Here is a 461,373-nt window from a genome sequence, read left to right as displayed (position 1 = left end):
TGCGCAAATTCCGTTGCTGGAGGCGGCGTTGCGCAACTTCACGCCCGAGCAAGCCAGCGCCGAGGGCCAACCGCCGGGTAACTGCCTGCTTGCGCCGCATGGCGAAACGGTGCAGTTGCCCAGTGCCACGCTGTTCGCTGACTGGTGCCGTAGCCTGGACCTGGGCAAGTCGTACCAGGCGCATCTGCGCCAGGTACTGGAGTTACCGGAGGGGGCAGACACCTCGCAGCCGGCATTCGCCTCGGTGCTGGGCCGCTCATTGCGTTATGCCATACGGGTCGATGCCCATGCAGCATGGATCAAGGGTGATATCAGCGAGGCGGAACACAGTCTGCTGGCCGACCTGTGCGCGCTGCGTGGGCGGTTGTGCCTTGATGGTCGTCCGGTGATTGCCAAACGCCTGGAGTTGCTCGGCTGCGACCTGCAACAGATCGTCGTGCTGGATGTGCGTGATGAACGCCTGAGCCCGTTGATAACCACCACGCATCGGGTGCTTGTGCATATCCCAGGCGACCCCCACTACCCTTGGCGCGCCTACCCGAGCCTGCGTCACTTTGCCAATGCATTGGGCAAAAACCTGCGCACGGTTCCCTATCAACGCTTCTTCAGCCGTTTCGTCCGGCGCCGGGACAGCCAACGCTTCTTCACTGCGGTGGCCGAAGGCTATGCCAACGTGTCGGACCTTGCCAACATCGCCCTCGATGAGCATATGCATGCCTATCCCGGAGCGCTGTTCGACAGCCTGGCTGGCTTGCGCATCACGCAGATCAAGGATGATGCCGCAATGATTGCCGTGCCCACTGCCAGCCTCGATGCACAGGTACAGCGCGCACACGATCAGCGACTTGAGGCAGAGGGCTGGGCTCTGCTCAACCTGGCAGGCATGTTCGTGCCGATTATCGGTCTCGGCTTGCTGGCCGTCACCGCCTGGGAACTGCTGGGCGAGGTTTACCACGGTATCGAGGCGTGGCATGAGGGTGATACCAGCGAAGCCCTGGATCACCTGCTGAGTGTTGCCAGCGATGTTGCGATGATGGCGGCGATTGCGGCAGGTGCCAGCCTGACGCGCAACCTGTGGTCACGCTCCGCGGTGGTCGACAGCCTGGTACCCGCCCGCCTGGAGGATGGCAGCGTGCGTTTGTGGAAGCAGGACCTGGCGCCGTTTCGCAGCACTGCGCCACCGGCCGGCGCGTTGCAGGCTGAGGGCAATATCCATCGCCTTGGCGATCAGGCCTGGGTGTGGATGGACGGTCACTACTACCCGGTGGTCGTGGAGGCTGATGGCCGCCAGGTGCGCCTGCGCCCGTTCGCCGGGCACGCGCCATCACTACTGGACAATGGCGCCGGGGCATGGCGGCTGTGGAGCGAGCAACCCGGGCAATGGCAACCGTCAGGTTACCTGCTGCGCCGCTTGGGTGAGCGTTTTGCGCTGTTCGATGATGACCAACTCGACCTGCTGCAACTTGCCCAGGGTCTGCACGACGACCAGCTTCGCGCAATGCTGGTTCATGGGCAGTCGCCATCAGCTGCCTTGCTCGATACCGCGCAACGCATCAGCCTTGAACAGCGTGTGCGCACAGCCATTGCCGATCTGCGCGCAGGTATACGTGGCGACATTGAACTGCTGCAGCATATCGACGCATTTCCAGGCGCCTCGCAGTTGCACGACTCGGCCTTGGCAGAGCTGGCCTGGAGCAGGCGTCGATCATTGTTCTCCCGTGTTTACGCAGCAGCGCAGCCCGCTGAATCGATGGGGCAGCACACCCTGTGCCGGCAGTTTTCCCGGTTGCCAGCCAATGTCGCGGCCGAGTTGCTAAGGACTGCGACCGTGCCCGAGCGCATGTCGCTGGAGCAGCAGGGGCGAGTAGGGCTGCGCCTGGCAGAGGCAGCCAGGGCCGCGACCCATGAGGTGCGTGTGGCCCGCGTGTTCGAAGCACTCCATCTGGACACGCCGCAGAACGCCGACCTCGCGCGCACTGCCCTCGGTTTGGCGAGGTATCTGCCAGGGGCAGCCAGCGGGCCTCGGGTGCAATTGTTCGAAGGGACACTGCAAGGGCCGCTACTGTTTGGAGAGGCGCCATCAGCCGCTGATTTTGCGCTGGTCCACCTTGCTGGCGATTTCCAATTGTACGATGCCCGCGGAGTCGAAGTGGGTCTACCGGGGGAGCTGTTCGATGTATTGGCAGGGGCTTATGACCAAAGGCAGCGCGACACCCTGGCGGTTAGCGAGCCATTTGCGCACAACCTTCGTGTGCTGCTGGGGCGTGAAGCAGCGCAACGGCGTAACGAGGTAGAGCATATTCTGGGGCGGCCTGTTCAGACCGGCTGGTTTCGGATGCCGCACCGATTACCAGGCAATCGCCTTGGATATCCCTTGAGTGGTCGCAGTCCTGGCGCAAGCGCCTGGCGCGGGCGCCCGCAGGCCTTGTATGCCATGGTGCGGGCGCTTTACCCGGCTTTTACCGATGCCGAAGTGCTCGCCTGGTTGCATGAGGTGCAAAGGGAGGGGCTTGATGCCGGGCAGGAGCTCGCCAGGCTTGGCCAGCAACTCGAAACCCTTGATAGCACTTTGCACAACTGGGTGCGTATGGGCACCAGTTCCGCTCAACGGGCCGAGCGCAGGTACCTGCGCGAGACGCTGGTCAACTGCTGGCAGCGCCGGGCCGCACGCGGGGCCCACGAGCCCGGCGTGCCAACGGGCTATCGCTTGAGCATATGGTCGGTGAACCTTGAGAACCTGCCGGAGCTACCGGCAACGATCAGTTTCTCGTTCGTGCATGAACTGTCGATGATGGGGCTTGGGCTTCGTGCAGTGGATGCCGGGTTCTTGCGGGCATTCCCCAGTCTGCGAGTGCTTGAATTGTCCAATAACGCGCTGACGCGTTTGCCGTCCGGGCTGGAGCGGCTGGCCAACCTGCGCGAACTGGACCTGTATGGCAACCACATCACGCTGGACACCCGGCAGGCCATGACGCTGGCCAATCAGGTAACGCTGCGGTACTTGAACCTGTCCCATAACCCGCTCGGGCGTGTGTTCCCGCTTTTTCGCCTGGACCGCGTCAGCCGTTTGCACCTGCGCGGTACCGGTATCACTGAATTCCCACCGGCGCTGCTTGATCGGCTGGACCTGACAATCGCCGACTTGCGCGACAACCAACTGACAGAATTGCCGTCGCGGCTGTTCCAGGCACCCTCCAGGATTGGCAGCAGCATCCTCTTGCAGGGCAATCCGCTCAGTGCGCAGTCTGCACGCCGCCTGCAGGCCTATCAACAAGCCGTGGGCGCTCCGCTGCAGACTGACGTGGCGCAGTCCACGGTTTCGTTGCGCCAGCGCTGGCTGGATGCTGCCGACAGTGAATTGCGGCCCCAGCAATCCTCGGCCTGGGACGAACTGGAAGCCGAGGAGGGGGGCGAGGCATTCTTCCGGATATTGCAGCGCCTACCGGAAACAGCGGACTTCCGAGACCGGCGCCAGGCGCTGGCAAACCGCTTGTTCGCCATGCTGATGGCCATGCGTGAGCAGGCCACGTTGCGCGCCGATCTGTTCCTTCACGCGCGGGAAAACCTGACCTGCCAGGACAGTGTGGCACTGTGTTTCAGTAACATGGAAGTACGCATGCTGGTCTGGCGTGCGCGGGTGGATGCGGGTACTGGTGGCCAGGAACGCGCGTTGTTGCAACTTGGGCGGCAGTTGTGGCGGTTGGACCAGGTGGATCGGATTGCAGTCGACGACATCCGGGTACGCCGGGCACAGGGGGCAGACCCGGATGAAATCGAAATCGGCCTTGCCTATCGGTTGGCGTTGCGCGAGGCGCTCGACCTGCCGGGCCAGCCTGGCGATATGCTGTTCGATGAAGTTGCCGGGCTTGATGAGCAGCGTGTATTGGCGGCACTGGCGCAGGTCCGGCGGGCCGAAACCAACGAGGCACTGGCTCGCGCATTGGTTGCCCAGGACTTCTGGCAAACACATCTTGAGCACGTTGAGTGCACGGCCTTCGACCGGCTCGATGCACCGTTCCACCAGCGTCTCGAAGCCCTGATGGAGGACCAGTCGGTTGCCGAAGGCGAACGGCTGCAGCGCATCGACCAGCTCCACCGTGAGCGGCAACTGGCCAGGACAGGGTTGATGTCGAGGTTGACCCTTGCCCGGCTCGAGCTCGTGCCAGAGCAGGTTGAGCCCTCAGTCAGCCCTTCCGGTTCATCGTCCTGAACGGGGCTGCAAAGCCTGACCTTGCCGCCTCAACGCCGCGGACCTGCGCTATGCTCAAGTTGTATCAGGCATGGCGCAGGGGCGTCGGGAGCCCGGCAATGGCAAGTTACCTTTCGCCCTAACACCCCAGTGCCTGGTTGGTTTAGGCTCGCACGTCGGATCTTTCCGAGTTGTTCGTAGTCTTTGTTTTATGCTCAAGTCAAGGAGATGCGCATGCTTGCCCGGTCACTGACCCTCGCCACCCTGCTCGTCGTAGCTTCCCCGCTGTTTGCCGCCGACAGCGATGCGCCGCTGGCCAAGGAACTGGGGAAGGCCCGGCCATTGGTGGTCATCGCGCCCAGCAGTGCCGACCCCACCTTGCGCGGGTTGAACAAGGCGCTTGAAGACCCGGCTACCCAGGCCGCCTTCAAGGAGCGCAACCTGGTGCTGTACAGCGTTGCCAACATGATGGGCATGCGCGAAGACAAGAACCTCGAACAGCAGACCACCATGGCCCTGATCCGTGAACTGAAACTGGGTGCGAGCAAGGGCACCAAGGTGATACTGGTGGGCAAGGACGGTGAGCGGCACATGCTCAAGGATGACGACAGTGGCGGAGCCATAGACCCGCAGGTAATCCTCAAGGCTGTCGATGAACTGCCCGCCAGCGAAAAGGCCGTGGCTGCACCTGAGCCGGTGGCAGCGGCAGCGGCAGCGGAAACCAAAGCCAAAGACAGCAAACCCGCCAAGCCGGTCAAACCGGCCAAGCCTGCAGCACCACCAAAGCCGCTGGAAGACTGACCTGCAGCAATGGCCCCGGCGACATCACCTGTAGAACCGCACCCTCAGCCAGTGATCCAGGCTCAGTCGCCCGGCCCCCTTGAGCAGCAACGGTAGCAGCGCCACCAGGTAGATCAGCGGCAGTTTATAGTTGCCAAAGCCGTGGTCGGTAATCGCATACCCTTGCGCCAGTTCAGCCAGGCTCGACCAGTGCGCGGGCCAGTGCACGGCAGCAATCGCCACCATGGTCACTACCATCAGGCCCAAAGATGCCAGGCGGGTACCCAGCCCGAGCACAAGCAACAACGGCAGTATCAGCTCCGCCCACATCGAAAGCTGCCAGTTCAGCCCGGCGGGCAGCAGGTTGAAAGGGAACGGGAAGCTGGTTTGCAGGTCGGCGAACCAGTTGTTGCCGTTGAGTTTCTCCAGCCCTGATTCAAAAAACTCCCAGGCCAGGAACAGCCGCAAAGGCAGGTCGGCACTCCAGGTGCCGAATTGGTCGAACGTATTCAAAGTATGGGTGAGTGTTTTCATCAAGAGGGCTCCCGGGTTGTGGTTAAGTGGCCGGGAGTGTGTGGGTGGGAGTTATCTGCAGTGTGTCGGGGTGGGTGGGGTTGTGTATCGGTTTGTACTGATGCCTGTCAGGCCAGCTCTATTTGTGCGCAGAGCCCGCCACTGTCGCGGTTGCTGAGGGTCAGTCGGCCGCCCATGGCCTGGATCAATTGATGGGCAATGGCCAGCCCGAGCCCGGTGCCGCCGGTGCTGCGGTTGCGCGACCCTTCCACCCGGTAGAATGGCTTGAGTACTTCGCCCAGTTCGTCACCGGGAATTCCTGGCCCGTTATCGAGTACACGGATTACGGTCATGCCGCCCTCGCGGCCCACCTCCAGCTCGGCGGCGCCGGCAAACTTGAGGGCGTTGTCCACCAGGTTCACCAGCACTCGGCGCAAGGCATGCGGGCGGGTTTCCAGCAGGCTGCCGGTGCTGCCATGGCGCGCCACCTGGGCGCCGCTGTCCTGGTAGTCGAACACCAGGCTGTCGAGGAAGGCATCAAGGTTGACCCTGCACGGCGCTTCAGTGCTGGTGTCCATGCTGCGGGCGTACGCTACGCCTTCGCGCACCAGGTGCTCCATCTCGCCCAGGTCGCTGAACAGTTTGTCCTTCTCGACTCCTTCGTCCATCACCTCGACACGCAGCTTCATGCGTGTAATCGGCGTTTGCAGGTCGTGAGAGATGGCTGCCAGCAACTGCATGCGCTCCTTCAGGTGGGCGCTAATGCGTGCCTGCAGGGCATTGAAGGCCACGGCGGCGTAGCGCACCTCGCGGGGGCCGCTTTCATCCAGTTGCACGCCGGGTTTGTCCGGGTCGAGGTTGTCCACGGCGCGGGCCAGGCGGGTGAGCGGGCCTATGGCCAGGTGCACTGCCAACCAGGTGCACAGCAACAATACGGCCAGTTGGACCAGCAGCACCATGGGCAGCCAGCGGGCCACCGGGACCGGCGATGGGGTGACGTCGATGGTCAGCGGTGCACCGTCAGCCAGGCGAAGGTGCGCCTGGAAGTGGGCATTCGGGCCGGGGATGTCCTGGAAGGTCAGGCGGTAGTCGCTGCCGATGGCTTTTACGATCGACTCGGCAGCCATGGGCGGGTCGCTGCCGGGCATCGCCTCGCCGGTCAGACCGTGGTCGAGGCGGTAGCGGTAGGTACGCCGTTCCAGGCGCGGCAGCCAGGCGGCACGTTCGGCTGCGGGCAGGCGGTCGAGGATGGCCACCGAAGTGGCAACGTCCTGCTCCAGGTTACTGAGCATCATCGAGCGGCTGCTGATGTAGCGCTCGTAGGCCTGCAGGCCAAATGACAAACCGTAGGCCAGCACCAGGCCGGTGAAGAAGATCAGTGCCATGCGCGCGGCCAGGGTGCGTGGCCATTTCATGATGGCGACTCAAGCAGTTGTACCGGCAACGAGAACACATAGCCTTCGCTGCGCACGGTCTTGATGCAGCTGGGTTCGCGGGCATCGTCACCCAAGCGCTGGCGCAGGCGGCTGACCAGCAGGTCGATGGAGCGGTCGAAGATATCGGCTTCTCGGCCCTGGGTAAGGTTCAGCAATTGCTCGCGGCTGAGCACCCGCTGCGGGTGATCGAGAAACACCCGCAACAGGCGGTACTCGGCACCACTCAGGGCCACGAGAGTACCTTCGCTGTCCAGCAGGTGCCGTGCGGTGGTATCCAGACGCCATTGGCCGAAGCGAAGCAGGCGGTTGCTTTCGCTGATGGTGAGGTTGGGTGGCAGCATGCGCGTGCGGCGCAACACGGCATTGATCCGGGCGAGCAGTTCGCGGGCCGAGAACGGCTTGGTGAGGTAGTCGTCGGCGCCCATTTCCAGGCCGATGATGCGGTCGGTTTCATCGTTGCGGGCCGTCAGCATCAGCACCGGTGTGTTGCGGTGCTTACCGGCGCGCAGTTCGCGGCACAGCAGCAGGCCATCGTCGCCGGGCATCATGATGTCGAGGACGATCAGGTCGACGCTGTTGGCTTCAAGAAACGCGCGCATCTGCCGGCCGTCAGCGACGATGCTGGTGCGCAGGCCGTTCTTCTTCAGGTAGTTGCCGACCAGTTCGCGGATCTCGCGGTCGTCGTCGACGATCAGGATGTGATCGACGTGTTCCATGCGCTGCGTTCCTGTGCAAGGGGGGATGTCCGCAGTGTATCGAGCCCGTTCGCGTTTGCCTGCGGGGGTTTGTATTGCAGTGTATCCGGCCCACATACAGCAAAGGGATCAAGGCGCTGAATTTAATGGGGTTTGTGTATTTCTCCAGTTTTCGCGCAAAACTGAAATACAAACCCAGGCGAACGCGGAGGCACCCGCCTGGGTAGAGTGCTGCTCGCATCTGTCATAGCAAACCGGGAAATGCAGCGCCAAGCAGGCCTGGATCTTTCAGGATCGATGCACTGCTGGCGATATCCGGGGCCAGGACCGAGGAGAAACTGCCAACGCATAGCATCGTACTGGCGCATGACCAGCGCTATCCGCTGACGCCTTCGGCTGAGGCGTTCAAGGCGTTGGCAGTGGCATGGTTCGCGGAACGGCCGTCGTTTGCATCGGAATGAACAGCGGGTAGGGACAACGCCTGCGGATGGCCAAATAAAAACCTGATCCTTTATCTGAAAAGGATCAGGTTTAGCATGACTTACAGGCCCAGTTCAGTCAGACCTGGGTGATCATCCGGGCGGCGGCCCAGTGGCCAGTGGAACTTACGCTCGCTTTCCTTGATGGGCATGTCGTTGATGCAAGCGAAGCGGCGGTGCATCAAGCCATCTGCTTCAAACTCCCAGTTCTCATTGCCGTAGGAACGGAACCAGTTACCCGAATCGTCGTGCCACTCGTAGGCGTAACGGACAGCGATGCGGTTGTCAGTGAAGGCCCAGAGCTCCTTGATCAGGCGGTAGTCCAGCTCTTTCTTCCACTTGCGAGTGAGGAAGGCCTGGGCTTCTTCGCGATTGGTTGCAAACTCGGCGCGGTTACGCCATTGGGTGTCCAGCGTGTAGGCGAGCGCAATTTTTGCAGGCTCGCGGGTATTCCAGCCATCCTCAGCGAGTCGGACCTTTTCAATCGCCGATTCGCGAGTGAAAGGAGGAAGTGGCGGACGAGCTTGTTCGTTGGACATGGTGGTGCCTCCAAACTTTTGGATGGTGTGTTTGAGTGGGTGTTTCTGGAGCGTTAAGTGCTTACACGCTGTGCTTCTTTGAGTAATAGCTTGGCGATTTCTCTTGCACTATCGACCGCCGTATAATCACCCATTACGCGGGCCACGGTTATCGTGCCCTCTATCAGCACAAACAATTGCCTGGCCAAGGCAGCCGGATCTTTAACACCTAGTTCGTTGGTCAGCTCTAGCGTGAAGTCCAGTAGCTTTTGTTTATGCAATTTTGCGATCTGTCGAACAGGGTCGTCTGCATCGCCAACTTCTCCAGCTGTGTTGATGAAAGCACAGCCTCGGAAACCGTCTGACTCGAACCAGCTTTGAAGTACATCAAAAATGCTGATGATTCGATCTTGCGCAGATTGCGCTTTTTCACATTCGGTTTTGAACCACTGCATCCAGCGTATATCACGTGCATTCAATGCCGCCGCTGCAACATCGTCTTTATTCGCAAAATAGCGATAAATACTTTTACGTGCTACGCCCGAAGTCTTTACCAACAGGTCCATGCCAGTGGCGTGGATCCCGTTTTCGTAAATCAGCTTCTCAGCAGTCGCCAGGATTTTTTCGCGTGTATCGGTCATTGGCTTATCCATGTAGCTAAGGTAGAACGATCGTTCTCCCTGGTCAAGCACCTGTTGAAAAGATTGCAGACTGGGCCGGGCTGTGGAGATACGTTGACGCAAGCTCGCGATCGATTATACAGTTTGTATACAAACTGATTTTGCACACAAGGAAGCACTGCAATGCGGGCAAAGCTTTTCGTCGCTCTTCTGGCCAGCACCCTCGGGTCGCTGGCGTTCGCCGATGCGCCAGGCATCACTTACGCCATCGACAACCCACTGCGTCCCGGTGCCAAGGCCGCCCATTGCCCTGCCCAAGCGCAGGTGATCGATGGCTGCACCTTCCACAGCGTGGCAGGAGATACCTACTCCGCCAGGCTTGCACTGTCGCCCGGTGAAACCTGGGTTGCCAGTACGCCGGACACCGGTACTGTCAAACTCCAGCCGCAAGCGCAAGAAGGCCAGGATTATCAGGTGATACGCGTCATACCAAATCCGGCAACAAACGCCGACACCACTGTCACCTTTGACAGGCTTATCGGGGCGCCCGGCTCTCAGAAAGTCGTTGAGCGTCGCCGTATCAGTGTGATGATTCATCCCGCCTGATCGCAACTGTGGGCGCTGTCACTACAGCGCCCAGCCTCGGTTCATCTCCCGGGGCGGGAGGGTTGAAACGGACGAGCTTCATGATGAGAGTCGCCGATCACCGAGCTGCGCTCCAAACTTCTGGTTTTATCCAGGATCCCGCTGAGCGTCAGCAATGGGACGATAGCGGTTATTCGCGACTGGCCGCTATCGACCCGTTGCGGACGGTCCTTGCGTTGAGATTAGTGTGGTGTGCGGATGTGTCCGCCTTGAAAATTTCAGCGCCTATGCGATCGAGCGCCGCCCGCGCGGCGCATCGCGAGCTGCGCTCGCTCCTACGTTTGTTTCGGGCCAGTAACGCCTGTGACAGGTGCGCGCGACAGCCTTGTCTGTACGACGCGATATTGCGTCATGCGCCAAAGCGGTCGCGCGCAAAAACCCCAGGAATAATTGGCCCGAAACAGACGTAGGAGCGAGCGCAGCTCGCGATGCGCCGCGCGGGCGGCGCTCGATCTGATAGGCGCAGAAGATGTCATGGTGAATGTCCGCAACGGGTCGATAGCTGCCGTTCAGGCCTCGCAGCAATATACCCCTGACAAACAGTCCAGACGACTATAAGCGAAACGATGAATTCAACAGCGAACGCTGGCCATAAGGCCATTCTGCTGAAAAATTTGGTGCGAAGTCGGACTCTTGATACGCAAGGGTGAAAAATGCCTGGGCTTGACCGTCTTGGTAGGTAGTGAGCGGCTCAATGCTTGGTTGAAAGGCGCCGATGTGGCACATGCCTAGGAGGGGCGAATATGCGAGTGAATGGTTTTTTTGTCTTTTTAGTGTTTGCTTCGGGATTAGTACAGGCCGATCTGGAAATACGAAGCCAGTCAGACAATCCACGTCACGCAGAAACGTTGAAGCGGATGCAGGCTGCCGCCGCCGCGCGCCCGCCATCAGAGGTCAGTATTCCAAGCGTGGAGCAGCTGGCCGCCAGCATAGCGTGGTCCAGGCGAACGGGTGGGATTGCAGCAACACCTCCTTCCGTCGAATCGCCATCCAGGTCAGCAATAGAGCAGCTAGGGTGCAATCTTTCCGCCGAGTCGCCATCGGGTGTTGCGCGTAAAGAGGGGGGCCTCAATGGGATCCTGTCGCTCTATGAGTGTGGCACGAGGCAGGTCGCCACTTATGAGTACAGCTACGCAGCTGCGCTTACCCAACGGGTGGTAGTGATAGATACAGACTTCGCAAAAGAGCCCGACCCGCTCAATCCACTGATCAAGACGAACATCATCACCGTGGGGGAGAGAACCATGACCACCCTGCGCTGGCTGAACCGCAAGCACGAGATCAGATACGAGGTATACGCAGACGGCTCGTATGCTGGCGAAACGGTGTTCGAAAAGGATCTGGAAGCAGTACTGAAAGCCACTGCTCTGGTGTTGATCAGGGGTGAGAGTTGAGCGTGTCCCAGAGTGCGGTCCGGCAAATCCCCATTATTAAGGGACGCCCGTTTACTATCAGCTGAGTAAACGGGCGCCTCATTATCGCGATGTGCCGAAGTTCACCTGCTTGCTCAGATCAACTTTGGCAGAAACGGATACGATTCCCGAAAGGGTCGTAGACCTCCAGAATCTTCCCCCAGTCCTGCTCGACGATATCTGGTCGCCCATAGCCATAGCGCTTGGTGAGCAACTCATCCCTGAAGCCTTCAATGTTCAGCATGGGCACAAACAGGGTAGTCCCAGGGCTTGCATCGCCGTGGTGTTCGGATAGGTGGATTTGCAAGCCGCCCCGGTTCAGGCCCAAGTACAGTGGCAGGTCTGCTTCGAAGCGGTGCTCGAACTCGACACTGAAACCGAGGAAGTCGAGATAGAATTCCCGCGCCTTGGTTTCATCGAACATTCGCAGGATGGGGATAACCTTTTCGAGCTTGATGGCCGTGCTGGCCGGCTCATGGGGGAGCATCGCCGAGGCGGTGTTCCAGTCCTTGTACCCCAACTGCTGCGCAACAATTTCTAGCGATGCGCCATGGGAGATTTCGTGGTCATGCCCCACGAGTGAGGTGCGCAAGCTTTTAGCCATGCGCTTGGCGTTTTCAACGGTCGACATGATTCCTCCTGGAGTCGAAGTGTCCTGGTGCTCGCGTTGCCAAACTCCGACTATCAAGAGCGTGACGTAGACCGGTAGAAGAAATGCTTTCACCTTTCCCGAAGGAGCGAGCGGCAGGCAGCATAAGCCCTGCACCAATACTACACAGTCCGTTGAGCAGGCGGTACGGGTTTCAGTCTTCAAAAACAACAGCTGTAACCGCCTGATTCCTTTGTATCCGTTTGTACAAGGGTGGCGTGTTTCGATGCGCAGAATTTGTATTTAATCATCTGTTTTAAATGACTTTTTCTTTCAATCATGCCGCGTCACTGGCGCTGTTGCAGATACAGGAGGAAGCGTATCGCAGCGCCGGCGACACATGCGGGATACCTGGCAGGCGTCAAATGGCTCTCGACCGGGGAACAACACACCCCACCGCCAAGCGTTACACAGGAGAGATGCCATGACCTTCAAGACCTTCGCCAGCGCCAGCCTGTTCGCCGTGCTCAGCTTTGGCGCCATTGTCGCCCAGGCCGCCACCGCCCCCATGGGCGATGCCGGTGCCATGCAGTACCGCTACGGAGAACATCTGGACGTGAAAAAAGTGCTGTCGGTACAGGACGACCAAAGCAACGCCTGCGGCTTGGTGAACACTCGTATGGACTACCTCGATTCCAAAGGCCATCAGCAGAGCGTGCAGTACCGCACTTACGCCACCGGCGGTTGCCATGAGAACTGATCGCCGCCTGATGTTGAAGGTGGGTGGTATTGCTCTGGCCCTGACGGGGCTGGGTTTGGCCGGGCACCTGATGGCCCGTGACAGCTACGGCTCGATGCCGTCGTTGTCGGGGGCCAGCCAATGGATCAACTCGACCCCGCTGGATGGGCCAGCGCTGAAGGGCAAGGTGGTGTTGGTGGACTTCTGGACCTGGGACTGCATCAACTGCCAGCGCAGCCTGCCGCATGTGAACGACTGGGCGCAGCGCTATGCCGACCAGGGACTGGTGGTGGTGGGCGTGCATACGCCGGAGTACGACTACGAGCATGATGTGGGCACCTTGCGCAACAAGGTTGCCAAGCTGGGGATTGGGTACCCGGTTGCCGTGGATAATGACCACAAGGTGTGGAATGCGTGGGGCAACCAGTTCTGGCCGGCGCATTACTTTGTCGACCGTAAAGGGCAGGTGCGCCATGTGCACTTCGGCGAGGGGGATTATGGCGGGCAGGAACAGGTGATTCAGGCATTGCTGGATGAAAAGGGATGAATTACCTGTGCTGGCTTCTTCGCGTGTTTACCCGCGATGAAGCCAGCACCGATCAGTCAGGTGAAGCTAGCAAAATGCGCCTGCATCCGTGCAGCATCGGCCTGTCGCCCGCTGAACAGTTCGAACGCCTTTACCGCCTGGAACACCGCCATGTTGCTGCCATCCAGCGTGCGGCAACCCAGTGCCCGAGCCGCGCGCAGCAGTTCGGTCTCCAGCGGGAAGTAGATGATTTCCGCTACCCACAAGCGCGCATTCAGCAGTTCAACCGGCAACGGTGTGCCGGGCAGCTTGGCCATGCCCACCGGCGTGGTGTTGACCAGCCCGTCCGCCTCGGCCAGGGCCGTGGCCAGGTCGGTGCCAAGCACGGCGCGACCCGCGCCGAAATGGTCATTCAGGTTGTCTACCAGCACCTGCGCGCGGGCCGCATCCACTTCGAACAGCACCAGTCGCTCGACCCCTCCACCCAGCAGGGCGTGGGCCACGGCCGAACCGGCGCCACCGGCACCCATCTGCACCACCTGGCGCCGAGCCACATCGGGCAGGCCGCGGCGCAAGCCTTCGGCAAAGCCCAGGCAATCGGTGTTGTGGCCGACGCGCTTGCCGTCCTTGAGCACCACGGTATTCACCGCGCCGATGCCACGGGCTTCGTCCGACAGTTCGTCGAGCAGCGGCAGGATCGACTGCTTGAACGGGTAGGTGATGTTCAACCCGGTGAAGCCGGTGTGCTGCGCGGCGTCGAGCAGGCCGGGCAGGGCGCTGTCCTCCAGTTCCAGCTGGTCAGCATCAATCAGCCGGTACAGGTAGCGCAGGGCCTGGGCGTCACCTTCGTGTTCGTGCAGGGCAGGGGTACGCGACAGCTGGATGCCGCGGCCGATCAGGCCGGCCAGGATGGCGTGCTGGCTCATGCCGTGCGCTCCTGGAACATTTCGGCGAAGTGGCTGAGGGCCATGCGGTATCCGTGGCTGCCCAGTCCGCAGATCACGCCTACGGCGATGGACGATACGAATGACAGGTGGCGGAACGGCTCGCGCTTGTGCACGTTGGACAAGTGCACTTCGATGACCGGCAGTTCGCTGGCCACCAAGGCGTCGCGGATGGCCACCGAGGTGTGGGTCCAGGCGCCGGGGTTGATCACGATACCGGCGCAGCGGCTGCGGGCGGCGTGGATCCAGTCGATCAGTTCGCCTTCGTGGTTGGTTTGGCGGAATTCGAGTTCCAGACCATGGGCATGGGCAGTATCGGCACAGCTTTGGGCAAGGTCAGCAAGGGTTTCGTGGCCATACTGGGCAGGCTCGCGGGTACCCAGCATGTTCAGGTTAGGGCCGTTGAGCACAAGAATAAGGGGCTTCATGACGGGCATCACTTTGTTGTTGTTGGATACACCTAGTTTTGTACCGACTGGTTAGTTTAGTCAATCGGACTAAAACGCCGCACCGGGAAAGTGGGCGGTTATCGAACGGCCTGTAACCTTACAAAATTGTAATTTTCCCGCCACCGCCCCGATAAGCACGGCTTTCTACAGTCCTTCGCCTACACGCGTCGACGAGGACTTGTTCGTGCCCATCCCCCGCAAGATCGCCTTGCTCTGCCTGTTGCTGGCCAGTGCCACCGGCGCCCAGGCCAGTCAGAGCCTGAGCCTGCCCCAGGCGCTTGCCGCCGCCTTCGCCCAAAACCCGGAGCTGGCCGCTGCTGGCCGGGAAATCGGCATTGCCGACGGCGAGCGCCGCCAGGCCGGATTGATCCCCAACCCAGAACTCTCCTGGGAGGTCGAGGACACCCGCCGCGACACCAGCACCACCACCGTGACCCTCAGTCAGCCGCTGGAACTGGGCGGCAAGCGTGGCGCGCGTATTACGGTGGCCGGCACTGGCCAGGCCATTGCCCAGCTTGGCCTGGAGCGCCAGCGCAATGGCCTGCGTGCAGATGTGGTGCAGGCCTTTCACGCCGCCTTACGCGCCCAGACCGCGCTGGAACTTGCGCAGCAGTCGCAGGCTTTGACCGAACGGGGGCTGCGCGTGGTGCAGGGGCGGGTGACCGCTGGCCAGTCCTCGCCCGTGGAGGCCACCCGTGCCCAGGTGCAACTGGCCCAGGCGCAAGCAGAAGTGCGCCGCGCGCAGACCCAGCGCAGCGTGGCCTACCAGGCGCTGGCACAGCTGACCGGTAGCCCATTGGCAAGCTTCGACCAGTTGCTGGCCGCCAACCTCTCGCCTGGCGTCGCGCCCAGCGCCGATACCTTGCTCGACCAGCTCGAAAAAACGCCCGAATGGCGCCTGGCTGCTGCCCAGGTCGATCGCGGCGACGCGTCGTTGGGTGCAGAAAAGACCCAGCGTATTCCCAACCTCACCGTCAGCCTCGGTAGCCAGTACAGCCGCGAGGACCGCGAGCGGGTGAATGTGGTTGGCCTGTCCATGCCATTGCCGCTGTTCGACCGCAATCAGGGCAACGTGCTGGCGGCTGCACGCCGTGCCGATCAGGCGCGTGACCTGCGTAACGCCGTGGAGCTGCGCCTGCGCAGTGACACCCGCAGCGCCGTCAGCCAGTGGCACACGGCGATGCAGGAAGTGGACGCCTACGACCGCACCATCTTGCCTTCTGCGCAGCAGGCCGTGGACACCGCCACCCGTGGTTTCGAAATGGGCAAGTTCGCCTTCCTCGATGTCCTTGACGCCCAGCGCACGCTGATCGAGGCCCGCGGGCTGTACCTCGAGGCGCTGGCTGCGGCGACCGACGCGCGGGCGCAGGTCGAGCGGATTTATGGCGACCTCGATGACCTGAGCGCCCCATTCAACAGCAGGAGCAACAATGACTAACCCACGCAAGATAGCCCTACTGGTCGCCGTCATGGCCGCGCTTGGCCTGGGTGGCCTGGCCTGGACCGGCAATCTCGGCCAGGCGAGCAAGGCTGAAGCCGGCCACGACGATCACGGCGAAGACAGCCACGGCCATGGTGACGAGAAGGCCGCCGAAGGCCATGCAGAAGAAGGCCATGGTGATGAAGAAGGGCAGTTGCACCTGACTATCGCCCAGATCGAAGCTGCCGGCGTGCAGATCACTGCCGCTGGGCCCCGTGAACTGGGCACTGCCATCAGCTTCCCGGGTGAAATACGCTTTGACGAGGACCGCACCGCACATGTCGTCCCGCGCGTGCCGGGCGTGGTCGAAGCGGTGCAAGCCGAACTGGGCCAGGCGGTCAAGCGCGGCCAGGTACTGGCCGTGATCGCCAGCCAGCAGATTTCTGACCTGCGCAGCGAGCAGCAGGCTGCTCAGCGCCGCCTGGAGCTGGCGCGCCTGACCTTTCAGCGCGAACAGCAGCTATGGCAGGAACGCATCAGCGCCGAGCAGGATTACCTGCAGGCGCGCCAGGCACTGCAGGAGGCAGAGATCGCCTTGGCCAACGCCCGGCAGAAGGTCGCCGCCGTGGGCCCGGCCGGCGCTGGCAACCGCTATGAACTGCGCGCGCCGTTCGATGCGGTAGTGGTGGAAAAGCACCTGAGCGTGGGCGAAGTAGTCGGCGAGACCAGCAACGCTTTTACCTTGTCTGACCTGAGCCGGGTCTGGGCCACCTTTGCCGTGGCCCCGCGTGACCTGGACAAGGTGGTGACCGGCCGCCATGTCACAGTCAGCGCACCCGACCTGGGCGCCCAGGTCGAGGGCAAGGTCAACTACGTCGGCAGCCTGCTTGGCGAGCAGAACCGCGCCGCCACGGTCCGCGCCACCCTGGCCAACCCTGACGGCGCCTGGCGCCCCGGGTTGTTCGTCAATATCGCGGTCAGCGTCGAGCGCTTCAATGCCGCTGTGGTGGTACCGGAAAGTGCCCTGCAAACCTGGGAAGAACAGACCGTTGTATTTGCCCGTACCGAGGAAGGCTTCGAGGCCCGCCCGGTAAAAGCCGGCCGCCGCGACGCCGGCCAGGTGGAAATCACCAGCGGCCTGGCGGCCGGTACCCAGGTGGCCGCCACCGGCAGCTTTGTCCTCAAGTCGGAGCTGGGCAAAGGCTCGGCCGCGCATAGTCATTGATCACGGGGTCACCTGCATGTTCGAACGCCTGATCCAATTCGCCATCGAGCAGCGCCTGGTGGTGATGCTGGCCGTGGTCCTGATGGCCGCGGTGGGTATCCACAGCTACCAGAAACTGCCGATCGACGCTGTACCGGACATCACCAACGTCCAGGTGCAGATCAACACCGCCGCGCCCGGCTACTCGCCGCTGGAGACCGAGCAACGCATCACCTTCGCCATCGAAACGGCCATGGCCGGCCTGCCCGGGCTGAAACAGACCCGCTCGCTGTCGCGCTCGGGCCTGTCGCAGGTCACAGTGATTTTCGATGACGGCACCGACCTGTTCTTCGCCCGCCAGCTGGTCAACGAGCGCCTGCAAGTAGCCCGCGAGCAATTGCCCGAGGGGATAGACGCGGGCATGGGCCCGATCTCCACCGGGCTGGGCGAAATCTTCCTGTGGACCGTGGAGGCCGAGCAGGGCGCACTCAAGGAGGATGGTACCGCGTACACCCCGACCGACCTGCGGGTAATCCAGGACTGGATCATCAAGCCGCAGCTGCGCAACGTACCGGGGGTGGCCGAAGTGAACAGCATCGGCGGCCATGCCAAGCAGTACCTGATTGCACCGGAGCCCAAGCGGCTGGCGGCCTACAAGCTGACCCTCAACGACCTGATCGCGGCCCTGGAACGTAACAATGCCAACGTGGGTGCCGGTTACATCGAGCGCAATGGCGAGCAGTTGCTGATTCGCGCGCCGGGCCAGGTGGCCTCGGCCGAAGACATCGCCAATATCGTCATTTCCAGCGTCGATGGCACGCCTATCCGCGTCAGCCATGTTGCCGAGGTTGGCCTGGGCGAAGAACTGCGCTCGGGCGCGGCCACCGAGAATGGCCGGGAAGTGGTGCTGGGCACGGTGTTCATGCTGATTGGCGAGAACAGCCGCACGGTGTCTCAGGCGGTTGCCGCCAAACTGGTCGAGATCAACCGTAACCTGCCCAAAGGCGTGGTGGCGGTGACCGTGTACGACCGCACCAACCTGGTGGAAAAAGCCATTGCCACGGTGAAGAAGAACCTCATCGAAGGGGCCATTTTGGTCATCGCCGTGCTGTTCCTGTTCCTGGGCAACATCCGTGCTGCTCTGATCACCGCCATGGTCATCCCGCTGTCGATGCTGTTCACCTTCACCGGCATGTTCAGCAACAAGGTCAGCGCCAACCTCATGAGCCTGGGGGCACTGGACTTCGGCATCATCGTCGACGGCGCGGTGGTGATCGTGGAAAACGCCATTCGCCGCCTGGCCCATGCCCAGCAGCGCCATGGCCGCATGCTGACCCGCAGCGAGCGCTTCCATGAAGTGTTCGCCGCCGCCCGCGAGGCGCGCCGGCCGCTTATCTACGGGCAGTTGATCATCATGGTGGTGTACCTGCCGATCTTTGCCCTGACCGGGGTCGAGGGCAAGATGTTCCACCCCATGGCCTTTACCGTGGTCATCGCCCTGCTCGGCGCCATGGTGCTTTCGGTCACGTTCGTGCCGGCTGCCATCGCCCTGTTCGTCACCGGCAAGGTCAAGGAAGAGGAAGGCCTGGTGATGCGCACGGCGCGCCAGCGCTATGCGCCGGTGCTGGCCTGGGTGCTGGGCCGACGCAAGCTGGCGTTTGCCGCTGCCGCCACGCTGGTGGTGCTGTCCGGGGTAATGGCCAGTCGCATGGGCAGCGAATTCATCCCTAGCCTAAGCGAGGGCGACTTTGCCTTGCAGGCCCTGCGCGTGCCGGGTACCAGCTTGTCGCAGTCGGTCGACATGCAACAGCGCCTGGAGCAGGCGATCATCGCCCAGGTGCCGGAAGTGGAGCGGGTGTTCGCCCGAACCGGCACCGCCGAGATTGCCTCCGACCCGATGCCGCCGAACATTTCCGATGCTTATGTGATGTTGCGCCCGCATGAGCAATGGGCGGACCCAGGCAAGCCGCGTGACGAACTGATCGCCGAGGTACAACGCGCTGCCGCCAGCGTACCGGGCAGCAACTACGAGCTGTCGCAGCCGATTCAGTTGCGGTTCAACGAGCTGATTTCCGGGGTGCGCAGTGATGTGGCGGTCAAGCTGTTCGGTGATGACATGGACGTGCTCAACCGCACCGCTGCGCAGATCGCCAGCAGCCTGCAGGGTGTAGCGGGTGCCTCCGAGGTGAAGGTCGAGCAGACCACCGGCTTGCCGGTGCTGACGATCGACATCGACCGCGACAAGGCGGCCCGCCATGGCCTGAACGTGGGCGACGTGCAGGACGCCATCGCGATTGCCGTGGGAGGCCGTACCGCAGGCACGCTGTATGAAGGCGACCGGCGCTTCGACATGGTGGTACGCCTGCCCGAAACCTTGCGCACGGATGTGGACGGGCTTTCCAGCCTGTTGATTCCGGTACCGGCCAGTACCGCAGCGGGGGCTGCGCAAATCGGCTTCATCCCGCTGTCCCAGGTGGCCACATTGAACCTGCAACTGGGGCCTAATCAGGTCAGCCGGGAGGATGGCAAACGGGTGGTGGTGGTCAGTGCCAACGTACGCGGGCGTGACCTGGGCTCGTTCGTGGAAGATGCCGAACAGGCCCTGATCAGCCAGGTGCAGATTCCGCCGGGTTACTGGACGCGCTGGGGTGGCCAGTTCGAACAGTTGCAGTCGGCAACCGAGCGCCTGCAGGTGGTGGTACCGGTGGCCTTGCTGCTGGTCATGGCACTGTTGCTGATGATGTTCAACAACCTCAGGGATGGCCTGCTGGTGTTCACCGGTATCCCGTTTGCGCTGACCGGCGGAGTGCTGGCGCTGTGGTTGCGGGATATTCCGTTGTCCATTTCTGCGGGCGTGGGGTTCATTGCCCTGTCGGGGGTGGCGGTGCTCAACGGGTTGGTGATGATCGCCTTTATCCGCAGTCTGCGCGAAGAAGGGCGCCCGTTGCGGGTGGCAGTGGAAGAGGGGGCGCTGACGCGCTTGAGGCCGGTGCTGATGACTGCGCTGGTGGCTTCGCTCGGGTTTATTCCGATGGCCCTGGCCACAGGGACCGGGGCTGAGGTGCAGCGGCCGCTGGCGACTGTGGTGATTGGCGGGATTCTGTCTTCTACCGCGCTGACGTTGCTGGTGTTGCCGGCGTTGTACGAGTGGGCATATCGGCGCGAAGAGGCGCAGGAGGGCTGACATTCTGGGGCCGCACAGCGGCCCCAAGATTTCAGATACTGCGACGAACCCCAGGGTGTACACCGTCCGACCCTACCTCATCATGCAACGAAATCCGCGACGTCTCCGGCAACGCCAACCCGCCCACCAGCGCCACCAGCGCAATCACCACCAGGTAAAACGCCGGTGCCAGGCTGCTGCCGGTCTGCCCGATCAACCAGGTCGCCACCAGCGGTGCGGTACCGCCAAATAGCGTATAGGCCACGTTGTAGGTAATCGCCGACGCGGTATAGCGGGTGCGGGTAGGGAAGCTCTCCGACAGTAACGCCGCAGTCACCACGCCACTGCACAAGGCCCCCACCGCCAGCAGGATCACCCCCAGCAGTGCGCCGGACATCGAGCCCGAACTGGCCAGCCAGTACGCCGGAAACACGCACAGCATCACCCACAGGCAGGTAAAGCCAATGGTCTTGCGCCGCCCCACCCGGTCCGAGAACGCCCCGGCCAGCGGGCAGCCGACGGCGGCGAACAGCAGCGCCACGGTGGTCACCAGCAGCGACTGCGCTCGGGTCAGGTTGCCCACCAGTTGCAGGTACGTGGCGAAGTAGGTGGTGAACATGTAGAACGACAGGGCGGTCAGCGAGATGAAGGCCCCCAGGTTGCGAATGACCCGGCCATGGTTGCGCAGGGTGTCTTTGAGCGGCGAATGCTCATGCTCCTTGCCCTGTGCGACGGCCTCCCGGAATGCCGGAGTTTCTTCCATGCGCCAGCGCAGATACAGGCCGACCAGCCCCAGTGGTGCGGCGATCAGGAACGGAACCCGCCAGCCCCAGGCATTCATCGCCTCTGCCGACAGGCTCGCTTCCAGCCCATAGGCGATGACTGCGGCGCAGGCGAAGGCGGAGAAGGTGGAGACCGGCACGAAGCTGCCGTAGAAAGCACGCCTGTCGTTGGGCGCGTGTTCCATCAGGTAGGCACAGGCGCCCGCGTACTCGCCCCCGGCAGAAAAGCCCTGCAGGCAGCGCGCCAGGGTCAGCAGTACGGGGGCGGCCAGGCCGATGCTGGCGTAGGTCGGCAGCAGGCCGATCAGAGTGGTGGAGCCCGCCATCAAGAGAATGGTCAGTGACAAGATGCGTTTGCGCCCCAGGCGGTCGCCAAGCGCGCCGAACACGATCCCGCCCAGCGGGCGAAGGGCAAAGGCCACGGCAAACACCGCGAACGTCTTGAGCAAAGCCACGCTGGCGTCTTCGCTGGCAAAGAACTGGCTGGCGATCAGCGTGGCGAGAAAGCCATACACGGCGAAGTCGAACCACTCGACGAAATTGCCGATGGCCGAGGCGGCGATCACCCTGCGCAGGGTGGCGGGGGATACCTCATGAGGTGCGGACATGCTAGTGCTCCGGTTCCATTGGCAGCCATGATGAAAGTGGCGCGGTCGGGCCGCGCCATCATTGTTGTGCTTGCCAGTAGATAACCGGGCGCTGCAAGGCGCTTTGTCGAGGGCGACCTCGGGATACCTGATTCAACCGCTGTTGCGGTTTACAGCCGCCCTACCTTCCAGGGGGCATACTCCAGTTCACTGTAACCCTTGGCCTGGCCGTGCTCGTCGGCGCTGAAGCCCGGTAGCGTGCTCAGGTCAAGCGCCATGCAGCGGCTGTTGACTTCGGCCTGCAGCTTGCCATCGAGACGGAAGTCATCCGGCCGGTTCGGGTGGGGATAGATTTGTACCAGGCAGCCCTGAACCTTGCCCTGCGCATTCGCCTCGTAGTAGAGCGAGGCCCTGCCGATACTGTCTACCGGCTGGTCGCGGAACAGGTGCTGCCAGAAAAATTCACGCTGAGCATTGGCCTGGCCCCGTGGGGTATCCAGCGTCTGGGCGGCAGCGGGCAGAACCACGAACAGCGGGGCACGTACTTCCACCGTGCCGTCCTTTTCGCGCAGCGACTCGGGCGATACAGGGTAGATGGTCTTCCAGCACTGCGCCTCGACCATGCTGGCCAACGCCTTGAAGTCCGAGCGGACCTGTTCGGCAGGCAGCATCATTTCGTATTTCATGGGCGCCTTGCTGGCTTTGCAACTGATGGGCGCAGAGTGTTGGTCGAGTTTGACATCCAGCATGACCACACCGACCTGCTTGCCTGTGTCTGCTGTCGCTATACCCAGCTTCAGTACTTGTTGCATGTCGCTGACGAATGTCTTGAGCGCCTGCTTGTCCGCCTCGGCGGCAGGTCGGCTCTGGCAACCTGCCAAGGCGATGAGGGCGGCGGCCATGATTGCCGGAGACAACGATCTGAACACGGAAACATCCTTGATGTGGTGGAGCCGGCCTACATGCCGGCGTTGTTGAGAACCAATATTATCACTCAAACTGGCCGACGCTTTTGTGTAGTTGCTGTGGAGAATCGGTGGAGCCTGAAACCTGCAAGGTACCTGTGGGAGCGGGCGTGCCCGCCCCCACAGTAGACCGAGTTTGCGGTCAGAAGCGCATGTCCAGCGCCAGCTCGAAGGTGCGTGGCGGCCCCATGTAGTACTGGCTGTTGTAGGCCTGCTTGGCATACACCTCATCGGTCAGGTTGCGCACCCGCCCGGTCAGCGTGGTGTGCTCATCCAGCCGGTAACGGGCGAACGCGCCGAACAGGTTGTAGGCCGGGGCCTTGAGGCTGTTGGCGTTGTCGGCGTATACCGAGCCTACGTAGCGCCCGTCGGCCCCTACCGACCATGCCGGCGACAGGCTGTAGGTCAGCCACAGGTTGGCGACATTGGCCGGTACGTTGGTTGGCGCATTACCCTTGCGCGAAACCGACTGGCCATTGACCGCCTCGTTGAACTCATCGTACTGCGCATCGACGTAGGCATAGTTGGCTTCGGCCAGCAGTTTCGGCGTGACTTGCAGGCGCCCGGACAGTTCTACCCCGCGTGAGGTCTGCTGCCCGGCCTGCACGGTGAGGTTGGCGTCGTTCGAGTCGCGCACGGCAAAGTCCTTGCGCACGATCTGGTAAACCGCCAGCGTGGCGGCACCTCGGCCGTCGAGGAAATCGAACTTGCTGCCCACTTCCCACTGCTCCCCCTTGGACAGGTCGAACAGCCCGACATTGGAATAGGTCGCTGCCGCCAGCGAGCCGGCGGGCAGGTCGGCGGAGCTGCTGTACTGCGCATACACGCTAGCCGAAGGCGTCAGCGCATAGGTCAGCCCAATGCGCCCGGACAGCGGTTCCCAGCGCCGTTCGAAATAGGCCGGCGAGGTTGGCGTGACGGCGCCGTAGTTGGTGACTTCCATGTCCAGATAGTCGTAGCGCAGGGCGGTCAGCAGGGCCAGGCGCTCGGTCAGTTGCAGGCGGTTTTCGGCAAACACTGCGCGGTTGATGACCTCGTGGCGGCGTTGCTTGGTCACCCCAGCATTCACCCCGGGGATGTCATCGAAGCTGCCGGGGTCGAAGTGATCGGCATCGACCACGTCGGTCCAGCTGCCGGAGGTGGGGTAGAGCGTCTGGCGCATGCGTGAATATTCCAGCCCCACCGACCACTGACTGGCCAGGCCGAGCAGTTGGTTGTCGTGGCGCAGTTCGACGCGGTCACCCAGCAGGTTCTGATCGTGGCGCTGCAGGTAGGGGCTGCTGCGCTGCACTTTGCCATCGCTGGTGTAGGCGTAGCGTTCAAGGTTGCGGTAGTCGCGCTGGGCGTTGTAGTGGTACAGCGTGTTCTGCACGCTGGTGCTGTCGCTGATCTGGTAGTCGAGGATCGACCGCAGCCAGCGCACCCGCTGTTCATAGCGGCCATCGCCGACGTTGTAGTTTTCGAAGCGGCGGCTGTTGTCGATCTTCATCGTGCTGCGCCCGGGCAGGATCGGCGACCCCCAGTACGGGCTGTCTTCGCGATCTTCCTGGTACTCCAGCGCCAGCGTGTGGGTGAGGTTGGGTGCCAGGTCGCTGAGCAGCGAAAAGGCTAGGCTGTCGGTATGCCGTTCGTTGCGATCGACGTAGCCGTTACCATGCCCACGGCTGAAGTCCAGGCGCATGAAATGGCGGGCATCGGCGGGGTTGCTGGCCAGTGCCTGGTTAATGCCGAATGCCACCTCGCTGTCGTCGAAGCTGCCATAGCGGATACGCCCGTCAATTGTCTGCTGGTCGCGGCTGGCAAGTTTGGTGATGTAGTTGATCGAGCCGCCCACTGCGCCGGCGCCATGCAGGAACGAAGACGGCCCGCCAATCAGCTCGACACGGTCCAGTACCCAGGCGTCCACTGGCCGGGTGGCGCTGCTGTAGCCCAGGTTGATGCCGTTGTACAACTGGGTGACCTGGTTCTGGGTGAAGCCACGGTAGGCGACGAAGCCGCCAAAGCCCGGGTTGGCCGAGGCGTTGACGCCGGTCATGGCGTTGACCACGTCCTGGCTGTCCTTGGCGCCGCGTTCTTCGATCAGGCGGCGGTCCGAGACGCTGACCGAGGCGGGCGTTTCCCGCGCGGTCAGGCCAAGGCGCGAACCGGTGCGGATCGGCTCGTCCAGCTGCACGCCGCTGGCGGCGTCGCGTTCGCCGTCGATAGTGGTGGCGCCGAGTTCTACAGGGGTGGTTTCAGCGCAGGCAAAGCTGCAGGTGCCCATCAGGAGCACCAGGGAGGTTTTGCGAAGCATGTTTGTGTGTCTTCCACGCAAAGGTCATGGCTGACGGCGAACGCGCGCACAGGCGCGCCCGGCTGAGGTCAGGCGAAATGAAGTACGGCTGCGGGGAAGGCGGCGGGGGAGGCGCGGGGGTTGAGGGCGGGGCGTTGGTAGCGCGGCGGCGGTTGTGCCCAGCTGCGCACGACGATGGGCGAGGTGGCCACGGCTTGTGCCGGGGTGAATGACCAGCCGCCGCTGCTGAGCGGTACGGCCAGGCCAAACGAGGAGCACACCGGGCAGTCGAGCTGGGCCATGTGCTGGTCACCGCCAGCGCCGTCCAGGTCGATGGCCACGCCGTGTTCGCTGTTGACCGAGCAGAAACCACCTTCCAGGCCGGCCAGGCGCAGGCCGCCCATCTGGCCGTGGTGCAGGCCGCACAGCAACAGGCTGAACAGGACGCTGGCATAGAGCGCCCAGGCAGTCAGCGTGCGAGTGTGCCGGGTGGTTTTCATGGCGGCGAATCTACCACCCTGACGAACGGTCGGGTAGTGCTTTTACTTCGGGATTTTGGGGCGGCCTTGCGTCGCGAAAGGGGCGCAGAGCGCCCCCAGGGTCTGTCAGGCCGCGCGCTCAAGCAGGTCAAGCAAATCGACAAACTCCATCGCCAACTTGTGCCGTGGTGCCAGGTGCACCAACGGCACTGACGCCTGGTGCGATTCACGCATCTTGATCGAACTGCTCAGGTAAACCGGCAGTACGGGCATGCCTTCGCTGCGCAACTGGTCGACCAGAGTCTGGTGCAGGGCGGTGCGCCCGGCGAACTGGTTGACCACCACCCCTTCCACCTGCAGCGCCGGGTTGTGGTCCTGGCGCAGCTCCTCGACCTCGGCCATGACACTGTGCAGGGCCTGGCGCGAGAAACTGTCGCAGTCGAACGGGATCAGCAGGCGCTCTGCCGCCACCAGCGCGCTGAAGGTGTAGAAATTCAGCGCTGGTGGGGTGTCGATGTAGATTCGCTCGTAGTCTTCGCCCAGCTCCACCAGCAGCTTGCGCAGTTTGTTGATCTTGAACTTGCTCTCCAGCTTGCTTTGCAGGTCGCTGAGGTCGGGGCTGGCGGTGACCAGGTGCAGGTTGCTGTAGCGGGTTTCGGTGATCGCCACCCGGTGCTTCTTGCCGGCGGCATTAACCGGTGACAGGGTCTGGCGGAAGAAGTCGGCGATGCCGGCGGGAATGGCGTCGTTGACCAGACCGGTCAGGTAGTAGGTGGCATTGGCCTGCGGGTCGAGGTCGACCAGCAAGGTCCGGTAACCCTCGGCGGCACTGGCAGCGGCGAGGTTGCAGGCGATGCTGGACTTGCCCACACCACCTTTCTGATTGAAAACCACACGACGCATGAGACGCTCATCCATGAAATGAAAATGTCAGGTTGGGGTCAATCCTATGACCGGAACACGACAGTTTTATGACAAGGATTGTTACAACAATCATTTTCATCGTTGGCTGTACCTGCGAAGCGGCCGGTTCAGGCAATGGCTACCCGATTACGTCCTTCCTGCTTGGCCTGGTAAAGCGCCCGGTCAGCCTCGCTCAAGGCTGCCATCGGTTCGCTGTCAGCGCTGCCATCCCAGCATGCCACCCCCAGCGAAACAGTGACCGCGCCCACCGGCTGCACGGGCGTATCCTGCACCGTCATCCGCAGCCGCTCGGCCACCACTGCAGCCACGTCCAGGCTGGCCCCCGGCAGCAGCATCAGAAATTCCTCGCCGCCGGTGCGGCACAGCAGGTCGCCCTCGCGGCAGCAGCGGCGCATCAACTCCGCCAGCTGGCGCAGCACCTGGTCGCCCACCTCGTGCCCATGGTTGTCATTGACCCGTTTGAAATGGTCGATGTCCAGCACGATAGCTGCAAAACCCCGGCCTTCGGCCCCCAGCAATGACAGGCTGAACGCCAGGCTGCGGCGGTTGCCCAGGCCGGTCAGCGGATCGGTCTGTGCGTCGCGGTTGAGCCGGCCGATGCGCTCCTGCAACAGGTTCAGCCCGATCAGCAGAGCACGCTTGAGTTCGGCCGCCTCGAAGTACCAGGCTCGCACGCGATGCAAGCGCTCGGCGGTGCCTGCACGGTCCATCGAGCGGGCGCCGGCAGCCAGTTGCCACAACGGCCGCGCAATGATCATGGCCAGCCACCACAGCAGCAGGCAGCCCACCAGCGCAAAGGGTGCAGAGGTGCCCACCACGTTCAGGATCAGGTGGCTAAGTGGCGTCACCGTCTGCGCCAGCGGCTGCTGCGCTACCACGCCCCAACCGGCGCTGGGTACGGTGGCGAACCCAGCGAGCATTTCCACGCCGAGGCTGTTGGTGATTTGCCGCGTGCCGCTGTCCAGTGTCGCCAACTGGTCGATCAGCGCGTTGCCTTCCACCACTGTGCCTACCCGTTCGCTATTAGGGTGGTATAGCAGGCGGCGGTTGCGGTCGACCACATACAGGTACGACCCGTCCTTGTAGAAGTGCTCGCCCAGCAGGCTGTTGAGGATGTTGCGTTCACGCAGGTACAGGCTGCCACCGACATACCCCAGATAGCGACCGTTGCTGTCGAAAATGGGTTGCGACAGCGCCACCACCAGGTTGTCGGCCGCCGAAAGATAGGGCGTGGAAACAAGCGGGCGGCGTTCGTGCAGGGCTTCCTGTGCGCCGGGCGAATGTACGAGGGTGCCGACCAGGTGCCGTAGCGGGGCGGGGGATACTGCCAGCAGCACGCCGTTGGCATCCATCACGAAGGTGGAGTTGAAAGCCATGCTCTGGCGCAGTACACGGTCGGTCTCCATCTGCAGCGCAGCGGCATCGCTTAGCTGCCTGCCTTGTACGCCGGCGCTGAAATTCAACTGCTGCTGGGCGTTGCCGATGAAGGTTTCGGTAATGCTGGCCAGCTTCATCGCATACACCCGGTTGGCCTCCAGGGCGTGGTCGATCAGCAGCTGGCGCTGCACCCGGTAGCTGGCGAAATAGCTGGCGCACAGCATGACCAGGGCGGTGAGGGCGCAGAGCACCAGAATGAGTGTACGTAGATCCAGGCGCAATCCGTGCTTGGCGTGTGGCAATCCTGACCTCGGGTGACTGAAAGTAGCGCTGATTTTTTGCGCCAGGGGGAGTGGGGAACCGCGTTCAGGAACCGGCTCTGTCCAGCGCATTCAACTCGTCTTCCACTTGCTGCATACGTCGCTCGACCAGCGCCTGCACCTTGACGTCGCGGGCGGTCTCGCGCATCAGGCCGGTGAGCTTTTCGCTCAGGCGCTTGCCCGCTTCGGTGTCTTCCAGTGCTTTGGCCTTGGCCGGGTCCTGGGTGGCAGCAACGATGGTGGCGAACTCGGCGTCGCTGAAGTTCTTTTCGCTGTACAGCCGGAACAGGTCCTGGCGCTGGTCCTCGACCGTCAAGTACTTGCGCAGTACCTCCTGGATGGTCGCTTGCGACAGCTGCGGGTGAGTGCGGCCCAGTAGCGCGGCCATGCGCTCTATATTGTGGGTATAGGCTTCCTGCAGCGGTAGCTGAGCGAGGATCTGATCTTCACGAGAGGGCTTCTGGTCGCAGGCGGCGAGGGCGGCAGTCAGCAGCAGGGGCAACAGCAACTTCTGGAAGCGGGGCATGGCGTGGCCTGGTCGGGCAGTGAAGACTGCCGATTATACCGATGAAGGCCTGGCCACGACGAGCTTTGTGATTTGCCTTGGGCGGCGCACTGGGGTAGAACCTTGCCCCTCCAACCACTGCCAACAGCCCCATGCCGAACTGGACCCTGCAACCTGTGGCGCGTGTCGCCATTGCCGAAGTCGTGGCGTTTGTCGATAACGCACGCCGCGAGCTGTTCCCGATGCTTGCCAAGGCGCCATTGCCGTACGACCTTGCGCATTTTGCCGAGACCTACCTGGACGGCGCTGGGTGCTTTCTTGAGGCCCGTGATGCCGGGCGGCTGGTTGCGGTGATCGGCTACCTGCCTTATGACCACCGCTTTGCCCAGCTGGATTATCACGCTGAGCGGGTAGTCGAAGTGGTACGCCTGTTCGTGCTGCCGGCCTACCGCAGGCATGGCCTGGCTGCTGCGTTGTTCGATGCATTGCGCGAGCGGGCGGAGCAGGCAGGTATCGGCTGCCTGTACCTGCATACGCATCCGTTTCTGCCGGGTGCGATTGCGTTCTGGGAGCGGCAAGGGTTTGCGGTGGTGAATGTAGAGCAAGACCCGGTCTGGCAGACCACGCACATGCACCTGCGATTGCCCTGACCTGTGGGAAAGCGCCTACAGCGGCACTTTGGGCGTGATCGACGCGTTCATTTCAAAACCGGCCCGGCTGGCTTACCTTCCCCTGTGCACGGCTTGTTCACTGCACCAGAGGGAGACTCACGATGCCACACATGGCCCTGTACAAACTCAAACTGCTGGACGAATTTGAAGACCGCATCGACTTGTGGACCTTTGCCGATTTTGAAAACAGGCTGATAGAACTGTGGCGTGGGGCGACCGACCATGACGCCAAGGGCATCATCATTGCGGCGCACAAGGAACGCCGTTGGCCGAGGGTGGTGAAGCGGTACTTGCTGACCAATTACAAGGTGTTTGGCAATGTCAGTTCAGAGCTGGAACGGACATTTGCCCAAGTCGTGACGGCGATGAGTGCGCACGAGCGAATGGAGTGGGGGCTGCTGCCTGCCGGTAGCCCGGTTGTCTGATGGATCCTGGGGCCGCTTTGCGGCCCTTTCGCGACACAAGGCCGCTCCTACAAGGGCCGCGCAGTCCAGGCCTTTCGCGATCCCTGTAGGAGCGGCCTTGCGTCGCGATGGGCTGCGCAGCAGCCCCAATCCAGGCGACCCGATCGATCAGAACCCCCCAGATAGTGGCCACTCCACCGCCAACCGTATCTGGTCGCCGTCCAGCTCCGCCTGCGCCGTGTTCCCACGGTGCACGTTATGCCTCACCGAGAACGTCGTTCCCTTGGCCTTGCCACTCTGCACCACATACCTCGCCTCGAGGTTGCGTTCCCAATGCTTGCCACCCTTGCCATACCCCAGGTACGCATACCCGCCATTCGGGTCGACATGTGTGCCGTCGATATCGAACCCCCTCACATACAACGCCGTCAGGTTCAACCCCGGCACCCCATAGGCCCCCATGTTCAGGTCATAGCGTGCCTGCCAGGACTTCTCGTTCGGTGCGTTGAAGTCCGACATCTGCACGGCGTTGGCAATGAAGATTGCCCCGCGCGTCACGTAGTCAAACGGGCTATTGCCGTCTACTTGCTGCCAGCCAAGGCTGAAACCGTGCGGCCCGTGGTTGTAGCGCGAGACCAGGCTCCAGGTGGTGTTGTCGATGCGCCCGGACAGCGCCTTGCCGGTGTCTGTGGTGCGGTACAGGTTCAGGTCCAGGCTGATGCTGCGTCGGTCATCCAGCGCGTGGCTCAGGGTGCTGCCCAGGTAGTGCTGGTTCCAGCTGTCCTCGTAGCGCGAGGTGTACAGGCTGCCGCTGAAGGCTGCGGCGGGGTTCCAGACCACGCCGGCCAGGTCGAAACTGTTGCCCTGCTTGCCGTTGGAATAGTTCACCGCGAAGCCCTGGTCGTGGCTGGAGGCATTGCGGTCGGCGTTTTCGTTGAAGTGCCCGGCCACCAGCTTGAGCGTGTCGAATTCGCTGCTGGTGAGGAAGAAGCCTGTGGCGGTCTCGGGCAGCAGGCGGCTGTCGGAAGAGCTGAACACCGGCGTTTTGACCCGTTGCTCGCCATAAGAGAGAACGGTATTGGACATCCGCAGCTTCAGCGCCGCGCCCGCGCGGCTGTATTCGTTTTTCGGGTGCCCGTCGTTGTCCACCCCCAGCAGGCGTGCTTTGCCCACGCGCCCGCCGCCACTGTCGAGTTGTACGCCCAGGTAGGCATGGGCGTCGACGCCGACACCGATCAGGCCCTGAGTGAAGCCGGACTGAAAGGTCCCCATCAGGCCGTAGGCCCATTCCTCAGCCTTGCCATTACGTTCGCTGCGCGGTTTGTAGGCGTTGCGCCCGGCACTGTTGCGTCCACCGTGTTTGTAGTCGCGCTGGTCGAATACGCTGCGGTTGAGGATGCCCCAACTGCTGTCTTCGACAAAACCGTTGCTTTGCGACTGGGCGGAGTCGGCCAGCGCAACGGGTGCCAGCCCCAGCAGTGGCAGCGCCCACAAAAGCCGGGTCATTGCCCGCCCCCAAGCTTCTGCAACTGCTCAGCGAAGCGGGCCTTGGCCCGCGCGGGCAGGCTGGATGGCAGCTCGGCAGCCGGTGCATCACCCACCTGGATTACCATCACCATGCCCATTGCCAGGTGCGGAATGCACTGGATGCCGTACACGCCGGGTACGCTGAAGGTCTGCTCGAACGGCTGATTCAGTTTGCTCTTGAACGGCTCGGCCCCGCTGGGCAGCAGGCCGCTCACGCTGGCCGCATTGTGCCCGCTCTGGGTGGGCAGAAAGCGCACGGTGTCGCCGGGGGCGATGCGCAGGTGGTCCGGCTCGTACACCATCGCACCTGCGCTGCCGCGGTTGAGCATTTTCACTTCATGCACCTCGGCCAGTGCGGCAGGGGTAAGCAGGGCGCTGGCAAGCAGCAAGGCGACAGGGCGCAACAGCATCAGCAGAACTTCCTGGTTCAGGGGGCGCGAAAACGCAGGATGCGCGCGCCATCGAAGGGATCGGTGAGGTAGCGGGCATGCACGCCGAAAGTGCAAAGCAGTCGCTCGGGCGTAAGGACTTCAAACGGTTTGCCAAGGGCGACCAGTCGGCCCTTGTCCAGCACCGCGACGCGGTCGCAGGTAAGCGCCTGGTTGAGATCGTGCAGGGCCACCAGCGTGGTCACCGGCAGGGCTTGAACCTGCTGCAGCAGGCTTAGCTGGTGCTGAATGTCCAGGTGGTTGGTCGGCTCGTCCAGCAACAGTACCTGAGGCCGTTGCGCCAGGGAGCGGGCGATGTGCACGCGCTGGCGCTCGCCACCCGACAGCGAACCCCACAAGCGTGTGCGCAGGTGCAGGGCGTCGAGATCCGTCAGCGCTTGTTCGACGATGGCGCGGTCCTCCCGAGAGAACGGTGCCAATGCCGACAGCCAAGGGGTACGGCCCAGGGCAACGGCATCGAACACACGGATCGCATCAAGGGTGTCGGCCTGTTGCTCGACCAGTGCCAGGGCCTGTGCGACGCGGCGGCGGGGCAGCTGTGTCAGCGGCTCGCCCAGCAGTTGCACGCTGCCGCTGGCTGGCTTGCGCAGCCCAGCCAGCAATTTGAGCAGCGAGGATTTGCCAGAGCCGTTAGGGCCGACGATGCCCAGGGTTTCACCCGCCACAACGCTCAGATCGATATCGCACAGCACGGTATTGCCGGCCAGCTGCAGCCCCAGGCCTTGGCAACTCAGCGGCGCAAGCTGTACAGCGGTCATGGACGTCATGAGTGCCCTCGGCGGCTGACCAGGATAAGGGCAAACACCGGTGCACCGATCAGTGCGGTGACCACACCCACGGGAATCACCTGGCCCGTAATCAGGGTGCGCGAAAGAATGTCGGCGGCAATCAGGAACAGTGCACCGCCCAGTGCGCTGGCGGGCAGCAGGCGGCTGTGCCCGGGGCCGAGCAGCAGGCGCAGGGCATGCGGGATCACCAGCCCGACAAAACCGATCGCGCCGACGATGGATACCATCACGGCCGTCACCAGCGCCGTGCAGCTGATCAGTAGCAGTTGGGTGCGCCGCACCGGGATACCCAGCGATGCAGCCGAATCGGCGCCGAAGGTGAAGGCATCCAGTGCGCGGCGGTGCAACAGGCACACCACCAGGCCGAACAGCGCTACCGGCACAGCCAGCCACACGGATGGCCAACGTACGCCGCTGAGATTGCCCAACAGCCAGAACAGAATGCCGCGTGCCTGTTCGGCGGTGGCTGACTTGGTGATGAGAAAGGCGGTGAGGGCGTTGAACAGTTGCGAGCCGGCAATACCGGCCAGGATCACCTGCGCATTGTTGCTGCTTGGGCCGGCCGCACGTGCCAGCACCAGCACCAGGGCGAACGCAGCCAACGCACCGATGAATGCGCCCCCGGACATGCTCAGCGTCAGGCTTCCCAGGCCCAGCAGGCCGACCAGCACTGCGCCGGTCGAGGCACCCGCCGACAACCCCAGCAGGTATGGCTCGGCCAGCGGGTTGCGCAGCAGCGCCTGGAGCACCACGCCGCAGGTGGCCAGGCCGGCACCGCAGGCTGCCGCGACCAAGGTGCGGGTCAGGCGGTAGTTCCAGACGATGCCGGCATCGATCGGGTCAACCGGGTAGCCGGCCTGCCACAGGTGGTTGGCCAGCACCTGGCCGACCACGCTGGGCGAAAGGTTGGTCTCGCCGATGGCCGTTCCGGCCAGCAAGGCGGCCAGCAGTGCCGCCAGGGCAACGGCGATACAAGGTAGCAGGCGGTTCATCACTGGGCTGCTTTACCGCTGGCAAAGGCGGCGGACAGCGTCTGCAGGCCACGGAACAGGCGGATGCCGGCCTGCATGGCGTCAGCGTCGAGGACGATGATGCGGTCGTGCTTCACCGCGTCCATGTTGCGGGTTACCGGGTCGTTGCGCAGGAATTCCAGCTTCTTCTGGTAGTCGTCGGCGGGGAAGCGGCGGCGATCCATGCGCGCGATGATCAGCCAGGTGGGGTTGGCCTTGGCCAGGGTTTCCCAGCCTACAGTAGGCCATTCCTCTGTGGACTCGACCACGTTGCGCACGCCCAACGTGCGCAGCATGAAGTCAGCGACCCCTTGACGGCCCGCCACGTAAGGGTCGATGTCCAGGTCGGCACTGGAGAACCAGAACAACGCCGAGGTGGCGGACAGGTCCTTGCCGGCCAGTTGTGCCTTGGCGCTGTCCAGGCGGCCTTTCAGTTCGGCGTTCAGGGCAGTGCCGCGCTCCTGCACATCGAAGATCTCGGCCAGCTGGCTGACGCTCTTGTAGATGCTGCTGACCTGAAACGCCTGCAGGCGGGTACCGTCGGCGCCGACCAGGTTGTCCTTGCCTTCGCAGTCTGACGGCAGCAGGTAGGTGGGGATCTTCAGTTCATCGAACTGCTCGCGGGTGCCGACCACACCCTGGGCGCCGACCATCCATTCGAACTGCACCGTCACCAGTTGCGGGCGCTTGCCGACCACGGCCTCGAAGCTGGGGTCATTGTCGGCCAGGCGCGGCACCTTGTCGTTCTGCGCCTGGTACTCGGGCAGCACGTTGTTGAACCACAGCGAAGTGCCCGCCAGCTTGTCGCCCAGCCCGAGTGCGTAGAGCATCTCGGTGCCGGCCTGGCCGATGGTGACGGCGCGTTGCGGCGCCTGGGCGAAGGTTTGCGGTTTGCCGCAATTCTCGACCGTCAGCGGGTAGTGGGTGGCAGCGGCCTGGGCCAGGCCAGTAAGGCCGAGGCCGGCGAGCAGGGTGGCGAAACGGGGCAGCATGCTGGGCGATCTCCTATCGGACAGTTCGGGTGAGGAACGCACGGACAGGCATCGCCGAGCCCCGCCGATGGCAGGGGCAGCACTGATGGCCAATCCCGGACACCCCGCCGGTTGGTAAATGTAGGCCGGCAGGTCTCCTGACTGGTGCGTCATGGCCCGGCTCCGGCCTTCCCGGGCTTGTGGCCCAGTGGCATCGATGGAGCAGGCTCGGCACCTACAGTTGCGGGGGCAGTTCCGTTTGGCCCGTATTGGCGGGCCTGGGATTCCCTATTAATTCCGTGGTGGAAACCGGCGGCCCGCATGGTAGACCATCGCGCCGCCCGGTGAAAACGCTTTTAGAAGTACTTCAGCCAGGTGATGTCGCGGCGGCGCGCTTTCAGGCGGGCGAACCCGCGCACCGGCAGGTACAGCGAAACCGCCAGCGCGGCTGCGCCCAGCCACACCGCCGCGATGCCATCGAAGCCGAAATAATCGCCATGGTTGAGGCCGAACAGCGCCACGCAGGCCAGGTACAGCAGCTTCAGCACGTACAGGTGCAACAGGTAGAAGAACATCGGTGCTGCGCCAAACACCGCCAGCGCGCTGATCCAGCGGGCTTGGCCGGCGCGCTCGAAGGCGCGCAGCAGCAGCAGGCCGCAGCCCAGGGTCAGGGCCAGGAACAGCAGTGACGGCGGGTATTTGGTGATGTTGAAGAAGCTCATCACGGTTTGTGTGAAGGTGGGGTAACCACTCCACGGCGCCTCGCCATAGCCGTTGAGCATGCGCAACACAACAAAGCCCAGCAACGCGATCAGCCCAGCCAGCAGCAGGCGCTGCTGGCGTTGGCCGGCTGTGCTGCCACGGGCGAACCAGGGGCCAAGGCCGTAGCCCAGGGCGATGACGCCGATCCATGGCAGCACCGGGTAAGAGGTGCGCAGGCGCAGGGTATCGGAGAACTCAAGCCAGCCACGGTCGTGCAGGATTGCCCATGGCACATGCAGAGCTGACTCCACGCCAAAGTGCAAGCCGTCGAGCAGGTTGTGGCCGGCGACTATGACTGCGCCCAGGGCGAGCAGCGCGCCACGGGGCAGCCATACCAGCAGCGACAGGGCGATCATGCTGACGCCGATTGCCCAGATGACTTGCAGGTAGATCACGCTGGGCGGCAGCTGGAAGGTCCAGGCGAAGTTGACCAGGGTGAATTCCAGCACCACCAGGAACAGCCCGCGTTTGAACAGAAACGCCGAGACATCGCCACGGCCCTGGTGTTTTTCACCGTACAGCCAGGCCGACAGGCCGGTCAGCAGCACGAACACTGGTGCGCAGAGGTGGGCCAGGGTGCGGCTGAAAAACAGCGAAGGCTCGGTGACGTCAATGGTCATCGGGTCGCTGACCTGGCGGTGCAGGAAGAAGGTTTCGCGGACGTGGTCCAAAAGCATGAACAGGATCACCAGGCCGCGCAGGGCATCGATGCTCTGCAGGCGCTGGGTGATCAGGGTGGGCGTGGCGCTGGCGCTTGTCATGGAGGGTCGCTGATAGGAATGAATGTCATGTGAAACGTTATCTTATAACTAATTGGTTATGTGTTGGTAGAGCTTTTTGTGTTGCCTGAGCGGGTCTCTTCGCGGGCACGCCCGCGAAGAGGCCGGTACAGGCAGGCTCAGGTCAGAAGCTGTAGTCCACCGTCGCAAAATACGACCGTGGCATCCCCATAAGCCACTGCTGCCCACTGAACGCCGACTGCACATATTCGCGATCAAACAGGTTGTTCAACTGCAACCCCAGCTTCACATCCGGCAACACCTGCCAGGCGATGTTGGCATCGACCACGGTGTAGCCGGGGGCACTCTGGGTATTGGCGGTATCGGCATAGCGCTCATCCACATAGCGCGCACCAATGCCGGCTTCTACCTGCTGGCCGAAGCCTTTGCTCAGCCACAGGTTGGCGGTACGCCGTGGCACGTTGGCCGGCCGGTTGCCGGCACGGTCCTGCGCTACGCCACCGACCATCTCGTCGAAGTCGTCATACCTGGCGCGCACCAGCGACGCGTTGGCCGACACCTGCCACTGATGCGCCAGTGCCAGTTCCAGGGTTGCTTCAAGGCCATCGGAGGTCTGCTGCCCAGCCTGCTGCTTCTCATGGGTGATCGGGTCGTCTACCAGCAGCTTTTTCTTGACGATGTGGTAGGCGGCCAGCGTCCATTCGCCACGGCCCTCCCAGAAGCGCTGCTTGAGGCCAACCTCGGTCTGCTTCGCTTCGGTCAGGTCATAGTGCATCTGGGTGGGGCTGAGGCTGATGAGGTTGTTGACCCCTTCCTCGCTGGTGGAGTACTGCCCATACAGTGACAGGTCGTCGGTGACCGCGAACACCAGCCCGGCGCGCCAGTTGCCGCCGTGCAGGCTGCGGTCGCTGCGGCTGTCGTTGGTCAGGTTGGTGCGGTCGATGTGGTTCTGGTCGCGGCGCACGCCGGTGACCAGCGACAGCCGGTCGCTCAGCTGCAGGCGGTTCTCGGCGAACAGGGCGAAGGTGTGGGTGCTGGACAAGGTTTGCGCGCGCAGCGGCGAGGCGCTGTGGAACCCACCCGGTTCTGGTTGCCACGGGTCGATGAAATCACCGCCCACATCGTTGTAGGGCGCATTGCTGTCAACGTTGAAGCGGACCTTGTTGTATTCCGCGCCGACCACGGTCTTGCTGGCCAGGCCGAACAGCGAGTCGTCAAAGGTGAAGGTCTGGCGGTCGCCGAACTGTTCCTGGTTGTGCTTGATCTCCAGGTAGCTGCCGCGCTGCAATTGCTGGCGCTCGGGATCCCAACTGTAGTCTTCGGCGTTGCGCCAGTGGCGGCGGCTTTTGATGTAGTACAGCTGGTTGCTGGCGCTGAGGTGGTCGTTCAGCGTCCAGTCGGTGGTCAGCCGGGTCCACTCATCGACGTAGTGCTGTACATCGTTCTGCACGTTGTAGTTTTTTTTGCGCAGGCTGCTGCGGTAGTGGCCGTCGATCAATGGGGTGCCGTAATAGTTGGCCGGCTGCGCATCGCCACGGTCGTGGGCAAGGGTGAAGCTCAGGTCATCGCTGGCATCGAAACGCAGAGCCGCACTCAGGGCCAGGCTGCGCGAAGTGGTGCGGTCGACCCAGCCGTTGCCGGCCTGCTGATTCAGCGTCAGGCGATAGCTCAGGCGCTCGCTGAGGCTGCCGCCGCTGTCCAGGCCGAGCTGCTGGCGGTCCCACGAGCCGTAGCCCAGGCGCAGGTGGTTGCGCACTTCGCCAGCAAACGGTTTTTTCGGGATCACGTTGACTACCGCGCCGGTGGCGCCTTCGCCATGCAGTACCGAAGCCGGGCCGCGAATCACATCGATACGCTCGACCATCCACGGGTCGACAGGGAACGTCTGGGTGCCGGCTCCGGTATACAGGCGTGCGCCGTCGAACAGGGTCATGACCGAACTGTGGCCGGCAAAGCCGCGGGCGGACAAGCCTGTGCCGCCGTCACCCGGGGAGCCGACGAAGGTGATGCCCGGCGAACGGGTCACTGCATCCTGAACGGTGAGGTTGTTGCGCTGCTGAATCTGCTCGGCGCTGATGCTGCTGGTGCTGGCCGGTGTTTCCAGGGCGCTCAGCCCAAGGCGCGAGCCTGCCTGGGTTGGCGTGGCCAGGTCGATGGCGCGGCTGTCGAGGGTGTCGGTGATGGCCGTGGAGGGCAAGGCCAGGGGCTGCGGGTCACGGTCATCGGCCAGGGCCGGCAGGGCGACGGCCAGGCAGGCCGCCAGGGGGTGAAGCTTGAACATACGGGACATGTCGTTCCACTGCTGCAGGAATGAATGCATCCCGGTGGAAAACACGCAAAGGCGAACCATGCAGGCAGGCGCGCGCACGGATTCCGGCCTGCGCCCGCCCACCGCGGGTTGCCAAATAAGGCTTCAGGCCGGTCTCCGGGCTTGCGAGGGGCATGAAACCTTCACCTTCCCATGCACATGCACAGTGGTATCTCGAAAGGTTCGCTCGCTTACCGTTGCGGGGGCAGCGCCGGACTTGTCGTGGCTAACACGACGCACCGGCTTCCCGTTTCACCCTGCGCACGGCGGCGAAGGGCACCTGAAACTGGCGCGCATCTGACCACCGAAATGCTGGGGCGTCAAATGCGCAGTAGAGCAGGTCAGGCCCTTTCGCGGGCTTGCCCGCTTCCACAGGTACTGCACAGACTCGAAATCTGTGTTGTACCTGTGGGAGCGGGCAAGCCCGCGAAGAGGCCAGACCTGCTCAAGAAGATCAGCGCCCGCGACGCCGAGACACCCGTGCCTCGATGTTCTTGCGCCCAATCAGCAGCGGGGGTTTCTCCACCACCGGCTCATCCGCCAGCCACTTGTACATCACCAGGCAGTCCACCAGCCCAAGGCGCGCATGGCGATAAGCCTTGGGCAAGCGGCCAACCGTCTCGAAGCCCAGCTTGTGCCACAGTGCCACCGCGACTTCATTGCTGGCCACCACCGAGTTGAACTGCAGGGCCAGAAAACCCTCCTGGCGTGCCAGCTTCTGCGAGTGCTCGCACATCAGGCGTGCCACGCCTCGGCCACGTGCCTGTTCGCACACCATGTAGCCGCAATTGCCCACGTGCGCGCCAGGCCCGGCGGCATTGGCCTTGAGGTAATACGAACCCAGCAACGCGCCATCCTCTTCGGCTACCAGCGTGTGCAATGGCAGCTCCAGCCACAACTGGCGCGCTTGTTCGAAGTTGAGGGCGGGGTCGAACGCATAGGTTTCGCGGGCTTGGACGACGCCCTGGAAGGTGGGCCAGAAGCGTTCAAAGTCTTCGGGTGTCATGTGGCGGATATGGATCATGCGGGTTCCTGCAAGGGCTGGGCCGCCAAGTCTGTGGGGCGCGGCGCCGTCGCGCAAGGGCGGCGACGCCGTTTGTACTCAGCCGTTGGCCTTGCCTACCGCATCCATGGCCCGCGCCGAGTAGACCAGCGCAGCACCAGCGTTCATCGCCACGGCCACGCCGAGGGCTTCGGCAATTTCCTCGCGGCTGGCACCGTGCTTGACCGCCTGCTGCGAATGCACGGCGATGCAGCCGTCGCAACGGGTGGTCACGGCCACGGCGAGCGAGATCAACTCACGCGTCTTGGCGTCGAGGTGGTTAGTCTTGGCTCCTGCACCGCTGGCGGTCATGTAACCGGCCACGGTGTCGGGGGAGAGTTGCTTGAGATCGCCGATGCCGGCCATCAACTGCTTACGGTAGGCGTCCCAGTCCATCATGCTCATCGTCTTCACCTTGGGGTGGTTGCGAGTGGAGCTTTCAGGCTAGTCGAAGAGTGGCCAACGCGAGACCTGTACTTTGGTGGTTCTGCAACAGTACTTGGGGAGCACTCAGATGTAGATGAACACCAGCACCAACGCCGCAACCACTGCCCACTTTTCCAGGTAATAGCGCATGCGGTTGCGCTTCTTCAGCGCCTTGCCGCGTTCACGGATCTTGTAGATGCGGGTGAACAGCCGGTTGATACCGCCGGTCTTGTCGCCAGCACCGTTGGGTGCGGCGGCGGCGGCCATGACGTTGCGGCTGAACCAGCGGTTGAACGCAGTCGCCCAGCGGTACTTGAGCGGGCGCTCGACGTCACAGAACAGGATGATGCGGTTGTGCTCGGTGGTGTTGGCCGCATAGTGGATGTAGGTTTCGTCGAAGATCACACCCTCGCCATCGCGCCACGAGTACTTCTCGCCGTCCACGTCGATGTAGCAACCGTCGTCGTTCGGCGTATCCAGGCCCAGGTGATAGCGGTACGAGCCGGCATACGGGTCACGGTGGCGCACCAGCTTGGCGCCCGGGGGCAGGGTGGCGAACATGGCAGCCTTTACGGTGCCGATGCTTTGCAGCAGCTCGGTGGTGCGTGGGCACAGGGCCATCGCCGACGGGTGGCTTTCACCGTACCACTTCAGGTAAAACCGCTTCCAGCCAGTCTTGAAGAACGAGTTGAAACCGACATCATCGTAATTATCCGACTTCTTGATTTCGCCTACGTGCAGCAACTGGCGGCCTTCCTCGCGGATTTCCTGCCAGTGATCCTGCAGCGGTTTCAGTTCAGGGAAGGCCTCGACCGGCAAGTAAGGCTTGGCCGGGAGCCTGGAAAACAGGTACAGAAAACTGTTGATCGGGGCCAGGAAGCTGGAATGGTCACCCAGCTGGCGGGTCAACTTGTGGCGAACCCGACCGCGCAGGTGCACATAGGCAATCGAGAGGGCGAAGATAAGTACGAGTGCAATTTTCATGGACGTTTACTTGTCGAAAAATGGCCATGCGCCATGGCATAAGCTCGCCAGCATAAACAATCACGGGGGTAGTTTGTACTTATTGTTACGAAACGGCGGGGCGACATTGGTGTAATGCCCTACAGTCTTGCGCAAACGTTTCATGCCAGGGAGTTTGTATGGTTCAGGATATACGCCCCAGCGGTAGCCCGTTCAAAAGGCTGTTCTTCGCCTTGCCGGTCAGTGACGCCCAGCGCAGTGCTCTGGCCCAATGGCGCCGGGGCCTGAGCCTGCGCAGTGGCAAGCCGGTGCCGGCGGCCAACTTCCATGTCACGCTGTTGTTTCTCGGCGATGTGGATACCGCCCAGGTGCCTGCTATCTGTGCGGCGGTCGATCAACTGACGCTGCCTGGGGCGGCACCGCGGCTGTTGCTTGACCGTTTGCAGGTGTGGCAGCGGGCCGGTGCGTTGGTGCTGGAGGCGCAGCAGATACCGCCGGCCCTGTTGCAACTGGTGTACGGCTTGCAGCAGGCGTTGCTGCCGTTGGGGGTGGAGGTGGCCAACCGTGAGTATCGGCCACACTTGACCCTGTCCAGGGATTATCGCGGGCAACCGCCCGAAGCCATCAGCGCTCCGGAGTTCTACCTTACAGCGCGCCACTTCACGCTCTACGAGTCGCGCAAGGGCGCGTACTGGCCCTTGGCGCAGTGGCCGCTGGCAGACTGACCCGGGGTCAGAATTCCGGGGTGTACTTGACCGTCAGCATGAAGTTGCGCGGTTCGCCATAGTTGTTGCTGCCATTGAGCTGGTTGAAGCCGGCGACCCAGTACTTCTTGTCGAACAGGTTGTTGGCGTTGACGGCAAGGTTCACTTCCGGGGTCAGCTGGTAGGCCAGGCGCGCGCTCCACACGGTGTAGCCAGGCACGGTGTAGGTGCGCTCATAGCCAAGGGTGTGGCTCTGAGTGGTGAAACCAAGGCCGGTGCTCCAGCGCTGGCCGTCCAGCGGCAGGGTGTAGTCGGCCCAGGCGCGCAGCATGTGCTTGGGTGTCCACTGGCTGAATGTGCGGCCCTTTTCATCTGGGTCATCGAGGTACTTGGTGGTGTTGTAGGTGTAGCCTGCGAACAGTTGCAGGCCACTGAGCACTTCGCCGCTGATCTCGGCTTCGACGCCTTGGCTGCGCACCTTGCCCGCTGCGGTGGAGCAATACCAGTCATCGCAGGCGAAGCCCGAGGCCACATCGGTAACGGCACGGTTTTCCTGATCGTAGCGGAACAGGGCAATCGAGGCGTTGACCCGGCCGTCGAGCAACTCGCCCTTGAGGCCCGTTTCATAGTTGCTGCCGATCACCGGTTTGAGCGGCGTATTGCCCACGGCGCGTTCGGTTTGCGGGACGAATACGTCGGTGTAGCTGGCGTACCAAGCCCATTCGCGGGTCAGGTCATAGATGAAGCCGGCATAAGGGGTGACTTGGCCCGTTTCGGTCATACGGCTGGTTGGGTAGCGGGTACCTGGGTCGGTCAGGCTGCTGAAGTCGATCGAGTCCCAGCGGTAGTCGAACCAACTGACACGCGAGCCGAGGATCAACGTCAGGTCCTGAGTAGGTTTGACGCGCCAGGCGCCGTACAGGCCTTTTTGGCGAATGTCGTAGCTGGCCCGGTTGGAGCGCGCCAGGTTACCGTCGAACACACTGTCACGGCTGGGCTCGGGGCGGTCATGGTCGATGTCGAAGATGTTGCCGCCCGCGTCGAAATTGCGCCAGTAGGCGTCATCCGACGTCAACTTGGCATAGTTGCCGCCCACGGTGATTTCATGGGCCAGGGGGCCGGTGTCGAAGTGGCCTACCACGTTCATGTCCAGGCCCAGTTTGGTCGAGTGAAAATCGGTAAGCCAGTCGGCGTAGGTGATGCCGCTGCCGTCTGGTTGAACCCCGATCCCGGTGCTCTGGACGCGCTGGTGAGTGGACGTGTTCACTTCATCCATGCGAACGGCGGCGGCCTTGAACGTCCAGTCATCGTTGAAGCGGTGTTCAAGGTCCAGATAGTAGGTAGTGACATCGTTTTCTGCACGGCTCCAGCGGGCGCCGGTGTAGGTCGAACGCGGCAGGTCTATTGCCTTGCTGTTGGCATAGCGCGGGATGCCGCGCAGCATCGGCCGGGACTGCTGACGGCTGTAGCTGATGCCGCCGCCTACCGTGGTTGCATCATTCAGGTCGATGTCCAGAGCACCATACAACGAATGGTTTTTTGTCCAGACGTAGTCGATGAAGCTGTCACTCTGGTCTTCGTCAGCGACAACCCGTCCGCGCACCCGGCCGTCGCTCGTCAGCGGGCCGCCAGCATCCAGCTGCAGGCCATAGTGGTCCCAGGAACCAGCCTTGCCTGTCAGCGTGACGGTTGGCGCCGCCTGGCCACGTTTGCGCACCAGGTTGATCGCCCCGCCCGGGCTGCCGGTGCCTTGCAGCAGGCCCGAGGCACCCCGCAGCACTTCCACGCGGTCGAAGAACACCAGGTCCTGGGTCGCCCAGTTACCCAGTGAGTAGTTGTTGCGCTGGATTGGCACACCATCGTATTGCCAGTCATCAATCTGGAAGCCACGCGAGGTCACGACCACGCCAGGGCCAATGCCCTGTGCGCCGACAATGCCGGTAGTGTGGTTGAGCGCATCCTGCAAGTCGGTGATGCCCTGGTCATCCAGTTGCTTGCGCGTGATGACGGTGACTGACTGCGGAATCTCCTTGAGTGTGTGCGTGCCTTTGCCCAGGGTCACCGCGCGTGCGGCATAGGAACCCGTGCCTTCGCTGGTTGCATCCACATAGTTGTCGGTGATGCTGGTGCTGCCCAGTTCCATGACGTCGCTGCCAAGGTTGCCGGGAACCACACTGAAATGGCCCTCGGCAGAAACCCGCAGCTGCAAGCCGCTGCCGGCCAGCGCGGCTTGCATGGCCTGCTCGGCGCTCATCCGGCCGACCACGGCAGGTGCCTGTTTGCCGCGCACCAGTTCAGGCTCCAGCGCAATGATGTGGCCGCTCTGGCTGGCAATGCGGTTGAGCGTGTGGGCCAGGCTGGCAGGTGGCAGGTCGAACACCTGGGTTTGCGCCTGGGCAAGCACGTTGAAGCTGGCCAGGGCGGCGACCAGCGGCAGGGCGCGGGGCAAGAGGTTGTACACGGATTACTCCCGAATGAAGTGGCTGTCAGGAGGTATGTGGGACGAGCCAGAAAAACTTGCCACGATTACGAATGATTTTCATAAATATTTTTATCAAGCGGTTTTCAGGTCGATCAGCATCAGCCACGGGCCATAGCGCTCCACGCTGATTGGCAGGGCTTCGGCCAACGCCTTCAACGCCTGTTGTGGCTGGTCCAGAGGGAAAACGCCTTGTACTCGAAGTTCGCGTACTGCGGGGGCTAGCCGGATGTAACCGCGCTGGTAGGGGCGCAGCGCGTCGACCACCACATGCAGGGGCTGGTCGAGGACCTCCAGGCGGCCCTCCAGCCATGCAGCACGTTGCTGTTGCTCGCCCGTCAGCCGCTCAATGGCATTACTGCGCAGCAGGGCGGCCTGCCCTTGCTGCAGATCGGCCCACTGCCCATCGGCCAGGCTGGCGCGGACACTGTGCTGCAATACCACGACCCGGGTCGCGTCCTGCTCCTGGCTGACCAGAAAACGCGTCCCCAACGCCTGCACTTGCCCTTGCGCGGTGCGCACACGCAACGGGCGCAGCGGATCGCGCGCAACCTGGATCAGCAACTCGCCGTGACGCAGTACCAGCAGACGCTGCCCGCCATCGAAGCAAACGTCGACAGCGCTGGCGCTGTTCAGGCTCAGGCGACTGCCGTCTGCCAAGGTGAAGCTGTGGCGCTCGCCACTGCCTGTGTGCAAATCGGCCAGCCAGCCTTGGGTGGTGTCGCTGCGCCATCCACCCCACAGCGCCGCGCCGAACAGCCCGAGGCTGGCCATGGCGCCAAGTACGTCACGCCGTGAGCGGGTAGGCTGCATCAGCAATCGGCGTGCCTCTGCGGCTTGGCCGGGGGCCCGCTGATCCAGCGCGTGCAACGCGGCAAACGGATGGCCAAGGCGTTGTTCCAGGCGGTTCCAGGCCTGTTGGTGAGCGGGGTCCTGCTGCAGCCAGATCCTGACCCTTTGCCGCAGCGCCGGGTCAGGCGTGGCGGCCCTGAGTTCGACCATCCAGTCGATGGCCTGTTCGCTGACCCGGTCGAGGGCTGGCCTGCTCATGCCTGCACCTCGCACAGGTAACATTGGCGCAGCGCCTGTTTCATGTAGCGGCTGACAGAGCGCTCGCTGATCTGCAGCTTTGCGGCAATGTCGGCGTAGTGCATACCGTCGAGCTGGCTATAGAGGAAGGTGGCTTTGACCACGGCTGGCAAGCCGTCCAATGCCTGATCGATGGCTATCAGGGCCTCGATCAACAGCAACTGCTCCTCGGCCGATGGCGCTACGGCCTCCGGCAGCCGCGCCAGATGGTCCAGATAGGCTTGCTCGAGCTGACGACGACGATGGCGGTCGAAGATCAGCCGGCGGGCAATGACGGTGAGGTAGGCGCGAGGCTGCTGAATGCTGTCGGGGTCGACGCGTGCGCCGAGCATCTGGCAGAACGTTTCGGCGGCGGTGTCCTCGGCGTCGGCGTGGTTGCGCAGGCGTTTGTGGATGTGCTGGAGCAACCAGCGATGGTGATCGCTGAAGAAAAAGCCCAGTTTACGGGTCGATGTGCTGTCCAACGCCTGGCTTCCGGTTGTGAGTGTGAATCGTTCTCAATGGTAGCCGGGTCTTTTGTTTTCCTGCAATGGGGCGGGGCGCAGAAGCTGAGCTGCCGCTACTTGAGTAGCGGCGCTGCGGCACAGCTCAGGCAGCGACCTGGCAATCTGCAAACAGTTTTTTGCCCAACGCGTGAGCGCGATGCAACTGGGGGGCCTGGTCAGGCCCTTCGCTGTCATCCAGCAATGTGGAGGTGAGCACCTCGGCGCCGCAGTAGTCGAAGATGCCGTGCTCGATCTGTACACGCATCGCCTCGCCATAGCCATGCCGTTCGAACGTGCCTGTATCGGCGCCTGCGACGCCGATCAGGTGAACGTTCATGCCGCGTAATTTCTTGACCGTGGTGCCCTCTTCATAGTCGAACGCCCAACCGTTGCTGAATACCCGCTCGACCCAGCCCTTGAGCAAGGCCGGCAGCGACCACCAGTAGATTGGATAGACCAGTACCAAGGCGTCTGCGCGCTCGATGCGGGCCTGCTCATTGAGAACATCGGCCGGTGGTGCTGCCAGCCGACGGTGTACGGCATGGTCTGCCAAGCCGAAACGGGGGTCGAAACCTTCGCTGGCCAGGTCGGCGATTTCGCTGCTGTGGCCTTTGCTGGCCAAGCCGTCGGCAACCTGCCGGGCCAGCGCGTGAGTGAGGGATTGCGGGTCATGATGACCGACGACGATCAGAGCGTGCATGGTGGTTCTCCATTGTAGGGTGCAGGGTTGCCTTGAGCGCTATATACTCGAGGTAAGTTACGCTTAGTAAGTTACTTTTGGTAGGTAATCGATGTCAAGCGATGATCAAGCACGCTCACGCAAGCGCCTTAGCCGCGACGATCGACGCAGGCAGTTGCTCGATGTGGCCTGGCAACTGGTGCGGGAGGAGGGTACAGATGCCCTGAGCCTGGGCCGGTTGGCTGAGCTTGCAGGGGTGACCAAGCCTGTGGTCTACGATCATTTCGAGACCCGTAATGGGCTACTGGTGGCGCTGTACCAGGAATACGATGCCCGTCAGTCGCAGATGCTGGCGCAGGCCCTGGCCAGTTGTGAGGCCAGCTTGGACAGCCGTGCCCAGGTGATTGCCGAGGCCTATGTGGACTGCGTGATGAGTCAGGGCCGGGAGATACCCGGGGTGTCGGCAGCGCTGGCCGGGTCGCCGGAAATGGAGGCACTGAAGCGGGCGTATGAGCAGCCGTTTCTGGACAAGTGCCGCGAAGCCTTGGCCGGTTTTTCGCCCAGCGGCAATGTGGGGGTTGCTGGCATGCGCCTGTTGGTAGGAGCGGCGGATGCGCTGTCTCAGGCAGCTGCAGCAGGGGAGCTGGAGGCCGGGCAGGCCAAGGCTGAGCTCAAGGCCGCAATTATCGCTATGGTCGAGCGGCAAGCATGAAGCGCATGTGGCTACTGTGGGAGCGGGCGCGCCCGCGAACACCGGCATAGCCGGTGCCATCCACCGCGTCGTCTGCTTCGCGGGCGCGCCCGTTCCCACAATGATCGTGCATGCTCGATAAACTGGCGTCGCTACACAGGCAAGCTCTGATACGGCAGTTCGTCCCCCGGGCTGCGCTCGAACTGGCGTTTGTACTCGCGGCTGAACTGCGAAGTGCTCTGGTAACCCACCCGGTGCGCAGCCTGCGCCACGCCCAGGCCTTCGCCGATCAACATCTGCTGCGCCTTGAGTAGCCGCAGGCGCTTGAGGTACTGCATCGGTGCCATGTCGGTGCAGCGCTTGAAGTGTTCATGGAAGGTCGAAACGCTCATGTTGGCCCGCGCGGCCAGTGCCTCCACGCTCAGTGGATCGGCGTAATGCTCCCGAAGGTGGGCGAGCGCGGCGCCGATGCGGGCGAAGTGCCCCTGTTGCTCCACCAGTGCCCGCAACACACCGGCCTGCGGGCCGCGCAGCGCGGTATACAACACCTCGCGTACGCGTGCCGGGCCCAGCACCTTGGCGTCCAGCGGGTCCTGCAGGCAGTGCAGCAGCCGTTCGACACTGTCGCGCATGGGCGCATCCAGTGCTGCCGAGGTCATCGATTGCGGTGTTTGTGCCTGTATTGCAGCGTCTGGCGCCAGGTCCATGCTCTGCACCAGTTCACCCAGCACGCCACGGTCGATGTCCACTGCCACGCCCAGCAATGGCGCGTCAGGGGTGGCGAAGGTTTCGCACATGAACGGCACCGACAACGCCTGCACCAGGTAATGACCGGCGCCGTATTCGAGGGTGCGCGGCCCCAGGCGCGCCAGCTTGCTGCCCTGGGCCAGGATCATCAGGCTGGGTTCGTAGATTTGCGGGCTGCTGGCCACATAGTGGTCCCAGCTCAGCACCTGTACCTGAGGCAGGTGCGTGGGCACGAAGCCCGGGCGCGTAGCGAGGCTGCGGATCAGCGTGCAAAGCGGCGCATTGGCGTCGACGTGACGGGTCAGTTGCATGGTCAACCAAAGGCAGAGAATCAGACAGCTTAATCATCGCAGATCCAAGGCATGGCGCCAGGTGTCAGATGGGATCTTCGTAGAATCAGGCATGAATGCCGGAGAATCAGCCGTGGGCGTGACGCGGTTGGGCGCGCAGAATGCGCCGCCTGAATCGTTTCACTTTCCTGCGAGGCCCTGCATGTATACCGCCATCGGTTACGCCGCCCAAACCCCTGCCAGCCCACTGGCGCCCATGACCTTCGAGCGCCGCAGTCCGCGCCCGGACGACGTCGCCATCGAAATCCTGTACTGCGGTGTGTGCCACTCCGACATCCACCAGGCACGCAACGAATGGGGCATCGCCGTGTACCCGCTGATGCCTGGCCACGAGATCATTGGCCGGGTCACGGCGGTGGGCACCAAGGTCACCGCGCACAAGGTGGGTGACCTGGTTGGCGTCGGCTGCATGGTCGACTCGTGCCGCCACTGTGAAGCCTGCGCCAAGGACCTGGAGCAATATTGCCTTGAAGGCCCGACCATGACCTACGCCACCCCGGACCGGGTCGACGGCAGCAATACCATGGGCGGTTACTCCAGCAGCATCGTGGTCAGCGAGCACTTCGTGCTGCGCATCCCGACCGGCATGGACCTGCCCAGCGCCGCACCGATCCTGTGCGCTGGCATTACCACCTATTCGCCGCTCAAGCACCATGGTGTCGGCCCTGGCCACAAGGTCGGCATCCTCGGCATGGGCGGCCTTGGCCACATGGGCATCAAGCTGGCCAAGGCCCTGGGCGCCGAAGTCACCCTGTTCACGCGGTCTCAGGCCAAGGCCGAGGAAGCCCGCCGCCAGGGCGCTGACCATGTGATCGTGTCCACCGATGCCGAGCAGATGCGCGCAGCAGCCGACCGTTTCGATTTCCTGCTCGATACCATCCCGGTACAGCACGACCTCAACCCGTATCTGGAAACACTGAAGTTTGATGGTGTGCACATCCTGGTCGGCCTGATCGAACCGATCGACCCGGCAGTGCATGCGGCCAACCTGGTATTGAAGCGCCGGGTGCTGGCGGGGTCGTTGATCGGTGGCATCGCCGAGACCCAGGAGGTGCTGGACTTCTGCGCCCAGCACGACATCCGTTGTGATATCGAGATGCTGGATATCCGCAACATCAACCAGGCGTATGAGCGGATGATTGCCGGGGATGTGAAGTACCGGTTCGTGATCGACATGGCCACACTTCAGGGCTGATTGATCGGTTGCCTGTACCGGCCTCTTCGCGGGCTTGCCCGCTCCCACCGATACTGCACAGTTCTCAAGGCCTGTGTAGTGCCTGTGGGAGCGGGCAAGCCCGCGAAGAGGCCAGTGCAGGCAGCAAAAATGTTGGACCTGCTACCAGATCATCGCCTTGTCCCACCCTTTCCAGAACAACCACCGCCGCACTTCGCCATGCGCCCCGGTGCCGATCTGCCACTCAGGTCGCCCGCTGTCCAGGGCAATCAGCGATACAACCCCTGCATGGCTAGCCGCCACCAGCGTACGCCCGTCGGCACTCACATCCATCGCGCTGATGGTAGAACCCAGATAGTGCTGCCAATGTTCCTTGCCATCTTCGCCAAATGCCCGCAGGTAGCCGTAGGCGTCCCCGACGATGTACTCGCCAGTGCGCGCAACGCCGGCATACACCCGTGCGCCATCCTGTACCAACGGGGTATGCGGGTCCTGGCTGTAGTAATCGGTTCGCAGCCCCGGCAGGTCGGCCACCCGGACCGCCAGCGTGGCACCGCTGTAGAAGTGGCAGGCATTGAGTATCAATTGGTCACCGGCCCTGTTGAACAGCGCAAAGTGCGGGTATTCACTGCCGGGGCCGATTTCAGCCACAAGCCTGTACTGGTCGTCCAGTACCAGGTGCCGGCTACCTTGCTCACCTACCACGATCAGGCGGCCATCCGCCGACACCGCACCATGCTCCATGCTCAGCCCCAGGCTGATGTCCTCCGGCTCGGTACCTTCGGCCAGCTCATCGAGCACCCGCGCCTGATGCGGCAATAGACGAATTGCGCCCTCAACGGTCAGTACAAAAATACCTTCGGCGCTCACCAGCAGCACGCGTTGGCCATCGGGGAAGGGGATCAGCGCGGTCGGCGCGGGCTGCAGGTCGAACGGCTCGAACGGGTAACCCGCCGGCAACCCTTCCAACCCGGTCGGCCAGGCCAGTCGCTGCACCTGTGGGCCGCCCCAGCCATCGGTCACGCGCACCCCTTCGGCATTGGCCAGGGCGAAATAGCGGCGGCCCGGGCAGCGGCCGAAGTGCTCGGTACCGATCACCGGGGTTACCCCTTGGTGGCTGATACGTACCACTTGGCCCTTGTCGTAAGGCATGCCGATGCGTGCCAGCAGGCTGCCGTCGTCCAGCAGCAGAACGCTGCTGATACCTTGGCCGTGTTCATCAAGCAACGGCACCAAAGGTAGGTGCGCAGGGGGCCAGGCCTGGCGAAAGGCCAGGCGCTGTTGCTCGTTGCAGCCAGGGCGATTGGCCGCTTGCAGGGCCGCCAGCCAGGCGTCGAGCAGGTGCCCGGTGGCTGGGACCTGCGGCTCTTCAAGATTGTCCCAGCCCTGCGCACGGCCCTGCGCGACGTAGTCGTTGACGGCCTGGGCATAGGCAATAACTGCCTGCTGCCACTGCTGCTGGGGGTGCTGCTTGTCCATGAGCGGATCGGGCTCCTTGTTGCACACGCGTTTCACACAAAGCGCGCATGGTACTCCTTCTACCTGCCTTGCGGTTGTGAGGCCCCGGCTTGACGCGTACCATGCCGTACATTCCTATCAATAACAGCGCGTACGTCGGCCCCCAGCAACCGGGTGGCTGGCGTGCGAACTGTTGCCTTGTCTGCGGAGAAGCGTTTCCCACCCATGAACGGACCCATCCCCACCCACCTGCCGCCCACGGCTGGCAGCGGCAGCTGGTTGAGCGTCATCGCTCTGGCCTTGGCGGCCTTCATCTTCAACACCACCGAGTTCGTCCCGGTGGCGCTGCTCAGTGACATTGGCCGCAGCTTCGACATGAGCACCGCCCAGGTCGGGCTGATGCTGACCATCTATGCCTGGGTGGTGGCGCTGGCCTCGCTGCCCATGATGCTGCTGACCCGCAACATCGAGCGGCGGCGGCTGCTGCTGTTCGTATTCCTGGTGTTCATTGTCAGCCACTTGCTGTCGTGGCTGTCGCAGAGCTTTGCCATGTTGCTGGTCAGCCGTATCGGCATTGCCCTGGCGCATGCGGTGTTCTGGGCCATTACCGCTTCGCTGGCGGTGCGTGTGGCGCCACCGGGGCAGCAGGCCAAGGCGCTGGGCCTGCTGGCCACCGGCACCACCCTGGCAATGGTGCTGGGCATTCCGCTGGGGCGTGTGGTGGGCGAGGCGCTGGGCTGGCGCGTGACCTTCCTCAGCATTGCCGGCGTCGCACTGGCCACCATGCTGTGCCTGATGAAGTCGCTGCCGCTGCTGCCCAGCCAGAACTCTGGCTCGTTGCGCAGCTTGCCGGTCCTGTTCAAGCGCCCGGCGCTGGTGATCACCTACCTGCTGGTGACGCTGGTGATTACCGCGCAGTTCACTGCCTACAGCTACATCGAACCGTTTGCACTGCATGTGGCGCAGATCGGCGGTGAGCGCACCACGCTGTTGTTGCTGCTGTTTGGCGGTGCCGGGGTATTCGGCTCGGTGCTGTTCAGCCGCTACAGTGACCGCTTCCCCCATGGCTTTCTGGTCGGCTCGATCGGCTTGCTCGCCGCGTGCCTGTTGTTGATGCTGCCGCTGTCGGGCAACTTCTATGCGTTCGCGGTGCTGAGCATGTTCTGGGGTGTGGCGATCCTCAGCTTCAGCCTGGCGCTGCAGTCCAAGACCTTGAAGCTGGCATCCGATGCCACCGATGTCGCCATGGCGCTGTTTTCGGGTATCTACAACATCGGGATTGGCGGTGGCGCGCTGCTGGGCAGTATCGTCAGCAGCCAGATGAACGTGGCGGATATCGGCCTGGTGGGCGGTAGCGTGGCAGTGGTCGGGCTGGTGCTGGCCGTTGCCAGCACCCGGCGCTTTCGCGAGGCGTTGACACACTGACCCAAGCCCAGTGCGCTTTTCTGTAGGAGCGGCCTTGTGTCGCGATGGGCCGCAAAGCGGCCCCGGCAATTTCTACTGCGAATCTGAAATCCTGGGACCGCTTTGCGGTCCATCGCGACACAAGGCCGCTCCTACAGGTCCCCGTAGACCTGTGGGGTACCTCCTTGGCATTCAAGCCAGTACGGCAGCCCAGGCAGAAACCAACAGCACCCCCGCCAACACCTGGTTGAACAGCTGCAACCGACGCGGTGCCTGCAACCACCGGGCGCTACCCACCCCCAACACCGCCCATGCTGCCATGCACGGCAGGGCGATCAGTAAAAACACCAGCGCCAATTGCCACACCGGCAACGACGGCGCGGCAAACACCCCGACCACCGCCACGGCCATCAACCACACCTTGGGGTTGACCACCTGCAGCGATGCAGCGCTGAAAGCACTGAACCCCTGCGCCGTGGCCGCCTGCAGCGGAGCGGCGGCACTGCGTAGCATCTTCCAGGCCAGCCAGCTTAGCCACAACACGCCGGCCCAGCTCATTACCTGTTGCGCCAAGGGGTGACGTAGCAGAAGTTCGCCCAGCCCCAGGCCGACCATCAACACGATCGCCGCCGCCGCGCCACAGGCCGCCACGATTGGCGCCAGGCTTGCGCGCAAACCCGCGCGCGCGCCGTGGGCCAGGATCAACAGGTTGGTCGGCCCCGGGCTGATGCTGGACACCAGGGCGAACAGAATGAAGGGTAACAACGACTGCGACATGGTTCAGGGCTCCGGGATATCGAAGCACCATGCTCGCTGCCGGCAGGCGCTCAGTCTGGAAGGTTTGAGCAGCGCCTGCGGTAGTCGGCCGGGGTCAGCCGGTAGGCCCGGCGGAACCAGCGCCCCAAGTGGCTTTGATCAGCAAAGCCCAACGCCATGGCCACCTCGGCAGGTGTCTGGCCCTGGGCGAGCAGGCACCTCGCCCGCGCCAGGCGCAGCTGGATCAGGTAGGCATGCGGAGCAATGCCGAACGCGGCCTTGAACGCACGCGTCAGGCGAAAGCGGTCGATGCCGCAGGCTTCGGCCAGGTCCTCCAGGCCGATATCGCGCTCCAGGTTGGCGTGCAAAAAGTCCCGGGCGCGCTGGGCGGTCAGCGGCAGGCGCGGGTCGGGGTTGATGCGCCGGCGCCAGTGCATGTGGCGGGTCAGGCAGGCCAGCAGGTCGTCCATGGCCGTTTGCCGGACGATGCGCAAGTCCTGGTCGTGCACGGCCCGGAAGGCGAGGGCAGTGGCCCGCGCCAGGTGTTCGTCGTGGCACAGGGTATCGGCAAAACTGGGCAGGCTGTCGCCCGGCGCGTGCTCGAACAGCGCCCGCAACTGTTGGTCGAGCCAGGCGGGCTCCAGGTACAAGGTCGAATAGGTGAAGCCTTCTGCGGTCGGCGCCAGGCCATCATGAATGTCGCCAGGTTCGAGCAAGAAGACCTGCCCCGGCGTGCTGCGGTGGCGCACCCGGCGGCAGTTGAACTGCTGCACGCCCTGTTCGGTCACGCCGACCAGGAAGCTGTCGTGCCAGTGCGGGTCGTAGGCATGCCCGACGAAATGCGCACGGACCGACTCGATGCCGGTATCGGCGTCTTGCCTGAGGTCAATCCAGTTGCTCATGTGAACGGGCCCGGTAGTTGGAGTGTGCAGTTTACTTCAGCGGGTAGGCATCGTCTGGAACGAATGTGCAGCATGTGCGCTTACTGGCATTGTGATGTCGAGTGGCGGCCGATATATTGCGGTGTTTGTTCGACAGAATGTCGCAAGGGTTCACTGACAGGGGTAGGTTGTGGAGCTGAAGGAAGAGCTGAAACTGGAGAAATACAGGTACGTTCTGGCACAAAAGCAGGCGCTGAATGAAGCGACCTTCAAAATTGTGGCGGTGTATCAGGCTTTGGTTCTGGCGCTTGCAGCTGGCCAATACACGGTAGTTACCGCGTACGCCAAGGCGCAACTCAAGCCTTCTTGGGCGTTGCCATCGAGCTATATGTTACTGGGGCTGTTCATCATGGTCTCGGCGTTGATCCTCGCGTTGTTGGTGGGTGGGGTATTGTCGTGGAAAGGCTATCGGGATGATGAATCCAAGATTGAGCATGAAGTACTAGGTGTGCCCAAGGCTGCGATCAAGTGGAGAAGTTTGCTTTGCTGGTATGAGACTTACCTTGTACTGTTTGTTTTGATTTTTGGTGGGTTAGGGATTTGGGTTCATGTGAAATACATTTTTTTGATTCTCACGCCATAGGGGTTGAGCGATGCCCGGTTTGGCGTCGCTCTTATTAGTGTGTAAAACCAGTGCTGAGTTAGTCGTCACATTCTCTCGTAAACTGTGCAGTTCCTAATGATTTTCTCGCCTTGTACAGTGCCTATTACGGCGTCTTTTTCACTGATGGAGAACTCTTTCCAAGCAAGGTGAAGAGTGTCTTCAATGGTGTCGCTGATTGAAAAAATAAGATTGGGGTCTTCGGATAATAGTTTTTTTATCCAATTTGCAGGTGCTATGCTGTCAGTAAGTAATAGGTTATCGTTAAGTATAAGGGAGGAGCGAAAGTCACTTGGTAGTACTTCGTCATCTTCTTCGAATGAGATTTGGAAGTCGTGGTGAATCAATGTTTTTAGGCCTTTGCAGTGCGCTGCAAGTTCTTTCGTGTTGATCAACTTTCCATCGATGGTGCCTATGATGATCTTCTTTGGGTTTGCGCCAAGGCCTGCAATTAAAGCGTGATCCTGGAGTGCGAGGTCTTTGCTTTCAATGATCGGCTCAACGTGCTCGGCTAGCCACTTCAAATATTCTTTTAATGTTATTTCTGGATGTGTAGAGTGGCGAGCTAAATCACTTTGGTTGGTGCAGTTGATTATTCCTGTGATGCCCTCTACGTATCCGGTGTAGATACCTTTGTAGGATCCCGCGCAGGTAATTGGTGTGTAGCGATGACTGCGGAGGCGTACGCCGATACGGCCGATGATTTTTCCAGATTCGTTCAATAGTTCATGGAGTGGAGTAGAGTTTTCTATGTGCTTGCTGTTGTTTGCTAAGTGTGGCGATATACGCTTTAGAAGTGCCAGGTCATCAATGTCTAGCCAGTCGTTGGCTTTGATCGCCTGAGTTGTTTTCCCATCGGTGGTGGTAAATAAATCGACATCAAGTGAAGGGGCGAGTTGTGCGCAAATTTCAGCAAGTGATAGTTTGAGTGGTTTTTTTCTCGTGCTTGAAGGGTTTTGTAGTAATTTCTCTAATATATTGGCGTGCAGGAGTACAGAAACTTTGGTCCCGTGTCGTTTGAGTTTTTCATTGCCGCCAGGTTCTCTAAGTGTTGGTCGAAGTTTGTAAGTATCCGAAAAATCCAACACCCATTGAGGGGCTTCATTGGCTTTTGCTTCGTAGCGCGAGGTGGTTAGTACCACTCGTGAGCCCAGCATAAAAACAGAAAAAAAACCAATGCCGAATTTGCCAACTGGCTCAAATCCCGTTGCGCCAAGATGCTCCCATTCGCCTCGTAGCTCGCTGCTTTTCCACAGCGATTTTCCGAAATCCAGGAGTACTTCGGTAAGTACATAGCGGCTCATACCGATACCGGTATCGACTACATCTAGCCACACACCTTCCTGTGTAGACCTGAGCGCAACATCAATCCGTCCCTCTGTTGGGTATAACCCTTCAAGACTACGGCATGCATTCACTGCGTCTCTTGCGTTCTGAATCAACTCTCTAAGCGCCAAGCTCGGCTCATCACCATAAAGCTGAGTTCCTCCAAAGCGCTCCACAATTTCGCTGATGTTTGAAATTTTTACACTAGTGTCGACGGGGTGCCAGCCGGCGGTGGGGACGTTTCTAGAAAAGCGTTCCGTGCTATGGATGTTGGCAACCGTTCTAACTGCGAACAGCTGTCTTTGGTGATCAAGCAGCAGGCGCTCACAAGATTCCAGTTCTGAATCCAATAGTTTTGCCGCATCGTATGCCAGCCACCAGGCTTCTTGGTCTTTAGCTGTAAAAGGCGAAGACGAAAGACATAATTCCTTACGGGTAGGGTCAAGGTCGCGGCTCGGAAGATTGAAGCGCGCTTGGAATTTCCAGTGATGTAGGGATATACCCACCGGCTTCTTCATGGCCAGCAGAAAGCGAGGGGCCCTTCTTCCATCGATATGTGCAGCATCAGCTACTCGCAAAATCAAAGCGAGCTTAAAGACATCTACTTTCCAAGGCGCAGGGCTAAGATAGATAATCGGCTGTACAATCCTGTCGCTCAGAACTTCAAGCTGATGAGGATGATGCCAATGGCTTTCTGCAATCATGCCAATGACATCGGCGAAGTCATTACGCAGGTCGCTGTTATCCAATAAGTGAAGCGGTTTGTTATCTTCGGGAGAGAACCATTCTGCCCGTGCCAGGGTTTTTGCCTGTTTAGGGTGTAAAGCGCGAAGCACCTCGAATAGTACGTTCTGGTAGGCCTCACTTCCCCTTTTCAGCGTTTCTGCGTTTACTTGCAAGGTGTTACAGAATACTTGCCATTCAGGCAGTGCCATTATCTCTTCTATGCCGCCAGGGTAGGCCGCGACGCAGTGCCCTGCGTCATGTAGAAGAAACGCGCCCCCCAGAACAAACGCTTCAGCCGGGTTGACATGGTATTCTGGGCCAATAATTTCTGAAGCAGTCCACCAGAGCGCATCGACGTGGGTGATGTCATGGATCGTCAGATTACCCATATCCTTGTCTATTTGGCTTGCGAGCATGGCTACCCGGCTTCGAAACTCCTCATACGCGAAGACCAATTTTTTGCGCTGTTCGTCGAAGCCATCCTCCTTGGGCGAAAACGCATTTTTCCAGAGTGATGACTGCTGATACGTATCCATGTGGCTGCCTGAATAAAATTAAATAGCGATGAGTATAGAAAGGGTAGTGGTAAATTGTCACCGAATGAAATTGGTAAACTAAGTCTCAGCCTGTCTGTGCAGTGTTTCGAACTTCGCTCGCAACCAGCTGTGCAACTGTGAAACAGCGGGTGTCAACTGTTTGCGATGGGGACATACCAGCGTGACAGGTGTGCTTTCTCCGGGGTGTTCGGGCAAAAGGACTTCTAGCTCACCCGCACTCACATTACTGCTTACATCCAACCACGACTTGTACGCGATCCCCTCACCGTGAAGCGCCCAGCGCCGAACCACGTCGGCATCATCGCTGAACAGCGGGCCGCCGACTTTTACGATACGATTGCCCAATCGCCATTTGTCATAGATGCGGCCAAGCTGTAGGTACAGAAGACAAGTGTGCTGCTTCAGATCCTCCAGCGTCTGCGGCCGGCCATGCCGCCCGAGGTAGTCAGGGGAGGCCACTAGTACCCGACGATTCCAGGGTGCCAGTGGCAAGGCAATGTAGTTTGCGTCTTCGTTTTGGCCGTAGCGGATAGCAATGTCCACCGGGTCGCGGAACAAATCGGCTACTTGGTCTGAAAGCAAGAAGCGCAGGCTCAGGTCAGGATGTTCGCGGCGAAAGTCGCTTAACCACGGTAGCAGGATATTGCGCCCCAAATCGGAAGGTGCCGACACCTGCAGGGTGCCGCGTAGGGTATTGGGGTTGCCATGCAGGTCTTCATGGCCCTGGCGCAGGCTCTCCAGCACATTCAGCGCGGTTGGCAGGTAGCGTTCGCCCTCGGCGGTCAGGCGCAGGCTGCGGGTGGTGCGGGCGAACAGGCGCACGTCCAGGTCACGTTCCAGGCGCTTGATGGCCGCAGCCACCTGGCCCGGCAGCAGGCCTGCTTCATGGGCAGCGGCAGTGAAGCTGCCCAGCACGCTGCTGCGGGCAAACAGTTCGAGGTCGGCGATGCGCAGCATTTTCACTCCATGGATGAAAGTGTTGCTGCATTGTGCCGGTTTTTCTTTTCTGCCGGAAAGATAAGATACGCGTCACATCCACTGTTCATTCCCGGAGTTGTTGCATGGATACCGTCTCGCTGGCCAAGCGCCGCTACACCACCAAAGCCTACGATGCCTCGCGCCGCATTCCCCAGGCCACTGTCGATGCCTTGCTCGAGCAACTGCGCCACAGCCCGTCCTCGGTCAACTCCCAACCTTGGCACTTCATCGTCGCGGATACTGCCGAAGGCAAGGCCCGCCTGGCCAAGAGCACCACGGAAGGTTTTGCCTACAACACGCCGAAGCTGCTCGATGCGTCGCACGTGATCGTGTTCTGCACCCGCACCGAAATGACCGAAGCGCACCTGAACAGCGTGCTCGATCAAGAGGCTGCCGATGGCCGCTTCCGCGATGAGCAAGCACGTATCGGGCAGAACAACAGCCGCCGTCACTACGTCAACCTGCACCGCTACGACCAGAAGGACGTGCAGCACTGGATGGAAAAACAAACCTACCTGGCCTTGGGCACGGCGTTGCTGGGTGCTGCGGCACATGGCCTGGATGCAACGCCGATCGAAGGCTTTGACAGCAAGATCCTCGATGCCGAGCTGGGCTTGCGTGAGCGTGGCTTTACCAGCGTGGTGATCCTCAGCCTGGGCTATCGCAGTGAGACGGACTTCAACGCCGGGCTGAACAAGTCACGGTTGCCGGCTGCGCAAGTCTTCACGTTCCTGTGAGACTGCCGGGGCCGCAGGCAGCCCCTCATTCATCGTGCAGTACCAGGCTCTGGCGCAGCTGTTCGAGCATGGCCACGCGCAGTGCCTGCGGTGCGTGAATGCGGATAGAGCCCGCTTGGGACAGCAGCCAGCCCATCAGCCCCCGATTGTCGTCGACGGTTGCCACCAGCGCGGCGCCGCCGCTGGCTTGCGGCGTCAGTTGCATGTCTGCTGACAGGGGGGACTGCTCCAGATGGCGGGCCAGCGTGTCATCGACCCAGGCATGCAGTTCAACGTGTTCCGGGGGTGTAAGCACGTCGGGTTGCAGCTGCTGCGCTTCGCCCAGGCTCAGGCCCGGTTGCCAGTACCAACCATAAGGCATGCCTTTGCTGTTGCACTGCAGCGGGAAAAGCGCGGCGAGCTCGACCAGGTCGCGCTCTACGGTGCGCTTGCTGGTGCTATGGCCCACGTTCGTCAGGGCGGCCTGCAACTGGGTGGAGCTCATTCCCGGGTGGCGACCGGGCAGCAATTTGAGCAACTGCCACTGGCGGGCGATAGTGTGGCGGGTAGGGTGGCTGGGCAAAGGGTTCGTCCTTGAAGGCAGGCGTCAATCCTGCCTGGGTAATGGCTTTTAGCTATTGCCCAGCATACCTTGTCATGGAATGGGATCCAAGTTGGCGCAAATGCTCGTTGGCGATGCACCAGGCACTGGAATTAGCTTTTCCTGAACAATAATGACTTGTGTGTGCCCTGTATATGGACCAAAATATCGTCCTGATTTGAGGGCGAAGCATATGCAGAACATATTTGCTGACATGGCCGTAAGCGTGTCAGAACTGAAAAAGAACCCATCTGCTGTAATGACCGGTGCTGCAGGCATGCCCGTCGCCGTGCTCAACCATAATCGCGTGGTGGGTTACATGGTGCCAGCCGAGCTGTATGAGGCCATGATGGAGCGCCTTGAAGATATCGAACTGAGCGAACTGGCCAAGGCCAGGCTGGGTGAAAAAGGGGTGCCGGTATCTCTTGATGATCTATAAGCTCGAATTCCTGCCTTCGGCGCTGAAGGAGTGGGGCAAGCTGGGGCATACCGTGCGCGAGCAGATCAAGAAAAAACTTGGCGAGCGCCTGCAATCGCCGAAGGTGCAGGCCGACGCACTGCGCGAACTGCCCAACCACTACAAGATCAAACTCAAGGCCTCCGGGTATCGCCTCGTCTATCGGGTCGAGGACGAGCGTATCGTTGTGGTGGTGGTCTCGGTTGGCAAGCGCGAGCGCAGCGAGGTCTATCGAGCCGCTCAGAAGCGTTAGGTCATGACACGCTGCAACGCCTCGATAAACACCTCTTCCGCGCGACTGAGCCGCTGCTCTCTGTTCCACAACAAGTGAACATCAACATTGGCTATCCCGTCCTGCGGCGGCAGCTTCCATAGCAAACCCGCTTCGACATCCGCTGCCACCACATGCTCGGGCAGGCAGCCGATGCCAAACCCGGCGATCACCAGTCGGCGCACTTCCTCAAGGCTTGGCGATGACGCTACGATGCGCCCGGCAAACCCTTGCTGGTCACGGAAAATGGTGAGCGGCGACAACATGCCGCCAATCTGGTCGCTGGCAAAACTGACAAAATTCTCCCGCTGCAGGTCGCCTTCGGCCTGGCCGAACAAGGCATGGTGCTTGCCACAGAAAAACCCATAGCGCTGGCGCAGGAACAATCGCTGTTCCAGCCGTGGCTGTGCCCGCCGATTCAGGCTTAGGCCCGCCGTGGCGGTTTTCTCCTGCAGGGCGGCGACGATATCGGAGCTGCGCATCACATCGATCTCCAGCTCCACTCGCGGGCGGTGGCGGTGAAAGTCGGCGAGGAAGTTGTCGAAGCGTTCGCTGAAGAGGCCGCTGATCATCAGCAAGCGCACCTTGCCCACCACTTCGTCTGCCGGCTGCTCCAGCAAGCCACCGATCTGTGACATTTGCCCGTACACCTCGCCGGCCAACTGGAACAGCTGCTCGCCCATTTCTGTCAGTACAAAGCGCGGCCCGCGGCGGGCAATGAGCTGGCGGCCGAGCTGCTCTTCAAGGCGCTTGAGTGCCTGGCTCACTGCCGGTTGGGTGAGGTGCAGGCGGGCGGCAGCGCGGCTGATGGACAGCTCCTGGCCAATGACCCGGAAGGTGCGTAGCAGGTTCCAGTCGAGGCGGTCGTTGAGCAGGCGGTCAGACATGGCGGGGCTCGATGATAAGCGTGGTTAATAGTTGGAATGATAAATAGAAAATCGGCTAATCATAGCCCTGGGCCGATGAATCGCAGGCATTGAGGCCTGCTGCGCCGTCCTTGGCTACGTTGCGGATAAACCCGCACCCAGGTACTGGCCGTGAACGGTGCGTTGTTGTTGTCACACTTTGTCCCAGCTTCAAAAATGCAGGTGATTAGGATTCCCATTCACAACGAGTCCACAGGGTCACCCGCATGTCCGCGACACGCCGTCTCATCTGCTGTTCCTCCACGCTCACCGCCCTTATCGCCGGCCCGCTGCACGCCGAAACCGCAGTTGTCCAGCCGGTACCGCTAACCCTCGAAGAAATGGTCGTCACCGCTGCCGGTTACGAGCAGCGTGTCGAGGATGCCCCAGCGTCGATCACTGTGATCGAAGGCGAGGACCTGCGCCGCAAGTCTTACCGCGACCTGGGCGATGCGGTGCGCGATGTGGAAGGCGTGACAGTGAATGGCGGTGCCAACGAAACCGATATCTCCATACGCGGTATGCCCGGCGACTACACGCTGATCCTGGTCGATGGCAAACGCCAGAGCGCTCGCGAGTCGCGAGTCAACGGCAATGCCGGTTACGAGCAGAGCTTTGTGCCACCTGCTGCCGCCATCGAGCGCATCGAGGTGGTACGCGGGCCTATGTCGTCGCTGTATGGTTCCGATGCCATCGGCGGGGTGATCAACGTCATCACCCGCAAGGTGGCGCCGGAGTGGGGCGGGTCGATCGGCTACGACTATTCGCTGCGCCAGCACAGTGCCGAAGGTAACGCCGGGCAAACCAGTTTCTACTTGAGCGGGCCGCTGAAAGAGGAACTGCTGGGGTTGCAGGTGTGGGGCCGATACCTGAACCGCCAGGCCGACGACGACCTGGAGCTGACCAATGGCCACAGCAAGGCTGACCACAAGGACCTGACGACGCGGCTGTCCTTCACCCCGACCATCGACCACGACATCCTGCTGGAAGCAGGCGCCACGCGCCTGAAAAACGGCGATGGGCTAAGCGCCAACTGGGCCACCCGTGAGCAGGAGAACAACCGTGATCACTGGTCGCTGTCGCACCAGGGCCGTTGGGGTTGGGCAACGTCAGATATTGCCCTCTACCAGGAAACCACTAGCCGCGAAGGCAAGGCCACGCCTGATCAGACCGACATCTACGGGCGCAAGCCGGAAATCCGCAACCGCGTGTTCGACGCCAAGCTGGTGATCCCCACTGCGCACAACACCACCACCGTTGGCACGCAATGGCAGGAGAACCAGGTCACGGACTGGAACCAAGGGCTGGGCGACCGGGTGAATCGAGAGTTCAAGGTTAGCCAGAAAGCGCTGTTCGCCGAAAACGAATGGTCGGTGACCGACACCTTCGCCCTGACTGCCGGCCTGCGCCTGGATGACCACGAGGAGTACGGCAACCACTTCAGCCCGCGGCTGTATGGTGTATGGCGAGCGACCGACCATTGGACCTTCAAGGGCGGCGTGGCCCGTGGCTTCAAGGCGCCGGAACTGCGCGCGGTGGTGGAGGGCTATGCCTATGTGCGACGTAACCGTTTCGTGATGCTCGGCAACCCCGACCTGAAGCCGGAGACCAGCACCAACTATGAAGTCTCGGCGCTGTGGTCGAACCGCGACAACCTGCAAGCCGGTGCAACCGTGTTCTACAACGACTTCCAGGACAAGCTCTCGACGGTGACGACTGACCGGCTGTGGAACGGCTATATCGTCATGGACCGGGTTAACGTCGACAAGGCGGTGATCCGCGGGGTGGAGCTGACCGGGCAGTGGGACATCAGCCGGGATGTGCTGCTCAAGGGTAACTACACCTACACCGATTCAGAGCAGAAAAGTGGCGCCAACGCTGGTGCACCACTGGCCCTGACGCCCAAGCAGAAGGCCAGCCTGCGCAGTGAATGGCGCGTGAACGATCGCGCTCAGGCCTGGGCGGCGGTGAGCTACTACGGCGAGGAGTATGGCAACACGGTCACGGCTGAAAGCGCGCCGGGCTACACCACGGCGGATATTGGAGGGTCGCTTGATGTAACCGATGCGCTGACCCTCAATGCATCGTTGAACAACATCACCGACAAGCGCCTGGATGACGAAACCTACGGCACGGTGAACTACGGGCGCACGTTGTGGATGGGGGCGACCTACAACTTCTGACAGAGGGTGCCGGTTTCGATGTGCGGGGGCTGCGCAGCAGCCCCTTGATCTTCCAGGCACTGCGGTAGCTTCAGCACGGCACATAATCCCGCCGGTTGCCGGTTCTCCAGCACCAGTTCGCCGCCATGTGCCTGTACGCATGCCCGGGCAATCGCCAGCCCCAACCCCAGGCCGCCATTGCCGTGCCCCAGTTGTACAAATGGCTCGAATACCTTTTCCAGCCACGCTTCAGGCAGCCCAGGTCCTCGGTCGAGAATCTCCAGCACGATCATCCCGGCTTGCACCTGCACGTCAACCCGCGCCGTCCCGCCATGCTTCAGTGCATTGTCGATCAGGTTGGTCAGTGCGCGCTTCAGCGCCAAGGGCCGGCAATAGAGGTAAGCATCGGCAGGTTTGCCCAGTGTCAAAGCTTGCCCCAGAAGGCCGTAGCGACGAGCCAGCTCGCCCAGCAACGTATCCAGCGCGATACGCCGGGTAGGCTCCTGCACGGCGTCATCGCGCACGAAGCCCAGCGTTTCACGCACCATCGTTGACAGTTCTTCCAGGCTTTCCAGCATGTCGTCGCGCGCTTCACCTGGCTCCAGTAACTCCACCTGCAGGCGCAGTTCAGTCAAGGGTGTGTTCAGGTCATGGCTGATTGCCGCCAGCAACCGTGTACGGCCTTCTACGTGACGTGCCAGGCGGGCCTGCATGGTGTTGAAGGCGTGCGTCAGTTCACGGGCTTCAGCAGGGCCGGCCAAGGGCAGGGGCGCGATCCATTCGCCTCGGCTGACCCGCTCCGTGGCCCGGGCCAGCGACTTTACCGGGCGTAGCACGCGGCTGATGCAGAACACCACCACCAACAGCACGGGCAGGGTGGTCACCGGCAGGCTGTAGGCCAGCACGCTGCTCCATTGATAGGCGCCGCTGGGGTGCTGGATGGCGTTGAGGAACAGGCCGTTGCCCAACGCCAGGCTGCTGCGCAGTTGCAGCGGTGCCCAGCCGGCAGGGCTGAGCAGGTGGGTGCGGGCGTCGGCACCATTGACCCGTTCCAGCTGCAAGGTAAGGCTGTTTTCGGCGGGCAACGCCAGGCGCGTGCGCAGGTCATTGGCCAGGCGCTGTTCCTCGGCGCGCGGGGGGAATGGTTCCACCTCTGCTTGTCGGGCAACCCAGAAGCGTGTCTCGCGGTTGCCCATGTGCGCCAGCAACGTGCTGCTTTGCCCAGGCGGTAGTTCGCGGGCGGCATGGTAAGCCGTGGCCAAGCGCTCCAGGCTGGCGTTGCGCGACAGTGGGTGCAACAGGCTGCCGTGGTAGTGCAATAACACGATACCGAGCAGGTGCGACGCAACCAGCGCCAGGCATAGCAACAGGCTCAGTTGATGCAGCAGGCGCTGTGGCCAGCATTGGCGCAGCCTAGTCATGCACGACATCGGTAGCCAGCACGTAACCGCTGCCCCACAGGGTACGCAGCAGTTCGGGTGCTTGTGGGTCGTAGGCCAGCTTGCGGCGCAGGCGGCTGACCTGGCGGTCGATGGCACGGTCACTGATGTCGCTGTCGTGAGCGGCGGTCAGGTCCACCAGGCGTTCACGGGTCAGAGGGCTGTGAGGGTGGGCCAGCATTACCTGCAACAGCCGGCTTTCTGCTGTGCTCAACTGCACGGGGGGCATGTTGTCGCGGCTCAGGGTCGCGCTGCTGCTGCAGAACTGCCAGCCAGCAAATCGGTAGCGCTGGGGTTTGTCCACGACGGTACTTGCCTGCAGTCGTGCCTGGGTTGCCTGGTGCCGGCGTAACACGCTGTTCAAACGGGCAACAAGTTCACGGGGCTCGAAAGGCTTGGTCAGGTAGTCGTCGGCACCCAGGTCCAGACCGCGAATACGGTCGGCGGTAGTGTCACGGGCGGTCAGCAGGATCACCGGCAAGTTGCAGCGCCGGTGCAGTTGCTGGCACAGGTCGAAGCCATCACCGTCGGGCAGCATCACATCCAGTACCACCACATCGAAAGCCTGTTGCTTGAGCAACTGCCACATGCCCCCCGCATCCTCAGCGCTGCGCACCTCAAAATGGTGCCTACGCAGGTAGGTGGCCAAAGGCTCACGGATCTTGCGGTGGTCATCGACCACCAGCACGCGGGGGGCGGGGGCTTGAGTGGTCATTGGCAGTGCGCTGTGGGGGAGGCTGAGGTTGAAGCGCAGGATATTACTACGAGTCATTATCATTTGTATCTTTTGTTGGAACGCGCGCTCGCCGCCTACTGCATCCCACCCCGTCGCACATGCTTCACAAACACCTTCTCCAGCAACTCCCACATCGCCGGATCGGTACTGAACGCCACATTGAACCGCATCCATCCGGTCGCCTTGGCGTCGACCATGAACAACTGCCCAGGCCCGAGCATGATGCCTTTCTCCAGCGCATCATCCAGCAACGCTGCGCTGTCCGGAATGGCCGGGTGGCGGGTCCAGATGTACATGCCTTCATCCGATTCGGTGAACAGTTCGAAACCCAATCGATGCAGATGTCGGCCAACTTCCTGATGCGCGTCTGCCAGCCGCTGGCGCAGGCGCTTGAGGTGTTTGCGCCAGCGGCCGTCGATGATCGCGGCATATACGACCCGCTCCATGACCTGCGAAGTGGTCAGGCCCGAGCGCATTTTCAGGTGCAGCAGCTTTTGCATCAGCTCGGGGTTGGCCAGCATGTAGCCCGCCCGCACGTTGGGCGAAATGCTCTTCGAGTAACTGCCCACGTACACCACCTGCTGCAGGTGGTCCAGGCTGGCCAGGCATGGCTGCGGTTCGGCGACCATGTCGGCGTACAGGTTGTTCTCCACCAGGCGGAAGCCGTGCTGGCTGGCCAGTTGCAGCAAACGGTGCAATTGCGGCAGCGGGGTGCGTGAGCAGGTCGGGCTGTGCAGGTGCGGCTGGGTGAAGAACGCCGTCGGGCGGTGATGGACGAGCAGCTGCTCCAGCTGGTTCAGGTCGTAACCGGCCGGTGTACGTGGCACGCCGACCAAGGTCGCGCCCTGGGTGCGCAGGATGCTCATCAGGTTGGGGTAGCCGGGGTCATCCACCAGCACCACATCGCCCGGGCGCACCAGTGTACGGGCGGCCAGGTCCAGAGCCTGGCTGGCACCGTGGGTGAGCATCAATTGCGCCGGGTTGGCGACGATCGACAGTTCCTGCTGCAGGTTCTGTGCGGTCAACGCGCGCAGCTCCATCAGGCCCATGGGGTCGCCATAGCCGGATAATTCCAGCGGGCTGCCCGCTACCTGGCGCAGCCCTCGGCGCAGGCCCTCTTCGTACATCCAGTCGTTGGGCAGCCAGCCGCATCCCGGTTTGTAGGGCAACTGACGGATCTCGAAGATCTGCTGCAGGTACCACTCGGAGTTGAACGTTGGTCGGGTGGTGTCAGCCTCGGCATTGTGCTTTTCCAGCAGTTCGCCCGCTGCCCGGTTGACGAAGAACCCCGCGTTGCCCCGGCTCACCAGCAAGCCCTGGGCGACCAGGCGGTCGTAGGCCTCGACCACGGTGAAGGTACTCACCGAATAGCTCGCGGCAAAGGCGCGGATCGACGGGACCTTGGCGCCTGGCTTAAGGGTCTGGTTGTCAATCGCCTCGCGCAACCCGTCGATGATCTGGTTCACCAACGGGGTCGAAGAGTCTGGATGTAATTGGAACATTCGGGGCCTTCAGGGTGCGTATCGCCTGGCGTTTGCAGGGTGTACTGCAAGGGCGACCTGTACAGTGCAGTGCGAGATTCATGCCACTGTGCATGGCTCTCTGCGTCGGACATTTTTACATTAGGTGTCGGATATCGCCACATAAAGCATGTTCAGTTCGCTTCAGGCAGTCGCCCTGGGGCGCGTCAGCAGGCCGCCATGGAGGGCCTGCGTGTGTTTGTTCACACCATCCTGCCCGCATTAGCACTGATGTACAGGTGAAATCGCCAGCCATCGGGGTTTCACGGTTTTCCTTGGATAAAAAGAAGCACGGGGTACACAACTGATGGACGCAACATCCACAACCACCACCGCGAAAAGCGGGCACGAGAGCAAGCTCAGTGCCTCGCTGAAGTCGCGCCACCTGACGATGATGTCGATCGCCGGGGTAATTGGCGGCGCCTTGTTCGTCGGTTCCGGCAGCGTGATCCACAGCGCCGGCCCGGCCGCTGTCCTGGCCTACCTGGCGGGCGGCATCCTGGTGGTGCTGATCATGCGCATGCTGGGTGAAATGGCGACTTCCTCGCCCGACACCGGCTCGTTCTCTACCTACGCCGACCGCGCCATCGGACGCTGGGCCGGTTTCACCATCGGCTGGCTGTACTGGTGGTACTGGGTCATCCTCATGGCCTGGGAAGCCTATGTGGCAGGCAAGATCCTGCATGGCTTCTTCCCGGATGTCAGCGTCAACGTGTTCGTGCTGGCCACGACCCTGTTGCTGATCACCGTCAACTTCTTCAACGTCAAACACTACGGTGAGTTCGAGTTCTGGTTCGCCTTGATCAAGGTGATCGCGATCGTCTGCTTCCTGATCGTGTGTACCGCTGCCGTGATGAACGTCTGGCAGTTCGGTGAAGTGCGTGGCATTAGCCACCTCACCGCCGAAGGCTTCATGCCCAATGGCATCACCACGGTGATCGGTGCGTTGCTCGGGGTGATGTTCGCCTTCCTGGGCGCCGAAATCGTCACCATCGCTGCTTCCGAGGCCAAAGACCCGGCTGCGCAGATCGTCAAGGCCACCAACTCGGTGGTATGGCGTGTGTGCCTGTTCTACGTCGGTTCGATCTTCCTGATCGTCTGCCTGGTACCGTGGAACGATCCGCACCTGGGCGTTTCCGGCTATGGCGCCTACCGCCGTACCCTGGAACTGCTGGGCGTGCCGTATGCCGAGCTGCTGATGAACTTCGTGGTGCTGACCTCGGTGAGCAGCTGCCTGATCTCGGGCCACTACACCGCCTCGCGCATGCTGTTCTCCCTGGCCCAGCGTGGCGATGCGCCGTCGTTCTTCAAAATCACCCGCGCCGGCACCGGTGTACCGGTGTACGCGATCATGGGCTCGTGCGCCGTGGCCGTGGTGTGTGCGCTGATCAACTTCAGCGAGACCCTGCGCCCGAAAGACGTGCTGGATACCTTGATGAACACCACGGGCATGATCGCCCTGCTGGTGTACCTGGTGATTGCCTTCTCGCAGCTGCGCATGCGCCGCAAGCTGATTGCCGAAGGCAAGGAAATACGCCTGAAAATGTGGCTGTTCCCGTGGCTGACCTACCTGGCAATCGCGTTCATCGTGGCTGCATTGGTGACGATGGCCTTCATGCCTGACTACCAGATCCTGGTGATCTCCACCGGTATCGCGGCGGCAGTCGTGGTGGCAATGGGTGTGGTGCACCAGATCCGCACTGGCAGCAAACAGCACTAAGCGCTACTCGCGTTTTGGAACGGCCGGCTCCCTTGAGGACCCGGCCGTTTCGCGTTGTTGGGCCTGGGCTTTTTCTGCGGGCATGTGGAAGCGCTGGTTCATCCAGGGCGAGCCGAGCAGCGCGGCGGCGACAATCAGGGCCAGGATGGCGAGGGCGATGTAAGTCTTCATGGGCATGCGCATACAGGGACTGACTTCCAGCAGAGGTGGTCAGTTCCGGCCCTATCGCCGACAGATGGCATATGCTAGACACATTGCCCGCCCAAAGGAGCCGTCCATGGCCTGGTCCGCCACCCAGTATTCCCTGTTTGAAGACGAACGTACCCGTGCCGTACGCGACCTGCTTGCCGCCATTCCGCCACGCCCGGTGCGCCACGCCACCGACCTGGGCTGCGGACCGGGCAATTCCACAGAGGTGTTGCTGCAACGCTACCCCGATGCCCAGGTGACGGCACTGGACAGCGACCCGGACATGATCGACAAGGCCCGCGAGCGCAAGCGGCTGTGCATCCCCCGGGTGCGCACGGTCATTGCCGACATTACCGGCTGGTCCGCCCCTGAGCCGCAAGACCTGATCCTGGCCAATGCCTCGCTGCAATGGGTACCTGACCACGCCTCGCTGTACCCGCACCTGGTGCGTCAGTTGAGCGAAGGCGCCAGCCTGGCCGTGCAAACCCCGGACAACCTCGACGAGCCGGCCCATCGGCAGTTGCGCGAAATTGCCAGCCAAGGCCCCTGGGCGGCGAAATTCGCCGACTTCCAGTTGCCGCCACGGCACGGTGCGGCGTTCTACTACGACTTGCTCAGCCCGCTGTGTGCCCGGGTGGATGTGTGGCGTACCACCTACCATCACCCGTTGATGGGGGGCGCCGAAGCGGTGGTGGAATGGTTCAAGGGCTCGGCGTTGCGGCCGTATCTTGCCAGGCTTGATGAGCAGGAGCAGGCCGATTTCCTGCAGATGTACCTGCAGGCCATGCAGCGTGATTACCCGCCGGCGACCGATGGCAAGGTGCTGCTGCCGTTCCCGCGGTTGTTCGTGATCGCTACCCGCTAGTGCGGCGCCAGCGCCAGACCACGTAGCTGTAGATGCCGAGGTTGAGCAGCAGCACGATGCTGCCCAGCAGCAGCTGGACTTGCGGGGTCAGCCCGGCACGGTAGATCAGCGGCCAGATGTAGTGTTCGACGAAGCCGCCCTGATAGCCCGCGTCACCGGCGGCGCTGCGCATGCGGTTTTCCCAGGCGGTGAGCGGGCAGCCCAGGTGCAGGGACTCCACCGCCAGGCCCCAGGCCAGGGCCGGCAAGTGGATGAGCAGGGCGGGGCGCCACTTGAGCACCAGCAGGCCGCCGAACAGCACCAGCAGGATGAACGCCAGGTGCAGCAGGACCAGGGTGTCGGCGGCCAGGCGGCTAAGCATGGGTTGTGTGCCGGGAGTTGAGGTAATCCCAGCATAGTTGGGTTACCTGTACCGGCCTCTTCGCGGGCTTGCCCGCTCCCACAGGATCACCACAGGTTCTCAATGATGTGCAGTTCCTGTGGGAGCGGGCGTGCCCGCGAAGAGGCCGGCCCAGGTTTACAAACCTTCCTCGACCATCTGCAAAAAGGTCGCCACCACCCGCCGCGTTCGTTGCTCCCTCAAGCACACCAGGGTCTCGGTCAAATGCCGCTGACAATCCACAATCGGTAACGCACACACCCGCGCATCGGCACCAAACTCCGCCGCCGATACCACCCCGACGCCAATCCCCACTACCACCGCTTCGCGCGCCGCTTCGCGGCCCTCCACCTGTATAGCCGGGCGAATCCGCAAACCCGCCCGTTGCATCTCTTCTTCCAGCGTCTGCCGCGTCACCGAACCGGGCTCGCGCAGCACCAATGGCATGTCGTCCAGGTCGGCCAGGCTGATCGAGCCACGGCTGGCCCACGGGTGGTGGTGCGAAACGAACGCCACCATCGGGTCGCGGCGCAGGGGCAGGCAATGCAGGCGTTCATCTTCCACATCCCGGCCCAGCAGGGCCAGGTCGGCCTGGTAGCTGAACAGCCGGGCCAGCGATTCATCGGTGTTGCCGGTCTCGATCTTCACCTGGATGCCCGGGTAGCGCTGGCAGAAGCGGGCAATCTGCGGCAACACGTGCACCGGTGCATCCACCGCCAGCACCAGGCTGCCGGTTTGCAGCGCGCGCGAGTCCTGCAGCAGGTCATGGGCTTCGGCCTCGCAGGCGAACAGGCGCTGGCTGATGCCCAGCAGGCGCTCGCCAAGGTCGGTGAGCTGCACCGACCGCTTGTTGCGATGGAACAGCAATACGCCGAAGCGCTCCTCCAGTTTGCGTACCTGGTCCGACACCGCCGGCTGGGTCAGAAACAGCTTTTCAGCCGCACGGGTAAAGCTGCCGTGCACGGCCACCGCGTGGAAAGCCTTGAGTTGTGCGTGCGAAACCGACATGACCACTCCAGTAACAAGCTGAGCTTATGTGTGTAATACGATAAATCGATTTTATTTATTTTTCTGCAACTGTTTCCATGCATTTCAGCCCGACGCTGGCACCACAAGTGCCGCCAGGGCTATGGCACCCACACGGTGCCACCTGACCCGATGACAGCCTCGTCATCGCTGTGCGTAACACAAGAACAAGACAGGCGTTTCTTCACATTCTGCCGGCACACTCAAGCAAGAGGTCAGACTTACATGAATCAATCCCTAGCCGCGTTCAAACGCTGGCGCATACAGATTTTCGCCATCACCTGGCTGGCCTACGCCGCCTTCTACTTCACCCGCAAAGCGTTCTCGGTGGCCAAGCTGGGCATCGCCGAAGACCCCAGCTTCATGCTCGACAAGGCCGCCATGGCCAACCTCGACGCCATCTACCTGGCCGCCTACGCCGTGGGGCAGTTCACCTGGGGCATGCTCGCCGACCGCTTCGGCCCGCGTGTGGTGGTGCTTGGCGGGTTGCTGATTTCTGCAGTGGCAGCCGTGGTGATGGGCAGCTACGCCACCTTCCCGATCTTTGCCACCTGCATGTTGGTGCAGGGCCTGGCGCAGTCCACCGGCTGGGCCGGGTTGTGCAAGAACATCGGCAGTTTCTTCCCGGCCTCGCAGCGCGGGCGCGTACTGGGCCTGTGGAGTTCCTGCTATGCCTTCGGCGGCCTGGTGGCCTCACCGTTCGCCGGCTGGTGGGCCTACACACTGGTGGGCACCTGGCACGCAGCGTTTTTCTCCAGTGCCGCTGTGGTGGCGTTGGTGGCCGTGCTGTTTTTCTGCTTGCAGCGCAACAAGCCAGAAGATGTCGGCCTGCCCGCAGTGGAGCCCGAGCCGCAGAGCATGGCCCCGGCCGGCAACCTGTGCAGTGTATGGGCGCCGCTGAGGGAGATTTTGCGCAACCGCACGGTGCTGACCCTGGGGCTTGCGTACTTCCTGTTGAAGCCGGCGCGCTACGCCATTCTGCTGTGGGGGCCGGTGATCGTGTTCGAGCAGATGCCCTCGGTAGGCAAGGTCGGCGCAGCAATCATCCCGACCGCCTTCGAGCTGGCCGGGCTACTCGGCCCGATCCTCATCGGCCTGGCCTCCGACAAGCTGTTCGGCGCCCGGCGCATGCCCGCCTGTGTCATCAGCCTGGTGCTGCTGACCGTGGCACTGGCGGGGTTCATGGCGGCCATGCACACCGGCAACGTGATGCTGGTGGTGGCCTTGCTGTTCGTCATGGGCCTGACCCTGTACGGGCCGGACTCAATGATCAGCGGCTCCGCCGCCATCGACTTCGGTACCGCCAAGGCCGGTGCCACTGCCGCCGGCTTCGTCAATGGCTGCGGCTCGGTGGGGGCGGTGCTGGGTGGGTTGCTGCCGGGGTACTTCGACGGCGTCACGGTGTTCATTGTGTTCGCGGCTTGCGCGCTGTTCTCGGCGCTGGTGCTGCTGCCGCACTGGAACAGTCGCCCGGCCAGCAGTGAACACAGTAATGACGTGGCCCCGAACACCAGCATGGCAATCAAGCCATTGCGTACCTGAAAGGAAAGCAAGCGAATGAGACCCTTCTGGCTGCAACAGGCCCTGGATGCCACGCAGGAGGCAGTGTGCCCGCCGCTGCAAGGCGATACACGCTGCGATGTCTGCATTGTTGGCGGCGGTTACACCGGCCTGTGGACCGCATTGATGCTCAAGGAAGCGGTGCCGGCCCTGGATGTGGTGCTGATCGAAGCCGACATCTGCGGCGCCGGCGCCAGCGGCCGCAATGGTGGCTGTGCGTTGTCCTGGTCGGCCAAGTATTTCACCCTTGAGCGCCTGTTCGGCATGGCCGAGGCGGTGCGCCTGGTGCGCGAGTCGGAGCGCAGCATCGGTGAGATCGGTGCGTTCTGCGCAGCCAACGGCATTGATTGTGACTATCGCCTGGACGGCACGCTGTACACCGCCACCAACGCGGCCCAGGTCGGTGCCACGGACGGGGTGATCGCCGCGCTGGAGCAGAAGGGCATCAACTCGTTCCGCCGCCTGCCCCTGGAACAGGTGCAGCGTCTGGCAGGTTCGGCGCGGCACCTGGAAGGCTGGTTTTCGCCGGCTGCAGCAACGGTGCAGCCGGGCAAACTGGTGCGCGGCCTGCGCCGGGTGGCCTTGCAACGCGGTGTGCGTATTCATGAAGGCACCGCCATGACCGGGCTGGAGCATGGCGCCCCGGTGCAGGTGCGCACCGCGCACGGTACAGTGCGCGCTGACCGCGTGGTGCTGGGCCTGAATGCCTGGATGGCGCGCGCTTTTCCGCAGTTCGAGCGCAGCGTGGCGATTGTCTCCAGCGACATGGTCATTACCGAGCCGTGCCCCGATCTGCTGCGACAGATTGGCCTGGACAGCGGCATCAGCGTGCTCGATTCGCGGATTTTCGTGCACTACTACCACAACACCTCCGATGGCCGGCTGATGCTCGGCAAGGGCGGCAACACCTTTGCCTACGGCGGGCGCATGTTGCCGGTATTCGACCAGCCGTCGCCGTACCGGCCATTGCTGCGCGAAAGCCTTGGCGGGTTTTTCCCGGCCTTGGCCGAGGTGCCACTGGCGGCCAGCTGGAACGGGCCTTCGGACCGCTCGGTGACCGGGTTGCCGTTCTTCGGTCGCCTGGATGGGCAGGGCAACGTGTTCTACGGCTTTGGTTACTCCGGCAGCGGCGTGGGCCCGTGCCACATGGGCGGGCAGATTCTTTCTTCGCTGGCGCTGGGGCTGGACAACCCGTGGACCCGTTCGCCGCTGGTCAAGGGGCCGCTGGGGCTGTTCCCGCCCGAGCCGATCCGCTACCTGGGCTCGCTGGTGGTGCGCAATGCCATCCGCCGCAAGGAACGCGCCGAGGATCACGGCTTGCGGCCCCGCCGGCTGGATGTGCGCCTGGCGCGGTTTGCGGCGGCGGCAGGCAAAGCCGATAAAGGCTGATGAGATTTCTTGTCGATCCCATGCCAGAGGGCGTATAAAATGCACCCACTTTTGGCCGGTCGCTTCCTGAACCGGCCGCTGAAACAAGAGAGTCGACATGGGCGCACAGTGGAAAGCCAAACATAGAGAAACAGCGGCCAATGCCAAAGGCAAGGTCATGGGCAAGCTGTCCAAGGAAATCCAGATCGCTGCCAAATCGGGCGCCGATCCCGACATGAACCCACGCCTGCGCCTGGCCATCGTGCAAGCCAAGAAGGCTTCGATGACCCGTGAGACCCTGGAACGGGCGATTCGCAAGGGCGCTGGTCTGGACGGGGATACCGTGCAATACCATGCGGTGAGCTACGAAGGTTTTGCGCCGCACCAGGTGCCGCTGATCGTCGAGTGCCTGACCGACAACGTCAACCGCACCGTCGCGCAAATCCGTGTTCTGTTCCGCAAAGGCCAGCTGGGTGCCACCGGCTCGGTGGCCTGGGACTTCAACCATTTTGGCCTGATCGAAGCCACCCCGGAAGGCGACGCCGACCCGGAAATGGCGGCCATCGAAGCCGGCGCCCAGGACTTTGATCAAGGTGAAGAAGAAGGCTCGACCCTGTTCATTACCGAAATCATTGACCTGGATGCCGTGCAGAAGGCGCTGCCGGAGCACGGCTTTACAGTGACTGCGGCGAAAATCGGCTACATCCCAAAGAACCCGGTAAGCGCAGCCAGCCTGAGTGCCGAGGCGCTGGCTGAGGTTGAAGCGTTCCTCGAGGCGATTGACGAGAACGATGACGTGCAGAACGTCTACGTTGGTCTGACCGAGTAACACCCGGGGCCGCGTTGCGGCCCTTCGCGGGCTTGCCCGCTCCCACAGGTATTTCACCGTTACAGAGAACTGTGAATACCTGTGGGAGCGGGCAAGCTCGCGAAAAGGCCCTTGAATTCTACAGCAGGGAGCCTGCATGAACCCCACCTTCGCCTCCCTCAGCCTCGCCCACCTGCGTACCCTCGATCACCTGCTGCTGCTGAAAAACCTCAGCCATGCCGCCGAGCGCCTGGGTGTCAGCCAGTCGGCCCTGAGCCGGCAGCTGGCCCACCTGCGCGAGGCCTTTGACGACCCGTTGCTGGTGCGCCAGGGCCGAGGCTACGTCCTCAGCGAGTACGCTGAAGCCCTGGTTGAACCGCTACGCCAAGTCCTCGAAGAACTGCACGCCCTGCGCCAGCCCGCAGTGTTCGACCCGGCGCGCTGCGAGCGGCGCTTCTGCCTGGCCGCTTCGGACTACGTCGCCGAGCACATGCTGCCGCTGCTGGTAGCCGCGCTGGAACGTGAAGCACCGGGCGTATCGCTGGAATACCGCACCTGGCAGGCCGGCCAGTATGCGTTGCTGGCCAGCGGCGAAATCGACCTGGCAACCACGCTGTTTGACGAGTCGCCCCCCAACCTGCACGGGCGCTTGCTGGGTGAGGACCGTGCGGTGTGCCTGATGCGCCACGACCACCCGCTGGCCGCCCATGGCGCGCTCAGTCAGGTCGACTACCTGGCGCACAAGCATGTGCGGATTTCGGGCGGTGGCGACAAGGACAGTTTCATCGACCGCCACCTGCGCGCCCAGGGCCTGCAGCGGCGGGTCAGCCTGGAGGTGCCGTTCTTCTCCGCCACCGTGCAGGTAATAGCCAACAGCCAGGCGGTGGCCACGGTCCCCGAGCACATTGCCCGGCAGCTAAGCCGTTTGCATGGCTTGGCGTGGCGGCCGCTGGGGTTCATCGACCACAGCCAGCGCTACTGGGTGGTGTGGCACCAGCGGCTGCAGGCCTCGGCCGAGCATCGCTGGTTGCGCAACCGGGTGTTCGACTTGTGGCGCCAGTCGCAGTTTGGTGTGCAGGGCGGGCATGCGGGTTTGCCATAGCAGGTATGCGCAAGGCGGGGTTATTCGCTTTGCCATAGGTGCCTAGACTGGGGGCATTGTGTTGCCTGTAGCGGCCTCTTCGCGGGCACGCCCGCTCCCACAGGTACTGCATCGCTGCCAAGCCTGGTGCAATACCTGTGGGAGCGGGCGTGCCCGCGAAGAGGCCAGTACATGCAGCGAATAACCCACAGGAGCTCCCACGTGACCCCCGAACAATTCCGCCAGTATGGCCACCAACTGATCGACCTGATCGCCGACTATCGCCAGACCGTTGGCGAACGCCCGGTCATGGCCCAGGTCGAGCCTGGCTACCTCAAGGCCGCTTTGCCCAGCAGCGCTCCCCAGCAAGGTGAACCCTTCGAAGCCATCCTCGACGACGTCAATCAGCTGGTCATGCCCGGCCTGTCCCACTGGCAGCACCCGGACTTCTACGGCTACTTCCCTTCCAACGGCACCTTGTCCTCGGTGCTCGGCGACTTCCTCAGTACCGGCCTGGGTGTGCTGGGCCTGTCGTGGCAATCCAGCCCGGCCTTGAGCGAACTGGAAGAAACCACCCTCGACTGGCTGCGCCAGTTGCTAGGCCTGTCTGGCCAATGGAGCGGGGTGATCCAGGACACCGCTTCGACCAGCACCCTGGTGGCACTGATCAGTGCCCGGGAGCGCGCCACCGACTATGCGCTGGTGCGTGGCGGCCTGCAGGCCGAAGCCAAGCCTTTGATCGTCTACGTCAGCGCCCACGCCCACAGCTCAGTGGACAAGGCTGCGCTGCTGGCCGGCTTTGGCCGAGACAACATCCGCCTGATCCCTACCGACGAACGTTACGCCCTGCGCCCAGAGGCACTGCAGGCGGCAATCGAGCAGGACCTGGCTGCGGGTAACCAGCCCTGTGCCGTCGTTGCCACCACTGGCACCACCACCACCACGGCCCTGGACCCGCTGCGCCCGATTGGCGAGATCGCCCAGGCCCATGGCCTGTGGCTGCATGTGGATTCGGCCATGGCCGGTTCGGCGATGATCCTGCCCGAATGCCGCTGGATGTGGGACGGCATCGAGCTGGCCGATTCGGTGGTAGTCAATGCGCACAAGTGGCTGGGTGTGGCCTTTGATTGCTCCATCTATTACGTGCGCGACCCGCAGCACCTGATCCGGGTGATGAGCACCAACCCCAGCTACCTGCAATCGGCGGTGGATGGCGAGGTGAAAAACCTGCGTGACTGGGGTATACCGCTGGGCCGGCGGTTCCGCGCGTTGAAGCTGTGGTTCATGTTGCGCAGCGAGGGTGTTGAAGCGTTGCAGGCGCGTTTGCGGCGTGACCTGGACAATGCCCGGTGGTTGGCGGAGCAGGTCGGGGCGGCGGCGCATTGGGAAGTGTTGGCACCGGTGCAACTGCAGACCTTGTGCATTCGCCATCGGCCGGCAGGGCTGGAAGGGGAGGCGCTGGATGCGCATACCAAGGGCTGGGCGGAGCGGTTGAATGCGTCCGGGGATGCGTATGTGACGCCAGCGACGCTGGACGGGCGATGGATGGTGCGGGTGTCGATCGGGGCTTTGCCGACTGAGCGGGGAGATGTCGAGCGTTTGTGGGCGCGCTTGCAGGAAGTGATCAAAGGCTGAGATAGCCGGGGCTGCAGAGCAGCCCCGTGCAATCTATCAGTTGCTCACTGCCTGAAAGCTACCTTTACGGCTTGCCTCGTAGGCTTCCTTTTCCATCGGCTTGGCGTCCGGGTTACCCAGGTCTTCCATCGCCAGGCGGTGGGTTTCCGGGGCGATATAGGCCGCCAGTGCGCAAACGCAGGTGATGAAGAACGCCAGGCTACCTACCACCAGCGGGATGTTGTCCGAGCCAGGTGGTGCAACCAGGGCGAACAGCGCCGGCAGCATGGCGGTCAGCATGGTGCCGATGTTCTGCGCGATGGCCATGGCCGAAACGCGGTAGCGGGTGTGGAACAGCTCTGGGTAGAAGCTTGGGAACACCGCGTTGTAACCCTGGTAGACCATGCCCCACATCACGATCGAGGCGGCGAACGCCATGGGCACGTTCTGGATGCTGATCGCATACAGGTAGACGAAGGCCAGCATGCCCGAGCCCAGGCAGCCGAAGATCATGGTCGGGCGACGGCCGATCTTGTCGGACAGGTTGCCGATGAACGGGATCACCAGCACCGCCACGATATTGCCGACCACCGGAATCCACAGGTACACGCTCTTGTCGAAGCCGATGCCATAGGCCGGCTGCACCGCGTAGGCCGCACCGAAGATGGTGGCCACCACCGGGATCACGTTCATCAGGGCCATGAACATCACCAGCACCATGTGCTTCCAGCTGTGGCGGAAGGCTTCGCTGATGGGCGACCTGGCTACTTTGTCCTGCTTCTCTTCCTTCACGAAAGCCGGGGTTTCATGCACTTCCTTACGGATGATGAAGCCTGCAATCAGCACCACGGCGCTCATCAGGAAAGGAATACGCCAGCCCCAATCGGTGAACGCTTCGCTGGGCATGAAGTAAGCCAGTGGCAGGAACACCGCCGCCGCCAGCACCTGGCCGGCCTGCACACCTTGCAGGGTGAAACTGGCGTAGTAGCCTCTTCGACCGAACGGCGCGTGCTCCATGATCATGGAACTGGCCCCGGAGATTTCCCCGGCCACGGCAAAGCCCTGGATCAGGCGCAGCACCACCAGCAAGGCGGGTGCGAGGTAGCCGATGTCGTGGTAGGTGGGCAGCAGGCCCACCGCCATGGTCGACAGGCCCATCAGGAACATACACAGCAGCAGTACGTTCTTGCGGCCACGGGTATCACCCCAGTGTCCCAGCACGAAAGCACCGACCGGACGCGCCAGGTAGCCCACGCCGTAGGTGGCCAACGAGGCGATGATGGCCATTTTCGGGTCAGTATTGGGGAAGAAGATCTGCGGGAAAATCAGTGCAGCGGCCTGGGCATAGATGAAGAAGTCGTAGTACTCGAGTGCCGAGCCTATCCATCCACTGGCGGTCGCTTTTTTGGCTTGCGAGCTGGAGTGAGCCATCGTTGTCTCCGTTGTTATTGTTGTTTGCGCAGGTTCCGCCGTTGGTTCGCCAAGGCAGGAGGCAGTGGTCGGTGTGCCTGCGTCTGTGGTTCATGTTGACCACGGGCCAGTGGGCTGGCAATTCGTTAAAACGGGTTTTGTGCGATAATCGAACGCAAAACTAACCATTCCGTACAAAGAGATTGAAGCGACGACTTTACCTGCGAATAATCGATCGTGCCATAAACTGTGACAGTGGTTTCTTTACCTGACTGGCACCGTCATTTTCTAACAACAAGGAACTCCCGCCATGCAGCGTTCGATCGCTACCGTGTCCTTGAGCGGCACCCTGCCGGAAAAGCTCGAAGCCATCGCCGCCGCCGGTTTTGACGGCGTCGAGATCTTCGAAAACGACTTGCTCTATTACGCTGGCAGCCCGCGCCAGGTGCGCCAGATGTGCGCCGATTTAGGGATAGCCATCACCCTGTTCCAGCCGTTTCGCGACTTTGAAGGCTGCCGCCGCGACCGCCTGCAAAAAAACCTCGACCGCGCCGAGCGCAAGTTCGACCTGATGCAAGAGCTGGGCACCGACCTGGTGCTGGTGTGCAGCAACGTTCAGGCCGATGCCCTGGGTGACGAACAGCTGCTGGTCGACGACCTGCGCCTTCTGGGCGAGCATGCCGGCAAACGCGGCCTGCGCATTGGCTATGAAGCCCTGGCCTGGGGCCGCCACGTCAACACCTACCAGCAAGTCTGGAACCTGGTGCGCCAGGCCGATCACCCGGCCCTCGGCATGATCCTCGACAGCTTCCACACCTTGTCGATCAAAGGCGACCCGAGCGCGATTCGCGAGATTCCTGGCGACAAGATCTTCTTTGTACAAATGGCCGACGCGCCGATCCTGGCCATGGATGTGCTGGAGTGGAGCCGCCACTTCCGCTGCTTCCCGGGGCAGGGCGAAATGGACATGGCCGGCTTCCTGGCGCCGATTCTTGCCACCGGCTATCGTGGCCCGCTGTCGCTGGAGATCTTCAACGACGGCTTCCGCGCCGCGCCGACCCGGCAGAATGCCGCCGACGGCCTGCGTTCGCTGTTGTACCTCGAAGAACAGACCCGCTTGCGCCTGGAGCAGGAAAACACGCCGATCGAACCTGGCGTGCTGTTCACCCCGCCTGCGGCCAGCGCCTATGACGGTGTGGAGTTCCTTGAATTTGCAGTCGATGAAGCCGTTGGCGCGCGCCTGGGCAGCTGGCTGAAGCGCCTGGGCTTTGCCGAAGCCGGCAAGCACCGCAGCAAGGACGTGCAACTGCTGCGTCAGGGCGATATCAACATTGTCCTGAACGCCGAACCGTACTCTTTCGGCCACAACTTCTTCGAGGCCCACGGCCCGTCGCTGTGCGCCACCGCGTTGCGGGTCAAGGATCCGCAAGCCGCCCTGAAGCGCGCCACCGCCTTCCGTGGCCAGCCATTCCGTGGGCTGGTCGGCCCTAATGAGTGTGAAGTACCGGCAGTACGCGCACCGGACGGCAGCCTGCTGTACCTGGTGGAGCAGGGCACCGCTGGCCAGACCTTGTACGACACCGACTTCAGCCTGGACAACAGCGCCACCGCCACTGGCGGCCTGCGCCGCATCGACCATATGGCGCTGGCCCTGCCAGCCGAGTCACTGGACAGCTGGGTGCTGTTCTACAAGAGCCTGTTCGACTTTGCCGCCGATGACGAAGTGGTGCTGCCCGACCCGTATGGCCTGGTCAAAAGCCGAGCCCTGCGCAGCCAGTGCGGGACCTTGCGCCTGCCACTGAACATCTCGGAAAACCGCAACACCGCCATTGCCCATGCACTGTCCAGCTACCGCGGTTCGGGGGTTCATCACATCGCCTTCGATTGTGACGACATCTTCCGTGAAGTGGCGCGCGCCAAGCTGGCTGGGGTGCCGCTGCTGGAAATCCCGCTGAACTACTACGACGACCTCGCAGCGCGCTTCGATTTCGATGACGAGTTCCTCAGCGAACTGGCGTACTACAACGTACTGTACGACCGCGACGCCCAGGGCGGTGAGCTGTTCCACGTGTACACCGAACCGTTCGAAGAGCGCTTCTTCTTCGAAATCATCCAGCGCAAGGGTGGCTATACCGGTTACGGCGCGGCCAACGTCGCGGTGCGCCTGGCGGCCATGGCCAAGGCCCGCAGCGGCGCGGCACGCAAACCGGTGCTGTAGTTGCCTGTACCGGCCTCATCGCCGGCAAGCCAGCTCCCACAGGATCACCGCCGCCTGATAGGCCAATGCAGTACCTGTGGGAGCTGGCTTGCCGGCGATGGGGCCGGTAGAGCTGCAGCTGTTCAGGGGCGCTCTGCCACCATCAACAGTGACTGCGGCACCGCACTTTGCGGGTGCTGCGGTTCCTGCAAACTGACCAGCCGCAACCCGGCCATGTCCAGGGCATTCAGCCAGCTGGCCAGGGTGCGGAAATACCAGGGCATTGGCTGCCAGTTCCCGCCAAACCCGGCAAATGATTCCTCCCGCCAGCCGTCCTGATAGTCCCCGCCTGCCACGCTCCATGGGTGCAACGTCTGAATCACCAGTGCGCCACCCGGCACCAGCAGATCATTCATCGCCGCCAACAGCGGAATAATGTCCTGATGCAACAGCGCGAAGTTGGCGCAGATCAGGTCATAACCCTTGCCCACATAAACCTGCGCATCGGCCAACTGCGCATAACTGGCCAGGTGCACTTCGGCCGAGCCCGCAGCGCGCGCGGCATCCACCAGCGTCCGGTCACCATCGACGCCCACGGCTTCGATACCACGGTCGTCCAGCGCACGCAGCAACCAGCCCTCACCGCAGCCCAGGTCCAGTACCCGTGCGGGTTGGCGGCCAAGGAGGGTGAGCAGGATGGCCTGGTCGGTGACCTGGCGACGGCTTTCGATGGCGCCGTTGCGCACGGCATCGATCCAGGCGTGGGCATTGTGCTGCCAACTGTCGAGCAGGGTGCTTTCACGGTCAGGCATGGTGGTGTCCCGGTGGTTGAACTTGCGTTGTGTTGAAACGCTACCTTAATATTGAAAACAATTCTCACTTGCGTGAATAGAATCGCCCCCATGAGCGACGTGCTACCTGGCTCCGACAATCACCTGCGTAATGTAGAGGCCCTTTACAACGGCCACCAGGGCTGGCTGCATGCCAGGCTGCGCAGGCGCCTGGGCAATGCGGTCGATGCGGCCGACCTGGTGCAAGATACCTTTGCGCGCATCCTGGCCTCGAAAACCGTGGTGTTCGATGAGCCGCGCGCTTACTTGAGCTGCGTCGCCGGTGGCATCCTTGCCAACTGGTGCCAGCGTAAATCGCTGGAGCGAGCCTATCTCAAGGCGCTTGAACACCTGCCAGAACCCGAGGTGCCGTCGCCCGAGGCCCGCTTGCTGATTCTGGAAACCCTGCACGAAATAGATGCCATGCTCGATACGCTGCCAGCGTTGGTCAGGCGCGCGTTTCTGCTGTCTCAGCTGGGCGGCATGAAGTACGAGGCCATTGCCGAGCAGCTAGGTGTGTCGCTCATCACCATCAAGCGTTACATGAAACAGGCATTTCTGCAGTGCTTGAGGCTGGTCGACTAAATGACTGATGTTCAGCGTGTCGGCCCAACAGATACTGAGGCGCTTGAGGAAGCGGCCGAGTGGTTGATGGCCTTGAGCGCCGGGTCGGTCACCGATGCGCAAAGGGCCGACTGGTTGGCCTGGCGCAGCAGCAGCCCCAAGCGGGCACAGGCCTGGCAGCGGGCCGAGCGGCTGATGGGCAAGCTGGACGGTTTGCCGCCGGCGCTGTCTATATCGGCGCTCGACCGCCCGGCCGACCCAGGCCGTCGGGCGATGATCAGCCGGTTGGCGTTGCTGCTGGCTGTGCTTCCGGCAGGTTGGGCAGGCTGGAAACTGACCGAGCAACAAGGCTGGGCCGCCGACTATCGCTCAAGCGTAGGTCAGTGTCGCCAGCTCACCCTGGCCGATGGGACGCAGATCTTCCTCAATACCGATTCTGCAATCGACATCCGTTTCGATGGCGACGAGCGCTTCATTCAACTGCGCCGGGGCGAAATTCTGGTGCAGACTGCACCCGATATCGTAGTGCCTGCGCGCCCCCTGCGGGTGGGAACACGGGAGGGGCGCATGCAAGCGCTGGGCACGCGCTTCAGTGTGCGAGAGCGGGACGGGCGCACCTACCTGGCAGTTATCGAAGGGGCCATTCGCATCGAGCCCGCCCGTGCGGCGGCCCCTGCAGGCACCGTTGTACAGGCCGGTGAGCGTGTCGATTTCAACGCGCACACGGTCGGCAGGCCGATGCCGGTCGACAGCACCGCGACCGCCTGGACCCAGGGCATGCTGCTGGCAGACCACATGCGGCTGGATGAATTTGTGGCTGAGCTGGCGCGTTACCAACGCGGCGTCATCCGCTGCGACCCTCGCATTGCCGGCCTGCGCATTTCGGGGGCTTTTCCGGTCAGCGACACGCAGCGCAGCCTGAGCATGCTGGAGTCGACCTACGCATTGCGGGTATCTGCGCACATGCATGGTTACTGGACCCTGCTTTACCCCGCAGAGCCGTAAGCTGCCAGGCGCGAAAAAAAACTGCGCTGCTGGTGATACTTTTTTCAGTCTCGGCTGGCAACAGGAATGAACACTTCCATTTCCTGCCAGAAGGACTCGCCTTTCATGCCTGTTGCAAGTCGTCCATTCCGTAAGCGTGCATTAGCTGTCGCGGTGCGTGGCACCCTGTTCGGGGCCGTTCTGGTGGCGGGGGCCGGCCAGTTGCTGCCAGCCGTGGCGCAGCCCCTGGATGCTGTGGCCATTCGCACCTACGAGATTGCTCCGGGCCCACTGGGACGGGTTTTGTCCAGCTTCGCGCTGGCTTCCGGTGTTGCGCTTTCGTTTGAACCGGCCTTGACCGATGGCCTGCACAGCCCCGGGCTCAGCGGTGCCTATTCGGCGCGTGAGGGTATCACCCGGTTGCTGGCCGGCAGTGGCCTTGAGCTGGTGGAACTGAGCAGCGGCAGTTATCAACTGATCCGCCAGGCAAGCAATGGCGATGGCCTCACACTGGCCGCTACCACCATCGAAGCCAATGGCGTACGCCAAGAAACCTTGCCTGACGCCTACGCCGGGGGGCAGGTCGCACGTGGTGGCCGGCTAGGCATGCTTGGTAACAAGGACGTGATGGATACGCCTTTCAGCGTGACCAGCTACACCGCAAAAACCCTCGCCGACTTGCAGACCGTGACCGTGGCTGATGCCCTGGAGCGTGATCCTTCGGTGCGCTCCACTGGCCAAGCGGGCGGCATCGTCGATTCGTTTTTCATTCGTGGCTTCCCGGTGGGTGAAGGCAACCTGGGCGAGCTGGCCTTCGATGGTGTTTACGGCGTTGCCCCCAATTACCGGGTATTCACCGAATACGCCGAGCGGGTCGAAGTGCTCAAGGGGCCGGGGGCCTTGATGTACGGCATTTCCCCGAACAGCGGCGTTGGCGGGGTGATCAACATCGTGCCCAAGCGCGCGCTCGCCGAGGATTTGACGCGTGTCACCGCCAGCTACAGCTCTGACACCCAGGTGGGCGGCCACCTCGACATCAGCCGCCGTTTTGGGGACCAGCGGCAATGGGGCGTGCGTTTCAACGGTAGCCTGGCCGAGGGCGACACGGCTATCGATGACCAGCAACGTGCGTTGGACATCGGCGCCATCGCCCTGGACTACCAAGGTGAGCGCTTGCGCCTGAACCTGGACTTCATCAGCCAGGAAGAGCGCTGGGATGCTGCTTCACGTCCGTTTACCGTGGCCCCCGGTTTCGACGTGCCCTCCGCCGCCAGTGGCCGAACCAATCTGCCGCAGGACTGGGGTTGGTCGAAAACCAAAGAGCAATCGGCGTTGCTGGGCGGGGAATACGACATCAACGACGCGTTGACGGTGTTCGCCCATGCCGGTGGCGGCAGGGCAGATGTGGCGCGGATGTCCGACCAGGTGCCAAGGATCCTCAATGCGGCAGGCGACACCAGCAACATCCCCGGTTATTACAAATTCAACGTCGATCGCTCCACCGCCGACGTGGGGCTGCGCACGTTGTTTGAAACCGGACCGGTCAATCACACGGTTACGGCCATGGCGACCCGCTATCAGGATGAGTTGTCACGCGGCATCAACAACGGTACGGAAATCCGTTCGAACATCTATCACCCGGTAGAGGTGCCCAAGCAATACATCGCTGCGCCAAAGGTGGACCGAGTGTCTGAGGCCGAGCTGTCTGGCGTTGCCCTGACAGACACCTTGTCGGTCCTCGATGATCGCGTGCAACTGACACTGGGGGTGCGGCGCCAGGAGATCGAGTCGCGCAACTACAGCACGGCGGGCGCGGTGACCTCGCGCTACAAAGACAGTGCAACGACCCCCGTTGTCGGCGTGGTGGTCAAACCGTGGGAAAACATCGCGCTGTACTACAACTACGTCGAGGGCCTGAGCAAAGGTGATGTCGCACCCGCCACGGCGAGCAATGCCGGTGAAGCGTTTGCGCCCTACAAGACCAAACAGCACGAGCTGGGTGTGAAGTACGAGCACAACACGTTCATGACCACCTTGTCGGTATTCCAGATCGAGAAGCCCAGTGGTGAGCTGGGTACTGGCAACCAGTTCTCGGTGCAGGCACAGCAGCGTAACCGCGGCATCGAGCTAAGCATGTTCGGTGAGGTTGCGCCGGGCACCCGGTTACTGGGCGGCGTGACAGTGCTGGACGGGAAATTGACGGATTCGGCCACGGCCGCCAACAAGGGCAACGAGCCGGTCGGCGTGCCGGACGTGCAGGCCAACCTCTGGGCTGAGTGGGATACCCCTTGGGTTGAGGGCGTGACGCTGACCGGTGGTGCTATCTATACCGGCAGCCAGTACATCAACCAGGCCAACACCCAGGAACTCGATGCCTGGACACGGTTCGACGTCGGGGCGCGCTATGCCACCCGTATCGATGGCCGCCCTACAACCTTCCGGGCGACGGTGCAGAACGTGTTCGACCGCGAGTACTGGTCGGGTGTGGCGTCGTACGGCGCAATATCGCCGGGCTACCCGAGGGCGTTGCAGCTGTCGGCCACGGTCGACTTCTGATGCAGGTCCGGCGCTGAAGCGCAGGGGGTATCGTTACCCGGTCGCCGTGTGTTTGCGCTTGACCCGGTACATATCCCCATCGGCATGACGCAGCAGCGTGTCGGCATCGTGGCCATCCTCAGGGAAACACGCCACGCCGATGCTGCAGGACGGCGCGTCTATACCGGACAGCGCCATACCGAGTGGTTCGGCCATGGCCGCCAGAATACCCGCTACCTGCTCGGCAATGGCCTCTGGCGACGGGCAATCGGTCAACAGCACGGTGAATTCGTCACCGCCCATGCGCGCCACCGTGTCGGTGGCGCTTACACAGCCTTCCAGCCGCCGCGCCAGCGTGCACAGCACCCTGTCACCCACGGCATGCCCGTGCACATCGTTGATTTGCTTGAAGTCGTTGATATCCAGAAACAGCAACGCCAGCGTGTGATCGTGCCGCCGAGCGGCGGCGAGGGCTGTGTCCAGCCGTTCATTGAACATGGCGCGGTTGGCCAGCCGGGTCAGCGGGTCGTGATGGGCCAAAAAACGCAGTTCATCTTCGGCCTGGCGCAGGGCGGTTACATCGCGCGCCACACCGATACGCGCTTGAGCCTCTTCGGACCAGCTGGCTGCCCACAGGATGTGCACGATACCGCCATCTTTGCGCACATAGCGGTTACGGAAATCGTAATGGGGCTGGCCGTTCATCACCCGCACAATCGACGCGCGTGTGGCCGCGAGGTCGTCAGGGTGCATGTAGTCGGTAATCGGAGTGCCGATCATTTCACCGGGCTTGTAACCCAACAGCGCCTCGCAGGCATCGCTGACGAAGGCGATCTGGTTGTCCCTGTCGACCACGAACACGGTGTCCAGCATCAGGTGGATCAACCTGGGGTACAAGGCTTGAAGGTCTACGGGCATGGGGCAGGGCGTCCGCGGCAGGGTGTCCGATCATAGCGCGAAGAAATGCGTCGCAGCTATGCATAGGCTGCAACGTCAACGCGGTCCTCTGTGGGAGCGGGCGTGCCCGCGAAGAATCCAGCACGGTGGATGGCACCGGCTTCGCCGGTGTTCGCGGGCAAGCCCGCTCCCACAGGGATCGCGCACGCTGTTTAAATTTTACGCAAGACAGCTGCTCCCCAAGGATTGCGTCAACCTTCAGATTCCCTCAGTTAGTCACCAAGAGTTCCGGCCCCAGATAGTCGTTCACCTGCTCGATATCGTCATCCCCCAGGCTACCCACTGACGAGGCCAGGCGCAGCCGCGACATCAGGTAGTTCAGCTTTGCCTCGAACAGGTCGTGGCGGGCGTCATACAGCAGTTCCTCGGCATTGAGGACATCCGAGTTGGTGCTGGTGCCGCCTTCCTTGAAGCCCTTGCGGGTCGAGGTCAGCGAGCGCTCGTTGGAAGCCACGGCCTTTTCCAGTGCATGAATGCGCAAGGCGCCGCTCTGCACGCCGCGGTACTCGCGGGTGGTGCCAGAAATCACCTCCTGGCGGGTGGCGTCCAGTTCATCCAGGGCCTTGGAACTGTTGGCGCTGGCCTGGCGGGTCAGGGCGCTGGTGCTGCCGCCGCTGTACAGCGGAATGTTCAGCTCCAGCCCGATGGAGCTGTAGTGGTTGCGCTGGTTGAGCTCGGAAATCGACTGGCTGCTGCCGGCGTTGTAACCCGCCACGAAATCCAGGGTAGGGTAGTGCCCGGCACGGGCGCGATTGACTTCTTCTTCGGCCAGCTCGTAGCTGTGCCGGCGCGCGTGAATCAGCGGGCTGTCGGCCTGTGCTTTCACCAGCCAGTCCTGCAGGTTGCCCGGCATCAGCGGCGGTGTATTGAAGCCCGGCTGCAAGGTGGTCAGCGCCTGCGGGGTTTCACCTATGTACTCCTCCAGCTTGCGGCGGGCATTGACCAGGTTATCCTGGGCATCGATCAGGTCGGCCTCGGCCAGGTCACGGCGGGCCACCGACTCATCGACGTCGGTAATGGTACCGGCGCCCAGCTCCTTGCGCCGTTTCGCCGAAGCCAGTTGCTCTTCGAAGGCGTTCAGCTTGGCCTTGGCCAAGGTGATGGTTTCGCTGGCCAGCAGCACGTCGAAGTAGGCATCGGCCAGGCGTACCGCAGCGTCCTGGCTCTTGGCGTCGAACACCGCCACGCTGTAATCGGCCCGTTGCTGGCCCTGGCGGTACTCGGCCATCTTCTGCTTGTTGAACAGCGGTTGGCGCAGGCGCACATTGGCGCCTTTGGAGTCGTAGTCCAGGTCTCGATCCTGGCCACTCTGGCGCTGGCTGCCATTGACCCTGTTGAAATAGGCCGAGGCGTTGATCTGTGGCAGCAGGCCGGCCTCGCCGATGGCGCGGTTCTCGCTGCCGGCTTGCTTCTCATGCACGGCGGCTTGATAGATCGGGCCCTGGTACTGCAACAAATCCCAGGCTTGCTTCAGGTCCATGGCACTGGCCTGTACGGCAACCCCCAGCAAGCACACCATCAGGCACGGGCGTTTCATGTCATTGCTCCTTGAACGCGGCGTCGACGCGTTCGAGCATGGGTTTGAGCAGGTAGCTGAGCAGGTTGCGCTCGCCGGTCTTGATGGTGACGGTGGCAGGCATGCCGGGGCGGATGTGGTTGCTGCCCAGCAGGCCCATGCCGGCTGGCGTCACTTCCACCTGGGCCAGGTAGAAGGGCTGCTTGCTTTCTTCGTCGAGCAGGCGGTCGGCGGAAATGGTCTTCACCCGCCCGGGTATGTTCGGCGTCTGCGCGTGGTTGAAGGCCGGGAAGGCGATGTCCACGTCCAGGCCCGGGACCATCTTGTCGATGGCCTGCACCGGGATCATCGCGTCCACCTGCAGCGGCTGGTCGAGCGGCACCACTTCCATGATCTTGGCGCCAGGCTGGATGATGCCGCCGACCGTGGCGATGCTCAGGCCCTGGATCATGCCGTCGATGGGCGAGCGGATCACCGTGTGGCTCACTTCATAATCCAGCGCACGCAAGCGGTCGGCCAAGGTGGTGTTTTCCTTGGCGGTGTCGGTCAGTTGCGATTCCACTTCCTTCAGGTAGTCGTGCTGGCGCTGCAGCATGCGCAGCTTGATCTCGGTAGCCTGGCTGCGCGCCCGGGCAATGTTGTTGAGGTTTTCGGCCTGGCCGGCGGACAGGTCGGCGTTGCTGCGCTCCAGTTCCAGCAGGCGGTTGCGCGGTACATAGCCTTCGGCGGCCAGCACCCGGGTGCCTTGCAGTTCCTGGCCGAGGAAGCCGATTTGCGAAGCGCGGGCGCCATACACCTGCTGCAGGCCCTTGAGCTGCACGGCCGATGCAGCGAGGTTTTCTTCAAGGATGCTCAGCTCACCGGCGAGGCCGGCGCGGCGGGTGTCGAGCAGGCGCTGTTGCAGGTCCATGGCCGCCAGCAGCCTTGGGTCATTGCCGTAGTGCGTGAGCAGGGCCGGGTCGAAGGTGACCGTGTCGCGGCCATCGCGTTCGGCTTCCAGGCGGTTTTCCACGCTCTTGCTGACGATGTACTGGGCACTGAGCGCGCCTTGCTCGGCCACGGCGCGCAACGCGTCGAGGCGTACCACCTCCTGGCCTTTTCTGACCACATCGCCTTCGCGCACCAGAATCGCCTCGACCGTGCCACCGCTCAGGTGCTGCACCGCCTTGCGGTTGCTGGTGACCTTGACCGTGCCGGTGGCCACCACGCCTGCGTCCAGAGGCGCCAGGCAAGACCACAGCAGGAAACCGCCAAAACCTGCGATCACCATCCACACGCCCCAGCGAGCCGGCCGGCCTGCGTCAAGGTCGATCAGGTCTTTGGCTTCGGCGGGAATCAATTCGGAGTGTTGAGTCAGCTGCATGATCGGCTACTCCCGTACTTTTACCGAAGCCAGCGGGGCCGTGTTGGCCGCTGGAATCACGCTGGCCTTGCGCAGGGCCGCGAACACTTCGTCACGGCTGCCGAGCATGTGCACTGCGCCGTCGCGCAGCATCAGTATCTTGTCTACCGCGCACAGTACGTTGGGCCTGTGCGAAATCAGAATTACCGTGGCACCGCGCGCCTTCAACTCGGCCAGCGCATCGACCAAGGCTTTCTCGCCGACGTCATCGAGGTTGGCGTTGGGCTCGTCCAGTACCACCAGGTTGGGTTCGCCGTACAGCGCGCGAGCCAGGGCGATGCGTTGCTTCTGGCCACCGGACAGCGGGGTGCCGTCGGCCGCCAGGCGGGTGTCATAGCCCTGCGGGAAGTGCAGGATCATGTCGTGCACACCGCTGCTGCGGGCGGCGCGGATGACCGCATCGCTGTCCACCTCGGCAAAGCGCGCGATGTTTTCGGCAATGGTGCCCTCGAACAGCTCGACGTCCTGCGGCAGGTAGCCCAGCCACGGGCCCAGTTCGGCCTTGTTCCAGGTAAAGATATCAGCCCCGTCCAGGCGTACCTTGCCCGCTTGGGCCGGCCACACACCCACGAGCAGGCGGGCGAGGGTGGACTTGCCCGAGGCCGAAGGGCCGATGATGCCCAGGCTTTCACCCGGCACCAGGCTGAAGCTCACCCCGCGCACGATGCTGGTGTTGGTGCCGGGGGCGCCGGCAATCACGTTTTCCACGGCCAGCATGCCCATCGGCCGTTGCAGCGACATGCTCGGAGGCCGTTGCGGGTAGTCCTGCAGCAGCTCGTTGAGCCGGCCCCAGGCCAGGCGGCAGCCCAGCAGCTGCTTCCATGAGGCAATCACCTGTTCCACCGGGCCCAGGGCGCGGCCGGTCAGGATCGAGCAGGCGATCATCATGCCGGGGGTGATCTTGCCTTCGATTGCCAGCAGTGCGCCGGTACCCAGGATCAGCGACTGCAAGGTGATGCGCACGAAGCGCCCGGTGCTGCTGATCAGCGCCGCGCGGTCAGAGGCCAGGGTCTGCATCTGCAGGATGCGCAAGTGGCCCTGGTACCAGCGCTTGCCGATCGACGGCAGCATGCCCATGGCCTCGATCACTTCGGCGTTGCGCAGGTTGTTGTTGGCATAGCTGGCCGACGACAGTGACGCCTGGTTGGCTTCGGCCAGTGGTTTTTGTGTGGCCTTTTCAGTGAGGTAGGCCAATCCCACCAGGGTCAGCGAGCCGATCATCGTCACCAGCCCGAGCCAGGGGTGGATCAGGTAGCAGACCACCAGGTAGATCGGCGTCCACGGGGCATCGAAAAAGGCGAACAGGCCGTTGCCGGTCAGAAACTGCCGCACCTGCGCCAGGTCATGCAGGGCCTGCGCCGGGTTGCCGCCAGCGCGGCTCAGGTTGCGCTCGAAGGCGGCGCTGAAGATGCGTCGGTTCAGCGCCATGTCCAGGCAGTTGCCTACCCGGATCAGCACCCGGGTACGGGTCATCTCCAGCGCCGACATCAGCAGGAACAACCCGACGACCAGCAGGGTTAGCATGCCCAGGGTGGTGACGTTCCGGCTGACCAGCGCGCGGTCATACACCTGCAGCATGTAAACAGCCGGCGTCAACATCATGACGTTTATCACGCCGCTGAAGGCGGCCAGGGCGTAAAAACTACGGCGCAGGCGAAACAGGGTGTCGGCCAGTTCTGAACGGGTACGTAGCGGCTTTTGCATCGAAGGCCTCCCTTGTCACAAAACGGGGAGCCCTTGCGACGCCCCGTACAACGGTACTTCTGGCTTCTGGACGGCTCGCAAACGGGGGGACCGTTGCGCGCTTGTTGTAAGCAGCAGCGTAGGGCGTGCCGAAACACCTTGTAATATCTTTTTGCTCTATAAATTCTTTGAACTTTTCATAAGTCGACGAAAAACAGATAGTTGCATCGCATGCTCATCGGTAGACGTTTTTTTTGACGGTATATTGACAAGCTTTTCGCCTACGACTTTAGTCTGATGTATTCGGGCCCTGAGTGAGACGGGGTCGATACACGTGCGTTACACCGCTGTATCGCACAGTTAACAAGGTTCTTGCCGTTGAGGGGGGACCTGCTCGTCGGCGATGAGGCCAGTGGCGTCAGCACAAATCCGCCCAGCTGTCCCCAGAACCCCTTAATCAGAAACTGCGCACGTCAACACTGACTGGGCGCGGGAAGGACCCTGTTGCCCTGTGATTTCTCCCGAAAGATCGAGGGCATCTGCAATGGCCAATTTCAGCAAGTCGGACCTGGAATTCATCCTCAAGCAAATATTCATCGCTGAAGCGCACGCCGATGGCGCCAGCCTGATCGACCTGCTGCCCAACAGCCAGGTGCCATTCGGCCTGCGCACCGTCGACGGCAGCTACAACAACCTGGTGGCCGGGCAGAGCGAGTTCGGCGCAGCCGACAATTCGTTCCTGCGCCTGCTCGATGCCTCGTACCGCGCCAACTATGTCGGTACCGGCACGGTCGTCGATTCGCAACCGCGCACCATCAGCAACCTGATCGTCGACCAGACAGCCAACAACCCGGCCGCAGTCGAGGCCAACGGCGGTGCCGCCCCGGTGATGAGCCCCGGTATCGATGGCGTGTTCGGCACCGCTGACGACAAGCCGGTGTTCTTCATTCCCAACGTGTCGGCGGACGCCGGGCTGACTGCCGGCTTCAACGCCTGGATGACCTTCTTCGGCCAGTTCTTCGACCACGGCCTGGACCTGGTGACCAAGAGCAGCACCGACATCGTGTTCATCCCGCTGCGCCCGGACGACCCGCTTTACAACGCCAATAGCCCGACCAACTTCATGGTGCTGTCACGTGCTGTGCGCACGGCCGGTGCTGATGGCGTGGTAGGTACTGCTGACGATGGCCAGCCCAACACTACTTCACCGTTCGTGGACCAGAGCCAGACCTACAGCTCGCACCCCTCGCACCAAGTGTTCCTGCGCGAATACACGCTGGACGCAGCAGGCGACCCGCAGGCCACCGGCGGCCTGATCACCAACCGGGACCTGGGGGCTGACGGCAGGTTTGGCACTGCCGACGACGGCAACGCAGAAGGGGGTGGCATGGCCACCTGGGCGGTGGTCAAAGCCCAGGCCCGTGACCTGCTGGGCATCAACCTGACCGACGCCGACGTGCACAGCGTGCCGCTGCTTGCGACCGATGCTTATGGCAACTTCCTGCGCGGGCCAAACGGCATGCCGCAGGTGGTCATGCGCGTGAACAATGGCGCCGACGGCATTGCCGGCACCGCCGACGACGTCACCACGCTGGTCGAAGGCAACCGGGCCGCGCCCATCAGCCTGGCCAACGCGATGCGCACCGGGCACGCCTTCCTCGACGACATTGCCCACAACGCTGAGCCAGTAGTGGTGGGCGGCGTGCTGCAGGCAGACGCGGACAGCCTGGTTGGCAACGCGCAGCCTGTCGGCCAGGGCGGCAACAACCTGACCTACGACAACGAACTGCTCGACGCCCACTACATTGCCGGTGACGGCCGGGTAAACGAAAACATCGGCCTGACCGCCGTGCACCACGTGTTCCACTCCGAGCACAACCGCCTGGTGCAGCAAACCAAGGACACCCTGTTGGCTGCAGGCGACCTGGCGTTCCTCAACGAGTGGCTGATTGACGACGTGATCGCCATCCCCACCACGCCTGCCGGCATTGCCGCGCTGGTATGGGATGGCGAGCGGCTGTTCCAGGCCGCCAAGTTCGGCACCGAAATGCAGTACCAGCACCTGGTGTTCGAAGAGTTCGCCCGCACCATTCAGCCGCAGATCGACGAATTCCTGGCACCTAACGGCTATGACACCTCGATCAACCCGGCGATCCTCGCCGAGTTCGCTCATGTGGTGTACCGCTTCGGTCACTCGATGCTGACCGAAACCGTCGACCGCTTCGACTCGTCGTTCAACCCGGTGTCTGGCGATCCAGACAACCCTGACCAGCAACTGGGCCTGATCGCCGCCTTCCTCAACCCGCTGGCATTCGCTGGCAGCGGTGCCACCGCCGACGAAGCGGCCGGTGCAATCATCCGCGGCGTGACCCGCCAGGTGGGCAACGAGATCGACGAGTTCGTCACCGAGGCGCTGCGCAACAACCTGCTCGGCCTGCCGCTGGACCTGCCCGCGCTGAACATCGCCCGTGGCCGTGACACTGGTATCCCTGGCCTGAACGAGGCCCGCCGCGAGTTCTACGCCGCAACGGGCGATAGCCAGCTCAAGCCCTATATCAGCTGGGCCGACTTTGCCGACCACCTCAAGCACCCGGCGTCGCTGATCAACTTCATCGCCGCCTACGGCACTCACTCCACCATCACCAGCGCCACTACCGAAGCGGGCAAACGCGCCGCCGCAGTATCGCTGGTGCTTGGCGGTAGCGGCTCACCGCTCGACCGCCTGGACTTCCTCAACGGCACCGGCGCCTATGCCAACGTGACGCTGGCCGGCAAGGACGGCATCGCCGGCACGGCCGACGACATTACCGGTGTGACCGTAACCGGGGTCGATGCCATCGACTTCTGGGTCGGCGGCCTGGCCGAGAAGAAAATGCCCTTTGGCGGCATGCTGGGTTCCAGCTTCAACTTCGTCTTCGAAACCCAGCTGGAGTCGCTGCAGAACGGCGACCGTTTCTATTACCTGTCGCGCACAGCAGGCATGAACTTTGGTACGGAGCTGGAGAACAACTCCTTCGCCAAGCTGATCATGCTCAACTCCGACGTCACCCACCTGTCCAACACCGTGTTCCTCACGCCCACCTTCACCCTGGAAGTGAACCAGGCCAACCAGTTCACGGGGCTGGGTGCCGACGGCAAGGCCGACCCCACGGGCGGCATCGAGATAAACGGCGTTGAAATCGTGCCGCTGGTGATTCGCGACAACCCCGATACCGTGGGGCCAGACAGCAACTACCTGCATTACACCGGAGAAGACCATGTGGTGCTGGGTGGCACCGCTGGCAACGACATCATCATCTCCGGTGAGGGCGACGACACCGTCTATGGCGATGCCGGTGATGACGTGCTCGAAGGCGGGGCCGGCAACGATGCGGTGCTGGGCGGCGCAGGCGACGACATCATCACCGACTCGTTCGGCGACAACCGCCTGGAGGGTAACGCCGGTAACGACGTGATCGTCGCTGGCAGCATGGGGGTTGCCGGTAACCTGATCCTGGGTGGCGACGGCCAGGACTTCATCATCACCACCGAAGACATCAGCACTACCTTTGGTGGCCAGGGCGACGACTTCATCCTCGGCGCCAAGACCAACCTGCCACCGACCGGCAACGAAGGTGACGACTGGATCGAGAAGGGCACCCAGGACGGTGCGCCTGGCGACAACTTCGCGCCCTTGCTGGGTGACGAGGTCATTGGCAACGACATCTTCGTCGGTGGGGGTGGCTTTGACGAAATGATCGGCGAGGGCGGCGACGACATCTTTGTCGGCAGCGATGCCCAGGACAAGATGGATGGCATGTCCGGCTTCGACTGGATCACCAACAAGAACGACAAGGTCGGCGTCACCGTTGACCTGAGCCTGGCAGCGCTGGCCCAGCCCCATGGTAATGCGCCAAACCAGAACGCCGGCGTGTTCAACCCGGTCGGCGCCTCGCCGGCCAGCATCCTCGACCGCTTTGCCGAGGTCGAGGGGGTGTCCGGCTCGAACTACGCCGATGTACTCAAGGGCGATGACGTCGATGCCGTGACCATCCTCAACCATGGTGGTGCCACCGGCAGCGCCCTCACCAACGTGGCGTTGATCCGCGGGTTGCAGCAGGTCCTGGCCGATGCCGGGTTGCCGACCACGGGCTTTGCCACCGGCAACATCATGCTCGGTGGCAATGGCAGCGACCTGATCGAAGGCCGTGGCGGCGATGACCTGATCGACGGCGACAAATGGCTGAACGTGCGCATTGCCGTATACGCCCCAGGCGACGTCAACCACACCGGCCCCGAGATCGCCAGCTTCGACAGCATGGTCGACATGATCCCGTTCATGCTCGACCGCACCTATAACCCCGGTCAGCTGAAAGCCGTGCGCGAGATTCTGCCCGGTACCTCGACTGGCGGGGCGGCCTTCGACACGGCCGTGTATTCGGGGGTGCAGAGCGAGTACGTGGTGACCCAGAACACCAAGGGCACTGCCGATGTCGCCGATGATGTGTGGACGGTGACCGATACCGTGGCTGGCCGTGACGGCGTCGATACCCTGCTGCACATCGAACGCTTGCAGTTCGCCGACAGCCAGCGTGTGCTGGTGAGCGGTGTGAACGCGCAGCCCACCGGCAGCCCGACACTGCTTGATGGCAACGGCGGGGCGATCACCGTGGGCGACATGCTTACAGTAAGCGTGGCGGGCGTACGGGACGCCGACAACATAAGCGCAGGCAACCCCTTGGGTACGCTCGCCGATCGTTCCGTGTCGTACTACTGGCAGTTCGAGGCCGATCCTGGCAGCGGTGTGTTCCAGGACATCATCCTGCTACCGGCCGGTGACCTGGCGTTCCAGAGCGCCGATGGCACCTCGTTCAAGGTGTCGCCAGACCTTGCCGGGCTGAGCCTGCGGGTCAAGGCAATCTACCAGGACGCCCATGGCACCACCGAAATACTGTACTCCACGCCAACTGCGGTTGTGGAGCCGGGCGCCCCCGTGGTCCCGACGCCAGCGACGCCGGTCGTGGATGCCACAGCGGGGGGCGAGGGGCTGCACATGGTGCGCTCCGACCTCAACTTCATCCTGGCCCAGATCAAGATCGCCGAAGCTGATGCCGCCGGGCAGGACATTCTCTCGCTGATCCCCAACATCCGCTCGGCGCTGGGCCTGCGCGCCGTAGATGGCTCGAACAACAACCTGATGAACCTCAACGGCCACAACAACACCCAGTTCGGTGCTGCCGATAACGTCTTCCCGCGTCTGACCGACCCGGTGTTCAACCCCGCAGAAGGCGCCCCGGCCGGCTTCTTCGGCCCAGGCTCGCCGGCTATTCCTGGCTCGTCGTACCAGCAGACCAGCGGCCCGGTGTTCGATTCGCAGCCGCGCACCATCAGCAACCTGATCGTCGACCAGACCTCCAACAACCCGGCCGCCTATGCCACGGCGTATGACCCGGGCGCAGATGGCGTGCTCAACTTCGGCGCCGTGGGCAACGACGATGTGCTCAAGGACGGTGTGCGGATCGTCGCCAGCCCCGGCATGGACGGCCAGTTCGGCACCACCGACGACCACGATGTGTATCTGTTCGAAAACACGGCAGCCGATGCCGGCCTGTCCGCGCCGTTCAACGCCTGGATGACCTTCTTCGGGCAGTTCTTCGACCATGGCCTGGACCTGGTCACCAAGGGTGGTTCGGGTACCGTCTACATCCCGCTGCAACCCGATGACCCGCTCTACGTGGAAGGTGGTTTCACCAACTTCATGGTGGTGACCCGTGCCACCAACCTGCCAGGGCCGGACGGCATCCTCGGCAACGCCGACGACATCCACGAGCACACCAACACCACCACGCCGTTCGTGGACCAGAACCAGACCTACAGCTCGCACCCCTCGCACCAGGTGTTCCTGCGTGCCTACATGATGACCGACGACGGCCCCGTGGCCACTGGCCGGCTGCTCACCAACCGTGACCTGGGCGCCGATGGCAAGTTCGGCACTGCCGACGACAGCGAAATCGGCGGCATGGCGACCTGGAAGGTGCTCAAGGCCCAGGCCCGCGACCTGCTGGGCATCAATCTGACCGATGCCGACGTCGACAACGTGCCGCTGCTGGCAACCGACGCGTACGGCAACTTCATCAAGGGGCCGAATGGCTACCCGTTGGTGGTGATGAAGGGCCTCGACGGCATTGCCGGCACTGCCGATGACCAGCAGGTCGAAGGCAACCCCTTGGCACCGCTCAACCTGACCAACGCCGTGCGCACGGGGCACCAGTTCCTCGCCGACATTGCCCATAACGCGGTGCCCGTGTTCAGTGGTGGCGTGCTGGCGCCGGATGCCGACAACGTTGCTGGCAACGCGGTGCCGGTCAACCCGCAGACCGGTGCCAACCTGGCCTACGACAACGAACTGCTGGACGCGCATTACGTCGCCGGCGACGGTCGGGTCAACGAAAACATCGGCCTGACTGCAGTGCATGCCATCTTCCACTCCGAGCACAACCGCTTGGTGGCGCAGACCATGGACACCGTGCTCGACTCGCACGACCTGGTCTTCCTCAACGAATGGCTGCTCAACCCGGTAGCTGCATTGCCGGTCACCCCGGCCGAGATCGATGCCCTGGTATGGAACGGCGAACGCCTGTTCCAGGCGGCCAAGTTCGGCACGGAGATGCAGTACCAGCACCTGGTGTTCGAAGAGTTCGCCCGTACCGTGCAACCGCGGGTCGACCTGTTCTTTGCCCCGACCCAGGTGTACGACGTCGACCTCGACGCATCGATCGTGGCCGAGTTCGCCCACACCGTTTACCGCTTCGGCCACTCCATGCTGACCGAGACGGTCGACCGCTTCGACGTCGACTTCAATGTCATCAAGGACCCGGCCAGCGCCAACCCTGACCAGCAACTGGGGCTGATTGCAGCGTTCCTCAACCCGTTGGCCTATGCCGCGAGTGGCGTCACCCCCGAGGATGCCACCAGCGCCATCGTACGCGGGGTCACCCGCCAGGGCGGCAACGAAATCGACGAGTTCGTCACCGAGGCGCTGCGCAACAACCTGCTTGGCCTGCCACTGGACCTGCCGGCGATCAACATTGCCCGGGGGCGCGACGTTGGCATCCCTTCGCTGAACGCCGTGCGCCGGGACATCTACGGCCAAACCGGTGATACCCAGCTCAAGCCGTACACCAGCTGGGTCGACCTGGTGCAGCACCTGAAGCACCCCGAGTCGTTGATCAACTTCATCGCGGCTTATGGCACCCATAACACCATCACCGGGGCCACCACACTGCTGGAAAAACGTGCCGCGGCCATGGCCCTGGTATTCGGCGGCGATGGCGCGCCGGCCGACCGCCTGGACTTCCTCAACAGCAGCGGCGCCTACGCGAACGTGACGCTGCCTGGCAAGGATGGCGTGCTGGGCACCGCTGATGACCTGCGGGCGGTTACCGTAACCGGTGTCGATGCCATCGACCTGTGGATCGGCGGCCTGGCCGAAGCGAAGACCCCGTTCGGCGGCATGCTTGGCAGCACCTTCAACTTCGTGTTCGAAAACCAGATGGAGAAACTGCAGGACGGCGACCGTTTCTACTACCTGGAGCGAACCTCTGGCCTGTCGATGAACGCCGAGCTGGAAAGCAACTCGTTCGCCAAGCTGATCATGGCCAACACCTCGGCCACCCACCTGCCGGGGCTGGTGTTCTCCGACCCGGGCTTCTACCTGGAACTGGACCAGAGCAAGCAATACAACGACGGCCTCGGCCATGCCGACCCGCTGGGCGAAAACGGCGAGCAGGTGGTGTTCCGCGACAGCCCGTTGACTGCCGGCCCGGACACCCACTACATCCGCTATGCCGGTGGCGAGCACATCGTGCTGGGCGGCACCAGCGGGGACGATATCCTGGTGTCCAGCGAAGGCGACGACACCGTCTGGGGCGATGCCGGCAACGACCGCATCGAAGGCGGCGACGGCAACGACCAGCTGCGCGGTGGTGCCGGCGACGACATCATCAGCGACATGGGCGGCGACGACAACATTCAGGGCGGCGACGGCAACGATGTGCTGCACGGCGGCAACGGCGTCAACCTGATCATCGGCGGTTTCGGCAATGACTTCATCGTCACCGGTGAAGATGCCTCCGAAGCCATTGGTGGCCAGGGCAACGACTTTATCCTGGGCAGCAAGGCCAACGAGCAGGACATGGGTAACGAAGGTGACGACTGGATCGAGAAGGGCACCTCGGACGGTGCGCCTGGCGACAACTTCGACCCGCTCGGCAACGACCCTGTCATTGGCAACGACGTGTTCATAGGCGGCAACGAGAACGACAAGTTCAACGGTGAAGGCGGCGACGACATCATGGTTGGCAGCCTGGGCTTCGGCGACCGCTACATCGGTGGTTCGGGCTATGACTGGGCAACCTTCAAGGACCTGGCCCAGGGCGTGACCATCGACTACAGCGACCGCTTCTTCGATGTGCCACCCGTACCGGGCTCGGGCGCTTCGGCGCTGGTGCGCTTCGACATCATGGAAGGCTTGTCGGGCTCGGCGCATGGCGACTTCCTGCGCGGCGACAACGAAGACGCCACCAGTCTGCCAACTGCCGGCGCCACCGGCAGTGTGCTGACCAACATCAGCCTGATCAATGGCCTGTCCAGCCTGCTGGCTGCCGGTGCCACGTTCTACGATGGCGGCAACATCATCCTTGGCGGCAGCGGTAGCGACCTGCTCGAAGGCCGAGGCGGCGACGACATCCTCGACGGTGACAAGTGGCTGAACGTGCGCATCAGCGTGCGCGCCAACCACGACGGCACCGGCCCGGAAATCGCCAGCTTCAACAGCATGGAGCCTATGGTGCCGTTCATGCTCAATGGCACCTACAACCCGGGCCAGCTGGTGATCGTGCGGGAAATCCTCAATGGCACCGACAGCTATGACACGGCGGTGTTCTCGGGGGTGGCCACCGACTACAGCGTGGTGGTTGATGGCAACTCGGTGATCGTCACCGACCTGGTGGCCGGGCGTGACGGTGTCGATCACCTGACCGGTATCGAGCGGCTGCAGTTCTCGGACCGTTCGCAGGTTTCTGGTGTGGGTACCGCCGTCAATGCAGGCCCTACAGGGCACCTGGCGATCCTCGACGCTGCCAGCGGGCTGCGTGACGATACACCGGTCAGTGGCCAGCTGCTGCGCGTTACACCGCTGGCGGTGCATGATGCGGATAACGTCAGCGCGGCTAACACAACTGGCGCGGTCAACGGCCCTGTGGCCTATTACTGGCAAGTCGAGACCCTGCCGGGTTCAGGGGTGTATGAAGACATCACCTTTGTAGCCGCAGGCGAGGTTTCACGAGCCATCGGTTCTACTTACCGGGTCACGGACGATGTCGCCGGCCTGAGCATACGCGTACGTGCGGTGTACCAGGACGCCAAAGGCACGCTGGAAATCGTCGACTCTACGCCGAACAGCGCCCCGAGTGCCGGGCCTGCCGTGTCCGGTTTGCTGGTGCAAAACCAGACCCTTACCGCCAACCCGGCAACCATCGTCGATGCCGATGGCCTGAGCAACCCGCAGTTCAGCTTCCAGTGGCAGTCCAACCGAGGGGTGGGCTGGGTCAACATTGTTGGCGCGATCAGCAGCACCTTTGTCCTGACCCAGGCGCAAGTGGGGCAGAACATGCGTGTGGTGGTCAGCTACGTGGATGACTTTGGCGTACAGGAAAGTGTCGCCTCCGACATCCTCGACCCGGTGGCCAACGTCAACGATGCACCGACTGGTGCTGTGCTGATCAGCGACACCACGCCAGACCGGGGCCAGACGCTGACCGCACTGACGGGCGGGATCGCCGACCTGGATGGGGTGGGGGCCTTCAGCTTCCAGTGGCAGCAGGGCACGGGCGGCACCTTCAGCAACATCGCCGGTGCCACTGCCGCTACCTTTACCCCGGGCTTTGCCCAGGGTAACCAGCAACTGCGGGTGATCGTGCGCTACACCGACGGCTTCGGCACGCTGGAGTCGCTGACTTCGGCGGCAACCGCTGCCGTGGTGGTGCCGCCGGGCGTGACGCTGGTGGGCACCAATGCCGCCAACACCCTGACCGGTGGTGCGGGCAATGATGTGATCTCCGGCCTGGGCGGCAATGACACGCTGAATGGTCTGGGCGGGGCCGACCAGTTGTTCGGGGGTGTCGGCAACGACATCCTCAACGGCGGTGACGATCCGGATATCCTCAATGGCGATGATGGCAACGATACCCTGAACGGCGGGCTTGGCGCAGATGCCATGAACGGCGGCGCCGGCAACGACACCTTCGTGGTCGACAACGCGGGTGACACGGTGACGGAGGCGCTGAACGGTGGGACCGACCTGGTGCAGACCAGCCTGGCCACCTACACCCTGGGTGCCAACGTCGAAAACCTGACCTACACCGGCAGCAGCAGCTTTACCGGTACGGGTAACGCGCTGGCCAACACCATTACCGGTGGCGCCGGCAATGACCTGCTTAGCGGTGGTGCGGGTGCCGACCGCCTGGTGGGGGGCGTGGGCAACGACACCTATGTGGTGGATGATGCCGGGGACGCTGTGGTCGAGGCCAACGGAGCAGGCACTGACCTGGTGCGTACCACGCTGGCCAGCTACACCATGGCCGCCAACGTCGAGAACCTGACGTATACCGGTGTGGGCAACTTTACGGGCACGGGTAATGGCCTGGCCAACATCATCAACGGCGCGGCGGGCAATGACACGCTCGCCGGTGACGGCGGCAACGACATCCTCAACGGCAACGCCGGCAACGACACTCTCAATGGTGACGCCGGTAACGACCAGCTGTTCGGCGGCCTGGGTGCCGACCGCCTGAACGGTGGTGGTGGCGATGACAGCCTCGATGGCGGCGACGGCAATGACACGCTGTTGGGGGATGCCGGCAACGACACCCTGCTGGGCGGCATCGGTGATGACAGCCTGGACGGCGGCAACGGCAACGACACACTGCAAGGTGGCGATGGCAACGACACGCTGTTCGGTGACGTCGGCACCGACACCTTGATTGGGGGCGCCGGCAACGACTTCCTCAACGGTGCGGCGGGCAACGATACGGTGGTGGGTGGTGCCGGCAACGACACGATGATTGCCACCGACGGCAATGACGTGTTCCAGTTCGCGGCCGGCTTCGGCAACGACCTGATCATCAACTTCGATGCCATTGCGGCGGGTGGCCAGGACCGGCTGGATATCACCGCCCTCAACATCACTGCGGCGAACTTCGCGGCCAGCGTCACCATCGCCGATGTTGGCGCGGATACGCTGGTTCACATCGGCGCTGCCGACTCCATCCGCCTGGTGGGGGTGGCGGATGCGACCACGGTGAATGTGGCGGACTTCATCCTGGCGGGTTGAGGGTCCGAAAAACAGGCTGCTGGCTTGAACGGCAGGGGCTACTGCGCAGCCCATCGTGACACAAGGCCGCTCCTACAGATGATCGCATCTCTCTGGAGCGGCCTTGTGGCGCGATGGGCCGCAAAGCGACCTCCGCAGTAAACTCGCGCCCTGTGTGACTACCAGCGATAGGTCAGGTCTGCTGTCACTGTCCGCCCGCTGCCCAGCAGGCAGGCCACCGTGGCAAAGCAGCCGGCCACGTAGTACTTGTCGGTCAGGTTCTTCACGTTGAGCTGTGCCGACAAGCCCTGCAGACCGGTGTTGGCCTTGCCGAAGTCATACGACAGCATGGCGTCGACCAGGGTGTAGCCCGGTACCTCGAAGGTGTTCTGCGCATCGCCATAGGTGGCACCGGTGTAGCGCACGCCAATGCCGGCGCCAAGCCCCGCCAGCGGCCCGCCCTGCAGGGTGTAGTCGACCCACATCGAAGCCAGATGGCGTGGCACCCGCACCGGTGTATTGCCTTTGTTGCTGACGCCCAGCGTATTCGGGTTGTCCTTGGTGACCTCGACATCATTGTAGGTGTACGCGGTGATCAGGTTAAGCCCAGGCAGCGGTTTGGCCACGCCTTCCACCTCCAGCCCGCGCGAAGTCACCTCACCTTGCTGGACGCTGAAGCCTGGGTGATCGACATCTGTTGTTGCCACGTTCTGCCGGCGCAGGTCGAACGCCGCTACGGTCACGTAGTGCTCGCTGCCTGGGGGCTGGTATTTGATGCCGACTTCATATTGCTTGGCGGTTTCCGGCTCGAAGGGTGAACCGTCAAAACTGTTGCCACTGGCTAGCTTGAACGACTCGCTATAGCTCACGTAGGGGAACAGGCCCATGTCAAAGCTGTAGCCGAATGAAGCGCGGGCGGTAGTGGCCTCGTCGGTGATCACCTGATGGCTGCCAATGATACGGTTGGTGCTGTCCTGCCGTGCCCAGTCGTGGCGCACGCCCAGCGTGGCAACCCAGTTGTCGAGGTGCAACTGGTCTTGCAGGTACAGCCCGGTCTGGCGGTCGTCGCGGGCGGTGGACAGCAGCGAGGTGTAGCGCGAAGTGTCGATCGATATGCCACGTGCCGGGTTGTAGATGTTGATCGACGGCGCGTCGCCGTGCTGCATGTCCTGGCTGCGATGGCCGCGCAGGTAATCGACGCCCAGTAACAGGTCATGGCGCAGGGGGCCGTTGCTGAAGTTGGCGAGCAGCTGGTTGTCCAGGGTGTAGTTGTCGCTGTTGTAGTCACGCAGTTCGTAATAGCGGGCCAGGGTGTTGCCGTTGATCACGCCGCTGTTGCGAAACAGCTGGTCCTGGTAACCGTGCATGTGGCTGTAGCGGAAGTTCTGGCGAAAGCTGAACGTTTCGTTGAAGCGGTGGCTCAGCTCATAACCGAGGTTGTTCATTTCCGACTGTTCGCGGTCGAAGCCCGGTTCGTTCAGCGAGCGGTGGCGGGGCACGCGGCCATTGGGGTTGGAACCGTCGAACAGGGAATAGGCCATGTTCGAGGTGAACAGGTTGGTGTTCTTCTGGTACGACGCCAGCAAGGTCAGGCTGGTGTCCTCGTTCGGTGCCCAGGTCAGGCTGGGCGCTACGTACTGGCGGTCGTCCTTGATCCCGTCGATTTCGTTGTCGGCGTCGCGGCCGAGCATCACCAGGCGATAGGCGAGGGTCCCCTGGCTGTCGACCAGGTCACCGACATCCAGGCTCAGCTGCTGGCGGTCATGGTTGCCGAGCGACAGGCCGACTTCACGGTGGGCGGCAAACAACGGTTTTTTCGAGACCAGGTTGATCATGCCGCCAGGTTCGCCCTGGCCGTAGATCACCGATGCGGGCCCTTTGAGCACTTCGATGCGCTCAAGGCCGAACGGCTCGGGGGCATAGTAGCCGGTGTTGTTGTTGCGCAGCCCATCGGTGTAGGCATCGCTGGTGATCTGCTGGAAGCCACGCACCATCAGGGTGTTGTCGGTCGGGTTGTTGCCGGAGACGTTGGTGTGCACGCCGGCGGTGTAACTCAACGCGTCGGTGATGGTTTGCGCACCTTGGGCCTTGATCCGGTCGCGGGTGACCACTGACACCGAGGCGGGGGTTTCCAGCAGAGCGCTGTCGGTCTTGCTGGCGCTGCTGGCGCGGGTGGCCAGGTAACCGTCCACGGCGCCGTAAGCACCGTCCCGGCGAGCGTCGACGCTGGTGGGCGCCAGTTGCAGACCCGCACCTTGTGCTGCGGGTTGCAGCCGATATTGGCGTTCGCCGCTGGGCACGGCGACCAGGCCACTGCCTTGCAGCATGCGCTCCAGCGCCTGTTCAGCGGTGAAATTACCTTGCAGCGGGGCGCTGGCCTTGCCCTGACTGAGCGCGCCATCGCCGACAATGTAGATACCGGCTGAACTGGCCAGGCGATTGAGCTGCTGGGTCAGCGGGCCGGCCGGCAGGTCATAGTGGCGCAGGTTGTCGTCGGCCATGACGGGGCAGGCAGCCAGCAACGGCAGGGCCAGCAGCAGAGGGCGCAAGGTAAGCGGAAGCAGGGGCATGAGTGTTCCTTGTGGGGGCAGATGAAGCAAGGTGTTCATCTGCTAATCCGAACGAGCGAGGTAAAACCGGAACACCTCTGGGCAAAAAATTGTGCTGTACACCGAGCGGACCTCTTCGCGGGTAAACCCGCTCACAGGCTCAGCGTGGCTCGATGCTGTACCACCATGGCAAGGGCTTGCGCACCCTGATCGGCAGTGCGCTTTCGAGCATGGCCAGGGTGCGTTCGGGGTCGTCGGCCGGGAAGCTGCCCATCACCCTTAAAGCCTGCACCTGTGGGGCAAGCCCCAGGTAGCCTGGCAGGTGGGCACGCAATTGCTCGACGAATTCGCCAAGACTGATGTCGCTGGCCAGCAACCGGCCGTCGCGCCAGGCTTGGCGTGACTCGTCCACCGCACGTGGCGCCTGCGCGCCTTGGCGGTCGAAATCTGCCTGCCAGCCTGCCCCAACCACCAGACTATCGGGGCCCTCGGCCGGGTGCAGTCGTACCGCACCGTCAAACACGCTAAGGCGCGCGCTGTGCTCGCGTTGCCAGACACTGAAACGGGTGCCCAACGCTTGCAGGCGGCCCTGGCGGGTGTCGATGACGAAGGGCCGGTTTTCATGGGCGGTTTCCACCAGCACTTCGCCGGCCAGCAACTCTAAGCGACGCAGGTTGGTGCGGTAGTCGATGTTCAAGGCGGTTGCGCTGTTCAGCCACACTTGGCCGCCGTCTGGCAGGCGCAGGAGGCGCACTTCGCCGGTAGCGGTGTGCTGGTCGGCACTGAGCGCCAGCAGTTGTTGCCTGGCTGCAGGTATTCGCCAGCCGGCCAGGGCCAGCAGGCTGCCACCACACAGCACGCCAAGCAGGCCAACCGCGCGGCGGCGATCAATGTCGGTACGCCGCACGCTGCCCAGTGCCTGCAGCGAGGCGTCGGCCTGCAATTTCAGCGGAGAGAAGCGCTGGCTGATGCGTTCCACGTGACCCCATGCCAGCTGGTTTGCGCTGGCTGCGGCCAGCCATTGTTGCCAGCGCAGGCGTAGTCGCGGGTTTAGCGGGTCGGCGAGCAAGCGTGCGTACCAGTGCGCCGCTGCCTGCAAGGTGGCATGGTCCGGCTGCTCGCTGGCCTTCATGGCAGGTCCATTTCCAGCAGCAGGCACTGGTACATGGCTTGGGCCATGTACTTGGTTACGCTGCGTTCGGACACCTGCAACTGCTGGGCGATTTCCCGGTAGCCCAGCCCCTGTACCTGGGCCAGCAGAAAAGCCTGGCAGACCTTCTCCGGCAAGCGCGCGAGCATCCGTTGCACCTGCTCCAGTGCTTCAAACACCAGCGCGCGGTCTTCTTCGCTGGGTGCCAGCGGTTCGGGAAGCGCCGCTAGGGCGTCAAGCCAGGCCTGCTGCAAGTGCTGGCGACGCCAGAAGTCGATGCACAGATGGCGGGTAACGGTGCTCAGGTAGGCTCGCGCATGCTGGTCGGTCTGGAACTGTTGCGGCTTGCTCAGCAGGCGCACGAACACGTCATGGGCCAGGTCGGCGGCATCGCTGGCATTGCCCAGGCGCTTGTGCAGCCAACCGCGAATCCAGCCGTGGTGGGCCGTGTAATAGGTGTGGATTTGCTGGCTGTAAGTGGGGTCGAGGCGAGACATCGGGCATCCTTTCGCTGTGCGACAAGGTCTCATATGAGAATTTTTCGCAATAGTAGGGCAGAGATGACAGTCACGGCAACGGTTTGAGCCGCGCGCAGCAAGCCTTGATATAAACAATACTGATAACAGATCTAAAGTAATGCGAATTGCTTGATATCGAAGGTCGGTGGAACCTATGCAGATCCTTCACCACCTGAAAAATAAAAGACCATGACTATCTCGACTGTAGCGGCACTGCAAATTGGCTCTCACCCTGAGGGCAAACAACAAACGCTGGACACAGTCCTTTCCTATGAAGCCGAAATAAAGCGCGCAGGCGCGCAATTGGTCGTCATGCCGGAAGCCTTGCTCGGCGGTTATCCGAAAGGTGAAACATTCGGCACTTACATGGGCTATCGCCTGCCTGAAGGCCGGGAAGCTTTCCAGCGATATTTCGACAATGCCATTGATGTGCCGGGCGCTGAAACTGCCGAACTCGAAGCACTGGCGCAACGCACCGGTGCGCATCTGGTGGTCGGCGTGATCGAGCGTGCGGGCAGTTCGTTGTTCTGCTCGGCGCTGTTCTTCTCGCCGGAACAGGGGCTGGTCGGCAACCACCGCAAACTGATGCCGACCGGCAGTGAACGGCTTATCTGGGGGCAGGGCGATGGCTCGACGCTGCCGGTAATCGACACCCCGGTTGGCAAGATCGGCGCAGCTATTTGTTGGGAAAACCACATGCCCCTGCTACGCACGGCGATGTACGCCAAAGGCATCGAAGTATGGTGCGCACCGACCGTGGACGAGCGCGACAACTGGCAGGTTTCCATGCGCCATATCGCTCACGAGGGGCGCTGCTTCCTGGTCAGTGCCTGCCAGTTCCAGCCTTCGCCGCGCGACCTCGGGGTAAGCCTGCCGCATTGGGATGATGACCGCCTGCTGATGCAGGGCAACAGCGTGATCATCGGCCCCATGGGCGAGGTAATTGCCGGCCCGCTGAAAAACGGCCCGGGCTTGCTGGTGGCGCAGATTGATTCCGCCGAGCTGGTCAAGGCGCGTTACGACTTCGATGTGGTCGGCCACTATTCGCGGCCCGACGTATTCACCCTGATCGTCGATGAACGGGCCAAGGCCTCCGTCAAGTTCCAGCAGTGATCTGAACACCCGACACCACTGAATCGGCCCATGCCTGGCAACCCTCTGCTGCGAGGCATGGGCCGATTCACGTTTCTATGCACTAAGCAGCCCTGTCAAACAAGAAAAACATCCGAGGCTTTTCAGACATGAACAACGATTCGCGCCTGTTGTACCGCAAGATCGCCTGGAAGATCTTGCCCTTGCTGTTTGTCAGTTACATCGTCTCTTACCTGGACCGTGTGAACATCGGCTTTGCGGCGTTGCGCATGCAACAGGACCTGGGTTTCAGTGATGCGGTGTACGGGTTGGGAGCAGGTATTTTCTTCATCGGTTATGTATTGTTTGAAGTGCCAAGCAACTTGTTGCTGACGCGTATCGGTGCCCGCAGGACGATCATGCGCATCATGATTGCCTGGGGCGTGGTGTCGTCCAGCATGATGTTCGTCCAGACTCCACTGCAGTTCTATACCGCCCGCTTCCTGTTGGGTGTGTTCGAAGCCGGGTTCTTCCCTGGCATCATCCTTTACCTGACCTTCTGGTTCCCGGCACGCCTGCGCGGCAGTGTGATTGCCGTGTTCATGTCTGCCATCGCCATCGCCGGGGTGTTGGGCGGGCCGTTATCCGGCTGGATCATCGGTGCGATGGATGGCGTGCATGGCCTGCATGGCTGGCAGTGGATGTTCCTGCTTGAAGGGTCGCCGGCGATTGTGCTGGGCATCCTGGCGGCGTTGCTGTTGATCGACAGGCCCGAAGACGCCAAATGGCTAAGTGCCGACGAGCGCGCACGCATTGCCCAGGAGGTCGCAGCGCCCGTTGCGGGCGCCAGCCACAGGCTGGGTGCGGTGCTGCGCGACCCGCGGGTCTATGCCCTGGCGCTGGTGTACTTTTCGGTGATGGCCGGGCTGTATATCCTGGGCTTCTGGCTGCCAGGCATGATCAAAGGCTATGGCGTAATAGACCCTTTGCACATCGGCTTGCTCACGGCAGTGCCGTACCTTGCCGGTGGGGTGGGCATGCTCGTGATTGGCAGGCACTCCGATGCTGTGGGTGAGCGCCGCTGGCACCTGGCAAGCTGCATGGTACTGGCGGCCTGTGCCTTGGTTGCCTGTACCTGGGTGCCGGGGCAGTTGGTACCTGGGCTGGTGACCTTGAGTGTGGCAGCGGTGGGGTTGTACGCCTCGATGCCGTTGTTCTGGACCATCCCCACGCACTACCTGGGAAGCCAGGCGGCTGCCGGAGGCATTGCATTGATCAATTCGCTGGCCTTGTTCGGCGGCTTCACCAGCCCGGCTGTGCTGGGGGCGGTGAAGGCCAGCACTGGTAGCCTCGACCTCGGCCTGTATGTGTTTGCCGGTGTGCTCACCTTGGGGGCAACGGTATTGATCCTTGCAATACCGGCGCGGCTGATCGAGGACACGGCTGTCACGACAGGCAGAACGACTGCTCAATCAGCTCGATGATCAGTGCCTTGACCGTTTGCAGTGTGCTGTCGTGCTTGCTGCCGACCCGCGTGCCGATCTCCAGGTCGTAGGAAGGCAGCGCTACCGGGCAAGGAAAGGTTTTGAGGGTCGACACTCGCTCCATGGCGCGTGCGGCGTGGGTAGGTACCGTGGTGATCAGCTCCGAGCCCACCAGCAGGAACGGCACGGCGGCAAAGTGTGAGGTTGAGGCACGAATGCTGCGCTTGTACCCGGCAGCGTTCAGGCCTTCGTCGACGATGCCGACAAAACCACCCGAGGACACCAGCAGGTGCGGACGCTGGGCATAGTCCTCTGCACTGACGGGCGGGGTGTTGTGCGCATCGGCAATGCCCAGGTAATTGCCCCGGCCCAGGCGCTGCCTGGCGATCAGGTGTGAGGACAACCCGCCTGCAGACACGGCGATATCCACCTGATGGCGCATCAGCATGTCCTGGACCAGGCCGCTATGGGTTTGCCTGAACAGGATACGCAACCCGCCCAGCTGTTTGTCGACCAGTGCCAGCAGGCCTTGGCCCAGAGCGATTTCGGCATCGTCCGAAAGCCCGACAGTGATGGTCCTGCCTTTGATGTCCTTGCCCGCCACCGACAACGCCAGGGCTTGCCGGCAGCGGTTGAGTGCCTCGCCAATCAGCGGCGCCAGCTCATTGGCCCGCGTGGTTGGCCGCAGGCCTCGACCGGTGCGTTCAAACAGCGGGTCGGCGTAGACCTCCCGCAGGCGGGCGAGGGCGGCGCTGACGGCCGGTTGGGTAACGCCCAGGCGCAGCGCGGCGCGGCTGGCGCCGCCTTCTTCGATCAGAGCTACAAATACCCTGAGCAGGTTCAAGTCGACATTATCGATATCAATATTATGCATATCAGATATCCTGATAGTTGATTGATTTATAGTATACGCACTCGCACAATGCGCCGACAAATAGTTCAGCTGTGCACTTCAGGTGGGCGCTGGATATATGCGTTGTGATGAGTTTCGGGTTCTGGAGTGTATGGAAGGTATACGAGTTGTCGGCTGGTTGTTACGGGCGTTAGTTGCAAAGTTGCTGGTGCTGAATATAGGCCTGGCACAGGCTGAAGATTATCTGCCGGCGCCGGGGGTTGCCGCGCAAGCGTGGTTGTTGATGGACCATGAAAGCGGCGAAGTGCTGGCGCAGGGCAATGCCGATGCCCGTGTAGATCCGGCCAGCCTGGTCAAGATCATGACCAGCTATGTGCTGGGCCAGGCCTTGCGTGGCGGTGGTGTCGATTTGAATGACCACGTCACGATCGACACCGACGCTTCGGCTGCTGGCAACGCGCAATTGCAAGGATCGTCATTGATGTTCCTGAAACCCGGTGACCGCGTGACGATTGATGACTTGAACAAGGGCATTGTCATTCAGTCCGGCAATGATGCTTGTATAGCGCTGGCGGATTACATGGCCGGCAGTGAACAGTCTTTTGTCGATGCCATGAATGAACAGGCGCGCCAACTCGGCATGCTCAATACCCAGTTCAAGACCGTGCATGGCCTGGCTGCCGAAGGGCAATACAGCAGCGCGCGGGACATGGCGTTATTAAGTCGGGCACTGATCGAACAATTGCCGGCTGAATACGCCCTTTACAAGGAAAAGGCGTTTTCTTTCAACCACGTTCTTCAGCACAACCGCAACCGGTTGTTGTGGAGCACCAGCCTTGCTGTCGACGGTCTGAAGACGGGTAATTCCGCTGCAGGTGGCTACAGTCTGGTGACTTCGGCGGGGCTCAACGGGCGTCGGTTGATTGCCGTGGTACTGGGCGCCGAGTCGGATCGGCTGAGGTTCCAGGAGAGTGAAAAGCTGCTGAAGTGGGGGTTTCGGGCGTTCGAGACGGTCACCCCGATCAAGGCTGACGAAGTGTTTGTAAGCAAGCGTGTGTGGTTTGGTGATACGCCAAACGTGAAACTCAATGCAGGTGCACACCCGGCCATCAGCGTGCCCTACGGGCAGGCCGCTGAAGTGAGCGTAAGTGCCATCCTCGACAGCCCCGAACTGCACGCGCCGTTGCAGGCGGGGCAGGTGGTGGGTGTTGTCAATTTCCAGATCGGGTCCCGGCATATCGCGGAAAAACCCTTGGTGGTCATGGAGGCAGTCGACGAGGGTGGCTGGTTCAGCCGGGCCTGGGACTTTCTGCTGCTGAAGCTTTATCAGTGGCTTGGTGTATGCCTGTTGTGCACGGGCGAGGGGGGCTTATGAACAGTTGCCTGCGTTACCTGCTGCCTGTCCTGTGCATGCTCGCCACGGCAGCCTGCACTGTCGATCCCCTTGGCAGCGACCACCGTTTGCTGGTGAATCCTGACCAAGCCGATGCCTTCAATGAACGCGCACTGCGCCTGCAGTCGGATGAGCGCGAAACGGCCGGTGGCCTGGTCGTGTACTTCGCCACCGACAGCGCGGCTGTTGCCGAAAAGGACATCCCCAGGCTGGGGCAGGTAGCAGGCTTTCTGCTGGACCACCCACAGGCGGAGGTGTTCATCGAGGGCCACACGGATGACGAGGGCTCACCGGAGCAGAACGTGGTACTGGCCCAGGCACGCGCCGACATGATCGCCTATTACCTGGTGAAGTATGGCGCTTTGTACGATCAGTTGAACACGCGTGCCTATGGCGAGCGCTACCCCGCGCACGAGGGCAGTGATGCAGAGGCCATGCAATACAACCGGCGAGTGGTGGTGGAATGGAACAGCCGCAGTGATGAGTTTGGCTATGACCCTTTTCAATAAAGGTGTGGCGCAGATGCAAGGCCTTTGCCTCTTGCTGCTGGCGCTCGGCGCGAGCCTTTCGGCTGCGGCGCCGCACGTGCTGGTCAGTCGTGTGCCAGGCGTTTCTCTTGTAGGGTATTGCGTCCGAAAAAGTTGATGTCACAGGGCAGTAGAAAAACACCTGTACAGTGTAATTTGAATCAAATACGATGCATTTGTTTGATTTCTTTATTTGTGCATTGTATATGGTGCAAATTGAATGGATGACTTGGGCAAACTCATCAAGAAGCTGCGTAAAGATGCCGGGCTTTCCCAAGCCCAGCTTGCGCAGCGTCATGGCATGAGTCGCGCGACCATCTCGGGGATCGAGAACAACTCGATCCCCGAAGTCGGCATTCGCAAGGTTGCAGCGATCCTGGAGGGTTTGGGATACCAACTGACGGCCACGCCCAAGCGCCGGCGTAGAACCCTCGATGAGCTGAAGGCCGGGGGTATCCATGATCAGATCGAGTGATCGCTTGTACGTCGGCGCGGGCGACGCCACTGTCGGCACTCTGGGGCGCAGTGACGAAAATCCGCGTGATACGGTCTTCACTTACAACCCATCGGCTGGCGAAGCACAAGCCGTCTCCGTGACCATGCCAACGCGCCTGGAGAGCTATAAGTGGGAGTACGGAATACACCCCTTGTTCGAGATGAACCTTCCCGAAGGGCACCTCAAGGAAGAGCTGATGCGTCGGTTCAGCAAGTCCGTGCGCGGCTTTGACGATTTCGCCTTGCTGGGCATTGTCGGCCCCCACCAACTGGGCCGGATCAGCATCGCTCAGCATCTCGGTGAAGACCCCGTTCCAGGCATGAAGCTGTCCAGCTTGCTGGTTCACGACGGTGCAAACGACCTGTTTGCCGAGCTTTTGAGTACCTACGCTGCCTACTCAGGCGTATCAGGTGTTCAGCCCAAGGTGCTGGTGCGGGATATTGATACTGGCGCCCATGATGTTGATCGGGTCACCCATCGCGGTGCCACACACCTGGTAAAAGCATTCAACGAATCAGATTTCCCTCAGTTGGCGGCCAACGAGTATTTCTGCATGCGGGCGGCATTGCATTGCGGCCTGGACGTGCCTGAATTCCAGCTTAGTCAGCAGGGCAGGTTTCTGGTTGTTCGGCGCTTCGATGTCGGCGACAACGCCTACCTTGGCTTTGAGGACATGTGCGTGCTTTCGGGGTGGGGTACTCGCAAGAAATACGATGGCAGCTACCAAGGCTGTGCGCAGTTGATCAAACTCTATGTCGCGCCTGGTCGGGTACCCCGTGCGCTGGAGGACTTCTTCACCATGGTTGCGTTGTGCGCCGGTATCCAGAACGGCGATGCACACTTGAAGAACTTCGGTCTGCTCTACGAGAACTGTGCCGAGGACGCCGATATCTGGCTCGCGCCCGCGTATGACCTGGTGACCACCACGGTGTACAGCAGCCACGACATCATGGGGCTGTTGCTGGGCGGGTCGAAAGCGTGGCCCAAGCGCAAGATGCTGGTGCAGTTCGGGCGCACAGCCTGCAACCTGACGCAAGCGCGCTGCGATGAGTTGCTCAACAAAGTGGAAGTCGGCATGAACCGTGCGATGGCGGAGCTTGCAGATTATCGCAATAGCCATCCGGCGTTTGAGCGTGTAGGAGAGAAGATGACTGCGGCGTGGGGCTTGGGGTTGAGCAGAAGTATTGTGGCCTAGCCGTCCTTCAAATCCTGCGAAGCAGGCTCACTGCCTCGAAGGTTGTGTTTGCAGTCTGCTGCGCAAAGCAATTGCGAAATCCGATCAGACTCAGGTTAAATGAGAGTCATTACTAAAGACGCTCTCATCGGTTCTACCATGTCCTGTGCTGACCCTTCCCTGCAAAAAGCCGTGCACACGCTTTACGCGGACCACCATTCCTGGTTGTGCGGGTGGCTGCGCGGCAAGCTTGGTTGCGTGGAACATGCCGCCGACCTGGCTCAGGACACGTTCATGCGGGTGCTGACCCTGCGCAAGGCGGCCGAGCTGCAACAACCCCGGGCTTACTTGAGCAGTGTCGCCCGCAGCCTGATGATCGACATGTTCCGGCGGCGCGCGCTGGAGCAGGCCTACCTGGAAACCCTCGCGGCACGGCCCGAGCATGTGGAGGTTTCGCCCGAGGCTCGCCTGCTGATTATCGAGACCCTGCTGGAAATCGACCGGCTACTTGATGGCCTGGGCACGCGCACCCGCGAAATCTTCCTCATGGCCCAGCTCGATGGTTTGAGCTATGTGGAAATCGCGCGGCGCCTGGATGTTTCGCTCACCACCGTCAAAAAGCATGCAGTGCGGGCACTGACCCATTGCCTGATGCTGGCCGAGGCGTGAAGCATGTCGGGGGCTGAAACATTGGATCGCAACACACTGGAGGCTGCCGCGCGCTGGTATGTCGAGCTGCGCTGTGAGGCGGACGACGCCACGCGAGTGGCGCATCAGCGCTGGTTGCTGAGTGACCCACGACACCTGCAGGCATGGGAGCGCCTTGCACGCTTGCAGGGCAAGCTGGCGCAGGTCACGCCCGGCATTGCACGGCCGACGTTGAGCAGCGCCAGGGCCAAGCGCCGCGAAGTGCTCAAGGTGCTGTCCGTGCTGTTGGTAGCGGGTGGGGCAGGGGGGATGGTGTTGCGTGACGGCGGCGTTGCACGGCTGATGGCCGATGTACGCACAGGCGTTGGCGAGCAGCGTTCGTTGCAGCTGGACGACGGCAGCCAACTGCAACTGAACACCGACACCGCTGTTGATATCCGCTACGACGGCGAGTGGCGCGCACTTGAGTTGCTGAAGGGGGAGATCCTGGTGCAGACCGCAGTGGATGCATTGTCTCGGCCGTTCATCGTGCATACCGGGCAGGGCAGCGTCCGCGCACTGGGTACGCGCTTCATCGTGCGCTGCGACAATGACGTTTCGCGGGTCAGCGTGCTGCAGCATGCAGTGCAAGTGCGCAGTGCACACGCCATGGGGGTTGTGCGGGTAGACGCCGGGCAACAGCTGGACTTCAGCGCCGCAAAAACGGGCGACCTGACACCGGTAGCGGCGATGGCGGATGCATGGGCCCGGCAGATGCTGATCGTGGATAACTGGCGCCTGGCCGATGTTGTCGGCGAGCTGCAGCGGTATCGGCCAGGTTACCTGGGCTGTGATGCGGCCGTGAGCGGGTTGCGAGTGTCCGGGGCGTTTCACCTGGGCGACATCGATATTGTCCTGGAAAACCTTACCACCACGCTGCCTGTGCGCCTTCGTCGCTTCAGCCGGTACTGGACGCGCGTCGAGGCTGCCTGAAACCCCCCTATTTTTTTTGCCAGAGGGGTTATCGATTTACGTTCTCGTTCGACTTGTAGGTAGACGCGCAACAAGCGCAACGAAAAAACTGCCGCAGGGCGAAAGGAAACCGCATGCACGCTGTCAACGATTGCAACCGCACCCCATCGATCAACTCGACCAAGACCAAACTGGCACGTGCGGTGAATCGCGCGCTGTTCAGCGTGGCGCTGGCAACGCCATTGGCCACGGTGATGGTCGCCAGCCCTGCCATTGCGCAAAGCCAGGCTGAAGCTTCGTTCGACATTGCCGCCGGCCCGCTGGCCACGGCACTCACCCAATTTGCCTCGGCAGCCGGGGTAACGGTTTCATTCGAGCCGTCATCGGTGCAGGCCATGAAGTCGCCCGGCCTGCAGGGTCGCTACAGCCCTGACGCTGGCCTGCGCCAGTTGCTGGCGGGTAACCGGTTGCAGGTGTTGAAGCAGGCCAACGGCAGCTACTCGCTGTTGCCCATGGACGGTGACGATTCAACCCTGCAGTTGGGCGCCACCAGCATTACCGGCACAGCGGCGGAGTCTGCCTACGGACCGGTGAACGGCTACGTCGCCAGCCGCAGTGCCACCGGGACCAAGACCGACACGCCCATCCTGGAGATCCCCCAGGCCATCAACGTGATCACCGCCGACCAGGTGCAAGCCCAGGGGGCGCGCAACCTGACCCAGGCGCTGCGTTACACCCCGGGCCTGGCCACCGGCGGCTTTACCGATCGCAACAGCATTGCCGACGAAATCACCAGCCGCGGCTTTGCCCCGACTCCGCTGTATCTGGACGGCGCGTACCTGCCGTACGCCGGTAGCCTGGGGGGCGCACCTCAGATCGACCCGTACACGCTGGAACGCATCGAAGTGCTCAAAGGCCCCTCTTCGGTGCTGTATGGGCAAAACCAGCCGGGCGGGTTGATCAACATGGTCTCCAAGCGCCCGACCCGCGAGCAGCGTAGCCAGGTCAAGCTTGGCGCCGGCAGCTATAACCGCGTCAATGGTGCCTTCGACACCAGCGGCCCGCTGGATGAGCAAAAAACCTTCACCTATCGCCTGGTCGGCGTTGCCGATAAAGGCAACGAAATGGTCGCCCACACCCACAGCGAGCGCTTGTTGCTGGCGCCTAGCCTGACCTGGGCGCCGAACGAGGACACGTCGCTGACGTTGCTGGCGCAAGTGCAGCGCGATGACGGCCTGGCCGACTACCAATCGCTGCCAATGATCGGCTCGCTCAAGCGTGGCCCGACGGGTCAGAAAATCGACCGCGACTTCTTCTCGGGCGACTCACACTACAACGATTACAAACGCGACCAGTACGTGCTGGGTTACGACTTCAACCACCGTTTCAACGATGACCTGGCCTGGCGTTCAACGGCGCGATACACCGATGTGCGCGACCAGTACAAGGGCTTCTATCTGCGCAGCTTCGTGACAGATGGCGATGTGGTCGACTACACCCGCGCCAACCGGGTCAAGCTTGACTGGCGCCAGCACAACATCGCCTACACGATAGATAACAACCTGGAGTACACCTTCAATACGGGTGCACTGCGGCACACCTTGCTGGCCGGTGCTGATTATCGTCATTTCAGCCGCAAGTACGATGGCTACAACGCCTACAACGTGTTGCCTGTCGACCTCTATGGCAAAAACAATTACGACAGCAGCAGCGTAACGCCGGTGCTGGATACCCGTTGGGACAACACCGTGCGCCAGACCGGGCTCTACGTGCAGGACCAGATCAAGCTGGATAACTGGATCCTGACCGTGGGTGGGCGCCAGGACTGGGCTGAAATCGACAACAAGGATCTGCTGGCACACAGCATTGCCTCTCAGCGCGACAACAAGTTTACCGGACGCATCGGCCTTACCTATGTCACCGAGTTTGGCCTGGCGCCGTATGTCAGCTATTCCCAGTCGTTCTTGCCCACACTGGGCACCGCAGCGCCCGAGCGCGGCGGCAAGGCGTTCGAGCCAACCGAAGGTGAGCAATACGAAGTGGGGCTGAAGTACCAGCCAGTCGAAGGCACCCTGTTCACCGCCTCGGTGTTCGAGGTGAAGCAGAAGAACGTGAAGACCGGTGATACCGAATACCCGCAGTACGAGACGCAAAATGGCGAGGTGCGCTCGCGTGGGGTGGAGCTGGAACTCAAATCCAGTATCGAGAATGTCGATGTGCTGGCCGCAGCCACCTACATCGACTCGTTCTATACCAAAAGCACCTATGGCGACCAGGGCAACCGCAACGAGTCGCAGGCGCCTGTGTCGGCCACACTGTGGGTGGATTACCACTTCACCCAGGCCACGCTCAATGGCCTGACCTTTGGCGCCGGCGCCCGTTACACCGGCCGCAAGCCGGGCAACTCGGCCAATACCTTCGATGTGCCGGCCTATGCCGTGTACGACGCTACCGTCAGCTACGACCTGGGCAAGCTCGACGCAAGCCTGCGCGGCCTGCAGGCCAGCGTGAATGTGCAGAACATCTTTGATCGCGAGTACGTTTCGGACTGCAACTATGCGTTTGGCTGCTACTACGGGCAGGAGCGGGTAGCGTCGGTAGAGATGACCTACGACTGGTGATCAAGCCCCTGCACCACGCGTTATACTCCGGGCCATTTTGCCAATGGCCGGAGAACGCTGTGCGCCAGGTTTTGCTTATCGTCGATGTCCAGTCCACTTTCAGCCCGCCCGAGTGGCTGGTCGATGGTTTGCGGCGGTTGTCAGCGAACATCCCTACCATTGCCTCGGTCGAGTTGCACAACGAGCAGGTCACGCCGTTCGAGCGGCAGCTCGGCTGGCACCCGGCGGCCGAGGACGAAAGCCTGGTCGAAGCTGACCAGGTGTTCATCAAACATGGCTACGGGCAGAGCGCCGAAGCCATCGAGTACATCCGGCAGCTGGGCGTGGAGCGGGTGCTGGTGTGTGGGCTGCAGACCGAAACCTGTGTGCTGGCCGCCGGTTTTGCCCTGTTTGATGCGGGCCTGACGCCCACCCTGGTGACGGACATGACGGTAGGGTCTTCGCTGGACCGCTCGGCCAAGCTGGGCATCGAGCTGTGGCAGCATCATTTCCGTCAGGTCACTACCTCGGTTGAAGTGCTGGCCGAACTGGCGGGGCAACGCTGAGCAATATTGTCACTTTGCCATCATACGGCGGCAATGCGTATCATTGTTGATTGTAGTCCGCTGATCGAGAAGGATCTCCATGTTCAAAAAGCCATACCTGGCAGCTGTTCTGCTGCCTGTCACAATGCTTTGGGTGGGCCTTGCCCACGCTTTTACCGATGGTCTCGACCGTTCCGTCACCCTGGAAAAAATCGCGCAGACGTTTGTGGTGCAAAAAGACGGCAGTTTCCGTCTGGATGTCGACAGCGTCATGCTGATCAACGAAGAGCGCGCCATCAAGACCAATGCCCAGCACCCGGTAAGCTACAACCGTTCGCTGGAGACGCTGGAGGTGGTCGAAGCCTACACGCAAAAGCCTGACGGCCGAAAAGTGCAGGTGGATGCCGCGCATATCAAGGAGCAGCAAGAGCAGGCTTCTGCGCAGGCGCCGATGTTCCAGGACTCGGTCAACAAGGTGGTTATCTTCCCCGAGGTTGCGGTGGGTGACCGGCTGGTGCTGCGTTATCAACGTCACCGCGCTACCCCGCTGTTTCCCGGGCAGTTCGAAGACATCACCGTGCCGCAGTTCTACCCGGTCGGGCAGTTCTCGCTGACCTATGACCTGCCCCAGGGCATGCCGCTGCAGGCCGATGCGCGCGGCTTCAAGGCGTCGCCACCCGCTACCGGGCAAGGGCGCACGGTGTATCGCTGGGACTACGTACCGTCAGCGCGGGCGCGGATCGAGACGGGTGCAGTGTCGTACCTGGACTATGGCCACTACCTGGCGGTTTCGACCTTCTCCGGCTTCAAGGACTTCGCTCAGGCTTACCAGGCCAGGGCGACGGTCGAGGTCACCCCACAGATCAGCGAACTGGCGCAGCGCCTGACCGCCGGTTTGCCAACTGCGCGGGAAAAAGCCCTGACCCTCAGTGACTGGGTACGCGAAAACATCCGCTATGTGGCGGTGTATGTCGGCGCTGGCGGGGTAGTGCCGCATGCCGCGCAAACCGTACTGGACAACCGCTACGGCGACTGCAAGGACCATGTTGCGCTGCTCGAAGCGCTGCTGAGCGCGGTCGGCATCAAGAGCACCCCGGCCATGGTGAACCAGGGCACTGCCTATGTGTTCCCCAAAGTACCGACCTTGGGTGTGCTGAACCACGTGATCACCTATGTGCCGAGCCTGGACTTGTACCTGGACTCAACTGATCCGTCGATTGCCGCTGGGTACCTGCCATTGACCGTGTTGAACAAGCGGGTGCTGCTGACTGCAACCGGCGAGTTTGGCCAAACCCCGGCCATGCAACTGAACCAGGTTTCCAGTGACTTGCAGTTCAAGGTCAAGGCCGATGGTGGCGCCGACTTCACCAACGTTTCGACGGTCAAGGGCTGGGCCAGCGAGATGAGCCGCTTTGGGGTGAAACTGATGAAGCCGGCAGACCGCGACATGCTGGTCGAAAGAGTGCTGGCCGCCTACGGGCAACGCGGCACTGGTTCGTTCAAGGTCGAGCCGCCCACTGCCACTGGCGACTTTGTCAGCAATGTGGATGGGCGCACGGAAAATCTGGTCAATCTGCCAGGGCCGGTGGGTGTGGCGACCCTTACCAGCCTGGCGGGCGGTATCTCGCAGAATGTGTACAGCTTTACTCTGGAAAAGGAACGCAGCCAAAGCTTCGTGTGCATTGGCAATGACACTGTGGAGACCTCGCGCTTCGAGTTCCCGGCCCAGGTCAACGTGCTGGCACTGCCGAAACCTGTGGATCTGCATGACGGCAATGTCGACTACAGCGCACGTTACACTCAAGATGGCAATGCGGTGGTGGTGGAGCGGCGGTTCAAGTTCAGCCGGCCGGATGTGGTGTGCACAGCGGAGGATTTCGCGGCCATGAAACCGGCGCTGGAGGCGATGATCCGCGACCTGCAGAGCCAGATCATCGTGCAGGCGGGTTAGCCCTCATACCAGTCATTCAAGCAAATTGGGGCCGCTTTGCGCCCCTTCGCGGGCTTGCCCGCTCCCACAGAGATAGCGCGATTCTGCATCGAGCGCGCAACCTGTGGGAGCGGGCAAGCCCGCGAAGGGGCGCAAAGCGGCCCCGGCAATTTGCGCACCAACGCTGAAATCCTGGGTTGCCTTGCAGCCCTGTCAGAAGTCCCAGCGGGTCGTGACCATCATATTGCGTGGCTCGCCGTAATACGTGGTATCGAAGTTCCCCAGCCCGGTCAGGTAGACCTTGTCGAACACGTTGTTGGCATTGACCGTGAAGCTCAAGTGCTCGCTGTACTGATAGCGCGCCATCAGGTCCACCAGCGTGTAGCCGCCTTGCTTGATGCGGGTGTAGTCATTGGCAATCGGGCTGTAGATATTGCCGTAGAAGCCGCTCTGCCAGCGCAGCCCGCCGCCCACGGTCACCTGGTCGAATGCGCCAGGCAGGCGGTAGGTATTGAACAGCCGCACCACGTGCTCAGGCTTGGTGGTTGCCAGAGGGAAGCCGAAGATCCGCTGGTCGTCGGCGTCGCGGGTACGGGCGTAGGTGTAGCCGGCGGTGACGTTCCAGCCGGGCGCCAGTTCGCCGGCCAGTTCCAGCTCGACGCCTTTGGTGGTAGCGCCGTCAATGGCTTTGTAGATGCCTTCGTTGGTTACCGGGTTGGTGCCGACGTTGGAGGCGACGTTGTCTTGTTCGATGCGGAAGAACGCCAGGGTACCGTTCAGTCTGCCGTCGAACCATGCAGCCTTGAACCCGGCTTCATAGCCGTCGCCTTCGACAGGCGCGAGGGTGGCGCCGTTGATGTCCTTGTACACTTGCGGCTGGTAGATCGACGTGTAGCTGGCATACACCGAGTAGGTGTCGTCCAGGTCATAGACCACGCCCGCATAGGGGGTGACCACCCCGTGTTCCTTGTAGCTGGCGTGGGTGTCGCTCAGCGAAGACGTGGGGTAATAGTCTTCATCATCGTTGTACTTGAAGGTGCTGACCCGGGTGCCGAGGATGACCGAAAGCTTGTCGGTCGGCTTCAGGCGGGTGGCCACGTAGGCGCCATTCTGGCTTTGCGTGGTGGTGTAGTCGCCGTTTTTCGGGAAGTTCTGCTCCGGCAGCTTGCCATTCCAGTCGAAGATGGAGCCGGGCACCATCTCGAACGCGCTGCCGTCGTAAGTGTCGCCGGTCTGCTTCGAATGCGAAGTCATGAAGCCTGCCACCAAGTCATGCTCGCGGCCGAACAGGGTGAACGGGCCGGATACATTCACGTCGGCGGTGTTTTGCACGCGGTGGCCTTCCCAACGCCCCCAGTACAGGAACATGCCCTCGCCAGTAACCGGGTCCGGGTTGCCGCCGCTGGCAGACGCCAGGCGGGTATCATGATCGCTGATCATGTGGTTGAGGCTGAGCTTGACCTTCCAGTCATTGGCCAGGGCCTGCTCCAGCGAGGTGAAGTAGGTGGTGGACTCGAAGTCGCGGCGGCTCCAGTCTGCCGCCGGGTTGTGCGAGCGTGAGAAATCTGTGCGGCTGCCGTCGGAAAAGTACGTCGGGTTACCGGTCCAGGACGACCCGCGCGGGGTTGTGGCCTGGTTGTCGATGCCGAAGGTGAGCAGGGTGTCGGGCGTCAGGTCGGCTTCGACGATGCCGTAGTAAACGTCCTTTTTCTGCTTGTAGTGGTCCAGATACGATTTGCGGTCCTGGTAGGCACCCACCAGCCGGCCACGCACGCTACCGCTGTCGTTGAGCGGACCCGAAATATCACCTTCGGTACGGTAGTTGTCCCAGGACCCCGCGCTGGCGGTGATCGAGGCCTTGAAGCCGTGAGTGGGCTTCTTGCGTACCAGGTTGACCGTAGCCGACGGGTCGCCAGAGCCGGTCATCAGGCCGGTTGCACCCTTGATGACTTCGATGCGGTCGTAGGCAGCCATGTCGACATGGGTCACGCCCTCATCGTAGACGCCATCGTAGATGGTGTTGATGCCATCGTACTGGTAGTTGGTAATGGCAAAACCGCGTGCGGAGTACTCCATGCGCTCGCTGTCGTACGCCTGTACCGACACCCCGGGCGTGTTGCGTAGCACGTCGCCGATGTCTTGCGAGCCGTGGTCGTCGATCACCTGGCGGGTAATGATGCTGACTGACTGCGGTGTCTCGCGCAGGCTCAGAGGTAGCTTGGTTGCAGTGGTCGACCCGCCCGTTGTGTAGGCGCCGGTGCCCTCAGTGACATAACCCAGCCCCAGCGCTTCGACCCGGCTTGGGGCCAACTCCAGCGCCGCGCCCTCGCGGCTGGCCGATTGCAACGAATAGCGCCCGTCACGCTCGCGTATGGCCTGCAACCCGGTACCGCCCAGCAGCACCTGCAGCGCCTGCTCAACGTCATAGCGCCCGTCGAGTGCCGGTGAACGTTTGCCGCGTGTCAGCTGGGTGTCGAACGACACCACGATGCCAGCTTGCGCAGCGAACTGGGTCAGTACTTCGCCCAGGTCGCCCTGCGGCAGGTGGTAATCGTCGGCCTGGCTGGCACAGGCAGCGCCAGGCCCACCAAGCAGGGCAGCCAACATCAGGCAGGTGCGCAGGCCCGGCGCAGTGAAAGGCCTGGGTTTGGAGGGGCGGGTCATCTTCGCGTTTCTCTTGTAGGTAAGTGTCGGGTTACCTATGAGTCGGATAAGCCGCGCCAAAGTGATCAGGTGTCGCGTATTTATTTATGCTGCGGTGACCGTTACCCAATAGCGGGTACGGCTGTGAACCTGCACCGGCAGCGACGTGGTCAGGGCTCGCAGGATCTGGTCGGTATCAGCCAGTCTGTACGTACCGCTGATACGCATCCCCGCCACGGAAGGTGCGCAATTGAGCCAGCCCGGCCGGTAGCGTGAAAGGTTGCTGACGAACGAGTCCAGGCGCTGGTCGTTGGCAATCAGCAAACCTTGGCTCCAGGCATCGGCCGCAAGCGCGATGGTTTCCATTGAAGAGAAGCTGTGGTCGTTGAACTGGCCGCGCTGGCCGCTACCGACCTGCAGGGTCTGGCCCGAAGCCAGCGTCACCTGTGCCTGCTGGCCGAATACTTCCAGGCTGCTGCTGTCATCGAAAAGCCGCACGGCAAAACGGCTTTCGCCTGCCTCGATGGTGCCGTTGCGGGTAAACACCTTGCATGTCTGGCGTGGCGGTACGGTGACCATCAGTTCGCCCTGGCGCAGACGCAGCCACGGCGCTTCGTTCAGGTCACCCACATCGACCGCAGAGGCGGTGTTGAGTACCAGCGCAGTGCCATTGCTCAGCATCAGCGACCGTTGTTCGCCCACTCCGGTACGCAGGTCTGCCAGCAGTGGAGACTGCTTGACCTCGCGGTATCCCCCCAGGCCCAGCGCGCCACCGCCCAGCAGCAGCAAGCCAGCCTTGACCACCCGCCGGCGGCTGGCGTGTCGGCCATGGGCTGCCAGCGCCAGGACGCGTGCCGAAGCCGGGTTTTCGCTTGCTGCCATGCGTGTTTGCAGGCGCTCCGCCTGCTGCCAGGCCCAGGCATTGACGGGCGTCGCATTCAGCCACAGCTGCCAGGCCGAGTGATCGCTGGCCTGCACCTCACCGCTGTTGAGCTGGCTGAACCAGTGCGCGGCCTGGCGTAACGACGCCAGTTGCTCGGCATTCAGGTTCATGCTCACTGGCCCTGGCCAAGGCTGTAGATCATGCAGTGCTCCGCCGCCTTGGCAATGTAGCGGCGCACACTGACTTCGGAAATGCCCAGCTGGGTGGCGATGTGTTTGTAGGGCATGCCTTCGATTTGCGAAAGCAGAAAGGCTTCGCGCACCTTGGGCCCGAGCGAGGCCAGCATGGCATCCAGCTCCAGCAAGGTTTGCAGCAAGGCCAGGCGTTGCTCAGGTGAGATGTCCAGTGCTTCGGGTTGCTCGGCGAGCACCTGCAGCCAGGCCCTTTCCAGGTGCACACGGCGCAGGTGATCGATCATCAGGCGGCGTGCGATGGTGGCCAGGTAGCCTTTGGGCTCGCGTACGGCTTCAAGCTTTACCGCAGCGTCGGCGGCAGACATGACACGCACGAACACATCCTGAACAAGGTCTGCCGCCAGGTGGCTGCAGTTAACCCGCGGTTTCAGCCAGTTATGCAACCATTTGCTCTGGGCCCGGTATAGCTGGCTGACCTGAGAAGTGAAGGCTACGTCCGGGGTGCTCATCCATGCCGCCTGAAAATGTTTGCAAATGTTAATAGTTCGCATTTTATGCAGAGTGTTTCAGGGTTTGCAATCACCGCACCTGTCTTGGCGGTTCAGCTCAAACGGAGGTGGCGCGTTCGGCTGGATCTGCCCCAAGTGCCGGGTTCTGCCTGTTCCAGCGGGCAAACAGCAGGCGCACCAGGGTATTCCAGCAGTAACCCACCAGTACTCCGCCGCCGAGCGCCAGTGCCACCTCGAACAGCGGGTGACTGAATACATGGTCCGCCAGCGACTGGAACTGGAAATGCGTCAGGTAGATAAACAAGGTTGACGATGCGATCACCGCACCTGCCCGTGCCACCAGGGCTGGCACGGGCACCGAGCGGAGCCAGATGAGGGCGAGCATCGCCGGCAGGGCGATATCGATGTAGCGCGAGAACGCCTGCCAACCTACGCCGGCAATTGCCATCAGGTCCAGCTCGCCGACCACCAGCACAGCTACCGCGCTGGCCACCCATTTGCGCGCGGTAGTGTCGGCATGGTGAACGGCCATGCCCAGCACCATGACCGCCAGGAAGTGCTGCGGCACCCGGTTGAACAGTGCGCCGGCGTCGAACACGAAGCGGCTCAGCAGCACATCCAGCGCCACCAGCGCACAGGCCGCAATGATCAGGCAGCGGAACGGGTCGGCGAGGACGATCTGGCGTACGGGCCTGATCGACAGAACCACACCGATGATCAGGATCATCTGCACCAGCACTTCGATGTACCAGTAATTGAACAGGCTGACCTCGCTGGCCGGGAACCAGTTGGACACCAGCAGCAGCGATTGCCAGTGCAACCGGTCGAACACCAGCTGGATCAGCGCGGTGTACAACAACGTCGGCACCACGATGGCCGCCAGTGACCTGAGCAGTGTGCGGGCATCGCCACGTTGTTCGATGGCCTTGAGCTGGAACCGCGCCAGGCTGATGCCGGAGACCAGGAACAGCACAGACGTTTCGCCGACGATCAGCCAGTGGTCGAACTCGCTCAGGTGGCCGACCACAATCAGGATGATGGCGAGCATCCGCACGAACACCGGCATTTCCATTACCCGCCACGTGCTTTTTGCGGGCGCACTCAGCTCCGCCAACTGGCACACCGGCAGCGTTTCCCAACGCTGCGGCAGGTGGCCGATCAGCTCTTCGAGCACCCGTGAGGCCTGCACGAACGACAGCGAGTCGCCGCCCAGTTCGACAAAGCTCAACCTGGCATCCAGCCGCGGCACCTGGAGAATGCGTGCCCAGGCCGTGCTCAGTTTTTCCGCCAGAGGGGACAAGGGCAGGGTGGCGCTGTCGTCAAATGGCGCAGGCAAGGCGCGTTTGTCCACCTTGCCGTTAGGGGTGAGTGGCAGGGCGTCCAGGAATACGAACAGCGCCGGCACCATGTAGTCCGGCAGCTGGCCGGCGAGTGCCTGGCGCAGTTCATCGGTGGTGGTGGGCTGCTGACCCACGCAATACGCAACCAGTCGGATCGACGCGCTGTCGTGGTTGGCCACGACCACGCATTGGCCGATGTGCGGGTGACGGGTGATGGCGTTCTCGATTTCCGCCAGCTCGATGCGATGACCACGGATTTTCACCTGGCTGTCACCGCGCCCCAGAAAACTGGCGCTGCCATCGGCCAAGTAGGTGCCAAGGTCACCGGTGCGATAGCAGCGGTCACCTGCGGCACCGGTGAACGGGTTGACGATGAACTTGGCCTCGGTCAGTGCCGGGTCGCCCCAGTAACCCTGCGACAAGTAGGGACTACGTATCAGGACTTCACCGGTTTCGCCCGCACTGACGAGCCGGTTGTCCGCGTCTATCACCAGCAACTGCGCGTTGGCGATGCCTTTGCCCAAGGGCACCCGCGCATTGTCCGAATCAGGGTCGAGGGTATGGAAGGCCATGGCTTGTGGCGTTTCCGTGGTGCCATAAAAGTTCACATTGGCGGCATTGGGCGCAATGGCCCTGATTTGCTGATACAGCGCCGGGCTGAGCGCATCGCCGCCCCAGAACAGGTAGCGCAGCTGATCGAGTTTCTGGCCATTCATGTGCGCGCCGGTTTCGATCAGCTTGCCCAGCGGCGGGGTGAGGTGGATCACGTTCACGCCGTGTTGGTGGATCCAGCCTGCCAGCCGTGACGGGTCCGTCAGGGTCGCCTGGGCGGGACAGGCGATGGTCGCGCCAATCGACAGTGGCGTGAACACGTCGCGGTACACCGGGTCATGGCCCAGGCCAGAAAGCAGGGAAAAGGTATCGGCCTGGGTGAAGCCATGCTGGTGCACATGCCAGTCGATGAAGTGCACTAGTGGCGCGTGGTGGGTAACGATACCCTTGGGTTCACCGGTGCTGCCCGAAGTGAAAGTGATGTAGGCCGGTTGCTCGGGGCTGACGCTGGGCAGCGCTGCACCCTTGCAGGGAAAGGCTTGCAGGGCCTCGGTGGGTGTTTCCGGCACCGTAATGACGAGGGGGCCGTCGGTGTCGACTGATGCTTCACCACAGCGCAGGACCACGGCCGGCTTCAGTGTGCGAATGATCTGCCCGATACGCGCGGGAGGGTACGCAGCGTCGGCCACGGTGAAGGCCAGGCCGGCCCGCAGGCAGCCGAGCATGGCGTACACCAGTGCGGCGCACCGGCTGGCGACGATGACCACACGATCGGAGCCGTTGACAGCGTTTTCCTTCAGGCAGGTGGCAATGCCCCCGCTGATCTGCGCCAGCTGGGCATAGCTGCAGGTGCTGTGCCGGGCAAGAATCGCCGTGGCATCCGGGCAGCGCCCGGCCTGTTCCAGGAAGGCCTGGTGAATCGGCTGCTCGGCACGATACTCCAGGCACAGCGTCGGGTTCGGGCGCAGGTCCGGCATGGTGGGTGAGGGCTCCGCATGAACGTTAGGGCTGGTTGGTAGCACAACGCTAGTGCAGGGTGGCCGATGGCGCCAATGCCTCGCGATAGCCGGGGGCGCGGTACGCCCCCGACAACTTCACCCCTTCTTCAGCCTGTAAGCCAGGGCAGGGCGGGTCATGCCGAGCAGGCGTGCGGCCTCAGAGACATTCTGCCCACAACGCTGAAGGGCCTCCTGCATCAACGCCTCTTCGACAGCATCCAGGCCGGTGCCGCTGTCGAGAATCTGCGCCACCCAGCCGGGCGTGGCCTGGTCGCTGGCCGCCACCAGCCGGCCATCGCTGCCCAGACCGATGCTGCCAAGGGTAGGCGGGGCATGCGGGAACAGCGCGTCCAGGCCGATGCTCTGGTTCTCGTCGGTGATGATCACGCCACGTTCCATGAGGTTTTCCAGCTCGCGGATGTTGCCCGGCCAGTCGTACTGCAGGCACACCTGCAGGGCTCGGTCGCTGAGGCCGCGGGTTTTCTTGCCGTAGCTCTGGTGCAGGCGGCCGAGGAAGTGCTCGATCAGCAACGGGATGTCTTCGCGGCGCTCGCGCAGTGCCGGAATGTGCACCGGGAACACGTTCAGCCGGTAGAACAGGTCGGCCCGGAAGCGCCCGTCCTTGACCGCCTGTTCGAGGTTTTCGTGGGTGGCGGCGATCACGCGCACGTCCACCGGCCGCGTGCGGCTGTCACCCACCCGTTCAAGCTCGCCTTCCTGCAGCACGCGTAACAGGCTGGCCTGGGCGCGCGGGGTCAGCTCGATGATTTCGTCAAGGAACAGCGTGCCGCCGTTGGCCCGCTCGAAACGGCCCATGCGCGCCTGCTGGGCACCGGTGTAGGCGCCTTTCTCGACGCCGAACAGCTCGGCTTCGATCAGGTCTGGCGGGATGGTCGCGCAGTTCAGCGCCACAAACGCTGCACCGGCGCGCTCGCTGCGCAAGTGCAGGCTGCGGGCGATCACTTCTTTGCCGACCCCCGTTTCACCCAACAGCAGCACCGAGGCCTTGCCTGGGGCGACCTTGTCGGTGAGGGCGCAGCAACGCCGATACACCGCCGACTGACCGATGCCGTAGAACTGCCCCGACTCGTACTGCAGGCGCTGGCGCAGATTGGCCACCTGCACCTGCAACGATTGCAACTCGTCGATCACCGGGTCGCTCTGGAAGTAGCGCAGGAAGGTCTCGGCGTCGTCCCATTGTTCCACCGGCTTGCCGATGATGCGGCATTCGCTGGCGCCGCAGCCGCGGCAGCTGACCTCCTTGTACAGCACCTGGCGGCCCAGGAAGAACGAGCTGTAGCTGATCGCGTAGCCGAGCAGCATCCAGCACACCGGCTGCTCGGAATGCAGGCCTTCGGACTGGCAGTTTTCCACTTCAAAGGAATCCTGCCATTGGATGTCAGCGTAGAAATGGCCGTTTTCCAGGTCGATTTCCAGCTGCAACGGGCGCACCTTGACCATGCCCTTGAGCGAGTGCAACTGCGGGCCGATGAAGAACATTTCCACCGGGTTGCCGTTGGGGCGCAGCTTGCGCGCCAGCTCGGCGTCCTTCAGCCCCGACTGGTAGCCCAGGCGCAGGAAAAAGCCTTTGGCCCGCTCTACACCGAGCATTTCGATCAGCTCGCGGCGCATGCTGGCCATGGTCGCGGCCTGCACCAGCAGCATGCGCTGCTCGTCCAGCCAGATCTTGCCTTCGGTGCCGAGGAACCGGACCCGTTCGGTCAGGTCCTTCAGCGCCGGTGCAGGTTCCGGCGCCCTGTACTGGGTAATCATTCGCTTGCGCCCCTTGCTTGTAGTTGTATGGGGAATCGGCGTGCACCCGCTCAGGCAAGGCGGGTTATTGGGCACGCCGGGGCGACCGCGGTGTTGCAGGCAAGGCCCGGGTCGCTCTCTTTTCTAAACCGCCTGAAACCCACGCAAAAGTCAATCGCCGGTCACGTTTGCCCATTTGCTCGATCGGCTCTGCCGCGATTGAGCAAATGATCAAACGGGCGGGCTGCAACGTGCTCGCAGCGCTGCCCGTGGTCAACGCCTCTGTTCAATAAAATCATTTAAAAACAATGCGTTGAGTATTTTTGAAACCATTTGAAAGCGCCTGGCACAGCCGTTGCTCTAGCCCTTGGCACGTCCAACCGGAGCACCCGTGCATGACTCAAGCCACCCCTTCTTTCGAGCAGATGCCGCGCTACGTCCGCGTTCGCAGCGAGCCTGATGCCACCTTCGTCGAGTTCGACTTTGCCATCGGTTACCCGGACCTGTTCGTCGAGCTGGTCTTGCCGCGCACTGCCTTTGCCAGCTTCTGCGCCAGCAACCGGGTGCGCCACATGGACGCTGCGATGGCGGCTGCCGTCGATGCCGACATGCGGAAGTGGCGCTATGGCGAAAGCCGCGACGCAGACGAATGAAGCGCCACCTGCCGGCGCGTTGCACCCCCACAACAACAAGTACAGGACGCCTTGCATGAGTATCGAGATCAAGACGGCCACGGTCGAGCCTATCCGCCAGACCTTCAGCCACACCCGCCGGCGTTTCGGTGACAAGCCGGCCAGCCGCTACCAGGAAGCCAGCTTCGACATCGAGGCCGCCACCAACTTTCACTACCGCCCGCTTTGGCAGCCCGAGAAACTGCTCAACGACCCCAGCCGCACCGCCGTTCAGATGGCTGACTGGTACGCCGTCAGCGATCCGCGGCAGTACTACTACGGCACCTACGTACAGGCCCGGGCGCGCATGCAGGAAAACGCCGAGCACAGCTTTGCCTTCTGTGAAAAGCGCGAGCTGCTGGCCAGCCTGCCCGCCGAAACCCGCGCACTGATCGCACGACTGCTGCTTCCCCTGCGCCACGCCGAACTGGGCGCCAACATGAACAACAGCGGCATCGCTGCGGACGCCTTCGGCACCAGCGTCACCCAGATGCACATGTTCCACGCCATGGACCGCCTGGCCATTGCCCAGTACCTGTCGCGCATTGGCCTGCTGCTGGAGGACGACGGCCTGGCGCTGTTGGCTGATGCCAAGCAGCGCTGGCTGGACGAACCCGCCTGGCAAGGCCTGCGCCGCTATGTGGAGGACAGCCTGGTGGTGGGTGACTGGTTCGAGCTGAGCCTGGCACAGAACCTGGTCAGCGACGGCCTACTGTACCCGCTGCTGTTCGAGCACTTCGATGCGCAGCTGGTGGCTGCCGGGGCAGGGCAACTGGGGATGCTCACCGAATTCATGCGCCTATGGTTCGCCGAGAGCCAGCGTTGGATGGATGCGCTGGTCAAGACCGCCGTCGCCGAAAACGCCCACAACCGCCAACTGATCGACGGCTGGGTCAGCGACTGGCGCTGCCGTGCCCTGCAGGCGCTGCTGCCGCTGGCTGAAGCAGGCCCGGGCCGCGATGCACTGGATGCCATCGACAGTGCCTTTGGCGCACGCCTGAAAAAACTTGGCCTCAGTGGAGATGCCGCATGACTTCCCTCGTGTACATCGCCTTCCAGGACAACGACAGTGCCCGCTACATCGTCGAGGCCATCACCCAGGACAACCCGCATGCCCAGGTACAGCACCAGCCGGCGATGATCCGCGTGCAGGCTGAAGGACGCCTGGAAATCCACCGCGCCACGGTGGAAGAAAAGACCGGCCGTGAATGGGACGTGCAGGAAATGCTGATCGACGTGATCACCCTCGGCGGCAACGTCGAGGAAGACGAAGACTGCTTTGCCCTGCACTGGAACTGATCCGCACAACGACAAGAACAAGGGAGACCATCATGGCCGCCAAGCGCCTCAATCAGAAAGACAAGTACCGCTGCCTGACCCGTGATCTGGGCTGGGAGCCGAGCTATCAGAGCAAGGATGCCATTTACCCCTACGAGCGGTTCGAGGGCATCAAGATTACCGACTGGGACAAGTGGGAAGACCCGTTCCGCCTGACCATGGACGCCTACTGGAAGTACCAGGCCGAGAAAGAGAAGAAGCTGTACGCGATCTTCGATGCCTTTGCCCAGAACAATGGCCACCAGAACATCTCCGACGCCCGTTACGTCAATGCCTTGAAACTGTTCCTGAGCGGCGTGACGCCGCTGGAGTATCAGGCCTACCAGGGCTTTGCCCGGGTTGGCCGGCACTTTGGCGGTGCCGGCGCACGGGTGGCCTGCCAGATGCAGGCCATCGACGAACTGCGCCACGTGCAGACCCAGGTGCACGCCATGAGCCATTACAACAAGCACTTCAACGGCCTGCATGACTTTGCCCACATGCACGACCGGGTGTGGTTCCTGTCGGTGCCCAAGTCGTTCTTCGAGGATGCGCGTACGGCGGGCCCGTTCGAATTCCTTACTGCCATTTCGTTCTCGTTCGAGTACGTGCTGACCAACCTGCTGTTCGTGCCGTTCATGTCGGGCGCCGCGTTCAACGGCGACATGGCCACGGTCACCTTCGGCTTCTCGGCGCAGTCTGACGAGGCTCGACACATGACCCTGGGGCTGGAGGTGATCAAGTTTCTGCTGGAGCAGCACGAAGATAACGTGCCCATCGTGCAGCGCTGGATCGACAAGTGGTTCTGGCGCGGCTACCGCCTGCTGACCCTGGTCGGCATGATGATGGACTACATGCTGCCGAACAAGGTGATGTCCTGGGCCGAAGCCTGGGAGGTGTACTTCGAGCAGGCCGGTGGCGCGCTGTTCAAGGACCTGGAACGTTACGGCATCCGCCCGCCGAAGTACGTCGAGCAGACCACCATCGGCAAGGAGCACATCACCCACCAGGCCTGGTCGATTTTCTACCAGTACAGCCAGGCCACCAACTTCCACACCTGGATCCCCACCGACGAGGAACTGGACTGGTTGTCGGCCAAGTACCCGGACACCTTCGACCGCTACTACCGGCCGCGCTACGAGCATTGGCGCGATTTGCAGGCGCGTGGCGAGCGCTTCTACAACCCGACGCTGCCGATGCTGTGCCAGATCTGCCAGATTCCGCTGGCCTTCACCGAGCCGGATGCGCCCACGCAACTGAGCCACCGCAGCCTGGTGCATGAAGGCGAGCGTTACCACTTCTGCTCCGATGGCTGCTGCGACATCTTCGCCTTTGAGCCGGAAAAGTACGTACAGGCCTGGTTGCCGGTGCACCAGATCCTGCAGGGCAACTGCGGGGGCGGCGATGTCGAGGCGGTGGTGCGCGACTACTACAACATCGCCCCCGGTCAGGACAATTTCGAGTACCAGGGCTCGCCCGAGCAGCAGCGCTGGCAGGCCTTGCAGCGCGCCGGGCGCAAGGCCGGCTGAACCCTCGAACCACCAGGGCGCTGTTGCCGCGCCCTGGCCCCTACAAGAACAAAAGGACCATTGCCATGCCCGTGACCGCCATCGGCCGCTACACCGCCCAACCCCTGGACCGCCAGGCCAATTTCCACGGTGCCCAGCTGGTGTACCTGTGCTGGGAAAACCACCTGCTGTTCTGCGCACCGTTCACCTTGCCGGTGGACCCGGCGCTACCCTTTGCTGCCTTCATCGAACAGGTGGTCAAGCCGGCTATCGCCCTGCACCCGGATGCCGCTCAGGTGGACTTCGCCGCCGCCCACTGGCGCCTGGATGACCAGCCGTTCATTCCGGAGCTGGCCCGCGGCCTGGCCGCCAACGGCGTTGCCCACAAGAGCCTGCTGCACCTGCACACCCCTGGCCTTGAAGGCCTGGGCGGCAGCCACAACTGAGGAATGCCGCCATGAGCTATCAAGTCACCATCGAACCGACCGGCGAGCAGATTGAAGTGGAGGAGGGCCAGACCATCCTTGAAGCCGCCTTGCGCCAGGGCGTCTGGCTGCCGTTTGCCTGTGGCCACGGCACCTGCGCCACCTGCAAGTGCCAGGTGCTGGAAGGCGAGGTCGACCTGGGTGCGGCTTCATCCTTCGCCCTGATGGACATGGAGCGCGACGAGGGCAAGGTGCTGGCCTGTTGTGCCATCCCGCAGAGCGACCTGGTGATCGAAGCCGACATCGATGTCGACCCGGACTTTGCCGGCCTGCCAGTGCAGGACTACCGTGCTGTAGTCACCCAACTGGTGGAGCTGTCACCGACTATCCGTGGTGTGCACCTGAAACTCGACCGGCCGATGGCATTTCAGGCCGGGCAGTACGTGAACCTGCAACTGCCAGGTATCGAAGGCACTCGCGCCTTCTCCCTGGCCAACCCGCCACAGCAGGCCGATGAGGTGGAACTGCACGTGCGCCTGGTGGAGGGTGGTGTGGCCACCGGGCATATTCACCATCAGCTCAAGGTTGGCGATGCACTGGAAGTGTCCGGCCCTTACGGGCAGTTTTTCGTGCGCGCTTCGCAGCCCGGCGACCTGATCTTCATCGCCGGCGGCTCGGGCCTGTCCAGCCCGCAGTCGATGATTCTCGACCTGCTGACGCGTGGCGACACCCGGCGCATCACCCTGTTCCAGGGCGCACGTACCCGTGCCGAGCTGTACAACCGCGAGTTGTTCGAGGCGCTGGCTGCCCGGCATGCCAATTTCAGCTATGTGCCGGCCCTTAGCCAAGCAGCTGAGGATGAGCAGTGGCAAGGTGTGCGTGGCTACGTGCACGACGCGGCCAGGCAGCATTTCGACGGCCGTTTCAACGGGCACAAGGCTTACCTGTGCGGCCCGCCACCGATGATCGATGCCGCCATCACCTGCCTGATGCAGGGGCGGCTGTTCGAGCGCGACATCTTCATGGAGCGCTTCTACAGCACCGCAGACGGTGCTGCTGACGGCCAGCGTTCGGCCCTGTTCAAGCGCATCTGAACCCCTTGATACCCGGCTCCCTGTTCACGGGGGGCTGGCCTGCACCCGACCGATAACAACAAAAAAGGTTGACCCGATGACCCCGACCCTTGCAAACCTGTTGCGCCTTGCCGTGTGCGCCTCGTTGTTCGGCGCAGCCAACCTGTCCCATGCCACTGAGGGCGGTGGCACGTCTTACCCGCTAGGTGCCGAAAACTACATGTCCGGCGCCATGCCGCCGCCAGGCTTCTACGGCCAGCTGTTCGTCAACCATTACGAAGCAAACAACCTGCGCGGCAACGACGGGCGCAAACTGCCCGTGGACTTTCGCGTGCGTGCCAACGCCATCGTGCCGCGGTTGATCTGGGTGAGTGACTATACGGTGCTGGGTGGCAGCCTGGCGCTGCATGCCATCGTGCCGCTGGTGGACTTGAAGGTCTCGCTTAATGGCCAGTCGCAGCACAATAGCGGCCTGGGTGACGTGATCTTTGGCCCGGCGCTGGGCTTTCACCACAGCGACAAATTCCACAGCATCCTGGCCTTCGACATGATTGCCCCCACTGGCCGCTACGACAAGGACGACCTGGCCAACCCCGGGCGCAATTACTGGGTGTTCGAGCCGGTGTATGCGATGAGCTACATCGACCCGGCCGGGCCCAACCTGGATGCCAAGGTGATGTACGACTTCAACCGGCGCAACCCGGCCACCGATTACCGTTCGGGGCAGGAATTTCATGTGGATTATGCCGTGGGGTGGGGGCTGGGCAATGGCTGGGTCGTGGGGGTAGGGGGGTATTACTACCGGCAGACCACTGACGACCGTCAGAACGGTGAGCGTATCGAAGACAACAAAGGGCGCAGCTTTGCCGTTGGCCCGTCGATCAAATACAGTGGCAAAGATGGCTGGTTTGTGACGGCGAAGTGGTCGAAGGAAACCCAGGTGCGCAACCGCGCCCAGGGCGATGCCTACTGGTTGAAGCTGACCTTGCCCTTCTAAAAAAGGGCGCTGCTGTCCAGCCCATCGCCGGCAAGCCAGCTCCCACAGGGACCGCGCAGTTTTATATCAATCTGCTGGCCTGCGCGGTACCTGTGGGAGCTGGCTTGCCGGCGATGAGGCCAGTGCAGGCATTACAAGGCAGCCTGCACGGGTCCGATACATCAGGCCACATCCACCAGCACGATCTCGCTGTCTTCAATGGCTGTCACCCGCAGAACGGCTTCCTGCTCGATCGCTACACCGTCGCGGGCCTTGACCCGCAGCCCGTTGGCTTCCACCAGCCCCTTGGCCGGCACCAGGTAACCCCGGCGTGCGGCATCGAAGCGGTACTCGGCGGTTTCACCTGCTCGCAAGGTCGCCGCTACCAGCCGGGCATCGGTGCGAATCTGCAGGCTGTCCTCGTCACCGGCGCGGCCGCTGGCCAGGGTCACGAAGCCTTCGCCACGCTCGCCTTTGGGGAACGGCCGGCTACCCCACTGCGGTGCTTCACCGGTGCGCTCCGGCACGATCCAGATCTGGAAAATACGCGTATCGACGTCTTCCAGGTTGTACTCGCTGTGCACGATGCCGGTACCGGCACTCATTACCTGCACGTCACCGGCTTCGGTACGGCCCTTGTTGCCCAGGCTGTCCTGGTGGGTGATCGCGCCTTCACGCACATAGGTGATGATTTCCATGTCGCGGTGCGGATGCGGCGGGAAGCCGCTGCCGGCCGCGATCAGGTCGTCGTTCCATACCCGCAGGTTGCCCCATTGAGTGCGCGCCGGGTCGTAGTATTCGGCGAACGAGAAATGGTGGTGGGCATCGAGCCAGCCGTGGTTGGCGTGGCCCAGGCTATCGAAAGGTCGTAGTTGCAGCATGATCGTGCTCCTTGAATCAGGGGAATGACGCCATGATGCGCGAATTAAACATCGAAAATAAGCGTAAATATCGGCTAAAAACAATCTGATTAATTGATATTAAAACTGCGTGGCTGCATTCGCTTCATCGCCTAATCCACTGATCTGCAAGCATTCGCTGGCGATTTTCTGTCGATGCGGCGAACATGCCCGCTGATTTGGTTTTTCAACGGAGTGACCGTGGCCCACGAGCAACCCCAGGCCCCCGCCGACCTTACCCCGCCCGCTCAATTGCCCTGGTTTCGACGCCTGGCCGCTCGCCTTCTGGGGCGTGTCTTGACCCGCCTGCAAGCCCAGCACCGCGACTCTTGGTTCCTGGGCCACGCCGAGGGCCAGCGCAGTGGCCATGCCGATGCAGTGCGTGAAGGGTTCGAGCGTGGAAGGGTGGAAGGCTACGAGGCAGGGCGCCAGGTGCTGGTGATCCGTGATGCCCGCCCCGACACCGCTGCCGTACCCGGCCAGGACGACAACCTGTTCGACGACTGGCGCCTGCCGCTCACGACCGAGCTGAAAAAGCGCTTCAAGGCCGATGTCGCCCAGCGCCTGCCCGCCGAGGCGCAACCCAGCGCCGCGCAGTGGAAGCTGATCTTCAGTGACACGCCGTCCACCTGTGTGGTGGCGGGCGCCGGTGCAGGCAAGTCAACGTCGCTGGTGTTGCGCATCCTGCTGCTGCGCCACTATCTGGGTTACGAACTGGACGCGATGACCGTGGTCACCTTCACCCGCGAGTCGCGCAAGGACTTCATCAAGCGCCTGCTGCAGGTATTCGCCCTGTGGCAGATCAACCTGCAACCGGTGCAGGCCCGCGAGCTGGTGCGTACCTTCCATTCGCGCATTCTGCCGCTGGTGCGCAGCCTGCCGGGCTTCGGCCAGGTGCGCGCCTTCGAGACGCTGGGCAACGAGATGCCTGCGGGGCGTGAGGCTGAGGCCGACAGCAACCCGTTCGACCTGCGCCTTAACGATGCCCAGCGTCTGCAGCTGAACCAGTGCTACAGCGGCTTGCTGGGCGAGAGCCCGCGTTTTGCCGAGCTGATAGGCCTGTTGCGTAGCGAAGCCTTGCAACTGAAACCGCTGGACCCTAACAACCCCGATGTGCAGAAGCGCGCACAGGTGACTCAGTTAGCGTCCCAGCGCGACGAAGAACTGTGCGACGTGATCGAGGACCTGTGGTTCGCCGCCGGCGCCTGGCCGATCAAGGGCATAGAACCTTGCCGCGAAACCGTCGATATCCGGGGCAGCCGCTTCCATGTGCATGGCCGCCTGGCGGGGCAGGGGCCTTTGGTCGTGCTGGGCTTTGACCCGGCAGAAAGCGCGCAGTACCAGCGCCCCGGCGCCAAGCTGGCGGTGCGTGCCGAATGGGCGGTCAAGCGCACCCTGTTGCAGGCCTTCTGCGATCGGCCGCTGATCTGGCTCGATAACTACGCCATGGCCCGGCGGCTGGCCGCTTCGCTGGCTGGCGATGCCGTGGCCGGCCCGGGGTTCGAGTACAAGGTCAAGGGTGAACTGGCGCCGGCGCCGTTGCTGGATGCCTTTGTCGGCGCGGCCAGCTTCATCGAGAACCTTGGCCTGGATGTCAACAACGCGGTAGCGGCGATGAGCTTCCCGTCCGGCGACAGCGATGCCTTGTTCTTCGAAGCCCTGGCCCTGTACTGGAAAGCCCTGGAAGCACACCTGCTGGACCAGTCGCCACCGGTCATGAGCTACAACCGCATGTTCGCCCTGTTCGGCGAGAACAACCCGGAAAACCTGCAACTGCTACCCGACCCGTTGTTGCGGCCTTTGGCGCACCTGATGATCGACGAGTTCCAGGACGTGTCGCCGCAAATCGTCAGCTGGCTGCGTGCCAGTCTGGCCGAGATACGCCGACGCGGCCCGGCCATGCACACCGGGCGCCATGCACAGCATTCGTCGCTGCTGTGTGTGGGTGATGACTGGCAGTCGATCTATGGCTGGCGCGGTAGTTCGCCCAAGTACTTTATGGAATTCACCAAGGCCTTCCTGTCGCCGGCCAACACGCGGGTGATGCTGGTCGACAACTACCGCTGCCAGCAGCAGGTGATCGACGCGGCCGAGCACCTGGTCAAAGGCACCCCGGCGATTGCCGGCAAGAAAGCCCGCGCCAATGGCCCGGCTGCCGAGCTGCCAGGTTCGCCGGTAAAGGTCTTCGACCGTGACGAAGCGGCTCTGGGCGAAACGCTGATCGAGCACTACCAGCGGGGCGAAACGGTGATGATGCTGTACCGTAAGGGCAGTGACCGGGCGCTGATGAACGAGCACCTGCAAAGCGTATTGCACGCCGAGGCGGCATTGCCGGCCGAGCAGCGCCGGCTGCGTCAGCTGACCTACCACAGTGCCAAGGGCTTGCAGGCCGATGCGGTGTTCATGCTCGGCGACTGCCAGTACCTGACCAGCTCGCCCTACAAGAACCAGGTGTATCGCCAGGCCGGTCTGGGCAAGGCCGGGGATGCGCAACCGTTCGATACGGCGCAGAAGGAAGAGGTGCAGCGCCTGGCCTACGTGGCGGTGACGCGGGCGGTGCAGCATTGCTACTGGCATGTGGAGGCCGCCAACGGCGATGCGGCAGCGGTGCCCCGGGCGTCGAGCCAGGTGGATGGCCGGCAGGCCTTTTTCGAGGACCTGCGCGGCCAGTAGCGGGCTACCTGTTGTTGTAGTCCTGCGCGTTGGTCAGTTCCTCGAACAGTGCCTGTCGCTGAAGTTCACGCCCGGCCTCCAGCCGCCGGCTGGCCTGATCGTATAGCTGGCTGCTCAGCTCCACCCGGCGCAGTTGGCCGTTTACGCCCAATTGCATGCCGGGCAACGCTTCGCGCATAGCCTGCAGTACCGCGTCATCCAGCGAGGCCACGGCTTCGCTTTCAGGCTCCAGGCAGTAGTCCAGGTACTCCAGGCCTCGATACCATTGCGCATCCAGCCTCGCGAAGCGTTCGCTGAAGTGCTGGGTGAGGTAGCGTTGCCAGATCGGCTGCCGGGCAATCCAGGCCCTGCGTTCGCTGGCCGTGTCATCCAGCAAGCGCACGGCTGCCAAGACATTTTCTTCGACATCGACGCTGATCATGGCCTCGGCCCTATACAGCATGCCTCGGCTGTTTTCAGGGAACTCAAGTTGTCGGCTAAGCGCTTGGCGCAACGCCAGACGTATTTCAATCAGGTCCACGCCGCCTTGTAGCAGCGCTGGGTCCGCGAGCTCATCAAGGCTGTCCAGGGCTGGCAAAGCCAGCGTTTCAGGCTGAGCTACGGCAGGTAGCCTTTCCAGTTCCAGCAGCCCGGCCTGCCGTGCGAGGCGCGCAAGTTGTATGCGCTCACCCATTGCATTGACCATTTCGCGGCGGTACAGCCGCCTGAAATAATTGAACAGGTAGTAGGGGCGGTCTGTTTCTTCGGCCATTACCGTGAAGGTTTGTGCCTCAAGTTCCAGCGCACTGAACCCGTCGGCGCCAGCGTCACCACAGGTGGGCGGGTATTCCTGGGCGACATTGTCAAGGTGCGCGCGTAACGCCTGATCCTGCCCTGCCTGTTCGAGCAGGCGCCAGACCTGATTGGCCATTCTTTGTGGGTTGCTCTGAGCCTGGGCGGAATTGGCCGTGCGCTCCACAACCACACGCAGGTGGCCGCTATCGCCCGCTTCGAACAGGTTTCGCCATAACTGCCGCTGATCGGCATTGGCGCTTTCAAGCCAGGGCTCGTCGTCGCTGTCCGACCATTCGCTGTCGCTACCAGCCTCTACACCGGTTGCGCGTAACCGACGATTGCTTTCGTCGTCCAGGCCGTTCTCATTGAAGTCCCAATAGCCATGTTCGCGGTTCGTGCGTAGCGCTTCGGCGAACGGGCTGGTGACAATGCTGTCGAAGGCTTCGACCTGGCTGATCGGGTTGTAGCTCAAGGCCAGATAGCGCAGCTGCGGATCGGCGTGCAGCATCAACTGGGTGAGGCCACGTGGCCAGGCCTGCAAGCTGCAGTTGCGCAACTGCAGGTTGGCCAATCGGGTCAACCCTGTCACGTCGGGCGGGTACTGCAAGGGATTGTTGGTCATGAGCAAGTCACGCAATGTAGCCAAGTGGGTGAAGCCCGACGCCAGGGTTTCGTCCAGCACGATGTTGTTGCTTTCCAGATCGAGTGCCTCGATCGGCAATTGCCCGAGCACCTGAAGATCGGCAGCCACCAGTTGCAGGGCATTTCCACGCAGGCTCAACTGGCGAAGGCGGGTCAGTCTGCCCAGGCCTTGGCGTATGTCGGTGGTAAAAGCATTCAGGCCATTGGCGCCCAGCTCCAGGACTTCGAGGCCCGGCGTAAGTGCCAGCGCGCGGAACAAACCATCAAAGTCCAGCTCAGGGTTTTGCACCAGGCGCAAAGTGCGCAGCCTTGGGAAACTCTGGAAGAAGTCGGCCGGTATCCGCCTGACACCGATTCGGCGAATATTCAACGTGATGATGTGATCGAACCTGGCTGGCAAGGAGGGCAAGGCCTCGACTTCCAGTGCCTCCAGGGTCAGGCTGTCGGGATCGTCCCGGCGCCAGGCGGCGTTGATCCGTTCACGTGCTTCGACGCGGCCGTCGCGCTGGCTGTCAACGCCCTCGCTTTCCCATTGGCGCAGCGCGGTGTCGAGCGCATCACGCTCGCGCTCCAATGCACCGAGCTGTGCTCCGACATCACCGCGTTGGCGCAGCTGTCGCAGCAAAGCACTGCGTTGACGGGTGTCCAGCCGTGGGTAGAGTGCTCGCAGGCGCCGGTCCGCGGGGCTGAACCAGGATCGCCAGCCACTGAGCGGATAGCCGATGCGCCCGTGCGCCAGGCGCATCGGCGAACGATAGCCAGGCCGCACGGGTTGCTGACCGATCAGCTCGGCGGCATGGGACCGGTTGGCTGCGGCAAGCGCGAACCGCTCCTCGGCATCGGCAGCCGGGTGTTCGGCGGCGAGCGCTGTGTCCAGCACGGCGCTGTCAGGGGTGGCCAATGCCGGGCGATACATCCCGAGCAGGGCCATGTCCAGGCGGGCCCGTGCCTGCATTACCCGGGCCTCTTCGGCAACCCGCAAGGGCACTCGACCCGCAGCCAGGCGCAAACGCTCGCTGGCGTCGGTATGGGCGATGATTTCTTCCAGTGCGCGCCATGGCAGCCCTTGAAACTGATTGGCCAGTGCCTGTGCCGGGGGAGCGAGTGGGGCCTGGTGTTGCGTGTAAAACCGTTCGAAGAGTGTTTCACGATGCCGCCCCAGATGCCGGGCGAGCTGGGTGGCCAGTGCCGTGCCGCGTTCAGCGGGCGTGGTGTTTGCAGGCAGAAGCGCCGTTAATGAATCATCGTCCAGTTGCGCAACCACTCTGGAGCCGAGTGCACCGCCCTCCAGGTCTCCGCGGTTGATTTCCACTTCCACCGCAAAGGCGCCGTCCGGGGCGGTGCCATAGCGCGTGCTTGCTCCCCAGTTTTCCGGGCCATGATAGGCTTTGATCACGTAGCGCTGCGGCCAGCCTTCCAGCTCAGTCAGGCTGGGCAGGGCAAAGTTTCTGTAGGCATGGAGCGGTGCTTGATCACCTACACGTTGTATGAGGTCGTCAACCTGGCGGTTGGACCTGAGCCGATCGAGCACATCGGCCAGCAGAGCGGGTGGCCGTTGTGCGGCAACCTGGGCAAAGCGCAAGGTCGCGTCCTGCTCGCCCGAGCATTTCAACGCCGCCTGCAGCTCGCCTTCGTTCAGGCCGTCAGCGACAGGGCCCAGCCTTCGCAACAGTAAAGGCTGATCCCACTCCACCGGCGCTTCGTGCACACCACGCCAGGTCCCTTCGCCATTGTTGAGCAGCGGCGGGCGATAGGCCTGCGGATCTTGCGGATGGGTCAGCCGCCAGCGGCCCTGCTCCTGTTCCTGTTGATACAGGGTGCTGTCGATCCGTACATAGTGGTGACCGTCTACCGTGTAGCGGCCCTGATGATCGGCTTCGACGCTATCGGGTATCGAGAGCGGGCTCGCATAGTCATCCAGCCTGGCGCTCCACAGGTACTCCTTGCCGTCCTTGACGATGCTCCGCATGCCATCGACAAACCCGGACGCCTTCAACACCCCCGCGCCTGCACCGGCTGCCGCCACCACCCCGATGTTGAGCAGGACCGATTCCAGCTGGGCCAGCGCTTGCGCGTTGTCGCCTGCTTCCCAGGCGCTGATGCCTTCAAAGACACTGTTCATGATCTGCGCTGCGCCAAGCGTCATCATGATCGGGTTCAGGCAAGGGACGAACATGGCCGCGACATTGAGTACGGTAAAACCAAGGTCCAGCCAGTACTCCAGGTTTCGCTGGCGTACCCGCGCGTCCACATCCGCGGTGGGCACCGCTATCGAGCGGGCATCAGCCCTGAGCCTGGCCAGATGGGCTGATTCCAGGTCTGCCCAAGGACGGTTCGGGCGGTTGAACTCTTCGGCCTCCAGGTGAATCGATTCGCGCGGGAGCAGTGCTTGTGTGTCCTGTTGCCCGGCATTTTTGTACAGCGCATGGCTGAGTTTCTGGTGCAGTTCCGCTTGCTGTCGCTGCAAGGCGAGGCCGACGAAGCGCTTGCGATAGTCCTCCTGCAGCAGCTGCTTGTGCAAATGCCGGTGCGCTGCGCCGAGCGACGAATACGCGCTGATCCGGTCGGGCGCCATGGGGTCATAGACAAACACCGGGTCGTGCTTGCCATCGGGCTCCGGCGCGATGAACAGCATCTCGTGGATGGGGATGCCGAACAGCATTTGCTGCCAGCAGCGTAATGGGCGCCCTTTGTAGCGGGGTGCAGTGGCGAGGTCCGCAGCCACTGCGTGCAAGGCGGCCGAGCCGTCGAGGTCGATCAGGCCCTTGCACGCGGCAACACGGACATGCACGCGAAATTCATCGCGGCGCGCGTCCACGGCCAGTGTCTGTATCTGGCTCGCCTTTGTGCCTGCGAAGACCTCGTCAAGGTGGCCCTGATAGCGTTTGCCCAAGTCCAGCGCGCGACATTCAGCGATGAACCTGGACAGCGCAAGACCAGCGATCGGCATGATGTCGTGGCGACTGCGCTGCAGACGTGTGAGCCGGGTCGCGTCGTTGGGGCCTTCGAAATTGTGCAAGGCCGCTTCCAGAAGGCTGCGGTACTGAGGGGCGCCTTTGGCCACGACAGGGCCTGGTCCGGTATGCACGGGTGGGCACCCCGGCACCTCGTCGGGGCGCTCGATGGCAATGGCTTGATAGACGTACTGCGCCTGGCTGATCGGAATATCGAGCTTGAGTTGCTGTTGCAGTAGCGGCGAGCAGTACTCGGTGATGCCTTTCAAGGGCGCCAGCGCGATCTGCAGCGCTGTGCGACTGTTGTCGCGTCGGGCAATGGCCCGCAGCACGGCTTGCTGCGTGAGGGTGTCCGCCTGGCTGAACCAGGGGTAGGGCAACCCGTCTGCATCCAGGTGTTCCTTGCGCAGGCTCTGCACGATCTGGCTGGCATGCGCGTGGTGCAGTGCCTTGCTCCAGTCAGGCAGTGTGCGCACGATCTGCTTGTGGTGTAAGGGGACGTAAGTCATGGGCTTCTCCAGTGCTGGGAGCGCCCATCAAGCGCCAGGTTGGTCGGTGGCGTGGGGTACATAGTTGCCCGATACCGCCGTCGGTTACGCGTATGTGCCTGTCGGCTTGGGGCCAGCACAGCCGGGCAGGCTGGGCCAAGGTGGGTTGTCGGCCTGACGAGTACGCGCCAGGCCCCTGTCAGGGAGATCAACAACATGCGGGCGCCGCTCCATCCCAAGGACCATCTGCTGGACCTGGACGGTATCGAAATCGCCGTGCGCTGTTGGGGGCCGGAGGACGGCATCCCGGTGCTGGCGTTGCATGGCTGGTTGGACAATGCCGCCTCGTTCGAGCGCCTGGCACCGATGCTCGATGGTTGTTTCGTGGTAGCCCCCGACCTGGTCGGCCACGGCCGTTCCGACCATCGCCGCCACGACAGTGGCTACTACCTTTGGGAGCATGCCGAAGACATGCTGGCGGTAACCGACAGCCTGGGCCTGACGCAATTTCACGTGCTGGCCCATGGCATGGGCACCGGTGTAGCGTCGCTGCTGGCGGCCATGACCAGCGGTATTGCCAGCATGACTTTTCTCGACGGCATGGGTGCGCCGTTCACCGTGGCCGAGAATGACCGCGTGCAGCACCTGGCGCGGGCCTATCGGCTCAAACGCATGGTCCAGCGCAGCCAGCTGCCGGGTTTTGCCGAACCCGACCTCGGCCGCTTCAATGACCTGGACACCGCCCTGGCGCAACGCCGCGAGCGCCTTGATACCGAGCTTTCGGACAGTGCCGCACGGCTATTGGCGTTGCGCGACCTGCTGCAAGTGGGTGAAGGCTACTGCTGGCGCCACGACCCACGGCTGGTATTGCCCGAACCCATGCCGCTGACCGAGCGCGACGCCTGCGACCTGCTCAACCAGATCCGCTGCCCGTTGTACCTGCTGTTCGGTCGCCAGGGGGCATTCACCGGCCAGGGCTTTACCCGGCGTCAGGCAGCCTTGCCCAGCCAGGCGAAGGTTTCGTGGCACCCGGGTGGGCACCACTTCCACCTGGATGCCCCGGACCGGGCGCTGGTCGACCAGCTGCTGCGTATCCTGGCGCAGCATGAAGGGGGCATGTTGCAACGGTTGGTAAACGAGTAGCTGATTCTGGCCAGGCCGGGCGAAGCTGGGCTATGGTGGCGAAGGCATTCGCACCCACGGCACAAGGAGCCCGCATGCGACCGTTCGCTATCAAGCACATAGACCATCTGGTTCTGCGGGTCAGCGACCTGCCACGCAGTGTTGCCTTTTACACCGGGCTGCTCGGCTGCCATGTCAGCCGCGTGCGCGAAGACCTGGGTATGGTGCACCTGGCCACAGGCACGGCGATGATCGACCTGGTGACCCTGGATGGCCCATTGGGGCGCCCGGGTGGTGTGGCGCCGGGGCTGGAGGGGCGCAACCTGCACCATTTCTGCCTGCGTATCGAGCCGTTCGACGAGGCCGCGTTGACCGCCTACCTGGAAGCCGCCGGAGTAAAGGTGGAGCCCGCAGAAAAACGTTATGGCGCCGAAGGCGAGGGGCTGTCCCTGTACTGCTACGACCCGGATGGCAACCAGGTCGAGTTGAAGGGGCCAGTACCGCAGGTGGTATGAGCGTGTCAGGGGTATTGAAACGAATGAGGAAGGGGTCATAGGGCCGGTGACCATTCCCTAGCGGATAGTGCCTGGTCACTGGGGAGATGCGCTCGCCATTGAACCCGAGCAACGATTTTCGCGACAGAAAGCTTGGGTCGTAGCCGTAAGCGGTGTAGTTGTGAGTTTGTTTCTTGTCTTTGCACTGACCCAGGTAGAAGGAAAGCGAACTGTCCGGTACCTCGCTCATGAGTCGAGCCCCTCCTGCAATGAATGAATTTGGGTTGTGTGCAGCCCATTCTGAACAGCTGCAGGGATTTTGATACTGGCAGCATTAACAGCTTCGAATGCCCGCACAAACCCTGTGGGAGCGACTTCAGTCGCGAACACCGGCAAAGCCGGTGCCATACACCGTGTCGCCGCCTTCGCAGGTGAACCCGCCTGCACAACGTCCAGATATGCCGCTGCAGGTTATATGCGCAGTTCGTTCAAGCGCCGATGTGTCCCTTGCGCCAACACTGGTGGCTCCTGACTAACTGGAGCCCCCAATGCGCACCCTTTACGCCCCACTGTTCTTCTTCGGTTTCATTGCCGCAGCACTGTCTTTGGCAGCCCACCCGTTGTGGCTATTGCCACTGTTGGCCAGTGCTGTGGTGCTGTCATTGACCTGCGAACAACTCATCCCCTACAAGGCTGCCTGGAACCAGGCTCAAGGCGATAGCCGGCGCGATCTGTGTCATGCACTGATCAACGAATGCCTGACCCTCTGCAATGTGGCGGCCATCCCGCTGCTTGCCCACTGGCTCCCGGGAACAGGCCTCTGGCCTGATCACTGGCCGCTGGCCTTGCAGTTGTTGCTGGCCATTACGTTGGCCGACCTGGGCATCACTCTGGTGCATTACGCCAGCCACCGCAGCCCGCTGCTGTGGCGGCTGCACGCGGTGCACCACAGTGTCACCCGCTTGTACGGCTTCAATGGTTTGATGAAACACCCTTTGCACCAGATGCTCGAAACCCTGGGCGGCACGTTGCCTTTACTGCTACTCGGCTTACCCGTCGATGTGGCTGTGTTGCTGGCGTTCAGTGTGTCTATCCAGCTGCTGCTGCAGCACAGTAATGTGGACATGCGCATTGGCGCCTTGCGTCATGTGTTTGCCTGGGCACCGGTGCATCGCCTGCATCACCTGAAGTACGGCAGCACCGGCGACGTCAATTTTGCGTTGTTCTTTCCGCTCTGGGACCGCCTGCTTGGCACTCGGCTGTACCTGCCAGCCTATACGCTGGCGGACGACGACATGGGCATCGGTGACCGGCCGGACTATCCGCAGGCCTACCTGGCGCAGTTACGTGAGCCTTGGGTGGCCGGGGATGTTCATCCGCCTGCGGTATTACCCGCAGGTCTGCGCCAGGCCTTAGCCGAGCGTACGTAGACGCAAGTGACGCAAAGCCGCCCCGGGGCTGAGGCCGAAGTGGTGGCGAACGCTGCGGGTGAAATGCGCCGAGTCGGCAAACCCCGCAGCCAAAGCCGCTTCTGTTAGGCTGGCGCCGCTCAGCGCCCGTTGCAGGGCCACGCGCAAGCGCTGCCACAGCACCAGCCGGCGCACTGACAATTTCAGAGAGCCGCTGAACAGGCGTTCCAGTTGGCTGATCGACAGCGCGGCTGTGTTGGCCAGTTCCTGGGCCGGCAAGGTCTGCTCGTCGATAGCACGGATTCGCACGAGCGCTTTCTCCAGGCGCGGGTCGAGCGGGCGGCGCGGCCAGCGCCTAAGGCGATCTGCCAGTTCCTCTGCGCTGTTGCCGGCTTGCTCGCAGACCTGGGCAAGGTCTGCCAGGTCGAACGCCAGCGGTTCGGCGAACAAGGTAAGGCAGGGTACGCCATGACTTAGGATGGCATGGGGTTGGCGCGACGCGATCAGCACCTGCGGGCCGCTGCAGATCCGCTCGCCCAGGCGCACCGCGACTTGCGTACCGAGGCCGACAAGCACCTGATGCGCGTAGTGCACGTGGCTGTCGGTCCTGCCTAGCGTGGACCGCAGGAGGCAGTGATCGTCAGCCAACCAGATGTCGCCCTGCCAGCCCGGTGTTGCCGTTTCGTTCATGCCGCCCTCTTCTGTATGGCCCAGCGGGTGGATATCCCGGCAAAGCCGATTATGCTTCAGTTACCTTGCTGCGATCCGAGGCGGCCCGCCTTGTCGTGCTTCGCGCAACCAAAGCAAGCCCAGGGCCTGGGTGCGACGGTGAAGTGGTTGTGAGGTGCTCCGGCCTGCATGACGACAAGACGGAGGCAACCCATGGCGGTTATCGACAGCGCATCCACGGGCAGTAGCGCGCCCCAACGCGGTATTACCAGAGAGGAGCGCAAGGTCATCTTCGCCTCGTCCCTGGGCACGGTGTTCGAATGGTACGACTTCTACCTGTACGGCTCCCTGGCTGCAATCATTGCCAAGCACTTCTTTGCCGGGGTCAATGAAACCACTTCGTTCATCTTCGCCTTGCTGGCGTTTGCCGCCGGTTTTGCCGTAAGGCCGTTCGGCGCCATCGTGTTCGGCCGCCTGGGCGACATGATCGGGCGCAAGCACACCTTCCTCATCACCATCGTCATCATGGGCCTGTCTACCGCCGTGGTGGGTCTGCTGCCCAGTTACGCTTCAATCGGCGTTGCAGCACCGGTTATCCTGATCACCCTGCGCATGCTGCAGGGCCTGGCGTTGGGCGGTGAGTACGGCGGCGCGGCCACCTACGTGGCCGAGCATGCGCCCAAGGGCCGGCGCGGCTTTTTCACCGCCTGGATCCAGACCACCGCTACCTTGGGGCTGTTCCTCTCGCTACTGGTGATCATGGCTTGCCGCACGATCATGGGTACCGAAGTGTTCGAGGCCTGGGGTTGGCGGGTGCCGTTTTTGCTGTCGATACTGCTGCTGGCGATTTCGGTGTACATCCGCATGCAGCTCAACGAGTCGCCGGTGTTCCTGAAGATGAAGGCCGAGGGCAAAGCGTGCAAGGCACCCCTCACCGAGTCTTTCGCCCGTTGGGACAACCTCAAAGTGGTGATCATGTCGCTGCTGGGCGGCACCGCCGGGCAGGCCGTGGTGTGGTACACCGGGCAGTTCTATGCGTTGTTCTTCCTGTTGCAGATGCTCAAGATCGAACCGCAAACGGCCAACCTGCTGATTGCCGGCTCGTTGCTGATCGGCACGCCGTTCTTCATCTTCTTCGGCAGCCTGTCTGACCGTATTGGCCGCAAGAAGATCATCATGGCCGGCTGCATCATCGCTGCGCTGACCTACTTCCCGATCTTCAAGGCGCTGACCGAGTACGGCAACCCGGACGTGTTTGTCGCCCAGGAGCAGAACCCGGTTGTAGTGCTGGCTGACCCTGGCAGCTGCGCGTTCCAGTTCGACCCGGTAGGCAAGGCCAAATTCACCAGCTCCTGCGACATTGCCAAGAGCCTGCTGGCCAAGCGCGCCATTCCTTATACCAACCAGGCGGCCGAGCCTGGCAGCGTGGCGCAGATTCGTATCGGTGAGCGGGTACTCCCAAGCTTTGAAGGCAGCAGCCTGGCGGCAGCGGACTTCAAAGTGCAAAGCGAGTCGTTTACCGCCACCTTGAGTGGTGCGCTCAAAGAAGCCGGCTACCCGGAAAAAGCCGACCCGGCGAAGATCCACTACCCGATGGTGCTGTTGTTGCTCACCATTCTGGTGATCTACGTGACCATGGTATACGGGCCGATTGCCGCCTGGCTGGTGGAGCTGTTCCCGGCGCACATTCGCTATACCTCGATGTCGCTGCCTTACCACATCGGCAACGGCTGGTTCGGTGGCTTCCTGCCCACCGTGGCGTTTGCCATGGTGGCGGCGACCGGAGATATCTATTACGGCCTGTGGTACCCGATCGTGATCGCGGTGATGACGGCGGTGCTGGGGATTTTCTTCCTGCCGGAGACCAAGGACCGGGACATCAGCCACACCTGAAGGGTGGTGCCACCTGTACCGGCCTCTTCGCGGGCTCGCCCGCTCCCACAGGAACTGCACAGCTTTCGAGACTTGTGCTGTACCTGTGGGAGCGGGCGAGCCCGCGAAGAGGCCGGCACAGGCTATCGATCAGTCGAAGTAGCCACGCAAGCCAAAGGCATACCCGGTATCCACTTGCGCAGCCTCACCCCGGCTCCAGCGCTTCTTCAACACAAACTCGAACGCCGGCTCGTACAGCCCGTCACGCACCAGCGCTCCCGCCAGCACTTCTACGTCATACCAGCCATTGTCCAGCTCGATGACCGGCCGCCCCGGCACCTGGTAGCGGGCAATCAGGTCACCCAGAGTCTTGGGCGTGAAGTGCTGCAGTATGCGCCAGGTGTACAGCATCAGCGCCCCGTACTCGACCCGCAGCACATAACCATTGCGCCGGTGCTTCAGACGGCTGCCGGCCTCACGCAGGGCCGGGGTGTGGCCATCGAGGGTGAACAGGATGCGGTAGGGCAGGTTGTCGACCCCGGCCAGCGGCAGCACGATGCCTTCACGCACGGCCTTGTCACCGCTGTCGTCATGGGTGAAGGCATAGGCCAGGTCGTCCGGTAGCGCATGGTCCTGCTTGAAGCGCTCGAGTAGCTGGAGATCACCAAGCAGAAAGTAATCGACCAGGTCGTTGAGTACTTCGCTGAATTCGTGGCGCATCTGTTTTCCTTATTGGTGCGCGTGGGGGTGAGGCTGTCAGTGTTTCTGGGCGATCTGGATCAGGTTGCCACAAGTGTCATCGAACACGGCCACGGTGACCGGGCCCATGTCGGTGGGCGGCTGGGTAAACTGCACGCCCGCTGCGCACAGCCTAGTGTATTCAGCCTGGATATCACGTACGCCGAACGAGGTGGCGGGGATGCCGTCCTGCTTGAGGGCCGCTTTGTACACCTTGGCTGCCGGGTGTGCGTCTGGCTCCAGCAGCAGTTCGACGCCATGGGGATCGTTAGGTGAGGTCAGGGTCAGCCAGCGGTGCCGGCCCATGGGAATGTCGTGCCTGGGCTCGAAACCGAGTACGTAGTGGTAGAAGGCCAGGGCCTTTGCCTGGTCGTCGACGAGAATGCTGCTGACCACGATCTTCATAGGCGTATACCGTATTCCTGAGGCCGTTGGGTATCAGTAAAGACGTTTGGGGGTTTTTGGCCAGCAGCTAGCCCCGGGCTCAGGCCGGTGCGCTATAAAAAACCTGCTCAAGCCATAGGTAAATCCTTCATCACCCGGCCCCCATCCGCCAGCGGGCAGGGTTAAAGTGTGAGGCATGATCCCAGCGCGCCCACACCGGCGTCAAAGAGGTGCCCGTGGCTACCTACACCTTGCGACAACTCAAGTACTTCGTCACCACCGTGGAGGCCGGCAGCGTTGCCGAGGCCTCGCGCCAGCTGTACATCGCCCAGCCGTCCATCTCCACGGCCATCAAGAGCCTGGAAGAAAGCTTCGGTGTGCAGTTGTTCATTCGCCACCACGCCCAGGGCGTGTCGCTGACGCCCAGCGGCAAGCGCTTCTATGCCAAGACCCGATCGCTTCTGCAGATGGCCCACGAATTCGAGCAGAACGCCCTGGCCGACAACGACACCGTGGCCGGGCAGATCGACATCGGCTGTTTTGAAACCGTGGCACCGCTGTATCTTCCGCGCCTGATCGCCGGCTTTCGCCAGCGTTACCCGGGCGTGGATATCCGCCTGCGCGACGGCGAACAGCAAGAGCTGATTCAGGGCCTGACAGCCGGAACGTTCGACCTGGCGTTTCTCTACGATCATGACCTGGACGGCACCATCGAAGCCGAGCCACTGATGCCACCGCAAAAACCCTACGTGCTGTTGCCTGAGAACCACCGCTTTGCCGGCCAGGCCCAGGTATCGCTGCGCGACCTGTGCCCGGAGCCGATGATCCTGCTGGACGTGGCCCCCAGCCGGACCTACTTCGTCAGCCTGTTCAACGAGATGGGCCTGACGCCGAACATCGTCTTCAGTTCGCCGTCGATCGAGATGGTGCGTGGCATGGTCGGGCAGGGCTTCGGTTTTTCGCTGTTGGTGACCCGCCCGCATTCGGCATACACCTACGACGGCCAGCGCCTGGCCATGCTGGATATCGCCGAGCCGGTGGCGCTGTCGGGGCTGGCAGCAGCGTGGTTGAAGCGAGTGCAGCTGACCAAGCCTGCGCAGTTGTTCGTGGAGTTCTGCCGGGAAGAACTGGCGAAGTTCTGAGGCCGGGCCGGCAGCACCTGCCCAGTGGTTTGCGACAAGGGGCACATACGCCGACGCATTGTAGATTTCCCGTCTAGGCTTGCTGACTTAGGTGCGGCTTGCAGGTCTATCCGTGGGAATCGACATGGCCCAGCCCCAAGATCTGATCATCTGTGAGTACTGCGACACGGTGTACCAGCGTGCACCACTGCTCAAGCACCAGCGGGCCCTCTGTCTGCGCTGTGGCGGTGTGCTGTATCGGCATACGTCATTGACCGTCGAACAGCGGCTGGCCTTGAGCGTGACCGGCGGCATCCTGCTGGTGTTCGCCAACGCCTACCCGGTAATGACCATCGGCATGCAGGGCCTTACCCATTCGGCGACGTTATGGGATGCGGTGCAGATCCTCAGCCACGGCAGCATCACCTTCATCGCCCTGGTCATGGCGCTGTCGATCATCTTTGCGCCGCTGCTGCAGATTGCCGTGTTGTGCTGGGTGCTGAGCTTTGCCCTGGCCGGCCAGCGTGCCCCAGGCTTTGCCCTGTGCATGCGCGGCCTGGAAAGCCTGCGGCCATGGAGCATGCTGGAAGTGTGCCTGCTGGGGGCGATGGTGGCGGTGATCAAGCTGGCCGGGCTGCTCGATGTGATCCCCGGCATCGGCCTGGTGGCCCTGGCCGCGCTGAGCATGCTGATCATCCATATCGCCGGCAAGGACATCCGCGACTTGTGGGTGCAGGTATGAATAACCCGGCCAACGCCGACGCGCTGGGCCTTTGCCTGTGCCATGGCTGCGGCCAGGCCTGTGACCTGAGCAGCGACGCACACACTTGCACCCGTTGCGGCGCCGCCATTCACCGGCGCAAGGCCAATGCCATCGCTCGGGGCTGGGCGTTTTTGCTGGCGGCGCTGGTGTTCTACATCCCTGCCAACCTGCTGCCGGTGATGCACACCGAAATGCTTGGCAGTGGCAGCGACAGCACCATCGGTGGTGGTGTGCTGGAATTCTGGGAGGCCGGCGCCTGGGACATCGCGCTGATCATCTTCATTGCCAGCGTGGGGGTGCCTGCCATCAAGTTCTTCTCGCTCGGCCTGTTGCTGTTTACCGCCCAGCACCGCTCTACCTGGGCCTGCCGACAGCGCTCGCAGCTGTACCGATTCGTCGAGCTCATCGGCTACTGGTCGATGCTGGATGTCATGGTGGTAGCGCTGGTCGCGGCGCTGGTGCAACTGCGCGGGCTGGGCACCATCGAGCCGCGGGTGGGCATCCTGTTCTTTGGCATGGTGGTAGTGCTGACCATGTTTTCTGCGATGAGCTTCGACCCACGCCTGATCTGGGATAGCCATGCCAACGAGGGGAGGCCGCACTGATGGCGCAGCAAACTGACGGGCGCGAAGGCGCGGGGCAGGTTGAGGTGCGCACCCGGCGCTGGAGTGTGTCGCTGGTGTGGATCGTGCCGATCCTGGCCATGCTGATTGGCGCTTCACTGGTGGTGCGCAACTGGATGCAGCAGGGCCCGGTCATTGCCATTTCCTTTCACTCCGGGGAGGGATTGGTGGCGGGCAAGACCCAGGTCAAGTACCGCAGCGTGGTGATTGGCGAAGTCACTACGGTGGACCTGGCCGACGACAAGAAAAGCGTGGTCGCCAAGGTGCAGTTGTCCGACGATGCTCGCGCGTTTGCCACTCAGGGCGCGCGCTTCTGGGTGGTGCGCCCGCGCATCGGCGTGGGCGGGATTTCCGGGGTCGACACGTTGCTGTCGGGCAGTTTCATCGGGGCCGATTCCGGCGAATCGAAAGCTCCGGAGAAGTCCTTCGTCGGCCTGGAACTGCCGCCACCCATTACCTTCGACGAAAAGGGCAAGCGCTTTTTCCTCACTGCCAGTGACCTGGGCTCGCTGGATGTTGGCTCGTCGATCTACTTCCGCAAGATCCCGGTGGGTGAGGTGGTGTCCTTTGCCCTGCAGGGTGACGGCAAGGGGGTGGAGATTGGCGTGTTCGTGCAGGCTCCCTACGACAGTTTCGTGACCGCTGACAGCCGCTTCTGGAATGCCAGTGGCGTCGACATGCAGATTGGCGCCAACGGCCTGAAAGTCGATACCGAATCGCTGTCATCGATCCTGGTGGGCGGGCTGGCCTTTGGCTCGCCCGATTTTGCGCTGCAAGCCGAGCCTGCAGCCGATCAGGCCCGCTTCCAGCTGTTTGCCGACCGAGAGTCCGCGCTGGCCCCTCCCAATGGCAAGGCGCAATACCTGCAACTGCGTTTCGACCAAGCGATGCGCGGCCTGTCGGTGGGTGCCCCGGTGGAGTTCAAGGGCGTGGAGTTCGGCCGGGTCACCTCGATCAAGCTTGACTACGATGCCGAGCGCCAGTCCTTCCCGGTGGTGGTCGATGCGGTGATCTACCCGCAGCGGCTGGGGCCGGTGCACCGCAAGATGCTGGCGGTGTTCAAGCACACCGAGGGCGATGAGGATGGGGCGCGGCGGCTGATCGGCACCTTTGTCGAACACGGGCTGCGGGCTCAGGCGCGTAGCGGCAACCTGATCACAGGGCAGATGTTCATATCCCTGGACTTCTACCCGGATACCCCCAAGGTGGCCTTCGACATAGCCGCCAACCCCATCACCATCCCAACGTTGCCGGGCAGCCTGGAGCAGTTGCAGGAGCAGCTGCAACGGGTGGTCGAGCGCATTGCCAAGCTGCCGCTGGAAAGCATCGCCAGCAACCTGGATGGCAGCCTGCGTGAGCTGCGCGCCAGCCTCAAGCAGTTCAATGGCCAGACGCTGCCGGATGTGAAGGTGGCGCTGGACGAAGTGCACAAGACCCTGCGCACGGCCAATGCGGCCATTTCCGAGGACTCGCCGCAGCGCGAGCGGATGGGTGAAACGCTGGACGAACTGGAGCGCATGTCGCGTTCGCTGCGTGACCTTGCGGACTACCTGGGCCGGCATCCCGAGTCGCTGATTCGTGGGCGGCCGAAAGCAGCCGGGGCCGCAGAGCTTGAACCCTGAGGAGACAGCCGATGCAACGACTGCGCAATGCGTGTGTAGCCAGCCTGCTGGTCTGGCTCGGGGGCTGCAGCAGTACGCCGAACAACTATCACACGCTGGTGCCGAGCGAGCCGATGCGTGACAGCGGCCAGCACATCCATGTCACTCGGGTAGTGGTGCCGCCACAGGTGGACCGCCCGCAACTGGTGGTGCGCCAAGGGCAGAGTGGCCTGGCCATTCTTGAGACGGAATGGTGGGGTGCCAACCTGGTGGATGAGTTTCGCAGTGCCTTGCAGGACCAGCTGGGTGGGCCGGCGGGTGGCGGCCAGGCGGCATTGCGGGTGGACGTACAGCGCTTCGACACGGTGCCGGGGCGCTACGCCTCGCTGGAGGCCGTGTGGCGCCTGAAGCTGGCGGGGCAGGCCGAGCTGACCTGCCGCACCTCGGTGCAGACGGCGGCTGACAACAGCATCACCAGCCTGGTGAATGCGCACCAGGCCAACCTGCGCAAACTGGCCGAGGCGGTGCGGGGCAGTGCCGGTCGGGGTAGCTGCTCGCCACCTGCCTGAAGGCCTGTCGACCTGCGCTCACGCCTGCGTGGCCTTGCGCAGCGGCACTTCGCGCAGCAGCCAGGACAGCGCGAAGGCCACGCTGGTGATCACCCCGGCCAGCAGGAACACGCCATGCATCGCCCCGGAAAACGCCTGCAGGTAGCTGTGCTGCAAGGCAGCGGGCAGGGCATGCACGGCGGCGGGCGAAAGGCTCGCGGCACCCCCGGCAGTGGCGGCAAAGTCACTGCTCAGCCCGCCCAGCAAGTCATGCGAGAACAAGGCGCCGAACAACGACACACCAATGGCGCCGCCAATCGAGCGGAACAAGGTGGCCCCTGAAGTCGCCACGCCCATGTGGCGCACTTCAACACTGTTCTGCACGGCCAGGATCAGCACCTGCATGACCATGCCCAGGCCGGCCCCCAGCAAGCCCATGTACAGGTTCATCAGCGCCATGGGTGTGTCCAGCTCCAGCCGGCTGAGCAGGCCCAGGGCAATGACTTGCAGCAGGGTACCCAGGATCGGGAACACCCGGTAACGCCCCCAGCGGCTGATCAGCCGCCCGGTAATCGCCGACACCACCAGCAGGCCACCCATCAGTGGCAGCATCTGCAGCCCGGCACTGGTAGGCGTGGCGTTCTTTACCACCTGCATGTACAGCGGCAGGAAGGTGACTGCGCCGAACAGCGATACCCCGACGATGAAACCGATCAGCCCGGCAAGCACGAAGGTACGGTGGCGAAACAGGTGCAGCGGCATGATCGGCTCGGCAGCACGGCGTTGCTCCAGCACGAAACCGACCAGGCCGATCAGGGCGAACAGCGAAAGGCACAGCATGTCCAGCGACTGCCAGGCCAGCAGGCTGCCGCCAAGGCTGGTGATGAGTACCAGGGCAGCCAATGCCACAGTCAGGAAGAACGCGCCAATGTAGTCCACCGTATGCCGTACCAGAGCTACGTGCGGGCGGAACACGCTGCCGATCACCAGCAGCGCCAGCAGGCCCAGGGGCAGGTTGATGTAAAAGATCCAGTGCCACGACAGCTGCTCGACCAGAAAACCGCCGATCAGTGGTCCCACCACCGTGGCCAGGCCGAACACCCCACCGAATAGGCCTTGGTAGCGGCCACGTTCGGCAGGCGGAATGACATCGCCGATGGCGGCCATCGCCACCACCATCAAGCCACCGCCACCCAGCCCTTGCAGGGCGCGGAAGGCGATCAGCTGGGTCATGTCCTGGGCGGCGCCACACAAGGCCGAGCCCAGCAGGAACAGCACGATGGCGACCTGCAGCACGCGCTTGCGGCCGAACTGGTCGCCGAACTTGCCATACAACGGCACCACCACCGTAGAGGCCAGCAGGTAGGCGGTGACCACCCAGGACAACCAGCGCAGCCCACCGAGGTCGCTGACAATTGTCGGCAGCGCGGTCGAGACGATGGTCTGGTCGAGGGCTGCCAGGAACATGACCAGCATCAGCGCTGCCAGCAGCAGCGGGATGGAGGTTTGTTTGGCTGTTTCGGCGCTGGCGGTATCAGTGGATAGCGGTTGCATGGGGCTGACCTCAGCGGGGGCTGGGATGGGTTCACCGGGGCATTTGTATTGCTTGTGAGATCGAGCGCCGCCCGCGCGGCGCATCGCGAGCTGGCGCTCGCTCCTACGTTTGTTTCGGGCCAGTAATGCCTGTGCCAGGCGCGCGCGACCGCCTTGTTTGTACGACGCAATATTGAGTCATGCACTTAAGGGGTCGCGCGCAAATCCCACAGGAATGATTGGCCAGAAACAAACGTAGGAGCGAGCGCCAGCTCGCGATGCGCCGCGCGGGCGGCGCTCGATCTGACAGGCGCTAGAGATGTTGTGGCGGACACCCGCGAACACCTACAAGAAGCGTGTCAATGGCCGCTACTGGCCGTCTCCTGCACCCGCTCGGCCTTGTCCAGCGGCAGGTGATCGAACTCGCGCAAGCCATCCTTGCGGTATGGGTCACCAATCCAGCGCGGCGCTGCCACAAACTGCGGGCTTACCAGGCTCTTGGCCGGCTCGAAGCGGTCGTAGCTCAGCCCGGCCAGGTCAGACAGGGTATGGATCAGGTGCGAGCTGCTGTAGGGGCGGCTGGCCATTGCCTGCAAGTCGCGTGGGTGCTCGGCCTGCCAGCTGGGCGAGGTCCACAGCAGGAACGGGATGGTGTACATCGGCCGGGTCGGCGCGCCTTCGTTGCGCCCCAGGCGGTCGTGGTTGCCGGAGCTGTATACGTCTTCGCCATGGTCGGACAGGTACAGCAGGAAGCCATTGGGGCTACCGGCCGAGTAACGCTTGATCAGGCTCGATACCACGTAATCGTTGTATCGCACCGCGTTGTCATAGAAGTTGTAGGTTTTTACCTGGTCAGGCGTCAGCTTGCCCGGCACGCCCTGGTTGTCGGTGAAATGCGCGTAGTCGTTCGGGTAGCGGAAGCGATAGTCCATGTGCGTGCCCAGCAGGTGCACGATGATGAACTTGTTCGGCGCAGGGTCTTGCAGGGCCTTCTCGAACGGCGCCAGCACCACGTCATCGTACTGGCTGGCGTTCTGGTTGCGCTGGTTGTTCAGGTATACCGGCGCATCGGTCTGCTGCGAGAAGGTCGTCAGCATGGTGTTGCGCTTGGTCATGGTCTGCTGGTTGGTTATCCAGAAGGTCTTGTAGCCTGCCTGTTTCATCAGGTTGATCAGCGACGGGTCGGTGAGGAAGCGGTCCGGGTTCTGCTCGTTGCCAAAGGTGAGGATCTGCTGCATCACTTCAATGGTGTACGGGCGCGGTGATACCACGTCGCGGAACACCGTCAGGCCCTTGTCGCTGGCGGCCAGCGCGTCGAGGTTGGGCGTGGTGTCGCGGTTATAGCCATACAGGTGCATGTGCTCTCGGGTGGTGGACTCGCCCAGCACCAGCACCAGGGTACGCGGCGCCGTACCGCTGCTGTCACGCAGGTTTTGCAGGGGCGGCAACGCGGCGTTCTGCGCCAGCAACTCCTGCATGTTGTCCAGTTGCTGGCGGTACTGGCGGTAGCCGACCAGCAGTTGCCAAGGCACGGCGGGCTCCATGCGCTGCTGCACCTTTTCGGCGGCATCGGCGAAGTTGCGCTCCTGGGTGACCATTTGCTTGTAGAACGGGTACACCAGGTTGGCGACCAGCAACAGGGCCACTACCGGCAGACGGCTGCGCAGGGGCAGGCTGACCGGGCGCACGCGCTTCCACAGCAGTACCGCCACCAGCGTGTACAGCAGCAGCGCCAGGCCCAGCCACACGCTGAAGTACTGGCTGAAATACTCACCGGCTTCAGCGGTGTTGGATTCGAACATAACGAAGATGACGCTTTGCGAGAACTCCTGGCGATAGATGCCGAAGTAGCTCAAGCCCACCAGCGATGCCGCCCACAGCACCAGGCCGATGATGCCCGCGGTGGCGCGGGTGAAGCGCGGCAGCAGCAGCACCGGGGCCAGCCACAGGCTACTGAGGAAGAACGCGTCACGAAAGCCGGCAAAGCCGGTAGTCCCGCTGAAAAGCAGCAGCGCCTGGGTGACGCCGGAGAAGTACCAGAAGAACAGCAGCAGCCAGCCCAGGCCGGCCCAGTCCACGCGCGTGCGCGCGGCGGGGAATGTAGTGTGTGACACGTATGCCTCGTCGTACCTTGGCGGCCAACGGATGTGCCCGTGACCGGAAAGGGCGTGACGCTAATCTGCGGCGTGTGAAAATAACGTCAACGCGGCGAATAACAGGGGCTGGCGCAGTCAGGTCCGGCTGTTGCCCAGTGCCATGTTCACCGCCAGCCAGCCGTTCACTGCCTCTTCCCCGGCATCTGCGAACACCCGCTCCAGCAACTTCACCTGCTCGCGTCGCAGCATCTGCTCCAGGCGTGCGCCTTCCTCGGTCAGGGCAAGCAAACGCTTACGCTTGTCCGTTTCGCAGGCCACGCTGTGCACCAGGTGCATTTCCGTCAACTGGCGCATTGGCATGTTCAGCGCCTGTTTGCTGACCCCGAGCAAGGCCAGCAGATCCTTCACGCTCAAGTTCGGATAGCGCGCGACGAAAAACACGATGCGTTGATGCACGCGGCCCAGGCCTCGGCGTTCGAGCATTTCGTCGGCCTTCGCGGTGAAAGCCTGGTAGCCAAAGAAAAAGGCTTCCATCGCCTGTTGTTGGGAGGCTGGGTTTTTAAGGTCAATCATATTGACTTATTCGTAGGCGGCAGCGTAATTTCGGTCAAACAGTTTGACGTATTTTCCTTCTGCCTTGCTACCGGTGATCCCCATGGCTTTCTCTGAACGTGTCACGCGCCTCAAGAGTTCCCTGATCCGTGAAATCCTCGCCGCTGCTCAGCGGCCCGGCGTGATGTCCTTTGCTGGCGGTTTGCCTGCTGACGCCATGCTGCCCAAGGTCGATTGGGCCGACATGCCGGTGGGCATGGGGCAATACGGCATGAGTGAGGGGGAACCGGCCCTGCGCGAAGCACTGGCGGCCGAAGCGCGTGCACTGGGGGTCGATTGCCAGGCCAGTCAGGTGCTCGTGGTGAGTGGTTCGCAGCAGGCCCTCGACCTGGCAGCCAAGCTGTACATCGATCAGGGCACACAGATCCTGCTCGAAGCGCCGACCTATCTGGCGGCGCTGCAGATATTTCAGCTGTTCGGTGCCGACTGCCTGGCCTTGCCAATGCAAGCTGACGGCCCGGATCTGGTTGAACTGCGTGATCGCCTGCACCGCCACCGCCCGGCCTTCATCTACCTGATTCCGACCTTCCAGAACCCCTCTGGCCTGCGTTACAGCGAGGCCAAACGCGATGCAGTGGCGGCATTGCTGGACGAATTCGGTGTGACACTTATCGAGGACGAACCCTACCGCGAGCTGAGCTTCGATGGTGGCAGCGCTCAGCCGATCGTCAGCCGCTTGAGTAACGCCAGCTGGATTTACACCGGTACGGTTTCCAAGACCTTGCTCCCAGGTCTGCGGGTCGGCTACCTGATCGCCAGCCCTGACCTGTTCCCGCACTTGCTGCGGCTGAAGCAGGCCGCCGACCTGCACACCAATCGCGTGGGGCAATGGCAGGTGCTGCAGTGGTTGGGTAGCGACAAGCTCCAGTTGCACTTGAAGACACTGCGCGACTACTACCGCACGCGCAGGGATGCGTTTCAGCTGGCGCTGGAAACGCATTTTGCCGACCTGGCGGAGTGGCACAAGCCGGATGGAGGGTTGTTCTTCTGGCTCACGTTGAAGCAGCCGCTGGATACCCGCACGCTGCTGGCAGAGGCGTTGGCGGTGGATGTGGCGTTCATGCCCGGCGAGCCGTTTTTCCCTGACCCGGACCGGCATCACGGGCATCTGCGCCTGAATTTCAGCCACGTTGCCCCGGACCAGTTGGATGAAGGGCTCAGGCGTTTGGCGCAAGTGCTGCGCAATGCGCAGGCTGCGCGGGTATGATGGCAGTCAGCGAAACCGTACTGACAGGCCCAGTGGAATATGAACCGTCGTAAAAAGATAAACCAGTTGTTGAAGGCGCATGCCAAAAAGGCCAGTGCCAAGCTTGCGCCGCGCAAGCCCAAATACATTAATAAAGCTGACCGCTTGAAGCTGGAGGCCGAGGCGGCGGGGGATACTCCCACCTGACGGGTTGACGCGAGCCGTGTAGGAGCGGCCTTGTGTCGCGAAAGGGCTGCGTAGCAGCCCCGGCGATTTTTGCTTTTGCGCTGGTATTGTGGGGCCGCTTTGCGGCCCTATTGCGACACAAGGCTGCTCCTACAGGGAGCACGCCAGCTTCAGCGGCGGTAGTAACGTTGGTCTTCATGGTGGCGCTGGTGCATCGCCCGCTCATGGCGGCGCTCCCAGTCACGGCGCCGTTCCCAGTCGCGGCGGCGCTCCCAGTCTCGCCGGGCTTGCTCACGCCGCCACTGCTCACGGCGCCCGTCGCTTCTGTGGTCGTGCCAGCGGTCGTCGTCGTGCGCCAGCAGAGTTGCCGGTTGCGCGTCGGCCAGACTGGCCACCCTCGACCAGGGGTTGCCGGCAGGCTTTAACGGTGACTGAACGGCAAGTGCCGTCGCCACCGGAGTTTTCATTTGTGTTGCCGATGCCGTGCCCACCGCCGCGAACGAGAACAGGCCGAGCAGCACCAACCTTGCGACATGTATTTTCATGAGCGAAGCCAACCTCTGATAACAATTGAGCCATCTGGCCAGCAGGTGTGGGGCGAAGCTGCTCTCGCGTTCCGCTACCTTTCTGTACCTCCCTCATAGACCGGCAAACGGGAAAAAGTTCGCTGCGGCAACAACTTGTAGAACTTATCAGGCCCGTTCACCCGCCTGTGAACACTGCCCGCAGGTGTGCCCGATAACTGTCGAACGCGGCAATAGCACCGACGATCACCTCGGCTTCTTCCTCGTCATCCAGCACCAGGCCATCAAGCCTGGCAACAAACTCGCGCCAGTGCAGTGCGCGACCATCAGGGTGCGGCGCCAGGTGACGGGCACCCTCATCGCCATCCAGGCCCAGGCGCTGGGTCTGCTTGAACAGGAATGCCGCGCCCAGGTTTGAGCCCTCGCTGCAATATAACCAGCCCAGTGCCTGCGCGGGGCTGGCAATGACCTGCTGCGGCGCCGCAGGCAGTGGCAGGCCAAGGTCATTGAGGTCCGACTCGACCGCGGCGAAGCGCGACAGTTGCACCAGCCCAGGCAGGCGCACGTTCAGCTGTTCGTCGCCATACAGCGCCAACAGGCTGCCATGGAAACGGTGCTGCACTTCCAGGAAACGCGCGTAGCGTTGCCGGTCCTCGAAGGGGCGTGCTGCCATCACCAGCGTGTCGACGCTGTCATGGTCTCGGCTGCTGGCCGCTTTCAAGCGCTTGCAGCGGCTGGTCTCGGGCAGGTTGGGGGCAGATGCGTTCATCGAGCGTTCCAGGAAAAAGGGTACCAAGGCCCATGATGCGCATCGCACAGAGGGTTAACCACAGTCATAGTATTAAGAACGCTTAACCTTGCAAACCCGGCTAAAACGCCGACTCGCGGACCAGTACCGCCACAACCGAGCGCCAGCCCGCCAACAGCAAGCTTTGCCGTTCAGCTTCCAGCACCACGGTGCCGCGTACCACCCATGCTGGCGCTGCCCCGCCGTCAGTCACCGCCAGCTCGGCCCGGTATAGCGCCTGCTCGGGGCGTGCTACACCTTGCGGGTCCAGCGTAGCGGCGATTGTACCGTCGTAGGGCGAGGCCAGTTCAGCTGCGGCAGCCAACTGCTTCACGGCCGTGCTGGCCAAGTGCTCGAGCTGAACCGGCCGCGCGGAGAGCGTGATGTTCTCGGGGTAGAACCTGCCCTTGCTGGCACTGCCCAAACGCTGCAGGTCATGCTCTTCGACGAACGCCTCAAGCCTTGCGCTTCGGGCGTCTACCACTATGCCCAGCCACTCGCCGGCCGGCAACCATTGGCCTGCCTGCAGCGGCTCGGCCAATTCGCGCAACTGGCCGGCGAAGGGCGCGCGGATGGTCAGTTCCTGCCATTGCTGGCGCAATACACTCAGGCGTTGCTGCGCCGCTGCCAGTTCATGCCGGACCACACCGAGACCTGCCGCGCTCTCGCGGTCCAGCAACTGAAAACTGCTCTGCCACTGCAGGACCAAAATGCGCCGCTCGACGTTCTGCAACTCGTGCAGCAGATCAGGGGCTTGCAGCTCGAACAGCGGCTGGCCGGCGGCTACGCTGTCACCGGGTTGGGCCAGTACTTGCACCAGGCGACCGCCCACCGGGACGTACAAATTGGCCTGGTTGGCCGCCTTGAGCAGTGCCGGCGCCTCGACGCTGCTGCGCCAGGGCAGGCACAGCAGCAGCAGCGCCAACAGGCATGCTGCCAAGGTGAGCAAGCTGTTGCGATTCATGTGAAAGTCCTTGCGGCGTGCGTACCATTGGCGCGCTTCGCTCACCAAGGGCAAGAGGATGAAGTAGCCGATTTCCACTGCGAACAGCAGCAGGCCAAGCAGTTTGAAGGCAAAGTGGTAGACCAGCAGTGCAATACCCAGAAACAGGAACAGGCGGTAGACCCAGGTGCCCACCGAGTAGGCCACCAGTAGCCGCCGCAGGCGGGTGGGGAAATGCTCGGGTGGTGCATCGCCAAAGGCGAATAGCCACTCACGCAGCCGCCAGCGCGCCAGGGCGAAAGCCCGCTGTTGCAGGTTGGGCACCCCCAGCAGGTCTGAAAGCAGGAAATAGCCGTCGAAGCGCATGAAGGGGCTGAGGTTGACGGCCAAGGTCAGGATCCATGTAGTGCTGGCCAGCATGAATACCGCGCTGCGCAATATGCCGTCCTGTAGAAAGCTCCACAGCAAGGTGGCCCAGCAGGCCAGCACCAGCTCCGCCGCCATGCCGGCAGCGCCGATGGCCAGGCGGTGGCTGCGTCGGCGCAGGCGCCAGGCCCCGGAGGTGTCGGTGTAAAGCACAGGCCACAGCACCAGCAGTGCCACCCCCATGGTCGCTACCCGCGCCCCGAAGCGTTTGCAGGTGTAGGCATGGCCCAGCTCGTGCACCACTTTGGCCAGCATCAGCGTCAACCCCGCCAGGGCGGCGCCTTCCAGGCTGAAAAAATGCAGGAAAGTGTGGGTAAAAGTGTCCCACTGGCGCAGCACCAGCAGCAGGCCGATCAGCCCCGCAGCCAAGGTCATGGCCAGGAAAGTCGGGCTGAAGAACGGTGCCACCCAGGGCAACGTGCGCTGCAGGAATGCATCGGGGCGCAGCAATGGCACGCGCACGAACAGGTAGTTCTTCAGCAGCCAGCGCGCCCAACTGCTGCGGCCTGCGGCCTGTCGCTCGACCAGGCGGCGCTGGTCTTCGGCACCCAGGCATTGCAGCAGCTGGTGCTGGCGCAGAAACCCGTGCAACTGCAGCACATCGTCCGCCTCCAGTTGCAGGGTGGTGGCCAGGCTGGTCTGCCGGGCAATCTGCTCGGGCTCACCCAGTCGCCAGCGTCCGAGCATTTCCACCTCGGCCCAGCCCAATCGGAAGAACTGGCCGCTGGCCGGGTCTTCCAGGGTCCAGCACGGGTTGCCGAAGCTGTCGTCAGGCCCCGGATGCAGGCGCAGTTCCTCGCGCAGCAGGCCCAGCGCCGTCACAGTGCCAACCAGATGCGCAAGGTTGCCAGCGGGCGGCGCAGCAGGTAGGTGAACAGCGTGGTGCGCTCACCATAGACCTTGGCTGTACCTTTGAGGCCGATGCGGATGCGTGGGTCGTCTGCACCCAGCGTGGCTTTGAGGCGGTAGGCCATGCTGCCGTCGCCGTTGGCACTGGCGCGGTAGCCGAGTTGCTGGAGGTGGGCTGGCAACGGTGACGCGGGGTCGGTGTTGAGGAACATCAGCACCTCGGCGCCGCTGCGCAGTTCGATGGCGTCCTTGACCGGCAGGCGTACTTCCAGCTGCGCCCGGTGCGGGTCGGCTACCTGCAGGATCTGCTCGCCCAACGTCACTGGGCGCCCCTGCCATTCGGCCGGGTCGTCGTACAGTGCCACGCCATCATGGGGCGCGACCATGTGCGTACGCGCCAGGCTCTGCTGCAGAAAACCCACATCGGCGAGCGCCTGGTCGCGGCGGCCCTGCAGTACCGCAAGCCCGGCTTTGCTGCGCGCGTCGTTGAGTGCCTGCTGCTGCCCTTGGCGCAGCTCGCCCTCGGCGATGGCCAGGGCCTGGCGTGATGACTCCAGGCGGCTTTGCAATTCCCGAGCATCAAGCTGCACCAGCGCTTGGCCGGCTTTGACCGATTGGTTGGGCTCTACCAGGATGCGTTCCACCACACCTTGCAGCGGTGCACGCAGCACGCTGGGCTGCAGGGCGACGATTTCAGCGGGTGCCAGTGCGGCCTGGCGCACCGGCAGCAGTGCCAGGCCTGCCAGTATGGCCGCGGCGGCCAGCCAGTAGCGGCGGTTGCGACGCAGCCCGGCAAGGCGGCCAAGGCGGGGTCGCTCGAAGCTTGCCCAGGCGTGTCCGTAGGCATCCTGCAGCAGTGCCAGCAAGCTGCTGTCGGCAGCGCTCAGGGCCTGATCGCGGGCCAGCAGCAACGCGCCCAGCAGGTGTTGGCGGCGGTCGTACAGCGGTAGCCAAACGACCCAGGGTGGCAGGTACTGTGCCCACTGGGCCTGGTCATCATGGGGCAGGGCGGTGGCGTTGAGGCTGACCGCCTGCGGCCCTGGGTGAGCCTGCTGCCAGGCTTGGCACAACCCGCCCAACCAGTGGTTGAAGGGCGCGTCCTGCTCTACCGTGGCCAGCCCCGAAAGGCTGGCCAGGCGCTGTGCTCGGGTGTCCCACAGCATGGCCTGGCGATAGTTCAGCAGGTGCCGGGTTTCGTTCACCATCACAAAGCCCAGGGCCGCGATGCTGTCGGCGGCCCTGGCCTGGCGTTCGAGCTGTACCAGCCCGGCCAGGGCCGAATCGTTCAACACTGTGTTCATGATTTGGCGTTGGCCGGTGGGGTGATCCGCGCGTTGCCGCTCATGCCGGGCAGCAGTTGCCCGGCCTGGGCATCGATACGGCCAAACACTTTGATCGACTGGCTGAGTGGGTCAATCACCGAGCCCAACCGCTCGACCTTGGCGGGGTAGTCGGCGCCGGTTTCGTCCAGGTGCACATTGAAGGCATAACCGGGTTTGAGCCAGGCCATCCAGCGCGACGGCACAATCAGTTCCACCTCGAAGGCGCTGTCGTCGTACAGCGTCAGCAGTTCCTTGCCCTCGGCCACGTACTCCCCGGGTTGCACCTTGCGCTCGGCGACGCGGCCGGAGAACGGCGCATCGATGTTGCAGTGTTGCACCATCACCTGGTTCACACCGTTCTGTGCCCGCGCCATGCTCAGCTCGGCTTGCGCCTGGCTGAGGTCGGAGACGCTGATGGACTGCAACTGATCGAGCTTTCTGGCCACCCCGAGCTTTTTGTTCGCCGCCTCCTGGGCGGCGGCCGAATGGCCCAGGCGGGCGCGATGAATGGCGCAGTCGAAACCGACCAGCCGTTCGCCCTTGCGGAAACTGTCGCCTTCCCTGACCTTGAGCTGAACGATCTTGCCGGCCAGCTCGCTGGAAACCACTGTGCGCTGGCTGGCGCTGAGCTGTACCCGCAGGTCCGGCATGGCCAGCGGCAAGGGCGGTGGTTGCAAGGGCGGCAAGTCTTCGGCCAGCGCCGGGGCGCTGCACAGCAGCCCCAGCAGGCACAGTTCAGCGAGTGGCCGGCGCATGGTCCACCTCGACCAACTCGGTGCTTTGCAGCGAGCCCAGGCTGCTCCACATGTCCACGCGTGCCGGGGCAATACGAGCTGTTTCAGGCCGGGCCAGGCTGGTGACCGCGAAGCGGGCCATCAACGGCGCTTGCACCTGGCCTTGTGCCAGGGCCAGGCTGTTGTGGCCAATGGCACGGGCCAGTTCTGCCACGCTGTCGCCGGCCAGGCGTGCGGGCAGCGGGTCGAGCCCGGCAGCCTGGTAGACGGCGCCGTAAGCGCTTTGCAACTGGGCGAAGCTGCGGTCGCGGCTACGGGTCGCCAGTACCGTTTCGGTGGCGGTGCGCACCTGTTCCAGCACGGTCTGGGCATCGCTGCGCACGGCGTTTTCGGTTTGCGTCAGGATGCCGGCCTGTACGCGTTGCAGTTCGTTGGAGCGCTCGAACAACTGGGTCGCCTGGTGGTATTGCTGCCAAGCCACGTTGACCTGGGTAAGCACGGCCATGCGCAGTGCCTGCCGGCGCATGTCAGCCAATGCCTCGCGGGCTTCGCCGGTACGCACCACCGACGGATAGGCGAGTACGTTCATCAGGTTCCAGCTCACTTGCACGCCGGCATCGGCCCAGTTCTTGTTGGCGGTGTAGCTGTTGCTGTCGTAGTTGCTGCCGACGAACAGCGACGCGCCCGGCATCAGGCGCAGCAAGGCGGCGCGGGTTTCCAGCACGGCATTGCGGGCCTGATAGCTTTCTTCGCGTACCTCGGGGCGGCGGACCATGGCCATGGCTTCCAGGTCGGCCAACGGGTAGGCCAGGTTGGGCGCCTGCAGCTGGCTGTCGCTAGGCACCACCAGCTGGAAGTCGGTTGCCGGCGGCAGGTTCATCAACCCGGCCAAGCGAGCCTTGGCCGTGGCCAGTTCGCTGTCGACGGTTTCCAGTTGGCGTACCGTTTCCAGCAAGCCTTTCTGGAAGCGCAGCGCATCCACCGGCGCCAGCAGCCGTTGCCGTTCGGTTTCTCGTGCCTGGCCCAGGGCATTGCGTGCATCGGCCAGGGCGCGTTGTACCTGCGGTTGCAGGCGCTGGGCGGTGGCGGCTTCCCAGTAAGCGCTGCGCACTTGCTGGATGATGTCGGCGATCACCCGGCGACGCCGTTCTTCGGCAGCCAGTACCTTGTTGGCCTGGGCTTTGGCGCCGAAGTAGCCGATGCCGAAGTCGAGCACGTTCCATGACAGCTGCAGGTCGGCGCTGCGCACATTGCGGTCCTGACTGGTGGATGGCTCCAGTGACTGGTTGCCGGTGCGTAGCGACTCGCTGGAGGAGGCCAGTTGGTTGTCACGGCCGCGCCAGCCGGCGCGGGCGGCCAGCTTGGGTAGCAGGTCATAGCTTTGCTGGTCGAGCAGGTTGTCTTCCAGCGCCCGCTCCATCAGCGCCAGGCGCTGTTGCAGGTTGTACTTCACGGCGCGGGCCATGGCCTGTTCCAGGTCGATGGCCTGGCTTACCGGCTCCTGGTTGTCGAACATGCGGCTGCGATCGGCGCTGGCTTGGGCAAGTTGCTGTTCGAGGGTCAGCGGCTCGGGGGTAATCGCGCAAGCGCTCAGGCCCATGGCCATCAAGCCCACGGCGATTTTCAACGGCGCCCGTTTTGGCGCGCCAGGCAGATGCTTTTTGATCACGTGTTTTCCCTTGAACGTATGGTAAGCGACGAACCCGCCGCGCAGCCGGTGCGTGGCGGGTGAGAAGATAAGAATTATTCCCAACACTGGGCAATGCCGGGTTTATTAAGATTGCTTAATGGGCGCCAGGCTTCAGCGCTGGCCGAACACCGTCACCAGCAGCGCCTGAGCCTGGCTCATCCAGCTCCCGCTAACCCCTCCCTGCAACTGCGCATCCAGCCCTTGGCTACCGGGCAACGGCTCGGCCTGCGCCTGCCCCTGGCCTGCATGCAGGTGCAACTTGACCGTGGCCTGGTGCCCCTGGCCATCCTGCCCGCGCAATTGCAGGTCCAGCTGGCCATAGCGTTGCAACTGCCGGGTATCTACCTGAATTTCCCCACGCTGCGGGTCGAAGCGGATCCACGCGGGCAGCGCCAGCCCATTGGCCAGGCGCAAGCTGACCAGTACGCGGCCGTCGCGGCTGGCCAGCAAACCCTCGGGCAGCTTGACCGAGCTTTTGCCACCGGCAGCAGGGGCAGCGCTCAGTTGCACATCGCTGCGCACCGCCCGTATGCCCGCCAGTAATGGCTCGATGGCCACCAGCGGGTTGCCCAGTCGCGTGGTCTGCTGCGTATCGTGATGTTCGGGCAGCTCGCCTGGTTCGGGCAGCTCGGCGATCTCCTGGCTGCGGCTGGCGAACGCAGCCTGGCTGTCGGCAATCTGGCGCAACACACTGGCGGCAGCGTCCGGGCGCGGTGCGTCGGGTTGGGCCAAGGCTGAAGTGCTGCGCGGCTCGACAGGCCAGGCAGGGTCGCTTGGCATCAGGATGACCGGGCTGACACTGGCAACGGGATCTGCCGGGTCGATGGGATCAACCGGATCGACAGGATCAACCGGGTCAACAGGATCCACGGGATCAACAGGATCAACAGGATCAACAGGATCAACAGGATCAACAGGATCAACAGGATCAACAGGATCAACAGGTTCTACCGGATCGACAGGATCTACCGGATCTACGGGGTCCACAGGATCGATGGGATCGACGGGATCGACAGGCTCCACCGGCACCTGCGCTTGCTCGATTGCAACCGAGATCACGGTCGCAGCACTGTCCAGAGCACCGTCGTTGAGTTTCATGGCCAGGCGCACCTCACCGGCTTGCCCTGCGCCGTTCGCATACGACAGCTGATGCAGCAAGGCATTGGCCTGGGCACGGGTCAGCGCGGCCTCGATCGTCAGGTTCATTACGCCTTCGACGCTCTGCAACCTGCCGACCACCGTACCCTCGAGCAGGACCTGGCCATTGACCAGGCTGAAGCCGTTGCCTGCAATCAGGCCAAACTGGTCGCTGTCACTGGCGCCGCCTTCGCGTTGCAGGGTCAAGGTGGCGCCCTGGTAGTTGCCCATGCCGCCATTGGCAGCATCCATTTCGGCGTCGCCCAGGCGCAGGCCCGGGGCCAGTGCTACAGGCTCGCCGCCAACGGTGAAGCTGGGCTGCGCGGCGCCGGGTGCATCGAACTGGGCGATTCCCTTGCCGATCACCAGCACCTGGCCCGCGTTGCTCACCTGCAACTGGCCGCCTTCAGCAAGCACCGACGACACCACCTGGTCGGTCAACTGCAGGCTTTCGCTGCTCGCGTAGCGTTGCACGCTGCCATCGTCCAGGGTCAGGTACAGGCTGCGGCCATCGCTGCTCAAGGCCAGCGCATGCACGCCGGCAACACTGATGCTGTCGCGCAGCGTGAGGGCTTTGTTCGCGAGGTCGAAAGTGAAGCGGGTGACGCCCGTGCTGCCGGCCACGTAGAGCGTGCTGCCATCGTGGCCAAACCGGCCGATCACGGGCTGGCTGAAGTCGATGCCCACGCCGCTGTCGGCCGTGAGCTTGCCCACTTGCACCAACTCGCCCTTGGCATCCTGCTGGAAGATCAGAATGGCGCGGTTACTGGGCAAACCGGACGACAGCACCAGCAAGTCGCCTTGCTGCGATACGTCCGTCACCATCCATAACCCCGGCTCGGCGCTGACCGAGCCGTCCGCGGTCAGGCTACCGTCAGGCTGGCGGCTGAAAATGCCCATGCCGTACACGCCCGCAACATAGACGTGGCTGCCGTCGGCAGACACCACCGCCTGGCTGATCGTGCCAAGGTCGCCCTGGTAGCCAATGCTCTGGCTGAAGACCAGGGCGCCCTGGGCATCGCGCTGGTACACGCGCACGTCATTGCCGTCGTTGGCCACGGCATACAGGTTGTTGCCGTCGGTGCTCAAGGTAAGGCTGTCGAGGGTAACCCCAGCGGCGGCAAGGCTGCTGACCAGGCTCAAGCTGCCGTCTGCGCCCAGGCTGAACAGGGCGATCACGCCCGTGCTGTCGGCCACGTACAACGACTGCCCGTCAGCCCCAAGCACCGCTGCTTTCACATCGGCAAGCCCTGCCAAGGTGGTGGTTTCGCGGGTAAGGGTGAAATCACCCAGCGACAGCACCGGGTCACCGTCGATCACGGGTGCATCATTGACCCGCAGCACTGTCACGCTGACGGCCAGTTCCACCGAGGTCAGCGCGCCATCGCTGAAGCTGACGGTGAACAGCTGCTGCGCTGCCGGTGCGCGGTTGCTGCTGGCGAACGTCACCTGGCGCAGGGCGTTGGTGACATCGGCGCGGGTCGGGAGGGTGCCGGCATCGTCGTTGAATGTCATGACCATTACGCCGTCGTGCACCGTCAGCGTACCGATGGCCACGCCGGCCTTGTACAGCACGTCGTCGGTCAGGGTCAGGCCATTGCCGTTTCTGAAGGCGAGCGTGTCGCTGGCAGTGGCGTCCTGCAAGGTGATGGTGAGCGTGCTGCCCTGGTAGTTGCCAAGCCCACCATTGAGGGCGTCGGACTGTGCATCGCTGATGCTGGCCTGGGGCGCGATGGCAACCGCCTGGCCGGCTTCGTTGTACAGCTGTGCCGCGCCGCTGTTGTTGACTTGTGGCGCACTGTTATCGGCGGCGTTGCGCGCCAGGGTGACGGTGACAGCATCGGCCAGTTGCGTGGTCAGGTTGGCGTTGTCGGCCTGCGCCTGTTCCTGAATGGTCAGGGTAACCGTGCGGGTGCCACTCAGCTCGCTTGCCGTGTTGTAGAAGGCCAGGCTGTCGATCAACGTTGCCGTGTCAGCGGCCGACCGCGCCACATACAGGGTCAGGGTGGTTACGCCGTTGGCCTGGCTGATGCGGTACTCAATGCCGTTTGGCAGGAAGACCTGTGAATCCACAGCATTCTGCAGGCTGATCTTTTCGCCCAGCACGCGTATCACGTCATGGGCACCGACAGCGTCCAGGGTGATGATGACCGCTTGAATGTTCTGGCCGCTCTCGATGGTGTCGATCTGTGTGCCGGTAAACAGGCCTACAGGGTCTTGCCAGCCGTTCAGGGTGGGGTTGAGCGGGGTACTTTCGAGCACCGCCGGGTTGTTTACCCCGGTCAGGGTCACGTCCACGCTCAGGCGGGTGTTGTTACCGTCGCCATCGTAGAAGGTAACCTGCATCGGTTGCTGCGTGCCGTCGCGGGTCGGGTCGCTGCTGGTGTTGCGGTAGTCGATCTGGCGCAGGATCGCCTGGGCGTCGGCCTGGGCCAGGGTGGCGGTGAACAGTATGATCAAGCGCCCGTCCCGCTGTGTGGCACTGGCAATCGCCGTGTCGCCTTTGAAGATCTGCCCATCGCGCAGGCTCAGGCCGTTGCCGTCGACGAAGCCAAACACATCGTCGCTCGACGCACCGCTCTGGCGCACCACTACCAGGCTGGCGCCCTTGTAGTCCCCCAGGGCGTCCAGTTGCTGGTCGGCGAGGGCGCCGGTGGGCAGCAGGAGCACACCGGCGTCGCCTTCGGTGACGCTCAGGCCGGCGACCTTGATGCGCATGCCAATGACCTGGCCACCCTCGAACCCGACGTTGCCGGCCAGGTACAGGTGCTGGCCGTCGGCACTCAGGCTCAGGCCGGTGAGTTGCTCGCTGCCATATTCGTCCAGCTCGAAGGCCAGCGCCTGGCTGGCCAGCAGGCCGTCGGCGGTGCGGCTGAAGCTTTCCAGGTGTTCGCCACCGGCGACGAACACGGCGCTACCGTTCACGGCCACCACCAGGTCGATGGCATCGGCCTGTACCGCCTGGCTGCCCAGCAGTTGCAGGCTGCCGTCGGCACCCAGGGCGATGCTGTGCAGCAGCGTGTTGTCCTGTTTGTCCAGCACGTACAGGTAGCGGCCGTCGGCGCTCTGGGCGATGGCCGCCAGGTTGTGCGCTTCGGCGCCGGCCGAAAGCGTTGCCACCTGGCTCAACGAGCCGTCGCTGGCGATGCGCAGGCTGGCCAGCAAGGTGCTGCCGCCCATGCCACTGGCCAACAGGTATTGGCCGTCGGCACTCAAGACCAGCCGGTGCACGCTTTCCAGGCCGGCGAAGTCGGTGTAGGCAGCGACCTGGGTAAGGCTGCCATCGGTGCCCTGGCGCAGTACGAACAGGCCGGCGCTGGTGGCCAGGTACAGGTTATCGCCGTGCTGGGCAATGTCATCCACCATCGGCAGGCTTTCACCCAGGCTGTCACCGGCGAAGGTGCTGGCCAGGGTCAGCTGGCCGGTACTGGTATCGCGGGCCAGCACCTGCACACTGTTGTCACCGGAGGTGATCACGTACAGCCACTGCTGGTCGGCAGACATCAGCACTTTTTCCGGGCTGGCAAGCTTCAGGGTGTCGCTGCCAACGGTCTGCACCAGGGTCAGCTGGCCGTCTGCATCGCGGCTAAACACGCTGATCGCAGCCATGCTCGAGTCGTCCCATTTGACAGCGTCGGCAATGGCGTACAGGTAGCGGCCATCGGCGCTGAGCCACGTGTCGCGGGCCGAATCGAGCAGGTTGGTTCCGCTGTCGTCCTGGTTCAGGCCGCTGCCGATCGGTGCAAGGTCATTGGTGTCGGCCGACAGTTGCGGGCGCTGGTCGGGTGCAGCCTGCACTTCCAGTTGCAACTCGACCACGCTCTGCGCGCCACGGGCATCGGTCACGACAAGGCGCAGGGTGTACTGGCCAACGGTACCGGCCGCCGGCGTGCCGCTGAGGGTGCCGGTGGTGGCATCGAACTGCAGGCCCTCGGGCAGGCCCTGCAAGGCAAAGCTCAGGCTGTCACCGTCGGCATCACTGAAGCCGCCCAGCGGCACGCTGGCGTTGAACGGTTGCTCGACTTCGATGCTGCCCAGTGTGGGTAGGGTGGTGCTGTTCTGCGGTGCGTGGTTCACCTGCAGGATGATTTCGCGGCTGCTTTGCTTCAACCCATCGTCAAAGGTCAGGGTCAGGCTGACGCGCGTATCGTCGGTGCGAGGCCCGGCGCTATAGTCCAGCTGGTGCAGCACAGCGTTCACTGTCTGTGCGTCGACCGTGCCGGTGAAAGTCACTGTCAGGGTGCCTTGCTGTTCCACCAGGGTGGCCACAGGCTGGCCGTTCAGCAGCACACGCTGGCCGTCGCGAGTAAGCCCGTTACCCGTGATGAAAGTGAACTGGTCGGCCGCCTGCGCCTCGCCGCTGCGGTTCACGGTCACCACCAGCCCGGCGTAGCTGCCCTGGGCCTCGTAGTCCACATCGGTAACCGAAAGGCCGGCTGCGAACGGGTTGTCTGCACCTTGGTTCCAGGCCACGGTGTGTTGGGCGTTGAGCACGCCCAGCCCGGTGTTGACCAACGCTGCACCGGTGTAGAGGTTGCGCCCGTCGGCGCTGATGATTACATGGTTGGCGCTCATGCCCAGGGCGATGTTGTGGCTATGGGTGAGGGCGCCAGTGAGGGTGTCGCGGGTGAACACCATCAGTTGTTGTGCGCCGTAGGTGGTGGCGTAGACCGTTTTGCCGTCGGCTGCAATGGCCAGTTCGCGCAGGAACGTGCTGTTCACCAACGGGTAGGTGCTGATGGCGCCGCTGAAGGTCAGTTGGCCGCTGTCCGCGTCACGGCTGAACGTGCTGATATAGGCCGGGTCGTTGCTGCTGAGGTAAACCGAGCGGCCATCGGCTGCGATGATGATGTCGTTGGCGTTGAGGAAGCCATTGCTGTCGGGCAGGGCGGCACTGTGGGTATCGCTGGCGATACTGTCCGGTGTCAGTGCCTGCAGCAGGGTCAGGGTACCCGTGGCGCTGTCGCGGCTGAGGACGGTCAGGGTGCGGCCGGACACGTTGCTGATATAGGCGGTGTTGCCATCGGCCGACAGTACGATGCCGCTGGGGCGTGGCATGCTGGTGCTGTCGGCGTAGCTGCCCACCCAGGTCAGCGCGCCGGTGTCTGCGTTGCGGGCGTAAATGCCCACGGTGGCCTTGCCGGTGCTGGTGTCGGCCACGTTGACGCCGTTGACCGTGTACAGGAACTTGCCATCGGCCGACAGGGTGACCTGGCTGACCTGGCCATCCAGGCCTGCTACGCCGCCTTCAAGCTGGCCATCGGCATTGGCCACGGCGCCATCGCCCTGGCGCGCCTGCACCCCTTGGTAGGTCAGCTCGCCGCTGCTGGCGTCGCGCTGGAACAGCACCAGGGTGCCGGCATCCTGCCCGGCAATGTAGCCGGCCACGTAGACCGAAGTGCCGTCAGCAGAAAATGCCACCGAACTGGTCTTGGTCAGGCCGTCCACCTCGATGGCGGCGGTATCGGGGTTGTCGCTGTCGCCTTGGGTGAAGGTTTGCAGCAGGGTCAGGCTGCCGTCGCCGGTATCGCGGGCGAACACCCGCACATAGCCGGTGCCGGAGGCGTTGCTGGCGCTGTTGCCAGCTACCACCAGGGTTTTACCATCGTCGCTCAGGCGCAGGCTGATGACATGGTCGTTGTAGCCTTCGAGTTTGCCGTCCAGGTAGATCAGCGTGCCGTCGGGCGTGAAGCTGTCGCTTAGCTGCGGCGCGGTGCCGGTTTGCAGGGTGAGCTGTGCGCTGATGTCCAGCGCCCGGGTATCGACCCCGCCATTGCCGGTGCCGCCGCTGTCGGTGACGCTGGCCAGGGTGATGCTGCGCTGGCCGCTGACAGCACTGACGTGTTCGTTGCGGTAGGCCATGCCATTGACCAGGTTCTGCACGGCGGCGCTGGCGATGCCGGTGCTGCTGCCCAGTACCAGTGTGGCAGTGGCGCCGTCGCGGCTGTAGGTGTAGGCCATGCCATTGGCCAGGCTGCCGCTGGACGAGACGTCCAGCGCGATGCGCGTCCCGTCGAGCAGCAGGTATTCGTCGCCGCTCTGGTCCAGACCGGCCAGGTTGAAGGTGAGCCCGGTGATGGCCTGCCCCGATTCGCCGGTGTTGACCTGGGCGCCCTGGAACAGCAGTACCTGTGTGCCCGGGGTATCGTAGACCGGGTTGACCACTGGCTCTGCGCTCAGGCTCGGTGCGCTGTTGATGCCGATCAGCAGGGCGACCACCTGGGCCTTGCTCTCCAGCTGGCCGTCATTGGCCACCAGTTGCAGCTGTACAGCGCCGCTGTCGCTGGCGTTGCGGTAAATCACCTGCTGCAGCACGGTATTGGCTTCGCTGCGGGTCAGCGCCGCGCTGAAACTCAACGTCAAGGTGCCGCCAGTCTGCACCAGGTGGCCGACCTCCACGCCATTTTGCAGCAGCCGTTCGCCATCGACACTGAAACCATTGCCGGCCGCGAAAGTGAACTGGTCGTTGCCATTGGCGCCACCCACGCGGCTGATGCTGACGCTGATGCCGCTGTAGTCGCCAAGCCCTGCGGCCAGGGCATCGGCGTTGCTGTCGCTTAGCGTCAGGCCCTGGCCGATGGCCAGGTCGCTGCCACTCATGTAGCTGCGCACGGCGGTAAAACGGTTGATGCCATCGCCCAGGGCGACCAGCGACTGCCCATCGGGGCTGATCAGCAAGGCTTGCGTGCCCGCAGCGTCAAGAGTGCCGCTGGGCGTCAGGGTGCCGCTGGCGCTGATCTGGTACTGGGTAATCTTGCCGTCGCTGCTGCTGGCATACAGCCGCTGGCCATCGGGGCTGACAGCCACGGCGTTGACGTTGGCCAGGCTGATACTGTCGATGCGCACCAGCCCATCTGCGCCCATCTGGTAGGCCTGGATCACGCCGTCCTTGCGGTCGCCCACGTAAATAACGCCACTGGCGCTGACGGCCAGGCTGTGCAAGGTCTGGCCGGTGAACTGGCCCGTGGTGAGGTTGGCCGAGCCCAGGTCGACCACTGCCAGCGAGCCGTCGGCATTGCGCTGGAGCACGGTCAGGCTGTCGTAACCGATGTATTGCGGGTCGGTGGTGACGTAGACGTAGTCGCCCTTGACGTAGACCTTGTCCGGCGCAGCATTGCCGAACACGCCTTGGTCCAGCGACTGCACGGGGCTGGCACCGACCGCACCCAGCACAGGGTCGCGGGCGTACACCTCCAGGCCATTCCACTGTGTGCTGACATAAACCCGGGTGCCGTCGGCAGACACGGCCAGCCCGGTGACGCTGGACAGCTGCACGGCTTGTACATGGCTCAAGGTGCCGTCACCGGCGACTTTGTAGGTGTGGATCTGGTTGTCGCTGCCTGCGGTGTACACAAACCCGCCATCGCTACTCATGGCCAGGGCGTTGAGCGTGCCCAGTCCCTCGGGTGCATCGATGCTTTGCAGTGCGCTGAGGTTGCCCAGGGCATCGGCCTGGTAGACCTGCAGCCGCCCATCGTTGCCCGCGCTGTAAAGGTAGCGCCCATCGCTGCTGTACAGCGCCTGGGGCAGCGTGGTGCCGCCAGCGGCAATGCCTTGGGCGAGGTCCAGCGGCGCGTCGGATTGCAACTCGGGTGCGCGGTTCACCGCACTGACCAGGGTCACGGTGGCGCTGATGGCCGGCTCGCTGCTGTTGTTGTCGGTGCCCATGTCACTGATGCGCTCCAGGGTCACCGTGCGCGTGCCGTTGTCCAGGCTGCCGTCCAGGCTGCGGTACTGGATGCTCTCGACCAGCGCCTGCAGGTCGGCAGCACTGTTGTACCGGGTCGAAGCCAGAACCACATCGATGGTGGTGCGCCCGCCGTCGTTGCTGACGATGTAGGTGAAGTGCTGCCCGGCGGTTTCAACGCCTTCGCCAGCGGCAGGCTCCAGGGTGATCTGCGTGCCGTCGATCACCAGCGCCTCGCGGTTGCCGGTGCTGTTGATGGTGATGCGCAGGGTTTCGAAACCCTGGCCTTCGTCGTTGCTGTTGGCGCTGACGTTGCTGAACAGTGGGCTGCTGGTGCTGGCCTGTTCGGTGACGCTGTGGCTGGCCTGCGCCGGGTCGGCGTTGAGCGTGGGCGCGTGGTTGCTGACAGCCGTCTGCTGGGCGTCAGCCTGATCGGCGGCCTGCACGGCCGTGGTCACTGCGGCGGCATCGAACATCATGCGCGGTTCCAGCGCCAGGGCCAGGCTGTTGAGGGGCTTGCGGTTGCGGGGGCGATGAGCACTCATGGCGGGTCCTTGTCAATCGATCAGGCGCACGAAGCGCTCGTGTTTGATGCGTTGGGCGATGTCGGTCAGCAGGTTCTGGATCTGTGCTTCGCCGTCGGCGAAGTTCTCGGCGTTGGCGAAGGTCATGCTGCCGTTGCCGGCGCACAGCTGCAGGCCGGGGCCGGCGACCTTGTCGAACAGCACCCGGCCGAAGTCCTGCGGGTCACCCGGGCGTACACCGAGGAAGTGGAATTTCAGGCCACGGGCACGAAAGCTCTGGCACAACTGGGTGAAGCGTTGCCCGGCGACACGCACCGAGCCGTCGGTGCCGGTTGCGCCATCGCCATCGATGGCTTCGCCGACCTCGGCGTTGTAGCCATCGGTGTCGAACCAGTTGCCGCTGGTGTTGGCCAGCATGACGATGATCTTGGTGTTGTCGCCTTCACCATCGGCGTTGAAGTCCAGTGGCAATTCGTTGTCGCCCCAGCCGGCGCTGCCGCGCATGCGCGGTGACAGCGCCATGGCGGCCCAGCCCATGGCGATGGCGTAGTTGGTGTTGAAGCGCGTGGAGTACTGCTCGGTGCGCCGCTCGATGCGTTCGATGTCGCGGGTCAGCGGCAGCAGGGCGGCGGCCGGGCAACCCTTGTCGGCGACCATCCAGCGAGTGTCGTTGACCCCGGAGGCCTGGCCGAAGTCCGGGTTGGGGCCGGTCCAGGAGATGGCCGGTGCGCCGGGGCTGCCGTTTTCTGGCAGGTCGTGGCGGTAGTAGATCTTGAATTGCCCTGAAGGCGGCTGGTCCCAGAAGTAGTTCTGCCCCAGGCGTAGGCCCCGGTACATGCACAGCAGGTTGGCGCGCCGGTCGGGGATACGCTGGTCGGCCAGGCCGCTGTAACCGGTGCGGAACAACGAGCGCAGCTCGACCGGCGTGAGTGCGGCGGGGCTGGCCCAGCGGCGGATGCGATTGCTGTCTTCGGCGTCGTACACATTCACGGCCTGGCTGTACGGCACCAGCGAGATCCAGGTCTTGCCGTCAGGCCGGGTGCCCAGTACCTGTTTGGCGAAGGCCAGGGTCATGCGTCGCAGGGCGGCGATATCGCGGTCGCCTTCGCTGAGGGTATTGGGCACTATCAGTGCCACTTCGACCGGGCGGTTGACCACCTCGGCGGTGGAGCTTATCTGCAGTGACTGGTTCGCAGCGCCGAGCATGTCGGCATGGGCGGTGAAGCTGGCCGACACGGTGATCGACAACTTGCCGTCCTCGCCGCGGCGTTGCTGAACGCTGACGGCGCCGTCGTCGACCTGGTCAGTCAGTTCATGGTCGGTGCCCAGGTTGGCGCGTACGAAGCCTGCAGCCAGCGCTTGCATCTGCTGTTCACTGAGGCGGTCGTCGAGCAGGCGCTGGTTGCCCACGGCCATGGCTGCGGCGTCGGTGGCGCGCTTGAGTTGAGCGGTGTTTTCCATCGCGCGGGTGGTTTCGATGACGAAAGCGGTGGTCAGCAGCGCACCACCGATCAACAGAATCGCGAAGGGCGCGATGGCGCCATGCTGTTGGCGGGCGAACAGACGCAGACGGTGACGCAAGGTTGCGGGCATGGGGCGGGTTCCTGGGTGAAGCGGGCGGTGCAAAGATAGGAATGCTTCTTGTTAGCGGCAACTGGTGGTTTATTAAGATTGCTTAATTAGGGGGTATAGGGGGGTGGGTTTGTGGTGGGGCAGGGTGCTTGGCTTGGGTGTTGTGGTGGAGCGCAAATCGAGCGCCGCCCGCGCGGCGCTTCGCGGGGCAAGCCCGCTCCCACATTTGTTTCGGGCCAATTATTCCTGCATCCATTGGCGCGCGCGCCCTTGGCGCATGGCTCTATATCGCGTCGTACAAACAAGGGGCCGCGCGCCAATGCCTCAGGATTTACTGGCCCGAAACAAATGTGGGAGCGGGCTTGCCCCGCGAAGCGCCGCGCGGGCGGCGCTCGATCTCATAGGCGCTGAAGCTGCTGTGGCGTACCCATGCGAGCTACAATCCCCCCCTCAATCCTCCGCGCCCTGGGGCACCATCTCCTGGGTCAGCACCTTGTCCAGCGTCGGTGTCCCATGCTGAAGCCGGCTGACCGCCTGCACCTGCAGGATGTCTTCAGCCAGCACCAAGCTGCTGAGCATCAGCTTGTCGACTTCGGTACACAGCTGCACCACCACCACCGAGCTGTCGCTGCTGTCCGGCTCGCTGTCATCGTCGGCAGCCTTTGGCACCTGCGGCAGCTCCCCGGTAAACACCGCCCCTTCGCTATTCGGCGTGCAGATACCGCTGGCTGCGCCGCGGTGCAGCGGCCGCCAGGCCATGCTGCGGTCCTGCTCGACTTTGCTGATGATCAGCTCGAAAGGCAGCGGGGCCAGTTCGGTGTCCAGCCGTGCGGTCATGCGCGTTGCGTCGTCCACCAGCGCCTGCAGGCCGTTGGCGTCCAGGCGGCTCTGCACGCCCAAGGTGGCCGCAATGGTGTGCGCCGACTGCTCAAGGTGGCTGCGCGCCTGGTGCAGGGTGTAAAGGTCGGCGCCAAGCAAGGTGATGCCGATGATGATCGGCAGGATGAGCGCGGTTTCTACTGCGGCGCTGCCGTGCTCACTGCGGCGAAAACTCATTGGCTGTCCTCGCTTTCAAGGCCGCTGGGCAAGTTGCCGAGCAAGTGGCGGTATTGGTACTGATAACCGTCCCCCAGGCCGAACAGCGCGGGGAAGGTGGTCAGGTAGCTTTGCTTGAGGTCGACGGTGACGCTGAGGATGGGCGGCGAGAACACCCGGTCCGCAGTGTCCTGCTCCTGGCTCGCGGCATCCTCGCCGCTGCTGGTCTCTTCGCTGGCGCCATAGCGCGACTCGCCGAAGCTGCGCAGGTTCTCGAACGGCAGCACGTCGACCTTCAGTTCGTCAGCCTGGAAGAGGTTGAAGCTGCGCTCGCTCATGCGCTGCACCACCTGGGCCTCCAGCGCCTCGGGGCTGAGCTGGAAGTAGTCCGGTGTGCTGCGAAAACGCTGCACGGCATGCTCCAGAGCGAGGTTGCCAGCGGCGATGACCATGGCCATGTGGGCCAGCTCGAACAGCATCATCAGGCCGAACAACAGCACCGGCAAAATGAAGGCGGTCTCCACCGCGGTAACACCATCCTGGCGGCTGCGCAGGCGCTGCAGGGCTGTTTTCATCGGTGTTCAGTCCTGGCTGGCCAGTTGCAGGGGCTGCTGGCTGGCGGCAAGCAGTTCGCTGGCCACCGGTGCGCCGCCTTCGATGCGCTGGCGCGTGGCCTGGAAGCGCTCCAGCACCTGGGCGGCGTAGTCGGGCGCCAGACGTTCTTCGAGGATGCGCCGGGCGGTGTCGTCATGGCCGTCCAGCACATAGGCCAGCGCCAGGTTCAGTTGCAGTGCCACATCACCGCCATTGCGTGCGCTGTTCAGCAGGCCGATGGCCTTGCTGCGGTCGCCTTCGGCAAGCCAGCTCAGTGCCAGGTTGTTGGTCGCGGCGCTGTAGCCTGGGTCCAGGGCCAGGGCCTGGTTGAACGATTCGCGTGCAACAGCGTGCTGGCCAAGTTGCGCCTGTGCCACGCCCAGCATGTTTAGCAGTTGCGCCCGCTGGCTGCGGTCGCCTTCGACCGACAGTGCACATTGCAGGTCGCTTTCGGCGCGGGCCGCGTTGCCCAACGCCAGCGCGGCGCGCCCCAGCCCGCCGCACAGCGCCTGGCGCTCGGTGGCGCCAAGGCCGGCCATGTCCGCGCCCACGTCGCGTCGTGCACGGTCGAACAGTGCGTAGGTTTCACGGGCCGGGCGCACAGCAGCGGCGACACTGGCGTACTCGACCAGGTAGGCACCTTTGAGCGGCTGGCGTTGGTCCAGGCGCTGGTATACCTCGAACGCGCCGGCCAGGCGGCCGTTGTCACGCAGCACACGGGCAAGTTTAAGGGCCTCGGCTGCTTCGCGCCCTGTTGGCGCCGCCTGGCCGGCATGCAGGGCAGGGCCCAGGCTGCTGCAGCCACCGAGGCCAAGCAGGGCAATGAGTGACAGGGCAATAAGGGAGCGGGACATGGTGGGTACCTGTAGAGAGTCGAAATTCATGGCGCCAGCAAGCGCACGATGCGCACCAGGGCCGGGGCGCCCATCATGGCGATGATGGGGGGCAGGATCAGGGTCATCAGCGGCACGCTGAGCTGGGCCGGCAGCTTGCCGGCGCGCTCTTCGAGGGTGAGCACCAAGGTCTTGCGGGTTTCGTCGGAGATCGTGCGCAGCGCTTGGGACAGCGGTGTGCCATAGCGCTCGGCCTGGATCAGTGTCGAGACCATGCTCTCGATACCGCTCACCCCGGTACGGTCGGCGAAATTCTGCAAGGCTCTGGAGCGGTCGCTGACCAGTTGCAACTCGGCGCACGTGTAGCGCAGCTCCTCGGCCATTTCCGGCGACGAAAGTGCCAGCTCCTTGGCCACCACTTGCAGGATGCGCCCCAATGGCAGGCCGGCTTCGGCGCAGATCACCATCAGGTCCAGGGCGTCCGGCAAGCTACGCTCCAGGCGCCCGCCGCGGCGTGACGCCCGTGCCTTGAGCCATAGCTCGGGCAGCAGGGTGCCGACAAACAGTGCAATCAGCGCGCTGGCCATGCCATTGAGGGTCAGGCGCTGGCCCGCATCGAAAGCGCCGATCAGCACCAGCCCGGCCAGCATCAGGCCCAGCAGGTACTTGCCGGTAACCAACAGGCCCAACGCTTCACGCTGACGCAACCCGGCCAAGGTCAGCAGCGCCCACAGCTTGCGCCGGTCGCCCTCGCCACCGGCCAGTTGCTCACCAATGCGCGCGGTGGCCTGGAGCATGCCGTGGAAACGCTGTGGCACTTGCAGGCCCTGGTCGCGCAGGATATCGGCCTGCGCCTGGTCAGTGCGGGCATCGCGGCCCAGCCGTTGGCGCAGCGCTGGCTGGCGTTGGCGACGATGCAGGCCGATCAGCGCAGTGCCCAGGCCACAGCAGAGCAGGCCGAGGCCGCCGAGGATGAAAGGATCGTCGAGCAGTGTGGTCATCCGATCCTCCGGACCATCAGGTGAGTAATCAGCAAGCCCAGGGCAACACTGCCAAAGGCGTAGAACAGCACGCTGTTGCCGGTAGGGTCATTGAGCAGGAAGCGAAAGTCCTTGGGGGAGTTGAAGTACATGTAACCCAGCGCGCAGGGCACCAGTGCGCCAACGATCTTGGCCGAGGCGCGCGCCTCGGACGTTTTTGCCTGAATTTTCAGAAACAGCTCCTGGCGTTCTCGCAGGGTTGCCGAGAGGCGATCGAGGGTTTCGCCCAGGCGCCCACCGGCTTCCATGTTGATGATCAGGATCACGGCAAAGAACCGGTACTCGTTGAGCGGCACACGGTTGGCCGACTCCTGCATCACCTGGCGCAGCGGCAGGCCCAGGCGCAGCCAGTTATCGATCTGCACGAACTCCCGCGCCAAAGGGCCGCTGAGGTTCTGCGCGACCATGCTGAAGGCATTGCTCACCGGCACCCCGGCGCGGGCAGCACGGGTGATGGCATCGATGGCCTGGGGCAAGTCGAGTTTGAGCTGCTGCAGGTACTTGCCCATGGCCTGGCGGTACAGCACCAGGCCCGTGATGCCGAACGCCAGCACCGCCAACAGGCTGCCGTACAGCCACGGCGCGGGGGTTTCGCGGCCCAGCAGCACGGCGAACATCACGCTGGCGAGCAGCAGCATGCCCAGGCGGGTGCGCAGGCTGTCGCGCCAGCCGAGGGTCGCCAGGTCGGTCCACAGCCGGCCCAGGGCGTTGCCCAGTACCGGCCAACGGGTAAACGCAGGGGCGTTGGCGTCACGCAGCAGGCCATCTTCGCCGGCAATGTCCAGTGCGTTGCTGCCCATGCTGGCCTTGAGCGCGGCCATGCGCTCGGCCTGCGCCAGGGCGCGCTGGTGCTTGCCGCTGAGGCTGCGCGCGGCATACACGGCCAGCAGTACGCAAAGGAACACCACCAGGGTGAACAGGTCGAGGACCGCGTCCATCACAGGCCTCCGAACAGGTGCGCGTGCTGGGTGTAGAACAATGGGCGCTGGCCGCTGGCGATGAACTGCCCGGTCAGGCGGCCATCGGCGTCGATGTTGCTGGTCTTGAAGCCATACAGTTCCTGGGTCTGGATCACGTCGTTCTCCATGCCGCAAACCTCGGTGACCGAGACGATGCGCCGGGCGCCGTCGCGCATGCGCTCGACCTGCACGATCAGGTTCACCGCGCTGGCGATCTGCCGGCGGATGGCCTCCAGCGGCAACTGCATGCCAGCCATCATCACCATGTTTTCCAGGCGCATGATGGCGTCGCGCGGGGTGTTGGCGTGCACCGTGCACAGCGAGCCGTCGTGGCCGGTGTTCATCGCCTGGAGCATGTCGAAACATTCACCGCCGCGCACCTCGCCGAGGATGATGCGGTCCGGGCGCATACGCAGGGCGTTGCGCACCAGGTCGCGCTGGTCGACCTTGCCGGTGCCTTCGGCACTGACCGGGCGGGTTTCCAGGCGCACCACGTGGCGCTGCTGCAATTGCAATTCGGCGGCGTCTTCGATGGTGATCACGCGGTCGGCGTCGCTGATGTTCTGCGACAGGGCGTTGAGCAAGGTGGTCTTGCCCGCGCCTGTACCACCCGACACGACGATGTTGAGCTTGGCCAGCATGGCGCGTTTGAGCACCTCGACCATGTCGGCCGACAGCGCGCTGCGCTCGGCGAGCAGTTCCAGCGACATGTTGCGGCGCATGAACTTGCGGATCGAGATGGTGGTGCCGTCGATTGCCAGCGGGTGGGTGATGACGTTGACACGGCTGCCGTCGGCCAGCCGCGCGTCGACCATCGGGTTGGCTTCATCGATGCGTCGGCCCACCGCAGCGGCAATGCGCTGGGCGGTGTTGAACACATGTTCTTCGTCGATGAACGTGATGGGCGAGAGTTCCAGCCTGCCGTAACGCTCGACAAACACGGTACCGGCGCCATTGACCAGGATGTCGTTGACCGAGTCGTCATGCAGCAGTGGCTGGATCGGGCCGATGCCGACCATCTCGTTGAGCATTTCCTCGCAGACCGCTTGCTCTTCCTGGCGCGACAGCTGCAGGCGGCTGTCGTCGCAGATGCGCCGCACCACCGCTTCCACTTGCTGGCGCAGTGCATCACGGCCCAGGGCCGCAGCCTTGAGAGGGTCGATCTGGTCGTACAGCTGGTTGCGGATCAACCGGCGGTTCTGCGTGCCCAAGGTATCGGCAGGCTTGGCCGCAGCGGCGCGTTGCGGGAGATCGTTGGTGGGGCGGACCGGGGCGGGGGCCGGGTTGCTGGTGGCGGCCGCCGGGGCTTTGCGGGTAGGGCGAATGATCATGCGCGCGCTCCTGGGTCAGGCTGCACGGCGCGTGCGGCCGAGGGCCTGGCGCAACCGCAGGATCAGGTTGCCGGCGGCCATGGGTACGGCCACCGGGGTACGCCCACAGGCCATGTCGGCCAGGTCGAGCAACGCCTGGCGCAGGGCCGGGGCGCGGTTCAACTGCAGCGGGCCGGCCAGCAGGCTGTCGGCCAGGCTGCTGCCAGCGTGGGGCAGGGTCAGGTCGACCTTGCGCCCGATAAAGTCCTCGAATTGCTCACGCTCTACCACATCGCTGTGGCCGGGGCGTTGTGGGTTGGCCACCAGCAACAGGCGCTGGCCGTTGCTTTCATCGCCGATCTCGCCCAGCAGGCGCACGCAGTTGCGTGCATCCTGCACGCTGAAGTCGCACAGCAGGATGCGCGTGTCGGCATGCGCCAATACGTCCAGTGCGCCATGGCAGCGGCCGCTGGGCAGGTCCCAGATCACCTGGTTGAACAGCTGGCACAAGCCGGCACCCAGGTTCAGCAGGTGCTCGCGGCTGAAATTGTCGGGGCTGTGCAGGTCGGGGTTTTGCGCCAGCAGGTAGAGGCGTTCGTCAACCTGGGCGATCGCCCGCTCCAGCAGGCGCGAGTCCAGTTCGCCAGCGGCCAGCGTTGCCGCAAGGCCGGCATCGCCTTCATGGCCCAGCAGCAGCGCCTGGTCGCAGCGGCCACGGTCGAAGTCGACCACGGCGCTGCTGCTGTGGCGCTCCACCGACAGCAACCGGCCCAGCGCCGCCACCACCGTGCTGGTGCCGCGCCCGCCGCCGACGCCTGTAACGGCCAGGGTGCGGCCGGTGCGGCTGCCGGGGGTGCCATGCTCCTGCGGGTCGCGGGCGCGGCGCAGGGTACTGGCGAACTGGTCCAACGGCACAGGCTTGCACAGGTAGTCGTGCACGCCAGCATGCAGCAGCGCGCGGTACAAGTTGAGGTCGTGGGCGCTGCCCAGGGCGACCAGGCGCGTGGACGGCGGGCACACCTGGCTCAACTCGGCAATTGCCTGCAAGGGCGAGGCCTGGCCGTCGAGGTCGACCACCAGCACCTCTGGCGCGCTGTGCAGTTCGCAGCCGGCCAGGGCGGCGGCAAAACCGCCAGGCTGGGACAGATCGGCGGGCAGGCCCAGGCGTTGCAGGTACTGGCCGAACAGCTGGGCATCGCTGCTGTTGGCGACGTAAAGCGCCAGCGCCGGGCGGGTCTCGCCGGTGCCGTGGGTGGTTCGCGTGGTGTCGTTCATCTGAGCGCTCCCCGGTCAGTCCTTGTTGAAGTTGATGTCCAGCAACTCTGCAGTCTGCTGGCGCTGGTAACGGTCGACGGCGTTGGACGCGGCGATGCCGTCGCCGCCGTCCAGGGCCTGGCCACGGTTAAGGTCGCGCGGGTCGGCAACCATGCGGGCGATGTTGGCGCGGTTGGCGCAGCCCAGATTGCCGGTGGCGATGAAGGGTTTGACCGCCACCTGGTCGGGGTTGGCGATGGTGCAGTCGGGCACCTGTGCCACCACCGCTTCGGAAACCACTTGCAGGTCGGTGTCGCCGCCGCGCTGCAGCTGGGTAGGGGCCTGGATCACCTGGCGAGCACCGAGCTGGCGCAGTAGCGTGGCCAGGCGGTTGGCCACTTGTTCGCCATTGGGTGTGGAGGGGCGCAGGGTCAGGGTTTGCTGGCTCAGGCGGCCCTGGCGTGCCAGCAGGGTGTTGAGGTCCGCCAGCGACGCCTGGTCCAGGCCGCCGGCGGCGGTGGTCTTGAGGTGTGCCACCAGCGCCGAAGGCACGGCCCTGATCGCTGGCAGTGGCGCCTCGGGGGCATAGTTGGCAGTGCGCTGGTCGTTGACGAAACGGTCGCAACCGGTCAGCAGCAGGCCGAGCGAGAGGGCGACGAACACGGGTTTGGCGAGGTGCATGGGGCAGTCTCCTAGGCTCAGAACAGGTAGCCGGCGGTGGCTTGTGCAGGGGTCTGCGCATCCAGCTGAGCGATGCCGCGCCCAGGTGATTGCAGCTCGCCAGGGTTGGTGGGCTCGACTACGTAGGCGGTGGCAATGATGACCAGCTCCGTGTCCTGCTGGCTGGAGCTGTGGGTTTCGAACAGCCGGCCGACACCAGGGATGTCACGCAGGCCAGGCACCCCGGTAACCTGCTGGGCGCTGTTGCTGCGCAGCATGCCGGCCAGGGCGAAGCTCTGCCCGCTGGCCAGTTCCACCGTGGTATCGGCGCGGCGGACCTTGAACGCCGGGATTACGTTGCCCTGCAACTCGACGGCGCCTTCGTCAGACAGGTCGCTGACTTCGGGTGCGACATGCAGGCTGATGCGGTTGGGCGACAGCAGGGTCGGGGTCATGCGCATGATCACACCGTACTGTTTGTACTCGATGGTGATGTTGTTGTTGGTAACGATCACGATCGGTACTTCGCCACCGGCGGCAAAACCTGCGGTTTCACCGGACATGGCGGTGAGGTTGGGTTCGGCCAGCACCGTAGCCAGGCCATCCTGGGACAGGGCGGTGAGCAGGCCGGCGACGGTGGTCGAGCCGTTGCGGTGGAAGCCACCGGCCACGGCATTGGTGACCGCACCGCCGCTGAACGCACCGGTGGTGGCGTCGAACAGGCTGGCGCCGTTGCGGAAGAAGTAGTTACCGTCCTTGAGCGTGGCGTCCCAGTTCAGGCCCAGTTGTGAGCTAAGGCTGCGTGACACTTCGACGATGCGCACGCTGAGGTTGACCTGGGCCGACAACTCGACTTTGAGCTGGTTGATCACGCGTGGCCCCTCGTCGCTGCCGCCGCTACCACCGCCGTTCCCGCCACCACCTCCGCCACCACCACCGCCGCCACGTGCGCCATTGGCGGGCGAACCCAGGTAGCCCTCCACGGCAGTGATCACCTGGCGGGCCTGTTGCGGCGTGCGCACGCTGCCGCGCACCACCAGGCCATTGGCCGACGACGGGCTGAACTGCACCTGGGCGCCGGGTACTTCGGCAACGACTTGCTTGTGCAGCGCCTCCAGGTCGTAGTCCGCGACCACGCGGATGGCCGCGATCACATTTTCCTGGTCATCCATGGCGTAAAGCGTGGTGGTGCCTGCAGCCTGGGCGAAGACGAACACGCTACCTGGCGTGGGAGCCTGGAAACTGGCGATTTTCGGGTCTGCAACCAATACCCGGTTGGCCGCCTTGGGCAGTTGCAGCAGGCGGCCCTGCTTGACCAGCAGGTGCACATCGCGGGTCGCGTTGACCTCGGTCAGTTGCGCCGGCAGCCTGGGCGCGGCTTGCGCCTCGGGCTCGGCCGGGTAGTCGGCTTCGCTGGCATAGGCTTGCGCATCGGCGGGCTGCTCGGCTTCGGGGTATTGCTCAGGCAGCACCAGCGGCGGGTCGAGGACCACGACTTCGGCCTGCGCCGGCAGCGCGCAAAAAAGACCCAGCGCGCAGCACAGCGCCAGGGAAAGAGGGGAGCGAGGGAACTTCATCGTCAGTACTTCCGCAATGGCCAGTCGGTACACCGGCAGGGCAGGTCGGGGGCTCAGGGTTGCGCTTTAGGGGGCTCGACGCGTTCGGTCTCGTCACCGCGGTATAACAAGGTGGGGAATTTGCGTGTGTCAGGCTTTTCGAACACGTCGGTTGCCTGGGCCAGGCGGGTGACGTCGCGGCTTCCACTGCGGGGCAGGCCGTCACCGGGTTCGCGATTGCCACGAAGGGCCAACTGCAGGCTGCCGACTTCCTTGCTCAGGGCCAGGCGCTCGGCTTGTGCCGGGGTCACTTCCAGGGTGACGGTTTCGAAGTAGCGGTTTTCCTTGTCGTTGGCTGGGGTGGCAGGCGCTTCGGCGTTCAGGCGCGCAGTAAGCTCGCGGGTACTGCGGTTGATGGCCAATACCCGCACGTCGCGCAGCAAGGTTTGCGCGGCCAGCTTGGGCGGGCCGAGGTCGCGGTCGTCGTTCTTGCCAGCCTTGAGTGCCAGGATCACATCGACCCGGTCGCCGGCGCTGACCAGCCCCTGACTGACCGCCACCGCGGAAGTCGGCAGCGACAGGGCGCGCATGCCGGGCCGCAGCACGGCCGCCAGGAAGCCAGGCTCGCCGGCTCGCACCAGCATCGACTCGGTCAGCGCCTGGCCGGCCTTGAGTGGGTGGCGCAACACCGCGCCAGCGCCCAGGTCGAGGTCGCTTTGGTCGCGCTGGAAGTAGCGTTCGGCTGAGGGCAGTGCTTGCACTTCCTGCCAGCGCAGCATGCCGCGGTCGATCAGTTGGCCGGGGCGCAGGTCATTGGCCGCGACCAGTACAGCGAGCGCAGCCTTTTCTACGGTGGCAGGTTTGGCAGCCGCAACGGCGGCTGGTGCCGGTGGTGCGAGCAGGACACGGGCCAGCAGGGCGGCACCGCCGGCCAGCACCAGGGCGCCTGCCAGCAAGAGGACGGAAGGGGTTTTCATGGGGCAACCAGATCGTCAGGGGTGAATGGAGGAGAACAGGGTGAAGAAACTGCCGGTGGCGATGGCCAGGCCGTAGGGCAGCCCTTGGGGCCGCTCACGGGTGAGCACGGTAGGAACGCCGACACCCAATGCTGGCAACCGCGCGCCTACCTGTTGCCAAAGCACGGCACACGCCTGTTCGAGCGGCGCCAGCAGCGGCATGGCCAAGGCCAGGATCCCGCCGGCCAAGGCCGTGACAACCAGAAATGCCATCTGGTTGCCGCTGCTCCACAGGCACAGCACAGTGATCAGCTTGACGTCACCAGCACCGACTTGGCCGATGCTGAACAGCATGAAACCCACAATCAGCACCAGTACCGCCCCGAACACGGCGCCGCTCAAATGTTCGAGCAGTTCGCTACCGGCCATTGCGCCCCACGGGCCAAGGCCGAGCAAAGCGAACAGCGGCTGGGCACACCAGACCAGCGCCAGCATCACCACCAGCAGGTTGTGGATGCGCCGATACAGAAGGTCCGAGGCAATTACCCAGCACAGGGCCGGTGGCAGGACGATGAGGGCCAGTTGGCTGTTCATGGCGGGCGGCTTACTGCGCCGAGTCCTTCTTGCCACTGATCTGGTCACCGATTTCGGCGAAGCGGTTTTTCAGGGCCACGATGAATGGGCTGCCGTCACCGAAGATGACGCCGATGGCGGCAGCCATAGCGGCGGCGAGGATGCCGTACTCGATGGCGGTAACACCGCTTTCGTCGGTGAGGAAGGCGCGGATGCGAGGGGTCATTGCAGGTCTCCGAACGGGGCTTGGGGTAGGGGTATGGGGCCCCGGTGGGGCGTGGCTGATATTACGAGTGATTCTCAATTGGCGAGCAAGGCGGGAACCATTAAGAATGCTTAAGGAAGGCGCGCCGCCTGCTTGCGCACACTCACTGTCGCCGCCAACCCGGGCTGGTTATCCCCCAGCCGCAAATCCCCACCATGTAACTCGGCAATGGCCTTGACCAGGGTCAGCCCCAACCCATGACCGTGCGTCCCTGCTTCGGCGTCCAGCCGTTGAAACCGTGCCATCGCCCGTTCGCTGTTGGCCGCGCTGATCCCTGGCCCGTGGTCGCGTACCTGGAGCATGCCCTGGCCGTTGCGCCCTCGGGCAGCCAAGGTGATGACAGCGCCATGCGGAGCGTACTTGAGCGCGTTGTCGATCAGATTGGCCAGGGCCTGAAACAGCAGCGCGCGGTCGCCGAACAGCTGGCATCCCTGCTGCACCTCCAGCTCGAACCGGCAGCCGCGCTGCTCGGCCAGTGGCTGGTAATACTCGGCTACGTCCTCCAGCAGTTCGCGTACCTGCACCACCTCGAAATGACACGTCATGCGCCCGGTTTCCACTTCTGCAATGCGCATCACGGCGCGGAACAGATGCTGGATACGCTCGCTGTCCTGCACGGCGCACAGCAGCTCTTCGCGCGCCGGCCCCTCCAATTGCTCGCTGGCGGTCAGCAGGCGGCTTTGCAGGCGGGTCAGGGGTGTGCGCAGTTCATGGGCGATGTGGCTGGTGATGTGCTTGACCTCGTCCATCAGCTTGTTGATACGGCGCAGGCCGTGGTTGATTTCGATGCCCAGTTGGTCGAACTCGTCGCCGTGCTGCACGGCCGGGGCCATGGCGGTGTAGTCGCCGTTGGCATAACGTGCCAGGGCGTCGCGAATGCGGTTGATGCGGTACAGGTTGTGCAAACCGAAGGGCAGCGCGGTAATCAGGATCGACAGCAACAGCAGCAGCAAGCCGGCACCGGTGGCCAGGGGTATGATGCGCGTGCGCTCCAGCATCGGGCGCAAGTCGAAGGCACTGTAGTACTGGCCGCCGTCGGCGAGGGTGATGGTCAGCCCGAGCACTTCGGCCGCCTCACCGTCGTCATTGACCAGGCTCAGGTGGTACCAGCGCAAGCGGTCTGAGGCTGGCAAGGTAGGCTCGGGCAGCATGCCGAGGCTGCCGAAAAGCACCTTGCCGTCGCGGTCGATCACCGTGGCCTGACGTTCTTTGCGTACATCCAGTTGCTGGCGGTAGCGCAGCGCCCAGCTCATGCGTTCGGCGCTGCCCATGCTGCCCTGCAGTTGCTGGCTGCGCACATCGTTAAGGATCATGTCGCGCACGTGGCTGCGCATCACCACCTCAAGCAACTTGTTGCTCAGCACCATGGAAATGAGCGAGAACAGCAGGCAGATGAAGGCGATGGTGGTGGCTTGGCGCAGGCTGCTGGTCGTCAGTAGCGGGCGTAGTTCAGCCCAGGACATAACCAATTGCCCGAACAGTCTTGATCAATGCGTGCTCGAAGCCCTTCTCAAGCTTGGTGCGCAGTTTTGAAAGGTGCACGTCAATCAGGTTGGTCTGCGGGTCGAAGTTGTATCCCCAAACCTTCTCCAGCAGCATGCTGCGCGTGACGACCTGGCCGGCATGTTCGGCCAGTACTTGCAATAGCTTGAACTCCTTGTCGGTCAGCTCGATACGTTTGTCGGCGCGGCGCACCAAGCGTGCACCCATGTCGATGCACAGGTCGTGGATCTGTACGACTTCCTCCGGTGCGCGGGGTTTGTGGCGGCGTGCCAGCAGCTCTAGGCGCAACAGCAGTTCGTTAAAGTCGAATGGCTTGCCCAGGTAGTCGTCTGCCCCGGCGCGCAACCCCTCTACGCGGTCACTGGTTTGATCGTTTGCGGACAGAATCAGAATCGGTGGCCGGTTGTGGCCATCGAGCTGGCGTAGCACCTCGATGCCGTCCATTTTCGGCAGGATCCTGTCGAGGATGACCACGTCGAACACTTCGTTGCCAATCATCTGCAAGGCACCTTCGCCGTTGTCGATGGTCCGGCATGCATGGCCGGAAGCATGCAGCTTGCAGCCCAGCCAATGGCTTACCGACGGGTCATCTTCAACTACCAATACTCGCATTACGGTGTTCCCTCACTGGAGACGTGCGCTTTTTCTATCAGCCATAGGGTCTTCGCATCACTTAAGAATTATTAAGATTGGATACTGAGAATCATTTGCAGTTAATTTAACATTAACTGGCCATCGCTGGGAATCGCTTGCAAGGCTCTGGTACGGGGTTTGTGGGTGTCGATAAGGTAATGATGGGTAATGGGAGGTAATGAAATGTAATGGCTGGTTAACGGCTTTGACGATGAACTGAAGCGCCAGCCCAGAGGGGACGGCGCTATGGCTTGCGCCAGTTCGATGACTGGTACTGCGCCACCATGCTGGAGCGCTTGGCGGGCGGGTGCCGTTGAAGTCGGTGGGTTGAAAACGCGGCCAGCGGGGGGGATGTGGTAGGTTTGGTTGCCGGAGCCCCATAACCCACCAGAAGGATGTGTAACCTTGGCCAACCCGGCAGCGACGAACACCCCTCGCCAAGCCACCTGCATCGCCTTGCTGGTCGCTATCACGTTCTTCATGGAAAACCTTGATGCCACCGTGATTGCCACGGCACTGCCGCAAATGGCCAGTGACTTCGGGGAAAGCGCGGTCAGCCTGAACATCGGCATCAGTGCCTACCTGCTGGCGGTGGCGGTGTTCATTCCGCTCAGTGGGTGGGTGGCCGACCGTTTTGGCCCGCGTCAGGTGTTTGCCGGGGCCATTGGCCTGTTTACCGTGGCTTCGTTGCTGTGCGGCATGGCCCCCAGCCTGGAAACCTTCGTCGCAGCCCGGGTACTTCAAGGTATCGGCGGTGCTCTCATGGTACCGGTGGGCCGGCTGGTGGTGCTGCGCACGACCGAGAAGAAAGACCTGGTGAAAATGCTCGCGGTGATCACCTGGCCCGGCCTGGTAGCACCGGTACTGGGCCCGCCGCTCGGTGGCCTGATCGTCACTCATTGGTCCTGGCCCTGGATCTTCTACCTGAACATCCCCCTCGGGTTGCTGGCCATTGCGGCGGCCTGGGTGCTGATTCCGAATGCGCGGTCAGGTGAACAGCGCCGCTTCGACACGCTGGGGTTCGTGTTCCTGGCATCGGCTTGCTCGGCGTTACTGGTCGGGCTGGAGATGCTTGGCTCATTGGCGGGAGGTAGCCTGGGTGCCGGGCTGGCGCTGGTGTCGCTGGGCGGCGGGCTTACCTGGTTGGCGGTTCGCCATTGTCAGCGCCATGCCTCGCCGCTATTGCCACTGGATACCTTGGCTATCCCCACGTTCAGGGTCAGCATCGTTGGCGGTACCTTGTTCCGCCTGTCGATCAGCGCCTTGCCGTTCCTGATCCCGTTGTTGCTGCAGATTGGTTTCGGCTTGTCGCCGGTGGATGCCGGGCTGCTGGTATTGGCAATCTTCGCCGGCAACCTGGCGATGAAGCCGTTTACCACTGGCTTGCTGCGCCGCTATGGTTTCCGCCGCGTGTTGTTGGCCAATGGGCTGATTGGCGTGGGCTGCATTCTGGCTTGCCTGGCCTTGCAGCCAGGCATGCCGTGGTACTGGATGGCGGTGGTGTTGTTCGTGGGCGGGCTTTCGCGTTCGATGCAGTTCACCACGTACAATGCTGTCGGTTTTGCCGACGTACCCAAACAGCAGATGGGCGACGCTTCGACGTTGTTCAGCATGTGCTTCCAGCTGGCGATGGCGTTGGGGGTGGCGGTGGTGGCGCTGCTGTTGCGCGTGGCGATGATGGTGCGCGGCGGCGAAGGCGAGATGACCGTCAGCGACTTCCACTGGGCGTTGATTGGCGTTGCGCTGATTGCCTGTGTGGCGTTGGCGGATGCCATTCGCTTGCCGGGCAACGCCGGGGAACAAGTGCTGCGTACCTGAAACCAGGGGGCTGCTTCGCACCCCATCGCAGGCAAGCCAGCTCCCACAGGGATTGCATCAGGGCTTACAGATGTTTGCCATAAGAGGTGCAGCGCCTGGCAACCCTGATGCCATTGTCAGAAACCATAGAATCTCCCACAGGCTGGTGCCGGCCTCATGAATGATGCATGGTGCCCAGGGCTTGCTCCAGGGCCCTGATGCTACCGGAAAGCGCCGGTTGGCTAAGGTGTATGGAACGCGCGGCGGCGGTGATGTTGCGCTCTACCCATAGGCAAATCGGATAACAGGATGGTGACCATGACCAACACCCATAAACCCTTGGTAGTCATTACCGGTGCCAGCTCCGGTATCGGCCTGGCCACCGCCAGGCTGCTGTCCAGCCGTGGCCACGCCCTGTTGCTGCTGGCCCGTCGCCTGGCGCCGATGCAGCAACTGCAGCTGCCGAATACCTTGGCACTGGCGGTCGATATCACCGACCGCACGGCTGTACTGGCAGCCGTTGCTGAAGCCGAGACGCGCTTCGGCCCGGTAGACGCGATCATCAACAATGCTGGCGTGATGCTGCTGGGCAATATCGCCACTCAGGACCCGGAGCAGTGGGACCGCATGCTCGACGTCAACGTGCGTGGGCTGCTCAACGGTATCCATGCGGTGGCCAGCGGCATGGTCGAGCGCAAGCGTGGCACCATCATCAACGTCAGTTCCGTGGCCGGGCGTAAAGCTTTCCCCAACCATGTCGCCTACGTCGGGACCAAGTTCGCCGTTACCGGCCTGTCGGAAAACCTGCGTGAAGAACTGGCACCGAGCAACGTGCGGGTGATCACCATCGAGCCGGGCGCAGTCGACACCGAGCTACTCAGCCACACAACCGATGACGCCATCAAGGCGGGCTACAACGACTGGAAACAGGAGATGGGCGGGGTGCTTACGGCCGAGACCATTGCCGAAACCATCGGCTTCGCCTATGGCCAGCCGCAGTCGGTGTGCATCCGGGAAATCGTGGTGTGCGCTACCCGGCAGCAGGCGTGACGGGGGCTGCTGCGCAGCCCATCGCCGGCAAGCCAGGCTCCCACAGGTACAGCGCAAGCCTCAAGATTGGCGCGGTCTCTGTGGGAGCTGGCTTGCCGGCAATGGGCCGCAAAGCGGCCCCACTGGCAATCTAGTTGCCGCTGACCAACTGGTGGGCCAACTGGTTATGGCGCTCCAGCACGCGTGGCAGGTCGACGGTGGCCAGCTGGCCGTCCTTCACGACCACGCGGCCATTGATCACACTGGTGTGCACCTGGGTCGGGGTGCAGAACACCAAGGCCGCCAACGGGTCGTGGTGGCCGCCTGCATAGGCCACATGGCCGAGGTCGAAGGCGACGAAATCGGCCACCATGCCGGGGGCCAAGGCGCCGATATCATTGCGGTTGAGCACCTTGGCGCCGCCGAGCGTGGCGATTTCCAGTGCTTCGCGGGCAGTCATTGCGTCGGGGCCGAAGCCTACCCGCTGCAGCAGCAGGGCCTGGCGTACTTCACCGATCATGCTGGCGCCGTCGTTGGAGGCTGAGCCGTCGACCCCAAGGCCCACCGGTACGCCATGGTCGCGCATCTTGCGCACCGGGGCGATGCCCGAGGCCAGGCGCATGTTCGAGCATGGGCAGTGGGCGACACCGGTGCCGGTGCGGGCGAACAGCTCGATGCCGTGCTGGTCGAGTTGCACACAGTGGGCATGCCATACATCGTGGCCGACCCAGCCGAGGTCTTCGGCGTACTCGGCAGGGGTCATGCCGAACTTCTCGCGGCTGTAGGCGATGTCGTTGACGTTCTCGGCAAGGTGCGTGTGCAGCGACACCCCGTACTGGCGCGCCAGCACGGCGGCTTCGCGCATCAGGTCGCGGCTGACCGAGAACGGCGAGCAGGGTGCCACCACGATACGGCGCATCGAGCCATGGCTGGCATCGTGGTAATCCTCGATCAGGCGCTGGGACTCCTTGAGGATGTCGGCCTCCTTTTCCACCACCGAGTCAGGCGGCAGGCCGCCCTGGCTCTGGCCCACGCTCATGCTGCCACGCGCGGCGTGGAAGCGCATGCCGATCTCGGCGGCGGCATGGATGCTGTCGTCGAGCTTGCAGCCATTGGGGTAGATATACAGGTGGTCGCTGGAGGTGGTGCAGCCCGACAGAATCAGCTCGGCCATGGCGGTCTGGGTCGACACCGCGATCATCTCGGGGGTCAGGCGTGCCCAGATCGGGTACAGGTTGGTCAGCCAGTTGAACAGTTCACCGTCCTGGGCGGCCGGCACCACGCGGGTGAGGCTCTGGTACATGTGGTGGTGGGTGTTGACCAGGCCCGGGATGACCACTTTGCCGGCCATGTCGAGGATGACATCGGCCTGTTGTGGCAGGGTATCGCTGGGGCCGACCTGCTTGATCAGGTTGCCTTCGATGAACAGGCCGCCGTTTTTGATCTCGCGGCGTTGGCCGTCCATGGTGACCAGCAGTGCGGCGTTTTTGACGAGTAGCGTTTTTACAGGGGTTGCAGATGACATGGCGTAAGCCTTTCGCAATACGCATCGGCGATTACCGAGGTCGTAGGCGAAGGGTTATGTAATCAGGAATTGTGAAAGTTGTACACATGCTGTGCAGATTGATGATTCCAGTTCATCTAATTATGGAATTATCACCAGAAATCGGAATTTATTTTGCCAATATACTGGCGGCTTCATGTCTGGAGTTCGTCTTGATGTCTGCCTTTGAACCCACCCCTGGGGTTGGCGCTAGTCGCGCAAACGTTGGGATCAGTATTGCAATCCTGGCCTTTTCGGCCTTTCTGATCGTGACCACCGAGTTCCTGATTGTCGGTTTGCTACCCGCGCTGAGTCAGGACCTGGGCATTTCGATTTCCATGGCGGGCCAGTTGGTCACGCTGTTTGCCTTTACGGTGATGATTGCCGGCCCGGCTTTGACCGCTTTGCTGGCACATCTGGACCGTAAGCGGTTGTTCATAAGCATCTTGCTGGTGTTCGCCGGCGCGAATGCGTTGGCCGCTGTTTCGAGCAGCTTCTGGGTGCTGGCCATCGCTCGGGTCATACCGGCACTGGCGCTGCCGGTGTTCTGGGGCACGGCCAGCGAAACCGCCGGGCACCTGGCCGGACGGGAGCGGGCAGGGCAGGCCATCGCAAAGGTGTACCTGGGCATCTCGGCGGCCATGTTGCTGGGTATACCATTGGGTACCGTGGCGGCCAATGCCGTGGGCTGGCGCGGCGCGTTCTGGATACTGGCGGCCCTGGCCTTGCTGATGGCGCTGGCGATGTGGGTTTGGATGCCGCAGGTCGCCCGCACGGCGAAGGTCGACTTCATGCAGCAGGCGCGCATTTTCAAGGAACGTTATTTTCTGGCCAATGTGTTGCTGTCGATTGTGGTATTCACCGCCATGTTCACGGGCTACACCTACCTCGCCGACCTGCTGCAACGGGTTGCCGGTGTGGCGCCGGCGCATACTGGCTGGTGGCTGATGGGTTTCGGAGCGGTCGGATTGCTTGGCAACTGGATCGGCGGGCGCGCAACCGACCGTTCGCCGCTCCGGGCTACGGCCTTGTTCCTGGTGTTGCTCGCCATTGGCATGGCGGCGCTGGTGCCGCTGGCACATGCGGGTTTGGCATTCTGCCTGGCACTGGCAGTGTGGGGCGTGGCCAACACGGCGCTGTACCCGGTCAGCCAGGTGCGCGTGATGAGCTCGGTGACCCATGCCCAGGCCTTGGCTGGTACCACCAATGTGTCGGCCGCCAACGCCGGGATCGGTCTGGGCGCGGTGCTGGGTGGCATGACCATCCCTGGCCTGGGTATCGAGTACCTGGGCTACGTGGCCGCAGGCGTCGCGCTGCTGGCGCTGGGCCTGGTGCCGGTAGTCGGCAAGCTTGCGCGTCAGCCCGATTCGCTGGCCCGCGTGCCGTGAGGCGCCAGCCGGGGTAGCAGGTAGTCGAGCAAGGCGCGGACCTTGGGCAGCCCTTCGCGGCTTTTCAGCCACACCAGGTTCATGGGCAGGCCGTCGGTGGCCAGCGTCGGCAGCACCTCGACCAGGCGCCCTTGATCGAGGTGTTGCTGGGTCAGCCAGGTGGGCAGTTGGCCGATGCCATGGCCGGCCAGCACGGCTGCAACTTCGCCCTCGCCATCGCCCACCGCGATGCGCGGGTGCACGGTCCGCCGTTCCATTTCGCCAGGTTGGCGGCCTTTGAAAAACCACGGGCTGACCAGCCCGTCGGTATGCCCGTAGCCAACGCAGTGGTGGTGTTCCAGGTCGCGTTCGTCTTGCGGCACGCCGTGCTTTTCAAGGTAGGCAGGTGAGGCACAGAACATCAGGCGCTGGGCACCGAAGTACTGGTGACCGAGCGCCGCCGGCCAGGCATCCGGGCCACCGATGCGCACCACGATATCGATACCCTCGTGCACCGGGTCGACGAAGCGGTCGGAAAACGACACATGCGGCTGCAGCAACGGGTGCAGGCGGATGAAGTCGAGGATCAGTGGCAGCACATGCAAGCGGCCGTAGGAGGCGGGCAGTTCGATTCGGACTTTGCCGTGCGGTTGGTCGTCACGGGTGACCAGCGCGTGCTCCACCTCTTCAAGGTCGGCCAGGACCGAGGTACAGGTGCGGTAGAAAACCACGCCTGCCTCGCTGAGCGACAGGGTGCGGGTGGTGCGATTGAACAGGCGTGCACCCAGGCGGGCCTCCAACCGGGCGACACTCTTGCTGATGGCCGAGCTGGTCAGGTTCAGCCGTTCGGCGGCTGCGGTGAAACTGCCCAGGTCGGCAACGGCGACGAAGACGTCGATGCCCTTGAGGCGTTCAGAGGAGTACATGGTCGGCCTTGTTGATGAACTGGATTCCAGTGTCTGAAGATCATATTGAAGCGTGACAGTGAAATTTCATCAATGGCGTATGCCTATGCCGGCCTCTTCGCGGGCTTGCCCGCTCCCACAGGTACTGCACAGGACTCAAGAACTGTGCAGTACCTGTGGGAGCGGGCAAGCCCGCGAAGAGGCCAGTTCAGGCTACTTCCAGTACCAGATCAAACTGCTTCGCGGCTGCTCACTCCATCCACCAACCGGGCAATCCCAAGTGGGTTGGCACTTTTCAGCGCATCCGGCAACAGGGCATCCGGGTAATTCTGGAAGCACACCGGGCGCAGGAATCGGTCAATGGCCAAGGTGCCGACCGAGGTGCCGCGTGCATCGGAGGTGGCCGGGTAAGGCCCGCCATGCACCATCGCATCGCTCACTTCGACGCCCGTCGGGTAGCCGTTCAACAGCAGCCGCCCGGCCTTGCGCTCCAGCAGCGGCACTAACGTGGCAAAGGCAATGAGGTCGTCAGGCTCGGCAATCAAGGTGGCGGTGAGTTGGCCTTGCAGGTGGCGCAGCGCCTCGGCCAGTTGCTGGGCATCGGCCACTTCCACCAGCACGGTGGTCGGGCCGAATACTTCTTCCTGCAGCAGCGGGTCGCCGTTCATCAGCAGGCTTACGTTGGCCTTGAACAGCTGCGGCTGGGCCTGATTGCCGGTTTGTGGCTGCCCGGCCAGGTGCTGGATGCCGGGGTGCGCGAGCAGGTGTTGCACACCGTTCTGGTAGCTGCGCAGGGTGCCAGCGTTGAGCATGGTCTGCGGTCCCTGGTCGGCCATGCGTGCCACCAGTGTTTGTACGAACAGCTCGAATTGCGGCGACCGGATGCCCACTACAAGGCCCGGGTTGGTGCAGAACTGCCCGCAACCCAGCACCACCGAGGCGGCCAGTTCGCCGGCGACTTGCTCGCCACGGGCCTGCAGTGCCTGGGGCAGCACGATCACCGGGTTGATGCTGCTCATTTCGGCAAATACCGGGATCGGCTGCGGGCGTGCCGCGGCCATGTCGCACAGGGCGCGGCCACCGCGCAGCGAGCCAGTAAAGCCGACCGCCTGAATGGCCGGGTGCTTGACCAGCGCTTCGCCCACGCCGGCCCCGTAGATCAGGTTGAACACGCCTGCCGGCACGTCGCTGCTGGCCACCGCGCGGTCAATGGCCGCCGCTACGTGGGCGGCGGTGAGCATGTGCCCGCTGTGCGCCTTGAACACTACCGGGCAGCCGGCGGCCAGCGCCGAGGCAGTGTCACCCCCCGCGGTGGAGAAGGCCAGCGGGAAGTTGCTGGCGCCGAACACGGCCACCGGGCCCACGCCGATGCGATACTGGCGCAGGTCCGGGCGCGGCAGCGGGGTGCGTTGGGGCAGGGCACGGTCGATGCGTGCAGCGTAGAAGTCGCCACGTCGCACCACCTCGGCGAACAGGCGCAGCTGGTTGCTGGTACGGCTGCGTTCGCCGCGGATGCGGGCTTCTGGCAGCGCGGTTTCGCGCATCACATGCTGGATGAAGTCGTCACCCAGAGCGTCCAGTTCGTTGGCGATGGCGTCGAGGAAGGCGGCACGCTGAGCAGGGCTGGTGCTGCGGTAGGTAGGGTAGGCGGCCTCGGCGGCCTGCACGGCGGCTTCTACTTCGTCACCGGTCGCCTGGTGGAAGGCGTATGGCAGTGCCTCGCCGGTGCGGGCGTCGACACTGGTCAGCAGCACGTCACCGTTGCCACTGAGTTGGCCGGCGATATGGTTCAGGCGATCTTCGATGGGCATTTCGTTTCCCGTTGGCAATGACAGTCGTTGGGCTGGGACTGTAGGCGGCGAACGGGGCGCTGAATAATGATTAATGCGGATCGGGTGATAACGACCAGTTATCACCCGGGTTCAATCGTTACTCCGCCATCTGCAGTTCCGGCAGCTTCACCCGGAACGCGCGGGTCAGCCCCATCAACACCACCAGCCCCATGCCCATCCAGCACAGGCCGATGGTGAACGACAGGCTGGTCAGGCTGCTCCACAGCCACAGCGTGCTGAGAAAGCCCAGCCCGGGAATGGCGCCGTACAGCAAAACGTTTCGGCCCCCACGCAGCTTCTGGTCGACCAGGTAGTGCTTGACCACTGCCAGGTTCACCGCCGAAAAGGCGAACAGCGCGCCAAAGCTGATCATGTTGGCCACGGTGTCGAGGGTGATCACCAAGGCGATCAGCGACAGTAGGCTGACCACCAGAATGGCAGTGGCCGGCACGCGTTTTTTTGTCACCAGCTGGCCGAATGCCCGCGGCAATGCGCCGTCGCGGCCCATGGCGAACAGCACGCGCGATACGCTGGCCTGGGACACCATGGCCGAGGCGAAGCAGCCGGCCACGTAGGTGGCAGTGAAGGCCGTCACCAGCAGCTCGCCGCCGACACGGCGCATCACATCCACGGAGGCCGAATCCGGGTCAGCGAAGCTACCCCAGTCGGGGAACACCATCTGCGCGCAGTACGACACCACCAGGAACAGCAAACCGCCGATCAGCGACACCGCCAGGATCGCCACCGGAATGCGGTAGGTCGGGTTGGTCGTTTCTTCGGCCATGGTCGAGACGGCATCGAACCCCAGGAAGGACAGGCACAGCACCGCGGCCCCGGTCATGACCAGTGGCACGCTGAAGCCTTCGTGGTGGAAGGGCGCCAGCAGCGACACTGGCTCCGCCTGCCCGCTGAGTTTGAGCACGGACAGGGTGACGAAGACGATGATGAACACCAGCTGCACTACGACCAGGATCCAGTTGACCCGGGTGATCGACTCGATGCCGATCAGGTTGAGGAAAGTGACCAGGGCAATGGAGCCCGCCACCCACACCCAGGCGTGGATGGCCGGGAAGTATTCCGACATGTAGATGCCGATCAGCAGGTAGCTGAGCAGGGGCAGGAAGATGTAGTCGAGCAGCAGTGTCCAGCCGGTAATAAAGCCGATGTGGCTGCCGAAGGCCTTGCGCGTGTAGGTGTAGACCGAGCCGGAATAGGGGTGGGCCTGGACCATGCGGCCGTAGCTGTAGGCGGTCAGCAACATGGCCGCAAGGGTCAGCAGGTAGGCAGTGGGCAGGTGGCCTTTGGTCATCTGGGTGACCAGCCCGTATGTAGTGAATACGGCCAGCGGGACCATGTAGGCCAGGCCGAACAGCACCAGGGCGGAGAGCCCCATGGACTTGCGAAAGCGCCCGGTGTTGGCGCTGGGTTGCGAGGGTGCATGCGGGGCGGGGCTATGCGAGGGGTTATGGGCTGTACTTGTTGTTGTATGCATTGCTAACTCCTGGAAAGGGATGCAGGACACCGCAGTACGCGAGCAGGCTCGCTACCGGTGGGTGCTGTGCAAGGAGGTCGAGCGGAAGGCTCGCAGCGCTGGGGCGGGTTGATGCTCCCACACCCTGTAGGTACCCGGAATCACCCTTTGGGGTGAGTGGCTGCGGCCCTTGCCCGGCTCACCCCAAAGGGTGATTTCGGCGTCGGCAGCGCCGTGGGAGTATCTGGTCATCAACGCACCGCACTGGCGGCGGTGCCACTGAATAGAAACGGCAGGCCCACAGTGACTAATCAATTGCTTTCAGAACAGTGGTTCGAGCATCAGGCCAAGGTCACCGAGGCAATCGGCCGGCCGGGCTTTGCCGCCAACCTGTTTGCCGCACTTGGCGTGATCCGGCCGATCCAGGCGACCACGGTGTACCTGTACCCGCACGATGGCATGCCCTGCGCCTTGTTCGAGCAGGACGACAAGGCGCCCTGGCAGCCCGAGGGCAATGTCAGCCGCTACTTGTCCGGCTTCTACCTGCTCGACCCGTTCTACGGTGCCTGTGTGGAGCAGGTCGAGTCAGGTTGCTATGGGTTGTTCGAAGTGGCACCCGACCATTTCGAAGTCAGCGAGTACTACCAGTCGTTCTACCGGCACTCGCACCTGGAGGATGAGCTCAACTACATCCTGCAGGTCGCGCCGGGACAGAGCCTGGCGGTGTCGCTGGCGTTCACCGACAAGCTGGATGCGCCAACCCGCAAATTGTTCGGGCGCATCACGCCGTGGGTACTGGCAGTGCTGAGCAAGCACTTCGCCGGGCTGGACAGCCGTGCCGGGCGTTTCGAGAACATCCTCGAACAACGTATCCACGCTGCGCTGAACAACTTCGGCAGCTCGCTGCTGACCGAGCGTGAATGCCGTATTGCCCAGTTGATTCTGCGTGGCCACTCGACCAAGTCCCTGGCCGAGCGCCTGGGGGTGTCGGAAGACACCATCAAGTCGCACCGCAAGAACGTCTACGCCAAGCTCGACATCGGCACCCAGTCCGAGCTGTTCTCCCTGTTCATCGACGCGCTGGCCAATGCCCAGGGCGTGCTGGGCAAGGACCCGCTGGAAAGCTACATGGGCAAGCTGCGCTGAGCGCCAGCCACCCTGCAACCCCACCGCAAAGGAAAACCAACAATGAACGCGCCTTTCGCCCCGCAACGCCAGACCCGTGACTACCAGGCAGCCGATGCCGCGCACCACATCCATGCCTTCCTCGACCAGAAGGCGCTGAACGCCGAAGGGCCGCGGGTGATCGTCGGTGGCGAACGCCTGCACCTGTGGGACAGCGAGGGCAAGCGCTACCTGGATGGCATGTCTGGCCTGTGGTGCACCCAGCTCGGCTACGGGCGCCGCGATCTGACGGTCGCTGCCGCCACGCAGATGGACCAGTTGGCCTACTACAACATGTTCTTCCACACCACCCACCCGGCAGTGATCGAGCTGTCCGAGCTGCTGTTCAGCCTGCTGCCCGGGCACTACAGCCACGCGATCTACACCAACTCCGGCTCTGAGGCCAACGAAGTGTTGATCCGTACCGTGCGCCGCTACTGGCAAGTGGTCGGCCAGCCGAACAAGAAGGTGATGATTGGCCGCTGGAACGGTTACCACGGCTCGACCCTGGCGGCCACGGCGCTGGGCGGCATGAAGTTCATGCACGAGATGGGCGGGCTGATCCCGGATGTTGCGCACATCGATGAGCCGTACTGGTACGCGGAGGGTGGCGAGCTGACCCCGGCCGAGTTCGGCCGCCGCTGTGCCTTGCAGCTGGAGGAAAAGATCCTGGAATTGGGCGCCGAGAACGTTGCCGGCTTTATCGCCGAGCCGTTTCAGGGTGCAGGCGGCATGATTTTCCCGCCGGAAAGCTACTGGCCGGAAATCCAGCGCATCTGCCGCCAGTACGACGTGTTGTTGTGCGCCGATGAAGTGATTGGTGGCTTTGGCCGCACCGGCGAGTGGTTTGCCCATGAATACTTCGGCTTCGAGCCCGACACGCTGTCGATTGCCAAAGGCCTGACCAGCGGCTACGTCCCCATGGGCGGCCTGGTGCTGAGCAAGCGCATTGCCGAGGCACTGGTGGAGCGCGGCGGGGTGTTCGCCCACGGCCTGACCTATTCCGGCCACCCGGTGGCGGCGGCGGTGGCCATTGCCAACCTGAAGGCGCTGCGCGACGAAGGCATAGTGACTCAGGTGAAGGATGACACCGGGCCGTACCTGCAGCGCATCCTGCGTGAGGTGTTTGCCGACCACCCGTTGATCGGCCAGGTGCAGGGCGCCGGGTTGGTGGCAGCGTTGCAATTCGCCGAGCACAAGCCGACCCGCAAGCGCTTTGCCAACGAGAACGACCTGGCCTGGCAGTGCCGCACCTTTGGTTTCGAGGAAGGGGTGATCATTCGCTCGACCCTGGGGCGGATGATCATGGCGCCGGCGTTGATCGCCAACCACAGCGAGCTGGATGAGCTGGTGGAGAAAACCCGCATAGCCGTGGACCGCACCGCCCGGTTGGTCGGCAAGCTCTAAACCGTTGTCACGGGCAACCTGATCCCCTGTGGGAGCGGGCTTGCCCCGCGAATGGGGGCACGCGGTGCCTGGCACCGGCTTCGCCGGTGTTCGCGGGACAAGCCCGCTCCCACAGGAATCGCGCTGCTTGCAAGGGCGGCGCTGTCTCTTCCAAAAAAAGATTGCTACAACGGTCACCAGGAGTACAAATGTACACCCTCCAATTCTGGCAACAACGCGCCTCTGACCTGTACCTCCCGGCCAGCGCGCTGATCGACGGAAAACCCGTCAAAGCACAGGACGGCGCCACCTTCGCCGCCTTCAACCCCGCCACCAACGCCGTACTGGCCCAGGTCGCCGCCTGCGGCCAGGCAGAAGTCGACCTTGCGGTGGCCAGCGCACGCCGGGCCTTCGAACAAGGCCCCTGGCCGCGCCTGGCCCCAGGCGAGCGCAAGAAAGTGCTGCTGCGCCTGGCCGAGCTGATCATGGCCCATCGCGAGGAGCTGGCCCTGCTGGACTCGCTGAACATGGGCAAGCCGGTGATGGACGCCTACACCATCGATGTGCCGGGCTCGGCCCATGTGTTCGCCTGGTATGGCGAGGCGCTGGACAAACTCTACGATCAGGTTGCGCCCACTGCGTCCAATGCACTCGCCACCATCACCCGGGAAGCCCTTGGTGTGGTCGCCGCCGTGGTGCCATGGAACTTCCCGCTCGACATGGCCGCCTGGAAGCTGGCGCCGGCGCTGGCCGCCGGAAACTGCGTGGTGCTCAAACCCGCCGAGCAATCACCGTTCTCGGCCCTGCGCCTGGCCCAGCTGGCGCTGGAAGCCGGTGTACCGGAAGGCGTGCTGAACGTGGTGCCCGGCCTGGGCGAGCAGGCCGGGCAGGCCCTCGGCCTGCACCCGGATGTGGACTGCCTGGTGTTTACCGGCTCCACCCAGGTGGGCAAGTACTTCATGCAGTACTCGGCGCAGTCCAACCTCAAGCAGGTGTGGCTGGAGTGCGGCGGCAAAAGCCCCAACCTGGTGTTTGAAAACTGCCAGGACCTGGACCTGGCGGCGGAAAAGGCTGCATTCGGTATTTTCTTCAACCAGGGCGAAGTGTGCTCGGCCAATTCGCGGCTTTACGTGCAGCGCTCCATACATGACGAATTCGTCGAGCGCCTGCAAGCCAAAGCCCGCGACTGGTTGCCGGGCAACCCGCTGAATCCGGCGAGCCGCGCTGGCGCCATTGTCGATGCCGAGCAAACCGGGCACATCGAGGCCGCCATTGCGCGTGCCGGGCAAGAGGGCGCACGGTTGGTGTGTGGCGGTCGGCGCCTGAGCATCGAAGGTTCGGACAACTACATCGAGCCGACCATATTTGCCGGTGTCGATGGCGGCATGCGGCTGGCGCAAGAGGAAGTGTTCGGGCCGGTGCTGGCGGTCAGCGCCTTTGACACGGAAGAAGAAGCGGTGCGCCTGGCCAACGACAGTATCTACGGCCTGGCGGCCTCGGTGTGGAGCGATGACTTCAACCAGGTGCACCGGGTGGCGCGGGCGCTGAAGGCAGGGACCGTGTCGGTGAACACGGTCGATGCGCTGGATGTGACGGTGCCGTTTGGCGGAGGCAAGCAATCGGGGTTTGGGCGCGACCTGTCGCTGCATTCGTTCGACAAGTATTCGCAGCTCAAGACCACTTGGTATCAGTTGCGCGGCTGATGTTTTGATCGTGAACCGCGTCGCCTGCTTCGCGGGCACGCCCGCTCCCACAGGTACTGCACTGGCCTCAGGTCCAGTGCCATTCCTGGACTGCCCCCAAGAAGTTGGACAAAAAATCCAACCCTTGGGGGACCTATGGGCAAATACACAGAGCAGTTCAAGCTCACAGCCGTCTCAGCCTACCTGGATGGCAATAATGGCTTCCGAAAGGTAGCCCAGCATTTCGATGTTGATTTCAGCCTGCTCCGCCGGTGGGTTTCCAGCCATCAGAGCGAATCCAGCCTTTCTTCACGCTCACATGGGCGGCGTTATGACGACGATTTCAAGCGACAGGTGCTGAGCTACATGCACGAACATCGCCTTTCCATGCGGCAAACCGCAGCACATTTTGGCCTCGGTCAATCATCGCAGATAGGCAGCTGGCAGCGGCAGTACTACAGTGGTGACCCTATAGCCCCTGTCGACCGCCAGAAAAAGCCGATCAAAGTGCCGAAGAAGATCAAACCAGCAAAACCCACAAATACTGACGATTCGCAAAAGCCCCGAGACCAGCTGATGGCGGAGCTCGAATATCTGCGCATGGAGAACGCTGTCTTAAAGGAGCTCAAGGCTTTGCGAGAGGAAAAGGAACGAATGTCGGGGAAAAAGTCCTGATCGTTTCGAGGCTCAAGCCTAGATTCCCTTTGCCTGACCTGCTGCGTCTGGTCGGGCTGGCTCGCAGTACCTTTTACTATCAGGTGCAAGCTCAGCAGAAGCCGGACAAATATGCCGAGCTTAAAGAGCAGATTCAGCAGGTCTATCGCAAAGAGAAAGGGCGTTACGGCTATCGACGCGTTGCACTCGTGATCAGAAAAGGTGGGGTACTGGTCAACAAGAAGGTCATCGAGAGGCTGATGGCTGCCCTGGGTCTGCAGTCACTGGTGCGACCTAAGAAGTATCAGTCGTACCGAGGTGTTGTTGGCAAGATAGCGCCGAATCTGCTGGAGCGAAATTTCGTTGCCCAGCGTCCTAATCAGAAATGGGTGAGTGACGTAACTGAGTTCAAAGTGGCTGAACAGAAGCTCTATCTTTCGCCTGTGATGGATTTGTACAACGGAGAAATCATCGCTTACGAGACGGCGAGTCGCCCTCAGTACAGCCTGGTTGGGAACATGCTCGACAAGGCACTCAAAACCTTGGGAGAAAAGCCGAAGCTGGTGCTCCACACCGACCAGGGCTGGCAGTACCAGCAGGGTCAGTATCGCCACCAGCTGCGCAGTCGTGGGGTGAAACAGAGCATGTCTCGTAAAGGCAATTGCCTAGACAATGCAGCTATGGAAAGCTTCTTCGGCACGCTCAAGTCAGAATTTTTCTACCTCAAGCGTTTCGAGAGTATTGATGAATTGAAAGCGGGCCTGGATGAGTACATTCACTACTACAACCATGACCGCATCAAGCTAAGGCTCAATGGCCTGAGCCCTGTCGAGTACAGGACCCAGGCGGCAGCATAGAACTGTCCAACTTTTGGGGGGCAGTCCATTCCTGTGGGAGCGGGTTTACCCGCGAAGAGGCCCGAAAGGCGCTGCAAGATGACCGGTTAGAAATCCACGCTAGCCGACAGTTGATAGGTCCGCGGTGCCCCCAGCCCCAGGGTCTGGGTCAGTGGCACTCCCCAATAGTCCTTGTCCCCCAGGTTGGCGATGTTCGCGCGCAAGGTAACCGGCTTGCTGGCGACCTGGGTAACGTAGCGGGCGCCAACGTCGAAGATCGTGTACCCCGGAATCGACAGGCTGTTGTCGGCAGTGATGTACTGCTTGGACTGCGAGGTCACGTTACCGGTCAGGGTCAGCCCATCCACACCGGGGATGTCCCATTCCATGCCCAGCTTGCCCTGCAGCTTGGGGTATGCCGTGGCGGTTTTGCCGTCATTGGTGCCACCTTGCGTCTTGGTCAGCTTGGGGTCTACATAGGCCACCCCACCCATCAGGCGCAAGTCGGGCAGAGGGGCACCGAAGAAGCTCCATTCCACGCCGCGGTTGCGCTGCTCGCCGCCGAACGAATAAACATTGGTAACCGGGTCGGTCATGCTGCCCGGGCGCTTGATTTCATAGAGCGCCAGGGTGTGGCTGAACGTACCCAGGTCGAGCTTCAGGCCGATTTCCTTCTGTTTGGATTTGTACGGCGCAAACACGTCGCCATAGTTGGCAGCGGTGATCGGTGCGGATGCGCCTTTGCTCAGGCCTTCGATGTAGTTGGCGTACAGCGACAGCTCATCGGTGAGCTTGAACAGGATGGCCCCGGCGGGTGTGGTGGCGTGGGTGTCATAGCCTGGTTTGTTACGCGCCCCGGTATTGGTGTTGAACGTGTCGGTGACCACTTCCTGGCGACGTACGCCGAGGGTCAGTTGTACGCGATCGTCCAGCACCGACAGGGTGTCGGCGATGCCATAGCTTTTCAGGTCATTTTCGGTGTGGGTAAGCAGTGGCCAGGCCTCGGACACTTTCGGGCCCCAGACCGGGTTGTAGATATTGGTCGTCCAGTTTGAACCCGCAGCGCGGCGGCCGAAATCCTTTTGCGTGTCCGTGTACTGGGTGGCGTTGAGCGACCATTGATGGTTGATGCCGAAGGTGTCGAAATGGCCACGCAGGCCCACCTCCGCCGAGGTCTTGTGGATCTCCATCTGCAGCTGGCCCATGGCCGTGGTGAAGTCGCCGGCGCTGTTGATCACCGTGGCCGTCAGGGCGCCGCTGTACTGGTAATCGGTCTTGCTGGTCCCGACCGCGCCATAGGCCAGCAACTGGTCGCTCAGTTCGTACTCGCCGCGCAGGATCACGCCCTTGTCCTTGGTTTCGACATAGGCCCAGTCGGGATTGAGCAGCGTGTCGTTCTTCGGCGGCTTGGGCACAGGCACACCGGCGGCAAGGCCCATGCCGCGGTTCTGGCCGCTGATGTGGTCGTCGGTATCGAACAGGTCGAGCGACAGCTTGGCGCGCTCGCCACGCCAGTCCAGGGCCAGCGACGAAAGCACGTTGCGTTGGCGTTGATCGTCGATGGCCGTGTCGCCGTCACGGTACATGCCGTTGAAGCGCACGCCGAACTGATTGCCTTCGCCAAAGCGTCGGCCTACGTCCACATGGCTACCCAGCTGGCCGTCGGACGCGTAGGTGGCGGTGACCCGGGTCAGCGGCGTATCACCGGCGCGCTTGGGAATCAGGTTGACGATACCGCCCACCGAACCACCGGGTGGCATGCCATTGAGCAATGCCGACGGGCCTTTGAGTACTTCGATGCGCTCGAACATTTCCGGTGAGGCCCGGTAGTAGGGCGCCATGCCGAACAGGCCATCGACGGTCATGTCGCTGACGCTGGTCTGGAACCCGCGGATCGAATAGTTCTCGCTGTAGGTGCCGGTCAGGCCGTTGCTGAACACTGAGGGGTCGGTGGCGGCGATGACGTCGGTGATGTCCCGGGCCTGCAGGTCCTGGATGTAGGTGTCGGTGTAGCTGACGGTGCTGAACGGCGTTTCCATGAAGTCTTTGTTGCCCAGCAGACCGACGCGGCCGCCAGTGGCCACCTGGCCGCCGGCATACGCCGGTGGCAGGGCCTCGGCGGCGCTGGCCTGGGCGTCGATCAGGGTGGCGGCCAGTTCCGGCACGGCTGGTTGTTCTTCAACGGCCTCGTGGGGGCGGGTGTCGGCTGTCTCGGCGTGTGCGGCCATTGGCGCCAGTGAGTAGCTGCCAATGGCCAGGCCGATGAATACGGCATGTGCCAGCGGGGTACGCGGTAGTACAGGCAATGTCAGGGCAGGGGACGAGAGTGTGTGCAAGGGACGGATGGACACGCGATGGCTCCAGATGAGACGGATGGCAGGTTGGTGTTTTTGGTTTTTTGAAAAGCGAAGACGTAAGGCAAATGCGAATCACGCGCTAACGCAGAAGCAGGCATTTGCAAAAAAGCGGTGCTTAGTCCCGATAGCCTTTGATCACGTCATCCGCGATCAAGGCCAGTGAGGTCGGGCTGGCGGCCATGACGTACCAGGCCTGCGGGTCGACGAACACCACGCGGCCGTGCTGCCAGGCGTTGGTCTGGCGCAGCAGCGGATTAGCCAGGGTGTCTGCAGTCATCAGCGGGCGATGCTCCATCACGGCGGTGCGGTCCACCACATAGAGGATGTCGGGGTTGGCCTGCTGAATGAACTCGCTGGAAATCGGCTGGCCATGCAGGCCGGTATCCAGGGTGGTGGTGGCCGGATTGACGCCCAGGTCGTTGAAGATGAAGCCGTAGCGCGATTGCACGCCGAAGGCACTGAAGGCGCCGTTGTTGTGCAGCACCACCAGGGCCCGCTCCGGGCGGTCGCGGGTGACGCTACGCGCCTGGGCCAGCTTGGCCTCCAGTGCATCAGCCTGGCGCTGGGCCAAGTCCTGCTTGCCGAACACCTGGCCAAGGCTGAGCAGGTGCCGCTTGACCGTGGCGACATGCCCGGTTTCGCTGTCGCGATAGTCCACATCGAAGTGCAGAGTCGGCGCCATTTCGCTCAGTTCGCCATAGTGATTGGCCTGCAACGAAGTGATCAGGATCAGGTCGGGCCGCGCTGCATGCACCCGCTCAAGGTTGGGCTGCACGATCGAGCCAACGTCTGCCGTTTGCCCGTCATCCTTGTAACGTGCAAGAAAGTCTGGCACGAAGTCCTTGGGCATGCCCGCCACGGGCACGCCCAGCTGGTCGAGAAAATCCACTTCGTTCATGTCCAGGGCCACTGCGCGCTGTGGCAGTTGACTGATCACGGTGGTGCCCAGCTTGTGCTGCACGGTAACCGCTGTGTAGTCGCCATGCTGCGCGGTGCTCACGGTTGCCGCTGTGGCTGCCGTGGGCTCGTTGCAGCCGTGCAGCGCCAGGGTGGCGCCGAGCAGTAGCGCCAATGGCCAGCCGCTGACAGGGTGGTTGCGGTTCATTGCGGTTCTCCGGGTGGGTTGAAGTAGTTGCACAGGCGGCCGCGCGCGCCGTGGGTGATTTCGAAATCCAGCCCGTACAGCGCGTTCAGCTGTCGCTCGGTGACCACCTGCTCGACGCTGCCGCTGCAATGCACCCGGCCGCCCTGCATGGCGACGATGTGGTCGGAGTAGGCGGCGGCGAAGTTGATGTCGTGCACCACCAGGATCACCGTGCGGCCGAATTCGTCGCACAGCCGGCGCAGGGCGCGCATGATCTGAACCGCGTGGCGCATGTCGAGGTTGTTCAGCGGCTCGTCCAGCAGCAGGTAGTCGGTCTGCTGGGCAATGGTCATGGCCAGAAACGCCATTTGCCGTTGGCCGCCGCTGAGTTCATCGACGTAGGCGTGGCGCAGCGGCTCCAGGGCCAGAAAGGCAATCGCCTGGTCGATGGCGCGGCGGTCTTCAGCGGTGAGCGCACCACGGCTGTAAGGGAAGCGGCCGAACGCGACCAGCTCATCGACGGTCAGGCGCAGGTTGAAGTCGACCGACTGGCGCAGTGTGGCGACGCGTCGGGCATAGTCGCCGATGGCGATGGTGTCGATGCTTTGCCCGTCCAGGCGTATGTCACCGCTGCCTGGCGCCAGCAACCGGGCCAGCATCATCAGCAGGGTGGTCTTGCCGGCGCCATTGGGGCCGATCAGCGAGGTCAGCTGCCGGCGCGGGAAGCTGGCGCTTACCCCGCTCAACACAGCCTTGCTGCCATAGGTTTTGTGCAGGTCGTGGACCGTAATCATGCGGCTCCCCGGTTTCGCACCATCAGGGCGAGGAAGTAGGTGCCACACACCAGGTTCACGAGGATGCCGACGGTGGTCCTGTAGTTGAAGACATGCTCGACCAGCAATTGGGCGGCGATGAACACGGCAATGGCCACGGCGCTGCCCAGGGCCAGGGTGACCCGGTGGCGGAAGGTGCCGGCCATGGCATAGGTGATGTTGGCGACGAATACGCCCATGAATGCCGTGGGCCCCAACAGGCTGGTCGACACCGCCACCAGCGCTGCGATCAGCGCCAGCAGCAGGCGCACGTTGCGCCGGTAGTCCACACCCAGCGAAATGGCCTGGTCCCGCCCGAGCGCCAGTACGTCCAGCACCGGTACGGCCCTGGCCAGCAGCACACACAAGCCCGTCACCAGCACGGCTGAATACAGCAGCAACTGCGGCGATGCCCGGTTGAACGAAGCCTGGGTGTAGCCCAGCAGCATCGAGAACTCACCTGGGCTGACTTTCAGCTGGACGAACTGGGTGAACGTGGCCATGACCATGGTCAGCACCAGGCCGACCAGCAGCAGGAAGTACACGTTGTTTTTACCGTCGCGAAACAACCAGCGGTGCAGGGCCCAGGAGTAGCCGAGCATCAGCAGCACCGAGAGCAGGAAGTTGCCATCACTGCCGAGCACCACCAGCCCCTGCACGCCCATGGCCAGCACCAGTAGTGCCTGCAACAACAGGTACACGGCCTCGTAGCCCATGATCGCCGGGGTGAGGATGCGGTTGCCGGTAAGGGTCTGGAAGGCGATGCCGGAGCAGGCCACGCACACGCCACCGATCACCATGGCCGCCAGGCGCACCAGGCGCTTGGGGATGAGGTAGGCGAAGTCCGCGCCGGCGTTGATGAACACGAACGCCGTGGCCAGGGCGATCACGACCAGCCACATGCACTGCCGGCTTTTCATCGCTGCCTCCAGATGATCAGCCCGAGGAATATCAGCCCGCCCAGGCCGCCTGCCGTCAGGCCGATGGGCACTTCGAACGGGTAGATCAGCAGCCGCCCGAGCAGGTCGCAGGCCAGCAGCAAGGCCGCACCACCCAAGGCCACCAGCGGCAGGGTGCGGCGCAGGTTGTCGCCGTGGCGCAGGGCGACCAGGTTGGGCACCACCAGGCCGACGAAGGGGATGGCGCCGACAATGATCACGCTGGCCGACACCGTCACCGCTACCAGCAGCAGGCCCAACGTCACGTTGGCGGTGTAGTTCAGGCCCAGGCTGGTGGCCATGCTTTCGCCCATGCCGAGCACAGTGAAACGTTGGGCGTACAGGTAGGTCAGCAGCACGATCGGTACGATCAGGTAGAGGATTTCGTAGCGGCCCTGCACCACCTTGGAAAAATCACCCAGCAACCAGCCCTGCATGCTCTGCAGCAGGTTGAAGCGGTAGGCGTAAAACTCGGCCAACGCACTCAGCACGCCGCCGTACATCAGGCCGATGACCGGCACCAGCACTGCGTTGCGGGCGCGTATGCGGCGGATGATGGCGACGAACAGCAGGCTGGCGGCAAAGCACACCGCCAGTGCAAACAGCATGCGCAGCAGTGCCCCGGCTGCCGGTGCCAGGCCCAGCGACAGCAGAATGCCCAGGCGCGCGGCGTCGAGCCCGCCGGTGGTAGCGGGCTCGACGAAGCGGTTGCGCACGATCTGCTGCAGGATCACCCCGCATACCGCCAGCCCGACACCCACCAGTATCAATGCTGCCAACCGTGGCAGGCGGCTTGCGGTCAGGGTCAGCCAGGCGTCGCCTTGCAGGGTAAGCAACTGCGCCCAGGCCAGTTCACGCACGCCAACCGCCAGTGAGGCCGCACACAACAGCAGGAACAGAATGGGCCATGCAACACGCATCAGTCGTGTTCCGCCATCGATGCCCCGATGCGCCAGCCGTTGGCGGCGCGACGCTGTTCGAGCATGCGTGCATAGCGCCCGCCATTGGCGCGCAATGTTGCCGGTGCGCCTTGCTCGACAACCTGGCCGGCCTCCAGTACCACGATATGATCGGCCATTGCCACGGTGCTGAGCTGGTGTGCGATGACCACCAAGGTGCAACGCCCACGCAGGCTGTGCAGCGTCTGGGCAATCACGGCCTGGTTCTCGGCATCGAGGGCGGCAGTGGCTTCGTCCACCAGCAGTACTGGTGCTTGCCTGATCAGCGCACGGGCAATGGTGACACGCTGGCGCTCGCCACCGGAAAGCCTTGCACCGCCTTCACCCACGGGGTTATCGAGGCCGCCAGGCAACCGTTCGACGGTGTGTGCCAGCCCGGCCATTTGCGCCGCCTGCAACACCTCGGCGTCGCTGGCTTCGGGTTTGCCGATACGGATGTTGTCGGCGATGCTGCCCTGGAACAGCCAGGTATCCTGCAGGACCTGGCTGACCGTGTCGGTCAGGCTGGCACGGGCCATTTGCCGCACGTCCACGCCGCCAATGCACACGCTGCCTTCGGTGGTATCGAAAAACCTTGCAATCAGGCGCATCAGCGAGGTCTTGCCCGAGCCCGAGGCGCCGATGATGGCGGTCATGCTGCCTGCAGGAATATGCAGGTTCACGTTCTTCAACACCTCGGGTCCGGCGCTGCTGTAGCGCATGCTCACCGCTTGCAGGTCGATTGCGCCGTCCACCGGGCGCTGGGGCGAGGCGGGTTCGGGTAATGGCCTGGCTGCCAGGATCCGCTCGATTTCCTGCAAGTGGCCATGCGCCCCGCGCAGGATCTCGACATGGCTGGCCACATCCAGCAGCGGGTCGATGAAGCGGCAGACCAGCGCCAGTGCCACGATAACCGCCACCGCGTCCTGCACCTGGCCACCCGCGTGATCGCCGAACCACAGGCCGGCAGCCACCAACAGCGCGGCGAAGGTTGTCTGCACGGCCCAGCTGTTAAGCAGTGCAGATAGCGAAGCGCGAATGATCAGGCCCATGCCGCTGTTGCGCTGTTGCTCCAGGCTTTGCGCCAGCAACCGCGTGCCACCGCCCGCCCCATTGAAAGCCCGCAGCACCGACTGTGCCTGGGCGAACTCGACCATGCGCTGGCTGGCGGCGGCAAAGTGCTGCTGGAAGGCCTGATCGGCGTGGCGCCCAAGGCGTGCGCTGAACAACAGCACAGCAGCCAGCGCCGGCAGCGCCAGCAGGGCGATCAGGCCCAGCGGCGGGTGCAGGGTGAACAGCGCAAGCAGCAGTACCAGCGGTGTGATGCAGCCACTGATCAATGGCGTCAGTACATGGGCGGGCAATTGGGCCACGGCCATCGTGCCCTGGGTGATCACATGCCCCAGCCGGGCAGTGTTGTCGGGGGTGAACCAGCCCAGCGGCAGTTGTGCCACGTGGGCACCGATGTGCTGGCGGCCGCCTTGCAGTACCGCCACCGCCAAGGTTATGCCGGCCTGTTCCACCCGGCGTCGCCAGGCCCAGCACAGCAGCATGCCGGCTGCCAGCACCGCCAGCCATGCACAGGTAGCGCGTAGCTCGTTGTTCAGCAGGTGCAGCATGATCGGCGCCAGGGTGCTGATCGTCAGGCCACTGAATACCCCATACAGCACGGTCATCAGCAGGTAACGGCGCCAGGCGGGGGCGCTTTCGCCCAGCAGTCGAACGAAGGTTTTCAGCATGCTGGCAGTGCCTTTTTCACAGTGTCCTGATACCCACCCTGCGCCCACAGCCGTGCATACAGGCCCTGGCGGGTGAGCAATTCGGTGTGGCGACCTTGTTCACACAGGGCGCCTTGGTCGAGCACCAGGATCTGGTCGGCATGCATCACCGTGTCCAGCCGGTGAGCAATGACCAGCAGGGTGCGACCTCGGGCGAAACGCGACAGGGCACCCTGGATGGCCGCCTCGCTTTCGGCATCGGCGGCGGCGGTGGCCTCGTCCAGTACCAGCACGGGCGGGTCGAGCAGCACGGCGCGGGCAATGCTCAGGCGCTGCTGCTCGCCCCCGGACAATTGCGCGTCTTCGCCCACTACCGAGTCATAGCCACGCGGCAGTTGCAGGATGCGCGCGTGAATGTTGGCCAGGCGTGCAGCGGCTTCGATTTGTTCGCGGGTTGCAGTTGGTCGGCCCAGGGCGATGTTGTCGGCCACGCTTGCATGAATCAGCCGCACCTCCTGCAGCACGAAACCTACGCTTCGGTACAGTTCGCGGCTCTCGATGTGCCGCAGGTCGACGCCGCCCAGGGTGATGCGCCCGCTGTCGGGGTCGAAGAACCGCAGCAGCAGACGCGCCAGGGTCGACTTGCCGGCGCCAGACGGGCCGACGATGGCGGTGGTGGTGCCGGGGGCCAAGGTGAAGCTGACGTCATTGAGCACGTTGTTGCCGGGGGCATAGGCATGGCTCAGTTGCTCCACGCGTATTTCGCTGCCGTTGGGCAGGCTGCCAGCGGCAGGGGCCGGCAGCACCGGGGTGTCCAGCAGCGCCTGCACCCGTTGGGCCGCCCCCACCGCGTTGTTGAGGTCGTGGGTGATGTAGTGCAACAGCTGCAGCGGCGCGCACAGCCCAGGTGTGACCAAGGCGAACGGCAGTATCTTTAGCGGCTCGATCCAGCCCAAGGCCACGAACAGCATGCCTGCCAGCAGCACCACGCCCAGTACCGTCACCGGCGCGATCAAGGCATTGGCCCGGGCCATCGCCGCAACCAGTGGGCGGGTGAACCCGGTGAAAGTGTCGGCGAAGGCATCGACCGCCGCACGGTAGCGGTCTTGCGCGTTGCCGCGCCCGCCGAATGCTTTGACCAGCGGCATGCCATTGACGAACTCGACCACCGCGTTGTCGATGCGCCCCATGGCTGCCACCACATCACCCATATGTGCTGCGCTGGCCTTGATGGCCCGGTGCAGAAACAGGAAAAACGCCGGGAAGGGCAGCAGCACGACCACTGCAAGGCGCCAGTCCATGGCGAACAGGTAGGCCACGGAAATCAGCACCGCGCCCACGGTGCGGCCCAGCGCGGTGAAAAAGTGCGCAGTCAGGCTGTGCAGTGTGCCGATGTCGTCCTGCATGGCGCGCTTCACCTCGCTTGATGCCCGTTCGGTGAACCAGCCGAGCGGCACTTGCATCAGGCGCTGGCCGATAGCCACGCGCAGGTGATGGGTGATGTGGTTGTCGGCCTGGTGCGCCAGCATTTCCGCCCCGGTGATCAGGGCCATGCCGGTGAACAGGCTGGCGATGCTGGCTGCGATGGCCCGGCCAATTTCGGCAGATGTGCCGGTTTCGCTCAGGGCCAGGTGTGCGATGTGCGCAATGCCTGCCAGCGGCACCAAGGCCAGCATCGAACCGGCAGCGGCCAGCACTGCCGCAAGGGCCAGCCGCCCGCGAATGGGGGAGAGCACACGGCTGAGCGGGCGGCGAGCGTTGATTGTTGAGGGGGCGGTATCGTCAAGGGGTGTTGATGAATCAGACATGAAGCGGGCCTGGAAAGCTGCAAATGAATTAGTTGCATGACTATAAACTAATTTGCGAAAACCCGACAAGACAGCTACAAGACTGTCTTCACAGAACCAGGAGGAATCGATGCAACCACCACAACGCACACCCGGACGCGGTCGCCCTCGCACCATTACCCGTGAACGGATTGCCGACGTGAGCGTCGTCATCGGTCTGCCCAACCTCACGTTCGTGGGCGTGGCCGCTGCATTGGGCGTAAGCCACATGGCGCTGTACAAGCACGTGCCCAACATCGAAGCACTCAAGTGCGTGGTGGCCGAGGAGGTGTTCCAGCGTTGGCAGATCCCCAAGGCAGGCGGGGAGTGTGCTGAGGGGTTGCAGGCCTACCTGATGCGCTTTGCCGCGTCGGTCCAGGCATTCGTCAAGGTGCACCCGGGGCTGACGCCGTATGTGATCCGCAGGCTGGCGGCGACAGAAGCGATGATCGACAAGATCAACGACCACCAGGCACACATCGCCCAGGCCTACGGCCTGGACCTGGAACAGGCGCGCTGGTTGCTGTCCACGGTGGCGTTCCATGGCTTTGCGGTGGCCGATACGGTGTACACGGTGTCGGGGCGCGAGCCGCTGCTGGAGGCTGACCCGGCCGGCGAAGAATCGGAAATGGAAGTGGAGTTGCTTGAGGGCATGCAGGCGCTGATTGTCGGCGCGCTGGTAATGCTGGAGCAGCGCGGGCGTACTTGACCCGGCTGCGAACAGGCCCGGTCGGGCGCTAGCGGGAGCCCAGGCGCTTGTACAAGGTGGTGCGCGAAATGCCCAGCGCTTTGGCGGCGGCACTGACATTGCCGTCATGGGCCAGCAAGGCGCGCTCGATGACATCCTGCGTCGCGTCGCAAAGCGAGTGCGGCGCAGCAGTTGCCTGGCCCTGCAGGTCGTCTGGCAGGTGCTGCACACTGATGCACGGCTCGCCAGCGGCCAGCACCCCGACCAGCCGCGCCACGTTGTCCAGTTGGCGCAGGTTGCCCGGCCAGTGGTAGGCCTGCAGCCGGCGCCTGGCCTCGGCCTGCAGTGGCGGGAAGCCCGGGCGCTCGAAGAAGGCATCGATCAGTTGTTGCTTGTCCAGCCGCTGCTCCAGGGCGGGCAGGGCAACCCGCAGGCCGTCCAGGCGGTAGAACAGGTCTTCGCGAAAGCCGCCGCTGGCCACAAGGGCACCCAGGTCCTTGTGGGTGGCTGCGATGATGTGCGCCTTCAAAGGCACCGCTGTGGTGCTGCCAATGCGGGTAATCTGCCGCTCCTGCAGCGCCCTCAGCAAGCGGGTTTGCAAAGCCAGCGGCATGTCGCCGATTTCGTCGAGCAGTAATATACCGTCCCCGGCCGATTCCAGCAGGCCCATGGCGCCGCCTTTGCGGGCGCCGGTGAAGCTGCCCTCGGTGTAGCCGAACAGTTCGGCTTCGATCAGGCTCTCGGGCAGGGCGGCGCAGTTGATTGCGACGAAGGGCGAATGGGGGCGGCAGTGTTCATGCAGCGCCTTGGCGAACACCTCTTTGCCGGAACCGGTCGGCCCTGCGATCAGTACCGGCAGGTCGCCGGCTACGGCCTTGCAGGCATCATCGAAGCGGGCGTTTACCCGTCGGTCGCTGCCCAGCGCGGTGCGGCTGGCACGCAGCGGCCGCGGCCTGGCCGGGGGGCGTGCCAACAGCCTGCCGTACAGGCGTGAACCGTCGGCCAAGGCCAGCAGCTGTGGCGAACCGCCCAGGCCGCTCTGGCCGGGGCGGTCGAACACGTCTTCAAGGCTCAGCCCTTCAGGGCGGTAGCTGTGCACGCCCAGTAACTGCTGGGCGGCGCGGTTGGCCGCGTACAGCGTACCGTCGTCGCGCACGGCGAGCAGCGCCTGCAGCGGCGAGCCGAGCAGCCTGGGGTCGTGTTGCAGCTCCAGAATGCGGCAGTCCGGCAAGTCGAGGAAAAAGTTGTTTTCGGTAGCCAGTGCCGCATGCTTCAGGCGTTCAAGCATGGCACCGGCATTGCGGGTGCCGATGCCGGTCAGGTCCAGTGCCCCGAGCAGCTCGCCACTCACCCCGCGCAACGGCACGCTGACGCAGAAAAACCGGGCAAACTCCTGCAGATAATGCTGGTTGCCGGCAACGATCGCCGGCATGCCGTCCATCAGCGTGCAGGCCGGGGCAGTGGTGCCAACGTCCACCTCACTCACCCGGCGCCCGGCATGCAGGGCCGACAGCGGGCTGTCGATCCCCGTCGGCTTGCGCGTTTGAACGATGCGGTTGTCCGGGTTGACGCAAAACAGCATCCAGTGAGAGTCGCCGATCAGCTCCCACAAGCGTTCCAGCTCTGGTTGCACGCACGCGGCCAGCTGGGTGTCGGCATTGGTCAGCGGCTGCACATCCAGCTGCCCGCGTGCCAGGCGCGGCTGCCACGGACTGAGCCCGGCAGCCCTGGAACGCTCCCACGAGCGTTCGATAGGCTCGGGCAGCAGGCCGGCGGGCAACGGCAGGCCTTCGGCGAACTGCTGGCGGGCGCTGTGCAACTGAAGCTGTAGGCGATCCATGGGTACACCTTGTGGGGGTTGGCGGCACGCTACTGACTGCGCACGTTGCGCCGCTGTCAGCAGCGCGTCAAGGCTGCCGGGGTTCAGAACAGCAACAGCGCGCGCAGGTTGACTCCGGTGTCCTCCTGAAAACCGCCGACCACACGGGTTTCGTGGGTAAGCTGGCCGCTAAGTTGCACGCTACTGCCGACCATCTGCTGGAACTCCAGGCGCACTTGCTGCACTTCGGTCTTCTGCCCGGTGTAGTCGCCCGACAGGTGCTGCTTGCCGCCTTCGCTGGCGGAAAAACCCAGTGCCAGGCGCTGGGCCGGGTTGAAGTCGTAGCGCAGGTTGGTCTGCAACTGGTAGGTGGTGTCCTGGCGCAAGGTCTGGCTGCCGCTGCCTGCCTTGTCGTTGCTGCCATAGAACACCGCGTCGGCATACCACTCCATCGACCAGCGGCCCCACAATGGTTCTACCCAGCCCAGCTGCAGGTCGCCTTTCCAGCGGTTTTCGCCCAGGTTCACACCGGCGTCGCGGTCGTACTGCCCCCATGGCAGGTACAACAGCGGGGTAATGCCGAAGTAGCGGCCACTGGCGCCCGCATCTGGCTGGTTCACCAACCAGAAGGTGGCGCCGATGATCGGGTCGGCCATGCCGCTGTTGCTGCCCAGCGACTGCCCGGCAACCTTCACGTCATAGACATGGCCAAAGGGCAGCAAAATTTGCGGGTCTACCGTGATACCGCCAATTTCGGTGAAGTGGATAAGCCGCAGGATGCTGATATTGGACCGCAGGCTGGTGTTGTGTTTGGCGTCGGGCGCACCGTCGCCGTTGAAGCGGTCGGCGCGGCTGAATTGCTGGTACCAGGCAGCGACGTTGGTGCCCGGCGGCAGCGCGGTGTAGTCGCCGGCATTCACATCGACGGCCAGGGCTTTGGCCGAAACCAGCGCGCAGGCCAGCGTGCCCCAGGCAAGGCTGGAGTTCTTGGTCATGACAGGGTTTCCCTTGTTCTTGTTATAGGGCGGGGGCAGCGCGCGGCTACCCCCTGAGGCTTACTTCTGGATACGGATGATCGGTTTGAGGGTCAGGCCTTTTTCGCTGTCCTCGGCGGCCTGGTTGATCTGCTCGAAGTCGTAGAAGCGCACCAGCTTGTCGAAGGCGAAGCGGCCCTGCAGGTACAGGTTGACCAACTCGGGGATGAACTTTTTCGGCACGCTGTCCCCCTCGACGATGCCGCGTATGACTTTGCCGCCCAGCAGCAGGTCGTTGACGTCGAACTGCGCTGTGGTGCCCAGCGGCGGTGCGCCGACCACCCCGAGCGCGCCCCGGCTGCCAAGGGCATCCACGGCCTGGCGCAGCACCTCCGGGCGCCCGGTGGATTCCAGCGCGAACTGCACCCCGCCGCCGGTGATTTCGCGGATGGCGGCCACCGGGTCGGCCTCGCGGCTGTTGACCACGTGGGTGGCGCCCAGCTCCAAAGCCAATGCCAGGCGCGAAGGCACCACGTCGACCGCGATGATGGTTGCAGCGCCTGCCACTTGCGCGGCCAGCACGGCCGAGAGGCCCACCGCACCCCCACCAAAGGCAGCAAAGGCGCTGCCGGGCGTGACTTTCAGCGAGTTGATCACCGCGCCAGCGCCGGTCTGGATACCGCAACCCAGCGGGCCAAGCAGCTCGATGGGGGCTTCCTTGGGCACGCGCACGGTGTTGTTTTCGCGCCCCAGTGCGTAGGTGGCAAAAGACGACTGGGCGAAGAAGTGGTCATTCAGGGCCTGGCCCTGAACGTCTTGCAGGGCATGCTGGCCGTCGGGGCCTGCGCCACTGAAATTGCGCCCGAAGAAGTCCTGGCAGTAGGCGGCCTGGCCGGCATCGCAGGCCAGGCAGTGGCCGCAGTAGCCATACGTCATCACCACATGGTCGCCCACGGCCAGGTTCTGCACCAGCGGGCCAACGGCCTCGACGATGCCCGAACCTTCGTGCCCCAGCACCGCTGGCAACGGCACCGGGTAATACTGGTCACGCACGATCATGTCGGTGTGGCACATGCCGGTGGCAACGATACGCACCAGTACTTCGTCACCTTGCGGCGCTCGGATGCGTGCCTGCTCCAGCACGAACGGGGCACCTTTGCCACGGGTTACGGCAGCTTGAATGGGGCGAAAAAGGGGTGTTGTCATTGTTATTGTTCTCCGCAGTTACAGGGGGTAGGCCGGTGCTTCGCCCTTTAGGGTCAGCCACTGCCATTGGGTGAACTCTTCCCAGTTGGCGGCGCCGCCGATGCTGCTGCCGTTGCCGGATGCGCCGACGCCGCCGAAGGGGTTGATGACCTCGTCGTTGACGGTCTGGTCGTTGATGTGCAGCAGCCCGGTGCGCAATTGCTCGCCCAGGCGCAAGGCGCGGCCAGTATCGCGCGACAGGATGGCGGCGCTCAGGCCGTAGTCAGTGTCGTTGGCCAGCACCACGGCCTGCTCATCGCTGTCGAACGGCACTACCACGGCCACGGGGCCGAAAATTTCTTCGTGGAATGCCGGGTTGTCACGCTGTACGTCACTGAGTACGGTCGGCTGGAAGAACAGCCCATCCGCCGAGCCGCCAGTTGCCAACGTTGCCCCGGCAGCGCGTGCAGCGTCGACGATGCGCAAAGCGTTGTCGCGCTGGGCTGCATTGATCAGCGGGCCCAGGTGCACCTGGCCGCTGGCCGGGTCGCCCACGGTCAGGCTGCGTGCCTTGGCCACCAGGCGTTCGACGAAGGCGTCATAGATGCCCCGTTGCACCAGCACCCGGCCGGTCGACATGCAGATTTGCCCTTGGTGCAGGTACACCCCCCAGGTGGCGTTGGCGATGGCCAGGTCCAGGTCGGCGTCGTCGAGAATGATCAGCGAATTCTTCCCACCCAGTTCGAGCGAGACTTTTTTCAAGTGGCGGCCAGCGGCCTCTCCCACCTTGCGGCCGGCGGCGGTGGAGCCGGTGAACTGGATCATCGCCACGCTGGGTGAAGCGGTCAGGGCTGCACCGGCCTCTGCGCCGCCCGGCAGTACGTGCAGCACGCCTGCCGGCAAGCCGGCCAGCTCGAAGATGCGGGCAATCACATGGCCACCGCACACAGCGGTGCGCGGGTCGGGCTTGAGCACCACGGCATTGCCGGTGGCCAGTGCCGGGGCAACGGCACGCATGGCCAGGTAAAGTGGGAAGTTGAACGGCGAAATCACCCCGACCACGCCCAGCGGCCTGCGCCGGGCGATGCTCAGGCGGCCAGCTGTCGAAGGCAGTACCTCGCCCTGACTGCGCGAGGGCAGGGCACAGGCTTCGTGCAGCGACTTGATGGTGATGGACGTCTCAAAGCCGGCCTTGGCCTGGGTGGAGCCGCTTTCGCGGACGATCCAGTCGGCGATCTCAGCCTGGTATTGCTCGGCGATGGCGGCGGCCTTGCGCAAAACCTTGGCACGATCATCGTAGGGCAGGGCATACCAGCTGCGCTGGGCCGTGGCGGCTTCCCCTGCACTTTGCTCCACCTGCCTGGTGCCGGCATTGGCCAAGGTGCCCAGTGGCTGGCCATTGCCGGGCGAGGTAATCACGCTAGCGGGCAGTTCCCCGGGTACCCAGGTACCGGTGAACAGCCGCTCATTCCAGAGTTCGTTGGGCAGTAAGGTATTCACGCAAAGCATCCTGTGTTGGTGTGTACACGGATGCTTGTTGCAGAGGGCATGCCAAGGTGCGGCGGGTGCTGAATCCCGGGCCTGGAGTCAGTGGGCTGTTCAGAAGCTGAACAATCGGCTGCTTTCGTGGTGTTCAATTTCTGGACACCTCAGGTAGCTGCAGCGCGATCCCTGTGGGAGCGGGCTTGCCCGCGAACACGGGCGAAGCCCGTGCCATCCACCGCGAAATTCATGATGATCGCAGCGAAACAGCAGTGTTCGCTCGGCTCACTCATACTCCGCCGCCCCGGCAATATGCCGCCCGGCCACATAACCAAAGGTCAGCGCCGGCCCCAGGTTGATGCCCCCCGACGGGTACCAGCCACCAAACACGCTGGCCATGTCGGTACCTGCCGCATACAGCCCTGCAATCGGCTGCCCGGCTTCACCCAGCACGCGGGCACTGCCATCGGTGCGCAGCCCGGCAAAGGTGCCAAAGCAGCCAGGCTTCACCTTCACCGCATAGAACGGCCCATGCTCGATGGGCGCTACACACGGGTTGGGCCCTTTGTGCTGCGGGTCGCCCTGCTTGCGGTTGAATGGCGTGGAGCCTCGGCCGAACAACGGGTCCTGGCCGTTGCGGGCATGGGTGTTGAAGTCATCGACCGTGGCGCGTAACCCGGCCGGGTCAATGCCGCAAGCCTGGGCGAGTTGTTCAAGCGTAGCGCCGCGCTTGAGGTAACCGTTGCGCACATGCGGCCCGACCGGCAGCGGTGCCGGGCGGGCATGGCCCAGGCCATAGCGGCGCAAGAAGCGATGGTCGCACACCAGCCACGAGCACACTTCCTCACTCGGAGGCACTGCCGCGACCATGGCTGACACATAGTCGTAATAGCCATGCGCTTCGTTGACAAAACGCTTGCCGTTGGCCAGCACGCCAATGATGCCGGGCTTGCCGCGTTCGATGATGTGCGGGAAGTGGCCGACGCTGCCGTCGCGGTGCGGCACCTGCGAAACCGGCGCCCAGGCCACGGGTGATTTCAGGTCGGTGGCGACCACGCCACCGGCCGACTCGCCCAGGCGCAGCCCATCACCTGAGCAACCCTGCGGTGGCAGGGCCAGGTTGTCGTGGCCGCTGGCATCCCGCGGGAAAAGCTGCCGGCGCCGGGCGTTGTCGTTGGGGAAGCCACCTGCCGCGAGTACCACGGCCTTGGCCCGGATCTGCCGATCACCCTGCGCTGTGGCCACAAGCACACCGCGTACCTGGCCATCTTCGACCAGCAGGCGCTTGGCCGGTGCCGATTCCTGCAGGTGCACCCCCAGGTCTTGTGCCGACTTGGCCAGCCGTGCCACCAGCGCCACACCGTTGACCAGGTGCATCGCCCGGCCATGCCGGGCCAGGTGATACAGGTGCCGGCCAAAACGTTTGCACACATGCAGCAAAGCCTTGGGCGAGCGGGTCATGTTGAGGAAGGCGGCAAGGTCGGTGCCGGCCATGATCGGCATGCCCATGAACGAGGTTTCGCGCATTGTCTTGCGCAGGCGCGGCAGCAAGGCGCCAACCAGGCTGGCGTCGTACGGCGCGGCGATCACCTGATGCCCGCCCTGGGCCGCACCGGGTGTGTCGCCATGCATGTCCGGGATACCGTTGCCGTCGGCAAACTGCAGCGCTGTGTGCTTCTCGAAGAACGCCACCATGTGCGGACAGGCCTCAAGGAAGGCATCCACGCGCTCGGCGTTGTAATGCGCCCCCAGCTCATTGCGCAGGTAGGTACGGGGCTGCTCGATGTCTTCGACAATGCCGGCCCGCTGTGCCAACGGGTTGCGTGGCACCCAGGCCCAGCCGCCGGACCAGGCGGTGGCGCCGCCGAACACGGGTTCCTTCTCCAGCACGATCACTTTCTGCCCATGCCAGGCAGCCGTCACGGCCGCAGCCAGCCCGGCGGCGCCAGAGCCTATGACCAGTACATCGTATTCGGTATCGAGAGCGGCAGCAGGCATTGCGGCATTCCTGTTTTGTTATTAGAACAAGGTTCCACATTTTAACTGCAGTACTTTGGCTCGCAAGGGTATGGCAGCCTGGGAGGGCAACTACTGGGCGATAACCGGACATTTCGCCGCGCTCTGGCTGCGCCCTCTACCGCTCATGTGGAATCATCTTCTAGAATCCGCAAAAAATTCAGGGACCTGTGTCATGGCTGGTAGTCAGATCGAACGCGCCTTCAGTCTTGTAGAAAGCCTTACCGGCGAACCCCAGGGGCTGCCCTTGCAAACCCTGGCCGAGCGCCTGGACATTCCCAAGAGCGCGGCCCACCGCATGCTCACCGAACTGGTGCGCCTGGGCTACGTGCGGCAGAACCGCGACAACAGCCGCTACCAGTTGTCGGCCAAACTGGTAGCCCTGGGGTTTCGTTACCTGTCTAGCAACGGTGCCGACATCATCCAGCCGATTCTTGACCGCCTGGCCCAGGACAGCGGCGAACTGGTGCGCCTTGGCGTGATCGACGGAGCACGACAGACCTGGATCGCCAAGTCCCAGGGCGCGCGTTCCGGGCTGCGCTACGACCCGGACATGGGCCGCGACGCGCCGCTGTTCTACACCGCCTCAGGGCATGCCTGGCTGGCCAGCCTGGACGATGAACAGGCGCTGCAGATGGTGTTGCGCCAGGGCATCGCCGACCCTGCGCAGTTCGGCCCGAACGCGCCACGTTCCACCGACGCGCTGCTGGCCTACCTGCACCGCGCCCGCGAGCAGGGTTATGCCTGGGTCGAGGAAACCTCGGCCATCGGTACCTCGGCCCTGGCGGCGGTGGTCCGCCGCCCGCAAACGGACGAGGTGATCGGCGTATTGAGCATCGCCGGGCCCAGTGCGCGAATGGCGCAAAGCCGCCTGGCAGAGCTGGCGCCGCTGTTGCTGGCGGCGGCGCAAGAGCTGTCGGCAGCCAGCCGGGCAAGCGAATTGTTTGCCTGAAGGCACATTACTGGTCGATTACCGCACAGTCTGTTCTGCCGGTTCTTCTGAAAAGCTGAACTTGGTTCTAAATTGTCGAGTGTCGAATCTGGAATCTGGTTTCAGAATCGACAAAACAACAATGACAAGAGGACAGGCTGTTGAACGCACCCCTTCGTATTGCCCTGATCGGCGCCGGCATCATGGGCCGTCAGCACTACCAGCACTTGCGCAATGTGCCGCAAGCCCAACTGTGCGCGGTGGCCGACCCCGGCCCGCAGGCTGAGGCGTTTGCCGCCGAATGTGGCGTACCCTGTTTTGCCGACCACCGGCAGATGCTGGAGCGTGTGCGCCCCGAGGCCGTGATCGTTGCCAACCCGAACAACCTGCATGTGGCTACCGCCCTGGATTGCATCGAGGCCGGCGTGCCCGTGTTGGTCGAAAAGCCGGTGGGCGTGCACCTGGATGAAGTCCGTGCCTTGGTAGAGGCATCGCGAAACCGGGGTGTGCCAGTGCTGGTCGGCCATCACCGGCGGCACAACCCATTGATCGCCACGGCGCACCAGGTGATTGCCGACGGCAAGCTGGGCCGGCTGATCAATGTCACCGCACTCTGGCAACTGCAAAAACCTGACAGCTACTTCGAAACCCCATGGCGTCGCGAGCCGGGGGCCGGCTTTTTGCTGACCAACTTGATCCACGACCTCGACCTGCTGCGCCATCTGTGTGGCGAGGTGGTGCAGGTGCAGGCGTTCACCCGTAACGATGTACGCGGTTTTGCCAACGAAGACAGTGCGGCGGTGCTGCTGCAGTTTGCCAATGGTGCGTTGGGCAGCCTGACCGGCTCCGACGCGGTGGCCGCGCCGTGGAGCTGGGAGCTGGATTCCGGCGAGAGCCCGATGTACCCGCGCCAGGATGGCCAGCCATGCTACCTGCTGGCCGGCACTCAGGGGGCGCTGAGCATTCCCCAGCTCAAGCGCTGGCACTATGCCGAGGCCGGATCGGGCTGGCACACGCCGCTGCTGCAGAGCGAAGAAACCATTCCTGACGGCGAGGCGTTGACCCTGCAGTTGCAGCATTTCGTGCGGGTTGCCCGGGGTGAGCAGGCGCCGCTGATCGACGCTGCCGACGGTGGCCGCACGCTGGCGCTTATAGAAGCCATCCGCCAGGCGGCGGAAAGCGGCCGGGCCTGTGCCCCCGAGCAGATTGCCTAAGCCGACCTTGACTGACCTTTGGTGACAAACAATGACTGACCGAATTTTCTCCCTCGCCGCCCTGACGGTGCTCGAGCTGTCCCCGCCGGACATGGTCGAGGCCGCTGCTCGCGCCGGTTACAGCCACGTTGGCCTGCGCCTGGTGCCGGCCACCGAACAGGAGCAACACTTCCCGCTGGTGGCCGACGCCGACCTGCGCCGGCAAACACAGGCGCGCCTGCGCGACACCGGTATCAAGGTGCTCGACCTGGAGATAGTGCGCCTGAAGCCGGAAACCTGCGTGGCCGATTTCGAGCCGATTCTGGCGGTGGGTGCCGAGCTAGGTGGCACAGAGCTGCTGGTGGCTGGCAACGACCCGGATGAGGCGCGTATGACCGAGCGCTTTGCCGCGTTGTGTGACCTGGCGGCGGGGTACGGCATTTATCCGCACCTGGAGTTCATGCCCTGGACCGATGTACCCGACCTGAGCCGGGCCATGCGGGTAGTGGCCAACGCCAACCGCAGCAATGGCTGCGTGCTGGTGGATGCTTTCCACTTCAACCGCTCCGGGTCTTCGTTGGACGATTTGGCACTACTGGCGCCGCAGCGCATGCGCTACGCCCAGCTGTGCGACGTCGCCGGCCCGGTACCGGCCGACATGGACGAAATCTTGCGCCAGGCGCGTAACGAGCGGCGCTTCCCGGGTGACGGCGATGCCGACCTGGTCAGCTTGTTGCGCGGCTTGTCGCCAACCGTGCCGCTGAGCCTGGAAATTCCTACACGGCAGTTGCTGGAGCAGGGCATCAGCGGCGAACAGCGCGCACGCATGGCGCTGGAAAAGGCCATGGCGGTGTTGGCCACTGTTTGATCGTACGGACATGGCGAATGGCACCGGCTGCGCCGGTGTTCGCGGCTAAAGCCGCTCCCACAGGTGTGGACTGCCCCCCAAAAGTTGGACAGTTCTATGCTGCCGCCTGGGTCCTGTACTCGACAGGGCTCAGGCCATTGAGCCTTAGCTTGATGCGGTCATGGTTGTAGTAGTGAATGTACTCATCCAGGCCCGCTTTCAATTCATCAATACTCTCGAAACGCTTGAGGTAGAAAAATTCTGACTTGAGCGTGCCGAAGAAGCTTTCCATAGCTGCATTGTCTAGGCAATTGCCTTTACGAGACATGCTCTGTTTCACCCCACGACTGCGCAGCTGGTGGCGATACTGACCCTGCTGGTACTGCCAGCCCTGGTCGGTGTGGAGCACCAGCTTCGGCTTTTCTCCCAAGGTTTTGAGTGCCTTGTCGAGCATGTTCCCAACCAGGCTGTACTGAGGGCGACTCGCCGTCTCGTAAGCGATGATTTCTCCGTTGTACAAATCCATCACAGGCGAAAGATAGAGCTTCTGTTCAGCCACTTTGAACTCAGTTACGTCACTCACCCATTTCTGATTAGGACGCTGGGCAACGAAATTTCGCTCCAGCAGATTCGGCGCTATCTTGCCAACAACACCTCGGTACGACTGATACTTCTTAGGTCGCACCAGTGACTGCAGACCCAGGGCAGCCATCAGCCTCTCGATGACCTTCTTGTTGACCAGTACCCCACCTTTTCTGATCACGAGTGCAACGCGTCGATAGCCGTAACGCCCTTTCTCTTTGCGATAGACCTGCTGAATCTGCTCTTTAAGCTCGGCATATTTGTCCGGCTTCTGCTGAGCTTGCACCTGATAGTAAAAGGTACTGCGAGCCAGCCCGACCAGACGCAGCAGGTCAGGCAAAGGGAATCTAGGCTTGAGCCTCGAAACGATCAGGACTTTTTCCCCGACATTCGTTCCTTTTCCTCTCGCAAAGCCTTGAGCTCCTTTAAGACAGCGTTCTCCATGCGCAGATATTCGAGCTCCGCCATCAGCTGGTCTCGGGGCTTTTGCGAATCGTCAGTATTTGTGGGTTTTGCTGGTTTGATCTTCTTCGGCACTTTGATCGGCTTTTTCTGGCGGTCGACAGGGGCTATAGGGTCACCACTGTAGTACTGCCGCTGCCAGCTGCCTATCTGCGATGATTGACCGAGGCCAAAATGTGCTGCGGTTTGCCGCATGGAAAGGCGATGTTCGTGCATGTAGCTCAGCACCTGTCGCTTGAAATCGTCGTCATAACGCCGCCCATGTGAGCGTGAAGAAAGGCTGGATTCGCTCTGATGGCTGGAAACCCACCGGCGGAGCAGGCTGAAATCAACATCGAAATGCTGGGCTACCTTTCGGAAGCCATTATTGCCATCCAGGTAGGCTGAGACGGCTGTGAGCTTGAACTGCTCTGTGTATTTGCCCATAGGTCCCCCAAGGGTTGGATTTTTTGTCCAACTTCTTGGGGGCAGTCCAGGTGATGCGCAGGCCCCGAGTCTGACGCGATATCTGTGGGAGCGGGTTCACCCGCGAACGCCGGCGCAGCCGGTGCCATGCGGTGCGTTGCCGCTCTTCAAGAAACACCAGTCGAAAAAAAGGGCCCGCAAGGGCCCCGTAGAGGTAAGTGGCTGGAGCCGTCAGGCGCTCTCGACCTTGCGTGGTGCCATGAAGTACATCCACACCAGCGCCAGGAAATACATGGCGGGGATCATCGTGAACAACACGGCATAGTTGTTGTTGGTGGCGGTCAGCACGCTACCGACGATCTGCGTCATGAACATCCCGCCAATCGCCGCGCACATGCTGCCGAAGCCGAACACCGTGCTGATCAGGTGCTTGGGCGTGTAGTCCATCACCAGGCTCCAGATATTCGCCGTCCACGCCTGATGCGCACCGACCGCCAGCGAGATGGCCGCCACTGCGACCCACAGGCCACTGGCGTTGGCGGCAAAGACCACGCTGACCATGGTGCAGGCAAAGATCAGCATCGACACCAGCCGCGCAGTGGTGGCCCGCACGCCACGGCCGATCAGCCAGGACGACAGGATGCCGCCGCCGATGCTGCCAAAGTCTGCCGTCAGCCAGATGATGATCAGCGGGATGCCCATCTGGGTCACGTTGATGCCCAGGCTGTATTGCTGGTTGAGAAACGGCGGCAGCCAGTACAGGTAGAACCAGAACACCGGCGCAGTGATCGCATAGGCCACCGCAAAAGCCCAGGTGCCACGCAGGCGCAGGATACGGCTGAACGGCACGCGGGTCGGCTCGGGCTCGTCATCCTGCTGGATGTACTGCACCTCGCTCTGGCGTACGCTGGGGTGGTCTTCAGGGTTGTAGTACTTCAACACCCACAGCACCACCCACACCAGGCCCAGGCTGCCCATGGCGATGAACGCGGCCTGCCAGCCCCACACGGCGAGGATCAGCGGCAGCAGGGCCGGCGTGACCATGGCGCCGACGTTGGTACCGGCGTTGAACAGGCCGGTAGCGATGGCCCGCTCGCCAGCCGGGAACCACAGCCGCACGGTCTTGACACAGGCCGGGTAGTTGGCGGCCTCGGTCAGGCCCAGGATGAAGCGGCAGACCATGAAACCGGCCGCCGAAGTGGCCAGGCCATGGGCGCCGGTTGCCAGGCTCCATAGCAGCACGGCGAAGAAGAAGGCGCGTTTGACACCAACCTTGTCGATCAACCGGCCCTGCAGCAGAAAGCCGATCGCATAGCCAACCTGGAACCAGAAGTTGATGTTGGCGTAGTCCATCGCCGTCCAGCTCATCTCCTTGGCCAGTACGGGCTGCATGATGCCCAGTGCGGCGCGGTCGATGTAGTTCAGGGTCGTGGCGAAGAACACCAGGGCGAGCATGCCCCAACGGGTCTTGCCGACGCCGAAGGCGCCGCGAAGCTTGTCGCCGATCGAACCCTGGTGCATCCGGGGCGCGGCGGGGGTGGTCTTGGTGTGGTTCATAAACTGCTCGTTTCTTGAAATTGTATTCAGCTGCGCTACTACGTGGCCGATTCCCAGGCAGGGGGCACGCAAGGCCGGTGCATGGTGAGCAGTGAAGGCGGCAGCGTCAATTCGAGAGACGGGCTATTGTTCGGTTACCGAACGGTAGCGTTGGCGTGTGGGCGCGGCAGGGATTCACGTCAACAAAGGGTAGAAGGCTTTAAGCCATGTTGCTTTAGAGGTACAGGTCAGCAAGGGAGGACAGGGTAGGGCTTGTCTACCGATCAGGTGTGTGCAGAGTCCATGCCGTTGCCCAGCTTTCGACTTCGGCGCTGCCGTACTGCTGAATCCACAACCGTACGGTTTTTTGCAGAGTGCTTTTGGCTTCTACTTCCTCCCCGGTATGAGGGTTTATATAGTATTTGCTTTGCCGGGCTTTGTAGCGTGTGGGCGGGGCGACAGGGGGCCATAGTTGATAGGTGTCGCCGTAGGTGGTCGTGTTTTCGCTTTCGATGAGAGCCAGTACATCCGACAGATTGAATTGGTATTCGGCGAGCAGGTTACGAAGTTTGCTTTCAAACTCGAATTCGCGGGCGAGGCGCGGGTCGATTTTTATAAAGGAAAGTTCACGCTTCTTGGCAGCAAGCAGTTGCTCGAGGGCACGGAATTCCGCAAGGCGGGACATGGCTTAATCTCCATCGGGTGATGGGATTAGTGTTAGGGGTTGTAGAGCGGGAATGCAAGCGGCGAAATAATTTGAAGAATTTTTTATTGGCTAGCCCTGATGGCTTTGTCGTTAATGAAGTTGTTTGGTTGCAGGCGCTTTGTGTAAGGATATTCCCACGCCTGAGAAGCTGATAGTTCAATAAAGCTAATTGGGTTTGTCGTGCCGCGCTTGCTCGCTATTTGCGCTGCGATCTTAAATGTGTGGCACGCTCCGGGCATTTGCGCCGCTCGCATATTCAGGTTTCAGGTGCCCTTGCTCATCCAGCAGGTACGCATCCATCACCTCGCGTACAACCGGCCCCGCCACACGGCCCCCGGCCTCGCCGTTCTCGATCATCACCGCCACCACTACGCTCGGGTGGTCGGCCGGGGCAAAGCCGACAAACAGGGCGTTGTCGCGGTGGCGTTCCAGTGTCTTGTTGCGGTTGTAACGCTCACCCTGTTTGATTGCCACCACCTGCGCGGTACCGCTCTTGCCGGCAATCCGGTACTGCGCACCCGCCGCCGCTGCGCGGGCGATGCCGCGCGGGTCGTGCATGACCATCTGCATGCCCTGGCTGACCTGGTCCCACGCATGTTTGTCGTGCAGCACAATGTCGTGCATCGGGTTTGGATCGACGGGTGTATCGCCGCCCACGGTCATCGCCAGGTGCGGGCGGTGCCATACGCCCTTGCTCGCCAGCAGGCTGGTGGCCTGGGCCAGCTGCAGCGGGGTGACCTGCATGTAACCCTGGCCAATACCCAGGATCAGTGTTTCACCCGGGAACCAGGCCTGGCGCCGGGTGGCGCGTTTCCACGCGGCCGAGGGCATCAGCCCGGAGGCTTCCTCGAACATGTCCAGCGACACCTTCTGGCCCAGGCCGAACTCGGCCATGTAATCATGCAGGCGGTCGATGCCCAGCTTGTGCGCCAGGTCGTAGAAGTAGGTGTCGTTGGACCGCATGATGGCCGTGTACATGTCCACCCAGCCGTCGCCGCTGCGGTTCCAGTTGCGGTACTTGTGGTCGTAGTTGGGCAGCTCGTAATAGCCCGGGTCGAACACCCGGCTGCCCGGTGTGATCACGCCACTGTCGAGGCCAGCGATGGCCACCTCCGGCTTCACCGTCGAGCCTGGGGCATACAGGCCGCGCAGCACGCGGTTGAACAGCGGGCGGTCGATGGAGTCGCGCAATTCGGCGTACTGTTTGAAGCTGATGCCCTTGACGAACAGGTTGGGGTCGAAGCTTGGGTTGCTGACCATGGCCAGCACGTCGCCATTGGCCGGGTCCAGTACCACCACCGAGCCACGGCGGTCGCCCAGCGCTTTTTCTGCAGCCACCTGCAAGTGGGCGTCCAGGGTCAGGACGATGTCCTGGCCTGGGGTCGGGGCCTTGTGGTTGAGCACGCGCATCACCCGGCCCTGGGCGTTGGTCTCGACCTCTTCGTAGCCGACATGGCCGTGCAGCTGGCTCTCGTAGAAGTGTTCGATACCGGTCTTGCCGATTGACTGGGTGCCACGGTATTCGGTGCTGTCGAGGACCTTGGCCTCTTTCTCGTTGATGCGCCCCACGTAGCCCACCGAGTGGGCGAAATGCTCGGCCAAGGGGTATTCGCGGATGAACTGCGGCTCCACTTCCAGGCCCGGCAGGCGGAACTGGTTCACCGCCACCAGGGCGATCTGCTCTTCGCTCAGGCCCACCATCAGGGTCACCGGCTCGAACGGCTTGCGGCCGCGGCGCAGGTCCTTGTCGAACTGTTTGCGGTCATCTTCGGCCAGGCCCAGCACCTGGGTCAGGGTGTCGAGCACCTTGGCCGAGTCACCGCCGGCCCGCTCGCGGGTCATGGTCAGGTCGAAGCTGGGTTTGTTGTCGGCCAGCACCACGCCGTTACGGTCGTAGATCAGCCCGCGTTCGGGGGCGATGGGCAACACGTGCACGCGGTTGTTTTCCGACACGGCAGTCTGCTGGTCATGCTGCAGCACCTGCAGTACATACAGCCGCCCCACCAGCACGGCGACCAGGCTGAACACCAGAATCGCGCAGGCCATAAGCCGGCGATTGACCAGGGTCTTTTCCTTTTCGTGGTCCTTGAGGGGGATGGGTTGTGGCATCGGTAGCTCTTTTCAGCAGGTATCGCGGTGGCTGTGCGGGCGCGCGATCGGGCCGGGGATGCTACGCAACACCCCTCGAAGCCTCAAGGCGAGTGCCAGCCGGTGGTAGGTAGGCATCGGCTGCGTGCCCCGTGATCAGGGCGCTGGCGGACAACATGAAGATTTGTTCATGGCCGAGCTTTTCGAAGGGGGTGGAGGGGCGGTTGCAGGGTTTTTATGGATCCACAACGAATCTTGTTCGTTAATCGCACAAATATTAATATTCCGATTAAATCAGTAACATATTGATAAGTATGAATAAATGTAATTTGTTCATGAGCTTTCTCCTTTAGTGACGCCAAAGGCAGACGTGCAGATGATTTGTGCTGATTGTGTATGGATCCATTATCTGGTTGATTAGCGCCTGACATCGGCCGGAGCCCTCCGGCCGTATGCGACAACAATTACAAAAAGGGTCCAGTCATGAATGGCTTTCCAGGGGTATGGAACCGTCCGGGTTCCTTGCGCTTTGCCTGCGTGTGCGCATCTGCTCTCCCACCTGTGAACCGGCAGGTGGCCTTATGAACCCCGATCTCAAGCAACGCCTGGACAACGACCCTATGGGCCGCTTCCAGTGCCTGGCCATTGGCATATGCATCGTGCTCAACATGATCGACGGCTTCGATGTGCTAGTGATGGCCTTCACCGCTGCCTCGGTGTCTGCCGAGTGGGGCCTGAACGGCGCGCAAGTAGGGCTGCTGCTAAGCGCCGGCCTGTTCGGCATGGCGGCAGGGTCGTTGTTCATCGCGCCTTGGGCCGACCGTTTTGGCCGGCGTCCGCTGATTCTGTTGTGCCTGGCGCTGTCCGGTATCGGCATGCTGCTTTCGGCATTGAGCCAGAGTCCGCTGCAACTGGCGCTGCTGCGTGGCCTTACCGGCCTGGGTATCGGCGGTATTCTGGCCAGCAGCAATGTGATCGCCAGCGAATACGCCAGCAAACGCTGGCGCGGCCTGGCGGTTAGCCTGCAGTCCACCGGTTACGCCCTGGGCGCTACATTGGGTGGTTTGCTGGCGGTGTGGTTACTGGGGCAGTGGGGCTGGCGCTCGGTGTTCCTGTTCGGCGGCGTCGTCACGGTGCTGGTGATTCCGCTGGTGGTGCTGTGGCTGCCAGAGTCACTGGACTTTCTGCTGGCACGCCGGCCGGCCAATGCCCTGGCCCGGGTCAACCGCCTGGCCGCGTGCCTGGGTCAGCCGGCACTGGCGCAACTGCCAGCGCCCACGGCGAGGGAGCAAGGCGCCCCTCGCGGCTTTCGGCAACTGCTGGCGCCTGCCATGCGTCGCACCACGCTGGTGATCTGGCTGCTGTTCTTCCTGGTCATGTTCGGCTTCTATTTCGTCATGAGCTGGACGCCGAAATTGCTGGTCGCCGCCGGCCTGTCGGCACAGCAGGGCATCACCGGCGGCGTGCTGTTGAGTGTCGGCGGCATCCTCGGCGCGGCGTTGATTGGTGGCCTGGCTTCGCGCTGGCCACTCACCCGCGTGCTGGCCCTGTTCATGCTCATCACGGCGGCGCTGCTGGTGCTGTTCGTGGTCAATGGCGCGTCGGTCACTGCTGCCTTGGCGCTGGGGCTGCTGATCGGGCTGTTCTCCAACGGCTGCGTGGCCGGGCTGTACGCCTTGTCGCCGGCGGTCTATGACGCCTCGGTGCGCGCTACCGGTGTGGGCTGGGGCATTGGCATCGGCCGCATGGGCGCCATCCTCTCGCCGACCGTGGCCGGCGTGTTGCTCGATGGCGGCTGGCAACCGCTGCACCTGTACGGGGTGTTCGCCAGCGTGTTCGTGCTAGCCGCGGGCTGCCTGCTGTTGCTGCGCCCAGCGGCCAGGCCTGCGACTGCTTCGTCTAGTGATGCACTGAGCCACTAAACCGTTTACCGAGTGCCGTCTCACCCTAAGCCCATGCCGGTTTGGGGGGGACGGCTGCGCCTTTGAAAAGTGGAGAACAATAATAATGATGCACACAACCTGCACCCTGGCCCGTTCGGCCCTGGCAGTTTCGCTGGCGCTGGGCCTGGGTTTGCCGGCCTGGGCCGAGGAAGGGGGGTTCTTTGAAGATGCCAAGGCCGGGCTGACACTGCGCAACTACTACTTCAACCGCGATTTTCGCGACCCCGGGGCGGCCAAGAGCAAGGTCGAAGAATGGGCTCAGGGCTTTATCTTCAAGTTCAGTTCTGGCTACACCCCGGGCCTGATCGGTGTTGGCCTGGACGGCATCGCCATGTTCGGCGTGAAGCTGGACAGTGGCCGTGGTACCAGCGGCTCCGAATTGCTACCGGTGCATGACGACGGGCGCGCGGCCGATGACTATGGCCGGGCAGGGCTGGCTGCGAAGTTGCGCATATCCGCCACCGAGCTGAAGGTGGGTGAGCTGCTGCCGGACATTCCATTACTGCGTTACGACGATGGCCGCCTGTTGCCGCAAACCTTCCGTGGCGCGATGCTGGACTCGCGGGAGATCGAAGGCCTGAGCCTGCAGGCTGGCCAGTATCGCGAGGTAAGCCTGCGCAACTCGTCCGACATGCAGGACCTTTCTGCGTGGGCCGCGCCGGGGGTGACTTCAGACGGGTTCAACTATGCCGGCGCCGAGTATCGCTTCAACCAGCAGCGCACACTGGTCGGCGCCTGGCATTCGCAACTGGAGGACATCTACCAGCAAAGCTACTTCAACCTGCTGCACAGCCAGCGGGTAGGGGAGTGGACGCTGGCGGCCAACCTGGGCTACTTCATCGACCGGGATGATGGCCAGGCGCGCATCGGCGACATTCAAAGCCGCACCGGCTACGCCCTGCTGTCGGCCGCGCACAGTGGCCACACCTTGTACCTGGGGTTGCAGAAAGTCAGTGGCGACAGCCAGTGGATGTCGGTGTACGGCAGTAGCGGCCGGACCTTGGGCAACGACATGTTCAACGGTAACTTCAGCAATGCTGACGAGCGCTCGTGGCAGGTGCGTTACGACTACAACTTTGCCGCGTTGGGTGTGCCGGGCTTGCTGGCCATGGTGCGTTACGGGCACGGCGAAAATGCCAGTACGGCGGCAGGCAGCAATGGCAAAGAGTGGGAACGCGATACCGAGGTGAACTACACCTTCCAGAGCGGGGCGTTGAAAAACCTCAACATCCGCCTGAACAACGCGACCAACCGGCGCAGCTTCAACAGCGACTTCGACCAGACCCGCCTGATTGTCAGCTATCCGTTGTCGTTGTAGGCAGCAGTATGCCGGGTGTGCGTGGACCTTGAGGGGCAAACTGTCTTGCTCAAAATCTGAAAGCTTGCACAATCTCTGTGGGAGCGGGCGCGCCCGCGAACACCGGCAAAGCCGGTGCCATGCACCGCGTCGCCATCTTCGCGGGCATGCCCGCTCCCACAGGTACTGCGTCCGCCTTGCCTTACAATCCGAACAAGCCAGCATCACGCCACCGGCTTGCGCTAAGATGCCCGCTCAAGTCCCTGGAAGTAGCCTGGATGAGCAAACCCGGTCAAATGGTGCTGGTCGCGTTGCGCAAGATGATCGCCTCGGGCGAGCTGGCGGCCGGCGAGCGCCTGATGGAAGTCCCCACCGCCGAACTGTTCGGCGTCTCACGCATGCCGGTGCGCATGGCGTTTCGCACCCTTGAGCAGGAAGGCCTGCTGGTTCGCTTTGGCGGCCGGGGGTTTCAGGTGCGCTCGGTCAGCGCCGATGACATCGCTGGCGCGGTCGAGGTGCGCGGCGTACTGGAGGGGCTGGCCGCTCGCCAGGCCGCAGAGCGTGGCTTGTCAGCGCAAGCACGTGCGGCGCTGCAACAGTGCCTGGTCGATGGCGACCAGCTGTTCGAGAAGGGTTTCGTGACCGAAGAAGACCTGCAGGCCTACCATGACCTGAACATGCGTTTTCACCAGGTGATCATTGAAGCCAGCCACAACCCGGCGATCGCCGATGCCCTGGCGCGCAACGACCACCTGCCGTTTGCCTCGGTCACCGCGCTGGCTGTGGACCGCCACGACCTGCCCCGCGAATACCGGCGCTTCAACTTCGCCCACATGCAGCACCACGCCGTGTTCGATGCCTTGACCAACCGCCAGGGTGCCCGCGCCGAAGCGATCATGCGCGAGCACGCCAATGCCACCCTGCGTTATGCCGAGACCTTTGGCGGTGCAACGGCGGACGCGGGCATGAAGGTCATTCTGCCCTCGTCGTAAACCGGTTCAGATATCCAGCACCAGCAACGGGGTTTTCGAGCGCGAGCAGCACGGCGTGAACTGGTCGTTCAGGGCCTGCTCCTCCTCGGTGAGGAACATGTCGCGATGGTCTGGCGTGCCCTGCAGCACACGGGTCAGGCAAGTGCCGCAAATACCCTGCTCGCACGACATGGCGATCTCGATGCCATTCTGTTCCAGCACCTGTACCACGGTCTGGTCAGCTGGCACCTCGAATACCTGCCCCGTGCTGCCCACCTGCACAGAGAAACTACCATCGTTGCTGGCATCCACCGGCGCAGCGGCAAAGTACTCGCGGTGCAGGTTGGCCTCCTGCCAGCCAAGCCCTTTGGCGCTGTCCAGTACATGCTGCATGAACCCACCTGGCCCGCACACATAAAGGTGCATATCGTCCTGCGGGTTGCCGAGCACCTGGGCAATGTTCAAGGCAGTTTCCGGTTGCTCGTCAAAATGTACGATCAGGCGATCGGCGAACGGCGCGTTGCGAATGCGCTCGACAAAGGCCGCGCGCTCACTGGAGCGGGCGCAGTAGTGCAGCTCGAAGTCATGGCCGTTGTGGTACAAATGCTCGGCCATGCACAGGATCGGCGTAATGCCGATACCACCGGCAAACAGCACACTGCGCCGCGCGCCCTCCGCCAGCGGGAACAGGTTGCGCGGCACACTGATACGCAGCCGTGCGCCGGCCTGCACCTGCTCATGCAGGCTGCGTGAGCCGCCCCGCGAAGCCGGGTCGTTGAGCACGCCTATCAAATAGCGATGGCGTTCTTCGGGGTGGTTGCACAGCGAGTACTGACGCACCAGCCCGTCGGGCAGGTGCACATCGATATGCGCGCCAGCAGTGAAGGCCGGTAGCAGGCTGCCATCCGCCGCCGCCAGCTCGAAGCTGCAGATACCCTGCGCTTCATCGTTACGGGACACCACTACGGCATCGATCATGTCGGCTTCCTCAGGCGGGGGTGGCGCTGGTGGCGATCAGTTGCGGCTGTGGCGCACGCTCTTTGGCGATGATCCGCTCCAACACCTTGCGCGACTGCACACCGCCGGCATCGATGTTCAGCTTCAGCAGGTTGCGCTCGGGGTTGGCCAGCAGGTTCTGTTGTTGGCGCTCAAGCATCTCCAGGTCTTCGCTGAAAATCTTGCCCTGGCCCTCACGAATGCTTTCGGTCAACGGCTGATCGTGCGCGGCGAAGTTGCGCGCCATGCCCCAGAAGTACCAGATCGAGGTATCGCTCTCTGGGGTGATGAAGTCGACAACGATGCTCGACGCCTTGTGCTGCGGTTCAGCGTGGTAGCCACCCTTGCCGGCGTGCGCCACCCCGACTTCGATCAGCACATGGCTGGGCGGGGTGAAACGGCAGATCTGCCAGCGGTCCACCGGTACATCGTCGGCCAGGCCATTGCCACGCAAGGCCATGCGCCAGAAGGGCGGGGCCATGATGTTTTCCATGTGTCGCGAGGTGACCACTTCGTCGCCGGTGACGGTGGTGACCGGTGGGGCTTCGTCGATTTCCTTCTGGCCGATGCTGGAGGCGTGCACGTAGGTTTCGTGGGTAAGGTCCATGAGGTTGTCGATCATCAGGCGGTAGTCGCAATCAATGTGGAACAGCCCGCCGCCGTAGGCCCACTCATCATTCACCGCCCACTCAAGGTGCGGGATCAGCGCGGGATCGGCCTGCGCCTGGTCGCCGGGCCAGACCCAGATGAAGCCATAGCGCTCCACCGCAGCGAAAGTCTTGTTGCAGGGGAAGCCGCGCACCCGCTGGCCCGGCATCGACACGGTCTTGCCGTCGCAGCCCATTACCAGGCCGTGGTAGCCGCACACCAGGTTGCCGTCCTCGACATAGCCCAATGACAACGGTGCGCCGCGGTGCGGACAGAAGTCCTCGACGGCGGCCACTTTGTTCTCCTGAGCGCGGTAGAACACGATCTTTTCCCCGCAGATCTGCCGGCCCAGGGGCTTGGTGGCGATTTCATCGGGGGTGCAGGCGACGTACCAGGTGTTTTTCGGGTGCATGGGGAGGCTCTCCGGGTTTTGTTTTTATTTAATGGATCCATTAGAGCTACCCCTAGTGAAGAAGGTCAATCCGTATTTGTTGAATATGATGCTTTTTGTGCGGTTATCGGATTATTTATGGATCCATTAAGCGCGAATTTGGTGGTTGACTCTATAGGCGCGGCCTTGTGCCGCGAGAGCCCCGCGAAGCTGCTCCAGGGTCCCAGCGCTCATGCAAAGCATTTGACGAGCGGTAGACGTGGCCGTGACGAGGCTACCTGCATGTCTGTGCTCAGCTGGAGCTGCTATTACTAGACATACATCCATGCCACCAAGGCCCCTCGATGCTGGCCATCGAAAACCTCCACAAGTCATTCCCCACCCCCCAAGGCCCGCTCCCGGTGTTGCAGGGCGTCGACCTGCGCCTGCCGCGCGGCAGCAGCTTGGCGTTGATGGGCGAGTCGGGCAGTGGCAAGAGCACGTTGCTGCACCTGGTGGCTGGCCTGGACCGTGCCGACAGCGGCCGCATCCTGATCGACGACGTCCCGCTCGACAGCCGTTCGGAGGCGTCGCTGGCGCATTGGCGACGGGAGGGGGTTGGCCTGGTGTTCCAGCAGTACAACCTGATCAGCAGCCTGGATGTGGGGACCAACCTGGCATTCCAGGCCAGATTGGCCGATCGGCACGACCCCGACTGGGTCGCGTACCTGGCCCAATGCCTGGGCCTGGCAGACCTGCTTTCGCGTTACCCCGAACAATTATCTGGCGGCCAGCAACAACGCGTCGCGATCGGTCGCGCACTGGCCGGGCGCCCAGCCTGGTTGCTGGCCGACGAGCCCACTGGCAGCCTTGACGAAGCTAGCAGCGACGAAGTGCTGAACCTGTTGCTGCAACTGGTTGCCGAAGCCGGCAGCGGCGTGCTGATGGTGACTCACAGCCCACGGCTGGCGGCGCGCTTGCAGCAGCGCTGCTACCTGCAGGCCGGGCGTGTGCGGCCCGTGCAGAACTGATGAGGCTGTTGTCGCTGGCCCTGCTGGCGCTGCTCAGCCATTGGCGGCGCCATCGCGTGCAGTTCTTCAGCATCTTCACCGGCCTGTGGCTGGCCACGGCGCTGTTGACCGGTGTACAGGCGCTGAACAGCCAGGCACGCAGCGACTATGCCAGGGCCAGCGCGGTACTGGCCGGGCCGCTGCAGGCGCAATTGCTGCCGCGCAACGGCGAGCGCTTCGACCAGGCGCTATACGTACAACTGCGCAGGCAGGGCTGGGCGGTGTCGCCGGTGCTGGAAGGGCGTTTGCGCCTGCCGGGCGGGCCAGCGCGAAGCGTGCGTCTGATCGGCATTGAGCCGTTGAGCCTGCCACCCGCAAGCAGCGTTGCCGGCGTACAGCCGCAGGCATTCGACCTGCAGGCGTTCATCGGCACGCCTGGCCAAGCCTGGGTCGGGCCAGGCACCTTGCAGCAGTTGAACCTGAACGCCGGGCAGGTGGCACGTGACAGTGAAGGGCAGTCGCTGCCTCCGTTGATGCTGCAGCCGGAGTTGGCGCCCGGCGTGATCGTGGTCGATATCGGCCATGCTCAGGCGTTGCTGCAGGCTCCGGGGCAGTTGTCGCGATTGCTGGTGGCCGGTAGCCCGGGGCCTTTGCCAACCGGCATTGCGGCTAACCTTGAACTGCAACCCCAGCAAGACGATGGCGGTTTGCAGCGCCTGACCGACAGCTTCCACCTTAACCTCGCCGCCCTCGGTCTGCTGGCGTTCGTCGTCGGGCTGTTCATTGCCCATGCTGCGATTGGTCTGGCGCTGGAGCAGCGGCGGGGGCTGATTCGCAACCTGCGCGCCTGCGGTATCAGCTTGAACATCCTGCTGTATGCCCTGGTACTGGAACTGGGCCTGTTCGCACTGCTGGGCGGGCTCGCTGGCGTGGCCAGTGGTTACGGGCTGGCCGCGTGGTTGTTGCCCGATGTCGCCGCCAGTTTGCGCGGCCTTTACGGCGCCCAGGTGGCAGGCACGCTGAGCCTGCCCGCGGGGTGGTGGTTGTGGGGTGTGCTGGTGAGCGTACTTGGGGCATTGCTGGCAGGGCTGAGCAGTGTGCTGCGGGCAGCACGGTTGCCGTTGCTGGCGCTGGCGCAGCCCCAGGCTTGGCGATTGGCGCAGGGGCCGTGGTTGAGGCGTCAGGCTTCAGTGGCGGGCCTGTTGTTGTTACTGGCTTTAGGCTGTGGCGTGCTCGGCAATAGCCTGCCCAGCGCCTTCGGCTTGCTGGCAGCGCTGTTGCTGGCAGCGGCGTTGTCGTTGCCGGCCTTGCTCGACTGGACGCTGGCCTGGTTGGCGCGGCGTTGCCAGCGGCCATTGGCACAATGGTTTGTCGCCGACAGCCGCCAGCAACTGCCGGCCTTGAGCCTGGCGTTGATGGCCTTGCTGCTGGCGCTGGCCGCCAGTGTAGGCGTGGGCAGCATGACCGAGGGCTTTCGCAAGACCTTTGTCGGCTGGCTCGACCTGCGGTTGTCCGCAGACCTGTACGTAACCCCACGCGATACCGCCCAGGGCCTGCAGATAGCCGAGTGGCTTGGGCAGCAACCTGCAGCAAGCGTGGTCCTGCCTGGCTGGCGTGTCGAAATGCAGTTGCAAGGCTGGCCGGTACACGTTCAAGGCATTGTCGAACATCCCGATTATCGAACCCGATGGCCGTTGCTGGAACAGCAGCCGCACGCCTGGGAGCGGCTGGCCAAGGGGCAGGCCGTGATGCTCAGCGAGCAGTTGGCCAGGCGGCTGAAGCTGCAATTGGGTGATCGCCTGAAGTTGCCCGTAACCCCATCTGCAGCTTTGGTGGTTGTGGGCATCTATGCCGACTACGGCAACCCCAAAGGGCATGTACTGGTCAATGCCAACTGGCTGCGTGCACATTCACCGGAGGCTGTGTTGACAGGTGTGAGCGTCGACCTGCTGGCCGAACAAGGGCCTGCCCTCAAAGCCGAGTTGCAACAGCGCTACAACCTGGACGACAGCCGGGTAGTGGAGCAGGCGCGGCTGAAACGCTGGTCGACGGACGTGTTCAATCGTACCTTCGCCGCCACTGCCGCCCTCAACAGCCTCACGCTTGGGGTGGCTGGCGTGGCGCTGTTCATCAACCTGCTGACGTTGGGGCAAACGCGGCTGAGCCAGCTGGCACCCCTGTGGGCGCTGGGGGTGCAGCGCAGGCAACTGGTATGGCTGAGCTTGGGGCAGACACTGATGCTGAGCAGTTTCACGGTACTGCTGGCAATCCCGTTGGGGGTGTTGCTGGCTTGGTGCCTGGTGGCGGTAGTCAACGTGCAGGCGTTCGGCTGGCGCCTGCCACTCTATGTCTTCCCCGTGCAACTGCTGCAACTGGCCCTGCTGGGGTTATTCACCAGCCTGTCGGCCAGCGCCTGGCCGCTGTGGCAACTGGCACGCCGCCAGCCGCGCGAACTGTTGAGGCCGTTTGCCGATGAAGCGTAACGCGTGGTTGTTATTCTGCGGCTTGCTGTGCGGTTGCGACCAGCCTGCACCGCAAAGCTATGCCGGGCTCGGGCAGCAGGCGGACGGCTTCAACCAGGTGACCCGTGCGCATCGCCTGGAGTTTCCACGTGACCACGGCCCCCATGATGGTTTTCGCATCGAGTGGTGGTATGTCACCGCCAACCTCAAGGACGCCCAGAGGCGTGACTGGGGCGCGCAGTGGACGCTGTTTCGCTCAGCTCTGCGCCCCGGTCCTGAAACCACCGACTGGAACAGCCCGAACCTGTGGATGGGGCACGCGGCGCTCACCGGTCCGGGTGGTCACCAGTCTGGCGAAACTCTGGCGCGCGGTGGTATCGGCCAGGCCGGTGTACAGGCCCAGCCATTCCGGGCGTGGATCAATGACTGGTCGTTGCGGGGCAGGGCGGGTATCGAGAACCTGAAAATGGTTGCCGGTGGCGACGGTTTTCGCTACGCCCTGCGTTTGCGCAGTGATCTGCCCTTGGTGTTGCACGGCGATCAGGGTTACAGCGAGAAGTCCGGCAAAGGGCAGGCCTCTTACTATTACAGCCAGCCGTTTTACCGTGTGCACGGGGAAGTGGAACGTGATGGCATGTGCATTGCTGTCACCGGCCAGGCGTGGCTGGATCGGGAGTGGAGCAGCCAGCCGCTGGCAGCCGGCCAAACAGGTTGGGACTGGTTTTCGCTGCACCTGGACAGTGGGGCCAAGTTGATGCTGTTCCAGGTGCGTGAGGCGCAAGGGGAGGCATACCGCGCCGGGACCTGGGTTGGGCCGCAGGGGGAAGTGGTGGCGTTACAGGGCGCCCAGATCCAGCTGCAGGCGCTGACATGGGCGCTGCAGAAGAACGGTAAAAAGGTGCCGACGCGGTGGCGGGTGCAGGTGCCAGGGCAGGGCGTTGATGTGCAGGTCGAGGCGGTGGAGCCTCGCGCCTGGATGGATACACGGTTCCCGTATTGGGAAGGGCCGGTGCGCTTGAGCGGGAGTACCGGTGGGCGCGGGTACCTGGAGATGACCGGTTATTAACGGTCTTGGCATTTGCGCAGCCCCGGTTCTTCAGTCTTTGATCAATCCTCGCAACACGGCCCTGGCTTCTTCGGTACGCAAGCACTCGATGAACAATTTGCTTTCCCGCGCCACTGTCGCCTCCAGCTCGGCCCGCTGACTGTCCCTGAGCAAGCGCTTGCTGATGCGCAGTGCCGCCTGCGGGTAAGTTTGCAGTTGCCGCGCCAGCTTGCGCGCTGCGCCCAGGCACTGTTCGCCATCCTCATGCAGCTGGGTGGCCAGCCCCCAGGCCAGCGCCTGTTCGCCATCAAGCAGCGTGTTGCCCAGCAACAAGCTGGCCGCACGGGCCTGGCCAAGCATGCGTGGCAGCAACAGGCTGGAACCAAACTCGGGGCACACGCCTAACGGCGCAAAGGGCATGCGCAACTTGGTCGAGCGGCTGACCAGCACCTGGTCGCAATGCAGCAGCAAGGTGGCGCCGATGCCGATTGCGGCGCCACTGACTGCCGCGATCAGCGGCTTGTCCATGCCCATGACCACCCGCATCAGGCGGAACACCGGGCTGTCCAGGTCACTTGGCGGGTTGTCGAGAAAGTCGCGCAGGTCGTTGCCGGCGGTGAAGCAGTGCGGCCCACCGGTGAGGATGATGGCATCGACATCAGGGTCTTCACCCGCCGCCAGCAGCATGTCGCCCAGTTGCTGGTACATGGTGGTGTTCAGGGCATTGAGCTTGTCGGGGCGGTTGAAGGCCAGGGTCAGCAGGCCTTGGTCCAGTTCGCGTGTGATCAGGTTGTTCATGGCAGCCGCTTTTGTTGTTGTGGGCAAAGATGCCAAGGGTTTATCACGCAGTCCGGCTTGTTGTACAGTCGTTCAGTCCAGCCCCTGAACCGAGAACCGCCGATGAGCCAGGAAGCCCGCTACCACCGCATGCTGCCGCAATTGCGCAAAGCCAACCTGGTCGAAGCGACCCTGGTGTGCCTGAAACGCCATGGCTTTCAGGGCGCGTCGATCCGCAAGATCTCGGCCGAGGCCGGGGTCTCGGTCGGGCTGATCAGCCACCACTACGCCGGCAAGGATGAACTGGTGGCCGAAGCCTACCTGGCCGTCACCGGTCGGGTAATGGGGCTGCTGCGTGAAGCCATGGCGCAGGCTGCGCCCAATGCCCGCGAGCGGTTGTCGGCGTTTTTCCGCGCCTCGTTCTGTGCAGAGTTGCTGGACCCACAACTGCTCGACGCCTGGCTGGCCTTCTGGGGTGCGGTAAAGACGGCCGACGCGATCAACCAGGTGCATGACCATTCCTATGGCGAATACCGCAAGGAACTGAGCCGGCTGCTGGCGGAGCTGGCCACGCAGGAGGGCTGGCAGGGCTTCGATGCCGATTTGGCGGCCATCAGCTTGAGCGCTCTGCTCGATGGCCTGTGGCTGGAGTCGGGGCTCAACCCCGGCACCTTCACCCCGGAGCAGGGGGTGATTATCTGCGAGGCCTGGGTCGACGGGCTGCAGGCGGGTGGTCGGCGGCGCTTCAGCCTGCCCGAGGGCTGTTGATCGTCTGTTCAGTAACGAGTACGCTGCTGTCGCGAGTGTGTAGAACAACACCAATAAAAAAGAGACAACACGCAATGACGCCTCGGGTATTGATCGTCGATGACGATCCGCTTATTCGTGACTTGCTGCAGGCCTATCTGTCCCAGGAAGGCTATGACGTGCACTGTGCCGACACGGCGGAAAAGGCTGAAGCCCTGCTTGGCAGCCAGGATGTCGACCTGGTGCTGCTGGATATCCGCCTGCCTGGCAAGGACGGCCTTACCCTGACCCGCGAGCTGCGCGTGCGCTCGGAGGTGGGCATCATTCTCATCACCGGCCGCAATGACGATATCGACCGCATCGTCGGCCTGGAGTGCGGCGCCGACGATTACGTGATCAAACCGCTCAACCCCCGTGAGCTGGTGTCGCGTGCCAAAAACCTGATCCGCCGCGTGCGCCATGCCCGCGATGTGCACCCGGCACCGGCCTGTGCGCAGTCGCTGAAGCAGTTTGCCGACTGGGCGCTGGACACCGACCGCCGTCGCCTGATAGACCCGCGCGGTGGGCAAACCCTGCTGACCCACGGTGAGTTTCAGCTGCTTAGCGTGTTCTTGCGCAACAGCGGCCATACCCTCAGCCGTGACCAGTTGATGGACCAGATTCGCAACCGCGAGTGGGTGCCCAACGACCGCTCCATCGACGTGCTGGTCGGTCGCCTGCGGCGCAAGCTGCACGACGACCCTGCCGAGCCGCAACTGATCATCACCATTCACGGCACCGGTTACCTGTTCACTGCCAGCGTGGCGGCGTGACTCACCGCGTCTGGGTAATGGCGCTGGCGCTGCTCGCTGCGCAAGCCAGCGCCACAGAACCGGTGCGCTACTGCGACTACCCGGTGTACCCGCCGATTTCCTGGAGCGATGGCCACCAGGTGCGCGGCGTGGCCCCGACCGTGGTGCGCGAGCTTTTTGCACGCATGGGCTACCCGGTACAGACCGTAGTGCTGGGCAACTGGAAGCGTTGCCTGATGGATGCCGCTGCCGGGCGAGTGGATGTGGTGCTGGCCTATAACAGCGACCAGCGCGACCAGCGCATGCGGTTTTCCACTGTGCCGGTGCTGCGTGAGGAAGTGGCGGTGTTCTACAACCGCCTGCGGCCGGTGCAGTTCAAGCAGCTCGAGGACCTGGCCGGCTATCGCGGCGGCCTGCTGTACGGCGAAAGCTACGGCGCCGAGTTCGACCGTTTTGTCGCCCGCCACCAGAACATCGAGCGGGTGTCCTCCAGCCAGCAGAACTTTGGCAAGCTGATTCGCGGGCGTATCGACTATGTAATCCAGGAGCGGCGCACCGGGTTGCTGTTCATCGAGCACCTGCCCGGTGCGCAAAACCTCCGCGCCCTGCCTGCCGCGCTCAGCGTGGACTACCTGCGTGTGGCCGTGTCGCGGCAATCACCCTTGAGCCAGCACATGGATGAAATCGACGCGCAGTTGCAGCGCATGAACCGGGACGGCGAGATCGAGCGCTGGCTGGAGCAGAGCGAAGTCACCTACCGCGACATGATCAAGCTGCCGGCGGATGCCCGATGATCCGTTTGCGCACCGAGGGCCTGCTGCGTCGCCTGCTGTTGTTCATCCTGCTGTTCAGCCTGTGCTTCACGGTACTCGCCAGTTCGGTGCAGCTGTACTTCGAATACCGCCGCGAGATGCGCGACATCGAGGCGCGCATGGCGTTGATCCGTGCCGGCTACCTGGCCAGCCTGGAACGCAGCCTGTGGGACCTCGACGAGGCACAGCTGGATGTGCAACTGCGCGGCCTGGTGGATTTTTCCGACGTGGCCAGGGTGCGTCTGATCAGCGACGATTTCCAGTTGCTGCGTGGTGACAGCGAACCGCAGGGGCCGCTGCGTATCGAGCGCTTCCCCCTCGATTATCAGCCGCCCTCGGGGCCGGTCAGGCACCTGGGCGAACTGGAAGTGAGCATTGACCTCGGCGCGGTGCACCGGCGGCTCTTCGCTACCGGCTTGGCCAGCCTGCTGTGGATGGGGGTGTTCCTGTGTGGGCTGGCGGTGGCGCTGTCGGGGCTGTTCTACCGCCTGGTCACCCGCCACCTGCAAGTGATGGCCGAGTTCGCCCGGCGTATCGGTGCTGGCCAGTGGCAGGAGCCGTTACGCCTGGGCCGTCGCCCGTCGGCGCGCCCGGATGAAATCGATACGGTGGCCAACGCGCTGGATGAAATGCGCCGTGCCATTCTCAGCGATATCGAACGCCGTGAGCGCGACCGCCTGGATCTGCAAGGCAAGCGCGACGAGTTGCAGGCCATGGTCGAACGGCGTACCGCCAGCCTGGCCCGGGCCAAGGATGACGCCGAGGCCGCCAATCTCGCCAAGTCACGCTTCCTGGCGACCATGAGCCACGAGCTGCGCACGCCGCTCAACGGCATCCTCGGCATGGCCGAGTTGTTGCGGGGCGCCCGGCTGGACACCGCCGACCGCCAGCGCGTCGAGGCCTTGTACAAGGCCGGGGAGGGGCTGCTGGCGATTCTCAACGAAGTGCTGTATTTCGCCCGGCTCGAAGAAGGTGAGAGCCGCGCCGAGCTGGTTGGCTTTTCCTTGCGGCAGTTGTGCGAGGAAGTGCTGGCGCTGCTCGAGCCCATGGCCGTGGACAATGGCGATGTGCTGCATCTGGAGGTCGATGAGCAACTGGCCGGGTACCAGCACGGGGCCGAGCAGTACTTGCGTCAGGTGCTCAGTAACCTGTTGGCCAATGCCATCAAATTTACCGAACACGGCCAGGTGCGGCTCAGGGTGCAGGTGCTGGCCAGCGACGCGGCCGGGCAGCGCCTACGGCTGTCGGTCAGTGACAATGGCATCGGCATCGAGCCGGCCGTGCAGGCGAAAATCTTCGACCGCTTCGTCCAGGCCAGCGAGGCGGTGGCCCGGCGCTACGGCGGCACTGGTCTGGGCCTTGCGATCTGCAAACACCTGGTGGAAAAGCTGGGCGGCAGCATCGGCCTGGACAGCGTGCAAGGGCAGGGCAGTTGCTTCTGGTTCGAGCTCGACATGGCCTGTGGGCAGTCCGCGCCGGTCGCAATACCCGCGCCATCGCCTTCGCCCAGCCTGGAGATCCTGGTCGTCGAGGACGTGGCGTTGAACCGCGAGGTGGCGGGTGGTTTGCTGCTACGCGAGGGCCACCGGGTAAGCTTTGCCGAGGATGCCGGGCAGGCCCTGCAAGCCTGTGCGCAGCGGCGTTTCGATCTGATCCTGCTGGATGTGCACCTGCCGGGCATGAGCGGGGTGGAGTTGTGTCGACAGCTGCGGGGCACGCCTGGGCCGAACCGCCAAAGCCGGGTCCTGGCACTGACAGCCGGTGTGCAACCTGGGCAGGTGCCGGGTTACCTGAACGCGGGCATGCAGGGGGTGTTGGCCAAACCCTTGCGGCTGGACAACCTGCGCCAGGCGTTGGCCGGGCCTGCTCCTGGCGAAGTGGCTGGCGCTGACGCAGCAGGCATGAACTGGTCGCTGCTCGACACCCACCGCTCGCTGCTGGGCGAACAGAAACTGCAAGGCCTGCTGAAGGTGCTGCGCCAGTCGCTGGAGCAGCATGCCACGGCACTGGCCGAGGCGCTGCCGGCCGAGGACTTTACCGAAGTGCTGCACCTGGCCCACCGCCTGGCCGGCAGCTGCGATTCCTTGGGCTTCGCCGGGCTGGCTGCGTTGTTACATCGCCTGGAAGAAGCGGCCCGGCAGCATGATGCGCAGGCGTTACAAGCGCTCAGCGAGCCGCTGGCCAGCCAGCTTGGCCAGGCGCGAGCCACGCTGGAACAGTTGATCCAGAGCTGACGTACAAAAAACTTACGACTTTTTACATCTTCGATCGGTTCGTACAACGGCACCTTACATCCGTTTCCAATAATCCATGGCAACCGTGTTGCACGCGGTCCATGAGGCTTATTGGAGACAAGAATAATGACATGCCCTAGCGCTCAGCCCCTCCTTTCTACTGCTCCACGCACCTGCCGCAATGGTGAGGTGCGTCATGACTGATTCAAGCGAAAAGATCCAGCTCACCCGCGCCCTGAAAAGCCGGCACATCTTCATGCTGTCGCTGGGCGGGGTAATTGGCACCGGCCTGTTCATGGGCTCGGGCGTGACCATCAACCAGGGCGGCCCGGTGGGCGCGATCCTGTGCTACCTGGTGGCTGGCCTGCTGATGTACCTGGTGATGGTCTGCCTGGGCGAATTGTCGGTGCAGATGCCGGTGTCCGGGTCGTTCCAGGCCCATGCCACGAAGTTCATCGGCCCAGCCACGGGCTTCATGATCGGCTGGGTGTACTGGATGAGCTGGGCCACCACCGTGGGCCTGGAGTTCACCGCAGCGGGCATGCTCATGACCCGCTGGTTCCCCGAAATACCGATCTGGTACTGGTCGGCACTTTTCGTGGTCGTGCTGTTCGGCCTCAACGCCCTGGCCACTCGTGCTTTTGGCGAGGCTGAATACTGGTTCTCGGGCATCAAGGTGGCGACCATCCTTGGCTTTATCATCATCGGCCTGCTGGTGATCTTCGGCGCCATCCCGTTGAGCAGCGGGGCACCGGCGCCGATGTTGAACAACCTGATGGGCGAGTCGCTGTTCCCCCATGGCCTGTCGGCAGTGTTCGCGGTGATGATGACCGTGGTCTACGCCTTCCAGGGCTGCGAGATCATGGGTGTGGCGGCCGGTGAGACCGAGCACCCGGAAAAGAGCATTCCGCGGGCGGTGCGCAACGTGGTGTTCCGTGTGCTGATTTTCTACGTGCTGGCGATTGCCGTGCTGTCGGCCATCGTGCCCTACGAGCAGGCGGGTCTGATGGAAAGCCCGTTCGTGCAGGTGTTCGACATGGTCGGTATCCCCTTTGCTGCCGACGTGATGAACTTCGTCATCCTTACCGCCATCCTTTCGGTGGGCAACTCCGGGCTGTATGCCTCTACACGCATTCTCTGGGCGATGTCCAAGAGCGGCATGGCGCCGAAAAGCCTGGCGCCGCTGAGCAAGCGTGGGGTGCCGCTGCGGGCGCTGAGCATCACTCTGTGCTTTGCGCTGGTCTCGCTGATGACCAGCTTCATTGCCGCCGACACCCTGTTCATGGTGCTGATGGCGGTGAGCGGCATGTCGGGCACCGTGACCTGGATTGTAATCGCGCTGGCGCAGTACCGCTTCCGCAAGGCCTACCTGCGTGATGGTGGGCAGTTGCAGGACCTGAAGTACAGGGCGCCGCTGTACCCGCTGGTGCCGCTGCTGTGCATCACCCTGTGCAGCTCGCTGTTCGTGTTCCTGGCGCTGGATGAAACGCAGCGGCCGTCGTTGTACTGGGGCTTTGGGTTTATTGCGCTGTGCTATGCGGCGTATTACTTCGTCAATCGCCGTCGGCAGGCGGCGTTTGAGCCGAGTGTGCCGGGGGTTTGAGGCTGCGGTTCGTTGCTGGTAGGTGTTCGTCGCTGCATTTTTGTCGTCTGTGAGATCGAGCGCCGCCCGCGCGGCGCTCGATCTCACAGGCAACGAAAATGCAATGACGAAAGCTAGCTGTGTAACACCAAAACCCGAGTTGTACGAAGTTGTAACAGCCCATCCCGCCTTGTTGAACACTCGTTTAGTATCTCTTTCATCAAGTCCTCCCAAAACCATCACAACAACACCGAGGCCCCCCATGACCACCCCGTCGTCGTCACTGTTGAGCAAAGTCGAAGCCGGCGTTGCCTGGATCACCCTCAACCGCCCCGAGCAGCGCAACGCGCTGGACATTCCCACCCTCAAGCAACTGCACGCGCTGCTGGACACCTGCAACAGCGACCCGGCCGTGCGCGTGGTGGTGCTCACCGGCAGTGGCCGCAGTTTCTGCGCCGGCGCCGACCTGGCCGAGTGGGCCGCCGCCGAGGCCGCAGGCACCCTGGAAAGCTACGGCTGGACCGAAACCGCCCACGCCCTGATGTTGCGCCTGCACAGCCTCGATAAACCCACCATCGCCGCTATCAACGGCACCGCCGTCGGCGGCGGCATGGACCTCAGCCTGTGCTGCGACCTGCGCATCGCCGCTGCCTCGGCGCGCTTCAAGGCCGGCTATACCAGCATGGGCTACAGCCCCGATGCCGGTGCCAGCTGGCACCTGCCACGGCTGATCGGCAGCGAGCAGGCCAAGCGCTTGCTGTTCCTCGATGAGCCGTGGGGCGCCGAGCGCGCCTTGGCGGCCGGGCTGGTCAGCGAAGTCTGCGCCGACGAGCAATTGCCCACCGTGGCCGCCGAACTGGCCGGGCGCCTGGCCAACGGCCCGACCTTCGCCTACGCGCAGACCAAGCAACTGATCCGCGATGGCGCCCGGCGCACCTTGGCCGAACAGCTGGAAGCAGAACGCCAAGCCGGCCTGCTGTGCGGCCGCAGCCAGGATGGCGCCGAGGCGCTGCAAGCCTCGGTTGAGCGCCGCGCACCTCGCTTTACTGGCCTGTAATCCGACACCCGACCCTCATCAGGACCTTCGCAGATGAATTTCCAACTGACCCAAGAACAAGAAATGTTGGTGGAAGCGGTACGCAGCTTTGTTGCCAAAGAGCTGCTGCCCCATGAGGAAGCGGTGGATCGCGCTGATGCCGTGTCGCCGGAGCTTGCGGCGCAGATTCGCGGCAAGGCCATCGCCGCCGGGTTCTATGCCTTCAACATGCCCGAGGAAGTCGGCGGTGGTGGCCTGGACTACCTGTCCCAGGCGCTGATCGAACGCGAGCTGTCCAAGGTCTCCTGGGCGCTGCATGTGTTTGTCGCACGCCCGTCGAAAATCCTCATGGCCTGCAAGGACGAGCAGATCAACGACTACCTGCTGCCGTGCGTGCAGGGCGAGAAAACCGACTGCTTCGCCCTCACCGAACCGGGTGCCGGCTCTGACGCCAATGCGATCAAGACCCGTGCCGTGCGCCAGGGTGATGACTTTGTCATCAACGGCAGCAAGCACTTCATCAGCCATGCCGGCCATGCCGATTTCGCCATCGTCTTCGCCGTGACCGACACCTACGAGCACAACGGGCGCAAACGCAATGCGGTCACCGCCTTGCTGGTCGACCGGGGCACGCCGGGCATGACCATCCGCCGTGGCCCCAAGTGCGTGAGCAACCGTGGCTACCACACCTATGAGCTGTTCTTCGACGACTGCAAGGTACCGGCCAGCAAAGTGCTGGGCGAAGTCGGCAAAGGCTGGGAAGTGGCCAACGCCTGGCTCACCGCCGGCCGGGTAATGGTTGCCGCCAATTGCGTGGGCCAGGCGCAGCGCGCCCTCGACCTGTCGTTGCAGTGGGCCGCCGACCGCAAGCAGTTCGGCCAGGCCATCGGCAGCTACCAGGGGGTATCGTTCAAGCTGGCCGACATGGCCACGCAGATTCGCGCCGCCGAAATGCTCACCCTGCACACCGCCTGGAAGATGGACCAGGGCAGCATGACCGACGGCGAAGCCGGGATGGCCAAGCTGTTTGCCAGCGAGGTGCTGGGCAAGGTTGCCGACGAAACCGTACAGATCTTCGGTGGCATGGGCCTGATGGACGAAGGGCCGGTCGAGCGCATCTGGCGCAACGCGCGTATCGAGCGCATCTGGGAGGGCACCTCGGAAATCCAGCGGCACATCATCGCCCGCGAACTGCTGCGCCCGCTGCTGCGCTGAGCGCCAGGAGAACACCCATGTCGCAATCGATTCGTGACAACCTCAAGCGCCTGCTGGCGCCCCGGCACCTGGCCTTCGTTGGCGGGCGCAGCATGGCGCGGGCGTTAAAGCGCTGCGCCGAAGGTGGCTTTGGCGGCGAGCTGTGGCTGGTCAACCCGCAACATGAAAGCCTGGAAGGTATCCCTTGCGTGGCGCGTGTGGCCGACTTGCCTTACGCCCCGGACGCGGTATTCATCGCCACCAACCGCGAGCTGACCTTGGAGTGCGTTGCTGAACTGGCCGCACGCGGCGCCGGTGGTGCCATCTGCTATGCCTCGGGTTTTGCCGAGAGTGGCGAGGAGGGCGGCCAGTTGCAGCAGCGCCTGCTCGCGGCGGCCGGCAACATGGCCCTGCTCGGCCCCAACTGTTATGGCCTGCTTGATTACCTGCACGGCGCCGCCCTGTGGCCGGTGGCCCATGGTGGCAAGCAGGTGGAGAAGGGCGTGGCGATCCTCACCCAGAGCGGCAACTTCGCTTACAACCTGTCCATGAGCGACCGCTCGTTGCCGGTGGCCTACATGGCTTCGGTCGGCAACCAGGCGCAACTGGGTGTGGCCGAACTGATGGACGTCTTGCTCGACGACCCACGGGTAACGGCCATCGGGCTGCACCTGGAGGGCTTGAAGAACGTGTCGGGTTTTGCACGTGCCGCTTATAAGGCACTGCAGCAGGGCACGCCGATCATTGCCCTGAAAACGGGCGTTTCGCAGATCGGCGCTGAACTGGCGCTCAGCCACACCAGCTCGTTGTCTGGCTCCGATGCCCTGTACGACAGCCTGTTCCAGCGCCTGGGCGTGATCCGCGTCAGCGGCCCGGTGAGCTTTGTCGAAACCCTCAAGGCCGCCGCTTGCGGTCGCTTGCCGGCAGATAGCGAGCTGATCGCGCTGGCTTGCTCAGGCGGCGATGCCGGCCTGATCGCCGACTATGCCGAGCGTAACCATTTGCACCTGCCCAAGCTTGAACAAGGGCAGGTGATGGCACTGGCCGAGGTGCTCCCGGCCTATGCCAACCTGGTCAACCCGCTGGATTTCACCACGGCCATCTGGGGCGATGCAGCAGCTTTGCAACGGATGCTCGACAGCACACTGAGCGGCGCGGCCGACGCGGCCATGCTGGTGCTCGACTACCCTGCTGAATTTACGGGCGAGCGCAAGGAATGCGACCTGCTGCTGGCGCTGTACTGCGATGCGCTGGAGCGTCACGGCAAGATCGGCTTCGTCACTTCTGCCTTCCCGGAGCTGTTGCCCGCCAGCGCGCGCGAACGCCTGCATGCACGCGGTATCGCCGCCCTGCAGGGGGTGGAAGACGGCCTGGCGGCCTGGGGCCGTATTGTCGCTTACCAACGCAACCGCCCGCATTTGCTGGAGCAAGGCGAGGCCGCACGGGTACCGCTGTGCCCGCAGGCTCTCACGGGTGAAAGCCGGTTGCTGGACGAATGGCAATCCAAGCAAGCCCTGCGCGCCTTCGGTTTGCCCGTGCCTGCGGGTGTGCTGAGTACGCCCGAGCGCGCCGTGGCAGACGCCGCCCAGGTTGGTTACCCGCTGGTACTGAAGGCGGTCAGTGCGCAGTTGCCGCACAAGACCGAAGCCGGTGCGGTGGCGCTGAACCTGCGCGATGCCGCTGCGCTGGAATCCGCACTGGTGCAGATGCGCCAGCGCATCGCTGCCTATGCCCCGCAGGTGGCGTTCGACCAGGTACTGCTCGAACCCATGGCCGAGCCGCCGCTGGCCGAGCTGATCGTCGGCGTCAAGCGTGAACCGGATTTCGCCCTCGCCCTGGTGATCGGTGCCGGTGGGGTGCTGGTCGAACTGCTCAACGACAGTGTCAGCCTGTTGTTGCCCACCACCGACAGCGCCATTCGCGCCGCCCTGCTGAGCCTGCGCAGCGCCAGCCTGTTGCAAGGCTTCCGTGGCCGCCCGGCCGCCGACTTCGACGCCCTGGTCGCGGCCATCCGCGCGGTGGCCGACTATGCCTGCGAAAACGCCGGGCAACTGCTGGAGCTGGATGTGAACCCATTGATGGTCGGTGCCCACGGCACCACTGCGGTCGACGCGCTGATCCGCCTCGGCCAGGCGCAAGGAGAAAAACATGAATGACCTGACCCTGACTGCCGGCCAGGCGCTGGTGCGCCTGTTGGCCAACTACGGCGTGGAGACCGTGTTCGGCATCCCGGGGGTGCACACCCTGGAGCTGTACCGCGGCCTGCCGGGCAGCGGTATCCGCCATGTGCTGACCCGGCACGAGCAGGGCGCCGGGTTCATGGCTGACGGCTATGCGCGGGTAAGCGGCAAACCGGGGGTGTGCTTCGTCATCACCGGCCCGGGGGTGACCAACGCTGCCACTGCCATCGGCCAGGCCTATGCAGACTCCGTCCCGATGCTGGTGATTTCCAGCGTCAACCATACCGCCAGCCTGGGCAAGGGCTGGGGCTGCCTGCACGAAACCCAGGACCAGCGCGCCATGACCGCGCCAATCACCGCGTTCTCTGCCGTGGCCCTGCGTGGCGAGGACCTGCCAGAGCTGATCGCCCGCGCCTGGGCCGTGTTCGACAGCGAGCGGCCGCGCCCGGTGCACATCTCGGTGCCGCTGGACGTGCTGGCCGCGCCTGTCAGCCGTGACTGGAGCGACGAGGTGGTGCGCCGCCCCGGGCGTGGCCAGCCGTGCCGTGAAACCCTCGACCAGGCTGCACAAAAGCTGGCAGCGGCGAAGCGGCCGATGATTATCGCCGGAGGTGGTGCGCTGCACGCGGCCGACCAACTGGCACAGTTGAGCGCCCGGCTGGCGGCACCGCTGTTCACCAGTGTCGCTGGCAAGGGCCTGCTGCCACCGCAGGCGCCATTGAATGCCGGTTCCAGCCTGTGCGTGGAGCCTGGCTGGCAGTTGATCAGCCAGGCTGATGTGGTGCTGGCAGTGGGCACCGAAATGGCCGACACCGACTTCTGGCGCGAGCGCTTGCCGATCACTGGCGAGTTGCTGCGCGTAGACATCGACCCGCGCAAGTTCAACGACTTCTATCCCTGTGCCATTGCCCTGCAGGGCGATGCCCGGCAAACCCTGGCCGGTTTGCTCGAACACCTGCCAGAACTCGACCGGGACCCGGCTCAGGCCAGCGAAGCGGTGAGCAACCTGCGCCAGGCCATCCGCAACGGCCATGCACCGTTGCAGGCCATGCATCAGGCGATTCTTGACCGCATTGCTGTGGTGCTGCCCGACGACGCGTTCATCAGCAGTGACATGACCCAACTGGCCTACACCGGCAACTACGCCTTCGCCAGCCGGGCGCCGCGCAGCTGGTTGCACCCCACCGGCTACGGCACACTCGGCTATGGCCTGCCGGCCGGCATTGGCGGCATGCTCGCCACCGACCACCGCCCTGGCCTGGTGCTGGTGGGCGACGGTGGTTTCCTTTATACCGCCCAGGAACTCGCCACGGCCGTAGAAGAGCTGGACCGGCCTTTGGTCGTGCTGCTGTGGAACAACGACGCCCTCGGCCAGATCCGCGATGACATGATCGGCCTGAACATCGAGCCGGTCGGCGTGCTGCCGCGTAACCCGGACTTCATCGGCCTGGCCCGTGCCTTTGGTTGCGCGGTGCGCCAGCCGCGTGACCTGGACGCGCTGCAGGCCGACCTGACCAGCGGTTTCGCCACAGCCGGCGTGACGTTTATCGAACTCAAACACACCTGCGTCTGTTAAGGCGCGCACAACGACAAGAACAAGAGAAACCAACATGCCATTTCGCCGCACCCTTCTGGCCGCCTCCCTGGCCCTGCTGATTACCGGTCAAGCCCCACTGTATGCCGCGCCGCCACTGTCGATGGACAATGGCACCAACGCCCTGACCGTGCAAAACAGCAACGCCTGGGTTGAAGTCAGCGCCAGCGCGCTGCAACACAACATCCGTACCCTGCAGGCCGAACTGGCCGGCAAGTCCACGCTGTGCGCCGTGCTCAAGGCCGATGCCTATGGCCACGGTATCGGCCTGGTGATGCCTTCGATCATCGCCCAGGGCGTGCCCTGCGTGGCGGTGGCCAGCAACGAGGAAGCCCGTGTGGTTCGCGCCAGTGGCTTCACCGGGCAGTTGGTGCGGGTACGCCTGGCCAGCCTCAGCGAGCTGGAAGATGCTTTGCAGTACGACATGGAAGAGCTGGTCGGCAGCGCCGAGTTCGCACGCCAGGTGGATGCCATCGCCGCACGCCATGGCAAGACCTTGCGCATCCACATGGCGCTCAACTCCAGCGGCATGAGCCGTAATGGCGTGGAAATGGCCACCTGGTCCGGCCGTGGCGAAGCGTTGCAGATTACCGACCAGAAGCACCTCAAGCTGGTCGCGCTGATGACCCACTTCGCCGTGGAAGACAAGGACGATGTACGCAAAGGCCTGGCGGCATTCAACGAACAGACCGACTGGCTGATCAAGCATGCCAGGCTTGACCGCAGCAAGCTCACCCTGCACGCCGCCAACTCGTTCGCCACGCTGGAGGTGCCGGAGGCACGCCTGGACATGGTACGCACCGGTGGCGCGCTGTTTGGTGACACGGTGCCGGGGCGTACCGAATACAAACGCGCGATGCAGTTCAAATCGCACGTGGCGGCGGTGCACAGCTACCCGGCCGGTAACACCGTCGGCTACGACCGCACCTTCACCCTGGCCCGCGATTCGCGCCTGGCCAACATCACCGTCGGCTATTCCGATGGTTATCGCCGGGTGTTCACCAACAAGGGCCATGTGTTGATCAACGGCCACCGCGTACCGGTGGTGGGCAAGGTGTCGATGAACACGCTGATGGTGGATGTCACCGACTTCCCTGACGTGAAGGGTGGCAACGAAGTGGTGCTGTTCGGCAGGCAGGCCGGGGCAGAAATCACCCAGGCCGAGATGGAAGAAATCAACGGCGCGCTACTGGCCGATCTGTACACCGTGTGGGGCAGTGCCAACCCGAAAATCCTGGTCGACTGAAACCGTCAAAGAAGGGAGATTGCCATGCGCTACGCCAAGCTAACCCAACGCATCGCCGGCGACGGGGCTGCGGCCTGGGACATCCACTACCGCGCCTTGGCGCTGCAGGCCGAGGGCAAGGACATCCTGTTGCTGTCGGTAGGTGACCCGGACTTCGACACCCCTGCGCCGATAGTCGAAGCGGCCATCGACAGCCTGCGTGCAGGCCACACCCATTACGCCGATGTGCGCGGCAAGCTGGCCCTGCGCCAGGCCATCGCCAACCGCCACTGGCAGCGCAGCGGCCAGGCTGTGAACGCCGACCAGGTGACGGTGCTGGCCGGGGCCCAGTGCGCGCTGTACTGCGTGGCCCAGTGCGTGCTGGACCCAGGCGACGAGGTGCTGGTCGCCGAACCGATGTATGTGACCTACGAGGCGGTGTTCGGTGCCTGTGGCGCCAAGGTGGTGCCGGTGCCGGTCAGGCCGGAGAACGGCTTTCGGGTATGCCCGCGCGATGTGGCCGAGCGCATCACCCCGCGCACCCGCGCGCTGGCCCTGAACAGCCCGCACAATCCGTCGGGGGCAAGTTTGCCCCGCGCTACCTGGGAAGCACTGGCTGAACTGTGCATTGCCCACGACCTGTGGCTGATCTCTGACGAGGTGTACAGCGAGCTGTTGTACGAGGGCGAGCATGTCAGCCCCGCCAGCCTGCCCGGCATGGCCGAACGCACCGCCACCCTCAACAGCCTGTCGAAGTCGCATGCCATGACGGGCTGGCGGGTGGGCTGGGTGGTCGGTTCGGCCGAGCTGGCCGCACACCTGGAAAACCTCGCCCTGTGCATGTTGTATGGCTCGCCAGACTTTATTCAGGACGCCGCTGTGCTGGCGCTGGAGCAGCCGTTGCCCGAGCTGGATGCCATGCGCGAGGCCTACCGCCAGCGCCGTGACCTGGTGTGCGAACAGCTGGCCGGCTGCCCGGGCCTCAAGGCGCTGAAGCCCGACGGTGGCATGTTCGTGATGGTCGATATCCGTGAGACCGGCGTGAGTGCCCAGGCCTTTGCCGACTTCCTGTTGGACAGCCAAGGCGTGTCGGTGCTCGCAGGCGAAGCGTTCGGCCCCAGCGCTGCCGGGCATATCCGCCTGGGCCTGGTACTGGGTGATGCGGCGCTGGTCGATGCCTGCCAGCGCATCGCCTGCTGTGCCGACGAGCTGAAGCGGGAGTACGGCCATGCGTGAGTATGCGCGGCTGTACATCGATGGCGCCTGGCAGGTGCCGAGTGGGCAGGGTATGGCTGAAGTGGTCGACCCAGCCACCGAGCAGGCCATTGGCCGGGTGCCGCTGGGTGGCGAGGCCGATGTCGAGCGGGCGGTGATGGCCGCGCGGCGTGCGTTCCATGACTGGTCGCGCATGCCGTCCAGCGTGCGTGCAGGCTACATCCGGGCATTGGTCGAACAGTTGGAGAGCCGCGCGGCGGAAATGGCCGAAGCCATTACCGAAGAGCTGGGCATGCCGGTGCAGTGGTGCCAGGCGGTGCAGGTTGAGGGCCCGATTGCGGGGCTTGCGCAGTACGCCGAGCTGGCCGGGCTGATGGATGAGGTGCGTGAAGTCGGCAACTCGCTGGTGTACCGCGAGGCCGTTGGCGTTTGCGCATTCATCAACCCGTGGAATTACCCGCTGCACCAGATGATCGGCAAGCTGGCGCCGGCCCTGGCTGCCGGCTGCACCGTGGTGGTAAAGCCCAGCCAGGAAACGCCGTTGCATGCGTTTTTGCTGGCCGAAATGATCGACGCCATTGGCCTGCCGGCGGGGGTGTTCAACCTGGTCAGCGGCCCGGGGGCCAAGGTCGGTGAAGCGTTGGCCCGGCACCCTCAGGTCGACATGGTGTCGTTCACCGGCTCCACCGGAGCCGGGGTGCGGGTGGCGCAGGCGGCCGCGCCGACAGTGAAGCGGGTGTGCCTGGAACTGGGTGGCAAATCGCCGTTGCTGATTACCGCCGACGCCGACTTGCACGCTGCAGTGCGCCATGGTGTGCAGGATGTGATGATCAACTCGGGGCAGACCTGTACGGCACTGACCCGCATGCTGCTGCCTGCCAGCCGCTACGCCGAGGCGCTGGAAATCGCCGAGGCCGAAACCCGTGCACTGGTCATGGGCGATCCGCGTGACCCGGCCAGCTTCCTCGGGCCGATGTGTTCGGCAGGCCAGCGGCGCACGGTGCTCGACTACCTTCGCCTGGGCCAGGAGGAGGGCGCGCGCTTGCTGTGCGGTGGCGACGACGGCGGCTTCGAACGCGGGTTCTACGTGGCGCCAACGCTGTTCGCCGACGTCGACAACCGCATGCGCATTGCCCAGGAAGAAATTTTTGGCCCGGTGCTGTGCCTGATCCCCTATGCCGACGAGGCCCAGGCGCTGGCGCTGGCCAATGATTCGCCGTTCGGGCTGTCCAGCGGGGTGTGGGCTGGTAGCCGCGAGCATGGCCTGGCGCTGGCGCGGCAAATACGGGCCGGGCAATGCTTCATCAACGGCGCTGGGTTCAACTACCGGGCGCCGTTTGGTGGCTACAAACAGTCGGGCAACGGGCGCGAATGGGGCGAAGAGGGCCTGGCGGAGTTTGTCGAAGTGAAAGCGGTACAGTGCTGAGCCACCGTTGGAAGACAACCTGTTTTGTGTAAGGAGAATGTTTGTGAATGTACTGATCGTCCACGCTCACCCCGAGCCGCAATCGTTCACCGCTGCCCTGCGTGACCAGACCGTGGAAACCTTCCGCGCCCAAGGCCACCAGGTGCAGGTCAGCGACCTGTACGCCATGGGCTGGAACCCGGTGGCCAGTGCCGATGACTTCACCCAACGTGAAAACCCCGAGTACCTGGTGTATGCCCTGGAGCAGCGCCAAGGGGTCAAGCGCGGCGCCATTGCTGCGGATATCCAGCAGGAGCTGGACAAGCTGTTGTGGGCCGACTTGCTGGTGCTGAACTTCCCGATCTTCTGGTTCTCGGCGCCGGCCATGCTCAAGGGCTGGATCGACCGGGTGCTGGTGTCGGGGGTGTGCTATGGCGGCAAGCGCTTCTACGACCAGGGTGGCCTGGCCGGCAAGAAGGCGCTGGTGACCGTGACCCTGGGTGGCCGTGAGCACATGTTTGGCGAAGGGGCGATTCATGGGCCGCTGGAGGACATGCTGCGGCCGATTCTGCGCGGTACCCTGGCCTATGTCGGCTTCGACGTGCTGGCGCCGTTTGTGGCCTGGCATGTGCCGTATATCAGCGATGAAGCGCGGCAGGGGTTCCTGCAGCAGTATCGGCAGCGGCTGGAGCAGCTTTCGGATGACCAGCCACTGGTGTTTCCAAAGCTGGCGCAGTTCGATGAGGCGCTTTACCCACTCCCCTGAGCCGAACGCAGTCCTGCAGGCTCACCGCCAGCCTCGTGCTGTACGCAGTCCCTGTGGGAGCGGGCGTGCCCGCGAACACCGGCGTAGCCGGTGCCATGCAACGCGTTGGATTCTTCGCGGGCGCGCCCGCTCCCACAGGGTGCGCGCAGCGCCTAGCATCAGTTCTCTGCGCGACAGCGCAGCCGAATGGGCTGGGCAATCTCCCACAGGGACCGCGTGGGCCTTGAAAGCATGCAGACAGTGTCTGAAAACGACCACCCACACATTCGGGGTATGTCCGCCCTCGGCAAATCCCTTGATAGTGAACCCATCGGCTCGATCCGGAGCACTCACACGATGGAGTTGCCATGCGCAAGGTACTGAAGGTGATTGGTGGTCTGCTGCTGGCGTCTGGTGCCAGCCTGGCCCAGGCGGCAGAGGTGGACAGCGCCAACACGTTACGCTTGTACAACTGGACCGACTACATCGGCGAAACCACCCTGGCCGACTTCGAGAAGGCCACCGGCATCAAGGTCATCTACGACACCTTCGACGGCTACGAGACGGTACAGACCAAACTGCTGACTGGCCGTTCCGGCTACGACCTGGTCATGCTCAACGCCTCCCTGGTCCCCCCGCTGATCAGTGCCGGGGTGTTCCAGGCGCTGGACAAGCAGCAGCTACCCAGTTGGCACAACCTCGACCAGCAGGTGGTGAACAACCTGCAAGGCTACGACCCTGGCCTGAAGTACTCGGCGCCCTACACCTGGGGCAGTTCGGGGGTCACCTACAACGTCGACAAGATCACCGCACGCATGCCGGACGCACCGATCGGCTCGCTGGCCATGCTGTTCGACCCCAAGATCGTCTCGCGCTTCGCCGACTGCGGCGTCACCTTGATGGACGCGCCCACCGAGGTCATCCCGCTGGCCCTGCAGTACCTGGGCAAGGACCCGCGCAGCGCCTCGCCGGCCGACCTCAAGGCCGCCGAGCAACTGCTGCTGGGCATCCGCCCGTACATTCGCAAGTTCGACTCGGTCAACTACCTCACCAGCCTGCCCAACGGCGATGTCTGTCTGGCGCTGACCTGGTCTGGTGACTATGCCACCGCCCAGGCCCGTGCAGTGGAGGCGAAGAAAGACATCAAGCTGTCGTTCTTCATCCCCCAGGAAGGTTCGCTGATCTGGTTCGACAACCTGTACATCCCCAAGGATGCGCCGCATGCGGCCAACGCCCACCGCTTCATCGAGTTCCTGTTGCAGCCGCAAACCATGGCCAAGGTGACTGATTACATCCACTACGCCAACAGCAACGCTGCCGCCACCGCGTTGGTGCGTGACGAAATCCGCCAGGACCCGGCCATCTACCCCGACGCACAAACCCGTGAGCGCCTGTTCGCCCAGAAGACCCAGAGCTCCAAGGACATGCGCGCCATCACCCGGGTCTGGAGCACGGTCAAGACCGGTTTCTGAACACTGCCCAATGATTCCCGCCAAGGAGCTGCCCATGGCCACCCCAAGCAAAGCATTCGCCATCGCCCACGACCCGCTGGTGGAGGCCGACAAGGCCCACTACATGCACGGCTACCATGTGTTCGACGAGCACCGCGAGCAAGGCGCGCTGAACATCGTCGCCGGCGAGGGCGCCTACATTCGTGACACCCACGGCAACCGCTTCCTCGATGCCGTGGGTGGCATGTGGTGCACCAACATTGGCCTGGGCCGCGAAGAAATGGCTCTGGCCATCGCCGACCAGGTGCGCCAACTGGCGTACTCCAACCCGTTCTCGGACATGGCCAACGACGTCGCCATCGAACTGTGCCAGAAGCTGGCGCAGCTGGCGCCGGGCGACCTCGACCATGTGTTTCTCACCACCGGTGGCTCGACGGCGGTCGACACTGCCTATCGGCTGATCCAGTACTACCAGAACTGCCGTGGCAAACCGCACAAGAAGCACATCATCGCCCGCTACAACGCTTACCACGGCTCCACCACCCTGACCATGTCGATTGGTAACAAAGCTGCCGACCGGGTGCCGGAGTTCGACTACGCCCACGACCTGATCCACCACGTGTCCAACCCCAATCCGTACCGCGCGCCGGACGACATGGACGAGGCCGAGTTCCTGGACTTTCTGGTGGCCGAGTTCGAGGACAAGATCCTCTCGCTGGGCGCCGACAACGTGGCGGCGTTCTTCGCAGAGCCGATCATGGGCTCGGGCGGGGTGATCATTCCGCCGAAGGGTTACTTCCTGCGCATGTGGCAGCTGTGCCAGACCTACGACATCCTGTTTGTCGCCGACGAAGTGGTGACCTCTTTCGGGCGCCTGGGCACCTTTTTCGCCAGCGAGGAGCTGTTTGGCGTCACCCCCGACATCATCACCACCGCCAAAGGCCTGACCTCGGCCTACCTGCCGCTGGGCGCGTGCATCTTCTCTGAACGTATCTGGCAAGTGATTGCCGAGCCGGGCAAGGGCCGCTGCTTCACCCATGGCTTTACCTACAGCGGCCACCCCGTGTGCTGCACCGCGGCGCTGAAGAACATCGAGATCATCGAGCGCGAGCAACTGCTCGATCACGTCAAGGACGTTGGCGGTTACCTGGAACAGCGCCTGCAGAGTCTGCGCGAGTTGCCGCTGGTGGGTGATGTGCGCTGTATCAAACTGATGGCCTGCGTCGAGTTTGTCGCCGACAAGGCCAGCAAGGCGCTGTTCCCGGATGAGGTGAACATCGGCGAGCGCATCCACAGCAAGGCCCAGGCCCGTGGGCTGCTGGTGCGCCCGATCATGCACCTGAACGTGATGTCGCCACCGTTGATCGTCACCCATGCGCAGGTGGACGAGATCGTCGAAACCTTGCGCCAGTGCATCATCGAAACCGCGCGCGAACTGACCGCGCTTGGCCTGTATCAGGGCCGATGAACCTGGCGCACAGGGCTGTGCGGGGGCGTGCCTGGCAGGCTAGACTGCCGGGCATGAGCCAGGCCAATCCCGATACCCCGCTTACCCTGACAATGGGCGCGCTGCAGCAGTGGCATGCGGCGCTGCAGCGTGCGCTGGCCAACAGCGAAACGCCTGAGGCGCTGGAGTATGTGGCTGCGGCCATCGGCCAGCTGGTGCAGGTCGAGTCGATGATGATCAGCCTGGAATGCCAAGGGCGCGCGCCGCAGCTGCTCTACCAGCAGGGCATTCCCGAGCTGCACCGCGCCGCCGTGCTGGAGCGTTATTTCAGTGCTGGCTACTTGCTCGACCCGTTCTGCCTGGCCGTGCAAAGCGGCCTGGCCGAAGGGTTTTACCACCTGCAGGAAATCGCCCCCGACAACTTTTTCGACAGCGACTACTACAAGGCCTATTACCTGGGCACCGGTTGCAGCGAAGACAGCTACTACATCGTCGACCTCAGCGCTGGCCGCAAGTTGTCGCTTAGCTTGTTTCAGGGTTGCAGCGGCACCCGGCTGAGCGCCGCGCAGGTCGACCTGCTGCGGGCGCTGGAGCCGATGGTGCGGGAACTGCTGGGGCGCTATGCCCGACACAACCTGGAGCCCGGTACTGCATCAGCCGAGCGCGGCAGCCTGCAGGCGGCGTTCGACAGCTTTGGCTGCCAGGTGCTGACCGACCGCGAGCGGGAAGTGGCGCACATGATCCTGCGCGGGCACTCGGTGAAGTCTACCGCGCTGGAACTGGGCATCTCTCCGGAGACCGTGCGCATGCACCGCAAGAACCTGTACCTGAAGCTGGAGATCAACTCCCAGTCCGAGTTGTTTGCACGGTTTATCGACTGGTTGCGCCAGGGGAGCGCAGTGGCAATCGCTTGATCCTCTTCCGTTAGAGTTTTTTGTTAGAAACCGTTATCTGCTAAAGATCCCACAACGCCGGTAGTCAACTCGTGCATGCGGCGTTAATGTTTTCGCGTAAATTCTTTCAATTGGTAGTGTTTTCGCGCACCGGGTAAAGGATTCAGCGATGCAGGTAGGTTTCGGGCGTTGGCCGACCTGTATGGTGTCACGATGACCAAGTGTTGGAGGTTTTTTCAGGCCGTTCATGCAACGCTATGGGGCGTCGTATCGGTTCGGCAAAGCCATGACCTACACGGACGGCACCTCGAGCAACTTCCTGTTCGAAGCGTACGATGATGCAGCTGCCGCTTGGCGATCCCCGGACTTGACCGCGCATGTGCTGTACACCGCTCAGGTAGTTGAGCATACCGTGCGCAAGGAAATGGCCGAATCAGGATGCCAGTCGCATTATCCGCTCGCTCAAGGAAAACGGCTGGCAGGTTTCCGGCAAGTTGAAAAAGGCCTACCCGGAACTGGAGGATGCCGCACGGGCCGAACGCGTTGTGCACGCCGTGCGCTCGGCTTTCGACGACAATATGTAGGCTGCTTAGCGGGACGCCAGTCGAGCCTCCAGCGCGGCAATATGTGCCTGCAGCCTTTCATGTTCCTGGCGCTCGGCACTGATGTCTTCGAACACGCTGATCAGGTGCTCCGGCTCGCCATTGTCGTGGCGTTGCAGCGAGGTGCGCGCGCGTACCCAGATGTACTCGCCGTTCTTGTGGCGCACGCGCTTCTCTACCTCGTAACGCTCGGTTTCGCCAGCCAGCATGCGCTGTAGCAGTTGCAGATTCAGCGGCAGGTCGTCGGGGTGGGTGATGTGCTGGAAGGTCGTGGCATAGAGCTCTTCAGCACGGTAGCCCAGCATGTCGCACAAGCTGCTGTTGACCCGTTGCCAGGTGCCGTTCGGGTCGATGTAGGCGAGGGCCCCCCAGGCCAGTTCGAAAATCGCCCGAAAGCGCTCTTCGCTTTGCCTCAGCGCCTGCTGCGCCACTTGCCGTTCGGTGTTGTCCATGCTGATGCCGACCATCTTCACCGAACGCCCGGCACTGTCGCGCACTACTGTGGCGCGGGAAGAAATCCAGCGTATTTCACCGTCCGGGCGGGTGATGCGGAAGTCACATTCACAGCCGCTGCCGTCGGCCACGGCATCGGCGTACATCACCTGCATGCGCTGCACATCGTCATCGGGCAGGTGCTTCCAGAAGTCTTCGTTGTGCTGGACCGGCCAGCCATACACCTGCTCGACATTGGGCGAGTAGGTGACTTCGTCGCTGATCAGGTTCCATTCCCAGGTGACGATGCGTGCACCTTCCTGGGCCAGCTTCATGCGTGTTTCGCTTTCCATGATCTCGGCGGTCAGGCGCCGGCGCAGGTCGGTCATCGGCAGCTCGACCACCTGGGGTTGCTGGATGTTTTGCAGCGCCTCGTCGCCATAGCGCAGCCAGATCCAGTTGACCTTGAGAAAGTCGGCCAGCTTGCGCAGGTTGGCGTAGTCGATCTCGCCACCGCGGGTCCACTTGTGCACGGCGGTGCGCGAAATGCCCAAGGCTGTGCCCACGGCTTGCAGGGTCAGCTTGTGATGCTCGAGCAGTTCCTTGAGGCGGAAGGCGAAGCTGTTTTCCAACATCGGCAGGACGTCCTGATCTGGGCCAAGAGCCTGCCAGTATACGCAACTTGTCAACTTTTGGTTAACGTTAGGGGTGAGGGGCGCAATACCTGTGGGAGCGGGCTTGCCCGCGAAGCAGGCGCCGCGGTGGATGGCACGGGCTTCGCCCGTGTTCGCGGCGGTTCGACGCCTCGACGCGCCCGCTCCCACAGAAGCCCGTGCACACCTTCAATACTTACAGGTCGAGCACCAGCCGCGCCGTGCGGGCGCGGGAGACGCACAGCATGATGCTCTGCTGGGCGGCTTTTTCTTCGTCGCTCAGGTACTGGTCGTAATGCTCGGCTTCACCTTCAAGAATGGCCGTCTCGCACGTACCGCACACGCCTTCGCGGCACAGGCACTCGACCTTGGCGGCCTTGGACTTCTCGATGGCCTGCAGAATGGTCATGCCTTCTTCCACCTGCAGCTCCACCCCCGATTGCGCCAGCACCACGGTGAAGGCACTGCCGGTGACCGGGGTGGCGGCAAACTGTTCCCAATGCACGCGCTGCTCGGCAATGCCAGCCTGGGCGGCGCAGGCGATGACCGCGTCGATCAGCGGTTTGGGGCCGCACACGTACAGGTGCGCTTGCTCGTCCAGCCCCGCGCACAGGGCGGCCAGGTCTAGCCTGCGGTCGAGGCTGTCGATGTAGAACTGTGTGTTGGCGGCGTGCGGGCCGTTGGCCAACTGGTCCTGGAACGCGCCGTGCTCTGGCGCGCGGAAGGCATAGTGCAACTCGTAGTCGGTGCTTGTGCCTTCCAGCTCATGCAGTTGCGCCAGAAACGGGGTAATGCCAATGCCGCCGGCAATCAGTACGTGACGGCCAGCCGAAGGGTCCAGGGCGAACAGGTTGTTGGGCGAGGAGATGGTCAGGCGGGTGCCGACTTCCACCTGCTGGTGCATGAACGCCGAGCCGCCTTTGGACTGCTCTTCCAGGCGCACGCCGATCTGGTAGCTGCGTGTGTCACGCGGGTCGCTCATCAACGAATAGGCGTTGCTGAACTGGCTGCCGTCCGCGCCTTGCATCTGCACGATGACGTGGCTGCCGCCGGTGAAAGCGGGCATCGCCGCGCCGTCTTCGCGGGCCAGGGTAAAGCGCTTGATCAGCGGCGTGGCGTGTTCCACGTCGGTTACGCGTACGCTGAACATTTCATAAGTGTTGGCCATGGTTCACCTCGACTGCCTGGGTGCGCGGCAGGCCCTGCCGCGCACCTTTACGTGCAAATAAACGTGGAGCGGTTGCCATCAATCGTCGAGGTGGGCCACGGCGATCAGGTTGTGGAAGTGGGCAATGCCGTGTTCGCTCATGCCGCTGCGCTCGCGGTCGGCCATGATCCGGCCCTGGCCACGGTAGCCACGGGATTTCAGGCCCTTCTGCACGCTTTCGACCAGGCGCAGGTCTTCTGGGCGGAACACTTCGCGGTACCAGTCGATCAGCTTCTGCTGCTCTTCGGTGATGTCCTTGTTGAGGAAGTAGATGTCGTAGTGCTGCAGGGTGGTTTCGGCATCGACCGGGAACTCGTAGATCACGGTCATGAAGTTGGCCCCTGGCGGCACGTTGAACATGGTGCACGGCCAGGCCCAGAAGCCGGCGAACGACGGGTCTTTCACGTTTTCGTCGAACTTGAACGACTGCTCCGAAGGCTTGGCCAGGCCATATTGCAGGGTCCAGTTGCCGTGCATGGTGTGGCTGTACTGGCCGACATCGACCGAGTCGGAGAAGCCGGGGTGGGCAGGGGCGCAGTGGTAGCACTCAAGGTAGTTGTCGACGATCGACTTCCAGTTGGCCGGGGTGTCGCTGACGAAGCGCGCGGCCAGGTGCAGGTCGTCGATCACCGCGCAGGCTTCACGCATGCGTGCTTGCATGCCTGGCAGCTGGTCTTCGACGGAGCCCGCGTCCATGTCCATGTTGATGAAAATGAAGCCGGCGTATTCCTCGACGCGCAGCTGCACCAGGGTGGAGTTCTCTTTGTCGAAGTTCACCACGTTGTCGCAGTTGCGGGCGTGGGCCAGTTCGCCGTCGAGCTTGAAGGTCCAGGCGTGGTACGGGCAGGTGATGACGTTCTTGGCCTTGCCGCTGCCGCTGAGCAACTGGTGGCCACGGTGCGGGCAAACGTTGTAGAACGCACGCAGCACGCTGTCACGGCCGCGCACGACAATAATGCTTTCGCCAATCACTTCGCGGGTGATGTAGGCATTGTTGTCTGCCACTTCGCTGCGGTGGCCTACGCAGATCCAGCTGCGGGCGAAAATGGCTTCTTTCTCGTGTTCGAACACCGCGGCCTTGGTGTAGAAATTGGCCGGGATGGTGAAGGCCTCTTCGGCGTTCGCGCAGAAATCGGCGGGCAGGCGTTTGAAGTCGTTCATGACAGGTTCTCACAAGCTCGGTTTATAGTTGTTGGTTAACGCGTATCTGTGGGTTAACAGATCAGGCAAAAAAATTTGCAGCCTTCAAAGGGGCCGCAGTGCGGCCCCTTTGATTTGATCAATGCACGGCAGCAGCGCTGCGCGGGGCATGCTCGGCAGGTGCTTCACCGGCCAGCCGTGCAGCTTCTTCCTCGATGACATGGGCCGGTACCTGGCCGTAGTCGGCGATCATCCACTTGAAGAAGCCGTAGATCTTCACCAGCAGAATCACCATGAACGGGATTGCGGTCAGCACCACGGCGGTCTTCATGGTCGACAGCGAAGCCTTGGCGAACAGCATGGCCAGCGGCACCAGGGTCAGCACCACGCACCAGAACAGGCGGTGGGTGGGCGTGGGGTCGTCACCTTCACGCAGGTTGCGGGTGCTGGTGGCAGCCACCGCGTAGGCCGCGGCATCCATGTGCGACGCACAGAAGATGGCCATGATGAACAGGTACACGCCAAGGAACACCTGGCCCCACGGCAGGGCCAACAGCAAGTGCGTCACGGCCGATTCGCCGCCTTGTTCCGCAAGCATTTTCGGTACATCCACCGCACCGGTGATGAACTGGTGCATGCTGTAGCTTTCCAGCGCGCCGAAGAAGAACCAGCAACCGAAGCTGCCCCCCATCAGCAGGGCCAGCACCACTTCCTTGATCTGCCGGCCGCGCGAAACGCGGGTGACGAACATGGCCACGCCCGGGGCATACGACACCCACCACAGCCAGTAGAACACCGTCCAGTTGCGGGTGAAGGCACCGTCGCCCGCCGGGTCGGTGAACAGGCTCATGTGCACGTAGTTCTGCATCATCAGGCCAATCGAGTTGGCGGTGTTGTTGAGGGTGAACTGGGTCGGGCCCACCAGTAGCACGACCGCGGCAAACACCAGCGCACCGATGCACACCATCTTGCTCAGGCGTTGCAGGCCACCATCGATACCGATGTAGGAACTGAGCGAGAACATCACCGCCACGCCGCCGATCACCATCAATTGCACGGTGAAGGTATCCGGGGTGCCGGTCAGGTCATGCAGGCCGCGCGTCAGGGTAGAGGCGGTGAGGGCCAGCGACACGGTCAGGGCGCCCATCATGGTCAGCAGGAAGATCAGGTCGACGGTACGGCCTACCGGCCCGGTGGCCTTGAAACCCGTCACCGCTTCGATAACCGAAGCCAGGTTCAGGCCGCTCTTTTTGCGTACATGGAAGTGGTAGGCCATGGCCAGCGAGGCCAGGGCGTAGATCGACCAGGCGCTGATGCCCCAGTGGAAGAACGAGTAACCCACGCTGTACTCGAGCGCCTTGGGGGTGGCTGCAGCGATGTTCAGGCCTGGGGTCTGGTAGTAGTAGGCCCATTCCATCACGCCCCAGTAGAGGGTCGACGAACCCATGCCGGCACATATGAACATGAACACCCAGGTGGCGGTGGCGTATTCAGGCTTGCCACTGCCCAGGCGGATGTTGCCGTATTTGCTGAAGGCCAGGTACAGCACGGCCAGGGTACTGGCGAACACCAGCACCTGCACGCTGGTACCGAAGGTGCGGGTGGACAGTTCGAACAACTGGTTGGCGGCGCTTTCAGCCTGGGCGGGGAAGGCTGCAAGGCCGATCACGGTGAGCAGGACGGCGATCAGGCTCATGGTAATCAGGAACACATCAATCTTTTTATTCTTGTGCGACATCATCGTCTCCTGGACGTTGGCGTACTTGTTATACCCGGCAGGCATCCGGGGTGTTGCGGTACAGCTCCTTCCTTGGCTGTTAACCTATAGTTAACTAATATCTAATGGTTAACAGATTTTGCATACAATCCACGCCGCCCGCAAGTGGCAAAGGGCCGATTGTCAGACACTTCTGACAATCGGCCCCGGTGCATCAGGCTTCGATCAGCGCGGTGATGGCCTGGCCCACTTGCTGGGTAGACTGCTGGCCACCCATGTCGCGGGTCACGTCACCGGCGGCGATGACTTGCTCGATGGCGTTCAGGATGTCGTCGTGGGCGGCGCGGTAACGTGGATCGGCGCCGTCGTTGCCGAGGAAGTCGAGCATCAGTGCCCCGGACCAGATCATCGCGATCGGGTTGGCGATGTTCTTGCCGTAGATGTCTGGCGCCGAGCCGTGCACCGGCTCGAACAGCGACGGGAACTTGCGCTCGGGATTGAGGTTGGCCGATGGCGCGATGCCGATGGTGCCGGCGCAGGCCGGGCCCAGGTCGGACAGGATATCGCCGAACAGGTTCGAGGCCACGACCACGTCGAAGCGGTCCGGTTGCAGCACGAAGCGGGCGCAGAGGATATCAATGTGCTGCTTGTCCCAGCTGATTTCCGGATAATTGGCTGCCATTGCTGCGGTGCGCTCATCCCAGTACGGCATGCTCACGGCCATGCCGTTGGACTTGGTGGCCGAGGTGACGTGCTTGCGTTCGCGGGTCTGGGCCACTTCGAAGGCGTACTTGAGGATGCGGTCGACGCCACGGCGGGTGAACACCGACTCCTGCAGCACGAACTCGTTCTCGGTGCCTTCGAACATGCGCCCACCCAGCGAGGAGTACTCGCCTTCGGTGTTCTCGCGGATGACCACGAAGTCGATGTCGCCGGGTTCACGGCCGGCCAGGGGGCACGGTACGCCGGGGAACAGGCGCACCGGGCGGATGTTCACGTACTGGTCGAAGTCGCGGCGGAACTTGAGCAGCGAACCCCACAGCGAGATGTGGTCCGGTACCTTGTCTGGCCAGCCCACAGCACCGAAGTACAGCGCGTCGAATCCCTTGAGCTGTTCGAACCAGTCATCCGGCATCATCTTGCCGTGAGCCAGGTAGTAGTCGCAGCTGGCCCACTCGAAGAACTCGAAGCTGATATCCAGGCCATGCTTGCGCGCAGCCGCCTCGACCACACGAATGCCTTCAGGCAGTACTTCGTTGCCGATGCCGTCGCCTGGGATTGCCGCGATTCTGAACGTCTTGCTCATGGGGGTGCACTCGTTGTCTAGGGAACAGGTGCTGGCCATGCTATAAGGGCTTTGCCTGGAGATAATCTGGCCAATCATGGATTCTTGGAACACGCTACGTGAATAATCTGCCCAGCCTCGACGACCTCAATATCTTCCTGCAGGTGGCCAAGCGCGCCAGCTTCGCGGCCGTGGCCGACGAGCTGGGTATGTCGGCGGCGTACATCAGCAAGCGCATCCGCATGCTTGAGCAAAACCTCGAAGTACGCCTGTTGCACCGCACCACCCGGCGGGTGACGGTGAGCGAGGAGGGCGAGCGGGTGTATCAATGGGCGTTGCAGATATTCGATGCCGTGCAGCGCATGGGCGATGACATCAGTGCCCAGCACCGCGAGCCAGCCGGGCAGTTGCGCATCGCCAGCAGCCTGGGCCTGGGCCGGCGGTTCGTGGCGCCGGCGTTGTCGGAACTGGCCGAGCGCTACCCGCGGCTGGACATTCGCCTGGATGTGCACGACCGCCTGGTGGACCTGATTGCCGAAGGTGTCGACCTGGACATTCGCGTAGGCAACGCCATTGCCCCCAACCTGATCGCCAAGCCGCTGGCACGCAACCGCCGTGTGCTGTGCGCCGCGCCGGCGTACCTGGCGAGGCGCGCTGCGCCCAAGGTGCTGGGCGACCTGGCCAGCCACGACTGCCTGGTGATCAAGGAGCGCGACCACCCGTTCGGGGTGTGGCAACTGCTGGGGCCGATGGGTGAAGAAAGCGTGCGGGTGACGGGTGGGCTGTCGACCAACCACGGCGAAGTGGCGCACCAGTGGTGCCTGGACGGGCGCGGGATACTGCTGCGCTCATGGTGGGACGTGCACGACAGCCTGCAGGATGGGCGCCTGGTGCAGGTGCTGGAGGCCTATCACCAACCGGCGGATATCTGGGCGGTATACACCTCGCCGCTGGCCAGCTCGGCCAAGGTGCGGGTGGCAGTGGACTTTTTCCGGCAGTACTTTGCCGAGCGCTATAGCTTGCCGGAGTAATCTTTCTGACAGGTACGGGGTGAGCCCGAAAGCAGCGCTGTCCCTGTGGGAGCGGGCGTGCCCGCGAACACCGGCGCAGCCGGTGCCAGGCACCGGGTTGGATTTTTCGCGGGCACGCCCGCTCCCACATAGACCGCGTCGCGCTTGCGAATTGAGATATCCCGGAAAGAAAAGCAGGCTGGGTGGGCTTTCAAGTTACGGGTATCCGCGAAACCGCCTTCACTTCGCGCAACGCCAAGCTCGACTGGATCGAGGCAATCCCGGGCTGGCGGCGCAACACTTCTTCGACAAACCGCCCATAACTCTCCAGGTCATTGGCCAACACCGTCAGCACATAGTCAGCCTCGCCGGTCACCTTGTGGCACGACAGCACCTGCGGCAGCTTTAGAATGACCTGCTCGAACTCATCCGGCGCCTCGGCCGAGTGGTTGCCAAAGCGCACCTGGGCAAACGCCATCACGTCGTACCCCAGCTTCCTGCGGTCGAGGTTGGCCTGGTAATCCTTGATGACGCCCAGCTCTTCGAGCCGTTTGCGCCTGCGCCAGCAGGGCGTCACGGTCATCGACAGGCGCTCGCCCAGCGCAGCGCTCGACAGGGTGCCGTCTTCCTGCAAAAGACGCAGCAGCTCGCGGTCGGTGTCGTCCAGTTGTTCAATGGCAAAACCTTTGCTCATAGGTTCGTAATCCTGTGAATACTTTGCTCAAGAATCGGATTTGATTGAGCATAAAGCAAAGCATTTTCACCGTCATGTCGCGAAAATTGGTTATCCGGTAACCCCTTGAAAAAGGACATTCGCGTGCTGACAGTCTTTAGCAACAACCACCGCTTGCACCATGGCTCGGAACTCAAGGACGGTGCGATAACGCCTTCGTTCGAAAACCCTCAGCGCGCCGACACCGTGCTGGCCAGGGTGCGCAGCACCCGTCTCGGTGATGTCATCGCCGAGCAGGCCTTTGACCGTGCCTGCTACGTGGCGGCGCACAGCGAGCGCTATGTGAGCTTTCTGGAACACGCCTGGGCAGAATGGGCCGCCACTGGCAAGACCCACGACGCACTGCCACTGGTCTGGCCGGTGCGCGACCTGGCCATCGACCGTGAACCCGGATTCATCGATGGCAAGCTGGGCTTCTACGCCATGGACGCTGGTGCGCCGATCACCGCCGGCACCTGGGAGGCGGTGCGTAGCAGCGCCAACGTCGCCTTGACCGGCATGCAGCGCATCATCGACGGCGCCGACAGTGCCTTCGCCCTGTGCCGCCCGCCGGGGCACCACGCCGCCCGCGAGTACATGGGCGGCTATTGCTACCTGAACAACGCCGCCATCGCCGCCGAGCGCTGCCTGAGCCAGGGCGCCAAACGCGTGGCCGTGCTGGATGTGGACTTCCATCACGGCAACGGCACGCAGAACATCTTCTACGATCGCCCCGATGTGTTCTTTGCCTCGCTGCATGGCGACCCACACGTGTCCTACCCGTATTTCTCAGGCTATGTGAATGAGCGGGGCGCAGGGGCGGGTGAGGGCTTCAATGCCAACTACCCGATGGGCAAAGGCACGCTTTGGGCGCAGTACCAGGTAGCGCTGCAGGAAGCGCTCAAACGCATCACTGCGCAGCGGCCCGAATTCCTCGTGGTGTCGCTTGGCGTCGACACCTTCGAGGACGATCCGATCAGCCACTTCAAGCTCACCAGCGAAGACTTCCTGCGCATGGGCGCCGAGATCGCCAGCGCCGGCATCCCGACCCTGTTCGTGATGGAAGGCGGTTACATGGTCGACGAAATCGGCATCAACGCAGTGAACACCCTGCAAGGTTTTGAAAACGCACGCTAACCCGCGCAACAAGCCGTGACGGAGCCTGTAATGGGCCTCGCCACGGCACAGCGACATGTGACAGGCCAACAATAACAAGAGGTCGCCATGCAAGACATGCCCGCAAGCCTTGAGCAAAGCAAACCGGTAACGCCCGACCGTGACGGGCACCTGCAACGCACGCTGGAAAACCGCCACATCCAGTTGATTTCCATCGGCGGCGCCATCGGCACGGGCCTGTTCATGGGCTCGGGCAAGGTGATCGCGCTGTCCGGCACTTCGATCCTGTTGGTTTACGCCATCCTCGGGTTCTTCGTGTTCTTCGTCATGCGCGCCATGGGCGAGCTGCTGTTGTCCGACCTGCGCTTCAAATCGTTCGCCGACATCGTCGCCCATTACCTGGGCCCGCGTGCCGGCTTTGTGCTGAGCTGGTCGTACTGGCTGAGCTGGAGCGTGGCGGTGGTCGGTGACGTGGTCGTGGTAGCCGGGTTCTTCCAGTACTGGTACCCCGATGCACCGGCGTGGCTACCCGCGTTCTTCACCCTGTTTGTGTTGCTGGGGCTGAACATGCTGGCGGTGCGGATATTTGGCGAGGTGGAATTCTGGTTCGGCATCATCAAGATCGTCGCCATCGTGCTGTTGATCATCACAGCTGCGGTGATGATCGCGACTTCCTACACCTCACCCAATGGCGTGGTGGCTTCATTATCCAACGTGGTCGCGCCGGGTGTGGTGCTGCCCCATGGCATCAGCGGTTTCTTTGCCGGGTTCCAGATTGCCGTGTTTTCCTTTGCCGGCACCGAACTGATCGGCACCACCGCCGCCGAGGCGAAGAACCCGCATCGCTCGCTGCCCAAGGCGATCAACACCATCCCCTTGCGCATTCTGCTGTTCTACATCCTGGCGCTGGTGTGCATCATCAGCGTGGTGTCGTGGGCCGAGGTGCCGGCCAACCGCAGCCCCTTCGTCGAGCTGTTCCTGCTGGCCGGCTTCCCGGCGGCGGCCGGCATGATCAACTTCGTGGTGCTGACCTCGGCAGCTTCTTCGGCCAACAGCGGTGTCTACTCGGGGTGCCGGATGCTGTTCGGACTCGCCGAGCGGCGTAACGCGCCGGCCTTGTTCGCCAGGCTCTCGGCACTGAGCGTGCCGGTGTACAGCCTGGTGTTTTCAGGAGTGTGCATGCTGATCGGGTTGAGCCTGCTGTTCATCATCCCCGAGGTGATGACAGTGTTCACGCTGATTTCGACGGTGTCGGCAATCCTGGTGATCTTTACCTGGTCGATGATCCTGGCGGCGTACCTTGCCTATCGCAAACGCAACCCGGTTGCGCACACTGCTTCGGCGTTCAAGTTGCCGGGCGGGGTGCCGATGGCCGTCACCACCTTGGCCTTTCTCGGCTTTGTGCTGGTGCTGCTGGCGTTGCAGCCGGATACCCGGTTGGCGTTGTGCGTGATGCCGCTGTGGTTCGTGTTCCTGCTGCTGGCCTACCGCCGCTGACAACCGCATATACCTCCCGGTATATGGACAGCCCAGCACCTTGCCGAATAGTTTAAGCCCTCGACGGGGCACGCCTTGCACACGCCATAACAACAACGATGCCCCGTGACATTTCAGTCCTGCCAACCCCACAACTCTAAAAATGAGGCGGCAAATGGAAAGCATCGGCACGTATGTCATCTACGTCATCATGGTGTGCGCGGTACTGGGTGCCGTGGCATCCATCTACAACCCCGAGGGCGAGCTGGGGCAGGAGTTCATCGCCGGGTTGCACAGCATCGGCCCCATCTTCATCCCCGTGGCCGGCATCATGGCGGCCATCCCTTACATCTCTGCGGGTATCAGCCATGTGATCGCGCCGCTGTTCCAGGCCATCGGCGCCGATCCGGGCATTGCCGGCCCCATCTTCATCGCCTCCGACATGGGCGGCTACCAGCTGGCCAAGGCCTTGGCGCAAAGCCCGGAAGGCTGGATTCTCGGCCTGATCACCGGCTTTCAGTGCGGCGCCACGATCATCTTCGTCATCCCGGTAGGGCTGGCCATGCTGCGCAAGGTCGACCACAAGTACATGGCCCTGGGGATCATGGCCGGGCTGCTGACCATCCCGGTGAGCATCATGATCATAGCCATGACCATGCAGGCCCTGGGCCTGAACGTGCGCCCCGACATCGCCACCACTGGCGCCGCGACCCAGGCGCTGCACTTCACCTGGGCGATGCTGCTGCGCAACCTCATGCCGCTGATCCTGTTCTGCATCGCCCTGGCAGCGGCGTTGCGCTACTTCCCGACACTGATGGTGTACCTGTTCCTCAAGCTCGGCCAGTTCATGTACATCGCCGTGGTGCTGGTGCTGGTGGCCTCCATCGTGCAGTACTTCACCGGCCTGTTCAGCCACCTGTTCGGCAGTTGGGGCTTCGCGCCGATCATCGCCGATGCCGATGACCAGTTCCGCGCGCTGGAAATTGCCGGCTATATCGGTCTGATGCTATGTGGGGCATTCCCCATGGTGCACCTGCTCAAGCGCTTTCTGGCCCGGCCGATCGAGCGGGTGGCTTCGCGCTTTGGCATGTCGGGTGTTGGCGCGGCCGGGGTGTTGGCGGCTTCGGCCAATATTCTGGCCATGTTCCGCCTGGTCAGCGACATGCCACCCAAGGACAAGGTGCTGGTGATTGCTTTCTCGGTGTGCGCCGCCTTCACCTTTGGCGACCACATGGCCTTTTCGGCCAACTTCCAGCCGTCGCTGATCCTGCCACTGATGATCGGCAAGCTCAGTGGCGGCCTGATCGCCATGCTGCTGGCCAGTTGGCTGGCGGTGCCCAAGGCGCAGGAAATGGGGCGTCTGGACGACGCTGCCGGTGCCTTCAAGGTGGCGGCCCAGCCGTCCTGAGCAAAAAGCGTCATGCAGATGATCCGGAGCGTCCAGGGCGCCCCGGATTTTGTGCTTTTTGCCGATCAAGGCGGTAAGGTCGACCAAGCCTTCCTTGCAAGAGCGTGATGAACAATGACAAAAGATGAGGCGAACGGCCTGGCGACGGTGATCGAGGCGATCGGCAGCGACCTGTTGGGGCCGTCGCTGGATGCATGGCTGCGCAGCAAGCTGGCGTTCGACATGAGTTGCGCTTACCTGTTCCAGTTCAACCAGCCGGCACTGCTGGTGCACAATGGCTACAACCATTCGGTGGCCGAGCGCACCCTGAACGCTTATGTGCGGGGCGGCTATCTGCTCGATCCGTTCTACGTCGCCTGCGTCAACGAGCACCCGGCCGGGCTTTGGCGCATGAGCGAACTGGCACCGGACTGCTTCTTCTCTTCAGGGTTTGCCATTTCCAGGGACATCCACCCCTGTGTGTCTTCCGACTACGGCACGGCGGTGGAGGAGGTGGGCTTGATCATTCCCTTGCGGCCCCAGGTCGCAATTGTCCACTCGCTGATGCGCAACCACAGCAGTGGTGATTTCAGTGCAGCGCAAATGGACCTGTTGGCCGGGATGGCGCCGGTTCTGGCATCTGCATACGGCCAGCATTGCCGGTTGCGCTATGCCGATCGCCTGCGCGCTTTACCAGAGGGGGCGGTGCTGGAGGATGCCTTTGTCGAGATCCTGCAAGGGCAGCTGACCGAGACCCAGCGCGTTATCGCCAAACTGCTGTTGCAGGGCCACAGCAATGCGTCGATTGCGCGGCAGATGAATATTTCGGAGGGGACGGTGAAAGTGCACAAGCACAATATTTACCAGCGGCTGGGAATTTCCACCAACGCCGAGTTGTTTCGCCTGTTTATCGACTACCTGGCCAAGGCATAGCGCGAAGCGGCCCCTCGATTGTTGCCTTGATGGTGAAATCCTGGGGCCGCTGTGCGGCCCTATCGCGATATACCGATGGGTATACGGGACAGGCGCAGGCTATGGGGCCACGGTACACAGTCCCTGTGGGAGCGGGCATGCCCGCGAAGCAGGCGCCTCGGTGGATGGCACGGGCTTTGCCCGTGTTCGCGGGCACGCCCGCTCACACAGGGTGCGAGGTTTGTTCATGTTGCCTGTTGCTCGATCAGTGCCAGGCAGCGCTGCATGATCGGGCTCACATCACCCTTGCGGCGGCTGAGGATGATCGGGCTGACGGCGCTGCTATCAAGCAGGCCGGCATACTCGATATCGGTGCGGTGCTGCTGTTGTACCGACGCTGGCACCAGGGTCACCCCAACGCCGACGGCCACCAGGCCGATGGCCGTCTGCAGTTCGTTGGCCCACTGGCTGACGCGGATGCTCATGCCGTGCTGGGCGAACAGCGCCAGCACGTGGTCGGCATAACTGGGCCGGGGGTTGGCCGGGTAGAGGATGAACGCCTCGCCAGCCAGCTGGGCAAGGCTGAGCGGGCTGCCCGACAGCGGGTGGCCCTTGGGCAGCACCGCCACCAGCGGGTCTTCAAGCAGTACCTGTTGGTGAATGGCCGCGTCGTCGATGCGAATGCGCCCGAAGGCGATGTCGATGCGCCCGCTCTTCAACGCTTCTACCTGCTGCAGCGTGGTCATCTCGCTCAGGCCCAGCTCCAGCTCGCTGTCCTGGCGCAGCTCGCGGATCAGTTCTGGCAGCACGTTGTACAGGGTCGAGGGGGCAAAGCCGATGCCCAGCCACTGGCGCTGACCCTGGCCAATGCGGCGGGTGTTGTCGCTGATGTTCTGCAGCTGTTGCAGCACGGTGCAGGTCTGCTCGTAGAAGAAACGGCCGGCTTCGGTGAGCCGCAACGGGCGTTCACGCACGACCAGCAGGGTGCCAAGCTGGTCTTCCAGCTGGCTGATCTGCCGGCTCAAGGGGGGCTGGGCAATGTGCAGCAGCTCGGCGGCGCGGGTGAAGTTCAGGGTTTCGGCCAGGACCTTGAAATAACGCAGGTGGCGCAGCTCCACAAGACCTCCAGGGTATGGTGGGAGATTCATTTGATATTGGACGGTCATCAGGGTCTCGCGCAATCCTTGAACAATCAAGTAAATGCACCATTCGGGCCTGCGACTGGCAGCCCGACCTGACGAGACCTGGCAACAATGACAAGCGCGCTGATTGAACGTATTGATGCAATTATCGTCGACCTGCCGACCATTCGCCCGCACAAGCTGGCCATGCACACGATGCAACAGCAGACCCTGGTGGTATTGCGCGTGCGCTGCAGCGATGGCGTGGAAGGTGTCGGCGAGGCCACTACCATTGGCGGCCTGGCCTATGGCTACGAAAGCCCCGAGGGCATCAAGGCCAACATTGACGCGCACCTGGCCCCGGCGCTGATCGGCCTTCCGGCAGACAATATCAACGCCGCCATGCTCAAGCTGGACAAGCTGGCCAAGGGCAATACCTTTGCCAAGTCGGGTATTGAAAGCGCCTTGCTCGACGCCCAGGGAAAACGCCTGGGCCTGCCGGTCAGCGAACTGCTGGGCGGCCGGGTGCGCGACAGCCTGGAAGTGGCCTGGACCCTGGCCAGCGGCGACACCGCCCGTGACATCGCCGAAGCGCAACACATGCTGGAGATCCGCCGTCACCGGGTGTTCAAACTGAAGATTGGTGCCAACCCGGTGGAGCAGGACCTGAAGCACGTAGTGACGATAAAACGCGAGCTGGGCGACAGCGCCAGTGTGCGGGTGGACGTCAATCAATACTGGGACGAATCCCAGGCCATCCGCGCTTGCCAGGTGCTGGGCGAGAACGGTATCGACCTGATCGAACAGCCGATTTCGCGCATCAACCGGGGTGGCCAGGTGCGCCTGAACCAGCGCAGCCCTGCACCGATCATGGCTGATGAGTCGATCGAAAGCGTCGAGGATGCCTTCAGCCTGGCCGCCGACGGCGCGGCCAGCATCTTTGCCCTGAAAATCGCCAAGAACGGCGGCCCGCGTGCCGTGCTGCGCACCGCACAAATCGCCGAGGCCGCCGGTATCGGCCTGTATGGCGGCACCATGCTCGAAGGTTCGATCGGCACCCTGGCCTCGGCCCATGCCTTCCTTACCCTGCGCCAACTGACCTGGGGCACCGAGCTGTTCGGCCCGCTGCTGCTGACCGAAGAAATTGTCAACGAGCCGCCGCAGTACCGCGACTTCCACCTGCACATTCCCCGTACCCCAGGCCTGGGCCTGACCCTGGACGAACAGCGCCTGGCGCGTTTCGCCCGTCGCTGATCAGCAAACAAGGAGATAATCATGTTGTTCCACGTGAAGATGACCGTGAAACTGCCGGTCGACATGGACCCGGCCAAGGCCAACCAGCTCAAGGCGGATGAAAAGGAACTGGCCCAGCGCCTGCAACGTGAAGGCACCTGGCGCCACCTGTGGCGCATTGCCGGGCACTACGCCAACTACAGCGTGTTCGATGTGCCCAGCGTCGAAGCGCTGCACGACACACTGATGCAACTGCCGTTGTTCCCGTACATGGACATCGAGGTCGACGGCCTGTGCCGGCATCCCTCGTCGATCCACAGCGACGACCGCTGATACGCAACTGTCTACCTGACAAGAACAATATGAGGTAAGCACGATGACCGTGAAAATTTCCCACACTGCCGACATTCAAGCCTTTTTCAACACAGTGGCTGGCCTGGACCACGCTGAAGGCAACCCGCGTTTCAAGCAGATCATCCTGCGTGTGCTGCAGGACACCGCGCGCCTGGTCGAAGACCTGGAAATCAGCGAAGACGAATTCTGGCACGCCATTGATTACCTCAACCGCCTGGGGGGTCGTAACGAGGCGGGCCTGCTGGCTGCTGGCTTGGGCATCGAGCACTTCCTCGACCTGCTGCAGGACGCCAAGGACGCCGAAGCCGGCCTGGGCGGCGGCACCCCGCGTACCATCGAAGGCCCGCTGTACGTCGCCGGGGCGCCGTTGGCACAAGGCGAGTCGCGCATGGACGACGGCACCGACCCTGGCGTGGTGATGTTCCTCAAGGGCCAGGTGTTCGATGCCGACGGCAAGCCGCTGGCCGGCGCCACCGTCGATCTGTGGCACGCCAATACCCAAGGTACCTATTCGTACTTCGACTCGTCCCAGTCCGATTACAACCTGCGCCGGCGCATCATCACCGATGCCGAGGGCCGCTACCGTGCGCGCTCCATCGTGCCGTCGGGGTATGGTTGCGACCCACAGGGCCCGACCCAGGAGTGCCTGGACCTGCTCGGCCGCCATGGCCAGCGCCCGGCACACGTGCACTTCTTCATCTCGGCACCCGGGCATCGCCACCTGACCACGCAGATCAACTTCGAGGGTGACAAGTACCTCTGGGACGATTTTGCCTATGCCACCCGTGACGGGCTGATCGGCGAGCTGCGCTTTGTCGAGGATGCAGCTGCGGCGCGCGACCGCGGCGTGCAAGGTGATCGTTTTGCCGAGCTGGCGTTCGACTTCCACCTGCAAGGGACCACGGCGCCGCAGGCCGAGGCTCGCAGCCATCGCCCGCGTGCCTTGCAGGAGAGCTGAGTTTCGGCTTGAGGTCGCAGGGGCTGCCGTGCAGCCCTTCATCCACTGTGTTTTTGGCCTGGGCCTTTCCGTGCGGGGAGGGTCCGGGCTTTTTGCTGCAAGCGGGTTGTGGTCCAGCGCCCCAGCCTTTGATTTGCATTGAAGAGGGCTAGCGACTTTTTTGTGAGCTACTTCACAAAATCGCCATGAGCGGCATAATGCCATCAACGCTTCCCGATACCCGGCCGCTGCTTGCCGGGGTCCCTTTTCATGCCCTTCGAAGGTTCAGGTAAAGTTCATGGCGCTAGTCGCAAGCCCCGACATCATGTACCGGCTATTGATTCAGAGTGTGGTGGACTACGCCATCTACATGCTCACCCCCGAAGGTGTTGTTGCCAACTGGAACCCCGGCGCGCAGCGTGCCAAGGGGTACCACGCCGAGGAAATTGTCGGCCAGCATTATTCGTTGTTCTACACCGATGCCGAGCGCGCTGCCGGGCTGCCTGCGCATAACCTGGAGCAGGCGCGCAGCACCGGGCGTTTTGAAGAGGTCGGGTCGCGCCTGCGCAAGGACGGCTCGGCCTTCCACGCCCATGTGGTGATCGATGCGGTGTACGACGATGCCGGGCAACTGGTGGGTTTTGCCAAGGTGACCCGCGACATTTCCGAACGCCGGCGCCAGGAGCTGGAGCTGCTGCAGGCCAAGGAACTGGCCGAGCAGTACAGCCAGGAAATGGCCAAACTGTCGCAGTTCCTCGACTCGGTCATTGCCAACATCCCCGCCAGCGTCATCGTCCAGGACCTTGAAAGCCAGCGTATCCTGTTGGCCAACCAGCAGGCCGAACGCCTGTTCGGCGGGCCAGGGCGCAGCATGATCGGCCAACTGCCGGGCGAATGCCTGAGCCCGGCGGCTGCCGAATACCTTGAACAGCAACTGGCCCGGGGCGCGCGTAACACCAAGGGCCATGCTGCCGAGACCCGGGTCGACACCGCCCGTGGCCCGCGCACCCTGCGCAGCCGCACTTTGCTCAGCCAGAATCGCGAGGGCCAGGCGGATTACGTGCTGTTTGTCGCCGAAGATGCCACCGAGGAACTGGCCGCCCACGCGCAGATTCACCACATGGCGCACCATGACGCCCTCACCGGGCTGCCCAACCGCACCTTGTTCCACGAACGCCTTCGCCAGGCGCTGGTGCGTGGCAGCGAGACCGCCAAGCTGACCGCTGCCCTGTGCCTGGATCTGGACAACTTCAAGAACATCAACGACTCCCTGGGCCATGCCTTCGGCGACAAGCTGTTGCGCGAGTTGGGCAAACGCCTGCGCCGGGAGCTGCGCGAGCACGACACCCTGGCCCGTCTGGGCGGTGATGAGTTTGCCGTGGTCCTGACCGGGCTGGATGGCCGCGATGCCGCGCGCAACACCGCGCAGCGCCTGATCAATGCCATTTGCCCGCCGTTCCAGATCGAAGGGCACCAGTTCACGGTTGGGGTGAGCATCGGCGTTGCCATCGCCCCCGATGACAACGACCAGGCCGAGCAGTTGCTGGGTTATGCCGACATGGCGCTGTACGAGGCCAAGCGCAACGGGCGCAACCGCTACGAGTGCTTCGAAGTTGAACTGGACGTCGCCGCCCGCCAGCGGCGCCTGGTGGAAACCGACCTGCGCACCGCGCTGCACCTGGGGCAGTTGCAACTGCACTACCAGCCGGTGGTCGACCAGCAAACCCATTGCATCACCGGCTACGAGGCGTTACTGCGCTGGGAGCATCCGAGCCGTGGCATGGTAATGCCCATGGACTTCATCCCGATTGCCGAGGAAACCGGGTTGATTCATGAGCTGGGCATCCGCGCCTTGAACCTGGCTTGCCAGGAAGCGGCCACTTGGGACAGCGACCAGACGGTGTCGGTCAACCTGTCGCCGGTGCAGTTCAAGAATGCCAACCTGGTGGAGGTTGTGGCCTTGGCCCTAGCCGATTCAGGCCTGCCGGCGCAGCGCCTGGAGCTGGAAATTACCGAGTCGGTGTTGCTGGGTAACAGCGAAGAAAACGTGCGCACCCTGCGCGCGCTGAAAGACCTGGGCGTGTCCATTTCGCTGGACGACTTTGGCACAGGGTATTCATCGCTTGGCTATCTGCGGTCGTTCCCGTTTGACCGGATCAAGATCGACAAGTCGTTCGTGCATGACATGTGCGACAGCCGTGAGGCGATGTCGATCATCCGCGCCATTACCGACCTGTCCAACAGCCTGATGATCAAGACCACGGCCGAGGGGGTGGAATCGGAAGAGCAGATGCGCCGGCTGGCGGCGGAAGGGTGTTCGCATTTCCAAGGCTACTTCTACGGGAGGCCGGCACCGGCGAGCGAGCGGTTGAAGCAGGTCATTACCCCCGTATGACGGCTTACACCGCCCATTGTGGGGGTACTGTGTTTAAGAGCTTGTGCAATCCTTGTGGGAGCGGGCGTGTCGAGGCGTCGAACCGCCGCGAACACCGGCGCAGCCGGTGCCAGTCACCGAGTTGGCTTCTTCGCGGGCACGCCCGCTCCCACAAGGTCCGTGTCGCGCTTACGAATTTCAGCTATTCCAGTCCGGCGCAAACGGCGGGCTTACCACGCGCTGGTCCTTCGGCAGCCCGGCAATCGCGGCGCGGTCTTCGTCGTCCAGTTGCACGTTCAACGCTGCCAGGTTGGCCAGCTGGTTCTCGCGGCTACTGGCCTTGGGGATGGCCGCCACACCGTCCTGGTCCAGCAACCACTTCAGCGCCACCTGGCTGGGCAGCACGCCATGTTTGCGGGCAATCGCCTGGATCACCGGCTGCGCTGCCGCCTGGCCACGCGCAAGCGGGGTGTAGGCGGTGAGCAACAGGTCATGGCGGCGGGCGTAGTCGAGCAGCGGTTGCTGGCCGAGCAGCACGTGGTATTCCACCTGAATCGCCGACAACGGCGCGCCCAGGGTTTCCACGACCTGGCGCAGCAGCCCCAGCGGGAAGTTGGCCACGCCGATGTGGCGCGCCTTGCCCTCGTCACGCAGGGCTACCAGGGTGTCGATACTGCGCGCCAGGTCCCAGTCCTTGCCGGGCCAGTGAATGTGGAACAGGTCGACCTGTTCGGTGCCCAGGGCGCGCAAGCTGTCTTCCAGCGACTGGCGCATGGCCTTGGGCTCCAGGCGGTCCCACCACACCTTGGTGGTGAGGTGGATCTGCTCACGGGGCACGTCGCTTTCGCGCAGGGCCTGGCCAACAGCCGCTTCATTTTCGTAGGCGGTGGCGGTGTCGATGTGCCGGTAACCGACTTCCAGCGCCTGGTGCACGGCCTGGGTGCATTCGCTGCCGGTCATGGGCCAGGTGCCCAGGCCGATTGCAGGCAGGTCCAGACCGTTACGGGTGGTGAGCCTTTGCATGTAAATTCCTTGTAGGGTGTGCAGGGTTCGCACTCGATGGTCGGCGATCAGTGCAGCACGGGCCATGCGCCCAAAGCACAAAGTGGTCGATCAGCGAACAGGAAATGCAGCAGGCCTGGGCAAGTGGCAAATGAACTTCCTTATCCTGCGGCATCTCTTCTAGAATTCGAGCAGTTGCATCCGCCAGGCCACGCCTGTGCGGCCTTCCCTGGGCGTGGCATGCAGCTGCGCCGTCATCGAGAGAGCCATGAGTTCCAGCACACCGCTGTCCGGCGTCAACCAACCCCTGCGCGGTATCGCGTTGGTAGTGGTGGCGACGTTCCTGTTCGCCAGCCACGATGCGTTGTCGAAATTCCTGGGTGGCATTTACCCGATTATCATGGTGGTGTGGGCGCGCTATGTCGTGCATACGCTGCTGATGGCCGGCATTTTCCTGCCCAAGTCTGGCCTGAACGTATTGCGCACCCGCCGGCCGCTGCTGCAAACCTTGCGGGCCCTGAGCCTGTTGAGCACCAGCCTGCTGTTCACCACCGGCCTTCAGTATCTGCCGTTGGCGGAGGCGACGGCGGTCAACTTCCTTGCCCCGGTGCTGGTCACCGCGCTGTCGGCGCCGCTGCTCAAAGAGCGGGTGACGGTGGGGCAGTGGGTGGCGGTGGTGCTGGGTTTCATCGGCGTGCTGGTGGTGGTGCACCCGGGTGGGGCGATGTTTACCCCGGCCATACTGTATCCGTTCGGTTCGGCGCTGGGCTTCTGCTTCTATCAGTTGCTGACGCGCATTCTGGCTGCGCACGACAGCCCGACCACCAGCAACTTCTATGCAGGGCTGTGCAACACCCTGGCGATGAGTGCGCTGGTGCCGTTCTTCTGGGAAGTGCCGCGATGGGACCATGCCCTGCTGATGCTGGCACTGGGCGGTTTTGGCATGACTGCACACCTGCTGCTGACCCAGGCCTTCCGCCATGCAGCCCCGGCGTTGCTGGCGCCGTTCAGTTATTGCCAGATCGTGTTTGCCGGGTTGCTCGGGGTGATCGTTTACAGCCAGGTGCCGGATACCCTGAGCCTGGTGGGCATTTCGGTGATCTGCCTGAGCGGGCTGGGTGCGGCGTGGATGCAGCGCAAGAAGTGATTCATTTCCTACCGGGCCATGAACTGCAGAATGCGCTCGCGTAGCCAGCGCTCGGCCGGGTCGTTGTCCTGGGCGCCGCTCCAGACCATCGACAGTTCAGCCTCGGTGATGTCGAACGGCGCCGGGTCGGCGCGCAGGCTGCCGTCGTCGGCCAGCGCGCAGGCGGCGTAGTCCGGGACCGTGGCGATCAGCTCGGTGTTGCGCAACAGGGTGCGCAGGCTGCCGAACTGCGGCACTGCCAGCACCACCTTGCGGCAACGGCCGATGCGCGCCAGGTCCAGGTCGATATTGCCGCTCATGTCGCCGGAGAACGACACCATCACATGCGGGCGGGCGCAGTATTCGTCGAGGGTGAGCGGGCCGGGCCGGTCGTCGGCGCGCAGCACGCGCACGCCAATGTCGCGCAGCTTGCGGCGCTTGGCCGTCGCCGGCAGGTCGGTGGTGTAGCTCACACCTACCGAAATCTCGCCGCTGGCCAGCAGGCCAGGCATCAGCAGGAAGTTGGCCCGCCGCACCACCACACTGATATCCGGGGCCTCTTCACGCAGGGCCTGCAGCAGGGCCGGGAACAGGCCGAACTCGGCATCGTCCGACAGCCCCAGGCGGAACACATTGCAACTGCTGGCCGGGTCGAACTCGCGGGCCCGGCTGATGGCTGCGGAAATCACGTCCATTGCAGGCGCCAGTTCGGCGAAAATCTGCATGGCCCTTGGCGTGGGCTCCATGGCCCGGCCACTGCGGATCAGCAACGGGTCATCGAACAGCTCGCGCAAGCGGGCCAGGGCGGCGCTGACGGTGGACTGGGTGATGAACAGCTTTTCACCGACCCGGGTCAGGTTGCGTTCGATCATCAGGGCCTCGAACAGCACCAGCAGGTTCATGTCGACGCGGCGCAGGTCGTTGCGGTTCATTGGGCTCAGGTTCCGGGAGTAGAGGGCTTGGCGGTGTATTGAAGCATGTGGGTGGCCTGCGTGCCTTGTATGGATGTGCCGGCCTGTTTGTGTGCGCAGTAAACCTGACAGAGCCAGCCTATCACCCCCTAACAGCCACTCTATTAGAAGTCTGCCCAAGCTCGGCTAGTCTTTCCCGTGGCCCCGCGAATTGCGCGTGCGGGCGGCGTGCCAGCACCTGTGTGCAAGACCACGCCAACCCGCCGTGAGAGCTTCGCAAGCCCCGTGTAGACCTGATGAGGGGTAGCACGAGCCCACACGCTCGGCTGAAAGAACACCTGGCATAGACCGGAAATCTGGATAACCGACCCAAAGGTACCCGCAGATGTCGAACGAATCGAAATGCCCGTTCCATCAAACCGCAGGTGGCGGCACCACCAACCGTGACTGGTGGCCTGACCAGCTCAACCTTCGGATTCTTCACCAACACTCGTCAAAGTCCAGCCCCGACCCGGACTTCGACTATGCCAAGGCGTTCAAGAGCCTGGACTTCCAGGCTTTGAAAAAAGACCTGACTGCCTTGATGACCGACTCCCAGGACTGGTGGCCCGCCGACTTCGGCCACTACGGTCCGCTGTTCATCCGTATGGCGTGGCACAGCGCGGGCACCTACCGCATTGGCGATGGCCGAGGTGGCGCGGGCTCTGGCCAGCAACGTTTCGCCCCGCTCAACAGCTGGCCGGACAACGTCAGCCTGGACAAGGCCCGGCGCCTGCTGTGGCCGATCAAGCAGAAATACGGCAACAAGATCTCCTGGGCCGACCTGATCGTGCTCACCGGCAACGTTGCCCTGGAGTCCATGGGCTTCAAGACATTCGGCTTCTCTGGCGGGCGCGCCGACGTGTGGGAACCGGACGAAGATGTGTACTGGGGTTCGGAAAAGGTCTGGCTGGGCGGTGATACCCGCTACGGCAAGGAACAAGTCAAGGCGCAGCCGCCTGGCCAGGGTGACCTGGTGGCCGAGCCGGCCAAGCATGGCGAGGAACAGAGCCGCGACCTGTCAGCCGAGCGCAACCTGGAAAACCCGCTGGCCGCCGTGCAGATGGGCCTGATCTACGTGAACCCCGAGGGCCCGGAAGGCAACCCTGACCCGGTGGCCTCGGGCAGGGACATCCGTGAAACCTTTGGCCGCATGGCCATGAACGATGAAGAAACCGTGGCGCTCATCGCAGGCGGTCACGCCTTCGGCAAGACCCACGGCGCCGGCCCCGCCGACAACGTCGGCCCCGAGCCTGAAGCGGCTGGCCTTGAGCTGCAGGGCCTGGGCTGGCCCAACAAGTTCGGCACTGGCAAGGGCGGTGATGCCATCACCAGTGGCCTGGAAGTGATCTGGACCTCGACCCCCACGCAGTGGAGCAACGAGTACCTCAACAACCTGTTCAACTTTGAGTGGGAACTGACCAAAAGCCCGGCCGGTGCGCATCAGTGGCGGCCGACAGAGGGCAAAGGCGCAGGCACCGTGCCGGATGCCCACGATCCGGGCAAGAAGCACGCGCCGTCGATGCTGACCTCCGACCTGGCGCTGCGCTTCGACCCGATCTACGAGCCGATCGCCCGCCGCTTCAAGGACAACCCTGACCAGTTGGCGGATGCATTTGCCCGTGCCTGGTACAAGCTGATCCACCGCGACATGGGCCCGCTGGCGCGCTACCTGGGCCCGGAAATGCCCAACGAAGAGCTGCTATGGCAAGACCCTTTGCCCAAAGCCGGGCCATCAACACTGGCTGAGCAGGACATCGCGGCCCTCAAGGCCAAGGTGCTGGCATCGGGCTTGAGCGTGGGCGAACTGGTGTCCACCGCCTGGGCATCCGCCTCGACCTTCCGTGGCTCCGACAAGCGCGGCGGTGCCAATGGCGCCCGCGTGCGCCTGGCACCGCAGAAAGACTGGGCTGCCAACCAAGGGACAGGCAAGGTGCTGGCGGCGCTGGAGAAGATTCAGGGCGAGTTCAACAATGGCGGCAAGCAGGTGTCCTTGGCCGATCTGGTGGTGCTGGCCGGTACCGCAGCCGTTGAGAAAGCTGCCAAGGATGCCGGTTACTCTGGCAGCGTCGGGTTCCGCCCGGGCCGCGTCGATGCGTCTCAGGCGCAGACCGATGTCGAGTCGTTCGCCGTACTGGAACCGCTGGCCGATGGCTTCCGTAACTTCACCAAAGCCCGCTACAGCGTCAAGGCCGAAAAGCTGCTGCTGGACAAGGCCCAACTGCTGACCCTGACTGCGCCGGAGCTGACCGTGCTGATTGGCGGCCTGCGCGTGCTGGGCGCCAACCATGGCGATAGCAAGCAGGGCGTGTTTACCGACAAGGTTGGCACCTTGAGCAACGACTTCTTCCGTAATTTGCTGGACATGGGCGTGGAATGGAAGCCGACTTCGGCGGACAACGAAACCTTCGAAGGCCGAGACCGCAAGACCGGGCAGGTTAAATGGAACGCTAGCCGGGTCGACCTGGTGTTGGGTTCGCACGCCCAGTTACGGGCATTGAGCGAGGTGTATGGCAGCAGTGATGGGCGTGACAAGTTTGTGCGCGACTTTGTTGCAGCTTGGCAGAAGGTCATGGAGCTTGACCGTTTTGATTTGAAATAGCGTTGCCTGGCGGGGGGCGCTTTGCGCCCCTTTCCGACCGCTGCGGCGCCCCGGCAAGGCCGCTCCCGTGTGGGGCCCGCCCACACTGTCTAGCTGTTTTTGAACATATCAAGCCAACTGGTAAGTGGTCTTTACCCGGGTAAAGAACTGCCGTGCATGCGTCCCTTGCTCCCGCGAACCCAGGCTTGATGCTCCATTCCCGCCAAACGGCACGTGATAATCCACCCCGGCAGTGGGCAGGTTGACCATCACCATCCCCGCCGAACTGTTGCGCTTGAAGTGCTCGGCATAACGCAGCGAGGTGGTGACGATTCCGGCTGACAGACCAAATGCAGTGTCCTCGGCAGCAGCGAACGCTTCGTCATAGTCACGGACCTTGAGCACGCTCAGCACCGGCCCGAAGATTTCTTCGCGGTAAATGCGCATGTCTGGTGTCACCTCTGTAAACAGCGCCGGGGTAAAGAAATACGCTCCGGCCTGGTTGTCGATCCGCTCGCCACCACACACCAGCTTCGCACCTTGTTCCAGGCCCGCAGCCACGTACGACAGGTTCTGCTCCAGCTGCCGGCTGTCGACCACAGGGCCGATGTCAGTGCTGGCCAGCAGCGCATTGCCCACCTTCAGCACGCGGGTGCGTTCGGCCAGCCGTGCGACGAAGGCATCATGAATGCCTTCGGTCACGATCACCCGCGAGCTGGCGGTGCAGCGCTGGCCGGTGCTGTAGAAAGAACCGTTCAGTGCTACCTCCACGGCCTGCTCCAGGTCGGCATCGTCCAGCACGATCAGCGGGTTCTTGCCGCCCATCTCCAACTGCACTTTCTTCATGCTTTCGGCAGCCAGCCGGGCAATTGTCTGGCCGGTGTGCTCGGAACCGGTGAAGCTGATGCCATCGACCAGCGGCGAGCGGATGATCGTATCGCCGACACTGCGTCCGGGGCCGATCAGCATGTTGAACACGCCCGCTGGCAAACCGGCGCGGGCGATGATTTCGGCCAGGGCCCAGGCCGAGGAGGGCACCAGCTCGGCCGGCTTGAACACCACGCAGTTGCCAAAGCACAACGCCGGCGCGATCTTCCACGCCGGGATGGCAATGGGAAAGTTCCACGGGGCGATGATGCCGACCACGCCCAGTGGCTGGGTAAACACATCGATCCCCACGTCCTGGCGCACCGACTGGTATTTTTCGCCTTCGGCACGCAGCGCTTCCTGGGCGTAGAACTTGAACGAGCGCCCGGCGCGGTCCACTTCACCCAAGGCCTCGCGCAGCACCTTGCCTTCTTCGCGGGCCAGCAATGTGGCCAGTTGTTCCCGGCGCGCGAGAATTTCCGTGCCGATGAAGTCCAGTGCGTCGGCGCGTTGCTGGGGGTTGCTGCGCGCCCAGGCCGGCTGTGCGCGGCGGGCAGCGGCGATAGCCTGCTGGGTCAGCAGCTGGTCGGCGCGTTCGAAGCGCTCGACCACTTCACCCGGGTTGGAAGGGTTGCGGTTTTCCAGGATGTCGGCGCTGTTGCCGAGCTCGACGAAGGCGCCGTCGACGTAGCTGCTCTTGGTAATGGGGGTCATGCGGTACGGATCCTTTTTGCAGAAAGCTGGCGGGCGACAAAATCGCTGATGTTGTCCACGGCGCTGTCCATCAGCTGTTGCATGGCGTCTTCACTGCTCCAGGCGATGTGCGGGTTGAGCAGGAAGTCGTCGCGGTCGATCAGCTGGAACAGCGGGTTGCTCGGGTGCAGCGGTTCCACCTCCACTACATCCAGGGCCACACCACCCAGGCGGCCTGCCTGCAGCGCCTGGATCAAAGCCGCTTCATTGACCACGCCGCCGCGGCCGGTGTTGATGACCACGGCATCGGGCTTCATCGACGCCAGTTGCCCGGCATCGATCAAATTGTGGGTTTCTGGGGTGAGCGGGCAGTTGATCGACAGCACATCGCAGTTTTTCAGCAATTCGGCCAACGGCCTGCAGTCGGGGCCTTTGCGCTTGCCGCCACGGTCTTCGAACAGCACCTGCATGCCGAACGCCCGTGCCAGGTGCGCGAGGCGCAGGGCAATCGGGCCACTGCCAATGATCGCCAGTTGTTTGTCGCGCACATCGCGGATGCGGTGGTTGAAGTAGATGTTCTGATGCGGCTTTTCACCAGTATGCACCTGGCGCATCAGCCGGGTGAATGCGGCCGGGCGGCGGAACAGTTCGAGGATCATGGCCAGGCTGTGTTCGGCCACGGTATTGGCGGCATAGCCCGGCACGCTCGACACTTCGATGCCGTGGGCGTTGCAATAGTCGACATCGACGATGTCACGGCCGGTCAGTGCCAGCGAGATCATCTTCAGCTTGGGCAACTGGCGCAGGTGCTCCTCGCGCAGCGGCACGCTGCAGGTCAGCGCCACCGTCGCGTCTTTCAGGTGCTCCAGCACCTGGTCGGGGTGGGTGTAGGCGTACTGCTGCCAGCGGTGTTCGCAGTCAGGCCGCTTCAAGCGGGTGGAAGGTGCCAGGCCTTCGTCGTCGAGGAAGACGATATGTTCGCTCACGGTGTGGTCCTTATTTTTTCTGCGCTGGCACGTAGCCGGCGGGCGCCATGCCGACCAGCTGGCGGGTGATGAAACCGGCGTCCTGGTCGTGGTCTTCCAGCGATTCCTTGCGCACCAATGCGTCGCGCACCAGGTGTGCGCCAAAGAAACGGAACGGCTCTGGCGGCAGCAGTTTCATGTTCTGATTGACCAGGCCACAGTTGGCCCAGGCGTCGTTGGCATGGGTGGCCAGCGACTTGATGATGCGGCTGGCGAACACGGTGGTGGCCACGCCGTTGCCGGAAAAACCGATGCCGTAGCTGACGGTCTGGTGGTGGTCGAGGTAGCCAAAGTTGGGCAGGCCCTTCATGGCTCGGTCGATCGGCCCGGTCCAGCTGCTGACCACCGGCACATCCTGCAGCTGCGGGTACAGCCGGCGCAGTTCGGCAGCGACCTTGTCGGCGGCCGGCGAGGGTTTTTCATACAGGTTGCCGATGCGCCCGGCATAGGCGAACTGGCCCAGGGGCTTGCCGAATACCACACGCCCGTCCGGGGTGTTGCGCCAGTAGTTGAGCACGGTGCGCGAGTCGGTCATGCATTCGCCGCCGCTGAAACCGATGGCATCGAGCTTGGCCTTGACCGGCGCGGTGGCGACCATGTCGCTGGACATGATCGCGATCATCCGGCGTAGTTCGGGGAATTGCGCGCCCCAGGCGTTGAGCGCCAGCACCACGTGGCTGGCTTTCACATGGCCCTTGGCCGTGTGCACCACCGGGTTCTTGCCACGCTGCAGATGGGTGAAGGGCGATTTCTCGAAAATCTGCACACCCAGTTTCAGCGCCACGCGTCGCAAGCCGCGGGCGAGCATGGCGGGCTGTACGGTGGCCGCGTTGGGGTCAAAGATACCGCCCAGCACCAGTGGCGAGCCGACGCGGCCGCGGATGGTCTGGCGGTCCAGCTCCTGGAACGGGTTGACGTCGAGCTTTTGCAGGCCGTCGGTGAGCACGCGCCAAGAGTTCATCTGCCGCTGGTTGGTGGCCGTCCACAGCCAGCCGTTCTTGCGGTACTGGGCGTCGATGCCGTGTTGATGGCAGAAACTGCCGATCTCGTCGATGGCCGACTCGGCTGCCTCGCAGATGCGCCGCGCCTCGATGTCGCCGCAGATGGTGCGCAGCGACAGGTACTTGCCCCACCAGTTGGTGGCCACGCCACCGTTGCGCCCGCTGGCACCCGAACCGCAGCGGTCGCGTTCGACGATGACGATGGTTTTTTCCGGGTGCGCCTGTTTCAGGCGGATGGCCGACCACAGGCCAAGGAAGCCACCGCCGACGATGCACACGTCGGCTTGAATCGAGTCCTGCAGGGCAGGGGCCAGGTCGTTGTCCAGGTCAAGCGCCTGGGCATACCAGAATCCACGGTACATGAGGGGTGCCTCTGAGCATGTTTGTCTTGTGCCTACATGATGCTCAGCCGGGGCTGGGGGCTGATATTACAGCCATGACAATTGATAGAACGGCGCCGCCTTTTGTCACGCATTTCCTATTTGTGGGGATGCATATGATATGACGGACGCAGGGCGCGCTTTAGAATGGCGCCATTACGGATGTCACGAGGCCAGCGTCCATGTTTGCCGAACAACAAGAAGAACCGGTACAAGCCCCCGTCATCACTGCGCAGGTCAAGCCCGAGTTACGCGTGGGTTTTGTGCTGATGAACCACTTCACCCTGGTGCCGGTGGCCGGGCTGGTGGATTCGCTGCGTTTTGCCGCAGACAAGTCGTTCCGCAGCCAGCAGGTGTTCTGCCAGTGGGACTGGATGACCCTTGACGACCAGCCGATCACGGCCAGTTGTGGCATGCCGATTTTGCCCACCAAGCCGTTGAACCTGTTCGCCCAGTACGACTACATCGTGCTGGCCGGTGGCCTGCTGGACGAAACCCGCCACCCGCCGGACTGGCTGCTGGATGCGCTGCGTGAGGTGCATGCGGCGAGTATTCCGATCATCGCCTTGTGCTCAGGGTCATTCGTGCTGGGTAAAGCCGGGCTGCTCGATGGCCGGCGCTGTGCGCTGCATTTCACCTTGCGCGATGAATTCAAGGCGCGCTTTCCACTGGCCACGGCGGTGATCGACAAGAGCTACGTGGACGACCGTGGCATCATCACCTGCCCGGGCGGTACGGCCATTGACCTGGCGGCCAACCTGATCCGCCAGCATTGCGGCGCGGTACGGGCGCAAAAGGGGCTGGAATACTTGCTGGTGGATGAACGCGCCGATGAGCAGCAGGACAAGGCCGCCACCGAGAGCGTGTACCAGAACGACCGGGTGCAGCGGGCGATCAGTTTCATGCGCGCCAATCTGGATGCCTCGATGACGCTCAAGGCGGTGGCTGAAGCGGTGGGCACCCACCCCCGGCAGTTGCACCGCGAGTTCGTCGCCAATACCCAGGAACCACCGGCCAACTACTGGCGCAAGCTGCGCCTGGACCATGCCCGACGGTTGTTGGTGAATACCAGCCAGAACATCACCACCATTGCTTTGGCCTGCGGGTTTTCAGATGCGTCGCACTTTATCTTGTGGTTCCGCAAACAGTACGGCGAGACGCCTTACAACTTTCGCAAGCGCAGGCATGAAGTGGAGCGGTTTGACTGGCATGGCGACAAGGTGGGGCTGGACCCGGAGCTGTAGGAGATTACCCAGCACTTAAGGCCGCGCTGTCATGCAGAAAGCTCATTTCGTGAGCGTGACGCGGCCTCTGTGGGAGCGGGCGTGCCCGCGAAGACTCCAGCGCGGTGGCTGGCACCGGCTGCGCCGGTGTTCGCGGGCACGCCCGCTCCCACACTGACCGCGCGGACCTCAAGTGATGTGCTATCCCTGTGGTAGTCAGAGCTGGCCGAAGGCCTGGATCTCGATGCGGTATTCAGGGGCAGCCAAGGCTGCCCCTACACAGGCCCGCACCGGTGGCTGATCACTGATCCAGGCGTCATACACCTCATTCATCGCCGCAAACTCACCCATGTCAGCCAGCCAGATCTGCAGGCGGGTGAGGTTGCCCTTGCCCGCGCCGATCTGCGCCAGCCACTGCTCCAGTTGCAGAAGCACGCAGCGGGTCTGCGCGGCGATGTCGCCTGGTTGCAGGGCCACAATGCCGGAGGTTTCGATACGGCCATCCACCAGCACCATCTGGCTGGCCCGTTTGCCGGGGTTGATGCGTTCGATCATCGACTCGTTCCTTAGAACAGCACATAGGTCTTGCGCAGGGTTTCGCGAATGTCCCACACACCCTCGCAGTTCTCCGGGAACAGCACCGCGTCGCCGGCGCGCAGCTCTACCGGCTCGCCACCGTCGGGGGTGAAGGTGCACCAGCCGCTGACAATATGGCTGAACTCGCGGTTTTTCAGGTAGCGGCGGAACACACCCGGGCTGCTTTCCCAAACCCCGATGCTGGCGCCAACAGCTTCGTCGGTCTGGTCCTGGGCGCTGGCGGCCTGGGCGATGGGTTCACCGATCGGCAGGCGGGCCGGGGCAGGGGTGCCCAGCGAGGAGAGGGGGGCATTGCGCACGACAGTCAGTACATGGCTCACGAAGAGGCTCCTTCAGGCTTTACGAACAATGGGTTTGGCAGCAGAGGCGGTGCTGGTGGCGTTACCCAGCGCGGCGGCTTGCTGCAGGTCGAGCTTGCTGGTCTCGGGGGCCAGCCACCAGGAAATCAGGGCGCCGAACAGCGAGATCAGCGCGGCTGCGAACATGGTGTTGGCAATGCCGTAGGAGGCCAGGGATATCGGTACCAGGTACGTGCCCACGGCCGCCCCGATGCGTGACAGCGAGGTAGCCAGGCCCACGGCCGATGCACGGATTTCGGTGGGGAACAACTCGTTGGGGTAGACGTATTCGAGCACCTGGGCGCCGCCGATCAGCACGGCGTAGGCACCGAACAGCACCAGGATGGTCGTGGGCGAGGCATCCGGGAACACCCCCAGCAGCACCAGCGACATGCCTGACCAGAGGAAGCTGTGGATCAGCATCTTGCGCCGGCCCAGGCGGTTGATCAGCTTGGTCGCCAGCAGGCAGCCAAGGGTGAACAGCAAGGTGATGGCGATAGAGCCGTAGGCGGCCCAGTCACCGGTCAGTTGCAGCGCTTGCAAGACCTTGGGCGCAAACGAGTAGATCGCGAACAGCGGCACGATGGCGCAGGTCCAGAACAGGGTGACGAAGGCCATGCGCTTGCCATAGCCAGAGTGGAACAGCGACCACACCGACACCGGTTTGGTGCTGGCCTGCTCGGGCAGGTCGGCAATGGAGTAGTCAGGCCCGTAGACTTTCTTGATCACCGCGTCGGCCTCAGCAGTACGGCCTTTGCTCAGTAACCAGCGGGGCGACTCCGGGGTGCCACTGCGGGCTATCAGGAACAGGGCACCCGGGATCAAAGCACTGGCCAGTACATAACGCCAGCCGTCCTCACCACCGACCCGCAGCAGCAGTTCGCCCACCATGTAGGCGACTGCAGCACCGGCGAACCACATCAGCACCATGGCTGCGAGCAGTGGCCCGCGTTGCTTGCGCGGCAAAAATTCCGCCAGTAGCGAGGTGGCGATCGGGTAGTCGGCGCCTACGGCGATACCGATCAGCAGCCGCCAGGCAAACAGTGCCCAGGCCGACTCCACCCAGAACTGCGCCACCGAGAAACCGACGATGGCGATCAGGTCGACCAGATACAGGACTTTGCGCCCGTACTTATCAGTGAACCAGCCACCGAGAAACCCACCGAGGAACACCCCGATCAAAGCCGAGGCGGCAATCAGCCCCTCCCAGAACGCGGACAGCTGTAAGGCGTTGGTGATCTGCAGCATGGCGACGCCGATGATGCTCAACACGTAGCCATCAAGGAATGGCCCGCCAGCGGAGTAGACCGTCAATTTGCGGTGAAACGCATTGAGCGGCGCATCCTCGACGGAGCGTTTGGTAACAGTCATGTGGCTTACCTCTTGTTTTTATGCGGTGCGTTGTGTGGCGGCACTATCGCACCGTGCTGGCAGGGCTCCCTATAACGGCTCGGACGGGTGATGGGACGTCTTTGCCAGGCTTGCCGAGGGGTAATGCAAGCTGTCCGGAATGTTCTGGTGGGGAGAGGATTTGGCCCGGGTTTGCAGCCGTTAAGCTGTTTGGAGCTGGAAGGTGCCCGTCATGGCAGTGTTGTCGCCTATGAGATCGAGCGCCGCCCGCGCGGCGCTTCGCGGGGCGAGCCCGCTCCCACATTTGTTGCAACGTGGCCATGCCTGTAAGAGAGGCGTTGTCCGCCTTGGTAGATGTCTTGAGAAAGCTGAGGCAGCAGCAGTGCCAGCCGAGATGTCGAGTCGAGGCAACCAGGCTGGCAACCATGGCCTGACAGGTTCGGCACGTTGCAACAAATGTGGGAGCGGGCTTGCCCCGCGAAGCGCCGCGCGGGCGGCGCTCGGTCTCTCAGACGATGAAGATCCCATGGCTAGCACCTATAGGCCCTGAAGCGCGACCTACCGCTCTGCCAGCTGTGATCGCGTCAACAACCCATCCAGCACCACCTCGCATGCCGCCCCCCAGGTGGCGCTCACCGGCTGATGCATCAGCACCGCAAGGCCATCGGCAGTAAAGGTACCGGGCGTGGCAATCGCCTGGCCCAAAGCCTTTAACGTGTACTCCGGCTGCTGGCCGGCACTTGCCACGCAGTCCTGCAGGTTGCCCAACACCAGCGCACGCGCCTCTGCGGCGGGCAGGCCTTTGTCCACCAGCCACTGTTGCAAGTCGTGTAGCAGGAAGTAGAACCAGCCATTCATGCACGCAGCTACGGTGGCCAGTTCGAATTCCGCCTCGCCCTGCAGCACCACCAGTTTGCCCAATGGCCCAAGGTACTGCGTGGTGAGCGCATCGGGTGGGCAGACTACAACCGTGGACTGGTTGTACTGCGCCGCATACGACAGCATCGCACGTACACAGAGGGCGCCGGGGAAGGCGTTAGCCAGTTGCGCAAGGCCGATCCCTGCAGCCAGTGAAACCAGGCGCTGGCCGGGGCGCAGCCGCACCTCATCCGCAAGTTCCGCCAGCGAGTGCGGGCGTACGCCGAGTATCAGCAGTTCCGCCTGGTCGACCACCGCCTGGTTGCTGGTCAGCACCTGGCAGCCGTGCTCGCGGGCCAGCACGGCTGCCCGTTGCGCATTGCGGGGTGAAAGCAGGATAGGGCCTTCGAAACCGCTGCGACGCAGGCCGATGACCACTTTTTCAGTGAGTTCGCCCACCCCGAGAATACCTAGGCTGTGCATGGTGCCTCCTTGTCAGCTTTCCAGGCCGGCGCGGCGCTGGCCCCAGTGCAGGTTGAGGTTGACGCCCGCGCTCAGCAGTGGCTCCGGCGGGTTGCGGTTGGGGCCTGCAGAGCCCAGCAGGAAGTCGATCAGTTCGTCGCGTTCGCCGCTCAGCCAGTCAGCCAGCAAGGTGCCGGTCGCCGTGCCGCGGGTGATGCCAAGGCCGTTGCAGCACAACGCAGCGTGTACGTTGGGCGCAAGGGTGCCGAAGTGCGACAGGTGGTTGCGCGACAGGCACATCGAGCCACCCCAGGTGTATTCGAAGGGCATGCCCGACAGCATCGGGAAGCGCCGCTCGAACGAATCGCGATGCTGGCGGCCGGCACGGGCAATGTGGCGTGGATTGGCACGGCCGTCGGCATTGAAGCTGAAGCTGTTGCGCACCAGCAGGCGCTGGTCCGGGGTGCGCCGCAGGGTGCTGCCGAAAGGGTCTGCCGGGATGATGCCCCAGGTGTTCTTGCCACCTAGGCGGGCTTGCTCGTCCTCGGTCAGCGGGCGGGTCATGCTGGCGTAGGTGAAGATCGGTAGCAGACGGCCAGGCAGGAAGCCGAAGTACGAGGCAAAGGCGTTGTTGGTCAGCAACAGCTGGTCGGCGACGATTTCACCGTTGGCGTGCTTGAGGGTGATGCGCCGGCCCTGCTCGATGTGGGTGATGGTGGTGCGTTCGTGCAGGATCACGTTGGCCGGCAGGCTCTCGGCCAGGCCCTTGGCCAGGGCCGCCGGTTGCAGCAGCTGGGTGCCGGGGGTGTACAGCGCCTTGCGGTAGAAGGCGGTGCCGAAGTGTTCAGGCAGGTCGCGGGCGTCGATCATCTGGTAGGGCTGGTCAAGTTTTTCCAGGCCGCTGCGGTAGGCTTCGAGCACCGCCAGGCCTTTGTCTTCGACAGCCGCCTGGTATTTGCCGTCCGGGCGGATCTGGCAGTCGATGCCGTGCTGGTTGATCAGCCCGCGCAAGATCGCCTGCGCGCGCAGGTTGAGCTTGAGGTTCATCCGCGCGGTGGGCAGGTCGCCGATGTAGTCCGCGGCACCAATGTCGTGTGGCAGGTCGATGGCAAAACCGGAGTTACGCCCCGAGGCGCCGAAGCCGACTTCCTGGGCGTCGACCAGAATGACCTCGTCGTCCGGGTGGTGCAGGGCCAGTTGCCGCGCAGCCGCCAGGCCGGTAAAGCCCGCGCCGAGTACAACCCAGCGCGCCTCGCTCCGCCCCCGGTGCGCGGCGCGTGGCTGGCGCGCAGGGCTGAGGTGGAACCAGCCGCAACCGTTGTCGTCCGCAGGGGTAGAGGTGTTTCTGTACATGGGCTTTTATCCGTGTTGTTTTCTCCACTATGGCATTGGCGGTTGCGCGGGGACTATGACGGGAGGGACGGAGAATGGGATGTTCTGGCAATGGGTATTGATCGTGCCACGGAGGCCTACCGCATTATCGACGCGCACCTGGCGAAGACGCCGTTCATGGTTGGTGGCCGGTTGACCATCGCTGACCTGTCGCTGGCGGGGTACGTGTTCATACCGGAGGACACCGGCATTGAACTGTATCCGTTTGACCATGCACTGTGGCCGTTGCGTGATCATTGGCCTGTTTTCACAGACTGCCTGATGTCGTGAGCGTTGGTATAAATGGGGAAGAATTTCATTAGGCCAAAAGAAAATTTTTCACCAAATGCCTCATCAAGCGGAGGTAATGGTTTTGGGCCGGGTAACTGTACGTATCTAGACGTGTAGGAGTTACTGCTGGCATCGAAATAAGTTTTACCTGTGATTACGTTGCCAGGTGCTCGAACAGGTATGTTGGCGGCATGCGCTATCTCTGGAGCAAAGGCTTTCCCCGTGTTACATGAAATAAGGATAATTTTACTAAAGTTGTTAGTGTCGATGCCTAGGTTGTTCAGCAGGCCAAAAAAATCTTTGGATGTATAAGCTTTGTCGTCAAAATAGATTTTTTTGCCATCGGGAGCGCCATGCAGATTAACCAATAGCTTACGTTTTCCTGCTTTGGGTTGGGTAGCAAAAAAGCCCATTGGCCTGCGTTCGGTATGATCGAGTTTGATGGGTACAAGGTTGCGATAATATTTATATTGGTGGTGGCCGTCGGGGTCGTAGCTGTTGACAGGATCGTTATGCGTATACGCGTACGCGCTGATACCGCCTTGGCCGAACGGGCTGATGTCATCCGCAGCCTGAAATCGCTTCAGGGTGGGAGAGTACCAGCGATAGCCCTGGCCTAATCCGTAATTGCCGGTAAGCGGGTCGGGATATTCACCGTTGAATCCCACTCTTGTCTGCTGCTCTTGGTGGGCAAATCCGAAGGGCGTGTATGAAATGGGCGTTATTTTCCCCGGTGAAACAATTGCTGTCGCTGTATTCAGCATGTTGGTGGCGACAAGGTATGGGTACAGCTGGGAAGAGTGCCTGATAGCCAAGGTTAGCCGGCCGTAACTCAGTGCTCGGGTGGAGCCGGCCAGGCCAATCCGTGTACATGCCAAATTATGTTGATAGAAGATTCGCATCGGTTTATGCCTCTCGGATCCTTGAGCATAAAGCGTCGTGGCTTGCAGTCACAACTGACAAAAGTAACAGGTCTGGACGGCTTGCCTCCACAGGCCTCCCGGTTCCGAAGCCCTGCACTGTACCTGTGGGAGCGGCTTTAGCCGCGAAGAGGCCAGCACAGGCACTGCAAGGCTCAAATTGACAACCGCACCACCCGGTTATCCAGTACCTGCTGTTCCTGCCCGCGCCGCTTGTTCACCACCAGCTCGCCAATCGCAATCAACCGCGTGCGCGTGATGTTGCGCGACAACCCCAGCAGCTGCGCGGTATGCACCTGGTTGTAATGGCAGAACCGATAGGCCGAACGCAGCAGGGCATTTTCCACTTTCTCGTACAGGTCACCCGACGGCTCTTCGTACAGGCGGCTGAATGCCCGCTGCAGCAAGTCGTCCACACCATTGCCTGCCGGCTCTTCCTCCTGCCGATCGATGCGCAGGTTGGACAAACGCAGGTCCTGTGCTTGTACCGTGCCGTCGCCGCAGGTCAGCAAACTGTGGTGGATCACGTTTTCCAGCTCGCGAATATTGCCCGGCCAACTGTATTCCACCAGCTTGGCCTGGGCCTTGGGGCTCAGTTCCACCGGGCCGTAGCCCAGCCGGTCGCTGTAGCTGCGAATGAAGTGCCGGGCCAGCGGCATGATGTCACCCGGGCGGTCGCGCAGCGGGTGCAACTGCAAGGTCACCACGTTCAGGCGGTAGTACAGGTCTTCACGGAAATGCCCGGCATTGATGGCCTTTTCCAGCTGCACATTGGTCGCGGCCAGTACCCGCACGTTGATCGGAATGCTCTTGCGCGACCCTAGCCGCACGACTTCGCGCTCTTGCAGCACGCGCAGCAGCTTGACCTGGATCGGCAAGGGCAGGTCGCCGATTTCGTCGAGGAACAGCGTGCCACCGTTGGCCTCCTCGAACCAGCCGGCCTTGGCCGCCAGGGCGCCGGTGAAAGCGCCCTTTTCATGGCCGAACAGTTCGGCTTCCACCAGTGATTCGGAGAATGCGCCGCAGTTGACCGCAACGAACGGCCCGTTGCGCCGGCCGCTGAGGTTGTGGATGTGGCGTGCGACCAGCTCCTTGCCCGTGCCGGTTTCGCCAATGATCAGGACGCTGGCCTCGCTGGGGGCGACCTGTTGCAAGTGGGCGAGCAGCGCCTGCGATCTGGGGTCTTCAAAGACCTGTGCGGTCGCCCTGATCGAGGTAGCCAGTGTCGGTGACGGGGGGAGGGTCAGCAGTTGCATAGGCAGGCCTCAGGAGTAGAAGGAGGGGGCAGGGCGTTTGTCGTTGAGGGCCCACTCGCCGAGTTCGTGGATCCGGTAGTCCACCGGGTCGTGCAGGGTTTGCGTGCGCAGGTTGCGCCAGTGCCGGTCGAAGCGTAGCGAGGCATGGGTGGCGCGGGCACCGGTGACTTCGAACAGGCGGTTGCAGATGTCCAGGCCGTGGCGGCTGGCGGCGACCTTGGCGGTACCGATGGCCAGGGCCAGGTCGCCACGCTCCTCTGCGGTGAGGGCATGCTCCTTGGCCCAGGCGGCATCCAGCTGGCGCGCGGCCCGTTCGATCAGCAGGCGTACGCTTTCCAGGCTGACCCAGAACTCGCCGTAATGGCGCAGCACGTAAGGGTCTTCGGCACTGCTGGCGGCGCTGGAGCGAAACCACGGCCGGCTTTCCTTGAGCGTGTACTGGCGGGCTTCCTCGAAGGCGCCCTCGGCAATGCCGAGGAACAGGTTGGCGAAGTGCAGTTGCGCAATCAGCGGCCGCAGCGCGGCAAACGGGGTGCTCAAGGGGCCCGGGTCGAGCAGCAGTTCATTGTGCTCCACCCGCACCCGCTCGAACGTGGCGCTGCCACTGTCGGTCTGGCGCTGGCCGATGTTGTTCCAGTCACTGTGCAGGCTGATGCCGGTGCGCCCGCTTGGGATGGCGGCGATCAGCAGCTTGCCACCGGCACGTTCGTCCACCGCCGAGGCGATGAGCATTTCCGAGTCGCTGGCGCCTGAGCAGAAGCTTTTCTTGCCAGAGAACTCGCACCAGCCGTCGAAGTGCTTGACCACGGTACGGGTGTCCAGCGGGTTCAGGGCATTGCCCCAGAACCATTGTTTGCGTGCGGTCTGTTCAAACCACGGCTGCCACTGGTCCGGGCGCGAGAACAGGCGCACGGTCGCCAGCATCAGGTGGTGAAAGCCGAACACGTGGGCGATGGAGCTGTCGACCCGGGCGAACTCGCGCACCACAGCGAAAGTGTCGTGCCAGTTGGCGCCCTGGCCGCCGAAGGCCTGCGGAATCACCAGCGACAGCAGGCCGCTGTTACGCAAGGCATCGCGCTCGGCTTTCGGTGTGCCGCCGCGCTCGTCGCGCTCGACGGCAGTCTGGGCAAACTGCCCGGCCAGTTCGCGGGCGATGGCCAGGGCCGGGCGCAGGGGGGTATTTACAGGTGCATTCATGGCCGCTCCTCAGGCGCTTTTACGCAGTGCGTGGTGGGCGCCGAACAGCGGCACGGCACGTTCGGCGGCCAGGCGGATGCGTGCGGCAAGCGCATCGCTGGAGACCCGGTAGTCGGCCAGTTCCGCCTGGCTGGCGAACACGCCGATGGGCAGGGTCAGGGCCTGCAGGAAGCTGAACAGCGGGCGCAGTTGGTGGTCGAGTACCAACGCATGGCGTTCGCTGCCACCGGTGGCGGCCAGCAGTACCGGGGTGTCGACCAGGGCATCCTGGCCGATCAGGTCGAACAGGTGCTTGAAGTGGCCGGTAAAGCTGCCGCGGTACACCGGGGTTGTCACCACCAGCAGGTCGGCCCGTTCTACCAGGCGCAGTTGCTGTTCGACGGTTTCGGGCAGTTCGCTGCGCCACAGGGCGCTACCCAGCGGGCGGGCGATGTCGCCCAGTTCGATCAGGTGCGGCTTGATGTGCAGGTGTTCGGCCAGTTCGGCGAGGATTGCCTCGGTCAAGGCCAGGGTGCGTGATGGGCGGGAAGTGCCGCCGGACAGGGCTACGACGTTCAGTGGGGTGCTCATGGGCAAGTCTCCGGTTCTGGTTGAGCGGGACTTTGCTTGAGCAATCGTCGTGCCGAGTTCTAATTGTCTTATAAATCAACAGGTTGGCAATTTTGCGAAGATTCGCTGCTGTTGCCGATCGAGCGTTTCGTGTTGATTGGGTGTTGCGCTGCGAACAGTTGGCCAGGTGTTGGCGGCTGTGCAGTGGGGAGATTTATAAAGGATTCTTTTCCAATAAAAAAAGAATAAGAATTTATATTGTTATTCCATTTCATCGATGTGCAACCGTTTTGCCGGTGCCGACGATGCCCTGTACGAATGTCACCAGTTGCTCCCTGGCGGTCATGACTGTTCCCCATTGGGCTTGGCCGCACAGCAAACCCAGCACTGCGTGGGCAATCGACCGCGCACGCGGTGCGGTCAGGCCGCACTCGGCGGCGACGATTTCGCTGAGTAATCCGCTGTATTCAGCTTTCAACTGTTCAACCTGCAACAGTTGGTCTTCGTTCAGGTTCATGGCCTCTCGCATCAGCAACACCAGTTTGTCTGGGTTGGCCTGGCTATAGGTCACGAAGGCCTGCACAAAACAGGGCAAGCGTTCACTGGTGGCTCGGGCGCCTTTGAGGCATTGTCGGGTTTCATACAGCAGGTCGGTCAGGCTCGACTCGATCAGCTCGAACAGCAAGCCCTGTTTGCTCTCGATATGGTGATAAAGCGAGCCGGCGCGCAGGCCAAGGTGGCTGGCCAGGTCGCGCAACCCGATGGCCTGGTAGCCATGGCTGGCAAACAACGCGCTGGCCGCATCCAGCAAGCGATCCCGGGCATGCGGGGTGGGTACGGGCGAGAGCCTGGAAGCGGGCATGGCGGGACCTGTCAGCGAATTGATATTTGACCAAATGTAAGACAACAGGCATCTTACGTAAAGACTCAATCGCGGAGGTGTTTTGTGGAAAATCAAACGGTGGTGATCGTAGGTGGTGCCTCGGGTCTGGGTCTGGAAACAGCCCGGCTGATGGTGAAGCGTGGCGCCGGCAAAATCGGCCTGATCGACCGTAACGAGCAATTGTTGGTACAAGCGGCAGAAGAGCTGCGCGGGCAAGGCGTTGAAGTGGCGATCGCGGTGGGTGATATTGCACGCAGGCATACCGCTCACGCAGCCTTCGCCCAGATCGTCGAAGGTCTGGGCCGGGTGCATTGCCTGGTCAACAGCGCGGCCATCTACCCGCGCCAGGACATCTTCGAGATCAGCGACGAAGAGTGGGACCTGGAAAACGCCGTCAACATCAAGGGCACCTACCACATGATGGTTGCCGCTGTGCGCCACATGCAGCAGTACGTTGCCGCCCCTGCGGTGACCGGGCGTATCGTCAACGTCACTTCGGTGGATGCCTTCAAGGCCCACCCGCAAAACGCCCACTATGCAGCGACCAAGGCGGCGGTGGTCAGCCTGACCAAATCCTTCGCCCAGGCCTGCGCCAAGGACCAGATCCTGGTCAACTCGGTGGCACCGGCCGGTTTCGCCACCGAGCGGGCCAAGCAACTGGGCTTCCTGGGCGAACTCGCAGCGGCCAACCCGCTGGGTCGTGCTGCAGAGCCTGCAGAAATCGCCGAATGGATCGTGATGATGGGCAGCAGCCGCAACAGCTACGCCACGGGCGAAAACGTGATTGTCAGCGGGGGTTACATCTATGCCTGAAGTCGCATTCCCCGAGGGCTACCAGCGCGCGCTGGTGACCGGGGCTACCAGCGGTATCGGCAAGGCCATCGTGCTTGCGCTGCGCAATGCCGGCCTGCAGGTGATTGCCGTGGGGCGCAGCCCCGAAGCCCTGGCCGAGCTCGCCAGTGAGCCGGGCGTGACCACCTTGCAGGCGGATGTACGTGACTACCGGTCGTTGAGCGCCGCGCTGGAAGGGCAGACCATTGATGTACTGGTCAACAACGCGGGCATCCTTTCGACCCGCGCTGCGTTCCAGGACATCGACGAGGCCGAGATCGACAACATGCTCGACATCAACCTCAAGGCGCCGCTGCACCTGGCGCGGCAAGTGTTGCCGGGCATGGTTGGGCGGGGCAGGGGGCACCTGTTCTTTATCGGCTCCAGCGCCGGCCGAGCGCCGCACCCGGGGGCTGCGGTGTACGGTGCTTCCAAGGCCGGTGTGAGCCTGTTCTGTGATGCTTTGCGCTGTGATTTGCTGGGCAGCGGCGTGCGGGTGACCGAGATTGCCCCTGGCCGGGTGCAGACCCAATTGTACAAGAGTGCGATGGGCATGCAGGCGGCGGGTAGCGAGCTGTATGACGGCTATGAGTCGATCCAGCCGGAAGATATCGCCCAGCTGTTGCTGGCGGCGTTGAAGATGCCGCGGCAGGTGGATGTGTCGCGGCTGGAAGTGTTCCCCACGGCGCAGGCGGTGGGTGGCGGGCGGATGGTCAAGACTGCAGGTTGAGTGCATGTCTTGAATGTGATGGTGTTTTGTAGATCGAGCGCCGCCCGCGCGGCGCATCGCGAGCTGTGCTCGCTCCTACGTTTGTTTCGGGCCAATTGTTCCTGTGGGATTTGCGCGCGGACGCCTTGGCGCATGACTCGATATCGCGTCGTACAAGCAAGGCGGTCGAGCACGCCTGTCACAGGCTTGACTGGCCCGAAACAAACGTAGGAGCGAGCACAGCTCGCGATGCGCCGCGCGGGCGGCGCTCGATTTCACCGGAAACAAAAATTTCGAGAAATAGGTGCTTGACCACCTGTAAGACAACATATAACTTACATGAAGACCGTTACCGTAGGTCGAAACAACTACAAAGCATTGCAGGGGATATGACGATGACTGCGACATCATGCCGGGTCGGCGTGGACATAGGCGGCACTTTCACCGATATCGCGCTGGACGTGGACGGCGTGCTGCACTCCACCAAAATCCTGACCGACTACGAGCTGCCTGAGCGGGCCATCCTCACCGGCGTACGCCAGGTGGTAGAGCAGGCCGGCCTGGCGCTTTCGGACATCGATCAGTTGATCCATGGCACCACCCTGGCCACCAACGCCCTGATCGAGCGCCGTGGGGCACGCACCGCATTCATTACTACCGAGGGTTTCCGTGACACCCTCGAAATGCGCACCGAAAACCGTTTCGAGCAGTACGACATCAATATCGTCCTGCCACCGCCGCTGATCGACCGCGAAAACCGCTTCACCCTGCGTGAGCGCCTGGACGTCAAAGGCCGTGTACTGATCGCCCCTGAGCAGGCCGAGATCGATGCCTTGATCGAGCGCATCGCCGAAGGCAACTACGAGAGCGTGGCCATTGGTTTCATCCACAGCTACGTCAACGGCGCCCATGAGCGCCAGTTGCGTGATGCCCTGCAGGCGCGCCTGCCAAAGCTGTCGATCTCGATTTCCAGCGAAGTCTCGCCGCAGATGCGCGAGTTCGAGCGCTTCAACACCGTGTGCGCCAACGCCTACGTCAAGCCGCTGATCAAGTCCTACCTGGACCGCCTGGTGGTGACCTTGAAGCAGGAAGGCGCCGATTGCCCGGTGTTCATGATCCACTCCGGCGGCGGTATCATCTCGGTGCAGAGCGCTGCCGAGTTCCCGGTCCGCCTGGTTGAATCCGGCCCGGCCGGTGGCGCGATCTTCGCCGCCGACATCGCCCGCCGTTACCAGTTGGAAAACGTGCTGTCGTTCGACATGGGCGGCACCACGGCAAAAATCTGCCTGATCGAAGACCAGGTGCCAAAAACCGCGAAAACCTTCGAAGTGGCCCGTACCTACCGCTTCAAGAAGGGCAGCGGCATGCCGATTTCCATCCCGGTGGTGGAAATGGTCGAAATCGGCGCCGGTGGTGGTTCGATTGCCAGCATCGACAGCATGCGCCAGATTCGTGTCGGCCCGCACAGCGCCGCCTCCGAGCCAGGCCCTGCGTGCTACGGTCGTGGAGGCCTGGAACCGACCATCACCGACGCCAACCTGCTGCTCGGTCGCCTCGATGCCGACAATTTCGCCGGAGGTGCGCTGCGCCTGTCCACTGACAGCGGTGCCAATGCAATGGCCCGGGTCATCGGCCAGCCACTGGGCCTGCAGGCCGACACCGCCGCGTTCGGCGTGTGCGAAGTGGTCGACGAGAACATGGCCAACGCCGGCCGCGTGCACGCTGTGGAAAGCGGCAAGGACATCGCCGACTACACCATGATCACTTTCGGTGGCGGCGGCCCGCTGCATGCAGCACGGCTGTGCGAAAAGATGGGTGTTTCGCGCTTCATCGTTCCGGCCGGCGCGGGTGTGGGTTCGGCCATCGGCTTCCTGCGTGCACCGTTTGGTTACGAAGCCGTGCGCAGTGCCTTTGTACGCCTGTCGGAGTTCGATGCCGCGGCGGTGAACGCGCTGATTGAAGAGATGAAAGCGGAGTCGCTGGGCTTCCTGCGCCAGGGCATGCCTGAAGGTGAGCCAGAAATGGACTGCACCGCATTCATGCGTTATGTCGGCCAGGGCTGGGAAATCCCCGTGGCGCTGCCGTTCAAGGCCTTCACCGCTGCCGATACCGTGCAGTTCAAGGCATTGTTCGAAGAGGCCTACACCCGCTTCTTTGGCCGCCCGATCGAAGGCCCGGACATCGAGATCGTCAGTTGGTCGGTGCGCGCCAGTTCGCCGCTGCCGCCCGTGGAGCATATCGAGACTGTCAGTGCTGTCTACCGCTCGCAGGAAGTTGCCCGCCGCCAGGTGTTCGATGTGGCTGCCGGCGGTTTCGTCGACGCCGGTATCCACCCGCGTGAAGAGCTGCAGGTCGGTGCCCGTGTCGACGGCCCGGCGATCATCGTCGAGCGCGAAACCTCGACCTTCGTCACCTCCAACTTCACCGCCACGGTCCAGCCAGACGGCTGCCTGCTGGTTGTGCGCCGCTAACGCCTGAATTCGGAAGAGCTGAACATGAGCGATACGTTGATCGACATTCAAATGCAGGTGATGTGGAACCGCCTGGTCTCGGTGGTCGAAGAACAGGCCCTGACCCTGATCCGCACTGCCTTCTCCACCAGTGTGCGCGAGGCCGGCGACCTGTCGGCCGGCGTCTTCGACCGCGCTGGAAACATGTTGGCCCAAGCGGTCACCGGTACCCCTGGCCACGTCAACACCATGGCCGAGGCGGTGGTGCACTTCATCAAGGACATCGGCGAAGACAACATCTTCGAAGGTGACGTGTACGTGACCAACGACCCATGGAAGGGTACTGGCCACCTGCACGACATCACCATCGTTTCGCCGTCCTTCTACAAGGGCAAGCTGATCGGCTACTTCGCCAGTACCGCCCACGTGGTCGACATCGGCGGCCGGGGCTTTGGTCCGGATGCCCGTGAGGTCTACGAAGAAGGCCTGTTCATCCCGATCATGAAGCTGTTCGAGCGTGGCAACGTCAACCGCGACCTGATCAACATCCTGCGCAACAACGTGCGCGAGAATGACCGGGTGGTGGGTGACTTCTATGCCCTGTCGGCCTGTAACGAAACTGGCCACAAGCGCCTGCTGGACATGCTTGACGAGTTCCAGCTGGAGGACCTGGAACACATCGGCGGGTTCATCCTCGAGCACAGCCGCCGCGCCACCCTGGAATGCTTCAAGTCGCTGCCGCACGGCACCTACACCAACAGCATGACCCTCGACGGATACGACGTCCCGGTCACCCTGGCGGTGACCATCACTGTTGGCCCGGACGGCATTCAGAGCGACTTCACCGGTACGTCGGGCATGAGCCAGTTCGGCATCAACGTGCCGCTGGGCTACGCCAAGGCGTATGCCTGCTACGGCCTCAAGTGCATTGTTGCGCCAGAGATCCCGAACAACACCGCGTCGCTGGCACCGTTCGAGGTGACTGCGCCTGAAGGCTGCATCCTCAATGCCAAGCACCCGGCGCCGGTGTCTGTGCGCCATGTGCTCGGTCACTTCGTGCCTGACCTGGTACTCGGTGCGCTGCACAAGTGCCTGCCAGGCAAGGTGCCAGCCGAGGGCGCCAGCGCCCTGTGGAACCTGCACCTGAGCGTGCGCCCGCTGGAAAGCAACCCGAATGGCCGCAACGCCGAAATGCTGATGTTCAACAGCGGTGGCATGGGTGCGCGTTCGGCGATGGACGGCCTGAGTGCCACCGCCTTCCCAAGCGGTGTGCACACCATGCCGGTGGAAGCGACCGAGCACGCCGGCCCCGTGGTGGTCTGGCGCAAGGAGCTGCGTGAAGGTTCCGGTGGTGCCGGCCAGCTGCGCGGCGGCCTGGGCCAGGAAATCGAAGTGTCGGCCAGCGAAGGCTACAGCTTCCGCTTCAGCGCCATGTTCGACCGTATCCAGTACCCAGCCCGTGGCCTGGAAGGCGGCCAGGAAGGCGCCGAAGGCTTCGTCGGCCTGGACGACGGCAGCGTGCTGCGCGGCAAGGGCCAGCAGTTCGTGCCGGCGGAGCGCCGCCTGGTGCTGCGCCTGCCGGGTGGTGGCGGTTACGGCGACCCGCGTCAGCGCGAACGCCAGCTGGTCGAGCGCGACCTGCGCTACGGCTACATCAGTGCCGAGCAGGCGCGTGCCGACTACGGCTTCGAAGCCGCCAAGGAGCGTTGAGCAATGGACGTGCAAAGCAGCCGCGTCAAAGCGGTAAAAAGCTCGCCGAGCATGGCCGTGTCGGTGCTGGCCAAGCAAATGCTGGCCAAAGGTGAGCCAGTCATCAACCTCGCGTTGGGCGAGCCGGACTACAACGTTCCGGCCCACGTGATCGAGGCTGCGTACCAGGCCATGCTGGCGGGCAACAACCACTACACCGCGCCCAACGGCATGGAGAGCCTGCGCCAGGCGATCGTCGACAAATTCGCCCGGGAAAACGACCTGGCCTATGGCCTGGACGAAATCTGCGTAGGCAACGGCGCCAAGCAACTGCTGTTCAACGCCTTCCTGGCCACCCTGGAAGAAGGCGATGAAGTCATCACCCCGGCGCCGTACTGGGTGTCGTACACCGACATGGCGATACTCAACGGCGGTGTGCCGGTGGTTATCCCGTGCGGTGCCGAGCAGGGCTTCAAGGTCAGCCCGGAGCAACTGGAGGCCGCCATCACCCCGCGTACGCGCTGGGTGATGCTGAACTCGCCGAACAACCCGAGCGGGGCGATCTTCACCCGTGAAGAATTTGCAGCGCTGGGCAAGGTGCTGGAGCGCCACCCGAACGTGCTGGTGATCTCGGACGAGATCTACGAGCACATCGTGCTCGGCGACCAGCCGTTCGTCTCGTTCGTCACTGCGTGCCCACAGTTGCGCGAGCGCACGCTGCTGATCAACGGGGTGTCCAAGGCTTACGCCATGACCGGCTACCGCCTGGGTTACGCAGCAGGGCCTAAAGACCTGATCGTGGCCATGAACAAGACCCAGTCGCAGACCACCACTTGCCCGTCGAGCATCTCGCAGTTGGCCGCGGTGGCGGCACTGAACGGCCCGCAGGACTTCGTGCGCGATGCCAACCTTGAATACCAGGCGCGCGGCGCGCTGGTGGTGGACGGCCTGGCGCAGATCCCGGGCCTCAAGCTGCAGATGCCGCAGGGGGCGTTTTATGCCTTCCCTGAGGTCAGTGCCTTCATTGGCAAGCGCACGCCAGACGGGCAGGTGATCAGCAATGACACCGAGCTGTCGGCCTACCTGTTGCGGGTGGGCAAGGTCGCCACGGTGCCAGGCTCGGCGTTCGGTGTAGAGCCTTACGTGCGCCTGTCCTTCGCCACCTCGCGTCAGGAACTGGAACAGGCACTGGGCCAGCTGCGCGAAGCCTTCGCAGCGCTGGCCTGATCAAACGAATTGAATAGAGGTAGAACATGAGCAAGCCATTCAAACGCCTGCTGATCACCGGCGCCGCCGGGCGCCTGGGCAGCGTGCTGCGCAAGCACCTGGCGCAGTTCGCCGACGAACTGCGCCTGACCGACATCGCCGACCTGGGCCACGCTGCGCCGCACGAAGAATTGATCCGTTGCGACCTGGGCAACTTAGCGGACGTGCTGCCGCTGACCGAAGGTGTGGATGCGATCGTGCATGCCGGTGGTGTGCCGGTTGAAGACACCTTCGAGAAGATTCTCAACGGCAACATCGTCGGCACCTACAACATCTATGAAGCGGCCCGTCGCAACGGTGTGAAGCGGGTGGTGTACACCAGCTCCAACCACGCCATCGGCTTTTACGACCGCACCGAAACCATCGATGCCACCGCTGCGCACCGGCCAGACAGCCTGTATGGCGTGAGCAAGTGCTTTGCCGAGGACCTGGGCCGTTACTACTGGGACAAGTTCGCCATCGAGTCGGTGAACCTGCGCATCGGTTCGTCGTTCCCCGAGCCGCTGGACCGCCGCATGCTTGCCACCTGGCTGTCGTTCGACGACTTCGCCCAGCTCACCGAGCGCTCGCTGCTGGCGCCGCGGGTCGGGCACATGGTGGTGTACGGCATGTCCGATAACCGCGAAAGCCTGTGGGACAACCGCCTGGCTTCGTCGATTGGCTATGTGCCGCAGGACAGTGCCGACGATTACCGGGAAAAGGTATTGGCCGAGCACCCGCCACTGGACCCGAACGAGCCAGCCGCGCGCTACCACGGCGGCAACTTCGCCGGCGCTGGCCACTTTGAAGACTCGAAATAATTCCACATCACGAGAGCGCTTAACATGGCTTCTACGGCAAAACAACAGAACTACGATGTGGTGATCGTCGGCGGCGCGGTCAACGGCAGCGCCACTGCGTACTTCCTGGCAAACAACCCGGACTTCAAAGGCTCGCTGCTGGTCATCGAGCGCGACTGGACCTACAACAAGTCGGCCACCGCGCTGTCGAGCAGCTCGATCCGCCAGCAGTTTTCCAACCCGATCAACATCGAAATTTCGAAGTTCGGCGCCGAATTCGTGCGCAGCTTCCCGGACCTCATGGAAGTGGAGGGTGACCGCCCGGACCTGGCCTTCCACGAGAACGGCTACCTGTTCCTGGGCGACAACAAGGGTTACGAGGTGCTGCGCCGCCTGCACGACACCCAGGTTTCCCATGGCGCCGATGTGCACCTGCTGGACCCCGAGCAGCTCAAGCGCAAGTTCCCTTGGGTGAACATAGACACGCTGGCGGGTGCCAGCTACGGCCAGACCGGCGAAGGCTGGTTCGACAGCCTCGGCATGCTCAATGGCTTCCGTCGCAAGGCGCGCTCGATGGGCATCGAGTACATCGAGAACGAAGTGGTCGCCATCCAGCGTGAAGGCGACCGCATCACTGGCGTGCAACTGGCCAGTGGCGAACGGATCGGCTGCGGCATGCTGGTGAACTGCGCCGGTACCCGTGGCACCAAGGTCGCGCGCATGGCTGGCCTGGATATCCCGGTCGAGCCGCGCCGCCGTTCGCTGTTCGTGTTCGACTGCCGTACCCCGCTGGAAGGCACCGTACCGCTGACCATCGACCCGACCGGCGTGTTCTTCCGCCCTGAAGGCAAGTTCTACCTGGGTGGCACCTATCCCAAGCACGACCCGGAAGTGGACTTCGAAGACTTTGACGTGATGCACGACGAGTTCGACGAAGAAGTCTGGCCGATCCTCGCCGAGCGCGTACCGGCGTTCGAGGGCATCAAGGTCGTCAACTTCTGGGCCGGGCACTACGACTTCTGCGTGCTGGACCACAACGCCATCGTTGGCCCGCACAACGAAGTCAGCAACTTCCTGTTCTGCAACGGTTTCAGTGGCCATGGCCTGCAGCAGGCGCCGGCCATCGGCCGTGGCCTGTCCGAGCTGATTACCTACGGTGGCTACCGTTCGCTGGACTTGGGTGCGCTGTCCTATCAGCGAGTCATCGACAACAAGCCGTTCCTGGAAGACTCGGTCATCTGACCGCGCGCCTAAAGGAGAATAACAATGAGCAACAACACAGCGGTACGCAGCGGCGGGCAGGTCCTGGTCGATGCTTTGCGGGTCAATGGCGTAGAGCGTGCCTTCTGCGTGCCGGGCGAAAGCTACCTGGCGGTGCTTGATGCGCTGCACGACGTGCAGGATGAGATCGACCTGATCGTCTGCCGCCAGGAAGGTGGTGCAGCCTACATGGCCGAGGCCTACGGCAAGCTGACCGGCAAGCCGGGTATCTGCATGGTCACCCGCGGCCCGGGTGCGACCAACGCCTCGGTGGGCGTGCACACGGCGTTCCAGGACTCCACGCCGATGATTCTGTTCATCGGCCAGGTGGCCCGCGACCAGATCGAGCGCGAAGCCTTCCAGGAGGTGGACTACCGCCGCATGTTTGGCCAGATGGCCAAATGGGTGGTGCAGATCGACGATGCCACGCGTATTCCAGAACTGGTCAACCAGGCCTTCCAGCGTGCCATCAGCGGCCGCCCGGGCCCTGTGGTGGTGGCGCTGCCTGAAGACATGCTGACCGACCTGGTGCAGGTGCCTGATGCCCGCCCGGCCAAACGCGTCGAGGCGGCGCCGGCGCCTGAAGCCCTGGGCGAGCTGCAGCAATTGCTGGCCAAGGCCGAGCGGCCGCTGGTGGTTGCCGGTGGCGGCGGCTGGACGGCCGAGGCCGTGGCCGACCTGAAGACGTTCGTGCACACCCAGAACCTGCCGCTGGCCGCTTCGTTCCGCTGCCAGGACCTGTTCGACAACACCGATCCGCACTACGCCGGCGACCTGGGTCTCGCGGCCGGCCCGGTACTGGTGGAGGCAGTCAAGCAGTCCGACCTGCTGATCGTGGTTGGCGCACGCCTTGGCGAGATGACCACCGGTGGTTACGCTCTGGTCGATATCCCGACGCCGAAGCAGGCGCTGGTGCACGTGCATGCCAGTGCCGAAGAAATTGGCCGGGTGTATCAGCCGACCCTGGGCATCAATGCAGGCCCCGGCAGCTTCTTGCGCCAGGCCAACATCCTCGGCCCGGTGCGCCCGCAGGCGTTCGAGGACTGGACTGCCAGCCTGAACAGCGGCTACCGCGGCAACTTCGACACCCCGCGCTCGCCGGGTGATGTGCAGATGAGCGAAGTGATTGCCTGGCTGAACAGCAACCTGCCGGCCGACAGTATCCTCACCTGCGGTGCGGGCAACTACACCGGCTGGGTGCACCGTGGTTACCAGCACCGTGTGTTCCGCACGCTGCTCGGGCCTACCAACGGCTCGATGGGGTATGGCGTGCCGGCGGCAGTGGCGGCCAAACTCACCTATCCGCAGCGAACCGTACTGGCCTTTGCGGGTGATGGTTGCTTCCTGATGAATGGCCAGGAGTTGGCCACTGCAGCGCACTACGATGCGCGGGTCATCACCATTGTGGTCAACAACGGTATGTACGGCACCATCCGTATGCACCAGGAGAAAACCTACCCAGGCCGTGTTTCGGGCACCGAGCTGCACAACCCGGACTTCGCTGCCTTGGCGCGGGCCTATGGGCTGCATGGTGAAACAGTGACCCGTACCGAAGATTTCGTCGCCGCCTTCGAGCGCTGCCAGGCGTCCGGCAAGCCGGCGCTGATCGAAATCCAGGTTGACCCCGAGGCCTTGACCCCGCGCATGACCCTCAGCCAGATCCGCGACAAGGCCCTGCAGGCCAAGCGCTGATTTCACCTCAGGTGGGGCGCGGTCTGGCCCCACCTTTTTTACTGTCTTCGAACGAGCCAATCGACATGAATCTTGCCGATCACGATCTGCTGCGTGAAGTTTGCTATATCGACGGAAAATGGCAGCCGGCCGACAGTGGTCAGCGCATTGCCGTGACCAACCCGGCCACGGGTGCTGTGCTGGGCCATGTACCACGCATGGGCGCTGAAGAAACCCGCCGCGCCATCGCCGCTGCCGAGCGTGCCTTGCCGGCCTGGCGCGCGCTGACGGCCAAGGAGCGCGCAGCGAGGTTACAGGCCTGGTTCCGCGAAATTCTTGCCCACCAGGAAGACCTGGCGCGCATCATGACCGCCGAGCAGGGCAAGCCGCTGGCCGAGTCCCGCGGTGAAATCGCCTTTGCTGCCGCCTACGTAGAGTTCTATGCCGAAGAGGGCAAGCGCATCTACGGCGATGTGATCCCGTCGCCGAACGCTGACCGTCGACTGATTGTCACCAAAGAGCCGATTGGCGTGTGTGCGGCGATCACGCCGTGGAACTTCCCGGCGGCGATGATCACCCGTAAGGCCGCACCGGCGCTGGCGGCTGGCTGCACGCTGGTGCTCAAGCCCGCCTCACAAACACCGTTCAGCGCCCTTGCGCTGTGTGTGCTGGCTGAGCGCGCAGGTATTCCACCGGGCGTGCTGAGTGTGGTTACCGGGGATTCTGCGGCCATTGGTGGCGAACTCACCGCAAGCCCGGTCGTGCGCAAGTTGTCGTTCACTGGTTCGACGCCTATCGGCATCCAGCTGCTGCAGCAATCGGCGGCGACGGTGAAGAAGGTCACCATGGAACTGGGTGGCAATGCCCCGTTTATCGTGTTCGACGATGCTGATCTGGAAAAGGCCGTGGAAGGGGCGCTGATCGCCAAGTTCCGCAACAGCGGGCAGACCTGTGTGTGCGCCAACCGTTTCTATATCCAGGACGGTATCTACGAGCGCTTTGTGGCACGCTTTGCCGAGCGTGTCGGTGAACTGGTCGTAGGGCAGGGCGATGCTGCGGGGACGCAGGTCGGGCCGATGATCGACGGGCGCGCGGCCAGTGGTGTGGAGCAGTTGGTGGGTGAGGCGGTCGAGGCGGGTGCGCGGGTGGTGACGGGCGGACGTCGGCATGCGCTGGGCGAGGCGTTCTTCGAGCCTACCTTGCTGGCCGATGTGACCCCGGGCATGCGTGTGGCGCGCGAGGAAATCTTCGGGCCGGTGGCGCCGATCTTCCGCTTCAGTACCGAACAGGAAGTGATCGCTCAGGCCAACGATACCGAGTTCGGCCTGGCCTGCTATGCGTATACCCAGGATGTCGGGCGCGTGTGGCGGGTTTCAGAGGCGCTGGAGTACGGGATGGTGGGCATCAACGTCGGTGTGGTCGCGACTGAGGTTGCGCCGTTTGGTGGTGTGAAGGCATCCGGGCTGGGCCGCGAAGGGTCGCGTTACGGGATCGAGGATTATCTGGAGATCAAGTACGTGTGCGTGGGACTTTGAGCTAGTCCTCAGCCTTTTATGCCGGCTGCACCGGCCTCTTCGCGGGACAAGCCCGCTCCCACAGGTATTGCACCCATCTTATAGGTGGTGCAATACCTGTGGGAGCGGGCTTGTCCCGCGAAGAGGCCGGTGCAGGCAAACCACTCAGGCCTTGCTGTCGAGCAACCGCTGATACCGCGACAGGCTCTCTTCGAGGTGCTTGCGCAGCGCCGTACGCGCGCTGTTCACATCGCCCATGCTGATCGCCGACAGAATCGCCCCGTGCTCACGGCCGATCTTCTTGATGTGTGCCTGGCGGTTCTTGCCGGTCACCTGGCCGTGCTTGAGGTTGAGGTCGAGGATGATGTCCGGCCCCAGTGCTTCCAGCAGTTGGGTGAAGTGCGGGTTGTTGGTGGCGCGGGCAATGGCCAGGTGGAACTCGAAGTCGGCCTTGGCTTCTTCCTCTTGCGAAGCGCCGTCCAGCGAGTTGAACCGGTCGAATGCCTCGGTGATCGACGCCATGCTGGCAGGGCTGCGGCGCTCGGCAGCGCGGGCCACCGACTCGGCCTCGATGCCCAGGCGCAGCTCCAGTATCTGCGCAGCGGCGCGCACGTCATCCACCACGCTGTCGATGGCGAAGCCGATGCGTTTGACGTCTTGTTCGACCACGAACACACCCACGCCCTGGCGGGCGATCAGGCGCCCGCCAAGGCGCAACGAGGCCACCGCCTCGCGGACCACCGGGCGGCTGACGTTGAATTCCTTGCACAGCGCTTGTTCGGACGGCAGTTTGTCGCCCGGGCCGTAGGTGCCGTTGTCGATGCGGCTGGAAAGCTCCTGGATCACGGTTTCCGCCAGGTTGGCGCGACGCGTGCCTAACGACGCATTCATAGAAAAGTTGCTCCTGAAACTGATTGGCTCATCACGGTTGATTCTCCGGCAGGTTGCGCGCAGCCCTCGTGCCCCTTGCGGCGGGATCCGTAGCCAACCAGCGGTGATGTTGTCGGCATATGTTATCAAACATCTGACCTGTGGGAGCGGGCTTGCCCACGAACGGGCCTCCACGCGTGCTTACAAAAAAATTAACAACGCCTTCAGCATACACCCATTGACAGTTGCCTGCTGACTGTTATCTTACAAGTGCGATGGCGTTCCGGCCAATTCGCATGCGGTAAGCGATGTCGAGGTTCGTCCAATTACTACTGGGAGCTGAGCATGAATAACAATAAGGGAGGGCGTACAGCCCTCGCGACCGCGGTAAGTTTGCTGATAGCCATGGGGACGGCGCACGCAGCGGACAGTGAAATTGTCAGGATCGGCTTTGCCGGGCCCCTGACCGGCCCATCGGCACACCAGGGACAGGACGTCGAGCATGGCATTCAGATTGCCGTCGAAGAGGCTAACCAGCAGCAACTGAAAATCGGCGACAAGGTGGCCCAGTTCAAGCTGGTGTCCGAAGACGATGTCGCCGACCCGCGTACCGGTACTGCAGTGGCGCAACGGCTGGTGGACTCGAAAGTGGCGGTGGTGATCGGCCATTACAACTCCGGCACCAGCATCCCCGCCTCGAAGATCTACGCCGCCGCTGGCATCCCGCAGATCTCACCGTCGGCCACTAACCCGACGCTGACTCGCCAGGGCATTACCTCGGTGTTTCGCACCGTCAACGACGATGCCACCCTTGGCCGCTATGCCGGCAACTACCTGGTCAGCCAGCTCAAGGCCCAGCGCATTGCCATCTTCGACGACCGTACCGCTTACGGCCAGGGCCTGGCCGACGAAGTGACCAAGGCGGTCAAGGCGGCAGGCGGCAACGTCGTGGTGCGCGAATACACCAACGACAAGTCCACCGATTTCAACGCCATCCTCACCACTGCCAAGGCGCAAAAGGCCGACGCGGTGTTCTTTGCTGCGCTCGACTACCAGGCCGCGCCAATGGCCAAGCAGATGAAGAACCTGGGCCTGAAGGCGCGCTTCATGAACATCGGCAACCTGCCCAACGACTCGTTCAAGCAAATGGCCGGCAGCGCCGCCGAAGGCACCTACGCCTGGAACTACGGCACGCCGCTGCAGGACATGCCCAAGGGCGCTGCCTTCGAGCAGAAGCTCAAGGACAAGTTTGGCGTAGGCGTTGTGCAATCTTCACCGGCGGCCTATGACGCCACCTGGGCGGCGATCAACGCCATGGTCAAGGCCGGCTCCGACGACCCCAAAGTGTACCTGCCGGTACTCAAGGGCCAGAGCTACGACGGTGTCACCGGCACCATCGCCTTTGATGACAAGGGCAACCTGAAAAACCCGGCGGCGACCGTGTTCCAGTTTGCCGACGGTGGCTGGAAAACCCTGTCGGTCGAGCGCGACTGAGTTTTACCCATAACAAGCGGGCGTGAGCCCGCAACATAACAAGAAGACTTTTCCCACCTGCCAGGCCTGTCGGTCGCGTGGCGCTGCAACGCCGCGCGTCGACGACAACGCAGTTTCGAGGATTCAGCGCGTGGACGGTAATTTCGATATCTTGTTGCAACAGGTCCTCAACGGCCTGGTGCTGGGCAGTATCTATGCCCTGGTAGCCCTGGGCTACACCATGGTCTACGGCATCATCGGCCTGATCAACTTCGCCCATGGCGAGGTGGTGATGGTTGGCGCCATGGTGACCATTTCGGTACTGACGATGCTCGCCGGTGCAGGCTTCGCCCCCGGTCTCATCACCTTGCTGCTGGCGATCATGGCTGCCGTGGTGGTGTGCATGCTGCTGGCACAGGGCATGGAAAAATACGCCTACCGGCCCTTGCGCAAAGCCCCGCGGCTGACCCCGCTGATTCTTGCCATCGGCATTTCCATTGCCCTGCAGAACCTGGCGATGATGATCTGGGGGCGTGGATACAAAACCTTCCCCGAGGTAGTCGAGACCCAGCCGGTGGACGTGTTCGGTGCCACCATCACCAACGTGCAGCTGTCGATCATGCTGATTGCCGTGGTGATCATGCTTGGCCTGTGGCTGCTGGTCGACAAAACCCGCCTGGGCAAGGCCATGCGCGCCACCGCGCAAAACCAGGAAGTGGCCGGGTTGATGGGCATCAATATCAACCGGGTGATCAGCGCCACCTTCCTCATCGGCGCCAGCCTCGGTGCCATTGCCGGCGTCATGCGCGCAATCAACTACGGCCAGGCGGATGCCTACATGGGCCTGTTACTGGGCCTGAAGGCGTTCTCTGCAGCGGTGCTGGGTGGCATCGGCAACCTGTTTGGCGCCATGGCCGGTGGCCTGTTGCTGGGGCTGATCGAATCGCTGGCGGCGGGGTACACCGGGCAGCTCACCGGTGGTTTCCTGGGTGCCAACTATCAGGACATCTTTGCCTTTGCGGTGTTGATCCTGGTCTTGCTGTTCCGGCCAAACGGCCTGCTTGGCGAACGCCAGGCCGACCGTGCCTGAGGAGCCCGCGATGAAAAACCTCAAGACCCAATACCTGCTGTTGATCCTCTGCTTCATCGCCTTGCCGTTCATCATCGAAGCCATCCCGATGCTTGGCCCGACCTGGGTGCGCATTCTTGGCTTTGCCATGCTTTACGTGCTGTTGGCGCTGGGCCTGAACATCGTCATCGGTTATGCCGGCCTGCTCGACATGGGCTACATCGGCTTCTATGCCATTGGCGCCTACCTGTATGCGCTGCTTGCCTCGCCGCACCTGCAGCTGGCGGGGCTGACGCAAATGGTGATGGACTGGCCGCTGTGGGTGATCATTCCGCTGGCGGCGATTGCTGCGGCCATCTGCGGGGTGTTGATCGGTGCTCCGGTGCTCAAGCTGCGCGGTGACTACCTGGCCATCGTCACCCTGGGGTTCGGCGAGATCATCCGTATCTTCATGAACAACCTGGACCAGCCGGTGAACCTCACCAATGGCCCCCAGGGCATCAGCAGCATCGCACCGCTGCATGTGGACGGCGGGGCATGGATGCATCTGCCGGGCGAGGGCGCCGCGCCGCTGCTGTCCTTGCAGCAAAGCTGGAGCCTGTTTGGCCTGCAAGTGTCACCGGTGATCAGCTACTACCTGTTCTTCCTGTTCATCGTCATCCTTTGCATCGTTTTGTCCAAACGCCTGGAAGTGTCGCGTATCGGCCGCGCCTGGATGGCCCTGCGCGAGGACGAAGTGGCGGCCGAGGCCATGGGCCTGAACAAGCGCAACCTCAAGCTGCTGGCGTTTGCCATGGGCGCGACCTTCGGTGGTGTGTCCGGTGTGTTGTTCTCCAGCTATCAGGGCTTTGTCAGCCCCGAGTCGTTCACCCTGATGGAGTCGATCATGGTGCTGGCCATGGTGGTGCTCGGCGGCATGGGCTCGATCCGCGGCGTGGTGCTGGGAGCGTTGATCCTGTCGGTGATGCCAGAGCTGTTCCGCGACCTGGTCAACTGGATTCAGCCTTGGGTGATGGACAACGTCACCTTCATCAGCCGCGACATCCTGCGCAACGTGCTGGATGCCTCGACCCTGCGCATGCTGGTGTTCGGCCTGGCACTGATCCTGGTCATGCGTTTTCGCCCTGAAGGCCTGTGGCCGTCCAACCGCCGCCGTGCCGAACTGCACGACAGCGACCCAGAGCTTGCGCCGGTGCCCGCAGCGCTTGGCACCACAGTGCAGGCACCGGCCACCGAGGCCTCTTTCGAATACCCGGCCAAACAGGCGGACAAAGCATGAGCGATGTACTTCTCGAGCTGCACCAGGTGAGCAAGTTCTTTGGTGGCCTGCAGGCGCTGCATGGCATCGACCTGAGCATTCGTCGCGGTGAGATCCGCGGCCTGCTCGGCCCCAATGGCGCTGGCAAGACCACCTTGTTCAACGTGCTCACAGGCTTGTACAAGGCCGAGCAGGGGCGGGTGATGTTCGACGGCAAGCCGCTGCGCATCAGCAAACCGCACAAGGTGGTGGAGGCCGGCATTTCGCGCACCTTCCAGAACATCCGCCTGTTCCACAACATGACCGCCCTGGAGAACGTGATGATCGGCCGCCACGTGCGTACCCGCAGTGGTGTGTTCGGCGCCATCCTGCGCACCCCGGCTTGCGTGCGTGAAGAGCGCGAGATCCGCCAGGCCGCCCGTTACTGGCTGAATTACGTTGGCGTCGGCCACCTGGGCGGTGAGCTGGCCAAGAGCCTGTCCTACGGTGACCAGCGCCGCCTGGAAATCGCCCGGGCGCTGGCAACCGAGCCCAAGCTGATTGCCCTGGACGAGCCGGCAGCGGGCATGAATGCCTCTGAAACCGAAGGCCTGCGCCAACTGATGTGCAAGATGCAGGCAGATGGCAAGACGGTGCTGTTGATCGAGCACGACGTGAAGCTGGTGATGGGCCTGTGTGACCACATCACCGTGCTGGAATTCGGCCGCAAGATCGCCGACGGCTTGCCGGCGGATGTGCGCAAAGACCCCAAAGTGATCGAGGCGTACCTGGGCGCGGAGGCCGTGGCATGAGCAACATTCTGGAAGTGAATGATCTGAAGGTGTCCTATGGCGCGATCCAGGCGATCAAGGGCATCGACCTGAAAGTGGGCCAGGGCGAGATGGTGGCGCTGATCGGTGCCAACGGTGCCGGCAAGACCACCACCCTGAAGACCCTGGCCGGGTTGCTGAAGCCCAGCGACGGCAGCATCACCTTCGATGGCAAGGCCCATGCGGCGATCAAAAGCTATGACCTGATTCGCGAAGGCCTGGCACTGGTGCCGGAAGGGCGGGGCATCTTTCCCAAGCTGACCGTGCACGAAAACCTCGAGATGGGCGCCTTCACCCGGCGCGACGGCAAGGACGCCATTGGCGCCGACATCGAGCGCATGTACGGCATCTTCCCGCGCCTGAAAGAGCGGGCCTTTCAGCTTGCCGGGACCATGTCGGGCGGTGAGCAGCAGATGCTGGCCATTTCCCGCGCGCTGATGGGCCGGCCCAAGCTGTTGCTGCTGGATGAGCCGTCCATGGGGCTGGCGCCCATCATCGTGCAGAAGATTTTCGAGACCATCGTCGAGGTGGTCAAGGGTGGCGTGACTCTGCTGCTGGTGGAGCAGAACGCCCGGCTTGCGCTGCAGACCTGTCAGCGCGCCTACGTCATCGATGGTGGGCGCATTACCCTGGAAGGGTGTGCAAAGACGCTGCTGCATGACGATCAAGTGAAAAAGGCCTACCTCGGCGAGTAAAGCCCGAGGCCTCAGCAAGCACATTTGAAGTATTTATCTGGAGATATGCAGTGAGCGATATCGAGCGTTATGGGTTCGACACCCGTATTCACCATGCCGTCAAACACAACGGTGTTGTGTACCTGACCGGCCAGGTCGCCACACCCGGCGAGTCCGCTGCGGCGCAAACCCGTGAAGTGCTGGCCAAAATTGACCGCCTGCTGGCCGAGGCGGGCAGTGACAAGACCCGCATCCTCAATGCCATCCTGCTGCTGGACGATTTCCGCGACTTCGATGAAGTGAACAAGGTGTGGGATGCCTGGCTGGTGAAAGAGCACGCGCCTGCACGTTCAAGTGCCCAGGCACGCCTGGCCAAGCCCGGCATGCTGGTTGAAATCATCATCACCGCTGCAGCTTGAAGCGCCTGGCGATGTGCCCCGCGCACTCATAGTCACTGCGATCCACAAGGTTTCGCCGAACACAATGACAAGAAGGCTCGCCGCAGCCCGTGCTGCGGCGAAGCTGATCGAAGGTTTCAGATGACGTCGTCCCAATCGAAAAAACAACGTTCCTTGCAGCATGGCCTGACGTCCCGCCAGGTCTCGATGATTTCCATCGCCGGCATCATCGGTGCCGGCCTGTTCATTGGCTCTTCCAACGCTATCGCCTCCGCTGGCCCCGCCATCCTCATCTCCTACGCCATGACCGGACTGCTGGTGCTGCTGGTGATGCGGATGCTGGGCGAGATGGCCGTGGCCAACCCCAACAGCGGCTCCTTTTCCACTTATGCCGGCGAGGCCATCGGGCCTTGGGCCGGGTTTACCATCGGCTGGCTGTACTGGTGGTTCTGGGTACTGATCATCCCCGTCGAGGCCATTGCCGGCGCGGATATCCTGCACGCCTGGTTCCCGTCGATACCTTCCTGGCTGTTTGCGTTTCTGATCATGGCCGTACTGGCGTGCAGCAACCTGGTCAGCGTAAAAAACTTCGGTGAGTTCGAGTTCTGGTTCGCGCTGGTCAAGGTGCTGGCGATCATCGGTTTCATCGCCGTGGGTTGCTTGGCGGTGTTCGGCGCCTGGCCGCTGGCCAAGGTGTCCGGCGTCAGCCAGCTGTGGGCCAATGGCGGCTTTGTGCCCAATGGCTGGGGGGCGGTGCTTGGTGGTGTACTTATCACCATCTTCTGCTTCTTCGGCGCAGAGGTGGTCACCATTGCAGCCGGCGAAACGTCCAACCCGAAGGAGAAGATTCGCCGCGCCACCAATCTGGTGGTGTACCGCATTGCCATCTTCTACCTGGCTTCGATCTTCCTGGTGGTGTCGCTGGTGGCCTGGAATGACCCGGCGTTGAAAACGGTGGGGTCGTTCCAGCGGGTGCTGGAAGTGCTCAACGTGCCCGGTGCCAAGCTGATGGTCGACCTGGTGGTACTGGTGGCTGTAACCAGTTGCATGAACTCCGGGCTGTATACGGCTTCACGCATGCTGTATTCGCTGGGCGCGCGCGGTGAAGCATTGCCGATTACCCGGCGGATATCCGGCAGCGGTGTGCCGGTGGCGGCAGTGCTGCTTTCCACACTGGCTGGCTTCGCCGGCTGCCTGGTCAACTATGTGTTTCCGGGTAAAGTGTTCAGCTTCCTGCTTTCGACCACAGGCTCTATTGCCTTGCTGGTGTACCTGGTGATTGCCGTGTCCCAGCTGCGCATGCGCGCACGGGCCGAGCGTGAAGGCACCGAGTTGGCCTTCAAGATGTGGCTGTTCCCATGGCTGACCTGGCTGGTTATTGGTGCCATTTTGCTGGTACTGGGGTACATGCTGGTTACTGATGCCTACCGTTACGAGGCTTTGATGACAGCGGGGGTGACCGGGTTCATCTTGCTGGTGTGCGTGACCCGGCGCCAGTTGGGCATGGCGGGGAAGGTGGTGTACGGGGATTGAGAAAGTGATCGGGTTGTTACGAATTATTGCTATTCAAGCACCCCCGCAACAACAGATCGAGCGCCATGCATGCCTGGGCCAGGCGCGCATGGCCGTCTTCAGCCTCCGCAATCCACACAGCCGCTTCTGCCAGGCTGCCGTGTATCAATGAAGCCAACGCCTGGGCGCGCGCCGATGGCGTTCAGCAGCCTGCGCAATGCCTACCAGTTTTGCCCGTGAGGTTCTGGCCCCAGCAGGGATGGAAACAATGGCAGCACTTCTGCTGCCAGTTCCTGGATGATCTCCTGCGCCGGGCGCCGGGCCATCTGCATGCCAAGTGCCGCATGATTGACCCCAGCCTCGCGCCACTCATGCAGCAGCTCGATCAACCCGTTGCGGCCTGTGCGCAACAGGTAGCCACCCTGTTGCGGTGTTCGGGGGAAGTTTGGGTCTTCATCGAGATCGATCCATTCGTTGGTGACATGTGGACGGAAGCCGCCGTCAGGAATGGCCGCTCGCCAAGCCCGGATCTTCTCGGCCAAGCGCCTTGGGCCAAGGAGGTTATGGGTGGCTTCGGGGTAGGTAAGCCAGCCGTCAGCCTGTTCGCCCAGCCACTGCAAGGATTGGCGTGACGAGCCGGTCATCAGTAACGGGATGCGCCCGGTAACGGGTTGCGGCAGCAGGCGGGCGCCATCGAGTTGGCCCAATGGCGAGTGGATCAGCGCAGAGTGGCCAGTCAATAACTGACGGAAGTAGTCCACACTTTGCGCGAAGCGCTCTCCACGCGTCTCATGGGGCAGGCCGTATGCGGGGAACTCCACGGGGCGGTCGCCTGAGGCAATGCCCAACACCAGGCGTCCACCCGACAGGCAGTCCAGGCTGGCCGCAGCTTTGGCCAGGTCAATGGGATGGCGTAGCGTGAAGATCGCGCTACCGGTTGCCAAGGCGATATTGCGGGTGTGGGCCGTCAGATAGGCCAGGTAGGTGAAAGGGTCGAATACCTGGCCGGCGTCACCGAAAACCGGGTCGTACAATGGTACATCGCGTACCCACACGGCTGCGAAGCCCAGCCGGTCGATTGCGTTGACCAACTGCGCCTGTCCTTGGAGCACAGCCATGTCACCGTCATGGAAGCGAAGTGGCAGGAAGATACCCAGGGTCAACTGACCTTGGGCGAACATGCGACGGTAACCGGGATGCTCAGCGAAGGCATCGGCGCTGGCGCCTTTGCTGTTCATGTTCGTGGGCAATTTTTGGTCGGGGCTCAGCGAGTCCTGCATACTTTCCACCTTAATTAAACTGATTCGAGTTTCTCTGGCTGCACGCTATGCTAGGCATCAAATAGCGGGCGCACTAACGATCACTTCACGCACTAACATCAGTTTTTCTAAGGTTGGAATTGTATGGGGGCGGTCTTGCCGTTGCTCGCTTTGCGAGCTTTCACTGAAACCACCCGGCTGGGCAGCCTGAAGGCAGCTGCCGAGCGCATGGGTGTTACCCCCGGCGCAATCAGTCAACAGATTCGTGTGCTGGAAGACCGTCTCGGCGTAATCCTGCTGACCCGGAACCGTTACGGGGTGCAGCTCACCGAGGCCGGAGCGAGCCTTTATCCTGGGCTTTCACGCGGCTTTGGCCAGATCGAAAGCGCACTGCTGGATCTTGAAGTGCTGACTCGCGCGAACACCCTGACGATCAGCACCCAGCCTTCATTCGCGTCTGGCTGGCTTGTGCCGCGGTTGGTGGATTTCAATGCGCAGCACCCGGAAATCGACGTGCGTGTACAGTCCACGGCCGAGCTTGTCGACCTGCATCGTGACCCTGTCGATATTGCCCTGCGCCATGGGCTGGGCGATTACCCTGGGCTGGAGTCGATACCGCTACTGGCGCCTGTGCTGCTGCCGGTGGCCAGCCCTGGCCTGCTTGCCGACGGGCCGGCGCTCGATGAGCCGCAGGATTGCCTGCGCTACCCACTGCTGCAGGATGCCGACCGTGCCGACTGGACGTTGTGGTTGCAGGCTCATGGTGTTCAGCCGGATCAGCGTAGCCGCCGCGGGCCCAGTTTCGACGAAGACCTGCTGTTGTTAAGCGCCGCCGCCAGTGGCCAAGGCATCGCACTGATACAGGGGCAGCACGCGGAAGAAGACCTGCGAAGCGGCAGGTTGGTGGTAGCGATAGACCGCCCTTGGCCTTCGCGTTTCGCATACTACCTGGTTGCCCGCCAAGAGAACCTGAACCGGCCCCACGTACGCGCATTCATCGACTGGATTCAAGCGCAGCTTGAATCCGGTCTCGACCGTTAGGCACATGCTCGGCCCAGCTCAATGCTGGGCCGAGCGACCGAATTCAGTCTGTAGTCTGCTTCTCTGCGGTCTCGGCAGCGGGGGCCGCAGCAGGCGCTTTGGCCTTCGCACGATTTCGTCGCTCCTGGCTGCGATGCCGCGCAGCTTGTTGCTTGGCATGCGTTGCCTGAGTGGCGGTCACAGTGCCGGCGACTTGGCCATTCAAGTCCAGACGCGGCGCATTTTCGACCATGCTTGCCCAGTATCGGGTTCCCCGGCACCAGGTGGAAATGCCCAGCTTGAGCTGTTCGCTGGTGATACCGAGCAGTTCAAGGTGTTGCTCGGCATCCTTGAAAATGCCTTCTTTGAGCGGAACCTTAGGGGCCGGATTGACAGGGAAGGCCAGTGGAAAATGCTTCTGCAATGGCCAGATCGCTGCAACCGCCGGGTCCTGCTCGCGAGGCTTCGCCTGGGGCGCCGGCTTGCGTTTGGGCTGTTTGGGGCTATCGGCCTTGTCCTGCACTTTCTCCGCCCGCAGGCGGTCACGTAGCTCAGCTAGTTGTTCAAAACCCATCGTTCAATTCACTGCTTCAAAGTTGATTGCGAGCCACAAGGATATGCCATGCAGCGCTTCAGATCAGCTTAAACAGGATGAATTGCCCCAATTTCCCTGAAAACGCCACATTCGCCTGCCCGGATACAGGTCAATGCCGGCCCTGCTGCACGTCGGTATTTAGTGCGGCGCAGTATCAAGTAGCTGCATTTGGTATCGCTCATCCGAAACGCGGCGAATAAATACATCCACTGCCGGAGCGCCGCAGTCGTACCCATACACAGGCTTTTCTGTGTCTGACTTGAGGTAAGCGATCATGGCTAATAATCAAGACAAGGGCGGTAATCAGGGCAATAACACCACAGGTACCGGGCAACAGGGTGGTCAAGGCTCAGGTGGTGGCATGCCGAACAAGCAACAACAGGGTCATGACCAGCCGGGGCAAAAGCCCGAGGACAAGATGAACAAGGACTGGGACCGTGCTGGTGATACCGGAAGCAAAGGCGGCCGGCCTGAAGAGGGCATGACCGACAAGCAGAACCCGGCTGACAAAGACCGCATGGGTGGCCAGCAGTCGCAGCGTGATAACCCGCAGCGTGACCAGGACCGCTGAGCGGCCTGTTAACGTCGCCGGAGGCAGCAACACGCGTTGGAGCGCTTGCCTCCGGCTGTTTTCAGTCCGTTCAGGTAGTTGCCTTGGCCTGCTGTTCCAGGTGCACCTGCAATGTCGGGTCGATCTGCAGTGCGCCGGCCAGTTCGTCAAGGTAGGCCCGCTCGTCGTCCTGCTGGTCATCCACCAGCATCACGCTGGCCAAGTACATTTCTGCAGCCATGGCCGGGTTTTGGGCCGACCGGGCCACTTCGGCAACATCGAGGGGCTTGCTGACTTCCTCATCCAGCCATTGCTGCAGTTGCGGGTCACTGGTTTGACGTTTGATTTCAGCGTAGATCAACTGTTCTTCCTGCTTGTCAATGCGCCCGTCTGCCTTGGCTGCCGCAATCAGCGCGCGCAAGATCGCATGGCTATGGTCCTCGGCCTCGGGGCCTGATAACTGATCGACAGTCTGTAGCGCCGGTTGCGGGGCTGCCGCCTGGCTGCGCTGCCAGCTTTGATAGGCCTGGAACGCCATCATGCCCAGCGACGCCAGTGTCGCGAAATTGCTGCCTCCGGTAGAGCGCCCCTGGGGAATACCACCTGTGCTGCCGCCCGCTCGGCCACCCAACAGGCCACCCAGCAAGCCGCCCAGACCGCCCAGGCCGTCTTGTGCCACGCCGCCACTGCCTTGGCGCGATTGCGAGCCTTGTCCGGCCCGAAGTAACTGTTCGAGTAGATCACTGGTGTTCATGGCATCGCCCTCGCTCGCTAGTCGTTGCCCAGAAAACCAACGATAGCCCGCTAAAGGCGAAGCGCCATGACCGTCTGGCCGACTGGATCCGGGCGGCAGGCGCGTTCGGCCACGGCAAAAAACCTTGCTTGCGTTGGTCCCTGGGCCTTGGCCCCGGCCAGTGGCGCCTGTGCTATCACTACAGCAACGCTGTTCGTCCCACAGGCCAAGGAGTGTGCAATGAATCGCCTTTTGACGGTGTTGCTGATGCTGTGCGCCTTGCTGCCGATGGTGGGGCAGGGCAAGGACGCCTTCGGCAACGCCACAGATGGCGTACCGGGCGAACCGGCAGAACTGCGTATTGCCAACCGCAGCATCATTACCTTTCACGCCACGCTGCTGGGCGAAACGCCTGCTGCCCGCGTGCAGCGGGCAAGGTCGGTGATCGAGGAGGCGCTGCGTGGCACCGACGAGCTGAAGGTCAGCATTGACCCAATCGTCAACAGCCACCTGGTGCTGCTGGGTGGGCGCCGGGCGTTCATCGTCGCACCGAAGGACCTGAGTGAGGAGGGCGGCGACACCCGCGAGGCCGCTGAGCAGGCAGCGGCCACCTTGCGCCAGGTAGTCGACGAAACCGGCGAGGCGCGCAGCGTGCGTTTTCTGCTCAAGGCGCTGGGTTTTTCCGCTATTGCCACGCTGGCTTTTGTGGTGCTTATCAAGGGCGCCAACCTGGCCCGGCGCAAGCTGCGCGGCCGCCTGCCGCAGCTGATGCGTGAACGTGCGCGGCAGATCAAGGTTGGCCAGCTGCCACTGTTCGACATGCAGTATGTGTACTTCCTGATCGATCGTCTGCTGCGCCTGTTGTACTGGGTCATCGTACTGTTGCTCAGTTACCAGTGGTTGAGCTTCGTGCTGTCGCAGTTCCCTTATACCCGGCCGTGGGGCGAAAGCCTCAATGTGCACCTGCTCGACCTGCTGCGTTACCTGCTTGACGGTATCCTGCACGCTATCCCGGGCATTGCCGTGGCCTTCACGATCTTCTTCATCGCCCGCGGCATCAGCAGCTTCAGTCGGCGCATCCTGGAGCGCCTGGCTCGCCCGGGCACCTTGAAATGGCTCACCGAAGAAACCTTGCAACCCACGACACGGCTCGCTTCGCTGGCAATCTGGCTGTTCGCCCTGGTCATGGCCTACCCGTACCTGCCCGGTTCTGGTACCGATGCCTTCAAAGGGCTCTCGGTGCTACTGGGGCTGATGATTTCGCTCGGTGCCACCAGTGTGGTGGGGCAGGCGGCGGCGGGGTTGATCCTGACCTATTCGCGCACATTGAAGGCTGGTGAATACGTGCGGGTCGGCGACAACGAAGGCACGGTGACCGAGGTTGGCATTTTCAATACCACCATCCGCACAGGCCTTGGCGAGGTGCTGACCTTGCCCAACTCAATGATCACCGGCTCGGTGACGCGCAACTATTCGCGGGTGGTGCAAGGGCACGGCTACATTGTCGATACCGTGGTCACCATCGGCTACGACACGCCGTGGCGCCAGGTCGAGGCGATGCTGGTGGAAGCGGCCTACCGCACCGATGGCATTCTGGAAACGCCCAGACCGCAGGTATTCCAGACCGGGCTTTCGGACTTCTACCCCGAATACCGCCTGGTGGCCCAGGCAGTACCTGCCGCGCCAAGGCCGCGCGCGGAGTTGCTGAGCCTGTTGCACGCCAACATCCAGGACGTGTTCAACGCGTATGGGGTGCAGATCATGTCGCCGCATTATCTGGGGGACCCGGCGCAAGAGAAGTGGGTGCCGCGAGACAAGTGGTTTGCCGCCCCGGCGCGGGAGCCGGGTGATGCTGGCAATGATGCCTGAGCACCCCTGGACGCACGGTGCTCGCCGAGTTGCCGTGCAGGCGTCTGTTCTTTGGCATCATTACCCGGGCGCGTCATGAGCGTGGCTAAAGGCGCTGTGAAATCAATTCAGTTCCCCCCGTCAGCCCCCCAACCTAAAATACAGGCCAATTAGAGAGTATATGGATATTTGAGTGGGTTCCCGGTCATGACAAATAAAGACTTCAACTTTTCCATCAAGAGCATTCGTTTCGACGAGCATTATCACCCCTCCGAGAATACGCGCCTCACTACCAACTTCGCCAACCTGGCGAGGGGCGCGAGCCGGCAGCAGAACTTGCGCAGCACCTTGGGGATGATCGATAACCGCTTCAATGCCCTGGCGCACTGGGATAACCCCAAAGGGGACCGCTACGCGGTCGAGCTTGACATTATTTCTGTCGAAATGAGTATCGGTGCTGAAGGCGGCGATCACGCGCTGCCGCTGATTGAAATATTGAAAACAAACGTTGTCGACCGACAAACCGGCGAGCGCATCGCGGGCATGGTGGGGAATAATTTTTCTTCCTACGTGCGGGATTACGATTTTAGCGTATTGCTGTTGGGGCACAATGCGAACCAACCGGTGTTCAGCACGCCAGACCATTTCGGCGAGCTGCACGGAAAGCTGTTCAAGCGCTTCGTGAACTCAAGCACTTACAAGGCACATTTTGACAAGCCGCCGGTCATCTGCCTGAGCGTTTCGAGCAGCAAGACCTACCATCGGACGGATAATCATCACCCTGTGTTGGGTTTTGAGTATCAGCAGGATGAGTATTCGTTGACGGATACCTACTTTGAGAAGATGGGGTTGAAGGTGCGTTACTTCATGCCGCCAAACAGTGTTGCGCCTTTGGCCTTCTATTTTGCCGGTGACTTGCTCAGTGACTACACCAACCTTGAGCTGATCAGCACCATCAGCACCATGGATACTTTCCAGAAAATCTATCGGCCCGAAATATACAATGCGAACTCTGCCGCCGGGAAATGCTATCAGCCCAGCTTGCAGCACCAGGATTACTCACTGACGCGTATTGTTTATGACCGCGAAGAGCGAAGCAGGTTGGCCATCGAGCAGGGACGGTTTGTCGAGGAGTACTTTATCAAACCCCACCACGCGATGCTTGAACAGTGGTCCGCCCACTACGCCTGCTGATACACGCCTGCTGATTAACTGAATATATAAGGTCTACCCTCGTGAAAAAGCTGTTACCTACTTCGACCGCTGGCAGTTTGCCGAAACCCTCCTGGCTCGCACAACCCGAAACGCTCTGGTCACCCTGGAAGCTGCAAGATGAGGCATTGATCGAAGGCAAGCAGGATGCCCTGCGCCTGGCATTGCAGGAGCAGCAACACGCCGGCATTGATATCGTCAGCGATGGTGAGCAAACCCGCCAACATTTTGTGACTACCTTCATTGAGCACCTGAGCGGCGTTGACTTCGAGAAGCGCGAGACCGTCAGGATTCGTGATCGCTATGATGCAAGCGTACCGACAGTGGTAGGTGCTGTTGCTCGGCAAAAACCTGTGTTTGTCGAAGATGCCCGGTTCTTGCGCCAGCAGACCCGGCAGCCCATAAAGTGGGCGTTGCCAGGCCCCATGACCATGATCGACACGCTGCACGACAACCACTACAAAAGCCGCGAAAAACTGGCTTGGGAGTTTGCCAAGATCCTCAACCAGGAAGCCCGAGAGCTCGAGGCCGCCGGTGTGGATATCATTCAGTTTGATGAACCCGCCTTCAATGTCTTCTTTGACGAGGTGAATGACTGGGGGGTTGCCACCCTGGAACGGGCCATTGAAGGCCTCAAATGTGAAACCGCCGTACATATCTGCTATGGCTATGGCATCAAAGCCAACACCGACTGGAAAAAGACCCTGGGGTCCGAGTGGCGGCAATATGAAGAGGCCTTCCCCAAACTGCAAAAGTCCAGCATCGATATCATCTCGCTGGAATGCCATAACTCCCATGTGCCGATGGATCTGCTTGAGCTGATTCGAGGCAAGAAGGTGATGGTGGGCGCGATTGACGTGGCTAACTACACCATTGAAACCCCTGAGGAAGTCGCCAATACCTTGCGCAAGGCACTGCAATTTGTAGATGCAGACAAGCTCTATCCTTGCACCAACTGTGGCATGGCGCCCTTACCGCGTGGGGTCGCCCGCGGCAAGCTCAATGCGTTGAGTGCAGGTGCAGACATCGTGCGCAAAGAACTTTTGGCCATTTAAAGGCACCCAAACGCCAGGACCTACCATGTCACTTCCCAGTACTGCCATCGCGCCATTGAGCTTTCGCGAAGCGCTCGGGCACTACGCATCGGGCATCACGGTGATCACTTCACTCATCGATGGCAACCCGATAGGTTTCACGTGCCAGTCGTTCTATAGCGTGTCGATGAGCCCACCGCTGGTGTCGTTCAGCGTGATGTCCAGCTCGGCCAGTTATCCCGGTATTCGTAGAGCGGGTCGATTCGCAGTCAACATTCTTTCGGGTGAGCAGGTTGGGGTTTCCAACCAGTTTGCCCGCAAAGGCACTGACAAGTGGCAGGGTGTCGACTGGCAGGTGTCGCCGCTGGGTAATCCGGTCATAACCGGCAGCCTGCACTGGCTTGACTGCGAGATTCACGCCGAACACGCTGCCGGCGATCATTTGATCGTGGTAGGTGAAGTGAAAGCGTTGAACGTGCAGGACGCTGTGGCGACGCAACCCTTGCTGTATTTCAAAGGACAATATTGCAACCTTGCCGCGCATGGCGCGGTTTGAGGGTTGCCCTCTGCTCATGATTGACTTGAGACACCTACGCACCCTCCACGCCCTGCGCGAAACGGACAGCCTGCCCGAGGCAGCCGAACGCCTGCACCTGACTCAATCGGCGCTATCACACCAGTTCCGGGAGCTGGAAACCCGCGTTGGCATGCCAGTGTTTGTGCGCAAGTCCAAACCGGTACGCTTCACCACGGCGGGGCTCAAGTTGCTGCAACTGGCCGACCAGGTCTTGCCGCTGATCCGCACAACCGAGCGCAACCTGAGCAAGCTCGCTGGCGGTGCGGCCGACCGGCTGCACATCGCGATCGAGTGCCACAGTTGCTATCAGTGGCTGATGCCCTCGCTGGACGAGTTTCGCTGCGCCTGGCCGGAAGTTGAACTGGACCTGGCATCGGGGTTGTCGTTCGCGCCCCTGCCGGCCCTGGAGCGGGGTGACCTCGACCTTGTGGTGACTTCCGACCCGGTGACCCTCCCGGGGATCACCTACGTGCCGTTATTCGGCTACGAGGCAATGCTGGCCATCGACAAACATCATCCGCTGCGCGAAAAGCGGTATCTGGAGCCGGCTGACATCGCCAGCCAGACCTTGATCACGTACCCGATCGAGCGCAACCGCCTGGACATCTTCACCCGCTTCTTCGACCCGGCCGACATGGAACCGGCCCAGATACGTACTGCAGAAATGACCGTCATGATGATGCAGTTGGTGGCAAGCGGCCGAGGTGTGTGCTGCCTGCCGAACTGGGCGGTGCACGAGTACACATCCCGCGGCTATGTGCTGGCCAAGCGGCTGGGCGCAGCCGGGTTGCAGGCCACGCTGTTTGCGGCTGTACGCAGCGACATGCTCGAAGTGCCTTACATGAGCGATTTTCTGCTCACGGCGAAAGACATTTCGTTTGCGACGCTTGAGGGCGTCAATGCGGTGTCAGCACATGCTGCGTGGCCGCAGGGCGTTTGACAGGCCGTCGGCCCCCCCCTTTGCCATCAAGCAACCAGACTAAACCTTTGTACCCGTCGTCAGTCAGTTCCAGAAAGGGGCCGTCATACGGTTACAGGCATAGGAGGTCGACATGGCACGGGCTATCTGGAAAGGCGCGATCAGTTTCGGGCTGGTGCACATCCCCGTTGCACTCAACGTCGCAGTGCGTTCCGAGCGGGTGGACTTTGACTGGCTCGACAAGCGCAGCATGGAGCCGGTGGGCTACAAGCGGGTCAACAAGGTCACCGGCAAGGACATCGACAAGGACAATGTCGTCAAGGGCGTGGAGTACGAGAAGGGCCGCTACGTGGTGATCAGTGAGCAGGAGATCCGTGATGCGCGCCCCGAGGCGACCCAGACCATCGATATCTTCTCGTTCGTGCAGGCTGGCGAGATTCCGCTGCAGCACTTCGACACACCCTACTACCTGAGCCCTGACCGCCGGGGTGGCAAAGTGTATGCACTGCTGCGCGACACGCTGGAGAGCACCGGCAAGGTGGCCTTGGCCACCGTGGTGCTGCATACCCGGCAGCACCTGGCGCTGCTGCGGCCGCTGGAAGACGCACTGGTGCTGATCACCCTGCGCTGGCCGGAGGAGGTGCGCAGCGTGGAAAGCCTGGAACTGGACAAGAGCGTGACGGATGCCAAGGCCGACAAACGCGAAATGGGCATGGCCAAACGCCTGGTCGAAGACATGAGTGGGTCATGGGCACCCGATGAGTACCACGATGCGTTTCGCCAGACCATTCTCGACCTGGTGGAAGAGAAGGCCAGCAAAGGCAAGATCGAGACGGTGGATAAGAGCGACGGCAACGCCGTGGAGAAAGGCGCGGATATCCTCGACCTCACCGAGCTGCTCAAACGCAGCCTCGGCGGCAAGACCAAGGCCGCAAAGCCTGCGGCCAAGCGACCGCGCAAGGCCTCATGAGGGTGTATCCCGGACGGGTTGGCAGACCTGTCCTTCCAGGCCACTGAGATAGTCCCCGAATCCAAGCTTCGCCCGGCTATCACGCCGGCTGCTGGTGGCTACGCTGTGTTCGGCGGTCCAGACAATCTGCGCCCCGCTGTCTTGCAGGGCCTGCACCAGTTGAACATCCTCATGGGCCGCTACTGGCTGGAACCCGCCAGCGCGCTGGTAGGCCTTGGCGCACACCCCGAGGTTGGCGCCATGAATATGCCGGTGCCCCTCACGTGCCTGGTAAAGGCTGCGGTACAGCTGGCGAAAGGCGATGCTCTGCCAGGGTTGCCAGCGCTCGATGTGCACGGTGCCGCACACCGCATCAGCGTGCCATTGCAACTGCGAGGTCAGCCAGTGCTGCGGGACGCGGCTGTCGGCGTCGGTGCATGCCAGCCATTGGGCACCGCGGGCGATCATCCACGCCGCACCTGCCTGCCGGGCGACGCCGACGTTGCCTGCCTCCAGTTCAAGGGTATGCACACCGTGGCGGCGGGCCACCAGCGCACTGCTATCGCTGCACCGGTCCAGCACCACCAGCACCTCTACGGCAAAACCTGCTGCCTCGGCTCGCGCAGCTGCAGCCTTGATTGCCTTGAGGCAATGCCCCAGGCGCCGGGCCTCGTTGTGGGCGGGAATGATGACGGCGATCATGGGCAGCGCTCGTTGAGGTCAACCACGCTGGGCTGGCACGTCCAGTATTCGAGAATGAAATCCGCCTCTTCGTGACGCAGCAGTGAATACAGGGGTAAATGCTTCGCCAGCAGGGCATGCACCTCGCGGCCATCCTGCGGACAGCCGACGATGGGGTGGCGCCAGTGGCAGGCGAGCAGGCCGCCATCGCCAGTCAGGCTGGCCACTGATTGCTCGATCACCTGTAGCCAATCGGCGGGATCGAGGTAATAGCCGATTTCGCTGAGCACGATCAGGTCGAACTGTCCGCCTGGCCAATCGCCCGGCAGATGCCCTTGCTCGACACTGGCATGCTGCGCGGTATTCAAGCGCTGCCGTGCCAGCCCCACGGCGGTCGGGTCGATGTCCTGGCACAGCAAGCTGTCGCACCGCTCGGCCAGCAGCACGCTCAATTCGCCGTTAGCACAGCCCGGCTCGAACACGCGCTCATAGCGCTGGCGCGGCAGGCTGGCCAGCAGCAGGTCGCGCTTGCGTCGTTCATACCAGCGGGTGCGAAAGGCCCATGGGTCATCGCTGTCGGCATACAGGTCGGCGAAATATTGCGCGTTCAGGCTCATGGCGGCTCCATCACAGGAAGACCAGTTCAAAGGGTTGCAGCAGGCACGCCTGCAAATGCGCCGGCACCACGGGCGGGCGGTCACCGTCGGGCTGCAATTGGCTGACATGGGCGGCCAAGGCTTCGCGCTTGCGGGCCTGGCGTGTTTCATCGACCTGCAGGCGATGCGCCCGCGACCACGGCAGGCGTGGGTCGTCGGGTACGGCCCAGTGCCAGGCCCACACGGGCGCTTCGGCCAGCTGTGCGCCGCGTGCCTGGGCGGCCTGGGCCGCGGCGCGGCCTGCTGCCTCGTGGTCGCAGTGGCCATCGCCACGCCAGGTGGTCAGCAACAGGTCGTCGGGCTCCAGCAATTGTTCCAGGTGACGCACCAGGAAGGCTTCATCGCGGGGCAAGGCGCCGTCCTTGAGATTGAGCCGCCGCCAGTCCAGGCGGTTGAGGTCCAGGTCCAGCTGCTGCAAGGCATGCCGGCTTTCGAGGGGGCGCTGGTGACGCAGGCGCTGCTCGGTCCAGTGCGGGGAGTGCGGGTGGCTGCCCTCGCCATTGGTGGCCGAGATCAGCACCAGGTCCTGTTCACGCCCTTGAAAGCTGGCAAGCAGCCCGCCGGCCATGAGCACCTCGTCGTCCGGGTGCGGCGCCAGTAACACCAGGCGTCGGCCAGGTGGGCACAGTTGCTCTGGCGCAAGCCAGGTGGCGCGTGCCAGGTACGCGGAATGTTGCCAGTCGCTCCATGACGTGCCCGTGGCCGCATCAATCAGGTTCTCGCTCATAGTTGCCATGCTCCTGTCGGTGTGCGGGCCACTTGCCGGCCCAGTTCGGCCAAGTCGCGTTCAGCGTGGCTCTGGCGCAGGTACACCGGCAGGTCGGCGCTTAGCCGGGCGAAATGGCTGCTGCGGCAGAAGGGTGTGGCACCCAGGGCCCTGCCTACATGCTGAATGACCTGCTCCACCGCCTGCTCGATCTGCGCGCGGGTCCGGCGTACTACGAAACTGGCGTCGGCCTGGGGGTGCTGATCGATCCAGGCGGCGCATTCGCGAAGGGCGGCGCGGGCACCATACAAGGCCGCATCGACCGCGCCCAGATGAGCCTCGGCATGGGGGTCGGGCCGCGGTTTGCTGCAGTGCTCGCGCAGGTAGCCTGCCAAGGCCTCGGCCGCGCCGTACCAGCAGGCCGCGATACCCGCGCCGCCCTGCCAGAAGCCAGGACGGGACAGGTACTGGCCTGGTGCGCCGACCGCCAGCCCCGGCGAGTCGTCGAACTCGACGTTGACACTGGCGGTGCAGGCCATGCCCACGGCCTGCCAGTGTTCGGCCTGGATGCGCTGGCTGGGATGTGACAGCTCGACGGCCACCAGCTGCGGCTGGTCGTCCTCCCAGGCGGTCAGCAGCGCCCTGTCGATCTGCAGTGCGCCCGAACACCATGCCTTGCAGCCTTGCAGTCGAACCCGCTCGCCATCGCGCGCGACGATGCGGGCCCTGGCATCCGGCGGCTCGGCAGCCCAGACGCCCCAGATACCGTCGTGAGCAAGGTGAGTGGCGCCGCACTCGGCGAGGATCGCCAAGGCATCGGTGTGGCCTTCATACAGCTTGGCCAGGCCGAGATCGCAGCCGCCGACCCGCGCCAAGGCACGCCAGCGCTCCAATGTGTGCCCCTGGCCAGGCAGGGGCAGCAGGTCGAGCTGTTGCGCTTGCAGCGCCTGCAACAGTTCCGGCAGCAAGGGGTCGAGGTCGATAGCCCGCGAACGGGTACCGAAGCGGTGCAGCAGCCGGTCGAGGTGGGCGAGGTCCATCAGGCGATCCCCAGTTGCTTGCGCATGCGCACGGTGATCGATTGCCGGGTCGAGCCCAGATCGGTCCAGGGGTCTTCCATCTGCGTAAGACGCGCCTGCAAGTTGCCGATATGCCATTGGTTGGCGCCCTTGAGCTTGGGCAACTCCTCGCGCCAGATGGGCACCGACACTGGCAGGCCTTCGCGGGCGCGCAGCGAGTAGGCGGCCACAGTGGTTGCGCCCTTGCCGTTGCGCAGGTAGTCGATGAAGATGCGCCCGACCCGGTTCTTCGGCCCGGAGACGGCGCTGATGCGATCCGGGAACAGGCCCGCCATGTGTTTGACGATGGCATGGCTGAAGTCCTTCACGTCTTCCCAGCCAGCCCGACGGGTGAGCGGCACCACCAGATGCATGCCTTTGCCGCCGCTGGTCTTGAGAAATACCTTCAGGCCCAGCTCATCAAGCAGGGTGAGGGTGAGCTGGGTGGCTTCGAGCATGGCCTTCCATGGCAGTGCCGGGTCGGGGTCCAGGTCGAGGATGAAGCGGTCAGGCCTGTCGAAGTTGCTGTCGGTGGCATTCCATGTGTGCAGTTCAAGCATGTTCATCTGTACTGCGCCCAACAGGCTCTCGGCTCCCTTGATTACCATTGCCGCCTGGCCGGCCTGGGCCTTGGTGTAGCTGGTCACATCGGGGAGATGCAACTGTTCGGCGTTTTTCTGAAAGAACAGCTCACCGTCGAGGCCTTCCGGGGCGCGAACCAGTGCTACGGGGCGGTGTTCGAGCTGTGGCAGCAGCCAGTCGGCGACTTGGGCGTAATACTGCGCGACCTGGCGCTTGCAGGTGCCACTGGTCTTGTCGATCACGCGGTCGGGGTGAGTCAGGCGCAGGTTGCCCAGCCCCTTGGACCGTGCGCCTGCTGTGGTGTTGGCTGGCATGGCGCGTTCCAGGGGGATGGCCGTGGCGGGTTTGTCGTTGCGCAGCCCGTGAAATACCGCGTGACGCACGATGCCTGTTCGGGTCATCTGGGCATAGGCGACTTCGGCCAGCAATTCAGGCTTGAGCCAGTGCACGCCTCGCGCATCGGCACCGATGGGGGGCTCAGGAAAGGGCGGCTTGGTGGCGTGCAGGGGTTTCAGGCGGCTAAGGATGCTCTCCAGCGTGGCGGCACTGAAGCCGGTGCCTACCTTGCCGGCGTAGCGCAACTGGCCGCTGTCGGTGTCGTGCAACGCCAGCAGCAGGGCGCCGAAGCCTTGGCGGCTGCCTTTGGGCGGGGTGTAGCCGACGATCACGAACTCCTGTCGCTGCTTGCACTTGAGCTTGATCCAGTCGCTGCTGCGCCGGCCAACGTAGGGGCTATCGATGCGCTTGCCGATCAGCCCTTCCAGCCCTAGCCGGCAGGCACTGTCGAGCAGCGCGTCGGCTGGCTGGTTGAAGTCTTCGGAAAACTTCAGGATCTCCGATGTGTTGTGCTTCAGCAGCTTGGCCAGGGCCGCCCGCCGATCTTGTACGGGCAAGTCGCGCAGGTCCTTGCCGCCGAGGTAGGGCAGGTCGAACAGGTAATAGGTAATTTCATCGTCGTGCTCGCTGTCGAACGCGGCCTGCAAGGCCTGGAAGTCGGCCACCCCCGTCTCGTCTGCGACCACCATCTCACCGTCCAGCCAGGCAGCGTCGAGCCGCAGCGCTTTCAGCGCCTCTATCTGACGGGGCAGCTTAGCGCTCCAGTCGTGGCCATTGCGGGTGAACAGGCGTATATCGTCCCCCTCGATGCGAGCCAGCATGCGGTAACCATCGAACTTGACCTCGTACCGCCAGTCGCCGTCGGGGGGAGAATCGGCCAGGGTCGCCAGCTGTGGTTGCAGCATATCCGGCAGGGTGCCAGGGCTAGCCTTGCGTTTGCGTCCGCCTGTTGCTGCCTTGGTTGGGGGGCGCGGTACCAGTGTGCGGTCGCTCAACACGCTGTCCGGCAGGGCGTCGACGATGCTGTAGTCCGTTTCGCTGCGGGCCTCGCCATCGTGGGACTTGACCAGCATCCACTGCTCTTTCTTACCGGCCAGGTGGGTACGAAACAGGTTCCAGACGCCTGACAGCTTTTCACCTTGCAGGCGAAAGCGCAGCTTGCCTTTGGCATAGGCCTCGCGCGGGTCGCCTTCAGGCTCCCAAAGGCCCCGGTCCCACACGATCACGTCGCCGGCGCCGTAGTGGCCTTCGGGGATGTGGCCTTCGAAACTGGCGTAGTCCAACGGATGGTCTTCTACATGTACAGCCAGGCGGCGAACCTTGGGGTCGAGGGAAGGGCCCTTGGGAATCGCCCAGCTTTTAAGGGTGCCATCCAGCTCCAGGCGAAAGTCATAGTGCAGGTGGCTGGCATCGTGCTTCTGGATACAGTACTGCAACCCGTGGGCGGGCCTCGGGTGGGCGCGTTTGCCGGCCGGCTCGGGTGTGGCGGTGAAGTCACGCTTGCGCTGGTACTCCTGCAGGGGCTTGGCCATGGTGGGCTCCGGGACAGTTCGCGGTCTCTTGATTGGGAGAGGGCGCCTGCACATGGAGTTCAAAAAAAGCGGGGGGGCGCGGACCGGCGAACCGGCACACCCGCCACAGGCTCAACGCAGCCCCATGGCCCGATCCAGCGACAACGCACCTGCGCCTCGCGCGATCAACAGGAGCAACAAGCCCGCCCACGTCAGATGTGTCGGCCAGGCATCCGGGTACACGAACACCTCGATCACCGTGGTCATGCCCAACAGGGCCAGGGCTGAAAGCCGGGTGAACAGGCCAAGCACCAGCAACAGGGGGAACAGGTGCTCGGCATAGGTTGCCAGGTGGGCCGCCAGCCAGGGTGAAACCAGCGGCAGGGCATACTCGCTCTGGAACAGATCATAGGTACTGGGTGTGATGCTGAGAAACCCTTCGACCTTGGTGCGCCCGGACAGGAAGAAGGTCGAGGCGATGGCCATGCGCGCCACCAGGCACAGGAGGGTGTCGCTGAGCAGCAGCTGTATACGATCGGCGAGGTGGTTCCAGCGTTGGCGCAGGCGCTTGTCGGGGTGGGTGGTGTGGATGATGTCCATGGTGCTTCCTTCAGGCGAATGCAAGTGGACGAAAGGCCTGGGCTGCAAGCAGCCGGCCGAGCAGGTCGGTGAAGTTCAGGTCGGGTTGGCTCGCGAGTGCAATCTGTGAAGCCTGTTGCAAAGGCAAACCTTGGGCGCAGGCATCGAGAAACGCGCAGCCGCCGAGCTCCAGTGTTTGTTGGGTGACACCTTCGGCGGTACCGCTGAGCACAGCACCCTCGGCGACCCACGGCTGGTCATGCGGCCACGGTTGGCCTTCGCGGCTATGCCGCCACAGGCTGAACGCCGGATGCTGCGCGAACCAGCACCAGCGCACACTGCTGCGCGGGGCCAGGAAACTGTTCGCCAGGTCGGTGGCCGTCATGCCGGCCAGGTCGGCAAGCGCAAGACAGGGATCGCAGGGGGCGCTGAACGCCTCGCACCAGGCGAAATCAAGGCGTGCGACGTCGGCCAGATACGGCAGGCCGTGCTGGGCTTGCATCTGTTCGAGAAAGTCGGCGAAGGCCGCGCCATAGTGGATCAGCCGCGGGTCGTCGGGTGGCGTTCGTTGCGCGTAGGCGGTAGCTGCGTCCTGCATCCAGGCCGGGCCTGTCAGCGCTTCGACACTGGGGAAGTTTGCGCGCAGGGCATCGACGCAACCCGCGAGCACGGTGTTGCGGTACACCGCAAAAGCGGCGTGCCGGGTCAGCGCGACCAGCTGCGGGGCAGGGCGGTGATACAGCGCTTCGACGAAGGCGGCCTGAAACTGGCCAAGGGAAAGCTTCATGGTCGTGCTCCTGCGCTATCGAGCAGTGCCTGGGCGGTGCCGCGTTCTGCCAGTAACTCGCTGAACGCGGGCAGGTTGCCGTCACGCTCGATCAGGGTCGGACGCGGGCCGATGCGGGTGAGCAACTGCTGGTACAACGCCCAGACCGGCGTAGCGATGGCGGCGTCATGAGAGTCGATCAGCAGGCTGGCCTGGGCGTCGTGGCTGTGGCCGGCCAGGTGGATTTCGCTGATGGCCTGGGCCGGGAACCGCGCCAGGTACGCTGCAGCGTCGAACCCGAGGTTGTGGGCACTGACGTGCACGTTGTTGACGTCCAGCAACAGGCCGCACCCCGTGCGCCGCACCAGCTCGGCCAGAAAGTCGATTTCGTCCCAGTCGTGCCCTTCCATGGGCAGATAGTGGCTGGGGTTTTCCAGCGAAATGCTGCGCCCGAGCGCATCCTGGGTACGTTGGACGTTATCGCAGATGCGGACCAAGGCCTCGTCGCTGCGGGGGAAAGGCAGCAGGTCGGGCAGGTACTGCCCACGCCAGCTCGACCATGCCAGGTGCTCCGATACCAGCGCCGGCTGCACCTGGTCGATCAGCGCCCGCAGGCGATGCAGGTGCGTTTCATCCGGCGCGGCGTCCGCTGCCAGCGACAGCGCGACACCGTGCAGCGACAGCGGATGGTGTTCGGCGATGCGTTGCAGCCAGGCCATGCGTGGGCCGCCGAGCATGTAGTTTTCCGGGTGCACTTCAAACCACAACCCGTTGGCCCGGCAGGCCCAGGCGTCGGCAAAGTGGTCAGCCTTCAGTCCAAGGCCTGCGCCCAGGCAGTGAGTCCCGTTCATGATCGGCGGCCTGCGTTCAGGACTTGAGCGGGGTCAAAGAGCCCATGCCGTTGGGCGTCTTGATGGACGTGCAGGTGCCAGCGGGAACGTTCTTCCAGTGCATGCCGTCGTAGTCCATTTTGGCGCTGCCAGCGCAGCTTGTGCCGGCGCCGGCCTTGCAGTCGTTCTTGCCAGCCATGGCAACGCCGTAGCATTTTTCCATGGCGGTGCCGGTGGTGGCTTTGGTCGCGTCAGCGGCCTGGGAAATACCGGCCAGCGAAGCGAGGGCGAGCGCGGCGGTGGCGAGGGCGAGGGTTTTCATGATGCGTCTCCGGGAAATGGGGCCGTGGTGGTTTACCGGCGGCTCATGGAGTAGTTCGCAGCCTGGGTTGAACGGGTTACAGCACCTGGAAATTTTTTTTCATCCGCTGTGCCATTCGCCTACCGTATGAAGGCGGCACGCGGTTGATGGGAAAATTTTCACGGTGGATGTAACCTGGGAGGCCGATGCTACGAACTACTTCTCAGCAGGCGCTCAGCGCGCGCGAGGCCCAATTGCAGGCATTGCTGTTGCAAGGGCTGGCGGGCGACGCTGCGGCCTATCGGGCGTTTTTGGCGGCGCTGGCGACGCATGTGCGTGGCTTTCTGCTACGGCGCCTGGAACAACGCCCCGCTGATGTCGAAGACTTGCTGCAAGAGGTGCTACTGGCTGTGCACAACGCCCGGCATACCTACCAGGCGCAGCAACCCCTGACCGCCTGGGTGCAGGCGATTGCCCGCTACAAGCTGGCAGATCACTATCGCAGCTATGCTCGCCACGGTGCATTGCACGACGGGCTGGATGATGACAGTGACCTGTTCGCACCCGGCGAGGAAGAAGTGGCGCAGGCGACACGCGACCTGGGCAAACTCCTGGAGCGGCTACCGGCGCGCCAACGGTTGCCCATCGTTCATGTCAAACTGGAGGGGTTGTCGGTGGAAGAGACCGCCCGCATGACCGGACTTTCCAGTTCGGCGGTGAAAGTGGGCATCCACCGGGGCCTGAAGGCACTGGCCAAGCTGATTGGAGGCAAGGGCGACGATGAAAACCGATGACTTGATTGCCCTGTTGGCGGCCGGAGAAGGGCCGGTGGATCGCCATGCATTGACCCGGCGCTTTCTGCTGGCGTTGCTGGGCGGCGGACTGGCTGCAATCGTGCTGACGGTGGCCCTTTTCGGCGTACGTGGTGACCTGGCCCAAGTGGCACACACTCCGCTGTTCTGGGCCAAACTGGCCCTGCCCGGCAGCCTGGCGCTGCTGGCACTGTGGCTGACTCAGCGGCTGGCCAGGCCAGGAGTCAAGGGGGGGCTGCTGTGGGGCCTTATGGGGCTGCCGTTGCTACTGGTATGGCTGGGCGCGGCAGTGAGCCTGCTGGGCGTGCCGGTGGACGCCCGGGCGGACCTGCTGTTCGGGCGCACCTGGCGCACCTGCCCGCTGAACATCACCTTGCTTTCGGTGCCCACCTTCATCGCGTTGTTCTGGGCAATGCGCGGCTTGGCACCCACGCGCCTGCGACAGGCGGGTGCTGCGGCTGGCTTGCTTGCAGGTGCCACGGCAACCCTGGCTTACTGCCTGCATTGCCCGGAGATGGCTGTGCCGTTCTGGGGGCTCTGGTACGTTTTGGGGTTGCTGCTGCCGACCGCCGCAGGGGCGGCGCTGGGGCCGCGGTTTTTACGCTGGTGATCCCGGCGCTACGGCCCTGGGCATCAGCCCCACAAGGCTTCCAGTTCACTGGGCACACGCCCGGTCCAGCGCTTGAACGAACGGCGGAAGTTGGTGCTGTCGCTGAACCCGAGGTACTGCGCAACCGCGTCGTTGCTGTAGCCCTTGACCTGGTAGAGGTACAGCGCCTGATCGCAGCGCACCTGGTCCAGTTGTTCCTGGAAGTTGGAACCGTGGCGGGCCAGGCGGCGCTTGAACGAGGCGGGGCTGGTGGCGAACGCGGCAGCCACCCGTTCCAGGTTCAGCGGTTGGCGAATCAGCCCGAGCAGGTGCTCGTAGACCAGGTCGAGAAAGCTCGCCCGCCAGCCCCAGGCCGCCAGCTGTGTATCGCAGGCCTGGCGTGCCACTTGCTGGGCAGTCGACCCGGCACCCGGCCAGGCGCGCAGCAGGTATTCCCGGGGCAGGCTCATCACCGTGGATGGGCAGCCGAAAGCCAGGGAATCGCCCAGGTGCACCCAGTACTGTTCGACGTAGGTCGGTTCGGCATGGCTGAACTGGAAACGCCACGGCAGTTGCTCTTGCTGCTGGCGGCGCGCGAGGGCGACTACAGCAGTCATGCTGGACTCCAGCAGGAAGCGGCGCTGCTCGTCGATGGCGCAGCTTTCCCGCCAGTACAGGTGCAGGTAGTGCTCATCCAGGCGCAGCACCGGGCTGAGCAACGGCGACAGCAAGGCGCGGTACTGTTCGATACGCTCCAGGGCCTGCAGCAGGTGATCGGCCTGTTCCAGCAACAGGCTGGCGGCACCGTGGTGCCCGGGCCACAGGCGCTGGCCGTAGAGGAAGCTGCTGTCGTCGGCATCGAGCAGCCGCTGCGCATTGCCGATCAGGCGAAGGAACTGCTGTGGGCTGATCAGCGCCTTGCCGCTGATCACGTCGTCGTAGAACAGCCCGCAGCCGCGTAGCAGGTGATGGGTATCGATCTGCCGCGAACGGGCCAGGTCGATCAGCGCAGCTGGCAGGTGGTGGGCGGTGATGAAGCGGCTGTCGCCGTCATAGCCGTTCATGCCCGCTGCGCCTGGCGCGCTTGGCGGCTCTTGGCCTGGGCCAAGGCGTGGTTGAGGCGTTTGAGCAAGTGGTCTTCGTCTTCCTCCAGCGCCATCACGCTGGCCACTGTGGCCGTCAGGTGCAAGCGCTCGCCATGCCGGCCGGTGTGGTGGGCGAGGTGGGCGATGCTCTGGCGCAGGGCCTCGGCCATGGCCTGGGCCTGGCGCTCACCGGTGTTGGGCAGCGCGGCGACGAAGCGGTCGCCGGCCAGGCGGCAGAGTATGTCCTGCTGGCGTAGGTTGAGCAGCAGCAGCTGGGCCACCACTTGCAGCACCAGATCGCCTTCATCCTGGCCATAGCGTTGGTTGATCTGGTTGAAGTCGTCCAGGTCGACGACGATAAGCGACAATGCCTGCTGCTCGCTGGCGGCCTGGGCAATGGCCTGTTGCAGGTGCTGGCGCAGGTACTTGGCACCGGACAGCGGAGTGAGCTTGTCGAACAGGCGGTGTTCGCGGAACAGTTGCTCGCGCTTGCGCATCTGCGCGGTGATGGCGTGCTGCTCCTGCTGCAGGTGGTACATGCCCAGGGTCAGCAGCAGCATGCCCAGCGGCATGGGCGCAGTCTCCAGCCAGTTGTCCCAGACTGCGTCGTCGGGCAAGCGGATGAATTCGTCGAGGGTGTCCATCCACATCGAGAAGGCGATGAAGCACAGGCCCAGCGAAAGCAGGCGGGTGACCCGGCCAGCAGGGCGCCCGCGCAGCAGCATGACCAGCCAGCCACAGAGGATCAGGCAGGTGCCGCCTTCGCCGGCGACGTCCATCCAGTTGATCTCGGCCCAGGCTTTGAGCGTGCCGGCGGCCAGGTAGACGAGCAGGCCGGCGTTGGCCGCCAGTACCAGGCCGGCCAGCGTCAGGGCGTGCTGTTTGAACAGGGGGCTGAGGCGCATGGGGTGTCCTGTGATTGTGTTGTTGCCTGTGCTGGCACCTTCGCCGGCACAGGCAGAGCAGCATGCAAGCCGTTTATCTCAATCCGATGACGCTTACTTGTCGCGGGCCGTGCATGGCAGCCCGTCCGGCCCTGCGCTGGCGTTGCAGTACCGTTCGTTGGCCAACGCCAGCTTGGGCTCTTGCAGGAACTTGCGCCCTTTGGCATCACGGGTGATATCAAAGGCGTCGTATAGCTGGTCGTCCGCCGAATAGGTGCGGACCTGCAGGCGGTTCTGCTCGACGGCGACGGTCTGGTACAGCTGGGTATCTTCGGCTGTGCGGTCCGGCTGGTGGCGGGCGCGGTCGTTCAGGCCGTACATCTTCGAACCGGTCACCGAGACCATGTACACCGGGCCGATTGCCTGTTTCGCTTTTTGTGCGGTCCGCGTGGCCTGGCGCCCTTCGGCGTGAGTCAGGCGGCTGTAGCAGTGGTCGTGGCCTTGCAATACCAGGTCGACCTTGTAGCGCTCCAGCAGCGGTTGCCAGGCGGCCTTGAGCGGCTCTGTGTCGTCGGGGCGGGCACAGGTATAGACCGGCTGGTGCATGACCACGATGTTCCACTGTGCCTTGCTGCTTTTCAGCACTTCCTCCAGCCAGCCGGTCTGCGCTTGCAGGGTGCCCAGGTCGAGTGCCGAGGTGCCGTCCAGCACCACGAAGCGCACATTCTGGTAATCGCTGAAGTAGCTGGTTGCCTCCACGCCGGGGGCGCCGTTGCGCGGCAGGGCGAACTGCGCCGGCACGTGTGGGCTGAGGCTGCGGCTTTCGCTGCCGTCGGGGTTGAGGGTTTCCAGGTACTCGTGGTTGCCGAAGGCGGTGAGCTGCGGGATGGCAGCGTAGGACCAGCCGCCGGCCTGGTTCCATTCGCCCCATTCGTCGTCGTGGGCGAGGTCGTCACGCGAGGCCACCAGGTCGCCCGCGTGCACTACCAGGGCAGGGTGCGCCACGCTGCGCAGCGCCTGGCGGATGGTGCGCGAGGCGATGGCGAGGATGTCGTTCTGGGTGTCGCCCAGGTAAATGAACGAGAACGGCGCGAACGTGGCCTTGGCCGTGCGGAACTGGTGCCATTCGCTCCAGCCCGCGCTGCCCTTGAGCCGGTAGACGTAGGCCGTGTCCGCTTGCAGGTGGTCCAGACGCACCTGGTGGTAGTTGGCCGGGCCGTTGTCGCTGTCCAGGCGCTGGGTGCTGCCACCCTGTGGGCTGGCCTTGGCTGCCAGCGAGGGGCCGGCGAGGGCCGGGCCCAGTTCCAGCACTGCGTCGGCCTGGGCCAGGTCGGTGCGGTAGCTGACGGCCATTTGTGTGGAGGCGTTCTGGCCGGGGGTCAGCACGATACGGTCGGCCAGCTTGCCGGCGGCGTAGGGCAGCCCGGCAGAGCGTGGGACCGGAGCGGAGTCATTAGCCTGGGCATGAGCCTGTGCGGCGCAGAGCAGGGCGGCCAGTAGCAGGGGGCGGTGCATGGGGATTCCTCGATAAGCCCGGAAGGCGTGATGGGCGCAAAGGAAACAAAGGCGGATGACGGTTCTGTTACCGGGCGGGGGGTCGATTTGGCTCAGCTGATCGTCAGGAAAAACACGATTTCAAGTCTTCGCTGACGGCCCCGCGCCGGCAGACCGGCCCCACAGCTGCGCCACAGGTTTGCAGGGCGGCGCCAGGGCCGTGGCAGGCGTCAGGTCATATCAGCTCAAAATGCGCCTGAAACTCGATGAAAGCCGCGTTTTCAAGCCGCCCAGCCCAGCGCTGTCACGCAAGTGCCACACACACTTTCTAGCTTTCGCAGCCATTCCCGGGTTCATCGGGTCACTGCAAGCGAGGGTTTCAAGGTGGCAATGCCGTTTCGTCACATCCGCAACGCCGGATTCCGGGTCAGCCTGCTGGCCGTTGCCATTACCACCGCCCCGGCTTGGGCAGAAGAGGCGGTCGAGCGGGTCGAGGTGATCGGCCAGGCGGCGAGCATCGACAAGGCGCTGCGCGAGCAGAAAAGCGCCGACAGCATCAAGAGCGTGGTGCATGCCGATGGTGTCGGCCAGCTGCCCGACGACAATGCCGCCGAAGCCTTGCAGCGCATCCCCGGGTTGTCGGTGGAACGTGACCAGGGCGAGGGCCGCTTTGTCAGCGTGCGCGGTATCGCCCCGGACCTCAACAGCGTGACCATCAACGGCACCCTGGTACCTGCCCCCGAGGGCGACCGCCGGGCCGTGGCGCTGGACGTGCTGCCCGCCGAGCTGGTGCAGTCGCTGTCGGTGGTCAAAACCCTGACCCCGGACATGGACGCCAACTCCCTGGGCGGCACCATCGAGGTCGAAAGCCTGTCGGCGTTCGACCATGACGGGCTGTTCTACACCCTCACCGGCGAAGCCAGCCACGACACCAACGTCAGCCGCGACAGCCCGAAGTTGTCCGGCGCGGTCAGCGACCGATTCAGCCTGGGTGACGGCATCAACAACTTCGGCGTGGCTGCGGCGTTCAGCTGGCAGAAGCGCAAGTTCGGCTCGGACAACGTCGAAACCGGCGGTAACTGGGATTTCGAGGATGGCGCCAGGCTGGAAGAGGTCGAAGCCCGTGACTACCAGATCACCCGTGAGCGCACCGGCCTGGGCCTGAACTTCGACTACCAGCCGGATGACCTCTCCAGCTACTACCTGCGCACCCTCTACAGCAAGTTCAAAGACACCGAGACGCGCAACGCCGAAGGCCTGGAGTTTGCCGACCCGCAGGCCTCTGGCCAGCGTGGCGAGGCCGAAGGCTGGCGCGACCTGAAATCGCGCCAGGACACCCAGGAAATCCAGTCCTATGTACTGGGCGGCGAGCGCATCCTCGACCAGTGGACCATCAGTGGCCAGGTCGGCTACAGCCAGGCCACCGAGCACGATCCGGGCGGCATTGCCGGCGCCAAGTTCGTCGGCGACTTTGACGAAGTCGGCTTCGACGGCACGCGCAAGCCCCGGCTGAGCGTGGGCAACGACTTCTACGACCCGGCCCGCTTCACCCTCGACGAAGTGGAATGGGAGAAGGTGGATGGCAAGGATCAGGAAAAGAACATCCGCCTGGACCTTGCCCGCGACTACGATTTCGCCGACGCCTCGCAGATCAAGTTTGGCGGCAAGCTCAGCCGCCGCGACAAGACCAGCGACACCGAAAGCTGGGCCTATGACGGGTTCGATGACATCAGCCTGGCCGATTATCAGGGCAGCAATGTCGACTATGCCTTGGGCAACTTCGGCAACGGCATCAGCGCCAGTGCAATCAAGGGCCTGATCGGCAACCTCGACCGTGCGGCCTACTACGATGAGGAGGCTTCGCGCATCAATGACTTCGACATGAGCGAGGACATCAACGCGGCGTACCTGATGAACACGCTGGACATCGGCGACTGGCGCCTGATTGCCGGCCTGCGTTACGAAGGTACCGAGTTCAAGGCAAAGGGGACTGGCCTGCGCGACGGTGTGTACGAGAGCGTCAAGAGCAACAACCGCTATGACCACTGGTTGCCCGGCCTGCACGCGCGCTACCAGTTGTCCCCGGCCACGGCCATCCGCGCCGCCTGGACCAACACTGTGGTACGGCCGACCTTCGGCCAGCTGGCGCCGGGTTTTGTCATCGATGACAACGATGCGTCGTTCGGCAACCCCGAACTCAAGCCGCTGGAGTCGATGAACTTTGACCTGGGCATCGAACACTACATGGGCCGTGCCGGCACCGCCTCGGCGTTCCTGTTCTACAAGGACATCGACCACTTCATCTACAGCACCGACCTGGCGGGTACTGGCGACTGGGTCGACTTCGATGAAGCGCTCAGCTTCGAGAACGGTGGCGGCGCCAGGCTGTATGGCCTGGAGCTGGCCTACTCGCAGAAGTTCGACTGGTTGCCGGCGCCCTGGAACGGTTTGTTGCTGGGCGCCAACCTGACCCTCAGCAAGTCTGATGCAACCCTGCAAGGGGCTACCGGCAAGCGCAGCATCGACCTGCCCAATCAGTCCGACACGGTCGGCAACTTCATGGTCGGCTGGGAAAACGATCGCTTCAACATGCGCCTGGCCGCCAACTACAAGTCGGGCTACCTGCTGGAGCTGGGAGCCATCGACGACAAGGCCCACGATCAGTATGCCGATGACCAGCTACACGTGGACTTCAAGGCCGGCTACTTCCTGACGCCCGAGCTGCAGTTGACCTTCGAGGCGCAGAACATCACCGACGAGTCCTATTACGTGTACAGCGGCCACCGTCGCTACAACGCCCAGTACGAAGAGTACGGCCCGACCTACAAGGTCGGCCTGACGCTCACCCATTTCTGACCCGCACCCTTCAGGGATATTGCCTGCTCATGCGTATGTTCACTTTGTCCGTGCTGGGGCTTTATGTCGCCTTGGCCCACGCAGGCGCCAGCGCGGCGCCAAGCCTCACCCTCGAGCGCAGCGTCATCGACAGCGAGACCAGCCAGTGGTTGGCACCCACCACTGCCATCAAACAGGCCGAACGCCTGCTACTGACTGCCAAGGCGCTGCAACTGGTCGATAGCCAGGGCCGCGTGCTTGGCGAGTTGTCGGGCCGCTTCGAAACCCTCGACCACCGCGCCGATGACACCGGCCTGCTGGTCGCCACTCTCGACAAGAAGCGCCAGCAGGCGCTGCTGGCCCGTTTCGATGCCCAAACAGGTTGGGGCGCGCCGCATTACCTGCCCAAGACCCGCTATGCCGTCGAGGGCCTGTGCCTGTACCGCGACAGTGCCGCCAACGACTTTCTGTTCCTGATTGGCGAGGAGGGTATCGGCGAGCAGTGGCTGGTCGCTGAACAGGGTCAGCCGCTGGTCGAGGCACGCCAGGTGCGTGCCCTGAGCCTGCCGCCGCAGAGCGCGTTCTGCCAGGCAGATGACGCTAGCCATAGCGTGTATGTAAACGAAGAAAATGTCGGCCTGTGGCGCTACGAAGCGGCTGCCGAAGCACCGCTGGTGCGCGAGCCGGTGGACCTGGTAGCACCGTTCGGAAGCCTGGCCAAGGCCGCCGCCGGCATGGCCCTGGTGCCCGGTGGCCTGATGCTGCTGGACCCATCTGCCAATGCCTTGCACCTGTACCAGCGCCGCGCCGGGCAATGGCAACGTGATGCAGCCCTGAGCTTGCAAGGGCTGAATGAGCCGGAACAGATCAGCGCCCGTGTGACCGGCAGTGGCCTGGAACTGTTGCTGGCCGATGATCAGGGCACGCACCTGGCGACGCTGGACTGGAAGCCAACGCCAGCGCAGGTTTCGCCCCCGGTAGTACAGGTCAAGGCGCAGGTGCAGACCGACGGTGTGCCCAGCCTTGGCGATGCGGCGGACGACCCGGCGATCTGGATCAATGCCCGCCACCCCGAACTGAGCCAGGTGCTGGGCACCGACAAGAAAGGCGGGCTACTGGCCTACGACCTGCACGGCAAGCAGCTGCAGGACTTGCGTGTGGGGCGCTTGAACAATGTTGACGTGCGCAATGGCTTCCAGCTCGGCGAACGTCAGGTCGACCTGGCCGTGGCCAGCAACCGCGACCGAAACAGCCTGCACCTGTTTGCCATCGACACGGCCAGCGGCCAGCTGACCGACATTGGCCAGGTGCCGACCGGGCTCAAGGAAATCTACGGCCTGTGCCTGTTCAAGGATGCCGATTCGACCCTTTACGCCATTGCCAATGACAAGGATGGGCAGTTTGTTCAGTACCGCCTCGACGGCAGCAGCGGCCAGGCGGGCGGCACCTTGGTGCGCAGTTTCAGCACCCCGACCCAGTCAGAAGGTTGCGTGGCCGACGACCGCAACCAGCGCCTTTTCATCGGCGAAGAAGATGTTGCGGTCTGGGCCCTGGACGCCCGTGGCGACGGCCCGGTTCGCCTGGACAAAGTAATCGGGGTGGGCGGCCTGGTCAAAGACGACATCGAAGGCCTGGCGCTGTACCACGGCAAGGGCGGCGATTACCTGGTGATCTCCAGCCAGGGCAACGACAGCTACGTAGTGGTAGACGCCAAACCACCGTACCGGGTGCGTGGCAGCTTCCAGGTCGGCCTGGATGCACAGCGCGGTATCGATGGCGCCTCGGAGACCGACGGCCTCGAAGTGACCTCTGCCAACCTCGGCGGCCCCTGGGCCAAGGGCCTGCTGGTCGTGCAGGACGGTCGCAAGCGCATGCCCGAAGGCAACCAGAACTACAAGTACGTGCCGTGGGCAGCGGTGGCTGAAGCCTTGGGCCTGGAGTAACAGCTGCCTGTCATGCCACCGCAACCTGATTGCCTTTGACTAAGGCTCACATTGAAAGGACACCCCCATGCAAACCGCAACTCCGCTCGAACACACTACCGTCTGGGGCCTGGTCAGCGAAGCCAGCCTGGTGGTCCAGGCCGTCATGCTGTGCCTGGCTTTGGCCTCGCTGCTCAGCTGGTACCTGATCATTCAGCGCGGCAGCCGCCTGCGCCGTAGCGAAGCGCACAGCAGGGCGTTTCTCAAGCAGTTCCGGGAAAGCGAAGTCGGCCAGTTGTATCAGGGCATCAAGGCGCAACAGCCTGACGTTGATGCCGGGCTGCAGCAGCTTTTCATCTCCGGCTACCAGGCGTTCCAGCAGCTGCAACCTGGCCAGCAGCCCGACAGCGTGCTCGAAGGCGTCGAGCGCAGCCTGCTGGTGGCCATCGCCGAGCAGGAGGAGCGCCTGGAGCAGGGCCTGCCGTTCCTTGCCACGGTCGGCTCGGTCAGCCCCTACATCGGCCTGTTCGGCACCGTGTGGGGCATCATGAATTCGTTCCTGGGGTTGTCTCAGGTGCAGCAGGCGACCCTGTCGACGGTGGCCCCCGGTATTGCCGAAGCGCTGATCGCCACGGCCATAGGCCTGTTTGCGGCGATTCCGGCAGTGATGGCCTATAACCGTTACTCGGCGCGCAGCCAGACGTTGATCAGCCGCTACTACGCCTTCGGCAACGAACTGCAAGGCCGCCTGCAACGGCGTTTGCAAGGCCAGGCCAGCAGCCTGGCGGCAGTGGCCTGAGGAGGAACATGCGATGCTCGCCAGACCCGTGCGCAAACATGGCCTGAAGGCCGAAATGAACGTGGTGCCGTACATCGATGTGATGCTGGTACTGCTGGTGATCTTCATGGTCACCGCACCGATGCTGGTGCAGGGCGTGCAGATCGAGCTGCCCAAGGTGGCCGCCGAGGCATTGCCGGCACCCAGCCAGCAGCGGATTGTCACGCTCTCGGTGAAGGCCGACGGCAGCTATTACTGGAACCTGGGCAGTGAGGTCGACACCAGCAGCCAGACCGACAGTGCCGTCGACACCGCGCAGATGCGCGACAAGATCGCAGCCATCGTCGCCCAGGACCCGCAGACCCAGGTGTACCTGCGTGCCGACCGCAACACCGAATATGCCGCAGTGGTGGCCGGCATCGCCGAGCTGCAACGCGGCGGTGTCAGCCGGCTGGGCCTGATCACCGAGGCGCCGTGACCATGATCAACCTGACTTTTGGCCCTGCCAGCTGGCGCGACCACGGTATGGCGTTTGGCGTGGCGTTGGCATTGCATGCGGGGGTGGTCTACCTGCTGTTCAACCTGTCGCATACGTCAGCGCTACAACCTGTACAGGCGGCCGTGATCCACACCCAACTGGTGAACTTGCCGGCACCCGTTGCGGTGCCGGAGCCGCCAGCACCTGCGCCCGAGCCTGTGATCAAGAAACCTTCGGTGCCGACACCGAAGGCTCAGGTACCGGTCGTGGATCAGGCAGCATTGGCACTCAAGCGTGTGCAGCAAGAGAAGCGCGACCAGCAGAAGCGCGATCAACAGCAGCGCCAGGACCAGGAACAAGCTCGCCAGCAGCGCGAAGCGGTGGAGCGGCGCGAGCAGCAACTTGCACAACAGGAGCAGGCCCGCCAGCACCAGGCGCGAGAGGCTGCTGCCCAAGCCCGTGCGGCAGCCGAGGCGGCCAGCCGGCAGTATCTGCCCGTCGCCAAGGAAGCACCCGACTACCCACAGCGGGCCCTGGATCGCAATATCGAGGGGGAATGCACGGTGGCCTACACGGTCACACCGCAAGGACAGGTCAGCGATCCGCAGGTGGTCGGCCAGTGCCATCCCTTGTTCATCAAGCCGTCGCTGGCGGCGGCGAAGCGCTTCCGGTACCAGCCTCGGGTGGTGAATGGGCAGGCAGTGGCGGTGGCCAATGTCAAAAATACCTTCACCTACAAGATTCGCTGAGCCCCGCCGCGTCGTCAGCGCTTGCTGGATGCCAGCCCGGCCTGTTGCCGTAAAGCCTTGGCCCGTTTTTCGAGCACCAGGTAGGTGACCACTGCCAACAGCAGCGGTATCAGGTAGTACAAGGTCCGATAACCCAGCAGCGCGGCAATCAGGGTGCCCTGGCCGAGCTGGCCGTGGAGCAGGGCGAGGAAAACGGTTTCCAGCACGCCAAGGCCGGCGGGAATATGCGCCACCACGCCTGCCACGCAACTGATCAGCAACACGCCCAGGACCGAGGGATACTTCAACTCCGGGGGCAGCAACAGGTGGATAAGCGCCGCCATCAGCGCCCAGTTGCTTGCCCCCAGCGCCACCTGGCACAGCGCCAGGCGCAGGCTCGGCAGGGTTACCTCATGCCCCCGCAGGTTCCACGTGCGCCGTTTGGCGAAGGCGCAGGCAAGCAGGTAGGCCAACGCGCTCGCCACCATCAGCATGCCGATCAGGCGCAGGCCGCCTGAACCCACTGCCCAGCTCTCCGGCAGTTTGACCATGCCCAGCATGAACACCGTGCCGGCCAGCAGCAGGTAGCCCATCCAGTTGGTCAACAGGCCCAAGGTGAGGATGCGGGTGATGGTCGCGTTATCCAGCCCAAGCCTGCCATACAGTCGGTAGCGCAGGGCGACACCGCCCACCCAGGTGGTAAAGCTGAGGTTGAATGCATAGCACACGAATGCCACCGGCAGCACCTGGCGCGCCGGCAGGCGGTGGCCGGTATAGGCACGGGCGAGCAGGTCATAGCTGGCGAATACCAGGTAGCTGCACATGGCCAGCAGCAGGCCAAGGACAAGGGTCGAGGGCCGGTATGCCAGCAGCGACTGGCGCACCTCGTTCCAGTCCAGATTACGCGCCAGGGTGAACAGCAGCACTGGAATCAGTATCAGGAACAGCACGGGCAGCAGGCGTTTGCCCCAGGTCTTCCAGCGAGGATTGGCCATCAGGTCTGGCCCTCGTGGTAGTCGACCGGGACTTCGCTATGCGCTTGCAGCGACTGCAAGCGTTGCCGGTGTGCAGGGAACCAGCCGGCGATGCGCGGAAAATATCGGGTGATGTGAAAACCCAGGAAGATCAACGGTGCTCGCCACCAGTAGCCGCGCACTGCGCGTTCCAGGGTCACGGTTTTGCAGTGCTCCCGGCTCAGTTCGCTCAAGTGTTGGTACAGGCCATGGTTGAATGCGCGGTCACGGATTACCAGATTGGCTTCCAGGTTGAACGACAGGCTCAGCGGGTCGAGGTTGCTTGAGCCCACGGTAGACCAGTCGTCGTCCACCAACGCCACCTTGCCGTGGAGCGGGCGCTTGCAGTACTCGTGAATGTGTACGTGGTCGCGCAGCAGGTAGTTGTAGAGCAGGCGCGACAGGGCGCGCACCCAGCGCATGTCCGGTTGCCCCTGAAGGATCAGGGTCACTTCGACCCCGCGCCGGGCAGCGTTGCGCAGTTCGCGCAGTAGGCGGTAGCCTGGGAAGAAGTAGGCGTTGGCGACCACGATACGCTGCCTGGCCTGGCGGAAGGCTTGCAGGTAACAGACCTCGATATCATTGCGATGGTGGCGGTTGTCCCGCTCTACCAGCATGGCGCTGACCGGGCCGGTAGCGGCGTTGCTGCGCTCAACCTGGCTGATGCTCTCCAGTACCGGCGCGAGCATCCTGCAGCTGGAAGTGTGCACCTGGGCAACCACGGGGCCGACAACCTCCACTGCATAATCCTGCTTGGCCTGGGGGCCGAAGTCGCCGAGGTGGTCGGCGCTGTAGTTGATGCCTCCGATGAATGCGCGTTGCCCGTCGATCACCACGATCTTGCGGTGCAGGCGGCGGAACAGGTTGGTACGCATGCCGGCCAGCCGTGGCTGCGGGTCGAATGCGTGAAAGCGCACGCCGGCTGCGGTCATGGATGAGATGAAATCCTCGGGCAGGTCTGCGGTACCGTAGCCATCGACCGCCACTTCGACACGTACGCCACGTTGTACGGCTTCGATCAGTGTCTGGCGCAAGCGCTGGCCGACCTTGTCGTCGTAAATGATGAAGGTTTCCAGCAGGATTTCCTCGCGCGCCTGGGCCATGGCCTCGAACACGCGTGGGTAGTACTGCTCGCCATTGATCAGCAGCTCGACACGGTTGCCGTCGCTCCAGGTTTGCTTCATAGCGTCACCTCGGCTACCAGCGGGGCATGGTCGGAGAGGTGCGACCAGGGGTAGCTGGACAACACCCGCGCCTCGCGGCTTTGCGCATTGCGCAGGTAGATGCGGTCCAGGCGCAGCAGGGGCAGGCGCGCCGGGAAACTGCGCGCCGGTTTGCCGAAGGCTTCGATCAGATGCCCCGAAAGCCGGGCATCGGCTTTGAGGCGCCAGTCGTTGAAGTCACCGGCGACGATGACCGGCTCCTCCGGCGGCAGGCTCTCCAGCAATGCCATGAGCAGGCCGACCTGACGCTGGCGATGGTGCTCGCGCAGGCCCAGGTGTACGCAGATGGCATGCACCTGTTCATGGCCCGGCACTTCGAGCTGGCAGTGCAGCAAACCACGCTCCTCGTCGCCCTGGACCGAGACGTCCAGGTTGTCGTACGCGCGGATCGGAAATTTCGACAAGAGCGCGTTGCCATGGTCGCCATGGGGGTAGACCGCATTGAGCCCGTAGGCGAACTGCGGCCATATGCTATCAGCGAGAAATTCGTATTGCGGCGTCTGTGGCCAGCGGGAGTGGCGCTCGGCATGCCGTTGGTGGCTGCCATGCACCTCCTGCAAGAACACCAGATCTGCACCCGTAGCACGTACCGCCTCGCGCAGCTCCGGCAGGATGAAGCGGCGGTTTAACGGTGTGAAGCCTTTGTGCACGTTGAGGGTGAGCACCGTCAGGCGGTGCACGGCGGTCACTTTGTCGATGATGTAACCGGAGGTATCGATGCAAATTTCACTCACGAGGGATCCCTTACGTTCGTGCACCCACTACTAGCGACCGGCGCACGGGGGAGAGGGTTCAGGTGGGTTGACGAGCGGGGGCTTGGTCCGACGATGAGGACTCTGACCACATGGTATGGCGAGAATCGGCCAATGAAGAGGGAATGACCCTATCGATTGATGAGAGAATTTTTAGCCATCCGGTAATGAGAAGTATTACTATATGCGACTTTCCTGAGCTGTCCCCTGGATACTACGCCGATGATCCCATCCAACTCTGCCCATCATGTTGTGGGCGAACTCTACGCCCAGCACCACGATTGGGTCGTGCAGTTGCTGCGGCGCAAGCTGGGTGGGCAGGAACTGGCCCTGGACCTGGCGCAGGATACGTTCGTGCGCATCCTCAGTAGCGGCAGCGTACCGATTTTTCGCGAGCCGCGAGCCTTTCTCACGACGGTTGCCAGCCGTTTGTGCGGGCAGTATTTTCGCCGCCAGGCGCTGGAGCGGGCGTATGAGCAGTCGCTGATGACCCTCGAACCGGACCACATGCCCTCACCGGAAACCCGCTTGCTGGTGCTGGAAGCACTGGATGCGGTGGGCCAGGTGCTGGACGGTTTGGGGAGCAGGGTGCGGGAAATTTTCCTGTTGTCGCAGCTCGATGGTTTGACCTATCCGCAAATCGCAGCGCGTATGGACCTCAGTGTGAATGTGGTGCAAAAAGCCATGCTCAAAGCCTATCGCCATTGCTACCTGGCGGTGTACGCCACATGACGCGCACCCAGACCGTCTGCGATCAGTCTTTGAATGAGTGCGTACTGGATCAGGCCTTGAGCTGGATGGTCGCGCTGCAATCGGGTACCAGCAGTGAGGCGGATCAGCAGGCCTGCCAACAGTGGCGTGATGAAAACCCCCAGCATGAGCTGGCCTGGCAGCGACTGGTCGGGATCGGTAGCGATATGCGCCGCAACACCCACGCGCTGTCGGCGCCCAGTGCCCGGCTATTGCTGCAGGCCCGCAGTGTTCCGTCGCGGCGCACTTTGCTCAAAGGCTTCGCTGGCCTGAGTGTGGCCACCGCCCTTGGCTTGAGCGTGCGCGAGCGGATGCTGCTGCCGGAACTGTTCAGCGATTACCGTACCGACACGGGCGAGCGCCGGCATATACGCCTGGCTGATGCGGGCGGGTTGCAGTTGGATACGCGTACAGCGGTGGATATTCGCGGCTCCGACCTGACATTGAGTCTGGGCAGGCTGCTGCTGAGTGCTGGCACAAGCGGCACCATGGCGATAAAGACCACCGATGGCTGGGTGCGGCCAACCGCCTTGTCGCGGTTGATCATCAGCCATGGCCTGCCTCGCCAGCAGGGAACCGAGGTGCAATTGCTTTCGGGCAGCGCGTCGGTCGAGCCGCTGCAGGGCGCCGGCTTCACGCTTGGCACCGGCCAGCAATTGACCTTTGACCGCCGCAGCAGCGGGCAGCCGGCAAGCGTGCCATCAACCGCCGAAGCCTGGACTCAGGGCCTGCTGATCGCCGAGCGCATGCCCCTGGTTGACATGCTTGAACAACTCGACCGCTACCGGCGTGGCGTGCTGCGCTGCGACCCGGCCATTGCCGGCTTGCAGGTGTCGGGGTCGTTCTCGCTGGATCGCCCGGAGGCCAGCCTCGACTTGCTGGCCAAGGTGCTGCCAGTGCGAGTGCAACGGGTGTTTGGTTACCTGGCGACGGTCGTACCGGCCTAGCCACGGATTATTTTTTCACTGCGTCGGCAGTATTTTTCATTTCGAGCATCAAGGCAGGTAAGACGCTGAAAAAGCGCCCACCCAACCCTTCACGACAGGACAGTCTTTATGCTCAGCCGCGTCACTCCGCTCGCCAGCGCCTTGCGCACCGTCATCATCGGTTTATCACTGGCTACCGCCAGCCATGGCGTGATGGCCGCGAGCCCGGTACCCGACCGGGAACACGCCCAACGTCAGACCTATGACATTCCTGCCGGCAGCCTTGATCGCGTGCTGGGCGCTTTCGGGCAGCTGGCGAACGTGATGGTCGGCATTGATTCGTCACTGACGGCTGGCGTCCAGAGCCAAGGTTTGAAAGGCAACTTTTCAGTGGATGAAGGGCTGGATCGGCTGCTGAGCCCGTTGGGTCTGCAGGCCGAGCCCGAGCAAGGCGGATATCGCGTGGTTGCCAAGCCCGCCTTGCAGGGTGCAGACCTGGAGTTGCAAGCGACACAGGTCAGCGCCAACCAGTTGGGTACGGTGACCGAAGGCACTGGCTCGTACACGCCGGGCACCATTGCAACCGCGACGCGCCTGGTGCTGACCCCACGGGAAACGCCCCAATCGATTTCGGTGGTGACGCGTCAGGTGATGGATGATTTCGGCCTTAATGCCATCGACGATGTGATGCGCCATACGCCGGGCATTACCGTGTCGACCTACGACACCGAGCGTACCAACTACTATTCCCGCGGTTTCTCCATCGTCAATTTCCAGTACGACGGTATCCCCACCCTGCGTGATGCCCAATATTCGGCGGGCCAGACCCTGACCGACATGGCGATCTATGACCGCGTCGAAGTACTCAAGGGTGCCACCGGCCTGCTTACCGGTGCCGGCGGCCCTGGCGGCACCATCAACCTGATTCGTAAAAAGCCCACTTACGATTTCAAGAGCAGCATCGAGCTGGGTGCCGGCTCGTGGGACAATTACCGCTCGCAGATCGACGTCAGCGGGCCCTTGACCGAGACCGGCAACGTTCGCGGCCGGGCAGTGGCGGCGTACCAGGACAAACACTCGTTCCTCGACCATTACTCGCGCAAGACGGGCGTGCTCTACGGCATCCTTGAGTTTGACCTGGACGAAAACACCCTGCTGACCCTGGGCGCCGATTACCAGAACAGCGACCCGAAAGGCTCCAGTTGGACGGGCACGCGTACCATCTTCGACGCGACCGGCAACAAGCTGGACCTGCCGCGTTCGTTCAATAACGGCCCCAAATGGGGCTCATGGGAACAGTACAGCCGCACGGCATTTGCCACTCTGGAACATACGTTCGATAACGGCTGGGTCAGCAAAGGCCAATACAACCACCAGATCAACGGCTATGACGCGCCGCTGGGGTACATCTCCCAGGACTCAGCCACTGCCAGCTCGATCTACGCGCGCAAATACGTAGGCGACACCACCAGTGACAGCCTGGATGTCTACGCTTCGGGGCCGTTCGCGCTGTTTGGTCGCGAACACGAACTGGTGATTGGTCAATCCCTGTCCATCTCCAAGTGGAAAGCCAAGGACTACACCGCGACCACTTACTTCGACAACTCCTACGACTTCTACAATTGGCATGGCCAGGCTATCGAGCCGCTGTGGACCGCCACCAAGATCAACGACGAAACCACTCGCCAGACCGGCACCTACGTGACCGGCCGCTTCAGCCTGACCGATGAACTGCACCTGCTGCTCGGCTCGCGTATTGCGAACTACCAGGTCACCGGTACCAGCGACACCCAGGAGAGCGGCAAGGTGGTGCCATACGCTGGGCTCACGTATGACCTGAATGATAACTTCACCGCCTACGCCAGCTACACCGAGATCTTCCAGCCACAGACGCAGTACCGCGACCGCACGCGCAGCATGCTCGATCCCAATGAAGGTAAAAACTACGAGTTCGGTATCAAGGGCGAATTCTTCGGTGGTCGCCTGAACTCAAGCCTGGCCTACTTTGAAGTCCACGAAGAGAACCGGCCGGTGGCCGACACCGCCTGGAACTCCCAGCCTGGCGTGGACTATTCCTACGTGGGCACGCAGACCAAAACCAAAGGCTATGAAGCGGAAATTTCTGGCGAGCTTGCCCAGGGTTGGCAGCTACAAGCGGGTTATACCCACAAGATCGCCCGCGATGACGACGGCAAGAAGGTCGCGACCTGGGAGCCGGAAGACCAGGTCAGTTTCTATTCCACCTACAAACTCCAGGGCAGCCTCGACAAGCTGATCGTCGGCGGCGGCGCGCGCTGGCAGAGTGCAGGCTGGCAGACGGTCAATAACTGGGGTTACCCGGGCGGTGGGCGTTCTGAGAAATTCACCCAGGCGCCGTACTGGTTGGTGGACCTGATGGCGCGTTACCAATTGACCGAAAACCTGTCGGCCACGGTTAACGTCAATAACCTGTTTGATAAGTCGTATTACACCAATATCGGCTTTTACGACTCGGCCTACCCAGGCGACCCACGCAATGTGATGGTGACGACGCGTTGGGATTTCTAAGCGGCCAGGGAGCTGGGCGGCGCGCAGTAAGGCCGTGTCATGCGATACGGTAGTTGCTGCTAAGCACCCAGAGCCCGCTTCAATACTTCGTAAATCCTGGCGTCACTGGATTGAGCTACGTTGAAACGCAGGAAATCCCCCGCAGTCAACGACTGGCTGAAAGCATTTCCGGGCGCCAGTACTACGCCGTCATTCAGGCATGCCCTGGCCAGCGTTGCTGCATCCTTGCCTTGAGGGAGTTGGCACCAGAGGTACATGCCTGCCTGGGGAATTATCCAGGGCTTGATACCAATGGCCTGAAGCTTCGCTACCGTTCTATTCATTTCCTGGGCTAACCGAAGGCGAACACTCTCCATGTGCTTTCGGTAGCCGCTATCAGTAATCGCTTGATGGATGATGTCTGCGGCCAAGCGTCCACCGCCGAATGTGGTCGCAATCTTGAGGTCGACCAGGCTCTCGATCCATTCAGCCCGCGCCGCGATGTAGCCGCACCGGATGGACGCGGAAATGGTCTTGGAGAAACTGCCTATCTGTATCACACGCGACAGGCCATCGAAGGCAGACAGCCGTGGGGCGGGGCTGCTCTCGAAATCCCCGAAGAGGTCGTCCTCTACAATGACCAGGCTAGAGGTGTCGGCCAGCTTCAACAGCCGGTGTGCGGTGACCGGAGACAGGCTGGCCCCGGTGGGGTTATGGATGCCGGAGTTGGTTATGTACATGCGCGGCGAGTGCTGGAGCAGGGCGGCGCCGAACGCATCGATGTCTGGGCCCGTCGCCGTATAGGGTATGCCTACAATGTTTACCCTGTGTGCTTTCAGTAGCGCATGAAAGTTGAAATAGCAGGGATCGTCTACCAAGACTGTGTCGCCGGGCTCCAGCAGAAACCGGCATATCAGGTCGATGGCGTGAGTACCGGACTCCGTAAGCATGATCTGTTCCAGCGGGGCTTCGATCCCGATGCCTGCCAGCCTTCGCGACAAGAATTGCCTGAGGGGTGGATGCCCAAGCGGTGTTGCGTACTCAGTCAGTTTCACAGTGTCTGAACGGGCAGCAACCCGAAGCGCTTTACGCATGCCCGCTTCGTACAGCCAGGATGGAGGCAGCCAACCGCACCCAGGTTTCAACGCATCGCTGGAGGTTTCAAGTGACTGGCGCGAGATCCACAGCGGGTCGACGGCCCGATCAAGTTTGGGGCCAAGCTCGGTGAGTGCCAAGGGCGCCACGGGCCCCGCCACGTAAAAGCCGGAACCAGGGCGAGAGCTGAGCACACCCTCTGCCATCAACCGTTCATATGCCTCAAGGACGGTAGAAACCGATACCTGCATGGTCTGAGCCATTGCCCGGACTGAGGGGATTCTTGCGCCTGATGTGTAGGTTCGAGCGGCGATCCTGGACTGGATTTCACCCATGACAGACCTGATCAGCGTTCCATTACGTTTCATCGCACCCTCAACTGTGCTGGATTAACGTGCATAACAGTTCGGTTGAACTGTATTGGATTGTACGTGGCCTTGGCGGGCCTGTCAGTGATGTACTGAATCTTGGATTAGGGAGGGGTTACCGATGGAAAAATCAACAAGCGGGTGGATCAACGGCTTTATAGGCGTTGCGATCTTTGCGGGCTCGTTGCCGGCAACCCGTGTGGCCGTAGGAGCGTTCGAACCTACGTTTCTGACCTGTGCGAGGGCAACCATTGCCGCCTTGTTGGGTGCGCTTTTTTTGATCGTGTTGCGGCAGCCACGACCATCACGGGGTGACTTGTCGTCATTGGCTCTAACAGCGCTTGGTGTTGTGATCGGCTTCCCGCTACTGACCGCACTGGCCCTCCAGCACGTCACCTCTGCTCATTCCATTGTGTTTGTCGGGCTCCTGCCGCTCTGCACCGCAGGCTTTGCTGTTCTACGGGGCGGTGAGCGACCCCGGCCACTGTTCTGGTTGTTTTCGATGGCAGGTGCCGGGTTGGTTGTTGGCTATGCGTTGATGAATGGAGGAGAGGCGTCGGCGGTGGGCGATCTGCTGATGATGGCTGCGGTAGTTGTTTGCGGGTTGGGTTATGCGGAAGGGGCGCGTCTGTCGCGCACGTTGGGTGGCTGGCAGGTGATCAGTTGGGCATTGCTTGTGGCGTTGCCGTTCATGCTGCTGCTGACTATCGCTAATTTTCCAGCGGCTGATACCTTCGCCAAGGTAAGCACCCCAGCGTGGTTCAGCTTCGGTTACGTCTCACTGTTCAGCATGCTGATCGGGTTTGTGTTCTGGTACCGAGGGCTCGTCCAGGGTGGCATTGCGGCAGTGGGCCAACTGCAACTGTTTCAGCCGTTCATGGGGCTTGGACTCGCCGCGTTGTTGCTGCACGAGCAAGTCAGCTGGATGATGCTTGTCGTGACGCTGGGTGCTGTCATCTGTGTTGCCGGGGCCAGGAAATATGCCCTGTAGATAACGAATTGCTCCTGAAATCCCCAGCCTTGCGGTGATCTGACAGATCAACCCCTGAGTGTTGTTTAGCGTTCAAACGACCGACATTTTCGCCGTAAGATTTGCTGCATGTAATCCAGGAACCGCCGCTGGAACAGCATCGTATGCTCATGGGCTGCAGCTTCAGCGGCATCGGCATTGCGTGCGGCGATGGCCTCGATGATCTCGTCATGGTCGCGCCCCAGTCTGTGGGTGCTGGCCGAGCTGACGATATGGTCGAAGTGCAGGTGCAACAGGCGTTGGCTGACCCGGCATGAGGAATACCCAGATGACAGCGTCGCATGTGGCGGATGTGCGAACCTTTCGTGATGCCCGGCTGATCGTGCGTCAGATCCTGCCCGTGAACCGTGTGTTTGCCATCCCTGTGGCAGGTCTGCATACTCCGCCATAGCAAGCCAACTTACAGAGCTCCAGCGTGCCTCGGGCTCTTGAACAAGATTGGCGTACCCACCGTGAACCTAGCCGTTTCCTTCGACTTGCCGTGGAAGTGACGGATGTTTGATACAACCCAGTCCCGTTCAGTGTTATCGCGCCTGGCGGGCGTGATGCTCGGTGTGCTCCTGTTCGCTGCGTCAGCTGGCGCCGCCGAACCGTTCAAGGTCGTGACTACCTTCACCATCATCGCTGACATGGCCAGGAACGTGGCCGGTGATGCGGCTCAGGTGGAGTCGATCACCAAACCCGGCGCCGAAATCCACAATTACTCCCCGACCCCAGGCGACCTGCGTCGTGCCCAGGGCGCCCAGTTGATCCTGTGGAATGGCCTGGGCCTGGAACTGTGGTTCGAAAAGTTCTTCCAGCGCCTGGAGCAGGTGCCTGGGGTGGTGGTTTCCGACGGTATTGAACCCATGGGTATCGCGGCCGGCCCCTACACCGGTAAACCCAACCCGCATGCCTGGATGTCGCCGCGCAACGCGTTGATCTACGTCGACAACATCCGCGATGCGCTGGTCAAGTACGACCCCGCCAACGCCGCCACCTACACACGCAATGCCGAGGCCTACAAAGTGCGTATCGAGGCGACTATCGCGCCAATTCGCGCACAGGTTGAGCAGATCCCGCCCGCCAAGCGCTGGCTGGTCAGCAGCGAGGGCGCCTTCTCTTACCTGGCCCGTGACTTCGACTTGAAAGAGCTGTACCTGTGGCCGATCAACGCCGACCAGCAGGGTACGCCCCAGCAGGTGCGTAAAGTCATCGATACTGTCAGGGCCAATGGCATACCGGCGGTGTTCAGTGAGAGCACGGTCTCTGACAAACCCGCGCGCCAGGTCGCCCGTGAGACCGGCGCCCGGTACGCCGGTGTGCTCTATGTCGACTCGTTGAGCGCCAGTGATGGCCCGGTACCGACGTACCTGGATCTTCTGCGGGTCACCACTGAAACGCTGGTAAAAGGCCTGAGCGAGGTGCATAACCCATGAATCATCCAGGCCCGCTTGCCCCTGAGGTCCGCACCATGAAAACTGCAACGCTCGAACCTGGCATCGTCGTCCAGGGGGCGACAGTGACCTACCGAAATGGCCACACCGCGCTTGAGAATGCCAGCTTCGATTTGCCGTTGGGCACCATCACGGCGCTGGTAGGCATCAACGGCTCGGGCAAGTCGACCCTGTTCAAGGCGATCATGGGCCTGGTACGCCTGGCAGCGGGGTCGATCAGTGTGCTGGGCATGCCCGCCGAACAGGCACTGCGTAAAAAACAGACGGCCTATGTGCCGCAAGCGGAAGAAGTGGACTGGGACTTTCCAGTACTGGTCGAGGATGTGGTGATGATGGGCCGCTACGGGCACATGGGCCCGTTACGCATCGCCCGGCGCGCCGATCATGAGGCCGTGGACGCTGCGCTGGAGCGGGTCGACATGGGCGCACTGCGCAAACGCCAGATTGGCGAGTTGTCCGGCGGCCAACGCAAGCGCGTGTTTCTGGCCCGTGCGCTGGCACAGGACAGCCGGATCATTCTGCTCGACGAGCCGTTCACCGGTGTCGATGTGAAGACCGAGGACCAGATCATCCAGCTGCTGCGCGAACTGCGCGAAGAAGGCCGGATAATGTTGGTCTCCACCCACAACCTCGGTTCGGTGCCCGAGTTCTGCGACCGCGTGGTGCTGATCAAACGCACCGTCCTGGCCCACGGCCCCACCGACGAGGTCTACACCCGGGACAACCTGGAGCGGGCCTTCGGTGGCGTGCTGCGGCATTTCGCACTGGTCCAGGGTAGCGAACAGTTGCAACCACCGGTCAGCGTGTTCAGCGACGATGAGCGCCCACTGATCCTGCGCGATGGGGTGCCGGCTCGACGCGAAAACGCCAGCGATAACGAGGCCCACCGTGATTGAACTGCTCCTTGAGCCTTTCGCCTACGGCTACATGCGCAATGCCCTGTGGGTTTCGGCGTTGGTCGGCGGCGTGTGCGCCTTTCTGTCCTGCTACCTGATGCTCAAGGGCTGGTCGCTGATCGGCGATGCCCTGTCGCACTCCATCGTGCCCGGTGTGGCCGGCGCCTACATGCTGGGGCTGCCGTTTTCCCTGGGGGCTTTTTTCGCCGGTGGGTTGGCCTCGGCCGCCTTGCTGTTCCTGCAGCGCCGCACCCGGCTCAAGGAGGATGTGGTGATCGGCATGATCTTCACCTCGTTCTTCGGGCTCGGCCTGTTCATGGTGTCGTTGTCGCCCACCTCGGTGAACATCCAGACCATCGTGCTCGGCAACATCCTGGCGATCACGCCCACCGACACCTTGCAGCTGGCGATCATCGGTTTGGTGACCCTGGCCGTACTGCTGGCCAAGTGGCGCGACCTGATGCTGACTTTTTTTGACGAGAACCAGGCCCGGGCGCTGGGCATCCGGCCTACGCGCCTGAAGCTGCTGTTCTTTGCCCTGCTGTCGGCCTCGACCGTCGCTGCGCTGCAAACTGTCGGGGCGTTCCTGGTCATCTGCATGGTGATCACCCCCGGTGCCACGGCCTACCTGCTGAGCGACCGCTTCCCGCGCCTGCTGGTGATCGCGGTCAGCATCGGTGCGCTCACCAGCCTGACGGGCACCTACCTCAGCTATTACCTCGATGGCGCGACCGGCGGGGTGATCGTCGTGTTGCAGACCTTGATCTTCCTGCTGGTGTTCGTCTTTGCGCCCAAGCACGGAATGCTGGCTGCCAGGCGCCGCGGGCGTCAGGCACTGGAGGTGCAGTCATGAGTGCCATGGCACTGCTGCTAGAGCCGTTTCGCTTCGATTTCATGGTCAATGCCATGCTGATCGCGGTACTCATCGCCATACCCATGGCGCTGTTGTCCTGCTTCCTGGTGCTCAAGGGCTGGGCGCTGCTGGGCGATGCGATCGCCCACGCGGTATTCCCCGGCGTGGTGATTGCCTACATCGTGCAGATCCCCTATGCCATAGGCGCGTTCGTGGCGGGGATTTTCTGCGCGGTCGCCACGGGTTTTGTCAAAAACAACAGCCGTATCAAGCAAGACACGGTGATGGGGATCGTGTATTCGGGGATGTTCGGGCTGGGCCTGGTGCTGTACCTGAAAATCGAGTCCAGCGTGCACCTGGACCACATCCTGTTCGGCGACATCCTCGGTGCCAGCAGCCAGGACCTGTGGCTGTGCGCCGCCATCGCGCTGCTGACGGCGACCGTGGTCGCGATCAAGTGGAAGGACCTGATGCTGTTCACCTTCGACACGGTACAGGCCCACGCGGTCGGCCTGCGCACCGGCTGGCTGCACTATGGCTTGTTGTGCCTGATCTCGCTGGCGGTGGTGGGGGCGTTGAAGGCTTCCGGGGTGATCCTGGCCATCGCGCTGCTGATCGCACCCGGTGCCATTGCGGCGCTGATGACCCGGGAGCTGCGGCACATGCTGTGGGTTTCGCTGGTAGTTGCCATCGGCTGTGCGTTCATCGGGGTCTACCTGTCGTTCTTTCTCGACAGCGCCCCGGCGCCTACGATCGTGCTGGTGTTCGCGGTGCTGTTCATCGCCACCCTCGGTTATGACTCTGCCGCGTCAGGGGCTGTACGAAAAGCCTAGAACTCCACCTTGCCCCGACCCGCCTTGACAGTGCTGCGCTTGGCTTTTCCTTCGAGGCGGCGGGTTTTCGAGCCGAGGGTCGGCTTGGTGGGGCGGCGTTTCTTCTCGGTCTTGCCGGCAGCGATGATCAACTCGGCAAGGCGCGCCAGCGCGTCAGCACGGTTCTGCTCCTGGGTGCGGTACTGCTGGCCCTTGATGATCAACACACCGTCGCCGGTGATGCGACTGTCACGCAGCGCCAGCAGCCGCTCCTTGTAGAACTCGGGCAGCGATGAGGCCGGGATGTTGAAGCGCAGGTGCACGGCGCTGGACACCTTGTTGACATTCTGCCCACCCGCGCCTTGCGCACGGATGTAGGTCAGTTCGATGTCGGTATCCGGGATATGCACGTTATTGGAGATGGTCAGCATGACAGGGCCCTTGGAATTGCCACCATTATCACAGCCTCCGCCGTTCTACCCAAGTGCAACACGCTCCCAGCGTGTCCGAGGAACATTCCGACTACCCACCGGCAAAGGCAAGCACCACCCATTGGTAGACATTATCAATTACGCATGGTAATTATTCTCTCTGTATAACGCCAGCGCGACGTGGAAAGGCACGTTGCAGAACGCCAGCTACAGCACCTCGTTTCAGCCGACCTCGGGCGTGGCCCAGGACGGCAGCTATTTCAGGCCCACCGAAGGCGAGCAGTACGAGGTGGGGATCAAGTACGAGCCACCGGGCCACAACAGCTTCATTACCCTGTCGGTCTATGACCTGACCCAGAAAAACGTCACCACCACCGATCCGACCAACCCCAGTTTCCAGGTTCAGACCGGCGAACAGCGTTCCCGTGGCATCGAGCTGGAAGGCAAGACCGAGCTGGCCCGCGGCCTGGACCTGATCGCCTCGTATACGTACACCGATGCCGAGGTGACCAAGGCCAACCCGGTGGGCAGCGACGCAACCGCCTACAGCCTCGAGGGTAACGTACCGATCTCGGTGCCCAAGGACACCGCTTCGCTGTGGGTGGACTACAGCGTGCAGGGTGGCCCGCTGGCAGGCCTGGGCATGGGTGTCGGCCAGCGTTATGTCGGGTCCTCGTACAACGCCAGGAACACCGTCAAGGTGCCGCACTACACCCTCACCGATGCCAGCGTTCGTTACGAGCTGGCGCACCTGAGCGAGGACCTGCGAGGGGTTTCGGTGGACGTGAGCGCGAGCAACCTGTTCGACAAACGCTACTTCACGCCGGGCTTTTATGAACAAACCGTGTTTTATGGGAACCGTCGTTCGGTGATTGGCAGTTTGACTTACCGGTGGTGAGCAGGGGTAACGCGGGGGGATCCCGGATGGCAGCTATCGACCCAGAGCGGCCCCTTACCCGAACATTTAATGACCTTGCGCAGCCTGATCAGGCTGCGTGCCCATACTCGCGAGAAAAACCTCGGCATCCCGATTGGTCCGTAGGCAGACCACACGACAACCCGACGGGGCTGTCGCCACCCATCGCTTGATCGCCTCTCGAGACGAGGTTTTAGTCCGCCACATGAACCTGAAAAACTCCGGCAGGTTGGCCAGTAATTCCGGGCAGTTGTCCGGCAAGTCAGGCCGAGATCTACCGCGGTTCAGCATCGTTCTGAGGAGCACGCGCCAGAACCGAAGCGGCGCCGAGCGATCAATCCATATCAACATGTCAGCGCGGGCCAACCGGTTATTCCATGTGGCCGAATGCCCACCTTCGAAAATCCAGCGCTCGCGGGCCTCGACCTCATGGCAAAGATGCGTCTTCTCGTCTCTGCTGCGCTCGACCCACCCTGGCTGCCAATGGATGGTGTCGATATGTACGACCGGCAAGCCTGTGCGCTCGCCAAGTTTACGCGCCAGGGTGCTTTTCCCTGACCCTGGCTGACCAATAATCATCACCCGTTGCATCGAAGCTCCCTCTCGCCATGCCTTCTGAATTCAGGGCGCGCGATTTTACGGCAATGGGCGACGCGATCAACTGCGAGGGAGAGGAAATGATGATTCATGGGCAGTGGTCACCCGAGACCACCGGCACAGCCGGTGTCATCCACAGAGTGAACGCTGTGCTTAAGAAACCGTTTCTTTTTCAGCGGCCGCTTCGCGCCGAAAGCGGCCTGCCAATCGCCGTTTACTCTCCTTGGTCAGTGAAGCCTCTGTTGCGAAGCTTTCCCGAATGGTTCGATGATAGCGAACAGGGTCTGGGTTGATAGCAGCTTGTCTACGTGGGACAACAATCGACCCATTGCAGACACTCATGGACTTTCCAACAGATAAAGTTGCAGGTCGCATCGAGCTTCATCACCTAGCAGACCAACCGTCACCTCGATCCCTGCCCGCCGAAGGATTTCGATTCCTGCTCCAGCATTTCGCGGGTCGGGATCGAGCATTGCGACATGTACCCGCGAAACGCCAGCGCTCACCAAGGCCAACGCACATGAAGGCGTGCGGCCTGCGAACGAACACGGTTCCAGAGTCACGTAAGCGGTCAGCTCGTCAAGACCACTTTCCAGAAGTGAAAGAGCCATCGCCTCCGCGTGATGATCTCCAGGCGGCTGGGTGAATCCGAAGCTTACGATGCGCCCTTCGCGGACAATCACGCAGCCCACCGGAGGGTTCGGCAGGCACGCCGGCAGGGCACGCCTACCGTGGGCTAGCGCTTGGCTCATGAATGCCTTGTCGCTGTCGTCGAACTTGTTTTGATCAAGAGCAAGCGGCATACCGGACAGCGCCGCCCGAATGAATGGCGCCTTTTTTTCTAGATACTCAGCCATCCCACCCGTATTGCTCGACTCCAACTGAAACTTCAGCACTTCATACTGCTGACGGAGCGCGGCATCGCGCCTGAGTAGATCCCTGAACTTCAACATGTCGATGACCGCAAGGTGGTTCCGCGTGCAAACATGGAGTTTGTGCGTGCGAACCCCATCCACATTGCGCCGGTAGAAATGATGCCCATCCGATAGATCACTCCCGCGCACATACCCCAACCCCAGCAACACGCCGTCCCGCGTCTGCGCATCCCGATGCGCTTCAACCTCGATGAGCATATCGATTTCGGGCTTCGCCGCCAGCCCTGGAACAGCCGTACTACCAACGTGGTGGATTGCATAGAGTTCATCGCCGAAGGCCGAGGCAATGCGCGGCTTGTCTGCCAGAAAACGCAAGGGCCATGCTGAGTTGTAGGAAGCGATTTTGCTGGTTAGTGCCATGTCCAATCCTTGGCGGCAAACACGAAGGGCGCCGGATTGTCCCTCAAGCCGAGGGCAACCTCAATGACTGCATTTCGCATGTTGATATCCGCTCAATAACTGCTTTGGGGCGAAAGCCGTCACCTATGACCGGCGGCTTTCGACCCATTGCGGACATTCACCATGACATCTTCTGCGCCTATCAGATCGAGCGCCGCGCGGGCGGCGCTCGATCGCATAGGCGCTGAATTTTTCAAGGCGAACACATCCGCACACCACACTAATCCCAACGCAAGAACCGTCCGCAATGGGTCGAAAGCTGCTGGTCGTGAATGACCGATTTCGACTCCATGCTGTTTGTAGTAGAAGTACAGATTGGCAGAAATAAGCAATGAGAGCCTATGGAATGGCATTACGACTAAGGCAGGCATGCGTGACCGATCTACCGGCCATTTACCGAGGCGAGGAACACTCTATCCGTACTTGGGAGCCCGCGCATGAGGCTTCATGGCGCGATGAACTGGAGCGGCACCTGACGCGGTGGGTAGACAATTTCGACCGCCTGACAGTCGCAGTTGTCGATGATCATTTCGCAGGTTATTCATTGTGGATTCCCGAGGGTTCCTACGCAGAGCTTTGCACCCTTCACGTAGACCCAGGCTATCGGCGCAGGGGGGTGGGAATGGCGCTCCTCAGGCAGCGCTCGTACCTCAGATAGCCTTGCGCACCAGTGCCGATGCAGACAAAACCTGCCTGTTGATACAAGAGCCTGGCAGGATTTTCCGACCCCACGCCAAGCCGTAAAAGGGTGAATCCCTTCTGTTCGGCTTCGAACGCATACCTCCGCACACAGGGCGGCGGTGCGGATTCACCGGGCTTCTTCCAGGTGCTCGAACTGGCATTGTTGCTGAGCATCCTTGAGGCTCAGCTCAAACTCAACCAGGCCGTCATGCACCTGCTGCAAGGCCTGGATCTGCCCCAGCAGTTCCTGTTTTTTGTTATCTATGGCCTGCATGGCCAGATCCCAAGGCAGCTCCTGGCCGCGATGATCCTGCAGAATGACTTGCATTTCCTTGAGCTTGAAACCGAATTGCTGAGCGCATTTGATGAAGGTCAGAAGCTCGACGCTGTGCTGGCTGTAGATGCGGTATTTACCTTCGCGTTGCGGAGGCGGCAAAAGGCCGATTTCTTCGTAATGTCGAATGCTTTTGACGGTGGTGCCCGACAGCTGGGCGGCTTTGCCGATGTACATGAAAATCCCTTTTTTTGACGCATCAGAAGCGAAACGATGTCGCGCGCTCGTACACACGCGCGACATCTTTGCATAAGCTCCAGAGGGCGGGAAACCGGTTGGACAAGGTGTCACGGGAGGGAGACTCTGCAAGGCAGCGCACGGGCACGGCCCAAACGGGGCCGATCAGCGGCTGGCGACCGCCTGGGTTTGTTTGAGCCAGCCTTCACGCTGTTCCGGTCTGGAGCCTGATACCGGACCGAAGGCCAAGGTTTTCAAGGTTTTTATGCCGCAAAACGCCAAGGTGGTCTTGCGCATTTGGTGCAGGCCCGGCATGCGATACACCCAGCGGTAGTACCACGGCGGTGTGTCCATGGTCACCAAAAGGTGAGCCGTGCGGCCCTTGAGCAGCTTGTCCGGGAATGGCGAGCCCTTGCGGTACCTGAAGGCAAAGCCGGGCAGAAACACGCGGTCGAAGAACCCCTTGAGCAACGCCGGAATGCCGCCCCACCAGATCGGGTAGACCAATGTCAGGTGTTCGGCCCAGGTAATGTCGTTCTGTGCGTTGATCAAATCGGGCTCAAGCAACTGGATCTGGTTATAGCCATCGTGCAGGACCGGATCGAAATCCAGGGTGTCCAGACGCAGCAGACGCACCTCATGGCCTGCCTGCGTGGCGGCCTCGACATAACGTTCGGTCACGGCGCCGCAAAAGCTGTCGTTCGAAGGGTGGCCGAGGATTACGAGCATGCGTTTGCGCTTCATGACGAACTCCAGATAATGAAGTGCCAAGGGTAAAGTCTGCCCCTAACGGTAGAGTCAAGCTTTGCCGGCAGCCTTGTCGCAGACGGTGATAACGATGCCCGGCGGGTTGCCTTCGAAGGCATCGTTACCCTGCTGCTCAAGCCCGCGATAGAAATACCCGCCTGCTGCAGGGTTGTGAGGCTGCGGCAGCTGTTGGCTGTGCACACCGGGGGGGAACAATCCTGAACCTGCCCCACGACGTTCACCCTCAGCAGGTACTCAACCGCCGTCGCACGGTCAGCATGTTTTCACCAGGCTTCAGGAAAATCGCTCCAGGCGGTAGGGCATCGGGTCGACCACGGGGGTGCTGCCATCGACTAGATCGGCCGCCAATTGCCCGGCAGCCGGGGAGGTGCCGAAGCCGTGCCCTGAAAAGCCAGTGGCCAGGACCAAACCAGGCAGCTGCGCAACCTTGCTGATGACAGGCAGCGAGTCCGGCGTTACGTCTATGGTGCCAGCCCAGGCTTGCTCGATGCGCGCCTGCTTGAATACCGGCCAGGCGGCGCTGAGATTGTTCAGTGCCTCCTGGTTCAAGGCCCCATTGGCTGCGGGGTCCTGGGTGCGGATCCGCTCGAATGGCGAGATCGAAGTGGGCGCCCAGCGCCGTGCCAGCGCCAGGTCCTTGAAAAATGGCTTGCCGAACGACACCCGCAGCAAATCCCGCTGAGCGCGGAACTGTGGCAGGTAGCGTGGCCCGAGCAAGGCATGGTCCAGGGTCAGGTGAGCATCGAGGGCTCCACGCTGGGTGATGATGAAACCTCCGTCGATGTGCTTGCGGAACGAGAAGTCGGGGCCGCCTACGGCAACGTCGGTCGGGCCTTCCATGGCTGCAGTGCGCAGCACCGAGCAGTTCAGCGGCAACGTCGGCAAGGCGATCCCATGGTTACCCAGCAGGCGCCGCGACCACATGCCGCCGGCCAGCAAGACGTGCTTGCAGCGGATTTCACCGTGTTCGGTCACGACGCCGTCTATATGCCCGGCGGCAGTGGTCAGGCTGCGCACTGCGCACTGTTCGACAATCACCACGCCACGGGCCATGGCCGCTTTGGCGATGGCGCTGCTGACCAGGGTCGGTTCGGCCCGGCCGTCGCTTTCGGTGAAGATGCCGCCGGCCCAGGTCGCTTGCCCACCTGGCACGCGGCGGGCAATTTCAGCGTTGCTCAACAGGCGCGAACCCACCGGCATCCCCTGCACCGACGCCAGCCAGGCCTCGTACATGGCCATTTGCCCGGGTTCCCGTGCGGCGAACAGGATGCCCGCCTGCCGATAGCCGACCTCGCTCCCTACCCGGGCGGGCATTTGCGCCCACAACCTGTCCGCTGCCAGGGCCAGGGGCAGGTCCTCGCGGTGGCGGCTGGTCTTGCGTACCCAGCCCAGATTACGCGATGACTGCTCGCCGGCGATGCGGCCCTTCTCCAGCACCACCACCGGAATGTTACGCTCGGCGAGTGTCAGCGCAGCGGTCAGGCCGACGATGCCGGCGCCGATGATGACCACGGTGGTGGTGCTGGGGTGTTTGTCTGCGCAATGCACCGGCGCGATGACAGGGGACATGGACGGTTCTCCTTGGTACGGGCTAGCGCTGCAGGTCGATCAGCTGGGTAGTGGCGCGGGAAGCACCGCGGTAGGCGGTTACTTCCAGCTCCACTCGGTAAACCATCGCGCCCAGGGGCGGGCAGGTGACGGTGCTGGCCGGATCGATGCCACGGAACAAGTCGCCGACGATCGTCATCACGCTGGCGACATCTTCAGGGTTCTGGATGAATACCCGTGAGCAGACCACGTCTGCCAGGGTCGCATCCACGGCCAGCAGCGCCGCTTCGATGTTGGCGAACACCTGGCGGGTCTGTGCATCCAGATTCTCGGGGATTTCGCCGGTCGCCGGATCACGTCCGGCGGTGTTGGAGACGAAGATCCAGTTTTCCACGGCCACCAGGCGCGAGTAGCTGCCCAGGGTCTCGTACTTTGAGCCGGTCTTGAGTTTGGTTATTTGCAGCATGACTTTACCTCTTCAGTTGGATGGATGAATCAGCTCAGGGCCGGGCTTTCCCACAAGTTGAGGCGGACCCCGACGCCACGCTCCAGCGCTTGGCGGTACACCACCGTGCCCCAGGCCACATCCTCGACAGGCATGCCGCCCACCGACATGATGATGATCTCGTCGTCGTTGCGCCGGCCGGGGGCGACGCCTGCGACGATCTTGCCGATGTCCTCCAGCTGTTCGGCCGGCAGCGTGCCTTCGGCGATCATGTCCATGAACCGCACGCCCACCAGCGGCACGTGGTTGTGCGCGGGTTTGGGCAGCTCCTCGAACCAGGCTTCGTAGAGACCGGTGTTGTCGACCACCTTGCGTACGTCGGCCTGTTCCATGCCGGCGTCGATGCTGCAGCCGGCCGGCATGGCCAGAAATGCGCCGGGCTTCACCCATTCGCGCCTGACCAGCGGGTAGCTGGACGGGTCACCGGTTTCGCCGGAGGTGCAGTAGGTCACCAGGTCCGAGCCACGGACCACAGCTTCGATGCTGTCTACCACCTCGATAGTGGTGATCTGCGGGTAGGACTCGCGCACCCAGCTGATAAAATCGTCCAGGCTTTTCTGGCCGCGGCCCTTGAGCTTGAGTGTGTCGACCTGCGGGCACACGGCCATGAACGCGGCTACGGTAGTCTTGCCCATCACGCCCGGGCCCAGCAGGCCGATCACCCGTGAATCGCGGCGGGCCAGGTGGCGCGCACCGACACCGGGGATGGCGCCGGTCCGGTAGGCCGACAACAGGTTGGCCGACATGTGCGCCAGCGGGGCGCCGGTGTCAGGGTCATTGAGGGTGAACATCAGGATCGAGCGCGGCAGGCCCTTGTCGCGGTTGGCGATATTGGAGCCATACCACTTGACCCCGGCGGTGCAGAAGTCGCCGCCCAGATAAGCAGGCATCGCCATCATGCGGCGGTCGGCCGTGGGCTTAGGCATGTTCGGGAAGGGCGAATCCTTGGGAAAGGTGATCATCGCACCGTGGGAGTCGCTGTTGGGCCCGGCCATGCGGTAGTCGCCGTGGTGGAGCAGCGCAAACATCTGCTCCATGGTATTCACGCAGGCCAGCATGTCGGTAACGCCAGCACGGATCATGTCCTGCTCAGACAGGTAGAGAAAGTCGATTCTTGTAGTTGTGGTCATGGCTTGTCTCGAAGGCATGGGAAAAGCGCCTGCAGCGAAGGCTGCTGCCGACGGTGCTGATTTTAGGAATGCGTCGAGGCGCGCGGCTATCCCGGATTGGTCACGAATGCGAGGGGACTTCAGGCGTAATGCTTGATTGCGTTCAACGCGGCGTTATGAGCTTTTTGGCGCAATGTGGCGAGGGGAGCGCATGGCAGCCATCACCAAAAGTCCGGCAAGGCTGAACATGCCGCGCGCAATCAGGAGTATCAAACTGGACTCAAAGACAGACAGCCATTCACGCAGCGAGCGCGCTGCTGAGCCACTTGCGACACGGAGAGTCGCGTCAAACAGCTGTAGCCTTTACATTCAATCCAGGATCGATCCATGAAAACAAAAACAGCCAATCCGATTGACAAGACATCCGTGTATATCTGCGCAGGCCTGGTTTCAGCTGGCGGAGCGCTGCTGCTCAATGTACTGCCGGTACTTTTCGGCGCCCTGGCTGAGCAGTTCGGCTATGGTGAGCAGCAACTGGGCACCCTGGCCATGGCCATGAACCTCGGTTTCGGGGTGTTCGGCCTGGCCTCGGTGCTGTGGGTTCAGCGCCTGAGCTGGCGGGTGATTTCTTTGCTGTCTTCACTGCTGGTGGCCGTGGCGCTGGTGGGCATGCTGGCCAACCCCGCATACGACACGCTAATGCTGTTGATGGCCTTGGCCGGCGCCGGCACCGGGGCGCTGTATGCCCTGGCAATGACCATCTTCGGTGACAGTGGGCAACCCGAGCGGGCATTCGGTTTCAAGCTGGGCATGGAAACCGTGCCCGGGGCCTTGCTGTTGATCGTGCTGCCGGTGGCGGTGGCGCCACATTGGGGCTTCCAGGGCATGCTGGTCACCTTGGTAATCAGCCTGTTGGTAATGGGTATTGCACCGTTGCCGTGGGTGCCGCGGCGCAGTGCGCGGGGGCATGCACACGCTGGCCAAGCGCAGGTCGTGTGCCGTGAGAGCCGCAGCATCGCCTGGCTGAGTTTGCTCGCCAGCCTGGTGTTTCTCACCGGCATCATGTCGGTGTGGGCCTTTCTCGAATTGATGGGCAAGAAGAGCGGTTTGTCTTCCGACACCATCGGCACGGTGCTGGCGGTGGGCTTCATCATCAACGCCGGTGGCGGTTTCATCGCTTCGTCCATCGGCATCAAAGCCGGCCGCTTCCTGCCGGTGGCAGTGATCATCGCGGCTGAGGTGGCAGGCTTGGTCCTGCTGGCACAGTTCACCTCGCTCACCACCTATGTAGCGGGGGTGATGTGTTTCCTGTTCTCGATAAGCTTCGTGCTGGCCTATACCTTCGGCGTAATGGCTGAGTACGACCTGTCGGGGAGGCTGGTGGCGCTGGGGGCATTGTGCCTCTCTGTGGGCGCGGCAGTAGGCCCGGCCGTTGGCGGCTTGCTTATCGAAACCTACGGATACACGGCAGTGCTGCTGTTCTCCGGTAGCTGCTCGGTCTCTGTGCTGGTGCTGTATGGCGCTGCCGTGCTGCTGTCGCAGCAGGTAAGCAAGCAGGGCGCCGTCGACGCAGCGGTGACATTGCCGAAGCTTTGACAGGCAATTGCGACAGGCAACTGCATCAGACCTCATGAGTATGGTCGCAGACCCATTTGATATTGGACGGCCTCGAGGCACTCGCGAGATGCTGGAAAAATCAAGTAAATTAAGGGTCGCGGCTACCCGGCTGGAAGGCCGCTGAACTGCGCCCAGCCATCGCCGGCGAGCCACGATGGGGTCATCCCGGCAAACGCTACAACCGCCATACCACCATTCAAATAAAAATAAAGGTCTTTGGTCATGCCTGACTTCGCCGAGCGTGCGCTCGCCTGTTGCTGACAGGTCACTGCCTTGTTAACCCCTTTCCAGGCTGTCCCTCATCAGGAACGTGCGAGCATGACGAATCTCAACCAAGCGCAACCTACAAACCAGCGCGAGAAGCGCTATATCTACGAGTGGTACGTGGTCATCCTGTGCATGGTGGCCTATGTCTTTTCCTTCGTTGACCGGCAGATCCTGGCGTTGATGATCGAGCCGATCAAAGCGGACCTGCAGCTAAGCGACACCCAGTTCAGCTTGCTTCATGGCCTTGCGTTCTCGCTGTTCTACGCGTTCATGGGCATGCCCATCGCTTATCTGGCCGACCGTTTCTCGCGTCCGCGCATCATTGCGGTAGGCGTGATCTTCTGGAGTATCGCCACGGCGGCCTGCGGCCTGAGCAAAAACTTCCTGCAGATGTTCCTCGCGCGCATTGGCGTTGGTGTGGGCGAGGCGGCGCTGTCGCCCTCGGCCTACTCGATGTTCAGCGACATGTTCCCCCGGGAGAAGCTCGGCCGCGCGGTGGGGGTTTACTCGATCGGGTCATTCGTCGGCGGTGGCATCGCCTTCCTGGTCGGCGGCTACGTGATCGCCATGCTCAAGGGCGCGCAAACCATCGAGCTCGCCATCCTTGGCACGATGAAGGCCTGGCAACTGGCATTTTTCATTGTCGGCCTGCCGGGGGTGATCGTTGGCCTGCTGATCTGGCTCACCGTTCGCGATCCCCGGCGCAAGGGCGTCCAGCTCGACCCCGATGGCCAGGTACGCAAAGTGCGGCTCACCGATGGACTGCGCTTCATTGGCCGTCACCGCGCGACCTTTGGCTGCCACTACCTGGGCTTCTCGTTTTACGCGATGGCACTGTTCTGCATGATGAGCTGGTCGCCTGCACTGTACATCCGCAAGTTCGGCATGAGCCCGGAACAGGCCGGCTTCATGCTCGGCACCGTTCTGCTGCTGGCCAACACCACCGGGGTGGTATTCGGCGGCTGGCTGACTGACCACCTGGCCAAGCGCGGGCGCAGCGACGCGGCAATGCGCACTGGCGTGATTGGCGCAGTCGGCATGATCGTGCCGGCCGTGCTGTTCTCTCAAGTCGACCAGCTGTGGCTGTCGGTGGCCTTGCTGGTGCCGGCGATGTTCTTTGCATCGTTTCCGATGCCAGCCTCCACCGCCGCCATGCAGATCCTTTCGCCGAACCAGGTGCGCGCCCAGGTATCGGCGGTATTCCTGCTGATCAGCAACCTGCTTGCGCTGGGTTTGGGTACCACGCTGGTGGCGTTGATCACCGACCATTACTTTGGCGTGCCCGCGGCGGTGGGGTCGTCGATGGCGATCGTCAGCGGCGTGGCCTCACTATTGGCTATTCTGCTGCTGGCCAAAGGCTGCAAATGCTTCCGCCAGAGCATGCAACGAGAACACCCTGGCGCGGCTTGAGATGTTCGCCGACATCCAGCGGCCCGAGCGCTTCGTGCTGGTCGACTCGCACGAGGTCGCCGAGATGCAGGCACAACTGGCGCGCTACCTTTGCCCACACCGCCTGCGCATGCTCGACGACACGCCGCCGCACCTGCAGGTCAGCGGCGTGGAATTCGGCGGCGCGCGATTGCTGGAGCTGCATTACCACGCGCCGGTGGAAGTCAGCCTGGAGGGCAGGGGCGAGCACTATTTGTTCCGTAGCACCTTGCAGGGCCGCTGCGAAGTCATTCAAGGGCGGCAGCATGCGGCTGTAGCGGCCGGTGGCCTTAGTGTCAGTTCACCGTTTGCAAACACCCGCATCGTGACCGGCGGTGCCTGCCGCAACGCTGTCCTGAGCCTGCCGCGCGAGGCCCTGGAGGTGCATCTGCAGCGTCTGCTCGGGCGCAGCCTTCGTCGGCCCCTGGCCTTCGATGTACCGCTCGCCGCCAACCACGCCGGTGTGCATGCGTTGGGGTTCGCCCTAGGCTATATCTGCCAGCTGTTTGCCTTGGACGTCAACCTCGTGGCGCTGCGCACGGGGCTCTCCGACCACCTGGTGCAGTTACTGCTAACGCAGTTGCCACACAACCACAGTGGCGAACTCAGCCAGGCGCACGGTACGCCTTTGCCAAGCCATGTACGCCGCGCCCGCGATCATATAGAGGCGCACCTGGACCAGCCCCTGACCTTGTCCAGCCTATGCGCGCTCAGCGGTGTTTCCATGCGCACGCTGCAAAATGGCTTCCGCCAGTTCCTCGGGCAAACCCCGGTCGAGTACATCCGCGAACGCCGCCTGTTAGCGGTGCAGCGCGCGCTGGCAGCGGGTGAGGGCAGCGTCACCGATGTGCTGCTGCGCCATGGCATCAACAGCCCTGGGCATTTCACCCAACAGTACCGGCGGCGCTTCGGCTGCCTGCCTTCGGCCACCCTCAAGCGCTGAGTCGTTGCGCAATCGGTAGGGTATCTGCGTGATCCGAAGCGCCGCGTGAATGCCTGCTCGATAGCATCGGCGTACACCCCCCACGCGGAGCCATGCCCATGAACATTACCATCCTTGGAGGCGGCCACGGCTGCTACGCCGCTGCTGTAGAAATGGCAGAACGGGGTCACAGCACACGCCTGTGGCGTCGCGACCAGGCTGCCCTGGAGCAATTGCAAGCCATCGGTGCGCTCACCGTGCGTGATTATCGCGGTACTCGCAAGGTCGGCCTGGGCGAGCAGCTGACGTTGGTCGCCGACCTGGCCCAGGCGCTGGAAGGCGCGCAACTGGTGATCATCCCACTGCCGTCGACCACCCACCTGGCCCTGGCCGCAGAGGTTGCGCCGTTGCTGCGCGATGGCCAGGTGGTATTCCTGCCACCGGGTACCTTCGGCAGCTACGTGTTTGCCAAGGCCATGCGCGACTGTGGCAACGATGCTGAGGTGGCTTTCGCCGAAACCGGGACCTTGCCGTACCTGGTGCGCAAGCACGGCCCCGACCAACTGGTGATCAGCGCGTACGCAACGCGCCTGCCCACCGGCGTGCTGCCCAGCCGCTTGACCGCCCAGGCCTACGTGGTGCTGCGTGAGGCCTACCCCAGTGTCGAGCCCATCGAAGATGCCCTGAGCGGGGCACTGATGAACGCCGGGCCGATCATTCATCCGCCGCTGATCATGATGAATGCCGGCCCCCTGGAGCACTTCGAAGCCTGGGACATCCACAACGAAGGCACCCAGCCATCGATCCGCCGGGTCACCAACCAGCTTGATGCCGAGCGCATGCGCGTGCGCGAAGCCTTGGGCTACCCAGCACCGCACTTCCCGCTGGTAGACCACTACAACACTGATCAGGGAGAGGAGTGGATGTATGGGCGCGGTGCCCACGGCAAGCTGACCGACAGCGGCGATTGGCGCGAAAAGATCGACCTGCAGCAGCACCGCTACATGCTTGAGGACACCCGGCTGGGCCTCTCCTTGCTGGTGTCGGTCGGGCGCTGGGCGGGTGTGCCGACGCCGGTGGCCGAGGGCTTGCTGGCCTTGGCGTCTGCCGTGGCCGGGCGCGACCTGTACGCCGAGGGGCGGACGCTCGAAAACCTGGGCATCGCCAAGCTCGACCGGGCCGCGATGGGTGCGCTGCTGCGCAACGGGGTAGCGGCATGAATGAGCCACTGCGGCGTATCGCGGTAGTAGGGGCCGGGCGAATGGGCGAGGGCATCGCCCTGGCCTTTGCCCAGGCCGGCGCCCATGTCAGCCTGATCGACCTGATGGCTCGTGAGGCGCACGCGCAAGCCGGCTACTTTTCAGCCCTGCGGCGTAACCTGGGAACCGAGGCCGGCAACCTGGTTGCACTCGGGCTGATTGGCGCGCAGCAAGTTGTGCCGCTGCTATCGCGTATTCGGCTGCTGCCGCTGGGTGAGGGTGGGCAAGCGCTGGAAGGGTGCGAACTGGTGTTCGAAGCAGTGCCAGAACTCATCGACACCAAGCGTGAGGCCTTTGCCTGGATCGACCGCTTTGTAGCGGCGCACACGATCATCGCCTCGACCACCTCGACTTTTCTGGTCACCGAGCTGGCAGCCATGGTCAGTGCGCCGCAGCGCGTGGTCAATGCTCACTGGCTTAACCCCGCGCACCTGATGCCGTTGGTAGAGGTATCGCGCAGTGCGCAGACCAGCGAAGCCGTGGTGGCCGAGCTGTTGGAGGCCTTACGCAGCGTCGGCAAGGTTCCAGTGGTGTGCAACGCCATGCCGGGCTTCATCGTACCGCGGCTGCAGGCGCTGGTAATGAACGAAGCGGCGCGCATGGTCGAAGAGGGTGTCGCCAGTGCCGAGCAGATCGACCTGGCGGTGCGCACAGGTTTTGGCCTGCGCTTTTCGGTGCTGGGGCTGCTGGAGTTTATCGATTGGGGTGGCAATGACATCCTCCACCATGCCTCGTCATACCTCAGCCAACACCTTGGTGAGCGGTATCAGGCGCCGCAATCAGTGCGCGACAACATGGCCGCAGGCCGCAACGGCCTGCGCGACGGTGTGGGCTTCTACGACTATCAGGGCATGGATTTGCCGGCCTATCGCCAAGCGCGGCTAGCGGCGCTGGTCAGGCAGTTGCACCACGGCGGCCTGACCCCGCGCTTTGCCGATGACGCGCCACTCAAGCCTTGAAGCGTTGGATGAGGCCTTGCTGAACAACGGCCAGGCCATTGAGTCGCTGGCTGATGGCAGACGACTGCTCAGCCTGCCCGGACACCGTGCAGACGACGTTACGTACCGCCTCGACATTGCGGTGGATCTCCTCTGCCACGGCGCTTTGCTCCTCGGCGGCGCAAGCGATTTGCACATTCATGTCGGTGATGACGCCAACCGCCAGGCGAATCTCTTCGAGCACTGCGAGCGCCTGCTGGGTCTGTTCGACGTTGTGATGGGCCTGGCTGTTGCTGCGTTGCATGGCGGCGGTGACGTCGCGGGTGCCCTCGCGCAGGTTGTCGATGACCGCGCCGATCTCTTCGACCGACGCTTGGGTGCGCTGGGCCAGGCCACGGACTTCATCCGCCACCACCGCAAAGCCGCGCCCGGCGTCGCCGGCGCGCGCGGCCTCAATCGCGGCGTTCAGCGCCAGCAAGTTGGTCTGTCGGGCAATAGCGAGGATCACATCGAGCACCGAACCGATCTGCTCGCTGCTGGCTGCCAGGGACTGCAGGCGCTGCATGGCATCACTCATGCCGCTCGCCAGCTCGCGGATACCTTGGGTGGACTGTTCGATCACCTGCACGCCATTACCGGTGGCGTGTTCGGCGTGGCGCGCGGCGTCGGCGGCCTGGGCGGCACTGTGCGCTGCGGCTTGGGCGGTGGCGGACATCTCATGCACGGCCGTGGCCATCTGTTCGATTTCCCCTACCTGCTGCTGCATGCCCTGGCTGGTCTGGCTGGCGATGCGCTGCGATTGGTCGGCGGAGTTCTGGGTGTCGTGCACGGCTTGTTGCACCTGGGCGATGACCGGCTGCAGGCGGTCGAGGAAGCGGTCGAACGCAGCGCTAAGCCGGCCCAGCTCATTGCGGCGCGGATACGCCAGACGCCGGGTAAGGTCACCATCGCCGTCAGCGATTTCATCGAGCAGCGCGGCAACGCGCTGGATAGGACGGGTCACGCTGCGTGCGGCCCAGGCCATCATGGCGATACCGGCTGCTGCCAGCAGCAGGCCAAGGGTGAGTTCCATCGCCAGGCTGCGCACTTGTTGCGCTTGCACCTGTTGCTGCATGCGCAGCACGGGTACATCGAGCACGGGGCGCGGCACCGTTACCTGGATGTTCCAAGGTTGGGCGCCGGCAATCGGCTCGATCGGCACCTGCACGCCGAGCAGCGTCTCGTCTGGGGTGGCCTGCCCTGTGGAGGCCTTGCCCAGCCGCTGCGGATGGGCGCTGTCAGCGGCTACCACACCCGAGGCGCTGTAGATCGACAGCGAGCCGTGCCCATCGTACAGCGCGCCACTTGCTGCCTTGGCATTGTCCTGCAAAGCGTCCAGGCCAATGTCCAGCCCCACTACGCCGATCACTCTACCGTCGACGATCAGGGGCACGGTTACGCTGGTGACCAGGTGCGGGATACCGCTGGAGTCGTCCAGGTAGGGCTCCAGCACGCAGGGCTGGGCACTCTGCCGCGAGCACGTGAAAAAGGCATTGAACGGTGCGCCGGTGGGGCCTGGGGTATCGTTGGCCAGCAATGCCTCGTTACCGGGCACTGCCTGCAGCTGGCCAGGCTGCGGCTGCAGCCAGTACAGGGTGAAGCGGCCGCTGTCGTTGCTGCCCAGGTCTGGCTGGTCGATGAACGCGGCGTCACGGCCGTCCAGCGCGTTCTGGTCGAATGCCACAAACAGGCCCAGCAGGTCGCGGCGCTCGGCGATCGCTGCGCGCAGCACCTGGGCGAGATCCTGGCGCAATGCCCGGGACGAGGCCAAGTCGGTACGGGTTTGGCCGCGCAGGTGCAGTACCTGCCGGGCAATCCCTTGGGCGAACTCGTAGGCCTGGCCGAAGCGTTGTTGGATATGCAGTGCCTGAGCCTGGCCCTCGGCCTGCAAGTTATCCCGTGCTGCGTCGCGCAGCAGTTCGCTGGAGGTGTCGAGCAGGGTCTGGGCATCGCTGCGCTGTTGCTCCAGCGAAAGCCCTGCCAGCAAACCGACGACGGCTATCAGGCAGGCGCTCGCCAGCAAGGTGATCGTGTTCTGAATACTCAATGCCGAGGTTCCTTTTCTTGTTCTGGTCAGCGCGGGCTGGGTTGGCGCAGGCTACCGGGGCGCAGCGGCAAACCCCACCGTCCGCGAGGCTTTTGGCAGCCCCGCACAAATGTTCGGCACGGTCGGACAAATCTGCCGCTGGCCATTGCTGGACACTGACTTTTGAACACAACATTGATGAGGCCACCATGAGGATTGCTGTGATCGGAGCAGGGGCGATGGGGAGCCTGTTCGCCGCGAGATTGATCGACGCTGGTTTCGAAGTGACCTTGGTGGATGTCGATGAGCGACTGCTCAGCACCCTGCGTACTCAAGGCTTGCGTCTGCAGGACGAGCAAGGCACGCGCGAGTACTGGCCACGCGTGGCACGCGGTGAACATCTGCGTGGGCAGTTCGACGCACTGCTGATACAGACCAAGGGTTACCACACCCGTCAGGCCATGCAGGCGTGTCGGCATCTGCTCGGTCCGCAAACGTTGGTATTGACGCTGCAGAACGGCCTGGACAGTGTGCCGGTGTTGCGCGAATACGTGGCTGACCGTTGCCTGGCCATCGGCATGACCCTCTACCCGGCTGATGTGCTGGCACCTGGGGTCGTACGCAGCTGCGGCGCTGGCGAGGTGCGTGTGCGCGGGCTGTTGGCTGGGCCTTCACACGCCAGCTTCGCGCCATTGCAAGCGCTGGTCCATGGCCTACGCCGTGGCGGCATGCACTGCATCGAGGACCCGCACATCGAGGTCAGCATCTGGGAAAAGGTCGCCTTCAACACCGCCCTCAATTCGCTGTGTGCTCTTAGCGGTGAACCTGTGGGTAATGTGGGCCAGTGCTCGCGGGGTCGTGAGGTGGCTTTTGCGCTGGTCGCCGAAGCAGCAGCCATTGCCGTGTCGGCAGGTGTGGCTGTGCAGCTTCAGCGAGTGATGCACAAGGTGGAGCAGGCGTTTGTCGTTCACGCCGGGCACAAGCCCTCCATGCTCCAGGACTTCGAGCATGGCAGGCGGATGGAGATCGAGGGGTTGTCCGGGGCGCTGCTTGCCCATGCCAGGCGCCATGGCGTGGAGGCCCCGACCATGGCCGCCATTGATAGGCTGTTGCGTCGCCTGCAACGGCGGGCTGCGCCGGTGTCAGTTGAGCGGTGAGAAAGGTGCCGGCAGATAGACCACCGAATTCATCTTCTGCAGTTGTGGCGCTGAGTTTTCTGGAGGCCACACGCCATCGCCAACGGCACGGGTACGCACATCCAGGCGCTGTTCAAGGCTGGCGTAAGGCCAGATGTGCAGGTAGCGGGGGACCCTGCCGCTGGTAGCGTAGAACGCTGCATAGACCTGAGAGTACATCTCGCCCGTGCGTGGCCCGACTGCCTTGCGCCACCCTGCCAAGGTGGGTGCCAGCCCGGAGGTGGTCAGGTCGTATTCGCGCAGCTCGTAGAACGGGCCATGCTTGCCGGGCGCCAGCGGCTCGAGGAAGGGGAACAACTGGTAGTCGTCCATGTGCTGTTCGAGCACAAACTCTCCAATGCCGAAGGCATCGCTGGCCAGCAGCGCACGCTCGCGTTCGGCAGCCCGGACTTCGGCGTTGGCATAGCGCCGGAGCACGGCAATGGTGTTTTGCGGGCCGATCTCGGACACCCAGCAGCCGATCAGCTCGACGCCATCCGGGGCGGCCTGCAAAGCCTCCTGGAGGCGCGGCAGGGCTTGGGCGGGTGTACGTACACGCAAGGTGAAGCGAAGCAGTTCGTAATGATTGGACATGCAGCGCGTCTCTGAAATGTAAAGCTCATGGAGAAAAAAGCCCGGACCCTCCCCGCACGGAAAGGCCCAGGCAAAAACGCAAAGGATCTAGGGTTGCAACTGTCGGTCCTGGGGCTTGATGGACAGCACTGCCAGGGTGGTGATCGCGCCCATTACCATGAGCATCACCGACACCGGCCAGGCGTCCTTGTACAGGCTGAACAGAGCGGTGGCCGCCAGTGGCGCCAGGCCACCGGAGAAGATCGAGGCGATCTCGTGCCCCATGGCCAGGCCCGTGTAGCGCACCTTGGGCGGGAACAATTCGCCCATCAGTGCCGGTTGGGTACCGATCATCGCGCCGTGACAGAAGGCCATGCCAAGCAGGGCTGCCAGGTACACCCACACCGGAGAGTGGGTATCGAGCATCCAGAAGAACGGGAAAGCCAGCACCATCAAACCGACCGAACCGATTGCGTACACCACCCGGCGGCCGATGATGTCTGACAGCCAGCCCCAGAAGACGATGGTGCCGGCCTCGACGATCATCGCCACCATTACACTGGCCAGCACAAGCTGGGTATCGAGGCCGGTGAATTTGGCGTAGGCGATGGTGAAGGCCAGGAACAGGTAGGCGCTGCCGTTCTCCGCGATGCGGATGCCCATGGCCTGAAGCACTGCTTTGGGGTGCTCGCGCAGCACCTGCATGGCCGGCAGGTGCTCGGTTTTCTGTGGCTGCGCCTGCTGTTCGACGAATTCCTGGCTTTCCGGCAGGCGCCGACGAATGTACACACCCACACCGAAGATCAGGATGCTGGCCAGGAAGGGCACCCGCCAACCCCAGCTCATCATGTCCTCGACCGGCAGCGTCTGTACAAGGTAGAAAGCTGCCGCCGACAGCACGAAGCCACCAGACACGCCCAACTGGCTCCAGGCTGCGTAGAACCCGACGCGGTCCTTGGGTGCGTTCTCGCTGAGCAGCAGCACGCCGCCACCCCATTCACCGCCCGAGGCCACGCCTTGCAGGATGCGCAGCAACACCAGGCAGGCAGGGGCGAGGTAGCCGACTTGTTCGAATGTGGGCAGCAGGCCCATGGCAAACGTAGCCACGCCCATGATCGCCAACGTGAGCACCAGGGCCTTCTTGCGCCCGGCTTTGTCACCGATATGGCCAAAAATCAGGCCACCCAGCGGGCGCGCCAGGAAGCCAACGGCAAAGCCTGCGAACGAGGCCATGGTGCCAAGTACGGGATCGGTACCGGCAGGGAAGAACAACGGCGCGAAGATCAGCGCCGCAGCCGTGCCGTAGAGGAAGAAATCGTACCATTCCAAGGCGTTGCCCAGCACCGAAGCGATGACGATACGGCGCATGGTGCGTGGATCGGTTTCACGGGTGAGGCTGGTATTAAGGTTGGTCATGAGTCATCTCCATGCGGGCCGCTTACCAGAACTTCCAGGTGTAGGAAGTGATCAGGCGGTACTCGTCGTAGTCGTTGCCGTACTTTTGCTGGGTACGCATGTTCTTCAGCTCAAGGGACAGGTCTTTCATCGGACCGCTTTGCACCACGTAACTGAGCATGATGTCGCGTTCGCTTTCCTGGTCGCGTGACAGCCCCGCGCCGCGGTCGATGTCGGTGCCCTTGATGTAGCGGGTGAACAGCTTCAGGCCCGGCAGGCCCATGCCCGCGAAGTTGTAGCCGTAGCGCACCGACCAGCTGCGCTCGTCCGGACGAATGAACGGCAGGCCAGCCCAGTTCGGCAGCCATAGCTGTGGGACGTAGCCGTTCAGGGTCGGGAACACCGTATCGCCTGTCATTCGCTGGTAGCTGGCGCCGACCATGTGCCCGCTCTTTTCCAGGGTGATCAGGCCGAAGTAAGCGCGGTTGTCCACCGCCCCGCTGCGCGCGGCGCCGTCTTCGCGGTTGTTGAAGTAACCGATGTCGGTCTTGAGCTGGTACCCGTCGGCAATCTTCACGGTGTGCTTGATGCCGGCGTAGTCCTGTTTGTAGACATCGTTGAGCACGCCGTGGAAGTAGCTGCCCTGCAAGTCCGTGGTGAAGTTGTAGGTAGCACCGGCGAAGTCCAGGCCATCGCTGTCCTGGCTGTCGCTGGTGCCATAACGGTACAGCCGCTCGTGGTTGGATGACTCGCGGGTGACAATCGACCAGAAGCGCCCGCCGACCAACGTCAGGTTGTCGATATCGCGGGATTCAAGCACTGCGCCTTGGTAGACGGTGTCCAGCTGGCGGCTGGGGTCGTTCGATGCGACCGGGTAGAACGGCTTTTGGTCGCCTATCTTGACCACGGTCTTGGCGTATTTCAGCTTCAGCGTAGCGCCGCCCCGGCTATAGCTGTCGGATGCCTGCTGGCGATGGCGGCTGAACGGCAGCGAACCGTCGTTGCCGGTGGAGTCCAGGCGCAGGGCATACTGGCCGTTAAGGTCCAGACCAACTGCCACGGGGGTGTCGGTGTAACCGGACTCGAACTGCAGATCGAAGCCCTGCGACCAGTTGCCGACCTTGGAGGTGGGTGCGCCGGGGTTGGTGAAATTGCGGTTCAGGTAGAGGTTTCTGAAGGTGAGCGAGAGGTGACTGTCATCCACCACCTCGGCCAGGCTGGTAAGGGGTATTGCCATGCCTAGACACAGGCACAACGATTTTGCACGCAACGGCCATTTCGGTTCCATGGGGTAATCCTGGAAGTGTGATCAGTACAAGGTCCGGGCAGTCGGGAAACTGGGCAGAGGAGGTCTGCAGGTCTGGGCCCGCTTGTCTGTCACGTATTGTTTTTGTTGTTTTTAGATATCCAGCACCAGGCGCTTGCTGAGCGCCCGGGAACAGCACAGCACGATCTGTTCGTTGCTCTGTTTCTCCTCATCGGTCAGGTATTGGTCACGGTGATCAGGCTCGCCTTCGAGCACATCGCACAGGCAGGTGCCGCACACACCTTGCTCGCACGACACCTCGACCTTGATACCCTGTTCGCGCAGCGCGGCGATCAGGGTTTGCCCCGCCTGCACCTGCACGGTCTTGCCGCTGCGTGCGGCGACAACTTCGAAACTGGCGCCCGAGCTATCGACCTCGGCCTGGAAGTACTCGTGGTGGATGTATTGCTCAGCGAAGCCTTGCTGGCGGGCGCCCTCGATCACCCAGTCCATGAAGCCCGTCGGGCCGCAGGTATACAGGTGCACACCGGGGGTGCCGGGGCCGAGAACGCGCGCCAGGTCCAGCTGTTGGTCGGGGCCCTCGTCGCTGAAGTGGGTGAAAACGTTGGCGGCGAACGGCGCGCCCAGCAGTTCATCGACGAAGGCGCAGCGGCTGCGCGAGCGTGCGCGGTAGTGCAGCTCGAATGGTTGGCCTTGTGCATGCAGGGCATGGGCCATGGCAATCATCGGGGTGATGCCGATGCCGCCGCCCAGCAGGATCGAGCGTTTGGCGTCGTTGGCCAGTGGGAACAGGTTACGCGGCGCACTGATGCGTATTGGCGTGCCGCGTTGCAGCTGTTCGTGCACCGCCTGCGAACCGCCGCGTGATTGCTGGTCCTTGAGCACGCCCAGGCGGTAGGCATGGGTTTGCGCGGGGTCGCTGCACAGCGAGTACTGGCGCACCAAGCCCGGGGCCAAGTGCAGGTCGATGTGGGCGCCTGCCGCGAAGCGGGGCAACGCCTGGCCATTGACCGTCGCCAGCTCGAGGACGACCACGTCGCCGCCCTGCACTTCGCGGGCCTGGACGATCACATCTAGCAGTTGATCGCTCATGGTCATGGCCTAGAGGATGTAGCCGATACCGGCAAGGGCATCGTCGCTGTTGATCAGGCTGATCACCTTGCGGTGGATCTTGAAGCCCCCTTCGGCCCGCACCAGGGTGTAGGTCAGGTCGGCGCTGTAGTGCTTGAGGCTTTCCTTGCGGAATTCGCGGATGTTCTGTGCGGCCCTCACGGTAACGTTGACGCCGTCGTCGCCGAGCACGCGGATGCGCGAAATCGTGCGCACGGTGCGCGGCTGCGGGCTGGTCGAGATCGACTCGCCGCCAATCAGCCGCTGCACGCGCAGGCCGCGCATGTGGTGGTCGTCGTAGGCGTAGTTGAGGGTGTTCTCGTGGTCGGTTTCCCGGGGGTCGATCGGGATGATGTAGGTGCCTTTGTCGGTCCACAGGCTCAACCAGGTGTCGTACTCGCCATGGTCGAGCATGTCGCCTTCCTGCCAGATGAACGCGGTCACTTCGTTGAACAGGTTCAGGTTCATCATTTGGCCTCCGCGGTCATCATCTTCTTCCACTGCTGGTACGCCGCACGCATGCCGGTCTCGGCACTGACGTCGGAGATCAGGCCGTCTTCGCTGGGTTTCTCACCCGGCAGGCCGCGGTTGAGCATGATCCACAGGTTCTCGCCGGCATTGGCGCCTTTCTGCACGCGCTCCCAGGCCTCGGAGTCGTCCGGCGTGCCAAAGCCCATCGGCCCCTGGAAGTGCTCGTGCAGGCGCAGGCGGTAGCGGTTGGCGGCGGCCGGGCCGCCGTCCATGGTGATCACCGAGTGGTGGATTTCGGTCTCGGTCACCGAGATCGGTTGCAGCACGCGGAAGAACGCCATCGAGCAGGCGACGTTGGGGAACAGGTTGAGGTTGAAGCCCGAACCGCCAACGGCGCGGACGATGCGCCGCACCTGCTGCTCTTCGATGCCCTCGTCGCGCAGTTCAGCGGCTAACGCCTCGAAACGCTCGGGGATAGGTTTGTCGAGGTCGGCTTCCAGGTCGATCAACTCGGGGATCATCACCATCACGCTGTGGCCGTTACCCAGGTCCTCGACGTAGCCGGGGCCTTTGACGAAGTCGAACAGTTCCAGGGTCTGTTCGTCGACCGAGGACAGGAAGCTTTTGTGCACCAGCGGGAAGTGGTAGGCGTCGGTGGTGTTTTCCAGCTGGATCTTCCAGTTGCCCGGGAAGCGGAAGCGGTGCTCGCCCGGTACTTTTATGCCGTAGCCCGCGCCCTGCTTCATGAACAGGTCGATCCACTTCCTGGACGCGCCGAGGAAGTCCTCCAGCGGTTCGATGGCGTCGTTGAAGGTGGCGAAGACCATGCCGGCGTAGCGTTCGGTACGCAGGCTGACCAGCGGCAGTTCGGCCTTGTCGATGCAGTCGCCGTAGCTTTCCGGGTGTGGAATACCGCGCAGCGAGCCGTCCAGGGCATAGCCCCAACCGTGATAGGGGCAGACAAAGCTGTTGGTCTTGCCCTTCTTGTGCTCGCACACCGTGGCGCCACGGTGGCGGCAGCGGTTAAGCAGCACGTTGATGCCTTTTTTGCGGTCACGCACCACGATCACCGGCTGCTTGCCGATGTAGGTGGTCTTGTAGCTACCGGCATCGGGGATTTCGCTCTCGTGGGCGACCCAGATCCAGGTGTTGTGGAAGATCTTCTCGAGTTCGGCGTCGAACAATGCCGGGTCGGTGTACAGGGATGTGTGGACACGGTCGGCCTGGACCAGCTCGGCCGGGTCTACCGCCAGGTTGATGGCGGGGATCAGGTTGCTCACGGGGTTCACCTCTATGGGGCGTTTTCTTATGTGAGCAACGCTAAAGGGCAGGGGGCAGGCGCTCAATGACCGGCAGCAACAATGTCGTTGCGTTTTGCGCAACAAGTGCGCGGCTGCAATCAGGCACTGGCCGCCATGCGCACGGCCTTGGCCATTTCCGTCGCCAGTTCACGGCTCAAGCCATCCAGGGTGCGGCCACGGCGGGTGACAATCTGGATATCGGTGGCGTTCATCGCCTCGCAATCGATGGCCAGTGCTTTAAAGGTGCCGCTCTTGATCTCGTCGATGATCGGCAATTCGGCGAGCAATGTTGCACCCAGCCCAGAGCGCACGAAGTCGAGGATCACCGCCAGCGAATTAGAGGTAAGTGTGGGCACGATATCGAATACCTGGTCCCGGCACGCCGCATCCGCCAGTTCTCGCACGCGGAAGTTGGCGCCGGGCAGTACCAGGGATTCGCGCGCCACTTCCTCAAGGGTAACGGTGGAGCGCTGGGCCATGCGGTTGTCACGGTGCACGATCATGCGCAGGGGCTGAGCCAGGCTGAACAGGCGGGTCAGGGGTGCCGTCGCGCTGGGGGCGAAAACCACGCCGAGGTGGGCCTCGTCGGCCAGCACCATGCGCTGTACTTCCAGCGACGGTGCGCTGATTATCTCGGCCTTGTGCGCGCCATGGGCATGCAAAAAGCCCTGCAGCGAGGTTATTGCCCGGGCACCGAGCAGGCCTTCACCAATCGCGATCACGGTCGATGCCTGTTGGCGCTGGCGCAGTTCGTCGAGGCGATCGATCAGCTGCGAGTGCTGGCGCAGGCGTTCGATGTAGTAGTCCACCGCCGCCTCACCCGCAGCGGTCAAGCTGATGCGGTGGGTGCCGGGGCGTACCAGCTCGATATCCAGCTCCTGTTCCAACCGGGCTATCTGGCGGCTGACCGATGAAGTGGCCACGCCCAAGGCCTCGGCAGCGGCTCGCATAGAGCCCTTTTCGTGGCTTAGGTACAGGTAGCGCAGGCGGTGGTCTTGCAGGTCGGTCGAAGCAGGTGGACGGTTGGGCATGGCGGCTCCTCGAGGCAGGCGGCGGATAACGACCTTCGCTGCAGACGTGCAATGTGGCGCGTTTAGTGCTTGCGCATCATACAACAGGTTTTTGTTACCCAAAATCACGTGAATATTGCACTATTAAAGCGCGTTTTTTCGATGGAGATGATTCATGAGTGGTCATGCTATGTCTGTCTGGAATGAGAGTGTCCATGCGGTATGCGGGCGCTTCGAAACCCGCTATGACTACTGCCAGAGCCTTTTCATCGGTGATTTTCGCCCCTCGTTGCTGGGCAGTACGCGGGTCGCGCACATTCGAAGCAATGCCAACGCCATTGCCCGCTCGGGACGTGAGGCAGGGCGTGACAACGACCCACACTGTTTCCTTGTGTTACAGCACCAAGGTGAAATGTCGATTGAACTGGGCGATCGGTCCATGGACTTGCGCGAGGGTGACATGGCGTTGCTGGACTCGGCGCAGGCGATGAAGATGATGCCGCGCGGGCTGTTTTCGCATGTCTCCATCCACCTGCCGCGCGAGCGTTTGAGGAATCTCGACTACAACCGTTTTGGCAAGCTTTCCACCACCGGTGCGTGCGGGCAGTTGCTCGCAAACATGGTACGCCAAGTGGCTGAAGGCGAGCTCGAGCAGTGGGCCTGCGCAGAAGACGGCGACGGCCTGCAGGCCGCACTGGTGGGCTTGCTTGGCTCGGTGCTGGAATACCGGGCGCGCGACAGTTCACCTGGCTTGCACCTTCATGAAGTGCAATCGCTGATCCAGCAGCGCCTGGACTCGCCGCGCCTGACCCCTGTCGCCCTGGCCGAGGAGCTGGGCATTTCCAGTCGTCAGCTGTACCGCCTGTTCGAGGCAACCGGCGACAGCGTTTGCCGTTACATTCTGCGCGAGCGGCTATTGAAGGCCGCCCAGGACCTGCGCAACCCAGCCTACGGCCACCGGTCGATCACCGATATCGGCACGCGCTGGGGGTTCGCCGATTCCGCGCATTTTTCCAAGACATTCAAGAAGCAGCTGGGGGTCACGCCCCGCAGCTATCGCAGCCAAGGGCAGTAGCCCGGCCGGTGTAATTCCTGACCCTGGCGTAAACGAATGGTTGTTCGTGCGCTTTGGCAAGCAAATGCAAAACACTGTCAGCCACGGCAAATCCAGCGTCCGCTCCCTGGGCCAGAATCATGGCACTTGCGAGGGGACCGCCGACAGGTTCGCGTCAGGTGCCATTCCTAACTGACGCTCCGCTTCCCGCGCAACTTTTCTGCCAATAACAACAACACGCGGGCCGCACCTCGGCCCGTGCCGGGAGAGGCTTTGCCATGAAAAAGTATCTGGGAACCGCGCTGGGGCGCTCGGCGTGCATGCTGGGAGGGCTTTGGTGCTGTGCGGCGCCCGCGCTGCAACTGGTCGACGAGCCGGACACCAAGTTAGCGCTCGACATACAGTCGACTGTTGGGGCATTCCATAGCCAAAAGAACTACGCGGTCTGGGGCAACCGTGAAGCGGGCCATTCCTCCTGGCAGGAGGGCTTCATCAAGTACGGGCTCAGCGGCAGCATCAGCCGTGACCATTTGGGCACGTTGTACGGCACGCTCAACCGAGTGGCGTCTGCCACCTGGGGAGACGGCGATTCGGCAGGGTTTACCGACGGCAGCGAGCGCACTGACAAATGGGAGGATGCCTTCGCGGGCTGGCGCTCCGGTGACTTGTTCCCGGCACTGGGCCAGGATGGCATCGATATTTCTGCCGGGCGCCAGGCGCTTCTGCTAGGGGACGGTTTCATTGTCGCCGGTGACGGCATCAGCGCGGGTCGCGGGGTGGCCGACAACGTCTATAACCGGGGTGGCGGCTACTACATCACGCCCCGCCGGGCGTTCGACCAGACCTTGTGGGTCAAGCTGGGCGGCGATAACGGTCTGCACGGATCGCTGGGTTGGTTCAAGTCAGACAACCCGATCCAGGCCAAGGTAGAAATGGCATTCTCGACCCTGGAGTACACCGCCGATGCCGGAACGGTAGGGCTAACCTACCTGCGTGGCCTGGGCGTCGACAAGAAATTTGCCGTGGATGCCCAGACCGACCGAGATGGCATGGATGTGTACAGCATTCGAGCTGCCGGCAATGCCGGCGTCGAAAACTTGTTTCTCTCGTCGGAACTTGGATGGCAAAACACACGGCGCGGCAACGCGCAGGCAGGTTATGTCGAGGCTGCCTGGACATTCGCCGATGTGCCGTGGCAACCCACCCTCGGCTATCGCTACAGCCAGTACGGCGCGCATTGGGATTCGTTGCTATACGGCTTCAGCCGCGGCTATGGCACCTGGTTCCAGGGGGAGGTGGCGGCGAATTATGCCGGGCCGTTCGGCAACAATACCTCCATCCACCAAGTGTACTGGCGCGCCCAGCCCCATGAAAAGCTCGCGGTCAACGTGCTGGCCTACGATTTCCGCACCCGTCACACAAGCGGCGTTGCCAACAGTTCCGGCCGCGAATTGGACCTGGTACTGGATTGGGCCGTGACGCCAAACGTCGTGATTTCGCCCATGGTCGGTTTGTACGACCCCAAGAAAAGCGCCGATCAAGGTGGCGTGCAACTGGGTGACAACGACCTCAATGTGTATACGGCGCTGCTGATCAGCACGCATTTCTGAATCGAGGGCTTCAGCCCTGTCTCCCTGATGCGTGGCAGCGGCTTTTTCAGCGCAGCCATGCATCATTTTTTCTGGATTCGTAACGCAATCCAACGATTATTTTCTATCAATTTATCGCTCAATTTATTTCGTATTTTTCTAACTGGTGATGAGTTGATGCCTCGCGCTCGCTGTGTGGTTTCTAGGGAATAATCAGTTAAAACAGTGTGTTAGGACAATTTCGAGAATTGTTCCTATTTTTACAGCGTAAAATTTGAAAAATTAAGCGTGAAAATTCAATTGACAATTCACGTAAAAAATCTCAAATTCCACTCATCGGCAAACACAACAAGAGAGACAGACCATGCCGCCAGATCACGCCCCCCTCGTAGCGCGTGGCAGGTGTTTCCCCGTGGAACGCCTCGTCACCCAAGCACCGGTCACCGGTGTTGCCAAAGCCCATCAAGGCCCAGGCCATTTCCCTTCTGCCCTCTAGTTCCAAACCGTGCCTGAGACGGAGAAAGTCTATGGATTCGTTTTGCCTGCGTGCCGCGCCTGAGTCGGCGCTGACCTCCGGTGCCGCCTTCGACGCCTTGCTCGAAGGAATTCGTGATCGTGCCCGCCTGGGTGAGTTCGATCGCCAGCGCCACCTGTCCCGCGATGTTATCCAAGCGTTCAAGGCGCATGGCGTATACCGCGCTCTGGTGCCCAGCCGCTTCGGCGGGCTGGAGTGCTCGCCTGCCCAGTTCTGCGAAATGATCGAGCGCATCTCCCATGCCGACGGCTCCGCCGGTTGGGTGGCGAGCTTCGGCATGAGCCCGGTGTACCTGGCGTCGTTGCCGCTGGAGACCATCGCCAAGATCTACCAGCAGAGCCCGGATACGGTGTTCGCCGGTGGCATCTTCCCGCCACAGCCTGCCGAAGTCGTGGCCGGTGGTTTCAAGGTCAATGGCCGCTGGAAATACTCCAGCGGCTCGATGGGCGCCGACATAATCGGCGTGGGCATCGCCCCCCGTAATGGCGACAAGCTCGACCTGCCACGTTTGGCAGTCATGCCAAGCAGCCAGGCACGCATCGAGGAAACCTGGGACACCGTGGGCCTGCTGGGCACCGGTAGCCACGATGTGGTGGTCGAGGATGTGGTGGTGGGCGAGGAGTGGACCTTCGTTCGCGGTGGCCACTCGAACCTCGACGAGCCGCTGTTCCGCTACCCGTCGCTGTCGCTGGCCACCCAGGTGCTGTCGGTGGTGGGCTTGGGTGTGGCCCGCGCCGCGCTGGACGAACTCTCGGGCATGGCCAGCGGGCGCATCTCGGTCACGGGCGCTCCGGCGCTTGCCGACCGCCCGCTGGCCCAGGTTGATGTGGCCAAAGCCGAGGCCGCGCTGCGTTCGGCGCGGGCGTTTTTCTACGACTCCATCGAACACGCCTGGGCCCATGTGCTGGCGGGTGATCCGGTGCCGGTCGAGGCCACCAACCTGCTGCGCCTGTCGTCCACCCACGCCACACGCGTGGCCGCCGAAGTTGCGCGCAGCGCGCAAATGCTCTCGGGCATGACTGGCATTTACAACGAAAGCCCGCTGGCCCGTTGCGTCAACGATGCGCAGGTGGTCACCCAGCACGCCTTCATGGGCGACGTCACGTACCAGAACGCCGGTGCGATGTTTTTCGGAAAACAGCCCCTTCCGGGCTACCTGTAACGATTGGGAATTTTGTCATGAGCGATAAGAAAACACTGCGCGTGCTGTTTTGCATGGGTATCAACCAGAACTTCTTCGATGCCCCGCGTGAAGAACAGTTGCAGGTCTGGGCTGCTTTCAGCGCCATGTGGAACGGCATCCATGACCTGGCCGGCGTCAAGGTGCTGGGCAACATGGACGACGACCAGGGCATGGTCGGCCCATCCGACGGTTTCCCCTGGACCACCTACCTGCTGGCCGACGTGCCGGACATCGAAACTGTGCACGCTGCCTGCAACCTGTTCCGCACCACGGCGGTGGGCGAGGGGCCGTACAAGTTGTGGCGCTACGCCAAGGTCGAGGCGCGTGTTGGCCGCGAATTGATCATCCAGCGCGCCTGAACCAGAGGAGATATCCCGTGAGCAACCTGATCCCTGCCATCAACCTGGCGGTAGACCCGGCCGAGCTGGTCCAGGCCGACCGTGTCCACACATCCCTGTACACCGACCCGGCATTGTTCGACGCCGAACTCGAGAAGATCTTCCACAACACCTGGATCTGGGTCGCCCACGAGAGCGAAATCCCCGATGCCGGTAGCTACAAGACCACCTACATCGGCAAGCAGCCGGTGATCGTGGTGCGTGACCGCAAAAAAGGCATCAACGTGCTGCTTAACCGCTGCCGCCACCGTGGCGCCACGGTGTGCGAGCACAAGAAGGGCAAGACCAACAGCTTTGTCTGCCCCTATCACGGTTGGGGCTATGCCCTGGACGGCTCGCTGCGCGGTATTCCACACCCGGAAAGCTACGGCGACTGCATCGACAAGGCCGAACTGCCGCTGGTCAGCCTGCGTACCGAACGCTACGCCGGCATGGTCTTCGCCACCTTCAACGACGCCATCGAACCGCTGGAGGACTTCCTCGGCGCGGCCAGGAAGTGGATCGACCTGTTCATGAAGCAGGGCGCGGGCTACGGCATAAAAGTACCGGGCGAGCACCGCTTCCGCTTCCCGGGCAACTGGAAGATCCAGCTGGAAAACACCACCGACGCCTACCACTTCCCGCTGGTGCACAAAAGCTTCCTGTCCTCGGTCGACGAACAGACCCTGGAACTGTTCGACTTCGTCAAAGGCCCCGGCTACGTCGAGGACCTGGGTAACGGCCACAGCGTGATGGTGATGATCCCCGAGCTGATCGACCTGGAAGCCGACCTCGACAAACCTATCCCCGAGCGTTTCGAGGCGTTAGCCGCTGAACTGCGCGACGAGGGCATCGAAGAGCAGCAGGTGCGGCGCATCGTCCGCGCCGTTGGCGGTTCGGGCTTCAACCTCAACCTGTTCCCCAACGTCGCCTGCTCGATGGCGTTCTTCCGCGTGCTGCAACCGATCTCGGTGACCGAGACCGAAATCCACCACTCGGTGATCACCATGGACGGCGGCCCGGCCGCCGCCAACCGCTACCGCCTGCGCCTGCACGAGCACTTCCAGGGGCCGATGGGCTTTGGCACGCCGGACGACTCCGAGGCCTGGGAGCGCGTGCAGAAAGGCGCCAATGCCGGCGAGAACCTGTGGATCATGCTCAACCGCGGCCTGCCGGGTGAGAAACCCAGCGAAGACGGCCTGATCTCCGACGTCAGTGCCGAGACCGGCATGCGTGCGGCGTACCAGCAGTGGAAGAAGATGATGACCGCGGAGGCCAAATGATGAACCTGAACCTGTTCAACGAAGTGACCGCGTTCATCTGGCAGGAAGGCGACATGCTCGACCATGGCGAGTACGACACCTGGTTGAGCCTGTGGACCGACAAAGGCATCTACATCATCCCGATCGACCCCCGGGAAACCGACCACGAGAACACCCTCAACTACGCCTACGACGACCACCACATGCGCGGCCTGCGCGTGCAGCGGCTGATTGGTGGCGAGTCGATCTCGACCAGCCCGCAACCGCGAACCGTACGCACGATTTCGCGTATCCGCGTGCTCGGCGACGACGGCGTCAACGTTACCGTGAGGGCCGCACAGAACATCCGCGAATTCCGCAAGGAAAGCCTCAAGCACTACAGCGCCGACCTGACCTACACCCTGGTGCGGGCCGAAGGTGCCTTCAAGATCCACCGCAAGGTGATCAGCCTGATCAACAGCGACGATACCCTTGCCGGTATCGGCTACATCCTCTAGGGAGACGGCCATGAACCAAGTTGCATTGGTAACCGGCGCCGGCCAGGGTTTAGGCCAGCGTTTCTGCGCCCGGCTGCTGGCTGCAGGCTACGACGTAGTGGTCTCGGACCGTGACTTTGGCCTGGCCCAGGCCGCCGCTGAGCAGTTGCAAGGGCAGGGTGGGCGCACCTTGGCGGTGAAGCTCGATGTCGGCAGCAAGGCCGATTTCGAGCAGGCCTTGGCCCAGGTACTGGAGCACTTCGGTGCCCTGCACGTAGTGGTCAACAACGCTGCCGTAACCAAGACCACGCCGCTGATGCAGATCAGCCCCGAAGAGTTCGATGCCGTGGTCGGTCTTAACCTGCGCAGCGTGTTCCTCGCCTCTCAGGTGCTGGGCGCGCACCTGGCCGAAGCTGGCTACGGGCGGATCATCAACATGGCCTCGCTGGCAGGGCAAAACGGCGGTACCGCCACCGGTGCGCACTACGCGGCGAGCAAAGGGGCCATCGTCACCCTGACCAAAATCTTCGCCAAGGAATTCGCCGCCCATGGCGTCACGGTCAACGCCATCGCCCCCGGGCCGATCGACTCGCCTGCGGTTCACGCTGCGGTGCCTGCCGAGCGGCTCCAGGGCCTGCTGGCGAACATCCCGGTGCAACGTCTTGGCGATGCCGATTTTCTCGGCGATCTCATCGTGCAACTGGCGCGGCCCGAAGCCTTCTTCACTACCGGGGCGACCTGGGACGTGAACGGCGGCCTGTTCATGCGTTGAATTTTTCTGGGGCGCCCGGCGCCCCTTTGGTAACCCGAGGCACCGGCCATGAATGAAGAACTTTTGAACGTAGTCGTGCGCAAGCGCGAAATCCAAGGGGCCGACGTGGTCGTCCTCGACCTGGGCCGTGCCGATGGCGTCGCACTGCCTGCTTTCGAGGCCGGCGCGCATGTCGATATCCACGTCGCACCCGGCCTGGTGCGCCAGTATTCACTGTGCAGCGACCCCGGCGAAGTTTCCGTCTACCGCCTTGGTGTATTGAAGGACCCGGCGTCCCGAGGCGGCTCTGTGCAGGTGCACGAATCACTGCACGAGGGCCGAGAGGTACAGATCAGCGCACCGCGCAACCTGTTCCCGCTGGCTGCCGGTGCCCGTCGCTCGGTCTTGTTGGGTGGCGGTATCGGCATAACCCCGATGATCGCCATGGCCCACGCCCTGCATCGTCAGGGCGCTGATTTCGAGCTGCACTACTGCGGCCGTTCACGCAGCCATAGTGCGTTTCTCGACGAACTGGCCACGGCGCCGTTCGCCGCACGGGTGGTGACCCACTTCGATGACGAAGACCTGGCCCAGCGCCTGGACCTGCCCGTCGTACTCGGCAAGGCCGGCCCTGGCACCCACATGTACACCTGCGGCCCTTCGGGTTTCATGGACTGGGTGATTGCCGGCGCGCGGGCGCAAGGCTATGGCGAGGCGCAGATTCACAAGGAGTACTTCCAGGTCGAGGTTGATGCCAGCGGTGGTGGCTTCGAAGTGGTCGCTGCGCGCAGCAACAAGACCGTGCAGGTCGCCGAGGGCCAGAGCATTCTCGATGCCTTGGCCCAGGTCGGCATCAAGATCGATATCTCGTGCGAGCAGGGAGTTTGCGGGACCTGCATGTGCGAAGTGCTCGAAGGCGAGCCGGACCACCGCGACGTGTACCTGACCGATGAAGAAAAGGCCGCCAACGACCAGATTCTGGTGTGTTGCTCGCGGGCCAAGACCCACAAGCTGGTGCTGGACATCTGAGGAGAATGACCATGGTAGATGTAACCCAATTTCGCAACGCAATGGCCATGCTCGGTGGCGCCGTGTCGGTCATCACCACCGATGGCCCTGCCGGGCGCTTCGGCTTCACTGCATCGGCGGTTTGCAGTGTCACCGATTCGCCGCCCACTTTATTGGTATGCATGAACCGCTCCTCGTATTCCAACGAGCAGTTCAAGGCCAATGGCGCCTTGTGCGTAAACGTGCTGGCGGGTACCCATCATGAGCTGTCGGGCGCCTTTGCCAACCGCAACCTGAACATGGACCAACGCTTCGCTACCACCGGTTGGACCGTGCTGGAGAGCGGCGCGCCGGTCATGCACGAGGCCCTGGTGAACTTTGACTGCCGCATTGCCCAGGTGCATGAGGTGGGTTCGCACAGCATCTTTTACTGCGAGATCCAGGACATCCGTCTTGGCGGGGCTGACGATGGGTTGGTGTACTTCAACCGGGCCTATCATCGGGTGTGCGAGTCATCGAAGGCATGCTGAGAGCGGGGGCTGCGCAACAGCCCCGGCAATCACAACGTCTCGAGGTTATGAAAAACCACCTCGAGCATGCGGTTCAAACGCTGCACTTGAGCTTCGGTCAGCCCTTTGAAGCTGCGTTGGAACAGCTCGCGGGTCACGTCCTGCATGCGTTCGATGTTCTCCAGGCCAAGCTCGGTGATGCGGACCTGGGTCACGCGCCCGTCCTCAGGGCTGGGCGCGGTGTCGACCAGGCCATCTTCCTTCATGCGGTAGACGATCTTGGTGATGGTCGACAGCTTGGCGATGGCATGGGTGGATATCTCGGAAATGCTTGATTCGCCGTTCTCGTTGAGTATCCACAGCACGCGCCAGCGTGGCACATCGAGGTCGATCTTCTTGAGCAGGCGTTCCATGTTCTGGGTGTAGCGGCCATGAACGCGGGCAAGCCAGTAGAAGGGGAAGTCTTCCTTGCGAAATTCCTCGCTGGCCGGGTCGTGATGGCTGTGGCCTTTGCTTTTCGAGTTGCTCATCGGTTCACTACTTGTGCGGAAATAGTCGCGACATCATAGCCGTTTCAGCGAATTTGGCTACCGCAAAGCGCCGCTTGCTTAGTGGAATGTTCAGTTGACATTTCACGTAATTGATATGCATGTTAACGGCTGGGCCAATGCCCGGCATCCATTCTTGAACAGGGCTGCATAATAATGACAATCATAGTTGAACACCTTGATCTGGGCGGTAGTGGTCCCCGGGTCGTGGTCAAGGACACCCTTGATGTCGCCGGCACCGCGACCCGCGCCTCCAGCCAGGCGCTGGAGGACGCGCCGCTTGCCGAGCAGCATGCCGAAGTGGTGGGCAACTTGCTGGCTGCCGGCGCGCGCCTGACCGGCAAGGTCAGCCTGCATGAACTGGCATTCGGCACCACCGGTATCAACCGCTATGCCGGTACCGCAGCCAACCCACGCTTCCCCGGGCGTATCCCCGGCGGTTCTTCCAGTGGCTCGGCCGCCGCAGTGGCCGCGGGCCTGGCCGACTTCAGCCTGGGTACCGATACTGGCGGCTCGGTGCGCATCCCGGCGTGTTGCTGCGGGGTGTTTGGCTTCAAACCCACCTTTGGCAGGGTCAGCCGCAAGGGCGTGATGCCGGCGCGTACCAGCCTCGACTGCGTCGGCCCGTTCGCTGCCAGCCTGCCGATGCTGGTGCGGGCCATGAGCATGATCGACCCGACGTTCACCCCAGCCCAGGTGCCCGCCAATGCCCGTATCGGTGTGCTGCGTGTCACCGCCGAGGCGGGGATCCACAAAGTGGTTCAAGGCGCCCTGGCGGCCACTGGCCTGCCGTTGGGCAATGTGGAGTTCAAGCACTTCGGTGCCGCCTATGAGGCTGGCATGGTGGTGATCAACCGCGAAACCTTCGAGGGCTGCGGTCACCTGCTGGAAACCGGCAAGGTCGGTGCCGACATCGCCGGGCGCCTGGCGGCTGCAGGGCAGACCAGCGACAGCGCGCTTGCCGAGGCCGAAGGCGTGCGCGCGCGCTTCACTGCGGAAGTCGACCAGGCGCTGACGCACTTTGACGTACTGGCCCTGCCGACCATGCCGGACTTCCCGCTGCGCCTTGAAGATGCCGCCGACACCCGAGCGGTGCTGGGTATGACTTCGTTGGTGCGGCCGTTCAACTTATCCGGGCACCCGGCAGTGAGTATCCCGCTGGGCAGTGAGTGCGGCTTGCCGGTCGGGCTGCAATTGGTGGCGGCCAAAGGCGCCGACGAACAATTGTTGGCGATTGCCGAGCGGCTGTTGCTCAACCTATATGCCAACACTGGCCGCTGAGGTCGCAATGAACGCTATTGTCGAATTGCAGGCACGGTTGCAGCGCTTTGAAAGCCAGCAGGCCATTCGGGTCTGTATCAACCGCTACATGGAGCTTTGTGACCAGCTGGATGCCAGCACACCGCTGGATGAGCTCGCTGGGTTGTTCAGCCGTGAAGCGCTGTGGGAAGGTAAGGGGGCCAAGTACGCCGCAAGTTTTGGTGGCTACAGCGGGCGTGAGGCGATACGGGCGATGTTTGCCACCTATATGAAGACGCCGGCGCACTTCGCCTTGAACGTGCATTTCTTGACCAGCGAAGTCATCGAGGTAGACGGCGAACAGGGCATGGGCCGTTGGGTGATGTTGCAAACCAGTACCTTTGCCGACGGCGCCTCGCACCTGAATGCTGCGCGCTTGACCGTAGGTTTTGCATTTGAAGAAGGGCAGTGGCGGATAGCGCATTTTCAGACTGAAAACCTGTACAGCCGGCCAGTGACGCAGTGGAACAGTGATGCTCCGCTACCGGTGCCAGACAAAACCTGACCGGCAACCGTTGGCAGGCTCGACCCAAAATGTGGCAGGGGTGAACCAGAACGGTGACGGGTGTTGTTGCAGACTCAAGGTCTGGGGCAACAACGCCCACTACCGAAACTGTTACAGGAGAGTTGAAATGTCTGTCGCACACGCCGTCCAGCAACTGCCAGGCTCACGCTATCGAACGTGTGCTGCAGGTTTCGCCGCCGATGCCCCAGTATCGGGCGAGGGCGCGCCGGGCATCGTGCAGGGAAAAGCCTGGCAGATTGCCGCAGATTTCTCCCGCATGGGCCAGGGTGAGGGGTGATGGCATGAGCGACATTTCGCTGCTTTCCTGCGTACATCGCTTCCTCGAAAGCAACCCTGGCAGCTTCGTTGATGGCCAGTCGGTGAGTGAGCCAGGCGCCGAGCTGTTCGAGGTTTTCAACCCTTCCAACGCCTCGGTGCTGACGCGGGTTGCCCATGCCAGCGAGGCATTGGTCGACCGTGCGATTCAGGCCGCGCACAGTACCTTCCATGGCGTGTGGGGCAACACTACGCCCTACCTGCGCGGCGTCGCATTGAACCGCTTGGCCGACCTGATCGAAGCGCATGGTGAGGAACTGGCGCAACTGGAGTCACTCAGTTCGGGCAAGTCGATCCACCTGACCCGCGGGTTGGAGGTTCCACAGAGTGTGGTGTTCCTGCGCTACTTTGCAGGTTGGGCTACCAAGATCCACGGGCAGTCCATGACGCCGTCGCTACCGTCCTTGCAGGGCGAGCAGTATGCGGCGTTCACCCGGCGCGAAGCGGTTGGCGTGGTGGCAGGTATCACCCCGTGGAACTTCTCGTTGATGATTGGTATCTGGAAGATCGCCTCGGCGCTGACCTGCGGCTGCACCATCGTGCTCAAGCCCAGCGAATTTACGCCCCTGTCGCTGCTGCGTATCGCCGAGCTGGCCATTGAGGCCGGCGTGCCAGCCGGTGCATTGAACATTGTCAACGGCACTGGGCGCATTGGCCAGCAGTTGATCGGTCACAGGGACATTGCCAAAGTCTCGTTCACCGGTTCCGTGCCGACCGGCGTGGCGGTGGGCAAGGCTGCGCTCAGTGCAAATCTTACCCGTGTGACCCTTGAGCTGGGCGGCAAGAACCCGGCAGCGTTCCTCGCCGACGTCGACGTCGATGCCGCCGTCGAGGGTATCCTGCAAACCGCCTACGTCCACCAGGGCCAGGTATGCGCCGCACCCGAGCGTTTGTATATTCACCGGAGCAAGGTCGAGGCCATCTGCGCCAAGCTTGCTGAACGCTTGGGCGCGATGAAGGTTGGCGGCGCGCTGGATGAGTCGGCGCAATTCGGGCCACTGGCCAACAAAGCGCACCACGACAAGATCGTTGGTTTCTTCGCCCAGGCCAACGCGCGTGGCCAAGTGATCTGTGGCGGCAACCCCCTGCCAGGGCCGGGCTACTTCGTGCAGCCGACCTTGCTCCGGGCTGTCGATGAGCATGACCCGTTTCTGCAGGAGGAAACCTTCGGCCCGATCGTCACCGTGTTGCCGTTCGACGATGAGGACGAACTGGTGCGCTTGATGAACGATTCGCCCTTCGGGCTGGGCGCCAGCGTGTGGACCAACGACCTGTCCAAGGCGATGCGGCTGATTCCTAGAATCGAGGCTGGCACGGTGTGGGTGAACATGCATACATTCCTCGACCCGGCGGTGCCGTTTGGCGGGGTCAAGGGCTCCGGCATCGGGCGTGAATTCGGCAGTGCATTCATCGATGACTACACCGAGCTCAAGTCGGTCATGATGCGATTCTGATGCACCGCCTTTTGGGGAGGCGAAATGGAAACACCAAGGGGCGCTTCGGCGCCCCTTTCCATGCCTCGATATCCACCTGAGCCAAGCGTGCAGCAGTGGCGCGCCAGGCGGTCATGAAATTGGCCCGAGCCTTGCGTCTTCTTACTCGAACAATAATTTTAAAGTAACGGTTAGGTTATGCACGCCCAACGGCAGCGCTTCGATGACGTCAATGCTCACGCCAATGCCATCGTCGGATGGCAACAGACTTACGACCAGATGAGTGCCGGAAGCGCCCATACTGAGCTCACCCACCTTACAGCAGACCGGTTCCAGATCTTTCGCGAATGCCTGGATAAGCGTGTGGTCCAGCATGGGGCTGCGCCAGCGCGCAGATTTTGTCTGGCGATACCGGCGTGCGGTGGACGGGCAGGTGTGTTTCAGGGCAATAGCGTCGGTGACGCGGATGTCACCCTTCTTCACAGTGGTCAGGAGTTCTTCGTGCATGCCGTCGAAGGCATGGACTTGCTGGCGGTTAGCGTTGATGCCCAACGCCTTGAGCAACTGGCTGATCGGGAGTTCAGCGCGCCTGAGCTGCGTAGGCTGAACAGAACTACACGGCTAAATGTCAGCCCGTCGTTTCTCGGGGCTGTACGCCAGCAGTTGCAGGCCATAGTGGATGTGGTGCTACAGGGCCAGCCGTTGGGGCCAGAGCAGGTGGAGGACCAATTGCTTGAATGCATGCTGGTGCTGTTGCAGCAGGAGTTTAAAGGCGCTGGCACGCGCTGTGGCAACGTCGCAGTCAGCGCCTACCTGGTCAGGCAGACGCATCAGATGGCATTGGACTTTCTGGACGAACCCTTATCGGTGTTGCAGGTGTGCGAGCGTTTGAATATCAGCCGTAGCACCCTACAGCGCAGTTTTCTCAGCGTCACCGGTTTGCGCCCAGTCGAGTATCTACGAGCCTTGCGCTTGAATGCCGCGCGTCACCGCCTGCAGTGCACGTCCGTCGAGCAATTCACCGTGGCCAGGGTGGCCTGCGATGTTGGCTTTACGCACCTAGGGCACTTCGCGGGGGCCTATCGTGATCTTTTCGGCGAGGTGCCTTCGCTCACTCGCCGCAGTGGTTCGGCGGGTGAGGTGAAGCGAGCCAGACGGTAGGGTTCGTGCGTTTGCGTGCCTGGAGCGCGTCGGTCGTTCATGTCGGTGGCAGCCAGCACAAGCGGCGCGCTGGCGCCAAGACACAGTGCCAATAACAACGATTGGGACTTGATAACATTATGGTGTAGCTTTTTAGGATGTTCACCCTTTCTTCGTCCTTTCTGGGCGTTAAGGGGTATGCGTCCGGCCAAGACATCTACCCAGCCGGACTCCGCTAGACTTGATTAGCCCCGTAAAGCACCGCCCGCACACAAAAAACTGACACTGGAATTGCCATCAGGATCCAGGCTACCTGAACTCACGCTCAAGGACGTGTTATGACTTACAACGAATTCATCAGCTATCTCGCAGATCAGATTCTCGATATTCGCACACGAGAAGGTAGATCCGGGCATATCCTGATTTTTTCCTCTTACGCCAAGGCTGGCACCAAGGCCGCGCTTGAGTGCAGGTCATTTTTCGACCGTTTTACGCTCGACGAAGGCCCACACAACGACTACAACCCAAACAGCAAGGTTTCGACCGAAGCTTATCGCACAGCATTGTATTCACAAATAGCCGCTGCAGTTGGCAATAAAACGGGGTCGGCTGGTGCGCAGACCAACGCAAGGTTCCTGGACTCTGTGCTTGTAGAGGGGGTTGGCTACGGCGGTAGCGTCTCGAATCAGCGGTTTTCACGAGTGGCCGCTGAGCACGTGGCGGGTCTGATTGTCTTTGAGCGCACCTGTGCAGAGTGCGGTGCAAAGTACACGGTTGAGCTTAAGGGACAAACTTACCAGCTAAAATCTAATCACCCGCCAACCTGTACTCCTAAACGAGTTGCCTCAGTGCAGCCAGTCCCTATCCAGGTGACCCCTGCGCCAGCTGCTCCTGAAACCCCTAAGCCTCAAGTAACTGCGAAGGCTGAAGGTGGGAGTGAGCCGCTTATGCTGCGCTACATGCGCTGGGAGGCCCGGCAGACGAGCGTAACAGGGCCAGTCATACCTCAAAACTTGCTAGAGCCAACTCAGAAGCCTGCCTACGACTCGCCAGCATATCGGGCCAATGCCAAGGCTGCATTGCAGTTGTACGCAGACTTTCTTAAATTTTATGTTGAAGATCCATCTCCGAAAAGCTGGCCAGAGGATAACCAGCGCGCGGTGGAGCGCATGTACAACGTCGTTATGCGCACGATATTCAACTTCGATCCAAGCGCAAACAAGAAACAGCAGTGACCAATGTGTGAATAAATCGGCAAGCGTACGGGCGTACCGTTTTGCACGACTAAGCTTGACGCCACCTCTTTTTAAGCCGTGGTCTATCGAAGCGCTCGCAGAGGCTGTCGGTAAGGCCCTTCAGTCCTCGACGCCCTTGGGAGCTTCGCTGAATCCATCTGGCCATAAGCAGATCTAGCGCTGCTGATTGTCACGGGCCGCATCCTCTCCCAGCTGCTCGACGGGCTTTTCAGGATGGGTTTCGCACTGGCTGCCCATGGCTCGGTATTCCTTGCGTAGCTTATGAATTTGCCGATTATCGAGCGCTTCGAGATCAAGCACCGACTGGTGTGCTGATTTGGTTGCCCTGATCAGCTCGTCCAGCTTCACATGGATGATGTCGTTATCACGATTTTGGGTGTTCTGGATGAGGAACACCATGAGGAACGTGATGATGGTGGTGGACGTGTTGACGATCAGCTGCCAAGTATCGTTGTAGTGGAACCAGGGCCCGGAGGCTGCCCACATGGCGATCAACACCACGGCGATCAGAAACGTGCTTGGCTTGCCCGCGTGATTGGATAGCCATTGGCAAAACTTTGCGAATTTCATGTTTATGCATCTCCACCGCTGTCTATCAACTCTGACCACAGCGAAGCGCAGAAATCTTTTTTTACATTTCGCCAGGGCATCCGGCGAACGGAGTAATCGCAGCGGAACGGGGAATGCTGGATGCGAGGCAGCGTGGGCTGCTGGGGTGGTTCGGCATTCGAGGCATTGGTAGCTCTACTACCTGTTCTATGCCATCAATCACGGCCTGTTACCAGGCTCTGCAGTGGAAGTCAGCAATTGCTCAGGCCCTGTCGACCGGGCGCCAAGAGGTTGGCCTCTTGCGGCAATGCGGTGACCTTGATCGCCCGTACCGGTAAGGCGAACTTTGCACCCACTTTGGAAAAGCGCTCGAGCAGCTGGAAGTTGATGGCCTGCTGGATGTCCATGTACAGGTTGTAGCCAGAGTCCTTGACGATGTACACGCACTCGAACTCCAGCGCTTCCTTGCCAAAACCTCGCAGGTGAGCGCGGTCGAAGCGTAGTTGCTGTTGCGCTTTGATTGCTTCTTCGACGATGGCAGGCACTTTTTTCACGGCCTCCGTGGGCGTGTCATAGGAAAGGCCGAATTCGAACACGACGCGCCGTTCCTGCAGGCGTTTGTAGTTCTGGATGGTGCTGCTGATCATGCTGGCATTGGCCATGACGATCTGTTCGCCACCCAGGCTGCGAATGCGCGTCGTTTTCAAGCCCACATGTTCGACGCTGCCGGCCAGCGGGCCGACTACGATGAAATCGCCCACCTCGAACGGTTTATCCACGGCGATCGACAGCGATGCGAACAGGTCGCCGAGGATGTTCTGCACGGCCAGCGCCACGGCAATACCGCCGACGCCCAGACTAGCGACGAACGCTGTGATGTTGACGCCCAGGTTGGATAGCATCGCCAACACCACCACCGACCACAGCAGCACCCGCGCGCCCCATGCCGACAGGGTGGCCAGCGCGCTGCCTTGGTTCAGGCCGTCGGCGCGATGGCGCGCGAAGTAGCGGTTAAGGCCCAGGCCGATGGCGCGGTTGGCCCACAGACCGATTTGAAGGGCGGCGACCACGAACCACAGACTGCTGACCCGCGTCAGCCAACGCTCCGGCAGGTCGAGCATGCTCAGGCCTACCAGCAAGGAGGCGAGCAACAGCAGGAAATTGCTGGTGCCAGTCAGCACCTTGGCCAATACGTGGCGGAGCACACCGTCATGTTCAGACCAGCGACGGATGCGGTGCAGCAGGAAGCTGATGGCGGCGCGGGAGACCAGAAAGGTCCCGATGGCAACAGCCAGAGCCAGCAGCAGGTTGAGGATGGAAATGCCGAACAGGGTGGTGTCGGTGAACAGGGTTATGATGCGGTCATTCATGAGCAGCGCGCCTCCCGGGTGCCTGGTTTGATAGGTAAGTCCTTTTCATGGGATGTCCCGTGGGCGCCATAGGTCGATCCGATTTCATAAAATCAGCTTACCCCGCTCAGGTCGCGCTGTTTTGGCTGTTCAATCCGATTGCGCCAATGGAACGACGACCGCACCTGGCGACTCCATTGCAGCAACGGCGTGCTATGGATGAAATCGAAAAACACCCCCAAAAATACCCCGCGATACCCCTACTTCTGATGTTGACGTATAAAAAGGGGCTCGAATAAATCGAGCCCAAAGGGAGGAACTGCTTTGCGCGGGTTGTTACAGGCTCATCGGTACTTCAGCCTCTCCACCACCCAGTGCCTTGTACAGTGAAATAAGGTTGGTGATGCTTGCCAGCTTCACCGTGATCAGGTCTTGCTCAGCGCTGAACAGGTTTCGCTGGGCGTCCAGCGTATTGAGGTACGTATCGACGCCTTCGCGATAACGGCTGTCTGCCAAGGCATAGCTTTTGCCATTGGCCTGGACGCGTTGGTATTCGGCTAGCACTTGTGCGTCCAGATAGGCCTTCGCCACCAGTGCGTCGGACACCTCGCGGAACGCCGTCTGGATCGCCTTCTGGTAGTTCGCGACTTCAATCGTCGCCTGCACCTTGGCGACATCCAGGTTCGCCTTGTTTCGGCCGTAGTCGAAGATCGGAAGCGTGATGGTTGGCACGAACGACCACGCACCTTGCCCGCCGGCGAACAGGTCGCCCAACTGTGCGCTGGCCGAGCCCGCCGACGCCGTCAGCCTGATGCTTGGAAAGAACGCGGCCCTGGCTGCACCGATATTCCCATTGGCGGCCTTGAGCTGGTGCTCGGCGGCCAGGATGTCCGGCCGCAAGGTCAGCAGTTCGGATGGCATTCCGGCCGGCAGGTCGTCCTTTAGCGTAAACGCGTCCGCTGAGATGGCCGTGAAGGCCGTTTCGGGTAGCGGCTTGCCCACCAGCAGCACCAGGGCGTTCTTGTCCTGTTCTACCAGGCGTTGGTAGCGTGCCTTGGCCGATTCGGCCGTCTTTACCGTGCTTAGTGCCTGGCTCAGGTCCAGCTCGGTCGCGACCTCTTGCTCGTAGCTGCTGGCGACCAGTGCATAACTCTGCTGCTGGCTGTCCAGTGTGCGCTGGGCGACGGCCAGCAGTTGCTGGTCTGCCTGCAGTTGGAAATACGCCGCCGCAACCTGGGCGACCAGCGAAAGCTTGGCACTGCGCTTGGCCTCTACCGTAGCGAAGTAAGTCTCCAGCGCCTGTTGGTTCAGGCTGCGAACCCGGCCAAAGAAGTCCAGCTCATACGCGGTGAAACCCAGGCCGGCACTGTAGTTGTGCGTCGTCTCTGTGCGCTCGGTGGCGCTCAGGTCACGGGGTAGCCGTTGACTCGCACCGGCACCGGTTGCGTTGATCGAGGGCAACAGGTCGGCACGTTCAATGCGATAGAGCGCCTGGGCCCGCTCGATGTTAAGGGCAGCCACGCGGTAGTCCAGGTTGTTGGCCAATGCTTCCTTGATCAGCGCCTGCAGGGATTCGCTGCGCAACAGCTGCTGCCAGGTGACGCTCGGCGAACCGGCCTCCGAAGGTACGCTGTAGGCATGAGCAACGGGCGCTGGCGGTCGATCGTAGTGCGGTATCAGCGAGCAACCGCTGACGGTCAACAGCAGAGCGCCCAGGGCGCAATTCATCGGTTTGTTTTTCATGCTTCTGCCCCGTGCTTGGCGGCTTCGTTTGTGGTTTTTACAGACTTTTGAGTGAACAGCCGGGTGATTACCACGTAGAACAGAGGGACGAAGAACACCGCCAGGAAGGTCGCCGTGACCATGCCGCCGATTACCCCCGTGCCGATGGAGTGTTGGCTGCCGGAGCCGGCACCATTGGAAATCGCCAAGGGCAGCACACCCAGCATGAACGCCAGCGAAGTCATGATGATCGGCCGCAGGCGCAACCGCGCCGCTTCGATGGCCGCGTCCAGCAAGGGCTTGCCGTGCTCTTCATGCAGAGCCTTGGCGAACTCGACGATGAGGATCGCGTTCTTTGCCGACAGGCCCACGGTGGTCAGCAGGCCGACCTGGAAGAAAACGTCGTTCGACAGGCCACGGCCCAGGGTCGCAAGCACCGCGCCGATGACCCCCAGCGGCACGACCAGCATGACTGCGACCGGAACCGACCAGCTCTCATACAGGGCCGCAAGGCACAGGAACACGATCAGAATCGACAGCGCGTACAGTGCCCCCGACTGGGAGCCCGACAGGCGTTCTTCATACGAGATCCCGGTGAACTGCAAACCGATGCCATCGGGCAACTGCCGTTCGATTTCCTCTACTGCATCCATCGCATCGCCCGAGCTGTAGCCCAAGGCCGGCTCACCTTGAATCTGCACGGCGGGCACACCGTTGTAGCGCTCAAGCTTCGGCGAGCCGTAGGTCCAGTAGCCACTGGCGAACGACGAGAACTTGACCATTTCACCTTTGGCATTGCGCACATACCACTTCTCGAAGTCTTCGGGTGAGATGCGTGACTGAATTTCGCCCTGAACATAAACCTTCTTCACCCTGCCACGATCGACGAAGTCGTTCACGTAGGCCGAGCCCCACGCTGTACTCATGGTCTGGTTGATGTCGGAAATGCTGACCTGAAGTGCGCGGGCCTTCTCGTTGTCGATCCTGACCTGGTATTGAGGCTCGTCGTTGAGGCCGTTTGGCCGCACATTCATCAGCCGAGGGTCCTTTGCGGCCAGCGCCAGGAACTGGTCTCGCGCTTCCATCGGCCGCGCGTGGCCCATGCCGGTGCGGTCTTGCAGGAACATGTCGAAGCCTTTGGCATTCCCCAGTTCCAGAATGGCCGGTGGCACGATGGCCACGACGTTACCGTCCTTGATCTGCGCAGCACGTGCCTGTATCCGTTTGGCCAGCGAGAAGATCGAGGTGTCTGCGCCGCTACGTGCCTCCCAGGGTTTCAAACCGATGAACAGCATGCCCGAGTTCTGCCCTCGGCCTGCAAAGTTGAAGCCGTTGACGGTGTAGGCAGACTCCACCACGGCGGCCTCGTCATTCAGCAGGTAGTCGCGCATTTCGTTGAGCACGACCTGGTTGCGCTCGGCGCTGGCGTTCGCTGGCATCTGTACCTGAACGACCATGGTGCCCTGGTCTTCGTCCGGCAGGAACGCAGTCGGGATACGGGTGAACAACAGCACCACGGCGCCTACCACACAGAGATAGATGACCAGGAACAGGCCCTTGCGCCTGAGGATTCCGGCAACCCCGGCCTGGTAGCGGTCTGCGTTGCGGTCGAACATCCGGTTGAACCAGCCGAAGAAACCGCGCTTTTCCAGGTGGGTATGGTCGACAGGTTTGAGGATGGTCGCGCAAAGGGCAGGGGTGAAAATCAGCGCCACCACCACCGACAGTGCCATCGCCGAGACGATGGTAATGGAGAACTGTCGATAGATGATCCCGGTTGCTCCGCCGAAGAACGCCATGGGCACGAACACGGCCGACAGCACCATGGCAATACCGATCAGTGCACCCTGGATTTCGCCCATCGACTGTCGCGTGGCTTCCTTGGGTGACAACCTCTTTTCCACCATGACCCGCTCGACGTTTTCCACCACCACGATCGCATCGTCGACCAGCAAGCCGATCGCCAGCACCATGCCGAACATGGTCAGGGTGTTGATGGTGAAGCCGAAGGCCGCCAGCACACCAAAGGTGCCCAGCAATACGACCGGCACGGCCAGCGTCGGGATCAGCGTCGCGCGCAGGTTCTGCATGAACAGGTACATGACCAGGAACACCAGCACGATCCCTTCGAACAGCGTTTTCACCACTTCGTGTATCGAGGCGGAAACCACTGGCGAGGTGTCGTAGGGGAAGACTACCTTCAAGCCTTTGGGCAGGTTGGGTTCGATCTCGGCAACGGTCTCGCGCACCGCCTTGACGGTTTCCAGCAGGTTGGCACCGGTGGCCAGGCGCAGCGCGATGGCAGCAGCAGGCTTGCTGTTATAGGTGCCGGAAATCGAGAAGTTTTCTGCGCCCAGGCCGACTTCGGCCACATCTTTCACGCGTACCTGGGAGCCATCCGGATTGACCTTCAGCAGGATTTCCCGGAACTGCTCGGCCGTCTGCATCCGCGAGGTGCCCAAGATCGTGGCATTGAGCTGTACGCCCTTGTGGGTAGGAAGCCCGCCGAGCGAGCCCGAAGAAACCTGTACGTTCTCGGACTGGACCGCGTTGATGACGTCCTGAGGCGTCAGTTGGTAGCTGACCAGTTTTTCAGGGTCTATCCAGATGCGCATCGCGTACTGGGCGCCCAGCATGAGGTAGTCGCCGACCCCCTTGGTACGGGTAATCGGGTCCTTCATGTTCGAGACTATGAAGTTGCCGATGTCGAAGTCGTCCATCGAGCCGTCTTCGGAGTACAGGCCCACGATCAGCATGAAGTTGACCTGGTACTTGGCCACCCGCAGGCCTTGTTTCTGCACCTCTTGAGGCAGCAATGGCGTAGCCAGCTGGAGCTTGTTCTGCACCTGCACCTGGGCGATGTCGGCATCGGTACCCTGGTCGAAGGTGACGATGATGCTCAGGCTGCCGTCGCTGTTGCTTTCCGAGGTGATGTAACGCAGCCCGTCGAGGTTGTTGAGCTGCTGCTCGATCACCTGTACCACGGTGTCCTGCACGGTTTGCGCCGAGGCACCGGGGTAGGTGACGGTGACAATGATGGCCGGGGCGGCGATGTTGGGGTACTGATTGACTGGCAATTTCAGAATCGACAGCCCACCCGCCAACATCAGCACGATGGCGATCACCCAGGCGAAAATCGGCCGGTTGATGAAAAAGTTGGACATTTTCGGTAGTTCCTTCGCAGGGAAAGCTGCCAGCGCTACTGGGCCGCGCTGGCCATCGCCGGGTTGGGTTGAACGTTGCGCGCTGTCGCCGCTGTGACCTGTCCGCCGTCCTTGACGCGTTGCACGCCTTCGGTAATGACCCGGTCTCCGGCTTGCAGGCCCGCCCCCACCAGCCACTCGTTGCCCAGGGTGCGCAGCAACTGCACTTCACGCAGTTCGGCCTTGTCGCCATCGCCCAGCACAAACGCGGTTGCCTGGCCTTTCAGGTCGCGGGCAATGCCTTGTTGCGGCACCAGAACGGCGTTGTCGCGCACGCCTTCGGTCACGGTCGCGTGCACGAACATGCCAGGCAGCAGCAGGTTGTCTGGGTTGGGAAATGCCGCGCGCAGGGTCACCGCGCCGGTGCCAGGGTCGACGGTCACTTCAGAGAACTTCATGGCGCCGGTAAGCCGGTAGGCCGAGCCGTCTTCGAGTTTCAGCGCGACCTTGACCTGGCCTTGGGCGGCCAGGGTGAGTTCGCCGCGCTCCATTTCGCTGCGCAACCTGAGCATGTCCACCGAGGCTTGCGTCACGTCGACGTAGATCGGGTCGAGCTGGTTGATCGAAGCCAGCGCATCGCTCTGGTTCTGGCTGACCAACGCACCCTCGGTGACCGCCGAACGGCTGATCCGCCCGTCGATCGGTGCCAGCACTTTGGTGTACTCCAGGTTGATCTGCGCCATGCGCAAGTCTGCCTGCGCCTGTTCTGCCGCGGCCACCGCATCATCGTACTGCTGGCGGCTGATGGCGCGGCTTTCGACCAGGCGCTTGTAGCGCTGCGCCAGGTTGCGCGTGGTGTTCACGGTGGCCTGTGCTTTGGCCACGGCCGCCTGGTAGGTCGATGGGTCGATCTGGTACAGCTGCTGGCCCTTGTTCACGACTGCGCCTTCGGCAAACAGGCGCTTTTGGATGATGCCACTGACTTGCGGGCGTACTTCGGCCACACGAAAGGCCGCGGTACGCCCTGGCAGGTCGCTGCTGAGCAATACGCTTTGCGTCTTCAAGGTGACATAGCCCACCTCAGGAGGTTTGGCCGGGGCCGCGGCCTCCTGTTCCTTGCACGCGGACAAGGCCAGCACGGCCATGGGCAAGGCATACAGAAGATGTCGATGTCTCATTTCAGTTCTTCCTCTTCACAGCATGCACGCGACCACCTGCTGATGGTCGTCGAAATAAAAAACCACAATGCGGTGCAATGTATCATAATGCGGTGCATTGACGTGAAGCAATACGGGAAGTGAAACGAGCGATCGAGAAAAGGCGATGTAGAATCGCCGCCATTGAAGAACGCGCAGGGCTGCGGCCCGGGATGAAAAGGCTTATGACGGACGAGATCGATAAAGACGGCGAGGGCAGGGCAGGTGGCATCCAGGTCATTGCCCGGGCCAGCGCCATCATGCGCACCCTGGGGGCAAACCCGAAGGGCCTGTCGCTGGCGGCGATTGCGCAGGAAGTGGGCTTGGCCAGATCCACCGTGCAGCGCATTGTTGCCGCGCTGGAAGTCGAAGCACTGGTGGAACCGGCCCGCCCGGGCAATGGTTTCCGCCTGGGCCCGGCGCTGGCGCAGCTGATTCACCAGAGCCACCGGGACATCATTTCGATTGCGCGCCGCTCGCTGGAAACGCTATGCAACGAGGTGCAGGAAAGCGTCACCTTGTCGTGTATCAGCGGCAATCAGATCGCGGTGATCGACCGAGTGATCGCAGAGCGCGAACTGCGCGTGGTGTTCCCCATGGGCCAGTCGATGCAGATGCATGCCACCGCAGATGGCAAGGCGTTGCTCTCGACCCTCACGGATGAGCAGGTGCGCGAACTGTTCCCGGAGCCATTGCCGAAGCTGACCGACACCACGCTGAGCCTCGATGAACTGCTGGCTGAGCTTGCGATCATTCGCAAGACCGGGGTGGCCATCGACAACGAGGAGCATGTCAGCGGCATCAGTGCCTGCTGTATTTTGATCCCGACCTTCATGGGCCCGCATGCGGTGGCGATCGTTGCGCCCACGGCGCGGTTTGCCAAACGCTCGCAAGCGCTGATCACCGCGCTCGTCGAGTGCAAGGCCAGCATTTCGCAACTGGCGGGTGGGGCGTAAAGCTCTTCGCTTAGCCCTGAAGTGCCTGGTGCGTAAGCACGCTACGGGTGGTGCTCTGGTAATGCTCGGCGAGCAAGGCGCAGGCTTTGTCGATGTCGCGCGCCAGGCAAGCCTCCAGCAGCGAACGGTGCTCATGGGGCACATCACGTTCGGCACCTTCCGGGTAGTGCACCGACAGCATCCGGTAGCGTGCGGTCTGGTCACGCAGCATTTGCGACAGACGCAGCAGCCACGCTGAGCGGCAATTGGCGAGCAGTGCCTGGTGGAACACCTCATGGGCGTTTTCCCATTCGGGTTTCATCAGCCGCTCAGGGCCTTCGACGATCGGCAATCGGTCAAGGCGGTGGTGGGCGGCGATCAGCTGGCTTTCCCACTCCAGGTCGCCATGGCGAATGGACTCGGCCAGGGCCTGGCACTCGATAAGGACACGCGCCTGGGTGATATCGAGGATTTCCTCGGCGGAAATGCGCCCGACACTGAAACCTTTCTGGTCTTCCGAGGAGACGAAGCCGCTGCTGGCCAGGCGTGACAGCGCCTCGCGCAAGGGAATGACCCCGGCATCGTAGTGCTCGGCCAGTTCCTTGAGGCGCAGGCGACTGCCCGGTGCCAATGTACCGTTGATTATGTCCTGACGTACCCGGGCCTCCAGTTGCGAGGCCATGGTGCGTTTTTCCGAGGCGACGGGCTGCGACGCCCAGCGTTCGGCTTGATTCATGGGCTGTACCAGGATGGTTGCTGATGCAGACGATCATACACATCATGGCTCTTTATCGATAATCCGTAAAAAATATATTTTTACGTTGACGGCATATTTTCTCCGGATTAGCTTAGGGTCCATGCCGCCCTGCCTGGCGGCCGTTACGAATTCACAATAAGAGGTGAGCTCCATGCGTTATGTTCGTTTCTCTCATCAAGGGCGTCCGGTACTGGGTGTACGCACTCCCGAAGGCGTCCGGGTTCTGGGCGAGGAGTCGCTGGAGTCGTTGCTGGCTCGTGGTGTCGACCTGACGACCTTTGGTGCCGAAGGGCAGGGCGCGCTGGTCGAGATCGGCGAGCAGGATTACCTGCCGTTGATGAGCCGCCCCACCAAGATCGTATGCGTGGGCCTGAACTATGCCGACCATACCAAAGAGTCGCCCTACGCCCAGCCGGATTATCCGACGCTATTCCCGCGCTTCAACAGCAGCCTCACCGCGCATAACAAACCGCTGATTCGCCCACGCATTTCCGACACCCTGGACTACGAAGGCGAAATGGCCGTGGTGCTCAAGAGCGGTGGTCGTCACATTTCCAGGGAGCAGGCGCTGGAGCACGTCGCGGGCTACGCGCTGTTCAACGAAGGCTCTGTGCGCGAGTACCAGTTCAAGTCGCCGCAGTGGACCGTCGGCAAGAACTTCGACGACTCCGGTGCCTTCGGCCCGGACCTGGTGACCGCAGACGAATTGCCCGCCGGCGGCAAAGGCCTGCTGTTGCAGACCCGGGTCAATGGCAAGGTGGTGCAATCGGCCAACACCGATGACATGCTGTTCGATGTGGCCACCATCATCTCCACCCTCAGCGAGGCGGTGACGCTGGAAGCCGGCGATGTGATCGTCAGCGGCACGCCGGCCGGCGTTGGTTTCGGGATGAACCCCAAGGTTTACCTCAAGGCCGGCGACATCGTTGAAGTGTCTATCGAAGGTATCGGCACCCTGGTTAACCCCATCGTTGACGAAGCCTGATTGCTCCCGGGCACTCCCGGCCTGATTGAAGCCTCTCGCTCCGAGGCTTCGACGAAAGAACAATATGGAGGCGATCATGACTGTCACGACACGTGCTGTGCATTCGATCGATCATTACGCGCTGTTCGTGCCCTCGTTGCCTGACGCACGGGCATTTTTCGCAAGCTTCGGCCTTGCGGTCGGGCAGGGCGAGGACAGCCTGGAACTTTGCGCTGGCGACGGTCACCGTTGGGCGCGCGTGTTGCCGGGGCCGGGCAAAAGCCTGGCGTACCTGAGCCTTAACTGCTTTGCCGAAGACTATGCCGCGCTGCGCCAGCAGGCTGAAGCCGCCGGCGCCCGGTTTGAAGAGGGCGATGGGGAAGGCTTCTGGTTCCGCGACCCGGACGGCAACCTGCTGCAGGTGAAAGTCGGCGCCAAGCATATGCCCAACAGCAAGCAGGCGGTCGCCAGCCGCCAGGCGGCCGTGCGCGGCGCCAGCACCCGTGATGCGGTGGCTCAGGTGCATCCGCGCCGGCTGTCTCACGTGTTGCTGTTCAGCCCCGACGTAACCCGCGCCGTCGACTTCTATGCCCGGGTACTCGGCCTGAGGCTGTCCGACCACTCCCAGGACATCATTGCCTTTACCCACGCCCCGCATGGCTGTGATCATCACCTGGTGGCGTTCTGCAAGAGCAGCGCCAAGGGTTTTCACCACGCCGCCTGGGAAGTCGACAGCGTCGACGACGTCGGCAACGGCGCCGAGCAGATGGCCAACGCCGGCTATCGCCAGGGCTGGGGCACCGGGCGGCATTGCCTGGGCTCGAACTACTTCCACTACATCCGCGATCCCTGGGGCTCGTTCTGCGAGTACTCGGCGGACATGGACTTCATCGACGCCGGCAGCCAATGGCCGGCCGGGGATTTCCCCCCGGAGAACTCGTTGTACCTGTGGGGCCCTGAAGTCCCCGAGTACTTCGTCCTCAATACCGAGACGGACAGCGCGCCAGTCAACGGCTAGCGCTTCAACGACGCAGGTCGCCATCACCCCAGGCACCTTCCTGACATGCAGGGAGGCGGGGAGCGGCTTGCCCAAGACCCACCCGGTTTCAGGTCAGAACAGATGAACAAGAACAACAAGATTCATGACGTAGCCATCGTTGGCTACGGCCCCGTCGGCCAGACCCTTGCCATTTTGCTGGGCCGCATGGGCTACAGTGTGGCGGTCTATGAGCGCTGGCAATCCCTTTACCCGCTGCCGCGTGCGGTGTTCCACGACCACGAGATCCGTCGCGTATTCCGCATGATGGGCCTGGAGGACGAGCTACAGCACATCTCTCAGCCTTCAGCCTGCTACCAGTGGTTCAACGCCGACTGGAAAGTGCTGGTGGAGATAGACTGGTCCGCCGAGTCGATCAGTGATGGCCCCTTCGGCTATCTGTTCAACCAGCCAGCTCTGGAAGCGGCTCTGGACCGCAAGGCCAAGGCCATCGCCAACGTCGAGGTCCACCAGGGCTGGGAAGTGCTGGAGCTGAGCCAGGACGATCAACTGTGCACCCTGCGCATGCAGCGTACCCCGCGCGACGGCCAGGCCCAGCAGGGCGAGGAGCGCCAGGTACGGGCACGCTTTGTGATCGGCGCCGACGGTGCCAACAGCCTGGTACGCCGCCAGTGCGGCATTGAATGGCAGGACCTGGGCTTCGAGGAAGACTGGCTGGTGGTCGACCTGCAACCCAAACCCGGGGTCGAGCTGGATGTCCCGGATATCGGCCAATGGTGCAATCCCGCACGGCCGACCACCATGGTTCCGGGCGGGCCGGGTTATCGTCGCTGGGAGTTCATGCGCCTGCCCCACGAAAGCATGGAAGACCTGCAGGACCTGGACAAGGTCTGGGCGCTGCTGTCGCCTTGGGTCACCCCGGACACCGCCACCCTGGTACGCCATGCCGTCTATCAGTTCCGTTCGAAGATCGCCCACACTTGGCGCCATGGCCGTGTGTTGCTGGCCGGCGACGCTGCGCACCTGATGCCGCCGTTCATGGGGCAGGGCATGTGCTCGGGCATCCGTGATGCCTGGAACCTGTCCTGGCGCCTGGACCTGGTCTTCAAGGGCTTGTGTTCCGAGCAGTTGCTGGACAGCTACACCCTGGAGCGCAAACCGCAGATTCGCGCAGTTATCGACGCTTCGGTCGAGATGGGCAAGGTGGTGTGCGTGGCCGACCCGCAGAAGGCTGCTGAGCGTGACGTGGCTTTCCTTTCCGGCGACGTGCCGCCGCTACCGCCATTCCCCGGGCTCAACGACGGCGCCGTGTTCAAAGACCCGCGCAACGGCCGAGCACTGGAGTTGGCCGGCTCTCTGGGCGTGCATGGGCAAATTGTGCATGACGGGCGTCAGCAGCGCTTCGACGACGCGTTTGGTCGTGGTTTCCACCTGCTGAGCATCGACAGCGACCCGTTGGCCGGCTTGAACCCTGCACACAAAGCCTTGCTGGAACACTTGCAGGTCACCGTTGTGCGCTTGAGCGAGAACGGCGCTGCGGGTACCTGCCTGGACGTCTCCGGCAAGTACCATGCGTTCCTGCGTGAGTCAGGCGTGAGGACGGTGCTGGTACGTCCGGACTTCTACATCTATGGCGGCGTCGATGACATTGGCGAACTGCCGCACTTGCTCGACGCGTTCCAGCGCGACCTCAAGGTCCAGAATGTTCGTGGGGAACCCCAACAGTTGAACCAGCCGCTCGCGGCACAGCGGTAAGCCCCGCTGCCGCGAGGGCGGGTTCTCTCGCGGCAGCGTTCTGACAACAACAATAAGAGACAGCTCAATGCACAACATCAAGGTGAAAGCGCTTGGTGCGGTTCTGGCCGCCTTGGCGATCATCGAATGCCATGCGGCCGAAGCACCGGCGCCTGGGGAGGGCGCGATGTTCAGGGGGCTGTTCGGCGACAGCCTGGAGCGCGATTACGGCATCACCGTGTCCGGCCTGCTGGATGTCGCCTACGTGCGCAACAACCGTTCCTCCCATGACGAACGCGAAGACGGCCTGAGCAACCTGCCGCTGACCGGTATGTCTGATGAAGGGCTGGAGTGGGGTGGCTTGCACCTGTTCGTCGACAAGCCGCTCAAGGGCACCTTCGTGCCGCGTATCACCCCGTTGCCGGGCCCCAAGCCCGAGGACTTCGCCTTTGGCTTCACCTTCGAGGCCAACTATGGGCGCAACGCCCAGTTCGCCCGGACCTTCGGCTGGGACATGCACTGGGACATGAACGAGGATGACAACGCCAAGGCGCAGCGGGACAAGGACCGCTTCCTGGCCATTCCCAACATCGCCGCCACTGCCTATGTGCCCTACGGTCCGGGTTTGAACTTCATGGCCGGGGTATTCGGGCCGGCGCTAGGCTACGAGATTCCCCCGAACGTACGCCAGGCGCGCAACCCATTCGCCAGCAAGACCTACGCGTTCGTCAGCGAGCCAGGAACGGTTTCCGGCGTGCTGGTCGGCACCCGTCTGCTCGACGGCAACCCCGGCATCCTTGGCCTGGAGGTGGGGGTGGTGCAGGGCTGGAACAATCTGCGTGACAACAATGATGGCAAGTCGGTGATCGGTGCACTGCGCTGGCGTACACCTGACATGAACACCTGGGTCGACTACGAGTTCATCGTCGGCGACGAACAGAACGACAGCGTCAGCGATGTGCAGGCCCCGACTTCGCGGCTGATCGCTGACAGCGGCCAGCTCAAGCAACAGCATTCGCTCAATGGCTGGCACCGGTTCGACGAGCGCTGGTCGATGGGTGCCGAACTGGTCTATGGCCACCAGCGCGGCGATGGCAAGCCCTCGACCGTGGACATTGTGAGCGGCCCGGGCTTCGACGGGGCGCGCTGGTGGGGTGCCAATGCCGTGCTCACTTACCAGTACCGCCCGGATCTGGCGTTCTCGGTGCGCGGTGAGCACTTCAGCGACCCGGACGGTTTCATCCTGTTTCCCACCAGCAGCAGTCGCGGCGATTTCAAAGCCCTCACCGCCGGGCTGCGCTGGGACGTCAGCGGCAACCTCTCGCTACGCCCGGAACTTCGCTACGACTGGTTTGAAGCCCGTGAACACGACCGCCCTTATGGCAACGGTCGCGACCGCTCGCAACTGACCGCGATGGTCGAAGCGCTGGTCTATTTCTGATTGCCATTAACCGCCCTGAGTACTTCTACCATGCATAGCAACGACAACCAGTGGAATGCGCGTTACGGATACATGGCCGTCGCATCGATGGCAACCTGCTGAACATCCGCAGCCAGTCCTTGCGCACCACCACGGACGCCGAGCACTCGCAGGCTGCCAGCGAAGTGCTGGCGTGCCTGGCGCATGGATTGCGGGAAGTCGTGGAACCTTCCGGCTATAGCGTAGGTGTGCGAGCCATGAAAAGATCAGCGGGTTATCGACGGATGCATTTGCCCCAGCTTTCCCTGCCCCATGCCGATGAGTGAAGAATGATCGAATTCCACAATGTTACCGCCTTCCAGCAGCAGACCCGTGTGCTCGACGGCTTCTCCCTGCGTATCGAGGCGGGCGAGAAGGTTGCCATCCTCGGCCCCAATGGCGCCGGCAAGAGCACCTTGCTTAAGTTGATTACCCGTGAGCTTTACCCGGTCGAGCGGGCTGGCACGTATCTGAAGTTGTTCGGTGACGAGACCGTCAACCTCTGGGCGCTGCGCAGCCGGATCGGCTTCGTCTCCCAGGACCTGCAGGAAGACTACACCCCCTTTACCCAGGCACTGGATGTAGTTGTTTCCGGCTTCTTCGGTGCCATCGGCGCTCACGGCCACCTGCAGCCCAGCGACGAGCAGCGCGAACAGGCCCGCCAGTTGTTGGCCGTGGTTGAAATGGCCGGGCACGAACACACCATGTTCCAGCGCCTCTCCACAGGGCAGAAGCGCCGCCTTCTGCTGGCCCGCGCCTTGGTCCACCAGCCGGGTGCGTTGATCCTTGACGAGCCGGCCAACGGCCTGGACATGGGCGCGAGCCTGGGAATGCTCACGTTGCTGCGCAGCTTCTGCAGCCAGGACCACGCCATGATCATCACCACCCACCACATCGACGAGATCATCCCTGAGATCGAACGCGTGGTGTTACTCGACAAGGGCCGTATTGTTGCCGACGGCCCCAAGGCCGAGGTGCTTACCAGCGCGTCGCTGTCCGCCCTTTACCAGACCGAGTTGCGCATCACCGAGCAGGACGGTTGGTACCGTTGCTGGCATGCCTGACCCACACGCTCAATACCCTTTGATTTACTGGAGTGAACATCCATGAAAGCTGCCATCGTCCACGCCTTCGATCAGCCACCGCGCTATGGCGAGATTGACGCACCGCAGGCTGCGCCAGGCGAAGTGCTGGTACGTGTCTGCGCGGCCGCACTCAGCCAGCTGGTTCGTGCCCAGGCCAGTGGCAAGCACTACAGCAGCGGCAAGACGCTGCCGTTCGTACCCGGTGCCGACGGTGTCGGCATGCTGGAGGACGGCACCCGCGTGTATTTTGCGTTTCCCCGTGGGCCGATCGGTGCGATGGCCGAGACCGTGGCGGTGGATGCGCGCAACTGCGTAGCCATACCGGAAGGCGTTGACGACATCACGGCGGCGGCAATTGCCAACCCGGGCATGTCGTCCTGGGCGGCCTTGCAGGAGCGTGCGCACTTCAAACCCGGTGAGCGGGTATTGATCAACGGTGCGGCAGGTGTCTCCGGGCGCCTGGCGATCCAGGTTGCCAAGCATCTGGGCGCTTCGCGCGTTGTGGCCACTGCGCGTAACCCTGCGGTGGAAGCGGAGCTGCGTGAACTGGGTGCAGACCATTTCATCTGCCTGAACCAGCCGGTCGCAGAGCTGACGGCGGCACTGCGTGAGGAAATTCAGGGGCGGGGGATCGAGGTCGTTCTGGACTACCTCTGGGGCCAACCGGCAGCGTGCATCTTTGATGCACTGGGCGGTCATGGCAACGGCGAGGCCGCGCCGCGCCTGCGCTTTGTGAATATCGGAGCGCTGGCGGGCGCCACCCTGCCCATGAGCCCTGGGGTGTTGCGCAGTTCCGGGCTGGAGATGACGGGCAGTGGCCTGGGCAGTGTCTCCAATGAAGGGCTGGTGACAGTGGTCGGGCAATTGCTGCACGCCATCAAGACTGTCGGTTTGAGGGTAGAGGCCGAGGCGCTGCCGTTGAGTGACGTTGAAGCGAGTTGGCAGCGTGATGCTGGGCAGCGGACGGTGTTTGTTCTGTAAGGCAAGCCGCGCTTACCTTCAGCGCGGTTGTTTTGCTGGAAACGCTTCTCGCCGCCGAACTTGCCGTCAGGTACTGCGTATTCTTCAAAGACTGTCAGGAACGCCAAAGAACATTTGGACTAGCCTCTAGGACGGTATTTCAGGCTCTAAAAAACAGAAATATACCCGCATAAATACCCTCGATGCCCATCACACGGATGCGCAACTGAGAATGGCAATTTCTGAAAGATACCGATGTGGAACAGACTGGCCTTGAGTGTACACCCGCATCGTGAGCGTTGGCAGCAGGGCAGGGCGCGCCGGGTAGCCCGCGAGGTGTGAGCCTGTGTCAAATAACTTTCACCGCCCACCCAATGAACTTCACCGGCCCCGTTGGTAGCCCGGTGGACGAACCACCTACTTTCTCTATGACATGCGTGCCGCCAGACGCTGAAACCGCCTACTTTTGCCCACCGACCAACACAGCCTGTTCCTGATAGCGGTCCGGATACAGCTGCTTCAATCGCGCAACTTTTGGCAGGTCATTGATCACGATGTATGGGTGGAGCGGATACCGCGTCAGAAAGTCCTGATGTTCGTCCTCTGCCGGGTAGAAGCCGTTAAACGTTTCCACCTTCGTCACGATGGGTTTGCCGAACACATGCGTGGCGTCGAGTTGCGCGATGTAAGCCTGTGCCACCTTTTGCTGTTCGCCACTTTCAGGGAATACCGCCGACCGATACTGAGTGCCATGGTCCGGCCCCTGACGATTGAGCTCGGTCGGATTGTGAGCCACCGAGAAATAGATTTGCAGCAGGGTGCCATAACTGACCTGGGCGGGATCAAACGTGACCTCCACAGACTCTGCATGACCGGTATCACCGTCGCTGACTTGGTCGTAATGCGCAGTATTGGCCGCGCCGCTCGCGTAACCGGAGATTGCTTGCTGGACGCCTTTGACATGCTGGAACACGCCCTGAACACCCCAGAAGCATCCACCCGCAAACACTGCAGTTTCCCTTTGGGCCTGGGTGGCCTCATCGAGGGCAGGTGGCGCAATGACGACCGCGCCCTCGGCGCGGGCAAGCGTAATCATTGAACACTGACCGATCAGGCCAGCAGCCAGAAGGCTTAACGCGGTCCCGCCAAAGGTGAATGGGATTCTCATGAGACGAACTCCTGGACTGATATCAACCGAAGGTAAACGCATAGGCCGACACACCCGGATCGAGAAACTCGATGCTGAAGGTTCGGTCTTCAACATCGCCGCTCTGGCGTATCAATTGATACAAACGCTGTTCCGTCACGCTACCGCTGCCATCGGGCGCCACGTCTGCTCCGTGAGCGTCGCCGGGAACTTTTCCATTAACCGATACTTTGAAACGGACCGGCTTACCGCCTGGCCCCGGCCCCAGAACCAGGTGCAAGTCCCGAGCATGGAAACGGAAAGTAATACGACCGGCCGGTGCACTTGCAGTGGCTTGCTCAGGGCCGACATTCCAGTTGCCGTCCAGGCTCCACTGGTTGAGTGCCAATTGCGTGGGAGTGGTGTAGGCCGACACGATGTCGGGCACCAAGCGTTTCTCCGACGCGAAATGCTCCGCACGCTGGTAGCCAAGGTAGGTTTCCGGCGACTGCACGTTGTTCATGTCGGCAGCGCTTTGCACACCCTGCGCGTTGGCAGTGATCAGACCGTTTGCCACGTTCACCGCCCCTGCTTCGCGCAGGAGCTGCTGAATGACACGTTCTGATTCGGCGTAATCACCTTCACCGAACTGGTGATAACGAATGTGCCCCTGGGCATCGGCAAAATAATGGGCGGGCCAGTACTGATTTTTGAAAGCACGCCAGATCTTGAATTCGTTATCGATGGCAACCGGGTAGTTGATACCCAGATCCTTCATGGCCTTGTTTACGTTGCCGATGTCGCGTTCAAAGGCAAACTCAGGGGCGTGGACGCCAATCACTACCAGGCCCTGATCACGGTACTTATCGGCCCAGGCTTTCACGTAGGGCAAGGTCCGCAGGCAGTTGATGCACGAGTAGGTCCAGAAATCCACCAGCACTACCTTGCCTTTAAGGGTTTCAGCACTCAGCGGGGGCGAGTTCAGCCACTGTACGGCACCGGTCAGTGGCGGCAGGTCGCCCTCGACGGGCAGGGTTTGCGCGTTGCTCCCAGACGCTTTCATGGCATACCCAGCACCGGGTACTTGAGCCATCATTGCGCCGCCGACACGCTCGGATCTGGCGGTCAGGCGCCCCACCAATGCCTGTTCCAAATTCCCTGTCGATGCCGTTGACACCCTGGCCAGAACCCCGGTGTCCAGCCCCAATGCAATGGCAACCACACCGGCCAGCATCGCAACGCCCAAACCTCGACGTAGCCACTCCCCAGCTCCGAGTGAACGTTTCATCGCTGCGTAGACCTTGCCTCCTAGCAGCAATGCCACCGCCAGTGAAGTGCAAGCCCCTGCGGCATAGGCCAGCAACAGCAAGGTTGTTGTGATGCTTGCCCCTTGCAGTGCAGCGCCCGTCAACACCAACCCCAGAATCGGACCAGCGCAAGGCGCCCAGAGCAGGCCTGTCGCGACACCAATCAGAAACGAAGCGCTGGGGCGCGGCCGTGTTTCGCTGCCTGCCACTTCCGAAAGCCGACTACCGGCTGCCACCAGAGGCCGCGTCAGCCGTTCGGCGAGTCGCGGCAGCACCAGCGCCAAGCCGAACAAAGCGACGAAAATCAAGGCCAGCCAGCGCCCGTACTGGTTGACCTGCACCACCCATGCCCCGCCGACAGCGGCAAGCGAGGCAACCAGTGCGAACGTCATCGCCATACCCGCCAGCAAAGGCAGACCGCTGCGCACGAATGGCTGCCCGGTACGGGCGAAGACAAAGGGCAGGACTGGGAGAATGCACGGGCTGACGATCGTCAACACACCGCCAAGATAAGCCAGGATCACAAGCCACATAATTGTTCTACCTACACAAAACTAATGAAGAAGTTCACCCGCCATCAAGCTGATTTGGGCTTGAAGGTCAGCGCCAGTCCGTTCATGCAATAGCGCAGGCCGGTGGGTTTTGGTCCATCGTCGAAAACGTGACCCAGATGGCCGCCGCAGCGGCGACAATGGATCTCTTCACGCACGAAGCCCATCGAACGGTCCTGGCGACTGGCCACGGCTGCATCCAGTGGCGCCCAGAAACTGGGCCAACCGGTGTGGCTGTCGAACTTGGTGGTCGAAGAAAACAGTGCCAGGTCGCATCCGGCGCAGGCAAAAATCCCGTCCCGGTGTTCGTCACTCAGCGGGCTGCTGTAAGGGCGTTCCGTAGCTTCCCTGCGCAGCACCTGATACTGCTCGGCGCTGAGAATGGCCCGCCACTCCTCGTCACTGTGAGTCACCTCGAACCGTTCTGCCGCGTCAGCATCGCTGAGCAATGTGCGCTTCATGGAAATGATTGACGACACCCCTGCTGTTAGGGCGATTGCTCCCAAGCCGCTGCACGCTATAAATGTGCGTCGTGAAAACATGGTCTTCTCCGAATGAGTCCAGGCGCCTGACATGGAGCACAGCCTGGGCCAGGATTGATCGCCAAATCCTCGCGCGCAGTTAAACAATTCGTGATAACTCAATCATCGAAAAAACCGCACAATGGTTCCACGCCATTAACGGATCGAATTTGATGGAACAGCCAAAACGCATCTTGGTGGTCGAAGACGACCTGCATATCGCTGACCTTATCTGCCTGCATCTGCGTGCTGAGCAGTTTGAGGTGGTGCATTGCGCTGATGGAGATCAAGGCATACGCCTTCTGCAGCAAGGTGGTTGGGATGCATTGATCCTCGACCTGATGCTGCCCGGTGTGGACGGCCTGGAAATCTGCCGCAGGGCTCGCTCCATGGCCCGCTATACGCCCATCATCATTACCAGCGCGCGCTCCAGCGAACTGCACCGGGTTCTCGGACTCGAACTGGGCGCCGACGACTACATGGCCAAACCATTTTCCATGCTTGAGCTGGTGGCACGGGTCAAGGCCTTGCTAAGACGCGTTGATGCCATGGCTCGCAATCTGAAAATGGATGCCGGCAGCCTGACGTCGAATGGGCTGACCATCGATCCAATCACCCGCGATGTCACCCTGACCGGTCGGCGCCTTGACCTCACACCACGAGAATTCGATCTGCTGTACTTCTTTGCACGGCAGCCTGGCAAAGTGTTCTCACGCATGGACTTGCTCAATGCGGTGTGGGGATACAGCCATGAAGGTTATGAACACACGGTCAATACCCACATCAACCGCCTGCGGGCAAAGATAGAGACCGACCCTGCCCAGCCGGCACGCATCCTCACGGTCTGGGGCCGCGGCTACAAATTCGCTGCCGCGCAGGAGCCGTCATGAGGTTGACCCTTACTAAACGCCTGTCATTGGTGTTTGCCCTTCTTCTGCTGATTTGCTGTGGTACTTCGGTGTGGATGCAGGTTCGCGCGAACCGGATGCATGAACTGGAAGTGGTGCAAGGCCTGTCGCGGGATTTGGCTCACCACATCGCCCGGGATACCGTATTGATGGACTCCAAGGGACTGATGCCGAGCGCTGTGCGCGATTTGTTCAGCCAGTTGATGCTGGTCAACCCCAGCGTTGAGGTTTATCTGCTCGATACTGATGGGCGAATTGTCGGCAGCGCCTCGCCGGAAGGCCGGATCCACCGGGAGCACGTGGATCTGGCACCCGTTCAGCGCTTGCTCAAAGGCGATGCTTTGCCGATTCTCGGTGATGACCCGCGCAGCGACGACGGTCGCAAGGTGTTCAGCGCCGCCCCTCTGACGGTCAATGGCAAACCGGCAGGATATCTCTACGTGGTATTGCTCAGCGAAGAGCACGACCGTTTCGCCGAACGCGGTGCCACAAGTGCCGCGCTCAGTACGGCCCTTTGGTCTATAAGCCTTGTAGCGCTGCTGTGTCTGATTGCCGGCTTGACAGCTTTTGCCTTGATAACCCGTCCGCTACGACGTTTGACAGAAACCGTTGCCCGGTTCGACATCGACGGGATTCCGGCTGCGCCAGTGATACCAGCCACTCTGGAGAAAATCGCCAGCGAAGATGAAATTGCCTTGCTCGACGCCGCCTTCCGGCAGATGCAAGCCCGCTTGAGTACTCAGTGGAATTCATTGACCCGCCAGGATCAGGAGCGCCGTGAACTGGTGGCCAATATTTCCCACGACCTGCGCACGCCGCTGGCGTCACTGCACGGTTACCTGGAGACTCTTTCATTCAAGGATGCGACCTTATCTGAGGCGGACAGGCGTCGCTATCTGGGGATTGCACTGGATCAAAGCCGCAAAGTCGGCGGACTGGCGCAATCTTTACTGGAACTGGTGCGACTGGAGCATGGGTTTGTGCAACCTGTGCTGGAGCGCTTTTCTCTGACCGATCTGGTGCAAGACATCTTCCAGAAGTTCGAGCTGACAGCCGAGGCCCGCCGGGTCAAACTCAACGCCAGCTTCGCCCCCAACGTTTCAACGGCCTGCGCCGACCTGGGGTTGATCGAGCGGGTGCTGACCAACCTTTTTGACAACGCCCTGCGCCATACACCTGAATGTGGAGAAATCGAACTAAGCTTGCAGCTTCAAGGCGCGCTCATCGAAGTCACCGTCAGCGATACCGGGCCAGGTATCGCCGAAGAACTGCGCGACGGTCTGTTCTTGCGCCCCTTCAACATCGGTGGCTCACGTCGCGATGGTGGCTTGGGGTTACGTATTGTGCATCGGATTTTGCAACTGCATGGCTGCGACATCCAACTGATCGATGTGCCGGCACGTGGTGCGACCTTTCGCTTCTCGCTACCTGTAGATTTAAAGACAGCAGAGCAATGGGCGGCCCGCTCGATGAACTTGGACGCCCGGGACAAATAGGCTTATGGGTCACCCAAACGTACCCAAACGTTATGGTTGCTAATACACAACGCTAATTTGCATCATGCGTCTAAAACCTAACCACAAAGTCAGGAAGTGAGGGTCCATGAAAGTCAGTGCGCGCAATGTATTCAAGGGTCAAGTCAGTCAGGTTCAGGAAGGCGCGGTGAATGCGGAAGTGGTGTTGGCCCTGCCGGGCGGTGAGCAACTGGTTGCGGTGGTGACGAGGGAAAGTATCCATAACCTGGGGATTGCTGTCGGCAAAGAGGCGATTGCCCTCATCAAAGCCCCTTGGGTGGTGCTGATGACCGAATCCAGTGACATTCGTCTCTCCGCCCGCAACTGCCTCGAAGGCAAGGTGCTCAGTGTCACCGACGGCGCCGTCAACGCCGAAGTGGTGATCGCGCTGGCTGGCGGTACCGAGGTTTACTCGATCGTTACCCGCGAGGCGGTCGCCGAACTGGGTCTGGCGCCAGGTGTCAGCGCCACGGCGGTCATCAAGGCGTCCCACATCATCCTTGGCGTACCCGCCTGAGTATCAGCGGTGATCACGTTGCCGGCCACTGCGCACTTTTGAGGCAGTCGCTGTGCAGGTGCCCCCCCGGAGGGCGCGAATCAGCTTCGCGCCCTCCGGCAGGAGCGTCAGGCCAGCGGTTCCGGGGGTTTAGCGAGCGATGCGCCCTCAGACCGCAGGGTCAGCCATCGAACAATTTTCCAGTAGATCCAGGCTGTCAGCATCAGCAGACAGGCCCCACCCAACGTTGGCACCAGCAAGAACGACCAACCAGGCTGCGTCATGAACACGATCACCGGATTGCCTCCTGCCGGCGGGTGAACAGTGCGCGTCAGCACCATCAACACTGTCGCTAGTGCGCCTGCGAATGCCATGGCCAAAAGGCCTGGCCCGAACACCTGCAAGCAGACCAGTGCGACCAAAGACGTCAAACAGTGCCCCCCAATCACGTTGCGTACTTGGGAAAACGGCCCTTCCGGGTATGCGAACAGCAGCACGCCGCTCGCCCCGAAAGAACCGATTAGCCACGGCTGTCCGGTACTTGTGGTAATAGCGCCCAACGCCGCAAGACCGATGAATGCACCGAGCCCGATCCATAGCATGGGCAAGGCCCGGATGCGCCGAATGGGGCCAGGTGCCTGACCCGCTTTCGTCGTGGAGGAGGTCATTTCTTGAAGCGTTCAGCTTCTTCCGAGCCCTTGGTGGCGTTGCCCGCGCTATAAGAGTGCGCGCCTACACCCGCCAGCTCTCCACCCTGGACGATCAGGTACTCATTGCGGATTGGTCGGTTCTCGAAATAGCACTCGAGAATCTCGCGGGTGCCGGCGGCGTAGCGCGCCTGGGCCGAAAGGCTGGTCCCGGAAATGTGCGGGGTCATGCCGTGGTGGGGCATGCCGCGCCATGGATGATCGGCCGGTGCCGGTTGCGGGAACCAGACGTCGCCGCCGTAACCCGCCAGTTGTCCACTTTCCAGCGCGGCAGCGATGGCATCGCGGTCGCACAACTTACCCCGCGCAGTGTTGATCAGATAGGCGCCGCGCTTGAAGTGCTTGAGCGAGTCCTGGTTGATCATGTGCTCGGTTTCGGGGTGCAGCGGGCAGTTCAGGGTGACCACATCGCAGACCTTGGCAAGGCTTTCCAGGCTGCTGTGGTAAGTCAGGTTCAACTCTTTCTCTACAGCTTCGGGCAGGCGATGGCGGTCCATGTAGTGCAGGTGCATGTCGAAAGGTTTGAGCAGGCGCAGCACGCGCAGACCGATACGGCCGGCGGCGACGGTACCGACGTGCATCCCTTCGACATCGTAGGAGCGGGACACGCAGTCGGCGATGTTCCAGCCGCCCTTGAGCACCCACTGGTGCGACGGCAGGTAATTGCGTACCAACGCCAGGGTGGTCATCACTACGTGCTCGGCCACGCTGTTGCTGTTGCAGTAAGTGACCTCGGCGACGGTGATATTGCGCTCCATGGCCGCCTGCAAGTCGGTGTGGTCCGAACCGATGCCGGCGGTGACAATCATCTTCAGCTTCGGTGCTTTGTCCATGCGCTCAGCGGTCATGTACGCCGGCCAAAACGGCTGCGAGATGACGATCTCGGCGTCATGCAGTTCGCGCTCAAGGACACTGTCGGCACCGTCCTTGCTGGACGTCACCACTAATTCGTGGCCGTTGGCTTCGAGGTATTTGCGTAAGCCAAGCTCGCCGGAGACGCTGCCCAGCAAGGTGCCCGGCTGGAAGTCTATGGCTTTCGGGGTGGGCAAGGTCTGGCCGTCGGGATAACGGTCCAGGTGGGGCAGATCATCGCGGGCGTAAGTGTGAGGTTGGCCGGTGACAGGGTCGTCGTAAAGTACGCAAACAATCTTCGCCATTGGAGCCTCCTGATTATTGGAATGGGCCGCGCGGTAAGGCTGGCGCGGTCCCGGGCAGATCGTGCTGCCGGGGGCATATTCGAGGAGGATGGCGTGCGGCGACCAATCGCTTGTTCCGATCAGTAGATCGGGCAAACCGATCAGCAGTGCAGAAAGCCGTCCACACGGCGTTGCAGATCCAGCGACGTAAACAACTTCAGCGCGGCCTCCAGCAACAGTGGCTGCGGATCGCGGCGCAATAGCACCAAACCGATTTCCCGCTGCAACTCGGGAATAATCGGAATCGCGACGATTTCCCCGCGCATCTCCGCCAGGGCCAGCGCACTGTGGGGCACCACGCTGTACAAGCCGGAGCACCGCACATGCCCGTAGAGCACCATCATCGAGTCGGTTTCCACCCGTGGCGTGACGTGCACGCCTGCCTTGGCGAAGGCTTCGTCCACGCCCTGGCGGCATTGCATGTTTCGGGTCAGCAAGCACAGTGGCAGTCGCGCGACCGCCGACCAATCCAACTCTGACTTACCTTGCAGGCATGAATCGTCACGGGCGATCAGCACGTAGCGTTCAGTGAATAGCGGATAGGTGTCGAAGGACCTGAGGCGGCTATCAGACAGGTAGGTCATGCCGATATCCAGCTCGAAATTGCTGATGCCCTGGAGGATCTGCGACGTGGCGAGCGTATAGACCTCAAGGTTCATCAGCGCATAGCTGGACAGGCAGGCATCGGTCATCAGCGGCACCATTGACAGCACTGTGGGAATCGCCCCAAAGCGCAGTGTTCCGGCCGGTCCCAACTCGCAATTGCTCGCCTCCTGACGCATGGCGCCGCAGTCAGCGAGTATGCGGCGTGCCCACACCAGTATCTTCTGTCCGTCTGCTGTAAAACCTTCGAAACGCCTGCTGCGCTGCACCACAACCACGCCGAGGTCTTGCTCTAGCGAGCGAATCGCTTCGGACAGGGCGGGCTGCGACACGTTGCATTTTTCCGCAGCTCGGCCGAAATGTTGCTCTTGCGAGAGCGTTACCAGGTAGGTCAGTTGGCGTAAAAGCATGGCTGGGCATTCCTGTTTTTGTTTGGGTTCGACCGATGGCCGCGTGGTCGCGCCTTAGGTGCTGAAATCAGGGCAATTTACCTGGGCCACACTGATCGTTATATAGTTGACGATACAGCGGTTGACACATAAAGACCTTTCCGCTGGGTCACACTTCACGTCGAGGACAATTCATGACGCAACCTCAGGAAACCCCAGCGCTGCTCTTCTCGTACGGCACCTTGCAGGACAAAGCCGTTCAGCTGAGCCAATTTGGTCGGGAGTTGGTAGGGTGTGCTGACAGGATGACGGGTTACAAACAGTCCTGGGTTGAAATAACCGACCCTGAAGTACTCGCCGTCAGCGGCAAGGCACACCACCCTATAGTCAGCCCCAGTAGCGACCCGGCGGACAGTGTGTCAGGAACGGTTTTCCAGATTACCGATCAAGAACTGCGTGCTGCGGATGCCTACGAGGTGTCGGACTACAAGCGGGTTTGCGTGACGCTTGCCTCTGGATTGACTGCATGGGTTTACGTAAAGGTTTGAGCCTGAACTCCACCTATCAGGATGACTTGAATGGAATTCTCTATTTCGCTTGACCGTCATTGACTCGAATAGCCGGGCGATTGCCTTCTGTGTGGACATGACTTCGTCGCCATACCCACCTCAACTCAGGAAAAAGCTGCTGATGCCGAGCGAACGCAGCCCTCGGCGGTAGGCGATGGAACTCATCTCGGCGGGAATGTGCGCCTCCAGCGCCGGGTCCAGCGGCAGGTTCTCGGGTTTTTGAGCTTCGACCAGCGCCCGGTCTTCTGTGGTAGTTCGCTTCAAAACCCTTGTCGATCGGCCGGGTGCTATGACCCATGCATAGACGATGACCTTGGACCTTGAGTCGTAACGCCGCCAATGCTCTGGTTCCAATCGATCTTCCTGCACCACCCTACGGATTGCTTCGTGGGCAGGGTTCGAATTCTCGGTCTAACCAACACTCGAATTCATCAGTTTCCGCACCACCGGCCCAATATGTGTAGAGGTGCTTTTGGTAGCCGATACCCTTCAAGGAATGCTTTTTCCAGGCTCCAACATTTTCGTTGGGCACCAGCAATCGGTACGTAAGGACACCAACCTTATCTGCCCATTGCTTGAGGTAGAGTTCGGGTACGTAGTGATTATCCTTGCGTAACTGCATCAGAGATTCCTTCTGACGTTTGGATACAGGTCGTCCTGCAGTTTCCCCGCTAATCCCCACCCAGTTCACGGAAAACATGCGTGGACGATTGGAGGAGAGCGTGTCCTGGGTCACTCGATACGCCACCCACTTGGCAAAATTTATCTTGGCATCGTTGTGCGGTGTGACGGCGGCCATGACCAGCGTGATGTTGCTACCGGCGATCCAGTAGTCGTGACGAGTACTGGCATTTTTACAGAGCAGAGTCAGAGAGGACCAGCTTGGCCTACGAAGTCTAAAGGCTGTCCGGATCCCCAAAAAACATCTGAATCCTCGACCGCAACCACCTCTCCGCCGGGTCGTTGTCCTGCGCCCCACGCCAGGCCATGTGCAGTTCAAAACTGCGCACAGGTATCGGCAGGTCTTCGGCCCGCAACCCACCGGCGGCGGTCAGCACAGCTGCGGTGTAATCCGGCACCGTCGCCACGATATCCGTCCCCGCCAGCAGGCTCCCCAGCCCGTTGAACTGCGGCACCGCCAGCACAACATGGCGTTTGCGGCCGAGCTCTTCCAGCGCCTCATCGATAAAACCCGACAAGTCACCGGCAAATGACACCAGCGCATGCGGCCGCGCGCAGAAGTCGTCCAGGGTAATACTGCCGGGCACGCTGTCGGCGCGCAGCAGTTTCGGCATGCTGCGGCGCAGTATCTTGCGTTTGGCGTTGGCCGGCAGGTCACTGGTATAGCTGACGCCCACCGAGATCTCACCCGAAGCCAGCAGCGTCGGCATCAGCAGGTAATTGACCCGCCGCACTACCAGCACGATACCGGGTGCCTCGGCACGGATGCGCTTGAGCAACTGTGGCAGCAGGGCGAACTCGGCGTCATCCGACAGGCCGATACGGAAGACGGCGTTACTGGTAGCGGGGTCGAATTCAGAGGCGCGGCTGACCGCAGTGGAAATCGAGTCCAGCGCTGGCGACAGCAGGGCGAAGATCTCGTGGGCCCGCGCGGAGGGCTCCATGCTGCGGCCGGTGCGCACGAACAGCGGGTCGTCGAACAGGTTGCGCAGGCGCGACAGAGCCGCGCTGATGGCCGGCTGGCCGAGGAACAATTTTTCCGCGGCACGGGTCACACTGCGTTCGTGCATCAGCGTTTCGAACACGATCAGCAGGTTGAGGTCTACGCGACGCAGGTCGTTTCGATTCATCGGTGCGCTTCGCCTAAAGTGGGGCAGGGGTGAATCTTAAGGCCAAAGGCTGCTACCCTGCACGGGTTTAGGGGGACCAATTGCAGGGAATGTCAGGTGCCCAATCGATGACAAGCATGTCGACTATTAATGACCACTGATGGTCTAACCGCCAAAGCCCGGATAAAGTCAGTGGTAATTAGAGGTTCACAAAGGCGAGGTATGCGATGTCCCGCATGATCCGTTTCCACAAGTTCGGCGCTGCCGATGTGCTCCGTTGCGAGGAGCAGGCCGAACCGTCACCCGCTGCCGACGAGGTTCAGATCCGCGTCCAGGCGGTTGGCGTCAGCTGGTATGACGTGCTTTGGCGCCAGAACCTGGCGCCGTCCCAGGCACGCCTTCCGGCGGGCATCGGCCACGAAATGGCCGGGGTGGTGACTGCGGTCGGTGAAGGGGTCGAGGACATTGCGGTGGGCGACCGGGTCGCCAGCTTCCCGGCCACCAGTGCCAACGACCATCCGGTGTATGGCGATGTCATCGTGCTGCCGCGCACGGCCATTACCCGCTATCCGGATGTGCTTACCCCGATCGAGGCCAGCGTGCACTACACACCGCTGTTGATCGCCTATTTTGCCTACGTTGACCTGGCGCGGGCCAAGGCGGGGCAAACCGCGCTGGTGACCGATGCCAGCCATTGTGCCGGCCCTGCCTTCGTGCAGTTGGGCAAGGCCCTGGGGCTGAAGGTGTTTGCTGCTACCAAAGAAGCTGAGCAGCGTGAGTACCTGCTGGGCCTGGGTGCCGACAAGGTGATTGTCACCGAAGAGCAGGACCTGCTGCTGCAAGTTGGCAAATACACCGATGGCCGTGGCGTGGACATGGTCCTCGATGGCATGGGCGGGCCGCAGATGTCGTTGCTGGGCGATGTGCTGGCGCCGCGTGGCAGCCTGGTGCTATATGGCCTGCAAGGGGGTAACCAGACCCCGTTCCCGGCCTGTGCAGCCTTCCAGAAGAACATTCAATTCTATGTGCACTGCATCGGTAACTTCACCGGCAAGCCGGAGCTTGGCATCAGCCAGGACCAGGTGGCGCTGCAGCGTGCCTTGCGTGATATCAACCAGTTCACCGCTGACCAGCTACTGACACCGCAGATCATCAAGGTGTACCCGTTCGAGCAGGTGGTGGAGGCACATCGTTACATGGACCAATGCCCTTGCGGCGGGCGAGTGGTGCTGGATATGGCGCAACACTGACAGCAGTTTGCAATGCCGATGAACCCGGGCAGAGTCCCGGGTTTTTTGCATCTGGAGTTAAGTGATCTGGATGCTTAATATAAGAATATTCCCACAGTAAATTCGGAAACGGACTACATATAAGCCAATGGCCTGTCGTTGTGTGGAAATATCCCGCCAACTATTCAGCCTTGAACGATTTTGTCCAGGCGTTCAGTGTGTATCTGCAATCTTGCTGAATGGTTTTTTTACCGCGATCTGTATCTTCTATTAGCGCTGCATCCCCCGATAATGGCCCCATGATAGTTTGCGCAAGGAGCGTGGAATGAGCATGGCGATGCCTGAGGATGAGCTGTGTGTGGTCGCGATGGGCCGTTGCAGTGGTGGTTTTTTCTCGATGGTCTGGCGACAGTGATGCGTTACGTCATTACTTCAATTTGATTGTAGGAAATTTCTTCCGGGTGAGCACAGGGTGTATTGAATCTTGAATACAGGTTTCAGCACACGCTGGCTGCATGAAGTTGATGAGGTGATTCGTGACGGCTATTCACGATCAGGCAATGCACTATATCTACCAGCAAGTGCTCGAGCGCTTGCTGAGCCAAATGTCACAGGCGCAGCGAGCATCCTTGCAGTTGCTGATACAACGGTTGCTGGTCGCTGCAGGTGGGCCCGAGTACATCGGTACGTTCCGCGTGCTGGTACTGCATGGCGGCGATTGCCGCAGTGCCCGGCTGCTGGCCATGCTGCGTGCGGCGCAGTTGAGCATCGCTTTACGCGCGCCGGTTACCTTTCAGTTGCGGGTGCTGGTGGTCAGCGTGCCGGTGGCCGCCAGCGGCACCCTTGAGGGCCACGAGCGCAGCTTCAGTGCCCTGTTCATGCAGGATGACCCTCGGGTTGAATTGCAGATGATTGAAGGCCGGGAAGTGGTGCCCTTCAGCCGTCGGCCTTCGGCACTGCCCGAACGCTGGCTGCTGGCGAGGAACACCCTGCTGATGTTCGGTCACATGATCGATGCCCGGCCTGAAGCCCTGCTGGGTAGCCGCCTGCACCTGGAGCTGGCGGATGCCGTGGGTTTTGCACTGCTGGCACCGACCCCGGCCGACGTGCTGATCACTGCCATTCCTGTTCGCCAGCGGCGCCGGTACCTGGCCTGGGCCCGGCGTAGCCTGCGGCTGGCGGGTGAGCGCGGCCCGCATGTGTTGCATCAATGCCTGGCGGCTCTGGCCCAAGGGCTCAGCCGCTTGCACGGCGCTGTCGAAGCCACCCCGGGCCGCAAGGCGGGGCCAATTCCGGGCGCCGTCATGGAGGATGCGCCGTTGCGGGTGATTGCCATAGATGACCTGCTGCCGCATTTGCTTGAGGGGCAGCAACTCGACGGCATGTTGGGTGGTGGATTCGAAAATGCCGAAGATGCCTGGCCATTGGCTGCGTTCGTCGACCGGCAGGCACCGGCACAGTTGCACGAACTGCGTGCACGCAGCCTTGAGCGGCAGGCCGCGCGCCCGGCGCTGCGGCTGGCCGACCCGTTGGACGACAGCAAACGTCACGATGTTCACGCGCTGCCGCTGGGTAAAGCCTACGGTATCAACCAGACGCAACTGGTGTGCCTGCTGTTCAGCCCGTTCGCCAGGCAGGGGAAGCGACTCGAGCGGTTCTTGCAGTGCCGGCATGCAGACATGCTGGTAGCGCTGCCGTACCTGCACCGGGCCTTGCAAGGCAAACCCTGCCCCGATGCAGTCAGCGACTGGCTGGTGAATACCAGTGGCCTGCCGCTGGTGCAGTTGCGGGCGGTCTATGAGGGGCGCATGCCGCTGGCTGCCTGGCGCTTGCAAAGCAACCTGGCCCGCCGCGACGTGCACCTCAGGTTGCTGCCACGGCCTTCGTCGGGGCGCCTGCGTGGCCCAGCGGCGTTGCCTTGACGGGGCAAGCGGTTCCCGGCGAGTTCGCCTATCGCAAGGTGTATCGCTACCTCGAAGCGTTGATCGAGCAGGCCTCAGGCGGTGACCCGTGCAAGCTGCCGTCATTGCGTGCGCTGTCCCGACGGCTGCGGGTGTCGTTGGCGACGGTGCAGAGTGCCTACAACCTGCTGGAGGAAGAAGGCCGCGTACATTGCTTGCCAAGGTCCGGCTACTACGCTCGGTTCGTTGCCAAGGCAGAGGTAGCGCCCATGCACCCGCAGGCACCCTTGCCGGCGCAGCCATTGCTGGAGCGTGCGCTGCTTGGCCACGAGCGCCGCTTGGCCCGTCAGCGCGCCGGCGGTGTTGCGCCTTGGGACACACTCGGCGACACCCGTCTGCGCATTGCCGTGGCTGAGTGTTATACCCGTTCCTCCAGCCAGTACTGGTGTGCGGAGGATGTTCAACTGGCGCCTGATGTGCAGGCGGTGCTGGAGACAGTGCTCGCGGGGCTTGCCTTGCAGGGTGGGACGGTGCTGGTGCAGTCGCCCTGTTGCTGGCAGGTGTTGCGCGCTTTGGCACGTGCTGGCATGCGAGTGCTGGAAGTGCCTGCGGATAGCCGCGGCAACCCGGACCTGCGCGCCTTGGCCCGGTTGCTGGGGGGCGAACCGGTGTGCATGGTGGTGATGCCATCTTGCCTTGGTATGCCACACGGGCGCCTGGTATCCCCGCACTACCAGCAGCAGCTTGGCCATTTACTTGGCCAGCACCCTCTGTGGTTGCTGGAAAACGACCTGGACAGTGAGCACTGTTACAGCGGGCCACCACGCACGCGCCTGCGCGACTGGATCGACCCTCGCTGGCTGTTGGTGCTGGGGGCATTCGAGGCCGCAGTGGGGGGCGAGGCACCTTACGCCTATGTGCTGAGCCATGACGCCGCATTGGCCCAGGCATTTGCCGAACGGGCATTTCGGCTTGCGCCGCTGCGCCTGCAAGCGCTTGCCCTGATGCTGGGCAACAGGCAGATCGAGATGCAGCTTGTGCAGTTGCGTGCCGACCTGCAAAGGCGCACCCAATACCTGGTGCGCACGCTGGAGTTGCAGTTCGGTCAGCGGGTGGTTTTGCAGATGCCCCAGGGCGGGCGAATGCTGTGGGTGCGTTTTCGCCAACCGCTGGAGTGGGATTGCATCGTCGCGGCCCTGGCAGGTTCCGCCTTGCATGCATTGCCGGGCGGGCGGTTCAGCCTGCAGGGGCGTTACCGGCAGTACCTGGCGCTGGTGTGGCTGGGTGACCAGCCGGGTGACCTGCAACAGGCGGTGGAGCGCCTGGCGCAGGCGCTGGAGCCGCGATGCGGGCGACCTGCCGGCGTTTCACGCTGACTACGGCTGTTCTTGCCCCTGGCGCAAGCGGGTGCTGAGCACCGCTGCCAGCACCAGCAATGCGGCAATGATCCACAAACCGTTACGGGTGCTGCCGGTGGTCTGCTCGATCAGGCCCATCACCGAAGGCCCGACGAAGCCACCCAGCAGACCGCAGGTGGTGACGAACGCCAGGCCCGCTGCCAAGGCGCTGCCACTCAGTCGGCTGGACGGGAAGACAAACAGGATCGACTGCACCACGAACAGCATCAGCGCGGTCAGTGAAAACCCGATCAGACCGATGAACGTGTTGGCCAGCGACGCCAGCAGCAACCCCGTCGCCATGGTCAGCAGGCCGCAGAACAGCAACGTGCGGCAACGGCGCGGCGAGGTGGCCAGGCGTGGGAAGGTGGCAGCACCAATGGCAGCAGCAATCCACGGCACGGCAGTCAGCAGGCCAATCTGGAAGGGTGATAGCGCCGCGTAAGTGCCGATGATGCCCGGCAGGAAGAAGATCACCGTGTAGATGGTGATCTGGTGCACGAAGTACACCGCGATCGCCAGCCAGATTTGCCGGTCGCGGAACATCTGCCCCAGCTTGCTCTGCTGTGGCGCGGCAGCCCGTTCGGCAGCCAGGCGGCGTTCGATGTCCTGGGCGTCGGCGGCTGACAGCCAGGGCGCCGAGGCCGGGCCATCGGGCAGCTTCTTCCACACCACAAAGGCCAGGGCCACGGCAGGCAGGCCTTCTAGCACGAACAGCCATTGCCAGCCATGCCAGCCCAATACGCCGTCCATTTCCAGCAGGGCACCGCCCAGCGGGCCGCTGAGGATGTTGGCCAGGCACACGCCCAGCAAGAAATAGCCCGTGGCGCGGGCACGCTGTTCGCGGTCGAACCAGTAGGTGAGGTACAGCATCACCCCGGGGAACAGGCCGGCTTCGGCCACCCCCAGCAGCAGGCGCATGATGTAGAACGACGTTTCGCCCTGGACGAAGGCCATGCCCGCCGAAAGCAGGCCCCAGGTAATCATGATGCGGGTAATCCAGAAGCGCGCGCCCACCCGGTGCATGATCAGGTTGCTGGGCACTTCGGCCAGCGCATAGGTAAGGAAGAACAGGCCGGCACCCAAGCCATAGGCCGCTGCCGACAGGCCCAGGTCGATGCCCATGCTGGCTTTCGCCAGGGCGATGTTGGTGCGGTCAAGAAAGCTCATCACGTAGACGACGATGAGCAGTGGCATCAGTTTGCGCAGCAGCAGGCCGTTCAGGCGCTGCTCAGTGGTGGCGGCAGGGGCCGAAGCCGCTGCACGGGTGAGGGTTGTCATTGTTTTTTTCCCCATGAAAAGTGCTGGCGGTGTGCCGCTGGAGGGGCACACCCAGGCCTGTTGGTCAGGAACGGTTGATATCGAGCCACACTGCGCCGTTGGGGTACTGATAGCGCTCCAGGGTCTCGGCATGCATTTCGATGCTGTAGCCTGGGCGTTGCGGTGGCATGTAGCGCCCACGGCGGATCACCACCGGGTCGATGAAGTGCTCATGCAGGTGGTCGACGTACTCCAGTACCCGGTTGTGCAGCGAGGCAGACACTGCGATGTAGTCGAACAGGGCGATGTTCTGCACATATTCGCACAGCCCGACGCCGCCGCCGTGCGGGCACACCGGCACGTCATATTTGGCCGCCATCAGCAGCACGATCAGCACCTCGTTCAGGCCACCCAGGCGCGCGGCGTCCAGCTGGCAGAAATCCAGCGCACCGGCCTGGAACATCTGCTTGAACATGACCCGGTTGTGGCAATGTTCACCGGTGGCAACACCGATCGGCGCGATGCGCTGGCGAATGGTGGCGTGGCCGAGGATGTCGTCCGGGCTGGTCGGTTCTTCGATCCACAGCGGTTCGAAGGCGGCCAGGCGGCGCATGTTGGCGACCGACTCCTCCACGCCCCATACCTGATTGGCATCCATCATCAGGGTGCGCTCCCAGCCGATTTCGTCGCGCAGGATGCTGGCGCGGCGGATGTCTTCTTCCAGGTCGGCACCGATCTTCTGCTTGATGTGGGTCCAGCCATCTTCCACGGCCTCGCGGGCCAGTTTGCGCATTTTCTCTTCGCTGTAACCCAACCAGCCTGGCGCGGTGGTATAGCCGGGGTAACCTTCACGCAGCATCTGCGCCTCACGCTTGGCCTTGCCCGGGGCCTGGCGGCGCAGCAGGGCGATGGCTTCCTCGGGGGTAAGCACGTCGGTCACGTAGCTGAAGTCCAGGCAGCCTACCAACTGTTCAGGCGTCATGTCGGCCAGCAGTTTCCACACCGGTTTGCCTTCGTGCTTGGCCCAAAGGTCCCACACTGCGTTGATGATGGCCGCCGTGGCCAGGTGGATCACGCCTTTCTCCGGGCCCAGCCAGCGCAGTTGGCTGTCGCTGACGGTAAAACGGTGCCAGAAACCGCCCATGTCGGCGGTGATCTCTTCAAGGCTAAGGCCGACGATCAAGGGTGCCAGCGACTGCACCGCTGCTGCGCAGATCTCGTTGCCGCGGCCAATGGTGAACGTCAGGCCGTGGCCCTCGAGGGCCCCAGCGTCGGTGTGCAGCACCACGTAGGCTGCCGAATAGTCAGGTGCGCTGTTCATGGCGTCGGAGCCATCCAGCGACAGCGAGGTAGGAAAACGAATGTCGCGAACGCTCAGGTGGGTAATACGTATGCTCATGGTCGACTCTTGTTCTGCTCAAGCGCTGGGAGACCTGACTGTAGGTTGTCGAGCGATACAGGCATAATCGCCAATTCTTAATCAGCGATACCGGATTCGATATGTCTCGCTTGCCACTCGACACTACCCAGGCGCCTGCCAGCCTTGGCGCATTGAAGATCTCCAGCCGCCAGATCACGCTGCTCAATGCCCTGGGCGAGTTCGGCAACCTGCGCCGCGCTGCTGCGGCGATGCACACCACGCAACCGGCAGCCAGCCTGTTGCTGCAGCAGCTTGAGGAACGCCTGGGCGTGCGATTGTTCGAGCGCTTGCCGCGGGGGATGCAAGCAACGCTGTACGGCGAGGTGATGATCCGCTATGCGCAGAACGCGCTGCATGAGTTCGAGCATGCCCAGGCACAAATCGCCGAACTGGCGCGCGGAGCGTTGGGCCTGGTGCGGGTGGGCAGTGTCATGGGCCCGGTACCGGGGGTGCTGACCAAGGCGGTACTGGCTTACAAGCGTGACCACCCCAAGGTCCGTATCTCGCTGGAAGTGGGTACCAGCGATACCTTGCTGCCCGCACTGCTGCGCGGCGACTTCGACATGGTCGTAGGCCGCCTGCCAGACCAGAGCGACAGCCAGGACCTGAACATCGAACTGTTTGAAGGCGGTGAGCAGATGCGCGTGATCGCCCGCGCGGGGCACCCTTTGGCAGCGGCGACCGGGTTGCAGTTGGCCGACCTGGTGGCCCTGACCTGGATCTTGCACCCCATCGGTAGCCCGATGCGCCGCCGGGTTGAAAGTGCGCTGCAGGCCGGGGGCATGGTGCAGTCACTGGACATCGTTGAAACCGCGTCGATCCTGGCCACCACGGCCATGCTCGAAGCTTCCGAAATGATAGCGGTGGTACCCAATGACGTGGCCGAGCATTATGCCCGCTATGGCATGGTTGCCGTGCTGCCGGTAGAGCTGCCGCTTACCATGGCCAACCTGGGCGTGCTGACCTTGCGTTCGCGGCCCAACTCGGTTGCCCTCGATACCTTGCTGCGCTACCTGCGGGCACAACAACTTTCTCCTGTTTGAGGCCCTGCGTTGATGCCGCCGGACATGACACATTCCAGCTTTTGCAACTGGATCCGCTACAAGCACCTGGTGCTGATCGATACGTTGGCACGCACGCGTAACATGCATGCCACTGCCACGCGCATGAACCTCAGCCAGCCGGCCCTGAGCAAGATGCTGCGTGACCTTGAGGAGCAGTTCGGCTTCGCACTGTTCGAGCGCCTGCCACGCAGCATGCCGCCGACTGAACTGGGTGAGTACGTAGTGCGTTACGCCCAGAATGCGTTGGCCGAGTCGCAGCAGTTCGTCGATCAGGTCAACCGCCTGCGCAACGGCGGGCACGGCTTTATCCGCGTTGGCGGGATCTTTGCCGCTACGGCACTGGTACTGCCGCAGGCCATCGCTGCGATCAAGGCGCGCAGCCCGCTGCTGTCGATCGAAGTGGTGGAGCACTCCAGTGACCACCTGCTGACCATGCTTGAGCAGAACAAGCTGGACATCATGATTGGCCGCTTCACCGAAGAGCGCTTCAGCCAGCTGTTCGACTTCCAGCCTCTGGAGCCCGAACCGTTCAGCCTGGTGGTCAACAGCGAACACCCGCTCAACCAGCTGGACAGCACGCCGCTTGAAGCGTTGGGCGATTGGCCATGGGTGCTGTACCCGGTGGGCACGCCGATCCGCAATCGCCTGGAGCAGGCGTTTCGGGTAGCCGGTATTGCCACGCCTGTGGACAGCGTGGAAACCATCTCCATGCCGATGTTCCTGCAACTGCTGCAATCGGCGCCGATGATTGCCATGTTGCCGCGCTCGATGGTTGCCGCGCAGTTGGCCAGCGGGCAGTTCAAGGAGCTGCGCAGCTCGTTGCATGTACCGGCGCTGGAGTATGGCGTGGTCACCCGCAAGGATGAACCGCTGAGCGCTTCGGCCCGGGCGTTTGTCGAGATCCTGCTGGAGGGTGCGCAGACTCGCAGGACAGTGCAGGGTTAGAAAACGCGGGCCGCTTCGCAGCCCTGTCGGTCTTACAGGCAATTGAAAATCGCACATCGAAACCAGGTTGCGATAACGCCAGGTTATCGCTTGATCGGATCATCTCATTGGGAATGCAGCGCAAGGCTTCTTACAGTGGCAACAGCCATAACAAGAAGCCAGCCGCACCGCCCTGAGAGGTCCCATGCAACTGATTGCCAAGTCCGGTGACCTTGCCGTCATCCGCCTCAACCCGCTGGACAACGTGCTTATCGCCCGCCAGGCCTTGCCGCAAGGCCTGCATCTGGATGCCCAGGCGATTACCGTGCGCCAGCCGATTCCCTCGGGCCACAAGCTCGCAACCGAACGTGTGGAACCGGGCCAGCCGTTGCGCCGTTATGGGCAAATTATCGGTTTCGCGTCGCAGGCCATTGATGCCGGTGATCACGTGCATGTGCACAACGTACAGATGGGTGATTTTGCCCGTGACTATGCCTTTGGTGTCGACACGCGCAGCCAGCCTGGCAGCGAAGCGCAGTTCCAGGGCATCGTGCGCGCCGATGGGCGGGTTGCCACCCGAAACTACATTGGCATTCTCACCTCGGTGAACTGCTCGGCGACCGTGGCCCGGGCGGTGGCGGACCATTTTCGCCGTGATATACACCCTGAGGTGCTTGCCGACTACCCGAATATCGACGGCGTGGTGGCCTTGACCCACGGTGCTGGCTGCGCTGTGGACCCCAGCGGCGAAGCTCTTGGCCTGCTGCGCCGCACCCTGGCCGGGTACGCCGTGCACCCCAACTTTGCTGCTGTACTGATCATTGGGCTGGGCTGCGAAACCAACCAGATCGAGAGCCTGCTGGAAACCCAGGGCCTGCAAGCCAGTGCGCAGCTACGCGCCTTCACCATACAGGGCATCGGCGGCACCTCGAAAACCATCGCTGCCGGCATCGAGCAGGTCAAGAGCCTGCTGGCCGAGGCCAACCATGTGCAGCGCCAACCGGTCAGCGCACGGCATCTGGTAGTCGGCCTGCAATGCGGCGGCTCCGATGGCTACTCCGGCATTACCGCCAACCCGGCACTGGGCAACGCCGTAGATCGCCTGGTGGCGGCCGGTGGTACCGCGATTCTGTCCGAGACCCCGGAAATCTATGGTGCCGAGCATTTGCTGACCCGTCGCGCGGTCAGCCGAGAGGTCGGCGAAAAACTGGTGGCGCGCATCCGCTGGTGGGAAGACTACTGCCAGCGCATGAACGCTGAACTGAATAACAACCCTTCGGCCGGCAACAAGGCCGGGGGCCTGACCACCATCCTTGAAAAGTCTCTGGGTGCCGTGGCCAAGGCGGGCTCCAGCAACCTGGTCGATGTGTACCAGTACGCCGAAGCCGTGCGTGCCCAGGGCCTGGTGTTCATGGACACCCCCGGCTACGACCCGGTCTCGGCCACTGGCCAGGTGGCCGGCGGGGCAACCCTGATCGCCTTCACCACCGGGCGCGGCTCGGCTTACGGCTGTGCCCCGGCACCGTCGATCAAGCTGGCCACCAACAACCGTGTGTTCGAACACCAGCAAGAGGACATGGACGTCAATTGCGGCGGCATTGCCGACGGTTCCACCAGTATCGAGGAGCGTGGCGCGTACATCTTCGAACAGATGCTGTGTATTGCTTCAGGAGAACGCAGCAAGAGCGAACAGCACGGGTATGGCCAGAACGAGTTTGTGCCCTGGCAGATCGGCGCAGTGACCTGATTGACCGCTCCCGTACCGCTTACGAGAAAACAACAATGACCCAAACCACACATTACACCGTGCAAGCGCTCACCACCTTTGTCGAGCAGCTGTTCGAAAAAGCCGGTGCCGACGCCGAGGTCGCCCAGGTGGTGACCCGAGTACTGCTCGAAGGTGAACTGCTCGGGCACCGCACCCACGGCCTGAACCTGGTCAGCCGCTACATCGGCGGCATGCTGGAAGGAAAGGTCAAGGCCCGTGCACGGGCGCTGGAGCAGGTGTCGGACAGTGGCATCTCCAGCCTGTTCGATGGCCATTACCTGTTGGGGCCTTATTGCGTCAGCCGTGCCCTGGACTGTGCGGCAAAAGGTGCGACTGCGCAGGGCATCGGCATTGCGGTGGTGCGCCGTGCTTCACACATTGGCTGCCTGGCAGCCTATCTCAAACCCTATACCGACCAGGGCCTGGTGGCCATGGTCTACTCGTCGGACCCCTCGGTAGGGCTGGTCTGTGCCCATGGCGGCATCGACCCGATCTACACACCGAACCCGATTGCGGCTGGCATCCCGACCCAAGGCGAGCCGATCTTGCTGGACGTGAGCATGTCCACCGTTACCCTCGGGCTGGTTGGCCAATGCCGCGATGCCGGCAGCCGTTTGGCGCATCCGGTACTGGTGAGCAATGACGGGCAACTGAGCGACGACCCTGGCGATTTCTTTACCCGCCCGCAAGGCAGCATCCTGCCGCTCGGTGGCCAGGGCTTTGGCCACAAAGGCTTCGCCCTGGCGCTGCTGGTGGAGGCCCTGACTTCGGGCCTGGCCGGTCATGGGCGCAAGGATGCACCTGAGCAGTGGGGTGCCTCGGCCACTGCCATGGTCATCGACCCGCGCTTCTTCGGCGGCCTGCAAGCGCTCACCGACGAAACCAGCTTCCTGGGCCGAATGGTACTCGCCAGCCGCCCGCTCGACCCCGAGCGCCCGGTGCGCTTGCCTGGGCAGGCTGGCCTTGCCCTGCGCCGCCAGGCCCTGGAGCAGGGCGTGAGCCTCTCGCCACCGCTGGTGGCCGAGCTTGATCGCCTGGCCGACCAACTACAACTGCCGGCACTTTCCCAATGATGCACAGTAAGGGTATTCAGATGACTGATCGATCAAACGCCAATCAACCGCTGCCGCTGAGCCAGGATGCCAGTGTGTTCGAAAGCGGCAGCTGGGTAGGGCGGGTCTGGCTGGCAGACCAGGGGCCGGCGGTGGTGCTGGTGAAGGCAGGCGCCGTGTACGATATCAGCACCCACGTGGCGACTGTTTCGGCTCTGCTGGAAGTGACCGACCCGGTGGCCTATCTGCGCGCCCTGCCGCTGGCCGAACCGCTGGTTGCGTTATCGGTATTGCTGGAGAACAGCGACCCCGCCCAGCGCGACCCGCGTCAGCCATGGCTGCTGGCGCCCATCGACCTGCAGGCGGTGAAGGCCGCTGGTGTGACCTTTGCCACCAGTTTGCTCGAACGTGTAGTGGAAGAGCAGGCCAAGGGTGACCCGGCCAAGGCCGACGCCATCCGTGACACCCTGGCCAGCCGAATTGGCGCTGACCTGTCGCAGATTGTGCCCGGCTCGGCCCAGGCCGAAGCGCTGCGCAAGGTGCTGGTAGAGCAGGGGCTGTGGTCGCAATACCTGGAGGTGGGCATTGGCCCGGATGCCGAAGTGTTCACCAAGGCCCAGCCGCTGTCCGCGGTTGGCCACGGTGCCGATATCGGTATCCACCCCAAGTCCAGCTGGAACAACCCGGAGCCGGAAGTGGTGCTGGCGGTGTCGAGCGATGGCAGCATCAAGGGCGCCATGCTCGGCAACGACGTGAACTTGCGCGACTTCGAAGGGCGCAGCGCCTTGCTGCTGTCCAAGGCCAAGGACAACAATGCCTCCACCGCACTGGGCCCGCTGCTGCGGCTGTTTGACGAAAGCTTCGGCCTCGACGATGTGCGCAACGCCGAAGTGGACCTGCGCGTTGAAGGCGAGGACGGTTTCGTCCTGTCTGGCCGCAGTTCCATGCGCCAGATCAGCCGCGACCCGCAAGACCTTGTGCAGCAAACCCTCAACGAAAACCATCAGTACCCGGACGGCATGGTGCTGTTCCTCGGCACCCTGTTTGCCCCCAAGCAGGACCGGGACCAGCCAGGCAATGGCTTTACGCACAAGCCGGGCGACGTGGTAACCATAAGCAACCCGCTACTGGGTACCCTGTGCAACCGCGTGACCACCAGCGACCAGGCGCCGCAATGGGCGTTTGGGCTGCGGGCGCTGATCGACAACCTTGGCCGGCGTGGTCTGCTGGAGGTCGCAGCCACCGCACGCCAGCCCTGAGCAAAACGCTGCGCAAGGGAGGGGCGCAGCATCATCGATGGATCGCCAGAGCGCTGACAGCGCGGCAACAATAATAATAAAGGTCGACACATGAACCCTATGAAGAAGTACCAGCGCATCACCGTTGTGTTCCTGCTGCTGATCGGCATCGTCAACTACCTGGACCGTAGTGCGCTGTCGATCGCCAACACCTCCATCCAGAAAGACATGATGATCAGCCCGTCGCAGATGGGCATTCTGTTGTCGGCCTTTTCCATTGCCTATGCCTTTGCCCAGTTGCCAATGGGCATGATAATCGACCGCCTGGGCAGCAAGGTCGCCCTCGGCGCCTCGCTGCTGGGTTGGTCGGTGGCCCAGGCGGCGTTCGGCATGGTCAACAGTTTTGCCGGTTTCATGGGCCTGCGGGTGCTGCTGGGGATTGGCGAGGCGCCTATGTTCCCGTCGGCGGCCAAAGCCCTGTCGGAGTGGGTCGATGCCAACGAACGCGGCACGCCGACCGGTGTGGTGTGGTCATCGACCTGCCTTGGCCCGTGCCTGGCGCCGCCGTTGCTGACGCTGTTCATGGTCAACTTCGGCTGGCGCGGCATGTTCATCATTACCGGCGTGATCGGTGTGGTGCTGGCGGTGTGCTGGCTGACGTTCTACAAGAGCAAGGCGCGGTACCTGGCGGAACTGGCAGCCGAAGGCAAGCCGCTGCCAAGTGAACACAAGGTACCGGCGGCCCCTGCGCACGCGCCGAAGGCCTCGTACTTCGCCGGCTGGCTCGACCTGTTCAAGCACCGCAGCACCTGGGGTGCGGTGCTGGGCTTCATGGGTGTGATCTACATGCTGTGGCTGCACCTGACCTGGTTGCCGGGTTACTTCGAGCGTGAACACGGCCTGGACCTGTACAAGACCGCCTGGGTAGTGTCGCTGGCCTATGGTTTTGGTGCAGCGGGTACCATCGTTGCCGGGCGCTTCTGCGACAGGCTGGTGAAGGGCGGCATGACCGTGCTCGGCAGCCGCAAGTTCAGCGTGATCACCGGGCTGGTGCTGGCGGCGCTGTTCACCTTGCCGCTGTCATTCGTCACCGGCTTGACCGGCTGCGTCATCCTGCTGTGCCTGGCACTGTTCAGCATCAATATGGCCAGCGCCACTGCCTGGATGATCGTCAACACCATCGTAGACAGCCCGCGCGTGGCCTCGTTTGGCTCGATCCAGAACTTCGGCGGCTACATTGCCGGCTCCGTGGCGCCGATCGCGACCGGCTTCAGCATCCAGTACTCGGGCTCGTTCACCACGGCGTTCATGATCAGTGCGGGGGTGGCGTTATGCTCGGCGGTGGCGTACTTCCTGCTGCTGCAGGCGCCGATCGGCAGCGCCAAGGTCGAGGCGGGTGAGATGACTGCAGCTACTGAGCAGGCATGAATCCTGGGGGCGTTTGGCCCCCCTGTGGGAGCGGGGGAGCCCGCGAAGAAGGCGACGCGATGCATGGCACCGGCTTTGCCGGTGTTCGCGGGTAAACCCGCTCCTAAAGTATCGAGCTGACCCACGGCTCTTGTCAGGCGCAGTTATCTGTATGTATAAACAGTGCCTTTACCGCCATCTGACCTCAGCCAGTGATCGCCCATTCCGTCGACGACCCGTTCTACTACCTGCACAACTTCCGCCAGGTAGTACTGTGGGTCGAACAGCGCTACCAGGACCTGCTCGATGAACAGGCACTGGTTTTCATCCGTGCCTTCAGCCAACTGCAAGCGCCAGCCCAGGCCTTGATGGTGCGCATGGTCATGCGCAAAGGCGAGTTGTTTCGCAGCGACCGGCTCGACTACGCCGAAATCGGCGACACCGCGTTGGCGCTGCAGCCGTTGCAGGCCCTGGGCTGGGTGCGGGAACCCGAGCAACTGGAGCTGGAGCAACTGTTCGCCTTGTTGCGCAAGGATGAACTCGCCCGCTGCTTCGCCCGGCAACTGAGCCGCCCGCGTGCTGCCAAGCATGAGTTGTTGGCCCAGTTGCAGCCCCTGGAACTGGCGGCCCGGTCGCTGGCCGAATGGTTTCCCGACAGCGAGGTGCGCATTCTGCAGTGGTGCCTGCAGCCCCTGTGCGACCGCATGCGCCTGTTGTTCTTTGGCAACCTTTACCAGGACTGGTCAGACTTCGTGCTCGCCGACCTTGGCCTGTTGCGCTACGAGCAGGTGCCGTTCAGCACGGATTCCCGGGCCTTGCACCAACGTGACGATGTCGACCTGGCCATGGCGTTGCACCAGTGCGCCGAGCGCCTGGAGCAGGGCGGTGACCCGGTGTCGATCCTCGCGACCCTGCAGGGCCTGCACAGTGACAACCCGTGGCTGGCCCGGCGCCATGCGCGCCTGCAGTTCGCCCTGGGCCAACAATGCGAGCGCCTGGGTGACTGGGGCCTGGCCATGGAGGTGTACGGCCAGTGCAGCCATGCCCAGGCGCGCATTCGCCAGGTGCGGGTGCTCGAGCGCAGTGAGCAGTGGCCCCAGGCCCACGCGCTGGCGCTGCAGCTGGCTGCGGCACCGGCCAATGCGCTGGAAGTACAAGCTCTGGAGCGCATGCTGCCACGCCTGGCGCGCAAGCTCGGCGGCCCACCACAGCGACGCCAGCGTGCCACGCCGCTGGAGCTGATCGAGCTCGAACTGCCCCGCGAGCATGCTGCGCTGGGTGTGGAAGAAGCCGTGCGTCAATACCTGGCGCAAGAAGGTGGCCAGGCGCATTACGTTGAAAACACGTTGTTCAACAGCCTGTTTGGCCTGTTGTGCTGGGAGGCCATTTTCGCCCCTGTGCCCGGCGCCTTCTTCAACCCGTTCCAGGCTGCGCCACAAGACCTGCACGACAGTGACTTCCAGCAACGGCGCAGTGCGCTGTTCGATCTCTGCCTGGGGCGGCTCGACGATGGCAGCCATCGCCAGGCGATTCTCGACTGCTACAAGGGCAAGCAGGGCCTCCAGTCGCCATTCGTGTTCTGGTCGATGCTCAGCGAGGACCTGCTGGAACAGGCTTTGGCTTGTTTGCCGGCTGCCCAGCTGAAACAGTGTTTCCTTCGCCTGTTGCAGGACATTCGCAGCAACCGCGCAGGCATGCCTGACCTGATCCAGTTCTGGCCCGAGCAGGGCCGTTATCGCATGGTCGAAGTCAAGGGGCCCGGTGACCGCCTGCAGGACAACCAGCTGCGCTGGCTGGAATTCTGCAACCAACACGGCCTGCCCGTTGCAGTGTGCCATGTGCGCTGGGGTGAAACGGCTTGAGCTACAGCGTGGCGGTGCGTGCTTTGTGCGAGTTCAGCGCCAAGGTCGGCGATCTGGACCTGCGCTTCACCCCGTCACCCACTGCTCAGGAAGGCATCGAAGGGCATCAGCGGGTAGTGGCGCGGCGTGCTGCGGGCTACGAGTCGGAAATCACCCTTGAAGGTCAGTTTGAAACCCTCAGGGTGCGGGGCCGTGCCGACGGTTATGACCCCGGCAGCAATCGCCTGGAAGAGATCAAGACCCACCGCGGCGATCTGGCACGTCAGCCGGCCAATCACCGTCAGTTGCACTGGGCGCAGGCCAAGGTTTATGGCTGGCTGATGTGCCAGGCACGACAACTGCCGGCCATCGAGGTGGCGCTGGTGTACCTGGACGTGGACAGCGACGAGCAGACGCTGTTGAGTGAACATCATACGGCCGCCGAATTGCAGGCCTTCTTCGAAACCCAGTGTCGGCGTTTTCTGGGCTGGGCCCAATTCCAGCAACGCCGTCTGGCCGAACGTGACCAGGGCCTGCAGGCGCTGGGCTTTCCTTACCCACAGTTCCGCCAGGGCCAGCGGCAGTTGGCCGAGACCTTGTACAAAGCGGTAAGCACCGGGCGTTGCCTGATGGCCCAGGCCAGCACCGGTATTGGCAAGACCCTCGGTACCCTGTTCCCGCTACTCAAAGCCATGGTGCCGCAGCAGCTGGACAAGCTGTTCTTTCTCACCGCCAAGACCCCGGGCCGGGCGCTGGCCCTCGATGCCATGCGCCAGATCACCGATGCCACGGCGCAACCTGCTTTGCGCACACTGGAGTTGATCGCCCGCGACAAAGCCTGTGAATACCCGGACAAGGCCTGCCATGGGGAGTCCTGCCCATTGGCCGCCGGCTTCTACGACCGCTTGCCGGCAGCGCGTGAGGCTGCGGCAGCATTGCCGTTGCTCGACCGTGCCAACCTGCGCGAAGTGGCCTTGACCCACCAGGTATGCCCGTATTACCTGGGCCAGGAGATGGCGCGTTGGGTCGACGTGCTGGTCGCCGACTACAACTACTACTTCGATGCGCATGCCTTGCTGTTCGGTCTCACCCAGCTCAACCAGTGGCGCGTTGCGGTGCTGGTGGACGAAGCGCATAACCTGGTGGAGCGAGGGCGCGGCATGTACAGCGCAAGCCTTGACCAGGGGCAATTGCAGGCCCTGCGCCAGAGCAAACCGCCTGGGCTGGTCAGTGCGCTGGACCGCCTTAACCGGCAGTGGAATGCGCTGTACAAAGAGCAGCGTGCGCCCTACCAGGCCAGCGAGTCGCTGCCCGAAGGGTTGTTGCGCGCCCTGCAGCAGTGCATCGGGCTGATTCAGGAACAGATGAACCAGGCGCCCGCGCACATGGACCCGCAGGTGTTGCAGTTCTTCTATCAGGCTTTGCAGTTCAGCCGCGTTGCCGAGCTGTTCGACGAGCACTTCCTGTTCGACATCAGCCAGCGCCAGGGCCCGCGCAAGCGCCGGCTGGCGACCCTGTGCCTGCGCAATGTCACCCCGGCGCGCCTGTTGGCCCCACGCATGCAGGCAGCGCGCAGTGTGACGCTTTTTTCCGCCACGTTGAGCCCGCGGCACTTCTACAGCGACCTGCTGGGCATGCCGGCCGATACCGCCTGGCTGGAGGTGGCTGCGCCGTTTCGCGCAGAGCAGCTGGAGGTGCGGATTGCCAGCCAGGTGTCCACCCGTTACCAGCAGCGCCACGCCTCTCTGGCACCGATTGTCGAGCTGATTGCCCAGCAGTATGAGCGCATGCCGGGTAACTACCTGGCGTTCTTCAGCAGCTTTGAATACCTGCAGCAGGTGGCCGGGTTGCTGGCCGAGCGGCATGGGCAGATTCCCCTGTGGGCCCAGGCACCGGGGATGGACGAGGCGGCCCGCCAAGGATTTCTCGACCGTTTTGTCACCGACGGCTGTGGCGTTGGCTTCGCCGTATTGGGCGGCGCGTTCGGCGAAGGCGTGGACCTGCCGGGTACGCGGCTGGTCGGTGCGTTTGTCGCCACCCTCGGGCTGCCCCAGGTCAACCCGGTGAACGAGCAGCTCAAGCAGCGCCTGGGGCGGCAGTTTGGTGCGGGTTTCGATTACGCTTATCTCTACCCGGGTGTGCGCAAGGTGATCCAGGCGGCAGGCCGGGTTATCCGCGGTGACCAGGACCGTGGTGTACTGGTACTGATTGACGAACGTTTCGCTGAGCCTCGGGTGCAGCAGATGTTCCCGGAGTGGTGGCCGAAGGACTTGGTCTAATCCTGAAGCAGACCGACGATCGGCTGGCTATTGCGGTTCGTTCTGTAGGCCTCAATTGGGGTAAGATCACGAACCGTGCCATTTGCAAAGCCCTTGAATATCAAGGTGATGGCACTGTTCCGCGCGCTTCGCTACAGGATTCACGTTTTGTCCGATCTCCCGAAAAATCCGCTGCTGCAGTACATGGCCCGCCTGGCCCCCTCCAGCCAGCAAACCATGCGCTACATCCTTCAGGACGCCGCCGACCGGCTGGGCTTTGTCGACTGCAATCTCGTCGACGTGCCTTGGCATCGGCTAGAGCCCGGCCACGTGATCGCCCTGGTGTCGGCCCTGCGTGCCGACGGTTACGCGCCCAACAGTTCGTCGCTGTACGTCAACGCGATTCGCGGGGTGATGAACGAGGCCTGGCGCCAGGGCCTGATCGACCATGAGCAGTTGTTGCGCATTCGTGAGGTCAAACCGGCCACCGGCAGCCGCCTGCCGCCAGGGCGCAACCTGCGCCGCAGCCTGATTCGCGAACTGATGGATGTGTGCGCCTCTGACCCGAGGCCGCAGGGGGTACGCGACGCGGCGATCATCGCCTTGCTGTACGGCACCGGCATGCGCAAGTCGGAGTCGGTGGACATCGACCTGGCCCAGGTCGATTTCCAGGCGCGCAGCCTGCAAGTGGTGGGCAAGGGCAACCACCAGCTGATCAAGTACGCTCCGCCATGGGCGTTCGAGAAGCTGCAGGCGTGGCTGGACTTGCGCCGTCAGGACCTGCCGGCAGGGGCAGAAGACGACCTGTTCCTGTTCAACCGCATCCGTCGCGGTAGCCACATCACCCGGGCCCGCATCACCAAGCATGCGATCTACTACATTGCCCGCCAGCGCGGCGCGCAAGTGGGGGTGAAAATCATGCCGCATGACTTCCGCCGGGCGTTCATCACCCGGGTGATCGAAGAGCACGACCTGTCGATTGCACAGAAGCTGGCGCACCACGCCAATATCCAGACCACCGCCATTTATGACCGGCGCGACGACAACGAACGCCGGCGAGCGGTGGACCGCTTCGATTACTGATTTTTGATAGCTTGGGGCCGCTTTGCGGCCCTTCGCGGGCACGCCCGCTCCCACAGGTACAGCGCAGGCCTGCAGGCAGTGACTAGCCTGTGGGAGCGGGCGTGCCCGCGAAGGGCTGCAAAGCAGCCCCATTCTGCACGTGTGCCGGCACCGAAACAGGGCCGGCACATGCCCCCGCGTTGTGCGCCATCGCTGCGTATGCCCGATGCCAGAGCGGCCATGCCTCACGTTTCATCTGCCTTCACCTGCGGAGTTGGCCCGCAACCTGCTATATCCAGCCTGCGAATTTGATCGAGTGGTCAGGCCACGCAGCGCTAGCTGCCGCGTGTGCCAGACCCTCTAAACGGCCAGCAGGCCACGGATTTCAGGGGCCGCAGGATGTCGCTCGCGGAGCAGATCGAACAACAACAAGACGATGCAGGCTGGAGCGCCCACCTGCAGTTGCGCTTTGTCAGGCGCGACGATGTGACCCGCCTTGGTGCGCGTCGGCATTTCGGACCTCTTTTGGTGCAGCGGCCCTTCTACCCGGAAGGTGCACCGTGCCATGTCTATGTGCTGCACCCGCCGGGTGGCATCGTTGCCGGCGACCGCCTTGATCTGGATATACACCTGGAACCCGGCAGCCATGCGCTGCTGACCATGCCTGGTGCCAGCAAGTTCTACCGCAGCATTGGCCCGACTGCACGGCTGACCCAGCGTTTTCAGCTGGCCGCCGGCAGCACCCTGGAATGGCTGCCGCAAGACAGCATCTTCTTTTCTGGGGCACGCGCCAGCCTGCACAGCCGTTTCACCCTCGAACCCGGGGCGCGCCTGCTGGCCTGGGAAACCCTGTGCCTGGGGCGCCCTGTCATGAACGAGCGTTTCGATCAGGGCGCCCTGGACAGCCGTTTGCACATTGAACTACCCGACGAAGTCGGCCTGCATGAACGCCTGCGTATCGAAGGCGGGCGCCTGGACAAGCTCGGCGGCTACCCGCTGCTCGCTACGTTCTGTGCGGCACCTGCCGACCAGGCAGTGCTGGAGCAGGTTCGCCCACTGCTCGATGAACTGGCCAACCCGGCCGGCGCGACCTTGCTGGGGTCGTTGCTGGTTATCCGTGTGCTTGACCATGACAACCAACACCTGCAACGCACCCTGCAACGCCTTTGGCATGTGCTGCGCCCGGCCGTGCTTGGCCTGCCCGCCTGCCCACCGCGAATCTGGGCTACCTGAGAGAGCGCCATGGAGCTGACCCCAAGAGAGAAAGACAAACTGCTGCTGTTTACCGCCGCGTTGCTGGCGGAGCGGCGCCTGGCCCGTGGCCTGAAGCTCAACTACCCGGAGGCCGTGGCGCTGATCAGTGCTGCCGT

The 461,373-nt window shown here is 62.8% G+C and carries 388 protein-coding genes, 6 pseudogenes and 2 riboswitches (2 of these 396 cut by a window edge); of the genes and pseudogenes, 199 read left to right on the top strand and 195 right to left on the bottom strand.

All coding sequences use genetic code 11. The features are described 5' to 3' along the window. Both P0Y58_20000 and P0Y58_19995 read left to right on the top strand, forming a co-directional pair. Positions 1 to 4,210, top strand: the 3' portion of a protein-coding gene (locus P0Y58_20000; GenBank protein WEK29177.1) for an NEL-type E3 ubiquitin ligase domain-containing protein. The gene continues 356 nt to the left of window position 1, outside the view; the window shows 4,210 of its 4,566 coding nt (coding positions 357–4,566); the start codon falls outside the window, past its left edge; it ends in the stop codon at positions 4,208 to 4,210. A gap of 213 nt (positions 4,211 to 4,423) precedes the next feature. Continuing rightward, complete coding sequence (locus tag P0Y58_19995; protein WEK29176.1) at positions 4,424 to 4,990, top strand: DUF4174 domain-containing protein; 567 nt, start codon at positions 4,424 to 4,426, stop codon at positions 4,988 to 4,990. Between the two features lie 24 nt (positions 4,991 to 5,014). Here the strand turns inward: P0Y58_19995 and P0Y58_19990 are convergent, their stop codons facing one another. The 5 genes from P0Y58_19990 to P0Y58_19970 all read right to left on the bottom strand — a co-directional run bounded on the left by P0Y58_19990 (position 5,015) and on the right by P0Y58_19970 (position 9,251). Beyond that, a complete protein-coding gene (locus P0Y58_19990) occupies positions 5,015 to 5,503 on the bottom strand; it encodes a DoxX family protein (GenBank protein WEK29175.1) in 489 nt (162 codons plus the stop codon). A 107-nt stretch (positions 5,504 to 5,610) separates the two neighbouring features. Beyond that, on the bottom strand, positions 5,611 to 6,897 hold the full coding sequence (locus P0Y58_19985; GenBank protein WEK29174.1) for a HAMP domain-containing sensor histidine kinase: 1,287 nt from the start codon (positions 6,895 to 6,897) through the stop codon (positions 5,611 to 5,613). Then, on the bottom strand, positions 6,894 to 7,634 hold the full coding sequence (locus P0Y58_19980) for a response regulator (GenBank protein WEK29173.1): 741 nt from the start codon (positions 7,632 to 7,634) through the stop codon (positions 6,894 to 6,896). Before P0Y58_19980 ends, P0Y58_19985 begins: the two co-directional genes overlap by 4 nt. Before the next feature lie 520 nt (positions 7,635 to 8,154). Next, positions 8,155 to 8,631, bottom strand: coding sequence for a nuclear transport factor 2 family protein (locus tag P0Y58_19975; protein ID WEK29172.1), 477 nt, complete (start codon positions 8,629 to 8,631; stop codon positions 8,155 to 8,157). A gap of 53 nt (positions 8,632 to 8,684) precedes the next feature. Next, positions 8,685 to 9,251, bottom strand: a complete 567-nt coding sequence (locus tag P0Y58_19970; protein ID WEK29171.1) for a TetR family transcriptional regulator — start codon at positions 9,249 to 9,251, stop codon at positions 8,685 to 8,687. A gap of 162 nt (positions 9,252 to 9,413) precedes the next feature. Here P0Y58_19970 and P0Y58_19965 point away from each other — a divergent pair, with 162 nt between their 5' ends. Next, a complete protein-coding gene (locus tag P0Y58_19965; GenBank protein WEK29170.1) occupies positions 9,414 to 9,836 on the top strand; it encodes a hypothetical protein in 423 nt (140 codons plus the stop codon). A gap of 782 nt (positions 9,837 to 10,618) precedes the next feature. Continuing rightward, entirely contained in the window at positions 10,619 to 11,269 is a 651-nt protein-coding gene (locus P0Y58_19960) for a hypothetical protein (GenBank protein ID WEK29169.1), read from the top strand. A gap of 118 nt (positions 11,270 to 11,387) precedes the next feature. Here the strand turns inward: P0Y58_19960 and P0Y58_19955 are convergent, their stop codons facing one another. Next, positions 11,388 to 11,918 (bottom strand): glyoxalase superfamily protein, encoded by a 531-nt coding sequence (locus tag P0Y58_19955; protein WEK29168.1) that lies wholly within the window; start codon positions 11,916 to 11,918, stop codon positions 11,388 to 11,390. Positions 11,919 to 12,360: 442 nt separating this feature from the next. On the opposite strand from P0Y58_19955, the gene P0Y58_19950 reads away from it, so the two are divergent. Together P0Y58_19950 and P0Y58_19945 are read left to right on the top strand one after the other, a co-directional pair. Further along, positions 12,361 to 12,636 (top strand): DUF2790 domain-containing protein, encoded by a 276-nt coding sequence (locus P0Y58_19950; GenBank protein ID WEK29167.1) that lies wholly within the window; start codon positions 12,361 to 12,363, stop codon positions 12,634 to 12,636. Between the two features lie 10 nt (positions 12,637 to 12,646). Continuing rightward, positions 12,647 to 13,162 (top strand): thioredoxin family protein, encoded by a 516-nt coding sequence (locus tag P0Y58_19945; protein WEK33366.1) that lies wholly within the window; start codon positions 12,647 to 12,649, stop codon positions 13,160 to 13,162. A 56-nt stretch (positions 13,163 to 13,218) separates the two neighbouring features. On the opposite strand, the gene P0Y58_19940 is transcribed toward P0Y58_19945, so the two are convergent. Both P0Y58_19940 and aroQ read right to left on the bottom strand, forming a co-directional pair. Beyond that, complete coding sequence (locus tag P0Y58_19940) at positions 13,219 to 14,067, bottom strand: shikimate dehydrogenase (protein WEK29166.1); 849 nt, start codon at positions 14,065 to 14,067, stop codon at positions 13,219 to 13,221. Beyond that, complete coding sequence (aroQ, locus tag P0Y58_19935) at positions 14,064 to 14,513, bottom strand: type II 3-dehydroquinate dehydratase (protein ID WEK29165.1); 450 nt, start codon at positions 14,511 to 14,513, stop codon at positions 14,064 to 14,066. The genes P0Y58_19940 and aroQ overlap by 4 nt, the downstream gene beginning before the upstream one ends. A gap of 205 nt (positions 14,514 to 14,718) precedes the next feature. Here aroQ and P0Y58_19930 point away from each other — a divergent pair, with 205 nt between their 5' ends. The 3 genes from P0Y58_19930 to P0Y58_19920 are packed head-to-tail and all read left to right on the top strand — an operon-like array spanning position 14,719 to position 20,342. Then, positions 14,719 to 15,972 carry a TolC family protein gene (locus P0Y58_19930; GenBank protein ID WEK29164.1) on the top strand — a complete coding sequence of 418 codons (1,254 nt, stop codon included), beginning with the start codon at positions 14,719 to 14,721 and terminating at the stop codon, positions 15,970 to 15,972. Further along, positions 15,965 to 17,179, top strand: coding sequence for an efflux RND transporter periplasmic adaptor subunit (locus P0Y58_19925; GenBank protein WEK29163.1), 1,215 nt, complete (start codon positions 15,965 to 15,967; stop codon positions 17,177 to 17,179). Before P0Y58_19930 ends, P0Y58_19925 begins: the two co-directional genes overlap by 8 nt. A gap of 16 nt (positions 17,180 to 17,195) precedes the next feature. Then, positions 17,196 to 20,342 carry a CusA/CzcA family heavy metal efflux RND transporter gene (locus P0Y58_19920; GenBank protein ID WEK29162.1) on the top strand — a complete coding sequence of 1,049 codons (3,147 nt, stop codon included), beginning with the start codon at positions 17,196 to 17,198 and terminating at the stop codon, positions 20,340 to 20,342. A 31-nt stretch (positions 20,343 to 20,373) separates the two neighbouring features. On the opposite strand, the gene P0Y58_19915 is transcribed toward P0Y58_19920, so the two are convergent. The 7 genes from P0Y58_19915 to P0Y58_19885 all read right to left on the bottom strand — a co-directional run bounded on the left by P0Y58_19915 (position 20,374) and on the right by P0Y58_19885 (position 28,553). Continuing rightward, positions 20,374 to 21,711, bottom strand: coding sequence for an MFS transporter (locus P0Y58_19915; GenBank protein WEK29161.1), 1,338 nt, complete (start codon positions 21,709 to 21,711; stop codon positions 20,374 to 20,376). 149 nt (positions 21,712 to 21,860) lie between these two features. After that, positions 21,861 to 22,619 (bottom strand): hypothetical protein, encoded by a 759-nt coding sequence (locus P0Y58_19910; GenBank protein WEK29160.1) that lies wholly within the window; start codon positions 22,617 to 22,619, stop codon positions 21,861 to 21,863. Between the two features lie 178 nt (positions 22,620 to 22,797). Next, positions 22,798 to 24,948, bottom strand: coding sequence for a TonB-dependent receptor (locus P0Y58_19905; protein ID WEK29159.1), 2,151 nt, complete (start codon positions 24,946 to 24,948; stop codon positions 22,798 to 22,800). Positions 24,949 to 25,016: 68 nt separating this feature from the next. Then, positions 25,017 to 25,427 carry a DUF2946 family protein gene (locus P0Y58_19900; protein ID WEK29158.1) on the bottom strand — a complete coding sequence of 137 codons (411 nt, stop codon included), beginning with the start codon at positions 25,425 to 25,427 and terminating at the stop codon, positions 25,017 to 25,019. A 105-nt stretch (positions 25,428 to 25,532) separates the two neighbouring features. Beyond that, complete coding sequence (locus tag P0Y58_19895; GenBank protein WEK29157.1) at positions 25,533 to 26,309, bottom strand: ParA family protein; 777 nt, start codon at positions 26,307 to 26,309, stop codon at positions 25,533 to 25,535. A gap of 128 nt (positions 26,310 to 26,437) precedes the next feature. Further along, positions 26,438 to 28,009, bottom strand: coding sequence for a sensor domain-containing diguanylate cyclase (locus tag P0Y58_19890; GenBank protein WEK29156.1), 1,572 nt, complete (start codon positions 28,007 to 28,009; stop codon positions 26,438 to 26,440). Between the two features lie 64 nt (positions 28,010 to 28,073). Further along, entirely contained in the window at positions 28,074 to 28,553 is a 480-nt protein-coding gene (locus P0Y58_19885; GenBank protein WEK29155.1) for a hypothetical protein, read from the bottom strand. A gap of 131 nt (positions 28,554 to 28,684) precedes the next feature. Here P0Y58_19885 and P0Y58_19880 point away from each other — a divergent pair, with 131 nt between their 5' ends. Next, positions 28,685 to 29,182, top strand: coding sequence for a GNAT family N-acetyltransferase (locus P0Y58_19880; GenBank protein WEK29154.1), 498 nt, complete (start codon positions 28,685 to 28,687; stop codon positions 29,180 to 29,182). A gap of 131 nt (positions 29,183 to 29,313) precedes the next feature. Continuing rightward, complete coding sequence (locus P0Y58_19875; GenBank protein ID WEK29153.1) at positions 29,314 to 29,628, top strand: hypothetical protein; 315 nt, start codon at positions 29,314 to 29,316, stop codon at positions 29,626 to 29,628. 147 nt (positions 29,629 to 29,775) lie between these two features. Here P0Y58_19875 and P0Y58_19870 read toward each other — a convergent pair whose 3' ends face one another. The 10 genes from P0Y58_19870 to lpxO all read right to left on the bottom strand — a co-directional run bounded on the left by P0Y58_19870 (position 29,776) and on the right by lpxO (position 40,614). Then, positions 29,776 to 31,113, bottom strand: a complete 1,338-nt coding sequence (locus tag P0Y58_19870) for an OprD family porin (protein WEK29152.1) — start codon at positions 31,111 to 31,113, stop codon at positions 29,776 to 29,778. Continuing rightward, on the bottom strand, positions 31,110 to 31,544 hold the full coding sequence (locus P0Y58_19865; GenBank protein WEK29151.1) for a pseudoazurin: 435 nt from the start codon (positions 31,542 to 31,544) through the stop codon (positions 31,110 to 31,112). The genes P0Y58_19870 and P0Y58_19865 overlap by 4 nt, the downstream gene beginning before the upstream one ends. Positions 31,545 to 31,561: 17 nt before the next feature. Continuing rightward, positions 31,562 to 32,350: an ABC transporter ATP-binding protein gene (locus P0Y58_19860; protein ID WEK29150.1), complete on the bottom strand. Its 789-nt coding sequence runs from the start codon at positions 32,348 to 32,350 to the stop codon at positions 31,562 to 31,564. Then, complete coding sequence (locus P0Y58_19855) at positions 32,347 to 33,363, bottom strand: iron ABC transporter permease (GenBank protein WEK29149.1); 1,017 nt, start codon at positions 33,361 to 33,363, stop codon at positions 32,347 to 32,349. Before P0Y58_19855 ends, P0Y58_19860 begins: the two co-directional genes overlap by 4 nt. Further along, positions 33,363 to 34,373, bottom strand: a complete 1,011-nt coding sequence (locus P0Y58_19850) for an ABC transporter substrate-binding protein (GenBank protein ID WEK29148.1) — start codon at positions 34,371 to 34,373, stop codon at positions 33,363 to 33,365. Before P0Y58_19850 ends, P0Y58_19855 begins: the two co-directional genes overlap by 1 nt. Before the next feature lie 109 nt (positions 34,374 to 34,482). After that, positions 34,483 to 34,681, bottom strand: a riboswitch (cobalamin riboswitch). A 27-nt stretch (positions 34,682 to 34,708) separates the two neighbouring features. After that, entirely contained in the window at positions 34,709 to 35,875 is a 1,167-nt protein-coding gene (locus P0Y58_19845) for a DUF1624 domain-containing protein (protein ID WEK29147.1), read from the bottom strand. 142 nt (positions 35,876 to 36,017) lie between these two features. Beyond that, entirely contained in the window at positions 36,018 to 38,144 is a 2,127-nt protein-coding gene (locus P0Y58_19840) for a TonB-dependent receptor (GenBank protein WEK29146.1), read from the bottom strand. A 108-nt stretch (positions 38,145 to 38,252) separates the two neighbouring features. Next, positions 38,253 to 38,461, bottom strand: a riboswitch (cobalamin riboswitch). 155 nt (positions 38,462 to 38,616) lie between these two features. Next, complete coding sequence (locus P0Y58_19835) at positions 38,617 to 39,186, bottom strand: GNAT family N-acetyltransferase (protein WEK29145.1); 570 nt, start codon at positions 39,184 to 39,186, stop codon at positions 38,617 to 38,619. 78 nt (positions 39,187 to 39,264) lie between these two features. Further along, the gene (locus P0Y58_19830; GenBank protein WEK29144.1) at positions 39,265 to 39,609 is read right to left on the bottom strand and encodes a carboxymuconolactone decarboxylase family protein; all 345 of its coding nucleotides are present in this window, start codon (positions 39,607 to 39,609) and stop codon (positions 39,265 to 39,267) included. Between the two features lie 105 nt (positions 39,610 to 39,714). Beyond that, on the bottom strand, positions 39,715 to 40,614 hold the full coding sequence (lpxO, locus tag P0Y58_19825) for a lipid A hydroxylase LpxO (GenBank protein ID WEK29143.1): 900 nt from the start codon (positions 40,612 to 40,614) through the stop codon (positions 39,715 to 39,717). Positions 40,615 to 40,772: 158 nt separating this feature from the next. On the opposite strand from lpxO, the gene thpR reads away from it, so the two are divergent. After that, complete coding sequence (gene thpR, locus P0Y58_19820) at positions 40,773 to 41,318, top strand: RNA 2',3'-cyclic phosphodiesterase (protein WEK29142.1); 546 nt, start codon at positions 40,773 to 40,775, stop codon at positions 41,316 to 41,318. A gap of 7 nt (positions 41,319 to 41,325) precedes the next feature. On the opposite strand, the gene P0Y58_19815 is transcribed toward thpR, so the two are convergent. From P0Y58_19815 to P0Y58_19800, 4 genes are all read right to left on the bottom strand, one after another. Beyond that, positions 41,326 to 43,758 (bottom strand): TonB-dependent siderophore receptor, encoded by a 2,433-nt coding sequence (locus P0Y58_19815; GenBank protein WEK29141.1) that lies wholly within the window; start codon positions 43,756 to 43,758, stop codon positions 41,326 to 41,328. 93 nt (positions 43,759 to 43,851) lie between these two features. Then, positions 43,852 to 44,826 (bottom strand): FecR family protein, encoded by a 975-nt coding sequence (locus P0Y58_19810; protein WEK29140.1) that lies wholly within the window; start codon positions 44,824 to 44,826, stop codon positions 43,852 to 43,854. Beyond that, positions 44,823 to 45,329 carry a sigma-70 family RNA polymerase sigma factor gene (locus P0Y58_19805; protein ID WEK29139.1) on the bottom strand — a complete coding sequence of 169 codons (507 nt, stop codon included), beginning with the start codon at positions 45,327 to 45,329 and terminating at the stop codon, positions 44,823 to 44,825. The genes P0Y58_19810 and P0Y58_19805 overlap by 4 nt, the downstream gene beginning before the upstream one ends. Before the next feature lie 124 nt (positions 45,330 to 45,453). Then, on the bottom strand, positions 45,454 to 46,050 hold the full coding sequence (locus tag P0Y58_19800; GenBank protein ID WEK29138.1) for an NAD(P)H-dependent oxidoreductase: 597 nt from the start codon (positions 46,048 to 46,050) through the stop codon (positions 45,454 to 45,456). Positions 46,051 to 46,141: 91 nt separating this feature from the next. Here P0Y58_19800 and P0Y58_19795 point away from each other — a divergent pair, with 91 nt between their 5' ends. Next, entirely contained in the window at positions 46,142 to 46,741 is a 600-nt protein-coding gene (locus P0Y58_19795; GenBank protein ID WEK29137.1) for a TetR/AcrR family transcriptional regulator, read from the top strand. Between the two features lie 131 nt (positions 46,742 to 46,872). Here P0Y58_19795 and P0Y58_19790 read toward each other — a convergent pair whose 3' ends face one another. Further along, entirely contained in the window at positions 46,873 to 47,778 is a 906-nt protein-coding gene (locus P0Y58_19790; protein ID WEK29136.1) for an AraC family transcriptional regulator, read from the bottom strand. 181 nt (positions 47,779 to 47,959) lie between these two features. On the opposite strand from P0Y58_19790, the gene calA reads away from it, so the two are divergent. After that, positions 47,960 to 49,012 carry a vanillin reductase gene (gene calA / locus P0Y58_19785; GenBank protein ID WEK29135.1) on the top strand — a complete coding sequence of 351 codons (1,053 nt, stop codon included), beginning with the start codon at positions 47,960 to 47,962 and terminating at the stop codon, positions 49,010 to 49,012. Positions 49,013 to 49,153: 141 nt separating this feature from the next. On the opposite strand, the gene P0Y58_19780 is transcribed toward calA, so the two are convergent. After that, positions 49,154 to 50,470 carry a hypothetical protein gene (locus tag P0Y58_19780; GenBank protein ID WEK29134.1) on the bottom strand — a complete coding sequence of 439 codons (1,317 nt, stop codon included), beginning with the start codon at positions 50,468 to 50,470 and terminating at the stop codon, positions 49,154 to 49,156. Between the two features lie 204 nt (positions 50,471 to 50,674). Here P0Y58_19780 and P0Y58_19775 point away from each other — a divergent pair, with 204 nt between their 5' ends. Then, positions 50,675 to 51,874: a sugar transporter gene (locus tag P0Y58_19775; GenBank protein ID WEK29133.1), complete on the top strand. Its 1,200-nt coding sequence runs from the start codon at positions 50,675 to 50,677 to the stop codon at positions 51,872 to 51,874. A 171-nt stretch (positions 51,875 to 52,045) separates the two neighbouring features. Here P0Y58_19775 and P0Y58_19770 read toward each other — a convergent pair whose 3' ends face one another. Both P0Y58_19770 and P0Y58_19765 read right to left on the bottom strand, forming a co-directional pair. Further along, on the bottom strand, positions 52,046 to 52,630 hold the full coding sequence (locus P0Y58_19770) for a LysE family translocator (protein ID WEK29132.1): 585 nt from the start codon (positions 52,628 to 52,630) through the stop codon (positions 52,046 to 52,048). Positions 52,631 to 52,680: 50 nt separating this feature from the next. Next, positions 52,681 to 53,511: an AraC family transcriptional regulator gene (locus P0Y58_19765; protein WEK29131.1), complete on the bottom strand. Its 831-nt coding sequence runs from the start codon at positions 53,509 to 53,511 to the stop codon at positions 52,681 to 52,683. 169 nt (positions 53,512 to 53,680) lie between these two features. Between P0Y58_19765 and P0Y58_19760 the strand changes: the two genes are divergently transcribed. Further along, the gene (locus P0Y58_19760) at positions 53,681 to 54,133 is read left to right on the top strand and encodes a hypothetical protein (protein WEK29130.1); all 453 of its coding nucleotides are present in this window, start codon (positions 53,681 to 53,683) and stop codon (positions 54,131 to 54,133) included. A 65-nt stretch (positions 54,134 to 54,198) separates the two neighbouring features. On the opposite strand, the gene P0Y58_19755 is transcribed toward P0Y58_19760, so the two are convergent. Continuing rightward, positions 54,199 to 56,739, bottom strand: coding sequence for an ATP-binding protein (locus P0Y58_19755; GenBank protein ID WEK29129.1), 2,541 nt, complete (start codon positions 56,737 to 56,739; stop codon positions 54,199 to 54,201). Between the two features lie 78 nt (positions 56,740 to 56,817). Further along, entirely contained in the window at positions 56,818 to 57,717 is a 900-nt protein-coding gene (locus P0Y58_19750; protein WEK29128.1) for a LysR family transcriptional regulator, read from the bottom strand. Positions 57,718 to 57,821: 104 nt separating this feature from the next. On the opposite strand from P0Y58_19750, the gene nfsB reads away from it, so the two are divergent. Further along, a complete protein-coding gene (gene nfsB / locus P0Y58_19745) occupies positions 57,822 to 58,475 on the top strand; it encodes an oxygen-insensitive NAD(P)H nitroreductase (protein ID WEK29127.1) in 654 nt (217 codons plus the stop codon). 25 nt (positions 58,476 to 58,500) lie between these two features. Here nfsB and P0Y58_19740 read toward each other — a convergent pair whose 3' ends face one another. Continuing rightward, complete coding sequence (locus P0Y58_19740) at positions 58,501 to 59,037, bottom strand: WYL domain-containing protein (GenBank protein ID WEK29126.1); 537 nt, start codon at positions 59,035 to 59,037, stop codon at positions 58,501 to 58,503. A 211-nt stretch (positions 59,038 to 59,248) separates the two neighbouring features. Between P0Y58_19740 and P0Y58_19735 the strand changes: the two genes are divergently transcribed. Next, entirely contained in the window at positions 59,249 to 59,494 is a 246-nt protein-coding gene (locus tag P0Y58_19735; GenBank protein ID WEK29125.1) for a type II toxin-antitoxin system Phd/YefM family antitoxin, read from the top strand. Continuing rightward, a complete protein-coding gene (locus P0Y58_19730; protein ID WEK29124.1) occupies positions 59,484 to 59,765 on the top strand; it encodes a type II toxin-antitoxin system RelE/ParE family toxin in 282 nt (93 codons plus the stop codon). Before P0Y58_19735 ends, P0Y58_19730 begins: the two co-directional genes overlap by 11 nt. On the opposite strand, the gene P0Y58_19725 is transcribed toward P0Y58_19730, so the two are convergent. Then, a complete protein-coding gene (locus P0Y58_19725) occupies positions 59,762 to 60,670 on the bottom strand; it encodes a LysR family transcriptional regulator (GenBank protein ID WEK29123.1) in 909 nt (302 codons plus the stop codon). The two genes, P0Y58_19730 and P0Y58_19725, sit on opposite strands and share 4 nt — an antisense overlap. A gap of 296 nt (positions 60,671 to 60,966) precedes the next feature. Here P0Y58_19725 and P0Y58_19720 point away from each other — a divergent pair, with 296 nt between their 5' ends. Then, positions 60,967 to 62,871, top strand: coding sequence for a TonB-dependent receptor (locus tag P0Y58_19720; GenBank protein WEK33365.1), 1,905 nt, complete (start codon positions 60,967 to 60,969; stop codon positions 62,869 to 62,871). Here P0Y58_19720 and P0Y58_19715 read toward each other — a convergent pair. The 3 genes from P0Y58_19715 to P0Y58_19705 all read right to left on the bottom strand — a co-directional run bounded on the left by P0Y58_19715 (position 62,859) and on the right by P0Y58_19705 (position 66,527). Beyond that, entirely contained in the window at positions 62,859 to 64,238 is a 1,380-nt protein-coding gene (locus P0Y58_19715; GenBank protein WEK33364.1) for an ATP-binding protein, read from the bottom strand. The two genes, P0Y58_19720 and P0Y58_19715, sit on opposite strands and share 13 nt — an antisense overlap. Before the next feature lie 25 nt (positions 64,239 to 64,263). Continuing rightward, the gene (locus P0Y58_19710; GenBank protein ID WEK33363.1) at positions 64,264 to 65,004 is read right to left on the bottom strand and encodes a response regulator transcription factor; all 741 of its coding nucleotides are present in this window, start codon (positions 65,002 to 65,004) and stop codon (positions 64,264 to 64,266) included. 95 nt (positions 65,005 to 65,099) lie between these two features. Beyond that, positions 65,100 to 66,527 (bottom strand): PLP-dependent aminotransferase family protein, encoded by a 1,428-nt coding sequence (locus P0Y58_19705; GenBank protein ID WEK29122.1) that lies wholly within the window; start codon positions 66,525 to 66,527, stop codon positions 65,100 to 65,102. A 325-nt stretch (positions 66,528 to 66,852) separates the two neighbouring features. Between P0Y58_19705 and P0Y58_19700 the strand changes: the two genes are divergently transcribed. Next, positions 66,853 to 68,265, top strand: a complete 1,413-nt coding sequence (locus P0Y58_19700) for an amino acid permease (GenBank protein WEK29121.1) — start codon at positions 66,853 to 66,855, stop codon at positions 68,263 to 68,265. A 3-nt stretch (positions 68,266 to 68,268) separates the two neighbouring features. On the opposite strand, the gene P0Y58_19695 is transcribed toward P0Y58_19700, so the two are convergent. Then, positions 68,269 to 68,448, bottom strand: coding sequence for a hypothetical protein (locus P0Y58_19695; GenBank protein ID WEK29120.1), 180 nt, complete (start codon positions 68,446 to 68,448; stop codon positions 68,269 to 68,271). A 94-nt stretch (positions 68,449 to 68,542) separates the two neighbouring features. On the opposite strand from P0Y58_19695, the gene tam reads away from it, so the two are divergent. Next, entirely contained in the window at positions 68,543 to 69,319 is a 777-nt protein-coding gene (gene tam / locus P0Y58_19690; GenBank protein WEK29119.1) for a trans-aconitate 2-methyltransferase, read from the top strand. On the opposite strand, the gene P0Y58_19685 is transcribed toward tam, so the two are convergent. After that, a complete protein-coding gene (locus P0Y58_19685) occupies positions 69,309 to 69,680 on the bottom strand; it encodes a DUF2784 domain-containing protein (GenBank protein WEK29118.1) in 372 nt (123 codons plus the stop codon). The genes tam and P0Y58_19685 overlap by 11 nt on opposite strands. A gap of 156 nt (positions 69,681 to 69,836) precedes the next feature. Next, positions 69,837 to 70,706, bottom strand: coding sequence for a LysR substrate-binding domain-containing protein (locus P0Y58_19680; protein WEK29117.1), 870 nt, complete (start codon positions 70,704 to 70,706; stop codon positions 69,837 to 69,839). Positions 70,707 to 70,949: 243 nt separating this feature from the next. Here P0Y58_19680 and P0Y58_19675 point away from each other — a divergent pair, with 243 nt between their 5' ends. From P0Y58_19675 to P0Y58_19655, 5 genes are all read left to right on the top strand, one after another. Continuing rightward, positions 70,950 to 72,266: an MFS transporter gene (locus tag P0Y58_19675; GenBank protein WEK29116.1), complete on the top strand. Its 1,317-nt coding sequence runs from the start codon at positions 70,950 to 70,952 to the stop codon at positions 72,264 to 72,266. A gap of 15 nt (positions 72,267 to 72,281) precedes the next feature. Beyond that, positions 72,282 to 73,673 carry an FAD-dependent oxidoreductase gene (locus P0Y58_19670; protein WEK29115.1) on the top strand — a complete coding sequence of 464 codons (1,392 nt, stop codon included), beginning with the start codon at positions 72,282 to 72,284 and terminating at the stop codon, positions 73,671 to 73,673. 97 nt (positions 73,674 to 73,770) lie between these two features. Beyond that, positions 73,771 to 74,481, top strand: a complete 711-nt coding sequence (locus P0Y58_19665; GenBank protein WEK29114.1) for a YebC/PmpR family DNA-binding transcriptional regulator — start codon at positions 73,771 to 73,773, stop codon at positions 74,479 to 74,481. Between the two features lie 136 nt (positions 74,482 to 74,617). Continuing rightward, the gene (locus tag P0Y58_19660) at positions 74,618 to 75,562 is read left to right on the top strand and encodes a LysR family transcriptional regulator (GenBank protein ID WEK29113.1); all 945 of its coding nucleotides are present in this window, start codon (positions 74,618 to 74,620) and stop codon (positions 75,560 to 75,562) included. A 201-nt stretch (positions 75,563 to 75,763) separates the two neighbouring features. Continuing rightward, complete coding sequence (locus tag P0Y58_19655) at positions 75,764 to 77,176, top strand: DOPA decarboxylase (GenBank protein WEK29112.1); 1,413 nt, start codon at positions 75,764 to 75,766, stop codon at positions 77,174 to 77,176. A gap of 36 nt (positions 77,177 to 77,212) precedes the next feature. Here the strand turns inward: P0Y58_19655 and P0Y58_19650 are convergent, their stop codons facing one another. Beyond that, entirely contained in the window at positions 77,213 to 78,586 is a 1,374-nt protein-coding gene (locus P0Y58_19650) for an MFS transporter (GenBank protein WEK29111.1), read from the bottom strand. Between the two features lie 289 nt (positions 78,587 to 78,875). Here P0Y58_19650 and P0Y58_19645 point away from each other — a divergent pair, with 289 nt between their 5' ends. Further along, positions 78,876 to 80,783 carry a bifunctional sugar phosphate isomerase/epimerase/4-hydroxyphenylpyruvate dioxygenase family protein gene (locus P0Y58_19645; protein WEK29110.1) on the top strand — a complete coding sequence of 636 codons (1,908 nt, stop codon included), beginning with the start codon at positions 78,876 to 78,878 and terminating at the stop codon, positions 80,781 to 80,783. A gap of 122 nt (positions 80,784 to 80,905) precedes the next feature. On the opposite strand, the gene P0Y58_19640 is transcribed toward P0Y58_19645, so the two are convergent. After that, complete coding sequence (locus P0Y58_19640) at positions 80,906 to 81,574, bottom strand: class I SAM-dependent methyltransferase (protein ID WEK29109.1); 669 nt, start codon at positions 81,572 to 81,574, stop codon at positions 80,906 to 80,908. Positions 81,575 to 81,664: 90 nt separating this feature from the next. On the opposite strand from P0Y58_19640, the gene P0Y58_19635 reads away from it, so the two are divergent. The 3 genes from P0Y58_19635 to P0Y58_19625 all read left to right on the top strand — a co-directional run bounded on the left by P0Y58_19635 (position 81,665) and on the right by P0Y58_19625 (position 85,696). Next, entirely contained in the window at positions 81,665 to 82,177 is a 513-nt protein-coding gene (locus tag P0Y58_19635; protein WEK29108.1) for a sigma-70 family RNA polymerase sigma factor, read from the top strand. Further along, positions 82,178 to 83,161 carry a FecR domain-containing protein gene (locus P0Y58_19630; GenBank protein WEK29107.1) on the top strand — a complete coding sequence of 328 codons (984 nt, stop codon included), beginning with the start codon at positions 82,178 to 82,180 and terminating at the stop codon, positions 83,159 to 83,161. Between the two features lie 105 nt (positions 83,162 to 83,266). Continuing rightward, entirely contained in the window at positions 83,267 to 85,696 is a 2,430-nt protein-coding gene (locus P0Y58_19625; protein ID WEK29106.1) for a TonB-dependent receptor, read from the top strand. A 33-nt stretch (positions 85,697 to 85,729) separates the two neighbouring features. Here the strand turns inward: P0Y58_19625 and P0Y58_19620 are convergent, their stop codons facing one another. The 4 genes from P0Y58_19620 to P0Y58_19605 form a co-directional block, all read right to left on the bottom strand. Next, a complete protein-coding gene (locus P0Y58_19620) occupies positions 85,730 to 86,593 on the bottom strand; it encodes a sensor domain-containing diguanylate cyclase (protein WEK29105.1) in 864 nt (287 codons plus the stop codon). 247 nt (positions 86,594 to 86,840) lie between these two features. Further along, positions 86,841 to 88,169 (bottom strand): TolC family outer membrane protein, encoded by a 1,329-nt coding sequence (locus P0Y58_19615; GenBank protein WEK29104.1) that lies wholly within the window; start codon positions 88,167 to 88,169, stop codon positions 86,841 to 86,843. Between the two features lies 1 nt (position 88,170). After that, positions 88,171 to 89,511: an HlyD family type I secretion periplasmic adaptor subunit gene (locus tag P0Y58_19610; protein WEK29103.1), complete on the bottom strand. Its 1,341-nt coding sequence runs from the start codon at positions 89,509 to 89,511 to the stop codon at positions 88,171 to 88,173. 6 nt (positions 89,512 to 89,517) lie between these two features. Next, positions 89,518 to 91,254 (bottom strand): type I secretion system permease/ATPase, encoded by a 1,737-nt coding sequence (locus tag P0Y58_19605; protein ID WEK29102.1) that lies wholly within the window; start codon positions 91,252 to 91,254, stop codon positions 89,518 to 89,520. A 523-nt stretch (positions 91,255 to 91,777) separates the two neighbouring features. On the opposite strand from P0Y58_19605, the gene P0Y58_19600 reads away from it, so the two are divergent. After that, positions 91,778 to 102,604, top strand: a complete 10,827-nt coding sequence (locus P0Y58_19600; GenBank protein ID WEK29101.1) for a peroxidase family protein — start codon at positions 91,778 to 91,780, stop codon at positions 102,602 to 102,604. A gap of 158 nt (positions 102,605 to 102,762) precedes the next feature. Here P0Y58_19600 and P0Y58_19595 read toward each other — a convergent pair whose 3' ends face one another. From P0Y58_19595 to P0Y58_19585, 3 genes are all read right to left on the bottom strand, one after another. Next, positions 102,763 to 105,153, bottom strand: a complete 2,391-nt coding sequence (locus P0Y58_19595; GenBank protein WEK29100.1) for a TonB-dependent siderophore receptor — start codon at positions 105,151 to 105,153, stop codon at positions 102,763 to 102,765. Between the two features lie 139 nt (positions 105,154 to 105,292). Beyond that, positions 105,293 to 106,264, bottom strand: a complete 972-nt coding sequence (locus P0Y58_19590) for a FecR domain-containing protein (GenBank protein WEK29099.1) — start codon at positions 106,262 to 106,264, stop codon at positions 105,293 to 105,295. Then, positions 106,261 to 106,779 carry a sigma-70 family RNA polymerase sigma factor gene (locus P0Y58_19585; protein WEK29098.1) on the bottom strand — a complete coding sequence of 173 codons (519 nt, stop codon included), beginning with the start codon at positions 106,777 to 106,779 and terminating at the stop codon, positions 106,261 to 106,263. The genes P0Y58_19590 and P0Y58_19585 overlap by 4 nt, the downstream gene beginning before the upstream one ends. A gap of 210 nt (positions 106,780 to 106,989) precedes the next feature. Here P0Y58_19585 and P0Y58_19580 point away from each other — a divergent pair, with 210 nt between their 5' ends. Continuing rightward, positions 106,990 to 107,913 (top strand): carbon-nitrogen hydrolase family protein, encoded by a 924-nt coding sequence (locus P0Y58_19580; protein WEK29097.1) that lies wholly within the window; start codon positions 106,990 to 106,992, stop codon positions 107,911 to 107,913. A gap of 128 nt (positions 107,914 to 108,041) precedes the next feature. Then, positions 108,042 to 109,355 (top strand): MFS transporter, encoded by a 1,314-nt coding sequence (locus P0Y58_19575; GenBank protein WEK29096.1) that lies wholly within the window; start codon positions 108,042 to 108,044, stop codon positions 109,353 to 109,355. On the opposite strand, the gene P0Y58_19570 is transcribed toward P0Y58_19575, so the two are convergent. Beyond that, positions 109,318 to 110,229 (bottom strand): LysR family transcriptional regulator, encoded by a 912-nt coding sequence (locus P0Y58_19570; protein WEK29095.1) that lies wholly within the window; start codon positions 110,227 to 110,229, stop codon positions 109,318 to 109,320. The genes P0Y58_19575 and P0Y58_19570 overlap by 38 nt on opposite strands. A 97-nt stretch (positions 110,230 to 110,326) precedes the next feature. Here P0Y58_19570 and P0Y58_19565 point away from each other — a divergent pair, with 97 nt between their 5' ends. From P0Y58_19565 to P0Y58_19525, 9 genes are all read left to right on the top strand, one after another. Further along, on the top strand, positions 110,327 to 111,583 hold the full coding sequence (locus P0Y58_19565; protein ID WEK29094.1) for a serine hydrolase: 1,257 nt from the start codon (positions 110,327 to 110,329) through the stop codon (positions 111,581 to 111,583). Continuing rightward, positions 111,580 to 112,110 carry an OmpA family protein gene (locus P0Y58_19560; protein ID WEK29093.1) on the top strand — a complete coding sequence of 177 codons (531 nt, stop codon included), beginning with the start codon at positions 111,580 to 111,582 and terminating at the stop codon, positions 112,108 to 112,110. Before P0Y58_19565 ends, P0Y58_19560 begins: the two co-directional genes overlap by 4 nt. A 238-nt stretch (positions 112,111 to 112,348) precedes the next feature. Further along, positions 112,349 to 112,603: a helix-turn-helix transcriptional regulator gene (locus tag P0Y58_19555; GenBank protein ID WEK29092.1), complete on the top strand. Its 255-nt coding sequence runs from the start codon at positions 112,349 to 112,351 to the stop codon at positions 112,601 to 112,603. Beyond that, complete coding sequence (locus P0Y58_19550; GenBank protein WEK29091.1) at positions 112,587 to 113,819, top strand: type II toxin-antitoxin system HipA family toxin; 1,233 nt, start codon at positions 112,587 to 112,589, stop codon at positions 113,817 to 113,819. Before P0Y58_19555 ends, P0Y58_19550 begins: the two co-directional genes overlap by 17 nt. Positions 113,820 to 113,957: 138 nt before the next feature. Further along, positions 113,958 to 114,467, top strand: coding sequence for a sigma-70 family RNA polymerase sigma factor (locus P0Y58_19545; protein ID WEK29090.1), 510 nt, complete (start codon positions 113,958 to 113,960; stop codon positions 114,465 to 114,467). A 3-nt stretch (positions 114,468 to 114,470) separates the two neighbouring features. Continuing rightward, positions 114,471 to 115,418, top strand: coding sequence for a FecR domain-containing protein (locus P0Y58_19540; protein ID WEK29089.1), 948 nt, complete (start codon positions 114,471 to 114,473; stop codon positions 115,416 to 115,418). Between the two features lie 113 nt (positions 115,419 to 115,531). After that, a complete protein-coding gene (locus P0Y58_19535; protein ID WEK29088.1) occupies positions 115,532 to 118,018 on the top strand; it encodes a TonB-dependent siderophore receptor in 2,487 nt (828 codons plus the stop codon). A 59-nt stretch (positions 118,019 to 118,077) separates the two neighbouring features. Then, the gene (locus tag P0Y58_19530) at positions 118,078 to 118,563 is read left to right on the top strand and encodes an isochorismatase family protein (protein ID WEK29087.1); all 486 of its coding nucleotides are present in this window, start codon (positions 118,078 to 118,080) and stop codon (positions 118,561 to 118,563) included. A gap of 79 nt (positions 118,564 to 118,642) precedes the next feature. Further along, positions 118,643 to 120,493 carry a DUF3857 and transglutaminase domain-containing protein gene (locus P0Y58_19525; GenBank protein ID WEK29086.1) on the top strand — a complete coding sequence of 617 codons (1,851 nt, stop codon included), beginning with the start codon at positions 118,643 to 118,645 and terminating at the stop codon, positions 120,491 to 120,493. Positions 120,494 to 120,685: 192 nt separating this feature from the next. On the opposite strand, the gene P0Y58_19520 is transcribed toward P0Y58_19525, so the two are convergent. The 5 genes from P0Y58_19520 to P0Y58_19500 all read right to left on the bottom strand — a co-directional run bounded on the left by P0Y58_19520 (position 120,686) and on the right by P0Y58_19500 (position 129,364). Further along, positions 120,686 to 123,136, bottom strand: coding sequence for a TonB-dependent siderophore receptor (locus P0Y58_19520; GenBank protein ID WEK29085.1), 2,451 nt, complete (start codon positions 123,134 to 123,136; stop codon positions 120,686 to 120,688). An 84-nt stretch (positions 123,137 to 123,220) separates the two neighbouring features. Beyond that, the gene (locus tag P0Y58_19515) at positions 123,221 to 124,168 is read right to left on the bottom strand and encodes a DUF4880 domain-containing protein (GenBank protein WEK29084.1); all 948 of its coding nucleotides are present in this window, start codon (positions 124,166 to 124,168) and stop codon (positions 123,221 to 123,223) included. Between the two features lie 2 nt (positions 124,169 to 124,170). Beyond that, positions 124,171 to 124,701 carry a sigma-70 family RNA polymerase sigma factor gene (locus tag P0Y58_19510; protein ID WEK29083.1) on the bottom strand — a complete coding sequence of 177 codons (531 nt, stop codon included), beginning with the start codon at positions 124,699 to 124,701 and terminating at the stop codon, positions 124,171 to 124,173. 97 nt (positions 124,702 to 124,798) lie between these two features. Next, positions 124,799 to 127,570: an amino acid adenylation domain-containing protein gene (locus P0Y58_19505; protein ID WEK29082.1), complete on the bottom strand. Its 2,772-nt coding sequence runs from the start codon at positions 127,568 to 127,570 to the stop codon at positions 124,799 to 124,801. 117 nt (positions 127,571 to 127,687) lie between these two features. Beyond that, entirely contained in the window at positions 127,688 to 129,364 is a 1,677-nt protein-coding gene (locus P0Y58_19500) for a sigma-54-dependent Fis family transcriptional regulator (GenBank protein ID WEK29081.1), read from the bottom strand. 374 nt (positions 129,365 to 129,738) lie between these two features. On the opposite strand from P0Y58_19500, the gene P0Y58_19495 reads away from it, so the two are divergent. The 7 genes from P0Y58_19495 (at position 129,739) to P0Y58_19465 (ending at position 135,334) form a co-directional block, all read left to right on the top strand. Next, positions 129,739 to 129,996: a phenol hydroxylase subunit gene (locus P0Y58_19495; GenBank protein ID WEK29080.1), complete on the top strand. Its 258-nt coding sequence runs from the start codon at positions 129,739 to 129,741 to the stop codon at positions 129,994 to 129,996. Between the two features lie 55 nt (positions 129,997 to 130,051). Then, entirely contained in the window at positions 130,052 to 131,047 is a 996-nt protein-coding gene (locus P0Y58_19490; GenBank protein ID WEK29079.1) for an aromatic/alkene monooxygenase hydroxylase subunit beta, read from the top strand. After that, positions 131,044 to 131,313 carry an MmoB/DmpM family protein gene (locus tag P0Y58_19485; GenBank protein ID WEK29078.1) on the top strand — a complete coding sequence of 90 codons (270 nt, stop codon included), beginning with the start codon at positions 131,044 to 131,046 and terminating at the stop codon, positions 131,311 to 131,313. Before P0Y58_19490 ends, P0Y58_19485 begins: the two co-directional genes overlap by 4 nt. Positions 131,314 to 131,345: 32 nt before the next feature. Next, complete coding sequence (locus P0Y58_19480) at positions 131,346 to 132,860, top strand: aromatic/alkene/methane monooxygenase hydroxylase/oxygenase subunit alpha (protein ID WEK29077.1); 1,515 nt, start codon at positions 131,346 to 131,348, stop codon at positions 132,858 to 132,860. Positions 132,861 to 132,925: 65 nt separating this feature from the next. Then, positions 132,926 to 133,285: a phenol hydroxylase subunit P4 gene (locus tag P0Y58_19475; protein WEK29076.1), complete on the top strand. Its 360-nt coding sequence runs from the start codon at positions 132,926 to 132,928 to the stop codon at positions 133,283 to 133,285. Positions 133,286 to 133,296: 11 nt separating this feature from the next. Beyond that, positions 133,297 to 134,358, top strand: a complete 1,062-nt coding sequence (locus tag P0Y58_19470) for a phenol 2-monooxygenase domain-containing protein (GenBank protein WEK29075.1) — start codon at positions 133,297 to 133,299, stop codon at positions 134,356 to 134,358. Positions 134,359 to 134,434: 76 nt separating this feature from the next. Continuing rightward, a complete protein-coding gene (locus tag P0Y58_19465; protein WEK29074.1) occupies positions 134,435 to 135,334 on the top strand; it encodes a transporter in 900 nt (299 codons plus the stop codon). 161 nt (positions 135,335 to 135,495) lie between these two features. Here the strand turns inward: P0Y58_19465 and P0Y58_19460 are convergent, their stop codons facing one another. After that, positions 135,496 to 136,194 (bottom strand): pirin family protein, encoded by a 699-nt coding sequence (locus P0Y58_19460; protein ID WEK29073.1) that lies wholly within the window; start codon positions 136,192 to 136,194, stop codon positions 135,496 to 135,498. 174 nt (positions 136,195 to 136,368) lie between these two features. On the opposite strand from P0Y58_19460, the gene P0Y58_19455 reads away from it, so the two are divergent. Continuing rightward, on the top strand, positions 136,369 to 138,885 hold the full coding sequence (locus P0Y58_19455) for a UvrD-helicase domain-containing protein (GenBank protein ID WEK29072.1): 2,517 nt from the start codon (positions 136,369 to 136,371) through the stop codon (positions 138,883 to 138,885). A 4-nt stretch (positions 138,886 to 138,889) separates the two neighbouring features. Here the strand turns inward: P0Y58_19455 and P0Y58_19450 are convergent, their stop codons facing one another. Next, positions 138,890 to 143,764 (bottom strand): NEL-type E3 ubiquitin ligase domain-containing protein, encoded by a 4,875-nt coding sequence (locus tag P0Y58_19450; GenBank protein WEK29071.1) that lies wholly within the window; start codon positions 143,762 to 143,764, stop codon positions 138,890 to 138,892. Between the two features lie 195 nt (positions 143,765 to 143,959). On the opposite strand from P0Y58_19450, the gene P0Y58_19445 reads away from it, so the two are divergent. Together P0Y58_19445 and P0Y58_19440 are read left to right on the top strand one after the other, a co-directional pair. Further along, positions 143,960 to 144,886, top strand: a complete 927-nt coding sequence (locus tag P0Y58_19445) for an alpha/beta fold hydrolase (GenBank protein ID WEK29070.1) — start codon at positions 143,960 to 143,962, stop codon at positions 144,884 to 144,886. 74 nt (positions 144,887 to 144,960) lie between these two features. Continuing rightward, entirely contained in the window at positions 144,961 to 145,380 is a 420-nt protein-coding gene (locus P0Y58_19440) for a VOC family protein (GenBank protein ID WEK29069.1), read from the top strand. On the opposite strand, the pseudogene P0Y58_19435 reads toward P0Y58_19440, so the two are convergent. Next, positions 145,373 to 145,573, bottom strand: a pseudogene (locus P0Y58_19435) (hypothetical protein). The gene P0Y58_19440 and the pseudogene P0Y58_19435 overlap by 8 nt on opposite strands. A 334-nt stretch (positions 145,574 to 145,907) precedes the next feature. Between P0Y58_19435 and P0Y58_19430 the strand changes: the two are divergent. Next, positions 145,908 to 146,789, top strand: a complete 882-nt coding sequence (locus tag P0Y58_19430; GenBank protein ID WEK29068.1) for a sterol desaturase family protein — start codon at positions 145,908 to 145,910, stop codon at positions 146,787 to 146,789. Here P0Y58_19430 and P0Y58_19425 read toward each other — a convergent pair. Beyond that, complete coding sequence (locus P0Y58_19425; protein ID WEK29067.1) at positions 146,772 to 147,458, bottom strand: AraC family transcriptional regulator; 687 nt, start codon at positions 147,456 to 147,458, stop codon at positions 146,772 to 146,774. The genes P0Y58_19430 and P0Y58_19425 overlap by 18 nt on opposite strands. A gap of 192 nt (positions 147,459 to 147,650) precedes the next feature. On the opposite strand from P0Y58_19425, the gene P0Y58_19420 reads away from it, so the two are divergent. Then, positions 147,651 to 149,330, top strand: coding sequence for an MFS transporter (locus P0Y58_19420; protein WEK29066.1), 1,680 nt, complete (start codon positions 147,651 to 147,653; stop codon positions 149,328 to 149,330). A gap of 129 nt (positions 149,331 to 149,459) precedes the next feature. Here P0Y58_19420 and P0Y58_19415 read toward each other — a convergent pair whose 3' ends face one another. Then, positions 149,460 to 150,029 (bottom strand): hypothetical protein, encoded by a 570-nt coding sequence (locus tag P0Y58_19415; protein WEK29065.1) that lies wholly within the window; start codon positions 150,027 to 150,029, stop codon positions 149,460 to 149,462. A 36-nt stretch (positions 150,030 to 150,065) separates the two neighbouring features. Continuing rightward, a complete protein-coding gene (locus tag P0Y58_19410; protein ID WEK29064.1) occupies positions 150,066 to 150,452 on the bottom strand; it encodes a VOC family protein in 387 nt (128 codons plus the stop codon). Positions 150,453 to 150,667: 215 nt separating this feature from the next. Between P0Y58_19410 and P0Y58_19405 the strand changes: the two genes are divergently transcribed. The 5 genes from P0Y58_19405 (at position 150,668) to P0Y58_19385 (ending at position 155,108) form a co-directional block, all read left to right on the top strand. Further along, positions 150,668 to 151,573 (top strand): LysR family transcriptional regulator, encoded by a 906-nt coding sequence (locus P0Y58_19405; protein ID WEK29063.1) that lies wholly within the window; start codon positions 150,668 to 150,670, stop codon positions 151,571 to 151,573. 124 nt (positions 151,574 to 151,697) lie between these two features. Beyond that, positions 151,698 to 152,294 (top strand): paraquat-inducible protein A, encoded by a 597-nt coding sequence (locus tag P0Y58_19400; protein WEK29062.1) that lies wholly within the window; start codon positions 151,698 to 151,700, stop codon positions 152,292 to 152,294. Then, positions 152,291 to 152,920 carry a paraquat-inducible protein A gene (locus P0Y58_19395; GenBank protein WEK29061.1) on the top strand — a complete coding sequence of 210 codons (630 nt, stop codon included), beginning with the start codon at positions 152,291 to 152,293 and terminating at the stop codon, positions 152,918 to 152,920. Before P0Y58_19400 ends, P0Y58_19395 begins: the two co-directional genes overlap by 4 nt. After that, positions 152,920 to 154,560, top strand: coding sequence for an MlaD family protein (locus P0Y58_19390; protein ID WEK29060.1), 1,641 nt, complete (start codon positions 152,920 to 152,922; stop codon positions 154,558 to 154,560). The genes P0Y58_19395 and P0Y58_19390 overlap by 1 nt, the downstream gene beginning before the upstream one ends. A gap of 11 nt (positions 154,561 to 154,571) precedes the next feature. After that, positions 154,572 to 155,108 (top strand): PqiC family protein, encoded by a 537-nt coding sequence (locus tag P0Y58_19385; protein WEK29059.1) that lies wholly within the window; start codon positions 154,572 to 154,574, stop codon positions 155,106 to 155,108. An 18-nt stretch (positions 155,109 to 155,126) separates the two neighbouring features. On the opposite strand, the gene P0Y58_19380 is transcribed toward P0Y58_19385, so the two are convergent. The 3 genes from P0Y58_19380 to P0Y58_19370 all read right to left on the bottom strand — a co-directional run bounded on the left by P0Y58_19380 (position 155,127) and on the right by P0Y58_19370 (position 159,289). Further along, positions 155,127 to 156,641, bottom strand: a complete 1,515-nt coding sequence (locus tag P0Y58_19380; GenBank protein WEK29058.1) for an MDR family MFS transporter — start codon at positions 156,639 to 156,641, stop codon at positions 155,127 to 155,129. Between the two features lie 338 nt (positions 156,642 to 156,979). Next, positions 156,980 to 158,734: a phosphoethanolamine transferase CptA gene (locus tag P0Y58_19375; GenBank protein ID WEK29057.1), complete on the bottom strand. Its 1,755-nt coding sequence runs from the start codon at positions 158,732 to 158,734 to the stop codon at positions 156,980 to 156,982. A 117-nt stretch (positions 158,735 to 158,851) separates the two neighbouring features. Further along, a complete protein-coding gene (locus P0Y58_19370; protein ID WEK29056.1) occupies positions 158,852 to 159,289 on the bottom strand; it encodes a MarR family transcriptional regulator in 438 nt (145 codons plus the stop codon). A gap of 82 nt (positions 159,290 to 159,371) precedes the next feature. Here P0Y58_19370 and P0Y58_19365 point away from each other — a divergent pair, with 82 nt between their 5' ends. Together P0Y58_19365 and P0Y58_19360 are read left to right on the top strand one after the other, a co-directional pair. After that, complete coding sequence (locus tag P0Y58_19365) at positions 159,372 to 160,535, top strand: PLP-dependent aminotransferase family protein (protein ID WEK29055.1); 1,164 nt, start codon at positions 159,372 to 159,374, stop codon at positions 160,533 to 160,535. A 39-nt stretch (positions 160,536 to 160,574) separates the two neighbouring features. After that, a complete protein-coding gene (locus P0Y58_19360) occupies positions 160,575 to 160,721 on the top strand; it encodes a DUF2986 domain-containing protein (GenBank protein WEK29054.1) in 147 nt (48 codons plus the stop codon). A gap of 149 nt (positions 160,722 to 160,870) precedes the next feature. On the opposite strand, the gene P0Y58_19355 is transcribed toward P0Y58_19360, so the two are convergent. The 22 genes from P0Y58_19355 to P0Y58_19250 all read right to left on the bottom strand — a co-directional run bounded on the left by P0Y58_19355 (position 160,871) and on the right by P0Y58_19250 (position 192,045). Further along, a complete protein-coding gene (locus P0Y58_19355; protein WEK29053.1) occupies positions 160,871 to 161,245 on the bottom strand; it encodes a hypothetical protein in 375 nt (124 codons plus the stop codon). Between the two features lie 157 nt (positions 161,246 to 161,402). After that, positions 161,403 to 161,993 (bottom strand): biliverdin-producing heme oxygenase, encoded by a 591-nt coding sequence (locus P0Y58_19350; GenBank protein ID WEK29052.1) that lies wholly within the window; start codon positions 161,991 to 161,993, stop codon positions 161,403 to 161,405. Positions 161,994 to 162,093: 100 nt separating this feature from the next. Then, the gene (locus P0Y58_19345; GenBank protein ID WEK29051.1) at positions 162,094 to 164,202 is read right to left on the bottom strand and encodes an HlyD family efflux transporter periplasmic adaptor subunit; all 2,109 of its coding nucleotides are present in this window, start codon (positions 164,200 to 164,202) and stop codon (positions 162,094 to 162,096) included. Continuing rightward, entirely contained in the window at positions 164,199 to 165,530 is a 1,332-nt protein-coding gene (locus tag P0Y58_19340; protein ID WEK29050.1) for an HlyD family efflux transporter periplasmic adaptor subunit, read from the bottom strand. Before P0Y58_19340 ends, P0Y58_19345 begins: the two co-directional genes overlap by 4 nt. Next, positions 165,527 to 166,306: an efflux RND transporter periplasmic adaptor subunit gene (locus P0Y58_19335; GenBank protein WEK29049.1), complete on the bottom strand. Its 780-nt coding sequence runs from the start codon at positions 166,304 to 166,306 to the stop codon at positions 165,527 to 165,529. The genes P0Y58_19340 and P0Y58_19335 overlap by 4 nt, the downstream gene beginning before the upstream one ends. Beyond that, complete coding sequence (locus P0Y58_19330; GenBank protein ID WEK29048.1) at positions 166,287 to 167,954, bottom strand: TolC family protein; 1,668 nt, start codon at positions 167,952 to 167,954, stop codon at positions 166,287 to 166,289. The genes P0Y58_19335 and P0Y58_19330 overlap by 20 nt, the downstream gene beginning before the upstream one ends. Before the next feature lie 132 nt (positions 167,955 to 168,086). Continuing rightward, the gene (locus P0Y58_19325; GenBank protein ID WEK29047.1) at positions 168,087 to 177,344 is read right to left on the bottom strand and encodes a beta-propeller fold lactonase family protein; all 9,258 of its coding nucleotides are present in this window, start codon (positions 177,342 to 177,344) and stop codon (positions 168,087 to 168,089) included. Between the two features lie 12 nt (positions 177,345 to 177,356). After that, entirely contained in the window at positions 177,357 to 178,916 is a 1,560-nt protein-coding gene (locus P0Y58_19320; GenBank protein WEK29046.1) for a hypothetical protein, read from the bottom strand. Positions 178,917 to 179,345: 429 nt separating this feature from the next. Beyond that, positions 179,346 to 179,951, bottom strand: a complete 606-nt coding sequence (locus P0Y58_19315; GenBank protein WEK29045.1) for a hypothetical protein — start codon at positions 179,949 to 179,951, stop codon at positions 179,346 to 179,348. Continuing rightward, entirely contained in the window at positions 179,948 to 180,505 is a 558-nt protein-coding gene (locus P0Y58_19310) for a TadE/TadG family type IV pilus assembly protein (protein ID WEK29044.1), read from the bottom strand. The genes P0Y58_19315 and P0Y58_19310 overlap by 4 nt, the downstream gene beginning before the upstream one ends. Before the next feature lie 6 nt (positions 180,506 to 180,511). Beyond that, positions 180,512 to 181,378 (bottom strand): tetratricopeptide repeat protein, encoded by an 867-nt coding sequence (locus P0Y58_19305; protein ID WEK29043.1) that lies wholly within the window; start codon positions 181,376 to 181,378, stop codon positions 180,512 to 180,514. Positions 181,379 to 181,404: 26 nt separating this feature from the next. Further along, positions 181,405 to 182,358, bottom strand: a complete 954-nt coding sequence (locus P0Y58_19300; GenBank protein WEK29042.1) for a type II secretion system F family protein — start codon at positions 182,356 to 182,358, stop codon at positions 181,405 to 181,407. Beyond that, positions 182,355 to 183,335 (bottom strand): type II secretion system F family protein, encoded by a 981-nt coding sequence (locus tag P0Y58_19295; protein WEK29041.1) that lies wholly within the window; start codon positions 183,333 to 183,335, stop codon positions 182,355 to 182,357. The genes P0Y58_19300 and P0Y58_19295 overlap by 4 nt, the downstream gene beginning before the upstream one ends. Beyond that, positions 183,335 to 184,687 carry a CpaF family protein gene (locus P0Y58_19290; GenBank protein WEK29040.1) on the bottom strand — a complete coding sequence of 451 codons (1,353 nt, stop codon included), beginning with the start codon at positions 184,685 to 184,687 and terminating at the stop codon, positions 183,335 to 183,337. The genes P0Y58_19295 and P0Y58_19290 overlap by 1 nt, the downstream gene beginning before the upstream one ends. A gap of 15 nt (positions 184,688 to 184,702) precedes the next feature. Then, positions 184,703 to 185,941, bottom strand: a complete 1,239-nt coding sequence (locus P0Y58_19285) for a hypothetical protein (protein WEK29039.1) — start codon at positions 185,939 to 185,941, stop codon at positions 184,703 to 184,705. A 15-nt stretch (positions 185,942 to 185,956) separates the two neighbouring features. Then, complete coding sequence (locus P0Y58_19280) at positions 185,957 to 186,601, bottom strand: CpaD family pilus assembly lipoprotein (GenBank protein ID WEK29038.1); 645 nt, start codon at positions 186,599 to 186,601, stop codon at positions 185,957 to 185,959. Positions 186,602 to 186,618: 17 nt separating this feature from the next. Beyond that, entirely contained in the window at positions 186,619 to 188,157 is a 1,539-nt protein-coding gene (locus P0Y58_19275) for a type II and III secretion system protein family protein (protein ID WEK29037.1), read from the bottom strand. A 53-nt stretch (positions 188,158 to 188,210) separates the two neighbouring features. After that, a complete protein-coding gene (gene cpaB / locus P0Y58_19270; GenBank protein WEK29036.1) occupies positions 188,211 to 189,113 on the bottom strand; it encodes a Flp pilus assembly protein CpaB in 903 nt (300 codons plus the stop codon). Between the two features lie 15 nt (positions 189,114 to 189,128). After that, the gene (locus tag P0Y58_19265; protein ID WEK29035.1) at positions 189,129 to 189,686 is read right to left on the bottom strand and encodes a prepilin peptidase; all 558 of its coding nucleotides are present in this window, start codon (positions 189,684 to 189,686) and stop codon (positions 189,129 to 189,131) included. Between the two features lie 10 nt (positions 189,687 to 189,696). After that, positions 189,697 to 189,891 carry a Flp family type IVb pilin gene (locus P0Y58_19260; protein ID WEK29034.1) on the bottom strand — a complete coding sequence of 65 codons (195 nt, stop codon included), beginning with the start codon at positions 189,889 to 189,891 and terminating at the stop codon, positions 189,697 to 189,699. A 110-nt stretch (positions 189,892 to 190,001) separates the two neighbouring features. Next, positions 190,002 to 191,393 (bottom strand): HAMP domain-containing sensor histidine kinase, encoded by a 1,392-nt coding sequence (locus P0Y58_19255; GenBank protein WEK29033.1) that lies wholly within the window; start codon positions 191,391 to 191,393, stop codon positions 190,002 to 190,004. After that, positions 191,380 to 192,045, bottom strand: coding sequence for a response regulator transcription factor (locus tag P0Y58_19250; protein ID WEK29032.1), 666 nt, complete (start codon positions 192,043 to 192,045; stop codon positions 191,380 to 191,382). Before P0Y58_19250 ends, P0Y58_19255 begins: the two co-directional genes overlap by 14 nt. A gap of 426 nt (positions 192,046 to 192,471) precedes the next feature. On the opposite strand from P0Y58_19250, the gene P0Y58_19245 reads away from it, so the two are divergent. Continuing rightward, a complete protein-coding gene (locus P0Y58_19245) occupies positions 192,472 to 193,884 on the top strand; it encodes an MFS transporter (GenBank protein WEK29031.1) in 1,413 nt (470 codons plus the stop codon). Positions 193,885 to 194,038: 154 nt separating this feature from the next. Here the strand turns inward: P0Y58_19245 and P0Y58_19240 are convergent, their stop codons facing one another. After that, positions 194,039 to 194,137, bottom strand: coding sequence for a LysR family transcriptional regulator (locus P0Y58_19240; GenBank protein ID WEK33362.1), 99 nt, complete (start codon positions 194,135 to 194,137; stop codon positions 194,039 to 194,041). Positions 194,138 to 194,181: 44 nt separating this feature from the next. Between P0Y58_19240 and P0Y58_19235 the strand changes: the two genes are divergently transcribed. Then, a complete protein-coding gene (locus P0Y58_19235) occupies positions 194,182 to 194,913 on the top strand; it encodes an SDR family oxidoreductase (protein WEK29030.1) in 732 nt (243 codons plus the stop codon). Between the two features lie 130 nt (positions 194,914 to 195,043). Here the strand turns inward: P0Y58_19235 and P0Y58_19230 are convergent, their stop codons facing one another. Continuing rightward, positions 195,044 to 196,417, bottom strand: coding sequence for an 8-oxoguanine deaminase (locus P0Y58_19230; GenBank protein WEK29029.1), 1,374 nt, complete (start codon positions 196,415 to 196,417; stop codon positions 195,044 to 195,046). Between the two features lie 194 nt (positions 196,418 to 196,611). Between P0Y58_19230 and P0Y58_19225 the strand changes: the two genes are divergently transcribed. Next, positions 196,612 to 197,823, top strand: coding sequence for an MFS transporter (locus P0Y58_19225; GenBank protein WEK29028.1), 1,212 nt, complete (start codon positions 196,612 to 196,614; stop codon positions 197,821 to 197,823). Here P0Y58_19225 and P0Y58_19220 read toward each other — a convergent pair. The 3 genes from P0Y58_19220 to P0Y58_19210 form a co-directional block, all read right to left on the bottom strand. Next, positions 197,793 to 198,728, bottom strand: coding sequence for a LysR family transcriptional regulator (locus tag P0Y58_19220; protein ID WEK29027.1), 936 nt, complete (start codon positions 198,726 to 198,728; stop codon positions 197,793 to 197,795). The genes P0Y58_19225 and P0Y58_19220 overlap by 31 nt on opposite strands. 209 nt (positions 198,729 to 198,937) lie before the next feature. Beyond that, positions 198,938 to 200,518, bottom strand: coding sequence for an aldehyde dehydrogenase (NADP(+)) (locus P0Y58_19215; GenBank protein WEK29026.1), 1,581 nt, complete (start codon positions 200,516 to 200,518; stop codon positions 198,938 to 198,940). A gap of 118 nt (positions 200,519 to 200,636) precedes the next feature. Beyond that, positions 200,637 to 202,031 (bottom strand): APC family permease, encoded by a 1,395-nt coding sequence (locus P0Y58_19210; GenBank protein ID WEK29025.1) that lies wholly within the window; start codon positions 202,029 to 202,031, stop codon positions 200,637 to 200,639. Positions 202,032 to 202,313: 282 nt separating this feature from the next. Between P0Y58_19210 and P0Y58_19205 the strand changes: the two genes are divergently transcribed. The 4 genes from P0Y58_19205 (at position 202,314) to P0Y58_19190 (ending at position 207,753) form a co-directional block, all read left to right on the top strand. Further along, positions 202,314 to 203,156: a helix-turn-helix transcriptional regulator gene (locus tag P0Y58_19205; GenBank protein ID WEK29024.1), complete on the top strand. Its 843-nt coding sequence runs from the start codon at positions 202,314 to 202,316 to the stop codon at positions 203,154 to 203,156. A gap of 42 nt (positions 203,157 to 203,198) precedes the next feature. Continuing rightward, the gene (locus P0Y58_19200; GenBank protein WEK29023.1) at positions 203,199 to 204,581 is read left to right on the top strand and encodes an aspartate aminotransferase family protein; all 1,383 of its coding nucleotides are present in this window, start codon (positions 203,199 to 203,201) and stop codon (positions 204,579 to 204,581) included. Between the two features lie 188 nt (positions 204,582 to 204,769). Then, entirely contained in the window at positions 204,770 to 206,263 is a 1,494-nt protein-coding gene (locus P0Y58_19195; protein WEK29022.1) for an aldehyde dehydrogenase, read from the top strand. 135 nt (positions 206,264 to 206,398) lie between these two features. Then, a protein-coding gene (locus P0Y58_19190; protein ID WEK29021.1) for an IS3 family transposase occupies positions 206,399 to 207,753 on the top strand; the annotation gives its coding sequence in 2 pieces (ribosomal slippage) (positions 206,399 to 206,891 and positions 206,891 to 207,753; 1,356 coding nt in all). 86 nt (positions 207,754 to 207,839) lie between these two features. On the opposite strand, the gene P0Y58_19185 is transcribed toward P0Y58_19190, so the two are convergent. The 7 genes from P0Y58_19185 to P0Y58_19155 form a co-directional block, all read right to left on the bottom strand. Beyond that, positions 207,840 to 210,083, bottom strand: coding sequence for a TonB-dependent siderophore receptor (locus tag P0Y58_19185; GenBank protein WEK29020.1), 2,244 nt, complete (start codon positions 210,081 to 210,083; stop codon positions 207,840 to 207,842). Positions 210,084 to 210,204: 121 nt separating this feature from the next. After that, the gene (locus tag P0Y58_19180; protein WEK29019.1) at positions 210,205 to 211,194 is read right to left on the bottom strand and encodes a siderophore ABC transporter substrate-binding protein; all 990 of its coding nucleotides are present in this window, start codon (positions 211,192 to 211,194) and stop codon (positions 210,205 to 210,207) included. Then, positions 211,191 to 211,967 (bottom strand): ATP-binding cassette domain-containing protein, encoded by a 777-nt coding sequence (locus P0Y58_19175; GenBank protein ID WEK29018.1) that lies wholly within the window; start codon positions 211,965 to 211,967, stop codon positions 211,191 to 211,193. Before P0Y58_19175 ends, P0Y58_19180 begins: the two co-directional genes overlap by 4 nt. Beyond that, positions 211,964 to 212,905 carry an iron chelate uptake ABC transporter family permease subunit gene (locus tag P0Y58_19170; GenBank protein ID WEK29017.1) on the bottom strand — a complete coding sequence of 314 codons (942 nt, stop codon included), beginning with the start codon at positions 212,903 to 212,905 and terminating at the stop codon, positions 211,964 to 211,966. The genes P0Y58_19175 and P0Y58_19170 overlap by 4 nt, the downstream gene beginning before the upstream one ends. Then, the gene (locus P0Y58_19165) at positions 212,902 to 213,843 is read right to left on the bottom strand and encodes an iron chelate uptake ABC transporter family permease subunit (protein ID WEK29016.1); all 942 of its coding nucleotides are present in this window, start codon (positions 213,841 to 213,843) and stop codon (positions 212,902 to 212,904) included. Before P0Y58_19165 ends, P0Y58_19170 begins: the two co-directional genes overlap by 4 nt. Then, positions 213,843 to 215,600, bottom strand: a complete 1,758-nt coding sequence (locus P0Y58_19160) for an ABC transporter ATP-binding protein (GenBank protein WEK29015.1) — start codon at positions 215,598 to 215,600, stop codon at positions 213,843 to 213,845. The genes P0Y58_19165 and P0Y58_19160 overlap by 1 nt, the downstream gene beginning before the upstream one ends. Next, positions 215,594 to 217,387 carry an ABC transporter ATP-binding protein gene (locus tag P0Y58_19155; GenBank protein ID WEK29014.1) on the bottom strand — a complete coding sequence of 598 codons (1,794 nt, stop codon included), beginning with the start codon at positions 217,385 to 217,387 and terminating at the stop codon, positions 215,594 to 215,596. The genes P0Y58_19160 and P0Y58_19155 overlap by 7 nt, the downstream gene beginning before the upstream one ends. A gap of 109 nt (positions 217,388 to 217,496) precedes the next feature. Here P0Y58_19155 and P0Y58_19150 point away from each other — a divergent pair, with 109 nt between their 5' ends. Further along, on the top strand, positions 217,497 to 218,114 hold the full coding sequence (locus P0Y58_19150) for a TetR/AcrR family transcriptional regulator (GenBank protein WEK29013.1): 618 nt from the start codon (positions 217,497 to 217,499) through the stop codon (positions 218,112 to 218,114). Between the two features lie 28 nt (positions 218,115 to 218,142). Here P0Y58_19150 and P0Y58_19145 read toward each other — a convergent pair whose 3' ends face one another. The 5 genes from P0Y58_19145 to P0Y58_19125 form a co-directional block, all read right to left on the bottom strand. Further along, a complete protein-coding gene (locus P0Y58_19145; protein WEK29012.1) occupies positions 218,143 to 219,933 on the bottom strand; it encodes a sigma 54-interacting transcriptional regulator in 1,791 nt (596 codons plus the stop codon). Positions 219,934 to 220,016: 83 nt separating this feature from the next. Next, a complete protein-coding gene (locus tag P0Y58_19140) occupies positions 220,017 to 220,907 on the bottom strand; it encodes a transporter (protein WEK29011.1) in 891 nt (296 codons plus the stop codon). Between the two features lie 60 nt (positions 220,908 to 220,967). Beyond that, the gene (locus P0Y58_19135; protein ID WEK29010.1) at positions 220,968 to 222,092 is read right to left on the bottom strand and encodes an NAD(P)-dependent alcohol dehydrogenase; all 1,125 of its coding nucleotides are present in this window, start codon (positions 222,090 to 222,092) and stop codon (positions 220,968 to 220,970) included. A gap of 18 nt (positions 222,093 to 222,110) precedes the next feature. After that, the gene (locus P0Y58_19130; protein ID WEK29009.1) at positions 222,111 to 223,580 is read right to left on the bottom strand and encodes a benzaldehyde dehydrogenase; all 1,470 of its coding nucleotides are present in this window, start codon (positions 223,578 to 223,580) and stop codon (positions 222,111 to 222,113) included. A gap of 258 nt (positions 223,581 to 223,838) precedes the next feature. Then, positions 223,839 to 225,551: an FAD-dependent oxidoreductase gene (locus P0Y58_19125; GenBank protein WEK29008.1), complete on the bottom strand. Its 1,713-nt coding sequence runs from the start codon at positions 225,549 to 225,551 to the stop codon at positions 223,839 to 223,841. 193 nt (positions 225,552 to 225,744) lie between these two features. Between P0Y58_19125 and P0Y58_19120 the strand changes: the two genes are divergently transcribed. The 3 genes from P0Y58_19120 (at position 225,745) to P0Y58_19110 (ending at position 228,561) form a co-directional block, all read left to right on the top strand. Next, positions 225,745 to 226,521 carry an IclR family transcriptional regulator gene (locus P0Y58_19120; GenBank protein ID WEK29007.1) on the top strand — a complete coding sequence of 259 codons (777 nt, stop codon included), beginning with the start codon at positions 225,745 to 225,747 and terminating at the stop codon, positions 226,519 to 226,521. Positions 226,522 to 226,661: 140 nt separating this feature from the next. Beyond that, positions 226,662 to 227,714, top strand: coding sequence for a Gfo/Idh/MocA family oxidoreductase (locus tag P0Y58_19115; GenBank protein WEK29006.1), 1,053 nt, complete (start codon positions 226,662 to 226,664; stop codon positions 227,712 to 227,714). Positions 227,715 to 227,745: 31 nt separating this feature from the next. Next, positions 227,746 to 228,561, top strand: coding sequence for a sugar phosphate isomerase/epimerase (locus P0Y58_19110; GenBank protein ID WEK29005.1), 816 nt, complete (start codon positions 227,746 to 227,748; stop codon positions 228,559 to 228,561). Between the two features lie 94 nt (positions 228,562 to 228,655). On the opposite strand, the gene P0Y58_19105 is transcribed toward P0Y58_19110, so the two are convergent. The 4 genes from P0Y58_19105 to mrdA form a co-directional block, all read right to left on the bottom strand. Continuing rightward, positions 228,656 to 230,010 (bottom strand): IS3 family transposase gene (locus P0Y58_19105; GenBank protein ID WEK29004.1). Its coding sequence is split into 2 segments (ribosomal slippage): positions 228,656 to 229,518 and positions 229,518 to 230,010, totalling 1,356 coding nucleotides; the frame shifts between segments, so codons are not numbered across the junction. A gap of 210 nt (positions 230,011 to 230,220) precedes the next feature. After that, complete coding sequence (locus tag P0Y58_19100; protein ID WEK29003.1) at positions 230,221 to 231,546, bottom strand: MFS transporter; 1,326 nt, start codon at positions 231,544 to 231,546, stop codon at positions 230,221 to 230,223. A gap of 256 nt (positions 231,547 to 231,802) precedes the next feature. Then, on the bottom strand, positions 231,803 to 232,210 hold the full coding sequence (locus P0Y58_19095; GenBank protein ID WEK29002.1) for a DNA binding protein: 408 nt from the start codon (positions 232,208 to 232,210) through the stop codon (positions 231,803 to 231,805). A gap of 234 nt (positions 232,211 to 232,444) precedes the next feature. Next, positions 232,445 to 234,340, bottom strand: coding sequence for a penicillin-binding protein 2 (mrdA, locus tag P0Y58_19090; protein WEK29001.1), 1,896 nt, complete (start codon positions 234,338 to 234,340; stop codon positions 232,445 to 232,447). A gap of 560 nt (positions 234,341 to 234,900) precedes the next feature. On the opposite strand from mrdA, the gene P0Y58_19085 reads away from it, so the two are divergent. From P0Y58_19085 to P0Y58_19075, 3 genes are all read left to right on the top strand, one after another. Continuing rightward, on the top strand, positions 234,901 to 236,241 hold the full coding sequence (locus P0Y58_19085) for an MFS transporter (GenBank protein WEK29000.1): 1,341 nt from the start codon (positions 234,901 to 234,903) through the stop codon (positions 236,239 to 236,241). A gap of 85 nt (positions 236,242 to 236,326) precedes the next feature. Beyond that, the gene (locus P0Y58_19080; GenBank protein WEK28999.1) at positions 236,327 to 237,580 is read left to right on the top strand and encodes an OprD family porin; all 1,254 of its coding nucleotides are present in this window, start codon (positions 236,327 to 236,329) and stop codon (positions 237,578 to 237,580) included. 257 nt (positions 237,581 to 237,837) lie between these two features. Further along, positions 237,838 to 238,551, top strand: coding sequence for a GntR family transcriptional regulator (locus P0Y58_19075; GenBank protein ID WEK28998.1), 714 nt, complete (start codon positions 237,838 to 237,840; stop codon positions 238,549 to 238,551). A gap of 6 nt (positions 238,552 to 238,557) precedes the next feature. On the opposite strand, the gene P0Y58_19070 is transcribed toward P0Y58_19075, so the two are convergent. Beyond that, the gene (locus P0Y58_19070; protein ID WEK28997.1) at positions 238,558 to 239,508 is read right to left on the bottom strand and encodes a PDR/VanB family oxidoreductase; all 951 of its coding nucleotides are present in this window, start codon (positions 239,506 to 239,508) and stop codon (positions 238,558 to 238,560) included. A gap of 10 nt (positions 239,509 to 239,518) precedes the next feature. Then, positions 239,519 to 240,586: an aromatic ring-hydroxylating dioxygenase subunit alpha gene (locus P0Y58_19065; protein ID WEK28996.1), complete on the bottom strand. Its 1,068-nt coding sequence runs from the start codon at positions 240,584 to 240,586 to the stop codon at positions 239,519 to 239,521. 323 nt (positions 240,587 to 240,909) lie between these two features. Here P0Y58_19065 and P0Y58_19060 point away from each other — a divergent pair, with 323 nt between their 5' ends. From P0Y58_19060 to P0Y58_19050, 3 genes are read left to right on the top strand one after another with little or no spacing between them, the layout of a single operon-like run. After that, positions 240,910 to 241,575 carry an ABC transporter ATP-binding protein gene (locus P0Y58_19060; GenBank protein ID WEK28995.1) on the top strand — a complete coding sequence of 222 codons (666 nt, stop codon included), beginning with the start codon at positions 240,910 to 240,912 and terminating at the stop codon, positions 241,573 to 241,575. Further along, the gene (locus P0Y58_19055) at positions 241,575 to 244,037 is read left to right on the top strand and encodes an ABC transporter permease (GenBank protein ID WEK28994.1); all 2,463 of its coding nucleotides are present in this window, start codon (positions 241,575 to 241,577) and stop codon (positions 244,035 to 244,037) included. Before P0Y58_19060 ends, P0Y58_19055 begins: the two co-directional genes overlap by 1 nt. Continuing rightward, positions 244,027 to 245,082 carry a lipocalin-like domain-containing protein gene (locus P0Y58_19050; protein ID WEK28993.1) on the top strand — a complete coding sequence of 352 codons (1,056 nt, stop codon included), beginning with the start codon at positions 244,027 to 244,029 and terminating at the stop codon, positions 245,080 to 245,082. Before P0Y58_19055 ends, P0Y58_19050 begins: the two co-directional genes overlap by 11 nt. 30 nt (positions 245,083 to 245,112) lie before the next feature. On the opposite strand, the gene P0Y58_19045 is transcribed toward P0Y58_19050, so the two are convergent. Further along, entirely contained in the window at positions 245,113 to 245,859 is a 747-nt protein-coding gene (locus P0Y58_19045; GenBank protein ID WEK28992.1) for an enoyl-CoA hydratase, read from the bottom strand. A gap of 102 nt (positions 245,860 to 245,961) precedes the next feature. Here P0Y58_19045 and P0Y58_19040 point away from each other — a divergent pair, with 102 nt between their 5' ends. From P0Y58_19040 to P0Y58_18960, 17 genes and pseudogenes are all read left to right on the top strand, one after another. Then, the gene (locus tag P0Y58_19040; protein ID WEK28991.1) at positions 245,962 to 246,606 is read left to right on the top strand and encodes a TetR family transcriptional regulator C-terminal domain-containing protein; all 645 of its coding nucleotides are present in this window, start codon (positions 245,962 to 245,964) and stop codon (positions 246,604 to 246,606) included. Between the two features lie 74 nt (positions 246,607 to 246,680). Continuing rightward, complete coding sequence (locus P0Y58_19035; GenBank protein WEK28990.1) at positions 246,681 to 247,397, top strand: response regulator; 717 nt, start codon at positions 246,681 to 246,683, stop codon at positions 247,395 to 247,397. A gap of 17 nt (positions 247,398 to 247,414) precedes the next feature. Next, complete coding sequence (locus P0Y58_19030) at positions 247,415 to 248,170, top strand: transporter substrate-binding domain-containing protein (protein ID WEK33361.1); 756 nt, start codon at positions 247,415 to 247,417, stop codon at positions 248,168 to 248,170. Further along, complete coding sequence (locus tag P0Y58_19025; GenBank protein ID WEK28989.1) at positions 248,167 to 250,422, top strand: ATP-binding protein; 2,256 nt, start codon at positions 248,167 to 248,169, stop codon at positions 250,420 to 250,422. The genes P0Y58_19030 and P0Y58_19025 overlap by 4 nt, the downstream gene beginning before the upstream one ends. A gap of 196 nt (positions 250,423 to 250,618) precedes the next feature. Beyond that, a complete protein-coding gene (locus P0Y58_19020; protein WEK28988.1) occupies positions 250,619 to 252,025 on the top strand; it encodes an amino acid permease in 1,407 nt (468 codons plus the stop codon). A gap of 241 nt (positions 252,026 to 252,266) precedes the next feature. Further along, positions 252,267 to 253,061 (top strand): enoyl-CoA hydratase/isomerase family protein, encoded by a 795-nt coding sequence (locus P0Y58_19015; protein ID WEK28987.1) that lies wholly within the window; start codon positions 252,267 to 252,269, stop codon positions 253,059 to 253,061. Positions 253,062 to 253,094: 33 nt separating this feature from the next. Further along, a complete protein-coding gene (locus P0Y58_19010; protein ID WEK28986.1) occupies positions 253,095 to 254,255 on the top strand; it encodes an acyl-CoA dehydrogenase family protein in 1,161 nt (386 codons plus the stop codon). A gap of 17 nt (positions 254,256 to 254,272) precedes the next feature. Then, entirely contained in the window at positions 254,273 to 256,390 is a 2,118-nt protein-coding gene (locus P0Y58_19005; protein WEK28985.1) for an acetate--CoA ligase family protein, read from the top strand. Further along, a complete protein-coding gene (locus tag P0Y58_19000) occupies positions 256,383 to 257,990 on the top strand; it encodes a 5-guanidino-2-oxopentanoate decarboxylase (protein ID WEK28984.1) in 1,608 nt (535 codons plus the stop codon). The genes P0Y58_19005 and P0Y58_19000 overlap by 8 nt, the downstream gene beginning before the upstream one ends. Before the next feature lie 34 nt (positions 257,991 to 258,024). After that, positions 258,025 to 259,254: an alanine racemase gene (gene alr / locus P0Y58_18995; GenBank protein WEK28983.1), complete on the top strand. Its 1,230-nt coding sequence runs from the start codon at positions 258,025 to 258,027 to the stop codon at positions 259,252 to 259,254. Between the two features lie 24 nt (positions 259,255 to 259,278). After that, entirely contained in the window at positions 259,279 to 260,469 is a 1,191-nt protein-coding gene (locus P0Y58_18990; protein WEK28982.1) for a pyridoxal phosphate-dependent aminotransferase, read from the top strand. Further along, positions 260,462 to 261,874, top strand: a complete 1,413-nt coding sequence (locus tag P0Y58_18985) for an aldehyde dehydrogenase family protein (protein ID WEK28981.1) — start codon at positions 260,462 to 260,464, stop codon at positions 261,872 to 261,874. The genes P0Y58_18990 and P0Y58_18985 overlap by 8 nt, the downstream gene beginning before the upstream one ends. A gap of 43 nt (positions 261,875 to 261,917) precedes the next feature. Further along, a complete protein-coding gene (locus P0Y58_18980) occupies positions 261,918 to 262,619 on the top strand; it encodes an NAD(P)H-dependent oxidoreductase (GenBank protein WEK28980.1) in 702 nt (233 codons plus the stop codon). Between the two features lie 347 nt (positions 262,620 to 262,966). Then, positions 262,967 to 264,070, top strand: coding sequence for a polyamine ABC transporter substrate-binding protein (locus tag P0Y58_18975; protein ID WEK28979.1), 1,104 nt, complete (start codon positions 262,967 to 262,969; stop codon positions 264,068 to 264,070). A gap of 34 nt (positions 264,071 to 264,104) precedes the next feature. Then, positions 264,105 to 265,517: an aminotransferase gene (locus tag P0Y58_18970; GenBank protein ID WEK28978.1), complete on the top strand. Its 1,413-nt coding sequence runs from the start codon at positions 264,105 to 264,107 to the stop codon at positions 265,515 to 265,517. Positions 265,518 to 265,570: 53 nt separating this feature from the next. Then, on the top strand, positions 265,571 to 266,410 hold the full coding sequence (locus P0Y58_18965; protein ID WEK28977.1) for a LuxR C-terminal-related transcriptional regulator: 840 nt from the start codon (positions 265,571 to 265,573) through the stop codon (positions 266,408 to 266,410). A gap of 211 nt (positions 266,411 to 266,621) precedes the next feature. Then, a pseudogene (locus P0Y58_18960) lies at positions 266,622 to 266,973 on the top strand (cell filamentation protein Fic). A gap of 5 nt (positions 266,974 to 266,978) precedes the next feature. Here P0Y58_18960 and P0Y58_18955 read toward each other — a convergent pair. The 5 genes from P0Y58_18955 to P0Y58_18935 form a co-directional block, all read right to left on the bottom strand. Next, on the bottom strand, positions 266,979 to 268,058 hold the full coding sequence (locus P0Y58_18955; protein ID WEK28976.1) for a PAS domain-containing protein: 1,080 nt from the start codon (positions 268,056 to 268,058) through the stop codon (positions 266,979 to 266,981). 214 nt (positions 268,059 to 268,272) lie between these two features. Beyond that, positions 268,273 to 269,244, bottom strand: a complete 972-nt coding sequence (locus tag P0Y58_18950) for a PDR/VanB family oxidoreductase (protein ID WEK28975.1) — start codon at positions 269,242 to 269,244, stop codon at positions 268,273 to 268,275. Between the two features lie 78 nt (positions 269,245 to 269,322). Further along, positions 269,323 to 270,444, bottom strand: a complete 1,122-nt coding sequence (locus tag P0Y58_18945; protein WEK28974.1) for a ring-hydroxylating oxygenase subunit alpha — start codon at positions 270,442 to 270,444, stop codon at positions 269,323 to 269,325. Positions 270,445 to 270,562: 118 nt separating this feature from the next. Next, on the bottom strand, positions 270,563 to 272,161 hold the full coding sequence (locus P0Y58_18940) for a BCCT family transporter (GenBank protein WEK28973.1): 1,599 nt from the start codon (positions 272,159 to 272,161) through the stop codon (positions 270,563 to 270,565). 193 nt (positions 272,162 to 272,354) lie between these two features. Further along, on the bottom strand, positions 272,355 to 273,446 hold the full coding sequence (locus P0Y58_18935) for a tartrate dehydrogenase (protein ID WEK28972.1): 1,092 nt from the start codon (positions 273,444 to 273,446) through the stop codon (positions 272,355 to 272,357). A gap of 98 nt (positions 273,447 to 273,544) precedes the next feature. Between P0Y58_18935 and P0Y58_18930 the strand changes: the two genes are divergently transcribed. Further along, positions 273,545 to 274,456, top strand: coding sequence for a LysR substrate-binding domain-containing protein (locus P0Y58_18930; protein WEK28971.1), 912 nt, complete (start codon positions 273,545 to 273,547; stop codon positions 274,454 to 274,456). Positions 274,457 to 274,646: 190 nt separating this feature from the next. Here P0Y58_18930 and P0Y58_18925 read toward each other — a convergent pair whose 3' ends face one another. Further along, entirely contained in the window at positions 274,647 to 275,129 is a 483-nt protein-coding gene (locus tag P0Y58_18925) for an Lrp/AsnC family transcriptional regulator (GenBank protein WEK28970.1), read from the bottom strand. Between the two features lie 123 nt (positions 275,130 to 275,252). Here P0Y58_18925 and P0Y58_18920 point away from each other — a divergent pair, with 123 nt between their 5' ends. The 4 genes from P0Y58_18920 to P0Y58_18905 all read left to right on the top strand — a co-directional run bounded on the left by P0Y58_18920 (position 275,253) and on the right by P0Y58_18905 (position 280,059). Continuing rightward, positions 275,253 to 276,284, top strand: coding sequence for a histone deacetylase family protein (locus P0Y58_18920; GenBank protein WEK28969.1), 1,032 nt, complete (start codon positions 275,253 to 275,255; stop codon positions 276,282 to 276,284). Positions 276,285 to 276,371: 87 nt separating this feature from the next. Beyond that, the gene (locus P0Y58_18915) at positions 276,372 to 277,760 is read left to right on the top strand and encodes an amino acid permease (protein ID WEK28968.1); all 1,389 of its coding nucleotides are present in this window, start codon (positions 276,372 to 276,374) and stop codon (positions 277,758 to 277,760) included. Positions 277,761 to 277,914: 154 nt separating this feature from the next. Further along, the gene (gene eutH, locus P0Y58_18910; GenBank protein WEK28967.1) at positions 277,915 to 279,147 is read left to right on the top strand and encodes an ethanolamine utilization protein EutH; all 1,233 of its coding nucleotides are present in this window, start codon (positions 277,915 to 277,917) and stop codon (positions 279,145 to 279,147) included. Between the two features lie 114 nt (positions 279,148 to 279,261). Then, a complete protein-coding gene (locus tag P0Y58_18905) occupies positions 279,262 to 280,059 on the top strand; it encodes a helix-turn-helix transcriptional regulator (protein WEK28966.1) in 798 nt (265 codons plus the stop codon). A gap of 224 nt (positions 280,060 to 280,283) precedes the next feature. On the opposite strand, the gene P0Y58_18900 is transcribed toward P0Y58_18905, so the two are convergent. Further along, complete coding sequence (locus P0Y58_18900; protein ID WEK28965.1) at positions 280,284 to 281,156, bottom strand: LysR family transcriptional regulator; 873 nt, start codon at positions 281,154 to 281,156, stop codon at positions 280,284 to 280,286. A gap of 135 nt (positions 281,157 to 281,291) precedes the next feature. Here P0Y58_18900 and P0Y58_18895 point away from each other — a divergent pair, with 135 nt between their 5' ends. The 4 genes from P0Y58_18895 to P0Y58_18880 all read left to right on the top strand — a co-directional run bounded on the left by P0Y58_18895 (position 281,292) and on the right by P0Y58_18880 (position 286,078). Then, positions 281,292 to 282,413 (top strand): muconate cycloisomerase family protein, encoded by a 1,122-nt coding sequence (locus P0Y58_18895; GenBank protein ID WEK28964.1) that lies wholly within the window; start codon positions 281,292 to 281,294, stop codon positions 282,411 to 282,413. Between the two features lie 21 nt (positions 282,414 to 282,434). Continuing rightward, positions 282,435 to 282,725 carry a muconolactone Delta-isomerase gene (catC, locus tag P0Y58_18890; GenBank protein ID WEK28963.1) on the top strand — a complete coding sequence of 97 codons (291 nt, stop codon included), beginning with the start codon at positions 282,435 to 282,437 and terminating at the stop codon, positions 282,723 to 282,725. A 43-nt stretch (positions 282,726 to 282,768) separates the two neighbouring features. Further along, positions 282,769 to 283,704 (top strand): catechol 1,2-dioxygenase, encoded by a 936-nt coding sequence (gene catA, locus P0Y58_18885; protein ID WEK28962.1) that lies wholly within the window; start codon positions 282,769 to 282,771, stop codon positions 283,702 to 283,704. A 277-nt stretch (positions 283,705 to 283,981) separates the two neighbouring features. After that, complete coding sequence (locus P0Y58_18880; GenBank protein WEK28961.1) at positions 283,982 to 286,078, top strand: EAL domain-containing protein; 2,097 nt, start codon at positions 283,982 to 283,984, stop codon at positions 286,076 to 286,078. A gap of 177 nt (positions 286,079 to 286,255) precedes the next feature. Here P0Y58_18880 and P0Y58_18875 read toward each other — a convergent pair whose 3' ends face one another. Continuing rightward, positions 286,256 to 287,080, bottom strand: coding sequence for an aldo/keto reductase (locus P0Y58_18875; GenBank protein ID WEK28960.1), 825 nt, complete (start codon positions 287,078 to 287,080; stop codon positions 286,256 to 286,258). A gap of 247 nt (positions 287,081 to 287,327) precedes the next feature. On the opposite strand from P0Y58_18875, the gene P0Y58_18870 reads away from it, so the two are divergent. Continuing rightward, a complete protein-coding gene (locus P0Y58_18870) occupies positions 287,328 to 288,206 on the top strand; it encodes a DMT family transporter (GenBank protein ID WEK28959.1) in 879 nt (292 codons plus the stop codon). An 8-nt stretch (positions 288,207 to 288,214) separates the two neighbouring features. On the opposite strand, the gene P0Y58_18865 is transcribed toward P0Y58_18870, so the two are convergent. Next, positions 288,215 to 289,117 carry a LysR family transcriptional regulator gene (locus tag P0Y58_18865; protein WEK28958.1) on the bottom strand — a complete coding sequence of 301 codons (903 nt, stop codon included), beginning with the start codon at positions 289,115 to 289,117 and terminating at the stop codon, positions 288,215 to 288,217. A gap of 364 nt (positions 289,118 to 289,481) precedes the next feature. Between P0Y58_18865 and katG the strand changes: the two genes are divergently transcribed. Next, positions 289,482 to 291,737, top strand: a complete 2,256-nt coding sequence (katG, locus tag P0Y58_18860; protein ID WEK28957.1) for a catalase/peroxidase HPI — start codon at positions 289,482 to 289,484, stop codon at positions 291,735 to 291,737. Between the two features lie 108 nt (positions 291,738 to 291,845). On the opposite strand, the gene P0Y58_18855 is transcribed toward katG, so the two are convergent. Genes P0Y58_18855 through P0Y58_18845 form a run of 3 tightly spaced genes read right to left on the bottom strand, consistent with a single transcriptional unit; the run spans position 291,846 to position 295,664 of the window. Further along, positions 291,846 to 293,297, bottom strand: coding sequence for an aldehyde dehydrogenase family protein (locus P0Y58_18855; protein ID WEK28956.1), 1,452 nt, complete (start codon positions 293,295 to 293,297; stop codon positions 291,846 to 291,848). After that, the gene (locus P0Y58_18850; GenBank protein ID WEK28955.1) at positions 293,294 to 294,262 is read right to left on the bottom strand and encodes an NAD(P)-dependent oxidoreductase; all 969 of its coding nucleotides are present in this window, start codon (positions 294,260 to 294,262) and stop codon (positions 293,294 to 293,296) included. Before P0Y58_18850 ends, P0Y58_18855 begins: the two co-directional genes overlap by 4 nt. Positions 294,263 to 294,272: 10 nt before the next feature. Next, positions 294,273 to 295,664, bottom strand: a complete 1,392-nt coding sequence (locus tag P0Y58_18845; GenBank protein WEK28954.1) for an FAD-binding oxidoreductase — start codon at positions 295,662 to 295,664, stop codon at positions 294,273 to 294,275. Between the two features lie 200 nt (positions 295,665 to 295,864). Between P0Y58_18845 and P0Y58_18840 the strand changes: the two genes are divergently transcribed. Next, positions 295,865 to 296,926 carry a GlxA family transcriptional regulator gene (locus P0Y58_18840; GenBank protein WEK28953.1) on the top strand — a complete coding sequence of 354 codons (1,062 nt, stop codon included), beginning with the start codon at positions 295,865 to 295,867 and terminating at the stop codon, positions 296,924 to 296,926. 195 nt (positions 296,927 to 297,121) lie between these two features. On the opposite strand, the gene P0Y58_18835 is transcribed toward P0Y58_18840, so the two are convergent. The 5 genes from P0Y58_18835 to P0Y58_18815 all read right to left on the bottom strand — a co-directional run bounded on the left by P0Y58_18835 (position 297,122) and on the right by P0Y58_18815 (position 301,863). Beyond that, positions 297,122 to 297,460, bottom strand: coding sequence for a RidA family protein (locus tag P0Y58_18835; GenBank protein ID WEK28952.1), 339 nt, complete (start codon positions 297,458 to 297,460; stop codon positions 297,122 to 297,124). Positions 297,461 to 297,471: 11 nt separating this feature from the next. Further along, entirely contained in the window at positions 297,472 to 297,822 is a 351-nt protein-coding gene (locus P0Y58_18830; GenBank protein ID WEK28951.1) for a cupin domain-containing protein, read from the bottom strand. A gap of 12 nt (positions 297,823 to 297,834) precedes the next feature. Continuing rightward, entirely contained in the window at positions 297,835 to 299,211 is a 1,377-nt protein-coding gene (locus P0Y58_18825; GenBank protein ID WEK28950.1) for an MFS transporter, read from the bottom strand. 537 nt (positions 299,212 to 299,748) lie between these two features. After that, on the bottom strand, positions 299,749 to 300,531 hold the full coding sequence (locus P0Y58_18820) for an NAD(P)-binding domain-containing protein (GenBank protein WEK28949.1): 783 nt from the start codon (positions 300,529 to 300,531) through the stop codon (positions 299,749 to 299,751). Positions 300,532 to 300,543: 12 nt separating this feature from the next. Then, on the bottom strand, positions 300,544 to 301,863 hold the full coding sequence (locus P0Y58_18815; protein ID WEK28948.1) for an FAD-binding oxidoreductase: 1,320 nt from the start codon (positions 301,861 to 301,863) through the stop codon (positions 300,544 to 300,546). 99 nt (positions 301,864 to 301,962) lie between these two features. On the opposite strand from P0Y58_18815, the pseudogene P0Y58_18810 reads away from it, so the two are divergent. Next, positions 301,963 to 302,100: pseudogene (locus tag P0Y58_18810) on the top strand (glutathione S-transferase C-terminal domain-containing protein). Between the two features lie 35 nt (positions 302,101 to 302,135). On the opposite strand, the gene P0Y58_18805 reads toward P0Y58_18810, so the two are convergent. The 5 genes from P0Y58_18805 to P0Y58_18785 all read right to left on the bottom strand — a co-directional run bounded on the left by P0Y58_18805 (position 302,136) and on the right by P0Y58_18785 (position 306,956). Beyond that, positions 302,136 to 303,074, bottom strand: a complete 939-nt coding sequence (locus P0Y58_18805; GenBank protein ID WEK28947.1) for an RHS repeat-associated core domain-containing protein — start codon at positions 303,072 to 303,074, stop codon at positions 302,136 to 302,138. Positions 303,075 to 303,247: 173 nt separating this feature from the next. Continuing rightward, positions 303,248 to 304,348: a sigma54-dependent transcriptional activator SfnR gene (gene sfnR, locus P0Y58_18800; protein WEK28946.1), complete on the bottom strand. Its 1,101-nt coding sequence runs from the start codon at positions 304,346 to 304,348 to the stop codon at positions 303,248 to 303,250. A 9-nt stretch (positions 304,349 to 304,357) separates the two neighbouring features. Further along, entirely contained in the window at positions 304,358 to 305,545 is a 1,188-nt protein-coding gene (locus P0Y58_18795) for an acyl-CoA dehydrogenase family protein (GenBank protein WEK28945.1), read from the bottom strand. 9 nt (positions 305,546 to 305,554) lie between these two features. Continuing rightward, positions 305,555 to 306,115, bottom strand: coding sequence for an FMN reductase (msuE, locus tag P0Y58_18790; GenBank protein WEK28944.1), 561 nt, complete (start codon positions 306,113 to 306,115; stop codon positions 305,555 to 305,557). Between the two features lie 250 nt (positions 306,116 to 306,365). Next, positions 306,366 to 306,956 carry a TetR/AcrR family transcriptional regulator gene (locus tag P0Y58_18785; GenBank protein ID WEK28943.1) on the bottom strand — a complete coding sequence of 197 codons (591 nt, stop codon included), beginning with the start codon at positions 306,954 to 306,956 and terminating at the stop codon, positions 306,366 to 306,368. A gap of 84 nt (positions 306,957 to 307,040) precedes the next feature. Between P0Y58_18785 and P0Y58_18780 the strand changes: the two genes are divergently transcribed. The 9 genes from P0Y58_18780 (at position 307,041) to P0Y58_18740 (ending at position 319,167) form a co-directional block, all read left to right on the top strand. Further along, positions 307,041 to 307,790: an SDR family NAD(P)-dependent oxidoreductase gene (locus P0Y58_18780; protein ID WEK28942.1), complete on the top strand. Its 750-nt coding sequence runs from the start codon at positions 307,041 to 307,043 to the stop codon at positions 307,788 to 307,790. Continuing rightward, positions 307,783 to 308,538 carry an SDR family oxidoreductase gene (locus P0Y58_18775; GenBank protein WEK28941.1) on the top strand — a complete coding sequence of 252 codons (756 nt, stop codon included), beginning with the start codon at positions 307,783 to 307,785 and terminating at the stop codon, positions 308,536 to 308,538. The genes P0Y58_18780 and P0Y58_18775 overlap by 8 nt, the downstream gene beginning before the upstream one ends. A 374-nt stretch (positions 308,539 to 308,912) precedes the next feature. Next, the gene (locus P0Y58_18770; GenBank protein WEK28940.1) at positions 308,913 to 310,988 is read left to right on the top strand and encodes a hydantoinase/oxoprolinase family protein; all 2,076 of its coding nucleotides are present in this window, start codon (positions 308,913 to 308,915) and stop codon (positions 310,986 to 310,988) included. A gap of 24 nt (positions 310,989 to 311,012) precedes the next feature. Beyond that, positions 311,013 to 312,677 carry a hydantoinase B/oxoprolinase family protein gene (locus P0Y58_18765; GenBank protein ID WEK28939.1) on the top strand — a complete coding sequence of 555 codons (1,665 nt, stop codon included), beginning with the start codon at positions 311,013 to 311,015 and terminating at the stop codon, positions 312,675 to 312,677. 3 nt (positions 312,678 to 312,680) lie between these two features. Beyond that, the gene (locus tag P0Y58_18760; GenBank protein WEK28938.1) at positions 312,681 to 313,883 is read left to right on the top strand and encodes a pyridoxal phosphate-dependent aminotransferase; all 1,203 of its coding nucleotides are present in this window, start codon (positions 312,681 to 312,683) and stop codon (positions 313,881 to 313,883) included. 26 nt (positions 313,884 to 313,909) lie between these two features. Next, positions 313,910 to 314,722, top strand: coding sequence for an NAD(P)-dependent oxidoreductase (locus P0Y58_18755; GenBank protein ID WEK28937.1), 813 nt, complete (start codon positions 313,910 to 313,912; stop codon positions 314,720 to 314,722). Between the two features lie 24 nt (positions 314,723 to 314,746). Beyond that, on the top strand, positions 314,747 to 315,943 hold the full coding sequence (locus P0Y58_18750; protein WEK28936.1) for an FAD-dependent oxidoreductase: 1,197 nt from the start codon (positions 314,747 to 314,749) through the stop codon (positions 315,941 to 315,943). A 24-nt stretch (positions 315,944 to 315,967) separates the two neighbouring features. Next, positions 315,968 to 317,653: a thiamine pyrophosphate-binding protein gene (locus P0Y58_18745; protein WEK28935.1), complete on the top strand. Its 1,686-nt coding sequence runs from the start codon at positions 315,968 to 315,970 to the stop codon at positions 317,651 to 317,653. 65 nt (positions 317,654 to 317,718) lie between these two features. Beyond that, positions 317,719 to 319,167: an NAD-dependent succinate-semialdehyde dehydrogenase gene (locus tag P0Y58_18740; GenBank protein ID WEK28934.1), complete on the top strand. Its 1,449-nt coding sequence runs from the start codon at positions 317,719 to 317,721 to the stop codon at positions 319,165 to 319,167. 144 nt (positions 319,168 to 319,311) lie between these two features. Here the strand turns inward: P0Y58_18740 and P0Y58_18735 are convergent, their stop codons facing one another. Then, positions 319,312 to 320,037, bottom strand: coding sequence for a FadR/GntR family transcriptional regulator (locus tag P0Y58_18735; GenBank protein ID WEK28933.1), 726 nt, complete (start codon positions 320,035 to 320,037; stop codon positions 319,312 to 319,314). 324 nt (positions 320,038 to 320,361) lie between these two features. Between P0Y58_18735 and P0Y58_18730 the strand changes: the two genes are divergently transcribed. The 7 genes from P0Y58_18730 to P0Y58_18700 all read left to right on the top strand — a co-directional run bounded on the left by P0Y58_18730 (position 320,362) and on the right by P0Y58_18700 (position 327,230). Then, entirely contained in the window at positions 320,362 to 321,510 is a 1,149-nt protein-coding gene (locus tag P0Y58_18730) for a branched-chain amino acid ABC transporter substrate-binding protein (protein ID WEK28932.1), read from the top strand. A 130-nt stretch (positions 321,511 to 321,640) separates the two neighbouring features. Further along, positions 321,641 to 322,579, top strand: a complete 939-nt coding sequence (locus P0Y58_18725) for a branched-chain amino acid ABC transporter permease (protein WEK28931.1) — start codon at positions 321,641 to 321,643, stop codon at positions 322,577 to 322,579. Positions 322,580 to 322,589: 10 nt separating this feature from the next. Beyond that, entirely contained in the window at positions 322,590 to 323,837 is a 1,248-nt protein-coding gene (locus P0Y58_18720) for an ABC transporter ATP-binding protein (GenBank protein WEK28930.1), read from the top strand. Next, complete coding sequence (locus P0Y58_18715; GenBank protein WEK28929.1) at positions 323,834 to 324,607, top strand: ABC transporter ATP-binding protein; 774 nt, start codon at positions 323,834 to 323,836, stop codon at positions 324,605 to 324,607. The genes P0Y58_18720 and P0Y58_18715 overlap by 4 nt, the downstream gene beginning before the upstream one ends. A gap of 5 nt (positions 324,608 to 324,612) precedes the next feature. Beyond that, the gene (locus P0Y58_18710; GenBank protein WEK33360.1) at positions 324,613 to 325,320 is read left to right on the top strand and encodes an ABC transporter ATP-binding protein; all 708 of its coding nucleotides are present in this window, start codon (positions 324,613 to 324,615) and stop codon (positions 325,318 to 325,320) included. Positions 325,321 to 325,370: 50 nt separating this feature from the next. Continuing rightward, positions 325,371 to 325,718 (top strand): RidA family protein, encoded by a 348-nt coding sequence (locus tag P0Y58_18705; protein WEK28928.1) that lies wholly within the window; start codon positions 325,371 to 325,373, stop codon positions 325,716 to 325,718. Between the two features lie 120 nt (positions 325,719 to 325,838). After that, positions 325,839 to 327,230, top strand: coding sequence for an amino acid permease (locus P0Y58_18700; protein ID WEK28927.1), 1,392 nt, complete (start codon positions 325,839 to 325,841; stop codon positions 327,228 to 327,230). A 16-nt stretch (positions 327,231 to 327,246) separates the two neighbouring features. On the opposite strand, the pseudogene P0Y58_18695 reads toward P0Y58_18700, so the two are convergent. Next, positions 327,247 to 327,402: pseudogene (locus P0Y58_18695) on the bottom strand (TetR/AcrR family transcriptional regulator). A 28-nt stretch (positions 327,403 to 327,430) separates the two neighbouring features. Beyond that, positions 327,431 to 328,447: an LLM class oxidoreductase gene (locus tag P0Y58_18690; protein ID WEK33359.1), complete on the bottom strand. Its 1,017-nt coding sequence runs from the start codon at positions 328,445 to 328,447 to the stop codon at positions 327,431 to 327,433. A 165-nt stretch (positions 328,448 to 328,612) separates the two neighbouring features. Here P0Y58_18690 and P0Y58_18685 point away from each other — a divergent pair, with 165 nt between their 5' ends. Continuing rightward, positions 328,613 to 329,509 carry a LysR substrate-binding domain-containing protein gene (locus P0Y58_18685; protein WEK28926.1) on the top strand — a complete coding sequence of 299 codons (897 nt, stop codon included), beginning with the start codon at positions 328,613 to 328,615 and terminating at the stop codon, positions 329,507 to 329,509. Positions 329,510 to 329,552: 43 nt separating this feature from the next. Here the strand turns inward: P0Y58_18685 and P0Y58_18680 are convergent, their stop codons facing one another. After that, positions 329,553 to 330,062 (bottom strand): ProQ/FinO family protein, encoded by a 510-nt coding sequence (locus tag P0Y58_18680; GenBank protein WEK28925.1) that lies wholly within the window; start codon positions 330,060 to 330,062, stop codon positions 329,553 to 329,555. A gap of 295 nt (positions 330,063 to 330,357) precedes the next feature. Here P0Y58_18680 and P0Y58_18675 point away from each other — a divergent pair, with 295 nt between their 5' ends. Continuing rightward, the gene (locus P0Y58_18675; protein WEK28924.1) at positions 330,358 to 330,654 is read left to right on the top strand and encodes a hypothetical protein; all 297 of its coding nucleotides are present in this window, start codon (positions 330,358 to 330,360) and stop codon (positions 330,652 to 330,654) included. A gap of 70 nt (positions 330,655 to 330,724) precedes the next feature. Here P0Y58_18675 and P0Y58_18670 read toward each other — a convergent pair whose 3' ends face one another. After that, positions 330,725 to 331,387, bottom strand: a complete 663-nt coding sequence (locus tag P0Y58_18670; GenBank protein WEK28923.1) for a tellurite resistance TerB family protein — start codon at positions 331,385 to 331,387, stop codon at positions 330,725 to 330,727. Between the two features lie 219 nt (positions 331,388 to 331,606). On the opposite strand from P0Y58_18670, the gene P0Y58_18665 reads away from it, so the two are divergent. From P0Y58_18665 to P0Y58_18640, 6 genes are all read left to right on the top strand, one after another. Then, a complete protein-coding gene (locus P0Y58_18665; protein WEK28922.1) occupies positions 331,607 to 333,235 on the top strand; it encodes a mechanosensitive ion channel in 1,629 nt (542 codons plus the stop codon). 186 nt (positions 333,236 to 333,421) lie between these two features. After that, a complete protein-coding gene (locus tag P0Y58_18660) occupies positions 333,422 to 334,408 on the top strand; it encodes a DUF1852 domain-containing protein (GenBank protein ID WEK28921.1) in 987 nt (328 codons plus the stop codon). Positions 334,409 to 334,449: 41 nt separating this feature from the next. Further along, entirely contained in the window at positions 334,450 to 335,481 is a 1,032-nt protein-coding gene (locus P0Y58_18655) for a methionine synthase (GenBank protein ID WEK28920.1), read from the top strand. A 25-nt stretch (positions 335,482 to 335,506) separates the two neighbouring features. Further along, entirely contained in the window at positions 335,507 to 336,016 is a 510-nt protein-coding gene (locus tag P0Y58_18650; GenBank protein WEK28919.1) for a flavin reductase family protein, read from the top strand. A gap of 16 nt (positions 336,017 to 336,032) precedes the next feature. Next, the gene (locus tag P0Y58_18645) at positions 336,033 to 336,977 is read left to right on the top strand and encodes a LysR substrate-binding domain-containing protein (protein WEK28918.1); all 945 of its coding nucleotides are present in this window, start codon (positions 336,033 to 336,035) and stop codon (positions 336,975 to 336,977) included. 112 nt (positions 336,978 to 337,089) lie between these two features. Then, positions 337,090 to 337,926 carry a Ku protein gene (locus P0Y58_18640; protein WEK28917.1) on the top strand — a complete coding sequence of 279 codons (837 nt, stop codon included), beginning with the start codon at positions 337,090 to 337,092 and terminating at the stop codon, positions 337,924 to 337,926. On the opposite strand, the gene P0Y58_18635 is transcribed toward P0Y58_18640, so the two are convergent. From P0Y58_18635 to P0Y58_18595, 9 genes are all read right to left on the bottom strand, one after another. Then, positions 337,921 to 338,607, bottom strand: coding sequence for a glycosyltransferase (locus tag P0Y58_18635; GenBank protein ID WEK28916.1), 687 nt, complete (start codon positions 338,605 to 338,607; stop codon positions 337,921 to 337,923). The genes P0Y58_18640 and P0Y58_18635 overlap by 6 nt on opposite strands. After that, complete coding sequence (locus tag P0Y58_18630; protein WEK28915.1) at positions 338,604 to 339,203, bottom strand: SAM-dependent methyltransferase; 600 nt, start codon at positions 339,201 to 339,203, stop codon at positions 338,604 to 338,606. Before P0Y58_18630 ends, P0Y58_18635 begins: the two co-directional genes overlap by 4 nt. Before the next feature lie 10 nt (positions 339,204 to 339,213). Next, positions 339,214 to 339,969, bottom strand: coding sequence for a PIG-L family deacetylase (locus tag P0Y58_18625; GenBank protein WEK28914.1), 756 nt, complete (start codon positions 339,967 to 339,969; stop codon positions 339,214 to 339,216). Further along, entirely contained in the window at positions 339,966 to 340,988 is a 1,023-nt protein-coding gene (locus tag P0Y58_18620; GenBank protein ID WEK28913.1) for an acyl-CoA dehydrogenase, read from the bottom strand. Before P0Y58_18620 ends, P0Y58_18625 begins: the two co-directional genes overlap by 4 nt. Then, positions 340,988 to 343,456, bottom strand: a complete 2,469-nt coding sequence (ligD, locus tag P0Y58_18615) for a DNA ligase D (protein WEK28912.1) — start codon at positions 343,454 to 343,456, stop codon at positions 340,988 to 340,990. The genes P0Y58_18620 and ligD overlap by 1 nt, the downstream gene beginning before the upstream one ends. Positions 343,457 to 343,567: 111 nt before the next feature. Further along, complete coding sequence (locus P0Y58_18610; GenBank protein ID WEK28911.1) at positions 343,568 to 344,035, bottom strand: DoxX family protein; 468 nt, start codon at positions 344,033 to 344,035, stop codon at positions 343,568 to 343,570. 10 nt (positions 344,036 to 344,045) lie between these two features. Next, positions 344,046 to 344,801 carry a DNA-binding domain-containing protein gene (locus P0Y58_18605; protein WEK28910.1) on the bottom strand — a complete coding sequence of 252 codons (756 nt, stop codon included), beginning with the start codon at positions 344,799 to 344,801 and terminating at the stop codon, positions 344,046 to 344,048. Beyond that, positions 344,798 to 345,631, bottom strand: a complete 834-nt coding sequence (locus P0Y58_18600; protein WEK28909.1) for a DUF692 domain-containing protein — start codon at positions 345,629 to 345,631, stop codon at positions 344,798 to 344,800. Before P0Y58_18600 ends, P0Y58_18605 begins: the two co-directional genes overlap by 4 nt. 16 nt (positions 345,632 to 345,647) lie before the next feature. Next, on the bottom strand, positions 345,648 to 345,950 hold the full coding sequence (locus P0Y58_18595; GenBank protein WEK33358.1) for a DUF2282 domain-containing protein: 303 nt from the start codon (positions 345,948 to 345,950) through the stop codon (positions 345,648 to 345,650). A gap of 167 nt (positions 345,951 to 346,117) precedes the next feature. Between P0Y58_18595 and P0Y58_18590 the strand changes: the two genes are divergently transcribed. Continuing rightward, positions 346,118 to 346,705 (top strand): sigma-70 family RNA polymerase sigma factor, encoded by a 588-nt coding sequence (locus P0Y58_18590; protein ID WEK28908.1) that lies wholly within the window; start codon positions 346,118 to 346,120, stop codon positions 346,703 to 346,705. Beyond that, positions 346,692 to 347,333: a DUF1109 domain-containing protein gene (locus tag P0Y58_18585; protein WEK28907.1), complete on the top strand. Its 642-nt coding sequence runs from the start codon at positions 346,692 to 346,694 to the stop codon at positions 347,331 to 347,333. Before P0Y58_18590 ends, P0Y58_18585 begins: the two co-directional genes overlap by 14 nt. A 23-nt stretch (positions 347,334 to 347,356) precedes the next feature. Here the strand turns inward: P0Y58_18585 and P0Y58_18580 are convergent, their stop codons facing one another. From P0Y58_18580 to P0Y58_18570, 3 genes are all read right to left on the bottom strand, one after another. Continuing rightward, positions 347,357 to 348,376: an AraC family transcriptional regulator ligand-binding domain-containing protein gene (locus P0Y58_18580; protein ID WEK28906.1), complete on the bottom strand. Its 1,020-nt coding sequence runs from the start codon at positions 348,374 to 348,376 to the stop codon at positions 347,357 to 347,359. Next, entirely contained in the window at positions 348,373 to 349,302 is a 930-nt protein-coding gene (locus P0Y58_18575; GenBank protein WEK28905.1) for a GGDEF domain-containing protein, read from the bottom strand. The genes P0Y58_18580 and P0Y58_18575 overlap by 4 nt, the downstream gene beginning before the upstream one ends. A 93-nt stretch (positions 349,303 to 349,395) precedes the next feature. Then, complete coding sequence (locus P0Y58_18570) at positions 349,396 to 350,796, bottom strand: metallophosphoesterase family protein (protein ID WEK28904.1); 1,401 nt, start codon at positions 350,794 to 350,796, stop codon at positions 349,396 to 349,398. A 369-nt stretch (positions 350,797 to 351,165) separates the two neighbouring features. On the opposite strand from P0Y58_18570, the gene P0Y58_18565 reads away from it, so the two are divergent. From P0Y58_18565 to P0Y58_18545, 5 genes are all read left to right on the top strand, one after another. After that, positions 351,166 to 353,631, top strand: a complete 2,466-nt coding sequence (locus tag P0Y58_18565) for a TonB-dependent receptor (GenBank protein ID WEK28903.1) — start codon at positions 351,166 to 351,168, stop codon at positions 353,629 to 353,631. A gap of 29 nt (positions 353,632 to 353,660) precedes the next feature. Then, a complete protein-coding gene (locus tag P0Y58_18560) occupies positions 353,661 to 355,553 on the top strand; it encodes a phytase (protein WEK28902.1) in 1,893 nt (630 codons plus the stop codon). A gap of 67 nt (positions 355,554 to 355,620) precedes the next feature. Continuing rightward, positions 355,621 to 356,331 (top strand): protein TolQ, encoded by a 711-nt coding sequence (gene tolQ / locus P0Y58_18555; protein WEK28901.1) that lies wholly within the window; start codon positions 355,621 to 355,623, stop codon positions 356,329 to 356,331. A 13-nt stretch (positions 356,332 to 356,344) separates the two neighbouring features. Then, on the top strand, positions 356,345 to 356,788 hold the full coding sequence (tolR, locus tag P0Y58_18550; protein ID WEK28900.1) for a protein TolR: 444 nt from the start codon (positions 356,345 to 356,347) through the stop codon (positions 356,786 to 356,788). A gap of 2 nt (positions 356,789 to 356,790) precedes the next feature. Then, positions 356,791 to 357,537 carry an energy transducer TonB gene (locus P0Y58_18545; protein WEK28899.1) on the top strand — a complete coding sequence of 249 codons (747 nt, stop codon included), beginning with the start codon at positions 356,791 to 356,793 and terminating at the stop codon, positions 357,535 to 357,537. 14 nt (positions 357,538 to 357,551) lie between these two features. On the opposite strand, the gene P0Y58_18540 is transcribed toward P0Y58_18545, so the two are convergent. Genes P0Y58_18540 through P0Y58_18530 form a run of 3 tightly spaced genes read right to left on the bottom strand, consistent with a single transcriptional unit; the run spans position 357,552 to position 360,477 of the window. Then, entirely contained in the window at positions 357,552 to 358,511 is a 960-nt protein-coding gene (locus P0Y58_18540) for a lysylphosphatidylglycerol synthase domain-containing protein (protein ID WEK28898.1), read from the bottom strand. Then, complete coding sequence (gene clsB / locus P0Y58_18535) at positions 358,511 to 359,713, bottom strand: cardiolipin synthase ClsB (GenBank protein ID WEK28897.1); 1,203 nt, start codon at positions 359,711 to 359,713, stop codon at positions 358,511 to 358,513. Before clsB ends, P0Y58_18540 begins: the two co-directional genes overlap by 1 nt. Beyond that, positions 359,710 to 360,477, bottom strand: a complete 768-nt coding sequence (locus tag P0Y58_18530) for an endonuclease/exonuclease/phosphatase family protein (protein ID WEK33357.1) — start codon at positions 360,475 to 360,477, stop codon at positions 359,710 to 359,712. Before P0Y58_18530 ends, clsB begins: the two co-directional genes overlap by 4 nt. 249 nt (positions 360,478 to 360,726) lie before the next feature. Between P0Y58_18530 and P0Y58_18525 the strand changes: the two genes are divergently transcribed. The 3 genes from P0Y58_18525 to P0Y58_18515 all read left to right on the top strand — a co-directional run bounded on the left by P0Y58_18525 (position 360,727) and on the right by P0Y58_18515 (position 364,727). Next, the gene (locus tag P0Y58_18525) at positions 360,727 to 361,236 is read left to right on the top strand and encodes a sigma-70 family RNA polymerase sigma factor (GenBank protein WEK28896.1); all 510 of its coding nucleotides are present in this window, start codon (positions 360,727 to 360,729) and stop codon (positions 361,234 to 361,236) included. Next, positions 361,233 to 362,201, top strand: a complete 969-nt coding sequence (locus tag P0Y58_18520; GenBank protein ID WEK28895.1) for a DUF4880 domain-containing protein — start codon at positions 361,233 to 361,235, stop codon at positions 362,199 to 362,201. The genes P0Y58_18525 and P0Y58_18520 overlap by 4 nt, the downstream gene beginning before the upstream one ends. 108 nt (positions 362,202 to 362,309) lie before the next feature. Beyond that, positions 362,310 to 364,727, top strand: a complete 2,418-nt coding sequence (locus P0Y58_18515; GenBank protein WEK28894.1) for a TonB-dependent siderophore receptor — start codon at positions 362,310 to 362,312, stop codon at positions 364,725 to 364,727. A 59-nt stretch (positions 364,728 to 364,786) separates the two neighbouring features. Here the strand turns inward: P0Y58_18515 and P0Y58_18510 are convergent, their stop codons facing one another. Further along, positions 364,787 to 366,169 (bottom strand): PLP-dependent aminotransferase family protein, encoded by a 1,383-nt coding sequence (locus P0Y58_18510; protein WEK28893.1) that lies wholly within the window; start codon positions 366,167 to 366,169, stop codon positions 364,787 to 364,789. Between the two features lie 121 nt (positions 366,170 to 366,290). Here P0Y58_18510 and P0Y58_18505 point away from each other — a divergent pair, with 121 nt between their 5' ends. Further along, positions 366,291 to 367,160 carry a DMT family transporter gene (locus P0Y58_18505; GenBank protein WEK28892.1) on the top strand — a complete coding sequence of 290 codons (870 nt, stop codon included), beginning with the start codon at positions 366,291 to 366,293 and terminating at the stop codon, positions 367,158 to 367,160. A gap of 65 nt (positions 367,161 to 367,225) precedes the next feature. Here P0Y58_18505 and P0Y58_18500 read toward each other — a convergent pair whose 3' ends face one another. Continuing rightward, positions 367,226 to 367,432: a hypothetical protein gene (locus P0Y58_18500; protein ID WEK28891.1), complete on the bottom strand. Its 207-nt coding sequence runs from the start codon at positions 367,430 to 367,432 to the stop codon at positions 367,226 to 367,228. Positions 367,433 to 367,467: 35 nt separating this feature from the next. Between P0Y58_18500 and P0Y58_18495 the strand changes: the two genes are divergently transcribed. The 5 genes from P0Y58_18495 to P0Y58_18475 all read left to right on the top strand — a co-directional run bounded on the left by P0Y58_18495 (position 367,468) and on the right by P0Y58_18475 (position 371,217). After that, on the top strand, positions 367,468 to 367,590 hold the full coding sequence (locus P0Y58_18495; GenBank protein ID WEK28890.1) for a hypothetical protein: 123 nt from the start codon (positions 367,468 to 367,470) through the stop codon (positions 367,588 to 367,590). A 103-nt stretch (positions 367,591 to 367,693) separates the two neighbouring features. Beyond that, complete coding sequence (locus P0Y58_18490) at positions 367,694 to 368,617, top strand: metal ABC transporter substrate-binding protein (GenBank protein WEK28889.1); 924 nt, start codon at positions 367,694 to 367,696, stop codon at positions 368,615 to 368,617. Positions 368,618 to 368,652: 35 nt separating this feature from the next. Further along, the gene (locus P0Y58_18485) at positions 368,653 to 369,531 is read left to right on the top strand and encodes a manganese/iron ABC transporter ATP-binding protein (protein WEK28888.1); all 879 of its coding nucleotides are present in this window, start codon (positions 368,653 to 368,655) and stop codon (positions 369,529 to 369,531) included. Beyond that, complete coding sequence (locus tag P0Y58_18480) at positions 369,524 to 370,384, top strand: metal ABC transporter permease (protein WEK28887.1); 861 nt, start codon at positions 369,524 to 369,526, stop codon at positions 370,382 to 370,384. The genes P0Y58_18485 and P0Y58_18480 overlap by 8 nt, the downstream gene beginning before the upstream one ends. Then, positions 370,381 to 371,217 (top strand): metal ABC transporter permease, encoded by an 837-nt coding sequence (locus P0Y58_18475; protein WEK28886.1) that lies wholly within the window; start codon positions 370,381 to 370,383, stop codon positions 371,215 to 371,217. The genes P0Y58_18480 and P0Y58_18475 overlap by 4 nt, the downstream gene beginning before the upstream one ends. On the opposite strand, the gene arfB is transcribed toward P0Y58_18475, so the two are convergent. Continuing rightward, entirely contained in the window at positions 371,214 to 371,627 is a 414-nt protein-coding gene (gene arfB, locus P0Y58_18470; GenBank protein WEK28885.1) for an alternative ribosome rescue aminoacyl-tRNA hydrolase ArfB, read from the bottom strand. The genes P0Y58_18475 and arfB overlap by 4 nt on opposite strands. A gap of 160 nt (positions 371,628 to 371,787) precedes the next feature. Here arfB and P0Y58_18465 point away from each other — a divergent pair, with 160 nt between their 5' ends. Then, on the top strand, positions 371,788 to 372,525 hold the full coding sequence (locus P0Y58_18465) for a TonB-dependent receptor (GenBank protein ID WEK33356.1): 738 nt from the start codon (positions 371,788 to 371,790) through the stop codon (positions 372,523 to 372,525). A 66-nt stretch (positions 372,526 to 372,591) separates the two neighbouring features. On the opposite strand, the gene P0Y58_18460 is transcribed toward P0Y58_18465, so the two are convergent. Continuing rightward, positions 372,592 to 373,134, bottom strand: coding sequence for an AAA family ATPase (locus P0Y58_18460; protein WEK28884.1), 543 nt, complete (start codon positions 373,132 to 373,134; stop codon positions 372,592 to 372,594). A 17-nt stretch (positions 373,135 to 373,151) separates the two neighbouring features. Here P0Y58_18460 and P0Y58_18455 point away from each other — a divergent pair, with 17 nt between their 5' ends. Continuing rightward, positions 373,152 to 373,433: a hypothetical protein gene (locus tag P0Y58_18455; protein ID WEK28883.1), complete on the top strand. Its 282-nt coding sequence runs from the start codon at positions 373,152 to 373,154 to the stop codon at positions 373,431 to 373,433. A 45-nt stretch (positions 373,434 to 373,478) separates the two neighbouring features. On the opposite strand, the gene P0Y58_18450 is transcribed toward P0Y58_18455, so the two are convergent. Both P0Y58_18450 and P0Y58_18445 read right to left on the bottom strand, forming a co-directional pair. Next, positions 373,479 to 373,943, bottom strand: a complete 465-nt coding sequence (locus P0Y58_18450; GenBank protein ID WEK33355.1) for a bifunctional diaminohydroxyphosphoribosylaminopyrimidine deaminase/5-amino-6-(5-phosphoribosylamino)uracil reductase RibD — start codon at positions 373,941 to 373,943, stop codon at positions 373,479 to 373,481. Positions 373,944 to 373,949: 6 nt separating this feature from the next. Beyond that, positions 373,950 to 374,435, bottom strand: a pseudogene (locus P0Y58_18445) (GrpB family protein). A gap of 385 nt (positions 374,436 to 374,820) precedes the next feature. Here P0Y58_18445 and P0Y58_18440 point away from each other — a divergent pair. Further along, on the top strand, positions 374,821 to 375,132 hold the full coding sequence (locus P0Y58_18440) for a GNAT family N-acetyltransferase (protein WEK33354.1): 312 nt from the start codon (positions 374,821 to 374,823) through the stop codon (positions 375,130 to 375,132). A gap of 150 nt (positions 375,133 to 375,282) precedes the next feature. On the opposite strand, the gene P0Y58_18435 is transcribed toward P0Y58_18440, so the two are convergent. The 6 genes and pseudogenes from P0Y58_18435 to P0Y58_18410 all read right to left on the bottom strand — a co-directional run bounded on the left by P0Y58_18435 (position 375,283) and on the right by P0Y58_18410 (position 379,617). Then, positions 375,283 to 375,666 carry a MerR family transcriptional regulator gene (locus P0Y58_18435; GenBank protein ID WEK28882.1) on the bottom strand — a complete coding sequence of 128 codons (384 nt, stop codon included), beginning with the start codon at positions 375,664 to 375,666 and terminating at the stop codon, positions 375,283 to 375,285. 165 nt (positions 375,667 to 375,831) lie between these two features. Beyond that, positions 375,832 to 376,410 carry an NAD(P)H-dependent oxidoreductase gene (locus P0Y58_18430; protein WEK28881.1) on the bottom strand — a complete coding sequence of 193 codons (579 nt, stop codon included), beginning with the start codon at positions 376,408 to 376,410 and terminating at the stop codon, positions 375,832 to 375,834. A gap of 57 nt (positions 376,411 to 376,467) precedes the next feature. After that, a pseudogene (locus tag P0Y58_18425) lies at positions 376,468 to 376,595 on the bottom strand (arsenate reductase ArsC). Positions 376,596 to 376,707: 112 nt separating this feature from the next. After that, positions 376,708 to 378,003: an FAD-binding oxidoreductase gene (locus P0Y58_18420; GenBank protein WEK28880.1), complete on the bottom strand. Its 1,296-nt coding sequence runs from the start codon at positions 378,001 to 378,003 to the stop codon at positions 376,708 to 376,710. A 22-nt stretch (positions 378,004 to 378,025) separates the two neighbouring features. Next, positions 378,026 to 378,448, bottom strand: coding sequence for a Rid family hydrolase (locus tag P0Y58_18415; protein ID WEK28879.1), 423 nt, complete (start codon positions 378,446 to 378,448; stop codon positions 378,026 to 378,028). Between the two features lie 29 nt (positions 378,449 to 378,477). Next, positions 378,478 to 379,617, bottom strand: a complete 1,140-nt coding sequence (locus P0Y58_18410; GenBank protein WEK28878.1) for a tyramine oxidase subunit B — start codon at positions 379,615 to 379,617, stop codon at positions 378,478 to 378,480. A gap of 366 nt (positions 379,618 to 379,983) precedes the next feature. On the opposite strand from P0Y58_18410, the gene P0Y58_18405 reads away from it, so the two are divergent. Next, the gene (locus P0Y58_18405) at positions 379,984 to 381,192 is read left to right on the top strand and encodes an MFS transporter (protein WEK28877.1); all 1,209 of its coding nucleotides are present in this window, start codon (positions 379,984 to 379,986) and stop codon (positions 381,190 to 381,192) included. 122 nt (positions 381,193 to 381,314) lie between these two features. Here P0Y58_18405 and P0Y58_18400 read toward each other — a convergent pair whose 3' ends face one another. Continuing rightward, positions 381,315 to 381,437, bottom strand: a complete 123-nt coding sequence (locus P0Y58_18400; GenBank protein ID WEK28876.1) for a hypothetical protein — start codon at positions 381,435 to 381,437, stop codon at positions 381,315 to 381,317. Between the two features lie 94 nt (positions 381,438 to 381,531). On the opposite strand from P0Y58_18400, the gene P0Y58_18395 reads away from it, so the two are divergent. The 4 genes from P0Y58_18395 (at position 381,532) to P0Y58_18380 (ending at position 386,048) form a co-directional block, all read left to right on the top strand. Beyond that, complete coding sequence (locus tag P0Y58_18395; protein ID WEK28875.1) at positions 381,532 to 382,890, top strand: MFS transporter; 1,359 nt, start codon at positions 381,532 to 381,534, stop codon at positions 382,888 to 382,890. 1 nt (position 382,891) lies between these two features. Continuing rightward, positions 382,892 to 383,851, top strand: a complete 960-nt coding sequence (locus P0Y58_18390) for an AraC family transcriptional regulator (protein WEK28874.1) — start codon at positions 382,892 to 382,894, stop codon at positions 383,849 to 383,851. 98 nt (positions 383,852 to 383,949) lie between these two features. Beyond that, positions 383,950 to 385,050, top strand: coding sequence for an NAD/NADP octopine/nopaline dehydrogenase family protein (locus P0Y58_18385; protein ID WEK28873.1), 1,101 nt, complete (start codon positions 383,950 to 383,952; stop codon positions 385,048 to 385,050). Continuing rightward, positions 385,047 to 386,048 (top strand): 3-hydroxybutyryl-CoA dehydrogenase, encoded by a 1,002-nt coding sequence (locus P0Y58_18380; protein ID WEK28872.1) that lies wholly within the window; start codon positions 385,047 to 385,049, stop codon positions 386,046 to 386,048. Before P0Y58_18385 ends, P0Y58_18380 begins: the two co-directional genes overlap by 4 nt. Here the strand turns inward: P0Y58_18380 and P0Y58_18375 are convergent. After that, a complete protein-coding gene (locus tag P0Y58_18375) occupies positions 386,038 to 388,113 on the bottom strand; it encodes a methyl-accepting chemotaxis protein (protein WEK28871.1) in 2,076 nt (691 codons plus the stop codon). The two genes, P0Y58_18380 and P0Y58_18375, sit on opposite strands and share 11 nt — an antisense overlap. Positions 388,114 to 388,301: 188 nt before the next feature. Here P0Y58_18375 and P0Y58_18370 point away from each other — a divergent pair, with 188 nt between their 5' ends. Then, a complete protein-coding gene (locus P0Y58_18370) occupies positions 388,302 to 389,249 on the top strand; it encodes a 2-dehydropantoate 2-reductase (protein WEK28870.1) in 948 nt (315 codons plus the stop codon). On the opposite strand, the gene P0Y58_18365 is transcribed toward P0Y58_18370, so the two are convergent. The 7 genes from P0Y58_18365 to P0Y58_18335 form a co-directional block, all read right to left on the bottom strand. Continuing rightward, entirely contained in the window at positions 389,235 to 389,861 is a 627-nt protein-coding gene (locus P0Y58_18365; protein ID WEK28869.1) for an NIPSNAP family protein, read from the bottom strand. The two genes, P0Y58_18370 and P0Y58_18365, sit on opposite strands and share 15 nt — an antisense overlap. Before the next feature lie 87 nt (positions 389,862 to 389,948). Then, positions 389,949 to 391,256 (bottom strand): MFS transporter, encoded by a 1,308-nt coding sequence (locus P0Y58_18360; protein WEK28868.1) that lies wholly within the window; start codon positions 391,254 to 391,256, stop codon positions 389,949 to 389,951. A 22-nt stretch (positions 391,257 to 391,278) separates the two neighbouring features. Beyond that, entirely contained in the window at positions 391,279 to 392,523 is a 1,245-nt protein-coding gene (locus P0Y58_18355; protein ID WEK28867.1) for an OprD family porin, read from the bottom strand. 111 nt (positions 392,524 to 392,634) lie between these two features. Continuing rightward, on the bottom strand, positions 392,635 to 393,594 hold the full coding sequence (locus P0Y58_18350) for a PDR/VanB family oxidoreductase (GenBank protein ID WEK28866.1): 960 nt from the start codon (positions 393,592 to 393,594) through the stop codon (positions 392,635 to 392,637). A gap of 9 nt (positions 393,595 to 393,603) precedes the next feature. Continuing rightward, positions 393,604 to 394,080: an aromatic-ring-hydroxylating dioxygenase subunit beta gene (locus P0Y58_18345; protein WEK33353.1), complete on the bottom strand. Its 477-nt coding sequence runs from the start codon at positions 394,078 to 394,080 to the stop codon at positions 393,604 to 393,606. Then, positions 394,080 to 395,363, bottom strand: a complete 1,284-nt coding sequence (locus P0Y58_18340) for an aromatic ring-hydroxylating dioxygenase subunit alpha (protein ID WEK28865.1) — start codon at positions 395,361 to 395,363, stop codon at positions 394,080 to 394,082. Before P0Y58_18340 ends, P0Y58_18345 begins: the two co-directional genes overlap by 1 nt. A 119-nt stretch (positions 395,364 to 395,482) precedes the next feature. Beyond that, positions 395,483 to 396,415 carry a LysR family transcriptional regulator gene (locus P0Y58_18335; protein ID WEK28864.1) on the bottom strand — a complete coding sequence of 311 codons (933 nt, stop codon included), beginning with the start codon at positions 396,413 to 396,415 and terminating at the stop codon, positions 395,483 to 395,485. 154 nt (positions 396,416 to 396,569) lie between these two features. Here P0Y58_18335 and feaR point away from each other — a divergent pair, with 154 nt between their 5' ends. From feaR to P0Y58_18290, 9 genes are all read left to right on the top strand, one after another. After that, on the top strand, positions 396,570 to 397,469 hold the full coding sequence (gene feaR, locus P0Y58_18330) for a transcriptional regulator FeaR (GenBank protein WEK28863.1): 900 nt from the start codon (positions 396,570 to 396,572) through the stop codon (positions 397,467 to 397,469). 257 nt (positions 397,470 to 397,726) lie between these two features. Further along, positions 397,727 to 399,058 carry a hypothetical protein gene (locus P0Y58_18325; protein WEK28862.1) on the top strand — a complete coding sequence of 444 codons (1,332 nt, stop codon included), beginning with the start codon at positions 397,727 to 397,729 and terminating at the stop codon, positions 399,056 to 399,058. Positions 399,059 to 399,564: 506 nt separating this feature from the next. Further along, the gene (locus tag P0Y58_18320) at positions 399,565 to 400,734 is read left to right on the top strand and encodes an acyl-CoA dehydrogenase family protein (GenBank protein ID WEK28861.1); all 1,170 of its coding nucleotides are present in this window, start codon (positions 399,565 to 399,567) and stop codon (positions 400,732 to 400,734) included. Between the two features lie 17 nt (positions 400,735 to 400,751). Next, a complete protein-coding gene (locus P0Y58_18315; GenBank protein WEK28860.1) occupies positions 400,752 to 401,114 on the top strand; it encodes an IacB protein in 363 nt (120 codons plus the stop codon). A 17-nt stretch (positions 401,115 to 401,131) separates the two neighbouring features. Then, positions 401,132 to 402,415 carry an aromatic ring-hydroxylating dioxygenase subunit alpha gene (locus P0Y58_18310; protein ID WEK28859.1) on the top strand — a complete coding sequence of 428 codons (1,284 nt, stop codon included), beginning with the start codon at positions 401,132 to 401,134 and terminating at the stop codon, positions 402,413 to 402,415. After that, on the top strand, positions 402,415 to 402,891 hold the full coding sequence (locus P0Y58_18305) for an aromatic-ring-hydroxylating dioxygenase subunit beta (GenBank protein WEK33352.1): 477 nt from the start codon (positions 402,415 to 402,417) through the stop codon (positions 402,889 to 402,891). Before P0Y58_18310 ends, P0Y58_18305 begins: the two co-directional genes overlap by 1 nt. Before the next feature lie 10 nt (positions 402,892 to 402,901). Then, positions 402,902 to 403,642, top strand: coding sequence for an SDR family oxidoreductase (locus P0Y58_18300; GenBank protein ID WEK28858.1), 741 nt, complete (start codon positions 402,902 to 402,904; stop codon positions 403,640 to 403,642). Between the two features lie 48 nt (positions 403,643 to 403,690). Then, entirely contained in the window at positions 403,691 to 404,650 is a 960-nt protein-coding gene (locus P0Y58_18295) for a PDR/VanB family oxidoreductase (GenBank protein ID WEK28857.1), read from the top strand. A gap of 11 nt (positions 404,651 to 404,661) precedes the next feature. After that, a complete protein-coding gene (locus tag P0Y58_18290; GenBank protein WEK28856.1) occupies positions 404,662 to 405,159 on the top strand; it encodes a flavin reductase in 498 nt (165 codons plus the stop codon). 29 nt (positions 405,160 to 405,188) lie between these two features. On the opposite strand, the gene P0Y58_18285 is transcribed toward P0Y58_18290, so the two are convergent. Beyond that, positions 405,189 to 405,668 carry a MarR family transcriptional regulator gene (locus tag P0Y58_18285; protein WEK28855.1) on the bottom strand — a complete coding sequence of 160 codons (480 nt, stop codon included), beginning with the start codon at positions 405,666 to 405,668 and terminating at the stop codon, positions 405,189 to 405,191. Between the two features lie 174 nt (positions 405,669 to 405,842). On the opposite strand from P0Y58_18285, the gene P0Y58_18280 reads away from it, so the two are divergent. The 4 genes from P0Y58_18280 (at position 405,843) to P0Y58_18265 (ending at position 409,280) form a co-directional block, all read left to right on the top strand. Then, positions 405,843 to 406,967, top strand: a complete 1,125-nt coding sequence (locus tag P0Y58_18280) for an amidase (protein ID WEK28854.1) — start codon at positions 405,843 to 405,845, stop codon at positions 406,965 to 406,967. Between the two features lie 7 nt (positions 406,968 to 406,974). Continuing rightward, entirely contained in the window at positions 406,975 to 407,490 is a 516-nt protein-coding gene (locus P0Y58_18275; GenBank protein WEK28853.1) for a nuclear transport factor 2 family protein, read from the top strand. Between the two features lie 127 nt (positions 407,491 to 407,617). Further along, on the top strand, positions 407,618 to 407,788 hold the full coding sequence (locus P0Y58_18270) for a hypothetical protein (protein WEK28852.1): 171 nt from the start codon (positions 407,618 to 407,620) through the stop codon (positions 407,786 to 407,788). A 4-nt stretch (positions 407,789 to 407,792) separates the two neighbouring features. Further along, positions 407,793 to 409,280 (top strand): aldehyde dehydrogenase family protein, encoded by a 1,488-nt coding sequence (locus P0Y58_18265; protein WEK28851.1) that lies wholly within the window; start codon positions 407,793 to 407,795, stop codon positions 409,278 to 409,280. A gap of 141 nt (positions 409,281 to 409,421) precedes the next feature. Here the strand turns inward: P0Y58_18265 and P0Y58_18260 are convergent, their stop codons facing one another. Continuing rightward, positions 409,422 to 409,766 carry a hypothetical protein gene (locus P0Y58_18260; protein WEK28850.1) on the bottom strand — a complete coding sequence of 115 codons (345 nt, stop codon included), beginning with the start codon at positions 409,764 to 409,766 and terminating at the stop codon, positions 409,422 to 409,424. Between P0Y58_18260 and P0Y58_18255 the strand changes: the two genes are divergently transcribed. Together P0Y58_18255 and P0Y58_18250 are read left to right on the top strand one after the other, a co-directional pair. Next, the gene (locus tag P0Y58_18255; GenBank protein WEK28849.1) at positions 409,761 to 410,420 is read left to right on the top strand and encodes a helix-turn-helix transcriptional regulator; all 660 of its coding nucleotides are present in this window, start codon (positions 409,761 to 409,763) and stop codon (positions 410,418 to 410,420) included. The two genes, P0Y58_18260 and P0Y58_18255, sit on opposite strands and share 6 nt — an antisense overlap. Positions 410,421 to 410,737: 317 nt before the next feature. Further along, a complete protein-coding gene (locus tag P0Y58_18250; GenBank protein WEK28848.1) occupies positions 410,738 to 411,634 on the top strand; it encodes a hypothetical protein in 897 nt (298 codons plus the stop codon). 174 nt (positions 411,635 to 411,808) lie between these two features. Here P0Y58_18250 and P0Y58_18245 read toward each other — a convergent pair whose 3' ends face one another. From P0Y58_18245 to P0Y58_18225, 5 genes are all read right to left on the bottom strand, one after another. Then, positions 411,809 to 412,225 carry a low affinity iron permease family protein gene (locus P0Y58_18245; protein ID WEK28847.1) on the bottom strand — a complete coding sequence of 139 codons (417 nt, stop codon included), beginning with the start codon at positions 412,223 to 412,225 and terminating at the stop codon, positions 411,809 to 411,811. A gap of 230 nt (positions 412,226 to 412,455) precedes the next feature. Beyond that, positions 412,456 to 413,574, bottom strand: a complete 1,119-nt coding sequence (locus tag P0Y58_18240) for a mechanosensitive ion channel family protein (protein WEK28846.1) — start codon at positions 413,572 to 413,574, stop codon at positions 412,456 to 412,458. 315 nt (positions 413,575 to 413,889) lie between these two features. Continuing rightward, complete coding sequence (locus P0Y58_18235) at positions 413,890 to 415,296, bottom strand: efflux transporter outer membrane subunit (protein WEK28845.1); 1,407 nt, start codon at positions 415,294 to 415,296, stop codon at positions 413,890 to 413,892. Beyond that, positions 415,293 to 418,439 carry an efflux RND transporter permease subunit gene (locus P0Y58_18230; GenBank protein WEK28844.1) on the bottom strand — a complete coding sequence of 1,049 codons (3,147 nt, stop codon included), beginning with the start codon at positions 418,437 to 418,439 and terminating at the stop codon, positions 415,293 to 415,295. Before P0Y58_18230 ends, P0Y58_18235 begins: the two co-directional genes overlap by 4 nt. A 35-nt stretch (positions 418,440 to 418,474) precedes the next feature. After that, complete coding sequence (locus P0Y58_18225) at positions 418,475 to 419,596, bottom strand: efflux RND transporter periplasmic adaptor subunit (GenBank protein ID WEK28843.1); 1,122 nt, start codon at positions 419,594 to 419,596, stop codon at positions 418,475 to 418,477. Between the two features lie 203 nt (positions 419,597 to 419,799). Here P0Y58_18225 and P0Y58_18220 point away from each other — a divergent pair, with 203 nt between their 5' ends. Further along, positions 419,800 to 420,570, top strand: coding sequence for an IclR family transcriptional regulator (locus tag P0Y58_18220; protein ID WEK28842.1), 771 nt, complete (start codon positions 419,800 to 419,802; stop codon positions 420,568 to 420,570). 10 nt (positions 420,571 to 420,580) lie between these two features. Here the strand turns inward: P0Y58_18220 and P0Y58_18215 are convergent, their stop codons facing one another. Next, positions 420,581 to 421,285 carry an FCD domain-containing protein gene (locus P0Y58_18215; GenBank protein WEK28841.1) on the bottom strand — a complete coding sequence of 235 codons (705 nt, stop codon included), beginning with the start codon at positions 421,283 to 421,285 and terminating at the stop codon, positions 420,581 to 420,583. Positions 421,286 to 421,457: 172 nt separating this feature from the next. On the opposite strand from P0Y58_18215, the gene P0Y58_18210 reads away from it, so the two are divergent. From P0Y58_18210 to P0Y58_18180, 7 genes are all read left to right on the top strand, one after another. Then, a complete protein-coding gene (locus tag P0Y58_18210; GenBank protein ID WEK28840.1) occupies positions 421,458 to 422,291 on the top strand; it encodes a fumarylacetoacetate hydrolase family protein in 834 nt (277 codons plus the stop codon). 76 nt (positions 422,292 to 422,367) lie between these two features. Further along, entirely contained in the window at positions 422,368 to 423,288 is a 921-nt protein-coding gene (locus P0Y58_18205; GenBank protein ID WEK28839.1) for a VOC family protein, read from the top strand. A gap of 102 nt (positions 423,289 to 423,390) precedes the next feature. Continuing rightward, entirely contained in the window at positions 423,391 to 425,022 is a 1,632-nt protein-coding gene (locus P0Y58_18200) for a bifunctional 3-(3-hydroxy-phenyl)propionate/3-hydroxycinnamic acid hydroxylase (GenBank protein WEK28838.1), read from the top strand. Positions 425,023 to 425,089: 67 nt separating this feature from the next. Further along, positions 425,090 to 426,442 (top strand): outer membrane beta-barrel protein, encoded by a 1,353-nt coding sequence (locus P0Y58_18195; GenBank protein ID WEK28837.1) that lies wholly within the window; start codon positions 425,090 to 425,092, stop codon positions 426,440 to 426,442. Positions 426,443 to 426,492: 50 nt separating this feature from the next. Next, positions 426,493 to 426,747: a hypothetical protein gene (locus tag P0Y58_18190; protein WEK28836.1), complete on the top strand. Its 255-nt coding sequence runs from the start codon at positions 426,493 to 426,495 to the stop codon at positions 426,745 to 426,747. A gap of 3 nt (positions 426,748 to 426,750) precedes the next feature. Further along, on the top strand, positions 426,751 to 427,524 hold the full coding sequence (locus tag P0Y58_18185) for an ATP-binding cassette domain-containing protein (protein WEK28835.1): 774 nt from the start codon (positions 426,751 to 426,753) through the stop codon (positions 427,522 to 427,524). 42 nt (positions 427,525 to 427,566) lie between these two features. Next, positions 427,567 to 428,526 carry a zinc-binding alcohol dehydrogenase family protein gene (locus P0Y58_18180; protein WEK28834.1) on the top strand — a complete coding sequence of 320 codons (960 nt, stop codon included), beginning with the start codon at positions 427,567 to 427,569 and terminating at the stop codon, positions 428,524 to 428,526. Between the two features lie 439 nt (positions 428,527 to 428,965). Here P0Y58_18180 and msrA read toward each other — a convergent pair whose 3' ends face one another. Genes msrA through msrB form a run of 3 tightly spaced genes read right to left on the bottom strand, consistent with a single transcriptional unit; the run spans position 428,966 to position 432,031 of the window. Beyond that, the gene (msrA, locus tag P0Y58_18175; protein ID WEK28833.1) at positions 428,966 to 429,673 is read right to left on the bottom strand and encodes a peptide-methionine (S)-S-oxide reductase MsrA; all 708 of its coding nucleotides are present in this window, start codon (positions 429,671 to 429,673) and stop codon (positions 428,966 to 428,968) included. A gap of 22 nt (positions 429,674 to 429,695) precedes the next feature. Next, the gene (locus P0Y58_18170) at positions 429,696 to 431,471 is read right to left on the bottom strand and encodes a cytochrome c biogenesis protein CcdA (GenBank protein ID WEK28832.1); all 1,776 of its coding nucleotides are present in this window, start codon (positions 431,469 to 431,471) and stop codon (positions 429,696 to 429,698) included. Between the two features lie 44 nt (positions 431,472 to 431,515). Next, positions 431,516 to 432,031, bottom strand: a complete 516-nt coding sequence (gene msrB / locus P0Y58_18165; protein WEK28831.1) for a peptide-methionine (R)-S-oxide reductase MsrB — start codon at positions 432,029 to 432,031, stop codon at positions 431,516 to 431,518. Positions 432,032 to 432,183: 152 nt separating this feature from the next. On the opposite strand from msrB, the gene P0Y58_18160 reads away from it, so the two are divergent. From P0Y58_18160 to P0Y58_18150, 3 genes are all read left to right on the top strand, one after another. Next, complete coding sequence (locus tag P0Y58_18160; GenBank protein WEK28830.1) at positions 432,184 to 432,900, top strand: response regulator transcription factor; 717 nt, start codon at positions 432,184 to 432,186, stop codon at positions 432,898 to 432,900. Then, positions 432,897 to 434,414, top strand: a complete 1,518-nt coding sequence (locus P0Y58_18155) for a HAMP domain-containing sensor histidine kinase (GenBank protein WEK28829.1) — start codon at positions 432,897 to 432,899, stop codon at positions 434,412 to 434,414. Before P0Y58_18160 ends, P0Y58_18155 begins: the two co-directional genes overlap by 4 nt. Positions 434,415 to 434,520: 106 nt before the next feature. Then, positions 434,521 to 434,949 (top strand): TOBE domain-containing protein, encoded by a 429-nt coding sequence (locus P0Y58_18150; protein WEK28828.1) that lies wholly within the window; start codon positions 434,521 to 434,523, stop codon positions 434,947 to 434,949. 107 nt (positions 434,950 to 435,056) lie between these two features. On the opposite strand, the gene P0Y58_18145 is transcribed toward P0Y58_18150, so the two are convergent. The 3 genes from P0Y58_18145 to P0Y58_18135 all read right to left on the bottom strand — a co-directional run bounded on the left by P0Y58_18145 (position 435,057) and on the right by P0Y58_18135 (position 437,844). Further along, the gene (locus tag P0Y58_18145; GenBank protein WEK28827.1) at positions 435,057 to 435,596 is read right to left on the bottom strand and encodes an HPP family protein; all 540 of its coding nucleotides are present in this window, start codon (positions 435,594 to 435,596) and stop codon (positions 435,057 to 435,059) included. Then, entirely contained in the window at positions 435,593 to 436,792 is a 1,200-nt protein-coding gene (locus P0Y58_18140; GenBank protein WEK28826.1) for an NAD-dependent formate dehydrogenase, read from the bottom strand. The genes P0Y58_18145 and P0Y58_18140 overlap by 4 nt, the downstream gene beginning before the upstream one ends. Positions 436,793 to 436,932: 140 nt before the next feature. Continuing rightward, positions 436,933 to 437,844 (bottom strand): LysR family transcriptional regulator, encoded by a 912-nt coding sequence (locus P0Y58_18135; GenBank protein ID WEK28825.1) that lies wholly within the window; start codon positions 437,842 to 437,844, stop codon positions 436,933 to 436,935. A gap of 173 nt (positions 437,845 to 438,017) precedes the next feature. Here P0Y58_18135 and P0Y58_18130 point away from each other — a divergent pair, with 173 nt between their 5' ends. Continuing rightward, a complete protein-coding gene (locus P0Y58_18130) occupies positions 438,018 to 438,371 on the top strand; it encodes a gamma-glutamylcyclotransferase (GenBank protein WEK28824.1) in 354 nt (117 codons plus the stop codon). A gap of 120 nt (positions 438,372 to 438,491) precedes the next feature. Here the strand turns inward: P0Y58_18130 and P0Y58_18125 are convergent, their stop codons facing one another. The 3 genes from P0Y58_18125 to P0Y58_18115 all read right to left on the bottom strand — a co-directional run bounded on the left by P0Y58_18125 (position 438,492) and on the right by P0Y58_18115 (position 440,203). After that, on the bottom strand, positions 438,492 to 438,656 hold the full coding sequence (locus tag P0Y58_18125) for a hypothetical protein (protein WEK28823.1): 165 nt from the start codon (positions 438,654 to 438,656) through the stop codon (positions 438,492 to 438,494). Between the two features lie 109 nt (positions 438,657 to 438,765). Next, positions 438,766 to 439,191, bottom strand: coding sequence for a hypothetical protein (locus P0Y58_18120; GenBank protein WEK28822.1), 426 nt, complete (start codon positions 439,189 to 439,191; stop codon positions 438,766 to 438,768). A gap of 97 nt (positions 439,192 to 439,288) precedes the next feature. Next, complete coding sequence (locus P0Y58_18115; GenBank protein WEK28821.1) at positions 439,289 to 440,203, bottom strand: LysR family transcriptional regulator; 915 nt, start codon at positions 440,201 to 440,203, stop codon at positions 439,289 to 439,291. A gap of 206 nt (positions 440,204 to 440,409) precedes the next feature. Between P0Y58_18115 and P0Y58_18110 the strand changes: the two genes are divergently transcribed. The 3 genes from P0Y58_18110 to P0Y58_18100 all read left to right on the top strand — a co-directional run bounded on the left by P0Y58_18110 (position 440,410) and on the right by P0Y58_18100 (position 444,688). Continuing rightward, entirely contained in the window at positions 440,410 to 441,432 is a 1,023-nt protein-coding gene (locus tag P0Y58_18110) for a zinc-dependent alcohol dehydrogenase family protein (GenBank protein ID WEK28820.1), read from the top strand. Positions 441,433 to 441,947: 515 nt separating this feature from the next. Then, entirely contained in the window at positions 441,948 to 443,333 is a 1,386-nt protein-coding gene (locus tag P0Y58_18105) for a hypothetical protein (GenBank protein ID WEK28819.1), read from the top strand. Next, positions 443,330 to 444,688, top strand: coding sequence for an aminotransferase class I/II-fold pyridoxal phosphate-dependent enzyme (locus tag P0Y58_18100; protein ID WEK28818.1), 1,359 nt, complete (start codon positions 443,330 to 443,332; stop codon positions 444,686 to 444,688). Before P0Y58_18105 ends, P0Y58_18100 begins: the two co-directional genes overlap by 4 nt. Here P0Y58_18100 and P0Y58_18095 read toward each other — a convergent pair whose 3' ends face one another. Both P0Y58_18095 and P0Y58_18090 read right to left on the bottom strand, forming a co-directional pair. Continuing rightward, positions 444,689 to 445,990 (bottom strand): MFS transporter, encoded by a 1,302-nt coding sequence (locus tag P0Y58_18095; protein ID WEK28817.1) that lies wholly within the window; start codon positions 445,988 to 445,990, stop codon positions 444,689 to 444,691. Between the two features lie 64 nt (positions 445,991 to 446,054). After that, entirely contained in the window at positions 446,055 to 447,368 is a 1,314-nt protein-coding gene (locus P0Y58_18090) for an L-fuconate dehydratase (protein WEK28816.1), read from the bottom strand. Positions 447,369 to 447,469: 101 nt separating this feature from the next. Between P0Y58_18090 and P0Y58_18085 the strand changes: the two genes are divergently transcribed. The 11 genes from P0Y58_18085 to P0Y58_18035 all read left to right on the top strand — a co-directional run. After that, positions 447,470 to 448,432 (top strand): LysR family transcriptional regulator, encoded by a 963-nt coding sequence (locus P0Y58_18085; protein ID WEK28815.1) that lies wholly within the window; start codon positions 447,470 to 447,472, stop codon positions 448,430 to 448,432. Between the two features lie 12 nt (positions 448,433 to 448,444). Beyond that, on the top strand, positions 448,445 to 449,398 hold the full coding sequence (locus P0Y58_18080) for a LysR family transcriptional regulator (GenBank protein ID WEK28814.1): 954 nt from the start codon (positions 448,445 to 448,447) through the stop codon (positions 449,396 to 449,398). Positions 449,399 to 449,582: 184 nt separating this feature from the next. Beyond that, a complete protein-coding gene (locus P0Y58_18075) occupies positions 449,583 to 451,124 on the top strand; it encodes an altronate dehydratase family protein (protein ID WEK28813.1) in 1,542 nt (513 codons plus the stop codon). Between the two features lie 35 nt (positions 451,125 to 451,159). Continuing rightward, positions 451,160 to 452,218 carry an Ldh family oxidoreductase gene (locus P0Y58_18070; protein ID WEK28812.1) on the top strand — a complete coding sequence of 353 codons (1,059 nt, stop codon included), beginning with the start codon at positions 451,160 to 451,162 and terminating at the stop codon, positions 452,216 to 452,218. A 20-nt stretch (positions 452,219 to 452,238) separates the two neighbouring features. Continuing rightward, a complete protein-coding gene (locus P0Y58_18065) occupies positions 452,239 to 453,456 on the top strand; it encodes a fumarylacetoacetate hydrolase family protein (protein ID WEK28811.1) in 1,218 nt (405 codons plus the stop codon). Between the two features lie 99 nt (positions 453,457 to 453,555). Continuing rightward, a complete protein-coding gene (locus P0Y58_18060; GenBank protein ID WEK33351.1) occupies positions 453,556 to 454,863 on the top strand; it encodes an MFS transporter in 1,308 nt (435 codons plus the stop codon). Between the two features lie 191 nt (positions 454,864 to 455,054). Continuing rightward, entirely contained in the window at positions 455,055 to 456,704 is a 1,650-nt protein-coding gene (locus P0Y58_18055; protein ID WEK28810.1) for a VRR-NUC domain-containing protein, read from the top strand. After that, entirely contained in the window at positions 456,701 to 458,962 is a 2,262-nt protein-coding gene (locus P0Y58_18050; GenBank protein ID WEK28809.1) for an ATP-dependent DNA helicase, read from the top strand. Before P0Y58_18055 ends, P0Y58_18050 begins: the two co-directional genes overlap by 4 nt. Positions 458,963 to 459,109: 147 nt before the next feature. Then, positions 459,110 to 460,024, top strand: a complete 915-nt coding sequence (locus P0Y58_18045) for a tyrosine-type recombinase/integrase (GenBank protein ID WEK28808.1) — start codon at positions 459,110 to 459,112, stop codon at positions 460,022 to 460,024. A 378-nt stretch (positions 460,025 to 460,402) separates the two neighbouring features. Next, the gene (locus P0Y58_18040) at positions 460,403 to 461,236 is read left to right on the top strand and encodes an urease accessory protein UreD (protein WEK28807.1); all 834 of its coding nucleotides are present in this window, start codon (positions 460,403 to 460,405) and stop codon (positions 461,234 to 461,236) included. Positions 461,237 to 461,245: 9 nt separating this feature from the next. Next, a protein-coding gene (locus P0Y58_18035) for an urease subunit gamma (GenBank protein WEK28806.1) crosses the window boundary here: on the top strand, positions 461,246 to 461,373 show its start. Its footprint extends 175 nt past the window's final position; the window shows 128 of its 303 coding nt (coding positions 1–128); the start codon lies at positions 461,246 to 461,248; its stop codon lies beyond the right edge, outside the window.

Source organism: Candidatus Pseudomonas phytovorans (assembly GCA_029202525.1).
In the GTDB taxonomy this organism is placed as follows: Bacteria; Pseudomonadota; Gammaproteobacteria; order Pseudomonadales; family Pseudomonadaceae; genus Aquipseudomonas; species Aquipseudomonas phytovorans.
The sequence above is the reverse complement of the archived record's forward strand: the minus strand, read 5'-3'. Positions and strand labels throughout refer to the sequence as shown.

Bases quoted from the DNA above. Each gene is read 5' to 3' on its own strand.
- P0Y58_19995 (WEK29176.1), top strand. From the start codon at position 4,424: ATGCTTGCCCGGTCACTGACCCTCGCCACCCTGCTCGTCGTAGCTTCC.
- P0Y58_19990 (WEK29175.1), bottom strand. From the start codon at position 5,503: ATGAAAACACTCACCCATACTTTGAATACGTTCGACCAATTCGGCACC.
- P0Y58_19985 (WEK29174.1), bottom strand. From the start codon at position 6,897: ATGAAATGGCCACGCACCCTGGCCGCGCGCATGGCACTGATCTTCTTC.
- P0Y58_19980 (WEK29173.1), bottom strand. From the start codon at position 7,634: ATGGAACACGTCGATCACATCCTGATCGTCGACGACGACCGCGAGATC.
- P0Y58_19975 (WEK29172.1), bottom strand. From the start codon at position 8,631: ATGTCCAACGAACAAGCTCGTCCGCCACTTCCTCCTTTCACTCGCGAA.
- P0Y58_19970 (WEK29171.1), bottom strand. From the start codon at position 9,251: ATGACCGATACACGCGAAAAAATCCTGGCGACTGCTGAGAAGCTGATT.
- P0Y58_19965 (WEK29170.1), top strand. From the start codon at position 9,414: ATGCGGGCAAAGCTTTTCGTCGCTCTTCTGGCCAGCACCCTCGGGTCG.
- P0Y58_19960 (WEK29169.1), top strand. From the start codon at position 10,619: ATGCGAGTGAATGGTTTTTTTGTCTTTTTAGTGTTTGCTTCGGGATTA.
- P0Y58_19955 (WEK29168.1), bottom strand. From the start codon at position 11,918: ATGTCGACCGTTGAAAACGCCAAGCGCATGGCTAAAAGCTTGCGCACC.
- P0Y58_19950 (WEK29167.1), top strand. From the start codon at position 12,361: ATGACCTTCAAGACCTTCGCCAGCGCCAGCCTGTTCGCCGTGCTCAGC.
- P0Y58_19945 (WEK33366.1), top strand. From the start codon at position 12,647: ATGTTGAAGGTGGGTGGTATTGCTCTGGCCCTGACGGGGCTGGGTTTG.
- P0Y58_19940 (WEK29166.1), bottom strand. From the start codon at position 14,067: ATGAGCCAGCACGCCATCCTGGCCGGCCTGATCGGCCGCGGCATCCAG.
- aroQ (WEK29165.1), bottom strand. From the start codon at position 14,513: ATGAAGCCCCTTATTCTTGTGCTCAACGGCCCTAACCTGAACATGCTG.
- P0Y58_19925 (WEK29163.1), top strand. From the start codon at position 15,965: ATGACTAACCCACGCAAGATAGCCCTACTGGTCGCCGTCATGGCCGCG.
- P0Y58_19920 (WEK29162.1), top strand. From the start codon at position 17,196: ATGTTCGAACGCCTGATCCAATTCGCCATCGAGCAGCGCCTGGTGGTG.
- P0Y58_19915 (WEK29161.1), bottom strand. From the start codon at position 21,711: ATGTCCGCACCTCATGAGGTATCCCCCGCCACCCTGCGCAGGGTGATC.
- P0Y58_19905 (WEK29159.1), bottom strand. From the start codon at position 24,948: ATGCTTCGCAAAACCTCCCTGGTGCTCCTGATGGGCACCTGCAGCTTT.
- P0Y58_19900 (WEK29158.1), bottom strand. From the start codon at position 25,427: ATGAAAACCACCCGGCACACTCGCACGCTGACTGCCTGGGCGCTCTAT.
- P0Y58_19895 (WEK29157.1), bottom strand. From the start codon at position 26,309: ATGCGTCGTGTGGTTTTCAATCAGAAAGGTGGTGTGGGCAAGTCCAGC.
- P0Y58_19885 (WEK29155.1), bottom strand. From the start codon at position 28,553: ATGCCCCGCTTCCAGAAGTTGCTGTTGCCCCTGCTGCTGACTGCCGCC.
- P0Y58_19880 (WEK29154.1), top strand. From the start codon at position 28,685: ATGCCGAACTGGACCCTGCAACCTGTGGCGCGTGTCGCCATTGCCGAA.
- P0Y58_19875 (WEK29153.1), top strand. From the start codon at position 29,314: ATGGCCCTGTACAAACTCAAACTGCTGGACGAATTTGAAGACCGCATC.
- P0Y58_19870 (WEK29152.1), bottom strand. From the start codon at position 31,113: ATGACCCGGCTTTTGTGGGCGCTGCCACTGCTGGGGCTGGCACCCGTT.
- P0Y58_19865 (WEK29151.1), bottom strand. From the start codon at position 31,544: ATGCTGTTGCGCCCTGTCGCCTTGCTGCTTGCCAGCGCCCTGCTTACC.
- P0Y58_19860 (WEK29150.1), bottom strand. From the start codon at position 32,350: ATGACGTCCATGACCGCTGTACAGCTTGCGCCGCTGAGTTGCCAAGGC.
- P0Y58_19855 (WEK29149.1), bottom strand. From the start codon at position 33,363: ATGAACCGCCTGCTACCTTGTATCGCCGTTGCCCTGGCGGCACTGCTG.
- P0Y58_19850 (WEK29148.1), bottom strand. From the start codon at position 34,373: ATGCTGCCCCGTTTCGCCACCCTGCTCGCCGGCCTCGGCCTTACTGGC.
- P0Y58_19845 (WEK29147.1), bottom strand. From the start codon at position 35,875: ATGACAAGCGCCAGCGCCACGCCCACCCTGATCACCCAGCGCCTGCAG.
- P0Y58_19840 (WEK29146.1), bottom strand. From the start codon at position 38,144: ATGTCCCGTATGTTCAAGCTTCACCCCCTGGCGGCCTGCCTGGCCGTC.
- P0Y58_19835 (WEK29145.1), bottom strand. From the start codon at position 39,186: ATGATCCATATCCGCCACATGACACCCGAAGACTTTGAACGCTTCTGG.
- P0Y58_19830 (WEK29144.1), bottom strand. From the start codon at position 39,609: ATGAGCATGATGGACTGGGACGCCTACCGTAAGCAGTTGATGGCCGGC.
- lpxO (WEK29143.1), bottom strand. From the start codon at position 40,614: ATGAAAATTGCACTCGTACTTATCTTCGCCCTCTCGATTGCCTATGTG.
- thpR (WEK29142.1), top strand. From the start codon at position 40,773: ATGGTTCAGGATATACGCCCCAGCGGTAGCCCGTTCAAAAGGCTGTTC.
- P0Y58_19810 (WEK29140.1), bottom strand. From the start codon at position 44,826: ATGAGCAGGCCAGCCCTCGACCGGGTCAGCGAACAGGCCATCGACTGG.
- P0Y58_19800 (WEK29138.1), bottom strand. From the start codon at position 46,050: ATGCACGCTCTGATCGTCGTCGGTCATCATGACCCGCAATCCCTCACT.
- P0Y58_19795 (WEK29137.1), top strand. From the start codon at position 46,142: ATGTCAAGCGATGATCAAGCACGCTCACGCAAGCGCCTTAGCCGCGAC.
- P0Y58_19790 (WEK29136.1), bottom strand. From the start codon at position 47,778: ATGCAACTGACCCGTCACGTCGACGCCAATGCGCCGCTTTGCACGCTG.
- calA (WEK29135.1), top strand. From the start codon at position 47,960: ATGTATACCGCCATCGGTTACGCCGCCCAAACCCCTGCCAGCCCACTG.
- P0Y58_19780 (WEK29134.1), bottom strand. From the start codon at position 50,470: ATGGACAAGCAGCACCCCCAGCAGCAGTGGCAGCAGGCAGTTATTGCC.
- P0Y58_19775 (WEK29133.1), top strand. From the start codon at position 50,675: ATGAACGGACCCATCCCCACCCACCTGCCGCCCACGGCTGGCAGCGGC.
- P0Y58_19770 (WEK29132.1), bottom strand. From the start codon at position 52,630: ATGTCGCAGTCGTTGTTACCCTTCATTCTGTTCGCCCTGGTGTCCAGC.
- P0Y58_19765 (WEK29131.1), bottom strand. From the start codon at position 53,511: ATGAGCAACTGGATTGACCTCAGGCAAGACGCCGATACCGGCATCGAG.
- P0Y58_19755 (WEK29129.1), bottom strand. From the start codon at position 56,739: ATGGATACGTATCAGCAGTCATCACTCTGGAAAAATGCGTTTTCGCCC.
- P0Y58_19750 (WEK29128.1), bottom strand. From the start codon at position 57,717: ATGCTGCGCATCGCCGACCTCGAACTGTTTGCCCGCAGCAGCGTGCTG.
- nfsB (WEK29127.1), top strand. From the start codon at position 57,822: ATGGATACCGTCTCGCTGGCCAAGCGCCGCTACACCACCAAAGCCTAC.
- P0Y58_19735 (WEK29125.1), top strand. From the start codon at position 59,249: ATGCAGAACATATTTGCTGACATGGCCGTAAGCGTGTCAGAACTGAAA.
- P0Y58_19730 (WEK29124.1), top strand. From the start codon at position 59,484: ATGATCTATAAGCTCGAATTCCTGCCTTCGGCGCTGAAGGAGTGGGGC.
- P0Y58_19725 (WEK29123.1), bottom strand. From the start codon at position 60,670: ATGTCTGACCGCCTGCTCAACGACCGCCTCGACTGGAACCTGCTACGC.
- P0Y58_19710 (WEK33363.1), bottom strand. From the start codon at position 65,004: ATGACCACTCAAGCCCCCGCCCCCCGCGTGCTGGTGGTCGATGACCAC.
- P0Y58_19705 (WEK29122.1), bottom strand. From the start codon at position 66,527: ATGTTCCAATTACATCCAGACTCTTCGACCCCGTTGGTGAACCAGATC.
- P0Y58_19700 (WEK29121.1), top strand. From the start codon at position 66,853: ATGGACGCAACATCCACAACCACCACCGCGAAAAGCGGGCACGAGAGC.
- P0Y58_19695 (WEK29120.1), bottom strand. From the start codon at position 68,448: ATGCGCATGCCCATGAAGACTTACATCGCCCTCGCCATCCTGGCCCTG.
- tam (WEK29119.1), top strand. From the start codon at position 68,543: ATGGCCTGGTCCGCCACCCAGTATTCCCTGTTTGAAGACGAACGTACC.
- P0Y58_19685 (WEK29118.1), bottom strand. From the start codon at position 69,680: ATGCTTAGCCGCCTGGCCGCCGACACCCTGGTCCTGCTGCACCTGGCG.
- P0Y58_19680 (WEK29117.1), bottom strand. From the start codon at position 70,706: ATGTCGGTTTCGCACGCACAACTCAAGGCTTTCCACGCGGTGGCCGTG.
- P0Y58_19675 (WEK29116.1), top strand. From the start codon at position 70,950: ATGAATCAATCCCTAGCCGCGTTCAAACGCTGGCGCATACAGATTTTC.
- P0Y58_19670 (WEK29115.1), top strand. From the start codon at position 72,282: ATGAGACCCTTCTGGCTGCAACAGGCCCTGGATGCCACGCAGGAGGCA.
- P0Y58_19665 (WEK29114.1), top strand. From the start codon at position 73,771: ATGGGCGCACAGTGGAAAGCCAAACATAGAGAAACAGCGGCCAATGCC.
- P0Y58_19660 (WEK29113.1), top strand. From the start codon at position 74,618: ATGAACCCCACCTTCGCCTCCCTCAGCCTCGCCCACCTGCGTACCCTC.
- P0Y58_19650 (WEK29111.1), bottom strand. From the start codon at position 78,586: ATGGCTCACTCCAGCTCGCAAGCCAAAAAAGCGACCGCCAGTGGATGG.
- P0Y58_19645 (WEK29110.1), top strand. From the start codon at position 78,876: ATGCAGCGTTCGATCGCTACCGTGTCCTTGAGCGGCACCCTGCCGGAA.
- P0Y58_19640 (WEK29109.1), bottom strand. From the start codon at position 81,574: ATGCCTGACCGTGAAAGCACCCTGCTCGACAGTTGGCAGCACAATGCC.
- P0Y58_19635 (WEK29108.1), top strand. From the start codon at position 81,665: ATGAGCGACGTGCTACCTGGCTCCGACAATCACCTGCGTAATGTAGAG.
- P0Y58_19630 (WEK29107.1), top strand. From the start codon at position 82,178: ATGACTGATGTTCAGCGTGTCGGCCCAACAGATACTGAGGCGCTTGAG.
- P0Y58_19625 (WEK29106.1), top strand. From the start codon at position 83,267: ATGCCTGTTGCAAGTCGTCCATTCCGTAAGCGTGCATTAGCTGTCGCG.
- P0Y58_19620 (WEK29105.1), bottom strand. From the start codon at position 86,593: ATGCCCGTAGACCTTCAAGCCTTGTACCCCAGGTTGATCCACCTGATG.
- P0Y58_19615 (WEK29104.1), bottom strand. From the start codon at position 88,169: ATGAAACGCCCGTGCCTGATGGTGTGCTTGCTGGGGGTTGCCGTACAG.
- P0Y58_19610 (WEK29103.1), bottom strand. From the start codon at position 89,511: ATGCAGCTGACTCAACACTCCGAATTGATTCCCGCCGAAGCCAAAGAC.
- P0Y58_19605 (WEK29102.1), bottom strand. From the start codon at position 91,254: ATGCAAAAGCCGCTACGTACCCGTTCAGAACTGGCCGACACCCTGTTT.
- P0Y58_19600 (WEK29101.1), top strand. From the start codon at position 91,778: ATGGCCAATTTCAGCAAGTCGGACCTGGAATTCATCCTCAAGCAAATA.
- P0Y58_19595 (WEK29100.1), bottom strand. From the start codon at position 105,153: ATGCCCCTGCTTCCGCTTACCTTGCGCCCTCTGCTGCTGGCCCTGCCG.
- P0Y58_19590 (WEK29099.1), bottom strand. From the start codon at position 106,264: ATGAAGGCCAGCGAGCAGCCGGACCATGCCACCTTGCAGGCAGCGGCG.
- P0Y58_19585 (WEK29098.1), bottom strand. From the start codon at position 106,779: ATGTCTCGCCTCGACCCCACTTACAGCCAGCAAATCCACACCTATTAC.
- P0Y58_19580 (WEK29097.1), top strand. From the start codon at position 106,990: ATGACTATCTCGACTGTAGCGGCACTGCAAATTGGCTCTCACCCTGAG.
- P0Y58_19575 (WEK29096.1), top strand. From the start codon at position 108,042: ATGAACAACGATTCGCGCCTGTTGTACCGCAAGATCGCCTGGAAGATC.
- P0Y58_19570 (WEK29095.1), bottom strand. From the start codon at position 110,229: ATGCATAATATTGATATCGATAATGTCGACTTGAACCTGCTCAGGGTA.
- P0Y58_19565 (WEK29094.1), top strand. From the start codon at position 110,327: ATGCGTTGTGATGAGTTTCGGGTTCTGGAGTGTATGGAAGGTATACGA.
- P0Y58_19560 (WEK29093.1), top strand. From the start codon at position 111,580: ATGAACAGTTGCCTGCGTTACCTGCTGCCTGTCCTGTGCATGCTCGCC.
- P0Y58_19555 (WEK29092.1), top strand. From the start codon at position 112,349: ATGGATGACTTGGGCAAACTCATCAAGAAGCTGCGTAAAGATGCCGGG.
- P0Y58_19550 (WEK29091.1), top strand. From the start codon at position 112,587: ATGATCAGATCGAGTGATCGCTTGTACGTCGGCGCGGGCGACGCCACT.
- P0Y58_19545 (WEK29090.1), top strand. From the start codon at position 113,958: ATGTCCTGTGCTGACCCTTCCCTGCAAAAAGCCGTGCACACGCTTTAC.
- P0Y58_19540 (WEK29089.1), top strand. From the start codon at position 114,471: ATGTCGGGGGCTGAAACATTGGATCGCAACACACTGGAGGCTGCCGCG.
- P0Y58_19535 (WEK29088.1), top strand. From the start codon at position 115,532: ATGCACGCTGTCAACGATTGCAACCGCACCCCATCGATCAACTCGACC.
- P0Y58_19525 (WEK29086.1), top strand. From the start codon at position 118,643: ATGTTCAAAAAGCCATACCTGGCAGCTGTTCTGCTGCCTGTCACAATG.
- P0Y58_19520 (WEK29085.1), bottom strand. From the start codon at position 123,136: ATGACCCGCCCCTCCAAACCCAGGCCTTTCACTGCGCCGGGCCTGCGC.
- P0Y58_19515 (WEK29084.1), bottom strand. From the start codon at position 124,168: ATGAACCTGAATGCCGAGCAACTGGCGTCGTTACGCCAGGCCGCGCAC.
- P0Y58_19510 (WEK29083.1), bottom strand. From the start codon at position 124,701: ATGAGCACCCCGGACGTAGCCTTCACTTCTCAGGTCAGCCAGCTATAC.
- P0Y58_19505 (WEK29082.1), bottom strand. From the start codon at position 127,570: ATGCCGGACCTGCGCCCGAACCCGACGCTGTGCCTGGAGTATCGTGCC.
- P0Y58_19500 (WEK29081.1), bottom strand. From the start codon at position 129,364: ATGATTACCCAGTACAGGGCGCCGGAACCTGCACCGGCGCTGAAGGAC.
- P0Y58_19495 (WEK29080.1), top strand. From the start codon at position 129,739: ATGACTCAAGCCACCCCTTCTTTCGAGCAGATGCCGCGCTACGTCCGC.
- P0Y58_19490 (WEK29079.1), top strand. From the start codon at position 130,052: ATGAGTATCGAGATCAAGACGGCCACGGTCGAGCCTATCCGCCAGACC.
- P0Y58_19485 (WEK29078.1), top strand. From the start codon at position 131,044: ATGACTTCCCTCGTGTACATCGCCTTCCAGGACAACGACAGTGCCCGC.
- P0Y58_19480 (WEK29077.1), top strand. From the start codon at position 131,346: ATGGCCGCCAAGCGCCTCAATCAGAAAGACAAGTACCGCTGCCTGACC.
- P0Y58_19475 (WEK29076.1), top strand. From the start codon at position 132,926: ATGCCCGTGACCGCCATCGGCCGCTACACCGCCCAACCCCTGGACCGC.
- P0Y58_19470 (WEK29075.1), top strand. From the start codon at position 133,297: ATGAGCTATCAAGTCACCATCGAACCGACCGGCGAGCAGATTGAAGTG.
- P0Y58_19465 (WEK29074.1), top strand. From the start codon at position 134,435: ATGACCCCGACCCTTGCAAACCTGTTGCGCCTTGCCGTGTGCGCCTCG.
- P0Y58_19460 (WEK29073.1), bottom strand. From the start codon at position 136,194: ATGCTGCAACTACGACCTTTCGATAGCCTGGGCCACGCCAACCACGGC.
- P0Y58_19455 (WEK29072.1), top strand. From the start codon at position 136,369: ATGCGGCGAACATGCCCGCTGATTTGGTTTTTCAACGGAGTGACCGTG.
- P0Y58_19450 (WEK29071.1), bottom strand. From the start codon at position 143,764: ATGACTTACGTCCCCTTACACCACAAGCAGATCGTGCGCACACTGCCT.
- P0Y58_19445 (WEK29070.1), top strand. From the start codon at position 143,960: ATGCGGGCGCCGCTCCATCCCAAGGACCATCTGCTGGACCTGGACGGT.
- P0Y58_19440 (WEK29069.1), top strand. From the start codon at position 144,961: ATGCGACCGTTCGCTATCAAGCACATAGACCATCTGGTTCTGCGGGTC.
- P0Y58_19430 (WEK29068.1), top strand. From the start codon at position 145,908: ATGCGCACCCTTTACGCCCCACTGTTCTTCTTCGGTTTCATTGCCGCA.
- P0Y58_19425 (WEK29067.1), bottom strand. From the start codon at position 147,458: ATGAACGAAACGGCAACACCGGGCTGGCAGGGCGACATCTGGTTGGCT.
- P0Y58_19420 (WEK29066.1), top strand. From the start codon at position 147,651: ATGGCGGTTATCGACAGCGCATCCACGGGCAGTAGCGCGCCCCAACGC.
- P0Y58_19415 (WEK29065.1), bottom strand. From the start codon at position 150,029: ATGCGCCACGAATTCAGCGAAGTACTCAACGACCTGGTCGATTACTTT.
- P0Y58_19410 (WEK29064.1), bottom strand. From the start codon at position 150,452: ATGAAGATCGTGGTCAGCAGCATTCTCGTCGACGACCAGGCAAAGGCC.
- P0Y58_19400 (WEK29062.1), top strand. From the start codon at position 151,698: ATGGCCCAGCCCCAAGATCTGATCATCTGTGAGTACTGCGACACGGTG.
- P0Y58_19395 (WEK29061.1), top strand. From the start codon at position 152,291: ATGAATAACCCGGCCAACGCCGACGCGCTGGGCCTTTGCCTGTGCCAT.
- P0Y58_19390 (WEK29060.1), top strand. From the start codon at position 152,920: ATGGCGCAGCAAACTGACGGGCGCGAAGGCGCGGGGCAGGTTGAGGTG.
- P0Y58_19385 (WEK29059.1), top strand. From the start codon at position 154,572: ATGCAACGACTGCGCAATGCGTGTGTAGCCAGCCTGCTGGTCTGGCTC.
- P0Y58_19380 (WEK29058.1), bottom strand. From the start codon at position 156,641: ATGCAACCGCTATCCACTGATACCGCCAGCGCCGAAACAGCCAAACAA.
- P0Y58_19370 (WEK29056.1), bottom strand. From the start codon at position 159,289: ATGATTGACCTTAAAAACCCAGCCTCCCAACAACAGGCGATGGAAGCC.
- P0Y58_19365 (WEK29055.1), top strand. From the start codon at position 159,372: ATGGCTTTCTCTGAACGTGTCACGCGCCTCAAGAGTTCCCTGATCCGT.
- P0Y58_19360 (WEK29054.1), top strand. From the start codon at position 160,575: ATGAACCGTCGTAAAAAGATAAACCAGTTGTTGAAGGCGCATGCCAAA.
- P0Y58_19355 (WEK29053.1), bottom strand. From the start codon at position 161,245: ATGAAAATACATGTCGCAAGGTTGGTGCTGCTCGGCCTGTTCTCGTTC.
- P0Y58_19350 (WEK29052.1), bottom strand. From the start codon at position 161,993: ATGAACGCATCTGCCCCCAACCTGCCCGAGACCAGCCGCTGCAAGCGC.
- P0Y58_19340 (WEK29050.1), bottom strand. From the start codon at position 165,530: ATGAACACAGTGTTGAACGATTCGGCCCTGGCCGGGCTGGTACAGCTC.
- P0Y58_19335 (WEK29049.1), bottom strand. From the start codon at position 166,306: ATGCGCCGGCCACTCGCTGAACTGTGCCTGCTGGGGCTGCTGTGCAGC.
- P0Y58_19325 (WEK29047.1), bottom strand. From the start codon at position 177,344: ATGAGTGCTCATCGCCCCCGCAACCGCAAGCCCCTCAACAGCCTGGCC.
- P0Y58_19320 (WEK29046.1), bottom strand. From the start codon at position 178,916: ATGCCCGCAACCTTGCGTCACCGTCTGCGTCTGTTCGCCCGCCAACAG.
- P0Y58_19315 (WEK29045.1), bottom strand. From the start codon at position 179,951: ATGAGTTTTCGCCGCAGTGAGCACGGCAGCGCCGCAGTAGAAACCGCG.
- P0Y58_19310 (WEK29044.1), bottom strand. From the start codon at position 180,505: ATGAAAACAGCCCTGCAGCGCCTGCGCAGCCGCCAGGATGGTGTTACC.
- P0Y58_19305 (WEK29043.1), bottom strand. From the start codon at position 181,378: ATGTCCCGCTCCCTTATTGCCCTGTCACTCATTGCCCTGCTTGGCCTC.
- P0Y58_19300 (WEK29042.1), bottom strand. From the start codon at position 182,358: ATGACCACACTGCTCGACGATCCTTTCATCCTCGGCGGCCTCGGCCTG.
- P0Y58_19295 (WEK29041.1), bottom strand. From the start codon at position 183,335: ATGGACGCGGTCCTCGACCTGTTCACCCTGGTGGTGTTCCTTTGCGTA.
- P0Y58_19290 (WEK29040.1), bottom strand. From the start codon at position 184,687: ATGATCATTCGCCCTACCCGCAAAGCCCCGGCGGCCGCCACCAGCAAC.
- P0Y58_19285 (WEK29039.1), bottom strand. From the start codon at position 185,941: ATGAACGACACCACGCGAACCACCCACGGCACCGGCGAGACCCGCCCG.
- P0Y58_19280 (WEK29038.1), bottom strand. From the start codon at position 186,601: ATGCACCTCGCCAAACCCGTGTTCGTCGCCCTCTCGCTCGGCCTGCTG.
- P0Y58_19275 (WEK29037.1), bottom strand. From the start codon at position 188,157: ATGAAGTTCCCTCGCTCCCCTCTTTCCCTGGCGCTGTGCTGCGCGCTG.
- cpaB (WEK29036.1), bottom strand. From the start codon at position 189,113: ATGAAAACCCCTTCCGTCCTCTTGCTGGCAGGCGCCCTGGTGCTGGCC.
- P0Y58_19265 (WEK29035.1), bottom strand. From the start codon at position 189,686: ATGAACAGCCAACTGGCCCTCATCGTCCTGCCACCGGCCCTGTGCTGG.
- P0Y58_19260 (WEK29034.1), bottom strand. From the start codon at position 189,891: ATGACCCCTCGCATCCGCGCCTTCCTCACCGACGAAAGCGGTGTTACC.
- P0Y58_19255 (WEK29033.1), bottom strand. From the start codon at position 191,393: ATGTCCTGGGCTGAACTACGCCCGCTACTGACGACCAGCAGCCTGCGC.
- P0Y58_19250 (WEK29032.1), bottom strand. From the start codon at position 192,045: ATGCGAGTATTGGTAGTTGAAGATGACCCGTCGGTAAGCCATTGGCTG.
- P0Y58_19235 (WEK29030.1), top strand. From the start codon at position 194,182: ATGACCAACACCCATAAACCCTTGGTAGTCATTACCGGTGCCAGCTCC.
- P0Y58_19230 (WEK29029.1), bottom strand. From the start codon at position 196,417: ATGTCATCTGCAACCCCTGTAAAAACGCTACTCGTCAAAAACGCCGCA.
- P0Y58_19225 (WEK29028.1), top strand. From the start codon at position 196,612: ATGTCTGCCTTTGAACCCACCCCTGGGGTTGGCGCTAGTCGCGCAAAC.
- P0Y58_19220 (WEK29027.1), bottom strand. From the start codon at position 198,728: ATGTACTCCTCTGAACGCCTCAAGGGCATCGACGTCTTCGTCGCCGTT.
- P0Y58_19215 (WEK29026.1), bottom strand. From the start codon at position 200,518: ATGCCCATCGAAGATCGCCTGAACCATATCGCCGGCCAACTCAGTGGC.
- P0Y58_19210 (WEK29025.1), bottom strand. From the start codon at position 202,031: ATGCATACAACAACAAGTACAGCCCATAACCCCTCGCATAGCCCCGCC.
- P0Y58_19200 (WEK29023.1), top strand. From the start codon at position 203,199: ATGAACGCGCCTTTCGCCCCGCAACGCCAGACCCGTGACTACCAGGCA.
- P0Y58_19195 (WEK29022.1), top strand. From the start codon at position 204,770: ATGTACACCCTCCAATTCTGGCAACAACGCGCCTCTGACCTGTACCTC.
- P0Y58_19180 (WEK29019.1), bottom strand. From the start codon at position 211,194: ATGAACCGCAACCACCCTGTCAGCGGCTGGCCATTGGCGCTACTGCTC.
- P0Y58_19175 (WEK29018.1), bottom strand. From the start codon at position 211,967: ATGATTACGGTCCACGACCTGCACAAAACCTATGGCAGCAAGGCTGTG.
- P0Y58_19170 (WEK29017.1), bottom strand. From the start codon at position 212,905: ATGAAAAGCCGGCAGTGCATGTGGCTGGTCGTGATCGCCCTGGCCACG.
- P0Y58_19165 (WEK29016.1), bottom strand. From the start codon at position 213,843: ATGCGTGTTGCATGGCCCATTCTGTTCCTGCTGTTGTGTGCGGCCTCA.
- P0Y58_19160 (WEK29015.1), bottom strand. From the start codon at position 215,600: ATGCTGAAAACCTTCGTTCGACTGCTGGGCGAAAGCGCCCCCGCCTGG.
- P0Y58_19155 (WEK29014.1), bottom strand. From the start codon at position 217,387: ATGTCTGATTCATCAACACCCCTTGACGATACCGCCCCCTCAACAATC.
- P0Y58_19150 (WEK29013.1), top strand. From the start codon at position 217,497: ATGCAACCACCACAACGCACACCCGGACGCGGTCGCCCTCGCACCATT.
- P0Y58_19145 (WEK29012.1), bottom strand. From the start codon at position 219,933: ATGGATCGCCTACAGCTTCAGTTGCACAGCGCCCGCCAGCAGTTCGCC.
- P0Y58_19140 (WEK29011.1), bottom strand. From the start codon at position 220,907: ATGACCAAGAACTCCAGCCTTGCCTGGGGCACGCTGGCCTGCGCGCTG.
- P0Y58_19135 (WEK29010.1), bottom strand. From the start codon at position 222,092: ATGACAACACCCCTTTTTCGCCCCATTCAAGCTGCCGTAACCCGTGGC.
- P0Y58_19130 (WEK29009.1), bottom strand. From the start codon at position 223,580: ATGCTTTGCGTGAATACCTTACTGCCCAACGAACTCTGGAATGAGCGG.
- P0Y58_19125 (WEK29008.1), bottom strand. From the start codon at position 225,551: ATGCCTGCTGCCGCTCTCGATACCGAATACGATGTACTGGTCATAGGC.
- P0Y58_19120 (WEK29007.1), top strand. From the start codon at position 225,745: ATGGCTGGTAGTCAGATCGAACGCGCCTTCAGTCTTGTAGAAAGCCTT.
- P0Y58_19110 (WEK29005.1), top strand. From the start codon at position 227,746: ATGACTGACCGAATTTTCTCCCTCGCCGCCCTGACGGTGCTCGAGCTG.
- P0Y58_19100 (WEK29003.1), bottom strand. From the start codon at position 231,546: ATGAACCACACCAAGACCACCCCCGCCGCGCCCCGGATGCACCAGGGT.
- P0Y58_19095 (WEK29002.1), bottom strand. From the start codon at position 232,210: ATGTCCCGCCTTGCGGAATTCCGTGCCCTCGAGCAACTGCTTGCTGCC.
- mrdA (WEK29001.1), bottom strand. From the start codon at position 234,340: ATGCCACAACCCATCCCCCTCAAGGACCACGAAAAGGAAAAGACCCTG.
- P0Y58_19085 (WEK29000.1), top strand. From the start codon at position 234,901: ATGAACCCCGATCTCAAGCAACGCCTGGACAACGACCCTATGGGCCGC.
- P0Y58_19080 (WEK28999.1), top strand. From the start codon at position 236,327: ATGATGCACACAACCTGCACCCTGGCCCGTTCGGCCCTGGCAGTTTCG.
- P0Y58_19075 (WEK28998.1), top strand. From the start codon at position 237,838: ATGAGCAAACCCGGTCAAATGGTGCTGGTCGCGTTGCGCAAGATGATC.
- P0Y58_19070 (WEK28997.1), bottom strand. From the start codon at position 239,508: ATGATCGATGCCGTAGTGGTGTCCCGTAACGATGAAGCGCAGGGTATC.
- P0Y58_19065 (WEK28996.1), bottom strand. From the start codon at position 240,586: ATGCACCCGAAAAACACCTGGTACGTCGCCTGCACCCCCGATGAAATC.
- P0Y58_19060 (WEK28995.1), top strand. From the start codon at position 240,910: ATGCTGGCCATCGAAAACCTCCACAAGTCATTCCCCACCCCCCAAGGC.
- P0Y58_19055 (WEK28994.1), top strand. From the start codon at position 241,575: ATGAGGCTGTTGTCGCTGGCCCTGCTGGCGCTGCTCAGCCATTGGCGG.
- P0Y58_19050 (WEK28993.1), top strand. From the start codon at position 244,027: ATGAAGCGTAACGCGTGGTTGTTATTCTGCGGCTTGCTGTGCGGTTGC.
- P0Y58_19045 (WEK28992.1), bottom strand. From the start codon at position 245,859: ATGAACAACCTGATCACACGCGAACTGGACCAAGGCCTGCTGACCCTG.
- P0Y58_19040 (WEK28991.1), top strand. From the start codon at position 245,962: ATGAGCCAGGAAGCCCGCTACCACCGCATGCTGCCGCAATTGCGCAAA.
- P0Y58_19035 (WEK28990.1), top strand. From the start codon at position 246,681: ATGACGCCTCGGGTATTGATCGTCGATGACGATCCGCTTATTCGTGAC.
- P0Y58_19030 (WEK33361.1), top strand. From the start codon at position 247,415: ATGGCGCTGGCGCTGCTCGCTGCGCAAGCCAGCGCCACAGAACCGGTG.
- P0Y58_19025 (WEK28989.1), top strand. From the start codon at position 248,167: ATGATCCGTTTGCGCACCGAGGGCCTGCTGCGTCGCCTGCTGTTGTTC.
- P0Y58_19020 (WEK28988.1), top strand. From the start codon at position 250,619: ATGACTGATTCAAGCGAAAAGATCCAGCTCACCCGCGCCCTGAAAAGC.
- P0Y58_19015 (WEK28987.1), top strand. From the start codon at position 252,267: ATGACCACCCCGTCGTCGTCACTGTTGAGCAAAGTCGAAGCCGGCGTT.
- P0Y58_19010 (WEK28986.1), top strand. From the start codon at position 253,095: ATGAATTTCCAACTGACCCAAGAACAAGAAATGTTGGTGGAAGCGGTA.
- P0Y58_19005 (WEK28985.1), top strand. From the start codon at position 254,273: ATGTCGCAATCGATTCGTGACAACCTCAAGCGCCTGCTGGCGCCCCGG.
- P0Y58_19000 (WEK28984.1), top strand. From the start codon at position 256,383: ATGAATGACCTGACCCTGACTGCCGGCCAGGCGCTGGTGCGCCTGTTG.
- alr (WEK28983.1), top strand. From the start codon at position 258,025: ATGCCATTTCGCCGCACCCTTCTGGCCGCCTCCCTGGCCCTGCTGATT.
- P0Y58_18990 (WEK28982.1), top strand. From the start codon at position 259,279: ATGCGCTACGCCAAGCTAACCCAACGCATCGCCGGCGACGGGGCTGCG.
- P0Y58_18985 (WEK28981.1), top strand. From the start codon at position 260,462: ATGCGTGAGTATGCGCGGCTGTACATCGATGGCGCCTGGCAGGTGCCG.
- P0Y58_18975 (WEK28979.1), top strand. From the start codon at position 262,967: ATGCGCAAGGTACTGAAGGTGATTGGTGGTCTGCTGCTGGCGTCTGGT.
- P0Y58_18970 (WEK28978.1), top strand. From the start codon at position 264,105: ATGGCCACCCCAAGCAAAGCATTCGCCATCGCCCACGACCCGCTGGTG.
- P0Y58_18965 (WEK28977.1), top strand. From the start codon at position 265,571: ATGAGCCAGGCCAATCCCGATACCCCGCTTACCCTGACAATGGGCGCG.
- P0Y58_18955 (WEK28976.1), bottom strand. From the start codon at position 268,058: ATGTTGGAAAACAGCTTCGCCTTCCGCCTCAAGGAACTGCTCGAGCAT.
- P0Y58_18950 (WEK28975.1), bottom strand. From the start codon at position 269,244: ATGGCCAACACTTATGAAATGTTCAGCGTACGCGTAACCGACGTGGAA.
- P0Y58_18945 (WEK28974.1), bottom strand. From the start codon at position 270,444: ATGAACGACTTCAAACGCCTGCCCGCCGATTTCTGCGCGAACGCCGAA.
- P0Y58_18940 (WEK28973.1), bottom strand. From the start codon at position 272,161: ATGTCGCACAAGAATAAAAAGATTGATGTGTTCCTGATTACCATGAGC.
- P0Y58_18935 (WEK28972.1), bottom strand. From the start codon at position 273,446: ATGAGCAAGACGTTCAGAATCGCGGCAATCCCAGGCGACGGCATCGGC.
- P0Y58_18925 (WEK28970.1), bottom strand. From the start codon at position 275,129: ATGAGCAAAGGTTTTGCCATTGAACAACTGGACGACACCGACCGCGAG.
- P0Y58_18915 (WEK28968.1), top strand. From the start codon at position 276,372: ATGCAAGACATGCCCGCAAGCCTTGAGCAAAGCAAACCGGTAACGCCC.
- eutH (WEK28967.1), top strand. From the start codon at position 277,915: ATGGAAAGCATCGGCACGTATGTCATCTACGTCATCATGGTGTGCGCG.
- P0Y58_18905 (WEK28966.1), top strand. From the start codon at position 279,262: ATGACAAAAGATGAGGCGAACGGCCTGGCGACGGTGATCGAGGCGATC.
- P0Y58_18895 (WEK28964.1), top strand. From the start codon at position 281,292: ATGACAAGCGCGCTGATTGAACGTATTGATGCAATTATCGTCGACCTG.
- catC (WEK28963.1), top strand. From the start codon at position 282,435: ATGTTGTTCCACGTGAAGATGACCGTGAAACTGCCGGTCGACATGGAC.
- catA (WEK28962.1), top strand. From the start codon at position 282,769: ATGACCGTGAAAATTTCCCACACTGCCGACATTCAAGCCTTTTTCAAC.
- P0Y58_18880 (WEK28961.1), top strand. From the start codon at position 283,982: ATGGCGCTAGTCGCAAGCCCCGACATCATGTACCGGCTATTGATTCAG.
- P0Y58_18875 (WEK28960.1), bottom strand. From the start codon at position 287,080: ATGCAAAGGCTCACCACCCGTAACGGTCTGGACCTGCCTGCAATCGGC.
- P0Y58_18870 (WEK28959.1), top strand. From the start codon at position 287,328: ATGAGTTCCAGCACACCGCTGTCCGGCGTCAACCAACCCCTGCGCGGT.
- P0Y58_18865 (WEK28958.1), bottom strand. From the start codon at position 289,117: ATGAACCGCAACGACCTGCGCCGCGTCGACATGAACCTGCTGGTGCTG.
- katG (WEK28957.1), top strand. From the start codon at position 289,482: ATGTCGAACGAATCGAAATGCCCGTTCCATCAAACCGCAGGTGGCGGC.
- P0Y58_18855 (WEK28956.1), bottom strand. From the start codon at position 293,297: ATGACCCCCATTACCAAGAGCAGCTACGTCGACGGCGCCTTCGTCGAG.
- P0Y58_18845 (WEK28954.1), bottom strand. From the start codon at position 295,664: ATGTACCGTGGATTCTGGTATGCCCAGGCGCTTGACCTGGACAACGAC.
- P0Y58_18840 (WEK28953.1), top strand. From the start codon at position 295,865: ATGTTTGCCGAACAACAAGAAGAACCGGTACAAGCCCCCGTCATCACT.
- P0Y58_18835 (WEK28952.1), bottom strand. From the start codon at position 297,460: ATGATCGAACGCATCAACCCCGGCAAACGGGCCAGCCAGATGGTGCTG.
- P0Y58_18825 (WEK28950.1), bottom strand. From the start codon at position 299,211: ATGACTGTTACCAAACGCTCCGTCGAGGATGCGCCGCTCAATGCGTTT.
- P0Y58_18820 (WEK28949.1), bottom strand. From the start codon at position 300,531: ATGCACAGCCTAGGTATTCTCGGGGTGGGCGAACTCACTGAAAAAGTG.
- P0Y58_18815 (WEK28948.1), bottom strand. From the start codon at position 301,863: ATGTACAGAAACACCTCTACCCCTGCGGACGACAACGGTTGCGGCTGG.
- P0Y58_18805 (WEK28947.1), bottom strand. From the start codon at position 303,074: ATGCGAATCTTCTATCAACATAATTTGGCATGTACACGGATTGGCCTG.
- sfnR (WEK28946.1), bottom strand. From the start codon at position 304,348: ATGCAACTGCTGACCCTCCCCCCGTCACCGACACTGGCTACCTCGATC.
- P0Y58_18795 (WEK28945.1), bottom strand. From the start codon at position 305,545: ATGAATGCACCTGTAAATACCCCCCTGCGCCCGGCCCTGGCCATCGCC.
- msuE (WEK28944.1), bottom strand. From the start codon at position 306,115: ATGAGCACCCCACTGAACGTCGTAGCCCTGTCCGGCGGCACTTCCCGC.
- P0Y58_18785 (WEK28943.1), bottom strand. From the start codon at position 306,956: ATGCCCGCTTCCAGGCTCTCGCCCGTACCCACCCCGCATGCCCGGGAT.
- P0Y58_18775 (WEK28941.1), top strand. From the start codon at position 307,783: ATGCCTGAAGTCGCATTCCCCGAGGGCTACCAGCGCGCGCTGGTGACC.
- P0Y58_18770 (WEK28940.1), top strand. From the start codon at position 308,913: ATGACTGCGACATCATGCCGGGTCGGCGTGGACATAGGCGGCACTTTC.
- P0Y58_18765 (WEK28939.1), top strand. From the start codon at position 311,013: ATGAGCGATACGTTGATCGACATTCAAATGCAGGTGATGTGGAACCGC.
- P0Y58_18760 (WEK28938.1), top strand. From the start codon at position 312,681: ATGGACGTGCAAAGCAGCCGCGTCAAAGCGGTAAAAAGCTCGCCGAGC.
- P0Y58_18755 (WEK28937.1), top strand. From the start codon at position 313,910: ATGAGCAAGCCATTCAAACGCCTGCTGATCACCGGCGCCGCCGGGCGC.
- P0Y58_18750 (WEK28936.1), top strand. From the start codon at position 314,747: ATGGCTTCTACGGCAAAACAACAGAACTACGATGTGGTGATCGTCGGC.
- P0Y58_18745 (WEK28935.1), top strand. From the start codon at position 315,968: ATGAGCAACAACACAGCGGTACGCAGCGGCGGGCAGGTCCTGGTCGAT.
- P0Y58_18740 (WEK28934.1), top strand. From the start codon at position 317,719: ATGAATCTTGCCGATCACGATCTGCTGCGTGAAGTTTGCTATATCGAC.
- P0Y58_18735 (WEK28933.1), bottom strand. From the start codon at position 320,037: ATGAATGCGTCGTTAGGCACGCGTCGCGCCAACCTGGCGGAAACCGTG.
- P0Y58_18730 (WEK28932.1), top strand. From the start codon at position 320,362: ATGAATAACAATAAGGGAGGGCGTACAGCCCTCGCGACCGCGGTAAGT.
- P0Y58_18720 (WEK28930.1), top strand. From the start codon at position 322,590: ATGAAAAACCTCAAGACCCAATACCTGCTGTTGATCCTCTGCTTCATC.
- P0Y58_18715 (WEK28929.1), top strand. From the start codon at position 323,834: ATGAGCGATGTACTTCTCGAGCTGCACCAGGTGAGCAAGTTCTTTGGT.
- P0Y58_18700 (WEK28927.1), top strand. From the start codon at position 325,839: ATGACGTCGTCCCAATCGAAAAAACAACGTTCCTTGCAGCATGGCCTG.
- P0Y58_18690 (WEK33359.1), bottom strand. From the start codon at position 328,447: ATGAACAGCAAAGGCGCCAGCGCCGATGCCTTCGCTGAGCATCCCGGT.
- P0Y58_18685 (WEK28926.1), top strand. From the start codon at position 328,613: ATGGGGGCGGTCTTGCCGTTGCTCGCTTTGCGAGCTTTCACTGAAACC.
- P0Y58_18680 (WEK28925.1), bottom strand. From the start codon at position 330,062: ATGGGTTTTGAACAACTAGCTGAGCTACGTGACCGCCTGCGGGCGGAG.
- P0Y58_18675 (WEK28924.1), top strand. From the start codon at position 330,358: ATGGCTAATAATCAAGACAAGGGCGGTAATCAGGGCAATAACACCACA.
- P0Y58_18670 (WEK28923.1), bottom strand. From the start codon at position 331,387: ATGAACACCAGTGATCTACTCGAACAGTTACTTCGGGCCGGACAAGGC.
- P0Y58_18665 (WEK28922.1), top strand. From the start codon at position 331,607: ATGAATCGCCTTTTGACGGTGTTGCTGATGCTGTGCGCCTTGCTGCCG.
- P0Y58_18660 (WEK28921.1), top strand. From the start codon at position 333,422: ATGACAAATAAAGACTTCAACTTTTCCATCAAGAGCATTCGTTTCGAC.
- P0Y58_18650 (WEK28919.1), top strand. From the start codon at position 335,507: ATGTCACTTCCCAGTACTGCCATCGCGCCATTGAGCTTTCGCGAAGCG.
- P0Y58_18645 (WEK28918.1), top strand. From the start codon at position 336,033: ATGATTGACTTGAGACACCTACGCACCCTCCACGCCCTGCGCGAAACG.
- P0Y58_18640 (WEK28917.1), top strand. From the start codon at position 337,090: ATGGCACGGGCTATCTGGAAAGGCGCGATCAGTTTCGGGCTGGTGCAC.
- P0Y58_18635 (WEK28916.1), bottom strand. From the start codon at position 338,607: ATGATCGCCGTCATCATTCCCGCCCACAACGAGGCCCGGCGCCTGGGG.
- P0Y58_18630 (WEK28915.1), bottom strand. From the start codon at position 339,203: ATGAGCCTGAACGCGCAATATTTCGCCGACCTGTATGCCGACAGCGAT.
- P0Y58_18625 (WEK28914.1), bottom strand. From the start codon at position 339,969: ATGAGCGAGAACCTGATTGATGCGGCCACGGGCACGTCATGGAGCGAC.
- P0Y58_18620 (WEK28913.1), bottom strand. From the start codon at position 340,988: ATGGACCTCGCCCACCTCGACCGGCTGCTGCACCGCTTCGGTACCCGT.
- ligD (WEK28912.1), bottom strand. From the start codon at position 343,456: ATGGCCAAGCCCCTGCAGGAGTACCAGCGCAAGCGTGACTTCACCGCC.
- P0Y58_18610 (WEK28911.1), bottom strand. From the start codon at position 344,035: ATGGACATCATCCACACCACCCACCCCGACAAGCGCCTGCGCCAACGC.
- P0Y58_18605 (WEK28910.1), bottom strand. From the start codon at position 344,801: ATGAAGCTTTCCCTTGGCCAGTTTCAGGCCGCCTTCGTCGAAGCGCTG.
- P0Y58_18600 (WEK28909.1), bottom strand. From the start codon at position 345,631: ATGAACGGGACTCACTGCCTGGGCGCAGGCCTTGGACTGAAGGCTGAC.
- P0Y58_18590 (WEK28908.1), top strand. From the start codon at position 346,118: ATGCTACGAACTACTTCTCAGCAGGCGCTCAGCGCGCGCGAGGCCCAA.
- P0Y58_18585 (WEK28907.1), top strand. From the start codon at position 346,692: ATGAAAACCGATGACTTGATTGCCCTGTTGGCGGCCGGAGAAGGGCCG.
- P0Y58_18580 (WEK28906.1), bottom strand. From the start codon at position 348,376: ATGAACGGCTATGACGGCGACAGCCGCTTCATCACCGCCCACCACCTG.
- P0Y58_18575 (WEK28905.1), bottom strand. From the start codon at position 349,302: ATGCGCCTCAGCCCCCTGTTCAAACAGCACGCCCTGACGCTGGCCGGC.
- P0Y58_18570 (WEK28904.1), bottom strand. From the start codon at position 350,796: ATGCACCGCCCCCTGCTACTGGCCGCCCTGCTCTGCGCCGCACAGGCT.
- P0Y58_18565 (WEK28903.1), top strand. From the start codon at position 351,166: ATGCCGTTTCGTCACATCCGCAACGCCGGATTCCGGGTCAGCCTGCTG.
- P0Y58_18560 (WEK28902.1), top strand. From the start codon at position 353,661: ATGCGTATGTTCACTTTGTCCGTGCTGGGGCTTTATGTCGCCTTGGCC.
- tolQ (WEK28901.1), top strand. From the start codon at position 355,621: ATGCAAACCGCAACTCCGCTCGAACACACTACCGTCTGGGGCCTGGTC.
- tolR (WEK28900.1), top strand. From the start codon at position 356,345: ATGCTCGCCAGACCCGTGCGCAAACATGGCCTGAAGGCCGAAATGAAC.
- P0Y58_18545 (WEK28899.1), top strand. From the start codon at position 356,791: ATGATCAACCTGACTTTTGGCCCTGCCAGCTGGCGCGACCACGGTATG.
- P0Y58_18540 (WEK28898.1), bottom strand. From the start codon at position 358,511: ATGGCCAATCCTCGCTGGAAGACCTGGGGCAAACGCCTGCTGCCCGTG.
- clsB (WEK28897.1), bottom strand. From the start codon at position 359,713: ATGAAGCAAACCTGGAGCGACGGCAACCGTGTCGAGCTGCTGATCAAT.
- P0Y58_18525 (WEK28896.1), top strand. From the start codon at position 360,727: ATGATCCCATCCAACTCTGCCCATCATGTTGTGGGCGAACTCTACGCC.
- P0Y58_18520 (WEK28895.1), top strand. From the start codon at position 361,233: ATGACGCGCACCCAGACCGTCTGCGATCAGTCTTTGAATGAGTGCGTA.
- P0Y58_18515 (WEK28894.1), top strand. From the start codon at position 362,310: ATGCTCAGCCGCGTCACTCCGCTCGCCAGCGCCTTGCGCACCGTCATC.
- P0Y58_18510 (WEK28893.1), bottom strand. From the start codon at position 366,169: ATGAAACGTAATGGAACGCTGATCAGGTCTGTCATGGGTGAAATCCAG.
- P0Y58_18505 (WEK28892.1), top strand. From the start codon at position 366,291: ATGGAAAAATCAACAAGCGGGTGGATCAACGGCTTTATAGGCGTTGCG.
- P0Y58_18495 (WEK28890.1), top strand. From the start codon at position 367,468: ATGACAGCGTCGCATGTGGCGGATGTGCGAACCTTTCGTGATGCCCGG.
- P0Y58_18490 (WEK28889.1), top strand. From the start codon at position 367,694: ATGTTTGATACAACCCAGTCCCGTTCAGTGTTATCGCGCCTGGCGGGC.
- P0Y58_18485 (WEK28888.1), top strand. From the start codon at position 368,653: ATGAAAACTGCAACGCTCGAACCTGGCATCGTCGTCCAGGGGGCGACA.
- P0Y58_18475 (WEK28886.1), top strand. From the start codon at position 370,381: ATGAGTGCCATGGCACTGCTGCTAGAGCCGTTTCGCTTCGATTTCATG.
- arfB (WEK28885.1), bottom strand. From the start codon at position 371,627: ATGCTGACCATCTCCAATAACGTGCATATCCCGGATACCGACATCGAA.
- P0Y58_18460 (WEK28884.1), bottom strand. From the start codon at position 373,134: ATGCAACGGGTGATGATTATTGGTCAGCCAGGGTCAGGGAAAAGCACC.
- P0Y58_18455 (WEK28883.1), top strand. From the start codon at position 373,152: ATGCCTTCTGAATTCAGGGCGCGCGATTTTACGGCAATGGGCGACGCG.
- P0Y58_18450 (WEK33355.1), bottom strand. From the start codon at position 373,943: ATGCCGCTTGCTCTTGATCAAAACAAGTTCGACGACAGCGACAAGGCA.
- P0Y58_18440 (WEK33354.1), top strand. From the start codon at position 374,821: ATGGCATTACGACTAAGGCAGGCATGCGTGACCGATCTACCGGCCATT.
- P0Y58_18435 (WEK28882.1), bottom strand. From the start codon at position 375,666: ATGTACATCGGCAAAGCCGCCCAGCTGTCGGGCACCACCGTCAAAAGC.
- P0Y58_18430 (WEK28881.1), bottom strand. From the start codon at position 376,410: ATGAAGCGCAAACGCATGCTCGTAATCCTCGGCCACCCTTCGAACGAC.
- P0Y58_18420 (WEK28880.1), bottom strand. From the start codon at position 378,003: ATGTCCCCTGTCATCGCGCCGGTGCATTGCGCAGACAAACACCCCAGC.
- P0Y58_18415 (WEK28879.1), bottom strand. From the start codon at position 378,448: ATGCTGCAAATAACCAAACTCAAGACCGGCTCAAAGTACGAGACCCTG.
- P0Y58_18410 (WEK28878.1), bottom strand. From the start codon at position 379,617: ATGACCACAACTACAAGAATCGACTTTCTCTACCTGTCTGAGCAGGAC.
- P0Y58_18405 (WEK28877.1), top strand. From the start codon at position 379,984: ATGAAAACAAAAACAGCCAATCCGATTGACAAGACATCCGTGTATATC.
- P0Y58_18400 (WEK28876.1), bottom strand. From the start codon at position 381,437: ATGACCAAAGACCTTTATTTTTATTTGAATGGTGGTATGGCGGTTGTA.
- P0Y58_18395 (WEK28875.1), top strand. From the start codon at position 381,532: ATGACGAATCTCAACCAAGCGCAACCTACAAACCAGCGCGAGAAGCGC.
- P0Y58_18390 (WEK28874.1), top strand. From the start codon at position 382,892: ATGTTCGCCGACATCCAGCGGCCCGAGCGCTTCGTGCTGGTCGACTCG.
- P0Y58_18385 (WEK28873.1), top strand. From the start codon at position 383,950: ATGAACATTACCATCCTTGGAGGCGGCCACGGCTGCTACGCCGCTGCT.
- P0Y58_18380 (WEK28872.1), top strand. From the start codon at position 385,047: ATGAATGAGCCACTGCGGCGTATCGCGGTAGTAGGGGCCGGGCGAATG.
- P0Y58_18370 (WEK28870.1), top strand. From the start codon at position 388,302: ATGAGGATTGCTGTGATCGGAGCAGGGGCGATGGGGAGCCTGTTCGCC.
- P0Y58_18365 (WEK28869.1), bottom strand. From the start codon at position 389,861: ATGTCCAATCATTACGAACTGCTTCGCTTCACCTTGCGTGTACGTACA.
- P0Y58_18360 (WEK28868.1), bottom strand. From the start codon at position 391,256: ATGACCAACCTTAATACCAGCCTCACCCGTGAAACCGATCCACGCACC.
- P0Y58_18355 (WEK28867.1), bottom strand. From the start codon at position 392,523: ATGGAACCGAAATGGCCGTTGCGTGCAAAATCGTTGTGCCTGTGTCTA.
- P0Y58_18350 (WEK28866.1), bottom strand. From the start codon at position 393,594: ATGAGCGATCAACTGCTAGATGTGATCGTCCAGGCCCGCGAAGTGCAG.
- P0Y58_18345 (WEK33353.1), bottom strand. From the start codon at position 394,080: ATGAACCTGAACCTGTTCAACGAAGTGACCGCGTTCATCTGGCAGGAA.
- P0Y58_18335 (WEK28864.1), bottom strand. From the start codon at position 396,415: ATGCCCAACCGTCCACCTGCTTCGACCGACCTGCAAGACCACCGCCTG.
- feaR (WEK28863.1), top strand. From the start codon at position 396,570: ATGAGTGGTCATGCTATGTCTGTCTGGAATGAGAGTGTCCATGCGGTA.
- P0Y58_18325 (WEK28862.1), top strand. From the start codon at position 397,727: ATGAAAAAGTATCTGGGAACCGCGCTGGGGCGCTCGGCGTGCATGCTG.
- P0Y58_18320 (WEK28861.1), top strand. From the start codon at position 399,565: ATGGATTCGTTTTGCCTGCGTGCCGCGCCTGAGTCGGCGCTGACCTCC.
- P0Y58_18315 (WEK28860.1), top strand. From the start codon at position 400,752: ATGAGCGATAAGAAAACACTGCGCGTGCTGTTTTGCATGGGTATCAAC.
- P0Y58_18305 (WEK33352.1), top strand. From the start codon at position 402,415: ATGAACCTGAACCTGTTCAACGAAGTGACCGCGTTCATCTGGCAGGAA.
- P0Y58_18300 (WEK28858.1), top strand. From the start codon at position 402,902: ATGAACCAAGTTGCATTGGTAACCGGCGCCGGCCAGGGTTTAGGCCAG.
- P0Y58_18295 (WEK28857.1), top strand. From the start codon at position 403,691: ATGAATGAAGAACTTTTGAACGTAGTCGTGCGCAAGCGCGAAATCCAA.
- P0Y58_18290 (WEK28856.1), top strand. From the start codon at position 404,662: ATGGTAGATGTAACCCAATTTCGCAACGCAATGGCCATGCTCGGTGGC.
- P0Y58_18285 (WEK28855.1), bottom strand. From the start codon at position 405,668: ATGAGCAACTCGAAAAGCAAAGGCCACAGCCATCACGACCCGGCCAGC.
- P0Y58_18280 (WEK28854.1), top strand. From the start codon at position 405,843: ATGACAATCATAGTTGAACACCTTGATCTGGGCGGTAGTGGTCCCCGG.
- P0Y58_18275 (WEK28853.1), top strand. From the start codon at position 406,975: ATGAACGCTATTGTCGAATTGCAGGCACGGTTGCAGCGCTTTGAAAGC.
- P0Y58_18270 (WEK28852.1), top strand. From the start codon at position 407,618: ATGTCTGTCGCACACGCCGTCCAGCAACTGCCAGGCTCACGCTATCGA.
- P0Y58_18265 (WEK28851.1), top strand. From the start codon at position 407,793: ATGAGCGACATTTCGCTGCTTTCCTGCGTACATCGCTTCCTCGAAAGC.
- P0Y58_18260 (WEK28850.1), bottom strand. From the start codon at position 409,766: ATGCACGAAGAACTCCTGACCACTGTGAAGAAGGGTGACATCCGCGTC.
- P0Y58_18250 (WEK28848.1), top strand. From the start codon at position 410,738: ATGACTTACAACGAATTCATCAGCTATCTCGCAGATCAGATTCTCGAT.
- P0Y58_18245 (WEK28847.1), bottom strand. From the start codon at position 412,225: ATGAAATTCGCAAAGTTTTGCCAATGGCTATCCAATCACGCGGGCAAG.
- P0Y58_18240 (WEK28846.1), bottom strand. From the start codon at position 413,574: ATGAATGACCGCATCATAACCCTGTTCACCGACACCACCCTGTTCGGC.
- P0Y58_18235 (WEK28845.1), bottom strand. From the start codon at position 415,296: ATGAAAAACAAACCGATGAATTGCGCCCTGGGCGCTCTGCTGTTGACC.
- P0Y58_18230 (WEK28844.1), bottom strand. From the start codon at position 418,439: ATGTCCAACTTTTTCATCAACCGGCCGATTTTCGCCTGGGTGATCGCC.
- P0Y58_18225 (WEK28843.1), bottom strand. From the start codon at position 419,596: ATGAGACATCGACATCTTCTGTATGCCTTGCCCATGGCCGTGCTGGCC.
- P0Y58_18220 (WEK28842.1), top strand. From the start codon at position 419,800: ATGACGGACGAGATCGATAAAGACGGCGAGGGCAGGGCAGGTGGCATC.
- P0Y58_18215 (WEK28841.1), bottom strand. From the start codon at position 421,285: ATGAATCAAGCCGAACGCTGGGCGTCGCAGCCCGTCGCCTCGGAAAAA.
- P0Y58_18210 (WEK28840.1), top strand. From the start codon at position 421,458: ATGCGTTATGTTCGTTTCTCTCATCAAGGGCGTCCGGTACTGGGTGTA.
- P0Y58_18205 (WEK28839.1), top strand. From the start codon at position 422,368: ATGACTGTCACGACACGTGCTGTGCATTCGATCGATCATTACGCGCTG.
- P0Y58_18200 (WEK28838.1), top strand. From the start codon at position 423,391: ATGAACAAGAACAACAAGATTCATGACGTAGCCATCGTTGGCTACGGC.
- P0Y58_18195 (WEK28837.1), top strand. From the start codon at position 425,090: ATGCACAACATCAAGGTGAAAGCGCTTGGTGCGGTTCTGGCCGCCTTG.
- P0Y58_18185 (WEK28835.1), top strand. From the start codon at position 426,751: ATGATCGAATTCCACAATGTTACCGCCTTCCAGCAGCAGACCCGTGTG.
- P0Y58_18180 (WEK28834.1), top strand. From the start codon at position 427,567: ATGAAAGCTGCCATCGTCCACGCCTTCGATCAGCCACCGCGCTATGGC.
- msrA (WEK28833.1), bottom strand. From the start codon at position 429,673: ATGAGAATCCCATTCACCTTTGGCGGGACCGCGTTAAGCCTTCTGGCT.
- P0Y58_18170 (WEK28832.1), bottom strand. From the start codon at position 431,471: ATGTGGCTTGTGATCCTGGCTTATCTTGGCGGTGTGTTGACGATCGTC.
- msrB (WEK28831.1), bottom strand. From the start codon at position 432,031: ATGTTTTCACGACGCACATTTATAGCGTGCAGCGGCTTGGGAGCAATC.
- P0Y58_18160 (WEK28830.1), top strand. From the start codon at position 432,184: ATGGAACAGCCAAAACGCATCTTGGTGGTCGAAGACGACCTGCATATC.
- P0Y58_18155 (WEK28829.1), top strand. From the start codon at position 432,897: ATGAGGTTGACCCTTACTAAACGCCTGTCATTGGTGTTTGCCCTTCTT.
- P0Y58_18150 (WEK28828.1), top strand. From the start codon at position 434,521: ATGAAAGTCAGTGCGCGCAATGTATTCAAGGGTCAAGTCAGTCAGGTT.
- P0Y58_18145 (WEK28827.1), bottom strand. From the start codon at position 435,596: ATGACCTCCTCCACGACGAAAGCGGGTCAGGCACCTGGCCCCATTCGG.
- P0Y58_18140 (WEK28826.1), bottom strand. From the start codon at position 436,792: ATGGCGAAGATTGTTTGCGTACTTTACGACGACCCTGTCACCGGCCAA.
- P0Y58_18135 (WEK28825.1), bottom strand. From the start codon at position 437,844: ATGCTTTTACGCCAACTGACCTACCTGGTAACGCTCTCGCAAGAGCAA.
- P0Y58_18130 (WEK28824.1), top strand. From the start codon at position 438,018: ATGACGCAACCTCAGGAAACCCCAGCGCTGCTCTTCTCGTACGGCACC.
- P0Y58_18120 (WEK28822.1), bottom strand. From the start codon at position 439,191: ATGGCCGCCGTCACACCGCACAACGATGCCAAGATAAATTTTGCCAAG.
- P0Y58_18115 (WEK28821.1), bottom strand. From the start codon at position 440,203: ATGAATCGAAACGACCTGCGTCGCGTAGACCTCAACCTGCTGATCGTG.
- P0Y58_18110 (WEK28820.1), top strand. From the start codon at position 440,410: ATGTCCCGCATGATCCGTTTCCACAAGTTCGGCGCTGCCGATGTGCTC.
- P0Y58_18095 (WEK28817.1), bottom strand. From the start codon at position 445,990: ATGACAACCCTCACCCGTGCAGCGGCTTCGGCCCCTGCCGCCACCACT.
- P0Y58_18090 (WEK28816.1), bottom strand. From the start codon at position 447,368: ATGAGCATACGTATTACCCACCTGAGCGTTCGCGACATTCGTTTTCCT.
- P0Y58_18085 (WEK28815.1), top strand. From the start codon at position 447,470: ATGTCTCGCTTGCCACTCGACACTACCCAGGCGCCTGCCAGCCTTGGC.
- P0Y58_18080 (WEK28814.1), top strand. From the start codon at position 448,445: ATGCCGCCGGACATGACACATTCCAGCTTTTGCAACTGGATCCGCTAC.
- P0Y58_18075 (WEK28813.1), top strand. From the start codon at position 449,583: ATGCAACTGATTGCCAAGTCCGGTGACCTTGCCGTCATCCGCCTCAAC.
- P0Y58_18070 (WEK28812.1), top strand. From the start codon at position 451,160: ATGACCCAAACCACACATTACACCGTGCAAGCGCTCACCACCTTTGTC.
- P0Y58_18065 (WEK28811.1), top strand. From the start codon at position 452,239: ATGACTGATCGATCAAACGCCAATCAACCGCTGCCGCTGAGCCAGGAT.
- P0Y58_18060 (WEK33351.1), top strand. From the start codon at position 453,556: ATGAAGAAGTACCAGCGCATCACCGTTGTGTTCCTGCTGCTGATCGGC.
- P0Y58_18040 (WEK28807.1), top strand. From the start codon at position 460,403: ATGTCGCTCGCGGAGCAGATCGAACAACAACAAGACGATGCAGGCTGG.